Annotated in this window: 413 protein-coding genes, 7 tRNA genes, 3 rRNA genes, 1 other RNA gene and 2 riboswitches (1 of these 426 cut by a window edge); of the genes, 252 read left to right on the top strand and 172 right to left on the bottom strand. The window is 43.4% G+C overall.

The genetic code is table 11. The annotated features are described in order from the left end of the window. From ACY3ZI_RS18290 to ACY3ZI_RS18270, 5 genes are all read left to right on the top strand, one after another. A protein-coding gene (locus ACY3ZI_RS18290; RefSeq protein WP_211886955.1) for a siderophore ABC transporter substrate-binding protein crosses the window boundary here: on the top strand, window positions 1-312 show its final stretch. It extends 684 nt beyond the left edge of the window; 312 of the gene's 996 nt are visible here — the last part of the coding sequence; the start codon falls outside the window, past its left edge; it ends in the stop codon at window positions 310-312. Between the two features lie 3 nt (window positions 313-315). Further along, window positions 316-1278: an ABC transporter permease gene (locus ACY3ZI_RS18285; RefSeq protein WP_036949213.1), complete on the top strand. Its 963-nt coding sequence runs from the start codon at window positions 316-318 to the stop codon at window positions 1276-1278. Then, entirely contained in the window at window positions 1265-2248 is a 984-nt protein-coding gene (locus ACY3ZI_RS18280; RefSeq protein WP_154603184.1) for an iron chelate uptake ABC transporter family permease subunit, read from the top strand. Before ACY3ZI_RS18285 ends, ACY3ZI_RS18280 begins: the two co-directional genes overlap by 14 nt. Before the next feature lies 1 nt (window position 2249). Next, window positions 2250-3005, top strand: coding sequence for an iron ABC transporter ATP-binding protein (locus ACY3ZI_RS18275; RefSeq protein ID WP_036949215.1), 756 nt, complete (start codon window positions 2250-2252; stop codon window positions 3003-3005). Window positions 3006-3070: 65 nt separating this feature from the next. Beyond that, on the top strand, window positions 3071-3307 hold the full coding sequence (locus ACY3ZI_RS18270) for a ParD-like family protein (RefSeq protein WP_211886957.1): 237 nt from the start codon (window positions 3071-3073) through the stop codon (window positions 3305-3307). 67 nt (window positions 3308-3374) lie between these two features. On the opposite strand, the gene ACY3ZI_RS18265 is transcribed toward ACY3ZI_RS18270, so the two are convergent. From ACY3ZI_RS18265 to ACY3ZI_RS18220, 10 genes are all read right to left on the bottom strand, one after another. Further along, entirely contained in the window at window positions 3375-4841 is a 1467-nt protein-coding gene (locus tag ACY3ZI_RS18265; protein WP_211886959.1) for a hypothetical protein, read from the bottom strand. 206 nt (window positions 4842-5047) lie between these two features. After that, the gene (locus ACY3ZI_RS18260) at window positions 5048-5551 is read right to left on the bottom strand and encodes a RidA family protein (protein WP_036949217.1); all 504 of its coding nucleotides are present in this window, start codon (window positions 5549-5551) and stop codon (window positions 5048-5050) included. Between the two features lie 84 nt (window positions 5552-5635). After that, window positions 5636-7054, bottom strand: coding sequence for an NAD(P)/FAD-dependent oxidoreductase (locus ACY3ZI_RS18255; protein WP_036949218.1), 1419 nt, complete (start codon window positions 7052-7054; stop codon window positions 5636-5638). 983 nt (window positions 7055-8037) lie between these two features. Beyond that, complete coding sequence (locus ACY3ZI_RS18250) at window positions 8038-9510, bottom strand: FGGY-family carbohydrate kinase (RefSeq protein ID WP_211886961.1); 1473 nt, start codon at window positions 9508-9510, stop codon at window positions 8038-8040. 10 nt (window positions 9511-9520) lie between these two features. Further along, window positions 9521-10390: an L-ribulose-5-phosphate 3-epimerase gene (locus ACY3ZI_RS18245; protein WP_487375628.1), complete on the bottom strand. Its 870-nt coding sequence runs from the start codon at window positions 10388-10390 to the stop codon at window positions 9521-9523. Between the two features lie 16 nt (window positions 10391-10406). Next, entirely contained in the window at window positions 10407-11441 is a 1035-nt protein-coding gene (locus ACY3ZI_RS18240; RefSeq protein ID WP_036949222.1) for an ABC transporter permease, read from the bottom strand. A gap of 13 nt (window positions 11442-11454) precedes the next feature. Then, complete coding sequence (locus ACY3ZI_RS18235) at window positions 11455-12444, bottom strand: ABC transporter permease (RefSeq protein ID WP_211886965.1); 990 nt, start codon at window positions 12442-12444, stop codon at window positions 11455-11457. Further along, entirely contained in the window at window positions 12437-13942 is a 1506-nt protein-coding gene (locus ACY3ZI_RS18230) for a sugar ABC transporter ATP-binding protein (protein WP_154603179.1), read from the bottom strand. The genes ACY3ZI_RS18235 and ACY3ZI_RS18230 overlap by 8 nt, the downstream gene beginning before the upstream one ends. Before the next feature lie 142 nt (window positions 13943-14084). Then, on the bottom strand, window positions 14085-15077 hold the full coding sequence (locus tag ACY3ZI_RS18225) for a substrate-binding domain-containing protein (protein ID WP_036949290.1): 993 nt from the start codon (window positions 15075-15077) through the stop codon (window positions 14085-14087). A 239-nt stretch (window positions 15078-15316) separates the two neighbouring features. Further along, window positions 15317-16129 carry a DeoR/GlpR family DNA-binding transcription regulator gene (locus ACY3ZI_RS18220; protein ID WP_165906944.1) on the bottom strand — a complete coding sequence of 271 codons (813 nt, stop codon included), beginning with the start codon at window positions 16127-16129 and terminating at the stop codon, window positions 15317-15319. 537 nt (window positions 16130-16666) lie between these two features. Here ACY3ZI_RS18220 and araD point away from each other — a divergent pair. Both araD and ACY3ZI_RS18210 read left to right on the top strand, forming a co-directional pair. Next, a complete protein-coding gene (gene araD / locus ACY3ZI_RS18215; protein WP_211886967.1) occupies window positions 16667-17365 on the top strand; it encodes an L-ribulose-5-phosphate 4-epimerase in 699 nt (232 codons plus the stop codon). Between the two features lie 286 nt (window positions 17366-17651). Continuing rightward, on the top strand, window positions 17652-19004 hold the full coding sequence (locus tag ACY3ZI_RS18210) for a polysaccharide deacetylase family protein (RefSeq protein WP_211886969.1): 1353 nt from the start codon (window positions 17652-17654) through the stop codon (window positions 19002-19004). 41 nt (window positions 19005-19045) lie between these two features. Here the strand turns inward: ACY3ZI_RS18210 and ACY3ZI_RS18205 are convergent, their stop codons facing one another. Continuing rightward, the gene (locus ACY3ZI_RS18205) at window positions 19046-19915 is read right to left on the bottom strand and encodes a LysR substrate-binding domain-containing protein (protein WP_211886971.1); all 870 of its coding nucleotides are present in this window, start codon (window positions 19913-19915) and stop codon (window positions 19046-19048) included. Window positions 19916-20048: 133 nt separating this feature from the next. Here ACY3ZI_RS18205 and ACY3ZI_RS18200 point away from each other — a divergent pair, with 133 nt between their 5' ends. Continuing rightward, complete coding sequence (locus ACY3ZI_RS18200; RefSeq protein WP_487375627.1) at window positions 20049-21185, top strand: agmatine deiminase family protein; 1137 nt, start codon at window positions 20049-20051, stop codon at window positions 21183-21185. A gap of 78 nt (window positions 21186-21263) precedes the next feature. Here the strand turns inward: ACY3ZI_RS18200 and ACY3ZI_RS18195 are convergent, their stop codons facing one another. Further along, window positions 21264-22910 carry a fumarate hydratase gene (locus ACY3ZI_RS18195; RefSeq protein WP_211886975.1) on the bottom strand — a complete coding sequence of 549 codons (1647 nt, stop codon included), beginning with the start codon at window positions 22908-22910 and terminating at the stop codon, window positions 21264-21266. An 816-nt stretch (window positions 22911-23726) separates the two neighbouring features. On the opposite strand from ACY3ZI_RS18195, the gene potA reads away from it, so the two are divergent. From potA to potD, 4 genes are all read left to right on the top strand, one after another. Next, window positions 23727-24836, top strand: a complete 1110-nt coding sequence (gene potA, locus ACY3ZI_RS18190) for a spermidine/putrescine ABC transporter ATP-binding protein PotA (RefSeq protein ID WP_108479516.1) — start codon at window positions 23727-23729, stop codon at window positions 24834-24836. After that, window positions 24823-25686, top strand: a complete 864-nt coding sequence (potB, locus tag ACY3ZI_RS18185) for a spermidine/putrescine ABC transporter permease PotB (protein WP_211886977.1) — start codon at window positions 24823-24825, stop codon at window positions 25684-25686. The genes potA and potB overlap by 14 nt, the downstream gene beginning before the upstream one ends. Beyond that, window positions 25683-26486: a spermidine/putrescine ABC transporter permease PotC gene (gene potC / locus ACY3ZI_RS18180; RefSeq protein WP_036949236.1), complete on the top strand. Its 804-nt coding sequence runs from the start codon at window positions 25683-25685 to the stop codon at window positions 26484-26486. The genes potB and potC overlap by 4 nt, the downstream gene beginning before the upstream one ends. A 119-nt stretch (window positions 26487-26605) precedes the next feature. After that, window positions 26606-27655 (top strand): spermidine/putrescine ABC transporter substrate-binding protein PotD, encoded by a 1050-nt coding sequence (potD, locus tag ACY3ZI_RS18175; RefSeq protein ID WP_224059281.1) that lies wholly within the window; start codon window positions 26606-26608, stop codon window positions 27653-27655. 70 nt (window positions 27656-27725) lie between these two features. Here potD and ACY3ZI_RS18170 read toward each other — a convergent pair whose 3' ends face one another. Next, window positions 27726-28283, bottom strand: coding sequence for an NADPH-dependent FMN reductase (locus ACY3ZI_RS18170; protein WP_211886981.1), 558 nt, complete (start codon window positions 28281-28283; stop codon window positions 27726-27728). A gap of 316 nt (window positions 28284-28599) precedes the next feature. Between ACY3ZI_RS18170 and ACY3ZI_RS18165 the strand changes: the two genes are divergently transcribed. The 18 genes from ACY3ZI_RS18165 (at window position 28600) to ACY3ZI_RS18080 (ending at window position 43691) form a co-directional block, all read left to right on the top strand. Further along, window positions 28600-29172 (top strand): TetR/AcrR family transcriptional regulator, encoded by a 573-nt coding sequence (locus ACY3ZI_RS18165; protein ID WP_036949239.1) that lies wholly within the window; start codon window positions 28600-28602, stop codon window positions 29170-29172. Window positions 29173-29214: 42 nt separating this feature from the next. Further along, on the top strand, window positions 29215-30057 hold the full coding sequence (locus ACY3ZI_RS18160; RefSeq protein WP_036949241.1) for a transcriptional regulator: 843 nt from the start codon (window positions 29215-29217) through the stop codon (window positions 30055-30057). Then, on the top strand, window positions 30054-30554 hold the full coding sequence (locus ACY3ZI_RS18155; protein ID WP_108479514.1) for a FidL-like protein: 501 nt from the start codon (window positions 30054-30056) through the stop codon (window positions 30552-30554). The genes ACY3ZI_RS18160 and ACY3ZI_RS18155 overlap by 4 nt, the downstream gene beginning before the upstream one ends. A 620-nt stretch (window positions 30555-31174) precedes the next feature. Next, the gene (locus ACY3ZI_RS18150) at window positions 31175-31453 is read left to right on the top strand and encodes a BMC domain-containing protein (RefSeq protein ID WP_004249182.1); all 279 of its coding nucleotides are present in this window, start codon (window positions 31175-31177) and stop codon (window positions 31451-31453) included. 16 nt (window positions 31454-31469) lie between these two features. Then, complete coding sequence (locus ACY3ZI_RS18145; RefSeq protein WP_006658500.1) at window positions 31470-31754, top strand: BMC domain-containing protein; 285 nt, start codon at window positions 31470-31472, stop codon at window positions 31752-31754. 15 nt (window positions 31755-31769) lie between these two features. Beyond that, window positions 31770-32048, top strand: a complete 279-nt coding sequence (locus tag ACY3ZI_RS18140; RefSeq protein ID WP_006658501.1) for a BMC domain-containing protein — start codon at window positions 31770-31772, stop codon at window positions 32046-32048. Between the two features lie 69 nt (window positions 32049-32117). Next, entirely contained in the window at window positions 32118-33755 is a 1638-nt protein-coding gene (locus ACY3ZI_RS18135) for an acetaldehyde dehydrogenase (acetylating) (RefSeq protein WP_211886982.1), read from the top strand. A gap of 25 nt (window positions 33756-33780) precedes the next feature. Further along, complete coding sequence (locus ACY3ZI_RS18130) at window positions 33781-34044, top strand: EutN/CcmL family microcompartment protein (RefSeq protein WP_036949246.1); 264 nt, start codon at window positions 33781-33783, stop codon at window positions 34042-34044. A gap of 7 nt (window positions 34045-34051) precedes the next feature. Further along, window positions 34052-35182 carry a 1-propanol dehydrogenase PduQ gene (locus tag ACY3ZI_RS18125; RefSeq protein ID WP_036949247.1) on the top strand — a complete coding sequence of 377 codons (1131 nt, stop codon included), beginning with the start codon at window positions 34052-34054 and terminating at the stop codon, window positions 35180-35182. Window positions 35183-35241: 59 nt separating this feature from the next. Further along, window positions 35242-38673 (top strand): choline trimethylamine-lyase, encoded by a 3432-nt coding sequence (cutC, locus tag ACY3ZI_RS18120; RefSeq protein WP_487375626.1) that lies wholly within the window; start codon window positions 35242-35244, stop codon window positions 38671-38673. Window positions 38674-38756: 83 nt separating this feature from the next. Continuing rightward, window positions 38757-39707, top strand: coding sequence for a choline TMA-lyase-activating enzyme (gene cutD / locus ACY3ZI_RS18115; RefSeq protein WP_132496489.1), 951 nt, complete (start codon window positions 38757-38759; stop codon window positions 39705-39707). Between the two features lie 13 nt (window positions 39708-39720). Beyond that, a complete protein-coding gene (locus ACY3ZI_RS18110) occupies window positions 39721-40113 on the top strand; it encodes a BMC domain-containing protein (protein ID WP_211886986.1) in 393 nt (130 codons plus the stop codon). Further along, on the top strand, window positions 40110-40754 hold the full coding sequence (locus ACY3ZI_RS18105; protein ID WP_211886987.1) for a phosphate propanoyltransferase: 645 nt from the start codon (window positions 40110-40112) through the stop codon (window positions 40752-40754). The genes ACY3ZI_RS18110 and ACY3ZI_RS18105 overlap by 4 nt, the downstream gene beginning before the upstream one ends. A gap of 22 nt (window positions 40755-40776) precedes the next feature. Then, complete coding sequence (locus ACY3ZI_RS18100; RefSeq protein ID WP_487375625.1) at window positions 40777-41460, top strand: hypothetical protein; 684 nt, start codon at window positions 40777-40779, stop codon at window positions 41458-41460. Between the two features lie 52 nt (window positions 41461-41512). Beyond that, window positions 41513-41926 (top strand): DMT family transporter, encoded by a 414-nt coding sequence (locus tag ACY3ZI_RS18095; protein WP_036949253.1) that lies wholly within the window; start codon window positions 41513-41515, stop codon window positions 41924-41926. 18 nt (window positions 41927-41944) lie between these two features. Further along, window positions 41945-42271 carry a DMT family transporter gene (locus tag ACY3ZI_RS18090; RefSeq protein WP_036949254.1) on the top strand — a complete coding sequence of 109 codons (327 nt, stop codon included), beginning with the start codon at window positions 41945-41947 and terminating at the stop codon, window positions 42269-42271. A gap of 162 nt (window positions 42272-42433) precedes the next feature. Further along, window positions 42434-42769 (top strand): tRNA-binding protein, encoded by a 336-nt coding sequence (locus ACY3ZI_RS18085; protein ID WP_036949256.1) that lies wholly within the window; start codon window positions 42434-42436, stop codon window positions 42767-42769. Window positions 42770-42989: 220 nt separating this feature from the next. After that, window positions 42990-43691: a helix-turn-helix transcriptional regulator gene (locus ACY3ZI_RS18080; RefSeq protein WP_211886991.1), complete on the top strand. Its 702-nt coding sequence runs from the start codon at window positions 42990-42992 to the stop codon at window positions 43689-43691. Between the two features lie 7 nt (window positions 43692-43698). On the opposite strand, the gene ACY3ZI_RS18075 is transcribed toward ACY3ZI_RS18080, so the two are convergent. Beyond that, window positions 43699-44067 (bottom strand): DnaJ family domain-containing protein, encoded by a 369-nt coding sequence (locus ACY3ZI_RS18075; protein WP_036949565.1) that lies wholly within the window; start codon window positions 44065-44067, stop codon window positions 43699-43701. 457 nt (window positions 44068-44524) lie between these two features. Here ACY3ZI_RS18075 and ACY3ZI_RS18070 point away from each other — a divergent pair, with 457 nt between their 5' ends. From ACY3ZI_RS18070 to ACY3ZI_RS18040, 7 genes are all read left to right on the top strand, one after another. Then, the gene (locus ACY3ZI_RS18070) at window positions 44525-46096 is read left to right on the top strand and encodes an AbgT family transporter (protein WP_487375624.1); all 1572 of its coding nucleotides are present in this window, start codon (window positions 44525-44527) and stop codon (window positions 46094-46096) included. A 617-nt stretch (window positions 46097-46713) separates the two neighbouring features. Then, window positions 46714-48027 (top strand): sn-glycerol-3-phosphate ABC transporter substrate-binding protein UgpB, encoded by a 1314-nt coding sequence (ugpB, locus tag ACY3ZI_RS18065; protein WP_211886995.1) that lies wholly within the window; start codon window positions 46714-46716, stop codon window positions 48025-48027. Window positions 48028-48096: 69 nt separating this feature from the next. Beyond that, the gene (ugpA, locus tag ACY3ZI_RS18060) at window positions 48097-48984 is read left to right on the top strand and encodes a sn-glycerol-3-phosphate ABC transporter permease UgpA (RefSeq protein ID WP_036949569.1); all 888 of its coding nucleotides are present in this window, start codon (window positions 48097-48099) and stop codon (window positions 48982-48984) included. Continuing rightward, on the top strand, window positions 48981-49826 hold the full coding sequence (gene ugpE, locus ACY3ZI_RS18055; protein WP_211886996.1) for a sn-glycerol-3-phosphate ABC transporter permease UgpE: 846 nt from the start codon (window positions 48981-48983) through the stop codon (window positions 49824-49826). Before ugpA ends, ugpE begins: the two co-directional genes overlap by 4 nt. A 2-nt stretch (window positions 49827-49828) precedes the next feature. Further along, window positions 49829-50899, top strand: a complete 1071-nt coding sequence (locus tag ACY3ZI_RS18050; protein ID WP_487375623.1) for a sn-glycerol-3-phosphate import ATP-binding protein UgpC — start codon at window positions 49829-49831, stop codon at window positions 50897-50899. Then, entirely contained in the window at window positions 50896-51639 is a 744-nt protein-coding gene (ugpQ, locus tag ACY3ZI_RS18045; protein WP_487375622.1) for a glycerophosphodiester phosphodiesterase, read from the top strand. The genes ACY3ZI_RS18050 and ugpQ overlap by 4 nt, the downstream gene beginning before the upstream one ends. Before the next feature lie 207 nt (window positions 51640-51846). After that, window positions 51847-52806, top strand: coding sequence for an Rpn family recombination-promoting nuclease/putative transposase (locus ACY3ZI_RS18040; protein ID WP_487375621.1), 960 nt, complete (start codon window positions 51847-51849; stop codon window positions 52804-52806). A gap of 81 nt (window positions 52807-52887) precedes the next feature. Here the strand turns inward: ACY3ZI_RS18040 and pta are convergent, their stop codons facing one another. The 6 genes from pta to ACY3ZI_RS18010 form a co-directional block, all read right to left on the bottom strand. After that, window positions 52888-56121: an autotransporter Pta gene (gene pta / locus ACY3ZI_RS18035; RefSeq protein WP_487375620.1), complete on the bottom strand. Its 3234-nt coding sequence runs from the start codon at window positions 56119-56121 to the stop codon at window positions 52888-52890. A 475-nt stretch (window positions 56122-56596) separates the two neighbouring features. Next, complete coding sequence (locus ACY3ZI_RS18030; protein ID WP_154627830.1) at window positions 56597-57967, bottom strand: class-II fumarase/aspartase family protein; 1371 nt, start codon at window positions 57965-57967, stop codon at window positions 56597-56599. 11 nt (window positions 57968-57978) lie between these two features. Next, entirely contained in the window at window positions 57979-59535 is a 1557-nt protein-coding gene (locus tag ACY3ZI_RS18025) for a PTS transporter subunit EIIC (protein ID WP_006658525.1), read from the bottom strand. Window positions 59536-59817: 282 nt separating this feature from the next. Next, entirely contained in the window at window positions 59818-60558 is a 741-nt protein-coding gene (locus ACY3ZI_RS18020; protein WP_036949583.1) for a MurR/RpiR family transcriptional regulator, read from the bottom strand. 311 nt (window positions 60559-60869) lie between these two features. Next, window positions 60870-62315, bottom strand: coding sequence for a glycoside hydrolase family 32 protein (locus tag ACY3ZI_RS18015; RefSeq protein ID WP_487375619.1), 1446 nt, complete (start codon window positions 62313-62315; stop codon window positions 60870-60872). After that, window positions 62312-63574: an MFS transporter gene (locus ACY3ZI_RS18010; RefSeq protein WP_036949587.1), complete on the bottom strand. Its 1263-nt coding sequence runs from the start codon at window positions 63572-63574 to the stop codon at window positions 62312-62314. Before ACY3ZI_RS18010 ends, ACY3ZI_RS18015 begins: the two co-directional genes overlap by 4 nt. 250 nt (window positions 63575-63824) lie before the next feature. On the opposite strand from ACY3ZI_RS18010, the gene ACY3ZI_RS18005 reads away from it, so the two are divergent. Together ACY3ZI_RS18005 and ACY3ZI_RS18000 are read left to right on the top strand one after the other, a co-directional pair. Beyond that, window positions 63825-64820: a LacI family DNA-binding transcriptional regulator gene (locus tag ACY3ZI_RS18005; protein WP_487375618.1), complete on the top strand. Its 996-nt coding sequence runs from the start codon at window positions 63825-63827 to the stop codon at window positions 64818-64820. Between the two features lie 39 nt (window positions 64821-64859). After that, window positions 64860-65783: an aminoimidazole riboside kinase gene (locus tag ACY3ZI_RS18000; protein WP_487375617.1), complete on the top strand. Its 924-nt coding sequence runs from the start codon at window positions 64860-64862 to the stop codon at window positions 65781-65783. A gap of 125 nt (window positions 65784-65908) precedes the next feature. Here ACY3ZI_RS18000 and ACY3ZI_RS17995 read toward each other — a convergent pair. From ACY3ZI_RS17995 to ACY3ZI_RS17985, 3 genes are all read right to left on the bottom strand, one after another. Beyond that, window positions 65909-65984 (bottom strand) — tRNA-Phe (locus tag ACY3ZI_RS17995). Between the two features lie 126 nt (window positions 65985-66110). Further along, window positions 66111-66683 carry a division control transcriptional repressor DicD gene (gene dicD / locus ACY3ZI_RS17990; protein WP_432206743.1) on the bottom strand — a complete coding sequence of 191 codons (573 nt, stop codon included), beginning with the start codon at window positions 66681-66683 and terminating at the stop codon, window positions 66111-66113. A 191-nt stretch (window positions 66684-66874) separates the two neighbouring features. Next, the gene (locus ACY3ZI_RS17985) at window positions 66875-67168 is read right to left on the bottom strand and encodes a helix-turn-helix domain-containing protein (RefSeq protein ID WP_036949597.1); all 294 of its coding nucleotides are present in this window, start codon (window positions 67166-67168) and stop codon (window positions 66875-66877) included. Between the two features lie 534 nt (window positions 67169-67702). Between ACY3ZI_RS17985 and ACY3ZI_RS17980 the strand changes: the two genes are divergently transcribed. The 8 genes from ACY3ZI_RS17980 to ACY3ZI_RS17945 all read left to right on the top strand — a co-directional run bounded on the left by ACY3ZI_RS17980 (window position 67703) and on the right by ACY3ZI_RS17945 (window position 75887). Continuing rightward, window positions 67703-68842 (top strand): glycerate kinase family protein, encoded by a 1140-nt coding sequence (locus tag ACY3ZI_RS17980; protein ID WP_211887009.1) that lies wholly within the window; start codon window positions 67703-67705, stop codon window positions 68840-68842. 146 nt (window positions 68843-68988) lie between these two features. Further along, window positions 68989-69987 carry a 3-oxoacyl-[acyl-carrier-protein] synthase III C-terminal domain-containing protein gene (locus ACY3ZI_RS17975; protein WP_487375616.1) on the top strand — a complete coding sequence of 333 codons (999 nt, stop codon included), beginning with the start codon at window positions 68989-68991 and terminating at the stop codon, window positions 69985-69987. Further along, window positions 69984-70991 carry an NAD-dependent epimerase/dehydratase family protein gene (locus ACY3ZI_RS17970; RefSeq protein ID WP_211887011.1) on the top strand — a complete coding sequence of 336 codons (1008 nt, stop codon included), beginning with the start codon at window positions 69984-69986 and terminating at the stop codon, window positions 70989-70991. The genes ACY3ZI_RS17975 and ACY3ZI_RS17970 overlap by 4 nt, the downstream gene beginning before the upstream one ends. After that, the gene (locus ACY3ZI_RS17965) at window positions 70988-71788 is read left to right on the top strand and encodes an MBL fold metallo-hydrolase (RefSeq protein ID WP_487375615.1); all 801 of its coding nucleotides are present in this window, start codon (window positions 70988-70990) and stop codon (window positions 71786-71788) included. Before ACY3ZI_RS17970 ends, ACY3ZI_RS17965 begins: the two co-directional genes overlap by 4 nt. After that, on the top strand, window positions 71785-73062 hold the full coding sequence (locus ACY3ZI_RS17960; RefSeq protein WP_487375614.1) for a F390 synthetase-related protein: 1278 nt from the start codon (window positions 71785-71787) through the stop codon (window positions 73060-73062). The genes ACY3ZI_RS17965 and ACY3ZI_RS17960 overlap by 4 nt, the downstream gene beginning before the upstream one ends. Beyond that, window positions 73059-73673: a phosphatase PAP2 family protein gene (locus tag ACY3ZI_RS17955; RefSeq protein ID WP_211887015.1), complete on the top strand. Its 615-nt coding sequence runs from the start codon at window positions 73059-73061 to the stop codon at window positions 73671-73673. The genes ACY3ZI_RS17960 and ACY3ZI_RS17955 overlap by 4 nt, the downstream gene beginning before the upstream one ends. Beyond that, window positions 73670-74794 (top strand): sterol desaturase family protein, encoded by a 1125-nt coding sequence (locus ACY3ZI_RS17950; protein ID WP_211887016.1) that lies wholly within the window; start codon window positions 73670-73672, stop codon window positions 74792-74794. The genes ACY3ZI_RS17955 and ACY3ZI_RS17950 overlap by 4 nt, the downstream gene beginning before the upstream one ends. Beyond that, window positions 74781-75887: a fatty acid desaturase family protein gene (locus tag ACY3ZI_RS17945; protein WP_211887017.1), complete on the top strand. Its 1107-nt coding sequence runs from the start codon at window positions 74781-74783 to the stop codon at window positions 75885-75887. The genes ACY3ZI_RS17950 and ACY3ZI_RS17945 overlap by 14 nt, the downstream gene beginning before the upstream one ends. Before the next feature lie 38 nt (window positions 75888-75925). Here the strand turns inward: ACY3ZI_RS17945 and ACY3ZI_RS17940 are convergent, their stop codons facing one another. The 13 genes from ACY3ZI_RS17940 to aspA form a co-directional block, all read right to left on the bottom strand. Next, entirely contained in the window at window positions 75926-77047 is a 1122-nt protein-coding gene (locus ACY3ZI_RS17940; RefSeq protein ID WP_487375613.1) for an SPOR domain-containing protein, read from the bottom strand. Between the two features lie 68 nt (window positions 77048-77115). Beyond that, window positions 77116-78231, bottom strand: coding sequence for a hypothetical protein (locus ACY3ZI_RS17935; protein WP_211887018.1), 1116 nt, complete (start codon window positions 78229-78231; stop codon window positions 77116-77118). After that, window positions 78231-80990, bottom strand: coding sequence for a fimbria/pilus outer membrane usher protein (locus ACY3ZI_RS17930; RefSeq protein ID WP_487375612.1), 2760 nt, complete (start codon window positions 80988-80990; stop codon window positions 78231-78233). The genes ACY3ZI_RS17935 and ACY3ZI_RS17930 overlap by 1 nt, the downstream gene beginning before the upstream one ends. A gap of 81 nt (window positions 80991-81071) precedes the next feature. Next, complete coding sequence (locus tag ACY3ZI_RS17925; RefSeq protein ID WP_487375611.1) at window positions 81072-81878, bottom strand: fimbrial biogenesis chaperone; 807 nt, start codon at window positions 81876-81878, stop codon at window positions 81072-81074. Then, on the bottom strand, window positions 81865-82632 hold the full coding sequence (locus tag ACY3ZI_RS17920) for a fimbrial biogenesis chaperone (protein WP_487375610.1): 768 nt from the start codon (window positions 82630-82632) through the stop codon (window positions 81865-81867). Before ACY3ZI_RS17920 ends, ACY3ZI_RS17925 begins: the two co-directional genes overlap by 14 nt. Window positions 82633-82645: 13 nt before the next feature. Continuing rightward, window positions 82646-83224, bottom strand: coding sequence for a fimbrial-like protein (locus ACY3ZI_RS17915; protein ID WP_211887022.1), 579 nt, complete (start codon window positions 83222-83224; stop codon window positions 82646-82648). 21 nt (window positions 83225-83245) lie between these two features. Continuing rightward, a complete protein-coding gene (locus ACY3ZI_RS17910) occupies window positions 83246-83827 on the bottom strand; it encodes a fimbrial protein (protein ID WP_487375609.1) in 582 nt (193 codons plus the stop codon). Window positions 83828-83849: 22 nt separating this feature from the next. Continuing rightward, complete coding sequence (locus tag ACY3ZI_RS17905; protein ID WP_487375608.1) at window positions 83850-84401, bottom strand: fimbrial protein; 552 nt, start codon at window positions 84399-84401, stop codon at window positions 83850-83852. Next, a complete protein-coding gene (locus ACY3ZI_RS17900; protein ID WP_211887295.1) occupies window positions 84385-85110 on the bottom strand; it encodes a fimbrial biogenesis chaperone in 726 nt (241 codons plus the stop codon). The genes ACY3ZI_RS17905 and ACY3ZI_RS17900 overlap by 17 nt, the downstream gene beginning before the upstream one ends. An 84-nt stretch (window positions 85111-85194) precedes the next feature. After that, window positions 85195-85737, bottom strand: coding sequence for a fimbrial protein (locus ACY3ZI_RS17895; RefSeq protein ID WP_211887297.1), 543 nt, complete (start codon window positions 85735-85737; stop codon window positions 85195-85197). Window positions 85738-86367: 630 nt separating this feature from the next. Then, window positions 86368-86706: a helix-turn-helix domain-containing protein gene (locus ACY3ZI_RS17890; protein ID WP_243699003.1), complete on the bottom strand. Its 339-nt coding sequence runs from the start codon at window positions 86704-86706 to the stop codon at window positions 86368-86370. Window positions 86707-87417: 711 nt separating this feature from the next. Then, window positions 87418-88740 carry an anaerobic C4-dicarboxylate transporter gene (locus ACY3ZI_RS17885; RefSeq protein WP_036955939.1) on the bottom strand — a complete coding sequence of 441 codons (1323 nt, stop codon included), beginning with the start codon at window positions 88738-88740 and terminating at the stop codon, window positions 87418-87420. 140 nt (window positions 88741-88880) lie between these two features. Then, complete coding sequence (gene aspA / locus ACY3ZI_RS17880) at window positions 88881-90305, bottom strand: aspartate ammonia-lyase (protein WP_036955941.1); 1425 nt, start codon at window positions 90303-90305, stop codon at window positions 88881-88883. A 402-nt stretch (window positions 90306-90707) separates the two neighbouring features. Here aspA and ACY3ZI_RS17875 point away from each other — a divergent pair, with 402 nt between their 5' ends. The 4 genes from ACY3ZI_RS17875 to ACY3ZI_RS17860 all read left to right on the top strand — a co-directional run bounded on the left by ACY3ZI_RS17875 (window position 90708) and on the right by ACY3ZI_RS17860 (window position 94139). Beyond that, entirely contained in the window at window positions 90708-91250 is a 543-nt protein-coding gene (locus ACY3ZI_RS17875; RefSeq protein ID WP_036955943.1) for an FxsA family protein, read from the top strand. A gap of 159 nt (window positions 91251-91409) precedes the next feature. Next, the gene (locus tag ACY3ZI_RS17870; protein ID WP_108478399.1) at window positions 91410-91700 is read left to right on the top strand and encodes a co-chaperone GroES; all 291 of its coding nucleotides are present in this window, start codon (window positions 91410-91412) and stop codon (window positions 91698-91700) included. A gap of 53 nt (window positions 91701-91753) precedes the next feature. Continuing rightward, complete coding sequence (gene groL, locus ACY3ZI_RS17865) at window positions 91754-93397, top strand: chaperonin GroEL (RefSeq protein ID WP_036955948.1); 1644 nt, start codon at window positions 91754-91756, stop codon at window positions 93395-93397. Between the two features lie 397 nt (window positions 93398-93794). Next, on the top strand, window positions 93795-94139 hold the full coding sequence (locus tag ACY3ZI_RS17860; protein WP_036955950.1) for a DUF4156 domain-containing protein: 345 nt from the start codon (window positions 93795-93797) through the stop codon (window positions 94137-94139). A 78-nt stretch (window positions 94140-94217) separates the two neighbouring features. On the opposite strand, the gene epmB is transcribed toward ACY3ZI_RS17860, so the two are convergent. Next, window positions 94218-95246, bottom strand: a complete 1029-nt coding sequence (gene epmB, locus ACY3ZI_RS17855; RefSeq protein ID WP_487375607.1) for an EF-P beta-lysylation protein EpmB — start codon at window positions 95244-95246, stop codon at window positions 94218-94220. Between the two features lie 42 nt (window positions 95247-95288). Between epmB and efp the strand changes: the two genes are divergently transcribed. Then, the gene (efp, locus tag ACY3ZI_RS17850; protein WP_006658996.1) at window positions 95289-95855 is read left to right on the top strand and encodes an elongation factor P; all 567 of its coding nucleotides are present in this window, start codon (window positions 95289-95291) and stop codon (window positions 95853-95855) included. Between the two features lie 117 nt (window positions 95856-95972). Here the strand turns inward: efp and ACY3ZI_RS17845 are convergent, their stop codons facing one another. The 3 genes from ACY3ZI_RS17845 to ACY3ZI_RS17835 all read right to left on the bottom strand — a co-directional run bounded on the left by ACY3ZI_RS17845 (window position 95973) and on the right by ACY3ZI_RS17835 (window position 99762). After that, window positions 95973-96176 (bottom strand): YbdD/YjiX family protein, encoded by a 204-nt coding sequence (locus ACY3ZI_RS17845; protein ID WP_006658997.1) that lies wholly within the window; start codon window positions 96174-96176, stop codon window positions 95973-95975. A gap of 238 nt (window positions 96177-96414) precedes the next feature. Further along, window positions 96415-98508 carry a pyruvate/proton symporter CstA gene (gene cstA / locus ACY3ZI_RS17840; protein ID WP_036955955.1) on the bottom strand — a complete coding sequence of 698 codons (2094 nt, stop codon included), beginning with the start codon at window positions 98506-98508 and terminating at the stop codon, window positions 96415-96417. Window positions 98509-98856: 348 nt separating this feature from the next. Next, window positions 98857-99762 carry an EamA family transporter gene (locus ACY3ZI_RS17835; RefSeq protein ID WP_211887299.1) on the bottom strand — a complete coding sequence of 302 codons (906 nt, stop codon included), beginning with the start codon at window positions 99760-99762 and terminating at the stop codon, window positions 98857-98859. Between the two features lie 268 nt (window positions 99763-100030). Between ACY3ZI_RS17835 and sugE the strand changes: the two genes are divergently transcribed. Continuing rightward, window positions 100031-100345, top strand: coding sequence for a quaternary ammonium compound efflux SMR transporter SugE (sugE, locus tag ACY3ZI_RS17830; protein ID WP_487375606.1), 315 nt, complete (start codon window positions 100031-100033; stop codon window positions 100343-100345). A 55-nt stretch (window positions 100346-100400) separates the two neighbouring features. Here sugE and ACY3ZI_RS17825 read toward each other — a convergent pair whose 3' ends face one another. Then, on the bottom strand, window positions 100401-101618 hold the full coding sequence (locus tag ACY3ZI_RS17825; RefSeq protein ID WP_487375605.1) for an MFS transporter: 1218 nt from the start codon (window positions 101616-101618) through the stop codon (window positions 100401-100403). A gap of 147 nt (window positions 101619-101765) precedes the next feature. Between ACY3ZI_RS17825 and ACY3ZI_RS17820 the strand changes: the two genes are divergently transcribed. Beyond that, the gene (locus ACY3ZI_RS17820; protein ID WP_211887303.1) at window positions 101766-102215 is read left to right on the top strand and encodes a winged helix-turn-helix transcriptional regulator; all 450 of its coding nucleotides are present in this window, start codon (window positions 101766-101768) and stop codon (window positions 102213-102215) included. Window positions 102216-102248: 33 nt separating this feature from the next. Here ACY3ZI_RS17820 and ACY3ZI_RS17815 read toward each other — a convergent pair whose 3' ends face one another. Beyond that, on the bottom strand, window positions 102249-102833 hold the full coding sequence (locus tag ACY3ZI_RS17815; protein WP_487375604.1) for a TetR/AcrR family transcriptional regulator: 585 nt from the start codon (window positions 102831-102833) through the stop codon (window positions 102249-102251). 36 nt (window positions 102834-102869) lie between these two features. Next, window positions 102870-104081 (bottom strand): Tet(A)/Tet(B)/Tet(C) family tetracycline efflux MFS transporter, encoded by a 1212-nt coding sequence (tet, locus tag ACY3ZI_RS17810; protein WP_487375603.1) that lies wholly within the window; start codon window positions 104079-104081, stop codon window positions 102870-102872. An 83-nt stretch (window positions 104082-104164) separates the two neighbouring features. On the opposite strand from tet, the gene tetR reads away from it, so the two are divergent. Then, on the top strand, window positions 104165-104770 hold the full coding sequence (tetR, locus tag ACY3ZI_RS17805) for a tetracycline resistance transcriptional repressor TetR (RefSeq protein WP_211887308.1): 606 nt from the start codon (window positions 104165-104167) through the stop codon (window positions 104768-104770). Between the two features lie 71 nt (window positions 104771-104841). On the opposite strand, the gene frdD is transcribed toward tetR, so the two are convergent. Genes frdD through frdA form a run of 4 tightly spaced genes read right to left on the bottom strand, consistent with a single transcriptional unit; the run spans window position 104842 to window position 108144 of the window. Further along, the gene (gene frdD / locus ACY3ZI_RS17800) at window positions 104842-105195 is read right to left on the bottom strand and encodes a fumarate reductase subunit FrdD (protein ID WP_006659009.1); all 354 of its coding nucleotides are present in this window, start codon (window positions 105193-105195) and stop codon (window positions 104842-104844) included. Window positions 105196-105210: 15 nt separating this feature from the next. Beyond that, window positions 105211-105606, bottom strand: a complete 396-nt coding sequence (gene frdC, locus ACY3ZI_RS17795; RefSeq protein ID WP_006659010.1) for a fumarate reductase subunit FrdC — start codon at window positions 105604-105606, stop codon at window positions 105211-105213. A 14-nt stretch (window positions 105607-105620) separates the two neighbouring features. Further along, entirely contained in the window at window positions 105621-106355 is a 735-nt protein-coding gene (locus ACY3ZI_RS17790) for a succinate dehydrogenase/fumarate reductase iron-sulfur subunit (protein WP_036955969.1), read from the bottom strand. After that, a complete protein-coding gene (frdA, locus tag ACY3ZI_RS17785; protein WP_036955970.1) occupies window positions 106348-108144 on the bottom strand; it encodes a fumarate reductase (quinol) flavoprotein subunit in 1797 nt (598 codons plus the stop codon). The genes ACY3ZI_RS17790 and frdA overlap by 8 nt, the downstream gene beginning before the upstream one ends. 786 nt (window positions 108145-108930) lie before the next feature. Between frdA and epmA the strand changes: the two genes are divergently transcribed. The 6 genes from epmA to ACY3ZI_RS17755 all read left to right on the top strand — a co-directional run bounded on the left by epmA (window position 108931) and on the right by ACY3ZI_RS17755 (window position 117220). Further along, window positions 108931-109908 (top strand): elongation factor P--(R)-beta-lysine ligase, encoded by a 978-nt coding sequence (gene epmA / locus ACY3ZI_RS17780; RefSeq protein ID WP_036955971.1) that lies wholly within the window; start codon window positions 108931-108933, stop codon window positions 109906-109908. 280 nt (window positions 109909-110188) lie between these two features. Then, the gene (locus ACY3ZI_RS17775) at window positions 110189-112897 is read left to right on the top strand and encodes a DUF2345 domain-containing protein (RefSeq protein ID WP_487377562.1); all 2709 of its coding nucleotides are present in this window, start codon (window positions 110189-110191) and stop codon (window positions 112895-112897) included. A 1-nt stretch (window position 112898) separates the two neighbouring features. Beyond that, window positions 112899-114848 carry a phospholipase D-like domain-containing protein gene (locus ACY3ZI_RS17770; RefSeq protein WP_211887310.1) on the top strand — a complete coding sequence of 650 codons (1950 nt, stop codon included), beginning with the start codon at window positions 112899-112901 and terminating at the stop codon, window positions 114846-114848. A gap of 3 nt (window positions 114849-114851) precedes the next feature. Further along, window positions 114852-115823 carry an SEL1-like repeat protein gene (locus ACY3ZI_RS17765; protein WP_487375602.1) on the top strand — a complete coding sequence of 324 codons (972 nt, stop codon included), beginning with the start codon at window positions 114852-114854 and terminating at the stop codon, window positions 115821-115823. A 12-nt stretch (window positions 115824-115835) separates the two neighbouring features. After that, complete coding sequence (locus ACY3ZI_RS17760) at window positions 115836-116099, top strand: PAAR domain-containing protein (RefSeq protein ID WP_108478407.1); 264 nt, start codon at window positions 115836-115838, stop codon at window positions 116097-116099. Continuing rightward, window positions 116096-117220: a hypothetical protein gene (locus ACY3ZI_RS17755; RefSeq protein ID WP_487375601.1), complete on the top strand. Its 1125-nt coding sequence runs from the start codon at window positions 116096-116098 to the stop codon at window positions 117218-117220. The genes ACY3ZI_RS17760 and ACY3ZI_RS17755 overlap by 4 nt, the downstream gene beginning before the upstream one ends. Window positions 117221-117305: 85 nt before the next feature. Here the strand turns inward: ACY3ZI_RS17755 and glpQ are convergent, their stop codons facing one another. After that, window positions 117306-118379 (bottom strand): glycerophosphodiester phosphodiesterase, encoded by a 1074-nt coding sequence (gene glpQ, locus ACY3ZI_RS17750; RefSeq protein ID WP_006659015.1) that lies wholly within the window; start codon window positions 118377-118379, stop codon window positions 117306-117308. A gap of 199 nt (window positions 118380-118578) precedes the next feature. Beyond that, window positions 118579-119928, bottom strand: coding sequence for a glycerol-3-phosphate transporter (gene glpT, locus ACY3ZI_RS17745; protein WP_036955981.1), 1350 nt, complete (start codon window positions 119926-119928; stop codon window positions 118579-118581). A 434-nt stretch (window positions 119929-120362) separates the two neighbouring features. Between glpT and glpA the strand changes: the two genes are divergently transcribed. The 3 genes from glpA to glpC are packed head-to-tail and all read left to right on the top strand — an operon-like array spanning window position 120363 to window position 124496. Beyond that, on the top strand, window positions 120363-122018 hold the full coding sequence (gene glpA / locus ACY3ZI_RS17740; protein WP_006662871.1) for an anaerobic glycerol-3-phosphate dehydrogenase subunit A: 1656 nt from the start codon (window positions 120363-120365) through the stop codon (window positions 122016-122018). Continuing rightward, window positions 122008-123303 (top strand): glycerol-3-phosphate dehydrogenase subunit GlpB, encoded by a 1296-nt coding sequence (gene glpB, locus ACY3ZI_RS17735; protein WP_487375600.1) that lies wholly within the window; start codon window positions 122008-122010, stop codon window positions 123301-123303. The genes glpA and glpB overlap by 11 nt, the downstream gene beginning before the upstream one ends. Then, window positions 123300-124496: an anaerobic glycerol-3-phosphate dehydrogenase subunit GlpC gene (gene glpC, locus ACY3ZI_RS17730; protein WP_006659019.1), complete on the top strand. Its 1197-nt coding sequence runs from the start codon at window positions 123300-123302 to the stop codon at window positions 124494-124496. The genes glpB and glpC overlap by 4 nt, the downstream gene beginning before the upstream one ends. Before the next feature lie 93 nt (window positions 124497-124589). Here glpC and ACY3ZI_RS17725 read toward each other — a convergent pair whose 3' ends face one another. Next, complete coding sequence (locus ACY3ZI_RS17725; RefSeq protein WP_036955987.1) at window positions 124590-125258, bottom strand: 7-cyano-7-deazaguanine/7-aminomethyl-7-deazaguanine transporter; 669 nt, start codon at window positions 125256-125258, stop codon at window positions 124590-124592. 161 nt (window positions 125259-125419) lie between these two features. On the opposite strand from ACY3ZI_RS17725, the gene tusA reads away from it, so the two are divergent. Then, complete coding sequence (tusA, locus tag ACY3ZI_RS17720) at window positions 125420-125674, top strand: sulfurtransferase TusA (protein WP_036955989.1); 255 nt, start codon at window positions 125420-125422, stop codon at window positions 125672-125674. A 3-nt stretch (window positions 125675-125677) separates the two neighbouring features. Here the strand turns inward: tusA and ACY3ZI_RS17715 are convergent, their stop codons facing one another. From ACY3ZI_RS17715 to ACY3ZI_RS17705, 3 genes are all read right to left on the bottom strand, one after another. Then, window positions 125678-126643, bottom strand: a complete 966-nt coding sequence (locus ACY3ZI_RS17715) for an Rpn family recombination-promoting nuclease/putative transposase (protein ID WP_487375599.1) — start codon at window positions 126641-126643, stop codon at window positions 125678-125680. Window positions 126644-126841: 198 nt separating this feature from the next. Beyond that, window positions 126842-129184 carry a zinc/cadmium/mercury/lead-transporting ATPase gene (locus tag ACY3ZI_RS17710; protein ID WP_487375598.1) on the bottom strand — a complete coding sequence of 781 codons (2343 nt, stop codon included), beginning with the start codon at window positions 129182-129184 and terminating at the stop codon, window positions 126842-126844. Window positions 129185-129332: 148 nt separating this feature from the next. Beyond that, the gene (locus tag ACY3ZI_RS17705; protein ID WP_108478414.1) at window positions 129333-129962 is read right to left on the bottom strand and encodes a lysoplasmalogenase; all 630 of its coding nucleotides are present in this window, start codon (window positions 129960-129962) and stop codon (window positions 129333-129335) included. 158 nt (window positions 129963-130120) lie between these two features. On the opposite strand from ACY3ZI_RS17705, the gene ACY3ZI_RS17700 reads away from it, so the two are divergent. After that, on the top strand, window positions 130121-130474 hold the full coding sequence (locus tag ACY3ZI_RS17700; protein ID WP_211887321.1) for a DUF2500 family protein: 354 nt from the start codon (window positions 130121-130123) through the stop codon (window positions 130472-130474). Between the two features lie 4 nt (window positions 130475-130478). Here the strand turns inward: ACY3ZI_RS17700 and ACY3ZI_RS17695 are convergent, their stop codons facing one another. Continuing rightward, window positions 130479-130763, bottom strand: a complete 285-nt coding sequence (locus ACY3ZI_RS17695; protein ID WP_036956002.1) for a DUF1145 family protein — start codon at window positions 130761-130763, stop codon at window positions 130479-130481. Continuing rightward, window positions 130753-131370: a 16S rRNA (guanine(966)-N(2))-methyltransferase gene (rsmD, locus tag ACY3ZI_RS17690; protein ID WP_211887323.1), complete on the bottom strand. Its 618-nt coding sequence runs from the start codon at window positions 131368-131370 to the stop codon at window positions 130753-130755. Before rsmD ends, ACY3ZI_RS17695 begins: the two co-directional genes overlap by 11 nt. Window positions 131371-131587: 217 nt before the next feature. Between rsmD and ftsY the strand changes: the two genes are divergently transcribed. From ftsY to rpoH, 4 genes are all read left to right on the top strand, one after another. Continuing rightward, the gene (gene ftsY, locus ACY3ZI_RS17685) at window positions 131588-133531 is read left to right on the top strand and encodes a signal recognition particle-docking protein FtsY (protein ID WP_487375597.1); all 1944 of its coding nucleotides are present in this window, start codon (window positions 131588-131590) and stop codon (window positions 133529-133531) included. A 6-nt stretch (window positions 133532-133537) separates the two neighbouring features. Continuing rightward, window positions 133538-134203 (top strand): cell division ATP-binding protein FtsE, encoded by a 666-nt coding sequence (gene ftsE, locus ACY3ZI_RS17680; protein ID WP_036956008.1) that lies wholly within the window; start codon window positions 133538-133540, stop codon window positions 134201-134203. Further along, window positions 134196-135173, top strand: a complete 978-nt coding sequence (gene ftsX, locus ACY3ZI_RS17675) for a permease-like cell division protein FtsX (protein ID WP_132496629.1) — start codon at window positions 134196-134198, stop codon at window positions 135171-135173. Before ftsE ends, ftsX begins: the two co-directional genes overlap by 8 nt. A gap of 202 nt (window positions 135174-135375) precedes the next feature. Then, window positions 135376-136251 carry an RNA polymerase sigma factor RpoH gene (rpoH, locus tag ACY3ZI_RS17670; protein ID WP_108478418.1) on the top strand — a complete coding sequence of 292 codons (876 nt, stop codon included), beginning with the start codon at window positions 135376-135378 and terminating at the stop codon, window positions 136249-136251. Between the two features lie 100 nt (window positions 136252-136351). Here the strand turns inward: rpoH and gloA2 are convergent, their stop codons facing one another. Next, on the bottom strand, window positions 136352-136738 hold the full coding sequence (gene gloA2, locus ACY3ZI_RS17665; protein WP_211887326.1) for an SMU1112c/YaeR family gloxylase I-like metalloprotein: 387 nt from the start codon (window positions 136736-136738) through the stop codon (window positions 136352-136354). Continuing rightward, window positions 136735-137151, bottom strand: coding sequence for an aspartate 1-decarboxylase autocleavage activator PanM (gene panM, locus ACY3ZI_RS17660; protein ID WP_108478508.1), 417 nt, complete (start codon window positions 137149-137151; stop codon window positions 136735-136737). Before panM ends, gloA2 begins: the two co-directional genes overlap by 4 nt. A gap of 390 nt (window positions 137152-137541) precedes the next feature. On the opposite strand from panM, the gene ACY3ZI_RS17655 reads away from it, so the two are divergent. From ACY3ZI_RS17655 to ACY3ZI_RS17600, 12 genes are all read left to right on the top strand, one after another. Further along, entirely contained in the window at window positions 137542-138651 is a 1110-nt protein-coding gene (locus ACY3ZI_RS17655; RefSeq protein ID WP_132496626.1) for a branched-chain amino acid ABC transporter substrate-binding protein, read from the top strand. Between the two features lie 107 nt (window positions 138652-138758). Further along, window positions 138759-139685 (top strand): high-affinity branched-chain amino acid ABC transporter permease LivH, encoded by a 927-nt coding sequence (gene livH, locus ACY3ZI_RS17650; RefSeq protein WP_036956017.1) that lies wholly within the window; start codon window positions 138759-138761, stop codon window positions 139683-139685. Beyond that, on the top strand, window positions 139682-140950 hold the full coding sequence (locus ACY3ZI_RS17645; RefSeq protein ID WP_036956019.1) for a high-affinity branched-chain amino acid ABC transporter permease LivM: 1269 nt from the start codon (window positions 139682-139684) through the stop codon (window positions 140948-140950). The genes livH and ACY3ZI_RS17645 overlap by 4 nt, the downstream gene beginning before the upstream one ends. Continuing rightward, the gene (gene livG, locus ACY3ZI_RS17640; protein WP_036956021.1) at window positions 140947-141738 is read left to right on the top strand and encodes a high-affinity branched-chain amino acid ABC transporter ATP-binding protein LivG; all 792 of its coding nucleotides are present in this window, start codon (window positions 140947-140949) and stop codon (window positions 141736-141738) included. Before ACY3ZI_RS17645 ends, livG begins: the two co-directional genes overlap by 4 nt. After that, window positions 141738-142439 (top strand): high-affinity branched-chain amino acid ABC transporter ATP-binding protein LivF, encoded by a 702-nt coding sequence (gene livF / locus ACY3ZI_RS17635; RefSeq protein ID WP_211887328.1) that lies wholly within the window; start codon window positions 141738-141740, stop codon window positions 142437-142439. Before livG ends, livF begins: the two co-directional genes overlap by 1 nt. A 529-nt stretch (window positions 142440-142968) precedes the next feature. After that, complete coding sequence (hutU, locus tag ACY3ZI_RS17630; protein ID WP_487375596.1) at window positions 142969-144636, top strand: urocanate hydratase; 1668 nt, start codon at window positions 142969-142971, stop codon at window positions 144634-144636. Window positions 144637-144693: 57 nt separating this feature from the next. Then, window positions 144694-145890 carry a CaiB/BaiF CoA transferase family protein gene (locus ACY3ZI_RS17625; RefSeq protein WP_211887332.1) on the top strand — a complete coding sequence of 399 codons (1197 nt, stop codon included), beginning with the start codon at window positions 144694-144696 and terminating at the stop codon, window positions 145888-145890. Then, window positions 145887-147023: an acyl-CoA dehydrogenase family protein gene (locus ACY3ZI_RS17620; protein ID WP_211887334.1), complete on the top strand. Its 1137-nt coding sequence runs from the start codon at window positions 145887-145889 to the stop codon at window positions 147021-147023. Before ACY3ZI_RS17625 ends, ACY3ZI_RS17620 begins: the two co-directional genes overlap by 4 nt. A gap of 282 nt (window positions 147024-147305) precedes the next feature. Continuing rightward, complete coding sequence (locus tag ACY3ZI_RS17615; protein WP_487375595.1) at window positions 147306-148745, top strand: purine-cytosine permease family protein; 1440 nt, start codon at window positions 147306-147308, stop codon at window positions 148743-148745. 138 nt (window positions 148746-148883) lie between these two features. Next, window positions 148884-149639 (top strand): electron transfer flavoprotein subunit beta/FixA family protein, encoded by a 756-nt coding sequence (locus ACY3ZI_RS17610; RefSeq protein WP_211887335.1) that lies wholly within the window; start codon window positions 148884-148886, stop codon window positions 149637-149639. Window positions 149640-149653: 14 nt separating this feature from the next. Beyond that, window positions 149654-150604, top strand: coding sequence for an electron transfer flavoprotein subunit alpha/FixB family protein (locus tag ACY3ZI_RS17605; protein ID WP_487375594.1), 951 nt, complete (start codon window positions 149654-149656; stop codon window positions 150602-150604). Between the two features lie 11 nt (window positions 150605-150615). Next, entirely contained in the window at window positions 150616-152298 is a 1683-nt protein-coding gene (locus ACY3ZI_RS17600; RefSeq protein WP_487375593.1) for an electron transfer flavoprotein-ubiquinone oxidoreductase, read from the top strand. Between the two features lie 184 nt (window positions 152299-152482). On the opposite strand, the gene hutC is transcribed toward ACY3ZI_RS17600, so the two are convergent. Then, window positions 152483-153196, bottom strand: coding sequence for a histidine utilization transcriptional repressor HutC (gene hutC / locus ACY3ZI_RS17595; RefSeq protein WP_211887338.1), 714 nt, complete (start codon window positions 153194-153196; stop codon window positions 152483-152485). Window positions 153197-153628: 432 nt separating this feature from the next. Between hutC and ACY3ZI_RS17590 the strand changes: the two genes are divergently transcribed. Both ACY3ZI_RS17590 and ACY3ZI_RS17585 read left to right on the top strand, forming a co-directional pair. Next, window positions 153629-154732 (top strand): hypothetical protein, encoded by a 1104-nt coding sequence (locus ACY3ZI_RS17590; RefSeq protein WP_487375592.1) that lies wholly within the window; start codon window positions 153629-153631, stop codon window positions 154730-154732. After that, window positions 154732-155862 carry a hypothetical protein gene (locus ACY3ZI_RS17585; protein WP_487375591.1) on the top strand — a complete coding sequence of 377 codons (1131 nt, stop codon included), beginning with the start codon at window positions 154732-154734 and terminating at the stop codon, window positions 155860-155862. The genes ACY3ZI_RS17590 and ACY3ZI_RS17585 overlap by 1 nt, the downstream gene beginning before the upstream one ends. Before the next feature lie 81 nt (window positions 155863-155943). Here ACY3ZI_RS17585 and ACY3ZI_RS17580 read toward each other — a convergent pair whose 3' ends face one another. After that, the gene (locus tag ACY3ZI_RS17580; protein WP_487375590.1) at window positions 155944-157236 is read right to left on the bottom strand and encodes an MFS transporter; all 1293 of its coding nucleotides are present in this window, start codon (window positions 157234-157236) and stop codon (window positions 155944-155946) included. 257 nt (window positions 157237-157493) lie between these two features. Here ACY3ZI_RS17580 and ACY3ZI_RS17575 point away from each other — a divergent pair, with 257 nt between their 5' ends. From ACY3ZI_RS17575 to ACY3ZI_RS17565, 3 genes are all read left to right on the top strand, one after another. Continuing rightward, the gene (locus tag ACY3ZI_RS17575) at window positions 157494-157853 is read left to right on the top strand and encodes a YcgJ family protein (protein ID WP_487375589.1); all 360 of its coding nucleotides are present in this window, start codon (window positions 157494-157496) and stop codon (window positions 157851-157853) included. Between the two features lie 534 nt (window positions 157854-158387). Then, window positions 158388-159791: a tryptophanase gene (locus ACY3ZI_RS17570; protein ID WP_036956054.1), complete on the top strand. Its 1404-nt coding sequence runs from the start codon at window positions 158388-158390 to the stop codon at window positions 159789-159791. Between the two features lie 160 nt (window positions 159792-159951). Beyond that, complete coding sequence (locus tag ACY3ZI_RS17565; RefSeq protein WP_487375588.1) at window positions 159952-161118, top strand: aromatic amino acid transporter; 1167 nt, start codon at window positions 159952-159954, stop codon at window positions 161116-161118. A 72-nt stretch (window positions 161119-161190) separates the two neighbouring features. Here ACY3ZI_RS17565 and ACY3ZI_RS17560 read toward each other — a convergent pair whose 3' ends face one another. After that, window positions 161191-161628 carry a DUF411 domain-containing protein gene (locus ACY3ZI_RS17560; protein ID WP_211887344.1) on the bottom strand — a complete coding sequence of 146 codons (438 nt, stop codon included), beginning with the start codon at window positions 161626-161628 and terminating at the stop codon, window positions 161191-161193. A 447-nt stretch (window positions 161629-162075) separates the two neighbouring features. Here ACY3ZI_RS17560 and ACY3ZI_RS17555 point away from each other — a divergent pair, with 447 nt between their 5' ends. Further along, window positions 162076-163656: a methyl-accepting chemotaxis protein gene (locus ACY3ZI_RS17555; protein WP_211887345.1), complete on the top strand. Its 1581-nt coding sequence runs from the start codon at window positions 162076-162078 to the stop codon at window positions 163654-163656. Between the two features lie 69 nt (window positions 163657-163725). On the opposite strand, the gene ACY3ZI_RS17550 is transcribed toward ACY3ZI_RS17555, so the two are convergent. The 12 genes from ACY3ZI_RS17550 to acuI all read right to left on the bottom strand — a co-directional run bounded on the left by ACY3ZI_RS17550 (window position 163726) and on the right by acuI (window position 175478). Continuing rightward, window positions 163726-164934 carry an ATP-grasp domain-containing protein gene (locus ACY3ZI_RS17550; protein ID WP_487375587.1) on the bottom strand — a complete coding sequence of 403 codons (1209 nt, stop codon included), beginning with the start codon at window positions 164932-164934 and terminating at the stop codon, window positions 163726-163728. Then, window positions 164906-166072 carry an MFS transporter gene (locus tag ACY3ZI_RS17545; protein ID WP_249215472.1) on the bottom strand — a complete coding sequence of 389 codons (1167 nt, stop codon included), beginning with the start codon at window positions 166070-166072 and terminating at the stop codon, window positions 164906-164908. Before ACY3ZI_RS17545 ends, ACY3ZI_RS17550 begins: the two co-directional genes overlap by 29 nt. Beyond that, the gene (locus ACY3ZI_RS17540) at window positions 166062-167096 is read right to left on the bottom strand and encodes a threonine aldolase family protein (RefSeq protein WP_211887346.1); all 1035 of its coding nucleotides are present in this window, start codon (window positions 167094-167096) and stop codon (window positions 166062-166064) included. The genes ACY3ZI_RS17545 and ACY3ZI_RS17540 overlap by 11 nt, the downstream gene beginning before the upstream one ends. Window positions 167097-167385: 289 nt before the next feature. After that, complete coding sequence (gene fis, locus ACY3ZI_RS17535; RefSeq protein ID WP_004258438.1) at window positions 167386-167682, bottom strand: DNA-binding transcriptional regulator Fis; 297 nt, start codon at window positions 167680-167682, stop codon at window positions 167386-167388. A 14-nt stretch (window positions 167683-167696) separates the two neighbouring features. Continuing rightward, on the bottom strand, window positions 167697-168674 hold the full coding sequence (gene dusB / locus ACY3ZI_RS17530; RefSeq protein ID WP_036956067.1) for a tRNA dihydrouridine synthase DusB: 978 nt from the start codon (window positions 168672-168674) through the stop codon (window positions 167697-167699). Window positions 168675-169003: 329 nt separating this feature from the next. Then, entirely contained in the window at window positions 169004-169888 is an 885-nt protein-coding gene (gene prmA / locus ACY3ZI_RS17525) for a 50S ribosomal protein L11 methyltransferase (protein ID WP_487377559.1), read from the bottom strand. A gap of 193 nt (window positions 169889-170081) precedes the next feature. Beyond that, window positions 170082-171542 carry a sodium/pantothenate symporter gene (gene panF / locus ACY3ZI_RS17520; protein WP_211887348.1) on the bottom strand — a complete coding sequence of 487 codons (1461 nt, stop codon included), beginning with the start codon at window positions 171540-171542 and terminating at the stop codon, window positions 170082-170084. Beyond that, on the bottom strand, window positions 171532-171774 hold the full coding sequence (locus ACY3ZI_RS17515) for a DUF997 family protein (protein ID WP_108478429.1): 243 nt from the start codon (window positions 171772-171774) through the stop codon (window positions 171532-171534). The genes panF and ACY3ZI_RS17515 overlap by 11 nt, the downstream gene beginning before the upstream one ends. Before the next feature lie 176 nt (window positions 171775-171950). After that, complete coding sequence (gene accC / locus ACY3ZI_RS17510) at window positions 171951-173297, bottom strand: acetyl-CoA carboxylase biotin carboxylase subunit (protein ID WP_036956076.1); 1347 nt, start codon at window positions 173295-173297, stop codon at window positions 171951-171953. Between the two features lie 12 nt (window positions 173298-173309). Continuing rightward, window positions 173310-173780, bottom strand: a complete 471-nt coding sequence (gene accB, locus ACY3ZI_RS17505) for an acetyl-CoA carboxylase biotin carboxyl carrier protein (RefSeq protein ID WP_006659070.1) — start codon at window positions 173778-173780, stop codon at window positions 173310-173312. An 18-nt stretch (window positions 173781-173798) separates the two neighbouring features. After that, window positions 173799-174263: a type II 3-dehydroquinate dehydratase gene (gene aroQ, locus ACY3ZI_RS17500; RefSeq protein ID WP_036956081.1), complete on the bottom strand. Its 465-nt coding sequence runs from the start codon at window positions 174261-174263 to the stop codon at window positions 173799-173801. A 234-nt stretch (window positions 174264-174497) separates the two neighbouring features. Then, window positions 174498-175478, bottom strand: coding sequence for an acrylyl-CoA reductase (NADPH) (gene acuI, locus ACY3ZI_RS17495; protein ID WP_487375586.1), 981 nt, complete (start codon window positions 175476-175478; stop codon window positions 174498-174500). Window positions 175479-176093: 615 nt separating this feature from the next. Here acuI and ACY3ZI_RS17490 point away from each other — a divergent pair. The 11 genes from ACY3ZI_RS17490 (at window position 176094) to ACY3ZI_RS17440 (ending at window position 188517) form a co-directional block, all read left to right on the top strand. Then, a complete protein-coding gene (locus ACY3ZI_RS17490; RefSeq protein ID WP_006662897.1) occupies window positions 176094-177137 on the top strand; it encodes a rod shape-determining protein in 1044 nt (347 codons plus the stop codon). A gap of 87 nt (window positions 177138-177224) precedes the next feature. Further along, window positions 177225-178202, top strand: a complete 978-nt coding sequence (gene mreC, locus ACY3ZI_RS17485) for a rod shape-determining protein MreC (protein ID WP_154603468.1) — start codon at window positions 177225-177227, stop codon at window positions 178200-178202. Window positions 178203-178250: 48 nt separating this feature from the next. Next, window positions 178251-178739 carry a rod shape-determining protein MreD gene (mreD, locus tag ACY3ZI_RS17480; RefSeq protein ID WP_211887350.1) on the top strand — a complete coding sequence of 163 codons (489 nt, stop codon included), beginning with the start codon at window positions 178251-178253 and terminating at the stop codon, window positions 178737-178739. A 36-nt stretch (window positions 178740-178775) separates the two neighbouring features. Further along, window positions 178776-179363, top strand: coding sequence for a Maf family protein (locus ACY3ZI_RS17475; RefSeq protein WP_211887351.1), 588 nt, complete (start codon window positions 178776-178778; stop codon window positions 179361-179363). Then, window positions 179360-180829 (top strand): ribonuclease G, encoded by a 1470-nt coding sequence (gene rng / locus ACY3ZI_RS17470; protein ID WP_036956090.1) that lies wholly within the window; start codon window positions 179360-179362, stop codon window positions 180827-180829. The genes ACY3ZI_RS17475 and rng overlap by 4 nt, the downstream gene beginning before the upstream one ends. A gap of 23 nt (window positions 180830-180852) precedes the next feature. Further along, entirely contained in the window at window positions 180853-184650 is a 3798-nt protein-coding gene (yhdP, locus tag ACY3ZI_RS17465) for an AsmA2 domain-containing protein YhdP (RefSeq protein WP_487375585.1), read from the top strand. Beyond that, window positions 184650-185489, top strand: a complete 840-nt coding sequence (gene nit1, locus ACY3ZI_RS17460) for a deaminated glutathione amidase (protein WP_211887354.1) — start codon at window positions 184650-184652, stop codon at window positions 185487-185489. Before yhdP ends, nit1 begins: the two co-directional genes overlap by 1 nt. Before the next feature lie 20 nt (window positions 185490-185509). Further along, on the top strand, window positions 185510-186955 hold the full coding sequence (gene tldD / locus ACY3ZI_RS17455) for a metalloprotease TldD (protein ID WP_487375584.1): 1446 nt from the start codon (window positions 185510-185512) through the stop codon (window positions 186953-186955). A gap of 93 nt (window positions 186956-187048) precedes the next feature. Further along, on the top strand, window positions 187049-187570 hold the full coding sequence (locus ACY3ZI_RS17450; RefSeq protein WP_487375583.1) for a ribonuclease domain-containing protein: 522 nt from the start codon (window positions 187049-187051) through the stop codon (window positions 187568-187570). Window positions 187571-187583: 13 nt separating this feature from the next. Next, entirely contained in the window at window positions 187584-187892 is a 309-nt protein-coding gene (locus tag ACY3ZI_RS17445; RefSeq protein ID WP_187129666.1) for a barstar family protein, read from the top strand. Between the two features lie 61 nt (window positions 187893-187953). Further along, complete coding sequence (locus ACY3ZI_RS17440) at window positions 187954-188517, top strand: RBBP9/YdeN family alpha/beta hydrolase (RefSeq protein WP_487375582.1); 564 nt, start codon at window positions 187954-187956, stop codon at window positions 188515-188517. A gap of 57 nt (window positions 188518-188574) precedes the next feature. On the opposite strand, the gene yjgA is transcribed toward ACY3ZI_RS17440, so the two are convergent. After that, window positions 188575-189120 carry a ribosome biogenesis factor YjgA gene (yjgA, locus tag ACY3ZI_RS17435; RefSeq protein ID WP_487375581.1) on the bottom strand — a complete coding sequence of 182 codons (546 nt, stop codon included), beginning with the start codon at window positions 189118-189120 and terminating at the stop codon, window positions 188575-188577. Window positions 189121-189303: 183 nt separating this feature from the next. On the opposite strand from yjgA, the gene pmbA reads away from it, so the two are divergent. Further along, window positions 189304-190644 carry a metalloprotease PmbA gene (gene pmbA, locus ACY3ZI_RS17430; protein ID WP_036956103.1) on the top strand — a complete coding sequence of 447 codons (1341 nt, stop codon included), beginning with the start codon at window positions 189304-189306 and terminating at the stop codon, window positions 190642-190644. A 134-nt stretch (window positions 190645-190778) separates the two neighbouring features. On the opposite strand, the gene rnk is transcribed toward pmbA, so the two are convergent. From rnk to kdsD, 11 genes are all read right to left on the bottom strand, one after another. After that, window positions 190779-191189 carry a nucleoside diphosphate kinase regulator gene (gene rnk / locus ACY3ZI_RS17425; protein ID WP_006659086.1) on the bottom strand — a complete coding sequence of 137 codons (411 nt, stop codon included), beginning with the start codon at window positions 191187-191189 and terminating at the stop codon, window positions 190779-190781. 200 nt (window positions 191190-191389) lie between these two features. Next, window positions 191390-191662: a PTS phosphocarrier protein NPr gene (npr, locus tag ACY3ZI_RS17420; protein ID WP_036956105.1), complete on the bottom strand. Its 273-nt coding sequence runs from the start codon at window positions 191660-191662 to the stop codon at window positions 191390-191392. Continuing rightward, window positions 191659-192513 (bottom strand): RNase adapter RapZ, encoded by an 855-nt coding sequence (rapZ, locus tag ACY3ZI_RS17415; protein WP_036956106.1) that lies wholly within the window; start codon window positions 192511-192513, stop codon window positions 191659-191661. The genes npr and rapZ overlap by 4 nt, the downstream gene beginning before the upstream one ends. 180 nt (window positions 192514-192693) lie before the next feature. Continuing rightward, window positions 192694-193161, bottom strand: coding sequence for a PTS IIA-like nitrogen regulatory protein PtsN (ptsN, locus tag ACY3ZI_RS17410; RefSeq protein ID WP_132496594.1), 468 nt, complete (start codon window positions 193159-193161; stop codon window positions 192694-192696). Window positions 193162-193249: 88 nt separating this feature from the next. Beyond that, window positions 193250-193537 (bottom strand): ribosome hibernation promoting factor, encoded by a 288-nt coding sequence (gene hpf, locus ACY3ZI_RS17405; RefSeq protein ID WP_036956108.1) that lies wholly within the window; start codon window positions 193535-193537, stop codon window positions 193250-193252. Between the two features lie 23 nt (window positions 193538-193560). Continuing rightward, the gene (gene rpoN, locus ACY3ZI_RS17400) at window positions 193561-195006 is read right to left on the bottom strand and encodes an RNA polymerase factor sigma-54 (protein ID WP_036956109.1); all 1446 of its coding nucleotides are present in this window, start codon (window positions 195004-195006) and stop codon (window positions 193561-193563) included. 84 nt (window positions 195007-195090) lie between these two features. Continuing rightward, window positions 195091-195816, bottom strand: coding sequence for an LPS export ABC transporter ATP-binding protein (lptB, locus tag ACY3ZI_RS17395; protein ID WP_036956110.1), 726 nt, complete (start codon window positions 195814-195816; stop codon window positions 195091-195093). 5 nt (window positions 195817-195821) lie between these two features. After that, window positions 195822-196379 (bottom strand): lipopolysaccharide ABC transporter substrate-binding protein LptA, encoded by a 558-nt coding sequence (gene lptA / locus ACY3ZI_RS17390; RefSeq protein ID WP_036956111.1) that lies wholly within the window; start codon window positions 196377-196379, stop codon window positions 195822-195824. Beyond that, window positions 196363-196956: an LPS export ABC transporter periplasmic protein LptC gene (lptC, locus tag ACY3ZI_RS17385; RefSeq protein ID WP_154603452.1), complete on the bottom strand. Its 594-nt coding sequence runs from the start codon at window positions 196954-196956 to the stop codon at window positions 196363-196365. Before lptC ends, lptA begins: the two co-directional genes overlap by 17 nt. Before the next feature lie 16 nt (window positions 196957-196972). Beyond that, window positions 196973-197533, bottom strand: coding sequence for a 3-deoxy-manno-octulosonate-8-phosphatase KdsC (kdsC, locus tag ACY3ZI_RS17380; protein ID WP_036956113.1), 561 nt, complete (start codon window positions 197531-197533; stop codon window positions 196973-196975). A gap of 27 nt (window positions 197534-197560) precedes the next feature. Then, window positions 197561-198529 carry an arabinose-5-phosphate isomerase KdsD gene (gene kdsD, locus ACY3ZI_RS17375; protein WP_036956114.1) on the bottom strand — a complete coding sequence of 323 codons (969 nt, stop codon included), beginning with the start codon at window positions 198527-198529 and terminating at the stop codon, window positions 197561-197563. Between the two features lie 383 nt (window positions 198530-198912). Here kdsD and mlaF point away from each other — a divergent pair, with 383 nt between their 5' ends. The 7 genes from mlaF (at window position 198913) to murA (ending at window position 203720) form a co-directional block, all read left to right on the top strand. Next, a complete protein-coding gene (mlaF, locus tag ACY3ZI_RS17370) occupies window positions 198913-199716 on the top strand; it encodes a phospholipid ABC transporter ATP-binding protein MlaF (RefSeq protein WP_006659099.1) in 804 nt (267 codons plus the stop codon). A gap of 6 nt (window positions 199717-199722) precedes the next feature. Beyond that, window positions 199723-200505, top strand: a complete 783-nt coding sequence (gene mlaE / locus ACY3ZI_RS17365; RefSeq protein ID WP_036956115.1) for a lipid asymmetry maintenance ABC transporter permease subunit MlaE — start codon at window positions 199723-199725, stop codon at window positions 200503-200505. A 3-nt stretch (window positions 200506-200508) separates the two neighbouring features. Next, complete coding sequence (gene mlaD / locus ACY3ZI_RS17360; protein ID WP_487375580.1) at window positions 200509-201054, top strand: outer membrane lipid asymmetry maintenance protein MlaD; 546 nt, start codon at window positions 200509-200511, stop codon at window positions 201052-201054. A gap of 35 nt (window positions 201055-201089) precedes the next feature. Further along, the gene (mlaC, locus tag ACY3ZI_RS17355; RefSeq protein ID WP_036956117.1) at window positions 201090-201719 is read left to right on the top strand and encodes a phospholipid-binding protein MlaC; all 630 of its coding nucleotides are present in this window, start codon (window positions 201090-201092) and stop codon (window positions 201717-201719) included. A gap of 1 nt (window position 201720) precedes the next feature. After that, window positions 201721-202011 carry a lipid asymmetry maintenance protein MlaB gene (mlaB, locus tag ACY3ZI_RS17350; RefSeq protein ID WP_036956118.1) on the top strand — a complete coding sequence of 97 codons (291 nt, stop codon included), beginning with the start codon at window positions 201721-201723 and terminating at the stop codon, window positions 202009-202011. Window positions 202012-202148: 137 nt separating this feature from the next. Further along, a complete protein-coding gene (ibaG, locus tag ACY3ZI_RS17345) occupies window positions 202149-202403 on the top strand; it encodes a BolA family iron metabolism protein IbaG (protein ID WP_036956119.1) in 255 nt (84 codons plus the stop codon). A gap of 54 nt (window positions 202404-202457) precedes the next feature. Further along, entirely contained in the window at window positions 202458-203720 is a 1263-nt protein-coding gene (murA, locus tag ACY3ZI_RS17340) for a UDP-N-acetylglucosamine 1-carboxyvinyltransferase (protein WP_036956120.1), read from the top strand. 126 nt (window positions 203721-203846) lie between these two features. Here murA and degS read toward each other — a convergent pair whose 3' ends face one another. From degS to zapG, 3 genes are all read right to left on the bottom strand, one after another. Continuing rightward, the gene (degS, locus tag ACY3ZI_RS17335; protein WP_211887362.1) at window positions 203847-204911 is read right to left on the bottom strand and encodes an outer membrane-stress sensor serine endopeptidase DegS; all 1065 of its coding nucleotides are present in this window, start codon (window positions 204909-204911) and stop codon (window positions 203847-203849) included. Between the two features lie 131 nt (window positions 204912-205042). Beyond that, window positions 205043-206437, bottom strand: coding sequence for a Do family serine endopeptidase (locus ACY3ZI_RS17330; RefSeq protein ID WP_487377557.1), 1395 nt, complete (start codon window positions 206435-206437; stop codon window positions 205043-205045). A gap of 321 nt (window positions 206438-206758) precedes the next feature. Beyond that, the gene (gene zapG / locus ACY3ZI_RS17325; RefSeq protein WP_036956122.1) at window positions 206759-207157 is read right to left on the bottom strand and encodes a Z-ring associated protein ZapG; all 399 of its coding nucleotides are present in this window, start codon (window positions 207155-207157) and stop codon (window positions 206759-206761) included. A gap of 249 nt (window positions 207158-207406) precedes the next feature. Here zapG and zapE point away from each other — a divergent pair, with 249 nt between their 5' ends. From zapE to sspB, 5 genes are all read left to right on the top strand, one after another. Further along, a complete protein-coding gene (zapE, locus tag ACY3ZI_RS17320) occupies window positions 207407-208537 on the top strand; it encodes a cell division protein ZapE (RefSeq protein ID WP_211887363.1) in 1131 nt (376 codons plus the stop codon). Between the two features lie 315 nt (window positions 208538-208852). Continuing rightward, window positions 208853-209281 (top strand): 50S ribosomal protein L13, encoded by a 429-nt coding sequence (gene rplM / locus ACY3ZI_RS17315; protein WP_006659112.1) that lies wholly within the window; start codon window positions 208853-208855, stop codon window positions 209279-209281. Window positions 209282-209295: 14 nt separating this feature from the next. Continuing rightward, window positions 209296-209688: a 30S ribosomal protein S9 gene (gene rpsI, locus ACY3ZI_RS17310; protein WP_004258235.1), complete on the top strand. Its 393-nt coding sequence runs from the start codon at window positions 209296-209298 to the stop codon at window positions 209686-209688. 501 nt (window positions 209689-210189) lie between these two features. Further along, entirely contained in the window at window positions 210190-210831 is a 642-nt protein-coding gene (sspA, locus tag ACY3ZI_RS17305) for a stringent starvation protein SspA (protein ID WP_036956125.1), read from the top strand. A gap of 5 nt (window positions 210832-210836) precedes the next feature. Beyond that, window positions 210837-211331, top strand: coding sequence for a ClpXP protease specificity-enhancing factor (gene sspB / locus ACY3ZI_RS17300; RefSeq protein ID WP_442959108.1), 495 nt, complete (start codon window positions 210837-210839; stop codon window positions 211329-211331). Between the two features lie 65 nt (window positions 211332-211396). On the opposite strand, the gene ACY3ZI_RS17295 is transcribed toward sspB, so the two are convergent. After that, a complete protein-coding gene (locus ACY3ZI_RS17295) occupies window positions 211397-212773 on the bottom strand; it encodes an FAD-dependent oxidoreductase (RefSeq protein ID WP_487375579.1) in 1377 nt (458 codons plus the stop codon). A 225-nt stretch (window positions 212774-212998) separates the two neighbouring features. Here ACY3ZI_RS17295 and arcB point away from each other — a divergent pair, with 225 nt between their 5' ends. The 3 genes from arcB (at window position 212999) to mtgA (ending at window position 216956) form a co-directional block, all read left to right on the top strand. Beyond that, entirely contained in the window at window positions 212999-215344 is a 2346-nt protein-coding gene (gene arcB, locus ACY3ZI_RS17290; protein ID WP_211887365.1) for an aerobic respiration two-component sensor histidine kinase ArcB, read from the top strand. Between the two features lie 230 nt (window positions 215345-215574). After that, a complete protein-coding gene (gene elbB, locus ACY3ZI_RS17285) occupies window positions 215575-216225 on the top strand; it encodes an isoprenoid biosynthesis glyoxalase ElbB (RefSeq protein WP_036956130.1) in 651 nt (216 codons plus the stop codon). A gap of 8 nt (window positions 216226-216233) precedes the next feature. Beyond that, on the top strand, window positions 216234-216956 hold the full coding sequence (gene mtgA, locus ACY3ZI_RS17280; RefSeq protein WP_211887366.1) for a monofunctional biosynthetic peptidoglycan transglycosylase: 723 nt from the start codon (window positions 216234-216236) through the stop codon (window positions 216954-216956). Window positions 216957-217019: 63 nt separating this feature from the next. Here the strand turns inward: mtgA and dolP are convergent, their stop codons facing one another. The 4 genes from dolP to ACY3ZI_RS17260 are packed head-to-tail and all read right to left on the bottom strand — an operon-like array spanning window position 217020 to window position 220310. Next, a complete protein-coding gene (gene dolP / locus ACY3ZI_RS17275) occupies window positions 217020-217595 on the bottom strand; it encodes a division/outer membrane stress-associated lipid-binding lipoprotein (RefSeq protein ID WP_036956134.1) in 576 nt (191 codons plus the stop codon). Window positions 217596-217604: 9 nt separating this feature from the next. Further along, a complete protein-coding gene (gene diaA, locus ACY3ZI_RS17270) occupies window positions 217605-218195 on the bottom strand; it encodes a DnaA initiator-associating protein DiaA (protein ID WP_006659121.1) in 591 nt (196 codons plus the stop codon). Next, window positions 218196-218582, bottom strand: coding sequence for a YraN family protein (locus ACY3ZI_RS17265; protein WP_154603437.1), 387 nt, complete (start codon window positions 218580-218582; stop codon window positions 218196-218198). Window positions 218583-218630: 48 nt separating this feature from the next. Beyond that, entirely contained in the window at window positions 218631-220310 is a 1680-nt protein-coding gene (locus tag ACY3ZI_RS17260) for a penicillin-binding protein activator (RefSeq protein ID WP_211887369.1), read from the bottom strand. A gap of 61 nt (window positions 220311-220371) precedes the next feature. Between ACY3ZI_RS17260 and rsmI the strand changes: the two genes are divergently transcribed. The 3 genes from rsmI (at window position 220372) to ACY3ZI_RS17245 (ending at window position 223101) form a co-directional block, all read left to right on the top strand. Beyond that, entirely contained in the window at window positions 220372-221244 is an 873-nt protein-coding gene (gene rsmI, locus ACY3ZI_RS17255; protein WP_187129659.1) for a 16S rRNA (cytidine(1402)-2'-O)-methyltransferase, read from the top strand. 83 nt (window positions 221245-221327) lie between these two features. Further along, window positions 221328-221701, top strand: an RNA gene (gene rnpB, locus ACY3ZI_RS17250) — RNase P RNA component class A. Window positions 221702-222030: 329 nt separating this feature from the next. Next, on the top strand, window positions 222031-223101 hold the full coding sequence (locus ACY3ZI_RS17245) for a 4Fe-4S binding protein (protein WP_487375578.1): 1071 nt from the start codon (window positions 222031-222033) through the stop codon (window positions 223099-223101). Window positions 223102-223242: 141 nt separating this feature from the next. On the opposite strand, the gene dagF is transcribed toward ACY3ZI_RS17245, so the two are convergent. From dagF to ACY3ZI_RS17195, 10 genes are all read right to left on the bottom strand, one after another. Continuing rightward, window positions 223243-223983 carry a 2-dehydro-3-deoxy-phosphogluconate aldolase gene (dagF, locus tag ACY3ZI_RS17240; protein WP_132496583.1) on the bottom strand — a complete coding sequence of 247 codons (741 nt, stop codon included), beginning with the start codon at window positions 223981-223983 and terminating at the stop codon, window positions 223243-223245. Window position 223984: 1 nt separating this feature from the next. Continuing rightward, complete coding sequence (locus ACY3ZI_RS17235) at window positions 223985-225097, bottom strand: DgaE family pyridoxal phosphate-dependent ammonia lyase (RefSeq protein ID WP_487375577.1); 1113 nt, start codon at window positions 225095-225097, stop codon at window positions 223985-223987. Next, complete coding sequence (locus tag ACY3ZI_RS17230) at window positions 225081-226220, bottom strand: amidohydrolase/deacetylase family metallohydrolase (RefSeq protein ID WP_487375576.1); 1140 nt, start codon at window positions 226218-226220, stop codon at window positions 225081-225083. Before ACY3ZI_RS17230 ends, ACY3ZI_RS17235 begins: the two co-directional genes overlap by 17 nt. Before the next feature lie 193 nt (window positions 226221-226413). After that, a complete protein-coding gene (locus ACY3ZI_RS17225) occupies window positions 226414-227064 on the bottom strand; it encodes a DUF4310 family protein (protein ID WP_211887374.1) in 651 nt (216 codons plus the stop codon). A 2-nt stretch (window positions 227065-227066) separates the two neighbouring features. Continuing rightward, on the bottom strand, window positions 227067-227858 hold the full coding sequence (locus tag ACY3ZI_RS17220) for a DUF4311 domain-containing protein (RefSeq protein ID WP_036956155.1): 792 nt from the start codon (window positions 227856-227858) through the stop codon (window positions 227067-227069). A 26-nt stretch (window positions 227859-227884) separates the two neighbouring features. Then, the gene (locus ACY3ZI_RS17215; RefSeq protein WP_006659132.1) at window positions 227885-228181 is read right to left on the bottom strand and encodes a DUF4312 family protein; all 297 of its coding nucleotides are present in this window, start codon (window positions 228179-228181) and stop codon (window positions 227885-227887) included. After that, the gene (locus ACY3ZI_RS17210; protein ID WP_036956157.1) at window positions 228181-228546 is read right to left on the bottom strand and encodes an SFCGS family glycine-rich protein; all 366 of its coding nucleotides are present in this window, start codon (window positions 228544-228546) and stop codon (window positions 228181-228183) included. The genes ACY3ZI_RS17215 and ACY3ZI_RS17210 overlap by 1 nt, the downstream gene beginning before the upstream one ends. 58 nt (window positions 228547-228604) lie before the next feature. Further along, window positions 228605-228943, bottom strand: a complete 339-nt coding sequence (locus ACY3ZI_RS17205) for a transcriptional antiterminator (RefSeq protein ID WP_036956160.1) — start codon at window positions 228941-228943, stop codon at window positions 228605-228607. A 512-nt stretch (window positions 228944-229455) separates the two neighbouring features. Then, window positions 229456-231393, bottom strand: a complete 1938-nt coding sequence (locus ACY3ZI_RS17200; protein WP_211887376.1) for a BglG family transcription antiterminator — start codon at window positions 231391-231393, stop codon at window positions 229456-229458. A gap of 188 nt (window positions 231394-231581) precedes the next feature. Next, window positions 231582-232289 (bottom strand): pirin family protein, encoded by a 708-nt coding sequence (locus ACY3ZI_RS17195; protein WP_211887378.1) that lies wholly within the window; start codon window positions 232287-232289, stop codon window positions 231582-231584. A gap of 122 nt (window positions 232290-232411) precedes the next feature. On the opposite strand from ACY3ZI_RS17195, the gene ACY3ZI_RS17190 reads away from it, so the two are divergent. Further along, window positions 232412-233305: a LysR family transcriptional regulator gene (locus tag ACY3ZI_RS17190; RefSeq protein ID WP_036956167.1), complete on the top strand. Its 894-nt coding sequence runs from the start codon at window positions 232412-232414 to the stop codon at window positions 233303-233305. A gap of 368 nt (window positions 233306-233673) precedes the next feature. Here the strand turns inward: ACY3ZI_RS17190 and ACY3ZI_RS17185 are convergent, their stop codons facing one another. The 5 genes from ACY3ZI_RS17185 to ACY3ZI_RS17165 all read right to left on the bottom strand — a co-directional run bounded on the left by ACY3ZI_RS17185 (window position 233674) and on the right by ACY3ZI_RS17165 (window position 236184). Then, complete coding sequence (locus tag ACY3ZI_RS17185) at window positions 233674-234069, bottom strand: DoxX family protein (protein ID WP_132496578.1); 396 nt, start codon at window positions 234067-234069, stop codon at window positions 233674-233676. A 263-nt stretch (window positions 234070-234332) separates the two neighbouring features. Then, window positions 234333-234635, bottom strand: coding sequence for a YqjK-like family protein (locus tag ACY3ZI_RS17180; protein WP_249215471.1), 303 nt, complete (start codon window positions 234633-234635; stop codon window positions 234333-234335). Then, complete coding sequence (locus ACY3ZI_RS17175) at window positions 234622-235026, bottom strand: phage holin family protein (RefSeq protein ID WP_036956172.1); 405 nt, start codon at window positions 235024-235026, stop codon at window positions 234622-234624. Before ACY3ZI_RS17175 ends, ACY3ZI_RS17180 begins: the two co-directional genes overlap by 14 nt. A 9-nt stretch (window positions 235027-235035) precedes the next feature. Further along, a complete protein-coding gene (locus tag ACY3ZI_RS17170; protein ID WP_211887381.1) occupies window positions 235036-235341 on the bottom strand; it encodes an ElaB/YgaM/YqjD family protein in 306 nt (101 codons plus the stop codon). 183 nt (window positions 235342-235524) lie between these two features. Next, the gene (locus ACY3ZI_RS17165; RefSeq protein WP_154603423.1) at window positions 235525-236184 is read right to left on the bottom strand and encodes a DedA family protein; all 660 of its coding nucleotides are present in this window, start codon (window positions 236182-236184) and stop codon (window positions 235525-235527) included. A gap of 610 nt (window positions 236185-236794) precedes the next feature. Here ACY3ZI_RS17165 and ACY3ZI_RS17160 point away from each other — a divergent pair. Both ACY3ZI_RS17160 and sstT read left to right on the top strand, forming a co-directional pair. Further along, a complete protein-coding gene (locus tag ACY3ZI_RS17160; protein WP_211887383.1) occupies window positions 236795-237766 on the top strand; it encodes a TerC family protein in 972 nt (323 codons plus the stop codon). A gap of 350 nt (window positions 237767-238116) precedes the next feature. Next, window positions 238117-239373: a serine/threonine transporter SstT gene (gene sstT / locus ACY3ZI_RS17155; RefSeq protein WP_036956183.1), complete on the top strand. Its 1257-nt coding sequence runs from the start codon at window positions 238117-238119 to the stop codon at window positions 239371-239373. Between the two features lie 65 nt (window positions 239374-239438). On the opposite strand, the gene ACY3ZI_RS17150 is transcribed toward sstT, so the two are convergent. Beyond that, complete coding sequence (locus ACY3ZI_RS17150) at window positions 239439-241460, bottom strand: FAD-dependent oxidoreductase (RefSeq protein ID WP_487375575.1); 2022 nt, start codon at window positions 241458-241460, stop codon at window positions 239439-239441. A 257-nt stretch (window positions 241461-241717) separates the two neighbouring features. On the opposite strand from ACY3ZI_RS17150, the gene ACY3ZI_RS17145 reads away from it, so the two are divergent. Next, window positions 241718-242314, top strand: coding sequence for a GNAT family N-acetyltransferase (locus tag ACY3ZI_RS17145; RefSeq protein ID WP_211887389.1), 597 nt, complete (start codon window positions 241718-241720; stop codon window positions 242312-242314). 60 nt (window positions 242315-242374) lie between these two features. Here the strand turns inward: ACY3ZI_RS17145 and ACY3ZI_RS17140 are convergent, their stop codons facing one another. Further along, on the bottom strand, window positions 242375-243448 hold the full coding sequence (locus ACY3ZI_RS17140; protein WP_487375574.1) for an NAD(P)H-dependent amine dehydrogenase family protein: 1074 nt from the start codon (window positions 243446-243448) through the stop codon (window positions 242375-242377). Window positions 243449-243803: 355 nt separating this feature from the next. On the opposite strand from ACY3ZI_RS17140, the gene ACY3ZI_RS17135 reads away from it, so the two are divergent. Further along, window positions 243804-243880: transfer RNA gene (locus ACY3ZI_RS17135), tRNA-Ile, on the top strand. A gap of 77 nt (window positions 243881-243957) precedes the next feature. Here the strand turns inward: ACY3ZI_RS17135 and ACY3ZI_RS17130 are convergent. Beyond that, complete coding sequence (locus ACY3ZI_RS17130; protein ID WP_487375573.1) at window positions 243958-244506, bottom strand: RBBP9/YdeN family alpha/beta hydrolase; 549 nt, start codon at window positions 244504-244506, stop codon at window positions 243958-243960. A gap of 1167 nt (window positions 244507-245673) precedes the next feature. Between ACY3ZI_RS17130 and ACY3ZI_RS17125 the strand changes: the two genes are divergently transcribed. From ACY3ZI_RS17125 to ACY3ZI_RS17095, 7 genes are all read left to right on the top strand, one after another. Next, window positions 245674-246240 carry a fimbrial protein gene (locus ACY3ZI_RS17125; protein ID WP_036956196.1) on the top strand — a complete coding sequence of 189 codons (567 nt, stop codon included), beginning with the start codon at window positions 245674-245676 and terminating at the stop codon, window positions 246238-246240. 155 nt (window positions 246241-246395) lie between these two features. Then, window positions 246396-248867 (top strand): fimbria/pilus outer membrane usher protein, encoded by a 2472-nt coding sequence (locus ACY3ZI_RS17120; protein ID WP_487375572.1) that lies wholly within the window; start codon window positions 246396-246398, stop codon window positions 248865-248867. A gap of 22 nt (window positions 248868-248889) precedes the next feature. Beyond that, the gene (locus ACY3ZI_RS17115; RefSeq protein WP_108478449.1) at window positions 248890-249630 is read left to right on the top strand and encodes a fimbria/pilus periplasmic chaperone; all 741 of its coding nucleotides are present in this window, start codon (window positions 248890-248892) and stop codon (window positions 249628-249630) included. 34 nt (window positions 249631-249664) lie between these two features. Then, window positions 249665-250147: a fimbrial protein gene (locus tag ACY3ZI_RS17110; RefSeq protein ID WP_036956202.1), complete on the top strand. Its 483-nt coding sequence runs from the start codon at window positions 249665-249667 to the stop codon at window positions 250145-250147. 11 nt (window positions 250148-250158) lie between these two features. Beyond that, window positions 250159-250662, top strand: coding sequence for a fimbrial protein (locus tag ACY3ZI_RS17105; protein ID WP_211887396.1), 504 nt, complete (start codon window positions 250159-250161; stop codon window positions 250660-250662). Continuing rightward, window positions 250659-251171, top strand: coding sequence for a fimbrial protein (locus tag ACY3ZI_RS17100; protein WP_487375571.1), 513 nt, complete (start codon window positions 250659-250661; stop codon window positions 251169-251171). Before ACY3ZI_RS17105 ends, ACY3ZI_RS17100 begins: the two co-directional genes overlap by 4 nt. 19 nt (window positions 251172-251190) lie before the next feature. After that, entirely contained in the window at window positions 251191-252045 is an 855-nt protein-coding gene (locus ACY3ZI_RS17095) for an MrpH family fimbial adhesin (RefSeq protein ID WP_487375570.1), read from the top strand. Window positions 252046-252109: 64 nt separating this feature from the next. Here ACY3ZI_RS17095 and ACY3ZI_RS17090 read toward each other — a convergent pair whose 3' ends face one another. Continuing rightward, window positions 252110-255985 (bottom strand): Ig-like domain-containing protein, encoded by a 3876-nt coding sequence (locus tag ACY3ZI_RS17090; protein WP_487375569.1) that lies wholly within the window; start codon window positions 255983-255985, stop codon window positions 252110-252112. A 325-nt stretch (window positions 255986-256310) separates the two neighbouring features. Between ACY3ZI_RS17090 and hypF the strand changes: the two genes are divergently transcribed. The 17 genes from hypF to ACY3ZI_RS17005 all read left to right on the top strand — a co-directional run bounded on the left by hypF (window position 256311) and on the right by ACY3ZI_RS17005 (window position 274026). After that, on the top strand, window positions 256311-258593 hold the full coding sequence (gene hypF, locus ACY3ZI_RS17085) for a carbamoyltransferase HypF (RefSeq protein WP_487375568.1): 2283 nt from the start codon (window positions 256311-256313) through the stop codon (window positions 258591-258593). 619 nt (window positions 258594-259212) lie between these two features. Next, entirely contained in the window at window positions 259213-260331 is a 1119-nt protein-coding gene (gene hybO, locus ACY3ZI_RS17080; protein WP_036956217.1) for a hydrogenase 2 small subunit, read from the top strand. A 2-nt stretch (window positions 260332-260333) separates the two neighbouring features. After that, window positions 260334-261374, top strand: a complete 1041-nt coding sequence (gene hybA / locus ACY3ZI_RS17075) for a hydrogenase 2 operon protein HybA (RefSeq protein ID WP_211887402.1) — start codon at window positions 260334-260336, stop codon at window positions 261372-261374. Then, complete coding sequence (gene hybB / locus ACY3ZI_RS17070; RefSeq protein ID WP_036956223.1) at window positions 261361-262548, top strand: Ni/Fe-hydrogenase cytochrome b subunit; 1188 nt, start codon at window positions 261361-261363, stop codon at window positions 262546-262548. Before hybA ends, hybB begins: the two co-directional genes overlap by 14 nt. Next, complete coding sequence (gene hybC, locus ACY3ZI_RS17065; protein WP_211887404.1) at window positions 262545-264248, top strand: hydrogenase 2 large subunit; 1704 nt, start codon at window positions 262545-262547, stop codon at window positions 264246-264248. Before hybB ends, hybC begins: the two co-directional genes overlap by 4 nt. Continuing rightward, window positions 264248-264742, top strand: a complete 495-nt coding sequence (locus ACY3ZI_RS17060; RefSeq protein ID WP_154627706.1) for a HyaD/HybD family hydrogenase maturation endopeptidase — start codon at window positions 264248-264250, stop codon at window positions 264740-264742. The genes hybC and ACY3ZI_RS17060 overlap by 1 nt, the downstream gene beginning before the upstream one ends. A gap of 7 nt (window positions 264743-264749) precedes the next feature. Then, window positions 264750-265235: a hydrogenase-2 assembly chaperone gene (gene hybE / locus ACY3ZI_RS17055; RefSeq protein ID WP_211887540.1), complete on the top strand. Its 486-nt coding sequence runs from the start codon at window positions 264750-264752 to the stop codon at window positions 265233-265235. Then, window positions 265235-265576 carry a hydrogenase maturation nickel metallochaperone HypA gene (gene hypA, locus ACY3ZI_RS17050; RefSeq protein WP_211887405.1) on the top strand — a complete coding sequence of 114 codons (342 nt, stop codon included), beginning with the start codon at window positions 265235-265237 and terminating at the stop codon, window positions 265574-265576. Before hybE ends, hypA begins: the two co-directional genes overlap by 1 nt. Window positions 265577-265702: 126 nt before the next feature. After that, complete coding sequence (hypB, locus tag ACY3ZI_RS17045) at window positions 265703-266809, top strand: hydrogenase nickel incorporation protein HypB (RefSeq protein WP_211887407.1); 1107 nt, start codon at window positions 265703-265705, stop codon at window positions 266807-266809. Further along, on the top strand, window positions 266800-267096 hold the full coding sequence (gene hybG, locus ACY3ZI_RS17040) for a hydrogenase maturation factor HybG (RefSeq protein WP_036956233.1): 297 nt from the start codon (window positions 266800-266802) through the stop codon (window positions 267094-267096). Before hypB ends, hybG begins: the two co-directional genes overlap by 10 nt. Further along, window positions 267080-268192 (top strand): hydrogenase formation protein HypD, encoded by a 1113-nt coding sequence (gene hypD / locus ACY3ZI_RS17035; RefSeq protein WP_487375567.1) that lies wholly within the window; start codon window positions 267080-267082, stop codon window positions 268190-268192. The genes hybG and hypD overlap by 17 nt, the downstream gene beginning before the upstream one ends. 1 nt (window position 268193) lies before the next feature. Continuing rightward, entirely contained in the window at window positions 268194-269219 is a 1026-nt protein-coding gene (gene hypE, locus ACY3ZI_RS17030) for a hydrogenase expression/formation protein HypE (protein WP_211887409.1), read from the top strand. 69 nt (window positions 269220-269288) lie between these two features. After that, entirely contained in the window at window positions 269289-270869 is a 1581-nt protein-coding gene (locus tag ACY3ZI_RS17025; protein WP_487375566.1) for an ABC transporter substrate-binding protein, read from the top strand. Continuing rightward, window positions 270869-271837 carry an ABC transporter permease gene (locus ACY3ZI_RS17020; protein ID WP_211887413.1) on the top strand — a complete coding sequence of 323 codons (969 nt, stop codon included), beginning with the start codon at window positions 270869-270871 and terminating at the stop codon, window positions 271835-271837. The genes ACY3ZI_RS17025 and ACY3ZI_RS17020 overlap by 1 nt, the downstream gene beginning before the upstream one ends. Beyond that, window positions 271834-272646, top strand: a complete 813-nt coding sequence (locus tag ACY3ZI_RS17015) for an ABC transporter permease (RefSeq protein ID WP_211887415.1) — start codon at window positions 271834-271836, stop codon at window positions 272644-272646. Before ACY3ZI_RS17020 ends, ACY3ZI_RS17015 begins: the two co-directional genes overlap by 4 nt. Next, window positions 272640-273425 (top strand): ATP-binding cassette domain-containing protein, encoded by a 786-nt coding sequence (locus tag ACY3ZI_RS17010; protein WP_211887417.1) that lies wholly within the window; start codon window positions 272640-272642, stop codon window positions 273423-273425. Before ACY3ZI_RS17015 ends, ACY3ZI_RS17010 begins: the two co-directional genes overlap by 7 nt. 4 nt (window positions 273426-273429) lie before the next feature. After that, on the top strand, window positions 273430-274026 hold the full coding sequence (locus tag ACY3ZI_RS17005) for an ATP-binding cassette domain-containing protein (RefSeq protein WP_211887419.1): 597 nt from the start codon (window positions 273430-273432) through the stop codon (window positions 274024-274026). Here ACY3ZI_RS17005 and ACY3ZI_RS17000 read toward each other — a convergent pair whose 3' ends face one another. After that, window positions 274027-274920 carry a LysR family transcriptional regulator gene (locus ACY3ZI_RS17000; protein WP_211887421.1) on the bottom strand — a complete coding sequence of 298 codons (894 nt, stop codon included), beginning with the start codon at window positions 274918-274920 and terminating at the stop codon, window positions 274027-274029. Between the two features lie 98 nt (window positions 274921-275018). Here ACY3ZI_RS17000 and ACY3ZI_RS16995 point away from each other — a divergent pair, with 98 nt between their 5' ends. The 3 genes from ACY3ZI_RS16995 (at window position 275019) to ACY3ZI_RS16985 (ending at window position 278393) form a co-directional block, all read left to right on the top strand. Beyond that, entirely contained in the window at window positions 275019-276350 is a 1332-nt protein-coding gene (locus ACY3ZI_RS16995; protein ID WP_211887423.1) for an MFS transporter, read from the top strand. Beyond that, window positions 276351-276743, top strand: coding sequence for a hypothetical protein (locus ACY3ZI_RS16990; RefSeq protein WP_211887424.1), 393 nt, complete (start codon window positions 276351-276353; stop codon window positions 276741-276743). It abuts the gene before it with no gap. Between the two features lie 180 nt (window positions 276744-276923). Further along, entirely contained in the window at window positions 276924-278393 is a 1470-nt protein-coding gene (locus ACY3ZI_RS16985; protein ID WP_487375565.1) for an MFS transporter, read from the top strand. A 61-nt stretch (window positions 278394-278454) separates the two neighbouring features. Here the strand turns inward: ACY3ZI_RS16985 and rpoD are convergent, their stop codons facing one another. The 3 genes from rpoD to rpsU all read right to left on the bottom strand — a co-directional run bounded on the left by rpoD (window position 278455) and on the right by rpsU (window position 282567). After that, on the bottom strand, window positions 278455-280305 hold the full coding sequence (gene rpoD, locus ACY3ZI_RS16980) for an RNA polymerase sigma factor RpoD (protein WP_487375564.1): 1851 nt from the start codon (window positions 280303-280305) through the stop codon (window positions 278455-278457). A 182-nt stretch (window positions 280306-280487) separates the two neighbouring features. Next, on the bottom strand, window positions 280488-282233 hold the full coding sequence (gene dnaG, locus ACY3ZI_RS16975) for a DNA primase (RefSeq protein WP_487375563.1): 1746 nt from the start codon (window positions 282231-282233) through the stop codon (window positions 280488-280490). Window positions 282234-282351: 118 nt separating this feature from the next. Beyond that, the gene (gene rpsU, locus ACY3ZI_RS16970; protein WP_001144069.1) at window positions 282352-282567 is read right to left on the bottom strand and encodes a 30S ribosomal protein S21; all 216 of its coding nucleotides are present in this window, start codon (window positions 282565-282567) and stop codon (window positions 282352-282354) included. Between the two features lie 373 nt (window positions 282568-282940). On the opposite strand from rpsU, the gene tsaD reads away from it, so the two are divergent. Further along, on the top strand, window positions 282941-283972 hold the full coding sequence (gene tsaD, locus ACY3ZI_RS16965) for a tRNA (adenosine(37)-N6)-threonylcarbamoyltransferase complex transferase subunit TsaD (protein ID WP_211887428.1): 1032 nt from the start codon (window positions 282941-282943) through the stop codon (window positions 283970-283972). Window positions 283973-284064: 92 nt separating this feature from the next. Here the strand turns inward: tsaD and ACY3ZI_RS16960 are convergent, their stop codons facing one another. Continuing rightward, window positions 284065-285597 carry a methyl-accepting chemotaxis protein gene (locus ACY3ZI_RS16960; RefSeq protein WP_036956255.1) on the bottom strand — a complete coding sequence of 511 codons (1533 nt, stop codon included), beginning with the start codon at window positions 285595-285597 and terminating at the stop codon, window positions 284065-284067. A 309-nt stretch (window positions 285598-285906) separates the two neighbouring features. Next, entirely contained in the window at window positions 285907-286560 is a 654-nt protein-coding gene (gene plsY, locus ACY3ZI_RS16955; protein WP_036956256.1) for a glycerol-3-phosphate 1-O-acyltransferase PlsY, read from the bottom strand. A gap of 115 nt (window positions 286561-286675) precedes the next feature. Between plsY and folB the strand changes: the two genes are divergently transcribed. After that, a complete protein-coding gene (gene folB, locus ACY3ZI_RS16950; protein WP_154599822.1) occupies window positions 286676-287035 on the top strand; it encodes a bifunctional dihydroneopterin aldolase/7,8-dihydroneopterin epimerase in 360 nt (119 codons plus the stop codon). Between the two features lie 56 nt (window positions 287036-287091). On the opposite strand, the gene ACY3ZI_RS16945 is transcribed toward folB, so the two are convergent. Further along, entirely contained in the window at window positions 287092-288327 is a 1236-nt protein-coding gene (locus ACY3ZI_RS16945) for a multifunctional CCA addition/repair protein (RefSeq protein WP_211887430.1), read from the bottom strand. 10 nt (window positions 288328-288337) lie between these two features. Further along, window positions 288338-288949 carry a TIGR04211 family SH3 domain-containing protein gene (locus ACY3ZI_RS16940; RefSeq protein WP_036956260.1) on the bottom strand — a complete coding sequence of 204 codons (612 nt, stop codon included), beginning with the start codon at window positions 288947-288949 and terminating at the stop codon, window positions 288338-288340. Between the two features lie 280 nt (window positions 288950-289229). Between ACY3ZI_RS16940 and ACY3ZI_RS16935 the strand changes: the two genes are divergently transcribed. The 3 genes from ACY3ZI_RS16935 to hldE all read left to right on the top strand — a co-directional run bounded on the left by ACY3ZI_RS16935 (window position 289230) and on the right by hldE (window position 294570). Next, the gene (locus ACY3ZI_RS16935; RefSeq protein WP_487375562.1) at window positions 289230-290192 is read left to right on the top strand and encodes a CYTH domain-containing protein; all 963 of its coding nucleotides are present in this window, start codon (window positions 289230-289232) and stop codon (window positions 290190-290192) included. Between the two features lie 11 nt (window positions 290193-290203). Then, a complete protein-coding gene (glnE, locus tag ACY3ZI_RS16930) occupies window positions 290204-293047 on the top strand; it encodes a bifunctional [glutamate--ammonia ligase]-adenylyl-L-tyrosine phosphorylase/[glutamate--ammonia-ligase] adenylyltransferase (RefSeq protein ID WP_487375561.1) in 2844 nt (947 codons plus the stop codon). 95 nt (window positions 293048-293142) lie between these two features. Then, window positions 293143-294570, top strand: a complete 1428-nt coding sequence (gene hldE, locus ACY3ZI_RS16925; protein WP_036956264.1) for a bifunctional D-glycero-beta-D-manno-heptose-7-phosphate kinase/D-glycero-beta-D-manno-heptose 1-phosphate adenylyltransferase HldE — start codon at window positions 293143-293145, stop codon at window positions 294568-294570. An 88-nt stretch (window positions 294571-294658) separates the two neighbouring features. Here hldE and ubiK read toward each other — a convergent pair whose 3' ends face one another. After that, window positions 294659-294937, bottom strand: coding sequence for a ubiquinone biosynthesis accessory factor UbiK (gene ubiK, locus ACY3ZI_RS16920; RefSeq protein ID WP_006662951.1), 279 nt, complete (start codon window positions 294935-294937; stop codon window positions 294659-294661). Window positions 294938-295162: 225 nt separating this feature from the next. Next, window positions 295163-295330: riboswitch (FMN riboswitch) on the top strand. 154 nt (window positions 295331-295484) lie between these two features. Here ubiK and ribB point away from each other — a divergent pair. After that, complete coding sequence (ribB, locus tag ACY3ZI_RS16915; RefSeq protein WP_036956267.1) at window positions 295485-296138, top strand: 3,4-dihydroxy-2-butanone-4-phosphate synthase; 654 nt, start codon at window positions 295485-295487, stop codon at window positions 296136-296138. 170 nt (window positions 296139-296308) lie between these two features. Continuing rightward, a complete protein-coding gene (gene ygiD / locus ACY3ZI_RS16910) occupies window positions 296309-297112 on the top strand; it encodes a 4,5-DOPA-extradiol-dioxygenase (protein ID WP_487375560.1) in 804 nt (267 codons plus the stop codon). Window positions 297113-297204: 92 nt separating this feature from the next. Here the strand turns inward: ygiD and ACY3ZI_RS16905 are convergent, their stop codons facing one another. The 3 genes from ACY3ZI_RS16905 to tolC all read right to left on the bottom strand — a co-directional run bounded on the left by ACY3ZI_RS16905 (window position 297205) and on the right by tolC (window position 300870). After that, the gene (locus ACY3ZI_RS16905; RefSeq protein WP_036956269.1) at window positions 297205-298365 is read right to left on the bottom strand and encodes a glutathionylspermidine synthase family protein; all 1161 of its coding nucleotides are present in this window, start codon (window positions 298363-298365) and stop codon (window positions 297205-297207) included. Between the two features lie 6 nt (window positions 298366-298371). Continuing rightward, window positions 298372-299079, bottom strand: a complete 708-nt coding sequence (locus ACY3ZI_RS16900; protein ID WP_211887435.1) for a DUF1190 family protein — start codon at window positions 299077-299079, stop codon at window positions 298372-298374. 408 nt (window positions 299080-299487) lie between these two features. Further along, on the bottom strand, window positions 299488-300870 hold the full coding sequence (tolC, locus tag ACY3ZI_RS16895; RefSeq protein WP_211887437.1) for an outer membrane channel protein TolC: 1383 nt from the start codon (window positions 300868-300870) through the stop codon (window positions 299488-299490). Window positions 300871-301178: 308 nt separating this feature from the next. Between tolC and nudF the strand changes: the two genes are divergently transcribed. The 7 genes from nudF (at window position 301179) to ftsP (ending at window position 310265) form a co-directional block, all read left to right on the top strand. Next, the gene (gene nudF, locus ACY3ZI_RS16890; RefSeq protein WP_487375559.1) at window positions 301179-301817 is read left to right on the top strand and encodes an ADP-ribose diphosphatase; all 639 of its coding nucleotides are present in this window, start codon (window positions 301179-301181) and stop codon (window positions 301815-301817) included. Between the two features lie 133 nt (window positions 301818-301950). Next, window positions 301951-302790 (top strand): 3',5'-cyclic-AMP phosphodiesterase, encoded by an 840-nt coding sequence (cpdA, locus tag ACY3ZI_RS16885; protein WP_211887441.1) that lies wholly within the window; start codon window positions 301951-301953, stop codon window positions 302788-302790. Next, entirely contained in the window at window positions 302790-303380 is a 591-nt protein-coding gene (gene yqiA / locus ACY3ZI_RS16880; RefSeq protein ID WP_487375558.1) for an esterase YqiA, read from the top strand. The genes cpdA and yqiA overlap by 1 nt, the downstream gene beginning before the upstream one ends. A gap of 118 nt (window positions 303381-303498) precedes the next feature. Then, window positions 303499-305394: a DNA topoisomerase IV subunit B gene (gene parE / locus ACY3ZI_RS16875; protein WP_036956276.1), complete on the top strand. Its 1896-nt coding sequence runs from the start codon at window positions 303499-303501 to the stop codon at window positions 305392-305394. A 36-nt stretch (window positions 305395-305430) separates the two neighbouring features. Next, window positions 305431-307686 carry a DNA topoisomerase IV subunit A gene (gene parC, locus ACY3ZI_RS16870; protein ID WP_036956278.1) on the top strand — a complete coding sequence of 752 codons (2256 nt, stop codon included), beginning with the start codon at window positions 305431-305433 and terminating at the stop codon, window positions 307684-307686. Between the two features lie 56 nt (window positions 307687-307742). Then, entirely contained in the window at window positions 307743-308471 is a 729-nt protein-coding gene (locus ACY3ZI_RS16865) for a 1-acylglycerol-3-phosphate O-acyltransferase (protein ID WP_036956280.1), read from the top strand. 378 nt (window positions 308472-308849) lie between these two features. Continuing rightward, window positions 308850-310265 (top strand): cell division protein FtsP, encoded by a 1416-nt coding sequence (ftsP, locus tag ACY3ZI_RS16860; RefSeq protein ID WP_036956282.1) that lies wholly within the window; start codon window positions 308850-308852, stop codon window positions 310263-310265. Between the two features lie 50 nt (window positions 310266-310315). On the opposite strand, the gene ACY3ZI_RS16855 is transcribed toward ftsP, so the two are convergent. After that, window positions 310316-310930: a LysE family translocator gene (locus ACY3ZI_RS16855; RefSeq protein WP_187129638.1), complete on the bottom strand. Its 615-nt coding sequence runs from the start codon at window positions 310928-310930 to the stop codon at window positions 310316-310318. Between the two features lie 202 nt (window positions 310931-311132). On the opposite strand from ACY3ZI_RS16855, the gene folA reads away from it, so the two are divergent. Then, the gene (folA, locus tag ACY3ZI_RS16850; protein WP_036956287.1) at window positions 311133-311627 is read left to right on the top strand and encodes a type 3 dihydrofolate reductase; all 495 of its coding nucleotides are present in this window, start codon (window positions 311133-311135) and stop codon (window positions 311625-311627) included. Window positions 311628-311706: 79 nt separating this feature from the next. On the opposite strand, the gene apaH is transcribed toward folA, so the two are convergent. The 6 genes from apaH to lptD all read right to left on the bottom strand — a co-directional run bounded on the left by apaH (window position 311707) and on the right by lptD (window position 318472). Next, entirely contained in the window at window positions 311707-312534 is an 828-nt protein-coding gene (gene apaH, locus ACY3ZI_RS16845) for a bis(5'-nucleosyl)-tetraphosphatase (symmetrical) ApaH (protein WP_036956289.1), read from the bottom strand. Window positions 312535-312536: 2 nt separating this feature from the next. Further along, window positions 312537-312914, bottom strand: coding sequence for a Co2+/Mg2+ efflux protein ApaG (gene apaG / locus ACY3ZI_RS16840; protein ID WP_211887447.1), 378 nt, complete (start codon window positions 312912-312914; stop codon window positions 312537-312539). 18 nt (window positions 312915-312932) lie between these two features. After that, on the bottom strand, window positions 312933-313742 hold the full coding sequence (gene rsmA / locus ACY3ZI_RS16835) for a 16S rRNA (adenine(1518)-N(6)/adenine(1519)-N(6))-dimethyltransferase RsmA (protein ID WP_036956293.1): 810 nt from the start codon (window positions 313740-313742) through the stop codon (window positions 312933-312935). Further along, complete coding sequence (gene pdxA, locus ACY3ZI_RS16830) at window positions 313739-314731, bottom strand: 4-hydroxythreonine-4-phosphate dehydrogenase PdxA (RefSeq protein WP_211887449.1); 993 nt, start codon at window positions 314729-314731, stop codon at window positions 313739-313741. Before pdxA ends, rsmA begins: the two co-directional genes overlap by 4 nt. Continuing rightward, window positions 314712-316034 (bottom strand): peptidylprolyl isomerase SurA, encoded by a 1323-nt coding sequence (gene surA / locus ACY3ZI_RS16825; protein ID WP_036956295.1) that lies wholly within the window; start codon window positions 316032-316034, stop codon window positions 314712-314714. Before surA ends, pdxA begins: the two co-directional genes overlap by 20 nt. Window positions 316035-316102: 68 nt before the next feature. Continuing rightward, complete coding sequence (gene lptD, locus ACY3ZI_RS16820) at window positions 316103-318472, bottom strand: LPS assembly protein LptD (RefSeq protein ID WP_487377554.1); 2370 nt, start codon at window positions 318470-318472, stop codon at window positions 316103-316105. A 204-nt stretch (window positions 318473-318676) separates the two neighbouring features. Here lptD and djlA point away from each other — a divergent pair, with 204 nt between their 5' ends. Next, complete coding sequence (gene djlA / locus ACY3ZI_RS16815) at window positions 318677-319492, top strand: co-chaperone DjlA (RefSeq protein WP_036956297.1); 816 nt, start codon at window positions 318677-318679, stop codon at window positions 319490-319492. Window positions 319493-319563: 71 nt separating this feature from the next. Here djlA and rluA read toward each other — a convergent pair whose 3' ends face one another. The 6 genes from rluA to thiB form a co-directional block, all read right to left on the bottom strand. Further along, window positions 319564-320214, bottom strand: a complete 651-nt coding sequence (rluA, locus tag ACY3ZI_RS16810; RefSeq protein WP_132496533.1) for a bifunctional tRNA pseudouridine(32) synthase/23S rRNA pseudouridine(746) synthase RluA — start codon at window positions 320212-320214, stop codon at window positions 319564-319566. Between the two features lie 261 nt (window positions 320215-320475). Further along, entirely contained in the window at window positions 320476-323382 is a 2907-nt protein-coding gene (gene rapA, locus ACY3ZI_RS16805) for an RNA polymerase-associated protein RapA (protein WP_487375557.1), read from the bottom strand. 333 nt (window positions 323383-323715) lie between these two features. Continuing rightward, entirely contained in the window at window positions 323716-326067 is a 2352-nt protein-coding gene (locus tag ACY3ZI_RS16800) for a DNA polymerase II (protein ID WP_487375556.1), read from the bottom strand. A gap of 75 nt (window positions 326068-326142) precedes the next feature. Continuing rightward, window positions 326143-326841 carry a thiamine ABC transporter ATP-binding protein ThiQ gene (gene thiQ / locus ACY3ZI_RS16795; protein ID WP_211887455.1) on the bottom strand — a complete coding sequence of 233 codons (699 nt, stop codon included), beginning with the start codon at window positions 326839-326841 and terminating at the stop codon, window positions 326143-326145. Continuing rightward, complete coding sequence (gene thiP / locus ACY3ZI_RS16790; protein WP_487375555.1) at window positions 326834-328438, bottom strand: thiamine/thiamine pyrophosphate ABC transporter permease ThiP; 1605 nt, start codon at window positions 328436-328438, stop codon at window positions 326834-326836. Before thiP ends, thiQ begins: the two co-directional genes overlap by 8 nt. Beyond that, on the bottom strand, window positions 328414-329418 hold the full coding sequence (thiB, locus tag ACY3ZI_RS16785; protein WP_211887459.1) for a thiamine ABC transporter substrate binding subunit: 1005 nt from the start codon (window positions 329416-329418) through the stop codon (window positions 328414-328416). Before thiB ends, thiP begins: the two co-directional genes overlap by 25 nt. A gap of 63 nt (window positions 329419-329481) precedes the next feature. Further along, window positions 329482-329574, bottom strand: a riboswitch (TPP riboswitch). Between the two features lie 113 nt (window positions 329575-329687). Here thiB and rppH point away from each other — a divergent pair. The 13 genes from rppH to ACY3ZI_RS16720 all read left to right on the top strand — a co-directional run bounded on the left by rppH (window position 329688) and on the right by ACY3ZI_RS16720 (window position 349270). Next, window positions 329688-330221 carry an RNA pyrophosphohydrolase gene (gene rppH, locus ACY3ZI_RS16780; protein ID WP_006659219.1) on the top strand — a complete coding sequence of 178 codons (534 nt, stop codon included), beginning with the start codon at window positions 329688-329690 and terminating at the stop codon, window positions 330219-330221. 4 nt (window positions 330222-330225) lie between these two features. Beyond that, on the top strand, window positions 330226-332472 hold the full coding sequence (gene ptsP, locus ACY3ZI_RS16775) for a phosphoenolpyruvate--protein phosphotransferase (RefSeq protein WP_211887461.1): 2247 nt from the start codon (window positions 330226-330228) through the stop codon (window positions 332470-332472). A gap of 100 nt (window positions 332473-332572) precedes the next feature. Next, window positions 332573-333469: a prolipoprotein diacylglyceryl transferase gene (gene lgt, locus ACY3ZI_RS16770; protein WP_036956312.1), complete on the top strand. Its 897-nt coding sequence runs from the start codon at window positions 332573-332575 to the stop codon at window positions 333467-333469. A 190-nt stretch (window positions 333470-333659) separates the two neighbouring features. Further along, on the top strand, window positions 333660-334511 hold the full coding sequence (locus tag ACY3ZI_RS16765) for a thymidylate synthase (RefSeq protein WP_036956314.1): 852 nt from the start codon (window positions 333660-333662) through the stop codon (window positions 334509-334511). A 431-nt stretch (window positions 334512-334942) separates the two neighbouring features. Next, a complete protein-coding gene (locus ACY3ZI_RS16760; RefSeq protein ID WP_211887463.1) occupies window positions 334943-335464 on the top strand; it encodes a prepilin-type N-terminal cleavage/methylation domain-containing protein in 522 nt (173 codons plus the stop codon). Next, entirely contained in the window at window positions 335458-336072 is a 615-nt protein-coding gene (locus tag ACY3ZI_RS16755; protein ID WP_487375554.1) for a prepilin peptidase-dependent protein, read from the top strand. The genes ACY3ZI_RS16760 and ACY3ZI_RS16755 overlap by 7 nt, the downstream gene beginning before the upstream one ends. Beyond that, on the top strand, window positions 336069-336512 hold the full coding sequence (locus ACY3ZI_RS16750; RefSeq protein WP_487375553.1) for a DUF2509 family protein: 444 nt from the start codon (window positions 336069-336071) through the stop codon (window positions 336510-336512). The genes ACY3ZI_RS16755 and ACY3ZI_RS16750 overlap by 4 nt, the downstream gene beginning before the upstream one ends. After that, entirely contained in the window at window positions 336509-336907 is a 399-nt protein-coding gene (locus ACY3ZI_RS16745; protein ID WP_211887468.1) for a type IV pilus modification PilV family protein, read from the top strand. Before ACY3ZI_RS16750 ends, ACY3ZI_RS16745 begins: the two co-directional genes overlap by 4 nt. Next, a complete protein-coding gene (recC, locus tag ACY3ZI_RS16740; protein WP_487375552.1) occupies window positions 336885-340259 on the top strand; it encodes an exodeoxyribonuclease V subunit gamma in 3375 nt (1124 codons plus the stop codon). Before ACY3ZI_RS16745 ends, recC begins: the two co-directional genes overlap by 23 nt. Window positions 340260-340275: 16 nt before the next feature. Then, entirely contained in the window at window positions 340276-343170 is a 2895-nt protein-coding gene (gene ptrA, locus ACY3ZI_RS16735) for a pitrilysin (RefSeq protein ID WP_211887471.1), read from the top strand. Beyond that, a complete protein-coding gene (gene recB / locus ACY3ZI_RS16730; RefSeq protein ID WP_487375551.1) occupies window positions 343167-346778 on the top strand; it encodes an exodeoxyribonuclease V subunit beta in 3612 nt (1203 codons plus the stop codon). Before ptrA ends, recB begins: the two co-directional genes overlap by 4 nt. Next, window positions 346778-348670: an exodeoxyribonuclease V subunit alpha gene (recD, locus tag ACY3ZI_RS16725; protein ID WP_211887546.1), complete on the top strand. Its 1893-nt coding sequence runs from the start codon at window positions 346778-346780 to the stop codon at window positions 348668-348670. Before recB ends, recD begins: the two co-directional genes overlap by 1 nt. Window positions 348671-348694: 24 nt before the next feature. Continuing rightward, the gene (locus ACY3ZI_RS16720; RefSeq protein WP_036956323.1) at window positions 348695-349270 is read left to right on the top strand and encodes a hypothetical protein; all 576 of its coding nucleotides are present in this window, start codon (window positions 348695-348697) and stop codon (window positions 349268-349270) included. A gap of 115 nt (window positions 349271-349385) precedes the next feature. On the opposite strand, the gene argA is transcribed toward ACY3ZI_RS16720, so the two are convergent. After that, window positions 349386-350726, bottom strand: coding sequence for an amino-acid N-acetyltransferase (argA, locus tag ACY3ZI_RS16715; RefSeq protein ID WP_154637118.1), 1341 nt, complete (start codon window positions 350724-350726; stop codon window positions 349386-349388). A gap of 393 nt (window positions 350727-351119) precedes the next feature. Here argA and amiC point away from each other — a divergent pair, with 393 nt between their 5' ends. Beyond that, on the top strand, window positions 351120-352370 hold the full coding sequence (gene amiC, locus ACY3ZI_RS16710) for an N-acetylmuramoyl-L-alanine amidase AmiC (protein ID WP_036956325.1): 1251 nt from the start codon (window positions 351120-351122) through the stop codon (window positions 352368-352370). A 145-nt stretch (window positions 352371-352515) separates the two neighbouring features. On the opposite strand, the gene ACY3ZI_RS16705 is transcribed toward amiC, so the two are convergent. The 3 genes from ACY3ZI_RS16705 to ACY3ZI_RS16695 all read right to left on the bottom strand — a co-directional run bounded on the left by ACY3ZI_RS16705 (window position 352516) and on the right by ACY3ZI_RS16695 (window position 352860). Continuing rightward, window positions 352516-352592: transfer RNA gene (locus ACY3ZI_RS16705), tRNA-Met, on the bottom strand. A gap of 27 nt (window positions 352593-352619) precedes the next feature. Then, window positions 352620-352696, bottom strand: a tRNA-Met gene (locus tag ACY3ZI_RS16700). Between the two features lie 87 nt (window positions 352697-352783). After that, window positions 352784-352860: transfer RNA gene (locus ACY3ZI_RS16695), tRNA-Met, on the bottom strand. Window positions 352861-353087: 227 nt separating this feature from the next. On the opposite strand from ACY3ZI_RS16695, the gene mltA reads away from it, so the two are divergent. Then, the gene (gene mltA / locus ACY3ZI_RS16690) at window positions 353088-354179 is read left to right on the top strand and encodes a murein transglycosylase A (RefSeq protein ID WP_036956326.1); all 1092 of its coding nucleotides are present in this window, start codon (window positions 353088-353090) and stop codon (window positions 354177-354179) included. A 52-nt stretch (window positions 354180-354231) separates the two neighbouring features. Beyond that, window positions 354232-355044, top strand: a complete 813-nt coding sequence (gene tcdA, locus ACY3ZI_RS16685) for a tRNA cyclic N6-threonylcarbamoyladenosine(37) synthase TcdA (RefSeq protein ID WP_487375550.1) — start codon at window positions 354232-354234, stop codon at window positions 355042-355044. Between the two features lie 33 nt (window positions 355045-355077). Here the strand turns inward: tcdA and csdE are convergent, their stop codons facing one another. Then, window positions 355078-355539: a cysteine desulfurase sulfur acceptor subunit CsdE gene (gene csdE / locus ACY3ZI_RS16680; RefSeq protein WP_211887474.1), complete on the bottom strand. Its 462-nt coding sequence runs from the start codon at window positions 355537-355539 to the stop codon at window positions 355078-355080. An 11-nt stretch (window positions 355540-355550) separates the two neighbouring features. Beyond that, entirely contained in the window at window positions 355551-356756 is a 1206-nt protein-coding gene (csdA, locus tag ACY3ZI_RS16675; protein ID WP_487375549.1) for a cysteine desulfurase CsdA, read from the bottom strand. A 651-nt stretch (window positions 356757-357407) separates the two neighbouring features. On the opposite strand from csdA, the gene ACY3ZI_RS16670 reads away from it, so the two are divergent. Genes ACY3ZI_RS16670 through rlmM form a run of 3 tightly spaced genes read left to right on the top strand, consistent with a single transcriptional unit; the run spans window position 357408 to window position 359868 of the window. Next, on the top strand, window positions 357408-358349 hold the full coding sequence (locus tag ACY3ZI_RS16670) for a transcriptional regulator GcvA (protein ID WP_211887476.1): 942 nt from the start codon (window positions 357408-357410) through the stop codon (window positions 358347-358349). Window positions 358350-358376: 27 nt separating this feature from the next. Next, complete coding sequence (locus ACY3ZI_RS16665) at window positions 358377-358772, top strand: DUF423 domain-containing protein (protein WP_036956331.1); 396 nt, start codon at window positions 358377-358379, stop codon at window positions 358770-358772. Then, window positions 358765-359868, top strand: a complete 1104-nt coding sequence (rlmM, locus tag ACY3ZI_RS16660) for a 23S rRNA (cytidine(2498)-2'-O)-methyltransferase RlmM (protein ID WP_323085820.1) — start codon at window positions 358765-358767, stop codon at window positions 359866-359868. The genes ACY3ZI_RS16665 and rlmM overlap by 8 nt, the downstream gene beginning before the upstream one ends. A 62-nt stretch (window positions 359869-359930) precedes the next feature. Here the strand turns inward: rlmM and xni are convergent, their stop codons facing one another. The 3 genes from xni to queF form a co-directional block, all read right to left on the bottom strand. Then, complete coding sequence (gene xni, locus ACY3ZI_RS16655; RefSeq protein ID WP_487375548.1) at window positions 359931-360686, bottom strand: flap endonuclease Xni; 756 nt, start codon at window positions 360684-360686, stop codon at window positions 359931-359933. A gap of 44 nt (window positions 360687-360730) precedes the next feature. After that, complete coding sequence (gene ppnN, locus ACY3ZI_RS16650) at window positions 360731-362098, bottom strand: nucleotide 5'-monophosphate nucleosidase PpnN (RefSeq protein WP_323085822.1); 1368 nt, start codon at window positions 362096-362098, stop codon at window positions 360731-360733. Between the two features lie 103 nt (window positions 362099-362201). Next, the gene (gene queF, locus ACY3ZI_RS16645; protein ID WP_487375547.1) at window positions 362202-363047 is read right to left on the bottom strand and encodes an NADPH-dependent 7-cyano-7-deazaguanine reductase QueF; all 846 of its coding nucleotides are present in this window, start codon (window positions 363045-363047) and stop codon (window positions 362202-362204) included. Between the two features lie 158 nt (window positions 363048-363205). Between queF and syd the strand changes: the two genes are divergently transcribed. Continuing rightward, on the top strand, window positions 363206-363766 hold the full coding sequence (gene syd / locus ACY3ZI_RS16640) for a SecY-interacting protein (protein ID WP_211887483.1): 561 nt from the start codon (window positions 363206-363208) through the stop codon (window positions 363764-363766). Window positions 363767-364151: 385 nt separating this feature from the next. Here syd and ACY3ZI_RS16635 read toward each other — a convergent pair whose 3' ends face one another. Beyond that, the gene (locus ACY3ZI_RS16635) at window positions 364152-365048 is read right to left on the bottom strand and encodes a VirK/YbjX family protein (protein ID WP_211887485.1); all 897 of its coding nucleotides are present in this window, start codon (window positions 365046-365048) and stop codon (window positions 364152-364154) included. Between the two features lie 248 nt (window positions 365049-365296). Here ACY3ZI_RS16635 and ACY3ZI_RS16630 point away from each other — a divergent pair, with 248 nt between their 5' ends. The 3 genes from ACY3ZI_RS16630 to ACY3ZI_RS16620 are packed head-to-tail and all read left to right on the top strand — an operon-like array spanning window position 365297 to window position 366873. Further along, complete coding sequence (locus ACY3ZI_RS16630) at window positions 365297-365635, top strand: YqcC family protein (RefSeq protein ID WP_211887486.1); 339 nt, start codon at window positions 365297-365299, stop codon at window positions 365633-365635. Between the two features lie 3 nt (window positions 365636-365638). Beyond that, window positions 365639-366397 (top strand): tRNA pseudouridine(65) synthase TruC, encoded by a 759-nt coding sequence (truC, locus tag ACY3ZI_RS16625; RefSeq protein WP_211887488.1) that lies wholly within the window; start codon window positions 365639-365641, stop codon window positions 366395-366397. Window positions 366398-366420: 23 nt separating this feature from the next. Beyond that, window positions 366421-366873 carry a flavodoxin gene (locus tag ACY3ZI_RS16620; protein WP_211887490.1) on the top strand — a complete coding sequence of 151 codons (453 nt, stop codon included), beginning with the start codon at window positions 366421-366423 and terminating at the stop codon, window positions 366871-366873. Between the two features lie 62 nt (window positions 366874-366935). Here ACY3ZI_RS16620 and ACY3ZI_RS16615 read toward each other — a convergent pair whose 3' ends face one another. The 4 genes from ACY3ZI_RS16615 to map all read right to left on the bottom strand — a co-directional run bounded on the left by ACY3ZI_RS16615 (window position 366936) and on the right by map (window position 372277). Beyond that, complete coding sequence (locus ACY3ZI_RS16615; protein ID WP_036956344.1) at window positions 366936-367322, bottom strand: DUF3461 family protein; 387 nt, start codon at window positions 367320-367322, stop codon at window positions 366936-366938. A gap of 523 nt (window positions 367323-367845) precedes the next feature. Continuing rightward, the gene (dapD, locus tag ACY3ZI_RS16610) at window positions 367846-368673 is read right to left on the bottom strand and encodes a 2,3,4,5-tetrahydropyridine-2,6-dicarboxylate N-succinyltransferase (RefSeq protein WP_211887492.1); all 828 of its coding nucleotides are present in this window, start codon (window positions 368671-368673) and stop codon (window positions 367846-367848) included. Between the two features lie 60 nt (window positions 368674-368733). Beyond that, complete coding sequence (glnD, locus tag ACY3ZI_RS16605) at window positions 368734-371373, bottom strand: bifunctional uridylyltransferase/uridylyl-removing protein GlnD (RefSeq protein WP_487375546.1); 2640 nt, start codon at window positions 371371-371373, stop codon at window positions 368734-368736. A gap of 106 nt (window positions 371374-371479) precedes the next feature. After that, the gene (gene map / locus ACY3ZI_RS16600; protein ID WP_036956350.1) at window positions 371480-372277 is read right to left on the bottom strand and encodes a type I methionyl aminopeptidase; all 798 of its coding nucleotides are present in this window, start codon (window positions 372275-372277) and stop codon (window positions 371480-371482) included. 688 nt (window positions 372278-372965) lie between these two features. On the opposite strand from map, the gene rpsB reads away from it, so the two are divergent. The 21 genes from rpsB to tilS all read left to right on the top strand — a co-directional run bounded on the left by rpsB (window position 372966) and on the right by tilS (window position 398755). Beyond that, a complete protein-coding gene (gene rpsB, locus ACY3ZI_RS16595) occupies window positions 372966-373691 on the top strand; it encodes a 30S ribosomal protein S2 (RefSeq protein ID WP_036956352.1) in 726 nt (241 codons plus the stop codon). Window positions 373692-373825: 134 nt separating this feature from the next. Continuing rightward, entirely contained in the window at window positions 373826-374677 is an 852-nt protein-coding gene (tsf, locus tag ACY3ZI_RS16590; protein ID WP_036956353.1) for a translation elongation factor Ts, read from the top strand. Window positions 374678-374883: 206 nt separating this feature from the next. After that, window positions 374884-375612, top strand: coding sequence for a UMP kinase (gene pyrH, locus ACY3ZI_RS16585; protein WP_006814045.1), 729 nt, complete (start codon window positions 374884-374886; stop codon window positions 375610-375612). 108 nt (window positions 375613-375720) lie between these two features. Further along, entirely contained in the window at window positions 375721-376278 is a 558-nt protein-coding gene (gene frr / locus ACY3ZI_RS16580; RefSeq protein WP_036956356.1) for a ribosome recycling factor, read from the top strand. A 149-nt stretch (window positions 376279-376427) separates the two neighbouring features. Then, window positions 376428-377621, top strand: a complete 1194-nt coding sequence (ispC, locus tag ACY3ZI_RS16575) for a 1-deoxy-D-xylulose-5-phosphate reductoisomerase (RefSeq protein ID WP_487375545.1) — start codon at window positions 376428-376430, stop codon at window positions 377619-377621. A 181-nt stretch (window positions 377622-377802) separates the two neighbouring features. After that, window positions 377803-378555: a polyprenyl diphosphate synthase gene (uppS, locus tag ACY3ZI_RS16570; RefSeq protein ID WP_211887497.1), complete on the top strand. Its 753-nt coding sequence runs from the start codon at window positions 377803-377805 to the stop codon at window positions 378553-378555. Window positions 378556-378561: 6 nt separating this feature from the next. Beyond that, a complete protein-coding gene (gene cdsA, locus ACY3ZI_RS16565; protein ID WP_487375544.1) occupies window positions 378562-379428 on the top strand; it encodes a phosphatidate cytidylyltransferase in 867 nt (288 codons plus the stop codon). Window positions 379429-379436: 8 nt separating this feature from the next. Next, window positions 379437-380789 carry a sigma E protease regulator RseP gene (gene rseP, locus ACY3ZI_RS16560; RefSeq protein WP_211887501.1) on the top strand — a complete coding sequence of 451 codons (1353 nt, stop codon included), beginning with the start codon at window positions 379437-379439 and terminating at the stop codon, window positions 380787-380789. A gap of 41 nt (window positions 380790-380830) precedes the next feature. After that, on the top strand, window positions 380831-383245 hold the full coding sequence (bamA, locus tag ACY3ZI_RS16555) for an outer membrane protein assembly factor BamA (RefSeq protein WP_036956363.1): 2415 nt from the start codon (window positions 380831-380833) through the stop codon (window positions 383243-383245). Between the two features lie 87 nt (window positions 383246-383332). Next, a complete protein-coding gene (skp, locus tag ACY3ZI_RS16550; protein WP_036956365.1) occupies window positions 383333-383827 on the top strand; it encodes a molecular chaperone Skp in 495 nt (164 codons plus the stop codon). A 3-nt stretch (window positions 383828-383830) separates the two neighbouring features. Then, complete coding sequence (lpxD, locus tag ACY3ZI_RS16545; protein ID WP_108478502.1) at window positions 383831-384868, top strand: UDP-3-O-(3-hydroxymyristoyl)glucosamine N-acyltransferase; 1038 nt, start codon at window positions 383831-383833, stop codon at window positions 384866-384868. A 130-nt stretch (window positions 384869-384998) separates the two neighbouring features. Continuing rightward, on the top strand, window positions 384999-385451 hold the full coding sequence (fabZ, locus tag ACY3ZI_RS16540) for a 3-hydroxyacyl-ACP dehydratase FabZ (RefSeq protein WP_006658399.1): 453 nt from the start codon (window positions 384999-385001) through the stop codon (window positions 385449-385451). A gap of 1 nt (window position 385452) precedes the next feature. Further along, a complete protein-coding gene (gene lpxA / locus ACY3ZI_RS16535) occupies window positions 385453-386250 on the top strand; it encodes an acyl-ACP--UDP-N-acetylglucosamine O-acyltransferase (RefSeq protein WP_108478503.1) in 798 nt (265 codons plus the stop codon). A gap of 52 nt (window positions 386251-386302) precedes the next feature. Continuing rightward, entirely contained in the window at window positions 386303-387457 is a 1155-nt protein-coding gene (gene lpxB / locus ACY3ZI_RS16530; RefSeq protein WP_211887503.1) for a lipid-A-disaccharide synthase, read from the top strand. Further along, window positions 387457-388047 (top strand): ribonuclease HII, encoded by a 591-nt coding sequence (gene rnhB / locus ACY3ZI_RS16525; protein WP_154603340.1) that lies wholly within the window; start codon window positions 387457-387459, stop codon window positions 388045-388047. Before lpxB ends, rnhB begins: the two co-directional genes overlap by 1 nt. A 29-nt stretch (window positions 388048-388076) precedes the next feature. Further along, window positions 388077-391559 (top strand): DNA polymerase III subunit alpha, encoded by a 3483-nt coding sequence (dnaE, locus tag ACY3ZI_RS16520; RefSeq protein ID WP_487375543.1) that lies wholly within the window; start codon window positions 388077-388079, stop codon window positions 391557-391559. Between the two features lie 12 nt (window positions 391560-391571). Next, window positions 391572-392531, top strand: a complete 960-nt coding sequence (accA, locus tag ACY3ZI_RS16515) for an acetyl-CoA carboxylase carboxyl transferase subunit alpha (protein ID WP_036956378.1) — start codon at window positions 391572-391574, stop codon at window positions 392529-392531. Window positions 392532-393214: 683 nt separating this feature from the next. Then, entirely contained in the window at window positions 393215-395236 is a 2022-nt protein-coding gene (locus ACY3ZI_RS16510; protein WP_487375542.1) for an inverse autotransporter beta domain-containing protein, read from the top strand. Between the two features lie 42 nt (window positions 395237-395278). Further along, complete coding sequence (locus tag ACY3ZI_RS16505; protein WP_487375541.1) at window positions 395279-396025, top strand: ZirU family protein; 747 nt, start codon at window positions 395279-395281, stop codon at window positions 396023-396025. An 80-nt stretch (window positions 396026-396105) separates the two neighbouring features. After that, entirely contained in the window at window positions 396106-397188 is a 1083-nt protein-coding gene (locus ACY3ZI_RS16500) for a hypothetical protein (RefSeq protein ID WP_487375540.1), read from the top strand. A 199-nt stretch (window positions 397189-397387) separates the two neighbouring features. Next, entirely contained in the window at window positions 397388-398755 is a 1368-nt protein-coding gene (gene tilS, locus ACY3ZI_RS16495; protein ID WP_487375539.1) for a tRNA lysidine(34) synthetase TilS, read from the top strand. Between the two features lie 83 nt (window positions 398756-398838). Here tilS and rof read toward each other — a convergent pair whose 3' ends face one another. After that, window positions 398839-399102, bottom strand: a complete 264-nt coding sequence (rof, locus tag ACY3ZI_RS16490) for a Rho-binding antiterminator (RefSeq protein ID WP_006658392.1) — start codon at window positions 399100-399102, stop codon at window positions 398839-398841. A gap of 324 nt (window positions 399103-399426) precedes the next feature. Between rof and ACY3ZI_RS16485 the strand changes: the two genes are divergently transcribed. Further along, complete coding sequence (locus ACY3ZI_RS16485; RefSeq protein WP_487375538.1) at window positions 399427-400083, top strand: copper resistance protein NlpE N-terminal domain-containing protein; 657 nt, start codon at window positions 399427-399429, stop codon at window positions 400081-400083. A 106-nt stretch (window positions 400084-400189) separates the two neighbouring features. Here the strand turns inward: ACY3ZI_RS16485 and proS are convergent, their stop codons facing one another. The 6 genes from proS to metN all read right to left on the bottom strand — a co-directional run bounded on the left by proS (window position 400190) and on the right by metN (window position 405918). After that, entirely contained in the window at window positions 400190-401908 is a 1719-nt protein-coding gene (gene proS / locus ACY3ZI_RS16480; RefSeq protein WP_132496495.1) for a proline--tRNA ligase, read from the bottom strand. A gap of 120 nt (window positions 401909-402028) precedes the next feature. Continuing rightward, a complete protein-coding gene (tsaA, locus tag ACY3ZI_RS16475; protein WP_487375537.1) occupies window positions 402029-402748 on the bottom strand; it encodes a tRNA (N6-threonylcarbamoyladenosine(37)-N6)-methyltransferase TrmO in 720 nt (239 codons plus the stop codon). A 7-nt stretch (window positions 402749-402755) separates the two neighbouring features. Continuing rightward, entirely contained in the window at window positions 402756-403067 is a 312-nt protein-coding gene (gene rcsF / locus ACY3ZI_RS16470) for an Rcs stress response system protein RcsF (RefSeq protein ID WP_230082465.1), read from the bottom strand. A gap of 260 nt (window positions 403068-403327) precedes the next feature. Further along, a complete protein-coding gene (locus tag ACY3ZI_RS16465; RefSeq protein ID WP_036956390.1) occupies window positions 403328-404149 on the bottom strand; it encodes a MetQ/NlpA family lipoprotein in 822 nt (273 codons plus the stop codon). Window positions 404150-404240: 91 nt separating this feature from the next. Continuing rightward, complete coding sequence (gene metI / locus ACY3ZI_RS16460) at window positions 404241-404894, bottom strand: methionine ABC transporter permease MetI (protein WP_036968878.1); 654 nt, start codon at window positions 404892-404894, stop codon at window positions 404241-404243. Beyond that, complete coding sequence (metN, locus tag ACY3ZI_RS16455) at window positions 404887-405918, bottom strand: methionine ABC transporter ATP-binding protein MetN (RefSeq protein ID WP_487375536.1); 1032 nt, start codon at window positions 405916-405918, stop codon at window positions 404887-404889. The genes metI and metN overlap by 8 nt, the downstream gene beginning before the upstream one ends. 169 nt (window positions 405919-406087) lie before the next feature. Between metN and gmhB the strand changes: the two genes are divergently transcribed. The 11 genes from gmhB (at window position 406088) to megL (ending at window position 417494) form a co-directional block, all read left to right on the top strand. After that, window positions 406088-406654: a D-glycero-beta-D-manno-heptose 1,7-bisphosphate 7-phosphatase gene (gene gmhB / locus ACY3ZI_RS16450; RefSeq protein ID WP_132496491.1), complete on the top strand. Its 567-nt coding sequence runs from the start codon at window positions 406088-406090 to the stop codon at window positions 406652-406654. Between the two features lie 429 nt (window positions 406655-407083). Then, a 16S ribosomal RNA gene (locus ACY3ZI_RS16445) occupies window positions 407084-408623 on the top strand. A 65-nt stretch (window positions 408624-408688) separates the two neighbouring features. After that, window positions 408689-408765, top strand: a tRNA-Ile gene (locus ACY3ZI_RS16440). Window positions 408766-408898: 133 nt separating this feature from the next. Next, a tRNA-Ala gene (locus ACY3ZI_RS16435) sits at window positions 408899-408974 on the top strand. Between the two features lie 334 nt (window positions 408975-409308). Further along, window positions 409309-412214, top strand: a 23S ribosomal RNA gene (locus tag ACY3ZI_RS16430). A 136-nt stretch (window positions 412215-412350) separates the two neighbouring features. Beyond that, a 5S ribosomal RNA gene (gene rrf, locus ACY3ZI_RS16425) occupies window positions 412351-412466 on the top strand. The 16S, 23S and 5S rRNA genes sit together here with 2 tRNA genes alongside, the layout of an rRNA operon. Window positions 412467-413009: 543 nt before the next feature. Then, window positions 413010-413801: an endonuclease/exonuclease/phosphatase family protein gene (locus ACY3ZI_RS16420; RefSeq protein ID WP_487375535.1), complete on the top strand. Its 792-nt coding sequence runs from the start codon at window positions 413010-413012 to the stop codon at window positions 413799-413801. 116 nt (window positions 413802-413917) lie between these two features. Next, on the top strand, window positions 413918-414451 hold the full coding sequence (locus ACY3ZI_RS16415) for a DUF1287 domain-containing protein (RefSeq protein WP_487377552.1): 534 nt from the start codon (window positions 413918-413920) through the stop codon (window positions 414449-414451). 243 nt (window positions 414452-414694) lie between these two features. Continuing rightward, complete coding sequence (locus ACY3ZI_RS16410) at window positions 414695-415882, top strand: NAD(P)/FAD-dependent oxidoreductase (RefSeq protein ID WP_487375534.1); 1188 nt, start codon at window positions 414695-414697, stop codon at window positions 415880-415882. Window positions 415883-415895: 13 nt separating this feature from the next. Then, window positions 415896-416288 (top strand): helical membrane plugin domain-containing protein, encoded by a 393-nt coding sequence (locus tag ACY3ZI_RS16405; protein WP_154627625.1) that lies wholly within the window; start codon window positions 415896-415898, stop codon window positions 416286-416288. A 15-nt stretch (window positions 416289-416303) separates the two neighbouring features. Then, window positions 416304-417494, top strand: coding sequence for a methionine gamma-lyase (gene megL / locus ACY3ZI_RS16400; RefSeq protein ID WP_487375533.1), 1191 nt, complete (start codon window positions 416304-416306; stop codon window positions 417492-417494). A gap of 102 nt (window positions 417495-417596) precedes the next feature. Here megL and ACY3ZI_RS16395 read toward each other — a convergent pair whose 3' ends face one another. Then, a complete protein-coding gene (locus ACY3ZI_RS16395; protein WP_487375532.1) occupies window positions 417597-418964 on the bottom strand; it encodes an amino acid permease in 1368 nt (455 codons plus the stop codon). 177 nt (window positions 418965-419141) lie between these two features. Between ACY3ZI_RS16395 and queE the strand changes: the two genes are divergently transcribed. Next, the gene (queE, locus tag ACY3ZI_RS16390) at window positions 419142-419813 is read left to right on the top strand and encodes a 7-carboxy-7-deazaguanine synthase QueE (RefSeq protein ID WP_187129607.1); all 672 of its coding nucleotides are present in this window, start codon (window positions 419142-419144) and stop codon (window positions 419811-419813) included. A 53-nt stretch (window positions 419814-419866) separates the two neighbouring features. On the opposite strand, the gene queD is transcribed toward queE, so the two are convergent. After that, window positions 419867-420232, bottom strand: a complete 366-nt coding sequence (gene queD / locus ACY3ZI_RS16385; protein ID WP_036955790.1) for a 6-carboxytetrahydropterin synthase QueD — start codon at window positions 420230-420232, stop codon at window positions 419867-419869. Window positions 420233-420497: 265 nt separating this feature from the next. On the opposite strand from queD, the gene cysJ reads away from it, so the two are divergent. From cysJ to rpoS, 15 genes are all read left to right on the top strand, one after another. Next, on the top strand, window positions 420498-422303 hold the full coding sequence (gene cysJ / locus ACY3ZI_RS16380) for an NADPH-dependent assimilatory sulfite reductase flavoprotein subunit (protein WP_487375531.1): 1806 nt from the start codon (window positions 420498-420500) through the stop codon (window positions 422301-422303). Continuing rightward, window positions 422303-424048 (top strand): assimilatory sulfite reductase (NADPH) hemoprotein subunit, encoded by a 1746-nt coding sequence (gene cysI, locus ACY3ZI_RS16375; protein WP_487375530.1) that lies wholly within the window; start codon window positions 422303-422305, stop codon window positions 424046-424048. The genes cysJ and cysI overlap by 1 nt, the downstream gene beginning before the upstream one ends. Then, window positions 424045-424779: a phosphoadenylyl-sulfate reductase gene (locus ACY3ZI_RS16370; RefSeq protein WP_487375529.1), complete on the top strand. Its 735-nt coding sequence runs from the start codon at window positions 424045-424047 to the stop codon at window positions 424777-424779. Before cysI ends, ACY3ZI_RS16370 begins: the two co-directional genes overlap by 4 nt. A 303-nt stretch (window positions 424780-425082) precedes the next feature. Continuing rightward, window positions 425083-426495, top strand: coding sequence for a siroheme synthase CysG (cysG, locus tag ACY3ZI_RS16365; protein WP_036955777.1), 1413 nt, complete (start codon window positions 425083-425085; stop codon window positions 426493-426495). Between the two features lie 14 nt (window positions 426496-426509). Next, entirely contained in the window at window positions 426510-427418 is a 909-nt protein-coding gene (gene cysD / locus ACY3ZI_RS16360; RefSeq protein ID WP_036955774.1) for a sulfate adenylyltransferase subunit CysD, read from the top strand. 24 nt (window positions 427419-427442) lie between these two features. Further along, window positions 427443-428885 (top strand): sulfate adenylyltransferase subunit CysN, encoded by a 1443-nt coding sequence (cysN, locus tag ACY3ZI_RS16355; RefSeq protein ID WP_487375528.1) that lies wholly within the window; start codon window positions 427443-427445, stop codon window positions 428883-428885. Window positions 428886-428889: 4 nt separating this feature from the next. Further along, on the top strand, window positions 428890-429513 hold the full coding sequence (gene cysC / locus ACY3ZI_RS16350; RefSeq protein WP_487375527.1) for an adenylyl-sulfate kinase: 624 nt from the start codon (window positions 428890-428892) through the stop codon (window positions 429511-429513). A 159-nt stretch (window positions 429514-429672) separates the two neighbouring features. Further along, window positions 429673-429969 carry a cell division protein FtsB gene (ftsB, locus tag ACY3ZI_RS16345; protein WP_036955764.1) on the top strand — a complete coding sequence of 99 codons (297 nt, stop codon included), beginning with the start codon at window positions 429673-429675 and terminating at the stop codon, window positions 429967-429969. Between the two features lie 60 nt (window positions 429970-430029). After that, a complete protein-coding gene (ispD, locus tag ACY3ZI_RS16340; protein ID WP_036955761.1) occupies window positions 430030-430758 on the top strand; it encodes a 2-C-methyl-D-erythritol 4-phosphate cytidylyltransferase in 729 nt (242 codons plus the stop codon). 9 nt (window positions 430759-430767) lie between these two features. Continuing rightward, on the top strand, window positions 430768-431280 hold the full coding sequence (ispF, locus tag ACY3ZI_RS16335; protein ID WP_108478380.1) for a 2-C-methyl-D-erythritol 2,4-cyclodiphosphate synthase: 513 nt from the start codon (window positions 430768-430770) through the stop codon (window positions 431278-431280). Further along, window positions 431246-432295 carry a tRNA pseudouridine(13) synthase TruD gene (truD, locus tag ACY3ZI_RS16330; RefSeq protein WP_211887710.1) on the top strand — a complete coding sequence of 350 codons (1050 nt, stop codon included), beginning with the start codon at window positions 431246-431248 and terminating at the stop codon, window positions 432293-432295. Before ispF ends, truD begins: the two co-directional genes overlap by 35 nt. Continuing rightward, window positions 432273-433034 carry a 5'/3'-nucleotidase SurE gene (surE, locus tag ACY3ZI_RS16325; protein ID WP_211887711.1) on the top strand — a complete coding sequence of 254 codons (762 nt, stop codon included), beginning with the start codon at window positions 432273-432275 and terminating at the stop codon, window positions 433032-433034. The genes truD and surE overlap by 23 nt, the downstream gene beginning before the upstream one ends. After that, the gene (locus tag ACY3ZI_RS16320) at window positions 433031-433657 is read left to right on the top strand and encodes a protein-L-isoaspartate(D-aspartate) O-methyltransferase (RefSeq protein WP_036955749.1); all 627 of its coding nucleotides are present in this window, start codon (window positions 433031-433033) and stop codon (window positions 433655-433657) included. The genes surE and ACY3ZI_RS16320 overlap by 4 nt, the downstream gene beginning before the upstream one ends. 215 nt (window positions 433658-433872) lie before the next feature. Then, the gene (nlpD, locus tag ACY3ZI_RS16315) at window positions 433873-434937 is read left to right on the top strand and encodes a murein hydrolase activator NlpD (RefSeq protein ID WP_108478378.1); all 1065 of its coding nucleotides are present in this window, start codon (window positions 433873-433875) and stop codon (window positions 434935-434937) included. 51 nt (window positions 434938-434988) lie between these two features. Then, window positions 434989-435975 (top strand): RNA polymerase sigma factor RpoS, encoded by a 987-nt coding sequence (rpoS, locus tag ACY3ZI_RS16310; RefSeq protein ID WP_108478377.1) that lies wholly within the window; start codon window positions 434989-434991, stop codon window positions 435973-435975. A gap of 71 nt (window positions 435976-436046) precedes the next feature. Here the strand turns inward: rpoS and miaE are convergent, their stop codons facing one another. Together miaE and mutS are read right to left on the bottom strand one after the other, a co-directional pair. After that, window positions 436047-436811: a tRNA isopentenyl-2-thiomethyl-A-37 hydroxylase MiaE gene (gene miaE, locus ACY3ZI_RS16305; protein WP_211887712.1), complete on the bottom strand. Its 765-nt coding sequence runs from the start codon at window positions 436809-436811 to the stop codon at window positions 436047-436049. 1 nt (window position 436812) lies between these two features. Beyond that, complete coding sequence (gene mutS / locus ACY3ZI_RS16300; protein WP_487375526.1) at window positions 436813-439380, bottom strand: DNA mismatch repair protein MutS; 2568 nt, start codon at window positions 439378-439380, stop codon at window positions 436813-436815. Window positions 439381-439610: 230 nt separating this feature from the next. Between mutS and ACY3ZI_RS16295 the strand changes: the two genes are divergently transcribed. Beyond that, window positions 439611-440897 carry a tyrosine-type recombinase/integrase gene (locus ACY3ZI_RS16295; RefSeq protein ID WP_487375525.1) on the top strand — a complete coding sequence of 429 codons (1287 nt, stop codon included), beginning with the start codon at window positions 439611-439613 and terminating at the stop codon, window positions 440895-440897. Window positions 440898-441213: 316 nt separating this feature from the next. Here the strand turns inward: ACY3ZI_RS16295 and ACY3ZI_RS16290 are convergent, their stop codons facing one another. The 8 genes from ACY3ZI_RS16290 to ACY3ZI_RS16255 form a co-directional block, all read right to left on the bottom strand. Beyond that, window positions 441214-442143 (bottom strand): radical SAM protein, encoded by a 930-nt coding sequence (locus ACY3ZI_RS16290; protein WP_487375524.1) that lies wholly within the window; start codon window positions 442141-442143, stop codon window positions 441214-441216. A gap of 16 nt (window positions 442144-442159) precedes the next feature. Further along, window positions 442160-442723, bottom strand: coding sequence for a DUF483 domain-containing protein (locus ACY3ZI_RS16285; protein ID WP_487375523.1), 564 nt, complete (start codon window positions 442721-442723; stop codon window positions 442160-442162). After that, on the bottom strand, window positions 442723-444009 hold the full coding sequence (locus ACY3ZI_RS16280) for a GNAT family N-acetyltransferase (protein ID WP_487375522.1): 1287 nt from the start codon (window positions 444007-444009) through the stop codon (window positions 442723-442725). Before ACY3ZI_RS16280 ends, ACY3ZI_RS16285 begins: the two co-directional genes overlap by 1 nt. A gap of 107 nt (window positions 444010-444116) precedes the next feature. Continuing rightward, entirely contained in the window at window positions 444117-445232 is a 1116-nt protein-coding gene (locus tag ACY3ZI_RS16275) for a radical SAM protein (protein WP_487375521.1), read from the bottom strand. An 88-nt stretch (window positions 445233-445320) separates the two neighbouring features. Then, on the bottom strand, window positions 445321-445479 hold the full coding sequence (gene yhhA, locus ACY3ZI_RS16270; RefSeq protein ID WP_487375520.1) for a YhhA family cyclophane-containing RiPP: 159 nt from the start codon (window positions 445477-445479) through the stop codon (window positions 445321-445323). A 136-nt stretch (window positions 445480-445615) separates the two neighbouring features. After that, window positions 445616-446041: a hypothetical protein gene (locus ACY3ZI_RS16265; RefSeq protein ID WP_487375519.1), complete on the bottom strand. Its 426-nt coding sequence runs from the start codon at window positions 446039-446041 to the stop codon at window positions 445616-445618. A 62-nt stretch (window positions 446042-446103) separates the two neighbouring features. Further along, window positions 446104-446901, bottom strand: a complete 798-nt coding sequence (locus ACY3ZI_RS16260) for a DNA translocase FtsK (protein ID WP_487375518.1) — start codon at window positions 446899-446901, stop codon at window positions 446104-446106. Between the two features lie 61 nt (window positions 446902-446962). After that, window positions 446963-447379, bottom strand: coding sequence for a hypothetical protein (locus ACY3ZI_RS16255; RefSeq protein ID WP_004910574.1), 417 nt, complete (start codon window positions 447377-447379; stop codon window positions 446963-446965). 137 nt (window positions 447380-447516) lie between these two features. Between ACY3ZI_RS16255 and ACY3ZI_RS16250 the strand changes: the two genes are divergently transcribed. The 3 genes from ACY3ZI_RS16250 to ACY3ZI_RS16240 all read left to right on the top strand — a co-directional run bounded on the left by ACY3ZI_RS16250 (window position 447517) and on the right by ACY3ZI_RS16240 (window position 448568). Then, entirely contained in the window at window positions 447517-447801 is a 285-nt protein-coding gene (locus ACY3ZI_RS16250) for a helix-turn-helix domain-containing protein (RefSeq protein WP_487375517.1), read from the top strand. A gap of 98 nt (window positions 447802-447899) precedes the next feature. Beyond that, window positions 447900-448241: a hypothetical protein gene (locus tag ACY3ZI_RS16245; RefSeq protein WP_487375516.1), complete on the top strand. Its 342-nt coding sequence runs from the start codon at window positions 447900-447902 to the stop codon at window positions 448239-448241. A gap of 9 nt (window positions 448242-448250) precedes the next feature. Next, the gene (locus ACY3ZI_RS16240; protein ID WP_487375515.1) at window positions 448251-448568 is read left to right on the top strand and encodes a hypothetical protein; all 318 of its coding nucleotides are present in this window, start codon (window positions 448251-448253) and stop codon (window positions 448566-448568) included. 230 nt (window positions 448569-448798) lie between these two features. On the opposite strand, the gene ACY3ZI_RS16235 is transcribed toward ACY3ZI_RS16240, so the two are convergent. Continuing rightward, window positions 448799-451057, bottom strand: a complete 2259-nt coding sequence (locus ACY3ZI_RS16235) for an autotransporter outer membrane beta-barrel domain-containing protein (protein WP_369470793.1) — start codon at window positions 451055-451057, stop codon at window positions 448799-448801. Between the two features lie 633 nt (window positions 451058-451690). On the opposite strand from ACY3ZI_RS16235, the gene ACY3ZI_RS16230 reads away from it, so the two are divergent. Together ACY3ZI_RS16230 and ACY3ZI_RS16225 are read left to right on the top strand one after the other, a co-directional pair. Then, a complete protein-coding gene (locus ACY3ZI_RS16230) occupies window positions 451691-452125 on the top strand; it encodes a DUF2787 family protein (RefSeq protein WP_487375514.1) in 435 nt (144 codons plus the stop codon). Between the two features lie 70 nt (window positions 452126-452195). Then, window positions 452196-452717: a hypothetical protein gene (locus ACY3ZI_RS16225; RefSeq protein ID WP_487375513.1), complete on the top strand. Its 522-nt coding sequence runs from the start codon at window positions 452196-452198 to the stop codon at window positions 452715-452717. A 5-nt stretch (window positions 452718-452722) separates the two neighbouring features. On the opposite strand, the gene ACY3ZI_RS16220 is transcribed toward ACY3ZI_RS16225, so the two are convergent. Beyond that, the gene (locus ACY3ZI_RS16220; protein WP_196722439.1) at window positions 452723-453319 is read right to left on the bottom strand and encodes a hypothetical protein; all 597 of its coding nucleotides are present in this window, start codon (window positions 453317-453319) and stop codon (window positions 452723-452725) included. A 254-nt stretch (window positions 453320-453573) separates the two neighbouring features. Here ACY3ZI_RS16220 and ACY3ZI_RS16215 point away from each other — a divergent pair, with 254 nt between their 5' ends. The 8 genes from ACY3ZI_RS16215 (at window position 453574) to ACY3ZI_RS16180 (ending at window position 460437) form a co-directional block, all read left to right on the top strand. Continuing rightward, window positions 453574-453771 (top strand): helix-turn-helix transcriptional regulator, encoded by a 198-nt coding sequence (locus tag ACY3ZI_RS16215; protein ID WP_161707213.1) that lies wholly within the window; start codon window positions 453574-453576, stop codon window positions 453769-453771. A gap of 84 nt (window positions 453772-453855) precedes the next feature. After that, complete coding sequence (locus tag ACY3ZI_RS16210; RefSeq protein ID WP_487375512.1) at window positions 453856-454962, top strand: hypothetical protein; 1107 nt, start codon at window positions 453856-453858, stop codon at window positions 454960-454962. 375 nt (window positions 454963-455337) lie between these two features. After that, window positions 455338-456843: a hypothetical protein gene (locus ACY3ZI_RS16205; protein ID WP_487375511.1), complete on the top strand. Its 1506-nt coding sequence runs from the start codon at window positions 455338-455340 to the stop codon at window positions 456841-456843. A gap of 192 nt (window positions 456844-457035) precedes the next feature. Beyond that, window positions 457036-457647, top strand: coding sequence for a hypothetical protein (locus ACY3ZI_RS16200; RefSeq protein WP_232240017.1), 612 nt, complete (start codon window positions 457036-457038; stop codon window positions 457645-457647). Between the two features lie 6 nt (window positions 457648-457653). After that, on the top strand, window positions 457654-458781 hold the full coding sequence (locus tag ACY3ZI_RS16195; RefSeq protein WP_161737955.1) for a helix-turn-helix domain-containing protein: 1128 nt from the start codon (window positions 457654-457656) through the stop codon (window positions 458779-458781). A gap of 8 nt (window positions 458782-458789) precedes the next feature. After that, entirely contained in the window at window positions 458790-459752 is a 963-nt protein-coding gene (locus tag ACY3ZI_RS16190; protein ID WP_487375510.1) for a hypothetical protein, read from the top strand. Between the two features lie 165 nt (window positions 459753-459917). Further along, window positions 459918-460169: a hypothetical protein gene (locus ACY3ZI_RS16185; protein WP_369487621.1), complete on the top strand. Its 252-nt coding sequence runs from the start codon at window positions 459918-459920 to the stop codon at window positions 460167-460169. Window positions 460170-460272: 103 nt separating this feature from the next. Further along, a complete protein-coding gene (locus tag ACY3ZI_RS16180) occupies window positions 460273-460437 on the top strand; it encodes a hypothetical protein (RefSeq protein ID WP_487375509.1) in 165 nt (54 codons plus the stop codon). On the opposite strand, the gene ACY3ZI_RS16175 is transcribed toward ACY3ZI_RS16180, so the two are convergent. Beyond that, window positions 460434-461051 carry a Fic/DOC family protein gene (locus tag ACY3ZI_RS16175; protein ID WP_487375508.1) on the bottom strand — a complete coding sequence of 206 codons (618 nt, stop codon included), beginning with the start codon at window positions 461049-461051 and terminating at the stop codon, window positions 460434-460436. The two genes, ACY3ZI_RS16180 and ACY3ZI_RS16175, sit on opposite strands and share 4 nt — an antisense overlap. Window positions 461052-461373: the final 322 nt, after the last annotated feature.

Genomic DNA, 461373 nt, shown 5'->3' with positions numbered 1-461373 from the left:
GGTTTCGAACCTGCTTATGTCTTCACGGAAGATACAGGCCGTCACGGTAATATCGTGAACTCAGAGCTGTTATTAAAACTGAACCCAGACTGGTTATTTGTTATCGACCGTGATGGCGCGATTGGTGCGAAAGATGCACAACCTGCGGCAGACGTGTTAGACAATGCTTTAGTCAGAAAAACTTCTGCATGGGAAAAAGGCCAAGTGGCTTATTTAGATTCTTCAGCGGTTTATATCGCTGGTGGTATCCAAACTTATTCCCAATTAATGGATGATGTAAACAAAGCTTTAGAGAAGAAAAAAACGAATTAATCAATGAAAACGCTTTATCTCTCTTTTGGTATTCTCGCGTTATTGGTATTAGCGGTATTAAGCTTGTTTATTGGAGCGGGTGACGTGTCACCCGTTTCGCTTTTCACCGACCCCGAGATGCAAGATATCTTTTTCGTGAGCCGGATCCCTCGCACTGCCGCCCTGATCCTTGCAGGAAGCGCCATGAGTGTCGCGGGGCTGATCATGCAGTTACTCACCCAAAACCGTTTTATCGAACCTTCCCTTGCGGGTACCACGCAATCTGCCAGCCTTGGTTTACTGTTCGTGATGATCCTGTATCCAACGGCTTCTATCATGACCAAAATGGTGGTGGCGAGCGGATTTGCACTGCTAGGCACAGCGTTGTTTATGCTGATTTTACGCCGGATCATTTTGAAGTCCGCCTTGATAGTACCGTTAGTCGGTATCATGCTTGGGGCTGTGATCAGCGCGCTTACCATTTTTACCGCCTACTATTTCGACCTGCTTCAATCCCTAGGTGCTTGGATGAGCGGCGACTTCTCCAGTATTCTACAAGGTCGCTATGAGCTACTTTGGCTGGTGGGGGGCTTAACACTGGCAGCCTGTTTAATAGCTGATAGCTTTACAGTGGCAGGGATGGGGCGTGAGTTTTCCGTTAACGTCGGCTTGAATTACCAGAAAGTGATGACCATCGGGTTATCTATCATCGCCTTAATCAGCGGTGTGGTGGTGGTCGTTGTCGGTGCGTTGCCATTCTTAGGGTTGATTGTCCCGAACCTGATTAGCTTGATGATGGGGGACAATATTCGTAAAACTATCCCGTGGATCTGTTTAGCGGGCGGCGGCTTAGTGCTGCTGTGTGACATTATTGGTCGCTTAATTCGTTATCCGTTTGAAATTCCTGCGAGTGTCATTTTAGGTGTCGTAGGCGCGGTTATTTTCCTTTATCTCTTGTTAAAGCATCAGCGTTATGGAAAAAGTTAATTCATTAAGTTTGCCAGTGAAAAGAACGTTTACGCCAATCCAGCGCATCGGTTTGTTGGCTGCGCTGTCAGTGCTGTCGATCATTTTGTACATGACCATTAATTTGGGCAGTAATCTTGCGTACATTCTGCCCCATCGCGGCTATATCGTGCTGACGATGATCATTGTGGCGTTTGGCTCTGGGGTATCGACGGTTCTGTTTCAAACTATCGCCAATAACAAAATTCTGACGCCATCCATTATGGGGTTAGAGGCATTGTTCATCCTGCTGCAAACTATCTTTGTGTTTTATACCGATAGTTTTCCCGCATCATGGTTGTTGAATATTGGTAAGTTTTTGCTGGAATCCTCTCTGCTGGTGATTTTCTCCGTACTGCTGTACCGCTGGCTGTTTATTTCCGTCAAAATGAATATCAACTTAGTTTTGATGGTGGGAATTATCCTCGGAACACTGTTTCGCAGTGTGGCGACCTTGCTGCAACGCTTGATGGATCCGAATGAGTTTTCCATTTTGCAAAGCCGGATGTTCGCGACTTTCACTAAAGGGACGCCGGAGCTGATTCTGTTCACGTTGGTGATCACTGTGATTGTGGGCATTCTGCTTTGGCGTATGCGCTACTGCTTCGACGTGCTAGCACTGGGACAAGCTAATGCGGTGAACTTAGGGATTAACTACCGTCAGCAAGTCACCGTAATCTTATTACTGATTTCTGTCCTAGTGGCAATATCCACGGCGCTGGTGGGGCCGCTCACGTTCCTCGGCTTGATGGTGGCTAACTTGGCTTACTACATCGCAGGAAGCAGCCAGCATCGCTATTTATTGCCAGTTTCTTTCCTACTCGGTGTGATTGCATTAGTGGGCGGACAGTTGGTTCTTGAATATGGATTGAATAAAGCGGGTACCTTATCTGTGGTACTCGAGTTTGTCGGTGGAATATTCTTTATTTATATGGTGTTAAGAAGGTTTTAGTATGATTGAAATTCATCAGGTATCGAAAAGTTATCAAGATACTAAGGTCTTAGATAACGTTACAGCCAATATTAAAAATAGCGGTGTCACTTCAATCATCGGTCCAAATGGTGCAGGGAAATCAACGCTGTTGTCGATTATTGGTCGCCTACTATCGGCGGATCACGGTTATGTCAAAGTGAATAACTTGGATGTCTCGACTACACCAAGCGACCAGCTCGCAACCTGCTTATCGGTACTTCGCCAAGAAAACCAATTTGCTAGCCGTTTAACGGTGGAAGAGCTGGTTGGTTTCGGGCGCTATCCTTATACCAAAGGGCGCTTAACACTGGATGACAAGCAGAAAATCGACGAGTCTTTGGCATTTTTGAACTTAACTGAGTTTCGCCATCGTTATCTTGATGAACTTTCGGGCGGTCAGCGTCAGCGTGCGTATGTGGCGATGGTACTATGCCAAGATACCGAATATGTACTGCTGGATGAGCCACTGAATAACTTGGATATGAAGCACGCGGTAATCATGATGAAATTACTGCGCCGTGCGGCGGATGAACTAGGTAAAACCATCATTCTGGTTATCCACGATATTAACTTTGCTTCTGTGTATTCAGACTATATTGTGGCGCTGCGAAATGGGCGTTTGTCCTACCACGGCGAGCCTCAAGAGATCATGAAGTCCGAGATTTTAGAGGAAATTTTCGATACGCCGCTGGAAGTCAAAGAGCTGGATGGACAACGGATCGCGCTGTATTACTGATTTTTATTAGAATAAACCAACTTAAGATCGTGTGATGCTGCAATTTTTGTGAGTAGGTGAACATTATGGCCATTTCAGTCAAATTAAATGATGACTTTGTGTCTGATGCTAAAATTCACGCTGAAGCGGAAAGCAGAAGTGTTCCTAAGCAAATTGAACATTGGGCGAAAATAGGCAGGTTTGTTGAAGAAAACCCTGATCTACCTTATAGCTTTATCGAGGAAATGCTCTTAGCAAAAGCTGAAGTCGAGAATAACAAGGTATCTCGATATGTCAGAAAAAACGGACTAAAGCTGATTTGATTTGGATGAGTTAATGATAAGGTGGCGGCAAATAATGCCGCCATTTTTGTTTTAGTTCATAGGAATATTATTGCGGTGGGATAGTAATATCTTCGTCGCTGTCGAGCTCATCCAGTGGCTGAAGGATCTCAAGGCGTTTGATGCCATCAGCATTCACCACTAAACGCGCTAATTCATTGTAGGCTTTCTTATTCATGATGACGCGGCGGCATAGATAAATATGATAAACCTTTTCGCCGATAATCACGGGTTCATCATCATTAACCATCAACTCTTCATAGCTAATATCGAGATATTTCAAAAAGTCTGAAATATTAACCCGCGTAATATCCACAATAGATGACTGAGTCTGCATAAAGGCCGCAGAATGGCTGTGCAAGGTGACATCCTTGCGATAATACAGAATATCTTCCACGCGCTGCACATTGACCAAATTCACCCAGTGGGATTTTTGGCGCATTTCATGAATATCAGGGGATAGGGTACTTTCTTTCAGAAAGCGGAATGACTCCTTACAAACCCCTACGGGCTCTTTGACGCCTTCCCGATAAATACGCAATTGGCGGTCGGGGATCCAGCGTTGAAATAACCGATATAGCTGCTCTCGCCCAATCTCTTTTAAGCGATCTTTAAAGATATAGCCAATCACCATCGCTAAGAATAAATTGGCGCTGAGTGCCCCGTATTTACCTTGCCACATAAAGGCGATAAATGTAGCGAAAATCATCGAGATTGCGGCTGCAATACCATAAATGGAGTGCAACAGTAACGGAAGCCCTCGTTTGTGGCGGATCTCTAAGTAGAGATAGCGGTTAATGTATTTTTTCAGCAAATTACGGCGGTAGGTGACCATTTCCGCGTCGTTTTCATCATGCGGAAAGCTATCAGGCGCTAGCTTTTTCAAGTAGCGCATCTCTTGATACCACAGATGGCGAATTTCATCGCGCAGAGGAAGCTGTTTGTCTTTTAATAAATCCTGTAAGTAAAACAGGGTGTAATGGGACATAAACTCATCGCAATAGGCGAAAGCGTTGGATTGAATGACCTTTTCAATTGGCGTTGCATAGGTGCTGAGTTCTCGATAGCGTTTGAGACTGTGCTCAATGTCTGCCAACATCCCCGTTATATACTCTTCAGTTTGCCGTTGAGAGTTTTGAGCGACCATCTTTAGGGTTAACCGCACGCTGCGCTTAAAGGTGAGTGCAAAGCGTTTTAGATGGTTTTCATATTCATCTAATGTTGGCGGTAATTCAGGATCTAACCGTTCCAACCAGCTTTTCAATTCATCGACTAGCCCACCTTCTGCGGGAATAGAAGAGAGCTGCACTGTAGGGGCTCGTAGCCGAATATAGTTTTTTAAGCTGCGCTGAAGATTTGAAGGGGTGTAGAGATCGGGGTTAACTTGCATCGATGCCGGAAGAAAAAAGAAGGTTTCAACTTGGTAGCGGATCTCTTTTGATTTTCGAGGGAAAAAGACTTGCTGTTTGATTTCAAACTGCTTTTTACCGTGAATTTTCAGAGATTCTTTAATCATGGCCTTCCTACCGGTATTTCAGCGTATCCAAATATGGGGTGAATACGATGCAAGTATTTATCAAGGAAGAACAATAGTAATGTGGATGGCAATAAAAGAGAAGGGAGACAAAGAGAAGGAAAACAAAAACGGCCGCTAATGTTTACTTCCAAGCCAAAGCGGAAATAAATAGTCGGCCGTTTTAAGCGTTCGTTGTCAGTTAAAAATTATTTTTTAGCTGCTGGGCGAACTGCGGTTACTTCAATTTCCACTCTCCAAGCTGGGTTAGCCAGTTTAGCGACTTGGAAGGTAGAACGAGCTGGTAGATTGGTCACTTTTTCAGTTTCATAGAACTTGTTGTAGCCAGCCATGAAGCCAGCGAAGTCCATAGTTCCTTTAGTTTCATCACCACCAACTAAGAAAACTTGCATTTTAACAACGTCATTCATAGTCAGACCCATTTCACCCAGAGTCGCTTGAATTTGTTTCAGAACGTTGATTGTTTGTACTTCGGTGTTACCGTAAGACTCTAAAACGCCTTCTGGAGCATCTTTAGAGATTTTAGAAGGAACTTTCCCACTCAGGAAGATGAGGCTGTTGTTCGCGCTGATTTCTACTGATTCAGCGATTGGGAAACCTTTAACTGGAACACGTTTCACATCGTCTGCTGCGTTTGCAGTTGCTACACCTAAAACTAAAGGTAAGGAAAGCAGTAAAGTTTTGTAGCGCATAATAACTCCTTTATATATGAAAGTAGGAACCTATTAAGACCGTAAGGGACTCGATAGGTTCCATCTAATTGTGTTTCGTTTTAATTAGTTAAAACGAGACAGTTTATAAGGCGTTGGATCGATAAATGTCTTCTCGTCCATTAACAATTCAGCAGTTAATCGACCAGCCGCCGGGCTTTCAGTCATACCCCAACCAGTCGCGGTATTGATAACCAGGCCTGGGTATTGTTCAACTTTAGAAATGATTGGAATCTCATCATCAGTTGGAGAAACGGTGCCGCCCCAACGTTCAACAACTTTAGATTCTTTAAATACTGGGAATTCTTTTCTCAGACGCTCAAGAACGCCATCTAAGTGGTCGTTGTTTGGCGTGTTAGTTGCTGTACGGAACTCTTCGAATGGAGTCTTCTCGTCTAAGTTCCAAGAAGTTGCCATAGTGAATGAGTTGAACAGGTCTTTACCGATAGAGAATTCTAATGGTAATTCACCGCCGCCTAATACGTGCAGGAAGCGTGGTCCTAACAGGAAGCTGTCTTTCACGATAGAGCTGGTGAAGATACGTGGTGCAACCGCGTAAGTACCGTCTGCTTGTTCACGGAAGTGGATACCGTTTGGCAGGTGGACGTTACCTTTTGGTGCGCCCGGAACGCCAGTAATACGCTGTTGAGACAGGTAAACGTTCAGAGTAGGGACATCAACACCTAAGTTACCCATGAACAGACGTGACCAGATACCACCAGTCAGAACGACTTGAGAGGTTTTGATTGCGCCTTTTTCAGTCACAACGTCAGAAATTTTACCGCCTGCGGTTTCTAAGCCACGAACTGCGCAATTCAGGTAGATTGGAATACCAATTGATTTTGCGTAGTTAGCCATTGCTGGGGTAACAGTTTCTGGGTCAAGGCTACCAGAATCTTCTTCAAAACCACCAATTTTCCATGGAGATTGAGCACCAACCAGACGATTAGCCAGTTCTTGACCTTCGATCATACGGGTTCTCAGCGGGGTATCGAAACCTGGGTTTTCAGACGCAGATTTGATCCACGCTCTTGCAACTTCCAGATCTTCTTCGCTTGAAGGAACTTCAACACGACCTTGAACGCGGTAGCTAGTATCAGCACCGATTTTTTCGTTCATGCCGAGCCATTGAATTTTTCCGTAGTGGTGTAATGGGAAAATAGCTGGGGAGGTTTTATAGCTGATGATCTGGCTGTATGCGCGACCAGATTGCTCGCCGCCAACAACGCCTTTTTCACAGATAACAACGTTTAAGCCGCGCTCTTTCAGGTTAATCGCAGTCATGATGCCTTGCAGACCAGCACCGATAACAACCGCATCAGCAGATGCTGGTAATTTACCTTCGGTACCCGCGACTGCAGGTACGCGTGATGGCGTAGATTCAAAACGACCTTCTCTGCGGATCATAGGGACAACAGCTGCGCCCCCAGCAATAACACCAGCAGCACCAACCCCTAATAATAGTTTTCTTCTCGAGATTTTCATCTATAACCTCAATAACAATCTTGTTTTTTATATAGTAAATAATTTCAAATTGAGATAATGATCTTATCATATATTTTGAAATTGTTAAGCATCGAAAGTATTTGTTAATAAAATTGAGTGAAAGGTTTGAGTGGGTTATTTGATCTGGTCAGTGTTGTTGGGGGTTTGTCGCAATTTGGATTATTTTATCAATAGCAGAAATAGACAATTTTAATTGTTAATGTCAGCAAAAGTGTACAGGTGTAAATATATAAATTTAAGATAAGGTGAATATTTCAGTGTCTAAATTAAGGAAGTGCTAAATAATTAATATCAGTTGATTATGCTGAATTTAGATTAAGTTTGATTTTGTTTTTTATCGTAAAAAATAAAAGTTAAGTTAAATTTTCTAGCTGTTTTATAATCACCTGATGAATTTGCATGCAATTAATTTACGTTTAGTTACACCGTGTATTTACTGATAGTGTTATAGATGATTATTTTCTGCTCTATACATATTTTTCTTTATATCAATATGAAAAATATGATTTTTTATTTTTACTGTGATTTTCTTAACATAATAGGTTAATTATTTATTTGATGCTTTTTTTTGCTTCCAAACCTTAATCTAAATAAATCCCACATCATTCTTGAGAGTATTCGGTTGTTAATTACTCATGTTTAAATATGATTATTAACACTACTAAATGTAATGACTTTATTTATGCTAATTTTCTGCATTTTCATTTTTTATATTAAGAGCGAATTTATTTTTTTATCTTGCTGATAATTTGCTCGAATTAATTAATTGGGAAAAATTTAATTTATTTTAGCATTTAACATTTGATTGGTTTTTAAGCTAAAAAAAGAAGGTTAATAAAATGTTAAAATTAAAAGTTTAAAGTCTGGTTATCAGATAAATATATCTAAAATGAGAGGGATAATTGGTGAGGGGTATCGGTTATGCCTCCCTTCCGGTGAACGTTAAGGGAGGCAATTTATGGTTAGCAACTCAACGCATCTGCCACTGCTTTAAAGCGGGCAAACTTATCCCGTAGCTGCTGATGAGCTATAAGGTTAGGTTGATACGCGGTGATTTTCGGTGTGCTTGATGCAATCGCGGTATCAAACCCAGAATAATACTCAGAACCGACCGCGGCGCACAGCGCGGCAGCTTGGCAGCCTGACTGCTGAACATCCACCACTTCAAGAGGCAGATTACTGGCATCACAGAACATTTGCATCCACAACGCCGAGTTGGTTGGTCCACCGGTAAAGCGAATAGCCTGAGTGCAGTCATCAATGCCAACAATACGGTCTTGATGTAGCAAATGAGAAAAGACAATTCCCTGATAAATGGCGTAGGCAATATCCCCTTCAGTATGATGGGAGCTTAACCCGAGTAGCCCGCCATGCAGGTTACTGTGATAGTTAGAGCCATATAACCAAGGGAAAAATAGAATATCGTTTTGCCGTGTTGCCCCTTCAGCAACGCAAGCATTGAGCACTTTGTAATCTTGCAAACGTTGGTCGAAAAAGTGTCGAGTGAACCAAGCGAGGTTACTGGCTGAGGTTGGGCTACCTTCATGAACAAAATAGGTGCCGGGAATACAGTATTTGCCCCACACATAAGGGTAATCGGCAGGCATGATTTTGTCGAAAACCCGCGTGGAGATAGTCCAGGTTCCAGCGACGGCACTGAGTTTATCTTTTTGGCTGACACCCGATGACAGCGCGGCTCCCACCACATCGAAGAATCCGCCAAATACTGGCGTACCTTCTTTAAGACCGCACTCTTTTGCGGCATGAGTCGTGACGCAGCCCGCTGACTGTGCGGAGTTAATCACGGGGGCGAGTTTGTCATTAGCCTCTTCAATACCAAACAGTTCACAGAGTTTAGGGTCGTAACTGGAGGTTGTTGGGTTATAGAGTTGGCTGCCCGAAATATTGGTCTCTTCGCAAGTGAGCTGGTCAGTTAATCGATAACGAATATAGTCGTGAACCATTAAAACATAACGACCATCGCGATAGCTGTCTGGCTCATATTGTTTTAACCAATTGAGCAGGGCAACGGGGTGTGATGCCCAAAGTTGCTGCAAACTCAGCGGATAAGCTTGCTCTGCGGTACCATTTTGGTGCCATTGATCGACAATCGCTTGTGCGCGGGAATCCGAAGAAACAATGCCGTTTCTGACAGGTTTTCCGTGTTTATCCAGTAAATATAGCCCTTTGCCGTGAGAGGAAAAGCTGACCCCTGCGATTTGTGATGCTGATAATTGGCTCTTAGCGATGGCTTCGCGGATCACACCGCAGGTGACTTGCCACAGGGTTTCCATATTACGTTCACTAAACCCAGCTTGCGGACTTTCAGTGGGAAAAGGGTGCTCAGCAACCACCAGCTCTTGGCCTTCAGGGCTGTAGATCCCCGCTTTGATCACGGTGCCTCCAAGGTCGACACCCATGAAAAATGTGCTCATTGTTGGCTCCTTAGTTTTCCCAACCCGCTTGCTGCATTTTATCTTCAATCCAATGGCGCGCCTTGATGATTTCAATCAGCGGTTCATCGGCTTTTTCCGTCCACATTTCAATTAAGAAGGTGCCACGATAATTGAGCTGCTTAAGCTGTTTGAACAGTGCCACAAAATCCACGCACCCTTCGCCGAATGGCACATCACGGAATTGACCTTTGCAACTGTCTGTTACGGCGTAGGTATCTTTCAGATGCAGAGCAACAATATTTTCAATGCCTTTGGTTAACTCGGCAGCCACATCACTACCCCAAGCGGTTAAGTTACCGACATCAGGATAAACTTGGAACCACGGTGAGCGAATTTTATCGGCAAGCGCTTGCCATTTCGTGATCGAATTCATAAATGGCGTATCCATGATTTCGACGGCGCACATCACCTGAGAAGCCGCGGCAATTTCTGCCACCCATTTCATGCCTTCTTCAAAGCGGGCAATGGTGCCTTCATCTTGCTCTTCGTAATACACATCATAGCCAGCCAATTGAATGGTACGAATACCCAGATCTTGAGCCAATTTAATGGCTTTTGTCATTAATTCACGGGCTTTTTGACGGGTATCTGCATCATGGCTACCAAATGGAAAGCGACGGTGACCCGATAGACACATCGTTGGGATGCGTACCTGGGTTTTTTGGATGGCAGCTACTAACTCTAAGCGTTGTTCCAAACTCCAATCTAGACGGGCTAAACGCTCGTCCGTTTCATCAACCGACATCTCGACAAAATCAAATCCCGCCGCCTTTGCAATAGCTAATTTTTCGCTCCAGCTACTGTGCTTTGGAAGGGCTTTTTCATAGATACCAATCGGGTTTTTTCGTGAAATAGTCATCTTTATTCCCTGTAAGTTAATTTTGTACGGATGCTTTATTGAGGCGTTGATTGCGTGTCATTGCACGCTTAGCGCTCCATTTTTCTTTAAAGAATTTGAAGGCGAGAGCGAGGATCAACGTAATGCCCCAAACCGCGAGATTGAAGTGCAGGCTGACGCCCAACAGGCTAAGCCCAGTTGCGATGACTTGCAGAACTAGCAAGGCGCAGAAGACGCGGCTGACTTTACCGACGCCGCCAAATGGGTTTGTGCCTCCCAATACGATGGCTAAAATGGTCAGCAGTAAGTAAGAATCCCCATATCCCATGCGGGCTGAGTTAAAGCGCGCCATCATGATCAGCCCTGCCAACACACACAGCAGGCTTGAAATGGTGTAAATCGCGATCATCACTCGGTCGGTACGCACGCCGCTAAACCACGTCGCATTGATGTTGCTGCCGCTCATATAGATATTTTTACCAAGGCGGGTGCGACCTAAAAACAGAGCCAAAATAATCGCGGTCACAATGAAAATAATCATGGCGATCGGCATACCGAAAACGGTGTCAGAGCCAATGGCGCGAACCACTGGCGGCATCCCACTGAGTGCGGCACCTTTGGTAAGGTAAACACCAATACCGCTGATAATAGTCATGGAACCAAGTGTGACCAAAATAGGATGAGCGCCAATATGGGAAATCATTAGCCCTGTTAAGCAGCCAATAATAACGGCGATAACGGTGGCACCGATTAATGCAAAGACCAACCACATTAGCTGCGTGCCCGTTCCTGCATCAACAGGCAGGTAATTGATAAATACCCAAGCCATAAACAAGCCAGTCAAGTTAGCGGTGCTGATAATGGCGAGGTTTAACCCGCCACTCAACATCGGAACAAACATGGCGAAGGTCAGAAGACCCAGCTCTGGCAACTGAAAGGTAATACTTAAAAAGGTATTCTGGGTAAAAAAGTGCCCTGGCATGGCGATACTGAAAGCCGCAATAGCGACCAAAAAGATTGAAAGCAGTCCGATAACAGAGCCATCAATTTTAAAAAAATCTTGTTTTTTCATGGTGATATTCCTGTTAAACAAAGCCTACGTCCGTTTCTTTACGCTTTTTGTAGTGAGTAATACAAATAGCGATAAGAATGACCATACCGATGACGATATTGACGAAGTAGTTAGACACCCCGATCAAGTTCAGACCGTTTTTCAAGATACCGATGAGGAAAACCCCCATAAGCGTACCGATAACGCTACCGCGACCGCCGGATAAACTCGCGCCACCTAATACCGCGGCTGCGAGAACATCAAGCTCGCCACCCACTAAGGCGCTAGGCACCACTTCACTCATGCGATAGGTTTGCAGCATGCCGCCGATAGCGGCCATCGCACCGAGATAACCGTAAGCAAACAGATAAATCACCCAGACGCGAATACCAATACGTGAAGCTGATTCTTGGCTGCCGCCTACCGCATACAGTTGGCGACCAATGTGGGTTTTGTTCATTAAGATCCACGTTAAAAACGCGATCCCTAACATCACGATCAATGGCAAACCAATTTGATAATATTCACCATCCACTTCAAAAGGCAGGATGGTGACAGGATCAACCCACCAATCCGGTAAGTCGTAGATACTGTGTCCGTTGGTTAGCCACATCAGCATGCCGAACAGCAAAGATTGCATACTAATAGTGATAATGATCGACACCACATTGAGGGAGTAAATCAAAATTGCGTTGATCAACCCAAAGGTGATCCCGATGACAATCGCAAGGGCGATACTGAGGGTTGGGCTTTCGAGTAATCCTTGCAGTAAGAAAGTGGCAATCACATATTGGACAACCGAGGCAACGGCGGCGAAAGAGATATCAATACCACCAGTGACGAGTACCACAAATAATCCCAGTGCAAAAATACCGGTGACAGCATAGCTTTCGCTTAAGTCGAGCAAGTTTTGAATAGTGAGAAATTGTGGGCTCATGAAGGTGAAAAACACCACCATGATGAGGATCACCCAGATTAACCAGCCTTCAACAGACTGCGGACGAAGTTTTTGCCAATTAGCCATTGATGATTTCCTCCAATTGTTGCTCAGTCATGGAATCCGTCACAATTTCTTTGACGATAGATCCTTGCTTCATATGTAAAATGCGATCGCAGTTGTAGAAAGCTTCAGAGGCTTCATCGGTGATCAATAAAATGGCGATCCCAACACCAGAAAGTCGATGGATCAGCTTGTAAATGCTGTCTTTAGCACCGATATCGACCCCCACGGTAGGGGCATCAAGGATCAGCACTTTAGGGCGCGTCAGGATCCATTTGGCGAGCACCACTTTTTGCTGATTTCCCCCTGATAAGGTGGAGAGAGCATTGTTTGGGTCGGTCACTTTAATATCCAAATCCGCGATCCACTCTTGGACGATTTGCTGGCATTTTTGCTCATCAATCAGATGAAGAGGGGTTTTCAGGCGATCTAAAATCGAAATCACCATATTGTCGGCGATAGACTGCTGCAAAATTGCCCCCAGTGTCAGGCGGTCTTCAGACACGTAACCAATACCATGTTTGATAGCTTGGGCATTATTTTTGAAGATAATTGGCTTGTCTTCGACGATCATTTCGCCGCTGTCAGGGCGGGTTATCCCAAACAGAGAAAGGGCAAGCTCGGTACGACCAGAGCCTAATAATCCGCAAAGTCCCAGTACTTCACCGCGCTTTAATGACAGGGAAATATTCTGGTATTGCCCAGCACGGCTGAGATTTTTCAGTTCTAAGACTGTGTGAGTTTCTTCTGCGTTATTGGGTAATTTGCGCTCATGAACAATATCAAGCCCTGTCATCAGCTCGGTGATTTTACGCGTGGTCAGGTCTTCTGCTGGCCATGTGCCCATTTTCTGCCCATCACGAATAACGGTAATGCGGTCAGAAATCTCTTTCACTTCCTCTAACCGATGGCTGACAAAAACAACGGTGATACCTTTGTTTTTTAAGTAGTTCACGGTAGAAAGTAGCTGATTAACTTCGGTGCGAGTTAACGAGGCCGTTGGCTCATCCATGATCACTAAGCGTGCATCCGCAACCAGTGCGCGGCAAATGGCTACTTGCTGACGCTGGGCAATGGGGAGAAACTGCACTGGGGTATCAGGGTCAATGGTGAACTCAAGTTCTTTGAGAATTTGTAACGCTTTTTCCCTCACTTTCCCTTTTTGAAACCAACCAAAATAACCGTTTAAATTCAGTTCAAAGGCGATGTTTTCTGCCACGGTTAAGTTAGGAAATAAGGATAAGTCTTGGTAGATAACTTGAACGCCAAGCTCTCGCGCTTTGTCTGGGGTCAGGCGAGAGTATCGTTTGCCATCTATTTCAATTTCGCTACCTTCATCGGGAGCATAAACGCCGCTAATGGTTTTAATTAACGTACTTTTTCCGCAGCCATTGGTGCCCGCTAAACAATGAACTTCACCTTTGTTTAGCGTCAAGTCGATATTGCGTAATGCACGATGACCACCAAAGCTTTTGGAAAGATCCCGTAACGTAATCAGTGGGGAGTTTTTTTCGGCTGTCATAGTGGAGTCCTGGTGTTGACTGTGTCGTCAGATTCAGAGTGACAACAGACACCGCTATCAGACCTAAATAGGGTGCTGCTGTCACTTAAACTATGTGGAACTAAATAATACTGTTGTCGTATTTTTATTATGTAGTGCGAACTTACAGACCGACTTCAACCAGCTTTTTGGTGTTTTCAATATTCAGGTTAACTGGGTTGTCGCTGAGGATGGTATTGCCACTCACCTTGATCTCACCCATATCACCGATGCTGACGCCAGTTTTGATCTCTTCGCCATTCATCATTGCCGTCGCGACTTGAACGAAAACTTGACCAGCCACTTTCGGGTTAGAGATATAACCACCGTCAATTGCACCTTTTTCTAACAATTTGATACCTTGACCCGGTGTAAATGTACCGAATACACAGGTTTCAGCGTTTTTACGGCGTTTGTCGATGGCGCGACCCGCACCGATAGGCCCCTGAGAACCAAATGACATAATGCCTTTCAGATCTTTATGCTTAGACAGCAGGTCGTTTGCAGTACGCATAGAATCATCAACGGATTCCGCGACACCAAAGCGGTCATCGACCATTTGCATTTTTGGATAATGTGCTTTTTGGTAAGCGATTGCCGCATCAGCCCATTCGTTGACGAGTGGTACAGTCAGGCTGCCAACGAACATGGCGTATTTACCTTCTTCACCCATACATGCTGCCATATCTTTCATATGGTTAGCACCCATGCTTTGGGTATCCAGCAATTCGAAATCCCAATCCGCATTTTTTTGATCTGGGGATTCGTGAGTAATGACTTTGATGCCTGCTTCTTGGGCGCGTTTTAAAACCGGCTCAAGGACTTTTGCATCGTTAGGAACGACGCCGATAACATCGACTTTCTTCGCGATTAAATCTTCAATTGCACGAACTTGTTCCGCAGGGTCAGCGGTGGTTGGACCCACTTGGAATGCATTAACGCCGAGTTTTTTACCTTCTTCGGTGATCCCTTGCTCCATGACGTTAAACCAAGGAATTCCCCCCACTTTTACCACGACACCCATAGTAAATGGCTTTTGTGCTTTCTGTGATTCAGCCATCGCCATGTTGGAAAACAGTGCGGCGCCCATTAAGCAAGGTAAAACTAATTTTTTCATATTCATTGTTATATTCCTCAGAGATGATGTGCAGATACAGCCATGCTCATCAACATAGGGTTAATGTTTTGTTTAATCGGATAGATATAATTAATTTCTATTAATCGTTAATTTAATTAATAGGTTTCTTTGCTGCCTGGTGTAATTCGGTTATTTAAAATAAAAACAAATTGCTTAATTCACTCACTTAGTTACGCTGCGACTATCATCGATATAAATACTCTTTATCACACTGAATACTATTTATCACATTCAATAATATTTAACTTTGGAAATACTTGTTTGAAATTTTTATCATTAAGTTTATTGGTAATTAACACGTTAATATCATTTAAGGTACAAACTTGGCTAAAAGCATATTGGTCTAATTTATTATTATCCGCTAATAACACACAATTCTCAGAAACTTGAATCATAATATTTTTTAATTTGGCATTAACTTCACTGCCATCTCGAACGCCAGTTTCAATATTGAATCCTTGGCATGATAAAAATAACGTTTTAATTTGAAAGCTACGGATAATACTTTCAGAAATGGGACCATGAAAATCATCATGGCGTTCTGAATACTCTCCACCAATGCCAATGACGCGAACGCGGTCTCGGCATGCTAATGCTTGAATGATTTTGACGGAGTTGGTGACCACCGTAATATCGATATCGGGTATTTGCCTCGCCAGAAACCAGCATGTGCTGCTGTTATCCATCATGATGCAGTCACCCGGCTGAATAAACTTCAATGCTGCTTTGGCGATTTTCATTTTCGCATCTGGGTTCTCTTCCGTTCTCTTACGAAAGGATTCTGCACCATCGACCATCTGACTAAGTTTGACCGAAGAGGGCATTACATTCAGTACCGGGCTTTCATCTTGTTCAGTGGCAACCGCACCGCCAAAACTACGAATTAAACGTTTTTCACGTTCTAGTACCGTTAAATCCCGGCGAATAGTTTCTTGAGAGACGTGACAAAGTTGAGCTAAATCGCGCACTAACGCTGAGCCATGTTGAGAAACATGGGAGCAAATTAATCGGTGGCGTTCAGCTTGTAGCATCTCAAAACTCCTATTCAGCCCATGGCATTTATTATTTCTGTGACAAACATTCTTTCCGCGATAAACATTCTTTCCACGATAAATAGTGTGCCAGCGCTGAATTTTTTTTGTCGTGATTCGACTCATGTAATAACGGATAGAAACAAACAAAGCTATTTATAGAGTCATTGATCACGTTTATATGAAACAAGCATTTATATTTTCATTTTTATCGTTAATTAGATCACTAAATATGGCGGTATATAGTCAGAAACTAGACGAATCATTAATCAACTTTCACATGTTCGGGCATTTTTAGTAGGCGTATTTTTGTTTTAGTTAGACCGATTGTGACCGAGTGTGACTGATTTATGTTGTTTTGTTAATGATTTGTAAAGTGCTGGGCTTTTTTATTCAGCTAAATCTGTTTACCTTAATAATCAGAATAACGTCTATTCATCGACAGTAAATAGAGAATAAAAGAGAACCTTGTCGTTGATATGACTCGTTATTTTCATATCGTATTCACGCCATCTTTTTACACCTAGGGAGGTAATCATGCTGGAAACATTAAAACAGCAAGTATTTGAGGCGAATCTTGAATTACCCAAACATAAGCTAGTGACGTTTACGTGGGGTAACGTAAGTGGAGTAGACCGCGAAGCCGGTTTGATGGTGATTAAGCCTTCCGGGGTGGATTATGAAACCATGAAAGCGGATGACATGGTGGTTGTTTCATTAACCACTGGTGAAGTCATCGAAGGAAAATATAAGCCTTCTTCTGACACTGATACCCATTTAGCGCTATATCAAGCTTTTCCCGAGATTGGTGGTATCGTTCATACCCATTCGCGCCATGCAACTATTTGGGCACAAGCTGGCCTACCACTAAGTGCATTAGGCACTACACATGCCGATTATTTTTATGGTGAAATACCTTGCACCCGTAAAATGACAGAAAGTGAGATAGCGGGTGAATATGAGAGAGAAACTGGGCATGTGATTATTGAAACATTTAAACAGCTCGGAATTTCTGCAAAGGATATTCCCGCGGTATTAGTCCATAGCCACGGTCCTTTCGCTTGGGGTAAAGATGCTCATAATGCGGTACACAATGCAGTGGTATTGGAAGAGATTGCGTATATGAATTTATTTACGCGTCAATTGACACCTCAAATTGACGATATGCAGCAAGAATTACTGGATAAGCATTATTTACGTAAACATGGGAAAAATGCGTATTACGGACAAAAGTAGAGTTTATTTCTTTTTAAGTACGTTATTTTAAGACTATTCATTTTATTGTTAATAAGTTGATAAATTTATTTTTCATTTAATTGAAAGGTTTTAACTCGCTCAGTGTCTATTGAATGCCATATACAATTACCTATAGCAAATTATCTATAACAAATTACCTATAACAACGGCCACGGAAATATTATCGTGGCTTTGCCATGCAAAAATATTTTTATCAGGGTATAGGGTTAAATTGTAAGTCGGTTTAAACTGGCGCGGTGTATTGGTGATACTGAGTGGAAAGGACATGTCTAATCGAGTACTTTTTCTATTTTTGACCTTTTTCGTTAATCTTTTTTCTGTTTCACATGCTGCGGATATAAAAAATAATAATTTAATTATCAGTGGTTCAAAAGCGATCAATCTTGATAATTGGGAGCTTGTAGATGTACCTCCCAAATTGATTCAGACAAAAGCGCCAGAAAACATCTTTGCTATTGTAGGCGGTCAAATGCGTATTGTTGGAGAGATCAATCCAGACAACGGCTTTTACGCCTATAGTCCAAATGGTGACTATAATGCCCTACAGTTTGGTAATGATTTCGCTTATGTTAAAAGCACTCAGATATCCAAAAAGAAGCCTCGGAATATCCCTGAAGATGACCGTTTAAACGATCTTAAAAACCCAGTTTATGACTATTTGATTACAAGCCAAAAAACGCCAGTATTCAGTGCAACTGACGAAGATTCGCGGCAAATCGCCTCTTTATGGGAAAATCTTCGCTATCCCGTGTTGGCTCGAATGATCAAAACGGATGAAGATGGGGACAAAACCTCATGGTTAACCATTCGTCTCGGTGATCGCTTGGGTTATGTTCGCTTAGATGATGTGGCGATTGATAAAGGCATTCCTATTTTTACTTATCACCATATTCTCGAGGACAGTGAAAATAAAAACTTTCGCCATACTTCGACGACAACCTCGGTTGATGCTTTTCGTGAGCAAATGAATTACCTCAAAGAGATGGGGTATCAAACATTATCGCTCGAAGATGTGGAAGGTTATTTAAATAAGAATGCAAATTTACCTGGGCGTGCTGTGGTACTCACGTTTGATGACGGGCTTAAATCCGTTTATCGCTATGCATTGCCTATTTTAAGAGATAACCAGCAACAGGCGACGCTGTTTGTCATCTCTTCGCGCATAAAAACTCAGCCGCAAAAATGGGATCCGGATTCTCTGCAATTTATGAGTAAACAGGAAATTAAAGAGAGCCAAGATGTTTTCAACATTCAATCTCATACTCACTTTTTACATCGCTTAGATAACCGTAATAACCCGATTATTTTTAGCCGTAAAGAGCACACTATTATGCTGGATTTTAAACGTTCAATGAAAGCGTTGGCGAAATTCGAAAAAGACCAGCGTTATTTAGCTTACCCGTTCGGCGCCTATAACCAAACGGCGATTGATGCAGCAAAAGAAGCAGGCTTACATATTGCGGTGTCTACCATCCAAGGTAAGGTCAAGCTCGGTGATAACCCTTATGCACTAAAACGCCTGTACGCCTACAGCACTGACCCGATTAGCAAATTTGCTTTGATGGTAGGCAATAGCGAACAGGATGTGGTGAATAAGAACGTTGTCGTTGATAAATAAGTTAAAAGACCTTGGGTGCAGCACGAAAAAGGCCCAAGGTTTTATTCGCTTTGCGCTGAACATGTTGCCATTTCGGCTGTTAACCATTGGCGGAAATATTGTGTTAATGGGTTGAGTTCAGCGTCTTTATGAATTAGCCATGCCCATTTAGCGCCTGTTACGCGCTGCTCTGTAAGTGGAATTAATTGCCCTGAATTTAGAGCGTGTGCAGCGAGTAATTGACTGACTAATCCGATCCCCAATCCTTGACTGACGGCATCTAATAACAGACTAGGATCTGAAAAGTTCACTCCTTTTTGTGATTGTCCAACCGATTCACCACCGCCAATAACCCAGTTACTCCAATCCATTTCTCGCTCGCCGTGTAGCGTTAAGGGCGATTTAGCACCAAGCAGACTAGGGTGGCAAGCTGGGTAGAGACTATCCTGATATAACACTTCAAAAGTACATTCATTTTGTATGGCTAGGTCATCACGGATAGCAATATCAATCGTTTCCATTTCCATATTTGGTGCGTCATAGGTAGTGAATAACCAGATATCAATGTCAGGGTGTTGTTGTTGAAACTGTCCAAGTCGAGGTAATAGCCAGTGACGAGCAAATGCAGGCGTTGTGTTCACAATAAGTTGGTTAGATTTTCGATACTGATCGAGCCTGCGTACCCCAATCGCTAATTGTTTCAATGTATCCTGAACACTAGTGTAAAAATCCTGCCCGGCATCCGTGAGCGTGACACGGCGTCCTTGTCGAATAAATAGTGGCTGCTCAAGCTGGCTTTCTAAACTACGAATTTGCTGACTAATTGCAGATTGTGTGACATGCAATTGCGCTGCGGCTTGATGGAAACTTCCCAATCGGGCGGCCGCTTCAAACCCGCGTAATGCATTTAATGGTGGCCAATATTTTAGCATTCTTGATAAGCTCATCTAATCAGTTGTGCGCTAATTATATCGTTAGTTTTATGGCTATCAAGGGTATTAAGATAGGTGTATTGAAAATCACTGAATAGTATTGCTTATCATAATGAGTATTAAGGAACCCAGTATGCAGACTCGTCGTCAGTTTATCCGACAAACCTCAGTCATTAGTGCCATAGGCGTTGCAGCCTCTTTTGGCATATCACCAGTTGCAATAGGGAGTTCGCAGAGTGAAAAATGGGGAATGATGCCAGATGAAGGGGAATTACAGCAGTGTGCTTTCATTGCCTTCGGTGCCCAAAAAGCAATTTGGGGTGAATTCACTACAGATGTGCAAATAACATTAGGGAGTATCGCTAAAGCGATTGCTGAGTACCAGCCTGTGGTGGTTTTTTGTCGAGAAAATGAGCGTCAGTTAGCTGAGGAAATGTGTGGTAGCCAAAATACGCGTTTTATCACGACAGAGCTCGATGATATATGGATGCGTGATATCGGAGCCAATTTTGTGGTTAATCCAAAAGGGGGACTCAATGCCGTTGATTTTAATTTCAATGGTTGGGGCAATAAGCAGCAACATGATAACGATGCCCAATTGGCAAAGTTCCAAGCGCAGCATTTTGGTGTGATTACCCCACTTATCAGTCGCTTAACTGGAGAGGGTGGAGGGATTGAGGTTGATGGTCATGGTACAGGGATAATGACGGAAAGTAGTTGGATAAATGATAATCGAAACCCTAATTTAACCCGAGATCAGATAGAGGAAGAGCTAAAAAAAGCATTAGGATTACGTAAAATCATCTGGTTGCCAGGTATTAAAGGAAAAGACATTACGGATGCGCATGTCGATTTCTACGCTCGTTTTGTGAAGCCTGGGGTTATTTTGATAAATCTCGATAATGATTCGGACTCTTTTGACTATGAAGTCACGCGCAAGCACATGGAGATTTTAGAAAATGCGACGGATGCTGACGGACGAAAACTGAAAATTTATACGGTGTCGCCACCTAGCACTCTGCGACAAACTCGCTTTAGCCGACATAACCCTGATTTCGCTGCGGGTTACATTAATTACTTTGTCATCAATGGTGCCGTTATTGCGCCTGAATTTGGGGACAAGCAGGCAGATCATGATGCGAAGCAGCTCCTTGAAATGCTATACCCAGGCCGAGACATTATCATGCTTAATATTGATGTCATTGCAGCGGGAGGGGGTGGGATACACTGTGTCACTCATCAATTACCCGTGCATAATGACCGAAGATAAAAAGCGCGAAACAAAAAATTGCCTACTTTAATGTGAGTAAAGTAGGCAATGATGTGGAAGATTTATCGTGCTAGGTCATTATTTAACGCATTTCTTGCAGGTGTCATTCTGCACAATATCAAAGAAGTTATTGCCTTTATCATCCACTAGAATAAAGGCTGGCAATCCTTCCACTTCCATTTTCCAGACCGCTTCCATACCTAACTCTGGGTATTCAAGGCAATTTAAGCTTTTCACAAATTCTTGCGCCAAAATAGCCGCGGAGCCGCCAATGCTACCAAGGTAAAAACCGCCGTGTTTTTTACAGGCATCAGTCACGGCTTGGGTACGGTTACCTTTTGCCAGCATTAACATACTACCGCCATGAGATTGGAATAGGTCAACGTATGGATCCATACGGTTACCCGTTGTTGGACCTAAAGAACCCGACACCATATCTTCAGGTTTTTTCGCAGGACCTGCGTAATAGACCATATGATCTTTAAAGTATTGTGGTAAGTCTTCACCATTATCTAAGCGCTCTTTGAGCTTGGTATGGGCGATATCGCGAGCGATGATCAGTGGACCACTGAGGGATACACGGGTCGATACAGGGTGTTTACTCAACTCGGCCAAAATATCTTTCATTGGGCGGTTGAGGTCGATATGAACCACGGTTCCTTCTGCCTGATGGCGCATCGATTCAGGGATATATTGCGCTGGGTTATGCTCCATTTTCTCCAGCCACAGGCCGTCTTTGGTGATTTTTGCTTTGATATTGCGGTCAGCAGAGCAAGAAATGGCTAAACCTATCGGGCAAGAAGCACCATGGCGAGGTAAGCGAATAACACGCACATCGTGGGCAAAGTATTTACCGCCGAATTGCGCACCAAAGCCGAGATGGCGTGACGCTTCTAATAACTCATTTTCTAGCTCAACATCACGGAATGCACGGCCATACTCATTACCTGTCGTTGGCAGGTTATCATAGTATTTTGCTGAAGCCAGTTTGGCTGTTTTCAGCGTGGTTTCTGCGGAAGTACCGCCGATAACGAATGCGATATGATACGGTGGGCAAGCGGTTGTCCCTAAGTTTCTCATTTTCTCAACTAAGAAGTTTTTCAACTTAGCCGGGGTCAGCGTTGCTTTAGTTTCTTGATAAAGGGCAGATTTATTTGCAGAACCGCCGCCTTTGTTAACAAACAAGAAATGGTATTCATCACCCGTGGTGGCAAAAATATCAAATTGCGCGGGCAAGTTGGTGCCTGTATTGACTTCGTTGAACATATCCAGCGGGGCATTTTGCGAAAAACGCAGGTTTTCGTGTTGGAAAACGTTATAAATGCCTCGTGAGAGGTATTCTTCGTCATCACAGCCAGTCCAAACTTGTTGGCCTTTTTTCCCGACGACGGCAACGGTTCCCGTATCCTGACAGTTTGGCAGAATACCTTTCGCAGAAATCTCGGCGTTACGCAGTAATTGCAGTGCGACATACTTGTCGTTTTCACTGGCTTCTGGATCGTGCAAAATCGCGGCGACTTGTTTTTGGTGGGCAGGTCTTAAAAAGAATTGGGATTCATAAATTGCATGTTCAGCAAGAAGGGTTAAAGCCTCTGGCTCGATTTTTAGCATTTGCTTCCCAGCAAATTGCTCTACAGAAACATATTTATCAGAGACTTGGTAATATTCAGTTTTATCCTCAGACAACGGATAAGGTTCTTGGTAAAAAAACTCTTTATTAGCCATTTTGCTCACTCACATATTAATTTTAGCGGAAAATATAAGAAATAAATTATTTATAGGCTTTTTATTCTAAATGCCGCTTGTTTTGTCAGGCGGGATAATCGTTTATAGGGATAATAGTCTGAATGTAATTAGAATAATTACCCATTATATTCAAAGGGATGTAAAAGAAAATATGACTTTGGTTAAACTTTGCCAAGAAACTAATATTCAAATTCAAAGTATGAAGCTAATCACATAAATTAATTATGGGTATTGGGTTTAACTATTTGTTATTCATGTTATCGAGGGGCAGTTAATTTAGATTTTATGCATTCAATTTTTCCATAAATACTCTAATAGGTTAGCGGATTAATTGATCATTTATGGTTGGTTAGCATTCTGGAGATAATAAATAAAATACAGAGTGAAAATAAAAGGAAAATGGACTTTTATTATTACTTGGGTAAGTTATCTTAATCGATAGTTTGGTTTGGTTTTTTATTTAACATATTGAATTTAATGTTCTTTTAATGTTTGTTTTATTTTTGGTTCTATAATGAAAAATGATAGATAAGCACAAAGCTATGAAAAATATGGCTATGTCACTTATTTTTATCATAAATCACTTTTATTTGTTTTAAATTCATAGTGAAAGGCAAACAAAGTGTTGAAAATGGCTTTCAATTTTCATTAACAGTGTTTATTATGCAGCCCTTATTGTTTTATTAAAAATGGCGCTACTGGTTTTGGGCTTTGCTGGGGTTCTCCTGGGGGCTTAACAGTCTTTAACGGTGGCGGTTCTATCTGCATTATTCCTAGGGATAGAGTGTATTATAAATGACTGAGACAACTTCTCTCACACCACTCGTCGAATTAAAATCTTTAAATAAAGGTTTTGATGGCAAACAAATTATTTCTGAGCTTGACCTCACGATCCGAAATGGGGAGTTTCTCACCATTCTGGGGCCTTCTGGTTGCGGTAAAACGACGGTTTTACGTCTGATTGCTGGATTAGAAGATGTGGATGACGGTCAAATTATTCTTGATGGTCAGGACATTACAGATATTCCTGCGGAACAACGTTTCGTGAATACTGTTTTCCAAAGCTATGCATTATTCCCACACATGACCGTATTTGAAAATGTGGCATTTGGTTTGCGCATGCAAAAAACACCCAAAGCGGACATTCAAAAACGGGTGGAGCAAGCCTTGCATATGGTGCAATTGGCGGATTTTGCAGAGCGTATGCCGAACCAACTTTCGGGTGGTCAACAGCAACGCGTGGCAATTGCGCGTGCGGTTGTCAATCGTCCCAAGGTTCTGCTATTGGATGAGTCTTTATCTGCGCTGGATTATAAGCTGCGTAAACAGATGCAAAATGAGCTGAAAGCCTTACAGCGCAAGCTGGGGATTACGTTTATTTTTGTGACTCATGACCAAGAAGAAGCACTGGCCATGTCCGACCGTATCATTGTGATGCGTGAAGGAAAAATTGAGCAAGATGGTACGCCGCGTGAAATTTACGAAGAGCCGAAAAACCTGTTTGTTGCTCAATTTATCGGTGAAATCAATATTTTTGATGCAAAAGTATTGCATCGTATTGATGAACAAAGAATTCGTGCCAACGTTGAAGGGCATGAATGTGATATTTTCACCGATTTACCGGTCACAGAAGGTCAGCATTTAAACGTCTTATTGCGCCCTGAAGATTTACGCGTTGAAGAAGTCAATGACGCTGACAATCACCCTGGGCTGATCGGTTACGTGCGTGAACGTAACTATAAAGGTATGACGTTAGACTCAGTGGTTGAGATGGAAGATGGTAAAATTATTATGGTCAGCGAGTTCTTTAACGAAGATGACCCTGATGTCGACCACTCCCTTAACCAAAAAGTTGCCGTGACTTGGGTTGAAAGCTGGGAGGTAGTTCTGGATGATCATTCGTAAGCATAAAATCTTGCAGAATGTGATTATCACGGGCGTTGTCGCTTGGCTGTTACTCTTCGTCTTTCTGCCAAACTTAATGATCATTGGCACCAGTTTTTTCACGCGCAGTGATACGAATCTGGTGGATCTGGTGTTTACTTGGGACAACTACATCCGTCTGTCAGACCCGATGTATGCCCAAGTGATGCTGCATTCGTTGAATATGGCGTTAATCGCCACTTTCTTCTGCCTTGTGATCGGCTACCCCTTTGCGTTTATTTTGGCGAAGCTGCCTAAGCGCGTCCAACCGCTGATGCTATTTCTGCTAATTGTGCCATTTTGGACCAACTCATTGATCCGTATTTATGGCTTAAAAGTGTTTTTAAGTACCAAGGGGTATTTGAATGACTTTTTGCTGTGGATTGGCATTATCGATAAGCCGCTGAAATTGATGTATACCCCAGAAGCGGTGGTATTGGGCTTAATCTATATCTTATTGCCATTTATGGTGATGCCGCTCTATTCCAGTATTGAAAAGCTGGATAAATCCTACTTAGAAGCGGCGCGGGACTTGGGCGCCAATAAATGCCAAACTTTTGTGAAGATTATTATTCCATTGACCATGCCGGGAATTATTGCGGGCTGCTTATTAGTGTTGCTGCCAGCAATGGGGCTGTTCTACGTGGCGGATTTAATGGGCGGGGCGAAAAACCTGCTGATTGGTAACGTCATTAAGAGTCAGTTCTTGAATATTCGCGATTGGCCGTTTGGGGCGGCAACCAGTATTTTCCTCACGGTGATGATGGGGCTGCTGCTGTATGTGTACTACCGAGCTGCTAAGCTTTTGAATAAAAAGGCGTATGAAGAATGATAGGACGTATTTTGCGTGGTGGCTTTATGACCACCATCTACGCGTATCTTTATATTCCAATCATTATCTTGATTGTGAACTCATTCAATGAATCGCGTTTTGGTATTCAGTGGCAAGGTTTTTCGACCAAATGGTATGAGTTACTGAGCAATAATGACAGCCTGCTTGAAGCGGCAGGGCATTCATTAACCATGGCGGTGCTTTCGGCGACGTTTGCGACAATTATCGGCACATTAACCGCCGTTGCTCTCTTTCGTTATCGTTTTAGAGGCAAGCCATTTGTCGGTGGAATGCTGTTTGTGGTGATGATGTCTCCCGATATTGTGATGGCGATTTCATTGCTCGTCCTGTTTATGATTCTTGGCGTCTCATTAGGTTTCTGGTCGCTGTTATTTTCACATATCACCTTCTGCCTGCCTTTTGTGGTGGTGACGGTATACGCGAGATTGAAAGATTTTGATGTGAAAATGTTGGAAGCGGCGCGGGATCTCGGGGCGGGGGAATTTACCATTTTACGGAAAATCATTCTGCCATTAGCACTGCCTGCGATTGTCGCAGGGTGGCTGCTGAGCTTTACCTTATCAATGGATGATGTGGTGGTTTCTTCCTTTGTGACGGGACCAAGCTATGAAATCTTACCATTGAAAATCTACTCAATGGTAAAAGTAGGGGTCTCCCCAGAAGTGAATGCATTGGCAACGGTCTTGTTGCTGATGTCGCTGGTTTTGGTCTGTTTAAGCCAGTGGGTTATGCGCGATAAACACGGTAAAAACGCCGTCGCGAAGTCATCAAAACGTTAAGTTGTACTTGGTGGGTGTCATTTGGGCACCCAATCTTTCCATGCCATCAGGCGAGAGGGTAGGCTTTAACTGAGCCTATGAAGATAGATAAAAAGCACTTTGTTGAGGGAAAATCAGTGATGAAAAAATGGTCCTATCTGCTAGCCGCAGGTTTAATGGCTGCAAGCATTGGCACGGCAACTGCCGCTGACGATAACAAAAACGTACTGTATTTCTATAACTGGACAGAATATGTTCCCCCCGGTTTATTAGAGCAATTTACTAAAGAGACTGGGATCAAGGTGATTTACTCCACCTATGAATCCAATGAAAGCATGTACACTAAATTGAAAACCTATAAAGAAGGGGCTTACGATTTAGTGGTGCCATCGACTTATTTTATCGACAAAATGAGCAAAGAAGGCATGCTGCAAAAGATTGATAAGACAAAACTGCCTAACTTTAAAAACCTCGATCCAAACCTTATCCATAAAGAATTCGACCCAAATAACGATTATTCAGTGCCTTATATTTGGGGCGCAACAGGGATCGGAATTAATGGTGATGCGGTTGATCCTAAGTCCGTCACTTCATGGGCAGACTTTTGGAAGCCGGAATACAAAAACAGCTTACTGATGATGGATGATGCCCGTGAAGTGTTCCAAGTGGCGCTGACAAAACTCGGCTATTCCGGTAACACCACTGATCCAAAGCAGATTGAAGAAGCTTATAACGAATTGCAAAAACTGCGCCCAAATATTCTAGCCTTTAACTCAGACAACCCTGCAACCCCGTATATTGAAGGTGAAGTGGATGTCGGTATGCTGTGGAACGGCTCGGCATTTGTGGCAAGACAAGCAGGATTACCGATTGAAGTTGTATGGCCAAAAGAGGGCGGCATTTTCTGGATGGACAGCTTAGCTATCCCTGCTAATGCGAAGAATGCAGAAGGGGCGCACAAGCTTATCGATTTCTTATTACGTCCTGAAATTGCTGCGCAAGTGGCAGAGTCTATCGGTTATCCGACACCAAACTTAGAAGCGAAAAAATTACTGCCTACGGAAATCGCCAATGACCCATCTCTGTACCCATCGGAAGAGGTATTGAAAAAAGGGGAATGGCAAAGCGATGTGGGGAATACTAATATTCTGTATGAAGAGTATTTCCAAAAGCTGAAAGCAGGGCGTTAATATCGATTCTGTTTGGAAATGGTCAGAGGCATCACCTTGGTGATGCCTTTTTGATATATAAAATCAGTGATTAACGCGCACTATTATGGATAACAAATTTGGCAAAGTTATCTGCCCAAGGCTGCAAGAAATCCTTACTTTTTGGGGAAATAGTATCTTGCTCATCCACCATGCCGTCATACCATTTTAAATAACACTCAGGTTGATTCATCGTCGGCATATTAAGAAATGCAAGGCTATTGCGTAAATGTTGTTGGGCAATTGCGGTGCTAATATTACCAATCGAAACCCCTAATACTCCCGCAGGAATACCATCCCATGAGTTATCACCCCAAGGACGTGAACCTTGGTCAATCGCATTCTTTAATACACCTGGCATTGAGCGGTTATATTCCGGTGTTGCGAAGATAATACCGTCTGAGGCTTTGATTTGGCTCTTAAAATTAGCGACTACCGCGGGTACATTTTGATCGGCTTCTTGGTTATAGAGAGGTAAATCGGCAATGTTGATAAATTTAAAGGTGAAATTAGATGGGAATAATTTAGTGATGGCTTTAGCGACTTTTAGATTATAAGAGTCAGCACGTAAACTACCAACAACCACACCGATATTATACTGATTGGACATAATCAAAACCTCTTCTTATGTTGTGAAAATACAACGAATTCGTATATTTTCTTTGGAATAGGAATTTCTTTAATAATTTAGCATAATAAAATTCATTAAAAATAAATTAAGTTAAATTTAATTTTATCCAATTGTAAATTGCAGGAAATTCATTGCGTTATTTGTTTATATTTTCAAATTAACTTTGTGATTTAGGGTGGCTAAAAAAGAATACTGTGACCTCAATTACACTATTCGTATTTAATTCCTCTCAATATTATCTTCATTGATACGAGTCAAAATAGAACATACCGACTGGTCGGTATTATTCATCCCCATGAACACACTCGCGCATCCAAGAAAAAAAGATCCAATCAAACGACAAGAAGAGTTGCTAAAGGCAGCTAGGATAATCGCTGGTCGAGAAGGTATTTCGGCACTTTCGCTGAATGCTGTCGCCAGAGAAGCGGGCGTGAGCAAAGGGGGATTAATGCACCATTTCCCCAGCAAACAAGAACTTATTCATGCATTGTTTATTCAGCTATTAGACATTATGGACGTGCGTATTGCCGCCATTATGGCGAATGATTCCGATCCTTATGGGCGATTTTCTCGCGCCTATTTGCACTACGTTGGCGAGCTTAAAGACTCCGATGAAAGTTTTCAGCTCGCACTTTTATCATTGGCTATGCCCACAGAGCCCGTGTTGCGTAAATGCTGGCGTGATTGGATGTTAGGGCATCTAGCCCAAGGTGATGCATTTGATAATGGCTATTTGGGGGCTTTAGTGCGCTATGCCGCCGATGGACTGTGGTTATCTGCGTTAACGGAAGGTCCTACATTATCGAGCCAAGAGCGTAATGCCATCATTCAGCGATTAACACAAATTTCGTTTGAAGAAATGGGTTAGTTTTCCAAGGGAAAATACGTCTAAACATACAATGAGGCGATAATGAAATATAAAATCAATGCCTTCATTATTTATGATGCTGTTGATGGCACTTTATCTTTAAAAAAAGATGAGGTGGATACTCAGTTGTCTATTACGGCTAATGCACTCTTATTCTATTTGATTCAAAAAAAAGGCGTAGTTTCCCGTGATGAAGTACTTAAGGCGGTTTGGGATGATAATGGTCTGGTTTCATCAAATAGTAATTTAAATCAATATCTCAGCCTGCTAAGGAAAACATTTCGACAATACGGTATTGAAAATATTATTGTCACTGTTGCACGTGGGCGTTTAGAGTTTAATTCTGAGATTTTATTGGAATTACTCGATGAAGAGACGCTCAATACCACTCGCTTATTAAACAGTTTAAGTGAAATACAAAAAGCCGAAGTGGTTCTGGCACCTTCTTTAGAGACTAAACCTACCGAATCTCCTTCTGAAAAATTACCGCATTCATTACCAAAACAGAAACGTGAAGTTTGCTGGTATCTAGCCAGTGCGGCTTTTTTATGTTGCTCCATTTTATTGGCAACGATGAGCTATTTCTCATCTCAGCCCTCCGCACCAATGATTTTGCCAACGTTAGAACATACCAGCTGCGATGTGTTATCTAATGAAAAAATGATTAACGCTTTCGTTGCTGATAACTACGTGCAAAACTTTGATAAAGTTAGAAAAAATTTAAATTTGGCGTGTAATGATAAAGAGCGTTTTGTCTTCTTTTATGGGGATAAATTACAAAAAAATGGTTTAGGGCGTGTCTTTCTCGCCCATTGCGCTGCCAATGAATCCAACCCATTTAGTTATTGTGATAATTATTTTTATTATTCTTGGAAGCCACAATGAAAATATCGGGAAAGCTATTATGTCTCGTGAGTGCGCTGATCTTCGCGTGTGTTGTGATTTATACACAGTCAGTTGTATTGGCCAATAAAAATTCCGGTCAAATGGCGTGTTCAACCAAGGGGATTATGCGTTTTGAGAATATGAAAGATGAAAACGTTAACGGTAATATTCACTTTAATTTTGGGGCGAACGGCGAGGGCTCTATTGTTGTCGAGGGATATACGACCTCCAGCGCTGGATGGCTTTATTTACAACGATATGTCAAATTCAAATACACCAGCAAACGTATTTCGCCAACGGAACAGCACTATAATATTAGCCACTGGGAAGCCAGTGCTTCCTCGATTGATGAATCCCCTAATGTGATTTTTGATTATTTTATGCGGGAAATGTCAGATAGCCATGACGGCTTATTTATCAATGCCCAAAAACTCAATGATAAAGCGCTACTCTTGAGTTCCATTAATTCCCCTTTGTTTATCTGTACGCCTAAATAAGCGGGTGGACTTGATTGATAGTCCATACCGCGTGGGAGCTTACCCACTCATTCATTCCTATTGGTTTACTGGGCAACGTTAACTAACACGTTGATATGATTTTACTGTCTGGCAATCAGTGCTATCACGCGGTGTGCCTCGTAAAACACAGTATTCCCCTTTCTTCTTATATTCTGATCCTCCCATTTCTCATTAGCTTATGGCTCGGGCGTGAGGCAAACCACACTTATTATTGACCAAATTACCTTCTTGCATCAGCTCAATCACATCTTGTTAACCATTCCTCCAATAAACCGGTTATCCGCATTTATGGTTTTTTCTTCCACCAGATAGATACGTGAATTTTCCAGTTTATTAGCATAGAGATGTGAATTTGCTGCCTGTTGATTATAAATTATGGGTTTTTATTCTAATTATCTTCACTTCATGGATTTATATTTTGTTTTATTTTTTGGGGATTATAGTGATTTTGAAGCCAAAAGCTGCGTTCAATTAATCACCACGCAGACTCAATTGGCATAAATGTTTACTCACAGTTAAGAGGCATCAACGTTCTGGAACATGGCTCTTAGGTGCTGCGGGTAGAGAAAAACGTAACGGCTTCCTTGGAGGAAACAACAATGGGTGATGCATTAGGACTTATTGAAACAAAAGGTTTGGTGGCTTGTATTGAAGCAGCTGATGCAATGTGCAAAGCCGCTAACGTCGAGCTAATCGGCTATGAAAACGTGGGTTCTGGTCTCGTGACTGCCATGGTGAAAGGTGATGTTGGCGCAGTAAAAGCGGCAGTAGATTCCGGTGTTGAATCTGCACAGCGTGTTGGTGAAGTGGTGACATCGTTAGTCATCGCCCGTCCACATAACGATATCAACAAAATCGTGATTAAACATAAAGCATAGCGTTTGCGGGGGAAATATGGGTGATGCATTAGGTCTTATTGAAACACAAGGACTCGTTGCTTGTATCGAAGCAGCTGATGCGATGTGTAAAGCCGCTAACGTGGTGCTGATTGGCTATGAAAATGTGGGTTCTGGGTTAGTCACCGCCATGGTGAAAGGGGATGTTGGCGCAGTTAAAGCGGCAGTTGATTCTGGCGTTGAATCTGCATCTCGCATTGGCACCGTCGTGACTTCTCTGGTTATCGCTCGTCCACATAGCGACATCCAGAAAATTGTCTCTCAGTATAAAGTCGCAGAATAAATAGGAAATTTACTTATGAAAGAAGCTCTTGGCTTAATTGAAACCAAAGGTTTAGTGGCGTGTATCGAAGCTGCTGATGCAATGTGTAAAGCCGCTAACGTCGAGCTAATCGGCTATGAAAATGTCGGCTCTGGGCTCGTCACCGCCATGGTAAAAGGCGATGTGGGTGCCGTTAATGCTGCGGTTGAATCCGGTGTCGAAGCTGCGAAGCGTGTTGGCACCGTGGTGACTTCTCGTGTGATAGCAAGACCACACAATGATATCGGCAAAATTGCGCAGCAGCACAAAGCTTAATCATTAGAAGTATTAGATAAAACAACAAATTAGTAAGTTTAATCTTTTGACTCCGGTACGGGGGAAGACATGGTTGCATTAGATAAAGATCTGCAATCCAGACAACTGGCTAGAGAGCTGGTTAGAAATGCGAAACAAGCGCAAAAAATCTTTGCGACTTTTTCGCAGGAGAAAATCGACAGTATTGTTAAACACATTGCGACAGAATCTGCTCGTCATGCAGAAGAGTTAGCAAAAATGGCGAATGAAGAGACGGGTTTTGGGAAGTGGCAAGACAAGGTCCTGAAAAATACGTTCGCTTCAGTTCGTGTGTATGAACATATTAAAGATCTGAAAACAGTTGGCATCATTAATGATGACAAAATCAATAAAGTTATGGATGTGGGAGTTCCGTTAGGGGTGATCACGGCGCTGGTGCCTTCGACTAACCCAACTTCAACCATTATCTATAAAACATTGATTGCCTTGAAAGCCGGTAACGCAATCGTCTTCTCCCCCCATCCAAACGCGAAAGCATGTAGTTTTAGAACGCTTGATATCGTAAAAAAAGCGGCTCTTGAAGCGGGTGCGCCAGCAGGTATCGTCGATGGCGTGACGATGCTGACACTGGAAGCGACAAAAGAATTAATGCACAGCAAAGATGTTTCTCTCATTCTGGCAACGGGTGGAGAAGGTATGGTACGCGCCGCTTATGCATCTGGCACACCAACCATCAGTGGTGGTCCTGGTAACGGTCCTGCTTTCATTGAACGTAGCGCGGATATCAAAAAAGCAGTCAGTGACATTATTACCAGCAAAACGTTTGATAACGGTGTGATTTGCGCATCAGAACAATCCATCATTGTTGAACGCTGCATTTACAACGACGTTCACCGCGAATTATTAGCCCAAGGCGCTTACTTCATGAATGAAGATGAAGCGAAACGTATGGCTTCGATGCTACTGAGAGCGAATGGCACGATTAACCCTGAAGTCGTAGGAAAAGACGCGATTACGTTGAGCCAACGTGCAGGCTTTAGTGTTCCTGCTAACACTCGAGTATTAATTGCATTACAAGACACTGTCTCACCGAAAAACCCGTATTCACGGGAAAAACTGTGCCCAATCTTAGGCATGTATGTTGAAGAGGATTGGCGCTCTGCGTGCCACCGCGTTGTTGATTTGCTGACTAACGAAGGCTTAGGACACACGCTGGTGATCCACACGCAAAATGAAGATGTTATTCGCCAGTTTTCTCTCGAAAAACCAGTTAACCGTATTTTGATTAATACGCCAGCCGCACTGGGTGGAATTGGCGCAACCACCAATATTACGCCAGCGCTGACATTAGGATGTGGAGCGATTGGAGGTGGTTCTAGTTCTGACAACGTCGGTCCGATGAACTTGCTCAATATCCGTAAAGTCGGTTATGGCGTGCGTTCCATTGATGATTTGAGACAACCCGCACCAGTGAGTGCTCCGGCTTACTCAACATCGCCAATTGCACCGACTGGGCATGGAAATCAAACGTCTGTCAGTATTCTCGATGATGACCGTTTTCGTCAGGCTCAACCAGTAAAAGCTCAGAGTAATAGCACTGCGGATAACCGATTTGCTAATGCAGTGAGTCATGCTGATGTTGTTGAAGCGGTTGCCACTCATGGGGATATCACGGAAGAGAATGTCGAGCAGATTATTAAGGCCGTTCTCGGACGCCTAAATAAGTAATTCATTGAGATAAGGCGGGTAAATCATGATTTTGGCAAAGGTAATTGGACATGTTGTCGCAACGCAGAAATGCCAAGAGCTTAGTGGCAGTAATTTACTGATGATCACGGCGCTTGGGGATGATCTCAAACCGTTGAAGGACAAAACGTATGTTGCGGTGGACAGTGTAGGCGCAGGTATTAATGACCTTGTTCTAGCGGAAGAGTACTTCGCATTGAATAAAGACAAATACAAAGCGATGTCCGTGGTTGCCATTGTTGAAAAAGTGTATCGAGACGGTAGGGAGTAAATAACGCATGAACCAGTTTTTGATTAAACCAAGGGTGCAATTCGGTGCGAATGCTTTGGATTATTTATCTCAGGTTAACGCCCAGCACGCGTTTATCGTAACCGATAAAGCGATGGTGAAATTTGGGTTAGCCGACGAGGTGATTCATCGATTATCTCAACAGGGAATTTCATTTTCTCTGTATGACGATGTCGTGCCTGACCCGGAAATCTCGTCCATCGTAAAAGGCATGAAAATCATGGATAGCCAATATCCAGATTTAGTGATTGCACTGGGCGGTGGTTCGGTGATTGATGCGGCAAAAGCGGTTATTTACTCCCTATGGCATACCCGCCAAGACAGCCATAGAGCCAAACCTCATTTTGTGGCTATTCCGACAACCAGCGGAACAGGCTCTGAAGTCACGTCTTTTTCAGTGATCAAGTCTCACTCTGAGAAGTTGGTGTTGGTTGATGAATTTATGTTGCCCGATGTGGCGATTTTAGACCCTGTTTTAGTGAAGTCAGTCCCTGCCGCTATCACGGCAGATACGGGAATGGATGTGCTATGCCATGCCCTAGAAGCTTATGTTTCACGCAGTGCCTCTGACTTTTCAGATGCGCTTGCCGAGAAAGCTGTTCAGTTGGTGTTTGCTCACTTAATAGATTGCTATCGCGACGGCAGTAACTTAGTGGCTCGTGAAAAAATGCATAACGCATCGTGTATTGCAGGAATGGCATTTACCAACGCATCCCTTGGGATCACCCATAGCTTAGCGCACGCACTTGGCGGCGTGTTCCACATTCCACATGGTCGCGCGAATGCGCTATTGATGGCTCAAGTGGTGGCGTTTAACGCGGGCCTGGAAGGGTGCTGTGAAACCAACGCGGCGAAGCGTTATGCCGATTTAGCCAGAAAACTTAATTTACCCGCTTCAAATATACGTGAAGGCGTTGAGAGCTTAATTATGGCAATCAACGTATTGAAAGATGAAATGAATATGCCGAAAGGCATTCACGCTACAGGCGTCAATGAAACTGATTTTAATGCCCGTTTAGGGGAAATGGTTGGACAGGCGTTACGCGATAGTTGCACTCCGACTAATCCACGGGACGTAAATGAAAAGCAGCTAGAAGCACTGTACAGACAGTCTTTTTAATAGTTAACGCTTTTTATGTGATGAATAACGAACTAGAAAGAACATCAGGAGAGGCTAACATGGCCAAATATGCTTTGACCCCACGTGTAAAAACACTGGCTGAACGTTTAAGTGCTCGCAATTGCTCAATCATTACCGAACGTGCCAACATTCTTGAAACTGTCAGAAATCAATTAACAGGGGCACCTCAAGCGATTAAACCCGCTCAGCGTTTTTATGAGTTTATTCGCAATTTCCCTGCTTTTATTGCACAAGATGAATTGATTATTGGTAGCCAATCTTCAACACCCCGTGGTGCAATTTTCCATACGGAAGATGAAGTACACAGCCAGAGTATTTATGAGTTTTTAGCGGGTGATAGCGCAATCGCCGCACCGGATTATTTAGTCGTTCTGAATGTCGGGTTTGCTGAAATTAAAAATCAGCTAGAAAATCGCGTCAGAAATATTGGCAGCGCCGTTAGCCGTAATAGTATCGATGAAGCAAATAACTGCCGTGCGGCAATTTATGCCTGTGATGCTGCCATCCATTTTGCAAACGCTTTAGCAGTAAGAGCAGAGAATCTTGCGGCCACAGAAGCTAACCCATATCGTCGTGCCGAATTACAAGAAAGCGCGGAAGTATTACGCCAAGTACCTGCAAAACCAGCACAAACCTTTAAAGAAGCTTGCCAAGCGTTCTACCTATTACAACTGATTTTGCATTTAGAAAATGGCAGCTATGCCGTGAACCCAATGGGTTTCGACAAAGCCGTTTATCCATTCTATCAGCGCGACATTGAGCAAGGTCGATTAACTCAACAACAGGCTTACGAGATTGTTGAAAGCTTATGGCTAAAACTGGCTGAGTTGTCAGAAGTGCGTGCAACGCGTGCCATTGATGGTTATCCAATGTTTGATGCACTTAAAGGCGGTGTCTACCTTAATGATCCGCAAGTCTGCATCAACGAACTTTCCGCGATGATGCTTTCTGCTCATGAAAATATCAGTGCAATTAATGCCGGGTTAAAAGTCCGTTTATATTGCGGTCAAGCAAGCTCACAGCCTCAATATTCTGCGGCTTCAGCCAGTTATGTGGCACCATCGGCTCAGCAAGATAATGAATTCAAAGTGATGGAAGGGCTAACGCCTCGCTTACAGCGTTTACGTAACCGTTATCTAGAAGCGCGTCCAAGCGTGTCTATCTATCGCGCATTAGCCTTTACTGAAGTGGTGAAGAATAACCCAGGTTTACCGCCGATTTTATTACGTGCAAAAGCGTTTCGTCGGGCATGTGAAACTGCGCCTATCTTGATTCAGCCTGAAGAGCTGATTGTCGGTCACCCATGTGGTAAAGCGCGTGCAGGTGCATTTTCACCTGATATTGCATGGCGTTGGGTGGTGGATGAACTCGATACGATGAGTACCCGCCCACAAGATCCATTTGTGATCTCCGAAGAAGATAAAAAAGTGATTCGTGAAGAAATCGCGCCATTCTGGGAAGGTCGTTCTCTGGATGAAATTTGTGAAGCGCAATATCGTGAAGCCGGGGTTTGGGAATTCAGCGGCGAAACCTTTGTGAGTGACTTGTCTTATCACCAAATCAATGGCGGAGGCGATACTTGCCCTGGTTATGACGTATTGCTTTTCACTAAAGGCATGAATGGCATTAAAGCGGATGCTCAGGCAAAACTGGCTGAGTTAAGCATGAAAAATCCAGATGACATCGACCGCATCTATTTCTATAAAGCCTCAATTGAAACCTGTGAAGGTGTGGTGGCTTATGCTCATCGTATTGCTGAACATGCTCGTGAACTGGCTTCTCAAGAGACAGATCAGAAACGACGTGAAGAGTTACTGACAATTGCTCAAGTGAACGAAAATGTACCGGCGAACCCACCAAAAACATTGCAAGAAGCACTGCAAAGCATTTGGACTGTGGAATCCTTGTTTGAAATTGAAGAAAACCAAACAGGATTGTCATTAGGTCGTTTAGATCAATACTGTTTCCCAATGTATGAAAGCGATATTCAATCGGGCCGTTTAACCCAAGACCAAGCACTGGAAATGATGCAGGCGTTTATCATCAAATGTGCGGAATTAATGTGGATGTCCAGTGAGCTGGGCGCTAAATATTTCGCTGGATATCAGCCATTTATCAACTTAACTGTGGGTGGTCAAAAACGCTCGGGTGGTGATGCGTGTAACGATTTAACGTACTTAATTATGGATGCAGTTCGTTTCGTTAAAGTTTACCAGCCATCATTAGCATGCCGTATTCATAACCAATCTCCACAAAAATATATGGAAAAAATCGTGGATGTAGTGAAAGCCGGTATGGGCTTCCCTGCCTGTCACTTTGACGATTCCCATATCAAAATGATGCTGCGTAAAGGCTTTGATTTTGAAGATGCTCGCGACTATTGCTTAATGGGCTGCGTGGAACCACAAAAATCAGGTCGAATTTATCAGTGGACATCAACGGGTTACACCCAGTGGCCAATCGCCATTGAGTTTGTTCTGAACCGTGGTCGGATGGTGCTGTTTGATAGCCACCAAGGTTTAGATACCGGGGATCTGCGTAACCTGAAAACCTTCGAAGATTTCGATAATGCTGTGAAAGCGCAAATTGCCCATATTGTTCGCCTGTCGGCGATTGGTACGGTCATCAGTCAGCGTGTTCACCGTGATGTCGCGCCAAAACCATTGATGTCTTTGCTGGTGGAAGGTTGTATGGAGAAAGGGAAAGATGTTGCGGCGGGTGGTGCAATGATTAACCACGGTCCAGGGCTGATTTTCTCTGGTCTAGCAACTTACGTTGACTCAATGGCGGCTATTCGCAAAGTGGTTTATGAAGAGGGTCGCTATACCTTAGAGCAAGTGCGTGATGGCCTGCTTGCCAACTTTGAAGGTTATGAAGAGTTACGTCGTGATTGCCTGAATGCACCGAAGTTCGGTAATGATGACAACTATGTCGACCAATATGCATTGGATATTACTGAATGGACTGAACGCGAGTGCCGTAAGTACGACATGCTGTATTCCACATTGAGTCACGGCACATTATCCATTTCTAACAATACACCGATTGGCGAGCTAACCGCCGCGACTGCGAATGGTCGTTTAGCGTGGATGCCGCTGTCAGATGGAATTAGCCCAACTCAAGGGGCAGATAAACAAGGTCCAACGGCAATTATTAAGTCCATCAGTAAGATGAACGTGGAAACGATGAACATCGGTATGGTGCATAACTTTAAGTTCTTAAAAGGCTTATTGGATACACCAGAAGGTCGCAATGGGTTAATCACGTTGTTAAGAACGGCATCCATTTTGGGTAACGGTCAAATGCAGTTCAGCTACGTTGATAACGAAATGCTGAAAAAAGCACAGCAAGAACCTGAGAAATATCGTGACTTAATCGTTCGTGTTGCTGGCTACAGTGCTTACTTCGTTGAGTTATGTAAAGAGGTTCAGGACGAAATCATCAGCCGTACCGTGATTGAGAAATTCTAAACCAAATCTGGGGGGGGATAGGCTGCTATTCCCACCGTACATAATAAAAACAATAAGTTTGAAACTGTTTTGGAGATGCAATGATGAACACAGCGGCAGAAATCAGAGGGCGGATATTTAATATCCAGAAATACTCAATTTATGACGGTGATGGCATTCGAACCCTGATCTTTCTTAAAGGATGCAATATTCGTTGCCCTTGGTGCGCTAACCCTGAAGGGCTAAGTAGCCAGTTCCAAGTGATGTTTTCCCACGATAAATGCGTTGGGTGTGGGAAATGTGTGGATGTTTGCCCTGCGGGGATCCATTACATGACCACCAATGAACAAGGGGAAGCAGTCCACCGCGTGAATCGTAGTATTGACTGCATCGGTTGCCGCAAATGTGAGGAAGTGTGCATTTCTGATGCGCTAGACATTATGGGAAAAGATGTCACGGTCTCTGAAATGATGGAGATCATCATGCAGGACTACGATTTTTATATTTCCTCTGGTGGTGGTGTCACGATTGGTGGCGGTGAAATGAGTTTACAGACAGATTTTGCCGTTGAGCTTTTGCGTGAATGCAAAAAAATGATGATCAATACGGCGATTGAAACACAAGGTACAACGTCATTAGCGAATTATGAAAAGTTAGCCGAAGTTGTCGACCTATTCCTGTTTGATGTTAAACATATCGATACCGTTGAGCACAAAAACCTGTTTGGTATTGGTAATGAAAATGTGCGTCGTAACCTCGAAAGATTAATGGAACTAGGGGCAAATGTGGTGATGCGCATGCCTTTAGTTCGCGGATATAACGATTCTTTTGATGCAATAACAGGTGCAATTGAATACGCCATGGAATTGTCGAAACGCGGCAATTTAAGTCGAATTGATATTCTGCCTTATCACCAGCTTGGTCGCGGAAAATACGACAAGCTCGACATGATTTATCCCATCAAGAAAGACCCAACCTACAGCGTGGAAGAGTTAGATCAATTAGAGGCTTTCTTTAAAAAATTCGATTTCGATATTCGACTGGTTCGTCACTAAGTAGGAGAGAAAAATGAAAAGTTTAGGCGTCATTGAGACTTACGGGCTGACATCAGCAATACAAGCTGCGGATGCTGCATGCAAAGCGGCGAGTGTCGAGATTATTGGCTACCGTAAAATCGGTTCTGGTTTAGTTTCTGTCTGTTTTCAGGGGGAAATTAGTGCAGTAAGAACCTCCGTTGATCATGGTGCATCGGTTATCAGTCATCAAGACCTATTAAAAGGCACATTAGTCATTGCTCGCCCAGAAGAGCGAGTGATCACCCAGCTGTTATCCGCTAAGAATAAAGCGAGCGAAGAAGAGAACAGTGTTGAAAAACCGGTCGTTGAGGCGCCTGTGACGATGACTGTCGAGACTGCCGCTGTGGAGCCAAAAGCTGACGTGCGTAAAGGGAAAAAATCATGATAAACCAGCAGCTGATGGGAAAAATTCTGTCTCGCTTAGCTATGTCAAACCCAGCCTCAATGATTGATAGTCCCATTGCTATCCCTGTGGGTGTTTCAAACCGTCATGTCCATCTTTCGCAAGAAGATGTTACCGCGCTTTTTGGTGAAGGTTATCAACTGACGCCATTTAAAGATTTGAAGCAACCAGGTCAATTTGCGGCAAAAGAGTGTGTGATGGTGGTTGGACCTAAAGGGTCGATCAGTAAAGTGCGAGTGTTAGGACCAACACGACCAACGACTCAGTTGGAAGTCTCGAAAGCAGATTGTTTTGCATTAGGTATTAAAGCGCCAGTACGTGAATCTGGAGATTTAAACCAATCGGGGAGTGCGCTGTTAATCGGTCCTGCCGGGCACGTTAATCTGTGTGAACAAGTCATTTGTGCTCAGCGCCATATTCACATGAATTTAATGGATGCAAGGTCGCTAAATGTCGCCAATGGACAGCGAGTGTGTGTTCGCACTGAAGGGGAACGTAGCCTCGTATTTGATGAGGTGGTTGTTCGAGTGGATGCAAGGTTTTCTCTGGAATTTCATATTGATACAGATGAAGCAAATGCGGCAGGGTTACGCAACAGTGACAGCGTATTTGTTGTCAGCTAAGGACTAAACGAGCGGTGGCAATATGAACGAAAAAATGATTGAGCAGATAGTGTTACAGGTACTGCAACAGCTGAAACGGCGAGTATTGGTGTTATTGTTCCCAAGCCAAGACTATCAACAGGCGGTTTATCAGCGTTTGTTGCAGTTACCTTCAATGTCTTTTTCTTTCTATGCCACCAAGGAGATGCTAACGCAATCGACGATCAATCAATGGAAAGAAATTGGGCAATGTTTTGATATTCATACCTTTAATATGGAAAAGCTCGCAGAGTTTCATGGGGTTTTTCTCCCTTTTATAGGAACTAAGGTACTGAATGAGGTTGTGAATGGGTTGGCAATCAGCGAAGAGAGCGAAATTATCATCCAAACACTTTCTCGAAATATTCCTATTATGGCATTGAAATATCATTGCTGCCCTGACAGTGATTTGAACCAAATATTAGGTTTGAATAAAAATGAACATTATAACCGCCTTATTAAAGAGAATATAAATAAGGCTATCTCATTAGGTATTCAATTCGATACATTTAATAATATTGAAAATAAAATGCTCATTAAAAATGATGAGATATCGAGTGAAAATAAAATAAACCAGAATCGCTATATTACTTTGAGAGAAGTAATGAATGACCCAAAGGAATATTCCCTAAATAAAAATAAATTAACAGATTCGGCAATGGATTATTTAAAGTCTCTAAAAAAATAAATTTTATTTCAATTTAATATTTTAAACGTCTATCTATGTAGGAGTATTATCTATGTCCTCTAAAGCAAAATCATGGCTTTGGATGCTAGCGGTTATTATTTCTGAAACCTCTGCAACATCCACATTGAAAATGTTCGATAATAGTGAAGGAACAACTAAATCATTATTATTAGGTCTGATAGTGATTCTTTATGTTATCTGTTACTACTCTCTTTCTCGTGCAGTGAAATATATTCCGGTTGGGCTAGCGTATGCGACTTGGTCGGGTACCGGTATTTTGATGGTTTCAACTTTAGGTATGCTGTTTTATGGGCAGCACCCAGATATGGCGGCAATGATTGGGATGGGGGTTATTGCCTCTGGGATCGTGATTATGAACCTGTTTTCTAAAATGGGCTCGGATGAGGCGGAACCGGCTGAAAATTCGGATGCGTCACTGTCTTCAACCAACAAAGTTGCTCATTAATAAGAAGAGAGAAATATTATGTTTACTGGATTTTTATGGTTGGCATTATCAATTGGTTCAGAAATCACGGGTACATCGATGATCAAAAAAACCAATAGCTTTAGTAAATTAGGTCCATCAATTTTAGTGATTGTGGCTTATTGTCTGTGCTATTTCGCGTTAACACGTGCAATGGGGTATATCCCTGTTGGGGTTGCGTATTCTTTATGGTGTGGGTTTGGTATTGTCGGTGTGACGTTAGTTTCGATGATTTTATATAAACAAAAACCGGATGTACCCGCAGTTTTCGCGATGGGATTAATTATCTCCGGCGGCATCATTATGAATACTTTTTCAAATATGTAATCTCACGTTTTATCTCTCTTGTACCCATTGATTATTGCCTGCCATTATCAGGTGATAATCAATGACGGTTTCACAACATAAAATGAATGTTTGACGCTAAGAGCCTCTATCTATCCTATGCTAATTTAAGCCATTACCATCGTTTAATTTAGGAATAAAGATATGCAAATTATTGAGTGGGACGACTTTACGAAAGTGGAAATGCGTGTTGGTACGATTATTCGTGCAGAAGTGAACAGTAAAGCGAAAAAGCCCGCTTATGTGATGGAAGTGGATTTAGGGGAATTGGGAGTAAAGTGCTCAAGCGCACAAATTACCGTGCATTACACCCCTGAAAGTTTAATTGGCAAACAGGTTTTATGTGTGTGTAATTTTGAAGTTAAACGTATTGCTGGCATAAAATCTGAAGTGTTAATTACAGGTGCTCCCGATGAAACAGGTGCAATTGTATTAGCTGAATTTAATCTACCTGTGCCGAATGGTTCTCGCCTAGCTTAAGCCGTAAGGCGCAGACCATAGACAAACCCATCAGGTTTGGAAATGGCTCGTTTGGGTTGTAAAATTAACGAGGAAAATCAATTCATTGATTTTCGCCTGATAACACAAAGAGGGAAAACCACGTTTTTATCCCTCTTTGTCATCAACCTAAGCTGTCAGGCTGCATTTTTTTGATTAAAACCGTATACTCCTACTGTATGCCACCCAGTAGGAGCTTGCCTTGTTATTACCTGAATTGCACTATCGCCAATATTCTCAAGAGGTTATTTCTCATCAACATGATGGGCAATGGCAGGTGGTATTTGCGTTATCAGGGGCGATGGAAATCAATATGCATCGCCAACACTGGCTGCTAAATGCAGGTCAGGGTGTCGTGATCCCGCCGAGTGTTAGCCATGCTTTCAGTGGGCAAGATGGGAATCAAAATTATGTATTGGAAATGCCTGCAACGGCGCAATGGTCAGTAAATGAAAAAATGACGCATTTCACGCTGACGCCAGCGGCGGTGGGGTTATTAAATTGGCTACAACGTTTTCCTCAAGCGCCGGAACAAAACTTTGCCGTTGCTCGCCTATTATTAGCCCAGTTAAAACCAGAAAACCGTTGGGTTGATGAGCTGGTTCATTGGGTAGAGTTACGTCTGCATTTACCGATAAGCTGCGAAGATATTGCCTGTGCATTTTATATGTCAGTCAGTACCTTACAACGTAAGGTGAAGGCTGAAATGGGGATCACCGTCATGCAATTTTTATTGCAAAAACGGATGGAAGCCGCAGGAAGTCTATTATTGACTCACCAAACCATCGAGCATATTGCCACTTTGGTGGGGTATGATTCTCACTCTGCTTTTAGCCAAGCATTTCGTAAGTTTTACGGTAAAACCCCTCAGGAATATCGCCTACAATCCCTACCCAAACGCTAATTTTTCGCTATTTAGACTCTAAGTGTTCTGAAATTGTCACGGCGTATTCGCCATATAAAAAGTCGGTATTGATATTTGCTTGCTTGAGTTTTAGCTCGAGTAACGCCAATTGCTTGCTGATGGCAACATAATTGGGGTCATCAGCAGAGAGTTGCTGCAGCATATGGCATAAATTCAACGCTTCTTTTTTCTGTTGTAGTTCAGGCGGCAGATACCCAGAATTTTTAAGAATACGATAACTCGCCCTTAATTCTTCAGGAACTTGGCTGTCATCATCAAGCTGCAAAGGTTTCCCTTCACCATTGAGATTGGATAACTCCCCTTTATTTAAAGCGTCTTGAATATGACGCTCTGCCCAAAGATCAATGACAGACATTATGGCTCGCCCTGTAGTGAATAGGCTTCGATTATAGCGCTGATTAATCTAGATTAAAAACGTACATTAATCAGGCTAATTGGTATTTTACTTTGTTTTATCTAACTCAAATTTATTGTAACTGTAAAAATAGGTATTAATCGAATTAAATGGAATAAAACCGACGAAATTTGATATCTATTTGGTTGAAAATAATAAGAAATGGTTTGTTAATATTATTAAAATGTTAGCTTGACCACATTTTTGTATTTTTATGATATTTAATTTTTATGGTTTTAATTTTTAACATAAATAAAATTTAACAAAGTAAATATTCTATTTTTACTATCCGTACGTTTATTGTTGGTTAATGTATTCGATTTGTATCAAATTTGTTGGTTTGAATTTATATACTTGTAATTAGGTGAAGAGAAAAACATTGTGTAATGTTCATTTCTCTTGTTTATAAGGAGAATTCATGGAACAAAAAAGGCAAGAGGGTAGCCGTTTTTTACGAACGGTTGAGTGGCTGGGAAATGCTCTGCCACATCCTGTTATTCTATTCATTATCTTAATTGGGATTTTATTAGTCTCTTCCGCCGTTGGTCAGTATTTTGGCATTAGCGTACCAGATCCTCGCCCCGAGGGTGCGAAAGGTCGTGCTGAAGACGGAATCATTCATATTGTTAGCCTGTTAGATGCTGAAGGTATTCGTAAAATTCTGTCTAATGTGGTCACCAACTTTACTGGATTTGCGCCTCTTGGCACGGTATTAGTTGCCCTTTTAGGGGTAGGGATCGCAGAACGTGCCGGTTTATTATCAGCGGCAATGCGTCTGATTGTTATCAAAGCACCTCGTAAATTAACCACCGTTGCGATTGTTTTTGCTGGGATTATGTCTAATACAGCGGCAGAACTCGGGTATGTGGTATTGATACCACTGGCTGCGATCATTTTCCATTCATTAGGTCGCCATCCATTAGCTGGGCTTGCTGCTGCATTTGCAGGGGTATCCGGTGGATATTCAGCGAACTTACTATTAGGAACAGTGGATCCGTTACTGTCAGGGATCACTCAGCAAGCCGCTCGAATTATTGACCCTACCTATATCGTCGGGGCAGAAGCAAACTGGTACTTTATGTTTGCCAGTACTTTCTTGATCACTATCTTGGGTTATTTCATCACAGAGAAAATTGTTGAGCCGCAGTTAGGTCCTTATCAGGGCGGTGGTGTCGATGAAGATGAAGATAAACTCCGCGCCTCAGCCGAAGTGACGCCACTTGAGAAAAAAGCGCTGTTCTGGGCATCGGTGACTTTTTGGGGATTAGCGGCAATATTAGCCTTAATGGTGGTGCCGGAAAGTGGAATTTTACGTAACCAAGAAACTGGGTTAGTGAGTAATTCACCTTTCTTAAAAGCAATCGTGGTGTTTATCTTTATTTTCTTTGCAGTTCCAGGGATTGTTTACGGCTATATTGCAAAAACCATGCGTAGCGACAAAGATGTGGTTGATGCGATGGCAAGCGCAATGAGCACTTTGGGTCTCTATTTAGTCATCATTTTCTTTGCGGCACAGTTCGTTGCATTCTTTGGCTGGACCAACATTGGTCAAGTGATTGCGGTCAAAGGTGCTAATTTCTTAAATAGTATCGACCTACATGGTGGAATATTATTTGTTGGCTTTATTCTGATTTGTGCCTTTATTAACTTGATGATCGGCTCTGCTTCGGCTCAATGGGCTGTGACAGCACCGATATTTGTACCAATGTTAATGTTGGCAGGCTATTCCCCTGAAACTATCCAAGCGGCTTATCGTATTGGTGATTCAGTGACCAATATTATTACGCCAATGATGAGCTATTTTGGCTTAATTATGGCCATTGTCGTCAAGTATAAGAAAGATGCAGGGATTGGTACTCTGGTTTCAATGATGTTGCCATACTCGATTATTTTCTTTATTGGTTGGTCTCTGTTCTTTATTATTTGGGTATTTATTTTGGGACTACCGGTAGGACCTGGATCACCAATTTATTTTACTCCTGGAAGTTAATCTAATAATTAATTTATAAGGGCAAATGGATTTTTATTTGCCCTTTATTATTTTTGAATTTTAATCTTAAATTGGCTATAAAGTGATAATCATAAGATAGCTTATTTTATGGGCTATTGTTAGTTTGTTGGATTTATAGCATTAAATATTTGTTGTTCTATTAATATTATCCTAAAGTTAATTTAGATGGTCAGTTTGCTTTTATGGCTATGTCAATAATAGACTTGTTTTCAGTTTTCTTTTTATTTGTTATTTTTAATAAAAATAAGGTGAATAATATGTATAGAATGACAGTTTCCGCAAAATTATTTCTGGCATCTTTCTTTACTTTTTTATTTATGTTTCCTATTTTTTGTTATTTAATCATTTTTCAATAATCAAAATTTTTTTATTTAAATTGAGTGTTTTTTTCCGATATACCGTGAAAATAAAACACGCCGATTGTCATGTAAGCGTCATTTGCTAGAGATATGGCCGTCATTAATCTGTCATGTGTTGGCGATATTTCTGTCATTTCTCGGTGATAAATTCTCTCTCGAACATAAACTGCGTGAATTCGCACATTTTGGTGTAAATCTCTGCGGATAAACTTCAGTCATATAAAAGAGAGAATTGGCATGGCATCGATCAAACAGTCCGCTTTAGCAATGATGTTAGGCTTGGCTTTTAGCAGTCAAGGAATGGCAGTCACCACAATCCCATTCTGGCATTCAATGGAAGGTCAGCTTGGTGAAGAAGTGAATGACCTTGTCACTCGCTTTAATGAAACTCACCCAGATTACAACGTAGTTTCCACTTATAAAGGGAATTACGAGCAAAGCCTCGCTGCGGGGATTGCGGCATTTCGTTCTGGCAATGCACCTGCGATACTGCAGGTTTATGAAGTTGGTACTGCGACGATGATGTCATCCAAAGCCATCAAACCTGTCTACGAAGTTTTCCAAGAAGCTGGGATTGATTTTGATGAATCTCAGTTTGTGCCTACCGTTTCGGGTTATTACAGTGATGCGAAAACGGGGCATCTGCTATCCCAGCCTTTCAATAGCTCCACTCCGGTGCTTTATTACAATAAAGAAGCCTTCAAAAAAGCCGGTTTAAATCCAGATACCCCACCAAAAACATGGCAAGATCTTGCCCAATATACTGAAAAGCTACGTGAATCAGGAATGAAGTGCGGCTACGCCAGTGGTTGGCAGGGCTGGATACAAATTGAAAACTTCAGTGCATGGAACGGGTTGCCTGTCGCATCGAAGAATAATGGTTTTGACGGCACTGATGCAGTACTGGAGTTTAACACCCCAGATCACGTTAGGCATATCGAGCAGCTGCAAGATATGAATAAAAAAGGCACCTTCAGCTATTTAGGGCGTAAAGACGAGCCAACTGAGAAATTCTATAACGGGGATTGTGCCATTATTACTGGCTCCTCCGGTTCTCTGGCGAATATTCGCAAGCACGCTAAGTTTGATTTTGGTGTTGGCATGATGCCTTACGATGCACAAATTCCAACGGCACCACAAAATGCCATCATTGGTGGTGCAAGCTTGTGGGTGATGGGCGGTAAAGATCCTGAAACCTATAAAGGTGTTGCGGAATTTATGAAATTCTTAGCTGAGCCTGAAAATGCCGCAAAATGGCATCAAAATACAGGATATTTACCGATTACAACGGCAGCGTATGAGTTAACCCAAAAATCCGGCTTTTATGACAAAAATCCGGGGGCGGATATTGCGACTCGCCAAATGTTAAACAAAGCGCCGTTACCTTATACCAAAGGATTACGCTTAGGTAATATGCCACAAATTCGTACCATCGTGGACGAAGAGCTGGAATCCGTGTGGTCAGGCAAAAAGACGCCACAACAAGCCCTCGATACTTCTGTTGAGCGTGGTAACCAATTACTGCGCCGTTTCGAAAAATCCACTCAGTAATGAGTTCTTTCGCCCCTCTTGATGGAATTAAGAGGGGCGCTGCATCACATCTGATTTATTGGGTTGCTTATGTCATCATCTCGTCCCGTATTTCGCTCCCGCTGGTTGCCTTATGCGCTAGTATTACCACAGCTCATCATTACGGTGATTTTCTTTATTTTGCCAGCCGGACAAGCGCTTTGGTATTCATTACAAAGTATTGATCCTTTTGGATTATCCAGTGAGTTTGTGGGGTTAGAAAACTTCACTCAACTCTTTAGCGATAGCTACTATGTAGACTCTTTCTATACCACGATGATTTTTAGTGGCTGGGTAGCAGGAAGTGGGCTTGTCGTCTCGCTGTTTTTCGCGGCTTTGGTTGACTATGTGGTAAGAGGAAGCCGTTTTTACCAAACATTAATGCTACTACCCTACGCCGTTGCACCTGCTGTTGCGGCGGTTTTATGGATGTTTTTGTTTAGTCCCGGCAGAGGATTGATAACCTATGGTTTGGAATCCATTGGCTATGACTGGAACCATGCGCAAAATAGCGGTCAGGCGATGTTTTTAGTAGTTTTAGCCTCAGTTTGGAAGCAAATCAGTTATAACTTTTTGTTTTTCTTCGCTGCCTTGCAATCTATTCCACGCTCTTTGATGGAAGCGGCGGCTATCGACGGTGCGGGACCTATCCGCCGTTTCTTTAAAATATCCTTACCATTAATCACCCCTGTGAGTTTCTTTTTATTGGTGGTGAATTTGGTGTATGCCTTCTTTGATACTTTCCCTGTGATTGATGCGGCAACAGGTGGCGGGCCAGTACAAGCGACGACGACACTGATTTATAAGATTTACCGTGAAGGATTTTCAGGGCTCGACCTCTCTTCATCCGCAGCACAATCCGTGATTTTGATGGGCTTGGTGATCGTCCTAACGGTGATTCAATTCCGTTTTATCGAGCGTAAGGTTCGCTACCAATGATTGAGAAAAATCGTGGACTGAGCGTATTCAGTCATTCCATGCTGGTAATTGGGATTTTAGTGATTTTATTCCCGCTGTATGTGGCCTTTGTTGCCGCGACACTCGATGATAAAGCGGTCTTCGATACCCCCATTACCCTAATACCAGGCTCTCATTTATGGGAGAACATTCTGCATATTTGGAATAACGGCGTGGCAGCGAATAGCGCCCCATTTTGGTTGATGTTGGTGAACAGCACCATTATGGCGTTGGTGATAGCAATTGGAAAAATTACGATTTCGATATTATCGGCATTTGCCATCGTTTGGTTCCGTTTTCCGTGCCGTAGCCTATTTTTTTGGATGATTTTCATCACATTAATGTTGCCTGTCGAAGTGCGAATTTTCCCCACAGTAGAGGTGATTTCTAACTTAAACATGGTGGATAGTTACGCCGGGCTAACTTTGCCGTTGATGGCTTCCGCGACGGCGACTTTTTTATTTCGCCAATTTTTTATGACGTTGCCGGATGAATTGATAGAGGCAGCGCGTATTGATGGTGCTTCACCAATGCGGTTTTTCATCGACATTGTGTTGCCGTTGTCCAAAACAAACTTAGCCGCGTTGTTTGTGATCACGTTTATTTATGGTTGGAACCAATATTTGTGGCCAATCTTGATCGTTGCAGATCCCAGCTTAGGAACCGCAGTTGCGGGGATCAAAGGCATGATCGCATCGGGTGAAGGTACGACTCAATGGAATCAAGTGATGGCGGCAATGTTGCTCACGCTGATTCCACCCGTTCTTGTGGTATTAGCTATGCAGAGGGCGTTTGTGCGTGGCTTGGTCGATAGTGAGAAATAAGCATGGCAGAATTAAAACTTCAAGCCGTCACTAAAAGTTGGGACGGAAAAAATCAAGTGATCAAGCCGCTGACAGTGGATGTGGCAGATGGCGAATTTATCGTGATGGTAGGGCCTTCTGGGTGTGGTAAATCCACGCTATTACGTATGGTGGCAGGGTTAGAGCAAGTGACGAGCGGGGATATTTGGATTGACCGAAAGCGAGTCACGCATCTAGAACCCAAAGAGCGTGGCATTGCGATGGTATTCCAAAATTACGCGCTTTATCCTCATATGAGCGTTGAAGAGAATATGGCATGGGGGCTAAAAATTCGTGGGCTAGGAAAAGAGATCATTCGCCAAAAAGTGGCGGATGCCGCACGGATTTTAGAGCTTGATGGATTATTAAAGCGTCAACCGAGAGAGCTTTCCGGTGGTCAACGTCAGCGCGTGGCTATGGGGCGTGCCATTGTGCGTGACCCCGCCGTATTCTTATTTGATGAACCGCTTTCTAACCTCGATGCAAAGTTGCGGGTACAGATGCGCCTTGAACTGCAACAGCTGCATCGTCGTTTAAAAACCACCAGCTTGTATGTGACACACGATCAGGTGGAAGCGATGACCTTGGCGCAGCGAGTGATGGTGATGAATAAAGGCGTTGCGGAACAGATTGGCTCCCCAGTTGAAGTGTACGAGCGTCCTGCCAGCCGTTTTGTGGCGAGTTTTATTGGTTCCCCTGCCATGAACTTGCTGGAAGGGAAACTGAGTTCGGACGGTTCTCGCTTTGAACTCGATGGCGGAATGCAATTACCGTTGGGTAGAACGTATTTACAGTGGGTAGGGCATGCGCTAACGTTAGGCATCCGACCGGAACATTTACAGTTAGGCTCTGAATCGTCAGGGGGGATCCGGCTGGTCGTCGAGACCCTTGAAATGTTAGGCGCTGATAATTTAGTGCATGGTCAGTGGGCAGGGCAAAAAGTGATTGTGCGTCTTGGGCACGAGCATCGCCCTCAGATTGGCTCCACGTTATGGCTTCATCTTCCTGAAGCCCATCAGCATTTTTTTGATACTCAATATGGACACCGTTTATGAATCTTTGGCCTTATCCTAAAATTGTCGCCCATCGCGGTGGCGGTAAATTAGCCCCTGAAAATACGCTCGCAGCTATCGATGTTGGGGCGAAATATGGTCATACCATGATTGAGTTTGATGCTAAATTATCCCGCGATGGTCAAATCTTCCTTCTGCATGATGATACCCTTGAGCGCACGAGTAATGGGCATGGGGTAGCAGGGAATTTTGACTGGAGCCAGTTAGTCAATATTGATGCTGGAAGCTGGTATAGCCAAGAATTTGCTAACGAGCATTTGCCGCTATTATCGCAAGTGGCTGAGCGTTGCCAACAACATCGCATGATGGCGAATATTGAAATTAAGCCAACCACCGGCTTGGAGAGAGAAACAGGAACCGTGGTGGCATTAGCGGCTCGACAATTATGGGAAGGACAAACTGCACCGTTACTCTCTTCATTTTCCATTGAGTCCCTTGAAGCTGCTCAAGCCGCAGCACCTGAATTGCCACGCGGTTTATTATTGGAGGAGTGGCGAAAGGATTGGCGTGAACTGACAACTCGCTTAGGCTGTGTCTCTATCCATTTAGATCATCTCTTATTGGATAAAGCTCGGGTCGAGCTATTGAAGCAAGCGGGCTTATATATTCTGGTGTATACGGTGAATGACCCTGAACGCGCTAAATTATTATTAGCGTGGGGCGTTAATGCCATTTGTACTGATCGTATTGATTTAATCGGCCCAAATTTCCCCGCAGAATAAATTAAAAATTCGTTTATTTTGAATCACACCTCAATGTGCAATACGCCGATTGGGGTGTTTTTTTATGGCTGGAATAAGTAAATAATTTCATTAAAAGCAATGAGTTAGATTGTCAAGTAATTCTCGTTAATTAGGACTAACTTTTTCTCACGCCACCGAAAATATTGGTTAGTATCTCGTCATCTTATGAACCAAGACGAGACCGAGATGGTGACCCAATCAATTGTAGCTCCTCATGATTCAACCTTTAAAGGCTTTATGAGCAAAGTGGATAATGCGCGGGATTTTTTTGAAGTCCATCTTCCTAATCGCATTAAGCACCTCTGCAATTTTGATACCTTGAAGTTAGCCAGCGCTTCATTTGTGGATAAAACCTTGCGCTCTCGTTTCTCTGACATGCTCTATTCCGTTCAAACACTCAGGGGTAAGGGGTATTTTTACTTTTTGGTTGAGCACCAATCCTCCCCCGATAAGCTAATGGGCTGGCGGTTGATGCATTATGCATTCTGCGCGATGAATCAGCATTTGCAGCAAGGTCACCAAACCTTGCCGTTGGTGGTTCCCATCTTGTTTTATCATGGAAATCAATCCCCTTATCCTTACTCCCAATCATGGACGGATTGCTTTGAGTGGTCTGATTTAGCGCATGATTTGTATTGTAATCCACTGCCGTTAGTGGATGTAACTGTGGTAAGTGATGATGAACTTGTGAATCACCGAAAAGTTGCCGCGTTGGAGTTAGTTCTCAAACACTCATCCCTGAAAGATGACCTTATGGTGCTGTCAAAGCGCTTATCGCAGGTGATCCATGAGAACGAAAACCACCGTGACGACGTTATTTTAATCATCAACTATCTGTTTAGTGTGATGGATACGCCGACATACAAGAAGATAGTCAAAACATTAATAGAAAAAACCGAAGGATATCAGGAGACGGTTATGACCATTGCTGATCGCTTAAGAAATGAGGGGTTAAAAAAAGGATTAAAGAGAGGAGTAAAAAGAGGGTTAGTCAAAGGAAGAGAAGAAGCTCGACAAGAAGAGCAGGAGAAGGCCAAACAACGCACTTACACCCAAGTGTTGACCAGTTTAAGGCTAGGCTTAGATATTGATATCATTAGCCAAATTACAGGCTTATCCCACTCTGAAATCCAAGCAATGCGTTAATTAATATAAAGTGGTATTTATCGAAAAAATGAAGGTAGGAATCAACATAAAATTGATTCCTACCTTTTTTAATTAATTGAATTAAAAGTTAATTTTTAATGTGGCATTCACACCGCTTGAACTGACATCACTGTTATATTGACCTTGGTAAGACACTCCGAAAGTCGTGGATTTATTCAGCTGAGCATCAACCCCTAAGCCTACACCGAATAAGTTATCTAACTTGCCACCACGAATTTTGGCTTCGCCAGTGTCTGATAGGAACAACATCGCTTCTGGGCGAGTATCGCCAAATAAATGGCTGGCAGATACGTCACCTTTCAGTGTGAGATTCACATTACCCGCGCTGAATGGATAGCCACCACGTAAACCAACGGTACCAACTTGGATATCTTGGTTATCTGTTTTGGTGGTGAATTGCATATTGCCGACTTGCTCATGCAGATTATCGCTGGTGACATGCAGCCAGTTAAATCCAGCATAAGGCTCAACAGAATATCGGTCATTATTCAGTTGGGTATAAGCACCTTCCACGAAGAATTGCGTGATTTTTGCATCATAGCTGGTGGAGTTATAACCTGACTCTTGACCTACCCACAGTGTACGTTTCGCATCTCTGTCTTGGTTTGTATGAGTTACACCATAGTTAACCGCAGCCACATCCTTGATATTGGATACGCCGTAGGCACCGACATGCAGGTCATTGCTGTCAATTTTACCGTACTCATGGGCTTTGTATTTAGATGAACCCGCCCCAAAGAACAGTCCCGCTTTGGTGTGCTCAGCGACATCAATTTCTGCACCCACTAATGCTGCATAGAAATCGGTATCCATATTGCTGTAGCCATAGTCAAGGTTGCCCCATTGACCAACACCTGTCATCCAAATGCGTGCATTGCTATTTTCAAGGTTAGCATAGCGACCATGACCCACGCCGATAGCCTGATCTTTCACGGTACGAGTTAGACCTAATACGTTCACGACGCTGGCATTATTCGCATTCAGGTACATATCGCTACCGAGTGATTGATAAGTGTCTCGAAGGTCACGTTCGCTCATCGGTAGCGTTGCATCAAACAGCTGACCTTTAGCGTTACTTTCTAGTGCATTAGCAATCGAACGACCATTCTCATTATTGGCAAATGAAGCAAATGAGGTATCCGCTTTTTTGCTTAAAGAGCCCGTAATGGTGTTATCTTTTACGGAAACGTCTTTTTGGAATAACGCATAGTCATCTGCGGCAGCATTATTGGCATTTGCTGCGAGCATTTTGGTTTTAGCGCGGTTGTCGGCTAAATTATCTGCGTTAACCGTACCTTGGATTGAATTATCATTAAGATAAACATCTTTCAGTTGCCCAATGTTATCGGCAGCAACATCCAGTTTAGCGCCTTGATTTAAGGTCATATTACCGACATTCACATCATGACCTGCAGTGACTAAATAGGTTCCTTTATCGTTGATGTTGATATTGGCTTTATGGCTTTCATTGGAGACTAACTGACCTTTTTGAGTAAATTTGTCGTTATAACGATTAAGCACGCTAATTGTGCCGCCGTTAACATTCACGTCAGCAGTACCAAAGGATTCAGTAAAACCGTACAGAGAACCTTGTTCGACGGTTGTACCGCCACGGTAGGTGTTATCCCCCGTCATCACCAATGTGCCTTCACCCGCTTTGACTAGAGCGCCATCATACAAACCTGCATCGATTTTGGCTTGAATGGCCTCAGCGCGTTTTTGGTAATATTCCTGACGCCATTTTTTAGCATCTTCTTTATCGACAATATGAGAAGTTGGGTCTGGATTGCCATCATTGACTACAAAATCGGTACCAAGATTATAATCGCCACCAGCATCGATACCGTGGGCTTTATAATCGGCTAACCATGCCAAATCTTCGGTTTCACGCTGATCTAACGCCGCTTGGCTAATGTCATTTGTCCAGACATCAAGTGGGACAGCATCCAGTTGGTATTCGAATTTACCTAAGAATTGACCTGGGCCATACATACCTTTTTCGAGATCAGGAGTACCCCAACCATAGCGCTCATCAGGTACGCCATCCGCGGATGTCCAGCCTTTATAGAGGCTGCCATCTGGGTTATAACGGTTGGCAGTCGTGAACATCACATCACGAACTTGCAGGGCATTCATGGATTGATAACGAGACATTAAAACGCCCATGGCACCAGTGACGTGTGGTGCTGCCATTGATGTTCCGCTAAAGGTATCCCAACCCGGATTGCCGTCAGCATCTACGACGCTGGAGTAGATATAGCGGCTAGGGGCAACGACGGTCCACCATTTGGCATTTCCCGCCTCGTTAAACATACCCTCAATTTCATAGCCTGTTTTATCTGCCGTCTGTTTTAACCCTGCAACCGCAATCCAATGTTTCTCTGCTTGTGGATTGAAATAAGGGTAAAGAGGGCGGTAGTACGGGTTTTTAAAATCACGGTTACCTGTGGTGAAGACTTGAACAACATTGGTGCCTTTCACGGCATCATAGGCGGCATCTACAAAGGATGGGTTATCCCCGTAGATTTTTTTGAAATAGAAATATTCGTACTCAGTTTGTTGGGTGGTATCAACGGGTAAATGTACCGTGGTGTTACCGCCATCAGGACCGACTGTTTTTCCTGCATCAATAATTCTTGGGTTGGTACCCCAACTGTTATTGATCACTTGGGCGCCAGCATCCACCATGGCTTTCCAGCCAGTATAGAAATATTGGTAATCTTGATAAGGACCATAGTTATTGCTGTCGGTGGCACCTGTGTTACCCACATACACATCGGAACCCCAGGCAACGCCGTGCATACCTTCGCCATCACGGTTAGCACCGACGGTACCTGTCACGTGGGTACCGTGAGTGTCATTCACGCCTTTGATCCAATCTCCAGTCACATCGAAGGCTTGGCCTTTTTCATAGTGGCCGCCTAATTCTTGAGGATAACGCATCCCTGTGGAGCCGTATTCACCTTTGGCTTTGACCGCATGGAAGCGAGAGCCACTTAGCTCTTGGTGAGATAACAACGCGCCTGAATCCATTACGCCAATTTTAGCGCCTTGTCCATGATATCCCAGCGCATAAGCACTGGAGGCATTCATGGCGGCTAAACCCCAGTCATTTTTATATTCTTGGCTTTCCCAACTATTTTTATCACCGAGTTGCCCTGTTTCAGAGTAAGCCAGCGTATAGCCGGAAAATAATAGCGCAGAAGTAATAATAGAAAGCTGAAAAATATTTTTATTTATTGCAGCTTTATTTTTATAACGAGAAGATGACGAAAATTTATGTGCTTTGTTCATTCTGATACCTTTGTTATCAATCAAAAAACATCATTAAGAATCAAAAACAGAATCGCAAAGATAATCTGTGTTTTATAAAAATAAATACTTGAGCGCCATCTCAAAATCTTTTTATTTATCTAAAAAGTAGATTTATTGACTAGCTAATCACATGAAATGTAGATTAATAGAACGTGAAAAGAACAAATTGAATGATAGTTCTACGTGGGGAATTAAATTAATTTTTGCTTTTGAATACAAGAATTAAAATTTAGATAAATTTATTGAGAATAAATCAGTTGTGATAACAAATTCGTGTTATTTATTAACAGTCATTCTTGCTAATTATTTTTTAAGTATTAATGACTAATTAAAAGTAATGAATTATTTTTCTATTATTTAGCAATATTCATATTTTTATAACCAAAAAAAGCCGCCATTGTTTTAAAATGGCGGCTTCAAAGAACAGGTCTAAGTTAAATTATTAAGCGAATAATTACTGATAAAGCTGCTTAATTTCTTGGGCTGCGGCTAAACCACGTTTCGCTTCTTTTTCTGCGATTTCAACGGACAAACCAATATACGAACGTGGGTCTAGCATCGCTTTGATTTCATCATTACTAAATGCCGCCGTAATGGTTTCGTTTTTGGTGAGGTTAGTGTAGAAATCCTCTCCATCCGCTGCGGTTTTGATCGCTTCTTCATACAGTAATGAGTGTGCTTTATCTTTACCTAGCTTCTCAGCCATTTTCATCATTACGTATTCAGTATTATCTAACCCTTTATTTCTCAGAACGTTATGCAGCATTCTCTCTTCGTGAGGTACCAGGGTTCTCGAAAGCTCTTCGGTTCTTAATAAAATTTCAGTGGTCAGTTCCAGCGCTTCTTCGATAAGCCCATCGAATAACATATAAGAGCTGCTATCACCTTCATACGGTCTGACGGCAGAATACATCCCAACACTCGGTAACGAATACAGTTTTTGGGAGTTAGCAATAATCCCTTTCGCCAGTTTCGGGTTGATTTTGTGTGGCATGGTGCTGCTGCCCACCGTACCTTTGGTGAAGCCTTCTGACACTTCCGCTATCTCTTCCAGCGTCGTACTGTAAACTTCTTCCCCAATTTTATGGCAGATATTCGCCATCAGCGCTAAGTTCGCCATGTACTCGAGTTTATGGGTGCTTAGGTTACGCGATGGGACTTCCATTGCGTGCATGCCGGTCAGTTCAGCAACGCGTTTTTGTACTTCTAAACCAATCCCCGGCATGGAGTTAAACGCACCCACAGCGCCACCCATCATGATGGTAAATACGCGCTTTTCACACTCTTTCATACGCTGGTAGCAGTCGATGAAATCGCTGATCCACACGGACACTTTGTACCCGTAAGTAATTGGGATAGCGTGGCGTCCATGAGTTCTGCCCGGCATCACCATATGCTTCGTTTTTTCAGCTAGACCCGACAAGTTTTCGATGATCTCACTTAACAGCAGCATAAATTTATTATGTACCGTTTTCATCATGTACAGCTGCGAGCTTTGTTGAATATTTTGGGTGGTAATTCCGTAATGGATGTATTTACCACTCTCTTCAGAACACGCATTCACCAAGACTTTCAAGAAGGGAACGAAGCCATGCCCAATTTTTTGGTAAATGCGGCTCATCTCTTCAAAATCAATGTTCTCAATAACCGCTTTTTCTTTAATTTCATCGGCCGCTGATTGGGGAATGAATCCCGCTTCAGCTTGCGCTTGAGCTAACATGGATTCAAACATCAGCCAAGTATTGTATTTGGCTTCATCCGATAACAGGGCTTTTATACCGCGGTCATCGATGGTTTTACTCTTAGAATCATATAAGGCTCTCATCATATATCCTTTTATTTCTTCATGAACTCATCAACAGCGTTGCGAACAAATTCAACTTTCGGTCCATAAACGACGTGGACGTGGTTTGCCGATGGAAAGAAGAATGCGGTACATCCTGATTCCAACATTAAATCTTTATCAATTTTATTCACTTCTGCGACATCAATACGCATACGGGTAATACAGTTATCTACGTTACGAATGTTCTCTTTACCGCCTAAGGCTTCAACAAGGATCTCAGCGATTTCGCCATAACGTTTTTCTTTAATTAAGGTATTTTTCAGGTTGCTCGACTCTTCACGACCTGGGGTTTTGATATCAAATTTGATAATCGCCCAGTAGAAGATGAAGTAAGTCACTACCGCTAAACCGCCACCAATCAGCACTAAGAATATCCAGTTAGTGTGCTCGTACAGCAGACCGAAGATAGTGAAGTCAAACACGGTTCCACGGATATACCCGATAGCAACCCCAGCGAATGACAGTAACACTGCACCAATACCGACGATGATGGCATAGATTAAGTACAGCAGCGGTGCGATAAACACGAAGGTAAATTCGAGTGGTTCGGTCACGTTACCGAGCATCGCGGTTAATACCATGGTCACCAACATCGATTTAACTTCAGCACGGTTCTCTTTTTTCGATGTTTTATAAATAGCTAATGCAATGGCAGGGAACAGGAACAGCGTCACCAGCATTTGTTGCTGCGCCATAAAGCGCGTCAGGCTTGGCATCATTGCCCAGTATTCACTGCTTGGACCTTGCTTAAATAACACTTCCGTTAAGGCTGGAACGACACCGACAAAAGTTTGTCCATCAATAACATAGGTACCACCGGCTTCGGTAAATCTAAACAGAACGTTCCAAACATGGTGTAACCCGAATGGAATAAACAGACGTTCACCCCCTGCGGTAAAGAATGGACCGACAGGACTTAGGAAGACGGCAGAAAGCTTCATCAAGCCTTGTACTAAGACTTCCCAGATAAACGGTAATGTTCCACCGACCATGATCATTAAACCGACCATGATGATCGCAACCGATTTTTTACCTGAGAAGAAGGCGAAGGCAGTCGGTAGCTCGAGGTTGTAGAATTTATCGGTGGCCCATGCACCAATTAACCCTGTAATAATCCCCCCAGCGGCACTGATGTTTAAGGTTTGAATACCTAAAACTTTAATTTGTCCCACTTGACCCATAATCGCCGGATCCGCCAGTTTACCCGTGAGTACCAACCAAATGTTCATGGTGATAATCAACGAAAGGTAACCGACAACGGAGGCGAAGACCGCGATCCCCTTATCACGCTGGCTCATGCCGTAGGCAACCCCCATAGCGAACAGTAATGGGATGTTGTCGAAGATAACGCCCGCAATAGAACGGATGCTGACAAGTAATGCGTTAACGGTTTCATTGCCGAGGAAAGGGAATCGAGCAATCATGTAGGTTTGAACTAATGCACCACTGATCCCCAGTATCATACCAATTGGAGCCAGAACCCCGATTGGCAGGAGCAGTGTCCTACCAAAGCGCTGGATTGACTCACCGAATTTTCTTTTAGCCATATTTTTTCCTAATGACGAAGAATTATTGAAATTAACTGGAATACTAGCACTGGGTTTTTTAAATGAAATGATGTTACGGTTTTAAATATTATCTCAGGTCACAGGTTAAGACCTAGGTCATTAAAATTAAATAAAGCTTTTAAAATCATATTAATAATGATTTTGTCATCAATGTGTTGATGATTTTTTAAATAAATAATTATTTGAAGAATAACAAAATTAATTGAATGAAAAGCACTCAATTAACCTTAAGCTAAATAAATAAGGTGAGAGGGAGTTTATTTACAGCAGGTTTTCCAATTCATTAATTAATAAATCCACCAGAATGAAAAATCCGGTTCTGGATTTTGAATCATCCCGTTTAGTGTCATAGCTATCCGCGAAGCAGAAAAGGGTGTTATTGGCGTAGGCGGTGAGTTCGTTTGTGTGAAAGGCGGTCATACTGATGATGTTGGCCTCTTTCAATTGCACGATTTTAGCGGTTTCAATGATTTTTTTAGTTCCGCCGGATAGCGAGATAAAAATCACCGTATCATTTTGGTTGACTAGGCGAGTAAAAGAGTCGGAGAGATTGTAATCGTTGATAAAAAAGCAGTGTAATCCAAGAGAGAAGAGCAGGTGTTCAAGATAATAACCGACGGCTTTACTGGTGCCACGTGCCACTAAAAAGATATTACGCGAGCCGCGTAATGTTTTTGCACAGTCGCGAATTTGCTCTTCATTAATCAGGGTGAAGGTTTTATGAATATTATTTTCAAGCTGCTTTTTATACGACGCAGGGTTATTTTTTTCCGCTTTATTTTGTGAAAGGATATGGTTATTAATTTGAAACTTGAGTTCTTTAAACCCACTAAAGCCTAATTTCTGGGACAAATTAATAATGACAGTCTTAGAGACAAACGTTTTGGCGACTAATTCATTAATATTCAAGTAGGGAATATCGGCAATATTATCGGTAAGATATTTTAATACTTTTTTTTCACTGACGGTTAAGTTGTCATAATTCTTTAGAAAATCCAGCATATCTCACCTGATCAATAGAGTATCAAAAGCCCATTTTAGTCTGGGTTCGCGTGTTATTTATGATGATATCGACACTGTGTGAAGTGAGCAAAAGCTCAACAGCGTTGATTATACGTTAAAGCCGTATTTTATGCAGGTTTTCCGAGAGTTTTTTGATGTGAATGACTTATAAGGTCGATAATAATACTTATCTGTTTAAGCTAAGAATATAAAAATGAGACGGGTCTCAGTCAGAGTCTAAAGGATTAAAAACGCCTTGTGATAAAGCACATCACAAGGCGATTTTGTTTATCCCAATTCCGGCTCAATCATTATTTGAGCTGCCAAAGCGTTCCTTCAGAAATAACCGCGCTACCATGAGAAGCAAATAACATTAGCTTGCGTTCATTAGGTTGGGGATAAATGCGGCTAGACATTGCGGCGTCACCATCGTTGACAAAGACCTCAACGGAGGAGCGGTCAATAAAAATACGCAATGAAAGTTTATCGTTTGCGGGTAATGGAATGCTGCGATAACCGTCCAGCTCATATTCTGGGTAGTGCCGCCAGAGCACTAAGCGCTGAGATTGGCTATCAATATACAGCTCTAATCCATCGCCTACCTTATTACCTAGCGCTATGCCATATCGTTCAGCATTACTTTGGTTTCTATCCCAAACAAGCTCTAACTCGATGGCGCTGGAATGTTCGAATAGCACTTCTGTTTGACTAACCGAGTGAGGCTCAATGAGTTGGCTCTGCTGGCGCAGTGATTTGGCTTCAATCACTGGACGTTGGCATAAATGCCCATCTCGTACAAATAACTCGCGTGGTAGGGTTAAGCAGCCTGCCCAGCCTTCTTGTTTGGATGGCATAGCAGATTCCCACATATCCATCCAAGCCATAATGACACGTCGCCCATCCGCTGCCGTGAATGATTGTGGTGCGTAGAAATCGTGTCCATTATCCAGTTCAGTAAATTTTTGGCTTTGTATAAAGGCGCTTCCTTGCTGCCAGTGACCTTGGATCACGCCGGATTGGAAGCGATTACGATACTGATAACCTGTATTTTGTTGAATACCTTGCGGTGAAAACATCAAATAGTGGTGGTCGCCACACGGGAAGAAATCTGGGCATTCCCACATATAGCCACCATCGACATCCGCATGGGCGAGGATTCGATCAAGTTGCCATTCGCGTAGTGAATTTCCCTTATAAAGCAACGTTTGTCCACAATTTGCCGCGTCTCGAGCACCTAATACCATCCACCAAGTGCCATTTTCTTGCCAAATTTTAGGATCACGGAAATGCATGATGCCATCGGGAGGCGTTAGCACAATACCTTGTTTTTCAAAGTGAATACCGTCAGTACTGGTTGCTAAACATTGAACTTCACGGATAGCGCTATCGTCACCAGCATCTTTTAGCCACACATGCCCTGTATAAATGAGTGAAAGGGTTCCATTATCATTTACGGCACAACCTGAAAAACAGCCATCACGATCATAATCATCACCAGGTGCTAGGGCGATAAGCTGATGTTGCCAATGGATCATGTCGTGACTGGTGGCGTGACCCCAATGCATTGGCCCCCAATCAGCACTCATTGGGTGATGTTGATAAAATGCGTGATATAACCCATCAAAGTAGATCAAACCATTGGGATCATTCATCCAGCCGGCGGGCGGAGCAAGATGGAAGTCAGGGTAATAGGTGTTTCCACGTTGAGCTGTAAGCTGCTCAAGAGCAAATTGTGCTTGCTGAAGTTTTTGGTTCATAGTTCCACCGTTTTTTTCGATGTTGTCATACGATTGACGGTTGATGCGTCCTCTGATTGCAGAAGGACACTTGAAATTATCGTCATCAAAATGACGATAGCGGCGAGGATCATATAGGTATCTGCAAAGCCTAATGTGTCATAGCTGTACCCTGCGAGCGGGGATAAGAATGAGGCGCAGAGCGACGCTACAAACTGGAAACCCACTAAGTAGATGGTTGCAGATAAACGTTTATCAAATACGGATGTAATGTATTTAAATAATGAAATTAATAGGATAGGGAGTTCAACCGCATGTAGCAGCTTCATAAATGAAATCGTGATTGCATCGTCAGCAAGCCCCGAACCTAGAATACGCAGCGCCATGATCACGCCACTCAAAAGCAGACCACGTTTGGCACCAATACGATTGACGAGGAAAGGTGCTAAGAACATACCACCTGCCTCTAAAAAGACCTGAAGCGAGTTTAAGTAGCCAAACATCTCGTTGCCTTCGTTTTGGCTTGCAAACAACGAGGCAAAATAGACCGGAAATTGTTGGTCGTAGACGTTATAAACACTTACCCCGCAGACAAAGATCACCAAAGACCAAAATGAGCGCATGCGTAATAATCCCAGCGCATCAGTGATAGTCAGCGACTGAGTTTTTCCGAACTCAAGCTCATTCATTGTATGGGGGCGAACGTTGCGCAAACGCCATAACAGAATGATGAACAGAAGTGCGCTGGCAGAACCCATAGCAAAGTTTAAATTGGGGTCGATATTAAATAATAACCCTGCAAAAAAGGTGGCGCCTGCCCAGCCCAGTGAACCCCACATACGGGCACGACCATATTCAAAACTCGCGATGCGGCTGACGCGTTCAGTATAGGATTCAAGTGCGCCAATACCGGCAAAGAAAGTCGCGCCAACATAAATTCCCAGCGCCGCCGCTCCCGCAAAAATGTTCCATTTTAATAAGGGGGTACAGACAAAAATAAACCAAGGTCCGCTGATTAATAGCAATCCACCCAGAAACCATAATAGATTTTTGCGTAAGCCAAGCCTGTCTTGAATAAACCCATAAAGAGGTTGTGCACAAAATGCGGTTAGGCTGATAACAGAAAAAATAATGCCCGTATCGGTGCCCTTTAGGCCAATTTTTTGGCTGAGCCACAGAGATACCAAGGAAAACACGGATGACCATGTCCAAAAGAAAGTAAATAACAAACCACTTAATGTGAGATAGGCATGCATGTTAGCGCGTGTTTTTTTGCCCATAGATATTCTCCTACTGTCAGAATGTCTATATTGTTAATGTTAACATTCACTTTGTAAAAGACGGCATAGTGCATAAATATGATGTTAATCACCAATGTTAACATTAACATTGGCGGTATGTGAGGGATGTCACAGGTTTCTTATTCTCGCAATCATGTGGCGATTTATTGGTTGATATACTCCGACGAAAAGACGTTGGAACCAAAGACGTTGAAAACAAAGACGTTGAAAATAGAGTAAAGAGGGCAAAATGGTACTCTTAAAAGATGTCGCAAAGCTGGCGGGCGTTTCAATGATGACGGTCTCAAGGGCTATCAATAATCCTGAAAAGCTGAAAAAAGAGACATTAGAGCGCATTCAAAAAGCTATTAATGAAACGGGTTATACACCTGATCTTTCTGCTCGGATGATCCGCGGTACACGGTCAGGGCAAAAACCTCGAACGATTGGGGTATTGGCGCTAGATACGGCGACGTCTCCTTTTTCTGTCGATATCACGCTGTCTATTGAAGAAACGGCGCGTTCACACGGTTGGAATAGCTATGTGGTGAATATGCTAGAAGGTGATGATCCTGAAGCCATCGCAAGCTTACTTTTTTCTCATCGCCCGGATGGCATTATTTACACGGCAATGGGGCTTAGGCAGGTTGAAATTACCAAGCACATGATGAAGGTACCATTAGTACTCGCTAACTGTGAAAGCCTAAATGTACCAACGGCCAGCTATGTACCCGATGATGAAGATGGCCAATATAACGCGGTGAAAGCGCTATTAAATGCAGGTTACCGCCAACCGCTATGTTTATATCTCCCTGCCAACCACCCAGCGACTCTCCGTCGAGCTCTTGGGGTTAAGCGCGCTTGTGAAGAACATGGAATTAATGCGGATGCGTTATCTCATCATTTTTTAAGTACAGAAAATTATGCTGATATTCCTGAGATTGTACGCAAGCAGATCCACTATGGAAAAGCGGGTTTTGATTCAGTTATTTGTGGAAACGATCGGATCGCATTCATCGTTTATCAGATCTTGTTAGAGAATGGATTGAAAATCCCAAAAGATGTCGCCGTTGTGGGTTACGACAATATGGTTGGGATCGGTGAATTATTTATTCCACCGCTTTCGACGGTACAACTTCCACATTATGAGATTGGTAAGCGCAGTGCGCTACATATCATTAACGGGGAGACGCATCGAGAAACTGTCTATATTTCATCGCCTTGGTTACCAAGGGATTCAATTTAATCATACTGACTATTTTCAATATTGCTTGTGGAGTAATTTATGACCGATAAAGTGTGGGTTCTCGGTGATGCTGTTGTTGATTTGATCCCCGAAAGAGAAGGCTGCTTACTTCAGATGCCGGGTGGTGCGCCTGCGAATGTGGCGGCTGGGGTAGCTCGCCTTGATGGACAAAGTGGATTTATTGGTCGTGTCGGAGATGATCCTTTTGGCCGCTTTATGTGCCGCACGCTAGATCAAGAGAGAGTGGATACTGACTATATGAAGTTGGATCCGCAACATCGTACATCAACGGTGGTGGTTGAACTGGATGAAGAGGGAGAACGAACTTTTACGTTTATGGTTCGTCCCGCAGCGGATCTTTTTTTAGAAATAGAGGATTTACCGGTATTTCAGGAAAATGAATGGCTACATGCGTGCTCTATCGCGCTGAGTGCCGAGCCGAGCCGTAGTACCACATTTTATGCTATGGAAAAAATTCGTCGTGCAGGTGGGCGCGTTAGTTTTGATCCTAATATCCGAACGGATCTTTGGCAGGATGAAAATCTATTGCGTGAATGTTTACATAAAGCGTTAACTTTCGCTTCGGTGGTGAAGTTATCCGAAGAAGAATTATTTTTCTTAAGCGGCAAAACCGATATTCAGCAAGGTATTGCACAACTTTCCACACAGTATTCTTTTGATTTGCTACTTGTGACTCTAGGTAAAAATGGGGTGATGGTGTGTTGGCAGGGAGATATTCTGCATTATTCAGCTAGACCCGTGGTGGTGGTTGATACGACAGGTGCGGGAGATGCCTTTGTCGCAGGTCTATTAGCAGGGCTGGCGGTTTATGGTCTGCCGTGTGATGAAAATACGCTGGGCATGATTATTGGACAAGCACAAATTTGTGGCGCATTAGCCACCACGGCGAAGGGAGCAATGACCGCATTGCCATATCGTCAAGATTTACTCAAAAGCCTGTAGTCACGATTTCGCGCAATTTTCTAGGGGGGGTTGTGGTGAATGAAGAAAGTGGTTTTTGAGAAGTAAAGACTGAGGTGATTCGCTAGAAAGCAAAAACCCGCCACTAGGGCGGGTTCTTTAAATAGTGGTGCCCGGACTCGGAATCGAACCAAGGACACGGGGATTTTCAATCCCCTGCTCTACCGACTGAGCTATCCGGGCAACGGGGCGCATTAAACCGTATTAGGGTGTTCTCGTCAATGCATTTTTTATAAAAAAAACCATTTTCTGACTGAGTGTTTTCTTTTTCGACAAAAAACGCCTGTTTAACGCGCGAGTGTACGAATTTTAACTTAATGCACCTTTTTTACGGCACAGAGCGATAGTCAAAATATCCTCAGAAAGCTGTTGAGCAATTTCCACATCACGGATATCGCGATTAACCAACAAGCGATTTAAACAACCTTCTAAAACCAACTCCATCTGATTGGCGACGAGTTCTGCATCTTCAATATCTAGCTCATCGAGCAGCTGCTTAGTAAAGCTGAATGAGTTGGATTTTTGCAGGCGGCTTAATTGGTGGATAGGGTGTTCTGGGTCTGGGTAATAGTTGCAGGCAGAAATAAACAGACAGCCAGGGAAACGCCCTTCGCGGACTTTCTCTGCCAATTGTTGATAACGAGCCATGAGTTTTAGTTGTGGGCTGAGTCGCTCATCTAATAAGGTTTGGCGCTGCCACACTTCAATTTGCTGCCCGTGATAGCGTAGAGAATCATAAACGAGGGCTTCATCATCAGGCCAAAATTGGCGTAAGGTCGTAAAATCGGATTCAATTTCAGTGAGTAAACTTTCTGTCGAGGCAGATAACCCCTGTTGCTCTAACTGGTTTAACGCATGGCTCAAAATAGTGTCGCGCTGGATACTCATCGTTATCTCCGTCACAAGATTTGCTAATTTTTCCATCATAGCAATGTTCAAAGTTGATTTATAGGCGTTGATTTTGTCACAAGTATGAGGGTGATAGAGGGGAATTACGGGGAAGTCAAAGAGAGAAGAGGTAGAGAGGCATTACCCTCTCTATACCTAACGAGTTGTTTAGTAAAAATTAATTTCTAGTTAAACAACTTTTTCTCCATATCAATATCGATATGATAAAAATTAAAAATATTTTGCAGGAACTCATCAATATCGTGCTTTTTTAATTCTAAAGCATGCAAAATTCCCAAAAGATTTTGAATAGTAATCGCATTGACACCTCGCTCATAGCGAGAAATCTGTTGTTGGCTGATGCTTAAACGAGAAGCGAGCTCAGCGCCCGTGAGCCCAACGACTTTACGTCGTCGTTTAAGAAATGAACCAATGTAATTGGATACTTCATGGTTATCAAATTGTTGATTAGCTAGCATGATCCCTCCATGCGAGTTTTATTGAGATAATAGTATTCAAAGATAATTAAATATTATTATCTTTAATTGGCGAGAGTAATCTAAAATTGACTGGTTCAATTTAGGAGTATTTAATCGCTAAGTTAAATTAATTACCAATATTTATGACGGATTGATAGGCTATTTTCGATAGTTAATAGCTATGTCGATCACTCAGTTAGTGAGTAAGGTTATAAAGATTTATGGGTTTTATGTTTGAGTATTCTGGTTTGATTAGTCTAATAATCTGGATTTTTGGGTTTTAATTGGTTTTTTATGGCGATAATTACTGACTTATTTTTTATAAAAATAACGCAAAAAATAATAATGAAGTATGAATTGGGTAATGGGCTGTTACACTTATATATATATTATTCATAAATATGTTTCGAGAGAAAGATTTATATTTACTTCGTCATAAAGATACAGATTTGTTTATTGATTATCGGTATTATTTTAAATAGTTTATAGAAATAAGAATAAATATGACATCGGGCAAATAAGGAATGCAGATTAATGAAAATTATCATTGCACCTGATTCTTTTAAAGAGAGCATGAGCGCCGAGCTTGCCGCTCAATCAGTGATAAAAGGTTTTCAACGCGTGTTTCCTGACGCGCAATATATTTCACTGCCAGTGGCTGATGGTGGAGAGGGAACTGTGGATGCGCTGATCGCGGCGCAGCACGGTGAAAAAATATCGGTTACCGTGGCAGATCCTTTGGGTCTCCCTGTCATGGCTTACTATGGACTATTAGCTGAAAGTAAGACGGCGGTGATTGAAATGGCACAAGCCAGTGGCTTGATGCTAGTGCCTATTGCCAAGCGAAACCCAATGCTGACGAACAGCTATGGTACGGGAGAGCTGATAGCCAATGCGCTAGCTCAAGGGGTTGAGCGGATTATTCTAGGGATTGGCGGGAGCGCTACAGTGGATGGTGGCGTCGGTATGTTGCAGGCACTGGGCGTGCGATTTTATGATGAAAATCATCAATTACTGGGGATAGCGGGGAATATCCTTTCACGGATAGCGCATATCGATATTCAGCAACTTGACCCGCGGTTATCTCAGTGCCAAATCGACATAGCTTGCGATGTGAGTAACCCATTGGTAGGGGAACACGGCTCAGCGGCGGTTTTTGGTCCACAAAAAGGAGCAACGCCAGAAATGGTGGCTGAGTTGGATAATGGATTAAGCCAGTTTGCGGCGCTTCTTCAACAGTTAACGGGGACTGACTATCGTTATCTTGCCGGTGGCGGCGCGGCGGGGGGGATCGCCGTTGCAGCCGCTGCGCTACTTGGCGGTGAGCTTAAATCTGGTATTGAGATTGTGATGGACGCTTTAGCGTTTGAGCAACACTTACAAGATACCGACTTGGTGATCATCGGGGAAGGTAGTATGGATGGGCAGACCGCAGGAGGAAAAGCGCCCATCGGCATTGCGAGACTCGCGGCAAAACATCAGGTTCCGGTTATTGCATTAAGTGGTGTATTAGGGGATGGGGTAGAAGGATTACACCAAGAGGGGGTAACGGCGGTATTTAGTATTCTGCCAAGATTGTCTTCGCTGAGTGAGGCGCTCAAGCAGGGGGCTGAAAACTTAGAAAATACAGCATGCAATGTGGCTCGAGTATTAAATATGGGTCGGCACCTTTGAAATAAAAGCAAAACCTATTTATTTGCTGAAAAATAACCTGACTTATCCAATATTTATTTTATATGCACTTTTTCCGATACCATGATGGCGGGTTATTTGGTAAATGAAGGGGTAATAAAGCAATAAACTACAAGAATAGGTAAAAAATGCTTAACCCCAACACGTTTGTGCCACTGAAAATTATTGCTTCTGGCATCGCACTACCCACACATAAAATATTGTCGATGGATTTGGATAAGCAGCTGAATAAGCCGAACGGTTACGTTGAAAAACGCTCGGGGATCCGCTGGCGCTACCATGCATCAAATACCGATAGCCAAGCGGAATTAGCCGCCGCGGCAATTCACGATGCATTAACTCGCCACAATATTGACCCTGCTTCAGTGGATGCCTTGATTTGTGCATCAGCTATTCCTGTCCAAGCCCTACCTTGTAGCGCAGCTCATATTCTCGCAAGTTCAGCACTTCATTCGGGTATTGCCTGCTTTGATGTGAATGCGAGCTGTGTGAGTTACTTATCGGCGTTGCAAATCGCGGGTGGGCTACTCACTACCCATCAGTATCGCCGAATTGCGATTGTCTCTGCGGATATTGCTTCTCGGGGGATCGACTGGGAGCATGAAGAATCTTCGCTTATTTTTGGGGATGGTGCGGCTTGCACTCTCGTTGAGCGCGGTGATGGGAATAGCGGCATTTTGGCATTTCGTCTGGAAACCTATCCTGAAGGATTAGATCTCTGTGAAATTCGCGCGGGGGGCACTCGTCGTAATCCACGTTCAGGGATGGAGCCGAGCGATTTCTTATTCCACATGAAAGGCAAACCTCTATTCAAGATGGCATCCGCCATGGTTGAGGATTTTATGGAGAGAATACTGTCTCAAGCGGGAGTGAGCTTAGCGCAGATTGATACGGTGGTTCCCCATCAAGCGAGCCACTTATCCTTGGAACATATGCGTAAACGCCTGGGTGTTACCGCCGAGCAGTTAGTCGATATCTATGCCACACACGGCAACCAAGTCGCGGCATCAATTCCTTCCGCGCTGCATGAAGCCATTATTACCGACCGTTTTTATGGCAAATCCCACGTAATGCTGGTAGGAACCGCAGCCGGTTTAGCGTTATCCGCACTGGTTCTTATACCATGAAAATCTTAGTCACAGGTGCGACCAGCGGGCTTGGGCGCAATGCCACAGAAATCTTGCTACGTGATGGGCATCAGGTGGTGGCTTGCGGGCGTGATTTAGCCATTGGTCAGGAATTAACGGATGCGGGGGCGACATTTATTCCCGTAGAACTGGCAACATTAACACCGGAAACCGCGCGGGAATTGATGGCGGGGTGTCAGGCAATTTGGCACTGCGCTGCATTGTCCGCACCATGGGGTGCGCGTGACGCATTTGAAGCCATTAATTGGCAAGCCACAAAAACCTTAGCACAAACTGCGGCAGAGCAAGGCATCGAGCGGTTTGTGCATATCTCCACCCCTGCAATCTATTTCAATTTTACCCACCAGCACAATATTTTCGAATCAACGAATAACACGCAATTTGCCAATGATTATGCGCGAACGAAGTTCCTTGCCGAGCAAGAAATTGCCAAGATAGTGCCGAATTATCCCTTAACCACCTTTGTGATTTTGCGCCCTCGAGGATTATTTGGCGCGCATGATCGGGTTTTATTGCCACGTTTGATGGCGCAAGTCCGCGCCCGTCATGGCAAATTGGTGCTGCCAGCAGGGGGAGAAAACGCCTTCGATTTGACCTACGTTGAAAATGTGGTGGATGCGATGATGTTGGCAACCCAAAAGCCGTTAAAAAGTGGCTCGATATTTAATATTACTAACCAAGATCCTCAACCGTTAGCCACCACATTAAAAATGCTATTTGCCCAAACAGGCACTGAGTGCCAGATTAAATCAGCTCCTTATTCGCTATTATACGGAGTGGCGTTCTGCTTAGAAAAATTGGCAATTATGCAGCGAAAAGAACCGTTATTAACCCGTTATAGCCTCGGTGCCGCTTATTTTACGATGATTTTAAACAATCAACGCGCTCAACAAGAGCTCGGTTACATCCCACGCTATTCCATGGCGGAGGGCATCTCACGCACTGTAAAATGGCTTAACGAAAATCAAGAGGGCAAACCATGATGAACATTCGGGTATTTGAAGTGGGATATTGCACCCATCCCGGCTGTGTTGCCCTCAAAGGTGCGAGTATGAAAGCGTGTAAATTCCCCGCGCGGGCATGGCTGATTGAGGGGCATGACCAGCGCTGGCTATTTGACACGGGGTATGCCGACCACTTTTATGACCATACCCGTGAGGGGATCATTCGGCTGTATCGAGCGGTTACACCGGTTTATTTTGATACCAAAGATGCTCTCGTTTCTCAGCTCAAGGCAGATGGCATCACGCCCGCTGATATTACTGGGGTGATTATTTCCCATTTTCATGGCGACCATATTGCGGGGCTACGGGATTTTCCTTCTGTGCCGTTAATCTGTTCGGGGGAAGGGTGGCAAAAAACGCGGAATCTAACAGGGTTTTCCGCATTACGTAAAGCCTTTGTGCGCGGGTTAATCCCTGAAGATTTCGAAGAAAGAGCACGATTTTATGAAGGTTTTGAGCGTATTGAGCTCCCTGAAGACTTAGCCGAATTAGGATTTGGCTACGCAATAAACCTAGAAAAAACCTTAATTGCGGTGCCATTACCGGGTCATGCTGCGGGGCATACTGGGTTATGCGTGGCGACGAATGATGGCTGGATCTTGCTGGCGGGGGATGCAGCATGGTCACCAACGAATTACCGAGAATTGCGCGGACCAATGGCGGTGGCGAATTTAATTATGGATGACCGCCAAGCCTATTACGACACGCTCAATAAATTGCATCAGATTGATAAGCGACAGATCCCGATCCAACTGTGCCATGAGGGCGAGCTGTGAAATTGCTGAAAATTCTGTGGTATTACTGGCAGGCTCGCCGACTGCGTTTTACGGATAGCGCAGCGCTAGAACGATATCAACAGCGAAAATTATCGGCATTTATGCAGCGTTTTTTACGGCGCAGTCCCTATTTTTCGGCATATTGTGAGCAAGCACTTACTCAGTGGCCTGTGATGAACAAAGCCTTGATGATGCAGCATTTTGACCGCATGAACACCCAAGGACTGAAAGTGGATGAGCTGCTTGCCTGCGCAAAACAGAGCGAATCTTCCCGTGATTTTTCCCCGACAGTGGGGAAATTCAGTGTGGGGTTATCGTCTGGGACATCAGGAAAACGTGGGGTGTTTGTGGTCAGCCCAAATGAGCAAGCTCGCTGGTCGGGAACCATGCTCGCTAAGATGCTACCAGATGGATTATTTGCCGGAGAGCGCGTTGCATTGTTTTTACGTGCAAACAATAACTTATATGAAAGTGTGAATAATCGCTGGCTCTCATTTCAGTTTTACGATCTTCTGGGGGATTTTGATGAGCATCTTGCTGAGCTTAATCAATGGCAGCCTACCATTATTGTTGCTCCTGCACAGGTGCTGGTGGAAATTGCAAAGCGCCAGCAACGAAATGAGTGCTCACTAACCCCAAAAAGGGTGATATCAGTGGCAGAAGTGCTAAATGCTGATGATAAAGCTCGGCTAAAAACTGTTTTTGCAGATGTGGGCGAAGTGTACCAAGCGACGGAAGGTTTTCTTGGCTGCACCTGCCCTCATGGCACATTGCATTTGAATGAAGCTTTTTTGCATATTGAAAAGCAGTGGATTGATGAACGCCGTTTTTCACCGATTATCACCGACTTTACGCGGCAAACTCAGCCCATAGTGCGTTATCAACTGGATGATATCTTGGTCGTTAAAGAGACCCCATGCCCCTGCGGTGATGCGCAAATAGCCATTGAACGCATCGAAGGGCGCAGCGATGACCAATTGGTGTTAACCAATCAACAAGGTGAACCAATAACCCTGTTTGCGGACGCCTGTAACCGAGTGATGTGTAATACGTTACCGACAGAAACTGATTACCGACTTCATCAACAGGGGCAGTTATTCACCTTATCCGCGGATTGTGAAGAAGCGGTACTATTAGGATGTAAGCAAGCACTAACTGACTACTTTGAACTGCAAGGCGCAGTGACTGAGCATCTTCAATGGCAGCTCAATACCGCCTTGCCTGTGACAGAGATGGCAATTAAGCGTCGGCGGATCATGCGGGAGGTATCATGATAACGTCGATGTCAGTGTGGCAGCGCGTGGGGTATTTACTATTAGGTTGGGGATGCGTTGGGTTTATCTACTCATTGACGGGGCATATTTATTCCTCCGCGCACGTTATTTCCCCCACGATAATTGATGATGTCATCGGTTATTCGCCAAATGCGATATGGCTTTATCTCTCATTTTTCCTTTTTATTCCTTGCGGTTATCTGCTGAGTTACGCAGAAAAAGTGAAGCCGTTAATGTGGCAGATGATCCTCTGTGCGGTGTTGTCTGGCGCGGTGTATTTGATTTATCCAACCACAGCCGAATTTCCTCAAAATATAGGGAGTGGATTGACTCAGCAGGCACTTGCCGGGTTATTGCAGGTGGATACGTCACAAAATATGCTGCCTTCGCTCCATGTATCGTTGACGTTAATTGCATGGGGGGCGTTGTGTCGAAAAGGCCAATTTTTGAGAAACCTCTTGTGGCTATTCTGGGCGTTGATGATTATTTTTTCTGTCTTAATGCTCAAGCGGCACCTATTTATTGATGTGGTTGGCGGTGCGGTTTGTGCGTGGATAGCGATAACGGTTGTTCGCTTATGGGCGGCTAATCCGTCACGGAGAGTGCGATGAATGAACTGACATTTCCCATTATCTTTATGGTGTTGATTGTGATGGTGGAAGCGCTGATTATTGCTCGCCAAAAGCGCGTTTCATTCAGTTGGCAAGATGTGGTTTTTAACCTTAATTCCGGGCATATCATGCTGTGGCTGTTCCGTGGATTAGAACTATTTTGCTACGGTTTTGTGGTCACGCATTTTTCTTTTGGTCTTACCGATAGCTGGCCAACGTGGTTGGTGTGGTTGTTTACGTTAATTGCTTGGGATTTAGGATTTTATTGGCTACATCGTTTGCACCATCGTTACCGTCTTTTGTGGGCCGTGCATGTGGTGCACCATCAAGGGGAGCATTTTAATCTCTCATTAGGGGTACGTAATTCGTGGTATTCCTCACTCACTTCGATTCCGTTCTTTCTGTTATTGGCGTTGATGGGCGTGCCGCTCACTGTTTTTATGACGATATCTGTGCTTCATTATACGATTCAATTTTTTAACCATAGCGGGTTAATTCCCCGTTTTAAATGGCTGGAATCATGGATGGTGACGCCGCATCATCATCGGGTTCACCATATAAAAACGGGTGGGTACGCCAATCGTAATTTTGGCGGTAGCTTTATTATTTGGGACAAGCTGTTTGGGACGTTTTCTGAATCTCCTGAAACACCGCATCAATACGGTATCGGTGGTGAAGCTGCTACCGAAAACCCACTGATAGACAGTAATCGCCCATTCTTGCGTATTCTGGGTGTGAAAAAAACGAATAAACCGGCCCATTCGCCTCGTTATCACATTGGAAAAATGGGGCTTGTAGGCGGGACATTGCTGTTGTTCACGTTGGTGATTGGCTATGTGTATCGCTATGGTTACGGTTTTAATGGAACGACCCTTGAGCAAATTGGGTTATTTCTGCTGCTGGCGGCGGGGACTGTCGCGTTGTCTGGCTTATCGAGCGGTTATGGTTGGGGAAAATGGAGCTGGTTTGTGGTGGCTAGCATGATGCTGTTATTGATCATCATTGCAGGCTGGTTGACGCCATTCTGGCTAGTGGTGGGTACGCTATTATGGTTGCACAGTGCTGCTGTGCTAATGGGCGTAGGAACAACGCCTGTGGATAGACGTGATGTACAAGCCTAAGCCATTACCGCCCCTCGCTTTTTGCCAGCGGGATGACTTGGCTTTTCACCGTGCATTGCAGCAAGCGGCGAAGGGGTATCTGCAAGAAAAAGGCGATCACCGCTTTGCCGATGGCAGGGTTTATCTCAAGAGTTTGACGCTGATTTTGGTGTGCTTAGGCAGCTACGGGCTAATGCTCAGCTCCCAAGGTGGAATACTGTTTTTTGTGGGTTATCCGCTATTTATTTTCTTTGCCTTATTGTTGGCGATTAATATGGTGCACGATGCCTCCCATAACGCCGTTTTTCAGCGAGGAGCACTTAACCGGATTGTGAACTTTTGGGTGACAATTCCTTTAGGGTTAGATCCTGATTGTTGGCGTGTGCGGCACATTGTTTTTCACCATTCCCATACTAATGTTCGTGATTATGATCTGGATATTGAAGAGAATTTTTTACTGCGCCAAACTCCATACCAACGCTGGTATCCGTTTATGCGTTGGCAGCATTTGTATTGGCCGTTGATAGCGGCAATGACGTTTCCCGCGCTGATTTGGGGCTACGATTGGTTTGACCGTTTTCATTTCACCCGCGTCGCGCCAAAAATGCGCTATCAAGGTGCGAAAGGTATTGGGGTATTTTTTCTGAGTAAGAGCCTGCATCTTGCCTTGGCCATATTATTACCCTATTGGGTGTTATCCCCGTATGGCATCGGTATTGGCACATTGTTGGGTGTTTATCTGCTTAGCCAAATGTTCGCGTCATTTATTTTTGTGGTGCTGATTTTGGGCACTCACTGGGCGAAAGCCACTTTTTATACCGCGCCAGATTCAGGGCGTATGGAGCAAGGGTTTTATACCCATACATTCTCAACAACCTATGATTGGCAAACCACGCCGAAGTGCCTGACATATTGGCTCGGTGGGCTGAATTTACATCTTACCCACCATTTATTTCCCAATTGGCACCACCGGCATTACCCCGCGCTCGCCCGTATTATTCAGCAAACCGCCGCACAGTTTGGTATGGATTATCACTGTGTCGATGCCAAAACCTTGTGGCGTTATCAGCAGCGGTTTTTAAAGCGAATGGGAACAGGAGAAGGAGTTAGGTAAGCGATAGCCGCCTACCTAACTGTCTACCTAACAGTGGGTTAGTTTAGCTCAGATTGAACATGTTGCAGGCTGCGCACCCACGGTTTATCCCGTTGAAATGCAGAGGGTAAGCTTGGTATGGCGTGTTTTGCGGCTCGGAGCGTTGGGTATTCGCCATACACTAATACATACCATTGGCGGTTATTTCTCACTGTTTCATAGACCAAATAATTACGTAGTTTATGTCGACGAGCGCGTTCATAAAGTCCTTCAGGGCTGCTTGCGCTGCCTAATTGTAATGTGTAATGGCGAGGTGGCGCTGAACGAATATCGCTACCTAAATTAGCATGCACAGGGGCTTGTTTCGCCACCGGAATCGTTACCTCTATCGGTTTGCTAGGCATATCGATTGGTGCTAATTCTATCTGTTCAGTTTCACCTTTGTGTTCTGATGGGGGCAATACAAGGGTAATGATCACTTCAGTTGGTTCTTCAGAAACGGTTTCATTTACCACTGACGCTGTTTGCTGCTGAATATGGGCTTTATGTGCAGCGGCGAGCATTAAGCGTTCACGGTGCTCGGCAATAGGTTGCCATATTTTAGTCATTTCCTTTTGCAATAGGCGCAATGTGGCATAAATCCGGTGCGGTCGGTGGTTGTTTAAGGCCTCCAGTAGCGCTTGATTTCCCTTAGCGGAGAGTTCGATAACGTTAACGTGTGGCTCCGCTTGAGCAGGCTCGGCAATTGGTAAGCTGATTAAGTTGTACGAATATTGCTGGCAACGTTGTTCATCAACCGCTTCTGTGGTGACACTGATATCTTCCTGAATGTCATTCAATGCCTGTTGCGCTCTTTCACGCACTTCGTTATTCGCACTGATGGCTTTTTCCAGCCACCAAATTGCGCAGGCTGAGTTTTGAGGACCTCCTTCACCTGTGAAAAACAGAATTCCTAAATGGTACTGACCGAGGGAATACCCCTGCAATGCGGATTGCTGAATATAGTAACGCCCTTTGGCGAGGTCGATAGGGACGCCATCTCCATTGATGGATTGCACACCCAGGTCGTGAATTTGTTCCAAGGATGTTGGAGATACTGCTGACAGCGCAGGGCGGCACAACAGAAGCGAAATTCCCATGAGCAATAAGGTGAAAACGCAGTGGCGGTGAATGGCTATCATGGCATTCTCATCGTTGAATGATAAAGGCTTAGTGGTTTGTGGTGAAAACCACTAAGCGGTTAGGCAGATTATTCCCAGTCAAGAGTGACGGTGGCGGTGGCAGATGCGGCGCCAGATTTAAAACCTTCTCCAAGTGCGCAAAGGCTAAAACGGTAAGGGACTTGATGTGGACCAACAGTGAGCTCACCTAAATCAACGATATGTGCGAGGGGCTTACCGGTTGTTAGACCAAAATTTACACCGTTACTATCGCAAGGGGGATAAAGAGACTTAATGGAGGCTCGTATGGTCGCAGGTGCCACCTCTCCAGTGGCATCCATCGTCATTTTTAAGTCGTTTGTATAACCTTGAGTGTTTCCCTTAAGTGTTAATTTAGCGGGAGCATGAGCACCATTATCTCCAGTGCAGTTGATCGTAAAATTCCCATCAACTACACCTAAAACATCCTTACGAGCCCCTCCTGGTGTACCAGTGGTATTGCCTTCCCAATCCCAAATGTTGACTTTACCAAAATCAATTTTAGGTGGAGTATTGATGGTGCATTGAATTGGTGGTGCAAAGGTAAAAGATGGGTTTTTCACAAGATAAATTCTCATCAAACCAACTTCCAGCCAAATCTCACCATTATATGAATACGTCTTATTAGGTTTTACGGAATTACTTAGGTATAGAGATGCTCGTAGTTTAGTGGCTGTAAAATATTGGGTTTGACTACTTTGTTGCTGATACAGATATTTTTCTGCAAATACAGCTCTATATTTATATAAGCCCGAATTTGTTGTAGTTTCAAGGTTATATAGCCTGGAGGCGGCGGTCGGGTCACTTTTATTATTATACTTAACATTTATTTCATAAGATCCTGCCTTAGCATTAGAGTCTCCGGATAATGTGAATACCACACCAGGCTCAAGGACTACACCATAATAGCCATCAACGGAACCCCAAGAGCTTCCGTCAATATTGGATAAAACTTTTCCGTGAATATTACCTCCTATATAGTTTGTCCCACTCATACTCTCTGATTTAGACACTTCAGAACCTTCCCATACTAATCCCAAATTTTTAAACTCTGGGTTACTTGGGAATGTATTACTGTAACTAACCGCTGTAAATACATTGTATATAATTAAACCTGCTGCGGCTGACCACACTTTTCCCCAGCGTTTTTGATTGTTCAATTTCATTATTTTTCTCCTGCTGGTGACTGTAACCAACGTGTTTTATTGGGTGTTTGATGTAAAGATTCGATGTTTTCCATTGGAGCAGGTACCTGCAGAGCAGTTTGGGATGTATTCGATACCACAGGCTGAGCCTGCTGTTGCCCACTCACACAGCGATAAGAGACTTGGCGGATTGGCATATCGGCTGAAACGTCAACATGGCGCAAATCGAACTTCACCTGACATTGCTGTGCGGCTGTCTCTCCCCACTTCACCAACAATTCTCCTGTTTCTGGTAACCCCGTCAGGTACACCTGCCCTGCATCCCCCACAATGCTGCTAATGTTGTCAGCGTTGCTATCGGAAATTAAGGTGGCAATCGCCCCAAATGGCACATATTTGGCACCCTGTTTTAAGGTCATTAACACTTGATAGCCGATACGGGTACGGAAACTGGCTTTCACCACCGCGCCTTTGGTGGGGTAAACGTTGGTATTGGATTGCGGTAAATCGACATTTTCAGGCAGTGTGCTTGGGTCTAAGCCAATGCTGTTTTTGTTATAGTCGGAAAGATAAGGCGCCACCGCATAGCCACGCCAATCCGTGACAGCAGAACCACCATTAACACTGACCCCTTCGGCGCTCGGTGCACTGATCAGCGCGACAGAATCCCCCATAGAGCGGCTTAAAGTCAGCCCTTCGGAATGGAGTAATGCGCCGCCGCTGGCGTTCATATTGATTGACTGGGCATTATTGCTGTAGCTATAACCCGTGCTGATACTGCCTTTATCACCTTGGTAGCCCGCATTCAGGTTGGTGTTGGCAATTTGCCCCTTATTTCCCCAGCTTTGTGACGCGCCATAAGACAGCTTGCCATCCATAAAGCTGCCACTCAGACCACTATTATTTTGCGTGCGCCCATTTTGGTCATGGCTCATGGAGTAGGTGGCATAAATCGACTGCAAATCACGGTCTTGAGTAAATACACTAAACGGCACGCTTAAGTTGAAGGAGAGCTGGCGGTTTTCCGGCCAGTGATTACGACTGTCTTTCACGCGGTCGATATTGTAGTTCACACCGTAACTGACCCCTTTAAAGCTGTTGCTGTAGCCCATGGATAAACCCGTTAACGTTCGGCTGGTGCCCCAGTAATCATCACGGTTAGCGCGAAAATGCAGTGAGCCATACTGTTGCATCTGTTGGCTGAGTTGGGTTTGGAAGCTGCTACGACGGCGCTGTAAAGTCCACGGGCTAAGACCCTCTTCAAGGCGATAACCTTGGCTGTTAAATTCGCTGAAATTATAGAAATGCTCCGTGGAGTAACGTAATGCGGTTAAATCCACCGACGTGCCTGTTGCCATTAAGCTTTTTGAGTAACGGATACGGTAAGATTGCCCGGTTTTTCTCTCACTGGTGCTAGCTACGGGGTTGGAATAAGTAAATTTCGCCGATGAGTGAGTGACGTCCGTGGAGACGGCACCGAAGTCACCTAAAGAGACCCCCGTTCCCACACTCAGAGATTGATAATCTTTTGCCAGCAAGGCGCCGCCATACACCGTGACATCGTTATGCAGCCCATAGACAGCGGTACCGAGAATAAAGTCAGAGCGGCGTGAACTGGTGGTCAAGTTGCCATTGTAACGACCGGAGGCCACTTCGTATTTCCAGCCGCCGGGGCGTAGCATCACGGGTAAAGATGAGTAGGGCACCACAAACTGGCGCTCAGAACCATCGGCTTCGGTGACTGTGACGTCATAATCCCCGGATAAGCCCGCTTGCTGGATATCATTGATATAAAAGGGACCCGGCGCCACATAGGCTTCATACACGATATTGCCATTTTGGCGGATAGTGACGCGGGCGTTGCTGTTGGCGACGCCACTGATCGCCGGCGCATAGCCGCGTAATTGGCTTGGCAGCATCTGCTCGTTAGAAGTCAGCTGCACGCCCTTAAAAGGCACACCATCAAACACATCGCTGCCCGTGCTGCTTTCACCCACTAACAATGTCGAGCGTAATGCCCGAATATCCCGTGATAGGGTGGTATTGGAAAAGTAGGTTTGGGTGTTGGTCGTGGCCGATTGGTTCTCGCTCCCGCTGTATTCGAAACGGGAATGGGTGAGGTTACTGCGCAGACGCCACGGCCCTGCATTGGCGCCCAATCGTGCGGACGCAAATACGTTGGTATTTTGATTTTTTTTGCCGTGGTCATAGCGGCTCGTGGTGCGACCTGCACTGACGTTATAGTTCGCCATAAGCGCAGGAATGCCATCGTCCCATAATGACGGATCGGCATTACGATTGACTTGAGATTGCATCGCCACTTGCGGCACGCTGATATTTAATCGTAAGCGTGACAAATCTAATCGGGTTGTCGCTTGTGGGATCAGGGCGCCTAAATCTGAAATAAACTCGCCGTTAGGTAAGTCTTTCAGGACAGGGATTTGCGACACATTGACCCCAAAGGTGTCGAGCTGCTCCGGGGTTAATTCCGGTGCGATTTCACCGTGGGCATTTTTGATAAAATTAAGCGTAAATTGCCCCACATCTTGTTGGTTCACAAATACGGAAACGGTGTATTCCCCTTCAGCAACGCCACCGGCTTGTGAGAAGGCGGATAAATCCACGTCTGTGTTTTCACCTGCAACCCCTAAAAAACTGGGGTCAAAGTAATCTTCGGCCTGTGTTGGCGCGACCGCCAATAGCAATACACACGCCAGCGGGTGATAACGGAAAAAAGGGTTTTTTGGCTGGTGTTCAGCAATTTTATGGGCTTTTTTCATGGTCTTCCTTTATCTTGCGAATGCAAGAATCCCCCCGTTGCCAATGCGCATCGGGTGAATGGGTTTATCTGTCGGTTGTGGTTACATTGCTGAGAGTTGGCGTGTTCTCATTGTGTCGGTTCCGCCATCGTCTTCCATGAGCTGCCAATGAATGTCGTTTGCGACATGACTGGCCTCAAGGGGCCATTGCGCCTCCCCAAAAGGGGGGATCATTCGTGAGGAACTTAAATTCAGAGCGTTCTTCCCCACAGACAGTGATGCTAACGTGACATAAAAAGGCGTCGGATTTTTCAGGGTTAGCGTGTTTTTTGTACGCTGAAATTGCAGCTGCTCAGCGATATTGTCGAGATGATGTTCTGGTAATCCCGCGGGGCGATAAAACAGCTTCAGATTATTTTGTACGGCAAGGATCATTTGCGCGCCTTCAGCCGTCTCTTTTGACTGGGCGGGGATTGCAGTCAATGACAATTGCGCAATCGACTCTTTATCTTGCGCGAGTAAATGATGCTTTTGAAGGATGCGCAATGTGAGTGTTTCGCCCGGTTCGAAGCGTTGTAACGGCGGTAAAGCAATAAATGCCGTCAGGTTTTCATCGGCTGCTTCGGGATTCTCGTTCGCCGTTTTGCTTGATGAATTTCCTTCCCACGGTAATAGGCGCGCCTGCAATAAATACGGTATCGCCGTATTATTGGTGATAGTGTACGTCACCCCATTTTTGGCATCGTGGGGGTAGATAATACGGGTTGAATGCAGTGTCAGCCCATTAATTTGGTCTTGGATGTTATTTCCCCATGCAGTCTGGGTAAAAAGTGAAGCCAATAGGGCAATCCCGCCAATCAGGCGATATAACGCAGGTTTTTTAATCTTCAATAAATTAATGTTGTTCATCGCGAATATCTCCTGATTGAACCGTCCCCTGATACGCGGGGCTCATATCCCCATAATCCGTAATCACTCTCCACTCTGCGTGTGTGGCGCCGCCTTTGACGGGGTAAGTTTGGGTGGAGAAGGGCGCAATCATCGGCCCCAGTTCTCGTACATCAATGGGGTGCTGACCCACACTCAATTGCGCCAACGTGATGTAATACGGTGTTGGGTTACGGACTTCAAGCTGCTGACCTTGCTGGCGAAACGTCAGTTGGCTTGAGGCGGTTTCGACGCTCATGGGTAACCCTTTTGGGCGATAAAACAGTTTGATAACGTTGCGGATCCCCACCGAAACTTGCGCACTGGTCATTTCACCTTCGGAGGCACTCGCTTTTGTGGTGGAAGGGATCGCTAATAAGCTTAAATAAAACACGGATTCTCGGTCTGTCGGCAGCTCCGCAGTCCCATTACGCACAATGAGCAGCGTGCTTTGGCTCTCTTTTTCTAAGCGAGACATCGGTGGTGTGACAATAAACGGGGGCGCGGGTTTGTGGGCATTCCCCTCTGGCGTATTGAGGACGTCAGCTTTGATTAAGTAGACCTGCGGGCTGCTATTTTTAATGGCAAGTTTTGTATTTGGATTGGCAGCATCAAAGACGACGCGCGTTTGAGCTAAACGCAGCCCGCCTTCTGCAGCGAAGGATAGCGTCGAAAAACTGCTGCATATCAACAAAATAATCAGAGCGCGATAGCCAGAGAAACGATTTGAAAACATACTTATTACCCAATTAGTCATATAAGAAGCTAAACGTGACGGTTGCGGTGAGTTCACCATTTTGTAAATTGTCACTGGCGGTACAGGTGCCGCAGGCTAGCTCGGCAGTAAAATCAAGCGAGCTATTTAATCTCGCCACATCGCTGGTTCCACCTGATGGCCATGTTTTGATGGTAATCGCCTCATTGCCAGGTTTTGCGGTATTGTCATTAGCATTGAAAACATTATTCCCCTGGGTGGATAGCTTAATGCCATAGCCTTTTGTGGTGCTGGATGCATCGGCATACAGCGGTTCATTGTTATCCGCGGTGAACGTATTTCCTTTGACCGCAATTCTGGGGGTTAAAAAATAGCCCTGGCACCCTGAGAGGGTTAACCTGAATCCGCTACGTTGCGGACTTTTCAGAATTTCATCGTAGGGCAGTGGTGCGCCATTGTTATACGTGACGGTACTTGGCACTGTCACATCGCAGCTACCGCCATAAAAAAAAGCGGAAAAGGAGAGGGTGGTTGAGGCACTGCCTGCCTGTAATTCACTGGCTGGTAATAGCAACCCTACAATCACGCTAAAGAAAGAAAGTTTTCGTATCATTGTTATTAACAGCCTTCAAAATCAGTTATAGAAAAAATTAAATGTTAATGAGGCGGTTAACTCGCCACCTTGTAAGTCATTGGCAGTACAGGTTCCGCAGCTGACGGTTGCCTTCAGTGGGATGGTTCCATTCAAGGTACTGGCAAAGGTTTTATCCCAGTTTGTGGTGGTCAATGCCTTGATTTCTTTATCCGTTGCCAAGTTGTCACTTTGGTTAAAATTACTGTTACCGTCTGTGGATAATAAAATGCCATAGCCTGTACTGGTGCTGCCGGCACTCACAAACAGCGCTTCACCGGAGTCACTATTGGTGTCCCCTTCGATGGTTATCGAGGGTTCTAACCCGTAACCCTTACAGCCAAGAATGGTGAGATCAAAAGTTTCGCTAATATCGCTGGTGGTGGTGATATCTTCAGCAGGAATCAGATCCCCGTTACGAATAGCAACAGTCGGGGGCGCGGTAATTTGGCAGCCACCGCCGACAATGCTGGCACTGATTTTAGTGGTGGCCGAGGTTGCCGCCATTGCGGATTGCCCCAGACTTGCCGCATACAATGCGGTGGGGATGAGCAGGGAATAGAGTGACGTTTTAGTCAGTGTCATGATGAATTCCTATTTTTAGGTCTTACTGAAAAATAAGGTTAAACGTCAATGAGGCTGAGAATTCACCGGGGATAGCCTCCCCATCCACTGGCCCCACTAAACCCACGAGAAAAGTCTCTTCGGTTTGGTGATGGTTATCTTTGGTCAGTGGTGTTAAGGCAATCTGTTCACCGCGTTTAAAGGCTTTGCTTGTGTCATAAAAATCACTCAGGGAGAGCGGGGAGCCATCACTGAGGCGTAACATAAACCCTGTACTGTTTGGGGTTCCATCCAAGAAAATGGTGCTTTCGTTATAGGGGGTATTTCCCTGTAACGTAATTTTTGGGGTCAGATTTCCCGTTTTATCCACACAGATAAATTGCGCTTTCAAGGGCTTAATTTGATGCGTGGTCACCGCGCCTTGAAAATCGGATGTGCGCATTGGTGTAAATTGCAATGAGTTAGGAATGCGAATCTCACAACCAACATCATCGGTAATGACGGCTCTAACCTCGGTCTTTTCGGCCTGTGCTAGGTGCCATCCGCTAAGTGACATTGCGAAAAATACAATCAGTAATTTATTGAATTTGCGCATGAAACTCGTCCTTTCCGCCATAGTCATTAATGGCTTTCCATTCAACCGCGCCTTGTCGTTGAACGTGGGAATAAGTGATGCTGCTAAACGGCGCAATCATGTTATTTCCCTTTGCTGAGCTCAACTGAACGGGTTTATTAGCAATTTTTACGCTGTCTAATGTGATGTAGTACGGGGAAGGATTAGACACTTGAACCCCATTCGTCATACTTGAAAACTTCAGCGATTTCATTGCTTGTGGCTGAGTCATGCCTAAATGATTCGGGCGATAAAACAGCTTGATGATATTTCCCGTCGAAACTTGTACGGCGCCATCAATATTATTTTGTGGGGTATTCAGCCCTTTTTCGCTGGTTGGCATGGCTACGGTACGAAAATAAAAAACAGATTCTTTATCTTGTGGGAGCGCCACGTTCTTTTTCATTATGCGGACTTGATTCGTGGAACCAGACTCTAGTCGGAATAACGATGGCGTCACCATAAAGGGAGTCTCACCATTGTCGCCATAGGGAGTTTTCAAAATCTGTGCTTTGACCAAATAAGGCGTAAGTGATTGATTCGAGCTGGTTATCCCCACACTTTTTCCGGTGGCGTTATCACTTTCTGAAAAGATAATTCGAGTGGTGTCGATAGCGATCCCTGCGATCGATGAACCAGATAGCAATAGCAAGCCACCGCAGATCCCTTGCATAAATCGGTTATTTCGCATTTGTCTATCCTCATAGTCTTCGTGGCCGAATGTAGGTAAGACGGAGCCCGCCTTACCTCAATCGACTGAGTTAATTAAATCGAATTAGTCAACGATATAAGCCACTAAGATAGGTGCGCTGTAGGAACCTGCTTCAGGTGTATCTGTTGTCGTTGCCATACCCACTTTGAAGGTGTATTGCGCGGCAGTTTTGCCTGCGCCAATTTCAACCTTTGCACCGTTACCGTTAGTGATGCGGTTATTAGCTTCATCTTCAATCATAAAACCAACAGTTTGTGAATCTGTTGCAACAAAGATGTCTTGCTCGTTGTTACCGACAGAAGTGATCCCTTGAATGATTAAGTTACCTTCCTCACCCTCAGCACAACCCACTAAAGTCACTGGCATTTCAGCGGTTGTAGAGGACATTGTATTGACAGCGGCAAAGTCTGAACCTGCACCCACAGACGTTTTTAAAACACCCACGTTTAAGACTGATTTACCGCCATTGATGGTGACATCACAGGTCGTGTTGGTCAGGATCCCTTGCAGAGTCACTTCTGCAGAAGGTGCAGCCATTGCGTTTAGGCTTAAAGCTGACAGGCTCATAAATAAAGCAGTAGAAAGTGCCGTTGTTTTAAATGACATAATTAGTATTCCTATTTGTCCAAAGTTAAATAATTAAATTGATGGTATAAAGGTCGCATTCCATGACTTATTTCGTTATAGATATATATACGTATGATGCCGATATTATCTATTTACCTAGGCTAAATTTAGGTTGAATCAGTTATAAACATTCAATTTAAAGTTTCGCTAATTTCCTTTATTCCATTCCTTAGATATAAAGGGGATACTCTCTTGTTCTAAAAAAGAGAATATTACCTTTATTCTTAGTGCTCGATTTATTATTCGCTAACCTATAATAAATAAGCGTGAAAAGTAGGGCGCCATATGAATAGAATGGCGCTCCTTGGATTTATTGGAGTATTAATTTCTCTATATTTAAAAGATTAATTTCTTTACATGTATTTAATGGCTAAGTATAAATAACTATTTAGGTGGTTAGATTAAGTTCTCAGCTGTGCTGAAATAATTTAAATATTTAATATATTTATCATTAATACGATAAATAGGGATTTTAAAAATATTTTTATTTATAAAATCATGTTGTTATTGGTAAGGCTCCATTGGAGTAGGGGTATTGCTATAATAAAAATAAAAGTTATTCTTTATTGTTAAGATATAATGAATTAAACATGTAGGGAAAATATATACCTACTTTATAAATGAGCTACTTAACAGTGAGATATCTTTACTGCCAACACTGCTTAGCTTAAATTTCATTATGGAAACTCGAATAACTGCTCTATCCAAAAAGTCCTGAATAGGCATTTTTAGTACATTTAAAACCTGTACTAGCATATCTATTGTAATGTTGCAGATACCTCGTTCATAACGAGAAACTTGCTGTTGAGATATATTCAATAAATTTGCTAAATCTTTTCCACTGAGCGAGCGACGCTTTCGTAATAAATAAATTTCATAACCCACTGCTTTTGTATAAATAGTTATACCCTTCTTGGATGAAGGGTTGTTACCGTCTGTTTCTTTCATTGTCTGCATTCCTTCCAAACAGCATCACTTAATAAAAGTCGTATTTAGGTGAATACGAAGGATTGATGAAAACGTTGTGTGAGGAAATTATTTCACTCCGTTTTCTTCTAACTAATTTACGTGACGTTTTTTATAAAATCAAATAATGCAAATATAGTTAAATAGCCGAAAATTTTAAATTAAACACATAGGGTGAGTAATATAAAATAATAAAGCTAGCGTTAGGTGGTGCTAAGAGGAGTAGGCTCTTTGAGAGCATCTTTATTAAATAGTGATATAATCTTGTTTAATTCATTATCGGTATATAATAAAGAATATAATTCTGATTTTTACATTTATTAACAACTGGTCACTAAATTGTGACGCATCAATCCTTTCTTGCGCTCAAAATCATCTTTTTTTATGTATTAATTGTTATTTTTCATTGTGTTATGTGATTTATTTTTAGCATTTAATTCAATTTTAAATATGACAAACTGTTTCAGTTTGTTTAAATGAAAAGAATTGTTCTATTTTGAATGGGTTAATTTACTTAGTTGTAAATACTTAAATTTAAGCGTGATTAGGTTGCTTTTTTCTTTAATAAGATAAAGTCAGCTTAATTGTTATCTATTTTAGATATTCTAAATGGGTGGCAGATTTAGTGCAGATATAAAAAAACCGTGACTAGAAAGCCACGGTTTCTCTGTTCCTAAGTCATTGCATTGATGACTACAGGATCATACCGCCGAACAGGAAGCCGAAGGTAACGGCCAGTGCCACAGCGATGGTACCCGGAATAAAGAATGGGTGGTTAAAGACGAATTTACCGATGCGAGTTGTACCAGTGTCATCCATTTGTACTGCCGCAACCAGAGTTGGGTAAGTAGGCAGGATGAACAGACCAGATACGGCTGAGAATGAAGCGATAGCGGTTAATGGGCTAACGTTCAGTGCCAGAGCCATCGGCATCAGAGCTTTCGCTGTTGCTGCTTGAGAGTACAGAAGCGCAGAACAGAAGAAGAAGATAACCGCTAACATCCATGAGTGTTCGTGGATTAAGTCACCCGCAGTTTCTTTGATCCAATCAATGTTGTGCTGTACGAAAGTATCACCTAACCATGCAACACCTAAGATACAGATACATGCGCTCATACCTGCTTTGAAGGTACTAGAGTTCAGGATTGCATCAGTGTTTACACGGCACAGTACAGTGATTAACGTAGCCACAGTCAGCATGATAATCAGGATAGCGTTAGTGGTGTTCATCAGTGGGGTTGCCACAATGCCTAAACTTGGGCTGTTGATGATTGCGTAGCAAACTACACCAACAACGCCGAGTAAGAACAGCAGAACTGACGCTTTAGCACCTGGTTTGATCTCTTTAACTTGGCTACCGCGCAGTTCAACTAAACCTTCAGCTAAACGTTTTTGGTAGATTGGGTCATCAGACAGTTTAGAGTTAAATGTCCAAGAGATAATGAAAGACATCAGGATGATAGCTAAGAAAGTTGCTGGTAATAAAATACCTAACAGCGTGATATAGCTAACGGTGTTACCAGCGCCAACCATTGCTGGGTTTTCCATGACAGATGCCATGTAAACAACCGCCGCAGAAATTGGAGATGCTGTGATACCAATCTGAGCTGCAACAACAGCCGTAGACAGTGGGCGACATGGTTTCACGCCTTGTTCTTTAGCCACTTCTGCGATAACTGGCAGAGTTGCTAATGAGATATTACCTGTACCTGCGAACAGAGTCAGGAAATAGGTCACGATAGGGGCAAGGATAGTGATGTATTTTGGATTGCGACGCAGTAGTTTTTCTGTTTGAGCAACCAAGTAATCCAAACCACCCGCAATTTGCATTGCAGAGATGGCGGCAATAACTGCCATGATGATAGAGATTACGTCAAAAGGAATGGTTCCCGGTTTCACGCCAATTGCAGCGAGTACCAGAACACCAAGGCCACCGGCAAAACCGATACCTATCCCTCCAAGACGGGCCCCTAAAAAAATGGCCAGCAGAACAATGACAAATTCTACGGCTAACATAGTGTTTACTCCTCGACAAAAATGAAAATTATGAAACTGTTATGTTAATTATTTGTGTGTGCATTCATGAAAAAAGGCACGCTATCCGGTGGAAAGTCGTGCCCTTATTCTTAAGAATTATTTATGCTAAACATAAATAATTAGTCGTCAAATCTTTTTGCTTTATATGCTGGATGTTTTAGGTTCTCAACAGAGAAGATATCATCCAGTTGCGCTTCGGTCAGCAGTCCGCGTTCTAGGACAACTTCACGTACGCTCTTACCTGTTTCTGCACAGATTTTACCCACGATATCACCGTTGTGGTGACCGATGAATGGGTTCAGGTAAGTTACGATACCGATAGAGTTGAATACAAACGCTTCGCAGATTTCTTTGTTAACAGTGATGCCGTTAACGCATTTTTCTACTAAGTTGCGGCATGCATTGCTCATCAGAGAAATGGATTCGAACATCGCTTGACCGATTGCTGGTTCCATTACGTTTAATTGTAATTGACCTGCTTCAGCAGCCATCGTTACACAGATGTCGTTACCCATAACTTTGAAGCATGCTTGGTTAACAACTTCAGGAATTACTGGGTTAACTTTTGCTGGCATGATAGAAGAACCTGCTTGTAATTCTGGCAGATTAATTTCTTTCAATCCTGCGCGAGGACCAGAGGAAAGTAAACGTAAGTCGTTACAGATTTTAGACAGTTTAACTGCTAAACGTTTCAGGCTAGCGTGAACAGTGATGTAAGCACCACAGTCAGAAGTTGCTTCGATTAGGTCTTCTGATGGTACGCATGCTAAACCTGTTACTTCTGCTAATTTTTTAACAGCCAGTTCTTGGTAACCAGGGGCTGTGTTCAGGCCAGTACCGATAGCAGTTGCACCTAAGTTAACTTCGAGCAGTAAATCGATGCTACGTTTCAGATTTTTTTCTTCTTCTTTAAGAAGAGTTGCGAAAGCATGGAATTCCTGACCAACAGTCATTGGTACTGCGTCTTGTAATTGAGTACGACCCATTTTCAGGATGTCTTTGTACTCTTCTGCTTTACTTTCAAAACCTTTTTTCAGGTAAGTAACAGAATCGATTAATTTCAGAACAGAGTTATAAACCGCGATACGGAAACCGGTAGGGTATGCATCGTTGGTAGATTGGCTTTTGTTCAGATGGTCATTTGGGTTTAAGAATTCATATTCACCTTTTTTATGACCCATCAGTTCAAGACCGATGTTTGCCAGAACTTCGTTGGTATTCATGTTCAGTGATGTGCCCGCACCACCTTGGAATACGTCAACTGGGAACTGATCCATGCATTTGCCTTCATTCAAAACAACGTCACACGCTTTGATGATGGTATCTGCGATATTACGAGGAATAGTGTGCAGTTCTTTGTTAGCTAGTGCGGCTGCTTTTTTTACCATTACCATGCCGCGAATAAATTCTGGGACATCGTTAATGGTGCGGTCGCTGATATAAAAGTTTTCAATCGCACGCAGAGTATGAACACCATAATAGGCATCAGCTGGAACTTCTTTTTTACCTAACAGGTCTTCTTCGATACGAGTATTGTTTGACATGAGAACCTTCTTAATTAGATTACAGTTACTGTCCGTTTATGCGCTTTTAAAAATATATCCTAAAACTAAACTTCTAGGTGATTACCACCTATTACTCCTTTATCAGTATTATGTTCTACTGACTTATGGGGTGATCATATGCCCTTTATCACCCCATACCTTGAACCTAGATCATTTTATGGATTGATTAGTGCAATAGAATTTATATTGTGTGATTTAAATCACAGATAAGCCTTGTTAATGATCTTAGTCCATGAGTTGAAAATCACGATCAGAGACCCAATTATTATGGCTATACTGATGAAAAAAGCGAATATGAATAGTAGTCTCTTAGAGATAGTTCACAAAGGTTTTCATTTAGCCCCGAAAAATGCAGTAGCTTATTGATATTAAGGAGTACTTGTGCGCTGGTTACCACTAATTCTGATATGTATTTTGGTGTATATAGAGTCGGTCATTTTTGTCCGAGTTGCGGCTGAAATTGGTGTATTGATGACATTAATTTTAGTGGTGCTCACATCCTGTTTGGGGGTTTCACTTGTGAAGAACCAAGGGATGAAAAATGTCATGCAAATACAACAAAAATTAATGAGTGGTGAAAGTCCTGCCGCTGAAATGATTAAAAGTGTGGCGTTAGTGTTAGCAGGATTTTTACTTATTGTTCCTGGATTCTTTACGGACTTTATTGGACTACTTTTATTACTACCACCAGTACAAAAATTATTTGTGATGCGTTTAATCCCGCACATCAAGTTTTACCAACCTGGAAATGGTTTTCAGGGTGGTGGCTATCAAAATGGCAATACTTTTGAAGGCGAGTACCAACGCAAGCAAGATGACCCTTCTTATACTATTGATCGCGAAAGAACTATTGATGGTGAAAGCCATCGTGTTCCTGACGATAAATCTTCAGATTCCAACCAAGATAACCCGCCTAAACCTTAATTCCCTTTGAACTGTAGGGAGATAAATAATAAAAAAATTTATCTCCCACCCCTTGAAGTCTTAGTTATTCATCCCAATCTCCTGAAACATGGTACTGGTGAAGATCACCTTGGTATCGACCTTTTACCCGTATGGACTTTATTTGTAGGAGAACTATTAATGAAAATTCGTCCATTGCATGACCGTGTTATCGTTAAACGTAAAGAAATCGAATCTAAATCTGCTGGTGGTATCGTGTTAACTGGCAGTGCTGCGGGCAAATCAACTCGTGGTGAAGTTATCGCTGTGGGCCAAGGCCGCATCCTCGAAAATGGCGACGTTAAAGCGCTGGATGTGAAAGTTGGCGATATCGTAATTTTTAACGACGGTTATGGCGTAAAAGCTGAAAAAATCGACAACGAAGAAGTGTTAATCATGTCCGAAAGCGACATCTTAGCAATCGTTGAATAAGAATTTTCACTTAAAACTTTCATCAAACGAAAAGAATTTAAAGGAAAGAGATAATGGCAGCTAAAGACGTTAGATTTGGTAATGACGCTCGTACAAAAATGCTTCGTGGTGTCAATGTTCTTGCTGATGCAGTTAAAGTAACTTTAGGTCCTAAAGGCCGTAACGTTGTTTTAGACAAATCTTTTGGATCACCAGTTATCACTAAAGATGGTGTTTCTGTTGCTCGTGAAATCGAATTAGAAGATAAATTCGAAAATATGGGTGCACAAATGGTGAAAGAAGTTGCTTCTAAAGCTAACGATGCAGCGGGTGACGGTACAACAACCGCTACCGTTTTAGCTCAAGCAATTATCACCGAAGGTCTGAAAGCAGTTGCTGCGGGTATGAACCCAATGGATCTGAAACGTGGTATCGATAAAGCAGTCGTTGCTGCTGTTGAAGAACTGAAAACTCTGTCAGTTCCATGTTCAGATACTAAATCAATCGCACAGGTTGGTACTATTTCTGCAAACTCCGACGAAACTGTTGGTAAATTAATTGCAGAAGCAATGGAGAAAGTCGGTAAAGAAGGCGTTATCACCGTTGAAGAAGGTACTGGTCTGGAAGACGAATTAGACGTGGTTGAAGGTATGCAGTTTGACCGCGGTTATTTATCTCCTTACTTCATCAACAAACCAGAAACTGGCGTTGTTGAACTGGAAAACCCATTCATCCTGTTAGTCGACAAAAAAGTGTCTAACATTCGTGAATTACTGCCAGTATTAGAAGGCGTTGCTAAAGCGAACAAGCCACTGCTGATCATTGCTGAAGATGTTGAAGGTGAAGCACTGGCTACATTAGTCGTGAACACCATGCGTGGTATCGTGAAAGTGGCTGCGGTTAAAGCACCTGGTTTCGGTGACCGCCGTAAAGCAATGCTGCAAGATATCGCTATCCTGACTAACGGTACTGTTATCTCTGAAGAGATCGGTATGGAGCTGGAAAAAGCAACGTTAGAAGATTTAGGTCAAGCTAAACGTATCGTTATCAACAAAGACACCACTATCATCATCGATGGTATCGGTGACGAAACTGCAATCGCAGGTCGTGTGACTCAAATCCGTCAACAAATCGAAGAGTCTTCTTCTGATTACGACCGTGAAAAACTGCAAGAACGCGTAGCGAAATTAGCTGGCGGTGTTGCGGTAATTAAAGTGGGTGCAGCAACTGAAGTTGAAATGAAAGAAAAACGCGCTCGCGTTGACGATGCTCTGCACGCAACTCGCGCAGCGGTTGAAGAGGGTGTTGTTGCTGGTGGTGGTACTGCGTTAGTTCGCGTCGCGGCTAAACTGGAAGCACTGAAAGGCGATAACGAAGAACAAAACGTAGGTATCCGTGTTGCTCTGCGTGCGATGGAAGCGCCAATGCGTCAAATCGTCACTAACGCAGGTGAAGAAGCTTCAGTTGTTGTTAACAACGTTAAAGCAGCAACTGGCAACGACGGTTACAACGCAGCAACAGATACTTATGGCGACATGATCGAAATGGGTATTCTGGATCCAACTAAAGTTACTCGTTCTGCTCTGCAATTCGCAGCATCAATCGCGGGTCTGATGATCACGACAGAAGCGATGATCACCGATATGCCAGCATCTGACGCTCCTGATTTAGGCGCAGCGGGTATGGGTGGCATGGGCGGAATGGGCGGCATGATGTAAGCCAACAGGCAAATATTGTGCGCCAGTAGCCACTAACTAGTGGCTACCAGCCAAAATAAGACCGGCACCATGAATTATCGAGTGGTGCCGGTTTTTTTTATAGGTAATCAAATTAATGCTTTCGTGCTTTGTATTTGTGAGGTTTATTACTTATTTTTGCGTTAAGGTGACTCATCGGGTTATATTTAACCCAAGGTAAAAAATAGTTTAAATAAGTAAAGAACATCACAAGCGTATTGATTGTTTTGTGATAAACTCTGAGCGATTGACAGTCTTTATCAAGTCTACTTGGATATCGAGTACGCTAATTTACTGTCATAAAACAGAATTTTGAGTGATTGGAGCTATAAAGGTTCTACAACCAGCTGCAAAAACACAATAAAAAATGAGGGAAAACATGCGAATTAAAGTCTTGCTTGGTGCTGCTGCATTACTAACTTTAGCAGGTTGTACATCAACCAATGATCTGACTGCGGCAGGCTCACAAGTTCGTTTTGTTGAAAATCAACCTGGAAGCGAATGCCAACTTCTTGGTCAAGTCACTGGAACTCAAAGCAACTGGTTGAGCGGCGTGAATAACGAATCTAGCTCCATGCGCGGCGCAGCAAATGATTTACGTAACAAAGCTGCAGCAATGGGTGGTAACGTGATTTTTGGTGCTTCAAGCCCAAGCGAAACTGTCCTATCTAGCTTTGTTCCTGTTGATAGCAAAATGGTTGGCCAAGTTTATAAGTGCCAATAATCATGTATCAATAAGACCCGCTTAATCAGTTAAGCGGGTTTTTTTATGCCTATTAGTTTTGATGTTTATTAACTCAGACTAACTTTGGCGCAAGTTTAAATCGAGTAAGGTTTTGCTTGGCTCCCCGCCAATTTCTCTCGCTAACTTCGGTACTAAATACCCCGAGACCTGACTTAACAATTCACGAATTAATTGTCGAGCTTCAATATCACTCACTAAGAAGTGGGCAGCACCTTGGACTTTATCGAGCACATGCAAGTAATACGGTAAAATTCCTGCATCAAATAGGGCATTGCTCAGGTTTGCCAAAGCAGTGACATTGTCATTAACTTGGCGGAGCAATACGCTTTGGTTGAGCAGTGTGACGCCTGCACGTTTTAATTTCTGTATCGCTTTCGTAAATTCATCATCAATCTCGTTAGCATGGTTAACGTGAGTCACCATAATGACCTGCAAACGTGACTGAGATAAACGCTGGCAAAAGGTATCTGTAATTCTTTCTGGAATTACCACTGGCAAGCGAGAATGAATTCGCAAGCGAGTAATATGTGGAATTTCCTCAAGTTGGCTAATTAACCAGTCAAGCTCGTGGTCTTTTGCCATTAAAGGATCACCGCCAGAGAAGATGATTTCATTGAGTTCACTGTGGTTTTTTATATAATCCACAGCCATCAACCAGTTATTTTTATTTCCTTTGTTATCTTCATAAGGAAAATGCCGGCGAAAGCAGTATCGACAGTTCACTGCACAACCCCCTTTAACCAGCATTAATGCGCGGTTACGGTACTTGTGGAGTAAACTCGGGATCGCGTTATCCTGCTCTTCTAGTGGATCAGTAGAAAAACCTGGATGTATATCGAACTCTGCTTTTGCGGTTAATACCTGCAATAACAGAGGGTCTAGTGGATCACCTTTTTTCATTCGCGAAATAAAGGGACGCGGAACACGTAAAGGAAATAACTTACGTGCTTCATGACCTTCTCGCGATGGCTGATGGTCTTCTAAGTTTAGTAATTGCAGCAATTCATCCGGATTAGTGACTGCTTCGGCAAGTTGTTGTATCCAGACTTCTCTGGATGAGGTATTTTGAGTTATAATATCGACCATTTTTTGGCTATGCCATTTTTAGTTTATAAATAGAGGATCTCCATGGCTACTTATAGTACCAATGAATTCCGCTCAGGTCTTAAAATCATGTTAGATGGTGAGCCGTGTGCAATTCTTGAAAGTGAATTCGTTAAACCGGGTAAAGGTCAAGCGTTCGCACGCGTTCGTCTGCGTAAACTGATTTCTAACAAACTGTTGGAAAAAACTTTTAAATCTACTGATTCTGTTGAAGGCGCAGATGTCATGGATATGAACTTAACTTACCTGTACAACGACGGTGAGTTCTGGCACTTCATGAACAACGAAACTTTCGAACAACTGGCAGCAGATGCGAAAGCTATCGGTGACAACGAAAAATGGCTGATCGACCAAGCTGATTGTATCTTAACGCTGTGGAACGGTCGTCCAATCGCGGTAACTCCGCCGAACTTCGTTGAATTAGAAGTTGTCGAAACAGATCCAGGTCTGAAAGGTGACACAGCAGGTACTGGTGGTAAGCCAGCAACGTTAAGCACTGGTGCAGTGGTTAAAGTTCCTCTGTTTGTTCAGATCGGCGAAGTGATCAAAGTTGACACTCGTTCAGGCGAATACGTTTCACGCGTGAAATAATCGTCGACAGATCAAGCCAGCCATTATAGTGAGTGGCGAAGTGAGATCAAGAAGAGCCGAATGCAGTTTCGTACTGTATTCGGCTTTTTTATTTGCGGTGCTCAATAAGAGCAATGATTAACAACATTTAAACCCGCCTTTACCCTTACCACCGTAGCGAGCATCCTGCCGTTCTTTGAAAAACTCTTCATAAGTCATCGGCGTTTGGTCTGGATGGGTACGCTGCATGTGAGCGACGTAGTTGTCGTAGTCGGGGACGCCGACCATCATTTTGGCGGCTTGGCCTAAGTAACGAGCCGCTTTCCCTAAGTTTCCAAACATAAATCCTCGTCATATTTTGCGCTGTAGCTGTGTTGTCTTCGTTAGTTAAACCCAAGTCACATACTTATGTATGCTCCTCGGGTTTATCAAACTCGTCGCCTTGCTACAACACAAACTATTTAGAGGATTGCATCGTAGCTAGCGATTTTGGAGAAAGAGAGTGAGTTTTGAAAAATATTTAAAATAAATAAATGGTTAAAAAATAAATATTTAAGCTCAGCTCTCAATCTCCGGTGTATTAATGATGGCGGGTGTTTGCCACAATCTCTTCGTAGTTGGCTGGCATTGGTTCGTAAGGAACTTCGTTGGCGGTTGGTTCCTTAGATTTCAATGCTTTTAACGCGGTACGGATAGAGAACAGGGCGAGAACTACAACCACAATCATAAAGAAAATCGTTAAACCAGCATCTAAACGGTTATTGAAAACCAACTGAGTTAACTGAGATTCTGTATATTGCGGCGGCAAGTTGCCGCTATCTAACATCGCTTGGAACTTATTCGCGACTGCTAAGAAACCAACGCGGGCATCTTCACTGAAGGTTTTTTCCCAGCCAGCGGTCATTGTACAAACCAATAACCACGCTGTTGGTAATAGCGCGACCCATGCGTAGGCTTGGCGCTTCATTTTGAACAGAACGACCGCACATAACATCAGTGCCATACCGGCCAGCATCTGGTTAGCGATACCGAACAGCGGCCATAAGGTGTTAATACCACCGAGTGGGTCAACAACGCCCTGATGCAAGAAATAACCCCAAGCTAGCACACACAATGCCGTGGCTATCAGGTTAGCAGGCAGGGAATCAGTCCTTTTCAACGATGGTGAAACCACACCTAGTAAATCTTGTAGCATAAAGCGTGCCGCTCGGGTTCCGGCATCCACCGCCGTCAGAATAAACAGTGCTTCAAACAGAATAGCGAAGTGGTACCAGAATGCTACATTCATCAATCCGCCTAGTGCGCCATGAAGAATATACGCCATACCGACTGCCAGTGTTGGAGCGCCCCCTGCACGGGAAATAATGCTGGTTTCACCGACTTCGTTGGCAATTTGCGTTAATTGTTCAGGGGTAATTTGGAAGCCCCAACCGCTGACAACTTGCGCCGCGGAAGCCACAACATCCGTCGTTCCTGCTGGCGCTAACATCGCCATTGGGCTGTTCATCGCGAAATAAACACCTGGGTCAATCACACAAGCTGCGACTAACGCCATGATAGCCACGAATGACTCCATCAACATCCCGCCATAACCGATAAAACAAGCTTGGTTTTCATTGGCGAGCATTTTCGGCGTGGTACCGGAAGAGATTAAGGCGTGGAAGCCAGAAACGGCACCGCAAGCGATAGTAATAAATAAGAATGGGAATAAATCCCCAGCCCACACAGGACCAGTTCCATCAATATATTTAGTTAATGACGGCATTTGTAGATTGGGATTTAAAATCAAAATACCAATCGCCAGACCAATAATTGTCCCGATTTTCAAGAAAGTAGAGAGATAATCACGAGGGGCTAATAACAGCCAAACAGGTAAAACCGCAGCCACAAAGCCATAGCCGACCAGCATCCACGTTAACTGCACGCCAGTGTAGTCAAAGTAAGGCGCCCATGTTTCACTCTCTGCGACCCAGCCGCCTGAAATAATCGCAAAAACTAAGAAAATAAGACCAATAACTGAAACTTCACCAATGCGACCTGGGCGAATATAACGGGTATAAATCCCCATGAAAATAGCCAGTGGGATGGTGAAGGCAACGGTATAAGTTCCCCATGGGCTGTGTGTTAACGCTTTCACGACAATCATCGCGAGCACAGCAAGGATGATCACCATGATCATAAAGCAAGCAATCAACGCAATAACGCCCGCAGTATTACCCATTTCCTCTTTAACGAGTTCCCCCAAAGAGCGACCATCGCGGCGAGTGGAAACGAACAGTACCATAAAATCTTGTACAGCCCCTGCCAATACCACCCCTGCGAGCAACCACAGCATACCCGGTAAATACCCCATTTGTGCCGCAAGTACAGGACCGACTAATGGACCTGCGCCAGCAATGGCGGCGAAGTGGTGACCAAATAACACTTTTTTGTCGGTTGGTACATAATCCAGACCATCGTTATGACGAATGGCTGGCGTCATACGTGTGGAGTCCACTTGCAGGACTTTTTTAGCAATAAACAGTCCATAGTAACGATATGCGATCAAATAAATACAGACCGCGGCGACCACGATCCACAGGGCGTTGATTTGTTCACCTCGGTTTAATGCAATATAACCGAGTGAAAATGCGCCGAGCAGAGCGAGAACAATCCAAATCAATTGTTTACCCATAGCCTTTCCCCATCCATTTCGTTAACGAGCTTTATTAGTTATTTATGTAAGTAAAAACTCAAACAGATATAGCGAGAGTTGGGGGAAAGAAAAAGTAGCTAAATCGAGACACTTAATTGAAATTGTAGATAAATTCCAATATTGGAATTCGCATCACTAAAATTGAAGTTAATATTGGATTTTATCTTGTTTTGGTCTAGCGTTAATTCAATGATTGGTTTTATATTCTAATTAATATTTTAATTTTAGATTATAAATTCGCTTGGGTGTATGGGGTTTTTACTGAAAATAATCAAACAGACAAAAAAATACCGGAAGAAAATTTCCGGTATTTGAATGCGTTGGCGGTTACTTTCGAATCACCTGAATAATTTTTTTACCAAACAATGTCGTGATTAGCCCTAACATAATCAAAATTAATCCAGCAATTTGTATGCCGTTAATGTGCTCACCGAGGAATAAAGCACTGCTACTTAACCCAAAAACGGGCACCAATAAAGAGAATGGTGCGACGCGCCATGCCTCATAGCGTCCGAGCAGCACGCCCCACAACCCATAACCTACAAAAGTGGAAAGGTAGGCAAGATACAAAATCACACCGAGCACAGACCAATCAAACCCCGCTAAGCCTTGTACAATGGCATCTTCGCCTTCGAAAATCCAAGAGCTTAATAAGAAAGGTATAATTGGAATTAGGGCGCTCCAACTGACCAAGGAAAGGGCGCTGCATTTTTCTTCGCCTTGATGCTGCATAATGATGCGGTTGGTGATATTACCAAACGCCCAAGATAGCCCCGCGATCAAAATAAAGATCAAACCCAACAGAGGGATATCATCGATTCCGCCAGAGGTTGCGCCATTGGCTAAAATCCCAAGCCCCGCGATGGCGATAAACATACCGATAAAGTGGGTTGGCTGTAGGGATTCTTTAAGGATCACGGCACCGAGTAAGATAGTGAAGAAAGCTTGTGACTGTAAAATCACCGAGGCAATGCCTGCTGGCATGCCCACACGCAAGGCGCAAAATAGAAACGCAAACTGTCCAAAACTAATGGTTAGCCCATAAATCAGTAAGAGCTTCAGCGGAATTTTGGGACGCTTGAATAGGAAAATGGCAGGGAAGGCCACAAACACAAAACGTAAGGCACCGAGGAGTAGTGGGGGTAAGGCGGTTACGCCAAGTTTGATGATCACAAAATTGACGCCCCAAATAATCACGACACACAGGGCAAGTAATATATCTTTGATACGCATGGTGTTTTCTCGGTACAAAATTGGCGGAGGATCTCTACTTTACCTGTGCTTTGGGATTTGTGCGACGATATTGCATGTGAGGACTCAAATTCAGCATGAATAGGATAAATATGGGTGTTAATTTAGTGTTAATTATTATTTTAAGTGACTTGAGTCTCTGAAATTGAACGTTTATAATACGGTTTCATTTCGCGTGTTCAGGACGACCTGAAATCATCACGTTTAAGTAATGGGGACGACCCCGAGAAGTTGACGGAGTACATCCACCATGGCTTGGATCATCTTATTATTCGCAGGTTTATTAGAAGTTGTTTGGGCAGTGGGTTTAAAATATACCCATGGTTTTACACGCCTAACCCCAAGTGTTATCACTATCACCGCCATTATCGCCAGCATGGGCTTACTCGCTTATGCGATGCGTGATTTGCCTGCCGGAACCGCTTACGCGATTTGGACAGGAATTGGTGCAATTGGCACCGCAATTTTCGGGATTATTTTCCTTGGAGAATCTGCCAATATGTTCCGCTTATTGAGCCTTGGCTTGATTGTGATGGGGCTAATTGGGTTAAAACTTTCTAGTTAAGCCACTGAGAATAAGAACGGGTGAGCGATGGCTTACCCGTTTCATTTTAAATTACCTATCTAATATGGCGAGTCAGCCACCAGAAAATAAGCGCAAAGGCACTCACACCGACCCCTAATAGACAAACACCATTCCAGCCCGCATGGGCATAAATCCACGTTGAACTGACTGCACCAAAACCACTCCCGACCGCATAAAACATCATATACAGTCCCACTAGGCGGCTATGGGCTTCAGGCTCTGAGCAATAAATCATGCTTTGGTTTGTCACATGTAGCGATTGCCCGCCCACATCGAGCAAAATAATCCCAATGATCAACGCCCATAGTGAGCTATCCATAAACGCAATCGGTAACCAAGATAACGTTAATAATAGTAGAGCAATAAAACTGACTATTTGCCCATATCCATAATCCGCTAAACGCCCAGCTCTTGAAGCAATCAACGCACCTACTACACCGACAAGACCAAGCGCACCAATCTGAGTGTGAGAAAAATAATGGGGTGCATCACTTAAAGGAATGACCAAGGCACTCCAGAAAATATTAAATGCGGCAAACATCAGTAATGCTAAGAAGCCTCGTACCTGTAAGACTTTTTGGCGTTTAAATAACGTTGCCATTGAGCGCAACAATGTTGAGTAATTCATGGCATTCTTTGGCGGATCAATCTGCGGTAGATATCGCCAAAGGGGGTAGGCAATAGCGAGCATCAGCAGTGCAGAAGAGAGATAAACACCACGCCAGCTGGTTAGGTCACTTATTGCACCAGAAAAGACTCTTGCAAGTAAAAGCCCAATAAACACGCCACCTTGTGCGGTGCCAATCACGCGTCCTTGTTCATGGGTTCCCGCTGAACTCGCTGCATAGGAAATCAATCCTTGTGTCATGGCGGTTCCAAGCATACCCACTGCCAACATTCCTATAAGTAGCATGGTGGGTGTTTCTGCTATCGCAACAATGAGTAAAGACAGAACAAGCGCGCTGAGCTGCCATCCCATCAAGTGGCGACGTTTCATTTTATCACCCAGAGGCACTAGCAATAACAGGGCAAGAATGCTGCCCACTTGAGTGGCGGTGATAACGCCACCAATAGCGGCATCACTAATATGAAAGTCACGAGAAAGCGAATCTAGCAAGGGTTGCGCATAGTAAACATTGGCGACACTTAATCCACTGGCAACAGCGAAGAGATAAACTAACCCTTTCGGTAATGAATTTTGAAGGCTATTTTGCTCAATAGCCGAATGGGGTAATGAAAGGGAGTTTTTCATTTTGCACACTCATCTAGTTTTAATTTGAGATTGGTTTTAATTTGAAACCAGTTGAATGCTAGGTTAATTGGTTTTAAAATGCAACTGGATTTTTTGGGTATTCATTCTTTGATATTGGTTTTTTAGGTATTAAATAGAGGGGGAGTCATGTCGTCGAATACAGTAATGGAGGGATCCCCGTGCCCTGTGGCTCGAAGCGTGAATTTAATTGGGGATCGTTGGTCGTTACTAATTGTGCGCGATGCATTTGATGGCGTACGACGTTTTGGTGATTTTCAACGAAGTTTAGGGGTTGCACGTAACATTCTGTCAGACAGATTACGTAAATTAGTCGATGCAAATATTCTCGAACTGAAGGATGCATCAGACGGTACCGCCTACCAAGAATATGTGCTGACTGAGGCAGGTGAAAGCCTTTTTCCTATCGTGGTTGCGCTAAGGCAATGGGGGGAAGTGAATCTATTTCGTGAGGGAGAAGCGCACTCTATCTTGATAGATAAACAGACTCAAAGTCCCATTCCGGCAATGTTCCCGCTTTCTCATGATGGAAAAACGTTATCGCCAAATGAGACTGAAGTGATCAAAATTAAGTCGTGAATCCCCTCTGAGTCAGGGGCAAGCCACTGCAATTTATTGTGTCAAAAGACGTACAAAACGCCCGTACAGCAATTCACCCAAATTGCTTTGGTTGTATTCGTTGGTGGTGGCGAGGTTATCTACCGCCGCATGCATTGAATGATAGATCATCGTGGCGATAAGCTCTGGTGGTGCGGCATGCCAAGCTTGCTGTTGCTCACCGAGGGCTAAAATCTGCTTAATTTGCTCAACGGCACGTTGTTCATGGCTGTTAGTGTGTCCGTGATATTCATCGTGAAACAGCATGTCGTGCAGTGTCTGTTTTTCAACATAGTATCTAACGCTGTTTTCGCACCATGATTTTAATTGTGAAGATGCCGATTGATGTTGTGAAAGCGCATCTGCAATATGCCCTAAATACCAATCCATATAGCGGGTACGTAGGGCATCCATAATTTCGTTTTTTGATTGAAAATAATGATAAAACGTCCCTTTTGCCACATCTGCCATAGCCACAATTTCACTCACCGTCGTGGCGAGAAATCCTTTGGAAAGAAAGAGATTTTCCGCGGCATTCATCAGGTCGTTCAAACGTTCTTCTGCTGGCTTGGTTCTTGGCTTTTTCAAAGGCGTTAACATAAATAGGGCTCTTATCGCGTTATTTTCATTGAAGACTTAATAACATTTTACGTCCGAAATACCGGAATGTCCTTTCAATATGTGGTGAGGGCGATAAAACAGTAAAAAACAGCCAATCAGTGCGAGATAAAGCAGCGTGCCAATCATCCAGACCCAGCCATCCCAAATACCGAGTGTTTGACCGAAAATAATGCTGAACATCAGCGGACCAATAACCCCCGTTGCATTGGTTAGGCTGACTAACATTCCTTGCAGCTTACCTTGATTTTCTTGGCTAACTTGGGAAGACATTAACCCCTGTAATGCGGGAAGGGCGATGCTGCCGCCAGCCAGTAAAATTAATGTCGGGTAAATCATCCATCCTTGGGTGATAAATGCCAGCACCATAAATGCGCAGCCATCCGCAATAAAGCCCACAATGATGGTGACTTTTTCACTGAATAGTTTGGCGATGGTTCCTGCAATAACTGCCTGAAAAATGGCGTGCATTAAGCCCAACCCAGCAAGGGACATACCCACTTCAACGCTACTCCACTGAAAGCGGCTTTCGGTAAACAGAACCCATGTTGTTGCTGGAATTTGTCCAATCAGCTGTGCGGTGAAGAAGACCGAAAGTAGCAGCAAAATCGGCTTAGCAACCTGCATAAATGAGAGATTATATTGTGGTGCATTTGCGTGATTTTCTAGCTGTATTGTTTTCTGTGGCTCTTTAAACAGAACGAAAACCATGAGGAAAGTGAACGCGTTCAATATCGCCGCAATAATAAACGGTAAATGTGCGGAATAATCCCCCGCAAATCCGCCAATCACAGGGCCTGCAATCAAGCCAATACCAAACGCGCCGCCTAAGCGACCAAACCACGCCGTACGTTCTTCTGGTTTTGTGGAATCGGCGATAACCGAAGCGGCCACGGCTCCCGTTGCCCCAGTGATCCCTGAAATTAAGCGCCCTAAATAGAGCATCCAAAGTGTGCTAGAAAGCGCGAGTAAGGTGTAATCCATCGCGGCTCCGGCAAGGGAGAGTAGCAAAATCGGGCGGCGTCCCCATTTATCCGACCATTTTCCTAACAGTGGTGCAAAGAAGACCTGCATCACGGCATACAGAGCCAGCAGTACACCGTAGTGGTTAGCGAGCTGATCCAGCGTGACATATTCCCGTAACAGTGTGGGTAAGACAGGCATGATCAGCCCAATTCCCATCGCGTCAAGGGCGGTGATGATTAAAGCAATAACAGCGGTTTTGTTCATAATACATTTTCTCTATCAGTGATAGAGTTGGAATATATCCCTATCAGTGATAGAGTGTCAACAGAAATGATGAGGAGAACTTAATGGCTCGATTAGACAGAGACACCATTATTAGCGCCGCACTGGATTTGTTGAATGAAGTGGGCATGGAAGGGCTGACCACGCGTAAGCTCGCGCAAAAGTTGGGGGTTGAACAACCAACGTTATATTGGCATGTGAAAAATAAACGTGCGTTATTGGATGCGCTGGCGGTGGAAATGCTCGTTCGTCATCATGATCATGGATTACCGCGAGAAGGGGAAACATGGCAGCAGTTTCTACGCAATAATGCGCTGAGTTTTCGCCGAGCGCTATTAAGCCATCGAGATGGTGCTAAAGTACATCTAGGAACTCGCCCAACACAAAGCCAATACACCACGATTGAAACCCAATTACAGTTTATGTTGGACAATGGTTTTTCGCTAAAAGCAGGATTGTATGCTTTGAGTGCGGTAGGGCATTTTACGCTAGGGGCGGTGCTGGAACAGCAAGAGCATGTAGCCGCTCAGCGGGACGTCGAGCCTAGTACCGATGAAAATATGCCGCCATTATTGAAAGATGCATTAGACATTATGGATGGGGATGAGGGGGAATCGGCATTTTTATACGGTTTAACCGCGCTTATATCCGGGCTAGAAAGCCATAAGTAATGCAAAAAAATACCCCATCATGCAGTGCATTGATGGGGTACTTGGTATCAACTTACTTAGTTAATCAACAATTACAGTGTGAATACACCGATGATTGCGATAACGCTAATGATTGCTGAGCTGCCGTAGAACACCCATTTTGTTGCTGGAACATGCACTTTAAAATCGTGCAGGGTGTGGTGAATACGGTGCATACCACACCATACTGGCAGAATAATCATCAGTAATAAGAAAATGCGTCCAATAAAGCTTTGGCTAAATGCCATGATGCGCTCATAGCTCAGCATTTCTGGTGCGACACCTAATGGGATTAAAATACCCAGTAAGAGAATGATTGCAGGGCCAATAACGGCACTCCACATACCACCTGCACCAAATAATCCCCAGAAAATCGGCTCATCGGAACGTTTAGGCGTTAGATTCATCAGATTCTCCTTCGATTAAAATAGTAATGCGATTGCTAAAATAGCCGCAGTCACGACTATAGTGAGTGCCCAGAAGCCTTTCACGATTGGCTCATCTGGCAGTTTCTTATCTTTAACAATGATAGCGACAGCTTTTGGCGCCAGTTTGAACCACGTTGTGGTATGCAGCAGCGTCGCAGCCAGTGTCACAATGTTAATGATCAGAATGATTGGGTTACTTAAGAACCCAACAAAGCCCGCCCATGATTCAGGTCCATTTTTCAGAGCGAATACTCCGTACAGGACTAGAATACTGAACCAAACCTGAAGCACGGAAGTACTTTCACGCATGATGTAAAAGCGGTAGAAACCCAGCTTTTGCCACCAGTCGCCTTTCATTTCCCTGACATAGGGTTTACGTTTAGTTGTCATGACTTCAATTCTCCTTATCGTGGCTTCAGCATGGCGATAACAAAGTCTTGCGCACTCGCAACTTTACCTTGTTGGATAGCCGCCGCCGGGTCGACATGCTTAGGACAGACTTCAGAGCAGTAACCTACAAACGTACAGCTCCATACACCGTTGTCACCATTTAATAATGGCATACGCTCTTTCGCGCCGTGGTCACGGTTATCGAGGTTGTAGCGCTCTGCTAAGGTGATTGCCGCAGGGCCTAAGAACTCAGGGTTCAGACCAAACTGTGGACACGCTGCATAGCACAGACCGCAGTTAATACAGCCGGAGAACTGATGATATTTCTCCATTTGAGCTGGAGTTTGCTTGTTCGGACCGTCAGAAGGTTTGCGATCATTACCAATAATGTAAGGTTTGATAGCTTCTAAACGCTCGATAAAGCTTGTCATATCAACAACAAGGTCACGCTCGATAGGGAAGTTACCCAGTGGCTCGACTTTAATTCCTTGCGGATAATCACGCAGGAATGTTTTACAAGCCAGTTTAGGAACATTGTCCACCATCATGCCGCAAGAGCCGCAGATAGCCATACGGCAAGACCAACGGTAAGACAGGTCTGGCGCGAGGTTATCTTTGATGTAGCCCAAAGCATCTAACAAAGAGGTTTGCTCGTCATAAGGGACATCATAAGTCACTAAATGGGGTTCATTGTCCGTTTCTGGGTTGAAACGCATGATCTCCATTTTTAAGTGTTTCATATCATCCATTAGCTTGCTCCTTATTCGCCTTATCTTGAGCTGCCCCTTCAGCACCATACACACGTTTCGCTGGTTGTGATTTAGTGATTTTCACATCAGAGTACTCAAGGCGTGGTGCACCTTCTGGGTTATAGAACGCCAGAGTATGTTTCAGGAAGTTGACGTCATCACGCTCAGTGCAACCTTCGTCAAGACGTTGGTGCGCACCGCGAGACTCTTTACGGTTAATCGCAGAGTGAGCCATACATTCCGCCACGTCTAAGCCAAAGCCTAATTCGATGGTGTACAGTAAGTCAGTGTTGAAGACGCTGCTATGGTCAGTGATTTCAACATGCTTGAAGCGCTCTTTCAGCTCTGCCAGTTTATCAACAGTTTTCTGCATTAATTCAGGTGTACGGTAGATACCACAACCTTCTTCCATCGAAATACCCATTTCATCACGAATTTTCGACCAGCTTTCTTTACCTTTTTGGTTCAGAAGTTTTTGCAGGTCATTTTCGATGTCACGAGTACGTGCTTCGATAGCGCTTGCATTTGCAGGGGTAGCTTCAGCAGCATGACGCGCCGCTTCTTCACCCGCTAAGCGACCAAATACCACTAATTCTGCCAGTGAGTTAGAACCTAAACGGTTTGCGCCGTGTAAGCCAACAGATGAACATTCACCCACCGCGAACAGACCTTTAATGCGAGTTTCGGTGCGTTGATCAGTTTCAATACCACCCATGGTGTAGTGAGCTGTTGGACGAACAGGAATTGGTTCGTTTACAGGGTCAACACCCACATAAGCTTTTGCCAGCTCACAGATAAATGGTAGACGTTCATGCAGTTTTTCAGCACCTAAGTGACGTAGATCCAGATACACAACATCACCACGGTGAGTACTGATAGTGCGACCTGCACGCCATTCGTGCCAGAATGCTTGTGAAACTTTGTCACGAGGACCCAGTTCCATATATTTGTTTTCTGGTTTGCCCAGTGGCGTTTCAGGACCCATACCGTAGTCTTGCAGATAGCGATAGCCATCTTTGTTGACTAAGATACCGCCTTCACCACGACAACCTTCAGTCATCAGGATACCGGAACCTGGCAGACCAGTAGGGTGATACTGAACGAATTCCATATCACGTAATGGCACACCATGACGCAGCGCCATACCCATACCGTCACCGGTTACGATACCGCCGTTGGTGTTATAGCGGTAAACACGACCCGCACCACCAGTAGCCATAACGATAGCATTGGCACGAATTTGAACTTTCGTCCCTTCCATCATGTTCAGAGCAACCAGACCACGCGCCTGACCTTCGTCCACAATGATGTCGAGAACAAAGTGCTCGTCGAAACGTTGGATTTGAGGATATTTTAATGAAGTTTGGAACAGGGTATGCAGCATGTGGAAGCCAGTCTTATCGGCTGCGAACCAAGTACGTTCAATTTTCATCCCACCGAAACGGCGAACGTTAACTGAACCATCTGGTTTACGGCTCCAAGGGCATCCCCATTGTTCCAGCTGGGTCATTTCTGTTGGGCAGTGTTCGACGAAATAATCGACGACATCTTGCTCACACAGCCAGTCACCACCAGAAACGGTATCATTAAAATGATAGTCATAGGAATCATGGGCTTGAGTAACTGCGGCTGATCCCCCCTCTGCGGCCACGGTATGGCTACGCATTGGGTAAACTTTTGAGACCAGAGCAATCTTGATATTGGGATTTGCTTCAGCAGCAGCAATTGCTGCACGTAAGCCTGCGCCCCCGGCCCCGATAATCGCTAAATCGGCATTGAAGGTTTGCACTGCGCTTCTCCATTGTTCAAGTGTAAAGTGTTAAATTAATAAATTCTTTTAAATACTTTTAGTGCTTAGCTATTTCAGTTTCGGTTTGCCTTTAGGCAAATCTGCAAAGAATCTTTTTTTAATCGTAAATATATAATAGCTAATAACGACTTATTATGTTGGGAATTATAACGAATAGTGGCGGGGATAAATTTGATATAGAAAGGTGTTTTGGGTGATATTACCCCTAAAGTGTGATCTGCGTCTTCTTTTTGTAAATTGTTTTTGGGTGTCAAGAAATTGCAGAGAAACCGAAAATAATAAAAAGGAATTTCAAATAATTATCATTAAATTTAACGGAATTCCTAGCATTTAAAACCAACTAAAATCGTCAGGCTTTTCTTTCTAACAGTGGATAATCTGGTGTTGCTTGAGGAAATTCTAGAATCATATCGAAGATAAAATTGCGAAAGAGTTCACTGTTTAGTAAGTCGCTTAATTTTTAATGCTAAAAAACAGATTTAAATTGTATCAATAAGGTGAGTAGTGACGTTTGGTTTTAACATATGCATCACAAGCGATAAGAAAAAATCATGTTTTTGTTTTTTTTTAACCAAATGTTAAAAGTTAATAATAAAGCTTTTTTGCCTAATCGTATAAAGCAGGGGATAATCACGTCATCTTTTCTCGCCTTGAATCATATCCTCTATCGATACTCAGATAGCGCATAATATCCACAATATTCCATTGTGTGTTAAGGAGGAGGTGAGTACACTGCACGACTAAGTTTATTTTGGAGTTATTTTAATGAGTGAAGTAGCGAATTGGCTGCCTACAGCCCCCATCGCTAACCTGTTACAGCGCGCAAAAATTGTTGCGGAAATCAGACGTTTTTTCGCTGATCGCTGTGTACTTGAGGTAGACACACCCGCAATGAGTCAGGCCACAGTGACTGACATTCATCTTGTTCCATTTGAAACTCGCTTTGTGGGACCCGGCGCGGCTCAGGGCATCAATTTATATTTGATGACTAGCCCTGAATACCATATGAAGCGCTTACTGGCAGCGGGAAGCGGACCTATCTATCAAATGTGCCGAAGCTTTCGTAATGAAGAAGCGGGAAGACACCATAACCCTGAATTTACGATGCTGGAATGGTACCGCCCACACTTTGACATGTATCGCTTAATCAATGAAGTGGATGACCTTCTACAGCAAGTGCTGGAATGCGAAAGTGCTGAGCTACTCTCTTATCAGCAAGCATTTTTACGCCATCTAGATATTGACCCGCTCTCTGCGGAAAAAAGCGAGTTACGCGAAGTGGCAGCCCGCTTAGATTTAAGTAATGTGGCGGACAATGAAGAAGACCGCGACACCTTGTTGCAACTACTGTTTACCATGGGCGTGGAGCCACACATTGGTAAAGAGAAGCCAGCGGTGGTTTATCACTTCCCTGCAACGCAAGCGTCATTAGCGGTGATTAGCACAGAAGATCACCGTGTAGCTGAGCGTTTTGAAGTCTATTTTAAGGGCATGGAGCTGGCAAATGGCTTCCATGAACTGACCGATGTGGGTGAACAGCGCCAACGTTTCGAGCAAGATAACCGCAAGCGTGCTGCAATGGGTTTACCCGTTCAACCGATTGATGAAAACTTGCTTGCAGCGCTTGAGCACGGTTTACCGGCATGTTCCGGTGTGGCTGTTGGTGTTGATCGCTTAATCATGCTGGCACTGAATGCCGAACGAATCAGTGATGTGATTGCATTCCCTGTGACGATTGCTTAAAACTCAGTTTCTATCTATGACATTAAAAAGCACCTTGAACGTTGATCATTGATTGACGAAGGTGCTTTTTCTTTCCTGCCCGTTCTACCAAAAACGGATTAAATGCTTTCGGATAATTCTTCTATAAGTCCCATTCTTGAAAATTATGGTTGATTTCAAGTTCATTTGCTGGTCTTCTGTTTGACTTAAGTTAAATAAAATGAGTTTGGGTTGGTGACCTTTCTACCTTTGCTTCTATTACTGGTTGCCACGGAACAAGCAGAAAAGGAGCATGAATAGAATGGGCTTACAGGATCTCGCTTTAAAAATCGCTCCACTCCATAATCGCTATCAATTGGGCGTTCAAGGTTGTAGTGTTCCATTGGATGTTGAATCCTTCATTGGGCGAGAAGCCATTAGTGAAACCTATCGCTATCAGATAACATTCACCTCCTCAGCCCAAAACCTACCAGCCCAACAGTTTCTTCGTCGTACCGCCCATTTTACCTTTTCATCTCCCACTATTCCGCTGGCGGCATTAGGTTCACTGAATGAACCGCAAAAGCGAGTGCATGGTGTGGTCACGCACTTTAAGCGATTATCGGGTTCGGCGGATGAAGCTCAATACCAAATTGTGATTGAGCCGTTTGTCTCATTGCTGCGTCATCAGATGCGTTCCCATCGCTTTTTCCTCAATAAATCTGTACCGGAAGTGATTGAGTTTATCTTGCGTGAACACAAAATTCAGGACTGGGAGTTTGAGTTTCACCTGCAACGACAATATCCCAAGCGGGAGCAAATAAACCAAATCAATGAGAGTGACTGGCAATTTATTGAGCGTTTGCTCAGTGAAGTGGGCATTTTCTATTCCTTTAGTCTGCAAACAGATACCAAGACGGAAATTATTCACTTTGGCGATAGCCAACGCGCCTATGTGTATGATTTACAGCTGCCGCTCAATAGCCCTTCTGGCATGAATGACAATGGCGTTGAAAGCGTGTGGGGGTTATCGCTACGTCACCAAGTGGTGGAACGCAGTGTCGTGACTAAAGATTATAATCACCGGCAAGCGATGCAAACCTTGCTATCCATTGAAACGGACATGACTCGCGGAGATGGGGACGATATAAACTATGGCGACGTTTACCACTACAAAGCCCGCCATCTTGAGCGCGGTGAGAAATACCAACCTGAAACGGAAACCGCTCACTTCTGGTCACGACTTGACCATGAACGCTTTTTAGCACGTCAAACTCTGCTGCGAGGCAAAAGTAATTCACCACGTCTGACGCCATTGATGATTTTTAAAGTGATTGATAGCCAGTTGCCGTCCACGTTACCGACAGATTTTCAATCCGAAATCTTAGTCACTCGATTACGATTTTCAGGCAGTCGTAGCCATGCATTAGTGATTCAATTTGATGCGGCACCGTACACCGAAGCACTGTGCTGGCGACCTGTTCTAAAGCCTCGCCCTGTGATTGCAGGGACTTTGATGGCACGCATTACCAGTGCAAAATCCCATGATATTTACGCCCATCAAAATGAGCACGGTTTCTATTGGGTGAAATTCGATGCCGACCGTGATGAAAAACCGACGGGGTATGAAAGCATGCCCGTGCGGCTGGCAAAACCCTATGCAGGCGATACCTACGGAATACACTTCCCATTAATTCAAGGAACGGAAGTGGCGATTGCCTTCCATGAAGGCGACCCAGATAGACCGTATATCGCCCATGCCTTGCATGATTCCCATCGCCCCGACCACATCACTGACAAAAATAATACTCGCAACGTCATTCGTACTCCGGCAAATAATAAGCTTCGTATGGAAGATAAGCGCGGGGAAGAGCATATCAAGCTCAGCACCGAATACGGCGGTAAATCCCAACTGAATTTAGGGCATTTGGTTAACCAAGGGCGTGAAAAACGTGGGGATGGTTTTGAGCTGCGCACTGACAGTTGGGGCGCCATTCGAGCAGGAAAAGGGCTGTTTATTAGCACCGACTTACGCACGAAAGCCTCTTCTGAACAATTGGATATGCGCGAAGCCAAGCAACAGTTAGATGATGCACTGAACTTGGTGAGTTCTTTACGGGAAGCCGCTGACGTCGCAAAAGCGGAATTGGCTGATTTAAACGCCCAACAAACTTTACTGACCCAATCGATTCAAGAACTGCAACAAGCGGCAATGTTACTCAGTGCGCCTGCCGGTATTGCCTTAACTTCCCCGAAAACTGTACAGGTGAACAGCGGTGAAAATATCACTTTGACTGCCAATAAACAGGCAGATATTTCTGTGGGGAAAAAAATCACCTTAGCGGCGGGCAAAGCCATCAGCTTGTTTGCTCACACAATGGGTATTAAAGCCTTTGCGGCAAAAGGCAAGGTAGAGATCCAAGCCCAAAGCGATGAAATGCACTTAACCTCACTCAAGGACATGACGGTCACCAGTACCGGTGGTAAAACCGTGGTTGCAGCCAAAGATGAACTGCTATTGACCTGTGGCGGTGCCTATATTCGCTTAAAAGGCGGGCAGATAGAGTACGGCAGCCCCAGCAACCAAACGGTCAAAACCACTAACTGGGTGGTTGAAGATCCCGCCTCGATGGATGTCACTCATCCACAATTTCCACAGTCGATGCCGAAACAAGCCTTGCGTTTTCAACTAAGTTCGTCGCCGCAAAGCCCCATGAAGGCGCGTGCGTTTGAGCCGTATGAATTGTATGCCAATGGGGCGCTTATCCTAAAAGGCATGAGTGATGCGCAAGGAAATATCCAAATTGACCATGATATTCCCACGGACAGCTACCAACTGCGTCTATTGAATGGGGATCGTTACGATATCGATGTTCCTTCTGCGGAGTCGCAAGAAGCAGAAAACGTCGAACCCGTTAATGTTGGTTTTCGAACCAGTGCGCCTAGCCAAGAGCGAGAAAGCTCGCGAATAGGCCAAGCGTGGGGGGAAGGGCTTTCCCAGTTTATTACTGAATGGAATAAGAGAAAATAATATGTCAGGAAATCAATCTGGGGGATTCCCCGCTTCTGTGCAGTTACCCATACCAGCAACCGAGCAGAAAATACGTTTACCCGTCTCGACGTGTATGGTACTGCAAATGACACCCAGTTGGATCCCTGAGAGTACCAAATACCCGATGAGCTTATTTGTGTATGCCCCACTGGTGAATGGGAAACAAACCTTTGCCGCAGTTGCGGAGGCAATTCGGCATGCCAAGCACAGCGTTGAAATTATTACATGGGGTTTCCAGCCTTCCATGTATTTTGAACGTTCAAGGGGGATTAATGAAGGAACATTTCCGACGATTGCAGAGCTTCTTGAACAGAAAGCGAAAGAAGGGGTGAAAGTCCGTATTCTAGTATGGTTTGATGAACTAGCTAAACTCGGTGAAACCAGTTTGCCAGGTTGGCGATTATCAACCCATTACACGCCGAGGCAAAAAATTGAACTGCCGATGGAGAAGGCTCTCGCGGCAGGGGCTAAATTAGAGTATGAATCCGATAAACAATACCAATTTGATAAAGAGTGGTTACATCGCGCAAAAACCAATCAAATTAAAAACTTGTCGGTGCGTACCCGCTCAATGGCAATAAATAGCCCCTCATCTCGTTTGAGTCAGGTAGCAAAGTTAACCAAACACCAGTTTGGCACTGATGATATCGAGCTCAGTTTGCGCATGGCCGCTCTGGCGATGGTGCCCACTCATCACCAAAAAGCGGTGTTGATTGATTATGAAGAACCCACACTTGCGATTGGCTTTGTCATGGGACACAACATGCATTCGCAGTATTGGGATGACGATAAACACTCGATTACACAATATAAAGAGATGTCATGGCTTGGACGTGATGGACCCACTGCATGGCAAGATACCTCTAACTGTGTGTATGGCGAAGTGTTGTGTGATTTAAGCGATAATTTTGTCACGGCCTGGAAGGAAACTGAAGGCTTGTTTACACACGGTAGTGAAGGTGTCCAGCTGACAGAAAGACGTAAAGCAATTTCACGCAGCCAATACACGCCCACTTTAGAGCATGTTGAAGCCTTAAATGAGCGCTATACATTTTTAGCTCGACACCCATTAACACCGACGGCGGGAAAAATTTGTCGCACACATCCCGAATATGATGAATATGATATTTTAAAGTCCTACGACCACGGTGTTAAACATGCACGTAACTACCTTTATTTTGAAAACCAATATTTCCGGTTATCGTCAATTGCCAAGGATGTCCGCAATATGGTCGAAGAGCGAAATAAGCGCTTTGCCGAAGCCGCTGCAATCGACTCTAAACTGCAAGGTGCGAAACTGCCACCGTTCTATTTATTTGTGGTGACAAACTCAACCACAAAAGCAGAGGTGGGTGACTCGAATGAAGTCGGTGGATATCAAACTTATAAGATGCTGGAAACCTTAGGGCGCCGTGATTTGATGCGGGAGCATGCTGCGTATCGAGATACGGTAAATAATGTCATGGCATCGACCCGAAACGGTCAGGTGTTAGCCCCAATTGATGTAGTTAACCCTGATGATATTCAGGAAGAAACCATTGAGGGGTTTAAAAGCGTTATTTGTACTTTGGTTTCTCCAGATTCTGATCGCTGGCAGTCGGTGTATGTCCACAGCAAATTAACCTTAGTGGATGACACCTTTTTAATCCAAGGCTCTGCCAATATCAATTTACGTAGTATGGCATTTGACACTGAAATTGCGGTGATACTGCAAGATACGGACATCTTTCCTATTGTTAAACCGTTACGGGAAAAATTGTGGAAAATCCATAAAGGAACGGGAAGTGTTTCCGGTGATTTAACGACGGAGTTCAATGAATGGAAACGAATAATTAGTCTAAATAAGGAATTGAAAGGAGATAAAAAAATGCCTATAGCTCCTTTACTTCCGTTTGAGGATAAAACGATTGGGTTAGAAAATACGGATTAAATTATGCCACTAATTAAACTTAAACCTAATTTATTATTGTGTGTTTTAGTGCTACTTGTTAGCTGCAAGCCTGTAGAAGAAAAAGAGAAAGACATGACTCAAAAAACAGAATCCGACTTAACGTTCACTTGTGTGTATGAAAAAGACACATTACCTCCCGTTGATCCTGAAGCCGACATTTGGTTTAAACAGGCGCGAAAACTTGAAAAGGTCAATAAATCTCAACGGGATTACTCCAAGATAGGTGCACTCTACCGTAAAGCTGCAGAGCGTAATCACCCCAAAGCCATGCTTAACTTAAGTAACTTAATCAGTTATGGGAAAGTACCTCCGATAAACGGAAAAGGCTCAGCTCAAGAGGTATGGGATATTATCCAAAAAATGGCTACATTGGACATTAGCTATGGCTATTACCAAATGGGGCATTATCTTGATACAGGCTATGGTGTTGTAGCTGACCGCACGAAGGCGTTAGACTATTTTCGCCAAGCAGCAGATTTGGGTAACCCTGAAGCCCAATATGTCATTGGGAGAATTTTTGTTACTCAACGTTTATCGGATAGAGATAACCCAGCCTATCGACCTGAAATAGGCAAAAAAATGCTTATTTGCGCAGCCAATCAAGGAAATGGAGATGCAGCATGGCGCTTAGCTACATACTCAGCTAATGTAGAAAACAATTTAAGTAGTGCCTTAAAATATTATCAATTAGCAACGAAAAATGGGCATGAAATGTCTGCTTCGATGTTAGTTGATACTTTTAAAATTAATACAACCTCAAAAGATTATTACTATCTAGCGGTAAAACCGGATCCAGAACGCTCAGCCCGCTATGAAGCAATAGTCAAAGAAATAGATGCCTCTGACGAAACAGCCAAATTCCCCGATATCGATAAAATCGTTCCGCTCCCACCTGCTGAACTCCCTGAATGGGACGGCACGTTTGAATATTCAAAACAACCGGATAACCAATAAAAGGATCTTAATATGCGCGCACTTGTTCGTTTAGGTGACAAAACCACTCATGGCGGTGAAGTGATTACTGCATCTGGTTCTGTTATGTATGGTAAACCCATCGCTTTAGTGGGCGACAAAGTGGATTGTCCAAAAAAAGGGCATGGCGTTAATGCGATTTTACCCGGCTCAACGCGCATTTTAATATCCGGTCGTCAAGCGGCACTGAATGGTTTCCAAACTGAATGTGGATGTACGCTTATTGCGAGCTTATCATCGTCGGGTGAACAATCATGATGAACTGGAGAGTTCCATCATTAGAGCATCCTCCAGCCCCTAAAGTACCTCGTTGGATACTTTGGTTTTTGATTATGCTGATTGTGGGGGCTCTTGGATTTGGGCTGAGCCTCTATTTATCCACAAATGAAATGCTATCGCCAACTACCAGCAACACCATGCTGATGATTGTATTCGTTATTTGCCCCGCGCTGTTGGTGGGTTTTATTCGATTTTTTATCTACTCAATCGCTGCTTATCGCTATCAACTTTTTACCAATATGTTAGATGATGCTCGCAGAGAATGGCGTTATTGGGCAGGCAAGCACCTTGGGGTGCTAACGTATACTCGATTAACGCAAATCGATGAAGAGCAGCAAAACGGTATTTCTTTATCTTCATTACCACCCAATAAAGATAATATATTGACGCTAAGCTCATTGAAATCACTTCCTTCATGGGAAAAACAAGAAATAGTGGTGCGAAAATTACTTGCGCCTATTGCCGAGTATTATCATCAACAGGCTCTTACTCAGCCGATTACCTTATATTGGCAAGCTGAAGATAATGAGTCTAACTGGCAGGAACTGATTGAGCAGGAAGCTACCCGTTTGTCATTGACGCTGGAATCTGTTGAGGTATTGCCCGCCGAGTCGTTCAGTCAATGGTTATTAGCATTGTATGAAAATGCCTTTGAACCCAAGCTATACGCTATTTTGGCGTTTCAGTTAGATTCGACGGCGAGTGAAGAAGCCGCGAGCCTATTACTTGCACCTCAAGGATTTTACGAACGTTTAAGAGCGCCTATCAAAGCAAAGCTCCTGCGTCCGATATCTACAGATAAAGAATCTTTCGCAAATGCACTGAAAACACAGTGTGAATTTCAGTATTCAGGGGAGCAGTTGGATAGGGTTTGGCACAGTGGCGTGAAAGAAAATGATAAAGGAAAGTGCATCGAGAGCTATGCACGACAGAAAGTACCTAATTTATCAGAGCATCTTTATGATATTGATGCCCTTTTAGGGAAAGGCTGTGTAGCTCGCCATGTTGTGGCGCTGTCATTGGCGTGTGAATATCCACATTCCAGCCTTATTGCTCAGCAAAATGACGCTCAGCTTTTATTGCAGCAAATTCAGGTTTAAAGTCTAAGTAAGAGAGTCGTTATTCTGATTGAAAAGACTCTCTCGAGTCATTGACTTACAATTGACTCAAGAGAGTGAGGGAGAATTACTTCTGCTTTTGCTGTTCTAAAAACTTAACCCCTAAGTCAGGGAAGTCTGTAAAGGCGCCATCAACATCAGCTTGGTTATAAATAATGTCATATAACTGCTGACCATCTTTCGCGTACTTAGGCAGTTTGTCCACACGGATAGTAAATGGATGCACCGCCATATGGTTCGCGTGAGCTTCCTTCACCATACCGTTCACTTTGATATTGGTTGGCGTAGAATCTTCGCTAATGAGCATATGGTAATCAGGGCCAATACCATCTGCGTAGGTTGCAATTTCTTTCATCGCACCCGGCTTCATCATCCAATCATAGTTATAGTTCACCCAAGTACCGTCTGGCTTCTGCTCTTGTGTTTCTTCCCAATCGGTATAAGCGATTAATTGGATCAGTTTTAAATCCATTCCCATTTCAGGCATCAGTTTCGTTTTGATGCGCTTTAGGTCAATTGGGTCGAAAGATTGCAGATAAACGTTAGAATCTTTATTGGTATAGCCATACTCTTTCAGGACTTCTAAGGTTTTCTTGGTGATGTCCTTGCCTTCTTGTTGATGGAACCAAGGGGCTTTAATTTCAGGGTAGATACCGATATTTTTACCCGTTGATTTGTTCAAACCTTGAATAAATTCAATCTCTTCTTGGAAGGTGTGGACGCGGAAATCAGATTTACCCATAGGGAAACGGTTTGGATAGCTTTGGACTTTTTTGCCATCAACAATGTCGAAACCTTCCGTGAATTTCAGAGACTTAATTTCTGGTAGGGTAAAGTCAATGGCATAGTAGCGACCATCTTTACGTGCGCGATTTGGGAACTTATCCGCTACATCAGTGACGCGATCCAGATAGTGGTCATGAAGAACAACCAGCTCATTATCTTTGGTCATCACTAAATCTTGTTCGAGGAAATCCGCGCCTTGCGCATACGCCATCGCTTTCGCTGGAAGGGTATGTTCAGGTAAATAACCGCTTGCACCACGATGGGCAATCACCACTTTACCTGCCGTTTCGGCAGCCGCGGACACTGACATCACTAAGACCATACTTGCGACTAATGTTTTTAATTGAAAATTCATCAGTAAATCTCCTTGGTAATCATTCTTTGTAAGTAAAGAACTTGTAGGTAAACAGTTTTATAGGTAGATAAATTTATAGATAAATACTTTTGCAGATATAAAATGGTGCCGATAACAAATTTTGGGTAAAAAAATGGGTTATATCCTTTTCTTGATATAACCCATCAATCTAGCTAATCAACTCAACATAAGCGGTCGCTTATTGGTTTTTAGCAAGTTCACGTTTATGTTTACTTTCGCTCAGCATAACGATGAACAGTAAAACAACGGCCAGTGCAGAACCACCGATCATCACAGCAAAACCGCCGTTCCAACCGAAGTAGTCAACGGTATAACCGACGATAGCACTTGCGGCAACAGAACCACCAAGATAACCGAATAAACCGGTGAAGCCTGCGGCGGTACCCGCTGCTTTCTTAGGTGCAAGCTCAAGAGCGTGCAGACCAATCAGCATGACAGGGCCATAGATTAAGAAACCGATAATCAACATACATGCCATATCAACGCCTGGGTTACCCGCTGGGTTCATCCAGAAGACGATAGTTGCAATAGTCACTAAGGTCATGAAGAACACGCCTGTCGCACCACGGTTACCACGGAAGACTTTATCCGACATCCAACCGCACAGCAGCGTTCCTGGAATACCCGCATATTCATACAGGAAGTAAGCCCATGAAGATTTATCCATTGTGAAGTGTTTAACTTCGCGCAGGTAAGTTGGTGACCAGTCCAGAACACCGTAACGCAGTAAGTATACGAACACGTTAGCGATAGCAATCATCCACAGAAGTTTGTTAGGGAATACATACTTCATGAAGATAGCTTTAGCGGTTAATTCTTCTTCATCAGAGGCTTTATAGTCTGTTGGATAGTCGTTTTTGTACTCTTCAATTGGTGGCAGACCACAAGATTGCGGGGTATCACGCATTAATGCGAAGGCAATCATAGCCACTAAAATAGCGGCGAATGCTGGCATATATAGCGCAGCTTTCCAGTCGTTAAACCATGCCATACCTAACAGGAACAGTAATGGAGGCAGACCACCGCCGACGTTATGCGCACAGTTCCAAACGGAGACGATACCGCCACGTTCTTTTTGTGACCACCAGTGAACCATGGTACGTCCACAAGGAGGCCAACCCATACCTTGGAACCAACCACATAAGAATAACAACACGAACATAATCATGATGCTAGACGTTGCCCATGGTACGAAGCCCATGAATATCATGACAAGTGAAGCGAGGATCAAACCTGCAGGTAAGAAGTACCGAGGGTTAGCACGGTCGGAAAATGAGCCCATGATAAATTTGGAGAAACCATAGGCGATTGAAATCCCAGATAATGCGAAACCAAGGTCACCTTTAGAGAAACCTTGTTCAACAAGATAAGGCATTGCAAGGGCGAAGTTCTTTCTAACTAAGTAGTATGCTGCGTAACCGAAGAAAATCCCCAGGAAAATCTGCCAACGTAATTTACGATAGACGGGGTCTATTTTATCCGCTGGCAGCCTCTCGATATGAGCGGCGGGTTTAAACATGCGTAACATAAAGCCTCCGATGGCATGTCAGTAGTTATATGCTCTTCATTTCACATATGTTGTGAAGTTGTTGAGCGTTTATTATGGGAGAAGTAACAAAAACGAAAACAATCGAGTTTCTTTAAGCGCTTTTATTTTCTAATTGCGCTAAATCTTAATCGTTAAAAAACATTTTATCTGTAATCTAACGCACAATTATTGATTTTGTTTATCTGGCTGCATAGTTAATGCGATTTGTGAATGGAATGGAACTAAAATTGTGAATTATTTTGTGAGGGTTATCACGCTTCCGCGCTTTGATGTACCTAATTTGTACTTTTGACTTTCGTTTTTGTTCCTTATCAAACATTGAACGCTTTTTTGAGCTTATATTAACTATAGACTATAAAAATAGAAACTATACTTATCGAATAGTGAAGATTGATTAACGTGAGGAATGCGACATGAATGGCTCATCTGTGACTGAAACGGATGTCATCATTATCGGTGGTGGCGCAACAGGTGCAGGTGTCGCTCGTGACTGCGCTCGCCGTGGATTAAAAGCAGTTTTGCTAGAACGGCATGATATTGCGACAGGTGCAACAGGGCGTAACCATGGCTTGCTACACAGTGGTGCTCGTTATGCTGTGACAGATAGTGAATCGGCAAGAGAGTGTATAGAAGAAAACAAAATTCTTAAGCGTATTGCCCATCATTGTATTGAAAAAACCGATGGACTCTTTATTACCCTACCTGAAGATAGTCTCGAATATCAGCAGCAATTTATCACAGCTTGCCAATCCGCCGGCATTGATGCTCAAGCGATTGATCCCGCGGAAGCTATTCGCTTAGAACCTTCAGTTAATCCGCGTTTAATTGGTGCGGTTCGCGTGCCTGATGGTACTGTTGATCCATTCCGCTTAACCGCTGCCAATATGCTCGATGCGCGCGAACATGGCGCTAAAGTGCTGACTTACCATGAAGTAATTGGCTTGATCCGCCAAGGGGATAAAGTCCGCGGCGTGACGGTTTATGACCATCAAGCTAAGCGCCAATATGATATTCATGCGCAAATCGTGGTGAATGCTGGCGGAATTTGGGGACAGAAAATTGCCGAATACGCGGATCTGAAAATCAAAATGTTCCCTGCGAAAGGGGCATTACTTATTTTAGGTCACCGTCTTAACAATATGGTGATCAACCGTTGTCGTAAACCGGCAGATGCGGACATTCTGGTTCCGGGGGATACCATTTCTTTGATTGGTACTACGTCAACGCACATCGAATATGACCAAATCGATAATATGTATGTGACACCAGAAGAAGTGGATATTTTGATCCGCGAAGGTTCTATGTTGTCACCAGCATTAGCGACAACGCGCATTTTACGCGCGTATGCAGGTGTTCGCCCATTAGTGGCGAGTGATGATGACCCTTCTGGTCGTAACGTAAGCCGCGGTATCGTGTTACTCGACCACGCAAAACGCGATGGTTTAGATGGTTTCATTACCATTACGGGCGGTAAGTTAATGACTTATCGCTTAATGGCGGAATGGGCGACCAATAAAGTCTGTGAAAAATTGGGTGTTACGACCCCATGTACAACTGCTGAAGCACCACTGCCAGGTTCTCAACACAGTGCAGAAGAAGCGCTGCGTAATGTGGTTTCTATCCCGGCACCTATTCGCGGTTCGGCGGTTTATCGTCATGGTGATAGGGCGTCTGCGATCCTCAGCGCTAATCGTTTAGATAAAAGCTTAGTGTGTGAGTGTGAAGCGGTGACGGCGGGTGAGGTTCGTTATGCAGTGGAATCTTTAACCGTCAATAACTTGCTTGATTTGCGTCGTCGTACCCGTGTGGGTATGGGGACGTGCCAAGGTGAACTTTGTGCTTGCCGCGCGGCGGGATTACTCAATCGTTTTAACGTCACTACACCACATGAAACCGAGCAGCAGCTGGGGCATTTCTTAAATGAGCGTTGGAAAGGGGTGAGACCAATTGCTTGGGGGGATGCTTTGCGTGAAAGCGAGTTTACCAGTTGGGTGTATCACGGATTATGTGGCATGAATGAAAGTACATTGAGCCAGCCTGCTCAGAAGGAGGCAGAGAATGAAATATGATGCAGTAGTGATGGGCGGAGGCCTTGCCGGTCTTATCTGTGGAATTCGTCTGACTCAATCAGGACTTTCTTGTGCCATCGTGAGTGCAGGGCAGAACGCACTGCATTTCTCGTCGGGTTCATTGGATTTATTAACGCATCTTCCTGATGGTACTCAAGTCGAGCAACCGCTGTCCATGTTGGAAGCGCTAAAACAACAAGCACCGAGTCATCCGTACAGTTTGATTGGGGCAGAAAAAGTCGCTGAGCTGGCTCAATTGGCACAGACTACACTACAGCAAGCAGGGCTACATCTAAAAGGTTCTTGCGAAGAAAACCATTACCGTATTACGCCGTTAGGCCATAAGCGAATGACATGGCTTAGCCCTGAGTCGGTACCAACAACTGCACTTCATCAACCGATGGAATTAGGCAAAATTGCCGTTGTGGGTATTGAAGGTTTCCTCGATTTTCAACCGCAAATGGTGGCGGATGAGTTGGATCGCCAAGGATTAGAAGCTGAGGCGTGCTATGTTCACTTGCCCCTGCTTGATCGCTTAAGAGAAAACCCAAGCGAGTTCCGAGCGATTAACGTAGCACGCTGGTTAGATAGACCTGAAAATATGGCGCAAATCGTGGAAGAAATTGCACCGTTAGTCGCCAACGCGGATGCGGTGTTTATGCCTGCGTGTATTGGTCTTGACAGTGAAGAGCCAATGTTAGAGTTGCAGAAACGCTTAGGTAAGCCGCTATTTTTACTGCCAACATTACCGCCATCTTTATTAGGTATTCGCCTTCATGAAATGCTATTACGCCAGTTCCGCCGTCAAGGCGGGATCATGATGCCGGGTGATAAAGTCACTTCTGTCAATTTCGTGGGGTCACGTATTGAATCTGTGCAAACCCGTAATCACGGCAATATTTCATTGAAAGCTAAACATTTTGTGTTGGCGACGGGAAGTTTCTTTAATAACGGCTTGGTCGCGAAATTTGACCAAGTGTATGAACCCTTGATGAATTTGGATTTAGGCGAAATTGGCGACCGCGCCAAATGGACGAACAAAGAGTTCTTTGCTTCTCAACCGTATATGGCGTTCGGTGTACAAACCGACGAAAATTTACGCGGTAAAAAACACGGTGAAACCATCGAAAACCTGTATGTTGCGGGTGCAGTATTAAGCGGGTTCGATCCGCTCACTCAAGGTTGTGGTGCAGGGGTTTCGTTGGTGACTGGCTTATATGCCGCGAATAAAATCGTGAATGAATTTGCTAAAGATAAAGCCATGCAGGCGGAGGTGGCGCAATGAGTATTCAAGATGCAAGCTTTGAAAGCTGTATAAAATGCACCGTTTGTACCACCTATTGCCCAGTGGCAAAGGCAAACCCGCTGTATCCGGGGCCAAAACAAGCAGGTCCTGATGGTGAGCGTTTACGCTTAAAAGACCCGATGATGTACGATGATGCATTGAAATTCTGTACCAACTGTAAGCGTTGCGAAGTGGCCTGCCCGTCTGATGTGAAGATTGGCGACATTATCGCCCGCGCTCGTAATACCTATAGCCAGCAAAAACCGAAACTACGTGATGCGATTTTAAGCCATACAGACATCATGGGCTCTTTATCGACTCCATTTGCCCCTGTAGTCAACACCATTACGGGTTTAAAACCCGTTCGCCAAATTCTGGATAAGGCCCTGAAAATTGACCATCGCCGTGAGCTGCCGAAATACTCATTCGGGACTTTCCGTCGTTGGTACGGTAAACAAGCCGCAGAGCAGGCGAAGTTTGAAGAGCAAGTGGCATTCTTCCACGGCTGCTATGTGAACTATAACCATCCACAGCTGGGTAAAGATTTAATCAAAGTTTTCAACGGGATGAACATCGGTGTTCAGCTGTTAAAACGTGAAAAATGTTGCGGTGTGGCACTGATCGCAAACGGATTTATGAAGCAAGCGAAACGCCAAGCGAATGTGAATTTGGAGTCACTCCAAGAGACGATTTTGGAGAAACATATTCCCGTCGTGGCGACCTCATCGACCTGTACATTTACCATTCGTGATGAGTATACCCATGTATTGGATGTCGATACCTCTGAGATGCGCGATAACATTGAATTAGCGACCCGCTACATTTATCGTCTGCTGGAAGAAGGGCGCGAGCTGAAACTGAAACACACACCATTAAAAGTGGCTTATCACACACCATGCCATATGGAAAAAATGGGTTGGACGTCCTACACCCTTGAGCTGATCAAGCGTGTACCGGGTGTAGAGCTGATTGTTTTAGATTCACAATGTTGTGGTATTGCAGGAACTTACGGATTCAAAAAAGAGAACTACGAAGTTTCCCAAGGTATTGGGGCTGGGCTGTTCCGTCAAATTGAAGAGAGCGGCGCGGATATGGTGATCACTGACTGTGAAACCTGTAAATGGCAAATTGAAATGTCCACCAGTAAGAAATGTGAACACCCAATTTCACTGCTGGCTCGTGCACTCGAATAATCAATTGTTGTGTTGAGTAATGTGAAAAGTAGTTAGGTATTAATCAAGTTAACCCCTTGGGAGATAAGTGATGGCTTATCTCCCTTTTTTATCTCAGTGCTGCGGGGATAATTGTTTCTTGCTGGCGGTAGCGAAGAAAGTCTTCAAAATAAAGTTCAGTAATAAACCATAAGCTGGCAAGAAGAACAGCATACAAATTAATAACTTGAAGACGTAATCAACGAGAGCGATTTCCATCCAGTTTGCTGCCATAAACGGGTCGCTGCTTTGATAAAACGCGATAAAGAAGAACGCGATGGTATCAATCAAGTTACCAAAAAACATGGCGCAGGCGGGTGCTACAAACCAGCGTTTGTTTTGGCGCAGGCGGTTAAATACGCTGACATCCAAGATTTGGCCGAGGACATATGCCATAAAACTTGCTGCCGCGATACGCGCAACAAACAGGTTAAATGTCATGATAGCCGCGAAACCTTGCCATTCTCCTTGGAAAAACAGAGCAGAAATCACATACGAAATTAATAATGCCGGTAACATGACCGCAGTGATAATTCGACGAGCTAATGGCGCACCATAGATGCGAACCGTTAAGTCCGTAGCAAGGAAGATAAAGGGAAAGGTAAACGCACCCCAAGTGGTATGAAACCCAAAAATATTAATGGGTAACTGAACCAAGTAGTTGCTGGATGTAATAATTAAAATATGAAATAACGATAGCCAAATTAACGCAGTGGCTTTTTGCTGCGGAGTAAACGTAAACATATTGTACCTTTTTAGTGGCAATGGGGTGAGGGAACCCATGAATAACATCCCTAAATTGGGAAGAGCGCATCATACTCTCGTTGCGCAACAAAATCAAAACTGTTCATCCACTGCGCGTGGCTTTACAATAAGCGCATTGATGACCAAGAGAATGTGGTGTTATGTCTGACTTATTTTCTAATCCAACGAAAACCCTTGATACGCTAGGGCTACGCTGCCCTGAACCTGTGATGCTGGTACGTAAAACCGTGCGCAATATGGCGGACGGTGATACGCTGTTAATCATTGCAGATGACCCCGCTACCACCCGCGATATTCCCGGTTTTTGCCGTTTTATGGAACACGAACTGCTAGCGGTTGAAGCGGAGAATGCACCGTATCGTTATTTATTGCGCAAAAAAGCCAGCGGCCTGTAATACCTAGTCAGCGGCATTGATGAGAGATAGCCTTTTTGCTTCGCAGGAGGCTATTGTTGATGGGCGCTCCATAAGTGCTTGAATTTCACTGATTGATAATTCAGTGATTTTGCTGATAGTTTCTATGTTTAAGCCAAGTTGTAAGCCCATCAATGTCACCTTGAATTGAGCCTTTTTTTTTCCTTCCTTTATTCCTTCCTCTATTCCTTCATTTTTTAACCGCTGTGCAATATTCATAATAGTTCCTCGATGGTTTTCGGCTTGGTCGATTAGTGTTTTGACAATGTATGTGTAATAAGGTGAATCCATGATGATAAATAAGTAATTCAAGATAGTGATCACATCATCTTTGTCATTATAGTGACTGTTTAATATTTGAACGAAGTGCTCAGTGACTCTCTGGTGGTCATTTCGTAGTTTTTTGTGTTTCATTGCGAGTTCCATCACAGCAATTTTGCGGTGACTAACTATTTCGGTATCCTCAACCACGGTGATATCCACCAACGGAAAAGGGCTGCTATACAGGTCATGGGCTATTTCTGAGAGGGGCAAGCATTGCGTCCATGCCTCTTCATAAGGATAAGGGGATGCTTTCCCGTGATAAAACAAAATGGGGACAACGAGTGGTAAGGTTTTATGTCCTTGCTGTAGATGTTGATTCATCGCCATGAATGCGTAGTGCATTAAACGCCAGCCCATCAACTTGTCAGGTGTCGACTGATGTTCGACTAACAGATAGATATAACTATCCCTCGTTTTTGTTTGAACAGAATAGAGAACATCGGAAAACCGGGTTCTCAATTTGCTATCAATAAAAGCTGAATTAATGAGGGTAAGCGTATCGAAATCGCACAAGCGTTTAATTTGCTCAGGTAAATGAAGTTCAAAAAAATCTCGGGCATTGCCCTGTTTCGTCATAAAGCCTTTAAAGGCGGCATCATGGGGTGTTGAACTTGCACTATTAGCCATATCCACGCTCAGCAAATGTTGTCGATGACCGAGATATTACCCAATATTTTTGTGTGCGGGAGAAAAGTTAGTCTTAAATTCAGCTGGTGAATGATTCATGTAACTCTTTGCTGTAATTAATGATTTTAAATTTTTCATGCATAAAAAAACGCCGCAATGATCATCATTACGGCGTTGAGATATCAAACTAAAGAAAGGCTATTTTTTGATTTCGGGCAGCTTAACGCGCAGTAAGCGAACCGCGTTGGCGGTGACTAATGCCGTAGCGCCAGAATCCGCTAATACGGCAACCCATAATCCAGTGATACCTAACAAGCTCGTCACCAAGAAAACCGCTTTTAAGCCCAAGGCGATAGTGATGTTCTCGCGGATGATCTTCCGTGTGGCTCTGGATAATGCGACGATTTCAGGTAATCCAGTCAAACGGTTATGGGTTAAAGCGGCATCCGCAGTTTCTAAAGCAACGTCAGTTCCACCACCCATTGCAACACCAATACTTGACGCTTTCATGGCTGGGGCATCGTTGATACCGTCACCTACCATCATGGTGTTGTGATCGCGATTAAGCTCCATCACCGCGGTGACTTTATCTTCTGGCAACAATCCTGCACGGAATTCCATACCTAGCTGATTTGCGATGGCACTGGCTGCACGTGGGTTATCCCCTGTTAGCATCACGGCATTAACATTCAGTGATTTCAACATAGCCATTGCATCAGCAGCATCGCCACGTAAGGTATCTTGCAGGGCGGTTAAGCCGATAACTTGGCCATCTTCTAACGTGACGACAACCGTTTTACCTTGCGCCTCTAACGCTTCCGCTTTCGCTTGCCATTGGCTGCTTAATGGAGGCTCAACCCTTGATGGTGCGCTAACTAACACTTGCTTGCCGTTAAAAGAACCTTCGACCCCTTTACCTGCGAGTGCTTTACGCTCTAACGCTTCTTCAACAGTGATAGATAACTCTTCAGCTTTGTTGACAATAGCTTTAGCCAGTGGGTGATGAGAGCCGACTTCAACCGATGCCGTGATACGAATTAACTCGCTTTCACTCAGACCTTCAACAGCGACGATATCGGTGACGTGTGGTTTACCTTCCGTCAGTGTACCTGTTTTATCCAATGCAATCGTGGTGACTGTTCCCAATTGCTCTAATGCAGCGCCACCTTTAATTAAGGCTCCACGGCGAGTGGCCGTTGCGAGTGCTGAAGTGATTGCCGCAGGGGTTGAGATAACCAGTGCGCAAGGACAACCAATTAATAACAGAGTCAGACCACGGTAAATCCAAGTATCCCATGCTGCATCGAAGAACATTGGCGGGATCACTATAACCAAGGCAGAAATCAGCATGATAATTGGGGTATAGATGCGGCTGAAGCGGTCAATAAATCGCTCAATTGGCGCACGACGCTCTTCAGCTTCTTCAATCAGTTGCAAGATGCGGTCGATAGCATTTTGACCTTGCTCTGATACCACTTCCATTTGTACGGCTTTATCGACGGACAAACAGCCCGCAGCTACTTTTTCCCCAGCATTGCGTTCTACAGGGACTGATTCACCGGTTAATGCGCTTTCATCAAAGCTTGCGAATCCAGCAACCAGCACCGCATCGGTTGGTAATCGACCGCCAGGTGCAATTTCAATGATGTCCCCAGGGCGTAACTGTGCGACAGGAACGGACGTTTTTTGTCCATCCTTGATAAGCACGGCATCTTCAGGGACTAAAGCCATGAGTGCGCTAACACCTCGGCGAGCGCGTCCCGCAGAGTAGGATTCAAGCATTTCACCCAGCATAAACAGCAAGATAACCATGGCGGCTTCTTCTGTTGCTTGGATGAAAATCGCCCCTACAGCGGCAACGGTCATCAAGGTTTCAATTGCAAATGGTGTACCGGTGCGAATCAAACGTAATGATTTACGTGCGATAGGGTATAACCCAAATAACGTGGTTAGGATAAACGCAACGTTACCCAGCTGTGGATTAACAAATTCAAGTCCCCAGCTGATTGCCATCAGGATAGCTAAAATGATGACGGGCTTCGCTTCACTCAGTAAGCTTGGTGGCGGTGCTGACGCTGCACTCGCGCTACCCACATCATGTAGTTCGTAACCTGCGGCTTCGACCGTTGAACGAACGACGGCAGTGACGTCTTTGTCAGCATCGACGACGAGTTTTTCAGTGGCAAAGAGGACTTTGGCTTGAGTGACTTCGCGAATTTGGGAAATCGCGTTTTCGATTTTAGCCGCGCAGCTTGGGCAGTCCATCCCGCGTACAATCCAGCTAAAACGCTGTTTAGCGGTTTGTGTGGGCTCTACATCATCATTTGCAGCGGATGTTGAGCTACAGCAGCTACCATGTTGATGGGATTTTTCATCGTCATCATCATGAGCATGATTTTTGTCATCGCCATGATGATGTTCATGGGATGATGCGTCATGACTCACAGCTTTGCTATTCTCCACAGCTGCGGATGAGCAAGTGTTTCCTGAGCAGCAAGACGTGCTGTGTGCATGGGTATCTTTATGAGAGTGTGAGTGCATAAGCGCCCCCTTTTTCTAGATGCGTTTTTAACCATGTTCTCTAATTAAGGTTAAGTCTACACTTTGGAGTAGACTCTAGAGTCAAACGAAAAAGGGGAAGCCAATTGATAAAATTCTCAAATAGCACGTTTTATCAATTGGCGGGGAATTACAAGTAAATGGCACGAACAATAAAGAACTGACCGAGGAAGTAGAATGCAGCTACGACTGCTTTAGAGGCTTTGAATGGAAAACGGAAATGGGCAATTAGCCAGATGCAGTGAGATAAAAACAGCATAGAAGCGCCCACCATAATCGAGAAATTAAATTCTCGACCTAAGCCAAAGTATTGGTCTCCTGCCACCCACATCATAATCATGCTCATAATAATAGAGGCGAAAACTACAGGCTGTTGGCTTTCCAGTTTTCCCCAAATCAGCACCAAGGTGACGGCTGCGATAGCGATAGGGACGATAAGCCAAGGCAGATACAGACCAAAGTTGAATTGCATTCCAAAGCTAATGGTGTAGACCAAATAGCTTAAGAACATGAGCCCTAAAGAAGTAAGCAAGTGCTCACTAGAAAACATTCTCGAGAGATCGGCAACTAAGGAAAGAACTAAACCGCCTAAAATTAGGTAGGTTTGCGCATTTAAGTCGTCAGAACTCCATCCCCAGAATAGTAGAAGAAGTAAAGTGATAGGGCGGAATAACCAACGTTGCCACTCAGGACCACGATAGGCTGCATCAACGTACAGCCAGCCAGAAAATAAAACAGCGAGGAATGGCCAACTAATCATACACATATCCTTAAGAGTTTCTGGAAAAGATAAATCACCAAGAGTGATTAAATATAAATGAACTATACCGCGTCTCGCATAAATTGTATGGCGTTTATCTGCAATTTGAGCGATAGAGGGTATATACTTATGATAATTCTAAGCTAAATATATAAATTATGAATAAGCCAATTCTCTTAATTATTGTTCTTGCGATTATCGCCGTGTTAGCCACTAAGCGTTTTTTTGACCAAAAGAAACAGAATGAAATTAACGATAATTCATTACCTGTCAGTCAGTTAGTGCTCGTAAAAGAGAAAAAAGATTACCCTTATCCAAATATGCGTTCTCGGGAGCGCGATGTGGTATCCCCTGAAACTTTTCGCTATGAACTTTATTTTCAGACTCAAGCTTCAGGAGAAACGATTAAGGTGATCGTCAGCGAAGAGCAGTACCAAGGTGTTAAATTGGGTGCTAAAGGTAAGCTAACCCTACAAGGTACGCGATTTATTCGCTTCGAGCCCTCTGAATAAACGGTTATTTCTTTTTAGCGGCTTCAATAGCCGCTTTTGTTTTCTTATGCATCGCGAGCATTTCAAATACGCCAAAAAAGAAAATTTTTGTCTGCTGGAGCCCTGTTAGCTTTTGATCTTTAGGTAAGCTAGCTTTCAGGAAAATAGTCTGCAATGCATGCATGAAAATCATAAATACCATTGCGACATCCATAAAATATTTCAATGGCTTAGGGAATGGATGCACAATATTAAAGATCATAAAACCCCAAACACAAATCATAAGCAGACGTCCGATATTAATCAGCATCTTTTTCTCCCTGCATACTTGATGAATTAACAGATTGACGAATAAATAGACGATACGCAACTTGACCCGCGACCTTTTCACGGTGTAACTGCCAGTTTGCGGGAATGTCAGTAAGTGGTAACTCCGCTTCTGACTCTACATAAATCCAGCTTTCATCAGCTAGCCACTGATTTTTTTCCAGCAGAGTGATGGTTTCTCCAAGGAGCCCTTTACGAAAAGGTGGGTCGATAAATACCACATCACAAGGCGTTCCTGCTTGGCTGAGAACGCTGAGGCTGCTGTTATTAATAACGGTCGCATTATCAGCGTCTAAGCGGACTTTGTTCTCACTAAGAAGCTTGGCATTTTGTTTATCAAGTTCAATAAACGTGACGTGTTCGGCAAAGCGAGATAAGGCTTCAAAACCTAAAGCGCCGCTACCCGCGAAACAATCAAGACAGCGAGCATCACGGATCACTGGCATTAGCCAGTTAAAGAGCGTTTCTTTGATGCGATCTGTGGTGGGACGTAAGCCCTCACTATCGCGTACAGGCAGTTTTCGCCCACGCCACTTACCACCAATGACACGAATTTGCCCCAAGGAGGCTGTTTGTGGTTTTTTTGCCATAATATGTATAGTTGCTTAGTTCATTGAGGAATGTATAAATTATTGGGGACTATTGTAGCGCTTCGGTTTCACGGTTTTAACAGAAAAATAAGAATAAATTGTCAGGATTTTTCTTTCAGATATGTGTTGCTGCGCGATGAAATGATAGACTGCATGTAATTTTATTGCGATTTAATTTTTAAACGCCATGTTTTTACCGCGAGGAGTGTAGTGGCTGATGGCTAAAGATAAGAAAAAAGGCTTTTTCTCATGGTTGGGATTTGGTCGTAAGAATGAAGAAGAAACTCAGCAACCTGATGTCGAACTGAAAAATGATGTTGTTCATGATACAGAGCAACAGGATGCCGCTACAGCAGAAGCTGAGCGTCAACATCAAGCAGAACTTGATGCAATTAAAGCGGCAGAAGATGAAGCTGAGCGCCAATATCAAGCTGAACAAGATGCGATTACGGCTGCCGCGGAAGAAGCAGAACGCCAGCATAAAGCGCAATTAGAGGCGATGCGCATTGCGGCAGAAAATGCAGAGCAAGAGCGTCAAGTAGCAGAAGAAAAGCGTATAGCAGAAGAAAAAGCGGCTAGAGAAGCGTTAGAAGCCCAGGCTTTACGCCAAGCAGAAGAAGCAGCGGAACGCCAACGTCAAATCGAGCAGGCTGCGATTAAAGCTGCCGAAGAAGAAGTTGAACGCCAGCATCAAGCTGAGTTAGCCGTTATCAAGGCCGCAGAAGAAAAAGCGGAACGTGAATACCAAGCAGCGGAAGCCGCTCGTTTAGCGCAAGAGCAAGCTGATCGCGAGCGCAAAGATGCGGAAATCACCCGTCTGGCGGAAGAAGAAGCAGAGCGTCAACGCCAAGCTGAACTCGCTGCTATCAAAGAAGCGGAAGAAAAAGCCGAGCGTGAACGCCAAGAAGCGGAATCGGCTCGCTTAGCGGAAGAAGAAGCAGAGCGTCAACGCCAAGCTGAACTCGCTGCTATCAAAGAAGCGGAAGAGAAAGCCGAACGCGAACGCCAAGAGGCGGAAGCGGCTCGCTTAGCGGAAGAAGAAGCTGAGCGTCAACGCCAAGCTGAACTCGCCGCTATCAAAGAAGCGGAAGAAAAAGCGGAACGTGAACGTCAAGAGGCGGAAGCGGCTCGCTTAGCGGAAGAAGAAGCTGCTCGTATAGCAGAAGAAGAGGCCGAGGCGGCACGTTTAGCAGAGGAAGAAGCAGCTAAAGCTCAGCCAGTTGAGCAAGAGAAACCGAAAAAAGAAGGCTTTTTCAGCCGTCTAAAGAAAGGCTTATTAAAAACACGTCAAAATCTAGGTTCGGGTTTCCTTGGTCTATTCAAGGGCAAAAAAATCGATGACGATCTTTTTGAAGAGCTAGAAGAGCAGTTATTAATTGCGGATGTCGGTGTTGAAACTACCCGTAAAATCATTGATAACTTGACTCAGCACGCTTCCCGTAAAGAGCTAAAAGATGCCGAAGCGTTGTACGGTAAGCTGCGTGAAGAAATGTCTGATATTTTAGCCACGGTAGACAAACCATTAGAGATCGAAGGTAAAAAACCTTATGTTATTCTGATGGTTGGTGTTAACGGTGTGGGTAAAACAACAACAATTGGTAAATTAGCACGTCAGTATCAATCAGAAGGTAAGTCCGTAATGTTGGCTGCGGGTGATACATTCCGTGCAGCGGCAGTTGAACAACTGCAAGTGTGGGGCGATCGTAACAATATTTCAGTTGTTGCTCAGCATACTGGCGCTGACCCTGCTTCCGTGATTTTTGATGCGATTCAATCCGCTCAAGCAAAAGGTGTCGATGTGTTGATCGCCGATACCGCAGGGCGCTTACAAAATAAAGCGCACTTAATGGAAGAACTGAAGAAAATCGTCCGCGTGATGAAAAAGCTTGATGAGTCAGCCCCTCATGAAATTATGCTGACCCTCGATGCGAGCACGGGACAAAATGCGGTTAGTCAGGCTAAAATTTTCAATGACGCCGTAGGTTTAACTGGTATTACACTGACAAAACTCGATGGTACAGCAAAAGGTGGCGTAATCTTCTCAATCGCTGATCAGTTCGGTATTCCAATCCGTTATATCGGGATTGGTGAAGGTATTGAAGATTTACGCCCATTTAAAGCCGATGACTTTATCGAGGCTCTATTTGCCCGAGAGGAATAATTTTCGATGATCCGCTTTGAACATGTGAGTAAAGCTTATCGCGGTGGCCGCCAAGCACTCCAAGGGGTAGATTTCCATCTACGCCCTGGGGAAATGGCATTTTTAACGGGTCACTCAGGCGCAGGTAAAAGTACATTACTTAAACTGATTTGTGGTATTGAGCGCCCAAGTGCGGGTCATATTCTGTTTAATGGTCACGATATCAGCCGACTAAAAGACAGAGAGATCCCTTTTCTGCGCAGACAGATCGGCATGATTTTCCAAGATCACCATCTGTTATTTGACCGCACAGTTTATGACAACGTGGCGATGCCGCTGATTATTTCTGGTGCAAGTAGCGAAGATATTCGCCGACGTGTGAGCGCTGCATTGGATAAAGTCGGTTTGTTGGATAAAGCGAGAAATTTCCCAATCCAACTGTCTGGTGGTGAACAGCAGCGTGTGGGAATTGCGCGTGCAGTGGTGAATAAGCCAACGATGCTTCTCGCGGATGAACCGACAGGTAACCTTGATAACGAGTTATCTGAAGGCATTATGCGTTTATTTGAAGAGTTTAACCGCGTGGGTGTGACCGTATTAATGGCAACCCACGATATTGCGTTGATTGAACGCCGTAATTTGCGTGTATTGACCTTAAGCGAAGGTCGGATGCTTGGAGGTCAACATGGCTAAGAATGTCCGCAAAGCGAAGCCAGAACGTGCCATGCAATCAAAAAGCAAAGCACTCAAAGGCGGCTGGCGTGAGCAGTGGCGCTACTCTTGGCTAAATGCACTGGCTGACATGCTACGTCAACCGCTGGCAACCTTTTTAACTGTGATGGTCATTGCCATTTCATTAGCGTTGCCAAGCCTGTGTTATATCGTTTGGAAGAACGTTTCCCAAGCAGCTGAACAGTGGTACCCGACGCCTCAGTTGACGGTCTATCTGGATAAGTCTCTCGATGAGCAAGGTGGACAAAATGTGGTGACTCAGCTTGAAGCCCTTGATGGTGTTGCTCATGTGAATTACTTATCTCGCGACCAAGCGATATCTGAATTCCGTAGCTGGTCTGGCTTTAGCACCGCATTAGATATGCTAGAAGAGAATCCACTGCCAGCGGTGGCAATTATCACCCCGAAACTGGATTTTGAAGGTTCGAATGCTCTAGCAACACTGCGCGACCGTGTTAGCCAAGTTAACGGCATTGAAGAAGTTCGAATGGATGATAGCTGGTTCTCACGCCTAGCGGCATTAACACGGTTGGTAGGGCAAGTGGCATCGGTGATTGGCATCTTAATGATAGTTTCATTGTTCTTAGTGATTGGTAATAGTGTGCGGTTAAATATCTTTGCCCGTCGCGATACCATCAATGTGATGAAGCTGATTGGTGCCACAGATGGCTTTATCATGCGGCCGTTCTTAAATGGCGGGGTTGTGTTAGGCGCACTGGGTGCGGTGATCGCCCTCATTATGACATTCTTACTTGTGTGGCAGTTGTCCGATTTAGTGGCGCAAGTAGCAAGCGTATTTGGTACGCAATTCCACATTGAAGGGCTGTTGTGGGAAGAGGCTCTGTTGATTATTCTAATGTCTGCAATTGTGGGCTGGGTAGCAGCATGGCTGGCAACATTACAACATTTACGCCATTTCAGACCTGAATAATTTAATTGTTCCCATCGGTGCTAACTTATTGGTCCCGATGGGAAAAATAAATTTCTACGAACTTCTTTTCTAATTATGTGTCAGATATTGACCTGCGGTTAACTATTCTTGTATATAATTTATTTAACGCGGCTAAGCTGATAGACTACGGTTTGTCTGTATCGAATCTCTCCCATTTCAGTACAATTCATAGAGGATCTTAATGACCAAAGACATGCAATCATTAGCGCTTGTTCCACAAGGAAGTATTGAAGCTTACATGCGAGCTGCCAATGCTTACCCGATGCTGACCGCAGAGGAAGAAAAGGAACTGGCAGAAAGGCTGCATTACGATGGTGACCTCGAAGCTGCTAAGCAACTGATTTTATCCCATTTGCGCTTTGTTATTCACATCGCGCGTAGCTATGCAGGCTATGGTTTACCACAAGCTGACTTAATTCAGGAGGGCAATATCGGCCTGATGAAGGCTGTGCGTCGTTTTAATCCTGAGGTGGGTGTGCGTCTGGTGTCTTTCGCAGTGCATTGGATCAAAGCGGAAATTCATGAATACGTTTTACGTAACTGGCGTATCGTTAAAGTCGCAACAACAAAATCCCAGCGTAAGTTATTCTTTAACTTAAGAAAGAATAAAAAACGCCTTGGTTGGTTTAATCAAGAAGAGGTGGATATGGTTGCGCAAGAGCTAGGCGTGAGCACCAAAGATGTGCTGGAAATGGAATCCCGTATGGCGGCGCAAGACATGGCATTTGATATGTCTGACGACGATGATAGCGGTGATTTCGGTGGTCCTGTTGCGCCCGTGCTTTTTCTTCAAGATAAGTCTTCTGATTTTGCCAATACCATTGAAGATGATAACTGGGAAAGTCATGCAACTGACCGTTTAGCTGATGCGTTAGCCTCATTAGATGAGCGCAGCCAAGATATCATTCGCGCTCGTTGGTTGGATGATGACAACAAAACGACGCTGCAAGAGCTTGCCGATAAATACGGTGTTTCTGCTGAGCGTGTTCGTCAGCTTGAAAAGAATGCCATGAAAAAGCTGCGTCTTGCTATGGAAGATGAAGACGACGAGATGTAATCTTTCTCGTTCATCAACGTTATCTGCATTTATTTCTGCTTTATTAGCCCAGAATTTAAATGCAGATAACTGATTCATTAACTGTTTTTGATAATTTCCGTTAGTGAGAATAGAGCTCTAAAGGTAGCCCATCCGGATCCGCAAAGAAGGTAAAACGCTTCTGAGTGTACGGATCGATTCTTACCCCTTCACATACCACCTGATTTTGTGCCAAATAGGCAATCCATTCCTCAATATTATCCACTTCAAACGCTAAATGACGCAATCCAGTCGCTTCAGGGTAACTGAGTCTTTTGGGCGGATTGGCGAAACTAAATAGTTCAATCTGATAATGCTCTCCAAAAGCTAAATCTGCTTTCCATGAGTCATTCTCTGGACGGTAATATTCTGCGAGAAGCTGTAATCCAAGGATCTGACAGTAAAAATGCTTACTCTTAGCAAAATCTGAGCAAATAATAGCAACGTGATGAATTTTATTAAGTTTCATACTAATGGCTCAATATTTAGCTGCCAATGATGAGTTTCTTCGGCGGGTTGAAAACCACAAGCAACAAGAAATTTCTCCAAAGCGATTTTGTTTTGCGGTTCCACGCCCTGCAAGTCAAAGATCCAATGGCGGATTTCAGGTTGTTGACGGAAAATTTCCTGTAAAAGATATAACCCAACGCCGCGACGGCGAGTGATTTCACGGACATTAAAATCACAGATCGTACCTTGTTGTTGATAAATAACCACTTTAGCCGCTGCTAATAATCGCTCATTAAAACGCGCTCCATAAAAACGTACACCAGACTCAAGATTTTGTTCGAGTTGAGTTCGACTCTGGTCTAGCCAGATTTTCGATAAGTCGATGTATTGTTGCTCAGTAGGATTGACCAGAGGGATGATGGTAAGTCTCATGTTGTTTTGATCCATTTCATGGTGCATGTTGCACGCTATTCTAACAGCAGAGTGATCTGTAACCGATTTTTTAATTTCAAAGAGAAAAATTTGGTATTGATGAATTTTCCGAGTTTCCCTCGGATTAAGCCAAATTTAACCGGAATATAACACTAGCATTTACAAAAAATACACGTTTTATCATTAGCTTTTTATTCTGCAATTGATGTAAATAGCTGCCTCATTCATTTGCTATTTAGCATAATTCTCTTGTTTAATGGTCTGAAATATATGGCCTTATTGGCTATGTTTTGAAATATCAGGCATTGAACCTGTCACCTATAATAATTGATTATAAATCAATCACAAACACTCACAATCATACACAATATTGATGGCGGGGACGCACGAATGAAGAATATTAATAAAGCATTATTAGCGGGTTGTATCGCAATGGCATTAAGCCCAGCAGGATGGGCGAAAGAGATTAAAATTGCAGTCGTCGGCGCTATGTCAGGTCCCGTTGCTCAGTATGGAGATATGGAATTTACGGGAGCTCGCCAAGCTATTGCGGATATTAATGCGAAGGGTGGAATTAACGGCGATACATTGGTTGCCGTTGAATACGACGATGCTTGCGATCCAAAACAAGCGGTTGCGGTCGCCAACAAAGTAATTAACGATGGCATTAAACATGTTATTGGTCACCTCTGCTCCTCCTCCACTCAGCCCGCTTCAGATATTTATGAAGACGAAGGCGTTCTAATGATTACCCCTGCGGCGACCAATGCGGATTTAACCACACGTGGCTACCAGTTGATCATGCGTACAACAGGTTTGGATTCTGACCAAGGTCCAACCGCAGCGAAATACATTATCGAAAAAATCAAACCTAAGCGTATTGCAGTGGTACATGATAAACAGCAATACGGTGAAGGTTTGGCTCGCTCAGTACGTGAAAGCTTGAACAAAGCGGGCGTGAAAGAAGTGATGTTTGAAGGGGTCACTGCGGGTGATAAAGATTTCTCTGCACTGGTCGCTAAGCTGAAAAAAGAGAACGTCGATTTTGTCTATTTCGGCGGCTATTATCCAGAAATGGGGCAAATTTTACGCCAAGCGAAACAATCGGGTTTGAACATTCGCTTTATGGGACCTGAAGGTGTGGGTAACTCCTCCCTGTCGAATATTGCAGGCGACGCCTCTGAAGGCATGCTGGTGACATTACCGAAACGTTATGACCAACTTCCAGCTAACCAATCCATCGTCGATGCAATTAAAAAGAAAAAAGAAGATCCAACAGGACCATTTGTATGGACAACTTATGCCGCAATCCAAGGCTTAACCACGGCGATGCAGCGTACAGGCAGCACGGAACCCGATGTGCTGGCGAAAGATCTGAAAGCTAATCCAGTGGATACCGTCATGGGGCAATTAAGCTGGAAGCCAAATGGTGACCTGAAAGGTTTCGAATTCGGTGTGTTTGAATGGCACAAAGACGGAACCTCTACTGCACAAGAGTAACTCTCATCTGTATTGAGAAATGATATTCAGTGATGAGCTGGGAGCTTGGTAACGGGCTTCCAGCTTCTGCTCTCCATAGAGGGACAGTAGTTTGAAAGGATAATCTTATGTCAGACCAAATTCTGTATTTTATTCAGCAATTCCTCAATGGCCTAACGTTAGGAAGCACTTACGCGCTGATCGCTATCGGCTATACCATGGTGTACGGCATCATCGGGATGATCAACTTCGCCCACGGTGAAGTGTACATGATTGGTAGCTACGTTTCGTTCATTGTCATTGCGGGCTTAATGATGCTCGGTATCGATGTGGGGTGGATCCTCATTGCAGCGGCATTTGTGGCGGCAATTGTGGTATCAAGCTCCTATGGTTGGAGTATCGAGCGGGTTGCTTACCGTCCCGTTCGTCACTCTAAGCGCCTGATTGCGCTGATCTCAGCTATCGGGATGTCCATCTTCTTACAAAACTACGTCAGTTTATCTCAAGGATCCCGCGATCTAGCTTTGCCAAGCCTGATTACTGGGCAGTGGGTATTAGGTGAAAGTGATGGCTTCTCCGCCATTGTCACCAAAATGCAGCTGACTATCTGGATCGTGACCTTCCTTGCGATGCTGGCATTAACGCTGTTTATCCGCTATTCCCGTATGGGGCGCGCCTGCCGTGCCTGTGCGGAAGATTTAAAAATGGCAAGTCTGCTGGGTATCAACACTGACCGCGTGATCTCTTTGACCTTCGTGATCGGCGCAACGATGGCGGCGGTTGCAGGCGTATTACTAGGGCAATTCTACGGCGTAATTAACCCGTATATTGGCTTTATGGCGGGAATGAAAGCTTTCACCGCAGCCGTATTAGGTGGAATCGGCAGTATTCCAGGTGCAATGCTGGGCGGCTTGATCCTTGGTGTAGCGGAAGCCATGACCTCGGCGTATTTAAGTACGGAATATAAAGATGTCGTCTCATTTGGTTTATTGATTGGTGTTCTGTTGATCATGCCAACTGGCATTCTGGGTCGCCCGGAGGTCGAAAAAGTATGAGAAAAGAAAATTGGATCAGTGCCATTATTGCCTCTGTCACCTTCTTTATTTTAGCCGTATTTATGATGGGGCTAAAATTAGGACTCGATGGGACTAAGCTGATAGTGGAATCAGGGGGAGACGTTCGTTGGAATTGGATCTTTGTCGGCATCGCCATTATCTTTGTGTATCAATTAATTCGCCCTGCATTAAGCAAAGTGTGGCAAGGCGTACCCAAAAAATCGTGGGCGTTACCGGATTTTGACGGTGGCTCGCTTAGACAAAAAATTATTGGGATCGCTATCATTATTGGGGCGATCATCTGGCCATTTTTGGTGTCTCGCGGCAGCGTCGATATTGCCACATTAACCCTGATCTACGTGATGCTGGGGCTGGGCTTAAACGTCGTAGTTGGGTTGTCAGGATTATTGGTACTCGGCTATGCGGGCTTCTACGCTATCGGCGCTTACACCTTTGGCTTACTCAATCACTATTATGATTTTGGTTTCTGGGAAAGCTTACCGATTGCCGGCTTAACGGCAGCATTAGCTGGGTTCTTATTAGGTTTCCCTGTGCTGAGGTTACGGGGTGACTATTTGGCGATCGTCACCCTTGGGTTTGGGGAGATCGTACGTATTTTATTATTAAATAATACGGAGATCACCGGTGGCCCTAACGGGATCAGCCAACTGCCAAAACCAACTTTCTTTGGCTTAGAATTTAGCCGTACCGCTAAAGATGGTTGGGACACATTCCATAACTTCTTCGGCTTAGATTACAACCCTGGTGACCGGATCATTTTCCTCTATTTTGTGGCGCTGTTGCTGGTGGTGATCACCTTGATCGTGATCAGCCGCTTGTTACGGATGCCATTAGGACGTGCGTGGGAAGCGCTACGTGAAGATGAAATTGCGTGTCGATCATTAGGCTTAAGCCCGACGCGCATTAAATTAACCGCCTTTACGATCAGTGCAACATTTGCAGGGTTTGCCGGAGCATTATTTGCTGCACGACAAGGGTTTATCAGCCCTGAATCCTTCACTTTTGCTGAATCAGCCTTTGTACTGGCGATCGTGGTGCTGGGTGGGATGGGATCGCAAATGTCGGTGATTTTAGCCGCGATCATTTTGGTAGTATCAAGGGAGATGATGCGTGATCTGAATGAATACAGCATGTTGCTGCTGGGGGCATTGATGGTGCTGATGATGATCTGGCGCCCACAAGGCTTATTGCCGATGCAGCGCCGTCAAATGAAGCTGAAAAATGTGCAGGGAGGCGGATCATGACGACGCCTATTCAGCCTTCGGCTGTACCGTTATTGCAAGTCAGTGGCCTAACCATGCGCTTTGGTGGTTTGCTTGCGGTCAACAACGTGGAACTGACGTTAAACCAAGGGGAAATCGTTTCACTGATTGGTCCCAATGGTGCAGGGAAAACTACCATATTTAACTGTTTAACTGGGTTTTATAAGCCAACGAGCGGGGCGATCCTCTATCGAGATAAGCATCTTGAAGGGCTTCCGGGTCAAGCTATTGCTCGCCTTGGGGTGATCCGTACATTCCAGCATGTTCGCTTATTCAAAGAGATGACGGTGATTGAAAACTTATTAGTGGCTCAGCACCAACATCTGAAAAGCGGTATTTTCTCAGGCTTACTGAAAACGCCAGCATTTCGCCGAGCAGAAGCCGAAGCGGTGGATAATGCGGTGAAATGGCTAGAGCGGGTCAATCTTTCTGAGTTTGCTAACCGCCAAGCGGGGAATCTGGCGTATGGTCAACAGCGTCGCCTAGAAATTGCCCGTTGCATGGTGACGCGACCTGAAATTTTGATGTTGGATGAGCCAGCGGCAGGGTTAAACCCGAAGGAAACTAACGATCTGGATGAGCTAATTGCGGAGCTGAGAACCCATCATAATGTCTCTATCTTATTGATAGAGCATGATATGAAATTGGTGATGGGCATTTCTGATCGAATTTATGTGGTGAACCAAGGAACACCTCTGGCGAATGGAACACCAAACGAAATTCGCCAGCATCCTGATGTGATCAAAGCCTACTTGGGAGAAGCTTACTGATGCTGGAATTTAAACAAGTTTCCACCCATTATGGGAAAATACAGGCGCTGCATGATGTCAGCTTAAATATTCAAAAAGGTGAGATTGTCACGCTGATTGGTGCCAATGGTGCAGGAAAAACCACGTTACTCAGTACGTTATGTGGCGACCCTCGCGCCTCCTCAGGTCAGGTGCTTTATCGCGGAGCGGATATTACTCAGTTACCGACACCACAAATTATGCGCAAAGACATTGCGCTAGTGCCGGAAGGTCGACGGGTATTCTCTCGTATGACGGTTGAGGAAAACCTGGCAATGGGCGGTTTTTTTGCGGATCGCCATCAATATCACGAGCGTATTGAACGGGTTTATTCGTTATTTCCAAGGTTGCATGAACGTCGTAACCAGCGCTCAGGAACCATGTCCGGTGGTGAGCAGCAGATGCTTGCCATTGGGCGGGCGCTGATGAGTCAGCCTGAATTACTGTTATTGGATGAACCTTCATTGGGGCTGGCACCGATTATTATCATGCAAATATTTGACACCATTTTGCAGCTACGGGAAGAGGGGATGACCATCTTCTTGGTGGAGCAAAATGCCAACCAAGCATTGAAATTGGCTGATCGTGGATATGTGTTAGAAAATGGGCATATTGTTCTCGAAGATACCGGAAAAGCCTTATTGGCGAATGAAGCCGTACGCAGCGCCTATTTAGGCGGATAGCTTAAGATTATCAAACGTTAATATTGTTGAGTTGAGCACCCCATAAAATATATCAGATATTTATGGGGTGTTTTATTTGGTGGCGATGAATGCACAAGGTTAAGTATAAAACGCGTGTATCGCCTGTAACGGCTATCAGCTTAATGTGAGGCTTCTCTCATTTCTGTTATTTGCTTGTTTCTACATAAAAAATCAAATGTATATACAAGTTTTTGTGTAGAAACAGCATCCTACTTATTGTTGTCTAACTTTTCTCCACATCCCTTCTCCACTGTTGCGACAAAAATTCAAATTTCAATGTATATACTTTGTGAATTAAATGTATATATATTTAATTATAAACTAAGCAAACAGGGCAAAAAGATCATTTTTAATCGTTCTTTGTTTTTATTTAATGAATTGATTTAAATGTTAAATTCAAAGATTCCCACGGTGTGAGAATGATCTGTTAGCCACTAACTCAACAATGATAAATAACCGAAATTGTTAATTTTGCGTTAAACCAAGTGGATGGATAGGGGATAAAAGAATGTTAAACCGTACAGATTCAACGCGCGTGATCCGTGCCCCGCACGGTAGCCAAAAGAGCTGCAAAAGCTGGCTGACTGAAGCCGTTTACCGCATGATCCAAAATAACTTAGACCCAGATGTTGCTGAGCATCCGCAAAGCTTGGTGGTGTATGGTGGCATTGGACGCGCAGCCCGTGATTGGGAATGTTACGACAAGATTTTAGATGTCTTAAAAACCCTCGAAGACGATCAAACATTGCTGGTGCAATCCGGTAAACCAGTCGGAGTGTTCCCAACTCATGTAGACGCGCCACGCGTTTTAATTGCTAACTCAAACATTGTTCCTCACTGGGCAAATTGGGATCATTTCAACGAATTAGATCGCAAAGGCTTGATGATGTACGGGCAAATGACCGCTGGCTCATGGATCTACATCGGTTCACAAGGGATTGTGCAAGGTACCTATGAAACCTTCGTTTCTCTAGCAAAACAGCATTTTAACGGCAACCCAGTAGGGCGTTGGATCCTAACTGGCGGCTTAGGCGGTATGGGTGGAGCACAACCTTTAGCGGCCACCATGGCTGGCTTTAGCATGATTGCGGTTGAGTGTGATGAAAGCCGCATCGACTTCCGCTTAAGAACCCGTTATGTGGACAAAAAAGCCACTTCGCTCGATGAAGCGCTGGGTTATATCGAAGAAGCCAAAGCGAGCGGCAAACCCGTCTCCGTCGGCTTACTGGGTAATGCGGCGGATGTGTATAGCGAGTTAGTTAAGCGCAATATCACGCCAGATTCAGTTACCGATCAAACCAGCGCTCATGACCCTGTCCACGGCTATCTGCCACAAGGTTGGACGTTAGCTCAATGGCGTGACAAGCAACAAACTGCGCCAGCTGAAGTGACGAAAGCCGCGAAGAAAAGCATGGCAGTGCAGGTAGATGCCATGCTGCAAATGCAAAAACGTGGCTCGGCAGCGTTTGACTACGGCAACAATATTCGCCAGATGGCCAAAGATGAAGGTGTGAATAATGCCTTTGATTTCCCAGGATTTGTGCCTGCGTATATTCGTCCACTGTTCTGCGAAGGGATTGGTCCATTCCGTTGGGTGGCACTGTCGGGTGACCCAGAGGATATCTACAAAACAGACCAAAAAGTCAAAGAGCTGATCCCTGATGATAAACATCTCCATAACTGGCTGGATATGGCACGCGAGCGCATTGCATTCCAAGGTTTACCGGCGCGTATTTGCTGGGTGGGACTGAAAGACAGGGAAAGATTGGGGCGCGCGTTTAACGAGATGGTGAAAAATGGGGAGCTAAAAGGTCCTATCGTGATTGGTCGTGACCATCTTGATTCTGGCTCGGTTGCTAGCCCACATCGTGAAACCGAATCCATGAAAGATGGTTCTGATGCCGTCTCTGACTGGCCATTACTCAATGCGCTGCTGAACACCGCAGGCGGGGCAACGTGGGTGAGCTTGCATCACGGCGGCGGCGTTGGAATGGGCTTCTCGCAACATGCAGGCGTGGTGATTGTATGTGATGGCACCGATGCCGCAGACAAACGTCTTGCTCGTGTGCTGCACAATGACCCTGCAACTGGCGTCATGCGCCATGCGGATGCCGGTTATGACATCGCCATTAACTGTGCGAAGCAGCAAGGTCTTAACTTACCAATGGTCAAGTAATGTCGAATGCCGGCTCTATGGAGTCGGCACCTTTTAGCCTCACATAAGGAATTCACGATGAATGCGGCAATGACTCAAAAACCACACGGACCGCTGGCTGGGATCAAAGTGATTGATTTAAGCCGTGTGCTCGCAGGGCCTTACTGCACGGGTATGATGGCAGACTTGGGCGCAGAAGTGATCAAAATCGAAGTGCCTGATCATGGTGATGATAGCCGTCATCTTGGTCCTTTTATTGACGGTGAAAGTGTTTATTACGGGCTGATCAATCGCGGAAAACGCAGCATTGAGTTAGATCTTAAAGACGATGGCGATCGTCAGATTTTATTTCAATTGATCAAAGAGAGTGATGTGGTGGTGGAGAACTTCCGCCCCGGTGTCACCAAGCGTCTTGGGATCGATTTCGACAGCGTTAAACAGCTTAATCCCAATATTATCTACGCCAGCATTTCAGGATTTGGGCAAAACAGCCCCCTTGCGAGCTACCCAGCTTATGACATTGTGGCACAGGCTATGTCTGGGTTGATGAGCGTGACAGGTTCCCCTGAGTCGGGTCCTACGCGCAGCGGTGAATCCATCGGGGATGTCTGTGCGGGCGTATTTGCCTCATGGGCGATTAGCAGCGCACTGTTTGCTCGCGAACGTCATGGTGAAGGCGCGCAATATTTGGATGTTGCCATGGTGGATGTGCTGCTCAGTATGCAGCTTACTGGACTATCTAATTTATTTGCCAATGGTAAAGCACCAAGTTTAGTGGGTAATCGTCACCCTGTTTCAACGCCATTTGATACCTACCAAGCAAAAGATGGCTTGGTGGTGATTGCGATTGCCAGTGAAAAACTGTTCCAACGTTTCTGTGAATGTATGGGGAAACCGGAGCTATCCCAAGATGCGCGTTACTTGAGCGACCCAGTTCGTACGATCAACCAAGCGGCGCTACGCCAAGAAATTGAAAGTTGGACAGGAACAAAGCGTGTTGAGGAAGTGTGTGACTTACTGCTGAATGCTGGGGTTCCAGCTTCACCGATTCACAACTTACAACAAGCAACGCAAAGCGAGCATGCCGAAGTTCGTCAGGTACTAACCCACTTAAATGATGGTGGTACCCCTCTGATTTCCCAGCCTGTCTTCTTTAATGGCGTGAAACCGAAAGTCACCCAAAGAGCGCCTGTTCTTGGGGAAGGCAATGAATGCTATAAATCGGCAGCTACTACCATAACCACAACAATAAAAAGCGCGGAGACGATGCAATGAGTTTTGATATTAATGAAACCGAATACGCCATTGTAGAGGCCGTTGAAAAAGTGTGTCGCGATATCCTGCAAGCGAACGCTCAACGTTATGACGAAGAAGAAATTTTCTGTGCGGAAAGCTTAACCGCACTGGGTGAAATGGGCTGCTGGGGAATCAACTTACCAGAGCAATATGGTGGTTTTGGCATTGGCAGTATTGCCATGAGCATGATTGTTGAAGCAGTGGCGGCTGCCTGCGCCTCGACATCATCCTCATTGACCGCTCATTTCTTAGCGACTGATTCTATCCTGATTGGCGGAACAGAAGAGCAAAAAAATTATTGGTTACCTAAAGCCGCAAGCGGTGAATTACTCGGCGCATTTGGATTAACAGAGCCCGCCGCAGGTTCAAACCCCGCGGATATGCGCACGACAGCAACCCGTGAAAATGGCGGTTGGCGCATTCGCGGTAACAAACACTATATTACCAATGCCAAAGAAGCGGATTTTATTGTGCTGTACGCCAAAACAGATGTTGAAGCAGGCGCTCGTGGCATTAGCGCGTTTATGATCCCGAAAGGAACAGAAGGTGTGGCATTTTCTCACCCAGAAAAAACCATGGGGTTGCGTGGTAGCACTATCTATGAATTAGCACTCAACTGCTGGTTACCTGAATCGGCATTACTGGGAGAAGAGGGCAAAGGGTTCCATACGGCGATGGAAGTGCTGGATAAAGGTCGTGTGGAAGTGGCGGCAACGTCATTGGGGATCGCTCGTGCAGCCATGGAAAGCACATTAGGCTGGGTGAAAGAGCGTCAAATTGGCAAGAAGCCGCTGGCGGCTTATCAAGGAACGCAATGGAAACTTGCTGATATGCACACGCAGCTGGAAGCCGCGCGTATGCTGACATGGAACGCGGCTGAGCTGCGCGATTCTGGGCAGCGTTTTAGTTTGCAATCAGCCACTGCAAAATTGTTTGCGGCGGAATGCGCAGGTTTTGTGACTGATGCCGCGCTGCAATTGCATGGGGGGTATGGTTATATTCGCGATCTACCCCTAGAGCGCTATGTACGAGATGCCCGTATTTTGCGTATCTTTGAAGGGACATCAGAAATTCAAAAAATTATTATTTCGCGCGCCGTTCTCGACGCTTAATTTTGATGAGTTCGACCCGATAGGTAAGACAGGACTTATCGGGGTTTTTCCAGCTATGAGTATCTAAGCAATAACAGGAGCACTACCCTGACAACAGGATCATGGACTTAAAAACACAACAACAATCAGGTTTAAGAATGTATTTCAATTATTAATGACGGGTAGATAAAACAATAACATACCTGCATCACGTCAAATGTCTGTGCTCACAACATAGAGAATTCATTGCTGACGACTAATTGGCTCATTCTTTAAGCCAGCCTTGCTTAAAGAGGAATTACCATGACAGTTTCCAACGATATCATCGGGCAAAAGCAGTCTCGCCAAGATAATGTTCCGCTTATCGAAGCACGTTCCATTGACTATATTCCTGAATCTGAACGACACGGGACGTTGTCGAGCCAATTCACGCTGTGGTTTGGGGCTAACTTACAAATCACTGCAATCGTCACTGGTGCGCTAGCGGTTGTACTGGGGGGCGATGTATTTTGGTCGTTGATTGGCTTGTTTATCGGTCAATTATTGGGGGGCGCAGTGATGGCGCTCCATGCTGTACAAGGTCCGAAGCTGGGTCTGCCTCAAATGATCTCCAGCCGCGTGCAGTTTGGGGTTTATGGTGCAGTCATCCCAATTTTACTGGTTTGTATGATGTACGTCGGGTTCTCTGCCAGTGGAACAGTATTGGCGGGGCAGGCGGTGGGACAATTACTGAATGTCAGTGATTGGATGGGGATCGTGATTTTCGGGATTGTGATCATCGGTATCACTATCTGCGGTTACCGCATCATCCATATTCTCGGTAAAGTGGCGAGTGTCGTTGGCGTTATCGCCTTCTTCTATCTATTCTTCCGTCTGTTCTATATGAATGATGTTTCGGTGTTATTAGAGAATCGTCATTTCAGCTGGACGAATTTCCTATTAGCTATGTCGCTGTCGGCTTCTTGGCAGATTGCATTTGGTCCTTATGTGGCGGATTACTCCCGTTATTTACCGACCAAAACTCCAAACATCAAAGCATTTTTAGCCGTAGGTTCAGGGACAGTGATTGGGACTCAAGCCTCGATGATCCTAGGGGTGTTTGCGGCAGCGCTTGCTGGCAATCAATTTGCAGGTCATGAAGTTTCCTACATTGTTGGCTTAGGCAGCACGGGCTTAATTGCAGCACTGCTGTATATCAGCATTTTCTTTGGCAAAGTGACGATCACCGCGCTGAATGCTTACGGTAGTTTTATGTCGATGGCGGCGATTTGGTGTGGTTTCCGTGGTAAACACCAGATTTCCCGTGGGCAGCGTCTGTTCTTTATTATCCTCATGGTGAGCTTTTCGACGGCGTTAGGTCTTGCTGGGCAACACTCATTCTTAAAACTGTTCTCAGCTTTCTTGCTGTTCTTATTAGCGTTCTTTACACCATGGAGTGCGATTAACTTAGTGGATTACTACTGGGTGACGAAAGGTCGCTACGATGTCCCGCAATTATCCAATCCGAATGGCCGTTATGGTCGCTGGAACAAAGTAGGGATCATTACCTATGTGGTTGGCGTATTGATCCAAATGCCATTTATTGCCACCGGTTTCTACACCGGACCTCTGGTTGATAGCTTGGGCGGCGTGGATATTTCGTGGATCGTCGGTTTAGTTGCCACCAGTATCATCTACTATGTCGCGGTAAAAATTTGGCCAATGTCAGTGGCGCCAAGCCTGATATTGCCAGAAACCAAATAAGGTTTATTTCTTAGGTAACATATTAATTTTCCAACGATAAAAATAGTCAGTGATGGCGTCCTAGCAGTGAAAATATTCACTGCTATGGGCTCCCTCAACTCAAAAATAGCCGTAACAAAGTACGCGATAGGAGTAGTTATGAAAATTTTAGTCGCAGTAAAACGGGTGATTGACCATAACGTTAAAGTGCGGGTTAAAGCCGATGGCTCGGGAGTGGAGCTGACGAATGTCAAAATGGCGATGAACCCCTTTGATGAGATTGCGGTAGAAGAGGCGGTACGTTTAAAAGAAGCAGGCAAAGTCACTGAAGTGGTGGCGGTCTCCATCGGTGAAGCCACGGCGCAAGATACGCTGCGTAGTGCGATGGCAATTGGGGCTGACCGAGCCATTTTGATTCAAAAACCCACCGAGATGGCACTAGAGCCGCTGGATATTGCCCGCCTTTTACAGCAGGTGGTGAGTCAGGAGCAACCGGATTTAATTTTACTCGGCAAGCAAGCCATTGATGATGATTGCAACCAAACTGGGCAGATGCTTGCGGCACTATTGGGTTGTGCGCAAGCCACCTTTGCTTCGCACATTATAGTCGAGGGGGAGAAGCTGCAAGTCACTCGCGAAATCGATGGTGGCTTAGAAACCTTATCTATGGGATTGCCTGCGATTGTGACCACAGACTTGCGCTTAAATGAGCCTCGCTATGCCACATTACCTAACATCATGAAGGCAAAGAAAAAACCATTAGACATCATCGATATTTCTACACTGAATTTTAGCCCATTAGGGCAAGTAAAAATCGTCAACGTGACTGAGCCGAAAAAGCGTTCTGGGCAGTGCACCATGTTGAATGATGCCACCACGTTAGTGGCTGAACTGCAAGCTAAAGAAGTGATTTAACAGGGAGCCTGAACATGAGCCAATTATCCGTTTTAGTCGTTGTTGAGCACGATAACCAAACCATTAAATCTTCAACCTATAACAGCATAACGGCGGCACGCGAAATCATTGCACAGGGCGGAAGCCTGCATGTGCTGGTGGCGGGAAGCCAAGTGGCTGCGGTGGCACAATCCGTGGCATCTATTCTCGGGGTCGAAAAGGTCATCACCGTCGATGCCGAACCGCTCAAAAATGCGCTGGCGGAATCCATGACGAGCGCGGTGGTTGCCGTGGCGCAGGGCTATAGCCACATTATCTTCCCAGCGACCACATTTGGTAAAAATATTGCCCCTCGCGTTGCCGCTACGCTGGGTGTTTCTCAGATTTCCGATATTACCCAAGTGGTGGATGCACAAACATTTGTCCGCCCAATTTATGCCGGAAATGCGCTGGCAACGGTGCAAAACAATGGTAATCAAGTGGTGATCACCGTACGTAGCTCAGCATTTTCAGGGGCGACTGCAACCCAATCACCGGTGGTGATAGAACCCGTTTCTGTTACGCAGTTAACTCAACTTTCGGAGCTGACTAGCCAGTCATTAACTCAGATGAGCCGTGCGGAATTAAGTTCTGCCAAAGTGGTGATTTCGGGAGGGCGTGGTTTAAGTTCCGGTGATAATTTTGCCTTACTGGAAACCATCGCCGACAAATTAGGGGCTGCGGTGGGGGCATCTCGCGCGGCAGTGGATGCAGGGTATGTGCCAAATGATTACCAAGTAGGACAAACAGGCAAGATCGTCGCGCCAGATCTGTATATTGCGGTTGGGATCTCCGGTGCCATTCAGCATATTGCGGGGATGAAAGAGAGCAAAGTGATCGTCGCAATTAACAGCGATCCTGAAGCACCTATTTTCCAAGTGGCTGACTACGGCATTGTGGGGGATCTGTTTGAGATCTTACCTGAATTCGATAAAGCGCTGGCGTAGGAGAGAGCAAAATGACTATCGACAATAGTGCGAATGTTTCGGCGTCTTGTGCGCGAGAATCCATGGAGTTTGATGTCCTGATTGTCGGTGGTGGGCCCGCAGGATTATCGGCGGCAATTCGCATTAAACAACTCTCGTTACAAACAGACCGGGAGCTCAGCGTTTGCTTAATTGATAAAGGCGCCGAAGTCGGGGCGCATATTTTATCGGGTGCAGTGATCGATCCCCGTGGACTGAATGAGTTATTACCCGACTGGCAGCAAACCGTTTCGGCCTCACTTACTGCCGTCAGTGAAGATCGTTTTTTATGGCTCAAAGAAAATAAAACCAGCAAGTTGCCATTATCTTTGTTACCTACTTGCCTGAAAAACCACGGTAATGTGATTGGCAGCCTTGGGCAAGTCAGCGCAGCACTTGCAGTAGAAGCGGAGCAACTTGGTGTTGATATTTTCCCAGGGTTTGCGGCTACCGAAATCCTTTTTGATGATGCGGAGCAGGTTATTGGCGTCACCACGGGCGATATGGGGCTAGACAAACAGGGCAATCCGACGGCCATGTATCAAGCGGGTATGAACCTGTTAGCCAAAATGACTTTTTTTGCGGAAGGATGCCGAGGGCAGCTGGGGAAACAGTTAATTGCCCACTTCGATTTAGCGGCAAACCGCGGTAAACAGACTTATGGACTGGGCCTCAAAGAAATTTGGCAAATTCCCAAAGAGCAGCATCAAGCGGGGCTAGTGGTGCATTCAATCGGCTGGCCGCTGGATAACCAAACCTATGGGGGCGGGTTCGCTTACCACTATGGGGAAAACTTGGTCGCTGTAGGGCTGGTGGTGGGGCTAAATTATGAAAATCCCTATTTATCCCCATTTGATGAATTCCAGCGTTTGAAAACTCATCCTGCCTTCAGTGCTTTTTTGCAAGGGGGTGAGCGGGTGAGTTATGGGGCGCGTACTATGGTGGCTGGGGGGTTACCCGCATTACCAGAGTTAAGCTTCCCCGGCGGTGCCTTAATTGGAGATGATGCAGGCTTTTTAAATGCTGCGCGCATTAAAGGTAGTCATTGCGCGGTGAAAAGCGGCATGTTAGCGGCGGAGGCTTTATTTGAATCGTTCGCCGAGGATGTCGTCGATTACGCGGAATTTACCAGCCAATTTCAGCAAAAATTCGAACAAAGCTGGTTGTATAACGAGCTTTATCAGACCCGTAATTTCAAGCCCTATATGAAAAAAGGGTTAGTGATGGGGTCATTGATGTTCGGCGCAGAGCAATGGCTATTTAAGGGGCGTAGCCCTTGGACGCTGAAGCTCAAACTGGATGACCACCAAGGGCTTAGACCTGCCAGTGAATTTCAGCCGATCTACTACCCAAAACCTGATGGCAAGCTGTCATTTGATAAACCTTCCTCGGTGTTTTTATCCAATACAAACCATGCGGAAGAGCAGCCTTGTCACTTACGTTTAAAAGATAATGAAATTCCTATTCGCGTGAATTTATCCACTTATGCTTCACCGGAAACGCGATATTGCCCTGCGGGGGTATACGAAATAGTGAGTGAGCAGATGCAGGAGAAACTGCAAATAAATGCACAGAACTGCCTGCATTGCAAAGCGTGTGATATTAAAGATCCTCTGCAAAATATTACGTGGACAGCACCTCAAGGGGGAGAAGGACCTATTTATCAAGGCATGTAGTTTATTGTGACGATATCGTTTGTTGTGATGTTGATGTGTTGATACCTGACGTAATGTCTGTGATGTGGAGATTCTCGAACGGTATTTTAGTTGTTTATCAGTCGTTTTGGGGCCAGAGTGCCCCATTTTTTATGCTTGTTTTATCTGATAACAGCTTTATTTGATGACAGCTTAGCGCTGAAGATTAATTTTCAATGCGGGAATGTAATTTCAATTTATAGCGTGAGCCTGCGCTGATCATATTGACATAGCTGATCAACGTGCTGCCTGTCCATGTGCGACGGCTTAGTTGCAAACAAGGGGCATGTTCTTTGATGGATAAGGCTTGAGCGATAGGCTTATTGGCTAAAATTGCTTCAATGGTGTGCTCCATTTCACTGACTGGGAAATGGCGCTGTAAATAGCCGCTTGGGGTTTCACTATTGCCAAAATGCTGCTGAACAAATTCAGGGGCAATTCCATGATTTACATAGCGTTCTTCTAGCATCAGGGGAATGTCATTTTCAAAATGCAGCATTTTGCAGTAGCCAATATCGCTGCCTTCTGTGACACCAAGTTGTAGGGCAATTTCTGCGGTGGCAGGGATGATTTTTAGCTGTAACTGGTGACCAGCATATTTATTCCCACTAACTGAAATTTCATCAAAAATATCAAAGGCTTTAGTGACAGGAAGCTCATGCTTTTGAGTGGCGACAAACGTCCCTTTTCCTGCAATCCGATTTAAGATGCCTTTTTGACTGAGTTCAGAAATCGCTTTATTTACCGTCATACGGCTAACATTAAACTGGGCACATAACTCAAGTTCAGTGGGGATCTGAGTCTCAGGTTTGAAAATCCCTAAATCAATACTCCGCAGAATGTAAGATTGAATTTGCTTGTAGGCCGGTTTTGATGTCATCGCGTTTATTCAAATTTGTGGTTAACGGTAGGGATAAAATAACGGTTTCTTGGGAATGTAATGTATTCAAAATAACTCATCTGCGCCAGTCTAGCAGTAATTATTTCCTTTACTAGAGCCTGGTTGCATTTTAAGAGTAAAACAGGCATTTATCAGCTTTTAACTGATATAGCTTTGAATCTGTAATTATCTGAATTGTTCTATTATAGGGTAAGTTTAACTAGGGTAATATACCTTTATTTATTATCATAATGTTAAATTAACTATAACAAATAGGCATCATTGATGGGTGTTCAATATTTTCACGTTAAGCTAATTCAGTGCGATTATAAACAGGTTTCACCTGAGGGCATGGTGAGGCTAATAACTTCGGATAAGGTGTTTTTTTTCAATGCTGAAGATTTTGAAAACAGCCAAATATTTTTGGAACGATTGAATAAAGACGATACGTTGATTATTTCTGCTGAACAACTGAATGATGGGAGCTATTGGCTTAATTGGGTGTATCACCCAGAACATGGGCGTTTGGAACCCGATAGAAACCTTAAATTCGACAAAGGGTTAGTAAAGCAGTACCTGCTATCATTTGGACTTGCTGCACTCTTTATTCCCGCATTTTTTTGCGTGTTTAATGATGAAGAGAGTACATGGTTAATTGTTTTAGGGTCATTATTAGGCATGGTAGCTTTTGTGGGAGCCGTTCTGCTGTCGATGTGTATTTCACAAACCTTCACTATTTTTAGCCGAAAACGAAAAACCATCTTACGCGCATTAGATTTAGTTATAGCGGGCAAGTTTCAGGTAATTTATGGCGAAAATCTGATTCAGATTGAGGGAATTAAAAACCCGAAATTCAAACCGCTCAAAATAGATTCTCGAAAGCAAACGCCCATCCCTGAAACCTCATTACAGGTGACAAAAGGCAAAGTAAATATTAAGAGTATCAAGACGATTGAATATTATTATCGCGGGGGAACATACACCCGCAATGAAATAGAGCTTCAAGTGAATAAAAGCCATTTGAACCTCAAGTTAGATGGCTCAAAACCTTTCTTTAATAACCACAGCTTTTTTCTCGCTCAAGGGGATGAGGTCGAAGTCTATCACTCCAAAGTTGAAGATGGTTTTCCCGAGAGCATCGTATTTGGCCTGTATAACCACCAAGATAATTTAGCTTATACGCTGTCTGCTCGAGGTATGGCGCAAGAACGTGGTCTGTATCTGGCGTTGTGGGGGATCACGGGCATTATCTTGGCGCTATTCTTGGCGATTTTTGGCGCGACAGCAATTAGCGATGTTGTCGACAGGGGAAATCACTGGGATTATTGGGATTGGCTGTATTTACTCGATAATGACCTGATATTCATTGGTTTTGCCAGCTCGATAACCCTGGGTATCTGTTTCTTAATTGCCCTTGGTATGGCGGCGTATTATCGGTTTTCGAAACGGGGTAATGGCTATTACCAAACCCAAGCTGTCCTGAGCGCATTACGACGCCAACAAGGTAAAGATACTTATGTCATGGAGGTTCGTTAATGAATCCATTTCTAAGTTGGCGTTTTCTGGTGACGGGTGCCGTTTTCTTGGTGTGTTTAGGATCAACACTGATACTGGTATTTGGTGGAAATGATACGTCATGGCAGTGGAAAGAGAACAGCCAAGAGGGCAATACTTATATTGCGGATTATGATTATGCCAAAACGTACCCTGCGAAAGACGGCACGTTGATTATTGCGCAGAAAAATGGCCGCTCATCCTACTATTACAATCGGTCAGATTTGTTCTCGCCTGCACAGGAAGATAGTTATCAGGTGTTATTTGCCAATAAAGATGGCGTGCGTTTTATCACGCAGTTTAGCGACAGTTTTTATAACGCGGTGTGTGAAGAGTCTCAGTGCCTTTTAATGGTGCGCGATGGGTATCGAATTGTGAACTTAGCGGACAATTCGATTACGCCTCTAACGCCTTGGAAAGATGGGTATGGTGAATACATTTATGCGGCAATTACCGGGAAAATGTACCAAAGTGGTCAGGGGGAACCTTATGTCCTGATCGATAACCAAAAGATCTTCACCAGCGTGGATAAAGGGCTTACGTGGCAGTATTTGCTGGATCCACGTGAACTTGTGAAGCGTTTTTATCCTGAAGAAATCGCGGATAATTCAACATTTTCTTATGCGGTTCATGATGGCAATGTGATTGTGTGGTACAGCTACGGTAACGAAATGGGCTCTCTTGAAGTGATGGTGAACATCGCACAGAAAAACGTGGTGAGCCATCGATGGTTGCCTATTCGTATTAATGAGGCGGTTCAGAATCAGAAAGGGGATATTTATTTGGCAGCTCAAGAGCCTTCTCGCCGATTGTTTTCCCTTTATCAGTATCAAGGTGGCAATTTTAAGCTGATCAAAGAAGCGGGTTATAACCATTTGCAAGATATGGTTATCTGGGGGGATGGCTTGCTGGTGATGGAATCCGCGAGAAGCGGACAGAAATGTTTGATCCTCGATTTTGCCAGTAATCAATTGCACCGCCGATCAGAGTTAGAGTGGTATCAAAAATTATATATTCCTGAATTACGTGGGTTTATTGAATTATCAAGTAATTACAGTGATTCACCAGCGTTAACCGCAGGCGAGAAGGTGCATTATCGTCTCGCGTATTAATTTTAATGTATTGATTTCAAAATTGAATAGGGGCGATATGCCCCTATTCAATTTACCGCTATTTACTGGCTAACCCGCTATTTATGGGCGTTTACGAGGTAGTAAAATTACCGCGGTTGCCGCTATCACCGCCACCACCGAAAAGGCGATAAAGTTCCAGCTGGTCGCTATCCCCAAACTGGCGATATATGCCCCAAACATAGGCCCTGTCATCGCCCCAATTCGTGAAAAACTTAATGCCCAGCCAGTGGCTGAAGCGCGCGCTTTGGATGGGTAATAATTGGCGATGTATCCCGTCAAAATCAGCGCCGCAGAAATACTGCCGACCCCAGCAAACGCTACAAGTAAATAGTTAATATAGATATTTTGTTTAAAAACCATGCAGCCAATGCCTATCGCGCCGAGCAAGAAGAAAAAGGCAACCGAGCCGCGAACGCCGCGTTTATCTGCAATTTTTCCTAAGAATAAGCCCCCTAATGCGGATGCTAAGCTAAATACCACAAGGAAGGTTAGGCTGGAACCTAAGTTATAGCCTTCTTTGCGCATAATCGACGGTAGCCAGGTATTTAAGCCATACACCAGCAACATACCGCAGAATAAAGCTATCCAGAAACACGTGGTTGCGCGCAAATGTGTCCACGCAAAAACCACGGAGACTATCTCTTTCAAACGTTGAGGTTGCTGTTTTTGCTGAGCAGGCGGCGCTTGATATTCAACGTCTAGTTTCCGTGCCAAAGATTGAGCTTCCGCGTGGCGTCCTTTGTGGGTCAGATATTCAAGAGACTCAGGTAACAGACGAGCCATAGGCCAAACCAGTAACAGCGGCAATGCACCGAAGCCAATCACACTGCGCCATCCAAAGTGCTCCAGTAACCACATGGCAACCAGTGCGGCGCTGAGGATCCCCAATGAGTAACCGGAATACATAATGCCGTAGTTAAAAGAACGTTTTTCAGCAGGGGAATATTCGATGGTCAACGCGGCTGCGACGGGAATTACGCCGCCTAGCCCCACGCCACCAATAAAACGCATCAACCCAAACATCCAAGGTGTTGGGGCTAGGGCAGCGGCAAGCATCGTCAATGAAAAGAGCGTGACGCAGGCTAAAAGCATACGGCGGCGTCCGTAGAGTTCACTCAGCGTACCGATAATAAATGCCCCAAAAAACATGCCGACTAAAGCGTAGCTGCTAAGAGCGCCAAGTTCTAATGGGGTGAGGTTCCACTGTTTATATTCTGCGAGAGTGGGAAGAACAGCGCCCATCACGCCAACATCATAGCCTTCAAATAAAATGCTCATCCAGCAGATAAATAACACTTTCGAGGTGGTTTTTGTGGTGCCAAAAGATTTAATCGCGACTGTCTCTGTTGTCATACATCACTCTCTTATGGGGTGCTTAATTGGGTTGAATGCAGAGTTGCAGGTATTTTTATTATTTAAATTGCCGTTTATACACTCATCTTTTCTGCAATAAATAACAATTGAAAGTGTTAATGAAAAGTTAAAATCATGCACTAAGTGGATAGAGTTAGCAGTAAACATGAAATAGTGATGACGCCTGGGAATTTATCCACAAAATAAAACTCTAATGTGATATTGCAGTTGTGTTATTACTCAAAAAAAGGCGTTATATGAACTTAAAAGCAGTGTGTCTTGTTGGGTTTGCGATTGCGGCATTACCGATGTTGGCGTCAGCAAAATCAACTTCAGCGTTAAAATCTCCAGAAAAAAATGTGCTATGTGATAAATATGTGTGCGTCAGCGCCAAAGAGGGCGTTTCTGTTGCGCTAACGAAAAAATACCTAGGTGATAAACGAGCGAAAGCGATTGAGCAAGGTGGCGATTTTGATAAAACAGCCGTGACGTTTGCCAATGGAATTTTCTGCGATATTAACGAGCAAAAATGCCATGTGGACCGTTACTTTGAGGCGGATGGTAAGCGAAGCGCAGAGTCCAAAGAATACACTCAAAAACTGTTTGGAAAACAATAGTTATATTTAGATTGTTAAAATTCTTCCTAAAAGTAAAGTCTTTGTATAAGGCTTTACTTAATTAAAATAAATTCAACTTTAAATGACTTTTTAACGTTAAAAAATTAAGTTTAAGATTACTATCTATTATTTAATTATAAAATAACCTCAATTTATTAACGTTTATTTAATAGTGATTAAAATAAATAATATTGTGACCATAGTCATAGTGCGGAGTAGGATTTAAAGCTTTTTGTGATGCGGATACAAATAATAGACAATTGCTATTATATTTATCTAAGAATTGTTATATACCATACTCAAGGTTGTACTAATTCCTTGCTAATGGGAGCCATAGTATGTTTCTTCTAAGTGAGTTGTTAATGTCGAGGCGCTTCTTCTATTTGAAGAAATGGTTCAATATTGATATTTCTTTAGCCTTTTTCTTTCCGCAAAAATAACCTTTCTTTTTTCTCTCTCTCAAGATCTATTCGCTTATTTTTATAAGTTCGAATTTCTGTTTTTATTATTTAATGAAAAATTAAAGGTATTATCATGGCTAAAAGAATCGTAGAACCGTTCCGTATTAAAATGGTAGAAAATATCCGTATTCCATCAAGAGAAGAACGCGAAGCGGCATTAAAAGAGGCGGGTTATAACCCATTCTTGTTACCGAGTAGTGCTGTATATATTGACCTGTTAACGGACTCCGGTACTAACGCAATGAGCGACCACCAATGGGCAGCGATGATCACGGGTGATGAAGCGTACGCGGGTTCTCGTAACTATTATGATTTAAAAGATAAAGTTAAAGAGATGTTTGACTACGACTATGTTATTCCTGCTCACCAAGGTCGTGGTGCTGAGAACATGTTATTCCCTGTTTTACTGAAAGTGAAACAAGAACAAGGCGGCGCGAAAAAGCCGGTATTTATTTCTAACTTCCACTTTGATACTACTGCTGCTCACGTTGAATTAAATGGCTGTAAAGCGATTAACATTGTTACCGAAAAAGCCTATGACTCAGAAACTTATGATGATTGGAAAGGTAATTTCGATATTCAAAAATTAAAAGATAATATCGCAAAACATGGTGCTGAAAATGTGGTAGCAATTGTTTCTACCATTACCTGTAACAGTGCGGGTGGTCAGCCAGTTGCGATGGATAACTTGAAAGAAGTTTATGAAATCGCAAAACAGCATAATATCTTTGTGGTAATGGACTCCGCACGTTTCTGTGAAAACGCATATTTCATTAAAGAGCGTGATCCAAAATATAAAAATTCCACAATTAAAGAAATCATTCTGGATATGTACAAATATGCTGATGCGCTCACTATGTCAGCGAAAAAAGACCCACTGTTAAACATTGGTGGTCTGGTCTGTATTAAGAATGACGAGAAAATCTTTACGTTGGCAAGACAGCGCTGCGTACCAATGGAAGGCTTCGTGACTTACGGTGGTTTAGCGGGTCGTGATATGGCGGCAATGGTACAAGGCTTAGAAGAAGGGGCTGGGGAAGATTACCTGCATTATCGTATCGGCCAGGTGAAATATCTGGGTGACCGTTTACGTGAAGGCGGTATTCCAATTCAGTATCCTACTGGTGGACACGCTGTATTCGTGGACTGTAAAAAACTGGTTCCACAGATCCCAGGTGACCAATTCCCTGCGCAAGCTGTGATTAACGCGCTGTATTTAGAGTCAGGTGTTCGTGCTGTTGAAATTGGTTCATTCCTATTAGGTCGTGATCCTGAAACGGGCAAACAAAAACATGCTGATATGGAATTTATGCGGTTAACTATCGCACGACGTGTTTATACCAACGACCATATGGATTACATTGCAGATGCTCTGATTGGCTTGAAAGATAAATTCGCAACGCTGAAAGGTTTAGATTTCGAATATGAGCCACCAGTATTAAGACACTTCACTGCAAGATTAAAACCTATCAAATAATAGGTAGTTCTGTAATAGGCAGCTCTGCGGGTTCCCGTGCAATGCGGGAACCTTATCCCTTATTTTTAAGGTGACCAACATGAACAATTCGGCAGCCAAGAAAGAACCCTCCATAATGGTAGGGGGTTTTGTGCTAGGCGGAGCCATGATCGGGGCAGGTATGTTTAGCTTGCCAACAATTATGGCTGGGGCTTGGTTTATTAACTCGATTGTAATATTACTGATTGTTTGTTTCTTTATGTTTCACTCAGGGATCTATATTTTAGAATGTATATCCAAATATGGAGCCGGCACTAACTATTTTTATATCTCTAAAGAATTATTACCTAAATGGGCCTGCTATATTGCCAATGCAGCATTAATATTTGTTTTATATATATTGATATATGCTTATATTTCTGCAGCCGGATCCGTTATCAAAGAAGCGTCGGCAATATATGGATTTGATGTTAACTTAAGAGTGATATTTGTTGTCTTCACTTTACTGTTGGGCGCAAGTATTTGGTGGAGTGGTATTGCTGCAAGTCGATTAACATCATTATTTTTATTTATTAAAATTGTTTTATTTATTCTCGCTTTTTCAGGGTTATTTTTAATTGTAAAAACTGATTTATTATTAACATCTCCAGTGGGAGATAGTCAGTTATCTTTACTACCATTTGTCTTTATTATTATTCCTTATGCCATTACTTCGTTTGGTTATCACGGTAACGTCTGTAGTTTGTATAAGCTGTATCATGAAAATGAACGTAAAGTGGTTAAAAGTTGTGTGATTGGTTGTGTACTGGCTTTAATACTCTATTTCCTTTGGATATTAGGCACCATGGGAAATTTACCTCGAACAGAATTCCTCACCATAATTAATAAAGGCGGAAACCTCGATGCGTTTATTGAGTCACTGTATGCAGTATTAAGTAGCCCACATATTGCGACGTTCTTATTATGGTTCTCGATTAGTGCTGTATTTTGTTCATTCTTAGGAGTTGCGATTGGTTTATTCGACTACATTCTGGCGTCACTAAATTTTAATGATAACTCTTCAGGCAGAATGAAAGCAGCACTGTTATGTTTTATACCTCCTCTAGTTTTATGCATGTTATTCCCAAATGGCTTCTTAATTGCGATTGCTTATGCGGGGATGGCGGCGTGTATCTGGGCAATTATTTGCCCGGCAGTCATGGCATTAAAAGTGAGAGAGCGTTTCCCTAACTCGACCTTTAAAGTGTGGGGAGGCAAAGGGCTAATCTATGCAGTTATAGCCTTTGGTGTTGTTGGTATTATTTGTCAGTTGTTAGCGCAGTTTAATGTATTACCGATATACCGTTAATTTTTCAAATTAAGATGTAGTAATCACTGCCAAAGGTACAGCGAGGGTTTGCTGTACCTTTTTTATGGAAAACTAATAACGAGCCAATACGGATTGGCTACCATCCTTTTTAAAACTCATCACTGAATAGGCTTGTTTAAATCCGCTTGGTTGCTCCATACCTAAACTGCCCGCTGGCATGCCTCCGACAGCAATACCCGCAACGTCATCGGGTAGTGTATTGATTTTCGCTAAGCTATCGAGAGGAACGTGACCAACAACCAATTTGCCATTAATTTTGGCGGTATGGCAGCTGCGTAATGAGTTAGGTAAATTGGCTTCCTGATTGATTTTATCGATCTCTTGATAGGTGACATCGTGAATTTTCACGTCATAACCTGCGGCTTTTACTGCTTCGCCCCAAAGATGGCAGCAACCGCAACTTTCTTCTTTGTACAGCTCAACAACTTGGCTTGCTGCAACAGAGGAAAATGACGCTGCCAATAGTGCAGTGAATAACAATTTTTTCATATCAGTATTACTCCAAAAATAAGACATTGTTATTTAAATAAAAAATAAGGGTGCGAAATTTAAGCAGGTTTGTATTTCTCTTATGCGAGTTCTTATGGAACCCCTGAACCATAAAGCTTCCCGTAGGGGGAAGCTCAAGAGCTAAAACAGATTTTTGCTTATATTTACAGAACCTGATGATGGCGTTTTCTTACAGAAACAGAGCAATACTTTGGGAGGTCAATCACAAACTGGAAGATAGGGTAATTGTATGAAAATAGAACTTCAATGGATAAAAAACAGGCATTATGTCTCTAAAATCAATCAGTAAGCCAATTTTTAATCGGATTATTTTGCGCTTTTTTTGATGTCTAAAAGTCAGAAAGCAATTGAAAATAATTAAATTTTTCTCTTTTACCGCCGATAAATTAAACAAAGATCATTTTATTTTATCAAAAGAGAAATTCCATGCAGAAACTTCGAAATTATTCAATACGTGCTGTGATGCTCGTACTACTTGGCATTTTATGCCTAAACCTTGGGGGCATAAGCCTGTATAGCGGTTGGTCCTTATCGCGCATTTCTGACGGTATCCATGTTGACCGACAACTGGTGAAACAGATGACGGTACTCAGTCAGGGCAATGACCAATATTTTCGTTTTGTCACTCGCTTAACCCGCGTGATGGAAACCAAAAATGAGGGCAAAGAAGGAGATTACGCCTTGGTCAAAGACGCACTCGTGAACATGGAGCGTTATCTTGAGGAGATGAAATCAATTTCCCCAGGGCCGATGGATAAAGCCATTTCCGACCAAGTGATTAATAGCTGGCAAGCGCTGCTAGATGAAGGTGTGAAACCACAATTAGCCATTTCCATGGGGGAAGATAAGGCGGCTTATTTGGCGCATGCCCATAATGTCACGCCAGCATTGAGCCGCACATTCGGCGCGGCTATCACCCAGTTTAACCAAACTGCGGATGTGATGATTGAGCACACGCGGGAAGCGGTTGATGAGCATATGAATATGACGCGAGTAGTGATTATCATTGCGACCATTTTTGGTTTGCTGATTTTGATCTTCACTGACCGTTATCTAGCTAAGATGATGCAACGACCGCTGGAGCTGATCCGTCAATATTTCGATAAGATTGCGAAAGGGGATTTAAGCCAGCCAATCGAGCCATTTGGTCGTAACTGTGTGGGTAAACTTTTCCCGTTATTAGAAGAGATGCAGAACAGTTTACGTGATGCGGTGTTGACGATCCGCAATGGTAGCGAAAGTATTTATCGTGGTGCGACAGAAATATCTAACGGCAATAGTGACCTTTCCTCACGAACGGAAGAGCAAGCCGCAGCTTTGGAAGAAACCGCGGCGAGTATGGAACAAATCACAGCAGCAGTGCAGCTGAATGTGGAAAATACCCATCAAGCCAACCAATTAGCCGCTGAGGCCTTTGTAGTGGCTAATCAAGGGGATGCGATTGTTGAGTCCGTGGTGAGCACGATGGATGAAATCTCCCAGAGTGCCAAAAAAATATCTGACATCATCAGCATGATGAATGACATCAGCTTCCAGACCAATATTTTGGCACTGAATGCCTCCATTGAAGCGGCACGAGCAGGGGTTCATGGTCGTGGATTTATGGTGGTTGCCGCCGAAGTTCGTAAGCTTGCTAGCCATAGTGCCGATGCGGCAATGGAAATTGAAAAGTTGATTGCGGAATCAAGTTCGTGTGTGGAAAAAGGCACGCATTTGGTTCATGAAATGGGCTCGACAATGAGCAATATTCTGCAAGGGATCAACGATGTGACGGCGATTATGAAACAAATCACGACAGCTTCGGAGGAGCAGAGTAAAGGTATCGCACAGGTGGGGGTTGCCATCACTCAAATGGACAGTGTGACACAGCAAAATGCGTCTTTAGTTGAGCAAGTGGCAACAGCAGCAAGTTCATTAGAACATCAAACTGAAGAGCTGCAGGAATCAGTCAGTAAATTTCAGTTAACAAATAATGAGCGTAATTTTACCGAAGTGACGGTTGCCTAATATTGGCAACCATTGCATCGGTTTGAGAAGCCAAAACTCAGTATGAATTTGCGTTTGTACTGGGTTTTTTTATTTATAGAGGAGTTTTACATGATTAAGCCAACTCTCAGCTTTCTTCCCTGCTAAATACCGCTCAGAGGCGGTTGTTATTACGTAACCCAGTCGACTGTAGCTGTCTTTCAAGGTTGTTACATGTATTGGCGTGGGAACAAAATTAAACAGTAGAGGGGCACTTAATTGAGGATTGGCATGAAACCCGATAATTGTTCCTGGTTTCTCTGAGGTTAGAAAACGAATCGACGTATACTGTTTATTGGCGCAGAGTTTCGGGGTGTACACCATGTCTTTGACGTGCAAAGAAAGGTAGCACTCAACTAAATCAAACCCTGTTGATTGATAGCAAAGGGTATCAATCATCCCGCCGGCAACGCGGGGGTTAATTTCAATGAGTTTTATTTCACTGTGACTAAGCTTGAATTCAACGTGAGCAACGGTGTGGGATAAGCCGATTTGAGTGAGCCACGCTATGATCGTTTTCGTGATGTTTTCGATATCAAGAGTGTCATCGGGAAAGTCATGACCAATTTCGACAGCATATTGCCCAGATGTGGTGTATTTTTTGGTGACACCGAGTATTGTCCACTCGTTATCTTTAGAGTCCCAGTAAGCTTCTGCACTGTATTCATCCCCTTCAATGAACTCTTCAACAAGATAATGAGGGGAGAGCTGATATCCTCGACGGTTAACCCGAAATTCAGATAACGCCTGCACAGCAGTGAGTGCATCTTCCTCTGAATAACATATTGTTACTTGGTTGCTACCACTGTCATCGCAGGGTTTTATCACTACAGGGAACTGCATATTGTTCAGGTCAAACTTGTCATGGATATTGCCAACTTTGTAGCGACAATTGGCATTATGTTGGTGTAAATACTGCCGAGTCAGATGCTTGTAACGACAGGCTGTTAGGGCAATTAAACTTGGCGAAGGTAAATTGAAGGCGTGGGATGCTGCGGCAGCATTGATTAATCGATAGTCATCGAAAGCGACGATACCGTATAGGTTATAGTCCAGGGCATGGCTTAAAATCGCTGCCATGGAGCCTGTATTTAGTTCCACAACTTCATCAATATAGAGCATTGGGTTATCAGCCAGTTGAGCATAATAATGACGTTCTTTGGTGAATAAAACCGTGTGATAACCTCTCTCTTTTGCCAATTTGATGGCGCTGACGCCAGTACCGGAGATATTACATTCGAGAAATAGGATGGTTTTCATCAGTGCTCCTTAAATGGATAACGTATTCAGCGGTGAATAGAACTATGAGGATTAAAAGTAGGCTAGTAGGGATATAGGTGTGCATTTGAGTGTGGTTAGCAATAATGCCAACATAAGCGCCAAGGGATTCCGCTAATCCCCAACAGAATATACAAATAGATAATGAGAGCTTTTTACGGGTGAATGGGCATTTTTCAATCGCTAGACTGTTGTTATAGGGGCTCCAAATTAATTCGCTAAAGGTAAATAGGAATATCAGCAAATAAAGTGGGATTAATGCGCTGAAGTTTAAAAATAAAAGCAGGCTCGCAATCAGAAGAAGGCTGAATTTGTAGATAATAAATTGATGGGATTTTTTCTGTTTATCAATATATTGGGTCACTTTGATTTGCAAAAAAATGATCATAAAGGCATTCAAAGCGAATAGATAAGAAACCGTAATATAGTCTCTAGCATTTTGATAATTTAGCTCAAATAAGTAAGCCAAATTACGGAATACAAGCCCCAGCATAAAGAAAGGGATGGCGCTATAACAGAGAAAAATCCCCCATTCTAAAAAGCTGGCAGAGGCTTTCGTTTGTTGGCTTTGTATTGGTTGAGTATGTTTTGTATTCGTTAAGGTTAATGAGTACAGGGCAGCAATGAACATAATGGCGGCAGGAAGAAAGATCACTCCGGAATAAAAACTATGATAAAACCATTCGCCCACAGCACCACCGACTGCCGACGAAATATTCACAATGACATTTAAGATTGAAAAACTTTTCACTCTTTCTGAGTGATTATTATTTTCAGCAATAAATAAACTGGTACTGACATTCGCAATAGAAAACCCCGCACCAATCAATGCGGCAGATAACAGAATTGGGTAAAAATTTGAAATGAAATAGAGTGAAATAATAGATGTTGAGGAAATTAGATAGCTTAAAAATAGCGTTTTTTTATAATTAAGAAAATCAATAATAAAGTGGGTGAAGAGAGAAAAGGCACGGCTAATGAAAAGGAAGACAAAAATAATAATTGCGGTTTCACTCTCACTGATATTTTTATAGTGAATAAGATAGAGGGAGAAAAAAGGTAGAAAACTGTAAAAAGAGGTACCCGATAAAAATCGAGTGGTCATAATTTTATTCATCATATTGTATGCTTTCTATTTTTTTTAATAATAGCTCAAGTTGGTAGAGCATTGTCTCTGAAATATTGCTGCTAGTGACAAAACGCACAATATCAGCTGTCCAAGCGGTGGCTAACACCCCATGGCTTTTTAACTTTTGAACAACGTGCTCAGCATCTGGCACTTTTATCATAACGATATTAGTTTCGACTGGATAAGCGAGTTGAAAATAACGTGAAAGAATAGACGCGAGATGAACTGCATTTTGGTGATCGGTGTGTAACCGAGAGTCATAATGTTCCAGCTTATTTAAGGCAATAGCTGCCAGTAATCCTGATTGATGTAGCGCTCCACCATACCATTTTCGGTATCGTTTAGCGTTTTCTATATGATGCTGACTTCCTACTAACACTGAACCAAATGGCGCTCCAATGCCTTTTGATAGGCAGATATTGAGAAGATCGATATCTTTGGTATATTCTTGCGGAGGAATATTAAGGGAGATGCAGCTATTTAATACTCGGGCACCATCTAAAAACAGAGACATGTTTTTTTCAATACATAGCTGCTTGAGTTTCTTGATTTCTGCTAATGGGAATACGATTCCACCGTAGGTACTGATGCTACTTTCTATCGCAATGATTTTGGGAGTAGAGTATAAATTTGACCAACGAGCTTTATGATTAATTGCTTGAATAACATCTTGTTCAGTTAAAATACCACTTTGTGTTTTAACATTATTAATAATTAAGCCGTTTAATGCTGAGGTTTGGGATGATTCAAAAAAACAAATGTGGTAGCCGACTTCAGTAATGACTTCATCACCTATAGTGGATAAAACTTTCAAACCAATCTGATTGCTCATTGTGCCTGATGGCATAAATAGCGCATTTTCTTTATTAAATAATTCTGAGATATAGGATTCTAGTTTTTTGACATAAATATCTTCATTATAACAATCATCGCTAATATAATTAAAATTGATATTATTTAGATCCTTTTTATTTATCCTTGTTAGCGTATCACTTCTTAAATCGATAGTTACCATTTAAGTCCTTTTAGTTTTCATTGATGAGAACAAGAAGATTTTTGAATTTATAAATCTAGATAGAAAATGGCAAGATATAAAAATGAGGATTTTATTAATTGTGATAATGCTCATGAATAAAGGCTAGGATTAAAACAAAACGAATTTATTTATAAAATATATGATTTGCGTATTAGAAAGAAGGGTGATTATTAAAAGGAAGGGGGTAGTGTTCAGATCGAAAGGGACAAAAAAAGCCCTTTCTAAAATCAGAAAGGGCTTCTAAAAACACTGCATTAACCGACTAGGATTAGTTCATGCCGTATTTTTTCAGTTTCTTACGCAGAGTTCCGCGGTTGATACCCATCATCAGGGCTGCACGGGTCTGGTTTCCACGGGTATATTGCATAACCATGTCCAACAAAGGCTGTTCTACCTCAGCCAATACCAGCTCATATAAATCGTTAACATCTTGATTATTTAATTGAGCAAAATAGTTCTTCAGTGCTTGCTTAACTGAGTCACGTAACGGTTTTTGAGTTACTTGATCTTGTGAATTTACAGTTGCAACGGTTAGTACGTCAGAATTTACGCGTTGTTCGAACATAGTTCTGTCAGCTCTTATCTTTTATTTACGCAAAAATTTTCAAAAAATGCTTCCAACACCTCCAGCTGTTCGCTGGCATCCTCAATGGCGTTGAAGGAGCGCCGAAACTGGTCATCAGGTGCATGTTCTTGTAAGTACCAAGAAACATGTTTGCGCGCTATACGGGCTCCCTTGCCTTGACCATAAAAGTCGTGCAGTTCCCGTACATGCCCTAACATAATGCTTTTCACGTCAGCCATTGGCATCGGTGGCAATATTTCACCTGTGTCCAGATAATGTTGGATTTCCCGAAAGATCCAAGGTCTTCCCTGAGCTGCTCGTCCTACCATCAAGGCATCCGCCCCTGTGTAGTCTAAAACAGCCCTGGCTTTTAGCGGGTCAGTAATGTCGCCATTGGCAATAACCGGAATGGAAACAGTCTGCTTAACTGCCCGAATGTTGTCATATTCAGCTTCGCCGTTGAACAGACAGGCTCTGGTTCTGCCATGAATGGTCAGGGCTTGAATACCACAATCTTCGGCCAATTGGGCAATCTCTATGCAGTTACGCTCTTCAGGTGACCAGCCTGTGCGGATTTTCAGTGTGACTGGCACATCCACAGCGTTTACAACGGTCTCTAGGATTGATTTTACAATCTCCGGATAACGCAGTAAGGCTGAGCCTGCTAGCTTACGATTCACTTTCTTAGCTGGGCAGCCCATATTGATATCAATGATTTGAGCGCCGCTCTCAACGTTAATTTGAGCTGCAGCAGCCATTTCATCGGGATCATTGCCAGCTATTTGAACGGAACGTACCCCGAGTTCATCGCGGTGAACCATCCTGAGTCTCGATTTATCTGTCTTCCAAACTTGTGGGTTAGAAGAAAGCATCTCCGATACCGTCATTCCAGCACCCATCGCATAACACAGGGACCTAAACGGTTTATCTGTGATGCCTGCCATGGGGGCAGCAATAAGACAGTTTCTCAACTGATATTGTCCGATTCGCATAACTAAATGGGGGCCATACTGTGACTGCAAGGGCGCGTATATTACGCATTTTTTACGAGATATGAAAGGACAAACTTTGAGCAAACGGTTATTTATCACTAACTTTTTTATCTTGCTTTTTAGAAAATAATAAAATTAGTGTTATTTAACAAGTTGTTAGGTGTTTTTTAACAACAGACGCTAAAAATAACGATTACTTTGAATATCCAAGACTCACTTCTCGAGCAGAACAGATTATCATCAGCTATTGAGCAATATTTGAGCTGTAAGATAATCCATTCTGCAATTAATTTCAAAGAAATTATTCTTTGATTTTTACCGCAAACCCATTAAAAATGCTTGACACCAGTGATACGGCACCACTCATCTTTCTCTGCAACAGGATCAATATTGAAGTCGGCACGATAAGCATCAGCAACACTTTCAGCTTGGCTGGCTAATACGCCAGATAAGCCTAAATGGCCACCGGCGCGTGGCAGTACACTGATCATCGGTGCAAGCTCACGTAAAGGGCCTGCAAGGATGTTAGCGACCACAACATCGGCTTGAAGGTCTTGAGGTTGGTCTTTGGGTAAATAGAGCGACAGACGCTCTGAGACGCCATTACGCTCCGCATTATCGCGGCTCGCAAGAATCGCTTGTGGATCGATATCGATCCCGATCGCACGCGCTGCACCGAGCTTTAATGCCGCAATAGCTAAGATCCCTGATCCGCAACCAAAATCGATAACGGTTTTGCCTTCAAGATCCAATCCATCGAGCCATTCAAGGCATAATGACGTCGTCGGGTGGGTTCCCGTACCGAATGCTAAGCCAGGATCTAACATTACGTTAACAGCGGTTGGATCTGGCACATCGCGCCAGCTAGGGCAGATCCATAAACGTTGGCCGAAACGCATTGGGTGGAAGTTATCCATCCATTCGCGCTCCCAGTCTTTATCTTCAATTTGTTCGATTTTATGAACGAAGCCAGCGCCGAGTAACGGGCTGTTTTCTAACTGAGCGACCACCCATTTCATATCGGTTTCAGCATCATACAGACCGATAACATCGGTATCGCCCCACAGACGAGTTTCTCCAGGAAGAGGCTCGAAAACAGGGGTGTCGTGGCTGTCTTGGAAAGTGACGGACACGGAGCCCGTTTCCATGAGTTCATCGCCAAGGGCTTCTGCGTCTTTGGCGTTTGAGTTTAGTCTTATTTGTATCCAAGGCATTGTTTTTTCTCTTTTAAAATGCTCGTCATTCTTCACGCTATAGGGTTGCTCTTCATTCTTCACGCCATAGCGTTGTTGGCTGCGCTCGCTAACCCTAGTCACATACTTGTGTATGCTCCTAGGGATTAGCTCGTTTGCCGCCTAAATTATTTAGAGCATTGCATTTGTTCATTTACATTAGGTAAAGCCAAAATCAATGAGTGCTGGTTACCTGTTCATTTGGTGCCGATTGTACTGGGTTTTTGCCAAAAAGATTACCGATTAAAAAGGCAATTAGGCTCAGAATCAGTGATGGCACAATGGCGTGGAAGCCCATAATTTCAATCTTAAATGAGGCGAAAATGGCGTAGCAAACACCGCCCACGATCATGCCGCTCAGGGCGCCAGTGCCGTTGGCTTTTTCCCAATATAATCCAAGAACCAGTGGCCACAGGAATACCGCTTCTAATCCACCAAAAGCTAATAAATTCAGCCAGATAATCATTTGTGGTGGGTTCCACGCAGCAATCAATAATAGTGCCCCTAAGATTAAGGTTGAGAAGCTGGAAATGCGCGCCAGTTTTTTCTCATTTTTAATTTGTTCAGGTGCGGCATTAAGGTAGATATCTTTCACGATCGTCGCCGAAGATTGCAGTAACTGGGCGTTAATGGTGGACATAATTGCGGCCATTGGTGCTGCCAGGAAAATCCCCGCGGCAAATGGTGGAAGAACCTGAACCATCAAGGTCGGGATCACTTGGTCTGGGATGGTTAAATCTGGCAGTATGGCACGCCCCAAGGCGCCCGCAAAGTGCATACCAAACATCAAGATTGCCATCACAATCGTACCGATGATAATACCTTTATGAACCGCTTTGCTGTCTTTGTAGGAAATACAGCGTACTGCGGTATGTGGTAATCCGATAACTCCAAAACAGACTAATACCCAGAATGAGGCCATGAATGGTCCGCTGAGGATATCGTTGGCTCCTTCTGGAGAGACCAGTTTTGGGTCAATAGCATGCATTTTTTCCACGGCAGCAGGTAAACCCCCCGCATGGTAGATAATGGCAACCAGCAAAATAACCGTACCCAGTAACATAACCAGCCCTTGTAAGGCATCGTTAAGAACACTGGCTCGGAAACCACCAATCGCGGTATACAGCGCGATAGAGACGCCAAAAATAACGAGTCCATAAGTGTAAGGAATGCCGGCAGCGGTTTCGAGTAATCGAGCACCTCCGATAAACTGCACCGTCATCGCCCCAAAGAACGCGACTAATAAACTTACGCTAGCAAACCAAACCAGAAAACGACTTTGGTAGCGGGCGTAGAGCATATCGTTGAGGGTTACGGCGTTATAGCGACGCGCTAAGATGGCAAATTTTTTGCCAAGTACGCCCAAAGAGAGCCAGATTGCAGGTAGTTGGATCATGGCGAGGAGTACCCAGCCTAACCCGTATTTGTAGGCGGCACCGGGACCACCGATGAAGGAGCTAGCGCTGATATAGGTTGCGGTGATGGTCATGGCTAAGACAAAGCCGCCCATCGAGCGATTACCTAGAAAATACTCGTTAAGAAATTCGCCTTTCGTGCGTTTTTTATAAGCGTAGAGCGAAAGGAGAAAAACGAGGAGCAGATAGCCGATTAAGGGCAGGAGAACTTCAGTCTGCATCTTTCTCCTCCAGCGAGATATCTTTGAATACGAGTTTAACCATCATGATGCATAGCAAAATAAAGATGATAGGGAGAATCAGACATGACCATTCAAACCATAACGGTAATCCGGTAACACCAAGTGTGTTACTGGGTAGATAAGCACAAAGTACCCAACCTATCATGTAGGCAATAGTCAGATATAGCGCCCAACGAGCTTCCCTGTTTGATTGAAGAAAACGTTTGTCCATCCGCTTTTCCTCCTCATGTTGACAAAAATAATCGGGGATTGTACGACAATCTGAAGAGGGAGTGTGAAAAATAGCGTAATAAAACCGATAATCCTGCCATTTATAGGCAAAAAAATACCGGAAATTGATTTTCCGGTATTTGTTTTTAATGACGAAAATGTCGATTATTCAGGGAATTATTCTTGAATACCGAGTTTTTTCTCCAAATAGTGGATGTTGGTTCCACCTTTGGCAAAGTTTTCATCATTCATGATCATCTGTTGTAATTCGATGTTGGTTTTAATCCCATCGATGATCAGTTCGTTCAGCGCGTTTTTCATACGAGCAATCGCGATTTCACGAGTTTCACCGTAAGTGATTAATTTACCGATCATTGAGTCATAGAACGGAGGAACAGAGTAGCCTGCGTAAATATGAGATTCCCAACGAACACCGAAGCCACCCGGAGAGTGGAAACGAGTGATTTTACCTGGGCTAGGCAGGAATGTGTGCGGGTCTTCTGCGTTGATACGACACTCAATCGCATGACCGTGAACATTGATCTGATCCTGAGTCACAGATAATGGTAAACCGGATGCTACACGCAGCTGTTCTTTGATTAAGTCAACGCCGGTGATCATTTCGGTCACTGGGTGCTCAACCTGAATACGGGTGTTCATTTCGATGAAATAGAATTCGCCATTTTCAAATAAGAACTCAAAAGTACCTGCGCCACGATAGCCGATTTCGATACAGGCTTTTGCACAGCGTTCACCGATATTACGGCGAATTTCTGGGGTGATCCCCGGAGCTGGTGCTTCTTCAACCACTTTTTGGTGGCGGCGCTGCATTGAACAGTCACGTTCAGCTAAATAAACAGCATGACCTTGACCATCTGCCATCACTTGGATTTCAACGTGACGTGGGTTTTCAAGGAATTTTTCCATGTAAACCATGTCGTTGTTGAATGCGGCTTTTGCTTCTGCACGGGTCAGGTTAATGGAAGATTCTAAATCTTTCTCATTACGAACCACACGCATACCACGACCACCACCACCACCAGATGCTTTGATGATAACTGGGAAGCCGATGCGTTTAGCAATTGCTTTGTTCTTTTCAGTGTCGTTACCCAGTGGACCATCAGAACCTGGTACACATGGAACGCCTGCTTTTTTCATCGCGCTAATCGCAGAAACTTTGTCGCCCATTAGGCGGATGGTTTCAGCTTTTGGGCCGATAAAAATGAAACCTGATTGTTCTACTTGCTCTGCAAAGTCAGCGTTTTCAGACAGGAAACCGTATCCTGGGTGAATCGCTTGTGCGCCTGAAATTTCAGCCGCAGCAATGATTGCAGGGATATTCAAGTAGCTTTTTGCTGAGGCAGCCGGACCAATACAAATAGTTTCGTCTGCCAGCAATACGTGTTTTAAATCTCTATCTGCCGTGGAGTGAACCGCAACAGTTTTGATGCCGAGTTCTTTACATGCACGCAGAATACGCAGTGCAATTTCCCCACGGTTAGCGATAACAATTTTTTCCAGCATGGAAACGCCTCGTTATTCGATGACAACTAATGGCTCGTCAAATTCTATTGCATCACCGTTTTGCAACAAAATAGCTTTAACAACACCAGCTTTATCTGCTTCGATTTGGTTCATCATTTTCATCGCTTCAACGATGCAAAGAGGATCGCCAACTTTGACAGTTTGACCAACTTCAACGAATGGTTTTGCTTCTGGGCTTGGTGAGCGGTAGAAAGTACCAACCATTGGTGAGCGAACTTGGTGACCAGAAACTGCCGCAGGTGCTGCTGGAGCCGCTGCTTCTTGTGCTGGAGCAACCGCGTTAGCTAATGCAGGTTGTTGAGCAACTGGTGCTGAGTAGAACTGTTGAGGTGCAGCCATCATTTGAGATGCTGGTGATACACGACTGATACGTACTGACTCTTCACCTTCAGAAATTTCCAGTTCAGAAATGCCAGATTCTTCAACAAGTTCGATCAGCTTTTTAATTTTACGAATATCCATGGATATGATTCCGTACTCTTATATTTGAATTGAATTAATTAGTCGCACACGATTAACCGCGGCTTGTAATGCAAAACTGTAACCATCTGCGCCAAGACCACAAATAACCCCATTGGACATATCGGAGAAATATGAGTGATGACGAAAGGGTTCTCTAGCATAAATATTAGACAGATGGATCTCGATAAATGGGATACAAACTGCTAATAGCGCATCACGCAGAGCAACACTTGTATGCGTGAATGCGGCCGGGTTGATTAGGATATAATCAACATTACCTTGTGCTGCATGAATTCTATCGATAAGTTCATGCTCTGCATTTGACTGAAAATGGCTCAGTTTTACGCCTAGTTTTTCTGCTTCTTGCATCAGGTTCGATACAATTTCAGAAAGCGGTCGAGCCCCATATTTCTCAGGTTCTCTGGAACCCAGCATATTTAAGTTCGGGCCGTTAAGGAGCAAAATATGAGTATCTTCTGTCATTGTGTTGCTAACTCCGACGATATGTCAATAATCCGACAACATAACGCGATGTCGACGTTTTGTCATCTTTTATCATAAAAATAAATAGATTTTCCACTGACAAGGAAGAGCATTATAATTATTTCGTTGCATATAGCAGCAAAATACTGGTCTTATCAGAGAAATTACCCGAATTTATTTTATAAATTGTGCCGTAATCCACATTGTGGCGACACAATCACGCGTGTTGATGATTTAATTTTGAAGGTTTACTAGGGTACGCCCAGTGACTTCGTTTTTTAAGAGTTTTTTTGCGTGTTCGACACACTCTTCTAATGAAATCTCGCTGCTAACTTGCTCATAAAACGCATCAGGCAAAAGTTGCGCTAAGCGTTCCCACACTTTTTGGCGTTTTGCCGCTGGGTAGTAAACGGAATCGACCCCTTGCAGACGGATATTACGCAAAATAAATGGCATGACTGTTGTTGGTAGTGAGAACCCGCCAGCCAGCCCACAGGCCGCAACCGCACCATTATAATTCACTTGCGCCAAGATATTGGCCAGCACGTCACCACCAACCGTGTCGATAGCGCCAGCCCAACGCTGCTTATCCAGCGGTTTGGCTGGATGAGTAAATTCACTACGAGGTAGCACGCTTTTCGCACCAATTTTCAGTAAGTAGTCGTGATTTTCTGCGCGACCTGAAATAGCCACAACTTGATAGCCTAATAAAGAGAGCAATTGGGTGGCGACACTACCGACACCGCCACTAGCGCCGCTCACAACAATTTCGCCACTTTCTGGGGTGATCCCTGCATCTTCAAGGGCGTTTACGCACAACATGGCGGTAAATCCAGCGGTGCCGATGGTCATGGCATGCTTCAGTGATAATGCTTCAGGAAGAGGCGTTAAATAATCGGCGGGAACTTTCGCTTGTGTGGCGAGCCCACCCCAGTGTGTTTCTCCAACTCCCCATCCTGTTAATAGTACGTGTTGGCCAATATGAAAACGGGGATCCTCACTGTGATGAACGATGCCTGAGAAGTCAATTCCAGGTACCATTGGATATTGACGGACAACGCCGGCTTTTCCATTAATAGCTAGCGCATCTTTATAGTTAATTGTCGACCAGTGAATATCGACGATGACATCGCCAGCGGGTAATGACTCTGTAGGTACATTGAGGATTTCTGGGACGACTTTATCGCCTTGTTGCTGTAAAACGAGCGCTTTCATGATCCACCCCTAATTTTTTGATTAAATAAGTGTTTTTTTTAATTTACACACAGGTAAAATCGTTTTCATTGACGCCAGAATGGTATTCAAGCTATTACTTATGTAATTAATTTGTAAAAATGCATTTTTTTCTGGCATAACTAGGCTTTTATCATGCAAAATGTCCTACTCTGACTAATACATCAGCGTGTCGACATGGTTATGGCTTAATTTAAAGTTGATAATAGAATCAGCGAAATTTAAGTTCACTTATTTTGTTGTTAAAAAGCTAGATGTATAGCAATAATTAAAATATAAAAAATTTATTTGAACTTGTAGACATAATCGCTTGTCACACTGGGAAGAACGCAAAGATGGAGTATATAACAACCAGAGGGCTGTCCATTTTTCGTGCGCGAATGATGAAAAATTTCAAAGGCGTTTGAATTAAGGGTGATTTTCGGGGTTTTTATCTGCTTCGTTTTGTTATAGAAGCATGTACGATTTTAGTATGTGAAAATAGATGAATTAACCATATTTATGAAGTGATTGATTTACGCCTTGAGGCAGCTTCAAGTGGTTGGTAGAGTAGACGGGTTTTTATTCGTCCCCAGCTTGCAGGATAATCCTTTCGTTATGTTTAAAAAATTTCGTGGCATGTTTTCTAATGACCTGTCGATTGACTTGGGTACGGCCAATACCCTCATTTATGTCAAAGGACAAGGCGTCAAATTAAATGAACCCTCTGTAGTTGCAATTCGTCAGGATCGCGCGGGCTCGCCAAAAAGCGTTGCTGCGGTTGGTGGTGAAGCGAAACAGATGCTGGGGCGTACACCGGGTAACATTTCCGCAATTCGACCAATGAAAGATGGTGTGATTGCAGACTTTTTCTTAACTGAAAAAATGTTACAACACTTTATCAAGCAAGTTCATAGCAACAGCTTCCTGCGTCCAAGCCCTCGTGTTTTAGTCTGTGTGCCTGTTGGTGCAACTCAAGTTGAGCGTAAAGCTATCCGTGAATCTGCATTAAGCGCAGGCGCCCGCGAAGTTTTCTTAATTGAAGAGCCAATGGCAGCGGCAATCGGTGCTGGTTTACCTGTTTCTGAAGCGACAGGTTCCATGGTTGTCGATATCGGTGGTGGTACCACTGAAGTGGCTGTTATCTCCCTGAACGGGGTAGTTTACTCTTCTTCTGTCCGCATTGGTGGTGACCGTTTTGACGAGTCAATCATCAACTATGTGCGTCGTAATTATGGTTCCTTAATTGGTGAAGCAACGGCTGAGCGTATCAAGCACGGTATCGGTTCTGCTTTCCCAACTGATGAAGTTTATGAAATTGAGGTTCGCGGTCGTAACTTGGCTGAAGGTGTGCCACGCGGATTCAAAATGAACTCCAACGAAATTTTAGAAGCATTACAAGAGCCTCTGACCGGTATCGTGAGTGCGGTAATGTTAGCGTTAGAACAGTGCCCACCAGAATTAGCGTCTGATATCTCAGAACGCGGTATGGTATTAACGGGTGGTGGTGCTCTTCTGCGTAATTTAGATCGTTTATTAATGGAAGAGACTGGCATTCCGGTCATCGTTGCTGAAGATCCTTTAACCTGCGTTGCTCGTGGCGGCGGTAAAGCGTTAGAGATGATTGACATGCACGGCGGTGACCTGTTTAGCGAAGACTAAATCACGCCATAAGTGACTGGAGTTTTTTAGCTCCAGTCGCTTTGACTATTTTTTTATTCTCCGACCATTAGCGAAACTTAGCCATACATGAAGCCAATTTTTAGGCGAGGTCCTTCCCTACAGTTACGCATTTTTATTGCAGTGATAATTGCATTGGTGCTGGTGGTGATTGACCATCGATTTGAGCCTTTCAATAAAATCCGTAATTATTTAGACACGGCGGTTAGCCCATTCTATTTTTTAGCTAACGGACCACGTCAATTCCTTGATAATATCTCTGACACCCTTTCAACGCGGGATCAGCTCCAGTTTGAGAATAAAGCCCTACGCCAAGAGCTATTATTAAAAAAAGCGGATAACTTGCTGCTTGAGCAACTCAAACAAGAAAATGCCCGCTTACGCGAACTGTTAGGTTCCCCATTACGCCAAGATGAACACATGATGGTGACGCAAGTCATTTCAGGTGCAAATACGCCTTATCGCGACCAAGTCGTGATAGATAAAGGCAGTAATGACGGCGTTTATGAAGGCCAACCGGTTATCAGCGATAAAGGCGTGGTAGGTCAGGTTGTTGGTACCAGTAATTTTAATAGCCGCGTTTTATTAATTTGCGATACTGCCCATGCATTGCCTGTGCAAGTCTTACGTAATGATATCCGTGTTATTGCTGCGGGCTCAGGATGTGCGGATGACCTGCAATTAGAGCCACTTCCTGGAAATACAGATATTCGTGTTGGTGATGTGTTAGTGACTTCGGGCTTAGGTGGACGATTCCCTGAAGGGTATCCTGTTGCTGTTGTTTCAGCGGTGAAGCATGATACTCAACGTGCCTATACTATCATCTCTGCAAGACCAAGTGCTGAGTTACAACGTCTACGTTATTTACTCCTGCTGTGGGGCAATGAAAGTGATCCGAAAACCCCATTACAGCCATCCGATGTTTACCGGGCTGCAAATGAGCGTTTAATGAAAGTGTTGCCGCAGGTGTTACCAACACCAAGCGAGATTCAAGGACCACCATTACCACCGTCCATGCAACCTGCACAGCCTCAACCTCAGCCATAAGATAGAGTGAGGGAAACGGTATGATGAAAGGGTGGAGAAGAAATCATAATGGATGAGTATCGCGGTAATGGGCGCATCATTATCTGGCTATCTTTTGTTATTGCACTGATTTTGCAGGTAATGCCGTGGCCTGAGCAATTGGCATTTTACCGACCATCGTGGTTACTGCTGATTTTAATATACTGGGTAATGGCATTACCGCATCGCGTCAGTGTGGGTACCAGCTTTATCTTAGGAATTATTGTCGATTCTATTCAAGGATCAGCTCTGGGCGTACATGCGCTCTCCTTCAGCATCATTTGTTATCTCGTGGCATACAAGCATCAGCTTTTACGTAACATGGCACTGTGGCAGCAAGCTTTGATTATTGTTGCATTAACGGTGGTGCAAGACCTTGCTGTTTTCTGGGCAGAATTCCTTTCCTCACAAGTCTTATTCCACCCACAAGTATTCTGGAATAGTTTGGTGAATGGTATTCTGTGGCCATGGTTATTTTTACTGTTACGAAAAATTCGCCGCCAATTTTCAGTATGTTAAGATTGTGGCCGTTGATGATAACTGGAATGACAATTTATGAGCTTAATTTATCTTGCATCAGGTTCACCGAGACGACGTGAATTAGTCCAACTGCTAGGTTATTCCTTTGAAATCTTGCGTCCCGAAGTGGAAGAAAAGTGGCAAGAAGGGGAATCGCCTCAGGCGTATGTCCAGCGCTTAGCGCGAGATAAATCCCGAGCGGGTGTAGCAATTGCTCCTGCGGATCATCCAGTTTTGGGTGCAGATACTATTGTGGTTCTTGACGGTAAAATATTAGAAAAACCGCGAGATGCTGCCCATGCTCAGCAAATCCTCAGTGACCTTTCTGGTAAAACACATCAGGTAATGACTGCCATTGCTGTGTCGAACAAGCATGAGACTCTAACCTCATTGATTACGACAGATGTGACATTCCGCGAGTTATCTTTGCTGGAAATACAGGATTATATACAATCTGGCGAGCCAATGGATAAAGCCGGTGCTTACGGTATCCAAGGTTTCGGTGGACGTTTTATTCGACGCATAAATGGCAGCTATCATGCAGTGGTGGGCTTACCATTGGTCGAAACAGAAGAATTAATACAACGATTTTTAGCGTTAGGTGATGGGAAGGGGAATTCATGACTACGGAACTATTAGTAAACGTAACACCATCTGAAACGCGCGTAGCTTATATTGATGGTGGGATCTTACAAGAAATACATGTTGAAAGAGAGGCGAAAAGAGGGCTAGTAGGGAATATCTACAAAGGTCGTGTGAGCCGCGTTTTACCTGGTATGCAGGCGGCCTTTGTTGATATTGGTCTGGATAAAGCAGCCTTTTTACACGCCTCGGACATTATGCCTCACACCGAATGTATTGCGGGTGACGAGCAGAAAAACTTTCATGTCAGAGATATCGCTGAGCTGGTGAAGCAAGGGCAAGATTTAATTGTCCAAGTGGTTAAAGATCCACTCGGCACCAAAGGCGCAAGACTCACCACAGACATTACGTTGCCTTCGCGTTACTTGGTTTTCATGCCGGGAGCTTCCCATGTTGGCGTGTCTCAGCGTATTGATAGTGAAGAAGAAAGAGAGCGTTTAAAAGAGTGCGTCGCACAATATTGCGATGAAAACGGCGGGTTTATCATTCGTACCGCCGCAGAAGGTGTGGCTGAAGAGGATGTTAAACAGGATGCCGCATTTTTAAAACGCTTATGGGCGAAAGTGATTGAACGCAAAAAACGTAATGTTACGCGTACTAAAATTTATGGTGAGCTTTCATTGGCATACCGTATTATTCGAGACTTCGCTGGCGCATCCCTCGACCGTATTCGTGTGGATTCTCGTTTAACCTACACGCAGTTAGAAGAGTTTATTGCGGAATATGTGCCGGAAATGACGGCGAAGCTTGAGCTATACCAAGGCAATCAACCTATTTTTGACTTGTTCGATGTGGAAAATGAAATTCAACGCGCGATGGACAGAAAGGTTGAATTGAAATCGGGCGGGTATCTGATCATTGACCAAACTGAAGCGATGACCACCATCGATATCAATACGGGCGCATTTGTTGGTCACCGCAATTTAGAAGAAACTATCTTTAATACCAACGTTGAAGCGACTCAAGCCATTGCACGCCAATTACGATTAAGAAATCTCGGTGGTATTATTATCATCGATTTTATCGATATGTCTGATGTAGAACATCGCCGCCGTGTGTTAGCCTCACTTGAACAAGCTTTAAGTAAAGATAAGGTAAAAACCACCATTAATGGGTTCTCTCAGCTAGGATTAGTTGAGATGACACGTAAAAGAACCCGTGAAAGCTTGGAGCATGTGCTGTGCGATACCTGTCCAACTTGCCAAGGTCGTGGTACGGTAAAATCGGTTGAAACTGTATGTTATGAAATTTTGCGTGAAATCGTGAGAGTTCACCGCACAATCGATGCTGATAGATTTTTAGTGTATGCATCAAAAGCAGTGGTGGATGTGTTGACCGGGGATGAATCTCACGCATTAGCGGAAGTTGAAATCTTTGTAGGGAAACAAGTTAAAGTGCAGATTGAGCCGTTATATAGCCAAGAACGCTTTGATGTTGTCATGATGTAGCATTCTGCTTGAAGGAGAAACTGGTGAAACGACTGCCACGTATCGTACTCGTGACAACCGCTGCCGTATTGTTGCTGTGTGCGTTGGTACTCACCAGTTTGCGTTTTCTATTACCCAATATCGATCATTATCGCCAAGAAATTATCACCTACGTTGAAAATCACAGTGATATCTCACTGGATATTGGTCAGATTGAAGGAGCTTGGCGCTATTATGGTCCCGAGCTTATCATTTCCGATGTTGTTGCCAAAAATCCAATAACCGATATACAAGTTAACAAAATCACCATCGAATTAGATATTTGGAATTCGCTATTATCTTTGCGTTGGCGTTTTCGTGATTTGACGTTTTATCAACTGAATGTGGATTATAAAGTCCCGCTGAGTTTTGATGGAGCGGAAGATGAAACCACGAACTATGATGGCGTAGATGACCTGTTTTTACGGCAGTTTGACCATTTTATTTTAAAAGATAGCCAAGTGACATTTTTGACGCCATCAGACCAAAAGATGACGTTACTGTTGCCTGAACTTTCATGGCTTAACCAAGATGCCCGCCACCGCGCCCAAGGTTTCGTTAGCCTTGAAACACTAAATAAGCAAAATAGTTATCTGCAAGTGAAGCTGGATGTGTCGGATAAAAACGGCGTACTCAGTGACGGCATGTTCTATTTGCAGGCCGATAACATTGATATGCAGCCTTGGCTCAGCAAGTGGTTACGGGATAACACGGGTCTGCGAGACGCCAACTTCAGTTTATCATCGTGGATCACCCTCAAGAATAATCGTATAGATAATGGTCTGATCCAGCTACGTCAAGGTGAAGCGAACTGGGGGGAAGAGCCTCTGTCGCAAAATCTTCAAGTGAATGATTTATTGGTACGTATGAAGCGCCAAGGCAACGGTTGGCTGTTTAATATTCCTGAGCTAGATACCCTGAAAACTAATGAATACATCTGGCCGCAAGGGAGCGTCTCCGTTCTGTATTTGCCTTCATCGGCAAAATATCAAAATAAAGATCACTGGCGCATTCGCGCAAAAAATATTGAGCTAGAACGTCTAAGTGAAGTCTTGCCGACATTCTCGTTTGTTACGCCAGAATTAGTGCAAGATTGGCAGCATCGTCAACCGACGGGATTAGTCTCGGAATTTGCTCTCGACCTAACGCAAGACACTGAGGACCATACGCAAATCAGTATGGACTGGCAGGATGTTAGCTGGAAAAAATGGAAAGAGCTTCCTTCTGTAAACCATTTCTCCGGGGTACTTATTGGCGGTGCTCAACAAGGGATCCTCTCATTTTCGCTTAAAGATAGCATCGTAGACTATCGCGATGAATTTAAAGCACCTTTTGAGATTAGTAACGCCAGCGGCAAATTAAATTGGATCAATAACAGCAGCGAATTCAAATTGTGGAGTTCCGGTGTGAATTTGCAAGCTAAGGCCGTCAAAGCCAATGGCGACTTTAGCTATGCGAAAGCGAAGCAGCATGATATTGCCGATTTGGCTATTTTAGCGGGGATCAGCACCGATGATGCAGGGGAAGCTTGGCGCTATTTCCCTCAAAAGCTGATGGGACAGGAGCTAGCGGATTATCTGACCAAAGCGATCATTGCTGGACATGTAGACAATGCGACGTTGGTGTATAAAGGCGACCCCGCACATTATCCTTACTATAAAAATGACGGGCAGTTCCAAGTGTATGTGCCGCTGCGTGATGGCACATTCGAATACGATGACCAATGGCCTGCATTACTGGATTTAAACCTCGATTTAGACTTTAGCCGCGCAAGTTTAGCGATGCATACGGACTCGGTGAAATTAGGGGATGCAACGGCAGAAAATCTCGATGCAGTAATTCATGATTACTTCGATGAAATGTTATATATCGATGCGGGAGTGAGTGGAACGGGCAAACAGATCCAACAATATTTTACCCATACACCACTCAAACATTCCCTTGGCGATACGCTGGATGAGCTACAAATTGATGGCACCGTAACCGGTAAGCTTAATCTCGCCATTCCATTATCGGCTGGAAAAGATGTTGTCGCGAAAGGGCAGGTCAATCTTAATAAGAATAATGTGTTTGTACGGCCAATCGATAGCACATTGCACGGATTGACTGGCAGCTTCAAATTTACCAATGGGGATTTAGTCAGTGATAACATCACAGGGCAATGGTTAGAACAGCCAGTTTCTTTGGATTTCACGACATTAACGCGCCCGAAAGATTATTTGGTGGATATTAACCTTGGCGGAAATTGGGAGCTCAATAAAGTTCCCATGCTGCCAAGTGATATCAAAGGGAAAGTCTCTGGCGTGAGTGATTGGAAAAGCCAAATTCATATCACGTTACCAGAATCATCCAAGCAAGCGACAGGCTTACAGATTGAGGTAGCCGCAGGATTAAATAAGCTAAAAAGCCAGTTACCTGCGCTGAATACCGAACTACTGCAACAGCTTGGTAAGATAAATATTCAAGCGAAAGGCACGACGGAACAATTAACGGTAGGTGGTGATATTGGTCAGCGTCTTGGTTTTAATTCTCAGTGGTCGCTCACCAGCTCTCCATTGAAATTACAAAAAGCTCACATTGCCCCGTGGAGTAATCAGGTTCCTGCATTACCAAATAGCTCGACCATCTTAGTTGATTTACCAGCCGTAGAGGATGTCAATTGGGAGAAATTAGCGAGTGGCTTTTTATCTTCTTCTGCCAGCGAGCATGTGGGGCAAATTGGCTACCCGGATACCCTTGAGGTTAAAGCCCCATCCGTTTATTTGGCTGGACAGCGTTGGAAAGATTTGAGCTTCTCTTATGATTTATACCGTGATGAACAGCAAATCAATGTAGAAAGTGCAAACCTAAAAGGGCAGCTACAGATTTGGAAGCAGCAGCCATGGGCGTTAGATATTGAATACCTGTATTACAATCCTGAAGGTTCACTGACTTCAAGCGAAAAGACCTCTCCGTCGGAAGTGTTCGACTTTAGCCAGTGGCCTAAAGTGAATATCCATTGTACCGAGTGTTGGGTGAGTGGGCAAAAACTGGGCGAAATCACGGCGAAAGTCACGCCAGTGGGGCAGCACACTTTGAAATTAACTGGTGGTTCACTGAAAAACAGTGCCAGTGAGTTAAAGCTAGACGCTTTATGGCGCAGTAATGATGGTAATAAAACTGAGATTGCAGGCTCGCTTACTGGCGAGGCGTTCGATGAAACTGCTGCTTATTTTGGTGTCTTGGTACCAATTATCGACTCCCCGTATTCGATTGAATTTGACCTGAATTGGGCGCAGGTTCCTTGGGAGCCTGAGGTTGCCACGCTGAATGGGAAAATGTCAGCGAAATTAGGGAAAGGCGCGATTGCTCATATGGGGGGCGGGCGTGCTGGGCAGTTATTACGTTTAGTCAGTTTTGATGCATTATTGCGCAAGCTTCAGTTAGATTTCCGGGATACGTTCAGTAATGACTTTAACTTTGATTCGATTAAAGGCAATGCGGTCATCAATCAAGGTATTCTAACCTCGAAGGATCTTTATATTGATGGATTAGTCGCGGATATTGCCTTGAATGGGGATATTGACCTTGTTAAGCGCCAAATTAATGCGGAAGCGGTCATTACCCCTGAAATTTCTGCTACAGTAGGTGTAGCCACCGCATTCGTGATTAACCCGTTTGCGGGCGCGGCAGTATTTGCGGCATCGAAAGTCCTTGGTCCGTTGTGGAGTAAAATTTCGGTTATTCGCTATCGTGTAAGCGGTAGTTTGGATGAACCTAAAATTGATGAAGTACTACGTCAGCTTAAGGAGACTCAAGAGTAATGAAAACGGGTAATGTTGCACTTTTGCAGTTATGTAGTGGTAAGAATACAAAACACAACTTGGCACAGATAGAGCAGCAAATTAAACAGTTGCCTGATACCGTGCAGTTAGTTCTTACTCCTGAAAATGCATTGCTATTTGCTGATGCTGCAACCTATCGTAAACAGGCTGAAGCAGAAGGTAATGGCCCATTACAAGACGCTATCCGTGGGATGGCTATCCGTTACAATGTGTGGATCCTGATTGGGTCAATGCCATTGATTAGCCGTGAAGATCCTGAACGAATTACCAGCAGTAGCTTGCTGTTTGATGCGAAAGGGAATATCACTGCGCGTTACGATAAAATTCATATGTTCGATGTGAACATCGAAGATGAACAAGGCGAGTATAACGAATCGGTTATTTATCAACGTGGTGAGCACCTGACTGTGGTTGATACGCCAGTAGGTCGCTTAGGTTTAACCATTTGTTATGATTTACGTTTCCCTGGCTTATTCCAAGCATTACGTGAACAAGGTGCGGAGATTATTTCCGTCCCTGCGGCGTTTACTCGTTATACTGGACAAGCTCACTGGGAGCCACTGTTAAGAGCCCGTGCGATTGAAAACCAGTGCTATGTTTTAGCGCCAGCGCAAGTTGGGGTGCATGGTACGCGTCGTACATGGGGACATACTCTCGCCGTAGATGGCTGGGGTAAGGTGATGAAAAAGAATGTGGATGCTGTTTCCGCGTTGGTCGTGAATGTCCAGCCAGACAGCTTAAAAGTGATGCGTGAACAGATCCGAGTGGTGAAACATAACCGCTTTAGACCACAATTAACATCATTGATTAAAAAATAAACTAAATAAGAGTAACGAATATGAGTTTAGCTTCTGTCAGCGAACATTTGCTGGCTGCCAACGGTCTTGGTCAAGATAATCTGTATGATATTTTAGGGCTGCTATCTGAGCGCCGTGTTGATTATGGGGATCTCTTTTTTCAGTCTAGCTACCATGAATCATGGGTTTTAGAAGATCGAATCATTAAAGATGGCTCCTACAATATTGACCAAGGTGTTGGGGTTCGAGCGATTACGGGTGAAAAAACGGGTTTTGCCTATGCAGACCAAATTTCATTGCTGGCACTAACCCAAAGCGCCACTGCAGCCCGTAGTATCGTGACTGAACAAGGCTCTGGAAAGTCACAGATTTTAACCAATGTAGACTACAAAAAACTCTATTCTGAAGCGGATCCTTTGCGTAGCTTACCACGTGAGCAGAAAATTGAATTGCTGCATCGCGTTGACCAAGTAGCGCGCGCTGAAGATCCTCGCGTAATTGAAGTGAATGCCAGCTTAACAGGTGTGTACGAACAAGTGTTAGTCGCTGCCACCGATGGCACATTAGCAACGGATATTCGCCCACTGGTACGTTTATCGGTGAGTGTGCTGGTGGAACATGATGGCAAACGTGAACGCGGAGCAAGCGGCGGCGGCGGTCGTTATGGTTATGAATATTTCCTCGAAATCCATCAAGGGCAAGTAGTCGCGGAGCAGTATGCCCGTGAAGCGGTACGCATGGCGTTAGTGAATTTATCGGCAGTTGCCGCTCCTGCTGGCATGATGCCTGTAGTATTAGGTGCTGGTTGGCCGGGAGTTCTGCTCCACGAAGCGGTGGGGCATGGTTTAGAAGGTGACTTTAACCGTCGTGGCACCTCTGTTTTCTCAGGAAAAATGGGCGAGCAAGTCGCATCTTCCCTGTGTACTGTGGTGGATGATGGAACCATTGCGGGGCGTCGCGGTTCATTAGCGATTGATGATGAAGGGGTTCCGGGTCAGTACAATGTGTTGATTGAGAATGGAATTCTACGTAACTACATTCAAGATAAGCATAACGCGCGTTTAATGGGTGTGGCACCAACTGGGAATGCGCGCCGTGAATCTTACGCTCATTTACCAATGCCTCGCATGACAAATACCTATATGTTAGCGGGTGAATCAACACCGGAAGAGATTATTGCCAGTGTTGAAAAAGGGTTGTATGCACCAAATTTTGGTGGTGGTCAGGTGGATATCACATCGGGTAAATTTGTATTTTCAACCTCAGAAGCTTACTTAATTGAAAATGGTAAAATTATCTCGCCAGTAAAGGGCGCGACCTTAATTGGTTCTGGCGTAGAAGCTATGCAGCAGATCTCCATGGTAGGTAATGACCTTGCGCTGGATAAAGGCGTGGGCGTTTGTGGTAAAGAAGGGCAAAGCGTGCCAGTGGGTGTGGGGCAACCAACACTGAAACTCGATAAAATGACCGTGGGTGGCACCGCGTAATCACACGTTAAGATAGTCTTTTATTTATTCGCCCTAGTTACGAATGTGACTGGGGCGATTATTTATCCGCACAGCAAAAATGATTGAGGCACTATGAATAAACGTATTATTTCTTTAGTGTTAATGGCAATTTTGATTGCGATTAGCCTGTACTTTAAAGGTGGCGAGCAGGGCGCACCGGAACCATCTTCTGGTACATCATCAACCACACAAACTATTTCAAGTACACAAAGCACACCGCCTTCCCGCGAAGCGATAACTCCGGGTGAAACGCCAAAAACGATTGATCAGCTGACCGCTCAGAATAATGTGGTCAGTTTTATGGAAAAATACCAAAAGCTCCCTGCATTTTACATGACGAAAAAACAGGCAAGAGAAGCGGGTTGGGATGCTAAAAAAGGGAATTTATGTGAAGTTTTACCTGGTAGAGCCATCGGTGGCGACCGTTTTTCTAACCGTGAAAAAGGTTTACCTATTGCTGATGGGCGCCAGTGGTTTGAAGCTGATATAAATTATCGTTGCGGGCATCGTGGTGCAGACCGTCTACTCTATTCCTCTGATGGAATGATCTTCGTTAGTACAGACCATTATAAAACGTTCCAACAAGTTAAATGATTGGGGGATAGCGATGAGCAAGACCGTCGTTTTTGATTTTCGTGAAATAGATAGCCTTGAGGAATTTTATCGGCAATTTCAGCAACAGTTCTCGCTTCCTAAATGGTTTGGCCATAATCTCGATGGGTTATGGGATGTGATTACTGGGGAAATAGAGTTACCCGTTACGCTGATTTTTAGCCATTTAAAGGCGGCTCAGCGTACGCAATTTTCATCGGTGATTGAATTGATGAATGAAGCAGAAGAAGAGCTGGACGAAGCGTTTATTTTTCTCATAGATATTACGAATAATGAGAATGATGCTTCACAAACCCCATGCTAGATTTGCGCAATGATTCTGCGTTTAGCCATTTTTTGTGGCGATTAATATTGAGGACGATTAAGTGGACGGTAAAAAAGTTATCATTGTTCATGGTTATACAGCATCACCGAATGATAATTGGTTTAACTGGTTAAAAGATGAATTAGAAGCGGTAGGGGCGACGGTTGATGTACCTGCATTACCAGAATCAAATTCTCCTGATCCGCAAAAATGGCAGAAATGTTTACTTGATGCCAATATTCAGTTTGATGAAAATACTATTTTAGTTGGGCACAGTTTAGGGTGCATTACGGTATTACGCTTTCTGGAAAATAATGCACCAGAAGGGGCTAAAATTGGCGGCTATGTGCTAGTTTCTGGGTTTGATCGCTCGCTGGATTCGTTGTCTGAGTTGGCTGACCATACTCAGTTTTCATTGGATTATAATAAGTTGATTGGCATAACGGATAAGCGAGCTTCGATTATCTCTTCCAATGATTGGGTCGTGGATCCTGACGCTTCAATTGAGTTAGCAAAAGCATTAAAAACCTCTGTCACGATGGTGGAAAGTGCTGGGCATTTTCTTGATAGAGAAGGCTATACTCGACTTCCTGCATTACTCAATCTTCTACGATTTTGGTATTAAAAAATCCCCCTATGTTTTTACCACATAGGGGGATTTTTATTGAATAAAACCAGGAAATCAGTTGCTATCAGAAAGTTCTTTCAGATATTGGAAAATCTGGCGGAATGCTTTTGGTGGTTTATTTCCATCACGCTCTTTCTTCGCGTTGCGGACTAGTGCTCGCAGTTGCTGGCGATCGGTTTGTGGGAATAGCGCAACGACTTCTTCAATGACTTCATCGCCATCGGCTAATAAACGGTTACGCAGATCTTCCAGCTTGTGCAAAATAATAACTTGCTGGTTATGGCGGTTTTTCAGCTTATCAAGGGCTTCAGTGATCGGTTCAACCTCACGGGAACGTAGCAGTTTACCAATAAGCTGTAATTGACGACGACGACCTTCACGCTTAATTTTTTGCGCTAATTCGATAGCTTCAAGTAATTGAGTGTCTAATGGGATACGCTCAAGCTCGCTTTTACTTAAATCAACAAGTTCCGCCCCCAGTTTTTTGAGGATCTCGGCATCGCGTTTAATTTCGCTTTTGCTGACCCAAATAATCTCATCGTCCTCATCATCTTGGGGCGCTGGGATATCATCCAGCCAATCTTCAGGCTGTTTGGCCATAGGGATTTTCCTTTTTACTAAACGCCGCCGTGCAATTACGAGTAATTAGCATGATTTACGGCGTTGTGAGTGTTAACATTTATAGATTAACTCTATTGTAACTGGGAAAACCCCCTTATGACTACCTGACATTGATATGTCGAGGTAGAAAATCACTTTTCCCCTCTTTATTGGACAAAATGCATGAGTGTTACTGAACAAGTTGCCGAACAACGTAAACAATTAGAACAAGCCGTCGCCCACGCATTGGAATTCGCCAAAAGCCGTTGTGATGGCGCTGAAGTTGCAGTCAATAAAAGCACCGGCATTAGCGTGAGCACGCGCCAAGGTGATGTGGAGAATGTGGAATTTAACAGTGATGGGGCGCTCGGGATCACGGTTTACCATAAACAGCGCAAAGGCAGTGCATCTTCAACAGATTTAAGCGACGAAGCCATTGAGCGTACAGTTCAAGCCGCGATTGATATTGCGTCTTATACTTCTGAAGACCCGTGTGCAGGACCTGCTGACAAATCATTACTGGCATTTGATGCGCCGGATTTAAACCTATTTCAAGCTACAGAGCTTTCCCCTGAGGAAGCCATCAAGCTGGCATCAATTGCGGAAATGACCGCATTAAATGCAGATTCACGTATTGTGAATACGGAAGGCGGTAGCTTCAATGGACACTATGGTATCCGTGTCTTTGGTAACTCTCTAGGTCTATTAAAGAGCTACAGTTCTAGCCGTTATTCGATGTCGAGCTGCGTTATCGCTGAGCAAAATGGCGAAATGGAGCGCGATTATGCGTATACCATCGCACGCAGCATGCAGGCATTAAAATCCCCTGAGTGGGTAGGGCAAGAGTGTGCTCGTCGTACATTATCGCGTTTATCACCACGTAAATTACCGACTATGAAAGCACCTGTAATTTTTGCCTCAGAAGTGGCGACGGGGTTATTTGGTCATTTAGTTGGTGCTATCAGCGGCAGCAGCATTTATCGTAAATCATCATTCTTAATGGATAGCCTTGGCAAACAAATTTTACCAAGCTGGTTAACTATTAATGAGCAGCCACATTTAATGGGCGGCTTAGCCTCATCCCCATTTGACAGTGAAGGTGTGCGTACTACTGAGCGCAATATTGTGGAAAATGGCGTTCTGCAAACTTGGCTGATGACCAGTTATTCTGCGCGTAAGCTGGGTCTGCAAAGCACAGGTCATGCGGGTGGAATTCATAACTGGCGCATTGAAGGACAAGGCTTATCTTTTGATGCTTTGTTAAAGCAAATGGGAACAGGCTTAGTGGTCACTGAGCTGATGGGACAGGGTGTGAGTGGAATTACGGGGGATTATTCCCGCGGTGCATCCGGTTTTTGGGTAGAAAATGGCGAAATTCAGTATCCGGTGAGCGAGATTACCATTGCGGGTAATTTGAAGGATATGTGGATGAATATGGTGACTATCGCCGATGACATCGAAACGCGCAGTAATATTCAGTGCGGTTCTGTGTTGATCCCTGAAATGAGTATTGCAGGGCAGTAAGTTCTAGTTGAACAATAAGCGCTAAATAGCAAAAAGGCACTCAATGAGTGCCTGAATACCGCCTGAAGACTAACGACAGTTTCTTGATGGAAACTTTTTTCGGCTAGTCTTCTTTCTCTTGTTGATCATCGCAACTAGCGATGGAACTCGCCAGCCGCTTCAGGTTGATAAACAATCTCTAACACACGAACACGGGTTTCTACGCCGTTTGGCAGCGCCCAGCTAATTTCGTCGTTAACATGTAAACCTAATAACGCTGCACCGATTGGCGCCATCACGGACAGTTGTTCTGCACTATCTTTGAGAGAGGCAGGATAAACCAGTGTGCGTGTGCGCTCTTCGTTACTGATTAAATCTAAGAAACGAACAGTGCTGTTCATTGTAACCACATCCGCAGGGATCTCTTGTGGAGAGACGATATCTGCGCGATCTAATTCGTCGTTTAGTGCTTCAGCAACAGGCGTACCCGCATAAGCGGCTTGCTCCATCAGGGCATCTAAGCGTTCTGCATCTAAATCATTGATAATAATTGTTGGCTTTGTCATACCACACTCCAATAGGGACGTACAAAGCAAACACCCCCCACCCAGAAGGCAGGGGGTGTTTGCTAGAAAATAGATTATGTAAAATATTAGGCGCTATAGGCGTTAAAGGGAAGAGATCGGGATCACGAACTCGGTGCCTATGCGTGTAAAACCATGTATATCGCTCTGTTCGCTAAGATGTAATGACGCAATGAGTTGGGCTACTCTTCGTCAAATCCACTTTCAAACAGTTTAATGATTGCGGATAACGCCAAATCTTCATCGGGTCCGCTAACCTCGATATCAATTTTACTGCCTTGTTCCGAGTCTAACATCAACATCGCAATAACGCTATCCGCCTCGGCCTCAATTTGACTGTCATTTTTTAAAATGACTCTAGAGTTAAATTGTTTAACTAAATCATAGAGAAGCATTGCTGGTCTGGCATGCATACCAAGACGGTTTTTCAGCGTAATCGTTGCTTTGACGGTCATTGCTTGCGTTTTTCCAACGTTCTGTGGCGTGACTGGACGTTTTTCCCTCGGGAACGGAAATAATCAGCCAGCTGTTCTGCCACGTACACCGAACGGTGTTTTCCTCCCGTACAGCCGATGGCGACGGTGAGGTAGCTGCGGTTATTGGTTTCTAACATCGGCAACCATAACTCTAAGTAACTACGAGTCTGGTAAATAAAGTTATGAACTTCTGTGTGTCTGTCCAAGAAGGCCGCAACGGGACGATCTAAACCGGTCATTGGACGCAGTTTTGGATCCCAGTGTGGGTTTGGTAAAAAGCGCACGTCGAAAACGTAGTCAGCATCAATGGGAATACCGTGTTTGAAACCGAAGGACTCAAACACCATGGTCAGCTCACGCTCGCGTTTGCCCATTAAGCGAGTTCTGAGCATTTCCGCTAATTCGTGCACTGACATTTCTGAGGTATCAATGACCAAGTCAGCGCGGGAGCGTAGCGGTTCTAATAGCTCGTTTTCTTCGTCGATGGCACTTTCTAAGGATAAATTTTTACTTGAAAGTGGGTGTAATCGACGAGTATCACTGTAACGACGAATTAATGTGTTGCGATCTGCATCCAGAAATAGCAGTTGTGGCGAGAAGGTTGATGGCAGTTTATCAATCGCTTCTTCAAACACTTCTGGATTGTCGGGCATATTACGCACGTCAATGCTCACGGCCGCAGAAATATTGCGATCGGCAAGTGAATTAGCCAATTCCGGCAGTAAGACTACCGGCAGGTTATCCACACAATAGAAACCCATATCTTCCAGCGCGCGTAGGGCAACGGATTTTCCCGAACCGGAACGGCCGCTGACAATCATCAGCACCATGAGCTAACTCCCTTCTGTCTCTTAAGGATTTATATCTTAATGATCGATTTCTCACTGATCACACATTTCTAATTGATCAAACACGTCTGACTATTTTGCATTTTGCGGTGTTTTACGATGCCGAATGAAAGAAATCATAACAATATCATTAGGCTGGCATCAACACATATCAGTTATTACTTACTCAATGATGATCTGGTATAACTCTTCGTCACTTTGCGCACTACGCAGACGCTTACAGAACGCTTTATCCGCTAATTTTTTAGCGATAAGAGACAACGTATGTAAGTGAGTTTTACATTGATCCGATGGAACAAGTAATGCAAAAAGCAGATCAACAGGTTGGTTATCAATCGCATCAAACGCAATGGGCTCTTCTAAATGCAAAAATACGCCAGCGGCGCGTGCACTTTCGCCTTCATTGAGTTTGCCATGAGGGATTGCAATTCCACCACCAATACCCGTGGTGCCAACTTTTTCTCTGGTTAGTAACGCTTCAAATACCGTATTTTCCGGCAATCCCAACTCGGCGGCCGCTAACTCACTAATAATTTCTAATGCTCTCTTCTTACTGGTGCAAACTAAATTATTACGTGTGCAACTGGCGGATAAAACATCGCTTAATTGGATTTCTATATCACTATTCATTTTATTATTCACTTAGGACTACAAAACCAGATGATGTATGCCACCATCTGGTTCAGAACATTAATCAGTCAACGACTGGCTAAATGTATTAGTGTTGTCTCAGTTTTTCTTTATGTTTGGTTAATTGGCGTGACAGCTTATCAAGGAGTAAATCAAGTGCCGCGTACATATCGTCGTCTTCCGCTGATGCGTGAATTTCTGCGCCGTTGAGTTGCAGGGTGGCTTCAGCAATTTGCTGAACTTTTTCCACTTTCAGAACAACTTGGATACTGTTAATACGATCAAACAATTGCTCTAATTTCTTGAGTTTTTTCTCAACCGTTTCGCGCAATGCCGGTGTAACTTCAATATTGTGTCCAGTAATCTGAAATTCCATACAATCTTCCTTATATTATTGGGTTAAACCAACTGTTTACGTTGATTTGATGGCGGAATAGATAATGACTCACGATACTTAGCAACAGTTCGACGAGCAACTTGTATACCTTGCTCTGCCAGCATACTCGTCAATTTACTGTCACTCAATGGTTTTGCTGGGTTTTCCGCAGCAACCAGCTTCTTCACCAGCGCACGAATCGCAGTGGAGGAGGCTTCTCCTCCGGTGTCCGTGCTGACGTGACTGGAGAAAAAATACTTCAACTCAAAAATGCCTCGTGGACTATGCAGAAATTTTTGAGTTGTCACACGGGAGATAGTCGATTCATGCATGTCCACCTGATAGGCAATGTCTGCCAAAATCATTGGTTTCATATACTCTTCGCCTAACTCAAAAAATTCTTGTTGTTGCTCAACAATACAGGTCGCCACTTTAAGTAATGTTTCATGGCGGCTCTCTAAGCTTTTAATCAGCCATTTCGCATCCTGCAAGTGACTGCGAATATATTGCGTGTCACTTTCGCTGGCTGAATCATTTGCCATTGAAGCATAATGATTATTGATGCTTAACTTAGGGATGCTATCTGTATTTAACTCAACTTGCCAGTGCCCACCGACTTTTTTCACCAGCACATCGGGAATAACATATTCCGATTCACCCGTATTGATTGACTGCCCTGGCTTGGGATTCAGCGTAAGGATCAGGTCAATTGCTGTTTTCAGCGCATCTTCTTTTAAGCGGGTCAGTTTGCTCAGTTGCCGAAAATCACGATTTGCCAGTAAATCAATATGATTGCTAATAATCAGTCTAGCTTCTTGCAGACCAATTGTCTCTTTTGGGTATAAAGAGAGCTGGATCAACAAACACTCTTTGAGATCCTGAGCTGCCACGCCTAATGGGTCAAAATGCTGGATACGTTTTAAAACGGCAACGACTTCTTCTAAGGTGATATCGGGGTCATCAATCCCTTCGTGGATCTCACTGATTGAGCTTGTTAGATAGCCTGAATCATCAATTGAATCGATAATCGAAGTCGCAATCGCGCGATCGGTATCGGTAAACGGGGTGAGATCCGCTTGCCAGATTAGATAATCTTGCAGTGTTTGGGTAGTTTCCCCTTGGTAAACAGGAAGTTCATCGAAGCTGTAGTCGTTGCTAGTGCCCGACGGGGTACCTGCTGTATAGATTTCATCCCAATCAGCATCTAGTGGAAGCTCATCGGGCATATCCGCGTTTTCAAGGGCATCTTTGGTATCGATTTCGCTGCTGTCAGTGTCGTTGCCTAGGTTATCTAAGTTCTCTTGCTCAGAGGATGACTCTTCTTGTTCAAGCAGAGGGTTGGTTTCAAGTGCGAGTTGAATTTCTTGTTGAAGCTCAAGTGTGGATAACTGCAACAGGCGGATGGCCTGTTGCAATTGAGGTGTCATTGCAAGTTGTTGACTGATTCTGAGCTGCAAACTTTGCTTCATGAATGTGCTTTATTCTCCATTACCACTTACACAACCAATGTCATGACAACCAACAAGGCAATACTACAAACGACAGTCTACAAACTACAGTCTAAAGCCTTCACCCAAATAAACACGTTTCACTTGCTCGTTTTCAAGGATCATCTCTGGTGAGCCGTGAGCAATCAAGTGCCCTTGGCTGACAATGTAAGCACGCTCGCAAACATCGAGAGTTTCGCGGACGTTATGGTCGGTGATTAACACGCCAAGCCCATAGTCACGCAAGTGTTGGATGATTTTTTTGATATCCAAAACGGAAATCGGGTCAACCCCTGCAAACGGCTCATCTAACAGGATAAATTTTGGATTAGCAGCGAGGGCGCGTGCAATTTCTACTCGACGACGCTCACCACCGGACAGTGACTGACCTACGCTATCACGCAGGTGAGTAATACTGAACTCCTCCATCAGCTCTTCAGCGCGCTCTTTGCGCTGTTCTGAGGTTAAGTCAGGGCGAATTTCTAACACGGCCATCAGGTTATCATACACACTGAGGCGGCGGAAAATAGATGCTTCTTGAGGAAGATAGCCAATGCCACGACGAGCGCGCTCATGCAGAGGAAGTAAGCTAATATCCTCACCATCAATTAAAATTTTACCAGCATCCCGCTGAACAATGCCGACTACCATATAAAAAGTGGTCGTTTTACCCGCACCGTTAGGGCCTAAGAGACCGACGATTTCCCCTGATTTCACTTCCAGGCTGACGTCAGTGACTACGCTGCGTTTTTTATAGGATTTTGCCAGATTCTCTGCGGTTAGTGTTGCCATAACAATTATTTACTCTTACTTGTTGATGAACCCTGCGCTGCTGGGCCTTTCTCTTGTAACTGGGCTGGTAATAAGACAGTTGTTACGCGCTTGCCTTTATCGCTGAACGCTTCCATTTTTTGCGTTGGAACGACGTAAGTGATCTTATCGCCTTTGATATTACTATCGAGCTGCTCAAGGTAGGCATCACCCGTTAATGTCACCAGCTGTTGATCAACTTCATAACGTGCTTTGGATGCGTGACCTTTAATTGGTTTGCCATCGTCTTGTAACTGGAAGAAAGTCACTGGCGTACCAAATGCTTCAATGACGATTTTATCGGAATCGCTGCTTGGGCGAGTCACAACAACTTTGTTGGCACGAATATCAATGGAACCTTGCTTGATAACAACGTCATCAGTAAATGTGGTGATATTTTTTTCTAAATCAAGAGATTGCTTAACCGAATTAATGGTCATCGGTTGTTGGGTATCTGTTTTCAGTGCCATTGCCGGTAGGCTAAGAGCCAAAATTGCACTTGCAATAGCCCCTTGAATAAAACTTTTCTTAGTTACTTGATTCATTGTGTTGCTCTTTTGGTTGTAACTCATAGTGAGTTTTAACATCTTCAATTAATTCAGCGGTTCTTGTACGAAGGTTCCCCTTCATTTTTAAGCCCGTTGAATTTAGCCCGTGTCCGATAATGGTAACTTTATCGTCAGATGAAACATCTTGTGTGACTAGATTGACCACCGCATTATCTGTGGTAATGCGCTGGATTTGAGGCTCAGGAGTCAAACTGTCAACTTGAACATCGCTATACAGGTAGAGCACACGCTCTTTGGTTAATCTTGCCTTAATGGATTTCACCGTCCAAGTCGGCGTACCCGCATCGTTATAAGTGGTTAATACCGGATTGGTAAACCACGTGATTTTCCCATCGGTATAATTATCAACTTTGCTCGCGGCGAGTTTATAGGCTAAATCGCCCGCAGGATTATAGACGAAAGTTACCGAATCATCAGTTTGATAATTAGGTTTCCCGTCATTGATTTCGGTTGTTAATGGTTTGGAGTCATCGTAAACCGAAAAGTTCCAACCAATTAGCCCCAGTACAATGAGGGATAAAACAATGATTAACCACTTTTTTGCGTTGCTCATGAATGATATCTGTTCTTTAAATCGACAAGCCTTTAGCTTCTTCCAGTTTATTTTGGGATAACAGAATCAGGTCGCAGAGTTCACGTACTGCCCCTTTTCCGCCACCAATATGTGTTACATAGTCTGCTTTAGGTAATAACAAAGGGTGTGCATCAGCAACCGCAACGGATAACCCAACTTTTGCCATCACGGGCCAGTCAATGAGGTCATCACCAATGTAAGCTGTTTGCTCTTCTGTTAGTTGTAGTTTATCTAACAGTTCGCGATACGCCAAAAGCTTATCGCTTTGTCCTTGGTAAAGATATGTAATACCTAACGTTTGGGCTCTGTCTTCCAGCAATTTAGCTTTGCGTCCGGTGATAATAGCGACTTCGATACCTGAGGTTAATAGGCAGCGAATGCCATACCCATCGCGGACATTAAAGGCTTTTAATTCTTCGCCATTATTCCCCATATAAATTAAACCGTCGGACATCACGCCATCGACATCACAGATAAGCAGTTTAATTTTGGTCGCTTTTTCTATCACAGAATTTGCTACAGACCCATAGCAAGTATTCTGATAATTAGGGTTCATTCTATTTCCTTTATGTATACTTTCGACTTATACCACACCCGCTTGCAGTAGGTCGTGCATATGGAGAACACCCACTAATTGGTCGCCATCTGCCACTAATAACGACGTGACATGGCGAGATTGCATCAGGTTCAGCGCTTCAACAGCTAGCATACCTGGCGCGACTCGAATACCGCCCGGCGTCATTAAATCGGCAATTTTGGCATTATTAAGGTCGATGCCCATATCAAAAATACGGCGCAAATCCCCATCCGTGAATATCCCTTGAATATTCATATCGTCATCACAAATGACGGTCATACCCAGCTTTTTACGGGTAATTTCCACAAGGGCTTCGCGTAATGTGGCACTTTTCGGAATATGAGGGACATCGTCACCGGTACTCATTAAATCACGAACTAAGAGTAAAAGTTTGCGCCCAAGTGCGCCCCCTGGATGAGATAGCGCAAAATCGTCTGCGGTGAAGCCGCGGGCGGTTAATAATGCAATGGCTAACGCATCGCCCATCACTAATGTTGCCGTGGTACTTGTTGTTGGTGCCAAACCTAGTGGGCAGGCTTCTTGCGGCACTTTTATGCATAAATGGATATCTGCATATTTGCCCATGTTACTGTCTGGGTTATTGGTCATGCAGATCAGTGGGACTTTGATACGCTTTAACACTGGCAGAAGGGCTAAGATCTCTCCTGATTCACCAGAGTTCGAAATCGCTAATACAACGTCTTTATTGGAGATCATCCCTAAATCGCCATGGCTAGCTTCTCCAGGGTGCACGAAAAATGAAGGCGTTCCTGTGCTGGCAAGCGTCGCCGCAATTTTCCGTCCAATATGCCCTGATTTCCCCATCCCCATAACGACCACTTTTCCCTGACAAGCAAAGATTTGCTGGCAAGCAAGGTCAAAGTCATGATTAATATATTGTTCTAGGTTTTTCAGACCTTCGCGTTCGATATGGAGAACTTCTTTACCTACTTTCTGAAAATCGATATTTGACATGTCTAATTCCATGTGTGTTTTCGGGTGAATCAAAAGTGTCGGTTGGATCCAAAGTTTCGGTTAGATCAAAAAAGAGAAATCGGATTGTATAACGAATACTTAGTATCAGTAAGTATTTTGTCTCTAAGCTTTTATGAATGTCATGGTTATGAGTCTTTATTAGCGATTTGAGCTCAAAAGAGCCTTTTAGGGATTAACCGCACCGATGCCCAAAAAAAATTTTTTTAATTCTCTTACCCTTATGGTTGGATATATAAATTTCTAAGAGCTATCTTCTATTAATTAGGTAAAATATTAGTTAATACTATTTGGTTTATGTTTCTGTAAAACCCTGAATTTATTTAGGCAGAATCATAGTTTGACCTATAACGAGCTATTAAACGATGCAAGCACAGACAGAGAACTTAATCGAAGTCAAAAACATGTCATTTACGCGGGGCAATAGGAAAATATTCGAAAATATTAACCTAACTGTGCCTCGTGGTAAAATTACTGCGATTATGGGGCCTTCAGGGATTGGTAAAACCACATTGCTCAGACTGATTGGCGGACAACTGCGCCCAGAGGAAGGTGAAATCTGGTTTGATGGCGATAATATTCCTGCGCTGTCTCGTTCTAAGTTATACCAATCGCGTAAAAAAATGAGCATGTTATTCCAATCCGGTGCCTTGTTTACCGATATGGACGTTTTCAATAACGTGGCTTTCCCTTTGCGTGAGCACACTAATTTACCGGAATCATTGATTCATACGACGGTGATGATGAAATTAGAGGCGGTGGGGTTACGCGGAGCCGCTAAATTAATGCCATCAGAACTTTCAGGGGGAATGGCACGCCGTGCGGCGCTGGCAAGAGCTATCGCTCTGGATCCTGACCTGATTATGTTTGATGAGCCGTTTGTAGGGCAAGACCCAATTACGATGGGGGTTTTGGTCAAACTGATTGATGAACTCAACCAAGCGTTAGGCGTTACTTGCGTGGTGGTTTCCCATGATGTTCCTGAAGTGCTAAGTATTGCCGATAAAGCGTATATTGTGGCGCAGCAGCATGTTATTGCGAAAGGAACTGGGGAAGAATTACGTGAAAACCAAGATCCGCGCGTCAGACAGTTTATGGACGGTATCGCTGATGGCCCTGTGCCATTCCGCTTTCCTGCCAATGACTATTCGGCTGATTTATTAGGGTAAATGAACATGATAATTAAGGCGATTGCTGCCTTCGGACGTCGATGGATTGAAACATTTGCGGCTTTTGGTCGAGCAGGCTATTTATTATTTGGTGCACTATTTGGCAAACCTGAGTTTGGCAAGCAGTGGCCGCTGTTAGTTAAACAGCTTTATTCGGTAGGGGTTCAGTCTCTACTCATTGTGGCGGTGTCCGGTCTGTTTATCGGGATGGTGCTCGGCTTACAAGGTTATTTGGTACTGACGACGTTCAGTGCAGAAGCGAGCCTTGGCATGATGGTTGCGCTCTCACTATTGCGCGAACTGGGGCCTGTGGTCACTGCGCTGTTGTTTGCGGGACGAGCTGGTTCGGCATTAACCGCAGAAATTGGTTTGATGAAAGCCACTGAGCAGATTTCAAGTTTAGAAATGATGGCGGTGGATCCTCTGCGCCGTGTTGTTGCCCCAAGATTTTGGGCTGGATTCATTAGCATGCCGCTGTTATCGCTGATCTTTGTTGCCGTCGGTATTATCGGTGGTGCCATTGTTGGTGTGGATTGGAAAGGGATTGACCCGGGCTTCTTCTGGTCATCCATGCAATCTTCCGTCGAGTGGCGATTGGATTTAGTGAACTGTTTTATCAAGAGTTTAGTCTTTGCAATCACGGTAACGTGGATTGCACTATTTAATGGTTATGATGCGATTCCAACCTCGGAAGGAATTAGCCGTGCAACGACGAAAACTGTTGTGCATGCATCATTATCGGTTCTAGGGTTAGATTTCGTACTGACAGCACTGATGTTTGGGAACTAAGTCATGCAAAGTAAAAAAAGTGAAATATGGGTGGGTTGTTTTATGTTGCTGGCGATCGCCGCAATTGTGTTCCTCTGCTTAAAAGTGGCGGATTTACAATCGATTGGTAGTCAGTCAACTTACCGAATTTCCGCCTCTTTTGAAAACGTGGGTGGCTTAAAAGTCGGCTCTCCAATCAAAGTCGGTGGCGTTGTCGTGGGACGGGTTGCGAATATTTCTTTAGATAAAAAGAACTATATTCCCGACGTTCAAATCGATTTACTCAGCGAATATGACAATATTCCTGATTCCAGCTCGCTATCAATTCGTACTTCAGGCCTGCTTGGTGAACAGTATATCGCCATGAATATCGGTCCTTATGATGAAGATATGGGGATTGCGATGTTAAAAGATGGCAGTCGTTTAGAAGACACCAAACCGGCAATGGTACTGGAAGATTTAATTGGTCAATTCTTGTATAAGAGTGGTGATAGCCAAGGTTCTGCAGCTGCGCCAGCATCTGCGCCAGAGGCTCATGTTGCGGCACCGTCAGAGCCTGTTGCTCACTAAGTTGTAATTCCCTGTGAACTTAAAAGGAATGAATTATGTTTAAACGTTTAATAATGATAGCTATGTTAGTGGTTGCGCCATTTGCGATGGCGATTGACCAAACTAATCCTTATAAGCTTATGGAAGAAGCCGCAGCGAAAACTTTCGATCGCTTAAAAGCACAGCAGCCTCAAATCAAACAAAACCCAGATTACTTACGTACCATCGTGCGTGAAGAGTTACTGCCATATGTGCAAATTAAATATGCGGGCGCGTTGGTATTAGGGACTTATTATAAAGATGCTACCCCAGCGCAGCGCGATGCGTATTTTAAAGCATTTGAGTCTTATCTTGAGCAAGTTTACGGTCAAGCACTGGCAATGTATCACGGTCAAACGTACACCATCGCTCCTGAGCAGCCGATTGGCGACAAAAATATTGTCGCTATCCGTGTGACCATCAATGATACTAATGGTCGCCCTCCAGTACGTTTGGATTTCCAATGGCGTAAAAACAGTAAAACAGGTTACTGGCAGGCGTATGACATGATTGCAGAAGGCGTGAGTATGATTACCACCAAGCAAAATGAGTGGGGTGATATTCTGCGTAAGCAAGGTATTGATGGATTGACTGCTCAATTACAACGTAGTGCTCAGGTGCCGATTACGTTAGAAGAGAACAATTAAGATGAGTAGTCTGTTATCTTGGACGAAAAATAACAAAACATTGGCTTTTTCCGGTATTTTAAATCGCGATTCTCTGGTTGAATTTTGGGACAAGCGCCAAACACTATTGACCCAAGTTGAGCAAGTTGATGTTTCTGCTTTAACTCATGTGGATTCTACCGGACTGGCAATGCTAGTACGCTTAAAAGGTGAGTATCAGTCCCAACAAAGCCATTTAGGTATTGTTGGTGTGAGTGATAATTTGAATACCTTGATGGAATTGTACGGGGTAAAATCCCTGCTGATGGATTAAGTCAAGTTATGTAAAAAATAGCGCTTCTGAGTGTTTTTATACACCAGAAGCGTTTTCTTTAGTTTAAGTGTTAAGCTGAATCCTTTAGGATAGATGGCTATATTTATTATCATAATTAATTACAAAATTGAGTCATTATGGATACCAACGAAATTAAACAAGTCTTAATGGAAAAGCTGTCACTGGATGAAGTGATAGTGAATGGCGATGGCAGTCATTTTCAAGTTATCGCTGTTGGCAGCCTTTTTGACGGCATGAGCCGTGTTAAACAGCAGCAAGCAGTCTATGCGCCGTTAATGGAATATATTGCGGACAATCGAATTCATGCGCTTTCAATCAAAGCTTATACCCCAGCGCAGTGGGAGCGTGATCGTAAGCTGAGCGGCCTATAAGTTTGAAAATGTAAGCGAACAGTTTGTAAAAATCTGACACACGAGAATACCAGAATGGATAAATTTTTAGTTAAAGGGCCAACCCGCTTAGAGGGTGAAGTCTCTATTTCAGGCGCTAAAAACGCCGCACTGCCAATCCTGTTCGCTGCTTTACTGGCTGAAGAGCCAGTTGAATTACAGAATGTCCCTAAACTGAAAGACATCGACACCACAATTAAGTTACTCAGCCAACTTGGCGTCAAAATCGAGCGTAATGGTTCGATTTTTGTTGATGCTAGCAATGTGACTGAATATTGTGCGCCGTATGATCTAGTAAAAACCATGCGTGCCTCTATTTGGGCATTAGCGCCGCTGGTTGCACGCTTTGGCCATGGTGAAGTTTCTCTACCGGGTGGTTGTGCCATTGGCGCTCGTCCAGTGGATTTACATATTAGCGGGTTAGAGAAGTTAGGTGCCAATATTGTCCTTGAAGATGGTTATGTTAAGGCAACGGTGAATGGTCGCCTGAAAGGCGCTGACATCGTGATGGACAAAGTGAGCGTGGGTGCCACTATCAGCATCATGACAGCTGCTGCGCTTGCTGAAGGAACCACTTCCATCGAGAACGCCGCTCGTGAGCCTGAAATTGAAGATACTGCTAATTTCTTAAATGCATTAGGTGCGAAAATCACTGGTGCAGGAACTGACCGTATTGTCATTGAAGGTGTGGCTCGTTTAGGTGGTGGTGTGTATCGCGTTCTGCCAGATCGTATTGAAACAGGTACATTCTTAATTGCTGCAGCGGTTTCTCGCGGTAAAGTAGTTTGCCGTAATGCACGTCCAGACACTCTGGATGCGGTGCTGGCGAAATTACGTGAAGCTGGGGCTGATGTTCAAACGGGTGAAGATTGGATTAGCCTAGACATGCATGGTAAACGTCCAAAAGCGGTTACATTGCGTACAGCTCCACATCCTGGTTTCCCTACTGATATGCAAGCGCAATTTAGCCTATTAAACTTGGTGGCTGAAGGTACCGGTGTTATCACCGAAACCATTTTCGAAAACCGTTTTATGCATATTCCTGAGTTAATTCGTATGGGTGCACACGCGGATATCGAAAGTAATACCGTTGTGTGTCATGGCGTTGAAAAGCTCACGGGTGCGCAAGTGATGGCAACAGATTTACGTGCGTCAGCAAGTTTAGTGATTGCAGGTTGTATCGCGGGTGGAACAACGACAGTTGACCGTATCTATCATATCGATCGTGGATATGAAAATATTGAAGCGAAATTAAATGCGTTAGGCGCTAATATTCAACGCGTTAAATCTGAAGACTAATCCCAGATTGCGTTGATATCATTGCAAAAACAAGATTGCAGAAACAAAAAAGGTTGTTCTTTATCGGAACAACCTTTTTTTTGGGCTTATTTTGGGTGAAAGATTTGACTGGGCAGAATTGAGGGGTTAGTTTGCTTGCCCTTCAGGAAGTTCTTCAATCACGATATCGATGTTTTGCACATTACCATCACGTAAAATCTGAACGGGAATTTTTGTTCCGGGGCGAATTTCGGCGACATAATCCATGGTTTCTGCGGCAGAAACGGCAGGTTTTCCATCTAAGGATAAAATAACATCCCCTTGCTCAATGCCTGATTTTGCAGCAGGTCCATTGGCTGAAACTTGGAAAACCCTTAACCCTTGAATTTGGTTGATATTATTTGTATTTGTGCGAATTTGCGGTAATTCACGAGCCGTAATGCCGATGTAGCCTCGCACGACACGACCATCACGGATCAGTTTTTCCATGATTTTGGTTGCTAGGGCGGTTGGAATAGCAAAACTCAATCCTTCGGAACTGACTCCTTGCCCTGCGCTGAATGAAAGGGTATTTATGCCAACCAATTCCCCTTCCGTGTTGATAAGGGCGCCACCGGAGTTACCCGAGTTAATCGAGGCATCGGTTTGCAGGAAATTTTGGCGGCGGGTGGAGCTTAAACCGACTCGTCCTGTCGCGCTTATGATCCCTTGGGTGACTGTTTGCCCGAGGTTATAAGGGTTTCCAATCGCCAGAACCACATCCCCAACATGGGTGATGCGCTTGGTATTAATGGGGATAACTGGGAGATTTTCAGCGTCTATCTTTAAGACTGCGAGGTCGGTGAGGGGGTCTGAGCCGACTAAGAACGCATCGAAAATGGCACCGTCTTGTAGAGCGACAAGGATTTGGTCAGGGTTATCTACCACATGTTTGTTGGTCACTATGTAACCATTAGCGCTTAATATCACCCCTGATCCAAGAGATTGTAATTCCCGGCCAGATTGGGAAAAACTCCCCTTAGAACTGCTATAGACATACACCACCGCAGGCGCGGCACGGCGTACGGCTTTGTTATAGCTTACAGGCTCGCTATTGGTTTTCCCATACAGTAAATCAGCCAGTCCCTGTGGGCGTAATGAGGGGACAGCCACAATAATGATTGAGGCAGTGACCAATCCAAGCAGGACAGACACAAGCAGCTTTTTGACCATGTTAAAGGTTACCAAGTTCGCTATGGTGGAAATGACAGACAGAGAAATGCTTTGAGCATAACATAAAAAAACGGGTATAGCAGAGTGATACTGTACCCGTTTTATTGATTTATGTGCGGTAACTTAATGAATTAGTTTTTCATTAATAAGTAGAGCGTTTCACCACCACGCAGCACTTTCATCGCTAATACTGGCGGTTTGCTATCGATGATTATGCGGAATTGGTCGATACTTTCTACGCGAGTGTCATTCACGCCAAAGATAAGGTCGCCTTTCGCTAAACCAACTGCTGCGGCCGGAGACTTAGGTGCTACGCTGTCAACTTGTACCCCTTTGGTATTGCTGACAACCGCATTGGAAATGGTGGCGCCTAATAAGGATTCACTCAGTTTTTCCGCGTTGGTCGCTGAACCTTCATCGCTTTCTAGTACCACTTTCACTTCCATTGGTTTGCCTGAACGGATCAGACCAAGGGTGATTTCTTTGCCTAACTGGCTGGTACCAATTTTTGCTCTTAATTCAGCGAAGCTATTGATACGTTTACCATCAACGGAGACTAAAACGTCACCCGATTTAATGCCTGCTTTTGCCGCTGATGATTTTGGAATCACTTCACTGACGAAAGCGCCACGCTGAGCATCGATATTGAAGGCTTTAGCGATATCAGAGTTCATCTCTGTACCTTTAATACCTAAAATTCCGCGTTTAACTTCACCGTGTTTAATCAGCTGCTCACTCAGGCTTTTCGCCATGTTGCTCGGGATAGCAAAGCCGATGCCAATATTTCCGCCACCCGGTGCTAAAATTGCAGTGTTAATCCCAATCAGCTCACCGTTTAAGTTAACCAGTGCACCACCAGAGTTACCACGGTTGATTGAGGCATCGGTCTGGATAAAGTTTTCTAAGCCTTCCAGATTTAATCCACTACGACCTAACGCAGAGATAATCCCGGATGTGGCAGTTTGTCCTAAACCGAATGGGTTACCAACAGCGACGGCAAAATCACCAACACGCAGTTTATCGGAGTCCGCAATAGAAACCGCGGTGAGGTTTTTGATATCTTTTGCATTGCTGATTTTTAACAGTGCAATGTCAGTTTGTGGATCTTTACCAATCAGTTTAACGTCAATTTCACGACCGTCATTGAGCTGAATTTGGATTTTGTCGGCACCATCAATAACGTGATTATTGGTTAAAACATAACCTTGTGTCGCATCGATGATGACACCAGAACCTAAACCTTCAAATGGGCGCACGCTTTGTTGTTGTGAAGGTGCATTTGGACCAAAAAAGAATTTCAGTTCTTCAGGAATCTGTTGATTTTGTACACGGGTGCCTGAAACATGGATATTCACGACGGCAGGCAGCACTTTTTCCAGCATAGGCGCTAAACTCGGCATGTTTTGGCTTTGTGCGGTTGCCGGTAATGTGGCCGGTAAAGCGGCGCTGCTGATTGCTGGGATCGTGGACAGGGTTAAACCTAAACTCATTGCGACTGCTGTCAGAAAGAAATTTTTTCTTTTCATCATTCCGTAGATTCTCTCAATAGAAAATATCAGCTCATATGAATGGTACCTATAAACGGTACACTAAGGTCATATGGGCGGAGGTATTTTGGGGTCTCAAATAATATTTTACTGATGACTATGACCACGGATTATGCGGAAAAGTTCCCTATGCGGATAGTACTTATCCACAATTTTACATCCATTTACATGATGTTTAGGTGAAACGCTAACTTCTATACAGTAGCTAAACTAACTATAAGATTTTATTCGGAATTGGAATGATACAGTGAGGGAAATAACACCACCAGTAACGGGCGCTACTGGTGGCATAATCAAAAATTACTTCTCTTTTTCATCGAGAGGGCGGAACAGCCCTGAAGCACCTTCAGAGTAATCTCTCGGTGGCATTTTAACCGGTGCTTGGTCATTATCGGCTTCAGATTCAGTTAAACGATAATGGAATGGGTTATCTTGCATATCCGGCATTAACTCGGAAGAGCTTTGCGCCATATGTTGATACAGTTGGCGATAGTCGCGTGCCATTTTATCCAATAACTCTGCGCTGCGAGCAAAATGGCTAACGAGTTCTTTACGATACTCTTCCAACTCAGTGCTTTTTTTGTCTAATTCAGCTTGTGCTGTTTTTTGTTGACGAAGTTTTGGATTGCCATAACGCACAACCAATGCGCCGATGATAAAGCCAACAACTAATCCTATTAGTGCATACTCCCAAGTCATGCTAACTCCTTCGTTTACTTCAATCAAAATTCACAGAAAATGGTCGCCAAAATTTAGCTCGATTACCCTAACTATACCTGCTAATAGCAAATCTGTTAATGCTAAAGAGTGGAATAATAAAGCGAAATTCCTTACTCTATGCCGAATAGTTAATCGAAAGTTAAATGCTAACAGAATCTGGTTATAATAAAGGCAGTGTATATCATATAACGGTAAAAAAAACCGAAAATTTTAAGGATCACTGAGTTGATGTCACCGATGACCCCTACCATGCGTTACCAACAAGCTCTTGAGCAAGGCAATTACCAGCCGGATGACGTACAAAAACAAGCCGTAGAGCGATTAGACAAGATTTATCAGCAACTTTGCAGCGCTACGCCTTGCTTCCCAAATGAAAAACCAAACGGTCTAAAACAGCGCTTTGGGCGCTTGTTAGGGAAATCATCCACAAAAACCTGTGAGCCAGTTCAGGGGTTATATATGTGGGGGGGCGTAGGTCGCGGTAAAACATGGTTGATGGACATGTTCTACGACAGTTTACCGGGAGAACGCAAATTGCGTTTACACTTTCATCGCTTTATGAAGAAAGTGCAGGAAGACTTAATGGCGCTACAAGGACAGGAAAATCCGCTCGACATTATTGCTGATGAATTTAAAAAACAGACGGATGTTTTGTGTTTCGATGAGTTTTTTGTCTCGGACATTACCGATGCGATGATTTTAGGAACCTTATTAGAAGGGCTCTTTGCGCGAGGCATCACGTTAGTCGCGACATCCAATATCATCCCTGACAACCTTTATCGCAACGGTTTGCAACGCGCTCGCTTTTTGCCAGCCATCGAACAGATAAAAAAATATTGTGACGTAATGAATGTGGATGCGGGGATTGACTATCGCTTGCGTACGCTGACTCAAGCGCATCTATTTTTATCGCCAATAAACGAACAAAATCGCCATCATTTAGATGAGGTGTTTGTAAAACTGGCAGGTAAAGAAGGCCAGCAAAATCCGGTATTAGAAGTTAATCATAGGAAAATGCAGGCAATTCGCTCCGCGGAAGGAGTATTGGCAATCAGCTTTAAGGTTTTATGTGAAGAGCCTCGCAGCCAAAACGACTATATCTACCTCTCAAATTGTTATCATACGGTATTGCTTTATGACGTTCCCGTGATGGGGATGAAAGATGAAAATCCTGCCAGACGTTTTCTCGCGCTTATTGATGAATTCTATGAACGTAAGGTAAAATTGATGATCAATGCACAGGTGCCGATGGATTCACTTTATCAAGGGCAACTTTTGGCGTTTGAATATCAGCGCTGCCTTTCTCGCTTGCAAGAAATGCAAAGTGAAGAATATTTGAAAATCCCGCATTTATCATAGAAGCCAAAGAGGAAATGGGTCTCAAGGACGCCATTTTCTCTCGGGATTTATGCGTGCTTTTTGAATAGGTGGCACTAATTATTTATTTGAACGTAAAAAAAATGCATTTGGGGTCGATTTTTGTTGCTGACTTCTCTATAATCTTGCGACCCCACGTTACGGCGTTGTTTTTTATTTCCCAAAAAATAACGCATTAATGCCAGCTAGGCTGCTCGAAGGGGTGGGTTTGCTGGACAATGAGTCGCGTGAACCTCGCTATATTTTACGAACATGAGTGTTCACACAACGTGTAACTTCAATATTGGGTAAGTTTTAATGAAAACTTTTACAGCTAAACCAGAGACCGTAAAACGCGACTGGTATGTTGTTGATGCAGATGGCAAAACTTTAGGCCGTCTTGCAACTGAAATTGCTAGCCGTCTGCGCGGTAAGCATAAAGCGGAATATACTCCGCACGTGGATACTGGTGATTACATCATCGTTCTGAATGCAGAAAAAATTGCTGTTACCGGCAAAAAACGCGAAGACAAAATCTACTATCGCCACACTGGCCATATTGGTGGAATCAAGCAAGCAACTTTCGAAGAGATGATTGCTCGTAGTCCTGAGCGTGTGCTTGAAATCGCGGTTAAAGGCATGTTGCCAAAAGGACCTCTGGGTCGTGCAATGTACCGTAAACTGAAAGTTTACGCAGGTAATGAGCACAACCATGCGGCACAACAACCGCAAGTTCTTGACATTTAATCGGGATTATAGCAATGGCTGAAAATCAATACTACGGCACTGGTCGCCGCAAAAGCTCATCTGCTCGTGTCTTTATTAAGCCGGGTAGCGGTAACATCACAATCAATCAACGTACACTGGAACAATACTTTGGTCGCGAAACTGCGCGCATGGTAGTTCGTCAGCCGTTAGAACTGGTTGAAATGTTAGAAAAACTGGACCTGTACATCACTGTTAAAGGTGGTGGTATCTCTGGTCAGGCAGGCGCAATCCGTCACGGTATTACACGTGCACTGATGGCTTATGACGAGACTCTTCGTTCTGATCTGCGTAAAGCTGGTTTCGTTACCCGTGATGCGCGTTCTGTTGAACGTAAGAAAGTGGGTCTGCGTAAAGCACGTCGTCGTCCACAGTTCTCCAAACGTTAATTTATTGCCTTCTGGGCATAAAATTGATGAAAAAGCCCGTCTTTATGGCGGGTTTTTTATTGCCTAAAATAAATCAAATATTGAGCCAGTCTTATTTAATTAAAATAAAGACAGACAGAAGACATTATTTTATTATTCCACTCTATTTTTGTGTCATATCTCAAATGCAGTAAAAATATAACCCATCAAGAATGGAGTTGACTTTAAGGTTTTAATGTTTGTTTATTCAAAATTTAAGGCTAATAACACTGATTTTTGTGAATTTATTCCTCTCTAATAAAATTAACCGATGATTTTCTCTAGGTTAGCCCCCTAAGCTGTACAAAATCTGTTAGACTATGTCCCAGTTTTTTATTTGATTATTTCTCGCTTTCATGAAGCGAGAGGGTTGTGCTGACTTTCAAAATGGATCTTGAAGGTTAAGTACATGGGATTTTAAAAATGAAAATAATGAATTAATCCTTATTTAAGGATCATTATTTTTATCATTTGGAGGTTTTAATGGCTGTTGCTCCTAATAAACGTTCGGTAATGACACTGTTTTCAGGCCCAACTGATATTTTTAGCCATCAAGTACGTATTGTGCTTGCTGAAAAAGGTGTTAGCGTTGAGATTGAACATGTCGAACCTGGTCATATGCCTCAAGACCTTATTGATCTTAACCCATATCAAAGCGTTCCAACGCTAGTGGATCGTGACCTGACTTTGTATGATCCAGATATCATTATGGAATACCTCGATGAGCGTTTTCCTCATCCACCGTTAATGCCTGTTTACCCAGTGGCTCGTGGTACTAGCCGTCAGCTGATGCATCGTATTCGCAGAGACTGGTACTCATTGATGGCTAAAATCGAGAAGGGCACAGCACAAGAAGCAGATGCAGCTCGTCGCCAATTAGCGGAAGAACTGATTGCAGTTTCACCTGTACTGGCGGAAATGCCATTCTTTATGAGTGATGAATTCAGCTTAGTTGATTGCTATTTAGCACCGCTATTATGGCGCTTACCTGTTTTAGGTATCGAATTAAAGCCTGCAATCAGCAAACATTTACAGATGTACATGCAGCGTGTATTTGAGCGCGATGCATTTTTAGCATCATTAACTGAATTAGAGCGTGAAATGCGCCTGTCAGCACGAGGCTAAGTCGGATGATGGAAATGGCACCAATGACACCACGTCGCCCTTATCTGCTGCGCGCCCACTATGAGTGGTTGCTGGATAACGATATGACTCCGCATTTGGTGGTTGATGTCACTCTTCCCATGGTGAATGTTCCAATGGAATTTGCGCGTGATGGGCAAATTGTTTTAAATGTTGCCCCGCGTGCAGTGGGCAACTTTGAAATTACCAATGAAGAAGTGCGGTTTAATGCGCGATTCGGCGGTGTACCTCGTCAGGTATATGTTCCAATGGCGGCTATCATGGCGGTATATGCACGTGAAAATGGCGCTGGTATGATGTTTGAACCTGAAGCGGCTTATGATGAGCACTTTGATGGGGAAGGCAACACGACTGATGAAGCACTGTCTGACAACATCGTATTGGTTCATGATGAAGCCTCTCAAACTGAAGAACCTTCATCCCCAGACGATGAACCACCAAGACCACCGAAAGGTCGTCCAGCGTTACGGGTTGTGAAATAAGCACAAATCGTGGCAGCTAAGACTGATATAGTAAATGCTAAAAAGAGGAAGAAATTCCTCTTTTTTTATACCTGAAGAAAACTCATTATCCCTTCTGCGGCTCCACGCCCTTCGGCAATCGCTGTTACCACCAAATCAGAACCGTGCACCACATCTCCCCCTGCAAAAATTTTAGAGTGCGAAGTCTGGTAAGCATAAGGATGATGGCTAGGTGCCACTATTCTACCGTTCGTATCGCGCTGTATGGCTTGTGCGCTAATCCACGGCATATCATCAGATTCAAAACCAAATGCAATAATGACCACATCAGCAGGGTGTGTAATATCTTCCGATTTTGTGGAATTCGATAATGTGCTGGCGAAATGGACACCAATAACTTGCCCCTCAGCATCGGTGTTAATCCCAATGGGTTGTAAGTGAAAATGGAACTGTACGCCTTCTTCTTGAGCGTGCAAGACTTCTCGCGGTGTTGCAGGTATTTCCGAAGCGCCTCGGCGGTAGATACAACTGACTTTGCTTGCGTCTTGGCGGATAGCGCTGCGGACACAATCCATCGCGGTATCTCCTGCTCCCAACACGGTTACATTCTTATTTGCCAGTGACACGTAAGGATATCGGGGATCGTCAGAATAGCCTAATAAGTGACGTGCATTGCCCACTAGATAAGGAAGTGCTTGATAAACGCCTATGGCGTCTTCGTTGGGGAGATTGCCTGAAACGGGATGATGGGTGCCGGTTCCAATAAAAATCGCATCAAACTCATTGAGTAACGTTTCTAACGGGATATGTAGCCCAATCTCGGTATTAAGTTTAAAGATAATCCCCATTTCTTCAAAAATACGTCGTCGGTGCTGCATTATCTGCTTTTCTAACTTAAATGCGGGTATACCAAAAGTGAGTAACCCACCGATTTCAGGATGTTTATCAAACACCGTTGCTTGAACGCCGTGACGAGCCAGTACATCGGCACAGGAAAGACCTGCGGGACCCGCGCCGATAATCGCGACCCGCTTACCTGTATCCCTAACATGGGAAAGGTCAGGGCGCCAACCTTGCTCAAACGCAGTATCGGTAATATAGCGCTCCAAATGCCCAATCGTGACGGAACCAAAAGTTTCATTCAGGACACAGGCGGCTTCACACAATTGTTCCTGTGGGCAAATTCGACCGCAAATTTCAGGCAAGCTGTTGGTGTGATGACAAAGCTCTGCAGCCTCAAGAATTCGACCTTCTCCAGCCAGCTTTAACCAATTTGGGATAGGGTTATGGAGTGGGCATTTCCACTCACAATAGGGGCTGCCGCAAGACAAGCAACGCTGGGCTTGATGCTGAGCTTCAATGTTGCTGATTGGCTGGTAAATTTCCACAAACTCAATTTTGCGGATCGTCAGCGCTTTTTTACGAGGTTCAAGACGGGGCGAACCCATATTTGAAGAGGACATAGGCACCTTTCCAGCCAAATTCTTTTACGGGAATGATATAAATTAAAGTTTACTTTGATAGCATTGATATAAATAGTGATTATCGTAATAAAGTTACTAATACACGGGTGAATATCCCATTGTGACCGACGATTTAATGAGCAGGATCGATATTTCGTATGAAACCCCATCCGAAACAGCCCTGTTTGATATATGATTCAGTGAGAATTTAACTAAGGGGTGGTTATGAAAGTACTTCGCGGTCTTGCACAATACTATGTTGACCTGATGATGAAGCTAGGCTTAGTGCGTTTCTCTTTGCTTCTCGCGTCAGCATTAGTTGTGCTCGCCATGATAATGCAAATGGCGGTAGCGATTTTTCTTCGGGGACAAGTCGATAGCCTCGATATGGTCGGCTCCATTTTCTTTGGCTTAATTATTACGCCATTAGCAGTTTATTTTCTTTCGGTGGTGGTAGAGCAATTAGAAGAGTCTCGCCAGCGTTTAACGCGCATGGTTGATAAGCTCGAAGTGATGCGAAAGCGTGATGCGGAACTGAATACTCAGCTTCAAGGCAATATTGAGCAACTTAACTTAGAAATTTTAGAGCGTGAAAAAGCCGAAAGCGCCCATCTTGAGTTGTTAGAGCAACTCAAACAAGAAATGAAATACCGCGAACAGACTCAAATTGAGTTCGAACAGCAATCTGTTTTACTGCGTTCGTTCCTCGATGCTTCCCCTGATCTTGTCTATTATCGCAATGAAAACAATGAATTTTCTGGCTGTAACCGTGCGATGGAGCTGCTCACCGGTAAGAGTGAAAAACAGCTAGTCGGTTTAACGCCACTGGACATTTATGATGAAGAAATTGCCGCCAAAGTGATGGAAACGGATGAGAAAGTTTTCAGACACAATGTGGCATTAACCTATGAACAGTGGCTAGTTTACCCTGATGGGCGAAAAGCCTGTTTTGAGCTGCGAAAAGTGCCATTTTATGACCGCGTAGGGAAGCGCCACGGGCTAATGGGGTTTGGGCGTGATATTACCGAGCGTAAGCGCTATCAGGAGGCGTTAGAGAATGCCAGTAGAGAGAAGACTACCTTTATCTCTACTATCAGCCACGAGCTTCGTACGCCGCTTAATGGCATTGTGGGGCTTAGCCGTATTTTACTAGATACCAAGCTGACCAAAGAACAATCGAGCTATTTAAAAACCATTCACGTCAGTGCCGTCACTTTAGGCAACATTTTTAATGATGTGATTGAAATGGACAAAATCGAGCGCCGCAAAGTCCAATTGGATAACCAACCTGTGACATTGCCCGAATTTGTGAACGATTTAGAAAACCTGAGCGGGTTACTTGTTCAGCCGAAAGGCCTGAAATTTGTCATGGATGTCGCTCACGGTTTACCGAAAACCATTTTGACGGACGGTACGCGTTTACGCCAAATCCTGTGGAACTTAATCGGTAATGCGGTGAAATTCACGCAGAAAGGCGAAGTGAAACTGAGTATCTGGCGTGAAGCGGATGACAAGCTATTTTTCCAAGTCAAAGATAGCGGCATCGGTATTCCGAAAGACGAATTAGATAAAATCTTTGCGATGTATTATCAAGTCCGTGATTCCGCAGGTGGACGTCCTGCAACAGGAACGGGGATTGGGCTTTCTGTATCCCGTAGGTTAGCACAAAGTATGGGCGGTGATATTCGTGTTGAAAGCGATATTGGACAAGGTTCAACATTTACATTGTCGATTATTGCCCCTGAAGTAGAGGCTGAAATCGAAGAGCAGCAACAGCACGACGATGATTATCCATTACCGGCGCTCCATATCTTACTAGTGGAAGATATTGAACTAAATGTGGTTGTGGCGTGTTCTGTGCTAGAAAACCTTGGCAACACGGTTGATGTCGCAATGACAGGTAAAGACGCGCTAGAGATGTTCGCACCTGGAGAATATGACTTAGTTCTACTGGATATCCAACTTCCTGACATGACAGGGTTAGATATCTCTAAACAGCTTAAACAACAGTATGATAAGGATGATTTACCACCATTAATCGCCCTGACCGCGAATGTCCTCAAAGATAAGAAAGAGTACTTTGATGCGGGAATGGACGGTGTTCTGAGCAAACCATTATCGGTTCCTGCGCTCACTCAAGTGATTGAGCAATTTTGGGGCGAGAATGCATCTTCAAATGACAAGCATGAGGAGCAAGTGGATATGGCAGAAGTTGATGAATCAATTTTAGATTGTGAAATGTTAGAGCAATACATTGAATTAGTTGGGCCAAAACTGATTTATGACGGTTTAGAGGTATTTGAAAAAATGCTACCGGGCTATTTAGCGATCCTCGATTCCAACATGGTGGCTAAAGATCAGAAGGGAATTGTTGAGGAAGCTCACAAAATTAAAGGCGCTGCGGGTTCAGTAGGACTGAAAAATTTACAGAAACTCGCTCAGCAGATTCAATCCCCTGAATTACCAGCATGGTGGGACAATGTGCAAGAGTGGGTTGATGAGTTAAAACAGGATTGGAAATCAGATATAGAAACATTAAGAAACTGGGTGGATGGCCGCACAAAAAAATAACCCCAACCTAAGTTGGGGTGCGCGAATACTGCGCCAACACCAGGGAAATCATTGATTCGCTTATAATTTTTATCTTAGGCGAATCATTAAAATGCATTTGTCACGACTCAGACGTTATCAAGATACCAAAATTTATCGAACCTGTTACAAGATTCATTAAAATCTGTGATGAAGATTGATGTTTGTCTGCTTTCGCTCTGGGGAGTAATTTACTACAAAAGGACGAAGATATGAAATCAATTGCGGTAATTTTAAGTGGCTGTGGTGTTTTTGATGGAAGCGAGATCCATGAATCAGTATTAACTATGCTTGCTTTAAGTAAAAATAATGCAGAAGTTCACTTTTATGCGCCAGATGATTATCAAGCTACTGTAATTAATCATGTTAATGGCGGATTAAAAACAGAAAAACGTAACCAAATGGAAGAGTCTGCACGTATTTCTCGTGGGAAAATAGCGCCTTTGTCATCAGCAGATGCCTCTAAGCTAGATGCCCTTATAATTCCTGGTGGTTTTGGTGTGGCAAAAAATTTATGTGATTTTGCGGTGAAGGGAAGCGAATGTGAAATTAATAAACAACTATTAAGTTTAGTACAGGCAATGCACCAACAGAAAAAGCCGCTAGGGCTGATGTGTATTGCTCCTGTCATGCTACCGAAGATGTTAAATACATCAGTGAAATTGACGATTGGTAATGATACTGAAACGATTGCCCAAATTGAAAAGATGGGTGGACAGCATGTTGTTTGTACGGTTGATAACATTGTGGTTGATGAATATAACAAAGTTGTTACAACACCTGCTTATATGCTGGCTCAATCCATTGCTGAGGCAAATATAGGTATCAATAAGCTGGTTGAGAAAGTATTAGAAATGGCGTAATTAACTCAATGCAAAAGTTTGTTTCTCGCTTGTGGTATTGGTTAAAGAAGATCACACTTTCATTACTTGCCCTCTGGCTAGTATCTGTTGTGATCTTCAAATTTATCCCTGTCCCCTTTTCTGCGGTGATGGTCGAAAGGCAGCTTTCTGCATGGTTAAACTTTAATTTTTCTTATGTTTCTCATTCGACTTGGGTGAGTGAAAAACAGATTTCTCCCTATCTTTATCTCGCTGTCATTGCTTCTGAAGATCAAAATTTTCCTCATCATTGGGGATTTGATCTTGATGCAATTGAGAGAGCATATAAACATAATTCGAGTAATAAACAGACAGTTAGGGGGGCTTCAACAATCTCTCAACAAACAGTGAAAAACTTATGGTTATGGGATGGACGAAGCTGGATAAGAAAAGGCCTTGAAACAGCAATGACACCAGTTATGGAGTTAATGTGGTCAAAAACCCGGATCATTACTGTTTATCTTAATATTGCGGAGTTTGGGGAAGGGGTTTTTGGTGTTGAAGAGGCGGCAAATAAATACTTCAATAAGCCTGCTAGCAAGCTTTCTCGGCAGGAAGCTGCACTTTTAGCAGCTGTTTTACCTAATCCTCACCGGTTCCATGTAAAAAATCCATCTTCATATGTTTTGAAAAGACAAGCATGGATACTTAATCAGATGAGCTTATTAGGAGATAGGAATTATCTGAAAAATAACGATATAGGTGAGGAATAAGAAAAAAGCCATGAATTTGACTTCATGGCTTGGCTCTTTGTAACAATAGGTTACTAATTATAATCAATTGAGATAAGTAAATGCCGTCGTTACACGACGAACGCCATCCGTTTCACTCGCAATTTTTGCTGCTGCAGCACCTTCTTGCTGAGTGAGTACACCTAATAAGAAGACTTCACCATTCTCAGTGATGACTTTAACGCTGCCTGATTTCACTTCGTCACTGGCTAAAATCTTAGATTTTACTTTGGTGGTTAACCAAGTGTCTTTTGACGCGGTACCTAAATCAACGGGCTGACCTTGTCGAACCTCGTTATACACTTTTTCTGTACCATCAACGTTACTGGCGATTTGTTTGGCTTTATCTGCCCATGACATGTCGGGAGATTGTCCAGTTAACAAGACATTACCTTTATACGCCGTTGCAATAATACGGGCTTTGCTGGTGATATCTTTATCTTTGTTAAGTTGACCACTGACTCGGGCTTCTAATGTGCCATCATCAACTTGCTGACCAACAGAACGAGGGTCTGTAGCGCTTTTGGTAGCTACTGCGGCAGTACCCACAACGGCAGCACCAATACAACCTTGTAAAAGAACCGCGCTAAACACTATGGCAAAAATCGGAAGTAATCGCATTTTGTCTCCTTAGTCGTTCTGGTGAGGAAAGAGCGTGTTATCGATAAGGTCACACAAACAATTCACTGTGAGTAAGTGTACCTCTTGAATTCTGACACTATGCTGGGATGGAATACGAATTTCAACATCTTGTGGTCCTAAAAGACCTGCTAACTCGCCGCCATCATAGCCAGTGAGTGCGACAATGGTCATATCGCGCGTTACCGCGGCTTCTACGGCTTTAATAATATCGGCACTGTTACCGTGGGTTGAGATAGCCATTAATACATCGCCATGCTGACCTAATGCTCGAACTTGTTTTGCATAGATTTCAGTTGGTTGCTTGCTTCCTGATATCGCGGTGAGCACAGTATTATCCGTATTTAGCGCGAGAGCAGGTAAGCTTGGGCGCTCAGTTTCAAAACGGTGGATCATGCTCGCAGCAAAACGCTGTGCTGTTGCTGCGGATGCGCCATTGCCACAACACAAAATTTTATTACCATTAAGCAGTGACTGCACCATCATCATTGCAGCTCGAGAAATTGCATCGGGCAGGGCTTCCGCTGCGGCAATTTGAGTTTGGATGCTTTCAGTAAAGCAAACTTTTATTCTATCTAGCACTTACTTATATTCCTGTTCACTAAGATTAAATGCGTTTTGAATCCACTGAAATTGCTTGCCGGTGATTGCACAGATATCAAAGCGGCAGGGTGTTGTTTCAAAACTTTCTTGTCGTTGAGCAAGCCAATATTGTGCGGTGGACAATATTTTTCTGCGTTTGTGCCAGTTTACTGATAAAAGTGCGTCTCCGTAATCACTATTCTTGCGAAAACGAACCTCTACGAATACCCAGCCTGATTTATCTCGCATGATCAAATCGATTTCTCCCGCACGGTTTCGAACATTGCGTGCGACAAAAGCGAGCCCTTGCTGCTTTAAATAGGAGAGCGCTTGGTTTTCGTAATATCGACCAGTCAACCATTTTAATGATTTTTTAACGGTTTTCATGACATCCTTGTCTGAAAAATAGGCAGCAATAAAGCGACCTCGTTTAATTTATTGCGCAGACTTTACTTGTCCTTGCTTGAATTGCAACCACGGCAATTCACGGTAAATAACACAGTTATCATGCACACTTAGCGTACCGGATGCCCCGTTAACACGGAATTGGTCACTGTGTTGCTGTAAGTTATCGTAGTTATTTGCCAGCGACCATGCATCAATACCCATCGCATACAGGCGGAACAGCGAATAATCGTTATTCACTTTACCTTGAGCTTGTTTGCGTAAGTTGTTGTTTGCACCAGCAAGTAATGGAACTTCGCTGAATTTCACGCCTTCCATTTCGAAACGATAATCCGCATTTGAGTTCCCTTGGTTACTGCGCGAACTGGCATATAAAGCAGGGCGCTGACGGGAACTGATCGCCATATCGATCATCGGTTTGACGAGGGTTAATTCATCGCGTGTTGCCACGATATAAACCGCATCAACACCGCCACTGGTTGGTGCCATTCCTTGGGTATCGACACTGATAGGGGTACCTGTCATGCGGATCCCTTGACCACGGTTGATTGACTCTTTTAAGGATGCAGTAGAACCAAATGTTTGCATCAATGCTGTGCCACCGCCTTTTGCTTGCCACTCCTCGGCAAATGCTTTGGCGATGCGATCACCAAATGGGGATGCAGGTACTAACACTAACGGCATCTGTTTACCATCTAATCTCATTTGGTTAGCGGCATTTTTCGCTTCATCTTCAGGGGATAAAGAGAAATAACATAAATTTGCACGTGGCTGTAATTGGTTAGCGTCTAATTCATTCAGTGCCAATACATTGATGGGCGCATTCATTTGAGCAATGGCTTGCACCTCTGATTTCAGTAGAGGTCCAACAATTAAGTTATACCCTTCAGAAGTGGCTTGGGCGACTAACTGAGGGATCGCTTTGCCTTGGGTATCAAAGACTTTAACGCTTTGGGTATTGGTTGGCGCTGCATCAATGCGCACGCTAGATGAAGCCACTTCGGAATTGGCATTTTCATTAACCGTCGCAGCCACTTCTTGGTAAATCTGGTCTAGTACATCATTACCGGAGCTTTGTGGCGCAGTTGGTGCTGCGGCAGCTTGAGATGCAGGGCCTGAAGGTAAACCTTTTTGTGCATCAAGGAAGCCTTGCATGATGGCTTGACCAAAGACTTGCCCCTGCCCGCTCATCGGTAAAAATAGCGCAATACGTGGGTTAGCACCGACTTTGGTGATGGTTCCTTGAACTAATGCGCTTGGCAGATTTTTGGCGCCTGGATTATGTGGGTAACGAGTTTTCCAGTCTTCGATGCCAGTACGGAGTGCCTCTGGGTCATCTTTATTATTTTGGTAGATATCCAGAAGGTCGACCCAGCCCAGTAGAATATTTTCGTCAGCTTCGATTCCTTGAATCTGTTCTGGCTTCATCTGTGTTAACATCAGCCACAGAGAATCAATATTCGCCTGATGTTGTACAGGATCGGTTAGCAGAGGTTCTTGGCTGATAAAAGCACGCAGGACATCCATTGACGGTTTGCCTTGAGCGGCATCGATAACGGACTGGTAATGGCTGGCATCAGAAACGCTAGGCTGCTGGGTTGTTGTCGAGGTTGTCGAGGATTCGATTTGGCACCCTGTTAATGCCAATGTGGACAACATCGCAGTGCAGATTAATCTTTTTTTCAAATGCAAAAAAATTGAAGGACGCATACTGTATCCAATGGTGTATTTTTCAATTGCTTAATTTTAAACCGGCTATTCGGATGAAACAATGAATCAACCTAATCAAGCAGTGGTTATGGCATCTACGCTGTACATCGTGCCAACCCCAATTGGTAACATGGGAGATATCACGCAACGCGCGTTAGATGTGCTTAAACATGTTGACCTAATTGCTGCGGAAGACACAAGGCACTCAGGCATTCTCTTACAGAATTTTGCCATCAATGCGCGCATGTTTGCGCTACATGATCATAACGAGCAGCAAAAAGCAGATCAATTAATTAGCAAGCTTCAACAAGGGGATAGTATCGCATTAGTCTCGGATGCAGGTACACCTTTAATTAATGATCCTGGCTATCACTTAGTCAATCGCTGCCGTGAGGCTGGCATTCGCGTTGTCCCACTACCGGGCGCTTGTGCGGCCATCACCGCCTTGTCAGCGGCGGGTTTACCTTCAGACCGTTTCTGTTATGAAGGGTTCTTACCCGCGAAAACCAAGGGACGCAAAGATGTTTTGCAATCCTTAGAGCAAGAGACTCGAACACTGATTTTTTATGAATCCACTCATCGCTTGTTAGACAGTTTAGCAGACATGGTGGAAGTGTGGGGACCTGAGCGTCGTGTGGTTTTAGCCCGTGAATTGACCAAAACCTGGGAGTCGATTGAAGGGCGCCCAGTTGGTGAATTACTCGAATGGGTAAAAGAAGACGAAAATCGTCATCGTGGTGAAATGGTACTTATTGTGGAAGGGTATAAGCCACAAACGGATGAATCGGCGATTACGCCAGATGTTATTCGTACGTTGGGTTTGCTGCAAAAAGAGTTACCACCGAAAAAAGCCGCTGCGATCACCGCAGAAATTTATGGTCTGAAGAAAAATCAGTTATACAAATTGATGCTAGACCAACAAGACAGCGAGTGATTTTTGTCCAAGTGCCGGTTTTGACGTAATTTGCCTGTCATTGAGTCTGTACAAGCTAGTGTAAAGTGCCTATAATTCGCCGCGGAGTTGGTCAGACAACCGCTGCTTTATCGTAGTCCCTTCGGGAGACGGGTAGAGGGGAGGAAAGTCCGGGCTCCATAGGGCAGGGTGCCAGATAACGTCTGGGAGGCGCGAGCCTACGACAAGTGCAACAGAGAGCAAACCGCCGATGGCCTGTTTACAGGATCAGGTAAGGGTGAAAGGGTGCGGTAAGAGCGCACCGCGCGACTGGCAACAGTTCGTGGCATGGTAAACTCCACCCGGAGCAAGACCAAATAGGGGTTCATATGGTGCGGCCCGCATTGAACTCGGGTAGGTTGCTGGAGCCAGTGCGCAAGTGCTGGCCTAGATGAATGGTTGTCCACGACAGAACCCGGCTTACCGACCAACTCCAATTTTTTCGTCATACTTCAAGTTGTGACTGCGTTGGCTTCACTCGTCAACCCTAGTCACATACTTGTGTATGCTCCTAGGGATTTCCTCATTTTGCCGCCTTGGCACACCTCGAATTATTTAGAAAAAATCTCGGCTTGAATTATATAAAGAAAACGACAAACCAAATTATTTAGAAAAAAGCTGAGTTTATTATCTTTCATTTGCACATTTTCCTATCAACACGCTATATCCACCGTCAACATTGCAAGGCAGTGATGCAAATCAATACGAGTGCTGGGGACTTAAATACAATAATGGTATTTAAAATGCATGTTAAAGAGATAGGCGGACATGGCAAAGAAACCCTCAGTACGATACCCACGTCGTCCTGGCACAATTGGCGGAAAACTCCCTTGGAATGATTGGCGCAACGCCTCGACATGGCGGAAAGTCGTGCAAATCACGCTTTTGGCGATCAATATTTATATCGGCATTACCTTCTATTACTGGGTGCGCTATTACGAAACAGGTGGTGCGACGTTCCATCTTCCTCGTCCGGGAGGTATCGAAGGTTGGCTGCCTATTGCGGGGTTAATGAACTTAAAATACACCATCGAAACTGGAGGGTTACCTCCCATCCATGCGGCAGCAATGTTTCTCTTAGTTTCCTTCATTATCATCAGTTTATTACTGAAAAAATCCTTTTGCTCATGGTTATGCCCGATAGGCACAATATCGGAATATATCGGGAAAATAGGGCAGAAACTGTTTCGTTTTCAAATCAAAGTACCTAAATGGCTCGATATCCCCTTAAGAGGATTAAAATACCTACTCTTAGCCTTCTTCCTCTATATCTCGCTCTCCATGCCGGCGCAAATGATCCAATACTTTATGATGTCGCCTTATGGGATCATCATCGATGTGAAAATGCTGGATTTCTTTCGTTATATTAGTAGCGCCTCACTCATCACGGTTTCTGTTCTTGTCGTCGCTAGCCTGTTTATTCGTAATGCATGGTGTCGTTATCTTTGCCCTTATGGTGCATTACTAGGGATATTTTCGCTATTCTCGCCGGTTAAAATTCGCCGAAATGTAGAAAGCTGCATTGATTGCGGAAAATGTGCCAAAAATTGCCCATCACGCATTCCTGTTGACCAATTAATCAACGTCAGAACGGTTGAATGCACGGGATGCATGACGTGCGTTGAATCTTGCCCAGTGGCGTCAACATTGGCTTTCTCATTACAAGCGCCGACTAAAAAACGCCAAATCCCTTTATCAGGAATGGTGATGGCCATTTTGACCCTAGGTATTTTATTCGTCACTATTGCGGTTGCGGCTTACCTAGGCGTTTGGGATAGCCCGGTTCCTGATAACTATTGGTTTCATATCATACCGAATGCCAGAGGAATCGGTCATTGATTCAAAATGAAGAATCAAGAATAAAAAATGCCCCGCGGCACAAAAAGTGAGTGGGGCATTGGGTGCTTTGTCATGGTTATGGTAGTAAGTACTTTAACGTCTCGCTAATATTTATTTTCTTATGTGTAGCTTATTGCTACATCAATTTACCGCTTTTTTAACCATGTTTAGCAATTGGCGGACATCCTCTGGGCGGGTATCTCCAGTGGTTTTATCAATGATAGAACTGTAAATATGTGGGATGATTTTCTTCACTCCAGCGTCGAGGGCGATTTGCAAAATCTCGGCGAAATTCTCTAAATCAATACCGCCCGTTGGCTCTAAAGAAAAATCAAACTTAGCGCAAGCTTCTGCAATAGCTTTATATTCCTCAATGTACTTCAAGCCCTGCATATTAAAGAACTTCACAGAATCTGCGCCCATATCTTTGAGCATCATAATGGCAGTTTCAATCGGCACGATACCATCAGGGGCTTGAGCGCTTAATGGGCCTGTTGAAATTTTCACCATGCCCACTGTACCCGTGGGGGAAATTAGCGCATTCACAAACGTTTCATTCTGACCCAATAGTGCGCGGCTAATCGGTGCGCCCGTAAACACTTGATTCACATGCTGAGGTTGAACTTCTTTTGAAATAAGAGACACCATGGTGGACTGCTTAGGGTCGCCGGCACCTAAACCGACAGACAGCGCATTATCCACTTCTTTGGCATACACCTTCATATCCGCAATGGCACTTTCAAGGTCAGGATAATTCTTGGATAACACCCCAACCACCACAAAACTCTCCGCCGCGGCATAAATATCTTTTGCGTTTTGATGGCTCCCTGCTAGAACGTTCAGGCACACACGATCATGGTAAAAATTTGGTGACAACTTCATGTTAAATTCCTTCTACTAACGTACGAATTTGCTGCGAAATGACGTCAAGTTGCTCGATGCTGACGCTGCGAATATCGGCTTCAACCTTTCCTTCATTGGCTTTGTACTCGCGAAAATAAATCGCGGTATTGCCTTGTTTCAGCTCATCCATGATTTGGTAGGTGGTTTTGCCAATCGCTTTTTCATCAAAACTGATCTCGGCTCTGGCGATATCACGCCCAGCGGCATCCCAAACAATACGGGCTGAAATACCGGCTATCGCATTTAAATCTTTAAGGAATTTATCCATACGGCTAACCATTTCCGCCCCAGTTTCTTTGGTAGCGGTGAGGTACTGCTCGATAGCCAGTGTTAAGCCTAAAATGCCTTCTTTACCAACTTTCATCGCACGGCCAATACCTTGAGATTGGCGTTTTACCCATTCAACATACTGTTTTTTACCGACAACTAAGCCACTGGTTGGTCCTTCAATTGCTTTGGCGCCACTGTAAATCACAATGTCGCCACCCGCTTGGTAATAGGCAGTTAAATCTTCTTCCGCGGCCGCATCCACGATCAAGGGAAGCTGATGGGCATGAGCGACTTTGGCGGCTTCCGCCACGGTTAACATGCTCTTTTGTACGGTATGGTGGGATTTGATATATAAAATGGCAGCGGTTTGCGGGGTGATTTTTGCCGCTAATTGCGCAGCGCTACATTCATTCGCAAAACCTGCTTCAACCACTTTACCGCCACCTAAGGTGACCATGGTGTCCACGGGGGCGCCAAAGTTCACGTTATGTCCTTTTGGCAAAATAATTTCGCGAGGATCGGATTTGCTGGAGGAGTGCAAATTAAGCAGCAAATCCTCATCATCTTGCACAATCACCGCCGCCACCGCTTGAGCAATACCCGCAGAGGCGCAGGAAACCACAACCGCGGCTTCAACATTGAGCAGTTGAGCGATGTACTCCCCAGTTTTGTTCACTAAGTCTTTAATTTCAAAATAATGGTTCAGCCCATATGCTACGCGCTCGACGACTTCAGGTGTTGGGGTTGAAACGCCTAAAAGGGTCATACGACCGGAGGCATTAATAACGTGTTTTAACTGATATTTTTCATAGATTGATTGCATGTTCAGATTCGCCTTGTGCAGGAATAATGTGCTTTCCACCAACGATGGCAGCAACAGGAACAAAACGATGGGTACCGATGCGATGCTCGCCATCGGCATCCGTCAGCTCAGTCGGTTCTTCTTTGAGGTCAAATAACGTGATGTCTGCATCAAAGCCTGGTCTTAAATAACCTTTAGCAGGAAGCGACAGTAAATCCGCGGCTTTCTCAGTGACACAGCGTAAAATTTGTTCGGCGCTAAAGCCCATACACAGGAATTTCGTCATCACGAATGCAAGGCTATAGACGGGACCATTCACGCGGTTACGGTGATAGATATCTGAGCTGATAATGTCTGGATAGGTGCCAATTCGCATGGCTTGCTCTGCGACTTTGAAGCTAAAGCTTTCACCGCCGTGACCCACATCGAGGATCACGCCACGGGCGAGGGCGCGGGCAATAGATGGTTTTAGGTATCCATCATCCCCTAAAATTTTATTCGGTTTGCCATTAAAGCAGTGGGTAATGATGTCTCCACGGGTGAGTAAGTCTGCGACTTCATCAATATTGGGCGGGTTATTCCCAATGTGCACCATTAATGGAAGATGATGTTTTTTCTGCATTTCTTTGGCTTTAACCAAAGGCGCAATACCATTCTCGCCCACCACACTTTTGCTCATGCGCGCTTTCATACCCACCACAAAGCCGGGATGGCGCTCAAGTGCGGCTTGGAAACTCGCATCGTCGATATTGTCCATGTTGGACAGCTCATTCTGAGCAATAATGCCAATGCGCGAAATATTCAACAGAGAGAAGACATTAGTTTTGGATTGAGTGGTTAACCGATAAAATCTGTCAATATCATCAGCACCCACACTGCCTGCATCTATCAGAGAAGTGACACCGCCAGCGGCACCGGCGAGATCCGGTTCATCGAAGTAAATCGGCGACTCGGCAAAACAGTGGGCGTGAGAATCAATCCACCCAGCGCTAACATACAGTTTTCCTTCAAGATCAATGATTTTTTCAGCTTGCTGATTATGGGAAAGCTCAGGACCCGCAGCTTCGATTTTTCCGTCTTTGATTAGGATATCGATAATTGAGCCATCGATACGTTTGGCGTGTTTGATGATTAGTGAATACATAATATCCCTCTGTCATACTCGTCATACTTCAAACCGCAGCGTTGTTGGCTGCTCTTCCGCTACCCTAGTCACATACTTATGTATGCTCCTAGGGATATCGTCGCTTGCCGCCTAGCTGCAGCTTGAATTATTTAGAGTATGCTCAAGTGTTTGTTCTAAATGATACAAACCGTAGTATTTGTTCTAAATGATGCTAGGCAGTGAGTGGGAAGAAATACCCAAATAACATTGCACCTAAAATAGCGCCACCGGCGACTGGTTTTTGCCATACATAGAAAATCAGTGAGCCAATCAGTGCTCCGATACCAATCGGAATAGACGCGGCCATTGCGGCAAGGATAATCAATGGACCTAAGAAACGGCCGGAGGTGTTACCTGCGCCCATCATTACGTCTGCACCAAACGTTGAGTTAGCTTGCGCAATGGTAAACTTACGGGCGAACACGATAATTAAGCCGATAAGCACACCAAGGAATAAACCAGTGATCAGGGAAATCCAGAAGTTGGTGACTAAAATATCCCAGCCAGCGGCTAAAAATAGGGCGGGAACCCCTAAGCCAATACCGGTTTGCAGTGCACCACCGATATCCAAAATCCCCACGAGAGACCCTTCGATAATCCGTGCAAACAGGAAGCTTGCACCAAACGCCGCGACAGCCCCGTAAACCCCCGTATCTAGCCCAGCGCGTAACATGGCGACGAAAGCCACTTCGTTAAATGCGCCGAACCCGTACACGACGTACATATGGGTACCTGCGAAGATCCCCGCTGATAGCAGCCCAACAAAGATAGGGAAAGACCATTCCGCGTACCAAAAGTCTTGTTTATTGATTTCAGTTGTCATGATTATTTCCCGCTCAGCAGTCCGTGGACATATTCAAGCCACAGTGGTTTGTCTAAGTTGAAAGAGGTGATCATCTTCAGGTCAAACTCGCGGAAGAAGCCACTGAGAACGAACAGCAGAATAACGGTGATCATCATGGTACGAGTGATGCGGTTCCAGCCATTGTCATCCACGCCTTTACCAATCAAGATCCCTAACACTAAACCTGGGATAGCGTTACCCATGATTAATTGTGCGCAACCACCAAATAAGGTTGCCCAGAAACCGGAACGACGACCAGCATCCATCGCGGCTAGCCAGAAAATGACGGGCATCACGGTGTTAACCAGTAAGTTAGCTGCCGGAACCAGCACGTTAATAGCGGTGGTTTGCAGCGCGGCTGGGACTGCGGACGCCGTGGTATTTAAGAAGGCGACCACCAATGCTCCGATAATGGCACAGGCAATCGCCATTTTTTTCGGGTTATGCAGGGTATCTGCCACACTGCGGTTTTTAGTTAATAGAGCAGCAGCACCCCAGTTAGGGATGATGCGGTGGTCAACGTCTTGGGTGAAGGCACCCGCAGCGACTGATGATGCCCATGCGTTGAAGAAGAATCCTAAGCCGAATGAGAAGTGTGATGCGGGGTCTCCCTCACAGGCGTTTAACTCACCAAGGGTACGGAATGCTCCCATACCTTGAACGGTTGGCGCGTGGAACATACGTGCCGCCCCTGCGCCTAAACCAAAGCCGCAGAGGCCGCCGATAATGAGGGACATGCCCAATATTTCTAAGAAAGATGCAGTTTCACTCATGGAATTTACTCCAGACCTGATTGCTTTTATTGTTCTGTAAATGGAATTTCGTTGACAGAAAGTAAGGTAACATCCAGCGAAACGTCGAGAACAACTCGGAAATGTTCACGTTTGCGTGGCAAAAAGAGAAAGAGAAACTTTTCTGTCCGCGAATGAGAGTGAGCACTAACAACCTCAACATCCTTGGGTTCTATCCGCAGAATGATGTCGGTGCTGTTCTTAAGTACGGTTTTTTGAATCGAATTTAAGGCGTCAGCAATCGCTTTTTGCTTTGTGTCGCCTTGCCCTGTCACCCGTACGGTCGTTTCGATAGATTTTTTCATTAAGCGTTGCCGTATTTTTTATTAAAAGCTTTAACTAAGCGCTCGCCTAACTCTTCCTTGTCCATAAAACCGAAACCTAAAACATTGCAACCTTCAGCAATGGCGGTTTCTCCCTCTTCAATCGAACGCATCCCATAACGCGCTTTGTAGCCATATTTGGTTTGAGCTGTAATGGCGCCTGCACCACCGCTACCACAGAATGAAATGCCAAGATCAGCTTGTTCTTGGTTCATCACATCCCCCAGTTTCATGTCAGCAGCGACACCAGGAACAACGATGGCTTTTCCGCCGGCAGCTTCAACGCCCGCAGCCACTTTTTGCCCTTTACCTAAACGATCGCCGATAACAATAACTATCTGTTTCATAAAATATTCTCCAAGACCGAATGCTAAAAATTGAGTGCTAAAAATAAGATGCTAAAAATTAATCATTAGAACGGGCAACTTCAAAGTGAACTGAGAGCAAATAAGTTTCTTCTGGCGCAAGCCCCGGCAAGGTATCGACGACGCGCTGCGCTAATGCAATGGAATGGCTCGAAATTTCATCGAACAGACTGATATCCACTTCCGGTAAGGCTTCACCGGTTTTGGCTCGAGCAACCATGGCACGTAGATGAGACTCCAGCATTTGTTGCTGTACATCCGTGGTGTAGCAACCCTCCAGTTTGAGCCAGTCAGTAATCACTGCTAGCAGTTCTTGTGTGACCTGATGGATATCAAGGTCGTCTTCTAACATTTTGAAAACCACAACTGATTCATTCATAACTGTTTAAAATCCAAGGTAATATTTCAAATCAAATCACTTTTTTCTTCATGACTAATACCTTAATCGCTTCTTGAATAATTTTGCAGACAGGGAATTTCCAGTTCAAAGTGGAAATATTTTGGAAGTGTAACTGGAAGATCGGCGGTTAATTTTCGATCTAAGAGGAAGCTAACTGGAAAAACTAACACATTACGAGGGGTATTTGGGCGGGTCAAATAACGAGTGAGTAATTAAAATCATTTAAATTCAAATTATTAAGGTCGATTTCTTATGAGTGGAAATGGCTCTCAGGTTAATAAATAAAAGTGGAAATGAATTTGTGGAAATCTACATAGAGTGGAAATCATCACTTCCACTTACGTTGGTTTACGCATGAAATGGGCAATTTAGATTAAAAATCATTTGGTGGAGTTGTGGTTAGGATCACGTAAATAGTGGCCACCTCCCTTTTTCCACTGAGAAGTGGAAATGATGGGAAGTGGGGGGATGGTAGTGGGAATTATTGATAACTATAAAATTCGCGCGAGACTATCTTTGGCGATAGCTTGGAACTCATTGAAATTTTTGACATTCACAAGGCGGCGGGTGGTTTTCTCTTTGACGAAGGTGACAAACAAATCATAAATCGCCATCGCTTCTTCATAGTCAGTTTTGCTGATTGCCAATAAGAAAATCACATAGGCGTTCTCTTTGGTCTCTTTGTTCCACTCGATGCCTTGCGGAGCAAGGATAGTTGTCACGATAGTTTTATTGGCGAGTAACCCCAAGGAGTGAGGAAGGGCGATCCCTTCGCCCAGCAAAGTCGAGACAATCGATTCCCGCTCTTGCAGTGACGGGTAAAAATCTGTGGTGACATAGCCTTCTAATTGCAGTTTCTGGCAGACGGTTTTGAACAGCGTCTCTTGGCTAATTTTTTCATTGATAACCATAAAGAAACGCTCATCGAAGAAGCGCTCAATAATATAGGGACGGGTCTGATCCACCATCGCTAAGCGACCCACTTGTTCGAGCTGGTAGGGGGTTGGGAAGGGCGCAATTTTAATAACTGGTTTATTTTTCTCAGAGATCCGTACGGTGGTGATCACAAAGTCTTCTGCGACTTCATTCAGCGATTCATACTCTTGCAGTGTTAACCCGCGGCTAAATTTGAGCTGTGGAAATTCACGCATAATTTTGGACTCCACCACACGAAAGGTGGAATTTCCTGCATCCGTGACTACTAGTACTTCCGTTTGGCGTGCGGAGCCTGCCCCATAATTTCGTTCAAGGCTAACCCCAATGTGCACCGCTAAGTAACCTAGTTCATCTTCATTAATGGGATGTGGAAGCAGCTGCTTACTGGCACTGGTTAAGGCGCTTAACGTGACATCATAAGCAAACGGATAATACTGTTTGATGTCTGAAAGCAGCGGGTTTGGGGTGGAAATATGGTATTGAAGGCGAGTCATTAAGGCTGAAAGATGGGTATTCAGATCTTTCTTTAGCTTTTCGTCATTCCGCAAATCATAGTTATACAACTCGTTGATATAATTTAAGATATATTCAGATAACTCATTGTGATGGTTATGCTTTTGTGTTGATGCATGCTGGTTACTGATACGCTGCGCGATGATTTGGTCGTGCAAAAAGCTCAATTCAGCTGGGGATAAATCATTACCCAGGAAGTAAATTAACCCTTTAGAAATTTCATCACAGGCTTGAGTAATGACTTCTTCTAACTCTTCGTTATTGACGCTGGCAGTGAGTTCATGACCGCGGGTAATACGCAAAATGGTGACGGCGCAGTTAAATACAAGATAAAGATGACCTTCATTGCTGATACGAATATCAAAGCGATTCAAGCTGTTATGAACCACTTTATCGATGTAGGTTAAATCGAGATTATCCAGACTTTCTGGGGTGAATGTGGCGAGGTCGGGGGTGATTTGCTCGCTAAACTGTCGCCAGAGTGCTTCGGTCATACAAGCGCGAATAGCCCACTCACTGCCATTTAAGCGGATCCCTTGATGGGGAATGCTCTCCAATTGCACTTGATAGCGGTGAAGATGCTCGCGAACAGCGCCCATATCTTGCTGAATGGTACTGCGGCTGACAAACCACTCTTCGGCAATATCATCGAGCTTGACGGGCAGGGATAACATCAAGAGTTTGAGCAACAGCGCATCAATACGCTCTTTGCTGGTGCGCGGGATCTGGTTATTTTTGTCATTAAGCTTAGTAAATGCAGAAAAAATCTCATCATTCTCGATTTTTAATCGATATCCACGCCCACGCTCATACACAATATGAGCGCTATGATCTTTAATTAATTCATTGATTTCATTGATATCTGAGCGAATGGTGCGGGTGGAAACGGAAAACTGTTTCGCTAATTCATCTTGAGGGACAACCTCATTGAGGATCCGAGAGAAAATTTGATTGTGTCGCTGCAAAATGAATAAAGCCACAAGAACCCCTTTAAAATCAAAAAATAAAGTTCGGAGTTAAAAACTGATGGTTTTTTAACTGTCTTATGGCTGGACTCTATCACAGTGATATCAGGATAGCGGAAATATAAATGATGAAATTTGCGAATTTATTCGCAAATTTTGCGCAATTTATGGAGTAAATTCACATTTCCGCCTCCTGAATAGGATTACAACGATTCCCCTAAATCAATTAATAAACCTCTAAATGCTCGGTCGCTGGTGAGCGTTAGGGAATTTTCATCTTGGATAAATAAGCCGTCGTTACAACTCATTGATAAAGATTGCGATTCTTTCCCGCTAACCAGTAAACCACCATGAATAGATTGTAGATAGGCATTTTTACCTCGTAATGCGAGGGTTTTCGATTCATTAGGCTCAAGATAAATCTGGCTTATCCAAATTTTTTGGCGAAGTTGTAGGCTATTATCGTCCCCATCGGGTGAGGCGATAAGCTTGTTATCTTTCTCCGCTAATGCCAACTTTTGGGGTGGCATAGATTCCTGTTGTGGGCACGCATTTAGCCACAGCTGAAGCCGTGTTAATGATGTTGTCTCACTGATATTGTGTTCACTGTAACTCAGGTCAGGGCGAGGCGAAAAGCTGACGCATTCCCCTGCTTTTGCACTGACGGTATTACCTAAATTATCGCGGTATTCAGCTTGACCTTGCAGGATGATGTTCACAATATCAACATGAGGATAAACTCTTGGTTGAAAAGCATTATTTGGCGCAAGCACTTCTTGATTGAGCACTTTTAGGGTTTTAAAACCCATTAGGTCTGGATCAAAATAGTGACCAAACGAAAAAGTATAGCGTGCTTGTAACCAACCGTAGTCTGCTTTCCCACAATGGTTAACTGATCTTAATTTCATCATAATGGTTAACCCTCACTCAAAATATATAGCTAGTAATATATTGTTATAATAAATATCTGGACGTTGAATTGTTAGCCAGTTAATCTGTTTCCATCATTCAAATTTCCTGAAAGAGATACATCATGAGCAAAGAGAGAGCATTAACACTTGAGTCGTTAAGGGTGATGGATGCAATCGATAGGCGTGGCAGCTTTGCGGCAGCGGCGGAAGAGCTAGGTCGCGTTCCTTCGGCATTGAGCTATACCATGCAGAAGTTAGAAGAAGAACTTGATGTTATTTTGTTTGACCGTTCAGGACATCGAACCAAGTTTACCAATGTAGGGCGCATGCTGTTAGAGCGTGGGCGCGTGTTGCTTGAAGCCGCAGATAAACTCACATCGGATGCGGAGGCGCTAGCTAAAGGTTGGGAAACTCATCTGACTATTGTGTGTGAAGCGCTGGTTCCGGCTGAATCTTTATTCCCGCTGGTGGACAAACTGGCTGAGAAATCCGACACCCAACTCTCTTTAATTACTGAGGTGCTAGCAGGGGCATGGGAGCGACTTGAATCAGGACGTGCGGATATTGTTATCGCACCAGATATGCATTTCCGTTCATCCTCTGAAATTAACTCCAAAGTGCTGTATACCTTGAACCATATTTATGTGGCAAGCCCGAACCATCCTATTCACCAAGAACCAGAACCGCTTTCTGAAACCACGCGAGTGAAATACCGAGGTATTGCGGTAGCAGATACCGCCCGCGAACGTCCAGTGATCACCGTGCAACTGCTGGATAAACAACAAAGATTGACGGTATCGAGCATCGAAGATAAGCGCAAGGCGCTGATTGCAGGGCTCGGGGTGGCAACAATGCCATACCCGCTGGTGGAGCAAGATATTAAAGAAGGACGCCTGCAAGTGGTGGGAGCGGAGTTTAGCCATGAGTCGAATATGATTATGGCGTGGCGACGGGACAGCATGGGGGAGGCGAAGTCGTGGTGCTTACGAGAAATCCCTAAGCTGTTTAGATCTTGATCTCGTCATACTTCAAGTTGTAGCTGTGTTGGCTTCATAAAGTCACCCTAGTCACATACTTGTGTATGCTCCTAGGGATAACTTCACTTGCCGCCTTGCTACAACTCGAATTATTTAGAGATCACTCGTGAGGCGACTCGGAAAAGCAAAAAAGAAAATAAAAAGAAAGTAAGAATAAAAAAAGCCAAGACGGAAGCAGATATAAAGCAAAAAAAGAAAATAAAAGTAAAAAAGCAAAGATAAGAGCAAAAAAAAAGCACCTCGGATGGGAGGTGCAAAGGCATTTAACTTATAGATAAGGATGTTGATATGAGGGTATTGCTGACTCCCTGCCTATAGGTAGCTATAGGCGAGGAGGTTGGAGCTCATTACCATTTTTTATTTAATAAATGGTCGATACTGAATTTGCCTGGACCCGTCACTGCTAACAGGATGTAGCCGCCTGCAATGGTCATGTTTTTCATAAACATCAAGCTGTTTGGCTCAACGCTGAAATTCGTGTGGAACAGCATCGCAGTTAAGAATGTGAACACAGCAGTGAAAATTGCGGTTGTACGTGTTAACAGACCGAATAACACCGCCAGGCCACCACCTAACTCAAGTAAAATTGTCAGTGGCAGTAAAAAGCCTGGGACGCCCATTGCTTGCATATATTGCTGAGTGCCTTCATATGCCCCGCCTAATTTGCCGTAACCTGCAACGATGAACAGAATTGGCATCATAATACGTGCTAATAAAATAGCTCCACTTTCTAAATTTTTCATTGAGTCTCTCCAGATAATACGGTCATTAAATATAAATAAAGTGCGATATATATCGCGTTATAAGCTAAGTTTCAGCACGAAAAGGCTAGAAATCTTGGATGTGCGTATCTTATTACTTAGCTCATTCAATAAAAAGCTAAGCTTATTAACAAAGATAGACAAAAAAATTGAATGTGTATAATTGAGTGCGAAAAAAAGTGCCAAAGGGCACTTTTAGCTATCATATTGACAAATAATGATTATTTTTATCTTAAGGGGATGGGTTATTTCTGACTTGAACTGTCTAAACTGCTTCTTAGGGTACGAATAAGCCCCCAAGTCGCGATGGCTTTCTTGCTCAGTGAAATAAATCGATTGGGGTGCTTTAAGGTAAAAATGGAAATAAGACCCGTCGCAGCGATAACAATTGGGCGAAAGGTCATTAGGGTTTGCCAAGCGCGGTCATAAGGCGCTGTGGCTTGTAGCCACTCTTTCTTACTGGCCGATAACTGGATGCGTTGTAGCTCAATATCAGAGACTAAGCGTGACTTTCTTTCTGCAAGTAACTGACGTTTACTTTTGCTCATCATCGGTCCCTGCCAGTGCTTTAGCGTCATTGCGAAGTTGTTCACGGGTTGCGCTGAGCAGCGTGGACTGTTTCGCTTTTTTTAACGTCCAAATAGCAAAGATAATGGCGAGTAAAATCAGTGTTCCGGTTGTGATAGCGAAAGCCTGATAACGATAGACGGGATCCACAGACCAAAAAATTAGCCCAATAAGGCACATCAGACCAAATGCAGAAAATAGAAGAGTCAGCCCTGCGAGTAATAATAACTGAACAAGGTTGAGTTTCTCTTCTTCTAATTCTACTGCAATAAGTTGAATGCGGGTTTCAACCATATTAACGGCGATACCCGCAATTCTTTGCAGAGAATCTAGAACCCGCTTAGCGGGTCCTTGACGTGGCGACTGTTCCATAAGCTGTGATTAGCGCTTGGTGAGCAGCATGCCTAAGACCACACCGACCGCTGCACCGATACCCACGCTTTTCCAAGGATTTTCACGCACATAGCAATCTGCTTGGCCTGCAATTTCTTTGGTTTGCTCGGTGATTTTATCACTGGCTTGACTGAGTTTAGCTTTTGAAGAGGAGAGGGCTTCACGGGCTTTCGCCTTTAAGTTTTCGATCTCTTCTTTTGATTTGTCTTGAGTACTATTCAGAATGGATTCGAGAGAGTCTGCGAGTGATTTAAGTTCAGCACGTAGATCTTCAGAAGAATGATTGGATGACATAGTAGAACCTCCTATCAATAGAAAAATAACGCAATGCCTTAATAAAGTATGACCTTAATAACATTACAATAGCTTTTTTTAGCTTAAGTGCAATCACTAATTGGTATAGATTTCGAATTGAGATAGAGGAAAGCGGGAATTGCTAAAAATTCCCGCTGTTCGATTTGATTCAGTGACGGCTATTTATTTGCGGGCGAATTTTTTCTTGATGACAACACCAATGCTGCCGATCAGACCCAAAATTAATAACCCAACTGGAATAAGCATCAAGACATTCATAATTTGATGTTCATATTGTTGGAAAATAGGGCTTTTACCGAATCCGTAGCCGATAGCGGTCAAAATTAGCACCCAAAGGAGCCCACTTAACCAGTTAAACAGTTGGAAACGCCCATTTTGCAAGCCTGCAAGCCCTGCAATAGTCGGTAGCAATGTTCTGACAAAGGCAAGGAATCGACCAATCAGTAATGCGGCTAAGCCGTGACGATGGAATAGCCCATAGGCACGCTGGTGATAGTGTTCGGGGAGGTGTGATAACCAGCCTTTGACAATTTTTGTATTACCTAGCCAGCGACCTTGGATATAACCCACCCAGCAACCAATACTGGCGCCAGCAGTTAAAATCACTAAAGTTAATGGGTAGCTAAGAGCACCTTTTGCGATGAGTACGCCAACAAGGATCAGTAAACTATCACCGGGTAAGAATGCAGCTGGGAGCACGCCGTTCTCCAATAATAGGATCATAAACAGCATGAAATAAATCGACCATATCAACGATGGGTTAGATAAGGTTTCGTAATCTTGGTGCCAAAGGGCGAAAAAAAGTTCTCTAACTAATTCCATTAATGTTTCCTAAACGGCAATCACAGCAACAAACATGTTGTTGGGCAGAAATGGATTAAGTAAATGCCGGAAGAAAACGGCTGTTTCTTCGGGCTGTTAGTGTAAAACCCGATCACTTTAACAAAACAGAAAATAACTAAACAGTAAATTTTAAGCTTATTTTGAGAATTCATTTAAATTGCGGCTGATTTTTACATTTTAGGTTCTTAACTACTGGCTTTCTAAAATGGTAAAAAACGTGAATGGCGCTGGATAAGAGGATTTAATCTGACTATTTATCAGTATATTTGTGTTTAGATAACGAAAAATAGCATGAACATATTGGTAGCTAATCATTGCTTTTTAAGACTAATTACCTTATTGTGTGCGCATAGCAAAGGGGAGTAACTTCTTCTGTCGGATTATCGTCATTACGGTGCACACAATTGCATCCGGTAACCGAGCACCACAATTTCCTTATCTTAGGTTATCTGTGTTGTAAGTGAGACCTTGCCAGAAGGCGAGGTTTGCTCATCGTTTACAACCGTATAGTGATAACTTAGGGTGAAAACAGTTTAAGCGGCTGATGTCTTCTGGATATCAGCCGTTTTTTGTTTTTTAAGGAATCAAAATGAACTCTGTTGGAAATCCTGTTTTATGGGGCAGCTTTGCTGTCATGATCCTTGTAATGTTACTCATCGATATGTTTTGGCAAGGAAAACATAAAGGTCAGGCGATGTCGATGAAGCAAGCGGCGGGCTGGAGTATCTTGTGGGTGACTCTATCTCTGATTTTTGCGGGCGGCCTGTGGTGGTACTTCAATGATACCGTTGGACCTGAAGTGGCGAACACGCAAACTATGGCGTTCTTAACCGGTTACCTGTTAGAAAAAGCCCTTGCCGTGGATAACGTGTTTGTTTGGTTAATGCTATTTGGTTACTTTGCTATTCCGGCAAATTTACAGCGTCGCGTACTTGTTTACGGGGTGCTTGGAGCTATAGTCCTGCGTACGATTATGATTTTCGCAGGTAGCTGGTTAGTTACACAATTTAGCTGGATCCTCTATGTTTTCGGTGCGTTTTTACTGTTTACGGGGATCAAAATGGCGTTCGCTAAAGAGGACGATTCACCGATAAATGAAAAGCCATTGGTCAAATGGGTTCGTTCACACTTACGGATGACGGATGAGTTACACGGTGAAAAATTCTTTATTAAAAAGAATGGATTGCTGTTTGCTACCCCATTAATTTTGGTTCTGATCTTAGTGGAAATCAGTGATGTTATCTTTGCGGTAGACAGTATTCCCGCTATCTTTGCTGTGACCACCGACCCGTTTATTGTATTAACGTCTAACCTGTTTGCGATTTTAGGCTTACGTGCAATGTACTTCTTATTAGCGGGTGTTGCTGAGAAATTCTCAATGCTTAAGTACGGTTTAGCTATTATTTTAAGCTTTATCGGCGTGAAGATGTTGCTGATGGATATTTTCCATATTCCTACCGCGGTTTCGTTAGGTACCGTTGCTGCAATTTTAGTCCTAACACTGGTGGTTAACACCATTGTGAATAAACGCAACGAAGCGAAGAAATTGATTAAATCATAATGTTGTTGAGATGGAAAAATTCATGTCGATGACGCGTGATTATCTGGTCGTGATTTAACCAATAGTTAAATCTTACTAGAACAAATCGATACTATTTTAAAAAACACCTTGGATTCATCTGAGGTGTTTTTTTATTTTAACTATCTGAAAATACTCACTCATTTTCGATGCCCTCTGTTTCCTATAAGAAACAAAATTCTATTGCGATCACAGATATGTAAAATTAATGTTAACTGCAATCAATCATTGTGTATATTTTGAATAATAGCCTTTTCAGGAGATTAATATTCCTTATACTGGCTCGGCAAACACATTTAATTCCTAAAAAAGATAAATTATAAAGGTCTATTATGGATACAAATAAAGCAGGGTTATGGCGAGTAATTAGTCAAGGTAGTTTGGTCAAACAAATCCTAGCAGGCTTGATTGCAGGTATCTTATTGGCATGGTTATGGCCATCGGCAGCAAAAAACGTTGGCTTACTGGGTGACCTGTTCGTCAGTGCGTTAAAAGCGGTTGCTCCAATTCTTGTTTGGGTGTTGGTTATGGCGTCCATAGCTAACCATCGCCAAGGGCAAAAAACCAGCATTCGTCCAATTTTAGTGCTGTATATTTTAGGGACATTTTTCGCGGCTGTTGTTGCGGTGATTGGCTCATTTATGTTCCCATCAAGCTTGATTTTAGCCGTAGGTGATACGCAACTGACGCCTCCGGGTAACATTGCTGAAGTGCTCAAAGGTTTGTTGATTAATATTTTCGCTAACCCAGTCGATGCTCTGATTAAAGGGAACTATATTGGTATTTTAGCGTGGGCGATTGGCTTAGGTATTGCATTGCGTCATGCTAATGAATCCACCAAAACGATGATCCACGACTTTTCTTTAAGCGTGACTCAGCTGGTTCGTGTGGTTATTCGCTTAGCGCCATTAGGTATTTTCGGGTTAGTTTCTTCAACAATTGCGACAACCGGTTTTGAAACTTTAAAAGGTTACTTCCACGTATTGGCGGTATTGCTGGGCTGTATGATTATCGTGGCATTAGTGGTTAACCCGCTGATTGTTTACTGGAAAATCAAACGTAACCCATACCCATTAGTCTTCGCTTGCTTACGTGAAAGTGGTGTAACCGCCTTCTTTACCCGTAGCTCAGCTGCTAACATTCCTGTGAACATGGGGATGTGTCGCCGTATGAACCTGCATGAAGATACGTATTCCGTTTCTATCCCGCTAGGTGCAACCATTAACATGGGTGGCGCAGCGGTCACTATCACCGTGTTAACATTGGCTGCGGTTCATACTCTGGGCATTCCTGTTGATATCCCGACGGCGCTGTTATTAAGCGTGGTTGCAGCGGTTTGTGCGTGTGGTGCATCCGGGGTTGCTGGTGGTTCGTTATTATTGATCCCACTGGCGTGTAATATGTTCGGTATTTCGAATGAAGTGGCAATGCAAGTGGTTGCAGTGGGCGTGATGATTGGCGTGCTGCAAGATTCCGCTGAAACTGCACTGAACTCTTCAACGGACGTGCTTTTCACTGCGGCGGTATGTTTATCGGAAGACGATAAACTGGCGCAAGCGGATTCTGAGTTATCTCAAACTCAAGACTAAGCTTTCACGTTGTTCAAAAAAGAAAACCCGCTGAAATAGCGGGTTTTTTTATGAGTCAAGAAAACTTACAACTGATAAGCCACTTTCATACCTTGTTCAATGGCTCGGCGGGCATCTAACTCGGACGCCACATCCGCTCCTCCAATCACATGAGGGTGAATTCCAATATCTTCTAATTGCTCTTTTAATGGGCGATAAGGTTCTTGCCCAGCACAAAGGATGACATTATCAACGGCAAGGCAGATATATTCATCTTGATAGCGAATATGCAGCCCATCATCATCCACATTCATATATTCCACGCCATTAAACATCTGAACGCCACGTTTCATTAATGACAGGCGGTGCACCCATCCTGTGGTTTTTCCAAGTCCTGCGCCGACTTTGCTGTTTTTTCGCTGCAATAAATAGAGGTGGCGAGGCGTTGGTTCTAACTGTTTTTTCATCGGGAAAAGCCCGCCGCGAGTGGTGATGGCGGTATCAATATTCCATTCATGGTTAAATTTATTATCATCTAAACTGCTGCTGATCCCTTGTTGGGTAAGGAGCTCCGCAACATCGAACCCAATCCCTCCGGCGCCAATAATAGCTACGCTTTTACCGACATTATCGGGCTGTTTTAAAGCCTCAATATAGGACATGACTTTGCGATGATCGGCGCCAGCTAGGTTGATAGTGCGGGGGATAACGCCTGTGGCGATAATGACCTCATCAAATTGAGTTAAATCATTCGCTTGTGCAATCTGCTCGAGTCGAACATCCACATTGAGTAGTTGTAGCTGTCGGGAAAAATAACGCAAAGTTTCATAAAACTCTTCTTTGCCGGGGATCCGTTTAGCGAGATTAAATTGCCCACCAATTTGGTTGCTGCGTTCAAATAGCGTGACTTGATGCCCTCGTTTGGCGGCATAGATTGCACAAGAAAGCCCCGCTGGACCCGCCCCGACAATTGCCACTCTTTTGGGTTTATCTGCTAATTCATTAGGATAGTCCATCTCGCGTACCGCTTGTGGATTCACTAAGCAGCCAGCCAGTTTGCCATTAAAAATTTGGTCAAGGCAGGCTTGATTGCAGCCAATGCAGGTGTTTATTTCATCAAATCGACCGTCTTGGGCTTTTGACACAAACGCTTCATCGGCAAGGAAAGGGCGCGCCATGGACACCATATCAGCTTGACCGCTAGCAATGATTTGTTCCGCCACAAACGGGTCATTGATGCGGTTGGTGGTAATCAGTGGAATATTCACCTTGCCCATTAATTTTTCGGTTACCCAGCTGAAGGCTTTGCGGGGGACCAGCGTCGCAATGGTCGGCACACGGGCTTCATGCCAGCCTATTCCTGTATTGATCATGGTGGCACCCGCACTTTCAATCTCTTTAGCCAATAGCTCAATTTCATCCCACGTTGAGCCCCCTTCAACAAGGTCAAGCATGGATAACCGATAGATAATAATGAAATTTTCCCCAACCGTTTGGCGAATGCGCTTAACAATTTCTAGCGGAAAACGGATACGGTTTTGGTAGCTGCCACCCCATTCATCAGTTCGATGATTGGTACGCGATGTAATAAATTGGTTGATTAAATAACCTTCCGAGCCCATCACTTCGACGCCATCGTAGCCCGCTTGCTGGGCAAGTTTAGCGGTGTTCACGAAGTCGTCGATGGTTTTCTGAACTTCATCGGTGGTTAATTCACGGGGGGGAAATGGGGTGATCTCGGATTTAATCGGGCTAGGCGCCACTAACGCCGGATGTAGAGCGTAACGACCTGCATGCAAGATTTGTAATGCAATTTTTCCATCCGCTTGATGCACTGCATCGGTGATTTGTTGATGAAATGGCAATTGGTCTTGATGATTCAATACAGCACCATGAGGTGCTAAAGCTCCTTCAGGGTTCGGGGCTATTCCACCAGTAATAATCAGGCTGACCCCATTTTCTGCACGAAGTCGGTAAAAGTGGGCAAGGCGCTGGCTTCCTTGAGGATGTTCTTCTAAGCCAGTGTGCATAGAGCCCATCAAGATACGGTTTTTAAGAACGGTATGCCCCAAATCAAGCGGGGTAAAAAGGTGTGGAAAATTGCTCATATTGGCTCCCATTTGGGACTATTAATAACAGGTCAGATGAGTTAACTGTAGCCTAATGGACAATTGAATTAAGAATAATGTTAAAAAATTGTGATTTTTATCATATGTTTTACGAGGAATAATTAAACTTACAGGACTATTTCTTTTGTTTTATTTTTCTGTCATAAAAAATGGTTACAACAAAGAAGAATGGTTATTTGCATCATAATTTGATGGTTTTTCACTCCACACAACCGAGTTATTCAGGAAATACGCCGATGAAAGAGATTTGCCAAGCGGTTACCTTAGAAGGCAACCATGTTCGATTAGAGCCACTGACTCATCACCATGATGCTGTTTATGCTGAGATTATTGAAAGGGATAAGCTGCATCACTTGTGGTATACCTCGGTACCTGAACCGGAAAATGTCGCGAAAGATGTCGATATGCGCCTTGCGCGTTTTGCCCAGAAAGAGATGGTGCCATTCGCGATTATTGATAAACGTACAGGCAAAGCCGTTGGCATGACCTCGTATATGCGGATCGATCAAGGGGTTCGCCGTGTTGAAATTGGGGCAACATGGTATGGAGCCGAAGCTCAGCGCACACCAATCAATACGGAAGCTAAGTACTTGTTATTAAAAAATGCATTTGAAGAATTAGAGTGTGTTGCCGTGGAGCTAAGAACACATTTTTTAAATCATCAAAGCCGTAAAGCGATTGAGCGTTTAGGGGCAAAACTCGATGGGATTTTACGTAACCATATGCTAACTCGTACGGGTGAGCTACGAGATACCTGCGTTTATAGCATCTTAAGTAATGAGTGGCCGGCAGTGCGTCGCCACTTAGAATGGCAGATGACAAAGCCTCGCTAAGTCAAAAAAATAGCCCACGGGATGTGGGCTATGTGATTAATATTCAATCAAGTCAGTTGATTATAAATATTCGTGCATCGGTTTGGTCATATACACGTTATTTGGCATTTTTTCTGTGGTGGTGTAGCCCGCAGGGCTGTTGATCAGCGCTGGGATACGGTTAACCAGGTTTGCGCAGGTGAGTTCCACGGTTGCTGGGTTATTCACTTCAATCGCCGTATCTGGCTCGCCAATGAGCTGCCAACTGTTTTTGTCGCACTCATCCGCCGTTAAAATTTTACCGATACATTCCGTTTCTAAGGTGACGCCTTCCGCTGTTTCAGTGATCACCACGGCAGACAACCCTAAAACATCGCCTTTTTTCACCGTCATTTTTAAGGTGTCTGAATAGATATCTTCTTTGGCAATTTGTGGTACGCAGCGCTGAGTTTGGCTGGTAATGGTCAGACCTAAACGGCTGCACAGCCAACCATTTTGTGTCCACATGTACGGTGGTGCATATTCACCGCTCTCAATTTTCTCGGCGATAACCGCGTATGGCAGGTCGTTATAGTTACCAATTTGCTGATTGAACTCATCGACGGTTAAGCCTGCACCGTGACCTTTTGCCAGCGCGATACCATAATCTTCCACGTTGTAGCAGCTAGAGCCTTTGATTTTGACCAGTTTGTGCATAGAACCTGCCAAGGTATCGATAAGCACGCCCCAGAACATATCTGGATAGCCGCTGCCCGCTAAAGTGCAGTTATTCGCTTTCGCTAACGCATCGAGTTTTTCAGTAATTTCAGGGGAAGAGTTCCACGGATAGAGAGCTTCTTCACCCGTTGAAATAGCATTAACACCATGACGAGCGAAGAGGGAGAATGCATCTTCTAAGTCTGCCATAGTGCTGAGGGTCGCAATAATTCCCACGTCAGGTTTTAAGGTTTCTAGGGCTTTATCGGCTTCATTCAGTGGCTGGATTTTTACGCCAGTTGGCGCCGTGCCTGCGATTTCGCCAATGTCTTTGCCAATCACGGCAGGGTTGATATCAAAAGCCGCCACAACTTCAGCACCGTGTTCTTGTAGGTAACGGATGAGAAATTTGCCCATCTTTCCACAACCATATTGAACTGCACGTACTTTTTTCATCATTATCGTCCTATAGCTGTTTGTCTAATATCATCATGTTCTATATGAAGTATAAAATTATTGTTTTATATCAATCAATTGAACAAAGAATGCTTAATAAATTAGAATGGAAAAACTCAATCTTTACGCCCGATTATTTACTATAGGGTAGTCGTTAACGCAGGTTTGTTCATAAATGGCGTTCTAATAAAGAATGGAATCCTAGAATAAAATCCGATAATTAAGATAGGAATGATGGTTTTCGATGATGCCATGCCATTGAATTATATGGCATGGCTATGGCTTGGATACAAATTCACCATACAGTATTGAAATACTAGACCTTCACCAAAACAGCACGTATAATCGGCACCACTTTGGCCCCTTAGCTCAGTTGGTTAGAGCAGGCGACTCATAATCGCTTGGTCACTGGTTCAAGTCCAGTAGGGGCCACCAAATTTTAGCTGTTAAATCAGCGCAAAAAGCCACTTCTTTCGAAGTGGCTTTTTTGTATTCGGAGCTCTGGTAATACACTAGCTGCCAACAAATCCTCTCCCCGTAAACTCTTCAATCAACCGCTCGCCTTCATGCCATTCGCCATATCCTGCATCAGTATTTAAATGCTCACCGCCTTTAACCAACATAAGCTGGCTGCCCCATATTTCTGCAAGCTGATGGGCTTTCTCTGTGCCAAGATGCGGATCATTATCGGTATAAATAAGCAAAGAAGGGCTTGGAAGCTTTTTATTGGGTAGAGGTCGCTGTTGTTGAATATCGAGTAAGGCTGAAGGGGAATCAACATCCGCAGGGGTGGCTAGGATCATCGCCTTTACTTGATGGTTGGGAAATTGGCTTGCCCATTGCGCGACGCAAACAGCTCCGCAACTGTGTCCAATCAGTACTAATTCACCCTCTGTATTTTGAACTACCTCGTTTAGGCGCTCTATCCATTTATGGTTAGGGGCATTCCAGTCATCCTGAATGACGCGCACAACATTATGGTATTTTCTTTCTATATAGGATTGCCAATGTTGAGAACCGGAATTGGTATAGCCGGGAACAATAATAAAAGTGGTGGTCATCTTGCTTCTCAGGTTGTCTGGGAAAATTTAATCTTAATCTGTGCGAACTAAAGTTAGCTAGCAATTTATCGGCTAGCGTTAAATCAAAATGTTATTTAAGTAAGTCATTCGGAATAATACGAAATAGCTTCTGATGGTTTTGTTTTTAACGCATTTAATGTGTTGATTATGAGTTTTGAATGAATAATTAAAAATAAAATCAATGTATTGCAGTTAATCCTATTTTCATTACATATTATGGTTGTCACCTTGTATTGGCTATTAAAGTCAAATTATCTAAGGTAGGATGAGTTCCAATTTAACTTATGGAAAGGTTACTCATATGAAGGATAAAACTTCACTAGATAATGAATTTTCAGGCTTCAATGCATTTCATCTGATTTGATAAAGGTTCAATGAATGTATTTGAGCCTTTGTGTTTCTTTTTACCTAAAGAGCATTTGCCATTCTAATTTCCTACCTAGCTATTCTTATATACCAGTCAATACATCCCTGAAATAATCACTATGGTCATCATATTTGAGTGTGAAATAGTACCTTAATGAAACACTGATTAGACCAGAATATATTTTATTCACATTGAATAATTCTCATTAGGTATAATAAATGAGACTGAGTTCTTATTTATTAGAAAAAATAGCGGATGGAGATAAATTAGAATTAACTATTTTCTTTTTGATACATATAAATTTGGATTAAAACCGAAAAAAACTATTACGCTAAATTGTGGTAATTGGATAATTGAAGATAATAATACACGTCAAAGATGTAACCAATTGCAAAAAAGTAATGTCCGATGTATGTGAAAGAAATGTTGTTAAGTATGAATCGTTGACATATTATCTGTAACTGATTGATTTTTATAGTATCAAAATAATCGTAATATGATTAAATGTATCAAAAAATAACTGCCTATTGAACTTCTTGTTTTCGATAGGTGATGGCGACTTTACAGCTTTTAAGTGTAATTATAGTATTTGTGTGAACCAAAGCTCAAAAGGCAAAAAGATTTAATTAACGTAGTCATAAATATATCGTGGTTTTACCTAAGTATATTTAACTATGTATCGTATCTGAAATTTAAGCTTCTATTGTAATTAATAATTAATTACAGGACTTCTTATTATCTTTTTTATTTAAATTACGACTTAATTGAGGATTTACCAAATGAAATTAAATAAAACTCTTATGGCTATCGCAGCAACGACATTAATTGGTTTTGGTGCAAACGCAGCACCAGTTAACCACGGTAATGGTAAAGTCACTTTCACTGGTAGCATCATCACTGCACCTTGTTCTATTGACCCATCTTCTATTGACCAAACTGTAGATTTAGGTCAAATCGCTGATGTGGTGTTAAAAAATGGTGGTACTTCAGACGGTCAATCTTCACCAGTTATGTTCGATATTAAATTAATTGACTGTACTGTAGAAACAGGTGATTCCGTGAATATTACATTTTCAGGCGCGGCCGCTACAAATGATCCTAAATCACTATTAGCTATTACAGGTACTGCTGCAGGTGCAGGTATCCAGATCGTAGATAGCAACAATGACCCAATCGTATTAAATGAAGTCACTAAATCTGAGCACAAACTGCAAGGAACAACTAATACCCTGCAATTTGCTGCATATGTGAAAGGTTTAGGTAGCCAAGGTAAACCAGAAGCTCCGGTTGATATTGTTGCAGGTGAATTCCAAGCGGTAACTGATTTCGTATTGTCGTATAACTAATTTAATGCATTAGTTATTAACGGTAAGCTGAAGTAATGAGACCAATCATTACTTCAGCTTAGAAAATTTATTAAAATTTAAGGACATCGTAATGAAAAAAGTTAATAATAAAATTATGTGTTCTGTGTTTTTAAATGTTAATAAAAAATAAAGTCATGAAAAAACTCATCACGGTATCTTTATTGCTGCTGAATCCATTAATTGCTCTCTCTGAAGAGGCTGTGGACTTCAATATTAATATATTGAACGCAGAAGATAGAGAAAATATTAATTTGGCAGTTTTTTCACAAGATCTTTATATTGTTCCTGGCATTTACCCCTTTAAACTAAGTATAAATAACGCGTATATACCTGAGCAGAAAATAACCGTTGTGAGTTATGAAGAAAAATCACAAGCGTGTTTAACGGATGAAATTGTCGAGAAATTTGACTTAAATTCGGAAGCTGAAAGTGTATTACAGTGGAATACTATTGATGGCTTAGAGTGTTTAGATATTGCTAGCTTAGAAGGAATGTCAGTAACACCTAATTTATCGACCGGAACATTAATTATTAATATTCCTAAAAGCTACCAGGAATATTCAGCCAACGACTGGGAATCAGCATCTCGTTGGGAAGATGGCATTAAAGGTATTATTTTTGACTATAATCTGACCTCACAATATAACCGTAGTTTAGGTGATAACAAATCGAACAATACTTTTTTCTTTTCAGGATTAGGGGCGGTCGGCGCTAATTTTGATAGCTGGCGTTTACGGGGTTTTTGGCAAGGTTCATATAACCATGCACAAAATAGTCGAGTTGATGATACTCACGATATTAAATGGACGAATATTTATGCTTATCGAGCTATTCGCAGCTTAAAATCGAAATTAACTCTAGGTGAAGATTTTCTGCAAACAGATTTGTTTGATAGCTTCAAGTTTATTGGGATTTCATTACGTTCTGACGACAATATGTTACCGCCGAGCTTACGTTCATATGCACCAGAGGTGACGGGTTTTGCAGAAACGAACGCGGTAGTCAAAATTAGCCAAGATGGACGCGTTATTTATGAAAGCTTAGTTCCTGCGGGCCCATTTAGAATCCAAAATTTAAATAGCGGTATTTCAGGGACGTTACAAGTCAGAGTTGAAGAAAGTGATGGGCGTGTTTCAGAATTTGAAGTAGAAGCTGGAAACATTCCTTTTTTATCTCGTCCAGGTTCTGTGCGTTATAAAGTGAGCGCAGGTAGACCAACGGATATGGATCGCCATGTTATGGGGGATGCATTCGCACAAAGCGAGGTTTCATGGGGCGTTAGCAATGGTTGGTCAGTTTTTGGTGGCGCACTAAATAGTAGTCGATTTAACTCTTTTGCTGCTGGTGTTGGACGTGATTTGTTTCAATTTGGTGCAATCTCATTTTCATTTAATCATTCAATAGCAGCATTGACAGATGGACCGACCTTAAAAGGCAAAGCATTTAAAGTCGATTATTATAAAAGCTTCGAAGGAAGCAATAGTCAAATTCAATTGTCCGCATACCGTTTTATGGATCGTGAATTTATGACGATGAGTGACTTCCTTACTTATAATGACCAAAAAGATATTATGTATGCAGGACACAATAAAGGCTCTTATTCTGCATCACTAAGTAAAAACTTTACTGATTGGCGTTCATCCATAAATTTAAACTACACGCACCAAACCTATTGGAATCGCCCAAATAGTTATCGCTATAACATGACCTTTTCGAAATATTTTGATACCAGCAAGTTTCATAATATCGGTCTGTCTATCAACATGTTTAATAGCAAAATGCAGGGTTATCAAGATAACGGAGTTTATGTCAGCCTTTCAGTTCCATTAGCATCAGGAACTTATGTCAATTATTCAACGTATAATGGTAAGAACGATAATACGAATAAAGTGACAGTGAATGAGCGTCTTGAAAATAAAGATAACCTTTCACTTTCTATCGGTAATAATCGACATAGCGGAATATTTAGTAGCTATTATAGCCATAAAGGCAATATGAATGACTTTAATACCAGCTATAACTATATAAGTAATAACTCAATGTCATTATCTGCGAATGTCCAAGGCGGCATGACATTGACGGGGTACGGAATAGGAATGCATCCAGTCACATCAACAGGTGGAACACGAGTTTTTGTTGATACAAATGGCGTTAAAGATGTCCCTGTAAAATATAACGGCACACATTTACGCTCTAGTGGTTCTGGAAAAGTCGTTGTACCAGATATTAATAGCTACTATAAGACAGACGTCGTTGTTGATATTAATAAATTACCTAAGAATGTTGAGGTTGCGGATTCCGTAACACGAACCACACTCACTGAAGGGGCAATAGGTTATCGTAGTTTTGATGTTATTTCTGGGATCAAAATGATGGTGACGTTGAGATTACAAGATGGAAGTTACCCACCATTTGCTGCGGATATTAAAAATAATGCTGGCAAGACAACAGGTATTGTGGGTGACCAAGGTGAAGCTTACATCGGTGGAATAAGACCGGGTGAGGCAATGAAAGTATTATGGCAAGGTTCTGAATGTACGATTACATTCCCACAAAATATCGAAGAGCATAATATTTACGACAAACTGCTCTTACCATGTAATTAATAATAATCTTAAAAGAAGGCTAATGTTTATGATGAAAAAATTATCCGTATTATTACTTAGCTGCTTCGTGACTGCGAATGCTTATTCTGCAATTTCAATGGACAGAACGCGTATTATTTATAATGGCGATAGCAATTCAGTCTCATTAACGGTAAGTAATAAAAATAACCAACTGCCTTATTTGGCGCAAGGCTGGTTTCAAGATGAAAAAGGCGAAAAGCTAACCTCTTATTTTACGATTTTACCACCAATCCAAAGAATTAATGCGGGGCAAACAAGCCAATTGCGTATTGAAGCTTTACCAGACATAGTGAAATTACCTCAAGATAGAGAAAGCCTGTTTTTCTTTAATTTAAGAGAAATTCCACCTACAAGTAAAAAATCTAACGTACTGCAAATTGCATTACAAACACGTGTGAAGTTGTTCTATCGTCCAGCTTCTTTAGCGGTTGATTCCACGCAAATGAAAAATGCGCCGTGGCAGAATAAATTAGTGCTAGTCAAAAAAGGCGGTGCTATTTATGCCAAAAACCCAACGGCTTACTATGTGGTATTAAACAACATTAGAAAAAGTGCCAACGCAGAGAAAGCAAAAAGTTTTGTTGCTGTAGACGTTGCGCCATTTGCTGAGCAAAAACTGTCAATTACCGCAGATCAATTAGGTTCATCGCCAGTGATTAATTACATCAATGACTACGGCGGTCAGGTTGATGTTCCGTTTGTCTGTTCTGCAACAGAGTGTCACGCTCAAGCGGCTAACTAATCCCATAAGCAAATGAGAGAAATGGATAAATCGAATGTTTAAATTTAAGAACCTGTTTTGTCTTAGTTTACTGTTTTTTTTATCTGTGACTGCATTTGCGGATGGGAAGTTTGTGACAGTCAGAGTGAATGTTTTATCTGGCGGATGTGTATTGAATGATAACGAAGATATCTATGTGGATTTTGGCGATGACATCGTTATTGGGCAAATTGAGTCAGGTAAATACACAGAGGAAATTCCTTATAGTTTAAGTTGTGATTCGCGATTTGATGAGCTGTATATTGCTTTTGAAGGCGTTAAAGGGGAAACCTCAAACAGCCTGAAAGTCGCGGATACACCGGGTTTGAATATCAAACTGTATATTGATAACAAGCCTATGGATATCGGTTCTCAATATGAGATTGATAATATCCAATCTTTACCTTCTTTAACTGCAGAACTGGCACTGGCTAATGGGATAAGACCTGTTGGAGGTGAGTTTTCTACTGCTGCAACACTAACTGTAGGATATCATTAAGGTATTATCTTATGAAAAAGCTCTTGTTATCATTCGTTTTATTTCTGGCATACACAAGTGTGGCACAGGCTGTCAAAGTGAGCTTTAGAGGGAATTTGATAGAGGGAACGCCATGTGTCATCAATAATAATCGCCCGATTGAGGTGGATTTTGGTGATGACTTGGTGGTTTCGTTAGTGCCGACCAAAGATGGTACAAAATATATAGAAGATATCGATTTTGAATGGGAATGCGACAATATTTCATCTGGAATGGATGTGGTTTTCAGTTTTGAAGGCAAACGTTCTTACTTTGATAATGATTTATTAGCAATTAATGAACAAAGAGATATTGCACTGCAAATTTATTATGATTCAGACACATTGAGAGTGAACGATACGTTTGTATACACCTATGAATCTGACTATAAAAAACCTGATCTGAAGGCGGCATTAGTAAAAAGTAGCTCAAGTTCTGCTCGTGTCGAGCCGGGCGAGTTTACTGCTAGCGCGACACTAACGGTTGCTTATCCATGAAGATAATCTTCTTTACTCTATTACTTTATTTCTCTGGGAATGCGTTCGCGGATGAAGTGAATTTTTCTGGAGTATTGAGACACGCCATTCCTTGTATCGTCAATGGCGGCGAGGAGCTTGTGGTGCCATTTCATGAGGTCAATGATAAAGACCTTTATCGTCAAAGAGATATCTCTGAAGTCTTTGAAATTATACTCTCTGAGTGCGAGTTTTTACCTGATTTTTCATTTTCGATGTCATTTACGGGAATCAGTAACCCGAAAATTAAAGGTTCGCTGCGAATTGATGGTGACCCCGGTGATCTGGGCTATGCCATCGTGTTGAGTAGCGATAATGGCAATGTGGATATTAATAGCCAATACCCTATTGTTGGAATGAACGGCAGTAAATTCCCTAGCGTGATCCCGCTTAAAGCTTCCATTTTTGGGGAAGAAGACGCAATCAAAAATAAAAGTATTAAACTCGGGGATTTTAGCGCTACCACCACTTTTAATATCTATTACGAATAACTCGGTTGTTAAGGATATTATGAAAAAACTTATTCTTATCTGTTTGTTAGCGATATCGTCTTTTCAATTTGCGCGAGCTGAATTTGCAGCGCAAGGTGAGCTTGTTACTGACCATGGCGCATGGATGGACACACGATATATTTTACGCGGGGACTTACAACATGATAATCGCCCGATGGCTGTGCAAACGACAGGCAGTTGTCCTTGTGATATAGAGTTAGGATCTTGGGGAACCTATGCAGATGGTGGGTATGGTGCGGGTAACTCACACATTGTTAACTTTGATACTCACTCAGTGAGATTAAGAGAGCGAAGTTCATGGGACGAAAGGCCCGTTACGTTCAGTGAAGTGGCTAGAGCATTAGAAAAAGATAATGTTTTAAATAGGCAAATTCCGGGACGTTGGCAGTTTTATCCGAGAAGACCTGGAGTTGGATACTGCTTCAATTTAGGTATTTTGTATCGACAAAAAATGCAGCGTGAGCAAACTGCAGATAACCCAATAATTCTCTGTTCACCGTTAGACCCTGCTATTACTAACTGTGATATTGAAGGACCAGATTATATCGACCATGGCACATTATCCAATAGCTCGATGAATGGTCATACCGTAAGGGAAAACTTTACGATCAGCTGCACAAATCCAACGGATGTTAAAATTTCTGCTGTCGCAGGATTAGATAATGATAACTTCATTTTTATGGCGGATGGGCTAGAGTCTGAAATTAAAGTCAATGGCGCACCATCAACCGTACTTTCGGTAGATTCGTTTGTGAAACAAACTTTTGATGTTTCCAGCACATTAAGAAAAACCAAAGATCTCGCTCCGAATGAGTATTCAGGTATTTTCCTGTTATCGGTTGAGCTCCCTTAGTATTCAAGCATAAAAGACAATGGCAGGGTTTTGGTCAATACATCGAGACTGAAACCCTGCCATTTTATCTATCAATGGTAATAAAACGAATTGCACCCAAGAAAACACGATTGATTGATGAAGTTTGACTATTCCATCCTGTAAACCCGATAAATTGTTCTCCCGATGGGATTTGGTAGACATAAGTTTGTGGATTAGTGCAGGTATTATGTGCTTCTCCAATCACCTGGTTACTTGTGGGCTTGTAGAAGGTTAATTGACCGATGACCAGTACGCCTTGGAAGCGGCACACAATAACATCAATTTTTGTCACCGAATCTGTGTTAGTTATGGTCGTGGCCGTTCCTCCCGTTCCCCCGGAATTTCCGATAGAGTCCACGACCCAATCTCCTTGACCTGTTAGCGTATACCCAGGAGGCTCTATCAAGTATTCAGAGGCTGAATTGGGTTTGCTGGTGGAATCACCATATATTGGTGACATGTTCAATTCACTGACGGTCAATTTTGCGGGTATGACGGTGACAGGGACACCTTTATAACCTGTACCCGTACTGCTAACACTAATATCGACGATCCCTTTCTGTAGACCTTGAATTTCCCCCGGAGATATTGGTCTCGCCACATTGGTATTACTGGATATCCAATTGACTTGGTTAGCATTTAATTGAATTTCACTTTCTACACCATCGCTGGATTTAACGAATAATTGATAATCATATAGGGCGGTCACACCTATTTTATGATCTAAATTGCTGAGCCTGAATATATAGGTATACACGCTAATTGTTGGTGACTGGGCTGTATAGGTTGAATACAGCACTGTTGCGGTGATCTGGTAATCACCAACAGTGGAAGAGGTGACAACCGCCGTATATTGACCAGGAAGGTTTTCTGTCACATTGCTTATCTTAAGTTCGTTATTATTGGCGGTAAATTTCACATCATTTTTAACCCCTGTAATCGGTTGATTATTCTTATCGAGCATAGTGAGCGTGATTGTGGCTTTTCCATCCTCTGTTGCACCCGATGAATTGACGATACGCGTTTTATCTAACGTGAGAGTTGATTTGCTCGGGTCAATAGCACTGGTAAATGTGACGGTGACATCTTGGGTACTATTATTAATCGACAGGGTAATTACGCTGGGTCCCGGCAGACTACTGGTCAAGGAAATAATGGCTTCACCATTAATATCGGTATCTGGAATTGGACCAATGCCAATATGGGGATCCGCAGTCACAGTGACTTTTTGACCTTTTACAGGGTTATTATTGGCATCGATGATTTTGACTTTTATTTGATTAATTTCGATTTTATCGGCTTTAGCATCATTTTTGACGACAGTAATCGCGCTTTTATCTAATTGGGCTGTACTGGTATCTGCAATAAAATCAACTGAAACAGATTGTGAGCTGCCGTTTAGCTCTGCCGTTATTTTGTATTGCTTAGCTTCAGTGCTTGTGATGGAGAATTCAGTTTCCCCCGCAGTATTAGTTGGCGAAATAGAGCCTACAATGACGCCAGTATCGGTACTCACTGTAATGATTTGGCCTGCAAGTGGATTACCATTTTTATCCGTCACGATAACCTTGACGCGATCGGTATCAACACCATTGGCTTTAGCATTATTTTTGGTGATTACCATGTCATTTTTATCAATTTTCGCAGAGTTGTTATCCCCAACAAAGGTCACGTTTAGGGATTGGGTACTGCCATTAATTTCAGCGGTTACTCGATATTGAGCCGCTTTGAGGCTCGTGAGCGTAAATTCTGTTTCTCCCTGACTATTGGTTGGCGAGATTGCGCTGACAGTAGCGCCATTTTCTGCTGTCACTGTAATTACTTGATTTGGAAGCGGGTTGTTATGGGCATCCGTAACGATAACTTTAATTCTATTCGTATCAATACCATTAGCCGTCGCGTTATCCTTCACCAAAATCATATTGGCACTATCAATTTGCGCCGTGCTTTTATCGGGCATAAACATTACATTGACGGTATGGCGACTGCCATTAAATGTTATTGTGATTTCACTATTACCCGCATTAAAACTGGTTAAAGAGAAAATCGTATCGCCATTTGCATCGGTAGGGGTAATGTTACCCACTGTGGCACCATTATTTGCGGATACACTAATTAATTGATTTTCTAGTGAATTTCCAAATTTATCCGTGATGTGTACAGAAACTCGGTTAGTGGCTTTGTTATTGGCGACGGCATTATCTTCAATAACCACAATATCAGATGGCGTGATCTGGGCGGTGGAATTATCAGCGATAAATTGGAGAGGCTTGCTGGATTGATAGCCATCTTCTAATTTAGCAATCAATAATCCTTGTTGGGCTTTTTGTCCCCGAATATTGATAATAATTTGCCCGTTACTGTCCGTTGGCAATGTGAATGGAGAAACACTGGAAATATTATTGCCAGATAAAGTAAATGCGGATAATGGCGAGAAACCTGATAACGTAAATTCGACATTGGTATTTGTGAGCGTTTTTCCGGTAGCATCGGTGACTGTCACGGTGGCTTCATAGTTATCTGAATCATTGGCTGTCACAGAGCCTTGAGGAACGACGGTAAAAATAGAAATCATTCCTGACATCGGTTTTACATTTAAACGGGTTGTCGCCGTATTCGATTTATTCCCATTATTATCGATTGCAATAGCCGTTACCATGTAGGTTTTAGGGTTGTTTTGAATGGGAGGTAAAATAATTTCAATACTGTTTACGGAGGTTTTAATAAAGCTTCCTCCATCAGCAATCAGTTCAGGGGCTGACCATTGAATGTCTTTGACGCCATATTTAGACTTTATAATTGTTGCGGTTAGATTGAGCTGTTGCTTTGATTGCACCTCTAATTCATTAGGTAATGAAATGGTGAGCAATTCTTGTTTCTTATATTGCATGACGATGTCGTAGTTTCGGTCGACAAAGTCGTAACGTAATCCTGTAAGAGAACGCATATTTTTGACTGAGTCAGCAGATAATTGGCGATTGAGTGGAAGATCAAACCGATAATTAATCTGGAGCATCGCAGATGTATCACTGGAGCTGCCTACGGACTGATTTAATCTCATCGTTACAAGAGGTATTGGTGTATAAGAAGCGCCAACACTATAAAGGCTTGGGTTATTTTTTAAGTCTCTTAAATATGAACCATTGTTAATATTTACATTCTTTCCATAATAATGCTCGTATTTTAAATTTGCCCCAAATTGAGGATAGTCTGGAAGAAACCCTTCGAATCGAACATCAAAACCATTAGCTGGACGCTCATCAAAATCACGCCAATTATCTAATTTAGAACCATGCCAATCACTCAAGCGAAAATAACCATTGCTTGATAGTTTAATAAAATCAGCGGATGCTTCAGCGCCTAAACCTAAGCGTCTATTTGAAGATGTTGAATCATAAAACGAGTTAACTCCCCACATCCAATCATTATTAAGCTGACGATAACCGAATCCCATATTCGTTGTTGTACGATCTTCATTAATTTGTAATCCCAATTGGGTGAAGACAATATGGCTATCTTTATCATATAAGGGATAGAGTATAGCGGCATTACCGCTTTTATCCGTGTTAAATTGAATGCGGGCATAAGCAACCTGATTAAACCAATTATTAATATCACGGTTAATCTTCTGAATTAATGTATTTTCTAACATATTTCTAGCAGTATTGGTGCTATTTTCACTACTCAGGATTGTACCTAACTTGCTTCCTTTTTCAGCAATAAGTTTCTGATTGTTATCTTGTTTATTTATTGGCTCTGTTGGCAGTTCAGGAAGGTCATTAATAGATTGCTCTGATGTGTTTTCTAATATAAGCCAGTGTTCTTGTTTATTTTCATTAGCATTACCAATAGGAAAAAAACTCCAAAAAATAAAAAAATATATTTGAAGTAAAATTAATGATGTGAATTTTTTATTCATTTTATTCATTTTCATTGTCTATGCTTACATTAATGACAATCAAATATTGATATTATTTATCTGTCTGGGTTGATTTCGTTTTTTTTAAAATTTATTTTTGATTTTTAATTATAGGGTACATTTATTTTTATGGGTGGAATAATGATTAATTTATTTTCGTCTTTTAATTGATTATTTGAAAATGAATGAAATGTTATTTTTAAAATAAAGTTTCGAACTCATATGCCATAAGAAAACTTAAAAACGCTTTATTTTTTGATCTGAACTCAGGTTATTTATACGTAGAAGCGCGAGAATAGCATCTCAGTCACCAGAGGGCATTAGAGTGAAAAACGGCATACAGTTACGTATCAAAGGAAAGGTTCAAGGGGTTGGATTCCGACCTTATGTCTGGCAACTTGCCCATCAATGTGCCTTGAATGGTGACGTCTGTAATGATGGCGAAGGTGTACTGGTACGCCTGCTAGAGACTGCGGATATCCCTTTATTTACTCAGCTTTTATATCAACACTGCCCGCCGCTTGCACATATTGAATCTATTCAATCCCAACCTTTTCAATGGGATGAGTTGCCAGAAAAATTCACGATTCGTCATAGTGGTACAGGACGAATGGATACTCAGGTTATCCCCGATGCTGCAACCTGCAAAGCCTGCCGTGACGAGCTATTTGACCCTGCGAATCGTCGCTATCATTACCCGTTTGCAAACTGCACCCATTGCGGTCCTCGTTTTACTATTATTCGTCAAATGCCCTATGACCGACCGAATACCTCAATGGCGGCATTTCCGTTATGCCCTGAATGTCAGCAAGAATATGAAAATCCGGCAGATAGACGTTTTCATGCTCAGCCAAATGCTTGTGCGACCTGTGGTCCTGAAATCCAGCTGTGTGATAAGAATGGCAAGGTTCTAGCGGTTCACCATCAAGCCTTAGAACAAACGGCGACGGACTTATTGAATGGCAAAATTGCAGCGATTAAAGGGCTTGGCGGTTTTCACCTTGCGTGTGATGCCACTAATTTCCATGCAGTTGAACAATTGCGTCAACGTAAACACCGTCCCAGCAAACCTCTGGCGGTAATGATCCCATCCCTCAACTGGCTAAAAGACCAAGGGGTTGATGTCACTGAAGGTTTACGTGCGTTACTTGAAAGTGCGGCGGCACCGATTGTCCTTATTCACGGATGGGAAAATAGCGTATTAAGCGAAAATATCGCACCACATTTGCGGGAAGTGGGGGTAATGCTACCTTCCAACCCACTGCAACATTTGCTGATGGCGCAGGTGAATAGGCCATTAGTGATGACCTCAGGAAATGCATCGGGTAAACCTCCGGTACTCACGGAGCAAGCGGCTTTCACGGATTTAGCAAATATTGCAGACATTTGGCTGATACATAATCGCGATATTGTGCAACGGGCGGATGACTCTTTAGTACGTTACCATGCCGGAAAAGCGGAAATGTTACGCCGAGCCCGAGGTTATGTACCGGATGCTATTGACCTTCCTGCGGGCTTTGAAAACTCACCGTCTATTTTGGCGCTAGGTGCGGATTTAAAAAATACCTTTTGTTTGCTTAGAGATAAAAGTGCGGTGATGAGCCAGCATTTAGGTGATTTGGACGACATCGATATTTATCAACAATATCAGCAATCTATTGCACTATTTGAGTCGATTTATCGATTTAAACCTGAATACCTAGTGGGGGATATGCACCCCAATTATGTTAGTCATCGTTACGGTAATACCTTAAGTGACCAGCTGAATATCCCGATGATGCACGTTCAGCATCATCATGCTCATATTGCGGCGGTGATGGCGGAATATGGCATTCCGTTAGGTAATGAAAAAGTAATTGGTTTGGCGCTGGATGGTCTCGGTTTCGGTGATGATAACCGGCTGTGGGGTGGTGAGTGCTTACTTGTCGATTATACCTCTAGCCAACACCTTGGTGGATTACCGCCAGTTGCCATGCCTGGGGGGGATCTAGCATCTCGCCAACCATGGCGTAACTTATTGGCCCATCTAGAAAAATTTGTGCCTGATTGGCAAACAAAGCCCATTGCTTCGGCGCTCGCTCCTTTTGCTTATCCACTATTACAAAAAGCGATTGCTAGAAAGCTTAACTGCCCAACCGCTTCATCGGCAGGACGATTATTTGATGCTATCGCAGCGGCATTAGGGATTTGTCCTCAGCAAACTAGTTGGGAAGGTGAGGGGGCTTGTCAGTTAGAAGTGCTAGCATTGCAAAGCTCAGTTCAGCAGCATCCTGTCACAATGCCGGTGGTGGATAATCAATTGGATTTAACCACCTTTTGGCATGAATGGTTGGCTTATGATGCGCCGAGAGCGGAACGAGCCCATGCTTTTCATCAAGCCTTGGCGCAAGGATTTGCGGATTTAGCGCTGCAACAAGCGAAACGGTATAGCATTCAACAAGTGGTGCTGTCTGGTGGCGTTCTGCATAACCAATTATTACGTCATTTTCTAATAGAGAATCTACAGCCTCTTGAGGTATTACATGCTCGTCAATTACCGATGGGAGATGGTGGACTTGCATTGGGGCAAGTTGCGATCGCTGCCGCAATATTGAAAAAAAATAACTGAGAATAATAGTCAGGCTTTATTTGTTTTTATTAGACATATATTAATAAATAAATTTAGCTTTATTTATTTTTGATATTCATTCGTATTTAATTTAATTGATATTAATTCTTATTTGTTTTTACCATAATGGTCATTATTGAAATAAGATGTTACTCGAGATTCGGTTAATTATACTTGTCTATAAGACCTAATGGATGGGTTTTTATTTTAACATTATGATATAACAACGTTTTGTTATCTTTTTTTAACATTTCATCTCCTATTTTTTTAAACAAATTGAAATCAGTATGAAAAGTTAAATAATCTTTTAACTCGTCGCTGAATCGATTTTTCTATCATAAATTTAAAAAAGACCAAATTTCTTATTGGCTCTTGATGAAGATCAAGTGATTAAAAAGCGGTAGGACTAGGATCTCATTTATATTTACACATCAGGTAATTCTAATAAGGTCTCTGCTTATTAGGTGTAATTGGTGAAGCGATTTTGAATACAAATAATACCTAAATTCCTATGCATATTTCTAATATGTGGCGGATTTTATTTATTTTTTGAATGCAAAATCGTAAAGAAAAATAGCCTAATAAATAGGCTCTAAGCCACTCATAATAGGAAATAGAAATGGCAGGAGATAACTCTATTCTTTCTCCCCATGGCATTAATCGCCGTGACTTTATGAAGTTGTGTACAGCGCTTGCTGCGACAATGGGGTTAAGTGGAAAAGCCGCCGCTCAAATGGCTGATGCGGTGAGTGATCCAGAACGTCCACCCGTCATTTGGATTGGTGCTCAAGAGTGTACAGGATGCACAGAATCGTTGCTGTGTGCGACTCACCCAACCCTCGAAAATTTAATTCTCGATACCATTTCTCTCGAATATCACGAAGTTCTCTCTGCGGCTTTTGGTGAGCAGGTTGAAGAGAACAAGCACAATGCTATTGAAAAATATAAAGGTAAGTATGTTTTAGTGGTCGATGGTTCGATTCCACTGAAAGATGATGGCATCTACTGCATGGTGGCCGGAAAACCTATCGTTGAGCATATCCGTATGGCTGCTGAAGGTGCGGCTGCGATTATTGCTATCGGATCTTGCGCTTCTTGGGGTGGGGTTGCTGCGGCTGGGGATAACCCAACAGGCGCGGTTGGCTTAAATGAAGTTATCAAAGATAAAACCGTTATCAACATTCCGGGTTGCCCGCCAAACCCACATAACTTCTTAGCAACAGTTGCCCACCTGATCACTTATAACCGTCCACCAGCGTTGGATAGCAAAAATCGTCCAATGTTCGCGTACGGTCGATTAATTCATGAACACTGTGAACGCCGTCCACACTTTGATGCGGGGCGCTTCGCAAAAGAGTTCGGCGATGCTGGTCACCGTGAAGGTTGGTGTTTATACCATTTAGGCTGTAAAGGGCCAGAAACTTACGGCAACTGTTCAACCTTGCAATTTTGTGACGTTGGCGGCGTGTGGCCAGTGGCAATCGGGCATCCATGCTACGGCTGTAACGAAGAAAATGTGGGCTTCCACAAAGGTATCCACCAATTAGCGAATGTGGAAAACCAAACACCACGTTCCGAAAAACCGGATTTGAATAATAAAGAAGGTGGACAAGTTTCTGCAACTGCCGTGGGGTTAATCGGTGGTGTAGTCGGTCTGGTGGCGGGTGTCAGTGTGATGGCTGTGCGTGAGTTAGGGCGTCAAAAACGTCAAAATGATACCAACTCACGGGGAGAATAACCGTGGATAGACGAAATTTCCTTAAGCTCTCAGCTGGGGGAGCGCTGCTTGCAAGCACCACTTCACCGAGCTTGGCGGGAGCGGAAAATAGGCCGCCAATTCCGAATGCGCTGGGTATGCTGTATGACTCGACACTCTGTGTTGGGTGCCAAGCGTGCGTCACCAAGTGTCAAGATATTAACCATCCTGAGCGCAACCCTGTTGGTCCTCAAACATGGTCAAACAATGACAAACTGACGCCATACACCAACAACGTGATCCAAGTGTGGAGCGATGGCTCAGGCTTGCATAAAGATCAGGAAAAAGATGGCTACGCCTACATTAAAAAACAGTGTATGCACTGCGTTGATCCTAACTGCGTCTCTGTTTGTCCTGTTTCTGCGCTAACCAAAGACCCAAAAACAGGCATCGTGCATTACGACCCAGATATCTGTACGGGTTGTCGTTATTGCATGGTGGGTTGCCCATTCAACATTCCTAAATATGCTTATGACGACAAATTTGGTGCAATTCATAAATGTGAGCTGTGTAACCAAAAAGGCGTAGAGCGCTTAGATAAAGGCGGTTTACCGGGTTGTGTTGAAGTGTGTCCAACAGGCGCGGTGATTTTTGGTACTCGTGAAGAGCTTCTCGCCGAAGCGAAAAAACGTTTATCGCTGAAAGTGGGCGAAGAGTACGGCTTCCCTCGCCAAACTGTTCATCACAATGATCCGAACGTGATGCCAGCACCGAAATACCAGCAGCATATTTACGGTGAGTTGGAAGGTGGTGGTACTCAGGTCATGGTGCTTTCTGGTGTGCCATATCAAAATCTGGGACTGCCAGAGCTAGATGAACTGGCAACCGGTGCACGTTCTGAAAATGTTCAGCACACCTTGTATAAAGGCATGGTTCTGCCTCTTGCGGCGTTAGCGGGACTGAGTTTCTTAGTGTATCGCAATACCAAGAATCATGATTCTCATGACGACAAATCTCATGACCATAAAACGCATGACGACCAAAATCATAAGGACAAGGGGGACGACTCTAATGGCAACGCATGATAAAGAACAGCCGCTAGGTGGGCGTTTAGTCAGTTGGCCAGTGATTGTCTTCGGACCGTTTGTCATCCTGTGCCTGATTTTGATTGTAAAACGTTTAGTGTTTGGTCTGGGTTCAGTCTCTGACCTGAACGGCGGATACCCATGGGGGATCTGGATTGCCTTCGACTTACTGATTGGTACAGGTTTTGCCTGTGGTGGATGGGCGTTGGCGTGGGCAGTATATGTTTTTAACCGCGGTGAATATCACCCGTTAGTACGTCCTGCTCTGTTGGCGAGTCTATTTGGTTACTCTCTCGGTGGTTTGTCTATCACTATCGACGTGGGTCGCTACTGGAACCTGCCTTATTTCTATATTCCGGGGTACTTTAATACCAACTCTGTGCTGTTTGAAACCGCGGTGTGTATGACTATCTACATCGGTGTGATGGCGCTGGAGTTTGCCCCTGCAATTTGTGAACGCTTTAATTGGAAAGTGTCATTAAAACGCCTGAATAAAGTGATGTTTTTCATCATCGCATTGGGTGCGTTACTGCCAATGATGCACCAATCGTCTATGGGTTCACTGATGATTGCCGCAGGGCATAAGGTTCACCCGATTTGGCAAAGCTATGAAATGTTGCCGTTATTATCGCTACTGACCGCCTTTATTATGGGTTTTTCCATTGTGATTTTTGAAGGTTCCTTATTGCAGTCAGCGTTAAAAGGGCAAGGGGCTGATGAACGACCTCTGTTTGTTAAGTTAACCAATATCCTTCAAGTGTTCTTAGTGCTGTTCTTGGTTTGCCGTTTCGGTGAACTGATTTATCGCGGCAAGATGCACTATGTGATGGCGATGGATTTCTACGCCATGATGTTCTGGATTGAGACTGCATTAATGGTGATCCCGCTGATTATCTTCCGTATGCCATCCCTGCGTACTGACTCAAGATGGTTATATATCAGTGGATTAAGCATGTTACTGGGTTCTGCGCTATGGCGTATGAGCTACTCACTGATCGCCTTCAATCCTGGCGGTGGATATGACTATTTCCCAACCGCAGAAGAGATATTAATTTCCATCGGTTTTGTGGCCATCGAGGTGTGCGCATACATCTTGTTAGTTCGCCTATTACCGATTATTCCAGCAATAAAAAAATCTAATTCAAGTCCTTCTCAGGCCCGAGGTAAAGCATGAGCCAACGTATAACTATCGACCCGGTAACTCGTATCGAAGGTCACTTACGCATTGATTGCGAAATCGAAGATGGAAAAGTCACTAAAGCGTGGGCATCCGGCACCATGTGGCGTGGTATGGAAGAGATCGTAAAAGGGAAAGATGCCCGCGATGCATGGATGATCATGCAGCGTATTTGTGGGGTATGTACCACGGTTCACGGGATCATTTCTGTGCGTACTATTGAAAGCGCACTAAATCTTGAAGTGCCTGTTAACGCGCAATATATCCGTAATATGATTTTGGCGGCGCATACTATCCAAGACCATATTGTGCATTTTTATCAGTTATCTGCGCTGGACTGGGTAGACATTACTTCTGCATTAAAAGCTGACCCAACCAAAGCGGCGAATATGCTTAAAGGGGTCTCTACATGGTCGTTAAACAGCCCTGAAGAGTTCACCCGTGTTCAAAACAAAATCAAAGATTTAGTCGCCAGCGGCCAGCTAGGTATTTTTGCTAATGGCTATTGGGGTCACCCTGCGATGAAACTGTCGCCAGAAGTGAACTTAATTGCGGTGGCTCACTACCTGCAAGCGCTGGAATGCCAGCGTGATGCTAACCGTATCGTAGCACTGCTAGGCGGTAAAACACCGCATATTCAAAACTTAGCGGTGGGCGGTGTTGCTAACCCAATCAACCTTGATGGTATTGGTGTACTTAACCTTGAGCGCTTAATGTACGTGAAATCCTTTATTGACCGTTTAGGGGATTTTATTGAACAAGTGTACAAAATCGACGCGGCAGTGATCGCATCGGGTTATCCAGAATGGTTAGAAATGGGTAAAGGCGCCAAACACTATATGTGTGTGCCTGAAATGCCGATGGATAACAAAAATGGCAGCTTCTTGCTACCGGGTGGTTATCTGGAAAATGGGGATTTCAGTACTTATCGCCCAATCACTAGCCACACTGACGAATACCTGATTAACGGTATTAAAGAGAGCAGCAAGCACGCATGGTACAAAGATAACGAACCTCAAGCCCCTTGGGAAGGTACCACAATTCCAGACTACACAGGCTGGGATGATGACGGTAAATACTCTTGGGTTAAAGCGCCAACCTTCTACGACAAAACTGTGGAAGTGGGTCCATTAGCTGACTTGCTGTGCAAACTGGCAGCGAAACATGAGCCAACTGAAAAACACTTTAATGACGTCGTTGGTTTATACCAAACCTTAACAGGCAACACGATCACTAAAGACCAGCTCGAATCAACATTAGGTCGCATTATTGGTCGTACTGTTCGTTGCTGCGTGTTAAACGAAACCTTGTCTATTCAATGGCAAGCGCTGGTGGATAACATCGGTAAAGGCGATCACACCACCTTTATCAAACCAAACTTCCCACAAGATACGGTTATCAAAGGGGTTGGTTTTGGTGAAGTGCCTCGTGGTCTGTTATCCCACTGGGTGGTGGTAAAAGACGGTAAAATTGAAAACTATCAAGCGGTTGTTCCATCTACATGGAACTCGGGTCCACGTAATTTCAATGATGAACCAGGTCCTTATGAGCAAGCGCTAGTCGGAACTACGGTGGCTGATCCATCTAAACCATTGGAAGTCGTTAGAACGATCCACTCCTTCGACCCATGCATGTCTTGTGCGGTGCATATCGTCGATACAGAAGGCTCCGAAGTGACTAAGGTGAAGGTGCTGTAATGCGTATATTAGTCTTAGGTGTTGGCAATATTTTGCTGAGTGATGAAGGTATCGGTGTGCGCATTGTTGAAGCACTCGAAGAACGTTATCACTTACCAGAATGTGTTGAGGTATTGGATGGTGGAACGGCAGGCATGGAGCTGATTGGCGCTATGGCGGATCGTGATCATCTGATTATTGCGGATGTGGTGCTGTCGAGTCAGCAGCCCGGTAGCATTTTGGTACTGCGCGATGCCGAAGTACCCGCGCTGTTTACCCGTAAAATCTCACCCCATCAGTTAGGGCTTTCCGATGTGTTATCGGCGCTGCATCTAACCGATGAGTTTCCAAAGCGTCTGACACTGGTGGGAATTGTGCCTGAGTCGTTAGAACCGAATATCGGTTTAACGGCGACGGGGCAAGCTGCATTAGAGCCTGCACTGCAAAAAGTGATCGAAGTGCTACGCAGTGAAGGGTTAGAGATTATCGCAAAAGAAGAGTGTCTCCATGCCTAATGAATCCATGCCAAAAGAAATCCAAGGTTACTCTCAAAACCCGCAGCCTCTGGTTCAGGCTGCTTTTGAACGAGTCGCTCAGCAATCGATGCATGATTTGTCCTTCTTGCATCCGACAATGGGCATCTATGCCAGTGCATTTTCGTTATTTGAAAATCAATGGGTAGGGGCGGTTATCACCCCTTGGATGTTGAGTGCGATCATCCTGCCGGGTCCTGACCAATATTGGGAGTATCGTGTTGTTGGGGAGAAACTTGGTTTGATTCTCCCTTACGGCGAAATGACATACACCGTTGGGGAACTGGAAGGGCTAACTCAATATTTGGCGTGTTCATTAATGTCGCCATTAGACAGAAAGCTAACTGCAACGCAGGGTGAACATCTGGCTGATGACTGCGCGCGGATGTTGCTCTCTTTACCTGTGACGGATCCTAATGTCCCTAAATCGCCGGAACGTCGCGCTGTGTTCGCTCGTTATCTGGGAGACCAATAATGCATGAAGTCTCTTTATGCCAAAGTGCTGTTGAGATCATTGAACAGCAAGTAAGACAGCATCAGGTGAAAAAGGTGACCGGCGTTTGGTTGGAAATTGGTGCACTCTCTTGCATTGAAGAGAGTGCCCTTCGTTTTTGTTTTGATATCGCGTGCCGCGGAACCGTGGCACACGGTAGTCAATTGCATATCCTGTATCGTCCTGCTCAAGCATGGTGTTGGGATTGTAGTAAAAGTGTTGATGTCCACACTCACGACGCCGCTTGCCCTAAATGTCACGGTTTTAACCTCAAAGTTGAGAACGGTGACAGCCTGCGAATCAAAGAATTAGAAATCGAATAGATTTTTGATCTAAGAACCTTTTGTGTGATTTAGAGCGAAAATTGTGAATTGACCTTGCGGTGAATCAACCTATTTTTCTGATGTTGCACTAAGCTAACTTCATCACTCACTTATGGAGTAATCATTATGTGTAGTACTTGTGGCTGTGCTTCGGGAGAGCGCAGAATTGAAGGTGATGAGCACCAACATCACCATGATCATGACCACCACCATGGACATGATCACCATCACCCTCATGACCATGATCATCACCATGATCACCATTCTCATGGACATGACCATGATCATCATGACCACGACCATCATCACCATGACCACTCTCATGCAGCAGAACATAGTGGTAAAACGGTGATTATTCATCACCATTATTATCATCAAGGTGATGTGAACCACTACTATCAATCTGAGCCCGAAACCTGTGGCGTGAAGATTGAAAAACATAAGCATAAACATAAGCACGAGCATCCGCATTCTCATGATCATAGCCATGAAGCGGAATCCACTTTTGCCCCCGCAGGTGAACACCATGACCTCGATTATGGTCAAGGTGAAGCGGGAACCCATGCGCCGGGTATTAGCCAAAAACGTATGTTACAAATTGAGATGGATGTTCTGGATAAAAACAACCATCTAGCCGAGCACAATCGCGAAGATTTTGTGGCAAAAAATATTTTGGCATTGAATCTCGTTTCAAGCCCCGGCTCCGGTAAAACCACCTTACTGACTGAAACCCTATTGCGTCTGCGTGACAAATTGAACTGCGCGGTGATTGAAGGGGATCAGCAGACTACCAATGATGCTCAGCGTATTCGTGAAACAGGCGTGCCAGCGATTCAAGTGAACACAGGCAAAGGCTGCCACTTAGATGCACAAATGGTGCATGATGCGGTTGACCGTTTAGGTTTGGATGAGAACAGCCTGCTATTTATTGAAAACGTTGGGAACTTAGTCTGCCCAGCAAGTTTTGATCTAGGGGAACGCCATAAAGTTGCGGTGCTATCTGTCACTGAAGGTGAAGACAAACCCTTGAAATACCCGCATATGTTTGCGGCGTCAGACATTATGATCCTCAATAAAATCGACTTACTGCCTTACTTACATTTTGATGTAGAAGCCTGTATTGCCAATGCAAAACGGGTGAATCCGAACATCCAAGTGATCAAAGTCTCTGCCACTAGCGGTGAAGGGATGGATGCTTGGCTAGCATGGCTGGAGACTCAGCTATGTGCTTAGGAATACCGGGTAAAATCGTCGCGGTGGGCGAAGATGTCCACCAATTGGCGCAAGTTGACGTCTGTGGCGTGAAACGTGACGTGAACATTGGGCTGATTTGTGAAGGTGACACGGCAGATCTGCTAGGTCAATGGGTCTTGGTACACGTTGGCTTTGCAATGAGTGTGATTAACGAAGAAGAGGCTCAGGCCACCCTTGATGCGCTAACGGCAATGAGCCAGTTAGACCATGAAGTGGGAGACTTTACAGGGCTAAATTCGGGAGCAACAGATGCAGTACGTCGATGAGTTTCGCGACCCTGCCTTGGCAAAAGCCTTATTGGCGCATATCCGCAAGCGTATTGCGGATATCCCAAGAGCCAAGCAGCGCCCATTACAGTTAATGGAAGTGTGTGGTGGTCACACCCACGCCATCTTCAAATTTGGTATTGACCAGCTTCTTCCTCCTGAAATTGAATTTGTGCACGGACCGGGTTGCCCAGTCTGTGTACTGCCGATGGGACGAATTGATGGCTGCATTGAAATTGCTGAACGTCCTGAAGTGATTTTCTGCACCTATGGCGATGCGATGCGTGTGCCGGGTAAAAATGGCTCTTTGCTGGATGCGAAACGCCGTGGTGCGGATGTGCGGATCGTTTATTCACCCTTAGATGCGCTAAATCTTGCCCAGCAAAATCCTGAACGTGAAGTGGTATTTTTCGGTTTGGGATTTGAAACCACCATGCCGAGTACCGCGCTGACACTACAACAAGCGCGTCTGCGCCAAGTGAAAAACTTTTCGGTATTTTGCCAACATATCACCATTATCCCAACCCTTCGTAGCCTGCTTGAACAGCCTGATGTGCGAATTGATGGCTTCCTTGCGCCGGGGCACGTCAGTATGGTGATTGGCGCCCATCCTTATCAATTCATTACCCAAGAATTCCATAAACCGCTGGTAGTTACAGGGTTTGAACCTCTCGATATTTTGCAATCTCTTGCCATGTTGGTGGATCAAATTGCGGATGGTCGCTGTGAGGTGGAAAACCAATATAAGCGTATCGTGGCGGATGAAGGCAACTTGCTGGCACTGAAAGCCTTGGATGAGGTGTTTGAACTGAAAGCCACCAGTGAGTGGCGCGGATTAGGCGAAATTGCGGGTTCAGGTGTGCAGTTAACCCTTGATTACCAAACCTTTGATGCGGAGCTGCGTTTTAATATCCAGCCTCATCAAGTGTCGGATGACCCTCAAGCACGTTGTGGTGATGTGCTCACGGGGCGCTGTAAACCAAATGAATGCCCGCTGTTTGGGCAACGTTGTACACCACAAACGGCATTTGGCGCGTTGATGGTCTCTTCTGAAGGAGCCTGCGCCGCGTATTACCAATATCGTCGGGAGGCGTAAAATGAGCTCGGATTCTAAAAACGTGGTTACTATGGCTCATGGTAGTGGTGGCTTAGCCATGCAGCAGCTGATTGAACAGCTGTTTTTACAGGCTTTTGCTAACCAAGCTCTCGATGAACGTGAGGATCAAGCGCGCCTTTCTCTCGCTGAAATGACCGCATTAGGTGACCGTTTAGCATTCAGTACCGACAGCTATGTGATTGACCCTATTTTTTTCCCCGGCGGCAATATTGGGAAACTGGCAGTTTGCGGTACGGTGAATGACGTGGCGGTTAGCGGTGCTGTTCCCAAATACCTCTCTTGCGGTTTTATTCTTGAAGAAGGTCTGCCACTGTCAGATTTGCAAACCATTGTGGAATCCATGGCGGCAACCGCTAAAGCGGCGGGAGTGCAGATAGTGACGGGAGATACCAAGGTTGTACAGCGTGGCGCGGCGGATAAAGTGTTTATCAATACTGCGGGTATTGGCGTGATCCCAACCGAAATTCATTGGGGCGCTCAGCAAATTCAAGCGGGAGATAAAGTGATTGTCAGTGGGACACTGGGCGATCATGGTGCGACCATTTTAAACTTGCGTGAACAGCTCGGTTTAGAAGGGCAACTCAGCAGCGATTGCGCGGTTTTAACTCCGATCATTGAGCCTTTACGTGATATTGATGGTGTACGCGCTCTGCGTGATGCCACTCGTGGTGGTGTAAATGCTATTTTGCATGAATTTGCGCAAGCCAGTGGTTGCGGTATTTCCATCAATGAAGGGGATTTACCCGTTTCTTCCGCCGTTCGTGGCGTGTGTGAGTTATTAGGTTTAGAACCCCTTAATTTTGCCAACGAAGGCAAATTAGTGATTGTGGTGAAACCCGATGTGGAACAGCAAGTTTTAGCCGTATTGCGTCAACATCCATTAGGCGTTAATGCCAAAACCATTGGTTATGTGACAGAAAATAAACAGGTGAAGCTGGTGGGTATTTTTGGTGCTTCCCGACTGTTAGATTTGCCGCATAGCGAGCCATTACCTCGAATTTGTTAGTTATTTGTACCCTAAAAACGGTACCTGAAAACGGTACCGAAATGAAAAAATCACCGACTAGAGGGATATATGATTAAAAAATTAGCGGTTGCCATGTGTTTAATGGGATTAACCCTGCAAGCACAAGCGGCTGAGCCCGCATCATCTACACACACTTTACGACTTGCCATTGGCGCAGAACCCACTGAAGGTTTTGACCCAATGTTGGGTTGGAGCCACGGTAGTTACTTGCTCCTGCATAGCCCACTCTTAAAGCAAAAAGCGGATCTTTCTTGGCACAGCTATATGCTCGAAAGCTACACGCACAATGCAGATGGTAAAGAGTGGACGCTGACCTTGAAAAAGGATCTGAAATTCTCAGACGGTTCACCGTTAACCGCTAAAGATGTGGTATTCAGCTACAACAATGCGGCAGCGAGCGGCGGTAAAGTGGATATGGGTAACTTCGCGAAAGCAGAAGAAATCGACCCGCTGACCGTGAAAATTACCTTATCCTCCCCGCAAAGTACCTTTATCAACGTGTTGGGATCGTTAGGGATCGTCTCTGCGGATAAGTATGATGCAAAAACATACGCTCATAACCCGATTGGGGCAGGTCCATACCGTTTAGTCGCATTCCAACCGGGTCAGCAACTGATTGTTGAGCAAAACCCATACTATGCCGGTCCTAAAAATGACTACGGCAAAATGGTGTTTGTATTCCTTGATGAAGACGCCGCATTTGCGGCTGCACAGAGCGCTCAACTTGAAGTTGTACGCATCCCGCCAGCGGTCGCAAGTAATGCAAATAATGTCCCTAACATGAAGCTCATTGAGCGTTACAGCGTGGAAAACCGCGGGATCTCATTCCCAATTCCACCGGCTGGCGAAAAAGATGCTCAGGGCAACCCAATCGGTAACGATATCACTTCCGATGTCGCCATTCGTAAAGCCATAAACTACGCATTAGATCGCAAGCTGTTGGCGGAATCTGTCCTTGAAGGTTTTGCTGTTCCTGCTTATACCGGCGTTGCTGGGTTACCTTGGAATAACCCTAAATCGTCATTCAAAGATGGGGATTTAGACAAAGCCAAAGCCATTTTGGAAGAGGCTGGCTGGAAGCTGAATAAAGACGGTTTAAGAGAGAAAAATGGCAAAGTGGCGAAACTCACTCTGTGGTATGCCAGTGGGGACACAACTCGCCGCGATCTAGCCCAAGCGATCCGCTCAAGCTTAAAACCACTCGGCATCGAGATGGACTTAAAATCGGGTAGTTGGGAAACCGTTGAACTGCATATGCATGCTAACCCAACGCTATTTGGTTGGGGCAGCCTCGACCCAATGGAGTTAGTCCATAACTACAGCAGCAAAGCCGCGGGTGTCGGCTTCTACAATGCGGGTTACTATAAAAACCCAGCGGTGGATGAAATTATCGAAGAAGCGCTACGCCAACCTGACCAAGATGCCGCTATTCCGTTATGGCAACAAGTGGACTGGAATGGCAAAGTGGGCGTTGGTATCCAAGGGGATGCAGCATGGGCTTGGTTGATGAATGTCCAGCATATTTACTTATCGAATCAATGTGTTGATTTAGGTAAAAGTGCCCCTGAAATTCACGGATCTTGGTCTGTGTTGAATAACGTCGATGAATGGAAGTGGACTTGTAAGTAATGCGAACGACCTTTGGGCTTTTATTGCGATTTATCTGTCTGTTAACGGTAACAGCGGTAGGGATTTTTATCCTACTAAGCTACTCGCCGATTGATCCGATCAAAGCCTATATTGGTAATGACTTGATGCATGTGCCCCCAGAGCAATACCCGCTAATTGCGGCGCGATGGGGGCTTGACCAACCGCTTTGGATGCAGTTTTGGCGCTGGTTTTCACAAATGCTTCAAGGGGATTTGGGGTATTCGATGCTGTACAATACCCCAGTTTTACAAGTGATTTCTGACCGGATTGTTCCTTCACTGGCTTTGCTCGGCAGTGCGTGGGTGTTTTCCGGCGTGGTTGGGTTTGGACTTGGGTTAGTGGCGGGTCGCTATTTAAACCGCTGGCCTGATAAAATCATTTCGGCATTTTGTTATTTACTTGCCTCAATTCCCGTCTTTTGGATAGGTTTATTGTTGCTTTCCCTGTTTGCGGTTTCTTTAAAATGGGCACCCATTTGCTGCGCATGGCCGATAGGCCTCGATGAACAGACCGCCACATTCTCACAAAAAATTCAGCATTTGATTTTGCCCGTGATTGCCCTTGGCATGTTGGGCGTGGGCACCATTGCCTTACACACCCGTGCGAAAGTGGCCGAAGTGATGAATAGCGAATTTATTCATTATGCACAAGCGCAAGGGGATAAAGGCTGGTCAATGATGGGCTTCCATGTGCTTAAACACGCTATCACCCCTGCGATTTGCTTGCAGTTTGCCTCTGTCGGCGAGCTTTTTAGTGGCGCATTGTTGGCGGAGAAAGTGTTTGCGTACCCAGGGTTAGGACAAGCCACCATTGATGCTGGATTACGCGGAGATGTGCCATTGTTAATGGGGATTGTGATGCTGTGCGCCGTGCTGATTTTCTTCAGTAATACGATGGCGGATTTGCTATTGAAACGGGTGAATAAGGGAGTGATAAGAGAATCATGACCTATAATCCTAATCGCGCACTGATTAAATTAATCCTTTCATTAAGTTGCCTGATTTTATTAGGTGGCTACGCTTTTTGGTTGCTTTCGTCTGATATTGAAATGAGCTTGCTAGATAGGCGACAGGCGCCGTCATTACTGCACTTATTTGGGACAGATAATTTAGGGCGCGATTTATTTGAGCGTACATTTCAAGGGATTGCTACTAGTTTACAAATTGGTTTAACCGCGTCGATAACCAGCGGCATTATCGCCTTGGTGATGGCGGGGTTATCTTCGCTCAATAAAAGCATGGATTATGTAGTACGCGGTATTATTGATGCGCTCCTTGCTCTACCACATTTACTGCTATTGGTGCTGATCTGCTTTACGCTGGGTGGTGGAAAGATGGGGGTGATTTGGGCGGTGGCATTAACCCACTGGCCTAAACTGACATTAATCTTGCGCTCAGAACTGTTGCGAGTTCAGCAAACCGATTACATCATGCTATCCCATCGTATAGGTAACAGCGCCTTTGAGCGTTTACGTTACCATTATTTACCGATGTTGCTTCCTCAATGGATGGTCGGGACATTATTAATGTTTCCGCATTCCGTGTTACACAGCGCCGCGTTAAGTTTCCTCGGATTTGGGCTCGCACCCCATGAGCCATCACTGGGTATCCTGCTTTCTGAAGCGTTACGTTATTTGAGTACTGGTGCATGGTGGATGGTCGTTTTCCCCGGAGCGGCATTGATGGGGTTAGTTCTACTATTTGACCAATTTGCGAAATCGGCTCAACAATTGTGGTTAAGGGAAGCAACATGCTGAAATTTGAAAATCTGGCCATTGATGTGGCGCAATATCGTTGGTTGGGCAAAAAGCAATGGTCTCCACTACTGCAAGATATTTCGCTAGATATTCAACCTGGTGAAATGGTGGCGCTAATTGGCGGTAGCGGTGAAGGTAAAAGCTTATTACTACAAAGCGCATTAGGATTATTGCCAGAGAATATGCGCTGCAAAGGGAATATCGAACTGAATGGTCAAGCCCTGACGGAGAAAACCAAATCTCAGTATCGCGGGAATTCGTTGTGTTATGTGCCCCAAGGGGTGAGTGCGTTAAATCCATTAATTCAGATTGGTCCTCAGCTCGAACGCGCCGCTGTACTCAGTGGGCAGCATATAAAAATGCACGATGTGGCACGACACCTACAAGAATACAGTTTGCAATCGAGCCTAGTGAATCACTACCCAAGCCAGCTCTCAGGAGGAATGGCAAAAAGGGTATTGGCGAGCAGTGCCACGCTTTCTCGCGCGGAATATATTCTCGCCGATGAGATCTCTTCATGGCTGGATGATGGGCATGCGGTGCAATTACTCGATAATATTAAATCTCTATGTCGTGATGGTCGCGGCGTTCTATGGGTGACTCATGACCTTTCTATGGCGGTGCGTTTCGCCGATCGTGTAGCACTACTGCGTAATGGTGCGCTTGAAGAAGTACTGAGTAGCCAAAAACTCAAACAAGGTGGTGGCGGACAATGGATCCAATCTTTATGGAATGCCCTGCCTGAACATCAATTTATGATGTTGGATGAGTGGAGGTAGCCAGATGCTAGAGATTCAAAATCTGCGTATTGAGCAAGCGGGTAGGACATTGTGGGATAACCTGAATTTGTCATTAGCAGACAATGAACGGTTGGGTATTTCCGCTCCCAGTGGATTTGGGAAAACGACGCTAGGACGTGTGCTGGGTCAGTGGCAACAACCAACACATGGACAAATTTTATTGAATGGTGCGCCAGTTCCCCATCGCGGTTATTGCCCAATCCAGCTAGTCCCCCAGCACCCAGAAAAAAGCTTTAATCCCTATCGTACCGTGGGTTCCAGTGTTCGCGATGCATGGGAACCGGATACCCAATGGTTAGATTACCTTTCTATCAAACCGCAATGGTTAGAACGACGCCCCAGCGAGTTATCGGGCGGAGAACTTGCGCGGGTAGCTTTACTCCGCGCCCTCGATCCTCGAACCAAAGTGCTGATCGCTGATGAGATTACAGCCCAATTAGATGCCCATCTTCAAAAGGAAGTGTGGCAGCATTTGATCCGTATTTCACAGCAACGCCCCCTCGCGATGATTGTTTTTAGCCACAATAAAGCGCTGCTAGAGAAAGTGTGTACCAAGGTGTGGACGGTGGCTGTAACTTAGTCACAGCTGTATTTTATCAACCAAAAATTCAATAAATGCCCGTGTTTTGGCGGGTAGAGTCTGGGTATTGGGATAAAGCAATTGAATGTTTTGTTTTGGTAGCTCGAATTCAGGCAACAACCGCACTAATCGCTGTGCTTTTAAATCTTCTTCAACCAGCCATGCGGGGCAAATAGCCGCACCTAATGAGGCTAATGCCAACTGGCGGATGGTTTCTGCTGAATTGGATTCATATCGGCTGTTTAATAAGGGCAACCCAAACTTTTCGCCGTGACAATTCTGCAGAATATATTGGCTATCTTGCAAATTCAGTAACGAATGTGTGACCCATGGAATATGCGCTAAGTCCTCGATATTCTTAATGGAGCATTGATTGGCAAACTGGGGTGTGGCGACCAAATAAATTGCATATTCTCTGAGCTTACGGGATTTTAATGAGGAGTTTTTTAAATTTCCTAATCGAATCGCAATATCGAGCTTTTCAGCTAATAGGTCATCAAAAGAAGAGTTAAAACTGTATTGTAGGCGTAGTTGAGGGTATTGCCGGCAAAATGCTGGGAGTAAAGGCAAAATATAGCGTTGCCCAAATTCATTGGTTGAAGAGAAACGTAATGTGCCAGTTATGTTGGTTGCTAAATTTTGGCTTCTCTCAAAGGCTTCCTCTATCTGTAATTGAATCCGTTTAAAATCATCATAAAAATATTTCCCCACCTCAGTGAGTGCAATATTGCGGGTATTTCGCACCAATAAGCTGACATTTAATCTCTTTTCAAGCTGTTTAACATCAATACTGACCATCGAACGGCTTAGCTCTAAGATCTCTGCGGCTTTGGTAAATGAACCCGAGTCTACAACTTGAAGAAAGCTGGTAATTTGCTTGAGATTTTTTTGCATAATCCATTCGATTGTTTGATTGTGTTAAACAATGATTTTACTTCCTTTGCATCGACAGGAGAAGGGCTGCACTCTACTCTTGGCGACTGGAGGTAGCTATGTCATACCGTTATCAAATCGCTACAGTATTTCTTCTCGGCTTTTTCATTGATTGTATTAATATTTTTATGTCTACCATTGCATTGCCAGATATCGCTTCGGCATTTTCGGCGAGCCAGTCGATGGTCTCTTGGGTGGCGAATGCCTATATTTTAGGGCTCGTGCTGATTATGCCTGTTAGCCTGTGGTTAGCGGGTCGTTTGGGGGAGCGTAAGCTACTTGCTTACTCAATGCTGCTATTTTCCCTTTCCGTTGGGCTATGTGGATTTAGTGATTCTATTTACAGTTTGATTTTCTGGCGTTTTATTCAGGGAATTGCTGGGGGGTTATTAATTCCAGTTGGGCAGGCTTTAGTGTTTGCACTATTTCCTAATCAAGAGCGTCAAAAGATATCCACGATGATCATGGCGGTTGCTTTAATTGCCCCGGCATTTTCTCCGGCGATTGGTGGCATGATCATTGATTCTCTTTCTTGGCGATGGGTATTCTTTGCAAATCTTCCGTTCTCATTGCTGGCAGCATTGTTGGCTTGGTGCTGGGTAAAATCCAGTGAAAAACAGATACGAGAAAAGCCTGATATTATTGGCTTGCTGTTAGTCAGTTTCAGTTTACTGAGCTTATTGATGTCATTTTCCCTTTATAATGATTACCAAAGTTTAGCCCTCGCATTATTGAGTTTTGCGCTTTCTGCCGCTTTGCTGATTGTATATTTACAGTACGCAAAGAAATGCCGAGCACCGATTTTAAACCTGCAATTACTCAAGAATTATAATTTACGTAATGGTTTTATTGTTTATTACGCGGTGCCGGGAATTTTTACGGGCGTTAATTTACTGAATATTTTTAATCTACAAAATAATATCGGATTTAATGCACAACAAACGGGCATGTTTATGTTGGTATATGCGGCGGGTGCTTTGATTTCCATGGTAACTGGCGGCTATTTTTATCATCGTCTAGGTAAGCGAAGCCTATTTATTGCGGGTATCGTTGTGCATAGCATTGGGATCTTGACTCTGTTTTGGGTCGATAACCAAAGCCAATTAATGTTGCTCATTATGGCTTATTTATTAATGGGAACAGGCGGTGGGATCAGTGCGAATACTGCGCAAATTAGTGCATTAATAGACTTTAAAGATAAGGATTTATTGCAAGGTAGTGTGTTGTGGAATATTAACCGTCAGGTGGCTTTTAGTGTGGGAACGGTGGTATTAATTTCCCTCTTTAACCTTGTTTCATTTTCTTCAGAGTTAGTTCGTTATCAATATACGTTTTTCATTGCAGCTATTCTGGGGCTGCTATCGTTAATTTCAGTTATTAAGGGAAAATAGATGGACGCTAAAATGTCGCTGGCAGTACAAAGTGTAATTGATTTACATGTGGTCATTGAGGATGTATTTACAGGGCGCAATCAGGGTGAGAGTTTACCGCTTTTACTGAATAGCTTTGATCCGGATTTTAAAATGGTCACGATCCAAGGACAGGGGATCGCCCACAAAGATGTCATTGCGTTGTTTAGTCAACTTGCTGGCAAAAAGCCTCATTTGACCATCACAATTCAGAATATAGTGCCAATACAGCAGTTAGGAAGTGATTGCTGGATACAGTACCAAGAATTGCAGACCAATGAAGGCGTTTCGTCGTTACGAATTTCAACTGCATGTATTCATGTTGAAAATGAAAAGTGCACTTGGAAATACCTGCATGAAACACCAGTAAAATAACCTAAGTTTTGAAAGAATAGTTACTTAGTGGAATATGAAACGGTCAATAGACCGTTTTTTATGGTTAGCTAACAAAGAATTCTTCATTTTAATTACAAATGATTTTTATTCTCAATATTGATTGACCGTCGGTCAGTTGCGATCTAACATGCGGAAAAGATCGAAAATGGGAATAAGAGAATGAAACGAATTTTTTTGATTATCGCGGTGTGCTTGGGAACGTTTATGGCGACGCTTGATATCAGCATTGTGAATGTCGCTCTCCCTGCAATAGGGCAAGAACTTTCCACTAATCTGTCAATGTTACAATGGGTTATAGATGCCTATGCATTGTGCTTATCGGCATTGATTCTCTCCGTTGGGCCTTTAAGCGATCGTTATGGACGTAAGAGAGTGTGGTTAGTGGGGATCGCAATATTCACATTGGGATCGTTGATTTGTGCTTTGGCATCAAATATCCAATGGCTGCTATTTGGACGAGCCGTCCAAGGCATTGCTGCCGCAGCCCTGATCCCTGGGGCGTTATCTATTATTACGCAGGCATTTAGTAATGACATTGAGCGAATTAAAGTCATTGGTATTTGGTCGGCAGTTAGCGCGTTATCACTGATCATTGGCCCTATCTTAGGTGGTTTTCTAGTGGATACCTTTGATTGGACAACCATCTTTATCATTAATATTCCGATCGGTTTACTGACCTTGGTATTAGGCTGGTTAGGGATCACGGAAAGTGCTGATCCTGATAAAGCGGCGTTGGATCCGGTTGGTCAGTTGCTGAATATTGTTGCCCTTGGTGGGCTCACGTATGGGTTAATTGAAGCGGGGGAGCTGGGTTGGGATAACTCATGGACTCTGGGAAGTTTAGCGCTTGGCGCTGTGGCATTATTGGGGTTTGTTGCCGTGGAGCTGAAGGCGGCTCGCCCTTTATTACCATTGTATCTATTCAAGAAAAATCCTGGTTTTTTTCAATATAATATAGCGTCATTTGCCCTTGGGTTTGCTACCTACAGTAATGTATTTTTTATCGCGCTGTTCTTACAGAAAGGGCAAGGTTGGGGGGCGTTTGAAGCGGGCTTGCGAATGGCGCCAGAATTTATCGCCATGGCGCTGTTTTCATTTAGTTTTGGTCGGCTTTCCGGGCGATACAGTGTCCGTAACATTATGATTATTGGCTTCTTGCTGATTGCCCTGTCATCCATGTTATTGACGCGAGTGAATGCGGATACCGACTATTTTCTTATTGCTGTGACGTTACTTATTTTGGGGGCGGGCATGGGAATGGCGACGCCGGCAATAGGTGCATTGGTGATGTCGAGTGTTGAAAAAGCCTATTCAGGGATAGCATCTGCAGTGATGAATGCATTGAGACAAACGGGCATGACTCTGGGTATTGCCCTGTTGGGAACGCTAATGACTCACCGAGCAGTCGATTTACTGTTGAGTAATCAACAGATTAATACTCAGCTTTCTACTGAACAGATTATCGAACTCGTTAACCAACATGGACATATTTCATCGACGATGATTGAGCAAGCAACGCGCTCAGCCTTTGTTTCGGGGTTTAACTTGGCGATGTTCGGTGGAGCATTGGCCATTTTGCTTTCATTAGCGTTAATGCTTAAACGCCAGCAAAAAATTAAGTGTGAGTGATAGGTAAAAAAACACCTGCCGAAGCAGGTGTTTGGTTTTGTAGACTTGAAGACGTTGTAGCTTATTCGTCTAAGAAGCTGCGCAGAACTTCTGAGCGGCTAGGGTGACGTAATTTACGCAGCGCTTTCGCTTCAATCTGACGGATACGCTCACGGGTAACATCAAACTGTTTGCCCACTTCCTCTAAGGTGTGGTCAGTGTTCATGTCGATACCGAAACGCATACGCAGGACTTTCGCTTCACGCGCGGTTAAGCCAGCCAGAACCTCATGAGTTGCCGAACGTAAGCTTTCTGACGTTGCAGAATCTAACGGTAACTCTAATGTGGTATCTTCAATGAAATCGCCTAAATGTGAATCTTCATCATCACCGATTGGCGTTTCCATAGAGATTGGCTCTTTCGCAATCTTCAGTACTTTACGAATTTTATCTTCCGGCATTAGCATGCGTTCTGCCAGTTCTTCTGGCGATGGTTCACGACCCATCTCTTGCAGCATTTGACGAGAGATACGGTTCAGTTTGTTGATGGTCTCAATCATGTGAACCGGAATACGGATTGTACGTGCTTGGTCAGCGATAGAACGGGTAATAGCCTGACGGATCCACCATGTTGCATAAGTTGAGAACTTATAACCACGGCGGTATTCAAACTTATCAACCGCTTTCATCAGACCGATGTTACCTTCTTGAATCAAATCAAGGAATTGCAGACCACGGTTGGTGTATTTCTTCGCGATAGAAATAACCAGACGTAAGTTTGCTTCAACCATCTCTTTCTTCGCACGACGAGCCTTAGCTTCACCGATAGACATGCGACGGTTGATGTCTTTAACCTGTTCAATTGTCAGGCCAGTTTCTTCTTCGATTTGACGCAGTCTTTGCAGACAACGCAGAACTTCTTCTTCCACTTCCAGCAGTTTTTCAGACCACGGCTTGTTCATCGCTTTTGCTGCGGTTAACCAAGTCTCGCTGGTTTCGTTGCCACTGAATAAGGTAATGAAGTTCTTCTTAGGCATTTTGCACTGTTCAACACACAGTTTCATGATGGTACGTTCTTGCATACGAACGCGGTCCATCATTTCACGCATGTTGTTGACCAGATAGTCAAACTGCTTAGGTACTAAACGGAACTCTTTGAAAACTTCGGACAATTGCTCAATAGCTGCCGCAGTTTTCGCATCGCTACGACCATATTGTTTAATATGGGTGCGAGTTTTTTCATATTGTTCGCGAAGATCAGAGAATTTCTGACGCGCTAACTCAGGATCGATGCTGTTATCGTCATCGCTATCGCTGTCATCGCCGTCTTCATCTTCGTCGTCTTCGTCGTCTTTATCTAACTCTTCTTGTGGAAGTTCAGAACCTACGTGGGTTGCTGTAGGGGCTAAATCTTCTTCCGCATTTGGGTCAACGAACCCAGTGATGAGGTCAGATAAGCGGCTTTCGCCAGCTTCGACGCGGTCATACTGTTCAAGTAAGTAGGTGATAGCCTCAGGGTATTCAGCAACAGAGCACTGAACCTGATTGATACCATCTTCGATACGTTTTGCGATGTCGATCTCACCTTCACGGGTAAGAAGTTCGACAGTTCCCATTTCACGCATATACATGCGCACTGGGTCAGTGGTACGGCCGATTTCACTTTCAACACTGGACAATACTTGAGCTGCAGCTTCAGCCGCATCTTCATCCGTGTCGGAAGTATTTTCAGCCAAAATTAAATCATCGGCATCAGGTGCTTCTTCCATGACTTGGATGCCCATGTCATTAATCATCTGGATGATATCTTCAATCTGATCTGAATCGACGATATCTTCCGGCAGATGGTCGTTTACCTCAGCATAGGTTAAATAACCTTGCTCTTTACCCTTGGTGACGAGTAGCTTAAGCTGTGACTGCGGGTTTTGCTCCATAAGACGGTATCCACACTTCTGAGTATTTAAATTGGTGTCGGTCGGCGAAACTAACGGCCAACAAGAACATTTAAAGGGACATTTGACTACGCGCTACGCCCTTTATATTTCGTAGCATTTACAGGCATTTGCCTTGTTATTTGCGGCACTTAAGCCGTTTTATATACTATTTTTTGGATGCTTTAAGTTTTCACTCGTGAAAGAGTGATTAGACGGACTTCTTCGCGCTCTTCAGGTGTCAGCCTTTGTGTTCGTTCTTTCGCTATCAGATAGTCGAAACGCTCATCGAGGGCGCTATTAAATAGATGATTTAGAGCATCTATAAAGGTATTTTCCGCTATTTCCTCTATTTCTATATCGTTCCATGTTGCGAGTTTTTCAAGTTGTTTCGCGAAATTATTATCACGATAACGTTCTAGCAACTGCCCAGTGGTCATTCCGGGGGTGGAACGGCAAACTTCAACCAATTCCTGAAATAGAGAAAGCCCCGGCATTTGGATATGGGCAATTCCCTCTAGCGAGGGAACAAGCTCCGAAAAGTTCGGATTTTGCACCAACAACGCGATAAGTATGCGCATTGTTGTTGGTTTCAGTTTGGGTGCCTGATAGTTAACTGGCTCAGTACTCTCTCTATCAATCATAGCAAGAACTTGGGAAATATCCGGTATACCAATGAAATTTCCTAGCTCTTGTGCCATATAAAGACGTAGAGTTTCACCCGGAATCTGTTTTATCAATGGGATAGCAAGTTTACTAATTTTTGCTCGACCCTCTTGGGTTTTTAAATCCACTTGGGGAACTAAAGAGTCAAACAAAAAGGTGGAAAGACTTTGCGCATTTTCCATGCGTTGCTCAAAGGCGTCTTTTCCTTCTTTGCGTACCAATGAATCTGGGTCTTCGCCATCAGGCAAAAACATAAAACGGAGTTGGCGACCATCGGTCAGATAAGGAAGGGCGTTTTCAAGTGCGCGCCAAGCGGCTTCTCTTCCTGCTCTATCTCCGTCATAACAGCAAATTACCGTGTCTGTTGAGCGATAGAGCAATTGAATATGCTCAGAGGTTGTAGAGGTGCCAAGTGATGCAACCGCATAGCGGATGTCATACTGTGCGAGTGCTACAACGTCCATATAGCCTTCAACAACAAGTAATTTTGCAAGCTCACTACTATTTTGCGTGGCTTCATAAAGGCCAAAAAGTTGGCGACCTTTATGGAATATATCGGTTTCTGGGGAGTTTAAATATTTTGGCAATGCATCGCCTAACACCCGTCCACCAAATGCAATTACGCGACCGCGACGATCCCGAATCGGGAACATGACCCGCTCTCTAAAGCGATCATAAACGCGACCATTATCATTAGTGACCAGCATGCCCGCTTCATCAAGTTGCTGACGGCTTTCTGGGTTCACGGCAAATTTCTTGAGAAGGTTGTCCCAGCCTCCGGGCGCAAAACCAATCGAAAAATGCGAGATAATATCTGCACTTAAACCACGTTGGCTTAAATAATCTTTGGCTTTATTGGCCGATGGATGATTTAAGGCAGCGCAGTAAAACTGATTTATTTTTTCCATCAATTGGTACAAATTTTGACGCTGATGGAGTTCAATTTGGCTGGTTCCGGTTCCTTTTTCGTAAGGAACATCCAGACCATGTAATGCGGATAACTCTTCTATCGCTTCGACAAAATCTAATTTGTCGTAATTCATCAGAAAATCGATGGCGTTACCATGGGCACCACAACCAAAACAATAGTAAAACTGTCTCTCACCATTGACAGTAAATGATGGTGTTTTTTCGTTATGAAAAGGACAGCAAGCGTGATGGTTCTTACCCTGTTTTTTTAACGGGACTTTTGCATCGACTAAATCAATGATATCGGTACGAGCGAGTAAGTCATTGATAAATGAACGCGGAATTCGTCCAGCCATAAGCCTCTTTTTCGCCTGTTGATGAACGATAATAAGCCGCGCTTCCGTTAGGAAAGCACGGCCTTTAACTGCTAACTACTTACTTGTCTGTATTGGCTGCGATTAAAATCGCAATCAATTAGTACAGACGAGTACGGCGTGCGTTTTCGCGAGCCAGTTTTTTAGCGTGACGCTTTACAGCTGATGCTTTAGCGCGTTTACGTTCAGTCGTTGGTTTTTCATAGAATTCACGACGACGAACTTCTGCTAAAACTCCTGCTTTTTCACAAGAACGTTTGAAACGACGCAGTGCTACGTCGAATGGCTCGTTTTCACGTACTTTAATTACCGGCATGTGCCTCTCACCTCAATAGAAATCGGTTTGTTGCTGGTTTTTGTTCACCAGCCGTCATTTAAAATGGTGCGGAATTTTACTTCAATGAGTACGGGTTTGTAAAGTGCCGTATAAAATTGAATCACGCAAGATCACCTGTTTCACCTCAACTTTATTCAATAAAGTGAGAAAAACCAGATAATAATGAGAATTTGCCACACGAAATTTTTATTACAGGGTTCTGATTATAGACTATACAACTTGGAAAGTCAGCCTTTTGCTGGGATTAATTGTGGGGTTTTATGACATTTTATTGCGCAATGACGCAAATTTAGGCGCGATGACGCAAATTTAGTGGTAGACTTGCCCCCATGCAACAAACAAGGGTAGTGCAATGCGTGTTTTAGGTATCGAAACATCTTGCGATGAAACCGGAATCGCAATCTATGATGATAAACTGGGTTTACTTGCGAACCAGTTATACAGCCAAATTAAAGTTCATGCTGATTACGGCGGTGTTGTACCCGAATTAGCCTCTCGTGATCATATCCGCAAAACAGTACCGCTAATTCAAGCGGCGCTTAAAGAAGCCAATTTATCCCGTGAAGACATCGATGCCGTTGCGTACACCGCAGGCCCCGGCTTAGTGGGTGCATTGATGGTGGGGGCGACAGTGGGTCGTGCACTGGCATTTGCGTGGGATGTACCTGCGGTTGCTGTGCATCATATGGAAGGGCATTTGCTCGCCCCAATGCTGGAAGAAAAAAGCCCTGAATTCCCATTTGTGGCACTGTTAGTGTCTGGTGGTCATACCCAGCTAATTAGCGTGACGGGCATTGGTGAATACGAACTTCTTGGCGAATCCATCGATGATGCGGCAGGCGAAGCATTTGATAAAACGGCGAAGTTACTTGGTTTAGATTATCCGGGTGGCCCCGTGTTGTCTCGTATGGCGCAGCAAGGTGTAGCAGGGCGTTTTGTTTTCCCTCGCCCGATGACTGACCGTCCGGGGTTAGATTTTAGTTTTTCTGGCTTGAAAACTTTTGCGGCAAATACGATTCGTGATAACCCAGATGATCCTCAAACTCGCGCTGATATCGCCCGTGCTTTCGAAGATGCAGTTGTGGATACACTCGCCATTAAATGTAAGCGCGCGCTTGAGCAAACGGGCTTTAAACGTTTAGTGATGGCCGGTGGCGTGAGTGCTAACCGTACTTTACGCGCCAAAATGGAAGAAGTTTTGAAGCAGCGTGGCGGCGAAGCATTTTATGCGCGCCCTGAGTTTTGCACAGACAATGGCGCAATGATTGCTCTCGCGGGCTTAATTCGCTTAAAAGGCGGAGCAAATGCAGATTTAGGTGTGACGGTTCGTCCTCGCTGGCCGCTTGCAGAGTTGCCACCGTTAGATGAAGGTGCTGTTAAATAAATTATTATGTTCAAAACATAATGAAAACAGGGGGCTAGCGTATTACGTTAGCCCCCTGTTTTATGGTAAAACGTGCTTAGTGCAAGACGTTTTTAGTGCAAGATAGTCACTGCATCCTCTAAGCGAATGGAACGATCTTTAACGTGATTCGCGGTCTCGGTGCTCTGCTCAACGAGTAAGCTACTTTGTTGAGTGATGGACTCCAATTCACTGACGGCTTGTGTGATATCCGAAATCCCAGAAGCTTGCTCCGTTGTAGCATGGCTAATATGGGTAATCAGTTGCGTTACGTTTTGCACTTGATCCACGATTTCTTTCATCGTGTTCCCCGCCGCGTAGACTTGGTCTTTACCGGAACTCACTTTCTTCTCACAGTTATTGATAAGCTCGCGAATATCGTTCACTGCACTGGCGCTGCGGCTTGCTAAGCTACGAACTTCATTGGCGACGACGGCAAAACCTTTGCCTTGTTCACCCGCTCTAGCGGCTTCTACGGCGGCATTTAGCGCCAAAATATTGGTTTGGAATGCAATATCTTTAATCACATCGGTGATCGAATTGATTTTACTGGTGCTGTGTACGATTTCGTCCATAGTGATGACCACCGCATCCATCATTGCACCGCCATTCACCGCTGTTTCACTGGTTTCATTCGATAGCACATCGGCTTTATGGGTATTGTCCGCATTCATCTTAACGGAGACTGCCATTTGGTTCATGGTGGCGGCGGTTTGCTGCATATAGCCTACGGTACGCTGTGTATGGCTATCGAGTTCACCACAATCGCTCACTAACGATTGGCTGCCTTTACGAACGTTATCCACTTGCTCAGAGACATCGTTAATTAGCCAACGACACACTAAGCCCAGCTGACCAATGGAGCGCAGGATCTGCCCAATTTCATCAACGCGGCTCATGTGGTCAATGCTATTACGGTTACCTCGCGCTACGCTTAATGCCTGAGACATAATATTTTCGAGCGGCTTCGCAAAACTGCGCTCTAGCATTACATTGCCGAGTAGCAGGGTTATTAAAGTGAATAAGCTGGTTAGTAGTAGTGCATTACCGGAGAGACCCGATAAACCTGCCATCGCCATCCACAAAACAAATAAGCTGCTGGAAATTAAACGGCAACGCCAGCGAACAGACAGTGTTGAAAGTGAGAATCGACGGCGTTTGGGTAGTACGATCCCCTTATAAATTCGGCGATTACTGCGATTTTCGACTAGGGCTTTATACAGCGGCTCAACTGCGGCGATTTCTTCTCGGGTGGCGCGTAGGCGAATGGACATATAACCGGTGATGACACCTTTTCGCTGCATAGGGATGATATTGGCACGAACCCAGTAATGGTCACCATTTTTACGACGGTTCTTGACGATCCCAGTCCACGGCTCTCCCATTTTTAAGGTACGCCACATATCCGCAAAGGCGGCTTTTGGCATATCAGGATGACGAATAATACTGTGAGGCTGTCCCATTAATTCATCGAGATCATACCCACTGACCTGCACAAAGAAATCATTAGCGTGAATAATATTCCCTTGAAGGTCGCTTGTGGTCATCAAGGTGATATCTTCATCTAAGATATGTTCATTTTGAGTTACATATGGAGTTCTGCTCATTTTATATTCACTTTTATAGTTAAGTTTTCCTTTATATAGTCGACAGCTTTTAATTATTCATTAGTAATAAATTTGCAATATTTTAACTATTTTTTAAAAGTGTGCGCTGCGTTGCGAATAAGTGTAAGTACGTACCAAAATGAGTGAGGTGAGTGTGAGTCAATGCAGTAAAAAATAGGGAAAGTTTTTGATGGTACAGAAGGATGCGATTGAAGAGAAAGGGAAGATAATGGAAACAAAAAAGGCTGAATTCAGCCCTTATTGTTTATCAAAGTAATGACTTATTAGAAGAGTGATTCGTGAAGGAAGCTAATCGTCGTTATCCTCACGTTGCTCTTGAGCTATCTCTTTGGTGGTTTTTTGCTTTTTATTTTTCAATTTCTGCCAAATTCGACTTTCTTGTCCGCGCCATAGACGCTGAATATTGCCATGATGGCGAACAAGCACTAAGCACGACAGCATAGCAACCGGGAAGGTGAATTCAGGCTTAAACCACCACACATAAAATGGTGCCATTAGTGCGCTGACAATCGCTCCAAGGGATGAGTAGCCACTGAGCAATACGGTGAGCAGCCAAGTGCCTGCTACCAGTCCCGAAAGATCCCAGCCGATTGCTGCGATGGATCCAAATGCGGTAGCAACGCCTTTTCCACCTTTAAAGTGGAAGAAAACTGGATAAATATGCCCAAGGCAGGCTGCAATCGCGACCAAGCCAAGATAGAATGGTTGCACATTTAAATAATAAGCAAGCCATACAGGGATCATCCCTTTCAGTACGTCACAGATCAGTACTGAGGCAGCGGCGACTTTGCCGCCGACGCGTAAGACGTTAGTTGCACCGGGGTTACCAGAGCCGTGTTGACGAGGGTCGGGTAATCTTGCCAGACGGCAGATCAAAATAGCACTCGATATTGATCCGCAAAGATAGGCGAAGATTATCATGCCAAGCGCGATAGCACTCATAACTAACTCCAAAAACGGTTTAGGCTATTTATATGTAATTCACTTCAGTCTTGGATAATACGCACATTTTTCCTGAAGTGGTATCAATTCAGCACATAAACGAGAAAATGACGTGATGGATATCGTATTTATTGAACAATTATCAGTCATCACCACTATTGGTGTATATGACTGGGAACAAGATATTGAACAAAAACTTTTGCTCGATATCGAAATGGGATGGGACAATAAACAGGCCGCGATGAGCGATAATGTTGAATTATGTTTGAATTATGCCGATGTCAGCGAACGCGTTGTTAGCTATTTAGAACAGAACAAGTTTGGATTAGTAGAACGGGTTGCGGAAGAGGTTGCTCAACTTCTACTGAATGAATTTTTAACGCCTTGGGTACGTATCCGAGTGTCTAAGCCAGGGGCTGTAGCTCGTGCTGCTAATATGGGCGTGTTGATTGAACGTGGTACGAAAACCAGCTAATGGGGATTGCCTCGTGAATGTTGGCGGTCTATGTGCCGCCAATATTTTCAGCTATTTTAAATCATCACTTTTTGTATTTTTAGCCACGCTTCAACAGCTTGAACACGCTGCTTAGTCAGCTCTTCTCGGATTTGTGCGCCTTGGAAGCCCTGCTCGATAATCGATTTTACGGCAACCGCTTTGGCTATCTCATAGGATTGGCGTAAAAATATTCCTTGAGGATAGGCTTGGTTTTCTAACCCGCCGCGACCTCTGGCATCAGCTTCACTCACTAAACTAAGCTGAAAAATACGCTCAGGTTTACGCCAGCTATCTAATCCATCAAAGATCCCAACAATATCGGCAGCGCTGAGCTTGTTAATCACATGAATCATATCGTGATATTTTGCAGCAAGGCAGGCGAGATCTTTGGTGCTGGTTGGGATCCTGTATCGCTCGCATAAATCGATGATCAGGGGGATCCCTGCTTCCCCATGCTGTGGATGACTCGGCCAGACCGCTTTTGGCGTAAGACCTTTACCTAAGTCATGACATAACGCAGCAAAACGCACATCAATATCTTTCGATAATGTTGCCACCACGCGCATTACCATCAAAATATGGATCCCAGTGTCCACTTCTGGATGCCATTTCTCCGGGGCTGGTACGCCGAATAGGTTATCAATTTCAGGGAATAGGACGGCAAGTGCGTCACATTCACGTAAAACTTCAAAGTAAACTTGCGGTGAATTGGACATCAATGCTTTGTGCGTTTCTGTCCAGACACGCTCAGGGGTGAGATGGGATAGCTCTCCCGATTCCGACATGGATTGCATCAACGCCATAGTTTCTGGGGCAATTCGAAAGCCTTGTTCATAATAGCGAGCGGCAAAACGTGCCACACGCAATACGCGCAACGGATCTTCCAAAAAAGCATCAGAGACATGGCGCAGAACGCGATTTTTGAGATCTCGCACGCCATGATGAGGGTCGACCAGCTCCCCCGTATCACTTTGTGCGATGGCGTTGATGGTCAAATCTCGGCGCAGTAAGTCATCCTCGATGGTGACGTCTGGCGCGCTATAACAGCTAAATCCTGTATAGCCAGAACCGATTTTTCGTTCAGTTCTGGCAAGGGCATACTCTTCGTGAGTCTTTGGATGTAAAAAGACAGGGAAATCTTTGCCTACCTGTTGAAAGCCTTGGGCTAGCATCGCCTCTGGCGTGGTACCCACCACCACATAATCTCTATCCGAGATGGGTAATCCAAGTAATTTGTCACGTACCGCTCCACCGACGAGATAGACTTTCATTTCGGCTCTCTTACATCCAACCATCATTACGTTTTTTACGGCGTGGAATAATGTGAGGCAGAAGTAACCCTAAAATTAATCCAGCACCCGCCACGCCACCACCATACATAAACCACTGTAAAATTAACTCACGGCGACGATCATCTAGATTCACTTCAGCAATGTCTAACTTTTTACCCGCTTTGATAAGCTCGTTTTTCAGTTTTTCATTTTCTGCTTTGAGTTGACGCACTTCGCTATCATTATCAGCCACTTTTTGCTGCATGTCTGCGGTACGAGTATTCCAAGTATTATCAATGTTATCTAACTGTTGACGAAGCTTTTGATTTTCAGCTTCTAACTGTGGAATTCGGCTTTTCATACTTGGGATGTCGCTGAGCTGATCCGTTGGTAACCAAACGGTGCGACCTTTGCCATCTTTAATTTGAGCAAATTTATTATCCACTGAAATCAGTTCAACGGATTCACCTGCGTTTAGCGAGCCAACAATGCGGTAGTTGGTACCCGGACCACTACGGACATAAGTCGATAAATCTTCAGAAACGTAGCGTGTTTCAGCGTTTGCTGTGATTGAAAGGCCTAACCCCATGATTGAAACAAGTAAAAGTGGAATTTTTCGCATAGTGTTTTTATCTTTTCACGGTGAATGAGTGTCTTATTAATTAAATACTAATAAGTAAAGCCTATTGGTGCAAACGTTAAAGCATAGAGTTGTGTAAATGTTGAATGAGAATGAGAACCTTCCTAAGTCACTGGATAATACAATTTTTAAGCATTTTATTGAAACAACCCTCTAAGGGAATTTATGTTTGTAGAATTTTTGGTTTCCGTGCGGTTTCTTTTCTCTGCTCTCAGGGATTGGGGTAATATGGATGGAGTAAAATTATTAAATAAGGAAATGTATGAACCACATAGAAGTTGAACTCAAGTTAGCGGCTCAGAGTTCTGCTATTGATGCTGTTCGCCAGTGTATTTCGACGCTTTCGCCGCAACATTCGGCCCCTCGCAAGCTGACTAATATCTATTTTGATACGGCACAAAGACAGCTACGCCAATGGGATATGGGATTGCGCATTCGGGGCTGTGATGGTCGTTATGAGATGACGATGAAAACGGCTGGGCAAGTGATTAGCGGATTACACCAGCGTCCAGAGTTCAACGTGGAAATTGATTCCCCTGAAATCAATCTCGCGGCATTTCCAGCAGAGATTTGGCCAGAAGGAACGGATATCGCGCAACTTGAGGATGAGTTGGAAGTTCTGTTTAGCACCAATTTCACCCGCGAAACATGGTTGGTGAAATTCGAAGATAGTGAAATTGAAATTGTCTTCGACCAAGGGGAAGTCTCTGCAGGTGCGAAAGATTTACCGATTCAAGAATTTGAACTGGAGCTAAAACAAGGCTTTGTGGCGGACGTACTGAATTTAGCGAAGAAATTCGCAGATATCGATGGCCTGAATCTATCCTCCCTGAGTAAAGCGGCGCGAGGCTATTCATTACTGGTGAATAAGCCAGTACCTTTAGTCCGTCCTGAGTCTGTGTTTGATTATGAAGAACAACCGATTGAAAAATCACTGTTGCATATGCAGCAACTTTGCCAGCAGCATGAACAGTATTGGCTAGCAGATGGTGAACACGCGCGTCATGGGCTCAGTGAATTCTTACGCTTTGTTCAGGCTTTCTTAGTGCATTACCAAAACTCTGCACCGCATTTTGTTCATGATCTCCCTCTGAAACAATTACGTTTGGATGTGACTGATGAAACGGTCAGCGCAGAAGGTTTTTGTTACAGTAGCCAATGGCTAAAATGCAAACTAGCCTTTATTCAGTGGTTAACCGCCTTAACGTATACTGATGTCGAATAGGTACTGAATCTATGCCGCTTTCTTCCGAGCTTTTGCAGAACCAACACCAACGTATTATTCAGCAGCTTACGGAGCAATCTTCTGAGTTGCTTCCGTTAAATGAATCTGAACTGAATTTCCTGTCATTCAGTGATTTTGCGTTGAAACAGGTTCTCACCCATTCCCGATTTTTACAGCATATTCGAACACTGCCGCCGGTAGGCGATGAATGGACTCGCTATGGGGAATGGCTGGAGGAAGCGCTAGCATCGGTGACGGATGAAGACCATTTGATGCAAGTTTTACGCACTTTTCGTCATCATATGTTAGTGCGTATTGCTTGGATGCAAACCTTAGAATTATGTACTCAGCGCGATACTATTGTGCAACTGAGCGAACTGGCTGAGGTATTGATTGTTGCGGCGCGAGACTGGCTATACAAAGCCTATTGCCTCTTGTGGGGAACACCGTGTGATCGTGCTGGAAACCCACAACCACTATTAGTACTTGGGATGGGGAAACTGGGCGGCAGGGAATTAAATTTCTCGTCTGACATCGACCTGATTTTTGCTTATCCCGAAAATGGGGTTACTCAAGGTGGACGTAAAGAGCTGGATAACGCGCAGTTTTTTACGCGCTTAGGGCAGAAGCTTATCCGCGTTCTTGACCAAGTCACCATTCACGGTTTCGTGTATCGCGTTGATATGCGTTTACGTCCATTTGGCGATAGCGGTCCATTGGTCTTCAGTTTTTCTGCTTTGGAAGATTACTACCAAGAACAAGGACGTGACTGGGAACGCTATGCTATGGTCAAAGCCCGTATCATGGGGCCTGACAGCGTCCACTATGCGGATACGTTGCGTAAATTATTGCGCCCGTTTGTCTACCGTCGCTATATTGATTTCAGCGTCATCCAATCCCTACGTAATATGAAAAACATGATTGAGCGGGAAGTCCGCCGCCGTGGATTGGTCAACAACATCAAATTAGGCGCGGGAGGCATTCGTGAAATTGAGTTTATCTCCCAAGTTTTTCAGTTGATCCGAGGTGGGCGAGAACCTGCATTACAGTCACAATCTTTATTTACGGCATTGCAAGGCATTGAAGAACTTGCATTATTACCTGCGCAGCAAGTCACTCAACTGCAAGACAGCTATATCTTCCTGCGTCGGTTAGAGAATTTACTGCAAAGTATCGATGACCAACAAACCCAAACATTACCCGATGATGCTTTAAATCAGATGCGTTTAGCGTGGGGGATGGGGTTTGCGAATTGGGCTGATTTTTATCAGCAACTGAGTGCGAAAATGGCAACGGTACACCAAATCTTTGCAGAACAAATTGGTAGCGATGACGAGGAAGACCAAGTGGAAGAGTGCCATGAAGCGTATATTACGCTCTGGCAAAGCGAGCTTTCCAAAGAGGAGCTGGCAAGTTATTTACCGTCAAAAGATGAACTCGTCGCAGAAAAAATGATCCACGGAATTAACCTATTCCGCCATGATCTTAATAAGCGCACTATCGGTCCTCGTGGACGTGATGTTCTTGATGAATTAATGCCCAAATTGTTGGCTAAAGTGGGTGAGCGCGAAGATGCAGGGAGAGTGATTGAGCGCATCACGCCATTACTGCTGAGCATTGTTAGCCGAACAACTTATTTAGAGCTTATGCTCGAATTTGACGAAGTGCTGACCCACGTTATTCGTTTGTGTGCGGCTTCACCAATGATTGCCGAGCAGTTAGCCCGCCATCCACTTTTGTTGGATGAATTACTCGACCCGCAATCCTTGTATCAGCCATTACCGCTCACCGCTTACCGTGATGAATTACGCCAATATTTAATGCGTGTACCTGAAGATGACGAAGAGCAGCTATTAGAAGCACTCCGCCAATTTAAACAGGCACAATTATTACGCATTGCCGCGGAGGATATCTCTGGGGTACTCCCTGTGATGAAAGTGAGTGACCACTTAACGTATTTGGCTGAAGCGATTATTGATGCGGTGGTACGCCAAGCATGGCAAATGATGGTCAAGCGTTATGGTGAGCCAGATCACTTAGCGCAGTTTGATGAAAAACAGTACGGATTTGCGGTACTGGGTTATGGAAAATTAGGCGGCTGGGAGTTGGGTTATAGCTCAGATTTGGATTTGGTTTTTCTGTTTGACTGCCCGATGAATGCGGTGACAACAGGGGATCGTTCCATCGAGGCTCGCCAATTTTATCTGCGTGTTGCGCAGCGTATTATTCATCTTTTTAGCACCCGCACGGCTTCAGGGGTATTGTACGAAGTGGATGCGCGCCTAAGACCTTCTGGTGAATCGGGCATGTTGGTCAGCACAATTCAATCTTTCGATGACTACCAAAAAAATGATGCGTGGACATGGGAACACCAAGCGCTGATCCGTGCTCGCATGGTATTTGGTGATAGTTCTCTACAACAAAAATTCACGCAAATTCGTCATGAAACCTTATGTCTGCCGAGAGAGCCAGATGTGCTGCGTGAGCAGGTGCGGGATATGCGTCTGAAAATGCATCGGCATTTGGGAAGCCATCAGGAAAATGAGTTTGATTTAAAAGCGGATCCGGGCGGGATCACTGACATTGAATTTATTGCTCAATACTTAGTGCTGCGTTTTGCTATTGATAACCCAGCGCTGACTCGCTGGTCTGATAATGTGCGTATTTTTGAGTTAATGGCACAGTATGATTTTATGCCGGAAGAAGAGGCGTATGGCTTAACGCAGGCGTATGTCACGATGCGTAACGAGCTACACCATTTAGCGCTACAATCTTTACCGAGTCGGGTAGATAGCCAGCAATTTGCGAGTCAACGAGCTTTGGTGCTTGCCAGCTGGAAAAAATGGCTTGAGTAATTGATTAGCTAGCAAATTATTTAGGCGATATCGCGCAATATGCTAGTATTAGCGGCAATTAATTTCAGATTTTCTTTTCATAACTGGAGTGCGGGATGAAAGTAACCCTTCCTGATTATAAGCAAGCAGGTGTATTGGTTGTTGGTGATGTCATGTTAGATCGCTACTGGCATGGACCTACGAATCGCATTTCACCTGAAGCGCCGGTTCCGGTTGTTAAAGTGACCATGGTGGAAGAGCGCCCGGGCGGCGCTGCAAACGTGGCAATGAACATTGCGTCACTGGGCGCAAATTCTCGCTTAGTGGGTTTAACAGGGATTGATGATGCGGCAAAAGCGCTGACCGAGAACCTGAATGGCGTGAATGTCCGCTGTGATTTTGTAGCAATTCCAACGCATCCAACCATTACTAAGTTACGTGTTTTATCCCGTAACCAGCAGCTGATCCGCCTCGACTTTGAAGAAGGGTTCGAAAATGTGGATGCACAGCCAATGTTAGAGCGCATCGAACAAGCTCTGCCACATATTGGCGCATTGGTGCTGTCTGACTATGCGAAAGGTGCATTAACCGAAGTTGAGAAGATGATTGCGCTGGCGAATAAAGCAGGCGTGCCTGTTCTTATCGACCCGAAAGGCAACAACTTCGAACGTTATCGCGGAGCGACCCTGTTAACGCCAAATATGTCTGAATTTGAAGCGATAGTGGGTCGCTGCAAGGATAATAAAGATGTTGAAGAAAAAGGGATGCAGCTTCTTGAGTCTTTAGAGTTATCAGCACTGTTGATTACTCGCTCAGAGCAAGGGATGAGTTTGATCCGCCGTAATGAGGCACCTCTACATTTACCGACTGAAGCACAGGAAGTCTTTGATGTGACAGGGGCTGGCGATACGGTCATTGGCGTATTGGCGGCATCAATTGCATCAGGTCGTCCATTGCATGAAGCTTGTGCATTAGCGAATGCAGCGGCGGGTGTTGTGGTTGGTAAATTAGGGACTTCAACGGTTTCCCCTATTGAATTAGAAAATGCGATCCGTGGTCGCGCAGAGAATGGTTTCGGCGTAATGACCGAAAGCCAGCTTAAACAAGCCGTAGCCGATGCGCGTGCTCGCGGTGAGCGCGTAGTGATGACCAATGGATGTTTCGATATTCTGCATGCAGGACATGTTTCCTATTTGGCAAATGCACGTAAATTGGGTGATCGCCTGATTGTTGCGGTAAACAGTGATGCATCGACCCGTCGCTTGAAAGGGGAAACTCGCCCAGTTAATCCATTAGACCAGCGTATGATTGTGTTGGGCGCATTAGGTGCTGTGGATTGGGTTGTGCCATTCGAGGAAGATACACCTCAGCGTTTGATCTCCGAAATTCTGCCTGACATTTTAGTAAAAGGTGGTGATTATCAGCCAGATGAGATTGCCGGTAGCAAGGAAGTGTGGGCTGCTGGTGGGCAAGTGATGGTACTGAATTTCGAAGATGGTATTTCAACCACCAATATCATTAAAAATATTATGAAAACCAAATAATTAAATATTAATTGGTTTTAGCAAAAGCCTAGCTTTTTGTCTGCATTTAAATGCGTACAGAAGTTAGGCTTTTTTGTTTGTGACTGAATCAATCTTCTTGTTTTTCTTCAATCACTTTTTCATCTGAAAAACGGGCTTCAAGTGCGCTAACGCGCTGCTCCATTTTCATCAGTTTTTCGCGAGTGCGCAGCAAAACTTGCGTTTGAATATCAAACTCTTCTCGGCTGACTAAATCTAATTTGCCAAGCTGAGATTGCAGCAGTGAACGAAGCTTTTTATCAAAGTCTTCACCTAAGTCACGCACGCCTTTTGGAAGAGCACCTTGAATTTGGCGGGCAACTTGTTCAATTTTTTTCGGATCGAGCATTCGCGGGTCCTTCAGTTTCAATATAACATCAGCTTTAAGATAGCGTCAGTTTCACAATAAATAATGTGGGGTAGTGTAATACCTGCGGCGTTATGAATAAACCACCTTCTTCTATTATTATGGAAACACACTGCTTCATCTTGTTTTTATTGGCGAAAAGTGTGAGTAAGTTTCCAGTTTATCGTTTGTTCGTTGCACCATTGAATTATTGGAGTTATATTGATTGCGTAATCTCAGGGCGGGGTGAAAGTCCCCACCGGCGGTAACATGCATCGCGCATGAAGCCCGCGAGCGCTTTGTTATCTTTGGCATTATTGTCATGGATAGGAAAGGTCAGCAGATCCAGTGTGAATCTGGAGCCGACGGTTATAGTCCGGATGGGAGAGAATCACTGTATCTGCATGTTTGTACCTATTGGGTGCAACATTGTTCTACATATTGAATGGCGAAACGGCTGTGAAGTCGTTATGTTTATTCATTTCTCGTACTCCTAAGACTGCCCTGGTTCTGGTAACTCAAATATTGTTAATTTAAGAAGGTTTTTACCATGAATCAGACGCTACTTTCCGAATTCGGTAATCCAACCGAGCGTGTTGAAAATGCAATTGAAGCCCTGCGCCAAGGCAAAGGTATCTTAGTTCTCGATGATGAAGATCGTGAGAATGAAGGTGACTTAGTGTTTGCAGCAGAAACCATGACCACAGAGCAAATGGCAATGACCATTCGCTACAGCAGCGGCATTGTGTGCCTGTGTATTACGGAAGAACGCCGTAAGCAGCTTGATATTCCGATGATGGTGGAAAAAAACACCAGCCAAAACCAAACTGGTTTTACGGTCACTATTGAAGCGGCAAAAGGCGTAACAACAGGCGTTTCTGCGGCTGACCGTATCACAACGATTAAAACCGCAATTGCGGATAACGCGGTACCTGCGGACATTAACCGTCCAGGTCACGTATTCCCTCTGCGCGCTCGTGAGGGTGGGGTATTAACTCGCCGTGGTCATACGGAAGCGACAATCGACTTAGCTGTACTGGCAGGTTTCAAACCCGCAGGAGTACTGTGTGAGTTAACCAACGATGATGGCAGCATGGCGCGTGCGCCAGATGTGGTGAAGTTTGCTCGTGAGCACAACATGACTGTTGTGACTATCGAAGACTTAGTGAACTACCGCCTTCAGTTGGAAAAAAAAGCCAGCTAATTTGCTAGGTTTTTAAAACGTTTTGCTTATAGAGTCATCGGCCACAAAGTTGCACACCTTTGTGGCCTCTTCAAATTTTTTGATGATCATTCTCATAATTCCCCCACTGTGTTTTTTCTAAAAAAGGGTATGCTGATACTCATTATCCTTTTTGTGGAATTGAGGTCATCATGTCGACAAATAACCAACACTTAACCCATCGAATGCCTGCGGTATTTATCGGTCATGGTAGTCCGATGAACGCGATTAACCATAATTCGTACACTAAAGCATGGGAAAAACTAGGCAAGATCTTGCCTAGACCGCGTGCGATTTTGGTGATCTCAGCACACTGGTATACCCGTGGAACGGCGATCACAGCGATGGTTAAACCGAAAACTATCCATGATTTTGGTGGTTTCCCTGAAGCTTTATACCAAATTGAGTATCCAGCACCGGGCTCTCCAGAACTGGCTAAACAGGTGGCTGAATTACTGTCTCCAGAGCCAATTTATCAAGATAAAGAGGAGTGGGGGCTTGACCACGGTACATGGGAAATTTTAGTCCGTATGTATCCTCAAGCGGATATCCCTGTTGTTCAGCTCAGTATTGATGGGTCGAAACCGGCTGCTTGGCATTATGAGTTAGGTAAAAAGCTGGCGATATTACGAAATGAAGGGGTATTGATTATGGGCAGCGGTAACGTAGTTCATAATTTAAGAGCGATGGATTGGCAAAATGCTAATGCAGCACCTTATCCTTGGGCAACCTCTTTTGAGCAGTTTGTGTATGACAATTTACGCAGTCACGAGCAGCCGCATCCGCTCACAAAAGGGTTAGATCGTGAAGATGGTAAATTATCGAATCCATCGCCGGAACACTTTTTACCTATCTTACCTATTTTAGGGACTTGGGATGGTGAAGAAGGGATAAGTACGCCGGTGGAGGGGATTGTTTCCGCATCACTGAGCATGTTGTCAGTGCAAATTGGTTAATACTGAGAACAAAAAAATAAGAAAGCGGCACGAAATAGTTCGTTGCCGCTTTCTTTTTATCAGACACCCTGTTTTATCAAACTAACGAAATATTAGTCGATAATAATATGTGGGTAGAAACGAGATAAATCCTGAGTAATCAGTTCTTTATCTTCGCGAATGCAGATGCCCGCAGGTTGATCGTTAACTAACCAGCTGCCCACTAATGTGTAACTGCCTTCAAATTTTGGCAGTGAGTGGAATTGCTGGATAATCATCCCTTCTTCACCATAAGGGCCATCCGCAGAAGCGATTTCTTTGCCATTTTCGATGACGCGAATATTCGCACCTTCACGAGAAAATAGCGGTTTAATCACATAGCTTTCAAGCTCTGGTTTGTTACCATCCGCAAAGTAGGCTGGTAGCAAGTTTGGATGATCAGGGAACATTTCCCATAACATTGGCAGTAACGCTTTGTTGGAAATAATGCTTTTCCATGCTGGCTCTAACCAACGTACACCCGCATCTTGCAGCTTGGTTGAGAAGATTTCTCTGAGCATAAATTCCCAAGGATACAGTTTGAACAGGTTACTAATGACCTGATCTTGTGTATCGGTGAACTCGCCTTTTTCACCCAGCCCGATTTCATCTATATACAGGAATTCGGTCGCTACACCAGCTTCATTCGCACAGTCTTGCAGATATTGGACTGTGCCACGATCTTCTTCGGTATCTTGGCAGCAAGCCATATGTAGCAAACGGAAACCGTATTGATCTTTCAGCTCACCAAAACGCTCAATCAGCTGCTCTTGGATGCTGTTAAATTGGTCTGCATTTTCTGGTAGTTTTCCAGCTTCGATTTGGTCTTCTAACCAAATCCATTGGAAGAACGCTGACTCATACAGTGACGTTGGTGTATCCGCATTATTTTCCAGTAACTTAGGTGGATTTACGCCATCGTAAGCTAAGTCTAGGCGGGAATATAATGAAGGCTGCTCACTTTTCCACGAACTACGGACAAATTCCCAACAGTGTTTAGGAATTTGGAAGCGAGCGAGTAATTCATCGCTTTCAACAACGCGCTCAACCACTTTTAAACACATTTGGTGAATTTCAGCGGTGGCTTCTTCAATTTCTTCAACTTGTGCTAGCGTGAATTGGTAATAGGCATCTTCAGACCAGTACGGCTCGCCGTACATGGTGTGAAAGTGAAAACCAAACTCATCTGCTTTTTCACGCCAGTTAGGACGCTCTACAATAGGAACACGTTTCATTACTTATCAACCACCCATTGAACGGGAAGAGGATGAGCTGGATTTCGCGGACGAAGATGAACGTTGCGCTGTCGCTTGTTTGTTGACTGTGTCACCGAAGCCGCCACGAGTAATAGTGGAGGTGGTGGCTGGTTTTGGTGCCATCGCAGTTTTTGGTACGCTCATTGAACGACCACCAGCAACGGCTGGACCATAACTTTTACCCGTCGCATCAACAAATTTACCATTGGCTGGGCTGGCTGGGTTTTTAGAGCTAAACAGCGGTTGAGATGGTGCGCTACCGCCCATCATACGGCCCATCATGTAGCCCATCATTAATGGCATCCACATGCTGCCACTGCTTTGTTGTTGAGCTACTGGCTCGCCAGCTGCTGGTGTGCTTGTACCTGCGATACCTGCCTGAGCTGGTGCCTGAGTACACATTGCTTCACCAAATTCCGCTACGCAATCTTCTTGAGTTGCGTATTTTGGCGCCGTTTTAGCGGCTTCATTCAATGCGTTGTTATACGCAAGGGTGCATTGATCTGCTTGAGATGGATTGGCTTGGCTACAGTCTTGCGCGTTAGTGTACAGAGACACAGTTTCATCGCTCTCTTCACACGCAGACAGCATAAATACAGCACTGACCGCTACAGCGACAGGAGCTAAACGGTATGAGCGCCAAGACTTACGGAAGGCGTTCTGATTAATATTTTTGGTACGCTTCATGGTCATGGTAATTACCTTGAATAAATAATAAGTAAGAGGTTCGAGATGTTGCCCTTAGAATAGGGGATATAGGATAAAAATTAAAGTACAAATGCTGCACAAATAATGGGAAATGATGGATTTAGCGAAATTGATTCCATTTTTGCATGTTGTTGGTGAAATCTAATGCCGAGTAATTCCTATTTTTCTTTGATATCAATAAATTAATTATGACGATTTTTTGACTGTGGTTGCAATTAACCTCAGTCAGAATTGACTGAATTTTAAGAATTAGATGAATAAATAATACGGTAAGTTATTCATTATTTAGGGAACAGACAAATTCGCGTTATTTTAAAATAAGCGCTTGGATGATAGGGCTAAAAAAATAGCCCGCCATTTGGACGAGCTATTTTCATCGACTAAATTAAATGATTATTTAATTTTTGGTGCAGTCGAGTTGCGAATAATGCTGTCAGGTGAAGTTTGGATCTCTTTACCTAAGCTAGCATTTAAACGAGCAATATCATCTTCGTTTAACGTACCACGCGCAAATTCGATGTTCAGTTGGTTGATCATATAATCGTAACGGGCGTTAGACAGGTTTTGCTTAGCTTGATACAGCGCAGTTGTTGCTGTTAACACGTCAACGATAGTACGAGTTCCCACTTGGTAGCCAGCTTCCATTGCATCTAATGAGCTTTGTGCTGAAACAACCACTTGTTTATAAGCGTTGATGCTACTGATTGATGATGTCACGTTGTTATACGATGAACGGACCAATTGGATGACGTTACGATAAACGCTTTCCAGCTGTTCACTCGCACTTTGGAAACCATATTGTGCTTGTTCAACTTGTGAACTTACTGCTCCGCCAGAATATAGTGGCAGGCTTAATGTTAAACCAATACTGTTTTGGCCATTGTAGCTGTTATTTGCGCCACCGGTACGATCGTAACCGCTACCGTGGTTATAAGTATTTGCTACGCTAGTTGATGCATCTAAGCCTACAGTTGGCATATGACCAGTTTCTGCTAAACGGATGTTTTCACGAGAAACGTCTTGCGCTAAGCGGGCGCTCAGTAAACTCAGATTACGTTGCTCTGCTTCTTTTAAGATAGATTCAACATCGTCTGGATTAGCGGTTTTGAAGCGGTCGATATTTAAAGAGGCTAACTGGCTATAGTAAACACCGCTGACTTGGCGCAGTTTTTCAACCGCGTTAACTAAATCATTGCGACCCGCCACTTCTTGTGCAATCACGCTATCGTAATTTGCACGGGCGTTTTGCACGTCAGTGATTGCGACTAAGCCGACGTTAAAACGTTGCGTTGTTTGGTCTAACTGGCGGTAAACCGCTTCTTTGTTAGCTTGGATATAAGATAACGCATCAATGGCTTTCAATACATTAAAATAAGCCGTTGCGGTATCTAAAATAAGCTGTTGCTGGCTTGTCTGATAGGTAACATCAGAAATTCCTGCGGTTTTTTCTTGAAGATCCAACTGACGCCATTTTGACATGTCAAACACAGTCTGGGTCAATTTCAATGATGCATTAAGACCCGTGCTTTCGGTGTTGCTTGCATCACGATAACCGCTGCCATAAGTCGCTCCAGCGCCTAAACCTAATTGCGGTAACAGCGGGCTACGTGCTTCGTTGATTTTCTCAAAAGCTTGATTACGTTCAGCAAATGACTTTCTGAGTTCCGGGTTACTGTCTTTAGACTTTTGGTAAACCTGAAGTAAATCTTCTGCGTAACTATTAGCACTGAGACCCACAAAACTCATCGCAATAAAAAGGGGAAGCAGTTTCTTCATTTGGATTCCTTGATTAAACAGCAAATTATATGGAGCCTGTTGTCTAAAACTTATCATGTTATGGACGATGATAAGCTGTTGGAACTCTGAAAAGAGAGACCGTTCTCAAAACAGACCCTATTGTTGCTCATAAATTTGAATAATGGCGCACATTGTAACAGAGGTGTGGCACGGAAAACGGTAGCCTTTTGTGCCATTTAGTCTCAATTAGTTTAAACATTACCTCATCTAAGGTTAAAAAACCTTAAAAACTGATTTAATCCTTCCATCTTTGTTAGTATAAAAATGAAGGGATTAGGAGACTATCAATGAATAATAAAATCGAAACCCCGATTAAATACAGTAAAAATGATATTGAAATTATATCTAAGCGTAAATTATTTAACGGTTTTTTTCAAATGATTGAATATCGATTTAAACATCGATTATTTGAAGGTGGCTGGAGCAAAGAAATTGTTCGCGAAGTGTTTGAAAGAGGGCATGCGGGGGCAATACTGCCTTATGATCCACAAACCGATAATGTCGTATTAATCGAGCAAATTCGATTCCCTGCTTTTGAATCAAGCGAAACGCCATGGTTGTTAGAGATAGTGGCGGGAATGATTGAAGACAACGAATCCCCTGAAGAGGTGGTTCGTCGCGAATCAACGGAAGAAGCGGGTCTCACTATTGAACGCATAGAAAAATCGATTAGCTATTTATCAAGCCCTGGTGGCACCAGCGAACGGATTCATGTTTTTGTTGGAGAGGTCGATAGCTCGTTGGCAAAAGGCATTCATGGCTTAGCCTCAGAAAATGAAGATATCCGAGTGCATGTCGTGAGCCGAGAGCAAGCTTATCAATGGGTTGAAGAGGGCAAAATTGATAATGCGGCAACCGTGATAGCCATTCAATGGCTACAACTGAATCACCAAAAGCTGCAAGAAAAATGGGTGAAACTGATTTAAATAACCATTAATCTAGTGAAGTGTGTGCTGATTAGCAGATATTGAATGGATAGTTAGGTTAAAATCAGTGACCTATGTACTTGATGGTTTAGGTGATAATACTTAGCGCTATTTTTAAGGATAAAGGAATACTTTGGACAGCCAGCTTAAAGTGACTGCTAATAACCCTAAAGTTATTAGAATCTTACAAGTTACTGATACGCATCTTTTTGCTGATACGGAAAACACCCTTTTAGGGATCAATACTTACCGAAGCTATCAGGCGGTACTTGATGCGATTGCAGAACAAAACTTACCTGTCGATTTAATCGTCGCCACAGGGGATCTCGTTCAAGACCAATCACCTAAAGCCTATCAACATTTTGCGGCTGGGATTGAGCGCATTCCTGCACCTTGCGTTTGGCTACCGGGAAATCACGATTACCCGCCAGCGATGGTAGGCACCTTAAAAATTGCCGGCATTTCGAGTGCCAAACAGATATTTATTGGTGATGACTGGCAAATTTTAATGCTAGATAGCCAATTACAAGATGTTGCTCACGGTGAGCTTTCTGAGCAGCAACTGGAATGGATGAAACAGTGTTTAGACGAGCAGCCGACACGCACGACACTGATTATGCTGCATCATCATCCATTACCTTCTGGCTGCACTTGGTTAGATCAGCACAGTTTACGAAACTCACATATTTTGGCGGACTATCTTAAAAACTACCCCAATGTGAAAGCGATGCTGTGCGGGCATATTCACCAAGAGATGGATGAGAACTGGCATGGTATCCGTTTATTAGCAACGCCATCAACCTGTGTACAGTTCAAGCCTCATTGCACCAATTTTGCTTTAGATACGGTTGCTCCGGGCTGGCGCTATCTGGAACTAACGGTGAATGAGCAAGGTGAAAAAGTGATTGAAACCCAAGTTTATCGTTTAAATACTCAGGAATTTAGCCCTGACTTTGATTCAGATGGTTACTAATGGCAACGTTACTGTATATTCATGGATTCAATAGCTCTCCACTGTCTGAGAAAGCAAATAATCTTAAACAGTGGTTGGCGGTGCATTATCCTCAGATCAACATGATTGTTCCGCAATTGCCTAATTTTCCGCAGCAAGCGACAAAATTACTGGATGATATTCTTGTCGAACATCAGCATGAAACAATCGGTTTAGTGGGTTCTTCATTGGGTGGTTATTTTTCCATTTATTTTTCTGAGCGTTACCAAATTCCCGCAGTATTAGTGAACCCAGCGGTACGTCCGTTTGATTTGCTCAGCGATTATCTTGGGGAAAATACTAATCCATATACCCATGAAACGTATGTGTTAGAACCCAAATATATGCATGAATTGAAGGCTTTGCATCTCGAAAAGATACGTTCACCAAACTTACTTTGGTTATTGCAGCAAATGGGGGATGAGGTACTTGATTATCGTCAAGCCGTTGCCTATCTTTCAGAGTGTAAGCAAACGGTGGAACCGGATGGGGATCATGCATTTGTTGGATTTGAACGTTATTTCCCGCAGATCATTCGCTTTTTGTCTCTGGTTGATAACGCAGAGAAATAGTGCGAAAACGCCAATACACTGTTATTATCAACAGTAATTCACTGATTGAATATACCCAATCTTCTTGAATTATTTAGGGTATAGTTCAATTAATCATCTATTACCGCAGAATGACAACATGACTCAATCTAGTTATAACGCAGAGGACATTGAAGTTCTCAGTGGTTTGGAGCCTGTTCGCCGTCGTCCTGGCATGTATACCGACACCAGCCGACCGAACCATTTGGCTCAAGAAGTAATTGATAACAGTGTCGATGAAGCCTTAGCTGGACATGCCGGACACATCCAAGTGATTTTATACCCCGATCAATCCCTCGAAGTGATTGATGATGGGCGTGGTATGCCTGTTGATATCCACCCAGAAATGAAAGTCTCCGCGGTTGAACTGATTTTAGGACAACTGCATGCTGGGGGAAAATTCTCCAATAAAAACTATCAATTTTCGGGTGGTTTGCACGGTGTTGGTATCTCCGTGGTCAATGCGTTATCAAAGCGTATTGAAGTCACCGTGCGCCGTGATGGCCAGGTTTATCAAATTGCGTTTGAAAATGGCGAAAAAGTCGAAGATTTACAAGTCATTGGTACTTGTGGCAAACGCAACACCGGAACCAGTGTCCATTTCTGGCCTGATGAAAGCTATTTTGATAGCCCGCGTTTCTCCGTTTCGCGCTTAACTCATAACTTAAAAGCAAAAGCTGTTTTATGCCCTGGCGTACAAATTACGTTTAAGGATCTGCTCAATGAAACTGAGCAAAGCTGGTGCTATAGCGATGGGTTAACCGACTACTTAATGGAATCGGTGGATGGTTTTGAAGCACTGCCTGCCAAGCCGTTTACCGGTGAATTCTCTGCTGAAGTTGAAGCCGCTCAATGGGCGCTATTATGGTTGCCTGAAGGTGGCGAGCTACTGACGGAAAGCTATGTTAACTTGATCCCAACAGCGCAGGGCGGTACTCACGTTAATGGGTTACGCCAAGGCTTACTTGATGCGATGCGCGAATTCTGTGAATTCCGTAATATTTTGCCGCGTGGAGTGAAGTTATCTGCGGATGATATTTGGGATCGCTGCGCCTATGTTTTATCTGTGAAAATGCAAGATCCGCAATTTGCAGGACAGACGAAAGAGCGCCTTTCTTCCCGTCAATGTGCAGCGTTTGTTTCTGGTGTGGTGAAAGATGCCTTTAGCTTATGGCTAAACCAGAATGTTCAAGTTGCTGAGCAATTGGCTGAAATGGCGATTTCTAGCGCCCAGCGTCGCCTGCGTGCGGCGAAAAAAGTGGTGCGTAAGAAACTCACGAGTGGCCCAGCATTGCCGGGTAAATTAGCGGATTGTAGCTCTCAAGATCTCTCCATGACAGAACTGTTCTTAGTGGAAGGGGACTCGGCAGGTGGATCGGCGAAGCAAGCGCGTGATCGTGAATATCAAGCCATCATGCCGCTGCGCGGTAAGATCCTCAATACGTGGGAAGTTTCTTCAGATGAGGTTTTAGCCTCCCAAGAAGTTCACGATATTTCTGTCGCGATTGGTATGGATCCTGATAGCGAAGATATTTCTCAGCTACGATATGGAAAAGTCTGTATCCTCGCGGATGCGGACTCCGATGGACTGCACATTGCCACATTGTTGTGCGCCTTGTTTGTGCGCCATTTCCCTAAATTGGTCAAAGAGGGGCATGTCTATATGGCAATGCCGCCACTGTATCGTATCGATTTAGGCAAAGAGACTTACTACGCATTAGACGAAAGTGAAAAAAATGCGGTATTGGAAAGATTAAGCCGTAAAAAAGGCAAACCAAACGTCCAGCGCTTTAAAGGACTGGGTGAAATGAACCCGCCACAATTGCGTGAAACGACGTTAGATCCAAATACTCGCCGCCTCGTTCAGTTAACTATCGATGATGATAATTACACAGAAACTATGTCGAAGATGGACATGCTTCTGGCTAAAAAACGCTCGGAAGATCGTCGTAACTGGCTGCAAGAAAAAGGCGATACGGCAGAAATTGAGGTCTGATCATAATCGGATGAATAAGAGTAAGGAACGTATTGAATGAGTGAAATTACTCATGACGGTGTGGAGCGTTTACCGCTTCATGCCTTTACTGAAAACGCCTATCTGAACTACTCGATGTACGTCATCATGGATAGAGCGTTGCCATTTATCGGCGATGGACTTAAACCTGTTCAGCGCCGAATTGTGTATGCCATGTCCGAATTGGGGCTGAGCAACACGGCAAAATATAAGAAATCAGCCAGAACCGTCGGTGACGTATTAGGTAAATATCATCCGCACGGTGATAGCGCCTGTTATGAAGCGATGGTGTTGATGGCGCAGCCATTCTCCTACCGTTATCCTTTGGTTGACGGTCAAGGAAACTGGGGGGCTCCAGATGATCCGAAATCCTTCGCTGCGATGCGTTATACCGAGTCTCGCTTATCAAAATATGCAGAAGTTCTGCTCAGCGAATTAGGTCACGGTACCGTTGATTGGGTACCTAACTTTGACGGTACATTAAATGAGCCGAAAATGTTGCCTGCCCGTCTGCCAAATATTTTATTAAATGGTACCACGGGGATTGCCGTGGGTATGGCGACCGATATTCCACCACACAATGCGCGCGAAGTGGCAAGTGCGCTGGTGGCACTACTGGAAAAACCAAAGTTAAATCTTGATGAGATTATGCAGTTTATTCCGGGTCCTGATTACCCAACGGAAGCTGAAATTATCTCTTCACCGGAAGATATCCGTAAAGTTTACCAAAACGGTCGTGGCTCAGTGCGTATGCGTGCGGTATGGGAGAAAGAAGATGGTAATGCGGTAATTACAGCGCTGCCTCATCAAGTTTCCGGCGCTAAAATCCTTGAGCAGATTGCAAACCAGATGCGCGCGAAAAAGCTGCCAATGGTCGAAGATCTACGTGATGAATCAGATCATGAAAACCCAACGCGTTTAGTGATCGTTCCGCGCAGCAACCGCGTGGATCTTGATCAAGTGATGACCCACTTGTTTGCAACGACAGATCTTGAAAGAAGCTACCGTGTTAACTTAAACATGATTGGCTTAGATAACCGTCCGGCAGTGAAAGGATTGGTTGAGATCCTCACTGAGTGGATCACGTATCGTCGTCAAACAGTACGTAATCGCTTAAACCACCGTTTAGAAAAAGTATTAAGACGCCTGCATATTTTGGATGGTTTACTCATCGCTTATTTGAATATCGATGAAGTCATTGAAATCATTCGTAATGAAGATGAGCCAAAAGCCGTCTTAATGTCGCGCTTTAATATTAGCGATACCCAAGCCGAAGCGATTTTAGAATTAAAACTGCGTCACTTAGCGAAACTCGAAGAGATGAAAATTCGCGGTGAACAGGATGAATTAGCCAAAGAGCGCGATGAGTTACAGGCTATTTTAGGCTCAGAAGCTCGTTTGAATACTTTGATTAAGAAAGAGATTCAGGCAGATGCTAAAGCCTATGGTGATGATCGTCGTTCGCCGCTGCAAGAGCGCGAAGAAGCCAAAGCACTTAGCGAGCATGAAATTCTGCCTTCGGAGCCGATTACTGTCGTCTTGTCTGACATGGGCTGGGTGCGTAGTGCGAAAGGGCATGATATCGAGCCAAGTAATCTGAGCTACAAAGCGGGGGATAGCTTTAAAGGCGCCGCCCGTGGTAAGTCTAATCAAGCGGCGGTATTCCTTGATACCACTGGACGTAGCTATTCTGTCGATCCGCTGGAATTACCTTCTGCACGTAGCCAAGGTGAGCCGTTAACAGGGAAGTTAACACTTCCACCGGGCGCGACGATTGAGCATGTGCTGATGGCGCCGGAAGAGCAGAAATACTTAATGGCGTCTGATGCGGGTTATGGTTTTATTTGCACCTTTAATGATTTGGTGACGAAGAATAAAACCGGTAAGGCGTTGATGTCGTTGCCTGAAAATGCAAAAGTAATGGCGCCGATTGAGCTAAATAACGAAAAAGAAGATTTGTTATTAGCCATCACGAAAGCCGGTCGCATGTTATTATTCCCTGTGTCTGACCTCCCACAATTATCCAAAGGGAAGGGGAATAAAATCATTAATATCACAGGGGCGCAAGCCGCAAGTGGTGAAGACCTACTGGTTTGGTTAATGGTGATCCCACCTCGAGCCTCGATCACACTCTATTTTGGTAAGCGTAAACTGAAATTTAAATCAGAAGACTTACAGAAATACCGTGCGGAGCGTGGACGTAAAGGAACATCGTTACCGCGTGGTTTACATAACATTGAACGTATTGATGTTGATTCTGTGGATACAGAGTAAAAATAACAATAATTCAAGGGCTTGGTTAAAGCCCTTTTCATAAGTTAAGGAATATTATGCTAGCGCTAATTAGAGCTATCATTGTGATCATATTTACGATTTGTGTGTGTGTAGGTGGCAGTATCTACTGCCTATTTAGCCCACGAAATCCAAGACATGTGATGACGTTTGGTCGTATGTTTGGGCGTTTGTCCCATGTGTTCGGTATTAAAATGATTGACCGTGTTCCGGCTAAGGCAAAGGATTACGGTCCAAGTATTTATATCGGTAACCATCAAAATAACTATGACATGGTCACTATGTCGAATGGTGTTCAACCAAGAACCGTTACTGTGGGTAAAAAAAGCCTTGTTTTGATCCCATTCTTTGGCTTCTTGTATTGGATCACGGGAAATATTTTGATTGACCGTGGTAACCGTTCGAAAGCCCATAACACTATTTCCCAAGTTGCCGAGCAGATTAAATCTCGTAAGATTTCAGTCTGGATGTTCCCTGAAGGAACTCGTAGCCGTGGTCGTGGTTTACTGCCATTTAAAACGGGCGCATTCCATGCTGCGATTGCTGCTGGTGTGCCAATTGTGCCTGTTTGTGTGTCTACTACACAAAACAAAATTAGCTTGAACCGTTGGAATAATGGTCATGTGATTATTGAAATGTTGGATCCGATAGATACCTCGAAATACTCTAAAGATCAGGTTCGTGAGCTGTCGGAATATTGTCATGACTTGATGGAAGCTAAAATTAAAGAGTTAGATAAAGAAGTTGAAGAGCTGAACAAACGCTAATCTCAATACTTTTATTAAGTTCTATGATTTTACTAAGTTAATTGGTATCGATAGTGGGAAGTTTATTCAGAACTTCCCACTATGTTATTCTGGCGATGTTATTTTCACTGCGAGACTTTTACTACACTATTTCTGCCGTTATTTAATCCCATCTGTAATTATTACCATTCAAATTTATTATATTTTAATTATTGATACATATATTTTTAGAATTCTATGCCCTTTCGCGATATGATGACTCGCAAATTTGTCGCAAGATAAATTATTGAATTCCAAATAGTGGTATCACCAGCATATACCTAAAAATACTCGTATAAATCACTAATTTATAATGATTTATTAAAATAACTTGCTGGTTTTTTATTTAGCGGAGAATCTATGTTATTCAGTCGTTGCCGATCATTGCTGATTAGCGGGTTGGCTGTGTGCTTATTGCAGGTATCAACTTATGCGAGTGCAGAAGGAACGACCGCACTCCCTGTTCCACCCTTGCTAGAATCCCGTTCGGGACAGCCACTCTTTTTAACATTACAAAAAATCCATTGGTCTTTCGATGGTAAATATTCTGCGGAAGTTTTAGGGATTAATGGTTCTTATCCAGGCCCCACTATTCGCGTAAAAAATGGCGATGATCTCAAACTTATCTATAGCAATAGGTTACCTGATGCCGTTTCAATGACCATTAGCGGGCTACAGATCCCAGGCACACAAATTGGCGGTGCAGCGAGACAAATTTCGCCAAATGCAGATTGGTCACCGGTGATCCCTATTCGCCAAAATGCGGCAACGCTTTGGTATCACGCGAATACTCAAGGTAAAATGGGACAGCAAATCTACAATGGTTTACTGGGAATGTGGATTATTGATGATGATTCCACAAAAGAGTTACGTTTACCAAAACATTACGGCGTAGATGATTTCCCGATTATTATTCAAGACAAACGTTTGGATAACTTTGGCGTTCCTGAATATCACACTGATGAGAATGGATTCCTCGGGGATACATTAGTGGTTAACGGTGTGCAAGATCCCTACATTGAAGTTTCTCGTGGTTGGGTACGTTTAAGATTATTAAACGCGTCTAATTCCAGACGCTATGTGATGAAAATCAGCGATGGCCGTCCTTTCGTGATGATAGCGTCAGACCAAGGATTGCTCACGGTGCCTGCCAGCGTACAAGAACTTTCACTTGCACCGGGAGAACGTCGTGAAGTGCTGATTGATATGGCGAAAACGGCTGAACTGACGATTACAGCAGGGGAATCTGCCTCGTTGATGGATCGCGTAAAAGGGCTATTTGAACCGTCGAATAATTTAATTTCCACCAATGTGCTAACCATCAAAGCGACGGGATTAATGTCATTGGTGACGGATGATGTTCCAAAACAATTAGTCTTGGATACCACACAAATTACCTCCTCGATTACTAACCGCGATATCCAGCTAAATGATCCTGTAGGCATCAATGGCGTGAAATTGGACACGGGGCGTGTGGATATTACTTCTCGCCAAGGCAGTTGGGAGCGTTGGAATGTCAGCAGTCAACAGCCTCAATCTTTCCACATTGAAGGTGTTCGCTTTAAAGTGATCAACTGTAATGGGCAGCCAGCTCAGCCAGATAACTTTGGATGGAAAGATACGGTTTGGATTGATGGGCGCTGTGAACTACTTGTGCAGATGCTGCAGCCGTCTTACAACCATTTCCCATTCCTGTTTTATAGCCAAAACCTTGAAAAAGCAGATTTAGGCTCAGTGGGACAACTGGTTATTACACCTGAAGATGGTAGTAACTAATTGAAACACCAGTAAAAGCCCGCAATTAGCGGGCTTTTTTACGTTAAAAATTAGCTTAATGCTACGCGTATGCCGAATGCGACTAGCACCACGCCAAGGACTTTATCCACATATTTTTGTACTTTTGCTAGCCCTTTTCTAACGGGGGCACTTTGAATTAAGCACACCAAAATTGGCCAGTAAATCACGGCTAGACCCCAAATAATAAAGGCGAACCAGAGCTTTTCTGAGAATGTCGAATCCACACTAAGCACTTGAGTAAAAATCGCTAAGAAGAATAACGTTGCCTTAGGATTTAAGACATTACACAAGAAACCTTGCATGAACGCTTTTTTGAATGTGACATGCTCATGTTGATTGCTCATTAAATCAACACTCTGAGCCTTTTGCGGCATCAGGCTTTTAATCCCAATCCAGATTAAATACGCCGCACCAGCATATTTAAGAATGTTAAATAACCATGGTGTTGTGGTGATCAACACAGCAAGCCCAGCCACGCAATAAGACATATGAAGTGCAATAGCAACGATAATACCAAGGGCGGTCATCATGGCTGCGGAACGTTGGTAACGCGCTGCATTCTTGATAATTAAAAAGAAATCTGGACCTGGTGAGATCATGCCAAGAGCGGCAATCGTCGCGACCATGATACTGGTCTGATACATAATGTAATCTCTTTATTTTAGGTTGAACTAAACTGAGTAATAAGGGACTAAAAGCGTTGTAAACATCGTTTAGTGCATTGACTTGAGTCGTTCGAGTATAAGGGATTGAGTGGTATTTAAGGAAGATTAAATTTAGTCGACGAAGTATGTCTGTTTCCGTATAGTGTGCACAATTTTTATATTTCGTTTCTAAGGTGGTTAGATGAATATTAGCTTAATCGCAGCAATGGCGTTCGATCAGGTTATCGGCATGGAAAATGCGATGCCTTGGAATTTACCAGGTGATTTGGCGTGGTTTAAGCGTCAAACATTGAATAAACCTGTGATTATGGGACGCGTGACTTATGAAGCGTTAGGTCGTCCTTTACCGCAGCGTGTCAACATTGTTTTGAGCAGTCAAGCAGGCACAGAAACTGGCGTTATCTGGGTTAAATCAGTTGAAGAAGCATTAGAAGCCGCGAAGGCAGTTGAAGGTGCTGATGAGATTATGGTGATTGGTGGTGGTAAGGTTTATCAACAATTCCTTCCAATGGCGAATAAACTCTATTTGACTCACGTGGATGCTGAAGTGATTGGGGATACACATTTCCCTGCTTACGAGCCTGATGAATGGGACTCTATTTTCACTGAATATCATGAGGCAGACGAAGCGAATAGCCACGGTTTCTGCATTGAAGTTCTGACTCGTCGCGTTTAACCGTCGCTACTCTAGTCAACAAAAATGGCACTGTTAGGTGCCATTTTGCTATCTATCATTTGGTATCTAGAGTAAACATTCACTCTTTGCGACGTTTCTGGTGAGATTTCTGTCTATGGAATGTTTTAGTTTCCCAGTGCAGCAGCGTTAAATCCCCTCCCCAGCAACAGCCCGTATCCATCGCATACACATGTTCTGGTGTAAACTTACCTTCCAATGATGCCCAGTGACCAAAGAAAATGGCGTAATCTTCAGGGAATTGACTTGGTAGAGAAAACCACGGCTTCAGTGGTGCAGGGGCTTTAGCTGGACTCTCTTTGCAGATCATATCCAGTTGCCCATTTGGAAAACAATAACGCAGGCGGGTGAGGGCATTGGTGCTGTAGCGTAAACGCGCTAGCCCCATCAAACTTTCAGACCAATTGTTTGGCATGTCGCCATACATAGAGTCGATAAACAGCGGATATGCATCGCTAGAAAGCACGGCTTCCACTTCGCGGGCGCACATTTTTGCGGTTTCGAGATCCCACTGTGGCGTAATACCAGCGTGGGTCATGACCATTTTTTGCTCTTCATCGACTTGTAAAAGTGGCTGACGGCGTAACCAATTGATTAGCTCATCGATATCGGGCGCATTGAGTAGCTCATCAAGATGGTCTTTAGGCTTATTGCGACTGATTTTGCAGTAGATGCCAATCAAATGTAGGTCATGGTTGCCTAACACTAAGCGTGCTGATGAGCCTAAACTTTTCACATAGCGTAAGACTTGCAATGACTCGGGTCCACGAGCAACAAGGTCACCCGTTAGCCATAATGTATCTTGCTGTGGATCGAAATTCACGCTATCGAGAAGTTCCCGCAGCTCACGATAACAACCGTGTATATCACCTACAATATATGTGGACATAATTAATTAATCAGTGTTGGGATAGCGAGACGAAATGCAGGAATATCAACATGAAAGTGATTTCCTTGCTCGCTCAGCATAACGTAATAGCCTTCCATCGTACCCATTGGTGTTTCTAAGATAGCACCGCTGGTATAGCGATATTCTTTGCCCGGTAGGATAACGGGTTGTTCTCCCACCACGCCTTCACCTTGCACTTCAGTTTTACGGCCATCACTATTGGTAATGAGCCAGTAACGGCTCATTAGCTGTATAGGAATTCGCCCTAAATTGCGGATACAAATAGTATACGCAAAGACAAAACGGGCAATGTCAGGCTGGGATTGGCTTTCTATGTAGACACTTTGAACTTGGATGCTCACATTGGGATCATTCAGCATAGTGCCTCCTCAGATTCTCTATTCCGATAAATTACACAGATAGTTTGCCATCTTACAATAGTGCTCAACGGAGATATTCTCAGCGCGCGTTCCCGGGTCGATACCCAGCTCGGTTAACTGCTCAACGCTGAATAAATCCCCAAGACTATTGCGGATAGTTTTACGACGTTGGTTAAATGCTTGAGTTGTAATACGGCTCAATACTTTAATATCCTTCACTGGGTATGGGTTTTCCTTGTGAGGGATCAATCTTACTACCGCAGAGTCCACTTTTGGTGGTGGCGCAAAGGCAGTAGGCGGAACTTCAAGCACAGGAACAACATTGCAGTAATATTGCGCCATAACGCTTAAACGACCGAAAGCTTTACTTCCTGGACCTGCTACTAATCGATTAACCACTTCTTTTTGCAACATGAAATTCATGTCGGAAATTTGGTTGGTGAATGTAAACAGGTGGAACATCAACGGTGTTGAGATGTTATAAGGCAAATTACCAAATACGCGTATTGGCTGTCCAGCTTGTTTCGCCAGTTCACCAAAATCGACAGTCATCGCATCTTGCTGGATGATGGTTAGCTTATCTTTCAGCTGTGGATGGACATGCAGACGAGCAGCAAGGTCGCGGTCAAGTTCGACAACCGTCATTTTATCCATGCGGCTACCAACAGGTTCAGTTAATGCACCAAGACCCGGACCAATTTCTACAATGGCCTGTCCTGGTTGTGGGTGCATTGCATCTACAATACTGTCGATAATAAATTGGTCAGTTAAAAAGTTCTGCCCGAAACGTTTGCGGGCAAGGTGCCCCTGATGGACTCGATTATTCATGAATTCTTTTGTGTCATTTGGATAGCTAATTTCAATGCGGTGATAAAACTGCCCGCATCGGCTTGACCCGTACCTGCTAATTCAAGCGCTGTGCCGTGATCGACTGAAGTACGGATAAATGGCAGACCAAGGGTAATATTTACCGCTCTGCCGAAACCTTGGTATTTTAACACAGGTAGTCCCTGATCGTGATACATCGCTAATACTGCGTCTGCATCGGTTAAATACTTCGGTTGGAAAAGCGTGTCTGCGGGTAAAGGACCGATTAAGGTAATGCCTTGCTTACGCAAGGTTTCTAGAGCTGGAATGATGGTTTCAATCTCTTCCATTCCCATATGTCCGCCTTCTCCGGCATGAGGGTTAAGCCCACAAACATAAATGTGCGGGTTTTCAATGCCAAACTTGGTTTGCAGGTCATGATGCAAAATGGTGATCACTTCATGCAAGCTTTGTTGGGTAATTGCCTCGGAGACATCTTTTAGCGGCAGGTGCGTGGTCGCTAAAGCGACACGTAATTCTTGTGTTGCGAGCATCATCACAACGCGGTCGCAGTGGCTTCTATCTGCGAAAAATTCGGTATGTCCACTAAATGGAATACCAGCGTCATTAATAATGCCTTTGTGAACAGGCCCCGTTACAACGGCAGAAAATTCACCATTCAAACAGCCATCACAAGCGCGGGCTAAAGTTTCAGTAACATATTCACCATTACGCACATCGAGTTTTCCAGCTTCTGCTGGTGCATTCAGTGAAACGGGAACAATCGACAATTGTCCAGCAACAGAAGTTTGTGGCTGTTTTGCATCATATTCGCGTAATGTTAGTGGTAAATTGAGAGTTTTAGCGCGTTGAAGAAGCAGGTCTGGGTCTGCGCAAGCCACAAGCTCGACAGGCCATGCCTGCTGAGCAAGTTGGATCAGAAGATCTGGGCCTACCCCGGCAGGTTCACCGGGGGTGATGACGATTGGCTTATTTTGCTTGTTCATCATTAGATTGGCTTTGGCGACCATCAACGATATTCACATAAGCCGCAGCACGTTGTTCTTGCATCCAAGTCTGCGCTTCTTCGTTAAACTTACGATTGAACAGTAAACGGTACGCTTGATCTTTCTTCGCGGCATCAGTTTTATCGACACTGCGAGTATCTTCTAACTGAATTAAGTGCCAGCCAAAACTTGAAGGTACAGGTTGGCTGATTTCACCTTTTTTCAGTTTCATCAGTGCATCACGGAATGCAGGGTCGTAAACATCAGGCATATTCCAACCTAATTCCCCACCTTTTAATGCACTACCTGGGTCTTCGGAGTTCTCTTTAGCCGCTTCTTCAAATGAAATTCTGCCGTTACGGATCTCTTGAGCCAGTTGAGTCAGTTTTTGTCTTGCTGTTGCATCATCCATAATTGGTGATGATTTTAGTAAGATATGACGCGCTTTCACTTCGGTGACGGAGATTGGCTGGTGAGTATCACCAGTGACGTCATTCACACGTAAAATATGGAAGCCTACACCAGAACGAATTGGACCAACGATATCGCCTTTCTTCGAGTTTTTCAGTTGGTCAGAAAAGACCACTGGCAGCTCTTGCAGACGTGACCAACCCATGTTTCCACCTTTCAGTGCTTGAGGGTCAGCAGAGTAAGCAATTGCTAATTTACCGAAATCTGAGCCTTTTTTCAGGTCAGTTAAGATTTTATCAACTAACGATTCTGCTTTTGATAACTGTTCTGGCGTTGGGTTCTCTGGCAGTGGGATCAGAATGTGGCTTAAATTCACACCTTTCTGAGCATTCATTTGAGAATCCATTTGCTCAGCTAATGCATCAACTTCCTGAGGCAAAATGGTGATACGGCGGCGAACTTCGTTGTTACGCACTTCCGCTAACAGCATTTCCTTACGGATTTCGCTGCGGTATTTGCCCATATTGATACCATCCGCAGTCAGGCGTTTTTCCATCTGCGGTAAGGTTAAATTATTTTGGCGAGCAATATCCGCGATAGTCGCATTCACAGCTTCTTCAGGGATATTAATCTGCATTTGGTTAGCCATCTGCAACATGATGTTATCCATAACCAAACGGTCGATGATTTGCTGGCGCAGGGTTTGATCATCAGGAACTTGTTGATTTGCATTACGTGCATTCAACTTCACTGTATTGATCATATTCTGGACGTCGCTTTCAAGTACAACTCCGTTGTTGACAACCGCAGCCACTTTATCCATTTGCTGTGGCGCAGCTAAACTTGCAGAGCTTGCGAACATCAGTCCCAGAATAAGCGTTCTCCAATTCTTCATAATGGTCCTATAAAATTGACTTTTATTCCGCATATGCGGGCTAATCGTGATCGTTATGTTGTTTGTTATCAGAAAGCACGTTGATAAGGAATAATACCTTGTTTCAACATCTCCTGACTACCTAAACTATGATTGTTATTTAGGCCTCTAAGTTCCACGTTGATAGACCATTTATTGTCATATTCACTGTTGAACTTCTCTTTTTGCCAACCTACAATCTTACGTTCATACCCTAAATTCACCGCCCAACAGCAGGCATTGTACTGTAATCCGACTAGCTGGCTCGCCGATTGTTGCTGCTTAGTATCGTAATAATAAGAGCCAACAAAGCCCCAGTTATCACTTAATGGCCAACTTACCACGGTGCCTACTTGTGAAATACCTTGTTGGTATTCTGGTAATGTGTAGGTATAACCACCCGCAGTATCTTCACGGCGGAACGTCGCTTGAATATAGTCACGGTCAACAAAACGGTAATTCAGTTGAATCAGTCTATCGGCATCAAAGCGATATTCAGTAACTGCGTTCCCCATGGTGACGCTACCAAGGCGGCGGTCATATTGTAATCCGCCACGAATCCCCCAGTTTTCATCAATGTGCCACATGGCATCGGTTGCCCACATTAATGAACCTGTATCACTCTTATCATCGATTTTCAGGTTTGAATTACCCGCACGTGGGCGCTCTAAATAGTAAATTTGCCCGACGGAGAAATTGAAGCGTTCAGCTAAATTTTCATCATAAATACGGGTGGTTAAACCGGTTGTGAACTGGTTAGCCGAAGCGATACGATCTAAACCACTGTAAATACGATCGCGGAACAGACCTGTATAGTCAGACTGTAATAGTGCGGAGTCGTAGTTATTGATATTGTCCTGATCTTTATACGGAATATAGAGATACTGAACTCGTGGTTCTAATGTTTGAACAAAATCACTGCCTTGGAATAAGTCGCGCTCAAATACCACTTTCGCATCACTCTTAAACATTGGCAGCACGCGGGTGACATTTTTATCTAAGCCACTATTTTGTTTTACATCAGGAATATCTTGGTCGTAATGCGTCGCCATCAGCTTGATGCTGTTGTTCATTTGCGCCCAACCGTTAGACAGCGGCATGCTGACTTCTGGCTCGATATGCAAACGGGTCGCGTCTGGGTTATTTTCACCTACGCTGGTAAAACGAGCGGCTTGGGCGTAGGTATGGAAATCCAACATACCGACGTCATTTTGGTAATAGTTAAAATCGATTTGTGGTTCAGCTTTATAAGCACGCTTATTTGGGTTATCCACAAAGATTTGGAACTGTTTGTGGGACACTTTCATGTTCCAATTTGTATCAGAATAACCGACGTTAAATTTCTGCGTGGCATAACCATCAGTGGTGCTACCGTACTGAGAGCTAAAATCAGTAAAGTATTGAGGGTCACTTACCTTGGTGTAGTCGGCACCAAAGTTCCAGTGCTGAGCAAAGGTACCTGAATGACGCCAGTAGAATAACCAACGGTCATCACTGTCACGGGCATCACGTTTTTCATTCTCTTTATCTTTAATATAAGCGCGGTCGTGATTAATAAAATCGAACGCGACAGTCCCTGTACCTGGAGTGATTAAATAACGGAATTCGTTATTTAATTTAACGCCTCGGTGGGTCATAAACTGCGGGGTGATCGTCGCATCGTAATTTGGCGCGATGTTCCAATAATACGGTAGTGTGAACTCTAACCCGTCATTGTTGGAATAGCTTCCCATTGGAATTAAGAAACCGGAACGGCGCTTGCTACCAATCGGTAACTGCATATACGGGCTATAGAACACTGGCACATCGGCAATACGGAAACGAGCATGCCAAATTTCTGCGACTTCTTCTTCACGGTCAATAATCACTTCAGAGCCAGCAACGCTCCATGTATTACTGCCCGGTAAGCAACTGGTGAAAGTCCCGTTTTCCATGATGGAATAGCGGTTTTCACCACGCATTTTCATTTTTTTCGCGTCACCGCGACCTTGACGACCAACCATCATGTAGTTACCGTCATCAACGTCAGTGTTTTTATTATCTAAGTTTGACCACGCTGAAGGGCCTTTCAGGATAATTTGAGGGTCATCGTAATGGACATTCCCCGTCGCCGTCACTTCACGAACCGGTTCTTCACCCTCTTTTTGGGTTTGTGTCAGTTTAACGTTATCTGCTGTGAGAGTCTGGTTGCCCTGCTGAATATCAACGTTACCAGTATATTCGACAAAATTAGGGTATTCCCCTGTGACGTCGTCAGCTTGAATCTCAATCGGTAAGCTATTTTGATCACCAGAGATAATAGGTTTGTCATAAACAGGCACCCCAAGCATACATTGTGCTGCAAGATCAGCATGTGCTTGCTGGCTATAAATAGCCGCCCATACCATGGTGGCGATTATTGTGGGATAACTTTTCTTCATCATTAAATAGGGAGTCCGTCAAATGGGCACAGTCGGCAAACGCTCAAAGACTATCTTAGCCAACCCGTTTTCGCCAGTATAATATCAAAACTGGAATAAACGTAGTTAGCAACTTGTTAGGCTCTTTATCGTTATGCACAAAAGCAGAATGGATAGTATGATAATGCAAAATTGCATTCTGAGCATTGAAGAATTGAGGGATATATGCACTATTGGGGTAAAATTATTGGGGTGATACTCGCTATTGTCTCCGGTTTAGGGTTTTGGGGAGCATTAGCCGGCTTACTGATTGGGCACGGTTTTGATAAGGCTTCGGCTCAACGTAAGTTTGCTGGCGCCTTCAATAAGCGCGATAGGCAAATTATTTTCTTCGCAAGTACCTTTCAAATATTAGGGCATTTAACCAAGTCAAAAGGGCGTGTCACGGAGACTGATATCCAGTTAGCATCGAACCTGATGGACAGAATGCAACTGCACGGAGAAACTCGCAAAGCCGCTCAACAAGCCTTTAGAGAGGGGAAATCCCCAGACTTTCCACTGCGTGATGTTCTTAAACAATTACGTATGGCTTGCTATGGTCGTTTTGACCTTGTTCAGATGTTTCTGGAAATTCAATTGCAAGCTGCTTTCGCGGATGGAACCCTACATCCTAACGAACGAAAAGTGCTATTTATTATTGCGGAAGAGCTGGGTATCTCCCAAATTCAGTTTGAGCAATTCTTAGATATGATCCAAAGCGGTCGCCAATTTGGTCATGGTTATTCTCAGCAGCAGTCTGGAGGCTATTACCAACAAAATAATGGCCCTACGCTGGAAGATGCCTGTAAGGTACTTGGGGTTTCCGTCGATGATGACCCAACGAAAATTAAGCGAGCGTACCGTAAGCTGATGAGTGAGCATCATCCCGATAAGCTCGTTGCTAAAGGGTTACCGCCAGAGATGATGGAAATTGCTAAGCAAAAAGCACAGTCAATTCAGGCGGCTTATGATCTTGTTAAAAAAGAGAAGGGTTTCAAATAACTTCAGTTTTTAAATAACTTAAGTTTTTAAATAATTAAAGCGCTTAAACCAGCCTAAGCGCTTCAATGAGATTAGAAATCTGGTGGGCAAGTAAAATGCATTGGTGTGCCATATTCAGGGTGAGTGATATACAGCTCCTGCGCATGTAATTGCAAACGTGGTGCCAATGCCAATGCTTCTTCATGGGCATAAAATCTGTCACCAAGAATAGGGTGTCCCAGCGCGAGCATATGAACACGTAGCTGATGAGAGCGTCCCGTAATTGGCGAAAGTTTGACTCGCGTTGCCTGCTCTTCATATTCTAAAACTTGGTATTCGGTTTGAGCCGATTTTCCGGTTTCAAAACAGACTTTCTGCTTAGGGCGATTCGGCCAGTCACAAATTAGCGGTAAATCCACCAAACCCTCAGGTTTTTCCAAATGACCCCACACGCGAGCCACATAGTGTTTTTTCGGCTCCCGTTCCCTAAACTGACGCTTGAGTTCACGCTCAGCCGCTTTATGCAGAGCGACGACCATAACGCCACTGGTTGCCATATCTAAACGGTGAACGGACTCTGCCGCAGGATAATCCCGCTGAATACGGCTCATGATGCTGTCATGGTGCTCAGGGGCTTTCCCTGGTACAGAAAGCAAGCCGCTAGGTTTATTGACTACAATAATATGCTCGTCTTGGTAGAGTATATGTAGCCATGGTTCCGTAGGGGGATTATAGGGTAACATTTTTTATCCTTTATTCTTCACGCTGTAGCGGTGTTGGCTGCTCTTAGCTACCCTAGTCACATACTGATGTATGCTCCTAGGGATATCTTCGTTTGCCGCTTACTGATTCCCCGTTATACTTCGCGCTACAGGGGTGTTGGCTGCTCTCAGCTACCCTAGTCACATACTTGCGTATGCTCCTAGGGATTTCTTCGTTTGCCGCCTACCTGTAACTCGAATTATTTAGGGGAATGTCTAGAGTAGTCAAAGAAAAAACATTCTCTACTGATGCGTGACAACCACTAAGCGGATAGCGTCGAGGCGCCATGAAGCTTGGTCGATGTTGGTCATCAATTGGCGACGCTCTTCCTCGATAATATCGAGTTCTTCATCACGGATATTTGGGTTAACCGCTTTTAGCGCTTCCAAACGAGACAGCTCCAGAGTCAGGGCTTTATCAGCGGCTTCTTTGGCATTCTCAATAATGGATTTTGCTTCTTTCTCGACCATCGGTTCAGAGAGGCGCAATACAGAATGCACCTCGTTTTGTACCGCATTGACTAACTTGCTCGCCATATGACGGTTGATGGCATTTAATTGGCGGTTAAAACTCTCAAACTCCACTTGTGAAGATAGATTATTACCTTTTAAATCAATCAATAATCGAACTGGAGTCGCCGGCAAGAAACGGCTGATTTGCAGCTGTTTCGGTGCCTGAGCTTCTACCACATAAATCAGTTCGGTCAGCAAGGTGCCTACTGGCAACGCTTTGTTTTTCAACACAGAAACTGCGCAGCTGCCCGTATCGCTGGATAACACTAAATCCAAACCGTTGCGAATAATCGGATGTTCCCAGCTAATAAACTGCGTATCTTCGCGGGAAAGCGCTTGTTCGCGGTCAAAGGTGATCGTGCAGCCATCTTGCGGTAATCCTGGGAAATCAGGCACTAACATATGGTCGGATGGTGTGAGGATAATTAAGTTATCGCTCTTATCTTCTTGGTTGATCCCAACGATATCAAACAGGTTCAGTGCAAAGTTAACCAGCTCAGTCTCGTTATCGCCTTCACCAATCTCTTCGGCTAATTTATTACCGGCTTCACCGCCATTTGAGTGCATTTCCAGCAAACGGTCACGACCTTGCTCTAACTGTGCTTTGAGTGCATCGTGCTCTTCACGGCAGGTTTTAATAAATTCATCAAACCCGTCAGTGATGGTTGGCTCTGCCATAAATTGCAGCAGTTGTTGGTAATATTTATCGTAAATAGTACGACCAGTAGGGCAAGTATGCTCGAAAGCATCTAAGCCTTCATGGTACCAACGGATCAACACAGCTTGCGCGGTGTTTTCCAAGTAAGGCACGTTGATCACGATATCGCGGCTTTGACCAATACGATCCAAACGACCAATACGCTGCTCAAGCAGGTCAGGGTTGAATGGCAAGTCAAACATCACTAATTGGTTAGCAAATTGGAAGTTACGACCTTCTGAACCAATTTCAGAACACAGCAATACCTGTGCGCCTTCTTCTTGTGAAGCAAAGTATGCCGCAGCGCGGTCACGCTCTAACAGGGATAAACCTTCGTGGAATACCGCCGCACGGATCCCTTCACGTTCACGCAGAACTTGCTCAAGTTGCAGTGCTGTAGCGGCTTTGGCACAGATAACCAGTACTTTTTCATGGCGATTCGCGGTTAAGAAGCCCATCAGCCATTCAACTCGTGGGTCGAAGTTCCACCAAGTGGCGTTTTCGCCTTCAAATTCTTGGTAAATTTGTTCTGGATACAGCATCTCTTTCGCGCGAGTTTCCACATCCTTTTTGGTACCCATAATGCCAGCGACTTTGATTGCCGTTTGGTATTGAGTTGGCAATGGCATTTTTAAAGAATGCAATTCACGGCGTGGGAAGCCTTTGACACCATTACGGGTGTTTCTAAATAATAGGCGGCTAGTACCATGTCTGTCCATCAGCATATGGATCAGTTCTTGGCGAGCGGCTTGGCTGTCATCGCCTTCAAGATTAGCAGCTTTTAATAACGGCTCAATATCTTGTTCTTTAATAAGCTCGCTGAGTAGGTTTTGCTGATCATTCGTCAGTTTATCGCCAGAAAGTAGCAGTGAAACCGCATCGGCGACAGGGCGATAATTTTCTTGCTCGGCTAAGAACTCTTGGTAGTCATGGAAGCGGCTAGGATCGAGGAGGCGCAAACGCGCAAAGTGGCTCTCTTGACCTAGTTGCTCAGGTGTTGCCGTTAGCAGTAAAACAGAAGGAACGTGCTCTGCTAAGGTTTCAATCACTTGATATTCACGGCTTGGGGCAGTTTCGCTCCATTGCAGATGGTGAGCTTCATCGACGACCATCATATCCCAGCCCGCTTCGACGAGTTGGTCAAAACGCTGTTTATTACGACGAACAAAATCCAGAGAACACAGGACTAATTGTTCAGTTTCAAATGGGTTATCGCTGTCGTGTTGGGCTTCGCTGTAGCGGCTATCATCAAACAGAGAAAAACGCAGGTTAAAACGACGTAGCATTTCCACCAGCCATTGATGCTGTAAGCTATCTGGGACAATGACCAATACTCGCTCAGCACGACCTGCCATCAATTGTTGATGGATTATCATACCCGCTTCGATGGTTTTCCCTAAGCCCACTTCATCCGCCAGTAAAACTCGTGGATTGTGGCGCTTACCGACTTCGTTAGCAATATGCAACTGATGCGGGATCAAACTCGCGCGGATCCCTCGCAGGCCCGTAGATTGGTGTTTAACTTGTTCGCTTTGAAATTTACGTGCGCGAAAACGCAGAGCAAAACGATCCATACGATCGATTTGACCGGCGAACAGTCTATCTTGTGGCTTATTAAACGTTAGCTTGCTATCAAGGAACACTTCTCTCAGGCTGACATCCGCTTCTTGGGTGTCTAAACGTGTTCCTGTGTAGGTCAATAACCCTTTATCTTCTTGAATACTTTCAACTTGTAGCTGCCAACCTTCGTGACTGGTGATGGTATCACCTTCGTTGAACATCACTCGGGTAATTGGGGCATCACTACGTGAGTACAGTCGGTTTTCCCCAGTGGCAGGAAAAAGCAACGTCACCATACGGGCATCAATAGCCACGACGGCGCCTAACCCAAGTTCGCTTTCTGTGTCGCTGATCCAGCGTTGACCAAGAGTAAATGGCATAGGTTTAATTTAATTCCATAATTTTGATTGTTTATTTTTAGATGTTTAAGACAACTAACCGGTGTCTTTGCCCAGTGTTGATATAACGGTTATATACCAAGGGTGATGCGAAATTTTTTAATCGTTTTGCCGTTTGGCAATTATAGCTCTTTTCTTTTTCGAGTCGCGCTGCTCGAATTATGATGAGTATAGCCGATTTTCTCGCCAAGCTGTGCGTATAACAGGTCGAGATATCAAAGGGGCGTTATATTAATTCAACATTCGCTTATCGTCACCTGTTAAAAATGCGGCAATTGTAATAAGAATTGTACAATTCTCGCTGTTCGTTAGGCTTTAAAACAAAAGATTAATTTGCCCTGTCAAAATGGCGTCAAAATCATCTTGCAGAAATGGAAGAATTCCATCGGCGATAGGTTTGATTTGCTTAAGAATATAGTGCTCATAGTCAGGTTTCGCGGTCACGGTCTCTAATGGCTCAGGACCCGCTTGAGTGATGATATAACTGATCCACCCCCCATTTTGATATTGCAATGGGCGCTGTAATTGCAAATTGTATTCATCAGCTTGACGTGCGGCTCGTACATGAGGTGGTACATTACGTTGATAATCTGACAATTTACGCCGTAAGCGCTTGCGGTAAATCAAGCGATCGTCATATTCTCCTGAACGGATGGCATGAATATAGTCGCGAATAAATTCCCGATAAGGCTGGCGATAAAAAATGCGCGTATACAGCTCTTTTTGGAAGTTTTGAGCGAGAGGTGTCCAGTCTGAACGAATGGTTTCTAAGCCTTTAAAAACCATCGTATCTTGGCTTAAACCCGCATAACGTTTTTTACTACCTTGGTCTGTGCCTCTAATTGTTGGCATCAAAAAGCGCCGATAATGGGTTTCATACTCAAGCTCGAGCACACCATCAAGTTGCCACTCTTCTTTAAGATGCTGTTTCCACCAATTATTTACATGGTCACGCAGTTGATAGCCCACTTTTTGAGCTTGTTCATCAGTATGGGGATCTCGTAGCCAAACAAAGGTGGAATCGGTGTCCCCATAAATTACCTGATATCCTTGGGATTCAATCAATTGTTTGGTAATTCGCATGATTTCATGACCGCGCATGGTGATTGACGCGGTTAATCGTGGATCAAAAAAGCGGCATCCATCGGCACCCAAAACCCCAGCAAAAGCATTCATAATAATTTTGAGGGCTTGAGAAAGCGGGGCATTTTTTTGCTGTTTGGCTTTATCACGACCTTGCCAAATATGGCTGACAATATCTGGCAAGCAATGGGTTGTACGGGAAAACCAAGCACCGCGAAACCCTTCAACAGAGTGTTCAGGGGCTGGGTGTGCAAGCCCTTCAATCATGCCTGCTGGGTCAATTAAAAAGGTGCGAATAATTGAGGGATACAAGCTTTTATAATCCAGCACCAAAACAGAGTCATATAAACCGGGTTGTGAATCCATCACGAACCCGCCGGGATTAAGCTGAAATTTTTGTTCTGAAAGTGTGGGGGCAACAAACCCTAAGCGGTGTAGCCGAGGAATATATAAATGGGAAAAGGCGGCCACCGAGCCTCCCATGCGATCGGCTGCTAACCCCGTGACCGTCGAGCGCTCTTGCAAGAACGCCATTAAATCGGTTTTCTCAAAGATGCGATGCACCAAAATACAGTCTTGAATATTGTAATGGGCGAGGGCGGGTTTATCGTGAGCAAAGCGGCGGTTAATTTCATCCATGCGATCATAAGGAGTATCAATCGCTTTCCCTTCGCCAAGCAGCTGCTGGGCAACGGACTCCAAGCTGAATGAGCTAAAACTCCATGTCGCCGATTTTAACGCATCAATACCATCAATAATTAAGCGACCTTCAGCAGAGGCAAAAAAGACACCTTGCTTAAAACCGTGTTCTCGCCATTCGAGTTTTTTCCCTTGCCGACCGAGCAACAGAGGGATGCCATAGCGCTCTGCATGCTTTTGTAAAACTTGCAAATCAAACTGGATCAGATTCCAGCCAATGATGGCATCGGGATCGTACTGTTGCAGCCATTCGTTCAATTTTTCAAGTAATTGAGGGCGGCTGGTGGAATACACGAGTCGATGTTGATCATTCAGGGCCGGGCCTTGTTCGGGGCCCAACATAAACACCACATTGTCACCGCAGCCAGATAACCCAATGGAATAAAGCTCTCCATGTTGGCTAGTTTCAATATCGAGGGAAACGGCGTGCAGTGTCGGGCGATAGCCTTCACAGGGTTTGAGTTGATATTTTCCCTGATGATTGCGAGAAAACCACACGGGAGCGGTAATAAAGCGCTCCATTAAATAACGCTCACAAGGGCGAATATCGGTTTCCAGCAGCTCAACGCCTAATGCTTGGCAGTTTTTATCTAGGTTTTGTAATTGACGATATTGCTGGCAATAGATGGCGTAGACTTTTTCCCGTTTAAAATCAATCAGTTCCACGGGGCGATAGCTGATATCAGCTTGCCCTTCAATTAAATGGCGTACTAAGGAAAACTTGGATTCAGGTAAAAAACCCACGGCTTGTTGATAGGGAACAATGACTTTTTGCGGTTTGTTATCCGTGAGTAACCAATAGCTTACCTCGATACCGTAGCGGGTATCTCGCCAATGGCGGCTAAGAATAAAGCCTTTTTCAGCGGGGGTGTTTGACTGAGGCATAAAGGAAACTCGCGTAAATAATCTGCAAATTAATATACGCGAGTAGTGGGAATTTATACAGTATTATTTGTTGGGCTAATTAGAAATGCCCAATAATGCAGAAGCGTCGGTTTTGCCTTGTAATAGTGTTTCGGTATCACCGTCATACACAATTGCGCCATCAGCGATCACTAAGCTGCGAGGGGCGATTTGTAGCGAGTCTTCAATACTATGGGATACCATTAATAATGTGATGGATTTATTCACGCAAACGTCATTGAGTAGTTGCAGCATTTCACTGCGCAGCGCAGGGTCAAGGGCGGAAAATGGCTCATCCAGCAATAAAATCGGTTGATTGCGAATTAAACAGCGTGCGAGTGCGGCTCGTTGACGCTGCCCACCGGATAACTGCGCTGGTGTTCGATCTAAACAGTCGGTTAAACTGACCTGCCGCGCCATTTGCTCGACTTCAGCCATTTGCGATGCACTCAAACGTAAGCTCGGTTGTAAACCTAGCCCAATATTTTGCCTCACGGTTAGGTGAGCAAACAGGTTATTTTCTTGAAATAACATGGAAACAGGGCGTTTAGCTGGGGGCGTAAATGTATGATTTTCACCATTTAAGGTGATAGTGCCACTGCGAGGAAATTGAAACCCACTAATTAGGCTGAGCAGCGTGCTTTTGCCTGCGCCACTAGGACCCATTACGGCAACTCGTTCCCCCGAAGCTACCGCAATATCAAAATGCATATTTAGGTTATCGTATTGATAATCTAGATTTTGTAATTCAATCATGAGTTTTCCCCGATAGGCGTTCGAGTAGGCTAAACAGGCAGAAACAGAGTAACAACAATAACATCGCGGTAACCGCGCCATCATTGGTTCGATATGCGCCAATCTGTTGATAAAGATAGTAAGGCAAGGTGCGGAACTCTTCATTACCAAACAAGGCGACCACGCCAAAATCCCCAATCGAAATCACGCAAGCGAATGCCAATGCTTGTGCGATAGGTTTGCGTAATGCTCGTAATTCAATGATTTTAAATCGATTAAAACCAGTGATTTCGAGTGATTGGCATAACGGATTATAGCGTTGGGCCAGATCTCGCATTGGGTTATCCAGTACCTTTAGCGCGTAAGGGATAGCGAGTAAGGCGTTAGTCATGATCACCAACGGATAAGGTGTTTCGGGTATTCCAATGGTTTCATTGAAAAAGATAAAAAAGCCTGTCGCCAGCACAATGCCCGGCATCGCCAGAATAATCAGCCCGCTGAGTTCTATGGCTTGCCCCAGTTTCATCGCATTTCGTAAACGCAGTTCACGGCTACTCCATAGCAGCATTAGCGTGAGGATCACGCACAAAATTCCAGCACAGAGTGCAATAAACAGTGAGGTCAATGTGGCTTGCCATAACGCAGATTGCTGTAAAACATCCAGTAATTGACCGTTGAGCCCATCAACAATGACCGCTAATAACGGCGGAATTAATAGCAAAATAGCTGCAGCAATCACCAGCCAGTCACGTAAACGGCGAAACAGGTTATCGGCAGGATCAAACCATGATGTTTGGTGGCTAAATCCAACGGAAATGGCATGGTTAATACGTTGGCAAATAAGCATTAATCCTACGCAACATCCCAACTGAATTAACGCAAGCAGTGTGGCACGCCCTAAATCAAAGTCGTAGCTCAGTGCTTGGTAAATCGCGAGTTCGATAGTGGTCGCCGCAGGGCCACCGCCCAGAGCCAGTACTGTCGCAAAGCTGGCAAAACAGAGCATAAAAATCAGCGCGCCTGTTGGCAACATCTGACGGCGTAAATAAGGCCACTCTAAAAGGGTAAATTGTTGCCACTCATTGAACCCTAATTGAGCGGCGCTTTGACGCTGCTCAATGGCAATATTTTCAAGGGATTGCAGCAACATCCGGGTGGCGAGTGGCATATTGAAAAAGATATGCGCCAATAAAATGCCACGCAGACCATAAGGGGAAAACTGATAATCAACATCAAGCCATAGGCACAGTTTTGCTAGCCATCCGGTTTGTCCATATACCGACAAAATACCGAAAACGGCGACTAAAACGGGTAAAACAAGCGTCATTGCACACAAGCGGAGCAAGAGCATTCTTCCCCAAAATCGCCGGCGATACAGAGCTCTTGCAAGAAAAATAGCGGGAATAATGGAAAAAATAGCGGAAAGCAATGCCTGCCAAAACGTAAAACCGATGACATGCCATAAATAATCGTCGTCGATTATCTCGCGGAGGGAAACTTCAGGTGCGAAAAACCACAGCGCCCCAAAAGCGAGCAGGGCAACGACGATTAAAAGACCGGAGGCTATTGCCCCCGGTAATAAGGTTAAATTGATTAACGACTGACGGCGGTTTGCCATAAACGTGTCCACGTTTGACGTTCTTTAGCCACTTCTTCCGCGCTAAATTGCAGGGATTTAGCAGGCAGTGGTAGCACGTTATACACTTCAGGCAACGGCATATCGATAACCGGATACATCCAGTTAGTGGTTGGTAATGTGCCTTGGAATTCAGGGGTTAACATAAATTGTAAGAACTGTTTTGCCAGCTCAGGTTGAGGGCTGTGTTTCAATCTTGCCGCCACTTCGACTTGCATATAATGCCCTTCATCGAACAGTGCTGCCGCGTAGTTGTCTTTCTTATCATTTAAAATTTGGTAACCCGGCGAGGAGGTGTAGCTCAGGACAAAATCTCCTTCACCTTTTAAGAACAAGCCATAAGACTCACTCCAACCTTTGGTCACGGTCAGTGTTTTGGCTGCCATTTTCTTCCATGCATCAGCCGATTTATCACCGTAGATTTTCTCAATCCACAACATTAACCCTAAACCTGGGGTGCTGGTGCGCGGATCTTGGTAAATGATTTTCCAATTATTTTTGCTATCAAGCAGTTCATCCATGCTTTTTGGCGGTTGCTTGATTTTATTGGTGTCATAGATAAAGGCGAAATAACCATAATCATAAGGAATGAATGTTTTGCTTGTCCATTCGATAGGTAATTTAAGCGCATCCGTTTTGATATCTGCTGGGGCAAATAAGCCGGTTTTTTCTGCGGAATCGAGCAAGTTGTTATCTAACCCTAAGATAATGTCGGCTTTGCTTTTTTCCCCTTCCATACGTAGGCGATTCAGTAGTGCAACACCATCCCCTAGAGAAACCAGTTTTAACTCGCATTCACATTGAGCTTCGAAATTCTTTTTGATTTGAGGACCTGGTCCCCATTCTGCAGCAAAGGAATCATAGGTATATACCGTCAGCGTTGGTTTTTCGGCAGAGGCGAATGCAGCAAAACTTAAGGTGGTTAAGGCAATGAGTGAGGTAAAGAGTTTATTTTTAGTCATTGTAATTCCTGCGTAAATCATAAAAAAAAACACAGGATTTGAGGAGGGACCGATACAATAATTTGTAGGCGGTAGCTCAAATCCCTACGCCGGTATTAGCCGGATCAGGTTCTACGGGTTATTTCTCAGCCCAAATTGGCACCCCGTTGAGACGCAGACTATTGTAATTACTTCAGACATATCTGCAAACTGTATTGATATAGGTTTACCAGTTTGGGTATGTGTGAAACAATTAGGCATCTTTCAAATTTGGTTATTGAGGTAGTCTAGTGATCGATGATGATGGCTACCGCCCGAATGTAGGAATTGTAATTTGTAATCGGCAAGGTCAAGTCTTATGGGCTCGCCGTTATGGTCAGCATTCTTGGCAATTTCCTCAAGGTGGGATTAACCCGGGGGAATCGCCAGAACAAGCGATGTATCGTGAGTTATACGAGGAAGTCGGACTACAGCGTAAAGATGTAAGGTTACTTGCATCTACCCGTAATTGGTTACGCTACAAATTACCTAAGCGTTTGGTGCGTTGGGATACAAAACCTGTTTGTATTGGACAGAAACAACGTTGGTTTTTACTTCAACTCCAATGTAATGACGCCGATATAAACGTGCAGCGCAGTAAATCGCCAGAATTTGACGGCTGGCGGTGGGTCAGTTATTGGTATCCTGTTAGGCAAGTGGTCTCTTTTAAGCGCGAAGTTTATCGCCGCGTGATGAAGGAATTCGCTCCCGTAGTTATGCCTCTGCAGGAACAGAAATTACCACAACGACCTGTTTTTAATAATCGTAGGCGCGGAGTTAAGTAAGCCTATGTTGACGCGTTTACGTGACATTGTCGAAAAGGTCGCGATGGCGACCAGTCTGACTCAAGCTCTTGAAGTTTTGGTCAATGAGACGTGCAAAGCGATGCGCACCGATGTGTGCTCGATTTACTTAGCCGATCATCCTCGCCAATGTTATTACCTAATGGCAACCCGCGGGCTGAAAAAGCCTAGCGGGATTGCTATTCGTTTAGGATTCGACGAAGGGGTTGTTGGCGCAGTCGGTCGGCAATCGGAAATGTTGAACCTCGCCGATATTCGCGAACACCCGCAATTCAAATACCTTCCCCAACTCAAAGAAGAACAGCTCAAAGCCTTTCTTGGCGTGCCTGTCGTTTATCGACGCCAATTACTGGGCGTGCTAGTGGTTCAGCAGCGAGAAAAACGGTTATTCAGCGAAACTGAAGAGTCCTTTATGGTCACGCTATCGATGCAGTTAGCGGTGATTTTATCCCAAGCGCAAACAAAAGGTATTTTCGGGCAATATCGACAAAATCGCCTCAAAGCTATCCCTGTTTCTCAAGGAATTTCGATGGCTTATGGTTGGCAAGATACCTCTCAACCTTCTTTAGACAATGTGTATCAAGCGACCACATTGAATATTGATGAAGAGCGTCAACGCTTGGTGATAGCGCTGGAAAGTGCGGCGGCAGAATTTCGTCGTATTAGTAAGCGGTTTATGGCGAGCTCATCGAAAGAAAGCGCAGCTATTTTCGACCTATATAACCACTTGCTTAATGACCCCCAACTGAAAAAACGGTTATTTACGGCGATTAATCAAGGGGCGGTGGCTGAATGGGCAGTGAAAACCGTCATCGAAGATTACGCTTTGCAGTTCTCACGTTTACGTGACCTCTATTTAAGAGAGCGTGGCTCTGACCTTCGCACCTTAGGGCAGCGCTTATTATTTCATCTCGATGATTCACTGACACCCACTAGCCAATGGCCAGACCGTTTTATTTTGGTGGCTGATGAGCTAAGTGCGAGCGTTCTTGCTGAATTACCGCTTGAGCAATTAGCGGGTGTGATTGTGCGCGATGGTGCAACGCACTCCCACTCTGCAATCTTGATCCGAGCGATGGGGATCCCCGCGATTATGGGGGCGGATATTGAGCCTTCCTTATTACATAATCGCCATCTGATTTTGGATGGCTATCGTGGCGAAGTGTTTATTGAGCCTGAAAATTTTATTGCTCAGGAATACCAGCAAATTATTGAAGAAGAAAATGTACTTAGCCGATTAGCGGAAGGTACGCTTTCTCAAGATGCAGTGCTCAAAAATGGCGAGCATGTGGATATTTGCCTCAACGCCGGATTGAGCCCTCGCTATGAACAGCAAATTCATGATGGGGTGGATGGTGTTGGATTATATCGAACCGAACTGCCATTTATGCTGCACAATGGCTTTCCATCAGAGGATGAACAGAAGCAGTTATATCGGGATGTACTGCAACTTTTTGCAACGAAACCGGTGGTATTAAGAACCTTAGATATCGGTGCGGACAAACAACTGCCTTACATGCCGATCAGCGAGGAAAATCCTTGCTTGGGGTGGCGTGGGATCCGAATCATGCTGGATCAGCCTGAAATCTTTTTGATCCAGTTGCGTTCTATGCTGAGAGCTAACCAAGATACGGGCAATTTACGTATTTTATTGCCTATGATCACTAGTATTAATGAAGTGGATGAGGCGATCGGGCTGATTAATCGCGCCAGAAATGAAGTGAGCCAACAACTCGGAAAATCGATTGATTTACCTCCAATTGGCGTGATGTTGGAAGTGCCTTCACTCTTGTTTTTGCTGCCAGAGTTAAAGCAGCGAGTTGATTTTATTTCGATAGGTACCAACGACTTTACACAATATTTACTCGCCGTCGACCGTAATAACACTCATGTGGCGGCGCTCTATGATAACCTGCACCCTGCGGTGGTGCGTTTTCTATCCATGGTACATATGGAATGTCAGCGTATAGGCCTGCCGATTAGTGTGTGCGGCGAAATGGCGGGGCAGCCATTAAGTGCTATGGTGCTGATTGCATTAGGTTATCGTAGTTTGAGTATGAGTGGGCGCAGTGTTCCTCGCATGAAATATTTAATTCGTCAGCTTGATCCTCAATTGATGGCTGAGTTAGTGCCTGATTTGCTCGGCGCAGAAACCAGCGAAAATGTTCGCCATAAGATTAGCGAGTTTATGGAAAGAAATGGACTTGGTGGTTTTGTGCGTGGCGGGATCTAGTTTGATCTTCTATGTTATTAATATGTAATTATATGCTGGCAATAACCTCGTGTTATTATGCGACATAATTTTTGACTCAATTATTTTAAAGTGGGGAACGATGAGTAACAGTTACTTAGCATTTCCGGAAATTGATCCCGTAATGTTCTCGATTGGCCCAGTCTCTTTGCACTGGTATGGTTTTATGTACCTTGTCGGATTCGTTTTTGCGCTATGGTTAGCGGGACGTCGCGCTTCTAAGCCAAACAGTGGCTGGACAAAAAATGAAGTCGAGAACTTGTTGTACATTGGTTTTGTCGGTGTATTTGTAGGTGGACGACTTGGCTATGTTTTCTTCTATAATTTGCCTGTTTTCTTAGATGACCCTCTGTATCTGTTCAAAGTGTGGGATGGCGGCATGTCCTTCCACGGTGGCTTGATTGGGGTTATCTGTGCCATGATGTGGTTTGCCTATCGCACGAAACGCCGTTTCTTACAAGTTTCTGATTTTGTTGCACCGTTGATTCCTTTTGGTCTTGGAATGGGGCGTATCGGTAACTTTATTAATGGCGAGCTATGGGGACGGGTTACCCTAGATACACCATGGGCATTTTTATTCCCTCATTCAAGAAGTGAAGATATCCAACTTGCGGCACAAGACCCCTCTCTGTTGCCTATTCTTGAGCAATACGGTGTATTGCCAAGACACCCATCCCAGCTGTATGAAATGGTTTTAGAAGGTATCGTTTTATTCTTGATATTGAATTTATTTGTACGTAAACCTCGCCCAATGGGGAGCGTATCGGGCCTGTTCCTTATCGGTTATGGTGCATTCCGTATCATCGTTGAATTCTTCAGACAACCAGATGCACAGTTAGGTTTATTCGGTGGCATCAGTATGGGGCAAATTCTCTCGATTCCGATGATTATTATCGGTGTATTGATGATTGTTTGGGCTTACAAATACGGTAAAAATATCCCTGCCCATAAGCCCGCTAAAAACGTTGAGAGTAAGTAGCGTAGATAGCCAGTAGCGTCGATAGCAAGTGGTGCAGATAGCGAGTCGCGTAGACAGTAAATAACGTAGACTGTAATAACATAGACAGCAAATCGCGCTAATAAGCAGTAAATTAAGTCATTTTCGGTTTGTGTTATTGAGGGATATTCGATAACACAAACCGTCTGTATTTCGGAGTAAGAGAGCCACTATGAAGCCGTATCTTGAGTTATGCCAACGTATTATCGATGAAGGTCAATGGGTTGAAAACAAGCGTACTGGTGTTCGCTGTTTAACCGTGATTAATGCCGACCTCGAATATGATGTGGGCAACAATCAATTCCCTTTAATTACGACGCGTAAAAGCTTTTATAAAGCCGCTATTGCCGAGTTATTAGGGTACTTGCGTGGCTATGATAATGCAGCGCAGTTCCGTGAAATTGGTTGTAATACTTGGAATGCCAATGCTAATGAAAACCAAGCATGGTTAGATAACCCGCATCGTAAAGGTGAAGATGATATGGGGCGCGTTTATGGCGTCCAAGGTCGCTCATGGCAGCGCCCTGATGGCTCTCATCTTGACCAATTAAAGAAAGTGGTTAATAACCTGAAAAACGGTATTGATGACCGCGCGGAAATTGTGACTTTCTATAACCCCGGTGAGTTCGAAATGGGCTGCTTACGTCCTTGCATGCACACTCACACGTTTTCACTTCTTGGCGATACGCTGCATTTGACGTCATACCAACGTAGCTGTGACGTGCCTCTTGGGCTTAATTTCAATCAGGTTCAATGTTTTGTACTGCTGGCGCTAATGGCGCGTATTACGGGCCACAAAGCCGGTAAGGCTTATCATAAAATTGTGAACGCACATATTTATGAAAATCAACTGCCTTTAATGCGTGATGTTCAATTAAAACGTGAACCATACCCATCTCCAAGCTTGACGATTAACCCTGAAATTAAAACCTTGGAAGATCTTGAAACGTGGGTAACAACTGATGATTTCATCTTAGAAGGTTATCAGTGCCACGAAGCAATAAAATATCCATTTACGGTTTAAGCTAGGCTGATTGATGCATCAGGTTGACTGGTGCATCAGTTTGGTTAACGTAAAGGTATAGGCGTGAGCACCGCCTATGCCTTTATTATTTTTGTCATTCTTACTATTTTACTGTCCTCTAATCTTTGACGCCGCTTCATATCGTTATCTCCCTATTATTTTTTCCATTACCTTTGTCGCTCTATTCACTGTTGTTATTTCCCATTTCTCGCTTCATTCCCGCAGACTATTTTTAGCTGTTTATCTTCGTTTTCGAGACAACTTTTTTATCTCTCTATTTCATTTTGCGAAGCTGTTTCCAAAAGCATTTAAGGTAAATGCAAAAGTTACATTTTGCTGGGAAGCGCTACGAAGAATGGTAAATGAGGGCTGTTGGGCTGAGAGGTTTTCACCCAAGCTCCCTGTAGAGAATGATTGTGAGGAATCAAGAAATGCCAGAACAGACAAATTTGATACATGGAAAAATAAAGTGGCTAAAGCGCAACATTGATGAGCCGGGATTCACTTTAATTGAAATACTGGTTGTTCTGTTTCTGTGTTCAATAGTGGCTTTACCGGCGTTTTATCAATGGCAACAGCAAGTGAAGCGGCTACAGCTTATTGATGCTGCGAGGCAAACTGCCGAATTTATCTACAGTAACCTAATGGAAGGCATTTATTTAAATCAGCACCGTATTGTGACGGTAAATTTCACATCAAAAGAGTGGCGTTTAGTTGTTATCGATGCAGAGACTGCACAAGAAATCAGCCAATTTAAAGGCGATAAATTTGAGAGCATTGAGCTTAAATATGCATCTAGAGAATTAATTCATTTTTACGGTAGGCAAGGAACAAGTAGCCCTTTTCGAATTGAGCTCAGTAATGAAAGTGACCAAATATCCGTGATTATTTCATCTTCAGGTCGGGTACGCAGTTGCAGCCAGCAAACGTTGGCAGGTGTTCCTAAATGTTGAATGACATTAAAAAGCATAAAACAGAAAAGGGTTTTTCTTTGCTAGAAACACTGATTGCGATGCTAATTGGCTGTTTGGTCTGCATTGCAGCGATGAATACGATCCCTGTGTTATTTAAGCAACTATTTCAGGCTTTTTTTCAATATCAACTGGATAGGGAGGTCCGGCAGGTGTTGATTAATATGGAAAAAGATTTTCGTCGAATAGGTCATTGCAGCCAGTCACCTTCCAAGCCTCATTGTGAAGGAAAGGCAATAACCATAAGCACTAAGTTCTTAAGTCGTCAGGCCAATTCTTGCATTATTTTTGCCTATGATCAGGATTTATCTGGGCAATGGGTTATAGGACAAGGCCGTTCATTACATTCCGATTTTTTTGGATTTAGACTCAACAACAATAAGCTCGAGTCTAACCGTAATGTGACAAACTGCGATGGTTCCCGCTGGCAGTCGTTGTTTGATCCTAATATGGTAAAAGTGAATCAGCTGACTTTTGAGTGGCAGCCAAGCACGAAAATTTTAGGAATATCTATGACGGTGGAAAGCATGTTATTGCCTAATAAAACGTTTGATTATCATTCCTCTGTACTGCTAAGGAATGTGCCATGAGGGCAAAAAATGCGCAGCAAGGCAACATTGCCTTAATCATGGTAATGGTTTTAATGAGTGTTGGGCTCATACTCTTAAAGGCATTACATTACTACCAAGCTCGAGCTAGCCATGAATTAATCCGCGAAGAAAAATATTACCAATCATTTAATTTAGCAGAATCAGCATTGTCATGGGGGCTCGCTCAACATTGGAAATTGAAAGCTGAAAAGGTGAGTCCTTGGGTGTGTCAGAGAGAAACAAATCATGGGTGGGTTAGCTGTCTTAAGCATTATAAAAATAATCAATTCATTTTATCGGGTAAGGGGGAATTTTCGAAGAATCAATCGCTAACGATATATCGATGGGTTGTACCAATATGGAATGAAGGGCGTATACAAGCCCGTGAAAATGGCTGGATAGATTACTGCCCTGTGGCAATTAAAGGATTTTGCCAATGAAGAATTCACAGCAAGGATTTGCACTGGTAGAGTCGATGATTGCGGTGGTTGTTTTTGCTATCTTGCTGATAGCTCTGCTAAACTACAGCCAATATATCGCTTTGAATTTTAATCAAATATATCAAGGTTCACAGGCAATTCGATCTCTACATGGAACATTAGAAGGAAAACACTCTTTTAATGATAAGGTTCCATGGAAAATGGAGTCACAGTTTCAAGAAGAACAGTATCAAGAAGGCAATCCTCAAAGAGAGCAGATGAAAATCGTGCATTCTGTAAGCCTTGGGGGCTGTGGTGAATCTAAGGTGTCCTTGTTCGTGGGCAAGAAACTGTATTCGATAAGTCGCTGGCAGTGCGCAAAAGGAGAGAGTCATGTTTCAGGTTTATCATTCTAATCAATTAGATCTGCTCAAAGAGCTAATTGCACACTTAATGGAGAATGACCCTCTCACTCATCCTTTTGAGCAAGAAATTGTATTAGTACAAAGCCCAGGTATGTCCCAATGGCTACAGATAGAGCTTGCTAAGCGTTTTGGAATAGCCGCCAATATTAACTATCCATTACCCGCTACGTTTATCTGGGATATGTTCCGTCGAGTGCTTCCCGATATCCCCAAAGAGAGCGCCTATACTAAACAAGCGATGACCTGGAAGTTAATGACAATTTTGCCAAATGTTATTAATGAAACTGAATTTCAGCCTCTACGTCACTATCTACAAGACGATTCAGACAAGCGTAAATTACATCAACTATCAGGGCGTATTGCCGATTTATTTGACCAATATTTGGTCTATAGACCTGAATGGATTGCGCTGTGGCAACGTAATGAATTGATTGACGGGCTCAGTGAAAATCAATTGTGGCAAAAAAGATTATGGTTATGTTTGGTGGAATATACAGAGCAGCTTGGTCAATCGCCTTGGCATCGAGCAAACTTGTATCAGAGTTTTATTGATAAGCTAAAAGCATCACCAGAGTTAGCTAAAAATTTACCGTCACGCTTATTTATTTGCGGTATTTCATCCTTACCACCTGTGTATTTGCAAGCACTCAACGCGATTGCTGAACACTCAGATATCCACTTAATGTTTACCAACCCGTGCCGTTATTACTGGGGAGATATTCAAAGCAGTGCCTTTTTAGCGCGATTACAACAACGGAAATTGCGCCACTATTTGGATAAGCACGAAATTTCCCGCTTTAAAATTGATGAGCATGCAGCCAATTTATTCAACGCGGAAGGTGAGCAGAATTTAGCAAACCCACTGTTAGCATCGTGGGGCAAGCTTGGGCGCGATAATTTATATTTTATTTCCCAAATAGAGGCCGCCAATGAAGTGTCAGCCTTTGTTGATAATGGGCGAAATAACCTTCTCGAAAATTTGCAGCAAGATATTCTCGACCTTGAAAATCACGCTCAGCTAGGCGTGACTTTAGATGAGTATGAAAGTAGCTCGCAGAAGCGCTCACTTCCTCAGTGTGATCAATCCGTGACATTTCATTCATGCCATAGTGCTCAGCGTGAAGTTGAAGTTTTACAGGATCGTTTATTGGCCCTATTTGAAGAAGATCCTACATTAACGCCCCGCGATGTGATTGTCATGGTTGCTGACATCGACAGTTATGCGCCATATATTCAGGCTGTGTTCGGTAACACCAGCTCATCACTCTATATTCCATTCTCCATTTCGGACAGAAAAGCGCTACAAGCACACCCAATCCTACAAGCATTTATTATGTTATTGGATTTACCTCAAAGCCGATTTTCAACGGAGCAAGTACTGACGTTATTAGAGGTTTCAGCGTTTGCTGCTCGTTTCGATATTGATGAGAGTGAACTGAGTTTATTAAGGCGTTGGGTCAATGAATCCGGAATTCGCTGGGGGCTTGATGATGATAACGTCAGAGCACTATCGCTACCGGTTATTGGGCAAAATACATGGCAATTTGGTTTAAGCCGAATGTTGCTTGGCTATGCGATGGATAGCCGTAATGGCCCATGGAATGGTGTGCTGCCATACGATGAATGTAGTGGTCTCGCAGCTCAGCTGGCCGGGAAATTAGCATTACTCGTCGATACACTTAGAGAATGGCGAACACGCTTAGAGCAAGAACGCACGCTCGATGAATGGAAAGATATCTGCCAGCAGTTAATCGATAGCTGCTTTAAAGTCGATAGTGAAACTGAAGTTGTCTTAGCATTACTCACGACACAGTGGCATAAAATTATTGAAAATGCGTTGACCGCCAACTACCAAGAAACTATCCCATTACGCTTAATTCGCGACGAGTTATCGGTTTGTTTTGATGATGAAAAAATTAGCCAGCGTTTCCTCGCTGGTGCAGTGAATTTTTGTACGTTAATGCCAATGCGTTCTGTACCATTTAAAGTGGTTTGTTTACTGGGTATGAACGATGGTGCATACCCACGTAATATACCACCACTCGGTTTCGATTTAATGGCAGAAAAAGTCCAGCGAGGCGATAGAAAGCGTCGTGATGATGACAGATACCTATTCTTAGAAGCATTAAATTCAGCGACAAAACGGCTTTATATTAGCTATATCGGACGTTCTATTCGAGATAACCAAGAGTGCAATCCATCGGTATTAGTCACTGAATTATTGGAGTATATCTGTCAGAGTTTCTGCTTAGATGGCGACCAATCGTTGAATATCGATGAAAGTGCACAGCGGCTAAAACAGCATTTGATTATTGAACATAATCGAGTGCCATTTGCGAAAGAGAATTTTGCCTCTGGCTCTCTTTATCAAAGCTTCGCGCAAGAATGGTTGCCCGCTGCAAAAAGTGCAGAGCAAGCGGCTAAGTCGTTTACGTCAATATTAAAACAACGTGAACCTATTACAGAGTTATCGTTAGAACAAATTTTACGTTTTTACCGTCACCCTATCCGTGGGTTTTTCCAGCAGCGTTTGAAGGTTCATTTCTCGATTGAAGAGACTGAACTTCCAGAAGAAGAGCCTTTCGTATTAGGTGGATTGCAACGCTATAAAATTAATGACCAAGTGTTAGATTTGTTAGTCAAAGATGAAGATCCAAATCCTCTTTATCATGCACTAAGAGCCTCTGGGCAATTACCTGCAAAACAATTTGGTCAGCTATTTTGGGAGAAACAATTAAATGATATTGCTCCATTAGCTGAAAAAGTGAAAGAGTACGGCGATCGACGTGTCGATTATCCGATTGAGTGTGAAATACATGAGATAAAAATTACAGGCTTATTGCGAAATGTTCACGAGTCAGGAATATTGCGTTATCGACCTGCTTATCTTACTGCTAATGATGGCGTGCAATTATGGATAGAACATTTGTTTTTTAATGCTTTTATTCGTGCAGGTGAAAGCATCGCATTAGGGCGAGAAAACAGTGTTTGGCATTTTTCTGCCATATCCTCAGAGCGTGCAAAAGTACACTTGAATACGCTTATTGAAGGGTATTGTGAAGGAATGAATACGCCGCTAATACTGTTAAATCAGAGTGGTTGGAATTGGATTTCGGCGTGTTTTGATAAAAAAACAAAGGAATATGACTTTACGTCAGAAGATGTGCAGCAAAAGGCGTTATCGGCGCTACTGCAAAGCCTACAAGGAAGCCAAATGAAAGTGGGTGAAATGGAAGATGATTATGTATTGAGAGCTTGCAGAAGCATAAATAGTTCGTTGATTGAATCGCTGCTGAGTAATACTCGGCGCTTCTTACTGCCGATGGCAGAGTACTTAAAATAAGGGAGAGCATCTAAGAATGTTACGATTATCGAAACATATCGCTCATTTATTCTTGTTATCACTACTATTTATAGGTAGTGCTATTGCTGCGCAGCCGCTTTGGCAAGTTATGCCAGAAACTATTAATAAAAGCGTCAGTGATCCGCGAGAATATAAAGCAATCAAACTCAACAACGATATGACGGTTTTACTGGTTTCAGACCCTAAAGCGACTAAATCGTTAGCGGCAGTTTCATTACCCGTCGGGAGTATTGAAAACCCGAACAGTCAGTTAGGGCTCGCTCACTACTTAGAACACATGGTGTTAATGGGCTCTAAAAAATACCCTGAGCCAAGTAGCTTCTCTGAGTTTTTACAAAAACACGGCGGAAGCCATAATGCTAGCACTGCACCACATCGTACCGCCTACTATTTTGAAGTTGAAAATGGAGCTCTTGAGGCTGCTACGGATAGACTAGCGGATGCACTCGCTGAGCCGTTACTTGACCCCGTGAATGCAGATAAAGAACGTAATGCTGTCAATGCTGAACTCACCATGGCTCGTGCGCGTGATGGTATGCGTATTTGGCAAATTCGTTCCGAAACGCTAAATCCTGCCCATCCAAACTCTCGCTTTGCAGGTGGAAATCTGGAAACGTTGAAGGACAAGCCCAATAGCAAGCTCCAAGATGAGTTAGTGAGTTTCTACAAACGTTATTACTCAGCAAACTTGATGAATGGCGTGTTGTATGGCGACCAATCTATTGAACAATTAGCGAAAATTGCCAATGAAACCTTTGGCCGTATTCCTAATTTTAATGCTTCAGTACCAGAGGTTACGATCCCCGCAGTGACGGATAAAGAAAAGGGGATTGTGATCCACTATGTTCCCTCTCAGCCACAAAAAGCATTGCAAATCGAATTTAGTATCAAAAACAATATGGCCGATTTTCGTAGCAAGAGTGATGAATACATCGGCTACTTAATTGGAAATCGTAGTCCGGGAACGTTATCTGATTGGCTTATTTCCCAAGGATTAGCAGAAGGTATCAGCGCATCTGCCTCGCCAAATGCAGATCGTAATTATGGTTCATTCTCTATCTATGTCACATTAACGGATAAAGGGTTAGCGGAACGAGATCAAGTTATCGCGGCTATTTTTGCTTATATTGATTTGATTAAAAACCAAGGGGTTAACCAAGATTATTTTGATGAAATAGCGAAAGTGCTTAATTTATCATTTCGTTATGGCTCCATTGTCAGAGACATGAACTATATCGAATGGCTTTCTGACCAAATGATCACTATGCCTGTTAATCACGTTCTAGATTCTGATTATGTTGCAGACAAATATAATCCTACGGCGATAAAACAGAGACTTTCTGAACTGACAGCACAAAATGCACGTATTTGGTTTATTAGCCCGAATGAACCGAGTAATAAAAAAGCTTACTTTGTCGATGCGCCTTACCAAGTCGATAAAATCAGTGAAAAACAGTTCACTGAATGGGCTGATTTAGAGTCAAAAATGACCTTTAAATTGCCAAAATTAAACCCTTATATTCCCGATAACTTATCCCTGATTAAAACGGATAAAGCGTATAAACATCCTGAAATGGTTTATCAGGAAGGGAATATACGTGTGCTGTATATGCCAAGTCAGTATTTTGCTGATGAGCCGAAGGCAAGTATTACGTTAGACCTGCGTTATAACGATCAAGACAAAACAGCAAAATCTCAAGTGGTAGGTTCTTTACTGCAATATATTTCATCGTTAAAAATGGATGAATTACAGTATCAAGCTTCTGTAGCTGGGATGTCAGTCTCTGTCTCTCAAGGGATTGGATTACAGTTAAATGCGAGCGGCTATACTCAGCATTTATCGGAGCTGTTTTTATCCATGACCAAGGTGTATTTAAGTTTTGAGCCAACAGAAAGAGAGTTGATTCAGGCAAAATCTTGGTACAAAGAACAAATCGAAGTGGCAAACAATGCGAAAGCATACGAGCTAGCCATGCAGCCATTGCAGCGCCTTAACAGTGTTCCGTATTTTGAACAGGAGCAACGGTTAGCCGCTTTAGACACGATCACTTTGAAAGATATTACGGACTACCGTAGTTCCGTCGTTGAAGGTGCCGCCTTACAAGCATTAGTTGTGGGTAACATTACTCAGCAGCAAAGTATTCAAACTATCCAAGATGTCAGTAAGCTGTTAAAGAGCAAAGGTAAAAATTGGTGGAGTGGTGACATCGTTGTGGTGAATAAAACCTATCTAGCCGATTTCCATAAGCAAGGTAATAGCAGCGATAACGCATTGGCCGAGTTATTTATTCCTGATGGTTATGACCGTATCGATGGTGCGGTTCTGTCTGGTATTTTATCTAAAATTGTTCAGCCGTGGTTTTACGACCAATTACGAACCAATGAGCAACTAGGTTATGCCGTATTTGCTTTCAAGGTGGGGCTTGGTGATCAGTGGGGTATTGGCTTCTTGCTGCAAAGTAATGCCAAAACACCAGATTATCTCAATACTCGCTATCAAGATTTCTATAAAGTCACTTTGGATAAGCTGAAAAAATTACCTTCTGCTGAATTTGAACAATATAAACAATCGATTATTACGGAAATGAAACAGCCGCCACAAACATTCTATGAAGAGGTTGGGCGCTATGGTTCCGATTTTTCTCGTAATATTTTCAGTTTTGACTCTCGAGATAAAGTCTTATCGAGATTAGAGACAGCCACTCAAGCTGAAGTGATTGCATATTATGAAAATGCGGTTTTAAAACACCAAGGTTTGGCGATGGCATCTCAAGTGATTGGTCAGGGTGCTGATGAGAAATCAGGGTATGCAAAACTGAAAAACTGGGTATTGTACCCACAAGCTTCAGATCTTCAGAAAATGTTGCCTATCAAGGAAAATGCTGAGTGAATAAGGTGCAGATGAGTTCCCAATTGTTAGATGCCTATAAACTCCCGTTACGTGGACAGCGGTTAATTGAGGCATCGGCTGGTACAGGTAAAACCTATACGATAGGGATCCTCTATCTGCGCCTATTATTAGGTTTAGGGAATGAAAATGCATTCCCTCGACCTTTAAGTGTTGAAGAGATTCTGGTTGTGACCTTTACTGAGGCGGCGACCAATGAATTACGCGGGCGTATTCGTGAGCGCATCCATAAGATGCGTTTGGCGTGTTTACGTAATGGATTGGGATTCGAATCGGAACCAGAATATCTCACACTATTAACGGAGTTACCAAGTGAAGAGCAACGCGCTTTTGCGGCGAATTGGCTATTAGCCGCTGAGCGCCAAATGGATGAAGCCGCTATTTACACCATTCATGGTTTTTGCCAACGAATGTTAGCGCACAATGCGTTTGAATCAGGCATTTTGTTTGAACAAACCATGATCCAAGATGAGTTTCCTATCCAGAAACAAGCTTGTGCGGACTTTTGGCGTCGTCATTTTTATCCTCTGGATTATTCGATGACCAAAGTGGTTCATGCTGAGTGGAATGGACCTGAAGCACTCTTGAACGAAATTAAGCCGTTCTTGCAAGGGGATATTCCCTTTATTATCAATCAGCCGGAATTACCTGAAACTCTTGAAGAACGTCATCAACGTTTGATTGGTTTAATTCAGAATTTAAAAGATTTATGGACAAAAAATTCTGCTGATTTTGAAAAGCTAATTTCTGATTCTGATGTAGACAAACGCAGCTACAGCACACGTTATTTACCTACATGGTTAGAAAAAATAACCGAATGGGCAGAGCAAAGCACTGATGATTATCAACTGCCAAAAGATATCTTAGAGCGTTTTTCGCAATCTCGATTAGATGAAAAATCTAAAAGCGGCTCAGGGCCTTCTCATGCAGTCTTTAGATTAGTTGATGAGTTACTTGCCCAAGCGCTGACGATTAAAGATTTGATTATTCCTCAAGCGATTAGTGAAGTACGCCAGACTATTGTTCATGAGAAGCAAACACGCGGTGAGTTAGGTTTTGATGATCTACTGACTCGCTTAGATAAAGCGTTGCATCAAGATGGTGGGGCATTACTTGCCGAAGCAATTGCTAGGCGTTTCCCAGTTGCGATGATTGATGAGTTTCAAGATACTGACCCACAGCAATATCGTATTTTTCAGTGTATTTATCGGGAAACTGATGATACTGCATTGCTGTTTATCGGAGACCCGAAACAAGCCATTTATGCATTCCGTGGTGCGGATATCTTCACGTATATTGCGGCGAAAAAGCAAGTTAGTGCTCACTATACGTTGGAAACAAACTATCGCTCATCCCAGAGTATGGTTGAAGCTGTAAACCAGGTTTTCCATCACGCTGAAAATCCATTTATTTTTGAACAAATTCCATTTCAAAGCGTTAATTTTGCGGCTCATAATAGCCACAAAAAACTGATCCATGATGGGAAAGAAGTGAAAGCGCTTACTTTCTGGCAGCAGCACGCTGAAGCGGTCTCTGTTTCGGAATATGAACAAGCCATGGCACAGCAATGTGCGGCGCAAATAGGGCAATATCTTGCTGGTGGTCTGCAAGGTTCAACCTACTTTGAAAATAAGCAGCAGCAAACGCCTGTAGAGGCCTCAGATATCACCGTATTAGTTCGGAGCCGCCGTGAGGCGATATTGGTCCGTGATGCGCTAAATCAACTTAATATCCCATCGGTGTTTCAATCAAATCGAGAAAGCGTGTTTGCGACCCAAGAAGCCAAAGAAATTCTCTGGCTATTATTGGCCGTATTAACACCAGAAAAAGAACGGGTATTGCGCAGTGCCTTAGCGACGGGATTATTGGGCTTAACGGCAGAAGATATTGATAGCCTAAATTACGATGAAAAAGCCTGGGAAAATGTCGTTGATGAGTTTGCTCACTATGCTGTAATTTGGCGTAAACGCGGTGTTCTACCCATGTTACGTGGGATTATGTCTCAAAGGCATATTGCTGAAACCTTGCTATTGGGTTCTGAAGGTGAACGTCGTTTGATGGATCTCATGCATATTGGGGAATTACTGCAAGAGATGTCTCTCCAGCTTGAAGGTGAGCACACACTAACCCGTTGGTTAGCGCAGCAGATTGCCCACCCTGACCATCAATCAGATGCACAACAAATGCGTCTTGAAAGTGATAGGCATTTAGTACAAATCAGCACCATTCATAAATCCAAGGGGTTGGAATATAAAATTGTTTGGTTACCGTTTGCCAGTAACTTCCTAGCTCAATCAAAAGGTCTGTTTCACGACCGTGATGATTACATAGCGAAACTCGATCTTGATGATACCGAAGTGTATGTCGAATTAGCGGATGAAGAGCGTTTAGCTGAGGATTTACGCTTATTGTATGTGGCACTCACTCGCGCTATTTATCACTGTAGTGTCGGAGTCGCTCCGCTTATCAAAGGTAACCGTAAAAAATCAGGTAATACGGATTTGCACCTATCCGCGCTGGGATATTTGCTGCAAAAAGGGCAAGAAGGTGACAGTGTATTACTCAGCAGCATGCTCGATGCACTCAGTAATGATGTGATTGATGTGCAACCGATAAACTCCCCTGAAATGGTAAGGCTGAATTTAACTAAAGAGACCAGCGATGAGTTATCAGCGAGGGTGGTTTCTCGACACTTTGATGATAGCTGGCGTGTAACAAGCTATTCGGGTTTGAGTTATAGCGCATCCCATGGAGAAGAAGATCAAACCTTATCGGCCGAGCAATTTGCTAACTCATTAGCCCCTAAGATGGATATTGAAGTCAGTCATGATGTCGAGACACAAGAAATACAAGAAAATCAGCTGACCCCTCACCAATTCCCTAAAGGCGCTACACCCGGTACATTTTTACATAGCTTAATGGAAGAAATTGATTTTTCAGGTGGCATTTCTTCCGAATGGCTAGAAGAAAAACTGCAAGTAGCAGGCTTTGATACTCAATGGGTTCCTATGTTACAAGGCTGGTTGGATGCCATTTTGAATGTACCGTTAGCCGATGATGGGCTCTGTTTGTCGGCTATTCCAGCTCAAGATAGACTGGATGAAATGCAGTTCTATTTACCGATTGATAGCTTGCTCAATGCAAAAGATGTTGATCGCGTTACTCACAAGTATGATCCTCTATCAAAATATTGTCCTCCGCTTAATTTTGAGCAGGTACAAGGTATTTTAAAAGGCTTTATAGACTTAACCTTCTGTTGGAAAGGGCGGTTTTATTTATTGGATTATAAGTCCAACTATTTAGGCGAAGATGCCTCTTATTACACTCAAGAGGCGATAGCTGAAGCAATGATTGACCATCGATATGATCTGCAATATCAGCTCTATTCGCTGGCATTACACCGTTTTTTACAACAGAGGATGCCAAATTACGATTATGAAACTCATTTTGGTGGCGTTTATTATCTCTTTTTACGGGGTACGGAACGTATAGATTCTCAAAATGGTGTCTTTTTCTATCGACCAACAATTGAATTTATCAGTGAGTTTGATGCGCTATTTCATGATGCTCAATCTAAGGAGCCACAATGATGAAAGCGTTTTTTAATCAAGCTATTGAAGCGCGTATATTCACACCTCTTGATGTGCAATTCGCTTATAACGTTGCAAATGAAGATAACCCGATTTTATTGTTAGTGGCTGCGCTGCTTAGCGCAGAAACCATGTCTGGGCATGTCTGTTTAGCACTGGATGATATTCGTCCTGACGTGTTATTTATGGGAAGACACCCTGAATTTACAGCGCAATTGTGGCACATGATTGGGGAGCCAAATCAAGCCTCTATCAGAGCGGCGTTATTATCGAGCGAATCTGTGTGTGAAGTCGGAGGAGAGTCTGTTGCCCCATTGCTGCTATCAGGTGATTTTCTTTATTTCCAGCGTATGTGGCAATACGAGCAGTGCGTAGCTCACTTCTTTTCAGAGACTGAATTATCTGATGTTGATAATGCTAAAATTCAGCTGATTTTAACGACGTTATTCCCTGAGTCAACGCAGATAGATTGGCAGAAAATTGCCGCCGCTGTTGCGTTAACGAGTCGAGTTTCAGTCATTTCCGGGGGACCAGGAACAGGTAAAACAACAACGGTAGCGAAAATTTTAGCAGCGCTGATTAAGTTAGGTCATCAGCAGCAACATCGCTTACGTATTGAATTAGCTGCCCCAACAGGTAAAGCCGCTGCGCGTTTAACGGAGTCATTAGGGTATGCGATGAAACAGCTACCATTAAATGACGATGAGCGTGAATTACTTCCCACTCAAGCCAAAACGTTACATCGACTATTGGGTGCTCAACCTGAAAGCCAGCAGTTTCGTTATCATCGTGATAATCCGCTTGCGCTCGATATCTTGATTGTCGATGAAGCTTCAATGGTAGATTTGCCCATGATGGGTAAGCTCATTGAAGCACTGCCTGACTCTGCCAAACTGATATTTTTAGGCGATAAAGATCAGCTCGCTTCTGTTGAAGCGGGGGCTGTTTTAGGGGATATCTGCCGTTTTGCGAATAAAGGCTATAGCCCTGAACGAGCCGCTCAGTTGGAGCGATTGGCTGGATGCTCATTAAGTGAATTCACCTCAAATAAAGGGCCTGCTATCCGTGATAGCTTATGTCTATTAAGACACAGCTACCGTTTCTCTGCCGATTCAGGAATTGGTCAGCTAGCTTTTGCCGTCAATACCGGAAATGTGAAGCGGGTGGATGATATTCTTGCGCAGAATTTCACGGATATTCATAACTATATCCCTAGTGCCATGCCAGATAACGAAAAAGACGCCGAAGCCGAAATGAGCGAAAGTTACGCCAATATGTTATTAGATGCGGTCGGGTTTTATCAGCACTATTTATTAGCCGTTAAAGCGAGGGAAAAACCTGCCGATGTCCTACATAAATTTAATCAATACCGTCTACTTACCGCATTGAGGGAAGGGGCTTACGGGGTTTCAGGTCTAAATGACAAACTTGAAAAATTACTTCATCGCCAAGGGTTAATTACAAAACCATATAATTTGAAGCATAAGCACTATGTTGGAAGACCGATTATGATCAGCCGCAATGATAGTGCACTAGGTCTCTTTAATGGCGATATTGGTATTATCTTGTTAGATGAAGAGCGGCAGATGAGAGCCTACTTCCAGTTTCCTGATGGCACCATTCGCGGGATCCAACCAAATCGACTGCCAGCACATGAAACGGCTTACGTGATGACTGTTCATAAATCTCAAGGTTCGGAGTTTGCTCATACCGCCTTGGTTTTACCTTATGTATATTCGCCGGTGATTACCCGAGAGCTCGTCTATACCGCGATGACACGAGCTAAGAACGAACTTTCATTGTATGGCAGTAAAAAGGTGTTACGTCGTGCGATAGAAACCCCCACTAAACGCCGTAGTGGCTTAGCGCTACAGTTTGAGCAGTTAAATTAATTCCCAGACATTTAAGGTACCAATATGGAAAATCAGCAACAAATGACCGCCGTGACAGTAACATTGAATGCCAAAATTGATCCTGCTCGCCGTGCAGATTTGGAAGATGCATTTGATCAAGCTATGGAAAAATTAGGCAAAGAAGGGCAAATCCAAGTCAGTGGTGGTGGTACCCAATTAGGTGAAAATGGCGAAGTTGCTGAGTGCGATATTGAATTGGCACTAAGTGATGCAAGTGATGAGAATATCAGCCTGATTATTCAAATGTTTTCGGCGATGTTAGCCCCTAAAGGCTCTCGCTTAACTATTCATGGTGAAGACGTTCAAATCGACTTTGGAGCGGATGAAGGGCTGGCGATTTATTTCAATGGCACAGATTTAGCGGATGAAGTCTATGAAAATAATGATATTAACGATCTTTTTGATCAGCTTGATGAAGCGGTCGAAGATATCGGCGGGATCCACGGTGTTTGGGATGGTCCAACAGAAACTGCATTCTATTTTTACGGTACCTCTTTTGCTGAAATGGAAGCGATTTTACGTCCATTGTTAGAGCAAAATCCATTGTGCGAAAAATGCCGAGTGGTGCAAATCGCTTAACTTAATATTAGGTCGCATTAAAGAAAAACCCAGAGTATTACTTGAATATCTGGGTTTATAAACGCGAGTTAGAGAGTATGGCGAACTACTTTGTTTGCCAACTTTCTGAAGTACTTCAAGCGGCTTGGCTTTTAATATCCAGCATTAAGATTTTTGATTTACGCTGATAGTTATAAAGAGCCTGCTTTTTGACTGGAAGCATCTCAATTTCTGCCGGAATAAAACCACGTTCTTGGAACCAATGAATACTCCTTGTGGTTAAGACAAACAGCTTGTCCAGCTCTAGTTGCTTAGCTTGTGTCATAACCCGCTGTAGCAGTTCTTCACCCCGAGAGGAGCTACGATAATCAGGGTGTACTGCCACGCAAGCCATCTCCCCGAGTTTTTCTTCGGGATATGGGTAAAGTGCTGCGCAGGCGATAACCAAATTATCGCGTTCAATGATTGTGAACTTATCGATTTCCATTTCGAGTTGTTCCCGTGAGCGTCTAACCAGAATACCTTGCTGCTCAAGGGGTCTGATTAGCTCTAAAATCCCACCAATATCATTGATATTTGCACGGCGAGTTTTTTCTGAGCTTTCCATGACTATCTGCGTACCGATACCATCACGGGAGAAGAGTTCCTGGATCAGCGAGCCATTTTCTTGATAGCTAAGTAGGTGGCTACGGCGTACACCTCGGCGACAAGCGGAAGCTGCACCTCGCAAGAAGCGAACTGTTCCAGAGTAATAATCTCCTTCAGACTCCAATTCTTGGATCCGTGTTTCCGCCTCATTTGGGAATAGCTCAGACAGAATATTACCGTCCTTATCAGCCACCCCTTGAGATGAGCAGAAACCAATCAGTTTTTCGGCTTTGATTTTAACAGCAAGCTGAGTTGCAATCTCTTCCGAGGTGAGGTTAAAGCTTTCACCTGTTACGGAAACCGCCACGGGACCAATTAACACGATAGATCCATTATCGAGTTGAGCATTGATGGCATCTTCGTTGATGCGACGAATACGACCGCTATGGCAATAATCAATTCCATCATCAACACCTAAAGGCTGTGCGATCACAAAATTACCGCTAACGACGTTAATGTGCGCCCCTTGTAATGGTGTATTACCTAAACTCATCGATAAACGAGCCGTAATATCAAGCTGCAATGCTCCAGAAGCTTGCTTAACATATTCAAGGGTATTCGCATCAGTGACACGGGTATGTTTATGATAAATGGCGTCATAATTATGCTCAGCAAGGATTTCTTCGATTTGAGGTCGAGCGCCATAAACAACGACAATACGAATGCCAAGGCTATGAAGTAGCCCTATATCATTGACAATGCTAGGAAAATTTTCATGCGCAATTGCTTCACCGCCAAGCATGATGATAAATGTCTTGCCACGGTGGGCATTTATATAAGGTACCGAATGGCGAAATTCATCAACCAACTCGGTGCTGCGCTCTTTCATAATCACCTTCTTAACTGAATTTTTATTCGCAATAACTGTATTTTTATTCTTTTTGGTGGGAAATATCAAGTAAAAGTTAGGACAATAAAAGTAACAAATTTATTTTTAAGGTTTACATATCTCTAAATATAAATGGATATAATCACAACAACGCAATCTGCATATCAGATTATTGCCAATAAATGTTATTCGGCAATTGAGCATCATTAACTATTTAAATTACGCAAGTATGGCGTTTATATTGCATTGAATAGATGCGTGCTGGGATATAAATAGAATAGATTGGTAATGACAAAGGATGAAGAACTAGATAGAGTGCGAATTAGTCGCTAATATATTATCTCTTGTCTTAGATATTATTAAACTTTTCAGGATATAGATTCGGAATTATTGATGAGTCATCAAGATCACAGCCCATCAAAACGTCGCCTATTGCAAGGTGCGGCGGCAGTTATGCTATTAAGTGTCAGCCCATTCGGTTTTGCTGCCAGTAGTAGCGTTGTTGCTGTTCGTATTTGGCCAGCCTCGAGTTATACCCGTATTACTCTAGAATCCAGCATTCCTTTAAAGTATCGCCAGTTTGTTTTAAACAATCCTGAGCGTATTGTTGTTGATTTAGAGGGCGTTCAATTAAATAACGTTCTTAAGAATATGGGAAGCCAAATTCAGTCTCGAGACCCTTACTTAAAATTAGTGAGAGTCGGGCAGTTTGATCCTAAAACGGTACGTTTGGTTTTTGAAGTTAAAAACAAAGTGTCTCCTCGATTCTTTACCCTACCGCCAGTCGCTGAATTTAAACACCGTTTAGTTATGGATTTCTATCCGGGTAAAGGCGTTGAAACCAACGATGACCCATTATTGGCGCTCCTTGAAGATTACAACAAAGGTGATTTAGAAGAGAGCATGCCAGTACAGGCGAAAAAACCAGGGAAAGCGGGTACCGATAGGCCGATTGTTATTATGATTGACCCAGGGCATGGTGGGGAAGACCCCGGTGCGATTGGTAAGTATAAGACCCGTGAAAAAGATGTGGTTTTACAAATCGCCCGTCGCTTGAAAACGCTGATTGATAAAGATCCGAAAATGCGGGCATATATGACGCGTAATGAGGATGTCTTTATTCCATTAAAAGTCCGCGTGGCGAAAGCGAGAAAAATGCAGGCTGATTTGTTTGTTTCTATTCATGCGGATGCCTTTACCAACCGTTCAGCGAATGGTTCATCGGTCTTTGCACTCTCCACGAAAGGGGCAACCAGTAACACGGCGCGTTACCTTGCTCAAACTCAGAACGAAGCTGACTTAATTGGTGGGGTGAGTAAAAGCGGCGATGCGTATCTCGACCATACCATGTTAGATTTGGTGCAAACGGCAACGATCAATGACAGCTTAAAGTTTGGGGATGAAGTTTTAAAACGTATGGGGCGCGTTAACCGGCTACACAAAAACAAAGTGGACCAAGCTGGCTTCGCGGTATTAAAAGCCCCCGAAATTCCATCTATTTTAGTGGAAACAGCCTTTATCAGTAACTTAGAAGAAGAGCGTAAACTCAAAACAGCTAAGTTCCAACAGCAAATGGCTGAGTCGATTTTTGAAGGGATCAAAGCTTATTTCCGTAATGGGGGCGAGTTAGCTATCCGTAATTAATCGTGATATTTTTGGTGTCGAAGAAGGTGGCAAACAGTAATGTGAGTCGCCTTTTTTATTGGCTGAAAACAAGAAATTAAGTGATTAAAAATCTGTTTGGGTTTTGATATAACTAAGAAAGACAAAGAAAAGAATAAATAAGAATTGGTTGCGGGGGCTGGATTTGAACCAACGACCTTCGGGTTATGAGCCCGACGAGCTACCAAGCTGCTCCACCCCGCGACTGAAGAGGTTAAATATATCAGGAATTGGTTGCGGGAGCTGGATTTGAACCAACGACCTTCGGGTTATGAGCCCGACGAGCTACCATGCTGCTCCATCCCGCGCCTGAATATTTCACTACTTTGGGATACTACTTTGTTTTTACTGCTGAATTTACTTTGACTGAATCAAGTTTGACTAAATCAAGAAATTGGTTGCGGGGGCTGGATTTGAACCAACGACCTTCGGGTTATGAGCCCGACGAGCTACCATGCTGCTCCACCCCGCGTCCGATAGGCGGCACTATACTCGGGATGAGATCTGATGCAAGTTTTTTCGTGTTTTTTTTTCATTTTTCATTAATTAGTGTTTAAAAAACGCACAAAATGTATTTTTTTTGTTCTTTGAAGGCTTCTAACCCAAAAATAACCTCACTAAATATTTATAGCCGTTTCATTCTCAATTTGGGTTTGCTATTGTGCGCTTCATATTGGATATGGGTTAGGTGGTATAAAGATGAATTCATGGCAGAAAGGGTTAATCGCGGGCGTCTTCTTTTCTTTATTGGCTGGGTGTCAATCTCATCCAACAGATAAAGGGCAACAATATAAAGATGGTAAACTGCACAGTGACTTGCAACAAGTTAATCAAGTTAACGTGCAAGGACGACCAATAAATGCGCCGGATTTTAATCGTCAAGTGACGGAAATTCAAAATGCATCACCACGCTTATTCAATAACAATAATGAAACTTACCATGCAATAGAAAACTGGTTAATGGCAGGGGGCGATCCTGCTCAGTTATCGCGTTTTAATTTGTCGGCTTTCCAAATGGAAGGGATGGACAATTACGGAAACGTTCAATTTACGGGGTACTATACTCCAGTAATTGAAGCTCGCCGCTCGCCGCAAGGTAATTACCGCCATCCATTGTATGGTATGCCATCAAAAAGTAAGGGGCGCTTACCTAGCCGTGCGCAAATATATAATGGCGCGCTCAGTAACAATCTGATCTTGGCTTACAGCGATTCTCCTGTCGACAACTTTATGATGGAAGTACAAGGCAGTGGTTATGTGGATTTCGGCGATGGTAGCCCACTGAATTTCTTCGCTTATGCAGGAAAAAATGGCCATGCATATAAAAGTATTGGCAAGGTGCTGGTTGATAGAGGCGAAGTGCCTTTAGAAAAAATGTCCCTACAGGCTATTCACGACTGGACAAACACCCACAGTGAACAAGAAGTGCGTGAATTACTTGAAAGTAATCCATCGTTTGTTTTCTTTAAACCGCAATCTTTTGTTCCTGTAAGAGGCGCGAGTGCGGTGCCATTAGTAGCAAAAGCCTCGGTAGCATCGGATAAAACCTTGATCCCACCGGGAACCGCATTATTAGCCGAAGTTCCTGTATTAGATGGAAATGGGAAATTTACGGGTAGATACGAAATGCGTATGATGGTTGCCCTCGATGTGGGCGGAGCAATTAAAGGGCACCATTTCGATATTTATCATGGAACAGGGCACGATGCCGGTAAAATGGCCGGTTTTTACAACCACTATGGGCGTGTATGGGTTCTGAAAAAGAGCCAACCTGTTTTTAGTGCAATGTAGCCCCCATTTATTGTTTATTCGATTTTCGTTTTAACTAAGGTTGTTTGTGATTATGCAAGCTCAGCTTTCTGATGCGTGGATGCAGCGATTCGCTGGAATCGGGCGTTTATATGGGCAACAAGCCCTTCATCTTTTTGCTCGTTCACATGTGTGTGTTATTGGTGTGGGCGGCGTTGGCGTATGGGCTGCTGAAGCATTAGCGCGTTCAGGTATTGGCGCTATCACCCTGATAGATATGGATGATATCTGCGTGACCAATACGAATCGCCAGCTTCATGCATTGAAATCAACGGTGGGGCTACCTAAAGTTGATGTGATGAAAGAGCGCATTTTGGCAATCAATCCTGAGTGTACCGTGAATGTCATTGATGATTTCATTACAGTAGATAATGTGGCGGAATACCTCTCTTTGGGATTTGATTACGTTATTGATGCCATTGACAGTGTAAGACCAAAAGCGGCGCTGTTGGCGTATTGCCGACGTTTTAAAATTTCTATCGTGACGACGGGGGGCGCAGGTGGTCAAATTGATCCGACCCAAATTCAAGTCGCGGATTTAGCAAAGACAGTTCAAGATCCTTTGGCAGCGAAATTACGTGAACGTCTGAAGTCAGACTTTAATGTCGTGAAAAATGGCAAAGGTAAATTGGGAATTGATTGTGTGTTTTCGACGGAGCAGTTGGTCTATCCACAAAGTGATGGAACAGTATGCGCAGCAAAAAGCACGGCAGATGGTTCAAAACGTATGGATTGTGCATCAGGATTTGGTGCGGTCACGATGGTCACAGCCAGTTTTGGCTTTATTGCAGTGTCCCATGCGTTGAAAAAGATGGTTGCAAAGGCACAAAGAGAAGCTAAACAGTAGAATTGAGGCTACGATGTAGCCTCAACGGGATAATCACTCTGCTGGGGTCATTTCACCCGCAATGTTTTTGATTGCTGTAATTAATGCGTGGATCCCATTTTGGCGGGATTCACTGAGTTGCCCTGTTATACCTGTTTGACTAAAAATATCTTCAAAATCAGTCTCTAAAATTTGCTGTGCATTTTTCTGTTCAACGCAGGCGAGCAAAATAGCAAATAACCCTTTTACTACACGACCTTCGCTATCCCCATAAAAATGGAATGTATCATCATCATTGAGAATAGCGCCAATCCATACACGGTTTTCACACCCTTGAACTTCCTGAGTCTGCTGCTTTTCTTCTTCTGTGAGAGAGGGCAGTTTTTTCGCGAGCTGGATAAGTAAGCGATATTTATCTTCCCACGCTTTTTGTTTGGAAAACTGTTCAACGATTTCGTGAATGACAATTTCTGTGCCAAATGGATGAGAAGCCAGTTCATGTCGAGACAAAGTCATTAGATTACCTTTTAATCATTTAAAATCGAAAGTGCAAATTTCACTGAATCAATAAATTTATCAATATCTTGCTTGTTGTTATATGGCATGGCTGAGATGCGTAAACAGCCGCTAATATTGAGTGAATCCATCAATGGTTGAGCACAATGTTGTCCATAGCGTAATGCAATTTTCTGTTCGGTCAAGAAAAGCCCTAAATCACTATGGTGAATATTGTGGAAATTGAAAGATAAAAGTGGCGAATTTTGATTTCGATAGAAAATCGCGCCTTCGAGCTGAGAAAGCTGCTCATAGGCATAGTCTATCAGCGCACAAGTATAGGCTTCTGCTTGCGCTAAGTTTTGCGTTGAAAGCCACTCGAGCACGGCTGAAAAGGCGATCACACCCGCGATATTCGGGGTTCCAGCTTCAAATCGCTGAGGGATTGGGGCGAGGGTGAAGCCTGAAAAATCAACGTGATTTAACATTTTACCGCCGCCATGCCATGGACTCATATTGGCTAAATGTTCAGGTTTTCCATAGCAGATACCTAAACCTGTTGGTCCATATAATTTGTGTGCTGAAAAAGCGTAGAAATCTACATTGGTTTCCATGACGTTAAGAGGTTGGTGTACAACGCCCTGAGCGCCATCAACAACGACTTTTGCACCAAATTGATGGGCAAGTATGGTTATCGCGCTAATGTCTGGTTGGTAGCCCGTTACGTTAGACATTTGTGTTACTGCAACAATTTTGCTTTTGGTGTTCAAGAGTGATTGCAGCGTATTGAGATCTAAGGTTAAGTCAGGAGTCACCGCCCATTTAACAATCTTTGCGCCTGTCTGTTGTGCCAATATCAGCCAAGGCAGCAAATTTGAGTGATGCTCAGTCTCACTGACGATAATTTCATCACCTGCTTGGAGTTTTTCACGGAAATAGCTCTGCGCAATCAAGTTAATAGATTCAGTGGTGCCACGTGTCCAGATAATGGATTTTTCGTCTGGCGCTTGGATATATTTTGCCGTTAGTACGCGACCTTGTTCGTACAAGCGAGTAATTTTTAATGCTTCAGGGGATTGCCCACGATAGACAGAACTGCCTGAAAAGCGATAGTAATCATCAGAGGTGTTGATCATATCCAAGGGTTTTAGGGCGGTAGCGGCACTATCAAGGAAAACAATGTCAGAGCCGATGGCTGGAAATTGCTGACGAAATTGAGGGGCGTTAAAGTTATCCATTATGCTGATTCTTTGATGTTAGCTATCCAATAGGTGAATGTGGCTGTGGTTATGAATATGCGTTGATTATGATAATAACGGAAAACGGCGAATAAGTAGATGGAGATAAAAAATGTTATTCAGTTATCGATTATTAGAAATAATTTGTTACACTTAACAGGAAGATTTTTGCGCAAATTTTTGAATAATTGCGCGCCTGAAAAAAGTTAGCGCACTAAGTCGATGAAGGTTTGCTTTTTAACCTAATGGTTAAATTTAATTTAAGATGCGTTTTTTGGGCTTTTTTACTCGAAATCCGATGGGGTAATGTTTTTTTATCTTTCATAATGGATTTTATGGCGCCCAAAATAAAAAAAGCACCGCGCTTAGGCGGTGCACTATAAAAATCACTATGGACAGACAGGGTAAATGTACAGGAAGTGAAAAAAACAGTAGCAATCGCTACAAAGCCTGGATTAACCAGACAACTTGCAAACACAACATCACAACCACAAAGCCAAAAGTTTCAAAGTAACTAAACTCTGCAACTTTTCGTTCCGGCTTAGGAAGTGCGCATACTATAGGTATTTACTGGCGTATCCTCAAGGGACAATTTATAATGCTTCGGATGAGAAAAACTAATGCGTATAACGAAGCTGAGTCGAAGAGATTATGTCTAAAAGATTACCGCCTTTAAATGCTCTGAGAGTGTTTGATGCCGCCGCCCGTCATTTAAGTTTTACTAAAGCGGCAGATGAATTATTTGTGACACAGGCAGCTGTTAGTCATCAAATAAAAAGCTTAGAAGATTTCCTCGGATTAAAGCTATTTCGCCGTCGAAATCGTTCATTGCTGCTGACGGAAGAGGGGCAAAGTTATTACCTTGATATTAAAGAAATTTTCTCGTCTTTAAATGAAGCGACGAGAAAGCTTCAAGCCAGAAGCGCAAAAGGCGCACTAACTGTAAGCTTATCGCCAAGTTTCGCGATACAATGGCTGGTTCCTCGGCTTTCTGGATTTAACCAAGCTTTTCCTGGCATTGATGTGCGTATTCAAGCAGTTGATCGGGAAGAAGATAAGCTAGCGGATGATGTGGATGTTGCCATTTTTTATGGCAGAGGAAACTGGGCGGGCTTAAGAACGGACAGACTTTACGCCGAATATTTAATGCCAGTGTGTTCACCTTCGTTAATGACCGGAGGGAATCAACTGAAGAACCCGGAAGATTTAGCGAAGCATACGTTGCTTCATGACTCTTCTCGCCGTGATTGGCAAGCTTATGTGAAGCAGCTTGATTTGCAGAATATTGTGAATGTGCAGCAAGGACCTATTTTTAGCCATAGCGCTATGGTGATCCAAGCAGCAGTTCATGGGCAAGGGGTAGCATTAACCAACAATGTGATGGCAAAGAATGAGATTGATGCTGGCAGATTGGTGTGTCCGTTTAGCGAAGTATTAGTCAGTAAAAATGCATTCTATCTGGTCTGCCAAGAGAGTCAGGCCGATTTAGGGAAAATAGCGGCATTTCGTCAATGGATCCTTGCACAAGCAGCCAGTGAGCAAGAAAAGCTTGGCTTTATTACCAATGACCAAGATTTGACGCATATACAATAATCAAACAGTTAAAACGAAGGTGCTATTGTGAATAGTCGTTTGATGTTAATTTTTGCAGGGATTAGTGGATTTTTTATTGTTGCATTTGGCGCCATTGGCTCTCATGCACTTTCTCCAATTATGAGCGCTCATCAAATGGCTTGGATTGAAACAGGGCTACGTTATCAAATGTTTCATACCGTTGCATTAATGGTGCTGGGTGCGGTATTACTGCGTAAAGTCATTTTGTGGTTCTATTGGGCGGGCGTGTTTTTCTCCGTAGGCATACTTCTTTTTAGCGGTAGCCTTTATTGTATGGCCTTATTGCAGGTAAAATACTTCTCTTATTTTACGCCAATAGGTGGCGTTTGCTTCCTCGTTGGCTGGCTTTTAGTTGTTATTGGCGCTATGCGTCTAAGGAAATCGGCGTCACGCAATGAGTAATAAAATTGCATTATATTGCCGCCCGGGCTTTGAAAAAGAGTGCGCAGCAGAAATTACAGATAAAGCAGGGCAACGCGAAATTTACGGTTTTGCCCGCGTTAAAGAAAATAGCGGTTATGTTATTTTCGAATGTTATCAATCTGAGGATGCAGACATCCTTGCGCGCACACTTCCATTTCGTGAATTGATTTTTGCTCGCCAAATGTTTGTGGTGGGTGATTTATTAAAAGATTTACCGCCAGAAGATAGAGTTACACCGATTGTGAACGCGCTTAGCCAGCAGGTTGAGAGAGCGGGGGATCTGCGTGTTGAGGTTGCGGATACCAATGAATCAAAAGAATTAATGAAATTCTGCCGTAAATTTACGGTACCTCTGCGTAATGCGTTACGCCAAGAGAAAGTTTTATTGGCGCAAGAGAACTTTAAACGTCCAGTAGTCCATGTGTTCTTTATTGCGCCGGGGTGCTGCTATACCGGTTATTCTTATTCGAATAATAGTTCGAATTTCTATATGGGTATTCCGCGCTTGAAGTTCCCATCGGATGCACCAAGCCGTTCGACATTAAAACTGGAAGAGGCTTTCCATGTGTTTATTCCTTATGAAGAGTGGGATGAGCGTTTAGCGAGTGGCATGAAGGCGGTGGATTTAGGTGCCTGTCCGGGAGGATGGACTTACCAGCTCGTCAAACGCAGCATGATGGTGGAAGCGGTAGATAATGGTCCAATGGCGGAAAGCCTGATGAATACAGGGCAAGTTCGACATCACCGCGAAGATGGTTTTAAATTTAAGCCAACCTCTCAAAATATTACGTGGTTAGTGTGTGATATGGTGGAAAAACCAGCCAAGGTTGCCGCATTAATGACTCAGTGGTTGCAAGAAGGCTGGTGCCGCGAGACCATTTTTAACTTGAAGCTGCCAATGAAAAAACGCTATGAAGAAGTGGCGCATATTTTGGAAAAAATGAAAGTTCAGCTGAAAGAGAATGGTATCAACGTTCTGATCCACGCGAAACAGCTTTACCATGACCGCGAAGAAGTCACTGTGCATGTACAGCGTGTTTGGTCTGCAAACCCAATGGCGCGTGAATATTATTAAGTCAAAGCTGGATTGGCTTGAATAGTAAAAAGGTCACTTCACAGTGACCTTTTTTGTGTCTGCTATTTAGCTTGATAGCGCAACTGATTCAGATTACCTTTCAAGGCAATGTCTGTTTTTAATGTGGCAATATCGCGACAGATAAGCGCCATTTCTTGTTGGTTAGAGAGTTTTTTCTGCCATTTCTCTTCAAGAGCATCAAAGTTGGCGTACAAATTTTCAATAGTTTGGAATCGCTGAAGGAGCTCTGTGGCACTTTTGGCGCCAATACCTGCCACCCCAGGAACTTTACTGCTGCTGATCCCCGCTAACCCCCAGTAATCAGGAAGTTGTTCAGGTTTTACGCCAAATTCATTCTCGATGAAAGGCACGTCCAACCAACGCTTTTGAAAATAGTCACGGATACGCAGGTTTGGAGAGAGTAGCTGGCAGTAACCTTTATCGGTAGAGACGATGGTGACGGTATGCCCAGAATCGGCAATACGTTTAGCAAGAGTGGCGGCTAAATCATCGGCTTCATCACCTTCAGATTGCCAGCAATGAATGCCATTTTCTTCAAACTGAGCAACGAGCTGAGGTAACTCAGCTTGTAAATTTTCAGGCATAGGCTGACGCCCTGCTTTATAGTCAGGCAGTTTTTCATGACGCCAACTATGGTGGCGACCTTCTTCATCAAATACTGCCACAATATGGGTGGCGTTAGTGTGGTTAATCAATTGAGAAATAGCGGATAAACAGGTTTCTCCACATGGGCTCCCCTGAACCGCGTGGATACGTCGAATTAAGTTTAAAGCATCAATAATTAATAAATGGATCATAAGCCGTTTGGTAGTTAAACGCGCCTTCCTTGGCGCGTAGGTGATTATTTCACAATTTCATAGCAAGGTTCGTAAGCGGTGCCACCCGGCAACTTCATACGATGCTGTTTCACGAAACCTTGGAGTAAAATGTCCATGCGTTTCATGATGTCGCTATCACCATGAATTTTGAAAGGACCATGTTTTTCAATCGCTTTCATGCCGACTTCTTTTACGTTACCCGCGACAATTCCAGAGAAAGCACGGCGTAAATCGGAAGCCAGTTTTTCTGGGGATTGACCCGGATGCAGATTCAGTGATGCCATATTTTCGTGAGTCGGCTCAAACGGATGCTGTAGGTCAGGGGCGATTTTAATCGACCAGTTGAAGCTGTATGCATCACCCGTATTACGACGGCTCTCTTTCACTGCAGACATGCCTTTTTTCATCACGCGTGCCACTTCTTGTGGGTTGTCGATAATGATTTGGTAATGTTTGCTCGCTTCATCTCCTAGAGTATGGCGAATAAAATCATCCAAAACAGAGAAGTATTCAGCGCTTTCTTTTGGTCCAGTCAGGACTAATGGCAGCACTTGCTCGGTATTTTCAGGATCCATCATAATACCCAGCAGATACAGCAGCTCTTCTGCGGTTCCCACGCCACCAGGGAAAATAATGATCCCGTGGGCTAAACGGACAAATGCCTCAAGACGTTTTTCAATGTCTGGCATGATGATCAGTTCATTAACTAATGGGTTAGGTGGCTCAGCCGCGATGATGGACGGCTCAGTTAACCCGATAAAACGGCTGTCTTTATAACGCTGTTGAGCGTGACCTACCGCTGCACCTTTCATTGGCGCTTCCATAGCTCCCGGTCCACAACCTGTGCAGATGTTCAGTTCACGCAAGCCTAGTTCATTACCGACTTTACGACCATACAGGTATTCATTTTCATTAATGGAGTGCCCACCCCAGCACACGATCATATTCGGATCTTCACCAATATGTAGCGCACGGGCGTTACGTAAGATGGAAAAGATCATATTAGTGAGGTGAGTGCTATTTTCTAAATCGAGATGGAACTGCTGTTTGGCATTAGTTATTTGAGCGTGAACAAACAGAATATCGCGCAGTACGGCAAACAAGTTCGCTTGTAATGAACGAATGATTTTACCGTCAACGAACGCTTTTTCTGGCGGGTTAATAAGCTCTAATTTGATACCACGTTCACGACGTAAAATGTTGATATCAAAACCTGCACTTTTTTCTAAAAGCTCTTTACTGCTGTCAGTTAAGCTTCCTGAATGTAATACCGCTAAGGAGCAGTTTCGATATAGCTGATACAAATGGCTGCTCGCCGTACGTTTCAGCATATCGACTTCAAGCTGAGACAATAGATCCATAGATCCTAATGGACTGATATGAGTAATCAAGTAACACTCCTTTGCCCAATTGGGCTCTTGACGCGTGAATTACATTGAAAATGATTTAAATAGCATTCTCTTAAATTACACTGATTTTCAATTTAGTAGGTACTTATTGCCGTGCCAAACGACCCGTGTCAGGCTCGAATTGTTCATTACTGCGCCATGGGTTGATATCAAGCCCACCTCGGCGAGTATAGCGTGCATATACCGATAATTTCTCTGGTTTGCACAGTATTGTTATGTCGTTGAAAATGCGCTCCACACACTGTTCGTGGAATTCATTATGATGACGAAATGAGACGAGGTAACGTAATAACGCTTCACGGTCAATTTTCGGACCACGATAATGAATTTGTACTGAGCCCCAATCAGGTTGATTGGTAATCAAGCAATTTGATTTCAATAGATGGCTGACGAGGGTTTCTTCGACAACCTCTGGTTGAGTGCAATCGACCAAATAGTCGCGATTAAATTCATAGTTATCGATGTCAATCTCTTGCTCATCAATACAGACACCTTGGAATTGGTGAATGGCTTGCTGAGTAAAGTCATCAAGTTTATAAAGTGTAACCTTAACCTCGCCATTAGCACAGCAGCTTAGGTCATTTTGCAAAACGCTTCGCACATTTTCCCACGTTTCGAAGCGAGTCTGATTGAAACTATTGAGATAAAGCTTGAAGCTTTTTGATTCCACCAAGTTTTCACTTGTGGCATCTACACTGACGGAGCCTATCGCGACTTGAGGAACACCACGGGCATTTAGCCAAGAGAGTTCATACAGTGTCCAAATATCGGCGCCGTGGAATGGCAGTGTATCAGCATGAATATCCAAAGGATCGCGATTAAGGCTACGCGGCACCGCTTGCAATAAAGCGGCATCATATTGGTCATGATAAGCCGTCTTTTTCCCGAGAGTTAAATTATCGAGAGCGGGGTTATTTTGATAGTGAGACATAGTGATCCTTATCTTTTCGGCGTGTCAGTGCTGAACATTGGCAAACTGAGTGCATTTTATTCGTTTGTTAACTTCTGTCATAATACCACTTATCCATAATATTGAGCCTGCCAATTTGAATTGGTTTTAATAATGTTATTTCTCACAATTGAAAAACGATGAATACAATAATCTCTGATTTAATTAAAAATTTTACCAGCCAGTATGTGGCTAAATGGCAAGAAGCAACAGGGCTTCCACCGGTGTCTGCTGAGCTGTATGGGGTGCCTTCTCCTTGCATCGTTCGTACTGGTGATGATGTGGTTTATTGGGAGCCTCAGCCGTTTCCATTAGAAGAGAAAAGTTTAAATAATGTCGCTAATGCGCTAGAACTCCAATTACAGGGCGATATTCACGCTTTTTATACCACTCAGTTAGCAGGAGATATGAGCGCGACGTTTGGTGACTTATCATTGAATTTGGTGCAAGTGTGGAGCGAAGAGGATTTTATTCGCTTACAGGAAAACTTGATTGGGCATTTGGTGACTCAAAAGCGCTTAAAGTTACCACCAACACTGTTTATTGCCACGTTAGACTCTGAATTAGAGATGATTTCTATGTGTAATTTAACAGGGGAAATTATTGTTGAAACGTTTGGAAGCAAGCAACGACAAGTTATTGCAGAAAATCTTGCGAGCTTTATTCAACAACTGAAGCCTGTTATATCATCTCAGGGGTAAGAGATTTATGGCGTGGTGCTGTAGGTTATTGCCTACAATTTGGTTAAGCCATATCTTAATAATTTTTCATATTATCGAAATGAGAATTATTTAACTTTTAATTTCATAGCGTTACTATCCATTTTAAGTTTTTTATTATTTTTTGAATAACCTGAATGTAGAACACTAGGTTGTTTGCTTAATGGATTTAATACATTCTTATCGGGCTGGACAGGGTAGTTGTTTAGCTTTTTTACATATAAAAAACAAGGAAATGGATAACCTGGCAGAGCGGTTGGTCTGCTAAATTTTTATCTAACAGGATGTTAGGCGGCAGGAAGTCGCATTGCAGGATGCAAGTCAATTGATAGATAAGTAGCCAGTTAGTTTTAGCTGGCTACTTTTTTTATTTCTGAGCTGAGTTTGAGTATTGGGTGAGGGACTCAATAATACTTTGCGACATGGCTTCTCTCAGTGCTTCGCGCTTACGGAATTCGGAACGTCTCTGGCTTTTCACTGATTCGATATCACGCATTGGCTCTTGAAGTGGTAATTGATACCAACCTTCGGCATTTAAAACTCCGCCACACTCTTCCCAAAACGTATCGTAGCTGGATTTTAAATGCTGGCTTTTGATATGGCTGTTATTTGAAATCCCGAGAATAGATTTGATTTGGAAATAAGCAGCTACCGCATAAATAGCAGACATTAAAAGGTTTTTAGGCCTCATTGCATGCATCTGTTTCGTAATGGATTTCACTTGCTCTACGCTCTGCTCTGTCGATGGCCCTTGTAGGGAACAGACATAAAGCTGACCTTGTTCACCAAATGAAAAGCTCATCAAATAGATTTCATCACCCGTTTCATTGAGTAAATGGATGGAGAGATCCCCTTCACGTGGATATTGAGAATAGATCATTTTTAATTGGGCAAAATCACCGGATTTTAGCTCAATATTTGCGACCGTTAAGCCGTCTCGTTTATCCGAAAACATGGCGGTGATCGCTTCAGGTGTAAAGGTTTTTTCAATTAAATCTAACGTGTAGCTTGCAGTGGATAATTTCTGTTTACCACTCCACGTTTTATGCAGATATTTGTTAATTGGTCGCTCAATAAATTGAGGTACGCCATCGATGGTCGCTGATAGCAGGGCGCTTTGGTATGTATCGCACATCGATTTATATTGCTGATATTGTTGTGAAGGCAACTTAGCAATGCGGATCTTTCTTTTTAGCTGTACATATTTGTTAGTGAAAGATTTCCATGTCTTGTTTTGTTGACGCCACTGCTTTAATAGTCCCATAGATAAACCATCTTTATGTTAATAATGAAAAAAGCAAACTGTGTAGAAAAACATTTGATAATAAATGCTAAACATATAACGAATGATAAACAAATATTTATTATTTTAAGAAATATTAAAAATGGAAAATTGAAAGTCAATTTTTAGGCACATGATTGTTTTTTGTTTGTCTCATCCCCATGTTTGCGACAGAACCGTATTCAAAAATACGGTATATTTTGAATTATTATATTTGAATAGGCTTTAGTATGAATATTGAGCAACGCATCCTTGAGAAACTCGGTCATCTTGAAATAGAGATGAGAGCCAAATCCTTATGGGAAGAGGTCCCGCCAAGTCCAGACGCGTTTGAAAGTGTGGAACCTTTTGCCATCGATACGATGGAAGCCGCCCAATGGCTTCAGTGGATTTTAATCCCTCGACTGACAGCAATGATTGATCAAGGTGCCATGCTACCGAGCAATTTTGCTATCGCACCGTATTTTGAAGAAATCTACAAAGACGATGAAGAAGGGCGATTTATTGAGTTTCTTGACCATCTTCGTGAATTAGATAGTTATTTTCAATTTACAGTGATGGGCGGATAACGGATGTTGGAGATTATCTATCAAGACGAGTATGTGGTTGCTGTTAATAAACCAGCAGGCATGTTGGTACATCGCAGTTGGCTAGACAGCAAAGAGACGGTGTTTGTGATGCAAACACTGCGTGACCAAATTGGGCAGCATGTTTTCCCAATCCACCGTCTTGATAGACCGACATCGGGTGTGTTGTTGTTTGCATTATCCAGTGAAGTCGCAAGGTCACTCGCCGAGCAGTTTGAGCAGCATACTATGGAAAAAGTGTACCATGCGATTGTGCGGGGCTACGTTACGGAAGGGGATAGATTAGATTACCCGTTACTTGAGGAACTCGACAAAATTGCGGATAAACACGCGACTAAAGAGCCTCGGTTACAAGAGTGTGTCACCCACTACAAACCCTTGGCGACAGTCGAGTGTCCAGTGGCAATTGGGCGCTATGATACTGCGCGTTTTAGCCTTGTTGAGCTTAAGCCTGAAACGGGACGCAAACACCAATTAAGACGTCATATGTCCCATTTACGTCATCCCATTATTGGGGATAGTAAACATGGAGACTTACGACAAAACCGCGGTGTAAGTGAGCATTTTTCAGTCTCTCGCTTGATGCTGCACGCTAGCCAGCTAATATTTATTCACCCTATAACAGAAGAAAAAATATCGTTAGTCGCGCCATGGGATGCACAATGGCTATCATTAGTTGAGCAATTTGGGTGGGGTGATACTGTCTCAAAGCTCGATATTAATGTGATTGATTATCCTGTTTGATAGGCTTTTATAAGGAGGACGTAGTGTCCAAAATCGGAATTTTTGTCGGGACAGTGTATGGCAACGCATTAGCGGTTGCAGAAGTGGCGCAAGAGATCTTCGAACAGCAAGGCCATGAAGTGGCAGTGTTTGAGGAGCCAACGCTAGCGGATTGGCAAGTCTATAATGCGGGGGAAGGCGTTGCTCTGGTGATCACTTCCACTACCGGACAAGGTGACATTCCCGATACCATTGCGCCTCTTTTTTATGAAATTAAAGATATTGTCGGCTATCAGCCTGAATTGAAGTATGGCGTGATCGCCTTAGGTGATAGCAGCTATGAGAACTTCTGCGGAGCGGGTAAACAGTTTGATGAGTTATTAGCTGAGCAATCTGGTAGCCGTATTGGCGATGTGCTGTTTATTGATGCGACTGAAGTGGATGAGCCTGAAGAATTTGCCAAAGTGTGGTTACAATCTTGGGCAGATTTGCTGTAAATAGTGAGCCTTATACATCTGCACTGTAAACATGTCGGCTTACAGTGCAGTGAGGAAGTAGACTATTTACGAGTGAGTTTCTCGAGGTCCGCTTCAATTTCTGCGATTTTATTGGACACAACGTGTTCTAAATGACGCAGGTCATCCAAAATTTTGTGTTTTAAATCAACATCAGTTTGGTCGTTTTGACAAATTTGGTCTAGTTCTTCAATCACATAACGTAAGTTAGTATTGATTTCGTTAATTTCTTTGAAGTTGTTGCTGCCATCAGTTGCTGCAACAGTCTTACGCTGGCGTGGGTACTTAAATTTCACGCTTTTAGCGAAAAACTCGCCTTTATCTTTGCGAAAGTAAATTTTTAAAATATCGTTATTAGCTTCTTGGCGCAGGGAATAGCGGTCGATATCTTGCGGATTGCTGATACCTAAACTTTTCAAATTATCGTACATGTTAGCTCGCTTAATCGTAAGGGACTGTGTCGATGACTTTTAGGGTTATAAATAAGGGCTATAAACAAGGCAGTCTCTTTTTATAACCATCTACTGAGCCCTAATTGCTTATAAAATGATGAGTTACAAAACAACCATCTAATAATAGCAGCTAATTGACCAAGGGCTGTAAATTCTCGGCCATATTATGCGCGATCAATCCCGTTTGACCAACCTCTGTTTGTAATAGAATCTACTTTATTATTTGTGTTATCTATCTATAACCCAGAGGCTTCTGCTGACTTAACGAGAGGTTTGTGCTTGAGGTGCAGGATTTTCCATTATTAATCAATGGATCAGTAAATCAATGGATCAGTGGAACAATGGCTAAGTACACTCGGCTACCCGATTCGCAGATGGACATGCGCTTCGGGGTAGCTTCGCGTTTTACACTTTGCAACCCTTAAAGTGTAAGGGGAGGTGAGAGTTTAGAGTTTGATGAGTAATTGATTCGGTAACTTACGAGTCAATCACTGCTCTATACTTACTCATCAATACTTCTTAGTAACTCATTGATACCGACTTTTCCGCGGGTTTTTTCATCGACTTTTTTCACGATCACGGCGCAGTACAGGCTGTAGCTACCATCTTTGGACGGTAAGTTACCGGAAACAACAACGGAGCCCGCAGGTACGCGACCATAGAAGATTTCACCCGTTTCACGGTCATAAATCTTGGTGCTTTGACCCAGATAAACGCCCATAGAAATCACGGAACCTTCTTCAACAATCACGCCTTCAACCACTTCAGAACGTGCGCCGATAAAGCAGTTATCTTCGATAATTGTTGGGTTTGCTTGTAATGGCTCCAGAACGCCACCGATGCCAACGCCACCAGAAAGGTGAACGTTTTTACCAATTTGCGCACAAGAACCAACTGTTGCCCATGTATCGACCATAGTTCCTTCATCAACATACGCGCCGATGTTGACGTAAGATGGCATTAACACGCTGTTTTTAGCGATGTAAGCCCCTTGGCGTACGGCTGCTGGTGGCACAACACGGAAGCCTTCACGTTCAAAGCGTGCTTTGTCGTAATCCGCAAATTTCATTGGAACTTTATCAAAATAGCGGCTTTCTGCGCCTTCGATAACTTGGTTATCATGAATACGGAAAGATAATAAAACCGCTTTCTTCAGCCACTGGTGAGTGACCCAAACACCTGCAATTTTTTCTGCAACACGCAGTTTACCGCTATCTAATAAAGCGATGGTTTCCATCACGGCTTGCTTGACTGCTGGCGTGACAGTATTCGGGGTAATGGATGCGCGCTCTTCGAATGCTTGCTCAATAATTGCTTGTAATTGTTGCATTAATGCTGTTTCTCCTACAATGGTTCTCAGTCAGGTAACATGCCATCAATGAGACTGGCACTATATTTTATCCTTCGATTTAAGGGCTTCTGTCAACCTTTCTGATAACTCTTGTTGCATATTTTTATCCAACGCTTTGTGTTCTTTATCAGCCAAAACAAAAAAGTCTTCGACTTTTTCGCCGATGGTCGTGATGCGGGCACCGTATAAAGAAATCTCCATTTGAGCGAAAATATGCCCCACTTTGGCGAGTAATCCTGGTTGATCAAGCGCGAATAACTCCATATAGGTACGGCGGTCATTATTGGAGTGTAGAAAATTCACTTTGGTTGGTACGCTGAAATGACGTAGCTTCGCAGGGAGGGTTCGCGGTTTTGGTAATGGAATTTCAGGTTGTTGAACCGCCAGTAACAGCGCCTTACGAATGTGTTCATATCTATCTTTCGAAAGTGGCGAGCCATTAGGTTCGAGTACCACGAAAGTATCCATCGCCATATTATCTTTATTAGTAAAAATTTGAGCGCTATGAATGCTGAGGTTGCGTCTATCCAGCTCACTGGCAACGGCTGCAAATAAATGCGCTTTGTCGTGGCACCAGATAAAAATTTCTGTTCCGCCATGTTTCGGTTGAGTACTGATTAACACCAAAGGCTGGGTTAAATCATGTTTGAGCAGGTGATTGGCGTGCCAAGCCAGTTGAGTCGGCGTGTGGCGCAAGAAATAATCCGCATGGCAGCGTGACCACAGAGTGTTGAGCAGCTCTTCATCGATGTGCGATTGTCGAAGTAGCGATAGCGCTTGGTAACGATGATGACGAATGCGTTCACGAAGATCGGGCGTGCTTTGCATGCCTTGGTTGAGTTGATGTTCGGTAGAAAGATAAAGCTCACGGATCAAACTTTGCTTCCAGCTATTCCATAACGTGCTGTTGGTGGCACAAATATCAGCAACCGTTAAGCACATCAGGTAATTCAAGCGCGCTGTCGATTTAACTTCCCCGGCAAACTGTTTGATCACATCCGGGTCTTGAATATCTCGGCGCTGGGCGGTCACGGACATCAATAAGTGATTTTTCACCAGCCATGCGACAAGCTCGGCATCTTTGGTTGTAAAATCATGTTGAAGAGCGAATTCATAGACAAATTCAGCACCGAGATCGGAGTGATCCCCTGAGCGCCCTTTGGCAATATCATGAAACATTGCCGCTAATCGCAGCAGTTCGGGTTGTAAAATTTTAGGGTAAACACTCACGCATAGTGGGTGTTCGCGGCGATTCTCTTCCTGCGTAAAACTGTCGATCTTTTGTAAGACACGAATAGTATGCTCATCCACTGTATAGGCGTGGAACAGGTCAAATTGCATCTGCCCAACGATATTGCTCCAAAGTGGCGTATAGGCGCTGAGAACACTGTGTAAGTGCATCGGGACGAAAGCCCCTTTGATAGCCCTTGGATGGCGCAAAATTTTGACAAACATGCGGCGGGCTTCAGGAATTTCGCATAAGGGGAGTTTCAGATCGCGCCGAGCAAAGCGCAGTTGGCGTAATGTGGTGGAGTAGATCCCCTCAATATTGGGGTTGCGAGCCATTTGATAAAACATTTTTAAAATAGCTTCGGGCTGTTTGATAAACAGCATTTCGTCAATCACATCGATTAAGTTGCCACGCAGTTGGAAATATTCATCAATAGGGCGCGGTTTTTCATTTGGATTTAATGCCAAGATAGCTTCATCAAACAGTTGTAGCAGCATTTGATTTAATTCCCTGACGCGGCGAGTGACGCGATAGAAATCTTTCATCATGCGCTCGACAGGTTGGTTACGTTCACCGGTGTAACCTAATGATTGTGCAACACTAAATTGACGGTCAAACAGTAGGCGATTGTCATAGCGTTTAACCACTAAATGCAAGGCAAAACGGATTTTCCATAGAAATGATAAACACTCTTTGAGTTCTTGGCGTTCTTCTTCGGTGAGGAAACCAAAGCCCACCATTTCATCGACGGTTGTTGCACCAAAATGACGGCGACCTACCCACAGTAAGGTATGAATATCCCGTAATCCGCCGGGGCTGCTTTTAATATCTGGCTCTAAATTGTAGCTGGTACTGTGATAACGCTGATGGCGTTCCTGCTGTTCGGCTATTTTTGCGGCAAAAAATGTGGCGGAAGGCCAAAAATCATCACTAAAAATGGTTTTCTGTAAGTTTAAGAATAGGGCGATATCACCACAAATTAAGCGCGATTCAATCAGATTAGTCGCCGTGGTTAAGTCTTGTTTTCCAGCGTCAATGCACTCTTCCAATGAGCGAACACTATGCCCGATATCAAAACGCAAATCCCACAGCAAGGTAATGAACTGACCGACTTTAGCTGCAATCTCTTCAGGAATCGGTTGCTGGCTGAGGATTAAAATGTCGATGTCTGATAGCGGGTGTAGCTCATGACGACCATAGCCACCGACGGCAATCAACGACATCCCTGAACATTGGTCAAAATGGTAACTCTGCCAAAGCTTGGTGAGCAGGGCATCAAGATAGTCACTGCGGGCGCGGAGTAAATCCACGACATTTTGCCCTTGGTGAAATGCAGATTCTAACCAAGAATCAAATTGATCAACGTGTTGCCGAAGCGCTGAGAGCTCAAGATCGGAAGGTTGGAATTGCGTGGGGGATAAATAGCTGTTTGAAGGTGCCGTCATCATCATCTGTCCGTGTTGAGAGCCATACAGAAATTATGATCAGCTTACGTTTTTTTAGGGGGGATGAACAGAAAAACTAAGCTCCCCCAAGGAGGAGCTTGAAATACGATTACTCGTTGATCAGAACCGCAGAAATAAATGGCTCTTCTTCTTTACGCAGAGTTAAAATTTCACAGCCGTTGTCAGTCACCGCTAAGGTGTGCTCGTACTGTGCAGACCAACCACGGTCTTTAGTTTTGACTGTCCAGCCATCTTTCATGGTGCGAATACGGAAATCACCGGTATTCACCATTGGCTCGATAGTGAAGGTCATGCCTTTTTGCAGCACAACGCCGCTGTCATCTGCATCATAATGCAGTACTTGTGGCTCCTCGTGGAAGCCTTCACCGATGCCGTGACCGCAATATTCGCGAACTACAGACAGGTCTTGCTTCTCAACAAATTCTTGAATGGCTTTACCAATGGTGCGTAAACGGATACCTGGTTTTACCATACGGATTGCCAGATACAGACTCTCTTGAGTCACTTGGCACAGGCGCTCACCTTGGATAGTTGGTTTACCGACGATGAACATTTTAGAGGTATCGCCGTGGAAACCATTTTTGATGACAGTGACGTCGATGTTAACCACATCACCATCTTTCAGAATTTTATCGTCACTTGGAATACCGTGGCAGATAACATCATTCACAGAAATACAAACAGACTTAGGGAAACCGTGGTAGTCAAGGCAGGCTGGGATCGCTTGTTGTTGCTCAACAATGTGTTTATGGCAAAGGCGATCCAATTCACCTGTACTGACTCCCGGCACAACATGCGGTGCGATCATTTCTAACACTTCAGCTGCTAGGCGACCAGCAACACGCATTTTCTGAATATCTTCTTCAGTTTTGATAATAATAGCCATGAGTTCAGTCCATATATGTCAGCAAGGAATTTGCGACATGTTAAAAAAAGGGTTTGGAAATGGGCAATTGTTGCGACATTTTTACCGTTGATGCTGAGTATGGTAACAGTCACCGCATTTTCTGCCAACTAGTAGGCGATATGTTTAGATGCTCACAATTCGATTATACAAGCCGATTAAAAACAAATAATGGAGCACAGGGTAAGCCAAGCCTTAGGCGTGGTTTGTTCAAATTGAGCTTTCTAGAGCACAAATTGTCAAAAATGCCAGTCGATTTTTGATGGTGAATTTTTTGTCTTGACCATTTTTCGCTATCGCTTTGTTGTTGCCCCATATTTGCACGGAGGCTCTTTTGTGACGGGCAAAATTCATTGATATTTGAATAATACACTTAGTTTTTATCAGCGAAAAAAACAACAATTATTGGATTACAACTGCATTTTATGGTATAAAGCGCGCCGGCAATCCATATTTTTCTCTTTATCTCATTTTTTAATCTAATTTGGATTAGTGAGTGAATCTTAAAGGCATCGATTGGATGTGCATAAACTAAAACTCAATTGTGTAATAACACACACGAATCGGCACGTGCGCCGGGGTGCTCTTATGCGTTTAGACGCAGCTATAGAGTCGGTAGCATGGGATTCGTGGAGGCATAACCCCAATTACTTATATACAGAGGTATAAAATGGCAACTGTTTCCATGCGCGATATGTTACAAGCGGGCGTTCACTTTGGTCACCAGACTCGTTACTGGAACCCTAAAATGAAACCTTTCATTTTCGGCGCTCGTAACAAAGTTCATATCATCAACTTGGAAAAGACTGTTCCAATGTTCAACGAAGCTCTGGCTGAGTTGACTAAAATTGCTTCTCGTAAAGGCAAGATTCTGTTTGTTGGTACTAAACGTGCTGCAAGCGAAGCCGTTCAAGAAGCTGCTGGAAGCTGTGATCAATATTTCGTAAACCACCGTTGGTTAGGTGGGATGCTGACTAACTGGAAAACTGTTCGTCAGTCAATCAAACGTCTGAAAGATCTGGAAGTTCAGTCACAAGACGGTACTTTCGACAAACTGACCAAGAAAGAAGCGCTGATGCGTACTCGTGAACTTGGTAAGTTAGAAAACAGCTTAGGCGGTATCAAAGATATGGGCGGTTTACCAGACGCTCTGTTCGTTATCGATGCAGACCACGAACACATTGCTATCAAAGAAGCTAACAACCTGGGTATCCCAGTATTCGCTATCGTTGATACTAACTCTGATCCAGACGGTATCGACTTCGTTATCCCTGGTAACGACGATGCAATCCGTGCAATCAAACTGTATCTGGGCGCTGTTGCAAACACCGTTCGTGAAGGTCGTTCACAAGATCTGGCTGTTCAAGCAGAAGAAAGCTTAGTAGAAGCTGAATAATAAGGCAAAAGCCCTTATTAACCAGGTATTGCTATATATTGGTTAGAAGGGGCCTACTTAGGCCCCTTTTGTCTCTGTGAATCAGAATTATCCTTGTGGGAAAGTCCCGTGAGGCATATCGAGGAATAAATCACATGTCTGGAATTACCGCTGCATTGGTAAAAGAACTGCGCGAACGTACTGGCGCAGGTATGATGGAATGTAAAAAAGCATTAGTTGAAGCTAACGGCGACATCGAATTAGCAATCGACAACATGCGTAAATCAGGTCAAGCGAAAGCTGCTAAAAAAGCAGGCCGTGTTGCTGCTGAAGGCGTTATCCTGACTGAAGTTTTCAACGACGGTAAAACTGGTGCGCTGATCGAACTGAACTGCGAAACTGACTTCGTTGCTAAAGATGCTGGTTTCTTAGCATTCGGTAAAGAAGTTTTAGCTTCAGTTGTTGCTGATAAAAACGCTGACATCGACGCTCTGAAAGCAAAATTCGAAGAAGCACGTACAGCTTTAGTTGCGAAAATTGGTGAAAACATCAATATCCGTCGCGTTGCTATTCTGGAAGGCGCACAAGTAGGTAGCTACCTGCACGGCGCTCGTATCGGTGTTCTGGTTGCTGGCGAAGGCGCAGATGAAGAACTGCTGAAACACATCGCTATGCACATTGCTGCAAGCAAGCCAGAATATGTAACTCCAGAAAACGTTCCAGCTGACGTTGTTGCTCACGAGCACCAAATTCAGTTAGACATCGCTATGCAATCTGGTAAACCACGCGAAATCGCTGAAAAAATGGTTATCGGTCGCATGAACAAATTCACTGGCGAAATCTCTCTGACTGGCCAGCCTTTCGTAATGGATCCAAGCAAATCTGTTGGTGACTTACTGAAAGAAAAAGGTGCTAACGTAACTAACTTCATCCGCTTTGAAGTTGGTGAAGGTATCGAGAAAGTTGAAACTGACTTCGCAGCAGAAGTTGCTGCAATGAGCAAGTAATCAACGAAAAGGGCCGCCGATTGGCGGCCTTTCTTTAATACACTGCATATTTCAAGCTGCATGCATTCGCCTCTTTTAGTGTAGCGATTCAACTTCCTGCAACTTGAACTATTTTTGTGTAGCATTCTGTATCAAATACATTTTTCGGCATATAGAGCGAGGCTCTATATGTATGACTCCAATAATGACCTGTTAGGACACAACTCATGGCAACCAATGCAAAACCCGTTTATCAGCGTATTCTGCTTAAACTAAGTGGCGAGGCTCTACAAGGTGCAGAAGGTTTTGGTATCGATGCTAGCGTTTTAGATCGTATGGCTCAGGAAATCAAAGAACTTATAGAACTGGGTATACAGGTCGGTGTGGTTATTGGTGGTGGTAACTTGTTCCGTGGTGCCGGTCTGGCACAAGCAGGCATGAACCGCGTTGTTGGTGACCATATGGGTATGCTGGCAACCGTGATGAATGGTCTGGCAATGCGTGATGCGCTGCACCGTGCATACGTAAACGCAAGACTGATGTCTGCGATTCCACTCAATGGCGTGTGTGACAACTATAGCTGGGCTGAAGCTATCAGCTTACTGCGTCACGGCCGTGTGGTTATCTTCTCTGCGGGAACAGGAAATCCATTCTTCACAACGGACTCAGCAGCTTGCTTACGCGGTATTGAAATTGAAGCTGATGTTGTACTGAAAGCCACAAAAGTTGATGGCGTTTACTCGTCAGATCCTGCCAAAGATCCTGATGCCGTTCTGTATGAAAACCTGAATTATCAAGAAGTTCTTGAGCGTGAATTGAAAGTTATGGATTTAGCTGCATTTACGCTAGCACGCGATCACAACCTGCCAATTCGTGTTTTCAACATGAATAAGCCAGGCGCATTACGCCGTGTTGTGATGGGTGAAAATGAAGGAACTCTGATTTCTCACAATTAATACTCAGAGACATGACCTGAGTTTGAATGTATTATCTAACATAAATTCAGACAATTTAAGCGAGGCTGCTTTGCGGCCTTTAATAACAAGTTCTTAAGGGTTGATAACGTGATTAACGAAATCCAAAAAGATGCTCAAGACCGTATGGAAAAGAGCCTTGAAGCACTAAAAAGTCAAATCAGCAAAGTTCGTACTGGCCGCGCTTCTCCAAGCCTGTTAGACGGCATCTCTGTTGAATATTACGGTTCAGCAACGCCTCTGCGTCAATTAGCTAACGTGACTGTTGAAGATTCACGTACATTAGCAATTTCTGTTTTTGACCGTAGCATGTCACCTGCAATTGAAAAAGCGATCATGGCGTCTGACTTAGGTCTGAACCCATCTTCAGCAGGTACTGTTATCCGCGTTCCACTTCCTCCATTAACGGAAGAGCGTCGTAAAGACTTAATCAAAGTGGTTCGTGGTGATGCTGAGCAAGGTCGTATCGCAATTCGTAACGTCCGCCGTGACGCGAACGATAAAGTTAAAGCTTTACTGAAAGACAAAGAAATCAGTGAAGATGACGAGCGCCGTTCACAGGATGACATCCAAAAGCTGACTGATAACTTCATCAAAAAAGTGGATGAAGCATTAGCTCAGAAAGAAGCGGAGCTGATGGAGTTTTAATCCATCTTGATAATAAAGCCATCTGAACACATTTTTTAAAAGTGTGCTTTAGTATGGCTTTATTATTTATCATTTCTATTAAACAATCCTTTCTCATCACTAAGCTGATATAATCTCAGTATTGAATTAATACAGAGTATCTGATCACTATGAAACGTCTTACTATCCTGGGTTCTACAGGTTCAATCGGTACAAGTACACTTTCTGTTGTTCGTCAAAATCCTGATAAATTCCAAATTCTTGCATTAGTCGCAGGTAAAAACGTGACTGAGATGGCAAGTCAGTGCCTTGAATTTAATCCTAAATATGTCTCAATGGCTGACGAAAGCGCAGCGAAAGCGTTACGTACTATTTTGACGGAAAATAACTGCAAAACAGAAGTTTTATCAGGTACAGAGTCTGCGATTGAACTTGCTGGATTAGATGAAGCGGATCAAGTGATGTCTGCTATTACTGGTGTGGCGGGGCTACTCCCAACGTTGTCAGCCATCCGCAAAGGGAAAAGAATATTATTAGCGAATAAAGAGTCTCTGATTACCAGTGGCCGTTTATTCTTTAATGCGATTCGAGAGCATCAAGCGACAGTTTTCCCGATTGATAGTGAGCATAATGCGATTTTCCAAAGCTTACCAGAAGAGATTCAATTGAATTTAGGCTTTGCCGACCTGACGGCTTCAGGGATTTCCAGCATTGTATTAACTGGGTCTGGTGGACCATTTAGAGACACGCCTTTATCTTATTTTGACCAGGTGACACCTGATGAGGCATGTAATCATCCTAATTGGTCAATGGGGCGAAAAATCTCGGTAGACTCCGCGACTATGATGAATAAAGGTCTAGAATATATCGAGGCCTGCTATTTCTTTAATGCGAACGAAAAGCAGATGGAAGTGATTATTCACCCTCAATCTGTGATCCACTCTATGGTTCGTTACCGTGATGGGAGTGTTATCGCCCAGTTAGGAACACCGGACATGCGTACACCAATTTCGTACAGCATGGCCTATCCTCAGCGTATTATGTCGGGTGCTAAGCCATTGGATTTCACTACGTTATCTTCGCTGACTTTTGTGGAGCCTGATTACCAACGTTATCCTTGCCTGAAACTGGCTATCGATGCATGTCACCAAGGGCAAGCGGCGACGACTGTATTAAATGGTGCGAATGAAATCACTGTCGGTGCATTCTTAGAAGAGAAAATTCGCTTTACGGATATTGCAAAAATCAATCACAAGATTATGGATAAATTAGATTTTTCGGAACCCACGTCTATTGATGAGGTCTTAGAAATCGATGCTTGTGCTCGTCGTGAAGCAGCTCAGCTAATTGCTCAAGAATTTTAATCTTGATATGTGATTTATTTAGTTGCTGATAACTATAATATATCTTTAATATGTGGCGTGTTGAGAATAGAAAGCTTATCAACAATAAGCATATTAAGGATGTGTCTTATCAGCAATTATAATCATAAGAGTTATGATTGAGCCGGATTTCCCAAGTAGTACAGACAAGGATTAACATTTAATGAACTCTAGTGGTGAAAATCTCTCTGATTCTATGATGCCTAAGCATGTTGCCATCATTATGGATGGTAATGGGCGATGGGCAAAACAGAGAGGAAAATTCAGAATTACTGGTCATCGAGCAGGTGTTGAATCTGTACGTAGTTCTGTGCGTTTTGCAGTAAAGAATAATATTCGTTCCCTGACACTTTACGCATTCAGCAGTGAAAATTGGAAAAGACCAGAAAAAGAAGTCAGTTCGTTGATGGATCTGTTTGTTTTTGCATTAGATAATGAAGTCAAAAACCTGCATAAAAATAACGTAAAACTGAAAATTATTGGTGATGTTAACCGCTTTAGTGAAACCTTAAGAAAAAGAATTGATAAAGCGGAAGCATTAACCGCAGGTAACACAGGTTTACAACTGAATATTGCCGCTAACTACGGTGGACGCTGGGATATTGTTAATAGCGTTAAACAAGTTTATGAAAAAGTGAGTCGTGGTGAGTTATCTATTGATGACGTAACTGAAAGTACGATTAGCGACCATGTTTGTATGCATGACCAAGAGTGTGTCGATTTGGTGATCCGTACAGGTGGAGAACATCGCATTAGTAATTTCTTGTTATGGCAGGTTGCTTATGCGGAATTTTATTTCACCAACGTTTTATGGCCAGATTTTGATGAAATGGTGTTTCAGGATGCAGTCGATGCTTTTAGCAAGCGAGAACGGCGCTATGGTGGAGCAGAATCAGATGACGAACTCGTCAAATAAAAGGGGATGGATGTGCTGAAGTATCGTTTACTCACTGCGGTGATTTTAATTCCAATTGTTATTGCTGCACTTTTTTTACTGTCCCCAGCAAATTTCGGTTTTGTGGTGATAGCAGTCTGTGCGTTGGGCGCATGGGAATGGGCGCAATTTGCGGGATGGCATTCACAAACTAAACGTATCGGTTTAGCAGTTGTATTTGCGGCGGTATTACTCGCAATTCAATTTTCTTTACCAGACATGATCGCACTTTCAAGTTCTCCGTTTATTTTATATAGCCTCTGGGCGGGCTTAATCTGGTGGATTGCCGCCATTTTATTGGTTGTGACATACCCAGCCTCTGCTTCATGGGGTAAATCGGTCATCATTCGCTTGCTGTTTGGCGTATTAACTATTGTGCCTTTCTATAGTGGCATGATGGTATTAAGAACCATTGGTTACCAAGCTGATACCTCTGTTGGGGCATGGTGGCTACTCTACGTTATGTTACTGGTATGGGGTGCTGATTCCGGTGCTTATGCATTTGGACGTACTATTGGTCGCAATAAAATGGCACCAAAAGTTTCCCCGGGTAAAACATGGGAAGGGTTAATCGGTGGTTTAATTACCGCTGGAATTATCTCATGGTTATTTAGCTTATATGCGCCAATCCCAGCAATGCCAGATTATTTACTAGTGACTTCAATTATTGTTGTTGTAGTATCTGTGTTCGGTGACTTAACAGAGAGTATGTTTAAGCGCCAATCCGGTATTAAAGACAGTAGTCATTTAATTCCAGGTCACGGTGGAATACTCGATAGAATTGATAGCCTAACTGCGGCAATCCCTGTATTTGCAGGGCTGAATTTGTTAGTTTTTAACGGTTTTGGTCTTTAGGAAGATTAATGGGATTTATTTGGAGCTTAGCGGCGTTTATTATTGCGATTGGTGTGCTGATTACGGTGCACGAATTTGGCCATTATTGGGTCGCGCGCCGTTGCGGTGTTTATGTTGAAAAGTTCTCTATAGGGTTTGGTAAAACGCTATGGCGTAAAGTCGATAAACATGGGACAGAGTTTGTTTTAGCGCTGATCCCGCTTGGTGGCTACGTCAAAATGCTCGATGAGCGTGTTGGTGAAGTAAGCCCAGAACGCCGTCATTTAGCTTTCAATAATAAGACTGTTGGACAACGTGCCGCCATTATTAGCGCGGGGCCTCTTGCGAACTTTTTGCTTGCTATTGTTGTCTACTGGATTGTCTTTATGATTGGGATTCCATCTGTTCGCCCAGTCATTGATAGCATTAAGCCAAATTCCATTGCTGCTGAGGCAAATTTTGAGCCTCAGATGGAACTAAAATCGATAGACGGTATCGAAACACCTGATTGGAATTCAGTTCGTTTAGCGCTAGTGAGTAAAATTGGTGATAGGGAATTTACTGCACAAGTTTTACCTCAAGGATATAATGAACCGGTTTCTAAAACAGTGGATTTAAGCGCATGGCAGTTTGACCCTGAAAAGCAGGATCCTATTTTATCAATAGGGATTATGCCAGTGTCTGCGAAGGTTGACCCAGTCATCCATAAAGTGACGGAAGGCTTAGCGGGCGAGCGTGCCGGTTTAAAACCGGGAGATAGAATTATCAGTGTCAACGGAGAGCTTCTGGATACGTGGAATCCAGTGACGAGAATAATCCGAAATAATCCGGGGACACCATTAAAATTAGCCGTACAACGTAATTCGACATTGATTGATTTAACCTTGGTTCCTGATGTTCAGGAAGGCAAAAAAGGTGAGCGTTTTGGCGTTGCAGGTGTCGAACTAACTGTATTACCGCTAGCTGATGAATATAAAATAGTGCAGCAATACAACCCTATATCTGCACTGTTTCAAGCTAGCGACAAGACTTGGCAGTTAATGAAACTGACAGTCAATATGATGGGTAAACTGGTTGTTGGGGATGTCAAACTCAATAACTTGAGCGGGCCGGTATCTATCGCAAAAGGTGCGGGGGTTTCGGCGGAGTCAGGCTTGGTATATTATCTGATGTTTATTGCGCTGATTAGCGTGAACTTAGGCATCATCAATCTATTTCCATTGCCTGTGTTAGATGGGGGGCACTTACTCTTCTTATTAATTGAAAAAATTAAAGGGAGTCCAGTGTCTGAGCGAGTACAAGACTTTAGTTTTCGAATTGGTGCAATGGCATTGATTCTGTTAATGGGACTTGCACTTTTTAATGATTTCTCTCGCTTCTAATTTTGTAAGCTTGGGACCAGTAAGGAATACGCATAACAACGATGGCGATGAAAAAGTTGCTCATAGCGTCGCTGCTTTTAGGTAGCGCCACTGCATACGGTTCAGACGGATTCGTAGTTAAAGACATTCGTTTCGAAGGTCTACAACGCGTCGCCGTTGGTGCAGCATTATTGAACATGCCTGTCAGGGTCGGGGATTCAATCGATAACGAAGATATCAGTCGTTCGATTCGTTCGCTATTCTCTACAGGTAACTTCGAAGATGTTAGGGTCCTGCGTGATGGAAATACGCTGATCGTTCAAGTTAAAGAACGACCAACCATCGCGAGTATCACTTTTACAGGTAACAAATCTGTAAAAGATGACATGCTAAAGCAGAACTTGGAAGCATCCAATGTCCGTGTGGGTGAAGCATTAGACCGCACTAAAATTGCGAATATTGAAAAAGGTTTAGAGGACTTTTACTACAGTGTTGGTAAATACAATGCGACAGTAAAAGCGGTGGTCACGCCATTACCACGTAACCGCGTGGATTTAAAATTTGTGTTCTCTGAAGGCGTGTCTGCAAAAATCCAGCAGATCAACATTGTGGGTAATAAAAATTACTCAACAGCGGAATTGGTGAACAAGCTCCAATTACGTGATGATGTGCCATGGTGGAACCTAGCGGCTGACCAAAAATATCAAAAACAAAAATTGGCGGGTGACTTAGAAACCCTGCGCAGTTTCTACCTTGATCGTGGTTATGCACGTTTCAATATCGACTCAACGCAAGTGAGTCTGACACCAGATAAGAAAGATATCTACATTACGATTAATGTCACTGAAGGAGATCAATATAAGATTTCTGGCGTGGATGTTAATGGTAATACGGCAGAGCATTTAGCGGATATCCAAGAGCTGATCACCATCACACCAGGTGAGTTATACAATGGTGCGCAAGTGACTCAGATGGAAAACCAAATTAAAGACCTGTTTGGTCGTTATGGTTACGCCTATCCGCGCGTAATGACTCAGCCTGAAATTAATGATGCTGACAAGACAGTTAAACTGCATGTTAACGTTGATGCAGGTAACCGTTTCTATGTTCGTCAAATTCGTTTCCAAGGTAACGATACCAGTAAAGATTCCGTTTTACGCCGTGAAATGCGTCAAATGGAAGGTGCTTGGTTAGGTAACGATTTAGTTGAATTAGGTAAAGAGCGTCTGAACCGTACTGGTTTCTTCGAAACCGTTGATGTTGAAACTCAGCGTATTCCGGGTAGCCCAGACCAAGTTGATGTTATCTATAAGGTTAAAGAACGTAACACCGGTTCAATGAACTTTGGTGTTGGTTTCGGTACTGAAAGTGGCGTTAGCTTCCAAGTTGGTGTAACTCAGGATAACTGGTTGGGTACAGGTAATGCGGTTGGTATTAACGCCAGCCGAAATGACTACTCAACAAACGTCGAGTTTTCAATGACAGACCCTTACTTCACTGTTAACGGTGTGAGTCTGGGTGGACGTATCTTCTATAACGACTTTAGTGCGAAAGATGCGGACTTATCTGGCTATAACAACAAAACGTATGGTTTAGATAGCACATTAAGCTTCCCATTCAATGAAAATAACTCCTTCCGTATTGGTGCGGGTTATGTTCATAACGACCTGTCTGACATGCGTGCGCAAGCTGCAATGTGGGACTATCTACAATCTATGGGTGAAAACCCACCGGTGACTAAAGATGGTCGTAACAAAGAAAGCTTCAGAGCTGATGACTTTACGCTAAACTTAGGTTGGACATATAACTCCTTAAACCGTGGTTTCTTCCCAACATCGGGTAACAAAACCAGTGTTTCAGGCAAAATTACTGTCCCAGGTTCTGATAACGAATACTACAAACTGCGTTTTGATACTGCCCAATATCTCCCATTGAATGATGATGAAACATGGGTTGTGTTAGGTCGCGCGCAGGCGGGTTATGGTGATGGTATTGGTAGCAAACAAATGCCATTCTATGAGAACTTCTATGCAGGGGGTTCTAGCACTATCCGTGGTTTCCGTTCGAATAACATCGGTCCGAAAGCTGTATATCTGAAGAATGTAGATGGCAAAGATGGTCCTGAGCCAGGTAGCCCATCTAGCGATGCGGTTGGTGGTAACGCGATGTATGCAGGTTCATTTGAGCTGATTACACCAACGCCATTTATCGACGAAAAATATGCGAATACGATCCGTACATCTCTGTTTGTAGATGCGGGAACCGTATGGGATACCAACTGGAACAGTATTAACCCAGCATGGCGTGCAGGTATGCCTGACTACGGTACAGCAACTAACGTCCGTGTTTCTACGGGTATTGCTTTACAGTGGATTTCGCCACTTGGACCTCTGGTCTTCTCCTATGCGCAACCTATCAAGGATTACGAAGGCGACAAATCAGAACAGTTCCAATTTAATATTGGTAGAACTTGGTAATAATTCAGTCTCTATCGAAATCAGCCCTCATAAAATAATGAGGGCTACCAAAATTTCCAGCCATAAGAATGGGTTAAGGAGTTTAGTGTGAAAAAATTGTTGTGTGCAGCGGGTGTGAGTATTGCTTTAGCAATGTCTGCGGGTGCGTATGCTGAAAAAATCGCTATCGTTAATGTTGGCGAAGTTTTCCAGAACATGCCTGCTCGTGAAGCCGTTGCTAAACAGCTTGAGAGTGAATTCAAAAGCCGTGCTACTGAACTGCAGAATCTGGAAAAAGATCTGCAATCACGCGTAGAAAAACTGCGTCGTGACGGTGCGACTATGAGCACTAGCGATCGTGAAAAGCAGGAAAAAGAATTAATCACTAAACGTGACCAGTTCGCTGAAAAAGCTCAGAAATTTGAAGAAGACAATCGTCGTCGTCAAGCTGAAGAGCGTAATAAAATCCTGAGCCGTATCCAAGATTCTATTAAATCTGTTGCAGCGAAAGAAGGCTATGATGTTGTTATCGATGCAAACGCAGTTGCGTATGCAAAAGATGGTATCGATATCACCAGTCAGGTTCAAAAACAGGTTAAATAATAGATGTCTTCAATTCGATTAGCTGACCTTGCTCAGCAGTTGAATGCACAGTTACACGGTGATGGCGATATCGTCATCACCGGTATTGCACCGATGTATTCAGCGAATAATCAGCAGATTACTTTTTTATCTGATAGCCGTTACAGCGATAAGTTGGCAGATTGCCAAGCTGCTGCTGTGGTATTAACTGAAAAAGATCTGAGTGCTTGTAAGGTTGCTGCACTGGTTGTAGATAATCCTTACCTTGCTTATGCGCACATGGCGCAAATTATGGATACCACTCCAGCCCCTGCTGAGAATATCCATGCGTCAGCGGTCATTGCTGATGATGCCCAGCTTGGTCAGAATGTAGCAATTGGCGCGAATGCCGTTATCGAAAGTGGCGTTGTGCTAGGTGATAACGTTGTGATTGGTGCAGGTTGTTTTATTGGTAAAAATACCCGCATTGGTGCAGGCACCCGTTTATGGGCGAATGTCAGTGTTTACCATCATGTTGAGATTGGGGAAAGTTGCTTAATCCAGTCAGGCACAGTGATCGGTTCTGATGGCTTTGGTTATGCCAATGATCGTGGTAATTGGATCAAGATCCCACAATTAGGTACCGTGATCATCGGATCTCGTGTTGAGATCGGTGCGTGTACAACAATTGACCGTGGCGCATTAGATAACACAGTCATTGGCAATGGCGTTATCATCGATAACCAATGCCAAATTGCGCACAATGTAACAATAGGCGATAATACCGCAGTTGCGGGTGGCGTCATTATGGCTGGTAGTTTAAAAATCGGTCGCTATTGTATGATTGGCGGAGCCAGTGTTATCAATGGTCATATGGAAATCTGTGACAAGGTTACCGTAACAGGTATGGGAATGGTCATGCGACCAATTACTGAGCCAGGAGTTTACTCTTCCGGTATTCCTTTACAGCCGAATAAAGCATGGCGTAAAACCGCAGCTTTAGTCTTAAGCATCAATGAGATGAATAAGCGTCTAAAAACACTTGAACGTGAATTAGATAGCCAAAATCAAAAAAATCAGTAATTATTTGGTAATTCAAGCTAAAATAGTTTCTTGAGTTACGTTTTTTCCGGCCTGCCTGTTAACTCGCTATTGAGTTAAAGCGGGCCGATTCATTAATTAAATAGCATTAATAGACAGGAAGAGTATTTCGATGAGTGATAATCATACTCTGAATATAGAAGAAATCTTAGAACTACTTCCGCACCGTTACCCATTCCTTTTGGTTGACCGTGTATTGGATTTTGAAGAAGGTAAATCTTTGCGCGCGGTAAAGAACGTCTCTTTTAACGAGCCATTCTTTCAGGGACATTTCCCTAGCAAACCAATTTTCCCAGGTGTTTTAATTTTAGAAGCAATGGCTCAGGCTACGGGTATCCTTGCATTTAAAAGCGTAGGCAAACTTGAACCCGGCGAGCTGTATTATTTTGCAGCGATTGATAACGCACGCTTTAAACGTCCAGTTCTGCCAGGAGATCAAATGATCCTGGAAGTTGAATTTATCAAAGAACGTCGCGGTGTTGCACGTTTTAAAGGTGTAGCAAAAGTTGATGGAGAAGTGGCCTGCGAAGCAGAAATGATGTGCGCCCGTCGTCGTGAGGTCTGATATGATTGACAAAACTGCCTATGTTCATCCCTCATCTATTGTAGAAGATGGAGCTGTTATTGGTGCCAATGTACGCATTGGTCCTTTTTGCTATATCGGCGCTAATGTTGAAATTGGTGAAGGTACTGAGCTGAAATCTCACGTTGTTGTAAACGGACACACGAAAATTGGTCGTGACAACGTTATTTTTCAATTTGCTTCGATTGGTGAAATTAACCAAGACCTGAAATACCAAGGTGAGCCAACTCGCGTTGAGATTGGCGACCGTAACCGCATCCGTGAAAGTGTGACTATCCACCGTGGAACCACACAAGGCGGTGACCTAACTAAAATTGGTAATGATAACTTACTGATGGTTAACGTCCATATTGCGCATGACTGCATCATTGGTAACCGCTGTATTATCGCGAATAACGGAACGTTAGGTGGTCACGTCACTCTTGGTGATTTCGCTATTATTGGTGGCATGACTGCGGTGCATCAATTCTGTCAGATTGGTGCGCACGTAATGGTCGGTGGATGCTCTGGTGTTGCACAAGACGTACCTCCATACGTTATTGCACAGGGCAACCATGCAACTCCATTTGGTTTAAACCTTGAAGGTTTAAAACGCCGTGGTTTTGAAAAAGAATCTCTGCACGCTATTCGTAACGCCTACAAAACGTTATACCGCTCAGGGAAGTCTTTGGAAGAAGCACGTGAAGAAATTGCTGAAATGGCAAAAACTGACGAACACGTCAAAGTATTTAGTGATTTCTTAGAAGACTCAGCACAATCTAAGCGCGGAATTATTCGTTAATTTTTGCTGCTGCAGATGAATACAAGAAAAGGCCTTTAATAAGGAGCGAATTTTGGTGAATAGCAACCGCCCACTTACTATTGGCCTTGTTGCCGGAGAAACCTCTGGTGATATCTTAGGCGCAGGACTTATCCGCGCCTTAAAACAACAAGTCCCCAATGCCCGTTTTGTCGGTGTTGCAGGTCCTCTCATGCAAGCAGAAGGTTGTGAAGCTTGGTATGAAATGGAAGAGCTCGCCGTCATGGGGATTGTTGAAGTCCTTGGTCGTTTACCTCGTTTATTATCCATCCGTAAAGATTTAACTCAGCGTTTTACTGAGTTACAACCTGATGTGTTTGTTGGCATTGATGCGCCTGATTTCAATATCACCCTTGAAGGTCGCTTAAAATCAAAAGGCATTAAAACCATTCATTATGTCAGCCCATCTGTTTGGGCATGGCGCCAAAAGCGCGTATTCAAAATTGGTCGCTCCACAAATTTAGTCTTAGCATTTCTCCCATTTGAGAAAGCATTTTATGACCGTTTTGATGTCCCTTGCCGTTTTATTGGGCACACCATGGCGGATTCAATCCCCTTAAACCCTGATAAACAGGCTGCGCGTGAACGTTTAAATATCCCCGTAACTGCAAAATGTTTAGCATTGTTACCAGGAAGTCGCCATTCTGAAGTCGAAATGCTTAGCGCTGATTTCTTAAAAACCGCTACACTATTAAGTAGCCACTTTGCCGATCTACATATTGTCGTGCCTCTGGTAAATCAGAAACGCCGCCAGCAATTCGATGAAATAAAACAACAGGTTGCTCCAGAGTTGAATGTCCATATTTTGGATGGACAGGCTCGCGATGCAATGACTGCGGCAGATGCGACATTACTCGCTTCAGGCACCGCTGCCTTAGAATGTATGCTAACCAAATGCCCAATGGTAGTGGGTTATCGCATGAAGCCTTTCACATTCTGGCTTGCCAAGCGCTTAGTCAAAACGCCTTATGTTTCTTTGCCAAATTTATTGGCAGGGAAAGAAATCGTGAAAGAATTACTCCAAGAAGAGTGTCAGCCACAGCAGCTTGCAGACCAGTTACTTCCATTGTTGGAAGGCGGAAAACAAGTGGACGCGCTGAAGGAAACTTTCTTACAATTGCATCAACTGATTCGTTGTGATGCAGACCAACAAGCCGCTGATGCTGTATTAGATTTGGTTAGAAAATAATGGAATTTATATACCCGAAAGCCAACTTAATTGCTGGCGTTGATGAAGTGGGGCGCGGGCCGCTTGTCGGTGCTGTCGTGACCGCTGCTGTGATTTTAGACCCCAACAATCCGATTGAAGGACTTGCCGACTCGAAAAAACTCAGCGAAAAAAAGCGTGAAAAGCTGTTCGATGAGATCAAAGAAAAAGCACTGTGTTGGTGTATTGGTCGTGCAGAACCTGAGGAAATTGACCAACTCAACATATTGCATGCGACTATGTTGGCAATGCAAAGAGCGGTAGAAGGCCTTTCAATTCAACCAGAATTCGTCTTAGTGGATGGCAACCGCTGCCCTAAATTGACCATGCCATCACAGGCGGTTGTTAAAGGTGATAGTTTAGTCCAAGAAATCAGCGCTGCATCCATTCTGGCGAAAGTGGTTCGAGACAGAGAAATGGTCGAGCTTGATAAAGCGTTCCCTGAATATGGTTTTGCGAAACACAAAGGCTATCCTACAGCGTATCATTTAGAAAAATTAGCTGAGTTTGGCGCTACCGAGTTTCACCGTAAAAGCTTCGCGCCTGTAAGACGTGCGTTAGACATTAAATAGTCGGCATAAGAAAAATAGGTATAAAGTTAATGGCTTCTCCTCGTTTTATTCATCTACGTGTTCACAGTGACTACTCCATGATTGATGGGCTGGCAAAAACCGGCCCATTAGTGAAAAAAGTCGCCGCCATGGGCATGCCTGCATTTGCCATCACGGATTTTACTAACCTTTGTGGGTTAGTGAAGTTTTATGGTGCGGCTCATGGTGCAGGTATTAAGCCAATCATTGGGGCTGATTTTTATATGGAAAGTGAGCAACTTGGTGATGAGGTTGCTCACTTAACGGTTCTGGCTCGCAACAATGAAGGCTATCAAAACCTCACCTTACTTATCTCCGAAGCTTACCAAAAAGGCTATGGCGCAATTGGTCCAACTATCCATCGCGATTGGCTCATCAAACATAAAGAGGGTTTGATCCTACTATCAGGAGGTCGAAAAGGGGATGTGGGGCAGTTTCTACTCCGCGGTAACCAAGCATTAGTGGATGAGAGCTTAGCGTTCTACCAAACCCACTTTCCTGATGCTTACTATCTTGAGCTTATTCGTACTGGGCGACCAGATGAAGAGAGCTACCTACATGCTGCTGTCGAATTAGCAACTCAGCGTGGTCTGCCTGTAGTGGCAACCAACGATGTCTGTTTCATTGAAAGCAGTGACTTTGATGCCCATGAAATTCGTGTCGCTATTCATGATGGATTCACGTTAGCCGATCCGAAGCGTCCAAAAAATTATAGTCCTCAGCAATACTTACGTACTGAAGAAGAGATGAGCGAGCTGTTTGCCGACATCCCTGAAGCATTAGAAAATAGTGTAGAGATTGCTAAGCGCTGTAACGTCACTATTCGTCTTGGTGAATATTTCCTACCGAAATTCCCGACTGGGGATATGGAAACGGAAGACTTTCTGGTCATGCGTTCAAAAGAAGGTCTGGAAGAGCGCCTTAAATTCTTATTCCCAGATGAAAAAGTCCGAGCAGAAAGACGCCCTGAATATGATGAACGTTTAGAAATCGAACTCAATGTTATCAACCAGATGGGATTCCCTGGCTACTTCTTGATCGTAATGGAATTTATCCAATGGTCGAAAGATAATGGTGTTCCTGTTGGTCCAGGGCGAGGCTCAGGTGCGGGCTCTTTAGTGGCTTATGCACTAAAAATCACTGACTTAGATCCACTTGAACTTGACCTGCTGTTTGAGCGTTTCTTGAACCCAGAGCGGGTTTCAATGCCAGACTTTGACGTTGACTTCTGCATGGAAAAACGTGACCAAGTTATTGACCACGTTGCTCAAATGTATGGGCGAGACGCGGTATCCCAGATTATTACCTTTGGTACGATGGCAGCAAAAGCTGTTATTCGTGACGTTGGACGTGTACTGGGGCATCCATATGGTTTCGTTGATAGAATTTCTAAACTGGTTCCCCCTGATCCAGGAATGACCCTTGAAAAAGCCTTTGAAGCAGAACCGCAACTGCCTGAAATTTATGAAGCAGATGAAGAGGTTAAAGCGCTAATCGATATGGCGCGTAAGCTTGAAGGGGTAACGCGTAACGCTGGTAAGCACGCCGGTGGGGTAGTTATTGCACCAACTAAAATTACGGATTTTGCACCGCTTTATTGCGATGCTGAAGGTAATAACCCCGTAACACAATTCGATAAAAACGATGTCGAATATGCAGGCTTGGTAAAATTCGACTTCCTAGGTCTGCGTACGCTGACCATTATTAACTGGGCATTGGAGATGATCAATGCCCGTCGAGCCAAGAAAAATTTAGAACCGATTGATATTGCAGCTATTCCTTTACAGGATAAGAAAAGCTTCGATATGTTGCAGCGCTCGGAAACCACGGCGGTATTCCAATTAGAATCCCGAGGAATGAAGGATCTAATTAAACGCCTGCAACCGGACTGTTTTGAAGATATGATCGCTCTGGTGGCGTTATTCCGCCCAGGTCCGCTGCAATCGGGGATGGTAGATAACTTTATCGACCGTAAACATGGTCGTGAAGAGATCTCATATCCTGATGTAAATTGGCAGCACGAATCATTAAAACCTGTTCTAGAGCCAACTTATGGTATTATCCTATACCAAGAACAGGTTATGCAGATTGCTCAGGTTTTAGCGGGCTATACTCTCGGTGGCGCGGATATGTTGCGTCGAGCGATGGGTAAAAAGAAACCTGAAGAGATGGCAAAACAGCGCTCTGTTTTTGAGGAAGGTTCCATCAAAAATGGGGTAGATGGCGAGTTGTCGATGAAAATCTTTGACTTGGTGGAAAAATTCGCCGGTTATGGGTTTAACAAGTCACACTCCGCTGCCTATGCGCTGGTTTCGTACCAAACATTATGGCTAAAAGCTCACTATCCGGCTGAATTTATGGCTGCAGTAATGACTGCGGATATGGATAACACGGAAAAAGTAGTCGGGCTGGTTGATGAATGTTGGCGTATGGGCTTGAAAGTATTGCCACCAGATATCAATAGTGGGTTATATCACTTCCATGTGAATGATGAAGGTGAGATAGTTTACGGCATCGGCGCTATTAAAGGCGTTGGTGAAGGTCCAATCGAAGCGATTATTGAAGCTCGCCAACAAGGTGGGATCTTTAAAGAAATTTTCGATCTTTGTGCTCGTGTGGATATTAAAAAGATCAACCGCCGCGTGATGGAAAAGCTGATCATGGCAGGGGCATTCGACCATTTAGGCCCTCACCGAGCGGCTTTAATGTCATCCCTTGAAGATGCATTAAAAGCGGCAGATCAGCATGCGAAAGCAGAAGCTATCGGGCAAGGGGATATGTTTGGAGTGCTTGCCGAAGCCCCAGAGCAGGTTGAAAGTTCTTACGCGAGTGTGCCGAAGTGGCCTGAGCAAGTCGTGCTAGAAGGTGAGCGCGAAACTTTGGGTCTCTATTTGACAGGTCACCCAATAACGCGATACTTAAGTGAGATAGAGCGTTATACAAATGGTTTGAGATTGAAAGATGTGAACCCAACCCCTCGTGGTCAAGTGACAACTGTGGTAGGTTTAGTGCTCTCTGCCAAAGTGATCACCACCAAACGTGGAAACCGAATTGGGATTTGCACGCTCGATGATCGTTCCGGTCGTCTGGATATTATGCTATTTTCAGATGCGCTGGATAAATACCAACATATGTTGGAAAAAGACAATATTTTAATTGCCACCGGTCAGGTCAGCTTTGATGATTTCAATGGTGGTAATAAAATGACAGTGCGCGAATTGATGGATATCGGAGAAGCAAGGGAAAAGTATGCGCGCGGCCTTGCAATTTCACTGTCCGATAAACAGATTAACGATCAATTACTGAATCGGCTTCGTAATGCGCTTGAACCTCACCGTTCAGGCACGATACCGGTTCACTTGTATTATCAGAAGGATGATGCCAGAGCTAAGCTTAAGTTTGGCGTTGTTTGGCGTGTAACACCCGTGGATCCCCTTCTGAACGACCTTCGAACTCTGCTGGGTAGTGAGCAGGTAGAATTAGAATTTGACTAAAATAGGAATATTATGAGTCTGGACTTTCTTGATTTTGAACAGCCGATTGCTGAATTAGAGGCGAAAATCGATTCCCTAACTGCAGTTAGCCGTCAAGATAACAACTTAGAAGTCAACCTAGATGAAGAGGTTGCTCGTTTACGTGAAAAAAGTGTTGAACTGACACGTAAGATTTTCTCTGATCTGGGGGCTTGGCAAATTGCTAAACTCGCTCGTCACCCACGTCGTCCATACTCTTTGGACTACATTTCCCGTATTTTTACAGATTACCAAGAGTTAGCGGGTGATCGCGCGTATGCCGATGACAAAGCGATTATTGGTGGTTTAGCTCGTTTAGATGGGCGTCCAGTGATGGTTATTGGTCATCAAAAAGGCCGTGAAACGAAAGAGAAAATTCGCCGTAACTTTGGTATGCCAGCACCAGAAGGCTACCGTAAGGCACTGCGTCTGATGGAAATGGCTGAGCGTTTTAACCTGCCAATTATTACGTTTATTGATACTCCGGGTGCATATCCAGGTGTTGGTGCAGAAGAGCGCGGTCAATCCGAAGCGATTGCACGTAACTTACGTGAAATGTCTCGTTTATCCGTTCCAGTGATCTGTACCGTGATCGGTGAAGGCGGTTCAGGTGGTGCATTAGCGATTGGTGTGGGTGATAAAGTGAATATGCTGCAATACAGCACCTATTCCGTTATCTCACCGGAAGGTTGCGCATCTATTCTGTGGAAAAGTGCTGATAAAGCACCATTAGCGGCTGACGCGATGGGTATTACGGCGCCTCGCTTAAAAGAGCTGAAGCTAATTGATAGCGTGATCCCTGAACCTCTGGGCGGCGCTCATCGTAATTACGATGAAATTGCAGAATCTCTGAAAGCACAAATCACGCAAGACTTGAATGAGTTAGAAACTCTGGATGAAGAAGCACTGAAAAATCGCCGTTATCAACGTCTGATGGGATACGGTTACTGCTAATTAGCTAACCTATTCAGTGTAATCCAGCCTATTTTGAAACGGGAGTCGGTTTAGCCAGCTCCCGTTTTTTATGGCTCATGCTTTAGTTTTCATATTTATTAATCAATGATCATAAGCTTAATTATCCAAATTATCATATTCAAAAATTAGTATTAAAAAATAGAATGTTTTTAATGTCTCGCTTATTTAATTTTTAGAATTACAGTTTGAATATATTTCTCTCATTTTTATTTTTAACGCTATTCATTTAATTTTATGAATTTAATGTGTTAATAATATAAATATCCGTCGTGAGAAATCTTCCATTCCAAAATATTCCACAAAGAAAACGTTATATGAATACGCCAGTAAGAGGTTTTGGATGTAAGTCGCGAGGGTGTGCTACCAGCGCATGTCGCCAGTAACTCGCAGTTTGATGGAACAACCAGTGTAATCTATTCTAGTACGTAGTAAATTGTCGTCCCTTAATTAACTATACTCTCTATTACTTCATATTTAATCCAATTAAGTCCATTCTTATTATTAATCTAGACATGTAAGTTCTATTCCGAAATAAAATGGCAATAATGATTATGGTGTTTCTTTCGTTATTTAAATGGCCAGTATTTATTCGCCTGCTATTAACAATGGAAATATACCCATTATGAAAAAACACCTTAAAGGAAAGCATAAAGGATAGAACAATGTTTTTTGGTATTAACCGCTACAGCATCAAATCATTTCGGATGCGTTTATTACTTTCCATTTTACTACCCGCATCCATCATGCCAGTCGGCTCAGTATTTGCTACCGGATTGGCGGATAAGGAGGAACGAAAAAAACTAAATCAAACGCGTACATCGCATAGTGCTTTTAAAAACCTATCTGAAGAAGATGAAAGTGATATTTCGAGTACAAACTCTGTAAAGACAACAGACAAAAATACGGCTGTAAATAGGTTGACTGACGAACAGGATAGCCAGATACAGAATTGGTTGTCTCGTACGGCCCCTAACTTTTTCGTGGCTATGAATACAGAAAGTGCCGAATCGTACCTTTCCAGACAAGCCAAGAATATGGCAGTTAGCGAGGCTTCATCCGCAGTGGAAAGTTGGCTGAATCAGTTTGGTACAGCCCAGATTGGCGTACAGCCGGGAGATAAGTTATCACAGATCTCCGTATCCGCTGACATGCTATTGCCTCTATATCAGAGTCCTGACTGGCTGGTATTTACCCAATTCGGTGGTCGAAACCTTGATGATCGTACCACCCTGAACTTAGGTGCTGGGGTCCGTCGATTCAGTGACCAATGGATGTATGGTGTAAACACTTTCTATGACATTGATGTTACTGGTAATAATCGCCGAGCGGGTATTGGGGGAGAGTTATGGTCTGATTACCTGCATTTATCTGCCAATGGTTATCTGCGACTCAATAGCTGGCATCAGTCACGGGATTTTGCTGACTACGATGAACGACCAGCCAACGGGTTTGATATAGCCGCCAGTGGCTGGTTACCGTCTTATCCGCAGCTCGGCGGCAAGCTGAAATATGAACAATATTTCGGAGATGAAGTGGCGCTGAAAGGCAAAGATAGCCGCAGTAAGGCACCAAAAGCGATGACGATGGGAGTGAATTATACACCTTTCCCATTAGTGACTTTCGGTGCTGATTGGCGCAAAGGAAAAGGAATGAATGAGCTTCAGCTTCAGGCACAGCTTAACTATTCATTCGGCGTGCCTTGGAAGGATCAAGTCTCACCTGCTGCGGTGGCGAACCTGCGTACACTCCCGAGCAACCGAATGGCACTGGTTGAGCGTAATAACCACATCGTACTTGAGTATCAAAAACAAGAGCTTATCAGCCTCATTTTGCCTCAAGTAATTCGTGGTCGTGGCGCAAGCCTACAGTTAGTGAACGCGATTTTGAAAGCAAAATACGGTGCTGATCGCGTGGAATGGGGAATGCTGACAGAATTTTCAGCCAAAGGTGGGAAAACGCAGTCTGTTGGCAAAAGTTTGACTGCTTGGCAGATGCGCTTACCTGCTTGGCAAGCGGGTTCTACCAATACTTATACCTTGAGCGCGAGAGCATGGGATGGAAAGGGGAATGCGTCAAAACTGGTCTATGTAAAGGTCATTGTAGATGCAGGACTTTCTGCCCGTCACTCCAGCCTGACGGTAGGTGCAGGCGCACTGAATGTTTCTGAATCTGACACGTTGACTTTGACCGTGCGAGATGACCAAAACGCACCGATGACGGGATTAGCTTCAGCTATTCAGCTGCCATTTACCTTTATGACACACAAAGGCGGGCCATCCCTGCCATCTTCAAAAAGTGGCGTTAAGTTGGCTGCATTGAAAGAAGCGGCACCTGGAGTTTATACCACCACAATAACCGCCGGAAATCTTCCCGGTACCCTCACTTTTAATCCACAGGTCGAGGGGATCAGTATGACTCCGATGGTGGTAGAAGTGATGGCCGCACCCGTGGGAATACAAATATTTCGTAACGGCACTGCCATGAAAGGGAGTCCAGTGGTTGGCGATGTCCTGACCGCCACACCTGATTGCCAAGTTAACTGCATTCTACCGACTGCTTGGCAGTGGGAAATGGAGACAACTCAAGGGTCAGGACAGTATCAAGCAATAAACGGCGCTACCGCCATGACATACACCGTTACAGCAGATATGCAAAAGCGCAAGTTGCGCGTAACAGCACAATAAATACACCCATAGGGTATTTTTAAAATAAAAGGTAACAATTTGATGAGTAACAATAAGCAAACAATCCCAATGATCCGCCAAGGTCAATTATCTATTCTGATTACTGGCGCAGTTCTGAGCATGGCTGTCAGTACGTCAGCCCTCGCAGCCTCAATTACCTCCTCTGAGACGCAATCAGTTATCGGTCATGCACCAGTACTGTCAGCCGGTTCTGTTAAAGCGACTGACGTTAATGGTGACGGTGTGTTAGGAGAGGGAGATAAATTGACGGCATCAGGTTTTAACTTCAGCGATGCGGATGGCGATAAGCAAACAACTACTGTCTATGAATGGTTTGAAGGTAATAATGTCATTAGAGGCACGACGGGTGATTCGCTGACACTGACAGCTGCATTGCTGGGGAAAACTATCACGGTTAAAGCGGTTACAAATACTGACTCTGCGATTACTGAGCCATCAGTGAGTATACCCGTGGCAGCGGCAACTTACATCGATATCAATAACACCCCAGTATCAGGCGGTCAAGGGATCCCAACTGTGGGTGGCAACATTGTGAAATCGGTCACCATTTCGGGTCTATCAGGGGCTCGACCACTAGTCGGTGATAAGCTGAAGGCTGATGTCACCTGTCACGGCACCTGTGATAACAATCTGAATTATCAGTGGCAAATTGAGAAATCCGTAAATTCGGGCACATACGAAGATATCGTGGCGGCAACAGCGTCGGAGTATACGGTTAAAGGCTCTGAGCAAAAACGAAAAATTAAGGTTGTTGTTTCTAACAAATAATCAGTATGAGCCGCAGCGGAATGATTTCGTTGCGGTGTTTTTTATAGCACACAGCGGCAACAGAAGAGGATATTCATGAAATGGCTGTTAGGACAAAAATTAACTTTATTCTTCGGCTGATAACGTTGACAGCAGGGTTGGTCATCGGAGAAGGTGTGTCTGCTTCTGTGATCGAAGTTGATGCCAAAACACCACCGGTCATCGGGCATGAACCCGTAGTCAGTGAGGTTAAATTTGATAAAACTGAACCTACTGTCACGGATAAGGTAACAGCCATCCCAACCATTATCGATATGGATAATGACTCGACTGATGCCACAAAATATCAGTGGAAATTGGATGGTGTTGATATTTCAGGCGCCACGCAAAATAGCTATACACTGGTACCAGGCGATGGTAATGGAAAGGCGCTGACGGTGGTGGTAACACCGCAGACTGACCCAAAAATTACTGAACCAGCAATAGGCGCCACGTTTACGTCATCAGCCATCACCACTAAAGGGCTTGCACCAGAGGCACTTGATGTGAAAATTAATGGCATGCCGTTACCGGGAGAGTCACTGACTGGGCATTATAGTTACTACGATGGAGACAGTCCGAGGGATCTTGAGGATACCTCAGCTAGCAGTGGGACTCGCTTAGAGTGGATTTGTTCTCGTGGCGGTAATTCACAGACTCTGGCAACAACCCAGAGTTATACCCTGCAAGATGCCGATGTAGGGTGTGAACTTTCTTTTAACGTCACTCCTCGTTCGCTAAGCGGAACGCCAAATACAGGCGTGCAAGCTCAGTCGAAGGTGGTCAAGGTGACTAAAACAGTACCAAAACCAGTGATACGGATATTTAACGGCAATCAAATAGGAGATCGTTCCGGACCTGGATTTAATGTAGAGATTGAACATGATTCCGTTTATAGCCCTATTGATACGATAGTCGCCCAGAAACACATTAGAAGATGGCCACTGGTATCAAGTGGCATGCTCCAATATACAACGGGTGATAGCACTGGTAGTGGTTCAATTACCACTTATGATGGCAGTATGATGAAGTTTGGAGATAATGTAGACGGCCTTAAAGGGGAGGTAATTTATGTTTTTTTCACCATTCATTTAGAAAATGGATCAAGAATATTAGTTTCAACACCTGACCTAGTACTACAGTGAAATGGCATTGTAGTGGTACCGTTAATTTTTCTTCCCCGCTTAGGCGGGGTTTTTCTTGCTAACTCGATATCTTTTCCCTTGCACCCCATTTACATCTGAATATCCTTAAATATAGATGCAGATTTTTCTTGTGATTATGTTCGGTATATTATGTTTTAGCGCTAGAAAAATCGTAAAAATAATGGGGAAGGGCAGGTTAATGGCCGAAGAATCAGCAATTATTGTTGAGCACGTTTACAGTAAAATAAAAAACTTTCAAAAAATTCTGGTTGGATTCAGTGGCGGCATTGATTCTACCGTACTGTTGCATGCCCTTTATCAAATCAAAAATAGCATAAATCCTTTACTCCAAATCCGCGCCATTCATATTCATCATGGTTTAAATATTCAAGCGGACAAATGGGAAGTTCACTGCGCTTCGTTATGTCAGCAATGGGATATTCCGTTTATTTGCCAGCATGTAACTGTAGATAGCGCTCAGATTGGTGTTGAAGCGGCTGCAAGAACTGAACGTTATCAGGCATATCGTGATGAGCTATTCGACGATGAGATTTTGGTGACGGCTCAGCATCTTGATGACCAAGCTGAAACATTCATGCTGGCGCTTAAGCGAGGCAGCGGCCCCGCAGGGCTTTCAGCGATGCCGGAATCACTCCCTTTTCAAGCAAAAAGTGGAAAAACAGTTCTATTACGTCCTTTGCTTTCTATTTCTCGACATGAATTAGAAAACTATCGAACAGAGTATCAACTTCCTTGGGTTGAAGATGATAGCAATCAAGATGACCGCTATGATCGAAACTTCCTGCGTTTGCATATTATGCCAAGATTATCTGAACGCTGGCCGCATTTTGCCAATGCCGTCTCTCGCAGTGCATCATTATGTGCAGAACAAGAGGCATTATTGGATGAATTACTGCAAGATTCACTTGATGACATCATCGATTATCGTGGTGGACTGTATATTGATGGCTTAATTCATTGTTCTGTTGCCAAGCGTAATGCATTGATTCGTCGCTGGATTGGTCTTCACCAACTCGCTATGCCGCCATTTAATCAATTGGAACGGATTTGGCAGGAAGTGGCACTTGCCCGGCAGGATGCAGAACCTATCTGTCGCTTGGGTGATGTGGAAATTCGCCGTTATCAAGGGGCTCTGTGGGTGGTTAAGCGCATTAATAACCTGATGGGAAAACAATATCAGTGGGATTATCCAGAGGATTATCTCTTACCTGAGTCACTGGGAACACTGGTTGTGATGGATGGAGAAGGGCAGATCCGCCCACCACAAGAAACGGAAAAAGTGACAATTCGCTTTGGATTGCAAGGCTCACTAAATATTGTCGGTCGCCATCGTTCACGTAGCAGCAAGAAAATTTGGCAAGAGCTGGGCGTTGCACCGTGGATGCGAGAAAGAACCCCGCTCATTTACTATAACGAAACACTAATTTGTGCCGTGGGCTGTTTTATTACACCTGACGGATTTGTAGGGAAAGATAATATTGGCATGGCTATTGATTGGCAAAATTCTGAATTTGGGACAAATAACAGCGAATTTTCTAGCGAGTGATTCAATTATTCGCCTCAAAATTAGAAACCCCTTATGACTGTGACCATCATAAGGGGCATAGAAGAAACTCAGAAAAACGAGTATTAGTGAGAGTGGTCGACAACGATAGTGCCGATTTCAGGATGACTGAAGGATGAGATAATATCCAGTCGTAGCTCCTTGGTTCCTTCCTGCGTAATCAGGACGAGGTACTCAATTTTTTTTCGTAGGAGCAAATCACTGGCTTGCCCTTCAATATTCTCGCCGTCATTAAGCTTAATTTGCAGCTTTAATTGACGCTGGCATGCGATTTCTAGATATTCGTAATCATCACAATTGATTGGTTGATATTCATTATCTGTAGACATATTCCCTCACCACTGTGTTAGTGGCGGTTATTGCCGCCTTGAACATGTTTGTATTATCTAAAAACACTAGCATTTATCGACTAAGCATTTACCGATGAAATAAAAAGCTAAATCAAAAGTGCTTCGCTCGATAATAGCATAGTAATTTAATAACTATAATCAGTGACGTGGGAAAAGGAAAATTCTTATTCACTAAACTGATATCTTTAGCTGGTTATTTATCCGATTGTAAACTTTTGCATACCTTATTTTTTTATTCGTTGAGATGTTATGATGTATTAATAAGCGAAACAGTGATAATTGAATGATCTGAAGGGAATTATAATGAAGAAAGTACTTTTATTAGCTCTTATTTCAGCGGGTGCTGTGGCATTATCCGGCTGTCAAAGCAGTGTCAATGAAGCAAATTTTGCGCCTGTAGACCATGTTTATAGTGGTGTACTTCCTTGTGCGGATTGTTCGGGTATTGAAGCAACATTATTAGTGAATCCAGATGGTAGCTATGTTGAGCAACTGCTTTATTTAGAAACCCGTGAAGGGAACCAAATGTTCCATGAAACAGGGAACTGGTCTAGCGCGGAAAATGTATTAACATTAACTAACTCAAAAGCAGAGCGCACATACTTTGCACAATCTCCTGATAACCAGTCAATCACATTGTTAGATTTAGAAGGCAAAGCGATTGAGAGCTCAATGAACCATACCTTAAAACAGGTTACTCCAAGTAAAAAACGTGGCGAATACCGTTATATGGCTGATGCCGCTGTATTTACTGAATGTGGTTCTGGGCGTAAATATGCAACGTCAGGCATTGAGCTAGAGAAAGCCTATAGTGATACCGATGTGGATGGCGGTACGCCAGTGTATTTAGAAGTGGATGGTTTCTATTCTATTCGCCCATCTATGGAAGACGGTCAATTTGATTCTGCATTTATTCCTACAGGGAATATTCAGTTTGATAAAACCCGCTCCTGCAAATAACCTGAATTCGTTTTGGTTATATTGTAAAAAGGCTTAGTGACAATAAAAAAGCTCAGAGACAGTAAAACTGAACTCTGAGCTTTTTGTATTTAGGTTAACGTAACGGTTATTTAGCTAATTTTTCTTTCAGGAAGCTAACTACGTTATCTAAACCAACCAGCTGTTTATCATCACTGCGGCGTGATTTATATTCAACTTGGTTAGTATCTAAATTACGATCACCAATGACGATAGTGTACGGAACACCAATCAGTTCCATATCGGCAAACATCACGCCCGGACGCTCTTTACGGTCATCGAAAATAACATCGATACCTTGTGCTTTCAGGTCTGCATACAGTTTTTCAGCAACTTCTTTAACGCGATAAGACTTATGCATGTTCATTGGCAGGATAGCAACGTGGAACGGAGCGATAGCGTCAGGCCATACAATACCGCGCTCATCGTGGCTTTGCTCAATCGCTGCTGCAACAATACGCGTTACACCAATACCATAGCAACCCATTGTCACGATTTGGTTATGACCTTCTTCGTTCTGCACAGAGGCTTTCATTGCTTCGGAATATTTTGTGCCTAACTGGAAGATATGACCTACTTCGATACCGCGTTTGATTAACAGGGTACCTTTACCATCTGGACTTGGGTCACCCGCTACCACATTACGCAGGTCGTAAACTTCCGGCAGTGGAAGATCACGTTCCCAGTTGATGCCAAAGTAGTGTTTACCATCAATATTTGCACCTGCACCAAAGTCGCTCATCACCGCAACACTGCGGTCAATGACGATTGGCATTGGCATCTTCACAGGACCTAAAGAGCCTGGACCTGCGTTAACGGCTTTGCGGATCTCTTCTTCTGATGCAAATTGCAGTGGGCTTGCCACTAATGGGTGTTTTTCTGCTTTGATTTCATTAAGTTCATGGTCGCCACGAATTAACAGGGCAACTAAGGTATGACCAGAGTCTTTCTCGGCATGAACAATCAGAGTCTTAACTGTTTTCTCGATTGGCAGATTGAACTGTTCAACTAATTCAGCAATTGTTTTTGCATTTGGTGTATCAACTAAATGCATCTCTTGGCTTGGTGCTGCACGTTGAACATTTGGCGCAACCGCTTCAGCAAATTCGATATTGGCTGCAAAATCAGATTCAGTGGAGAAGACAACATCATCTTCGCCGCTTTGTGCTAAGACTTGGAATTCGTGAGAAGCGTTACCACCGATAGAACCGGTGTCTGCCTGTACCGCACGGAAATCAAAGCCAATGCGGGTAAATATTTTGCTATAAGCTTGGTACATTGCATCGTAAGTTTCTTGCAATGACTCTTGGCTTGTGTGGAACGAGTATGCATCTTTCATGATAAATTCACGAGAACGCATTACACCGAAGCGAGGACGAACTTCATCACGGAATTTGGTTTGAATTTGGAATAAATTCAATGGTAATTGTTTGTATGAAGTGATCTCGTTACGCACTAAATCAGTGATAACTTCTTCGTGGGTTGGGCCTAAAACAAAAGGGCGTTCACCACGATCTACAAAGCGCAGTAACTCAGGGCCATATTGTTCCCAACGTCCACTTTCTTGCCATAAGTCAGCAGGTTGAACGACGGGTAAAGATACCTCGATAGCGCCTGCATTTTCCATTTCTTCACGAACGATGTTTTCAACTTTACGCAGAACACGCACGCCAGTGGGTAACCAGTCATACAGACCAGAAGCAAGTTTACGGATCATCCCTGCACGCAGCATCAGCTTGTGGCTGATAACTTCTGCATCCGCAGGGGTCTCTTTTAGAGTTGAGAGCAGATATTTGCTAGTACGCATTGTATAGGTTCCATTAGAACAACAAATTATGGTAGGACTTATGCCTACCCAATAATTTAAAGCTGCTAAGCAGCGGAATAAACAGCTAGTCTACCAGTGACGATGCTTTGTCAAAAGAGGTTAACGCGATTTTTCATTACGTTCGATGGCAAACACTTCAGTGATATTATTAGTCACTCGCCAGCGCACATTGAAATCTAATAAATGAACCGCATAATCACGGGCTTCATTGGATTGTTTCTTATAGGCAGGACGTGGGTCTTGCTTTAATACTTGCTCAATAAAAGACGCTAATCCAGGATAGTGAGGTTGGTATTTATCACATTCAAGCTGAGCTTGTGCGCTAAATATAACCTGCATATCTTCTGATGGTGCTTCTTGAGCATAACCTGCTTTGGCTGTTGTGATAGCTTCAGCAAAAGGCAGATACGGTTTGATATCTACCACTGGTGTGCCATCAACTAAATCTAGGCTACCGAGTTCAAGAATGACTTGGTTGTGTTCGATAGTCACATCTTTTAATTCAACTAACGACATCCCAATCGGATTTGGTCGAAATGTTGAACGAGTGGCAAATACACCCATTTTATCGTTGCCGCCTAAGCGAGGAGGGCGTACTAGCGATTTCCAGCCACCCTCCATCGTTTGGTGAAAAACAAACAATACCCAAATATGACTAAATTGAGTTAATCCTCTAACGGCATTGGGGTCATTGTATGGCGGATGTAAATGCAAACGCCCAAAGCCGTTTTGAACCAGCCCAGGCTGGCGAGGAATAGCAAACTTTTCTTTATAAGGGGATTCGATATGCCCGATAACATTAAATTGAAAAGATTGCATAAGTTGATTATTCAACAATTTTAAGTGCACTACCTTCACATACCGTTGCTTGGTAACAACCCGGCGCTGATTTGGTTTGGCACTGATGTAATAACACGGCATCCGCAGCGATATAAGCGGCTTGCGTCAACATACTGTTTTTAGCTGAATCAAGGTTAATAGGCGGACTCTTTGCATTTTTTCTGCATGACTCACCAGATACAATACCTAAGTCGCGAAATGGCATTCCTAATAATTCTTCAGGGCTGTTCATTAATTTAATGTTTTCTGCACTGACATCTTCTTCAGTTTCTACAGGTAAAGGTTTCGATAATTTCATGCTCGAAAACCCTTTATTCATGCTTGGACTGGTGTATTGATTAATTCCGCACCCAGCTAAAACAAATGTAGCGAGGGCGAGCAAAAACAATCTCATAAATATTACCTTTTTATTATCTGCGCTAGCGCATTAATTATGTAATCGGTTTAAAGCTAATTTATTTGAAACAAATCGGTTTAATGCTTGTTGGTATGATACAAAAAAACTAGGTGACATAAAGTCACCTAGCATTTTATACACATTTTTTTTAAGAGAAAAGCTTACCAGCCTTTAACTGCTCCACCATCGAAAACTTCGTTGGCCTTTTCTGCCACTTCATTAGATTGATATGCTTGAATAAACTTCTTCACATTCTCGCTATCTTTATTATCTTCACGAGCCACAATAATGTTCACATATGGAGAATCTTTATCTTCAACAAACAGACCATCTTTTGCTGGAGTCAGTTTTGGTGTTGCACTGCTAGCCCAAGTTGTGTTGATGATAGCCAATGCAATTTTTTGATCATCCAGAGCACGTGGTAACTGTGGCGCTTCTAATTCAACAAATTTTAAGCCTTTTGGATTTTCAACAACATCCAACACGGTAGGCATTAAACCTGTGCCATCTTTTAACTTAATTAAACCTTGTTTTTGCAGTAACAGTAATGAACGACCTAAGTTAGTTGGGTCATTTGGTAGCGCTACTTGTGAACCGTCAGCCAATTCATCAATAGATTTAATTTGTTTAGAATATCCTGCAATTGGATAAATAAAGGTATTTCCAACAGGGACTAATTTGTAGTTACGGTCTTTAATTTGCTGATCCAAATAAGGTTTATGTTGGAATGCGTTAGCATCAATATCACCTTTGCTTAATGCTTCGTTTGGTAGTACGAAGTCATTGAAAGAAACTAATTCAACATTCAGACCATATTTTTCTTTAGCAACTTTTTGTGCAACTTCAGCAACTTCAAACTCTTTGCCCATGATCACACCGACTTTGATGCTATTTGGATCTTTTTGTTTTTCACCACAGCCAGCGAGAGCTAATGTTCCTAACAGCGCGCCAACTACTGCAATTGATTTTAACTTAATAGACATAATTTACCCCTTTAGACACTATTTATAGCACCTTAACTACTGTGTAGCGTTTTTTGGCGCTGCTATTGTTTCTGACTATCTAGATTACGGACTATTTATGTGACACTTTTTTCATTAGATATTCACCCGTGAACTGGATGATGAATACTAAGACAATCAATAGAACCAGAACGGTATTCATAACTAATGGATTATAAGTATAGTACCCATATTGCATTGCAATTTGTCCTAATCCACCGGAACCTACTGCACCGCCCATTGCGGAATAACCGACTAACATAATTAATGTAATGGTTGCTGCGTTAATTAACCCTGGTAAAGATTCTGGCAGTAATACTTTGCGAATAATCTGTAACGGTGTTGCACCCATAGCGCGTGATGCTTCAATTAAACCATTCGGCACTTCTAATAATGCGTTTTCAACCATGCGAGCAATAAATGGTATTGCACCAACAGTCAATGGAACAATCGCACCTTCGATACCAATCGCAGAACCCACGATGAATTTGGTAAAAGGGCTGATCCAGACTAATAAAATAATAAACGGTATCGAACGGAATACGTTCACGACAGCAGAAATAACGCTATACAGAACAGTGTTTTCCATCACTTGCCCACGACGAGTGACATAAAGTAGGACGCCTGTCGGGATACCTAAAATAAAACCTAAAATTGCAGAAACGAAAGTCATGATAATGGTATCAATCGTTCCTGAAATAAGCAGTGAAATCATTCCCTCAGACATAACCTAAAACCTCAACTTTCACATGGTGCTCTTTCAAAAATGTAATAGTGGACTCAATGCCATTTTCTAAGCCGTGTAATTCAGCCAGCATCACACCGAATTTAACGCCACCGGCATAATCAATCTGAGAGCTTAAAATATTAATATCAATATCAAATTTACGTACGGCCATTGAGATTAATGGCGCATCCACCGATTGCCCTGTGAATTCCAGTTTCAATAACGGGGAGAGATCTTTACCTGATTCTGGCTGCAAACGTTCTTTATAGTCATCTGGAATATCGATAACTAATGTCGACTTAATAAATGCTTGAGCAACTGGCGTTTTAGGGTGAGAGAAAACTTCACTCACTTTATCTTGTTCAATAAGCTGACCGCCACTGATCACTGCCACTTGATCACAAATGCGTTTCACGACATCCATTTCATGGGTGATCAATAAGATGGTTAAACCTAAGCGACGGTTGATATCTTTCAATAATTCTAAAATAGAGCGCGTCGTTGCTGGGTCTAGTGCACTTGTTGCTTCATCACACAGTAATACTTTTGGTGAATTTGCTAAGGCGCGGGCAATAGCCACACGCTGTTTTTGACCACCAGAAAGGTTTGCTGGATAAGCATCTTTCTTTTCAGATAAACCGACTAACTCTAATAATTCATCAACGCGCTGTTTAATGGTTTCTTTCGGTGTGTTGTCTAATTCTAATGGCAACGCCACGTTATCAAACACAGTGCGTGAAGATAATAAGTTGAAATGCTGAAAGATCATGCCAATTCCACGGCGTGCTTTTGTAACTTCTTTCTCTGGCAGAGACGTTAAATCTTGTCCATCAACAATGACTTGCCCTGATGTTGGACGCTCCAGCATATTCACGCAACGAATTAAGGTACTTTTACCTGCGCCGGATGCACCAATGACACCATATATTTGACCAGCAGGAACATGCAGGCTGATATCAGTCAGTGCCTGTATATTGCGGTTTCCTTGCTGGAACACTTTATTAATATTTGAGAGCTTTATCATTCTATCTTCTATTCTCTGACGAATTATATTCAAGATACTGTATCTAACATGTATTGGATGTTAAGGCGTCTAGACGTCTAAGTCAACAAAGTTTGATGGATTTATTCTATTCTCATTTCATTTCTTTTCATGAGATACTAAAAACCATTTCAGTTTGAGGAGTAAAGCAGTGAGCAAAGGCATTCCAGCAATCTTTCTAGATAGAGATGGCACAATTAATATCGACCATGGTTATGTACATCAAATTGATGACTTCGAATTTATCGAGGGCGCTATTGAAGCCATGATTGAACTCAAAAAGATGGGATATGCATTAGTTGTCGTGACTAATCAATCTGGTATCGGTCGTGGTATTTATACCGAAGACCAGTTTATGACACTGACTGAGTGGATGGATTGGTCTTTAGCCGACCGCGGTGTTGATTTAGATGGTATCTACTTCTGTCCTCATCACCCAGATGCAACAGTAGAAGAATATAAGCAAGAATGTAATTGCCGCAAACCAAAACCGGGAATGCTTTTAGATGCCCAGCAATTTTTAAACATTGATATGGCTTCTTCTATTATGGTTGGAGACAAACTTGCAGATATGCAAGCGGGTAAAGCGGCTCTTGTGGGTACAAATGTGTTAGTAAAAAGCGGCGAACCAGTTACGGATGACGCTATTGCGAGTGCAGATCTGGTGATTAATAGCCTTGCAGACCTGCCAAAAGCCTTAAAAAGCATCACAAAGTAACCATTTTGAGTGATAAATCAGCACTTGGAAATTATTTTAAAAAAAACACTTGCGAGATTTTGGGAGCTCCCTATAATGCGCATCCGTTGTCACGACAAACCGGCTCGAAGAAAACCTCGAAGCCCCGTGATAACAGAGGTGAAGAAAGAAAATAGTTGAAAATAATCGCTTGACTTTCTAAATAAAAAACGTAGTATACGACACCTCGCGACAACGACCTAAAGTCGATAATCAAAAGATTAAGTCGCACCGCTCTTTAACAATTTATCAGACAATCTGTGTGGGCACTCACAGGACACTATCAAAAAAATATTTGATTTTAAGTCTTGAAGAGTGACTAACACGTTAATTCATATATATGAACTAATAGGTGATTTGGTTTCTTCGGAAATCAAACGACAGTAAACATTCTTTGAGCATCAAGCTTTTTAATTGAAGAGTTTGATCATGGCTCAGATTGAACGCTGGCGGCAGGCCTAACACATGCAAGTCGAGCGGTAACAGGAGGAGCTTGCTTCTCGCTGACGAGCGGCGGACGGGTGAGTAATGTATGGGGATCTGCCCGATAGAGGGGGATAACTACTGGAAACGGTAGCTAATACCGCATAATCTCTTAGGAGCAAAGCAGGGGAACTTCGGTCCTTGCGCTATCGGATGAACCCATATGGGATTAGCTAGTTGGTGAGGTAATGGCTCACCAAGGCGACGATCCCTAGCTGGTCTGAGAGGATGATCAGCCACACTGGGACTGAGACACGGCCCAGACTCCTACGGGAGGCAGCAGTGGGGAATATTGCACAATGGGCGCAAGCCTGATGCAGCCATGCCGCGTGTATGAAGAAGGCCTTAGGGTTGTAAAGTACTTTCAGTTGGGAGGAAGGCGCTGATGCTAATATCATCAGCGATTGACGTTACCAACAGAAGAAGCACCGGCTAACTCCGTGCCAGCAGCCGCGGTAATACGGAGGGTGCAAGCGTTAATCGGAATTACTGGGCGTAAAGCGCACGCAGGCGGTTGATTAAGTTAGATGTGAAATCCCCGGGCTTAACCTGGGAATGGCATCTAAGACTGGTCAGCTAGAGTCTTGTAGAGGGGGGTAGAATTCCATGTGTAGCGGTGAAATGCGTAGAGATGTGGAGGAATACCGGTGGCGAAGGCGGCCCCCTGGACAAAGACTGACGCTCAGGTGCGAAAGCGTGGGGAGCAAACAGGATTAGATACCCTGGTAGTCCACGCTGTAAACGATGTCGATTTGGAGGTTGTTCCCTTGAGGAGTGGCTTCCGGAGCTAACGCGTTAAATCGACCGCCTGGGGAGTACGGCCGCAAGGTTAAAACTCAAATGAATTGACGGGGGCCCGCACAAGCGGTGGAGCATGTGGTTTAATTCGATGCAACGCGAAGAACCTTACCTACTCTTGACATCCAGAGAACTTAGCAGAGATGCTTTGGTGCCTTCGGGAACTCTGAGACAGGTGCTGCATGGCTGTCGTCAGCTCGTGTTGTGAAATGTTGGGTTAAGTCCCGCAACGAGCGCAACCCTTATCCTTTGTTGCCAGCGATTCGGTCGGGAACTCAAAGGAGACTGCCGGTGATAAACCGGAGGAAGGTGGGGATGACGTCAAGTCATCATGGCCCTTACGAGTAGGGCTACACACGTGCTACAATGGCGTATACAAAGAGAAGCGACCTCGCGAGAGCAAGCGGAACTCATAAAGTACGTCGTAGTCCGGATTGGAGTCTGCAACTCGACTCCATGAAGTCGGAATCGCTAGTAATCGTAGATCAGAATGCTACGGTGAATACGTTCCCGGGCCTTGTACACACCGCCCGTCACACCATGGGAGTGGGTTGCAAAAGAAGTAGGTAGCTTAACCTTCGGGAGGGCGCTTACCACTTTGTGATTCATGACTGGGGTGAAGTCGTAACAAGGTAACCGTAGGGGAACCTGCGGTTGGATCACCTCCTTACCATTGAAGTGTACTTGTGAAGTGCTCACACAGATTGTCTGATGAAATAGAGTAACGGTATCGATAGGCTTGTAGCTCAGGTGGTTAGAGCGCACCCCTGATAAGGGTGAGGTCGGTGGTTCAAGTCCACTCAGGCCTACCAAAATCGAATTGATGCTTCGTTATAACTCAGCTCGTTTACCAGACGTAAACGTCGCCAAGTTATGCCTTGCCTAAATTCGATTTAACTCAAAATTCTTTCTTAGTGAGAGAATCGATACTGGAATTACCTTTATGGGGCTATAGCTCAGCTGGGAGAGCGCCTGCCTTGCACGCAGGAGGTCAGCGGTTCGATCCCGCTTAGCTCCACCATAAACTTTCTGATTATTCAGAATAGATTAGAAATAGTCTATTGCGAATAATTATGCTCTTTAACAATCTGGAACAAGCTGAAAATTGAAAACAACGCACATTGTTTATCGCTTAAACAATGTGAGAGTCTCTCAAAAATCTCAACTTGAACGTGTTTTTCAAACACACAAGCGAGTGGCATGAGCGATCAGTGTGAAATTCAAGGTGGACAGCGTGCAGCAAGCGCAGCGTACATAAGTACGTGAGCATTGCGAACCCTGCCCAACGAAGAAGTTCACCACGCACAGCCATGACGTTGCGTGTCGTCTGATAAAAAGACACCTTCGGGTTGTGAGGTTAAGCGACTAAGCGTACACGGTGGATGCCTAGGCAATCAGAGGCGATGAAGGACGTGCTAATCTGCGATAAGCGTCGGTAAGGTGATATGAACCGTTATAACCGACGATTTCCGAATGGGGAAACCCAGTGCAATTCGTTGCACTATCGTTTGATGAATACATAGTCAAACGAAGCGAACCGAGGGAACTGAAACATCTCAGTACCTCGAGGAAAAGAAATCAACCGAGATTCCCCTAGTAGCGGCGAGCGAACGGGGAGCAGCCCAGAGTCTTAATCAGCATTAGCATCAGGAGAACGGTCTGGAAAGGCCGGCAGTAAAGGGTGATAGCCCCGTATCCGAAGGTGTTAGTGTTGTGAACTCGACGAGTAGGGCGGGACACGTGTTATCCTGTCTGAATATGGGGGGACCATCCTCCAAGGCTAAATACTCCTGATTGACCGATAGTGAACCAGTACCGTGAGGGAAAGGCGAAAAGAACCCCGGCGAGGGGAGTGAAATAGAACCTGAAACCGTGTACGTACAAGCAGTGGGAGCACCCTTGTGGTGTGACTGCGTACCTTTTGTATAATGGGTCAGCGACTTATATTCTGTAGCAAGGTTAACCGTATAGGGGAGCCGTAGGGAAACCGAGTCTTAACTGGGCGAATGAGTTGCAGGGTATAGACCCGAAACCCGGTGATCTAGCCATGGGCAGGTTGAAGGTTGGGTAACACTAACTGGAGGACCGAACCGACTAATGTTGAAAAATTAGCGGATGACTTGTGGCTGGGGGTGAAAGGCCAATCAAACCGGGAGATAGCTGGTTCTCCCCGAAAGCTATTTAGGTAGCGCCTCGTGAACTCATCTTCGGGGGTAGAGCACTGTTTCGACTAGGGGGTCATCCCGACTTACCAACTCGATGCAAACTACGAATACCGAAGAATGTTATCACGGGAGACACACGGCGGGTGCTAACGTTCGTCGTGAAGAGGGAAACAACCCAGACCGCCAGCTAAGGTCCCAAAGTCATAGTTAAGTGGGAAACGAAGTGGGAAGGCTCAGACAGCCAGGATGTTGGCTTAGAAGCAGCCATCATTTAAAGAAAGCGTAATAGCTCACTGGTCGAGTCGGCCTGCGCGGAAGATGTAACGGGGCTAAACTATGCACCGAAGCTGCGGCAGCGATATGTAAATATTGTTGGGTAGGGGAGCGTTCTGTAAGCCTGTGAAGGTGTGCTGTGAGGCATGCTGGAGGTATCAGAAGTGCGAATGCTGACATAAGTAACGATAATGCGGGTGAAAAACCCGCACGCCGGAAGACCAAGGGTTCCTGTCCAACGTTAATCGGGGCAGGGTGAGTCGACCCCTAAGGCGAGGCAGAAATGCGTAGTCGATGGGAAACGGGTTAATATTCCCGTACTGGTGATAATTGCGATGGGGGGACGGAGAAGGTTAGGCTGGCCGGGCGACGGTTGTCCCGGTTTAAGGATGTAGGCAGGTGAATTAGGCAAATCCGGTTCACTATATGCTGAGGTCTGATGACGAGTCACTACGGTGGCGAAGTAGCTCATACCCCGCTTCCAGGAAAAGCCTCTAAGCTCTAGATTATCATTAATCGTACCCCAAACCGACACAGGTGGTCAGGTAGAGAATACTCAGGCGCTTGAGAGAACTCGGGTGAAGGAACTAGGCAAAATGGTGCCGTAACTTCGGGAGAAGGCACGCTGGCATTAGGTGAAGTGGTTTACCCATGGAGCTGAAGCCAGTCGCAGATACCAGCTGGCTGCAACTGTTTATTAAAAACACAGCACTGTGCAAACACGAAAGTGGACGTATACGGTGTGACGCCTGCCCGGTGCTGGAAGGTTAATTGATGGGGTTATCCGTAAGGAGAAGCTCTTGATCGAAGCCCCAGTAAACGGCGGCCGTAACTATAACGGTCCTAAGGTAGCGAAATTCCTTGTCGGGTAAGTTCCGACCTGCACGAATGGCGTAATGATGGCCAGGCTGTCTCCACCCGAGACTCAGTGAAATTGAACTCGCTGTGAAGATGCAGTGTACCCGCGGCAAGACGGAAAGACCCCGTGAACCTTTACTATAGCTTGACACTGAACATTGAGCCTTGATGTGTAGGATAGGTGGGAGGCTTTGAAGCGTGGACGCCAGTCTGCGTGGAGCCAACCTTGAAATACCACCCTTTAATGTTTGATGTTCTAACGTAGCCCCGTAATCCGGGGTGCGGACAGTGTCTGGTGGGTAGTTTGACTGGGGCGGTCTCCTCCCAAAGAGTAACGGAGGAGCACGAAGGTTGGCTAAGCATGGTCGGACATCATGCGGTTAGTGCAAAGGCATAAGCCAGCTTGACTGCGAGAGTGACGGCTCGAGCAGGTACGAAAGTAGGTCTTAGTGATCCGGTGGTTCTGTATGGAAGGGCCATCGCTCAACGGATAAAAGGTACTCCGGGGATAACAGGCTGATACCGCCCAAGAGTTCATATCGACGGCGGTGTTTGGCACCTCGATGTCGGCTCATCACATCCTGGGGCTGAAGTAGGTCCCAAGGGTACGGCTGTTCGCCGTTTAAAGTGGTACGCGAGCTGGGTTTAGAACGTCGTGAGACAGTTCGGTCCCTATCTGCCGTGGGCGTTGGAAGATTGAAAGGGGCTGCTCCTAGTACGAGAGGACCGGAGTGGACGCACCACTGGTGTTCGGGTTGTCATGCCAATGGCATTGCCCGGTAGCTAAGTGCGGAAGAGATAACCGCTGAAAGCATCTAAGCGGGAAACTTGCCTTGAGATGAGTCTTCCCTGACCCTTTAAGGGTCCTAAAGGAACGTTTAAGACTAAGACGTTGATAGGTTGGGTGTGTAAGCGTAGCGATACGTTGAGCTAACCAATACTAATGAACCGTGAGGCTTAACCTGACAACACCGAAGGTGTTTTCGAGAAGAGAGATTGAGTTGATTCAATGAGAGTGGAAACCGGAAGGTAGACACACAGCTTGTTCAAGATTGATATTCTGGTTTAAGAGAAGACTTAAACGGGAATAAACAGAATTTGTCTGGCGGCAATAGCGCGGTGGTCCCACCTGACCCCATGCCGAACTCAGCAGTGAAACGCCGTAGCGCCGATGGTAGTGTGGGGTCTCCCCATGTGAGAGTAGGGAACTGCCAGACATTAAATTAGCCGAGAAGCCACCCATTGGGTGGCTTTTTTGCGTTTGGGGAAATGGAAATCGCCGAAAGGTATATCATAAACTACCTTACCATGAGTAAATCGGGGATGCTAACTCGCTAACTGCCCAAAAATATCGAATATTCTCAGGCCTCCCGCGCCATAAACGGAGCTTTCATTATCAATAATCATTGTCAGTAATGAAGTTATCTTACATATTGAGTGAAAATTGACCGTCATATGGATTTTACCTGCTTTGTGCCCTAATCAAACAGCAAATAATGTCTCTATTACGCGCACCTTTTTCCTTTTTTAAGCCATTATCTAGCATATTTATCACGGTGAATGATAGAGAATTTGATGGAGATAGTCAGACTGGCTTAGAAAGGTCACAAAAAGGAATAATAAGTTCCGTAAGATTACCGGTAAGATATTTGATATACTGTACGTGAGTCAGTCAAACCAATGCTAAACTAGCATAGTCGGCAGCAATACTGTTGTTACCAATAATACTGTTGTTATCAATTTCGTAGGGAATCCGGTACGTGGCTAAAAGAACCTATTCTGTTCGGTACATTGCGGGCGAGCCTGCAAAACGTATTCAGCCTATGCCAATCCATATGCTAGGTGATTCTCTTCCTATTGGTCTTCCTCTGTTTCCTGCGGGTGAAACACTTGATGTGGTTAGCTGGAATATTTATAAGCAGCAGCGACCCAATTGGAAATCTACGTTAGCAGAGCTCGTCAAAGAAAAGAAATTACTCTTGCTTCAAGAAGCTCAAATGTCCCCAGAGTTAGTTAATTTTGCGGCATCTCATCAACTCATTGCTGATCAAGTCCCTGCCTTACCTTTTTCTCCTCATCCATCAGGGGTAATGACTCTCGCGACAGCTCACCCTATTTATTGTTGTCCATTACGAGAAAAAGAGCCGCTATTACGTTTAGCGAAATCGGCTTTGATCACGGTTTATCCATTGCCTAATGGCAAGCATTTAATGGTCGCTAACGTACATGCCATTAACTTTAGTTTTGGTGTTGATGTGTATAGAAAGCAATTGAGTAAGTTAGGTTCTCACATTAGTAAACATGTCGGTCCCGTTATTCTCGCGGGGGACTTTAATGCATGGAGCCGTCAGCGAGTAAATGCATTGAAACGCTTTATTCGTTCAGTTGGCTTGAAGGAAGTTCTCTACGATTTAGATTTACGAACAAAAGCGTTTGGTCGTCCATTAGACTTTATGTTTTACCGCGGCTTAAAACTGAAGGAAAGCCACGTATTACAGACAGATGCGTCAGATCATAATCCTATCATTACCCAATTTAAATTAACTAATTAATACCTTTTTAAGATTATCCCACCTTATTTATCCCTGTAATTATTGTAGATTTTATTCTCTATTTTATGGGGATTCATACCTTGAAACGATTACTATCTATCGCTTTACTATTTTGCATGCCCTATGCATTAGGAAAAAGTAACCTTGAGTTGGCAAAACAAGCCGAACAATTACCTCGCCTTGTTGTTTATGATTCATCTTATCGCCAGATAGATTACCCCAATGGGGATGTTCCCAGCCATTATGGTGTCTGTTCTGATGTTGTGATACGCAGTTATCGTAAGCTGGGTATTGATCTTCAAAAACAGCTTCATGAAGATATAAAGAAAAACTTTAGCCAGTATCCAAGCCAAAAAATGTGGGGGCTTCGTAAGCCTGATACCAATATTGATCATCGGCGAGTTCCTAACTTAGAAACCTTTTTTGCTCGAAAAGGTACTGTTAAACCTATTACGTTAAAAGGGGAGGATTATTTGCCCGGCGATATTGTTTCATGGCGTTTAGATAACGGTCGTCCACATATAGGAATTGTGACATCCATCAAAGCATCGAATAGCCATTATTACTTAGTGATGCACAATATTGGATATGGACAAGTCGCTGAGGCCGTCTTGTTTAAATGGAAGATAGTTGGGCATTATTCATATTAATATTTTTATTTCAATGAGTTGTAATGGAATTTTATTTTATCATTTATGAATGAGTCACTTTTCTTTTACCGGAGAAAGTACTTTAATATCTCAAAGTGATTAATTTTTTTTGTTAATTTTCGAATTATATGCAATTTATTGTATTGGTTGTTATTGGTATTAAACTATATTTACTAAGTGTAAAGCACGGCGATGAACAGGTTTTATTTATCGAGCTGTTTTATTTCTTAAGGATTTTAAATCATGAAAAATATAGTTATTGTGGGTGGTGGTACTGGCGGTACCATGTTAGCTAATATTTTGGCTAGAAAACTTAATAAAGACATTTTTTCTCAAAAAATAAAAATAACGTTAATAACAGATAATCCGATACATTATTATAAACCTGCATTTATGTATGTGGCTTTTAATATGTTCTTTAAAGAAGAACTAAGCCGACCTGAGCGTGAATTATTAAGACCAGAAATTGAATTAGTCATTGATAAAGTTGACTCATTTGATTTTAAAAATAAAGAATTATACTCAAGAAATAATAAAAAATATCACTATGACTATTTAGTCGTTGCCACAGGGTGTATCCCTAGACCTGAGCGTATTGAAGGATTAAAGGAAATGGGTAACCATTTTTATGCCTATGATGCCTCGCGTAAATTAGCCGATCAATTATCTAAGATTGAAAAAGGTCGTATTTTTATTACCGTTTCATTTCCTGAAACACCAAACGTTCCCCATCAGTGTGGTATAGCGCCGATGGAAACAACACTCATGATTGATGAGTTTTTACGTAAACGTCGAGTTAGAGATAATATTGAAATTGTTTATACCTATCCAACGGTTGCACAATTACTGCGTAATTGTTTATTCATGCAACAGCCGGTTTGCGAAGTCATTCCTGAAGTGTTTGTATCTCGAAATATTAAAGCTCAAAGAGGGTTTACTTTAAATAAAGTCGACCCAGATAAGAAATTAGCTTATTCCAAAGAAGGTGATGAGCAGCCTTTCGATTTATTAATTAGCACTCCACCTATTACCGCAGTAGAGGCGGTCGTAAATACCGGATTAAGTGAACACAATAATGGTGAAGGTTGGTTACCGACTGACCATGAAACTATGCAAGTCTATGGTGTTGAAGGTGTTTATGTTATTGGTGATACAGTTGATTTACCAATTAGTAAAGCCGGGGGGAGCTGCCATAACCAAGCTGCAATTATTGCTGATAATATTTGTGGTGAGTTAATTTATGGTTACCCAGCGGCTATTTATGATGGTCGAGTACAAGCTGTTGCTCAAATGGGATTAACAGCGGGTATGCCTTTGCAATACGATTACAAGCACGATGTTATTCCGACTCCGCCAACAAAGCTCGGTGGATTACTAAGAAATGGCTTCAATAGAGGTATTTATTGGGCAGCAATCCGTGGCTTAGTTTAATAAGGAATCAAAAATGTCGAATAATGAAAGTCAAAGTAAACTGGTTGAACTATTAAGTTCAGAATCCGGTAATCATCTTGCTGAAAAATTAGCGCCGTTATTACATTTAAATCGCTTAGATAATATTGTGGATCTGCTTTCACTAGTGTCTGACCTTGTCGATATATTAGATAACAGTACAGTAGAACGATTATCAAATTCTTTTGAAGATACTTTAGTGCCTGTATGGGAATTAGGTACTGCCTACAATATGGCAAAAATGGAAGGAATACATGATAGTAAAAATCCTAACTTTCGCTCAGTGTATGGATTATTAAAAGATCCAAATACATTGCGTGGAATTACGACGCTTTTGCGAACAATGCAAATTGTCGGTTCTCGATTATCTCAATCCCAAGGAGGGTAATTTTTCGGAGGTGGTATGAGTTTAGATATAAAACGTTCTTTCGAAACACGGGCAATTCATAGTCACTATAATGCACAAGATCATTTAGGTTCATTGGCATCGCCAATTTATCAAACATCGACTTATGTATTTAAAAGTGTCGAAGAGGGGGCTGCTTGTTTTAGTGGTGAAAAAGATGGCTATATTTATACCCGAATTAATAACCCAACATTAAATCTATTAGAAAATAGAATTGCCTCTCTCGAAGAGGGAGAGGCAGCAATTGTGTTCTCGTCAGGAATGGGCGCAATCACAGCAACATTTTGGACATTACTAAATCCGGGTGATGAACTGTTAGTCGACTTAACCGTATATGGCTGTACTTATGCCTTTTTTCATCATGGATTAGCTCGATTTGGTGTGAAAGTTAAGCACATTGATATGAGTGACCCTGAGAGTGTCGCGCAGGCCATTACGGAAAATACGCGCATGATATTCTTTGAGTCGCCTGCTAACCCGAATATGCGTTTGGTGGACATTGCGGCGGTGAGCGAAATTGCTCATCGACATAATATCTTAGTGGCAGTCGATAACACCTATTGCACGCCGTATATTCAAACACCACTGACATTGGGGGCGGATATTGTGCTGCACTCGTTGACCAAGTACATGAATGGTCATGGGGATGCTATGGGGGGAGCGGTAGCCACAACGGCAGAGTGCGCAAAACTGATTCGATTAGTGGGGTTGAAAGATATGACGGGAGCATGTTTATCTCCTCATGACGCTAACCTGATTATTCGAGGGATGAAAACCTTGTCTGTTCGTATGGAGAGGATAGTCCAGAGCACACAGAAAATTGCTGAATATTTAGAAGTGAACCCAAAAGTCGCTACCATTATGTACCCGGGTTTGCCGAGTTTTGAGCAGTACCATTTAGCTCAAAAGCAGATGAAATTAGCCGGAGGCATGATTGCATTTGAGCTAAAAGGGGGGCTGGAAGCAGGCAAGCGGTTCTTAAACCATTTAACGCTGTTCTCTAGGGCGGTGAGTTTGGGAGATTGCGAGTCATTGGCGCAGCATCCTGCCAGTATGACCCATTCGACCTATACACCGGAAGAAAGGCTGCAATATGGCATTAGTGATGGGCTGATTCGACTATCTATTGGTTTAGAAAATGTCGATGAGTTAATTGCAGATATTGAACAGGCGCTTGCGTCAGCGTGATGTAGTAGAACTAACGGTTCCATAAAATCAAAAATCATTAAAAAAACAGCCCTAGATCTGTTCGATGTAGGGCTGTTTTATTGATCTCTTAATGAAAAGGGATCAACGTTTTTGGTAATAACGCATCGCAAAGAAAGTGATACTGAGTAAAGCCACCCACACAAAGCCTACGATCAGCGCCACTTGCGTATCTTTAAAGAAGCCTAATAAAGCGATAACAAACACCATAAATGCGATAGTGATTGCAGGTCCCACAGGCCAGAAAGGTACTGGGAATTTCAGCTTTTTGACTTCTTCTTGGCTCATTTTACGGCGCATTGCTACTTGAGACAGTAAGATCATTAACCAGACCCATACCGTTGCGAAGGTCGCAATTGACGCGATAATCACGAAGATTTTTTCAGGTAACAGGTAGTTTAGGTAAACCCCTAATAACATCACCACGGACATCACCAGCACTGTTACCCATGGCACACCGCTTTTGGTCAGTTTAGTAAAGACTTTCGGTGCTTGCCCATCTTGAGCCATACCATACATCATGCGACCTGCGCCAAAAATATCACTGTTGATAGCGGAAATTGCAGCTGTGATCACCACGATATTCAGGATATTGGCTGCGGATTGAATACCTAAACTATCGAAGATTTGGACAAACGGACTACCGTTTTGACCGATTTGATTCCATGGGTAGATACACATCAGGATAAACAGTGTTAATCCATAGAATAATAGGATACGGATAGGCACCGCATTGATAGCTTTCGGAATGGTTTTTTCAGGATTTTGCGCTTCACTTGCCGTGATACCAATCACCTCAATCCCACCAAAAGCAAACATCACTATTGCGAGAGAGGCAATCACCCCTTCAATGCCATTTGGCATAAAGCCGCCATGCTCCCATAAGTTTTGGATACCCACTTCATGGTTAGTTTCTTGACCAAAACCGTAGATCATCAAGAAGGCACCGCCTACAATCATGGCAATAATGGCGCTGACTTTAATAATTGATAGCCAGAATTCCATTTCACCGAAAATCTTAACGTGGCAAAGATTGAGGGCGCTAATAAATAGCACGATACTCAATACCCATACCCATTGGTCGACATGCGGGAACCAGAAGCCCATATACATCCCGAAGGCGGTAATATCGGCTAAACAGACCACCAGCATTTCAAATACGTAGTTCCAGCCGGTTAAAAAACCCGCTAGAGGACCCATATAATGGCTTGCGTAGTGAGAGAATGAACCTGGGACTGGATGATGAACCGCCATTTCGCCGAGAGCGCGCATCACCATAAATACGGCGGCACCACCTAGCATGTAGGCTAGTAACACTGCGGGACCTGCTGCCTGAATCGCAGACGCAGAACCGTAGAATAGCCCAGTACCAATCGCTGACCCTAAGGCCATAAAGCGAATGTGCCGGACACTCAGCCCCTTTCTGAGTTGATTTTGTTCACTACTTTGCATGTCTTTTCCTGTCATTGACTTTATTTCGAAATATTGTACCGAATATTGTTTCGGTTTCGTTGTTTGAGTTGACGTACTTTCCTGAACGCAGGGTGACTACATTATCACAAAGTGCATTGCCCGCGAGATAGATATCTGCAATATAATATGCGCCAAATGGAATCTTCTAGGAGCAATATGAAATACCCAATTAATGAAATCTTCCAAACTTTACAGGGGGAAGGTGTTTTTACTGGCGTCCCTGCTGTTTTTATTCGTTTGCAAGGCTGTCCAGTTGGCTGTAGTTGGTGCGATACCAAACAGACCTGGGACAAAGAGCCCGCGAAGGAATCCACATTGGGTGATATTGCATTAAAAACACAAGACAGTGATTTATGGGCAATGTCCGATGCCGAAAGCTTAATCCAACTGATGCAACAAAACGGCTATACCGCAAAACACATTGTGATAACGGGTGGAGAGCCGTGCATTTATGATTTAACGAACTTAACGCAATCCCTTGAAGCGAATGGGTTTCAATGCCAGATTGAAACCAGCGGCACTTACCCAATCATCTGCACTGAAAATACCTGGGTCACTGTCTCGCCGAAAGTGGGTATGAAAGGTGGATTGCAAGTACTCGAACAGGCGATTAATCGTGCCAATGAAATCAAGCATCCTGTAGCGCGTGAAAAGGATATTGAAGCCCTTGATCAGCTATTATCTTTGCGAACTCAGGGTGAGCCACCGATTGTGGCGCTTCAGCCTATTAGCCAAAAAGTGTCAGCGACGAAGTTATGTATCGATACCTGCATTCAACGCAACTGGCGGCTATCCATTCAAACCCATAAATATCTGAATATTCAGTAATCATTATGTCTTTGAGCTGTAGGTGATAACTTACAGCTCAGCACCTATTTGGTTCAGGCTTCTCCGCGATACACGCAGCCTGCATTGCAGGTTTCTTTAACCGTAATGGCGCTTAATAGTGGCAACAGTGGCTTGGTTTGCTGCCAAATCCAGCGAGCAAGTACTTCACTGGTTGGGTTTTCTAACCCTTCAATCTCATTTAAATAGTGATGGTCTAGACGCTCATAGATAGGTTTAAAGGCGCTTTTCACATCAGCAAAATCCATGATCCATCCCGTATGCGCATCAATTTCACCCGTGATTTCTAAGCGCACCATGAAAGAGTGCCCATGCAGGCGACCACATTTATGCCCCTCGGGTACATGAGGAAGGCGGTGGGCTGCTTCAAAGTGAAAATCTTTGTAGATGGTTGTGCTCATAAATTTCTCCTTACTAATGTTTAGTAGCGTATTCTACTGTTATTTTTACTCAAAATGTCGTTATTTATCGATTTCTGGCTAATCTTTTTATTCGATATTCATCATCGAATATTTTCTTTAGGATTTTTAGCTATTAGTTATGGCTATAGTTTCTTATCTTCCTAGTTATGGCTGTTATAACCTTTATCTTCATTTGGGATAGAGAATGGCATATATAACGTTTTATTGACTATTCAATGATGGATCACGTTGGAGTGACAAAATAATGCAAAACAAGCAACCTCCATTATCAGCATTACCGATTTCGACGGAGCAATTAGGGCGCTTACAAACCGCAGTGGGGGATTATTCATCCCATCAACTGGCTTGGCTATCTGGCTATTTGTGGGGAATGGTGAATCAAAACAGTGCGCAAAGTGAATCTGTTCCTGCAAGCAATGCGCCTCAAGAAACCGTGACCATTATTTCAGCCTCCCAAACGGGTAATGCCCGTCGTTTAGCTGAGCAGCTTCGAGAAAAGCTACTGAGTGAGAAAATCAGTGCCAATTTAGTCAATGCTGGTGATTACAAGTTTAAGCAGATCAACCAAGAGAAAGTGGTGATCGTTGTGGCATCCACCCAAGGTGAAGGGGAGCCAGCTGAAGAGGCCGTTGCATTACATAAATATTTGAATTCGAAGAAAGCCCCCGATCTTTCATCCGCCCATTATGCGGTTTTTGCGCTTGGCGATTCTTCTTATGAGCATTTTTGCCAAGCAGGAAAAGATTTCGATAGCCAGTTTGAGAAACTCGGGGCGAGTGCGTTGCTTCCTCGGGTCGATGCGGATGTTGAATATCAGGCATTGGCAGACGAGTGGGTAAGCTCTTTGACGCAGATTTTAAAAGCACGAGTACCTGCTCAGTCAGATAGCCAGCTCATCAATACTCAATCTGGCAGTGTGAATCAGCTCGATTCTTCCCCATACACCAAAACGGCGCCATTAACCGCCTCGCTGTTGAGTAACCAAAAGATCACGGGGCGCGGATCGGACAAAGATGTGCGCCATATTGAGATTGATTTGGGGAATTCTGGTTTACGCTATCAGCCGGGAGATGCACTAGGCGTGTGGTTTGATAATGACCCTGCGTTAGTGGATGATCTGATTAGCCTGTTATGGCTACAAGGGGATGAAAACGTATTTATTGGTCAACAGCGCCATTCGCTGCGTGATGCGTTAACTTACCAACTGGAACTGACCCAAAATACCCATTTGATCGTCGAAAAATACGCTCAGTTATCCAAAGACGATAGCTTATTAGGCTTGATCAGCGATAAGCCAGCCATTATGCAGTATGCGCAAACCACGCCGATCGTCGATATGGTACGCCAAGCGGCGGCTCAACCAAGTGCACAAGAGTTTGTGGATTTACTGCGTCCATTAACGCCACGCTTGTATTCCATTTCATCTTCACAGGCAGAAGCGACTGATGAAGTTCATGCCACCGTTGGTGTTGTGCGCTATGAGATTGATGGACGTCCAAGAACAGGTGGTGCTTCTGGCTTCTTAGCGGATCGTCTCAATGAAGGTGATGAACTGCGGGTGTTTATTGAACATAACGATAATTTCCGGCTACCCGCAGACTCAAATACTCCCGTGATAATGATTGGTCCGGGAACGGGGATTGCCCCATTCCGCGCTTTCTTACAACAACGTGATAACGACGGTAGCGAAGGTAAAAACTGGCTGTTTTTCGGTAATCCGCATTTTGTTGACGATTTCTTATATCAAGTCGAATGGCAGCGTTATGTCAAAGACGGTTTGCTGACCCATATTTCATTAGCGTGGTCGCGGGATCAGGCTGAAAAAGTGTATGTGCAAGACAAATTGCGCGAACAAGGTAGCGAAGTGTGGGACTGGATCCAGCAAGGCGCACATATTTATGTGTGTGGGGATGCAAATCGCATGGCGAAAGATGTGGAACAAGCATTATTGGATGTCATCAGCGAGCACGGGCACATGGATGAAGAGCAAGCGGATGACTTTTTAAGTGAGCTGCGTGTGATGCGCCGTTATCAGAGGGACGTTTATTAATGAGCAATGAACATCAAAAAGCTGCACCTCAGCCGGCCTTAGTGGTTGAAGGAAAGCTCGCTGACAGCGAGCGGATGAAGCAGCAAAGTAACTATTTACGAGGCACTATCAAAGACGATCTCAAAAACGGCTTAACAGGCGGTTTTGACGGAGATAACTTCTTGCTGATCCGTTTTCACGGAATGTATCAACAAGATGACAGAGATATTCGCGCAGAGCGAGCAGAGCAGAAGCTAGAACCGCGTCATGCCATGATGCTGCGTTGTCGCTTACCGGGAGGCATCATTACCCCGAAACAGTGGCTCGATATTGATAGATTTGCCTCTGAGCACACGCTGTACGGCAGCATTCGTATTACCAACCGCCAAACATTCCAGTTTCACGGTATTCTCAAAGGGGATGTGAAGCCGGCGCACCAAATGCTCAGCCATGTTGGGCTGGATGCGTTAGCTACCGCCAATGACGTAAACCGTAACGTACTGTGTACGTCTAACCCTGTGCAGTCTGAACTGCATCAGCAAGCCTATGAATGGGCGAAAAAAATCTCTGAGCATTTGCTACCTCGCACCAGTGCGTATGCTGAGATTTGGTTGGATAAAGAAAAGATTGTGACCACCGATGAAGAGCCGATTTTAGGGCAAACCTATCTTCCTCGGAAATTTAAAACTACCGTGGTGATCCCGCCATTGAATGATGTGGATCTCCATGCCAATGATATGAACTTTGTGGCGATTGCTGAAAATGGGCAATTGGTTGGTTTTAACGTGCTGGTGGGCGGCGGTTTGGCGATGACCCACGGCGATACCAACACGTTCCCACGTCTTGCCAGTGAATTTGGTTTTATTCCCTTAGATAAAACCTTGGCAATTGCTGAAGCGATTGTCACTACGCAGCGTGATTGGGGAAACCGGACTGATCGTAAAAATGCCAAAACCAAATACACCCTTGAGCGAGTTGGGATTGAGGTGTTTAAAGCGGAAGTGGAAAAACGAGCTGGCGTGCAGTTTGACGCTATTCGTCCTTACCAATTTACGGAGCGTGGCGACCAAATTGGTTGGTTAAAAGGCATTGATAACCGCTGGCATTTAACCTTATTTGTGGAGAATGGGCGCTTAATCGACTTAGGGGATAAACCGTTAAAAACCGGCGTCGCCGAGATCGCTAAAATCCATAAAGGGGACTTTCGCCTGACAGCCAATCAGAACTTAATTGTGGCGGGGATTGAGGAAGAAGACAAAGCGGCAATAGAGAAAATTGCTATTGAGCACGGTTTGATGAGCAATGAAGTGACGCGTCAGCGTGAAAACTCGATGGCGTGTGTCTCTTTCCCAACCTGTCCGCTAGCGATGGCAGAAGCGGAGCGCTTTTTGCCGGAGTTCGTCACGCAAGTTGAAAACATCATGGCGGCGCATCATGTGGCGGATGATCATATTGTTTTACGGGTTACGGGCTGCCCAAATGGTTGTGGTCGCGCGATGCTGGCGGAAGTGGGATTGGTGGGTAAAGCCCTCGACCGTTATAACTTGCATCTAGGTGGAAACCGTATTGGTACGCGTATTCCTCGGATGTATAAGGAAAATATCAGTAGCGCAGAAATTTTAGCCATCATGGATGAGCTGATTGGTCGCTGGGCAAAAGAGCGTCAATCGAATGAAGGTTTTGGTGACTACCTGATCCGCGCTAACGTCGTGAAGCCGGTACTCAACTCAGCTATCGATTTTTACGAGGTCAAGGAGGCGGTATGAGCCGACTTCAATTAGCACAAGTTCAGTCGTTAGATAAACAGGATCAAGTCGCTTATTTAGCAGAGTTCAACGCGAAACTTGAAGAGATGACCGCACTAGCTCGCGTTGAATGGGCGGTTGAACATCTTCCTGCTGAATTCGTGTTGTCATCAAGCTTTGGCATCCAAGGTGCTTTGGCGCTGCACTTAGTCACGCAAGTGGTCCCCAATATTCCTGTGATTTTAACGGATACGGGTTATCTATTTCCTGAAACCTACCAGTTTATTGAGCAGTTAACGGAACGGTTAAACTTAAACTTGAAAGTGTATCGAGCGGAAACCAGCCCAGCTTGGCAAGAAGCCATTCATGGGCAATTGTGGACTCAAGGGATTGAAGGAATTGAGCGTTATAACCAATTAAACAAAGTGGAGCCTATGACGCGGGCGCTGCATGAATTGGAGGCGCAAAGCTGGTTTTCAGGATTAAGACGAGAACAATCGGCGAGCCGAGCGGCGTTACCCGTGCTGAGTATTGGGCGCGGGATTTTTAAAATTCTGCCAGTGATTGATTGGAATAATAAAGAGGTTTATCAGTATCTGACCAAACATAATTTACCCTACCATCCATTATGGGAAAAAGGGTATTTATCAGTGGGAGATACTCATACCAGTCGTCCATGGGAACCCGGTATGAGTGAAGAGCAAACTCGTTTCTTTGGTTTAAAGCGTGAATGCGGGCTACATGAAAATTAATGCTTTTTCAGAAAATTAAAGACTTGGTTTAAATAATTAATTACTTGTATTACTAATAAGTAAAAAACTAATTTATTTGTTTAATAACAAAGGGATGCCTTTATCTAAAATAAGGGTGTCCCTTTATTTTTTATTTATGTCAAATCGCGGAAGATAGGCTTAATTTACTGGGTTTTCCCCACTTTATTTAGCTTATGCCTTTCTGTTCCTATTCATGCTTTTTTGTCATTTCAAAGTGACCAATTCACGCCATATAGTCAATTTCATTGCTCTTATAATTAAAATGTTGGATGGAAGCGATTTATGGATTACCTACCCTTATTTGTGAGTGTGCGAGAAAGACAAGTTGTCTTGATTGGCGGCGGTGTGGTCGCCGCACGTAAAGCCGAATTATTATTGAAAGCCCATGCCTCGCTGGTGGTGATTTCCCCTGAACTTTGCGAAAGCTTGCAGTTGGCTTATCAACAAAAACAATTGCACTGGGTACAGCAACCTTATCAAGCTTATCACCTTGATGATGCTTACTTGGTGATTGCTGCCACGGATGACCAAGCGCTCAATGAGAAAGTTTTTCATGATGCACAGCAGAGACATATTTTTGTCAATGTGGTGGATGACCAGCCCCTCTGTTCCTTTATTGTTCCCTCGATTATCGACCGTTCTCCCATTATGGTGGCGATTTCATCGGGTGGCACCGCGCCTGTGTTAGCAAAATTATTACGGGAAAAACTGGAAACCTTGCTGCCAACATCGTTGGGTAAAATGGCGGAGATTGCAGGGCGCTGGCGTGAGCGCGTAAAGCAGAATTTGACCAAGCTCAGTGAGCGTAAACGTTTTTGGGAATTGAGTTTTAGCGGGCGCTTTGCCTCTTTGGTGGAAAGCGGGCAACTGGATGATGCAGAAAAGCAGCTGGAGCAACAGCTAGCGAAGCCGGATAACCAAGGGGAGTTAACCTTAGTGGGGGCTGGACCGGGTGATGCGGGGCTACTAACACTTAAAGGCTTGAGAGTTCTGCAAAATGCGGATGTGGTGCTGTATGACCATCTGGTGAGCACGGAAATCCTTGATCTTGTTCGCCGTGATGCAGACAAAGTCTGTGTGGGTAAGCGAGCAGGAAATCATAGCGTTTCCCAAGAGGAAACTAATCAATTGATCGTCAACTATGCCCAGCAAGGCAAAAAGGTAGTGCGTTTAAAAGGTGGGGATCCGTTTATTTTTGGTCGTGGTGGTGAAGAGTTGCAAGTTGCTGCCGAAGCCAACATTCCTTTTCAAGTTGTACCCGGTATCACCGCCGCTATTGGTGCGGCGGCTTATGCGGGGATCCCACTGACCCACAGAGAACACGCGCAGAGTATCACGTTTATTACCGGACATTGCCGACAAGAAGGAGCAGAGTTGGACTGGCAAGCATTAGCACGCGGCCACCAAACACTGGCTATCTACATGGGTACTGTGACAGCCGCCAATATTCGCCAGCAGCTTATTCAATATGGCCGTCATCGAGATACCCCCGTTGCGGTGATTGGCTGTGGGACTCGGCAAAATCAAAAAGTGATTGTGGGGGCTTTGCATGAATTGGAGTCATTGGCTCAGCAAGCGCCAGCCCCTGCATTAATCGTCATTGGTGAAGTGGCGGCATTACATCAACAGCTGGCGTGGTTTGGTCAGCAACCCGAAACCATTCAATGGCGCTCAGCCGTGCTGGAATTGGCTTAATCGAGGAGTAAATCGTGAACGAAAAAAAATTAACCCACTTACAGCAATTAGAAGCGGAAAGTATTCATATTATTCGTGAAGTGGCGGCGGAATTTGCTAACCCTGTGATGCTCTATTCCATTGGTAAAGACTCATCCGTGATGCTGCATTTGGCTCGAAAAGCATTTTACCCTGGGACTATCCCTTTCCCTTTGCTGCATGTGGATACCGGATGGAAATTTCGTGAAATGTACCAGTTCCGTGATGAGACGGCGAAAAAATACGGTTTTGAATTATTGATTCACCGAAATCCTGAGGGGGAGCGTCTTGGTATCAACCCGTTTGTTCATGGTAGCGCGAAACATACCGACATCATGAAAACTGAGGGCTTAAAGCAGGCGTTAGATAAATATGGTTTTGATGCTGCGTTCGGTGGGGCTAGGCGTGATGAAGAAAAATCACGCGCAAAAGAACGAATTTATTCATTCCGTGACCGCTCGCATCGCTGGGATCCAAAGAACCAACGACCGGAACTTTGGCACAATTACAACGGACAAATTAATAAAGGGGAAAGTATCCGCGTTTTCCCGTTATCTAATTGGACTGAACTGGATATTTGGCAATATATCTACTTGGAAAACATCGATATTGTCCCACTCTATTTTGCGGATGAACGTCCTGTGATTGAGCGCGATGGCACCTTAATCATGGTGGATGATGGGCGCATAGAGCTAAAAGCGGGAGAGGTCATCGCCAAGAAAAAAGTCCGTTTTCGGACATTAGGCTGCTGGCCATTGACGGGAGCCGTGCCGTCGAATGCCAGCACACTACCTGAAATTATCGAAGAGATGTTGCTATCCACCACCAGTGAACGCCAAGGGCGTTTGATTGATAGTGACCAATCCGCCTCTATGGAGCTGAAAAAGCGCCAAGGCTATTTTTAATTAATCGGTGAGGAGAGCAACATCATGGCTGAATTAGCGTATAACGACGCAATGGCGCATCAAATTCAACAGCAAGGTGGCGTAGAAGCTTACTTGCTGGCTCAGCAACATAAGGGATTATTGCGATTTCTTACCTGTGGCAATGTGGATGATGGGAAAAGTACCTTGATTGGACGCTTGCTGCATGACACTCAACAAATCTACCAAGATCAATTGTCAGTTTTACAAAGCGACAGTAAGCGGATAGGGACTCAAGGCGAGAAATTGGATCTGGCATTGCTGGTGGATGGATTAGCGGCTGAACGCGAGCAGGGGATCACCATCGATGTGGCATATCGCTATTTTTCGACGGAAAAACGCAAGTTTATCATCGCGGATACCCCGGGACATGAACAATATACCCGCAATATGGCGACAGGTGCATCAACGTGCTCACTCTCTATTCTGTTGATCGATGCTCGAAAAGGCATTCAAGAGCAAACGCGACGCCACAGTTTTATTAGTACGCTCTTGGGGATCCGTCATTTGATCGTCGCGGTGAATAAGATGGATCTGGTGGATTATAGTCAGTCCGTGTTTGATAAAATTCAGCAAGATTACCAGCAATTTGCGCAGCAACTTCCGGTAGATTTAAACGTCTGGTTTGTGCCAATCTCTGCACTGGATGGGGACAACATCGTATCGCCAAGCGAGAATTTGCAATGGTATCAAGGGGAAACGTTATTGTCGTTACTGGAAACGGTGCAAGTCACTCAGACGGCCGCTGACCAGCCATTGCGTTTTCCTGTGCAATATGTGAATCGTCCAAACTTAGATTTTCGTGGCTACAGTGGCACCGTGTCATCGGGGGTTGTACAGGTAGGGCAACGAGTAAAAGTGCTGCCTTCAGGAAGCGTTTCAACCATCAAAGAGATTGTGACATTTTCCGGTAACCCGACTTCAGCCATTGCGGGTGAGGCGATTACGATAGTACTAAACGATGAGATTGATATCAGTCGCGGCGATTTAATTGTCGCTGAAAATGAGGAGCTGCTTGCGAGTCAGCATGCATTAGTGGATGTGGTGTGGATGTCAGAACAGCCGCTGGTGCAAGGTCAACAAGTGGATATTAAAGTGGCAGGCAAGCGAAGCCGAGGCAAAGTTGAAAACATTCAGTATCAAGTGGATGTGAATAACTTAACTCAGAAAGTGGCCACTGAACTGCCATTGAACGGCATAGGTTTGGTGGAGTTTTCATTCGATGAACCGTTACTACTGGAAAATTACCAAAATAATGGGGATACCGGTGGGATGATTTTGATTGATAGGCTAACAAACGTGACGGTGGGGGCAGGGCTAGTTCGAGAAGCGCAGCCAGAAGAAACGGTACACCGTGGTGAATTTAGCCAATTCGAAATTGAGCTTAACCAACTGATCCGCCGCCACTTCCCTCATTGGGGTGCCCGCGATGTGTTAGGTGGGAAGTAACGTTATGGATACATTGGAAAATGGTCGGTCGGAGAATATTGTTTGGCATTCCCATAATGTGACTCGGCAATGGCGAGAGCAGCACAATGGTCACAAAGGCGCAGTGCTGTGGTTGACGGGCTTATCGGGATCAGGAAAGTCCACGCTGGCGGGGGCGATAGAGACACAATTGGCGAATTTGGGGATCAAAACCTATCTTCTAGATGGAGATAATGTTCGCCATGGATTATGTCGTGACCTTGGGTTTAGTGATGGGGATCGGCAGGAAAATATTCGACGAATTGGCGAAGTTGCAAAGTTAATGGTGGATGCGGGGCTGATTGTGGCTACGGCGTTTATTTCTCCCTATCAAGAAGATAGACAGCGAGTTCGCGAATTGTTTGAACCTGATCAGTTCTATGAGTTGTATGTGGATACGCCCATTGAAGTTTGTGAAAAGCGAGATCCCAAAGGGTTATATCAGCAAGCACGAGCAGGGAAAATATCTCATTTCACGGGGATTGATTCGCCTTATCAACCACCACAAAATCCAGAACTGCACCTTGATGGCCTGCGTCCTATTCATGACTCTTTAGCGCAGGTGATTCAACTGCTGCAACAGCGAAATATCATTTCTATAGCAAATTGATTTTACATAAATATCATCCTTTTCTACATTTATAGGGAATTGGGTGATATTTAATCTCTTCTAGCGCGAACAATTCTGACTTTTTTAGACAATATTTGCATCGCAGTAGCGTCATGCGCTTAGTTATGGGATGATTAGCAAATCATTTCAGGGGGCAAGATGGGTAAATTAACGCTACTATTAATTGCGATATTAGCTTGGTTACAATATTCCTTATGGTTAGGCAAAAATGGCATCCATGACTATGTCAAAGTCAAGGATGATGTTGCTGCGCAGGAAATTGTGAATACGCGTTTAAAACAGCGTAATGAGCAGCTATTTGCAGAAATCAATGACTTGAATGATGGTCAGGATGCAATTGAAGAACGCGCACGTAGCGAGTTAGGTATGCTAAAACCTGGGGAATCATTCTATCGAATGGTCAAAGAGCGTAATAATCCACCGTCATCTCAATAATCATCGTGTAGGGTCGACCACACCCAAGAGCCTGATAATTTCTGATGTAAGATTCGAATCATGATAAATCCAAGAACATCCAGCGCAGCACCGATTGTTGCGTTGATCCCCGCTGCCGGAGTGGGCAGTCGTATGAATGCAGATTGCCCAAAGCAATATTTGTCGATCGCAGGGAAAACCATTATTGAACACACCATTGATGCCTTATTGCGCAGTGGAGACGTACAAAAAATCGTGGTTGCATTAAGCGCTGAAGATGATTATTTCCATCACCTCGATATTGCCAAAGACCCTCGCGTTGTTACGGTTATCGGGGGGAAAGAGCGTGCAAATTCAGTATTATCAGGATTAAACTATCTGGTTTCGCAACCTGAGTATGATGATGCTTGGGTATTGGTGCATGATGCGGCGCGTCCGTGTCTGCATTTAGATGATTTAAATACTATTGTTCAGTTAGCCACTCAGAATGATTGTTGTGGAGGCATACTGGCGGCTCCGGTTCGGGATACGATGAAACGAGGCGTGGAGGGAACGCAAAGTATTTCCCATACTGTTGAGCGAGAAGCGCTCTGGCATGCCTTAACACCGCAGTTTTTCCCATTAGTATTACTACGTGACTGTTTAGATAAAGCATTGAAAGAAAATGCAGTAATCACGGATGAGGCTTCCGCACTTGAGCATTGCGGTTATCAACCGATATTAGTATCGGGGCGAGCTGATAACCTTAAGGTGACGCGACCAGAGGATTTGGCGCTGGCGGAATTTTATCTTTCAAGAATGAAATCATAAGGAAAAAAAATGAGAATCGGACACGGTTTTGATGTGCATAAGTTTGGTGGTGAAGGCCCTATCGTTATTGGCGGCGTTCGCATTCCTTACGAACAAGGTCTTATCGCACATTCGGATGGTGATGTGGTCTTACACGCGCTGACAGACGCCATTTTAGGTGCTGCGGCACTTGGGGATATCGGAAAATTATTCCCAGATACAGACCCTGCTTATAAAGGTGCAGATAGCCGAGTATTACTCAGAGAAGCCTTTTGCCAAGTACGTAAAAAAGGTTATTTGATTGGCAATATCGACGTCACTATCATGGCACAAGCGCCCAAAATGTTGCCGCATATCCCACAAATGCGCGTGAATATTGCCGAAGATCTCGAATGCCACATGGATGACGTCAATGTGAAAGCAACCACCACAGAACAATTGGGTTTTGTGGGGCGAAAAGAAGGGATTGCTTGCGCCGCTGTGGTTTTACTTATCAAAGATAATAGTAATGAAAGTTATGAATGTTCAGTACCTGCATGGTAAACCCCTCTCTTCAGGGACATTAAAAAGTATTCCTGAAGATTTCGTGGTGAAAGAAGATTTAGGTTTTGAGCTTGATGGCGAAGGCGAGCACGTTATGGTTCGCGTTGAAAAAACAGGCTGTAATACTTTATATGTCGCAGAACAGCTGGCAAAGTTTGCTAAGGTCTCCGCCAGAGCAGTTAGCTACGCGGGATTGAAAGATAGGCATGCGGTGACGGAGCAGTGGTTCTGTCTGCAAATGCCGGGTAAAGACACGCCCGATTTTTCTGCTTGGCAGCTTGAAGGGTGCCGTGTATTAGCGGTCACTCGTCAGAAACGCAAATTACGTATTGGTTCCCTAAAAGGAAATCAATTCGAAGTCACATTGCGGGATATTACGGACACCGATGATGTAGAACAACGCCTACAAAAAGTGGCTGATTTAGGTGTTCCGAACTATTTTGGCGAACAACGTTTTGGTCGGGATGGGCAAAACTTGGTTCAAGCTCGCCGCTGGGCAAATCAAGAAATTACAGTACGTGAACGAAATAAACGCAGTTTTTATCTCTCTGCCGCGCGAAGTGCTATGTTTAATGATATCGCCAGTGCGCGAATTGCAAATCAGACACAGCAACACGCAATGTTGGGGGATGCACTGCAATTAACCGGGCGTGGTAGCTGGTTTGTGGCGACGGCAGAAGAGTTAGACTCTCTGCAAGCGCGTTTACAATCTGCTGAGCTAAGTGTGACAGCGCCGCTTCCCGGGGATGGCGATTTAGGCACCCAAGATGATGCCCTCGCTTTCGAGACTCACTGTTTACAAGATTATCAGCCATTTATGGCACTAATGAAAAGTGAGCGCGTTTCTCCAGCGAGACGAGCTGTACTGGTTAAGCCGCAAAATCTGCAATGGCAGTGGCTAGACTCGTCAACCGTGAAGCTGAGCTTCTTCTTGAATTCAGGCAGCTTTGCCACGAGTGTTGTACGCGAAATTATTAATCAGGATTGTGTGGATGCTGAATATATTATTGAGTAACGATGATGGGGTAATGGCGCCAGGAATACAAACGCTGGCGGCGGCATTACGCCAACATTATCATGTGCAAGTGATTGCGCCCGATCGCAATCGCAGTGGGGCGTCAAACGCACTAACGTTGGATAGACCATTAAAAATCCAAACATTAAGTAATGGTGACCTTGCTGTTCAAGAAGGTACACCGACGGATTGTGTGTATATCGGGGTGAATAAAGTTGTGCGTCCCCGTCCTGATATTGTGGTCTCTGGAATCAACTGTGGTCCAAATCTTGGGGACGATGTGATTTATTCTGGTACCGTTGCAGCGGCGACAGAAGGGCGTCACTTAGGTTTGCCTTCTATTGCGGTTTCATTGGATGGCGATGTGCATTATGAAACGGCGGCCAAGGTAACGTGCGATATCCTCACTATGCTGCAAAAAAATCCATTACGTGCGGGAAATATCTTGAATATCAATGTGCCAGATATTCCTTATGATGAGTTAAAAGGGATTAAAGTTACCCGCTGTGGCAGCCGTCATGCGGCATCTGAAGTTTATAATTTGGAAGATCCTCGCGGTAATATGCTGTATTGGTTAGGACCGGTTGGGGAAATTCGTGATGCAGGTCCGGGCACGGATTTTGAAGCTGTACAAAATGGCTATGTTTCAATAACGCCATTGCAAGTGGATTTAACGTCTTATAAAACTCAGTCAGTATTAGAAGAGTGGCTAGATAAGTCAGGAGTGAAGGCAAAATGAAAATTGGGCTCATGAAAGAACTGCTGGCACAGTTGCGCCAACAGGGAATTCACGATGAGCGCCTATTAGACGCGCTCGCGCTAGTTCCTCGCGAACGGTTTGTTGACGAAGCGCTCTCTCATCAAGCCTACGATAATATCCCATTACCAATTGGTCATGGGCAGACCATTTCACAGCCGTATATTGTTGCAAAAATGACCGCCTTATTGGCGGTTAAACCGACGGACCATGTGCTGGAAATTGGCACGGGATCTGGGTATCAGACGGCGGTTTTGGCTCATCTTTGTGAGCATGTGTATTCAGTCGAAAGAGTCAAAAGCTTGCAGTGGACGGCAAAACGTCGCTTCAAGTTGTTAGATTTACACAATATTTCTACTCGCCACGGTGATGGCTGGGAAGGCTGGCAATCAAAAGGTCCTTTTGATGGGATCATTGTCACTGCCGCACCTAGCGAAATTCCGTCATTGTTACTTAAGCAGTTAAAAGATGGAGGGCGCCTAGTGCTCCCTGTCGGTGACAAAGATCAGGCTCTGAAATTAATTACCCGTCGCGGTAATGACTATCACACTAATGTGATTGAAAAAGTACGTTTTGTCCCTCTTGTTGCCGGTGATTTGAGCTAATAGCCCTTTAAGTTATTTGGAATTAATGGGTTATTTCACTCAAACTGTTAAGTGATAATCTCAATTTGTTATACTTTTGATACATTTAACTTGTCCATTATTTTATATTTCTGCTTTAATAAGCGAAATATTTTAAGATACTAATATTTAATAAGCATTAATTGCATTCTAACCCTTTAGTATCAGGTCAGATTTTTCTTCACGGGAGAAGAAATATGAAAATTGTTAGCCCAATAAACAGAATTCGATGGGCGGTTATCTTTTCATTTAGCGGTGCTTTATTAGCAGGATGCTCAACGCCTTATCATCCCGCAGCACCGATTTCGAGTGTGAATGATGGAGGTTCATCTAGCCAACAATCTGCACCAAGAACGGTGCCTAATCCTCCGTCCAATACTGGAATGAGTACGGCGATGCCTTCAGACAGACCTAATTTGTCGTCTAATAGTTCGATGGGAAATAATACCTCTAGACCTGTTTCAACCAGCAGCGATGGACGTATTGTTTATAATCGAGACTACGGCCGCATTTCTAAAGGCAGTTATAACGGCAACACCTACACCGTTCAGCGCGGCGATACTCTGTTTTATATCGCCTATATAACGGGTAATGATTTCCGTGAGTTAGCATCGAAAAACAATATTTCTGAACCATACAGCTTGGATGTAGGTCAGGTGATAAATATTGGTAATACAAATGTGAGCTCGATCACACAAACGGCGTCAAATAGTCAACAGCGCCCGGTTGATATTCAACCAACTAATGGGTATCCTGAAAATAGTAGCGGGCAGAATTCAGGTAAGATGTTGCCGAATAACAAGAAACCAGCCTCAACGGTTTCAACGACAACAGCGAGCCCAACCACTACGACTGCAACAGCAACAACAGGAAGTAGCACCAACAATTCGTCAATTAAATGGCGTTGGCCTGCTGATGGGAAGATGATTGAAGGCTTCTCTGATGCGCAAGGTGGAAACAAAGGTGTTGATATTGCTGGTTCTCGCGGTCAATCTGTTATTGCAGCTGCTCCTGGTAAAGTCGTCTATGCTGGCAATGCACTGCGCGGATATGGAAATCTCATAATAATAAAACATAACGATGACTACTTAAGTGCCTACGCACATAACGATACGTTACTTGTGCGTGACCAACAGGATGTTGCTGAAGGTCAGAAGATAGCCACTATGGGTAGCACCGGAACAAGTTCTGTTCGTTTGCATTTTGAAATTCGTTATAAGGGAAAATCAGTAAACCCGTTGCGTTATTTACCGCAGCGATAAACTGGGCGGAGTGACACATTCCGTCCTCATTATCTTGGGTCGGAGTCACTGATGAGCCAAAGTTCGCTGAAAGTTAACGAGTTGTATAATGACCTCGATGAAAATGCGATGGATGAAGCATTTGATGAGAGTCAATTCAAAGAAGAGGATCTAGTTTCAGAACTGGATGAAGACACGGAGTTACTCCAAAGCGCGAGTCAACGTGTTTTGGATGCAACCCAAATTTATCTCAGTGAAATTGGATTCTCTCCACTCCTCACCGCAGAGGAAGAAGTTTTCTATGCCCGCAGAGCCCTTCGGGGGGATGTGGCATCGCGTCAGCGCATGATAGAAAGCAACCTTCGCTTAGTGGTAAAAATATCTCGCCGTTATAACAACCGAGGTCTTGCCTTACTCGATCTGATCGAAGAAGGAAATCTTGGGTTGATTCGTGCAGTTGAAAAGTTTGATCCTGAAAAAGGCTTCCGTTTTTCAACATATGCGACTTGGTGGATCCGTCAAACGATTGAACGTGCCATCATGAATCAAACCCGAACAATCCGTCTACCGATTCATATCGTCAAAGAACTCAATATTTACCTTCGTACAGCCCGTGAACTTGCTCAAAAGCTCGATCACGAGCCAAGTCCTGAAGAGATAGCTGAACAATTAGATAAACCTGTTGAAGATGTCAGCCGAATGCTACGTTTAAATGAGCGCATTACATCGGTTGATACGCCTATCGCAGGGGATTCTGAGAAGTCATTGCTGGAAGTATTATCGGATGATAATGATTCAGGGCCTGAAAACACTATCCAAGATAACAACTTAAAAGAGAATATCGTTAAGTGGTTATATGAACTCAATCCTAAGCAACGTGAAGTCTTAGCGCGTCGTTTTGGTTTGTTGGGATATGAAGCGGAAACTCTGGAAGAGGTTGGGCGCGAAATTGGGCTCACTCGTGAAAGAGTTCGTCAAATTCAGGTTGAAGGTTTAAGACGTCTAAAAGATATTTTACAAGGCGAAGATTTAACGCTGGAAGCGTTATTCAATATGTAATCTGCCGTGTTAAAACACATGAAGCCTCTGTTGTCATTGATAACAGAGGCTTTTCTTTTTAGTCGGTGGAGTTAATCAATCGGTACGCCGCTATGGAATTTAAAATCATCATCTGGCGTTGAAATCAACTGCGCTTCAACTCCTCCATAAAAACGTACACGCTCAGTAATATCTGTTTTACTAATCAACTGGGCAAGTTGTAGGTAATCCTGATAATGGCGCGCTTCTGAACGTAGTAATGAGGTATAAAAATTGGCAAGTTGCTCATCCAAGTGTGGCGCTAATTTGGCAAACCGCTCGCAAGAGCGCGCTTCAATGTAAGCTCCAATAATAAGCTTATCCACCAAGGTTTTCGGATCATGAGGATCTAAATGGTTGAATAACCCTTTTGCGTAACGCCCTGCGGTGATGCCATCATACGCAATGTCTCGCTGATACATAATTTCTAGCACTTGGTAAAAATGGTGCAATTCCTCTTTGATTAACAACACCATTTTATCAATCAAATCTTGGCTATACGGAGACTGTTTTTTTGCTAGGATCTGTTTTGAAATTTGGTTCTTATTCTTCAATGTGTGAACATCACCAATGCGATCATATGCAAAGGCTTCATAGGGTTTGAACCACTCTAATAAAATCGCCGCACTTTCTTTATCCACTGCATATTTGCGAATTAAAAACATGGCACTTTGCGCCGCTTTTAATTCACACAGCAGATGATCCTTCAAAATCGTCGGTAAATTTTCAGGCTGACTGGCTTTGTGGATCCACGCATCGGGAGTTTCACACTGCAAAAATTGCTTAATTGGCGCCAATAATTCAGCGTACTCATCCATGCTACTTATCCATTTCCTTTAAACGATATAGCCAATCAAGGGCTTGGCGTGGCGTTAGCTTGTCAGGGTCGATTTCCTCTAAAGCGGCTAATACTGGAGATGGTTCCTCTTCCACACTCCCTAAGAAGCTCAGCTGAGCGCTATCTACATGACTCGCATTGGCATTATTGGAGATAACTTCCAGTTCTTTGAGTTTTTGCTTCGCGCGTTTGATCACCTCTTTTGGGACGCCAGCCAGTGAAGCAACGGCTAAACCGTAACTCTTGCTTGCCGCGCCGTCTTGCACATTATGCATAAAGGCGATGGTATCACCGTGTTCAATCGCATCGAGGTGAATATTGACCGCACCTTCCAGCTTTTCCGGTAAGGTGGTTAATTCAAAATAGTGAGTTGCAAATAAGGTCATTGCTTTGATGCGATTAACTAAGTTTTCAGCACATGCCCACGCTAAAGAAAGCCCATCATAGGTAGATGTACCGCGACCAATTTCATCCATCAATACTAAGCTGTGTTCAGTGGCATTGTGCAGAATATTCGCCGTTTCGGTCATCTCTACCATAAAGGTTGAACGCCCAGATGCGAGGTCATCAGAGGCTCCGACGCGTGTGAAAATACGGTCAATTGGCCCAATGACGGCTTTACTGGCTGGCACAAAACTGCCGATATAGGCCAGTAAGGTGATCAGTGCAGTCTGGCGCATATAGGTACTTTTACCGCCCATATTGGGACCAGTAATGATCAGCAAGCGGCGTTGGGGAGAAAGGGATAGCGGGTTAGAAATAAAAGGCTCACTAAGCACTTGCTCGACAACCGGATGACGACCTTCAGTAATTTGAATGCCAGGTTTATCTGTTAATTGAGGACAGGTATATCCAAGGGTGTCTGCACGCTCCGCGAGGGTGGATAGAACATCCAATTCAGCCAGCGCTTCGGCACTGGTTTGTAACGCGGCTAAATGTGGCAGCAGCATATCAAACAGTTCATCATACAAGGCTTTTTCGATAGCTAGCGCTTTGCCTTTTGATGTCAGGACTTTATCTTCATACTCTTTCAATTCAGGGATAATGTAGCGCTCCGCGTTTTTCAGCGTTTGGCGACGAACATAATGAATTGGCGTGAGGTGGCTTTGTCCACGACTTACTTGAATGTAGTAACCGTGTACCGCGTTATAGCCCACTTTTAGGGTATCGATACCCAGTTTTTCACGCTCACGAATTTCTAAACGGTCGAGGTAATCTGTTGCACCGTCTGCCAGCGCTCGCCATTCATCGAGTTCGCCGTTGTAACCTGGGGCAATGACACCGCCATCACGAACTAAAACCGGAGGGGCATCAACAATTGCTTTTTCGAGCAAGCTTTGAAGCTCATCGAATTGACCAATACGTTGCGTTAACGCACCGAGGTAGCCGCAATCGGATTGCGCCAGAATTTGGTGAATATCATGATATTGCTGGAATGCATGGCGCATACGCGTTAAGTCACGAGGACGCGCTGAGCGTAATGCGAGGCGAGCGAGCACGCGTTCTAAATCACCAATTTGGCGAAGGAACGGCTGTAACTCAAAGCCGTATTGTTGCAGTGCGCCAATGGCTTGCTGGCGGTTATTCAACACAGTGAGGTTACGCAATGGGGTATGAAGCCAGCGTTTTAGCATACGGCTCCCCATTGGGGTGACACACTTGTCCAAAATCGCGGCAAGGGTATTTTCGGTTCCCCCCGCAAGGTTTTGAGTTAGTTCTAAATTTCGGCGAGTTGCGGCATCTAAAATCACATTATCTTGTTGTTTTTCCATGATAATGCTACGAATGTGCGGCAGTGCAGTTCGCTGAGTATCTTTCACATATTGCAGCAAACAACCCGCAGCCCGTAAGGCTTTATGCGCATTTTCGACGCCAAATCCGATTAAGTCTTTGGTACCAAATTGCAGGTTTAATTGCTGTTTTGCAGTGTCTAATTCATATTCCCATAATGGGCGACGGCGTAAGCCTTTATTAAGTTCAATCAATGACATGCTAGCGAAATCTTCAGGATAAAGTAATTCAGCTGGACGGGTACGCTGAAGCTCGGCTTTTAATGACTCTTCATCATCAATTTCACTGATGATAAAACGACCCGATGTGATATCTAAGGTCGCAAAGCCATACCCTTGGGACTCTTGCCATACCGCTGCCAGTAAGTTGTCTTGGCGTTCATTAAGTAAGGCTTCATCGGTGATGGTACCCGGTGTCACAATGCGCACTACTTGGCGCTCAACAGGACCTTTGCTGGTGGCAGGATCACCAATTTGCTCACAAATGGCGACAGATTCTCCCATCTGTACCAATCGCGCTAAATAGTTTTCGGCTGCATGGTGAGGAACGCCCGCCATCGGGATAGGTTGACCGGCAGATTGACCACGCTTAGTGAGAGAGATATCCAGTAACTGAGAGGCTTTTTTAGCATCATCAAAGAACAGTTCGTAAAAATCCCCCATACGATAAAACAGCAAAATATCGGGATGTTGTGCTTTGAGTTTTAAGTACTGCTGCATCATTGGTGTGTGGGATTCGAAATTTTGGCTGTCAGTCATAAGGTTGTCTATATTAACTTATTGAATTAACTTGATTCTATGTTTTTTCATTGTCTCATAAGATCTCATTATATCTTATAAAATACCACAGAATCCCATATATAAGTGTAGGTTAAAGTGTAGGTTGTTAGTGGTGATATGGTATAATGGGCATAACAAAACTGATAACCTACACTTTTCACTAAAAATCTTTAATTATCTTATAGTCAGCGCTAAACAAGGTGATACCTATGAGCCAAAAAACACCAGCGAAGCCCTTATCAGCAAAAGCCATTGAGGCGATGAAGCCTAACTGTCATGTTAGGACTGATACAGGCGAAAACACAGGTTTACGAGTATCTTGTGGTGCGACGGGTATTAAGACATTTATTTATCGATATAGTAGCCCAGTTACACATAAACTTGTACAGATAAAAATTGGTAATTTTCCTCAAATATCGTTGAGTGAAGCGAGAGTTAAGCTACAAGAATTAAAACAATTACGTCAATTAGGACGATGTCCCGCGACAGAGCTAAAAGAAGAAAAACAGCATAAAAAGCAGAAACAACTACAGCCTCAAGAAACAAAGCTAACGGTAAAGGCGCTTATCGAGCTCTACCTTGTTGAACGTATCGAAGATCGCAAGGGAAAAGACGGTAAAATCATTGCAGGAGCAAGAAAGAAGAAAGGGCAAATAGAAGTCCGTCGTATGCTTGAAGCGGATGTTATTCGCGTTTTAGGTGAACGAATGGCACATGAAGTGACCCGAAAAGATGTCATTGAACTTGTACGTGAAATTGATGGGCGAGGTGCTAAGGTTCAAGCGGGTAATGTATTACGTGAATTGTCAGCAGCCTATGAGTTTGCAATTGGTCTCGAGTATTTTGATGATAATTTCGCTAATCCAGCATTATTGGCGAAATCGAGTTTGCAGCAAGCTAAGTTTAAACTAACAAGTAATAAAGGCACTCGTTATCTAGATGATAATGAACTCAAGAAATTTTTAGCATGGTTGCCTAGTTCAGCTTACACCAATGTTGTGAAAAATGTTTTCCGTCTGACGCTTTGGACGGGCTGCCGAACTGGTGAAGTGTGCGCAATGGCTTGGGATGATGTGGATCTTGAAAAAGGAACTATTCATTTGAAAGAAACCAAGACAGGAATTGAACGATACGTGCAATTACCTGAGCAAGCAGTCATCTACTTGAAATCAATGCGCATGAACTCCGATAAATATCTTTTCCCATCTCAAGTAACCAAGTTGCCGATTCAACAAAAATATCTAACAGAATGTGCGTGGCGTTTACGCAAAGAAGGCAAGATGCTAGATATCCCTGATTGGTCGCCTCATGATTTGCGTCGAACAGTACGTACTGGGTTGGCTAAATTGGGCTGCCCTAATGAAGTGGGCGAGGCGATACTTGGGCATTCACGTAGTGGTATCGAAGGTACGTATGATTTATATCGTTATGAGAGTGAATGTAAGGTATGGTTGCAGAAATGGGCAGACCATATGGGGTGTTTCTTAATACGTTAAAATATGTTTTATCAATTACATTGCTTATAAAGGCGATATTGATTTGCATTAAAAATTAGCGGAATGGGCGGATTTTTGCTACTGTCATAATCTTCATTCAGCTTATTCCGGCAAAGCACTTTATTAAGTATAAAAAATAAACGTGGTTTGTAAGGCTAAATAAAAGTTAAGATTCTGAGTGGCATGCGAATAAAATTAGAAAAGCCCGCTGATTTTAAGCGAGCTTTAGAGTATAAATATGGTATAGGTAATGTAGTATCTATAAATTACATGTGTAAAAAGTTAAGCTCAAAATATTGGAGTTTACATTCATTTTTTATCCATGAACAATTGGTTTTGGAAGTGAGCCCTCATTAGGATATAGTTCTACATACTCATTCCAAATACCTTCACACTTATCATTTACTAAACAAGATTTACATTTTTCATACTTAGAATGAGCTTCTTTTGACAACTCTAAATAATCAAGTAGGTTGCCATCTTGATCATAACCAACGGCACCAATAAAACGGGTGTCATTTATATTTGAAATGTATTTTCGGTACTCGCTATCAAAAACACACAGTGGCAGTGCTTCTGGAAGTGGTTTAATACCTTTACTTATAAAGTAATACATAGCAGCATTGATATAAGGTTTAACATCAGTGTATGTTGGTGTTATTGCCTTATCAAAGGCATCTCCCATAGGGTGTGGGAAAGTCAAGTTAAACTCTGTAACACCGAGTTCTTCATGAGCAAATTTGTATGTGTCAACCAAGTATTTATAATTGAGTTTACTGATTACTGTCTGAACAGCAATTTGAACTGCATTGACTTTATTAACTAACTGCTTAAATGTAGAAACCGTTTCATCAAAGCTCCCTTGGACACCTGTGATTTTATCATGAATATCTGAATTATGGCCATGTAAAGCGATTAAATAATAATCTACAACTCCGATTGTCGATTCCAGTTTATCTGTATCTGAAAGTTTGCGTCCATTAGTTTGAAGATGGACTTCTCGGATATTACCTAGCTTTTTGTGAAGCTCAATATATTGCATGATCTCAATAAAGTCTCTCCGCATTGAAATTTCCCCACCTGTTAAAGTAAGGTCAATAGTTTTGTACAAATTAATGAACTCATTGAGTTTATTTTTAATTTTCTTCAAAGAAAGATTTTTATCTCTCACATCATTTGCAGCACAGCAATGAACGCATTTGTTGTTACAGGTTGAGCCGACCTTCAAATCAATTAATTTATACATAATTTCTTTGTTTACCTTAATGTGATAGCCATTTCTTGAAATTTGAAAATCTATAGTGTGATTGATTGTTTTTTATAACCGATAAAGTTTTTCGCGCTATAAACAAAGACTTTTTACAAGTAGGTGAGCAAGGAATATGTGATATGAGTGAACAACCTTGATAATATAGTTTAGGGTTGATCAGTTGAAAGTCATTCTCAAAACTCCAGTTATAGACTATGTTTTCTTCATATAAATCAATATTGTTTTCTCCTATTTTACTTATGTTTTTTATACAACAACGTGGATAACCTAATAATTCACCTAATTCTTCAGTATGATCTTGGTTACTTTGATCGATTTGAATTAAGTGTTCTATATTATTTAGCCTGCTGATAAAAACAAATCCATCATTATCTATTTTTGAAAAATATTTAAACTCTATTGCCCATAGATAGAGTTTAAATGCTCTCACGTCATCTAATACACCTATCCTAATAGCAGGTTTTATATCCGAAATAAATAATAAAAGGTCTACATAAGCTGATTTAGGAAGGTCAGAAGGTGATGATGCAAATGCCTCTAAATTAAAATTTTCCATTATTTTCTTAACCATATCATGTGACGCTGTGATTTTTTCTCTTTTACTTCAAGTTCAAAGAAACCTGCTTTAAGTGCTGAATGCATTGAAGCTATATTATTTTTTCTCATAACAGCTTCAATAATGTTATGATGGGAATACTTACAAGCTAAGTAAAATATGTATTTGCCTATTCCTAATCCTTGATGAGCTTTATTTAATTGAACATCTATACTTGCCCTATTATCATTATGATAAATAGTTACTTTTCCTGCTTTAACACCATTGTAATAGACATTCCATCGTTGCTTTTTAAATGTATTACAACTTGTTATTTCTAGATCTAAATTTGTAGGGACATTAAACGTATTTTCATAATGGGATTTTTCTGAGTATAACTTTTTATAAAGTTCTCTTAAATCAATACCACATTTAATCAATGATTTTAATAAATATTGTGTAACAGGTTTCCAAAACTCTACGGGATAAAATGATGGAGATATACCAATGGATGTATGTCTGATTTTTTTAGCTAGGTTATGGATGGTTATTAAATTAATTAGATTATCTATATCTGAAATTTGAGAGAAAATTTCATTGTCATAGTATGCACCTTCATTTTCCCAATCGGAATCACCATTATATCTATTATTTAATGAATCCATATCTATATGTAGCAATATATTTTTTTTCTCTTTAGAAAATTCAATTACATCATAAAGAGAGTTTGATTCGATATAATTTGATTTTTTCTTATTAACTGAATTAGTAATTAGGCTACATAGTTTAAGTTCTTTATTATCAAATAAATTGTCAATTAAAAAATCTGGCTTTAAATAGTAGAATTTATTTTCACTAACAGAAGGGTTGTAATGCGCAATATTAATGTGTGGATTGTCGTGTAGAAGTGGTGTAACCATGCTACCAATACCTATAGCTCCACTTTGTATAGATGCAAGAATACTTTTAGGTTCGGAAAATTTAACTTGTTTATTTGTCAATAAATCTTTCCATATACCAGCTCGAATCTCGGATAATCGCGTATCCATTAAATCTCTGTGACTATCTAAATGTAGTAATACAGTATCATTTTTATCTATTTTTGATTTTGAATATAGGCAACTCCAACCATATGGAATAAATGACTCTGCTAAACAAAATAAATAATTATCACCTTTCAGATAGAAATCTATGCTATTAGATTCAGGTAAATTCAGCCAGTCTAGCCCTATTTTAATATTATCACAATGATTAAATGACTTTTTAGATAAATATATTAACCAGTAGTCCCCATCGGATTTAATCATATTGATATCATGATCTAAAAAATATGAATATAATTTTTCGTAGATATCTTGCTCATTACTAGGCAAGTTTTTTTTATGTATTCTTATCATTTTATTATACAATTAGACTAATTTTTTACCAATGCTTCTATTAGTTTATTTCTTGCATGTTGGATTAATAATTTCATTTCATTGCAATAAATTGAAGGATTATTAAATCTATTATTTGAGCTATATCTATGAGGTAAGCATCCACCTTTGCAGTACTTAATTTCATCACAAGCTTGGCATTGATTAGGCAGATTTTTTTCTTCTAAAAGAAAATTATACTCAATAAATGAACTAGAGTTCATAACATCTTCAATTGAAGAGGTAGATAAATGCAAGTTAGTCATAGATGCTCCTTCATAAGTTGTTTTAAGTATATCTGAAGTGTGATAGCTACCATCAGTTTCGATAGTTAAGTATGACAACTCTCCTCCACCAAATACATCTGAGGATATATTTAACCCTGATAGTGATTCTAATATATTTTCAAAAATTCTTACTGTGATGTTTTGATACTCAGTAAACCATATATCAAATGCTTTAATTAACCAGTTAGTATAAATATCCATATCTAAATATTTATCTTTTGGAGTGCAGTCATGATTACCATCAGGCAATAAAAAATCAGTTACTTGAATTTGACTCTCTTGGAGAAATTTAAATAGCTCTCGTGGTGGAACTCTAGGGTTAATTACAGAAATAGTCCCCGAAAAAAGATCAGGATATTTCTTTATTTCTTTAATTCCTTTGATAACCCGTTCCCAAGAACCAACGCCTTTTTTATCAATCCGATAAATATCATGATATTTTTGAGGCCCGTCAATACTAACAGAAACACCAACATTAAATTCTTTAAATAATCTCGAATATTGCTTAGTTAGCAGTGTGCCGTTAGTCTGAACAGAGAAATCAAGTTTAACAATACTTGACAATTTCGAGCTTATTAATTTAAGAATATCAGAAAATCGTTTGTGCCCCATTAATAGGGGTTCTCCACCATGAAATACTATTAATATTTCATCAAGGTTATATTTACTTTGATACTCTTCTAAACGTTTAATTAAAAGATTTATAGTATCAAAGGACATTAGGTTTGGTAGGTAATGAGATGTTTTATCAACATGATTGAAGACATAACAATATTCGCAATTTAAATTGCAATTAGATGATATGCGAACAAAGAAAGTATTAACCATTCTAGTAGTACCAAAATAAAAAGAACATAACTTAAAAAGAGCATCATTTAGATGCTCATTAATAAAGCATGAAATTACATAAGATTAATTACGAACGATTATGGCGATTGTGCATACGGCTGTAACCAGCCATTAAGTTGCCAGATTGGTTTTTAAGTTTTTGAGCTAAACGAGAAATGATCTCGTTTGTATTTTTTTTAGCAACTTGAGTGATGTATTCTGCTTTGATTTCACTTAAAATCAACATTTTTAACTCCTAAATAACAAGTTATCTTTAGTGTTATTGGATTATCTCATAATTAAATCAAATTTAAATGATTCCCATCAAATAAGGTGGTACTTCTAGTTAATACTGTTTTGTATTTCTGAAACTTATTGTTAATTTATCGATTATATAGTGTAGTATTGTATACTCCATCCATTGCATCTTCAGCTCCTATACCACATTGAGCCGCGCAGCCAAAATTTGTTTTGATTGCGATTTTGCCTGCTTTATCTTTAGAAAATTCCATTTTGCAATATTGTTCACCAAAATCATTATCTGTACTGACTAAAGCTGTAGCATTCCATGTATCTGAAGATGAGTCTCTTTCTGTGATATAGGCAGTGCCTTCAGCATCACAGACATACATATCAATATTGGCATTAATCTGGAAATCGAACTTTGCCGCATCGTTTTGACTTGGTGTGATTTCTAGTATTCCATGTTTGCTTTTGTATACTGCGAGATTTTGGAAAGGTGAGTTTGCTGCCTGTACAGTTGATAGAAAAATGGTTGCAGTAGCAATTACGAGTGATAAATATTTCATATTATTCCTCAAATTTTAATGTTGTTATACAAGGTGTATTTATGCCTTGAAGATTATGATTATTAAACCTGACTTTTCCAATAAATCAAATATCGCAAATAATCCCCGCCATCCTCTTGTAGCCCATGCATCAACGGTTTCATGCTTCTATGGGGTAAATCAGGCCACTCACCAATCCCTCTTGGCTGATGAATATTTTCCTCACTTAGGCTTTCCCATCCTGCTTCATTTGGCACCCATAAACCTTGCCATTCTTCCTGTGCTATGTGGGGCAGCTTCCAGCAGGGTTGATAACTAATGCGCCCATGTTGCCGTAACACATCCAATGGGGTTTCAGGGCGTAAGGTGGCTAGAAAACGGTAAGAACTGGCATTGTTACGGAGCGTATCTTGATAAATGTCATCACTATGAGTATCAATCAGGTATTCAAACGGTGAGACAGATTTCAAGATATTGGTTGTACCACCTTCGATCTCGATTTCTTCAACCCAGACCACAATACGCTGCCAGACGATAGCTTGAATCAAGCAACGATATTCTAGGGATTGTGTATCCATTGGTAATTCAATGAATAATGGGGTTTGTGCTGTCTCAATAGGTGCTGCAAAGGCGGATGCATCAAAAGAGCGGTAGTGAGTTGGGTATCCGAGCACTTCACGATAATCATACTGATTCAAGGGGGTAATCACACCCAAATACTCCAATTGATGAATAATGCGCTCAGCGCGGTGAAATCCTATCCGAAAATGGTGCTGTAAACGTCTCGGTGACGCTCTGTTAATGAGAGTGACATAATCAATAGCTTTAGCCGTTAATGGGTCATAGCTGCTGTCTAACGTGTTGTGGTGAGATAACTGCATAGTGCCTCTGAGTCAGTGACGAAAATACAGTTATTAAAATAACAAAAGATATCAAAAGATACTAATCTAATTCTTCCTGTTTCATTGTGAGTGCATTTTTTAATAACACTTTTCTTTTCTCAACTGACAGTGATTTATAGATTTCAAGTAAAAGGTTAAGATCTGCACTTTCAGAAGATAGCGTGTTTTGCTTGATGAGCTCTTTTTCATCTGTGTTTAGGATCACCTTAAATGCATCAATATGATAGAGGTCGCCACGCTTATTAGGGTTCTTCTTGCGAAAGTGGGGATGAAGAGCTGTGATTGACTCTAGACGGACTCTAACGCCTTTCGCGGTGGTAGGGATATCCATCTCTTTATATTCAGGGTAACGTGTTGGATCGTCAGCTTTTTCTTTTCCTATAGCAGCTAGCTCTCCACTGGTAAACCAGAGCTTGGGCGCATTATCCATTTCAGTTAGTTGTTTTTTATCAGTCATGATTTTTATAAATTCCATACATATCAAAAGGATAAAATAACCGCACTAGAAAGATGTTAAAATCATAAAGATATCTATTGATAATTCCCTTTAATTGGTTTTTAATAGGCGAGGAATTAAACAGTGGAGTTATTACTATGTCTAACCCTGTAGCATCTCAAAAAAAGCCCCGAAAAGGAAGCACTGCGGATTGGCACCGTGCGGATATTGTGGCGGCTTTGCATAAAAAAGGGGTCACACTAGCGCAATTGTCTCGTGAGCATGGTCTTTCTGCTCGGACGTTGAATAATGCGCTAGAGAGGGCTTATCCAAGAGCTGAACAGATCATTGCGGATGTGATTGGCACGGCTCCTGAAACAATATGGCCGAGTCGTTACATCAATAAGCCATCCTCTAATAATCATAGAAGGTCATTGAAATAGCCTAAATATTTACCCTTGCTTATCGGTAAGGCATTGCACCCATTCTAACGTCAACACCATGGAAAAAACCCTTAATTCATTTAATTGAAGGAACAGTCATGCCTATCAAAAATAAATTGCAAAAAATCCGAGAAGAAAACGAAGCGAAAGGATTAAATGATCCAGCTTTATTTAAACAGCGTTTGCTCAACGGGGGCTTTGGATTAGCTAAAACCTTTTGGCTATTTTGGTTTTTACCGATTTTATTCTTAAATATCGTTGAGTTTTTTATCACTAAAAAGGTGACATTGAATAAAGTGGAAGCATTGATTCTTATTTGGGATGTTTGCTGTTTTTACTTTATCGTGAAAATACCGAATCGTCGTGCTTGGTATTACGTGGCGTTGGTTGTGATTGCACTCGATATATTAGCAGGAATAACCGTAAATTTTCTGCTGTAAGGTGACAATGTGAAAATGAAACTTAGCCAGTGGATGAAATTAATCATATTAACGGCGATGGTTGGTTTAACAGGATGTAATGAGAGTACCGTTAATTGTAATAGTAATGATGCAAAAGCATTAGCATTACAAGTGGTCAATCAACATGTCGGTTGGGCGATGTATGAGCAGCTTGAGAATGTGCGAACGCAACGTCAAAATACGCAACGAGGCGTTTATCTCTGTGCTGCCGAAGCAACGGGGAAAGCAGGCTCTGTCACGGTAATTTATTCCGTGCAGCTCGCGGATGATAAAAAAAGTTTTGTTGTTACGTTACTCAACGGTTAATTGCTATGCCAGCCTATTATTAGGTTGGCATTTTACCATTTGATGTTTCTATTCTTTCATTCACTTTCCACATCAATATTCTCCGCCATAAAAAAATCATCAACGTTGTTTAATCACGCCAAAGGGAGCAATTGAGATAAAAAGTCATCTAAAGACTGATTTTTAATATCGCATGGTGGAAGTGGTTTAAATAAGCCCTCAAACTGATAGTCGAGGGCTAAGTGAAAAGGTTAGAAACTGTATCTTATCCCCACAGTGCCACTGTACGGTGTTTCAAGCTTGTTGCCTTTGGCATAATTAAATTCACCATACATGTCCAGATCTTTAACAATGTTTGTATTCATACCAATACCATATTTCCCCGTTAAGCCAGACATATCATTGGTAAAGCGTTCGGTATTATTGATAGTGACATCATTATTTTTGATAAACTCTTGGCTTGCCGCCAGACGAATATAAGGTTTTGCATTACCGCCATTAGGTAGTGTAAATTCTTTACCCAATGTTGTACCTATCTCAGCTTTTAAAGAGCGGGTTGCATTCGCATTAACATGAAGATCATTATCAAACGTGTAGTGTGTTTTTTGTCCTTGGAATCCAGCGAGTTGAACATAAGGTTCAATTTGGTACGTATTGATATTAATATGTTTCCCTCCTTCAAGAGAGAATCCAATTCCATTGGTCGCATCATTGGCTTTCGATGTACCTTGATTGAAGCGTGCATTATTCTCACTAAAGAATCGATTTCCTTTGAGTACGCCATCGACGTAGTAGCCGCTATTGTGTAACCATGTCGCATAGAGGCCTAAACTGTAACTTTTGACTTGTCCGTCGCTGCTTGCTGCATCAAGAGATGAGTAGGAATAACCGAACTGACTGCCGAGGAACAGTTTTCCATTAGTTACATCAAGCTGTCGATCGCCGCCGAGGACAAACCCGTTCATGTCCTGTTTGTAGCTTGTCTGGTTATTATTAACGCGGTTACGGGCAGTTATGTATTTCAGCCACACACCATTTTGTTCAGAATCTGCGTGGAGTTCGCCTAGGCGGTTGCGTAAGACGGATAATTCGCTCGCCCAAATTGTTGGTGTGACGTTTGCGAGCATCATGGCATTGCTCGAAGATGCCGATAAATTGCCGCTGCGTTGGAGCCGCCAGTCATCGCCATCTTGGTAAAGCGAATAGTTGTAAGCGCCAATATCAGTATCACCAGAGAACGTATGAGCATCACTGCCTTTTGCTTCAATGAAACTTGAATCTAACGCCGATGTGTTTATTTCTTTACCTTGACTGTTAATATTGACATTAAAATGCCCGTCAATAGCGTCAGTCACTTGTAATGTGTCATGCTCTCCCGATGTGGCATCTATACGCAGAGTAATGTTGTTATTGTCACCTTCACCTTTCAGTTCTTTCACGGTAAGATGCCCCGCATTGAACTCTGGTGTGTTACGGCGATAAGAGGCTTGTGAAACAGACGCCCCCTCAAATTGAATATTGGCATCATACAACTCAATGATTTCCGCAGATACATCCCCTGAGACGGTCAATGTTCCTTGCTGATTAAAGACGTTGCTACCAGTGAGTGTGGCATTTTGAACTTTAGTTTCTCCTCCAACGGTCGTTATATTTTCAAGAATAGCGCCATTTTCAGCCCATAGGGTGCCGCCTTCATTGACGGCCACATCGGTTGCTTTTGTATCCTTATCAAGCGCCAGTATGCCATCTTTATTAATTGTTACACCATTAGCTGTAGTTATGCCTGCATTCGTCCTAAACTCGTTGTTATCGAGGTCATTATCCACTGAAAGTTCTAGACGCCCTCCGGCATTGATGGTTGTATCCGTGACGATAGCTCCTTCTGACGCACTCAGAACGCCACCATTGTTAATATGGGTGTTCTTAGCTGAACTACCATTACCGATAACAGAAATATAGGCTTCATCGGTTTTTAACCCATCAACGACATCATTAGAGCCTACTGTTGAATTAGTGATTGTGCCCCCGTTGTTAACTTCTAATACACCGTGATAATTGACTTTTGATTGGTCGGCTGTACCACCGTCGACCTTTTGGATCCCACCTGCATTGATGATGGTGCCCGTCGCCGTGCCATAAACCCATTCTGTCGCTGAATCATACCGACTTCCATCATCAAATGACGACCCTGAACCGGTTGGATTTTTCTGTCCTGTTAAAACGGTATTATTTGATTCACCGTTTACTCGTAAATTGCCATTTTCCTTAACGGTCATATTTGACACTGTTTCCCCAGCCTCAACCGTGCAGTTATCGGTCACTGTTGTGCCATTGACACAACGGCTATCATCGGCAAAGGCAGGTATTGAAGCCAGTGATGATAATGCTGAAAGTGCGATGATACCCGCTGTTTTCTTACCTTTTGCATGGGTTAGTTCAGAGACGGCAATCAACGCGTTTTGGACAGCGCTCCAGACAAGACGATAGTTTGTATTTAATTGTTTTTTCATAATGACATCTTTATTAATTGATGAAAAAAATGGATAAGCGCCCGTTAAAATAGGCGGTTACATCGATTATTAGGTTCACTTGATAACCTTTTGTAGAACAAAATAACAAAAATTTTAATTAAAAAGGGCTACAACGTGTGAACCTATCAAACACAAGTTTACAAAATATGATCTGTTTTATCTATCAATATGATCAAAACGATTGTTAGAATCAATTACGCCTATCAATAATGATTTATCGATCGTTAAAAACGATCGGTCATGGATTATTGAGATTCTTATGTGAGTTGAAAATTTGAGGAGGATTGTCATAAACGTCCGGATATAACGCGAGGATAAAGGGGGATAGGAGATTCTTTGGGTAGTGGGTAGTTTCAAATAAATCTGATGTACGGATATTTTACGTTTTGGGCTAGCGCGAACGTTGATAGTGTCTTCATTTCAATAAAAATCACTGTACGTATATCAAAATAGCAATGATGGCTAAATGTATGTAACTACCTGATTATTAATAATAAATAGCTTTACTTTGCTAGTGGTTATGGTAAAATATTAGCATGGCACTATACCCAAAATATGATTGGGTTTTGCTTAACAGTTTATTTTTACTTTTTTATTTAAAGGCAACTTTATATGACTATTCATCAGTCAGGGCTACGCTTGCCTATCGCACAAGCTTTTAGCCAATTGTTATTACATGAACTGAATAATTCAGTGATTAACTCAGTGATTGATTTAACCACTGTTAGGGCGGTTACCTTAAATTTTCGAGACCCATTGTATAGTGCTGAAACAGGCGGTTTCCATCCTGTCGAAATACGCTTGTTACGGCTGCATGAGCAATGGCAGTTTGATTATGTGACAGATTTTTCATACATGGGGAGCTATTATCCTGAGCTTGAAAAGGAACTCGATATTTGTTGGTCGCAGGGTTATGTTTATCATTTTATGATGGGGGATATTGATGAAGAAGAGGGCGGAGCACTGTTTGAACTGTGGCAACGCAATTTTATTCAATACCACAAAATGAAATGTTATGAAGTCAGTATTCAGTGGGAAACCCACTAATTAAGTAAAAAATAATACCAGCGCTGGTGATTCCATTAAGTACAGTACAATCAATAGAAGGTTTGAGTTGATGTTGATACCGTCCAAGCAAGGGGATTTAGATTGCCTCTGTGGGATTTACAGTCTGGTGAATATGAGTACATGGTTCTATGGAGACCGCATTAAGCCCCGCCCGTTATTTAATTATCTTTTGCGTGAATACAGCGAATACTGGTCACTGTACAAGTGTTTAACCCAAGGTATTGATATTCCTGAAATGAATTACTTGATTAAGCGCCTAGCCTCAAAATACCCATCACAAGCCCCTCTACACGTTACCACGCCATTTCGTTACAAAGATGGATTGACTACACAAAAAATACTTTCTGCTTGTCAGGCGTTCTTAGACGCTCATACAACGTCACGTCGGCTTATTCTTCTGGGTGACCAGTGGCATTGGTCGCTGGTGGAGCGTATGGACAGTGACTATCTCTATTTCTTTGATAGCCACCAGCAAGAGAAAGTGAGCCGCACCAGCTATGGATTAAGAGGTAACAAAGTACGGCGGTTGTATAGTGAATCTGTTTATTTTGTTGAAATATCACCTTTATAAATAGGTTATTTTTTCAATGTATTTAACTTTTTAAGTTTATTAATGACTGATTGAGTATCTAGCAAATATAAAATATCTAATGGTGTCCATGTTGTAATATTTCTTTCATCAAAATTATTATTGAATATATAGGGAGGAATGAAACACTTTGTTTTAGTCATGGATTTGGCAATTGATTTTAGTTCTCCTTCGATTATTTTCTTTTCTTTACTATCAGGAAGTGTTTCAAATTCGTTTTTAAGAATGAAAATGTTTTTGTTTAAAACACATTCTTTCCAAATGGTTTTAAACGTATTTATTAATAATTTTGCATTGTCATTTTTAGACTCAATAACTGCGGTAATATAATAATAATCGATAACATTCATAATTGTTTGGCTGAAAATTCGTCCTGTGGCTTTTTCTCTTTCCATCATGTCATCATGACCAAAATGAACACAGATTTCTCTCAATCTTGTTTTATTTTTATCATGCATGTTAATGGTGAATGGTGCGCCTAATTTTTTCAGTCTATTCTCTCTGCTTGTTTTTGCCCTTTTGCAATTATCTTCCTTTTTATTTTCTTGTTCTATCTTCTTTCTCTGACCTATTTTTCCAGACATTAGATGCTCCATTTTGTGACAGTCATGTAGTTCTCATGAGTTTAGTAAAAACACCCAATAATTGTGACGGTCATACATTACGGTGATTTTTATGTGTGACCGTCACTAATATTTTAAAGAATTTTAGCAGGTTTAGTCCAGAAAATCACTGTGACCGTCACTTAATCCGCCTTTTGGCCTTTTGTGACTATCACAATCGATCATTTTTTATGGTTGTAAAGAGTAACTCCATAAACTGACAGGAGTTATGTCTCATGCAACACGAACACTTTTTAACGATTAAGCAAGTTTTAGAAATCACTCAGGTTTCACGCGCGACCTTATACCGTTGGATAAAGGCAGGCGATTTTCCTGCGCAATATTCATTGACTGCATCTGGTCGCTCGGTTCGTTGGAAAGCGAGCGAAATAGTTCAATGGTGTGAAAAATGCGTAAAAAAGGAGGGGCAATAATTATGTGGATCTATAAGCCTGTTATAACCCCTTTATATGATTATATAGAGAATACTAATATTCAAGTAAGTGATGGGGGTAGCTATGTCTACCCTTAAACCTAATATTGATAATTTGAAGAAATCAATTGCTATTCCTCATGAATTAGGTCATTACGAAATGATGCATAGAATAGATAAACTTAGTATTGTAGGTGATCTTGAAATTGATGATACCGATGAATTGTTCGATAGATTAAATAAGATGCAAGGCAGTCGTTTTTATTCAATTGAAAGAAAGAAAGCGACAGATGAGAATATGAGTAAACTTTATCGCTATCAAATTAAGGTAGGAAATAAATATAATCCGAAGCAAGTATTTATGATTTATTATAAGCCGACGGAAATGGATTTTAAGAAAACAGATAAATATGAAGGAAGAGGTGCTGTTAGATTTGAATTTAGTCCTCAACACTTTTCTTTCGATGATATTAATAAATTAGTTCTTTATTTAGGGGAAAAGAAGCGCCTAGGTAAATATCTATATAAGTTATTGAAAAGCGCATGGGTGACTCGCATTGATTATGCTTTAGACATATATGATATGCGTCTCTCAGACTATCATATTGGTTTTAAGGGGGCATGTTGTGGCGAACGTTACTCAAGTGAAGGAGAGTTTCAAGGGCAACGGCTTGGTAGCAATAAATCAGAGTATCACGTCTCTTGTTATGAGAAGCTGGATGTTGGTGATGACTTAGACACTTTACATGATAAAGATCTACAACTGATAATCACTAATTGGCGCGAAATACAGGAGTATCGCCGTTTCATGCGGCTAGAAATTCGTTATAAACCGAGATGTAAAGCGCTATTATTACGAGATATTCGCAATCTTCACAATTTGCTGGAACGTATTGCGTTCTATCAAAAGCCACTGTGTACCAAAGAAGGGGATTTAGATTGGGAGTTGTTACTGTCGGGCATGATATTACCTGAGCTACGCGATTATGTGAATAAAACCAACCCAAAGGAGGCTAAAAAGATCTTAAAACGTCTAGATAATAGATTGAAAAACAATCAAGTTGATCTTTTCGATAAAGATGAAATTTGGTGCGACTTTCATTTATTGGTTGAGAAGCTCGGCATTCTCGGAGTTCCAGCTCTTTGGCAGAAGAGTTTGCGTGAAGAATGGGCTCGCAAACACGGTTATTAGTAGCCTGTATCACGGGTAATGGTGTTGGGTCGCTGCGGCGGTATAGTGTGGCGACTCAACATATAACAATATTATGTATATATATATCAATGCTGGTTACCAGCATAACATCAAGTTTAGCAAGCATCATAAGCATAATGGCTATGAATAATAACGTTATCTATATATGGCAATAGTTTGGGGATATTGGGATTAGCTATTTTCGTCTAGACCGCGAGTTGTTGGTCTTAACTGATCGCTTTGAGTAGCTGGCACGGGTATTTGACGCTTTCTCGGTTTTTCTAATTACCCACTAAAAAATGGGGTTAGGGGTTAACCCCACTAAAAAAGGTATTTGCGTAATTCAATTTACTATTAACAACATGGTAAATTGAAATGAAAGCAGCATATATCACCAAAGATAACATTCTTGTCACAGAAGCTACAGTTAAAGTCTATAAAGCGATTGTTCTGAGCGTTCCCTTTGATAATACCGTCGATCAACGTCATAAACCTCAATATTACGGTGAAATTGGCTTGTTCTTACAGCATATTATCTGTAGTGCGACGGTTAGCAAAAATACGAAGAAAAAAGCGAGGTTTAAAGGAGATAAAGACTGGACGTATTCAGTACCATTTCCTGCTGAATTGGGAAAAGAGAAATTTCCTATGATTTTTAAGCAAAGTCGCGATTTAGGCTTAGAACGCGGTTTAGAGTGTTTGGAACAAGCTAAAATCATTAAAATTATCCAACATAGCTATGGAACCCATAAGTGCCGAGAATTTGCTTTATCTAAAAGTGTCCTTAAAGCTTTATTTCCCGGTAAACGAAAGGATTATCTTAAACGTACAGATCGCTATACCTATTTGACGAATATTTTTGATAAGCGTAAGAAACCCGAAACACTGTATGAATTGATGTTAAAAAGCTCTTATAATGTAAAGCCTCCTAAGCATAAAACATCGAAACGAGCCATCGAAAATGCCAATTTTAGACAGCGCGTTATCGGTGTGTATCAACAACTCGAAGCATTACCGATCAACCTTGATAGACTACAAGAATATTGTAATGACCATCCTACTGCAAAGAATAAGAGCTTTTATTTTAATTTTATCTCTCATTTGATGGAGGTAGGTGTCAAGATAATTAGCAAAACGCCATTGATTATTGAATATCGACAAGCGTATAAAACCGCCAAAGTGGGTAGCCGTTCTTTTGAGGTAGGTACAGGTTTTCAATATTTACCGAGCAAGATGAAATGGGCATGTTTAGCTAACGGGTACAATTATGATATTAAAGGCTGCCAGTTAGCTATCTTAGAGCAAGAATTCAAGAAATATGGAATTAGCACTGATTCACTATCTGTATTAGAAACTGACTTTATCAAAGATACGCTAGGTGTAGATGATAATCTCGTTAAAACTATCCGCTACGGTACTATATTTAATGCTGGCTCTGTTAGTTTGTCAGCGAAGGGAAGTATGGTGAAAAAGCTACGAAAGCTCTATTCCGACGATTATGTATCAGAAATACTGGAACATTGGAAATTAGAAACAGCAGAGCTATGGGAAAGCATAAATCAACTCATTGACGAGTATCTAAAAATAGGAAAGAAAAATAAGTATGGGCTTTCTGTCGTGAATGCGGCTGGGCAGCCATTCAATACCACAAAGCGAAAAACAAAAAACGAGGTGTGGAAGGCGTGGCGTCGTGATGTGATGCGACGTAAGCTACTCGCGCATATGATACAAGGGCTAGAAAGCCGTGCAGTCTATGATTATGTGAGCTCGCACAGCGGTGTTTGTGCGCTAGAACATGATGGATTTGTGAGTTTGCATGAGCTGTCTGATGGTGATTGGAAACACGAGTATTTGAAGATAGTGTTGAAGCATGATGATTAGTCAATTGAAGTTATAAAAAATAATTCAAAACTTGCGAGTAATAAGTAACCTTATGAGAATGGTTAACATTTATTCATTTTGGTTACTTTTTTTTATTAGCTTGACAAAAACAAAAAAACGCAGGATTATTGCTGCGTATTTCACCTTATCCCTTTTGGGCTACACAACCTATCTATGAGGTAAATTATTACAATGGAACAACCTTGGGAGCTTAATCCTGCTTTAACAGCAGAACGTCTAAAGCAGTTAGCATCATTAATCCGAGATGTTAGAGATGATGTTGTCGATCTGCACAATGATGACCTCGGTGATACTTCTCGCTCGACAGGTCTCAGAGCTTATGAATGTTGTCGAGTAAGAATTATTAGGGCAGCGGCACAACAACAAGAGTGGCCGTGGCTTGGAATAATTAAAGTTGATGGTAAATTTACCTTTTCTATTGGATCGGTGCCAGTACGTTTGTATAGAGGTAGGCCTAGTTGTCCTGAGGAGCGTAGACTTATTCCTTGTGTCGAAGCGTTAAGTCAGATGAGCCTATTACCGACAGAAATAGGTGACGCTGCATCAATAATTTGGCTGTTTGCAGTTGAAGTTGATGAATTTCGTTATGTTGAACGAGTAAGCATTACAGGCTTCTTAGATGGATCACAGGTTTCTAGTTGGGAGATTCCTTTAGATGAAAGAGTACCTGCACTTGGTTCTATTGATGCCAAATTACCTGAATCTATTAAGACACCTAAAGCGCCTATTTCGGTTAAAAGGAAAGACAAAAAAGCTGAAAATGATGATTCAAATAATGGTTAGTAAATCATGTCTATAGAATTTTATGGTGAGCGGCTTCGGCTTGCTCGATTATTAAAAGGATATACTTTACAGGAGCTCGGTGATGCTGTTTGTGTCACACGTCAGAGTATTCATCAGTATGAAAGTGGTATTAGAGCCCCTGCTAAAGATGTACGGAATGCATTAGCTGAATTTCTTCAAGTGTCTACTGAGTTTTTTAGTGTTCCACTTTCTGGTGATGTTAAACCAGAGCAATGCCATTTCAGAAAAAGACAAACTACACCTGCAGGTGTTAAAGAGAGAGTGCAAGCATATAGTACTATTTTAGAACAGTTAGTTGCAGAACTTCACGAACACTTAGAATTACCAGTAAATGGCTTTAATTTGATCGACAATAGTAAAATAGTGTCGTTGTCTGCACCAATGATTGAAAAAATAGCGGAAGGAGCTCGTATTCGTTGGGGATTAACGGCAGATGCTCCTATAGATAATATGGTCAATGTTGTTGAAAATCAGGGAGCTATCATTACTTGTTTTGATGGAATATCTGATAAGGTTGATGCCTTATCAGTCAATAGAAGATTCCCTATTATAGTCCGTAATACAGCTAAGGAGAGCGCATGCCGAATGCGTTTTGACATAGCACATGAATGTGGGCATTTAATCATGCATGATGGCATAGAAACTGGCTGTAAGCAGACTGAACGAGAAGCAGATGCTTTTGCTAGTGCTTTTTTATTCCCTAGAGAATCTTTCGCTAGAGAGTTTCCTGCGTGCTTAGGATTAGATGGCGCAATTAACTGGAAGAAAGTTTACGCCTTGAAAGTTCGTTGGAAAGTAAGCGCTAGAGCGATTATTTATAGGGCTCATTTTCTAGGTTTTATTAATGCTCAACAGTATAGAAGTGCAAATGTGTGGTTTAGTCAAACTAGACAAACTAAAAAAGAAAAGTTAGATGAGCAAATTCCCTTAGAGGAACCTAATGTATTGAAAGAAAGTTTAGATATTCTGAGAGAGGAGTTGGGAATATCATTCGAAATGTTAGCAGGTAAATTGAATGTTAAACCTGAATTATTAGCTGAAATTTCAGGGATTAATTATATTCAATCTGAAAAAAGTGAATCAGATTTGATAGTTGTACCTTTTAAATTTTAAGGCTAGTTATGAGCAAAGTATATTTGGATTATAATATTTATCTTGATTTAATTGAGCGTGGTGCAGAAAATTTTGTGCCAAGATTGAAAGAAGAAGGATATGATTTTTTTTATTCACCCGCACATATTGAAGAAATAGCTAGAGGGTTACAATGTGGAGTGGTAAGTAAAGAAAAAACAGATAGAAATTTACAGCAAGTTGGGCATGTTTCTGATAATAAAGAATTGTTTCCATATATGAATGACAATCTTAATATTATTGAAAAACCCTATGGTGATGAGGGTATTGTTATCATAAAGGAGTCTCCTTTTGATTGTTTTAATAGGGTTTATTCAGCCATAGAATCAAATGTATTTGCAGAACATGCACAAGGTAAGGTTTTAGCTGAAGGTCATGAAAAATTTTCTAGTTATTCAGATAAGGAAAGAGTTGAGGCATTAACTAAAATTAATAATTTAAACCCGATAGATGATATCCTTGAAAAGGAAATAAATATAGATGTATTTATTGATAAATTTATTTCTTTATGGGTTCAAAACGATGCGTCAATGGAATTATATAAACGAGGTATGGAGTTACATCCTCAAACCCAAGAAAAACTGGAGTTAATTAATAAAACTGCAATGTATTTAATTAAAACTGGATTTAGAGAATATAAAAAATTAGCTATTTATTTTTTAGAGCCACATAATGAATGCTATGATAAAATAAAGCATGATTTTTCTTTGGTCGAAAGCATGGTAGATTTAGTATTAAGAGAATTAAATAGATTTGGTTATAAACTAGAAAGAATGAAAAAAGTAGAATCTAGTTTACATGACCATACCCATGTAATTTATGCAACTGTATGCGATTATTTTGTTTGTAGAGATAAGCGTCTTATAGATAAAGCTAAAGCGGCATACAAGTTCCTGGGTGTCAATACTCAAGTTATAGACGGCAATGAGAGTGAATGGTGGAAGGAATTATAGTTTTAATAGGATAATTTGGCATGGAATAATTGTTTAGGTAGTAATCTGATTTTTGAAAGCTAAAGTGAGAATGTCGCTAATAGTGATTAATTTGACTATTTAAGTATACCTATTTTGACTTGTTTTTTTATTTTCACAAATGTATGTTTTTAAGGACTCATGAATATGAAAGAAAAAATAAGATATCATTTATTGGATGTGGCTCTTAAAGAATTAAGTAGTAGTGGTATATACTGGAATGGGTCTATATCTCGGATACATCGAGGATATTTATTAGAATTATTAAATGAGCATGGTTTTACAGTAAGGTTGTCAGAAGTTCCTCCTCATTGGGAACATGTTTTTTATACGTCAAAGTATTCATATAATGAAGTGTTAAGGATAGCCAAGGACAGAGCTAAAAACAGTAGTTTTTAAACTGATATCTAGCTTTAAGGTTATAGTTTCGCCATAAGATCTATGTTGCCATATAAAACAAAGGTGATAAAATTGACTGTCGCCCGTTTGATGTGAGACTACCATGAAAAAGAATGAATTAGTTCAAGCAACAAAACCAACTCGCACCCAGCTCATTCGTTCGGTAGCAACCTCTACGGCGATTGAAACAAGGCAGGAGTCCCGTCGCCTTGAAGAAGAAATGAAAGCAAAACGTGAGAAGTTTGGGCATTTGAAACTTGCGATTTAGTTCGCTTTTAAGGCTTCATTAACCCAATATTTCATGGATTCATAGTAAAGGTTTAACCCTGCGTGGATTGCTGCGATATACTGCTCAGGGTGTTGAGTCCAACTTTCATAGTCTAACGGCTGGAAACCAGCTTGTACCGCCATCACATCAGCGAGTAAACGCGATAAGCGCCCATTTCCTTCCCTGAACGGATGTATCAGAATCAACTCCACATGTACCGTGGCAATAGCCTCTATGACTTGTTCTCGGTTCATATTGGTGCAAGGTGTGTACTTCGCTAGAAACTCTTTCTCGAATTGAGCAAGTAATTTTGCAACGCGACCCGCAGGGGCAAACATAAAGCCACCTTTGCTAATATTCACTGTACGTAATTGACCTGCCCACTCGTAAACATTTCCTAACCATTGGCGGTGCCAGCGCTGAATAAGTGATACCGTGATTTGTTCAGTTGGGAATTGCTCTTCAAAAATAACCTGATACAACTTTTCTAACAGAACAAGCTCAGCATCATTGATATCATCAACGTTTGAAAGCCCTAGCTTATTAGCTAGCACTTCTTCATCAGAACCATCAGCAAATTTTCCTTCGCTGTTAAACACATCGTATTTATTCATATAAGCGTGTTCTTGTGGTATGGGTATGAATTTTGTACGTTATAATGCTAAAAACATCAAATAAATAATAACCACCTATAAATCAACGGATTAATTAAGTGTAGGTTAAATTATAGGTTTTGCTGAAAAATTAATAAATATCGTTATATTTCAACGCTAACACACCCATGCATCATCGGCGTATGGGATTCGAAACTTTGGTTTTCTGTCATGTTTTTAACTTGTTGAATATTTGATGTATTTATGGGCTTTTGACTTTCGGCGTAAACGCTATTTTATCTTGTTGTTAGGGTGAATTCGCGGAAAGTTGAAAGGGCGTTTG

The organism is Providencia sp. LY12, from assembly GCF_057621555.1.
The sequence above is the reverse complement of the archived record's forward strand: the minus strand, read 5'-3'. Positions and strand labels throughout refer to the sequence as shown.

What these genes read in the sequence shown, in the direction of transcription:
- djlA (WP_036956297.1), top strand. Translation starts at nt 318,677, where the DNA reads ATGCACTATTGGGGTAAAATTATTGGGGTGATACTCGCTATTGTCTCC.
- rapZ (WP_036956106.1), bottom strand. Translation starts at nt 192,513, where the DNA reads ATGGTGCTGATGATTGTCAGCGGCCGTTCCGGTTCGGGAAAATCCGTT.
- ACY3ZI_RS17695 (WP_036956002.1), bottom strand. Translation starts at nt 130,763, where the DNA reads ATGCTGATTAATATCGGACGTCTGCTTATGATTTGTGTTTGGGGTTTT.
- ACY3ZI_RS17130 (WP_487375573.1), bottom strand. Translation starts at nt 244,506, where the DNA reads ATGACCACCACTTTTATTATTGTTCCCGGCTATACCAATTCCGGTTCT.
- zapG (WP_036956122.1), bottom strand. Translation starts at nt 207,157, where the DNA reads ATGACTTGGGAGTATGCACTAATAGGATTAGTTGTTGGCTTTATCATC.
- mlaF (WP_006659099.1), top strand. Translation starts at nt 198,913, where the DNA reads ATGCAAGCACAGACAGAGAACTTAATCGAAGTCAAAAACATGTCATTT.
- apaH (WP_036956289.1), bottom strand. Translation starts at nt 312,534, where the DNA reads ATGTCCACATATATTGTAGGTGATATACACGGTTGTTATCGTGAGCTG.
- nudF (WP_487375559.1), top strand. Translation starts at nt 301,179, where the DNA reads ATGAATAATAAAATCGAAACCCCGATTAAATACAGTAAAAATGATATT.
- gloA2 (WP_211887326.1), bottom strand. Translation starts at nt 136,738, where the DNA reads ATGAAACTTAATAAAATTCATCACGTTGCTATTATTTGCTCAGATTTT.
- ACY3ZI_RS17225 (WP_211887374.1), bottom strand. Translation starts at nt 227,064, where the DNA reads ATGACAACTGAAATCAATAAACAAGACTTTTGGTACGCGGAATGGTCT.
- ACY3ZI_RS18095 (WP_036949253.1), top strand. Translation starts at nt 41,513, where the DNA reads ATGTCCTCTAAAGCAAAATCATGGCTTTGGATGCTAGCGGTTATTATT.
- ACY3ZI_RS18075 (WP_036949565.1), bottom strand. Translation starts at nt 44,067, where the DNA reads ATGTCTGTCATTGATCTTTGGGCAGAGCGTCATATTCAAGACGCTTTA.
- hypB (WP_211887407.1), top strand. Translation starts at nt 265,703, where the DNA reads ATGTGTAGTACTTGTGGCTGTGCTTCGGGAGAGCGCAGAATTGAAGGT.
- ACY3ZI_RS17120 (WP_487375572.1), top strand. Translation starts at nt 246,396, where the DNA reads ATGAAAAAACTCATCACGGTATCTTTATTGCTGCTGAATCCATTAATT.
- ACY3ZI_RS16800 (WP_487375556.1), bottom strand. Translation starts at nt 326,067, where the DNA reads ATGCCTCAGTCAAACACCCCCGCTGAAAAAGGCTTTATTCTTAGCCGC.
- ACY3ZI_RS17710 (WP_487375598.1), bottom strand. Translation starts at nt 129,184, where the DNA reads ATGCACTCACACTCTCATAAAGATACCCATGCACACAGCACGTCTTGC.
- ACY3ZI_RS16670 (WP_211887476.1), top strand. Translation starts at nt 357,408, where the DNA reads ATGTCTAAAAGATTACCGCCTTTAAATGCTCTGAGAGTGTTTGATGCC.
- thiQ (WP_211887455.1), bottom strand. Translation starts at nt 326,841, where the DNA reads ATGATTGAATTACAAAATCTAGATTATCAATACGATAACCTAAATATG.
- argA (WP_154637118.1), bottom strand. Translation starts at nt 350,726, where the DNA reads ATGAAAGAGCGCAGCACCGAGTTGGTTGATGAATTTCGCCATTCGGTA.
- rpsI (WP_004258235.1), top strand. Translation starts at nt 209,296, where the DNA reads ATGGCTGAAAATCAATACTACGGCACTGGTCGCCGCAAAAGCTCATCT.
- ACY3ZI_RS16405 (WP_154627625.1), top strand. Translation starts at nt 415,896, where the DNA reads ATGTCGAATAATGAAAGTCAAAGTAAACTGGTTGAACTATTAAGTTCA.
- truD (WP_211887710.1), top strand. Translation starts at nt 431,246, where the DNA reads ATGAAAGTTATGAATGTTCAGTACCTGCATGGTAAACCCCTCTCTTCA.
- ACY3ZI_RS17230 (WP_487375576.1), bottom strand. Translation starts at nt 226,220, where the DNA reads ATGTATTCACTAATCATCAAACACGCCAAACGTATCGATGGCTCAATT.
- ACY3ZI_RS16230 (WP_487375514.1), top strand. Translation starts at nt 451,691, where the DNA reads ATGACTATTCATCAGTCAGGGCTACGCTTGCCTATCGCACAAGCTTTT.
- livF (WP_211887328.1), top strand. Translation starts at nt 141,738, where the DNA reads ATGCTGGAATTTAAACAAGTTTCCACCCATTATGGGAAAATACAGGCG.
- ACY3ZI_RS17965 (WP_487375615.1), top strand. Translation starts at nt 70,988, where the DNA reads ATGATGAACATTCGGGTATTTGAAGTGGGATATTGCACCCATCCCGGC.
- ugpE (WP_211886996.1), top strand. Translation starts at nt 48,981, where the DNA reads ATGATTGAGAAAAATCGTGGACTGAGCGTATTCAGTCATTCCATGCTG.
- ACY3ZI_RS17545 (WP_249215472.1), bottom strand. Translation starts at nt 166,072, where the DNA reads ATGATGAATAAAATTATGACCACTCGATTTTTATCGGGTACCTCTTTT.
- ACY3ZI_RS17845 (WP_006658997.1), bottom strand. Translation starts at nt 96,176, where the DNA reads ATGTTTGGAAACTTAGGGAAAGCGGCTCGTTACTTAGGCCAAGCCGCC.
- ACY3ZI_RS18030 (WP_154627830.1), bottom strand. Translation starts at nt 57,967, where the DNA reads ATGAGAGCCTTATATGATTCTAAGAGTAAAACCATCGATGACCGCGGT.
- ACY3ZI_RS18225 (WP_036949290.1), bottom strand. Translation starts at nt 15,077, where the DNA reads ATGAAAAAATTAGTTTTACCTTGCTTAATGGGCGCCGCACTGTTTTCC.
- hybO (WP_036956217.1), top strand. Translation starts at nt 259,213, where the DNA reads ATGGCAGGAGATAACTCTATTCTTTCTCCCCATGGCATTAATCGCCGT.
- ACY3ZI_RS17025 (WP_487375566.1), top strand. Translation starts at nt 269,289, where the DNA reads ATGATTAAAAAATTAGCGGTTGCCATGTGTTTAATGGGATTAACCCTG.
- ACY3ZI_RS17100 (WP_487375571.1), top strand. Translation starts at nt 250,659, where the DNA reads ATGAAGATAATCTTCTTTACTCTATTACTTTATTTCTCTGGGAATGCG.
- ACY3ZI_RS17905 (WP_487375608.1), bottom strand. Translation starts at nt 84,401, where the DNA reads ATGCGCAAATTCAATAAATTACTGATTGTATTTTTCGCAATGTCACTT.
- ftsX (WP_132496629.1), top strand. Translation starts at nt 134,196, where the DNA reads ATGGCTAAGAATGTCCGCAAAGCGAAGCCAGAACGTGCCATGCAATCA.
- cutD (WP_132496489.1), top strand. Translation starts at nt 38,757, where the DNA reads ATGAACACAGCGGCAGAAATCAGAGGGCGGATATTTAATATCCAGAAA.
- rcsF (WP_230082465.1), bottom strand. Translation starts at nt 403,067, where the DNA reads ATGAAATTATCGAAACCTTTACCTGTAGAAACTGAAGAAGATGTCAGT.
- aspA (WP_036955941.1), bottom strand. Translation starts at nt 90,305, where the DNA reads ATGTCAAACAATACTCGTATCGAAGAAGACCTGTTAGGTAAAAAAGAA.
- ACY3ZI_RS16180 (WP_487375509.1), top strand. Translation starts at nt 460,273, where the DNA reads ATGAAAAAGAATGAATTAGTTCAAGCAACAAAACCAACTCGCACCCAG.
- frdC (WP_006659010.1), bottom strand. Translation starts at nt 105,606, where the DNA reads ATGACAACTAAACGTAAACCCTATGTCAGGGAAATGAAAGGCGACTGG.
- ACY3ZI_RS17575 (WP_487375589.1), top strand. Translation starts at nt 157,494, where the DNA reads ATGAACTTAAAAGCAGTGTGTCTTGTTGGGTTTGCGATTGCGGCATTA.
- araD (WP_211886967.1), top strand. Translation starts at nt 16,667, where the DNA reads ATGCTGGAAACATTAAAACAGCAAGTATTTGAGGCGAATCTTGAATTA.
- lptB (WP_036956110.1), bottom strand. Translation starts at nt 195,816, where the DNA reads ATGGCAACACTAACCGCAGAGAATCTGGCAAAATCCTATAAAAAACGC.
- ACY3ZI_RS17180 (WP_249215471.1), bottom strand. Translation starts at nt 234,635, where the DNA reads ATGAGCAAAAGTAAACGTCAGTTACTTGCAGAAAGAAAGTCACGCTTA.
- yqiA (WP_487375558.1), top strand. Translation starts at nt 302,790, where the DNA reads ATGGCAACGTTACTGTATATTCATGGATTCAATAGCTCTCCACTGTCT.
- ACY3ZI_RS18150 (WP_004249182.1), top strand. Translation starts at nt 31,175, where the DNA reads ATGGGTGATGCATTAGGACTTATTGAAACAAAAGGTTTGGTGGCTTGT.
- lpxD (WP_108478502.1), top strand. Translation starts at nt 383,831, where the DNA reads ATGTCTTCAATTCGATTAGCTGACCTTGCTCAGCAGTTGAATGCACAG.
- ugpB (WP_211886995.1), top strand. Translation starts at nt 46,714, where the DNA reads ATGGCATCGATCAAACAGTCCGCTTTAGCAATGATGTTAGGCTTGGCT.
- rnhB (WP_154603340.1), top strand. Translation starts at nt 387,457, where the DNA reads ATGGAATTTATATACCCGAAAGCCAACTTAATTGCTGGCGTTGATGAA.
- lptA (WP_036956111.1), bottom strand. Translation starts at nt 196,379, where the DNA reads ATGAATCAAGTAACTAAGAAAAGTTTTATTCAAGGGGCTATTGCAAGT.
- ACY3ZI_RS17790 (WP_036955969.1), bottom strand. Translation starts at nt 106,355, where the DNA reads ATGGATGATATGAAACACTTAAAAATGGAGATCATGCGTTTCAACCCA.
- pyrH (WP_006814045.1), top strand. Translation starts at nt 374,884, where the DNA reads ATGGCAACCAATGCAAAACCCGTTTATCAGCGTATTCTGCTTAAACTA.
- ftsE (WP_036956008.1), top strand. Translation starts at nt 133,538, where the DNA reads ATGATCCGCTTTGAACATGTGAGTAAAGCTTATCGCGGTGGCCGCCAA.
- ACY3ZI_RS16855 (WP_187129638.1), bottom strand. Translation starts at nt 310,930, where the DNA reads ATGTATCAGACCAGTATCATGGTCGCGACGATTGCCGCTCTTGGCATG.
- ACY3ZI_RS16990 (WP_211887424.1), top strand. Translation starts at nt 276,351, where the DNA reads ATGGACGCTAAAATGTCGCTGGCAGTACAAAGTGTAATTGATTTACAT.
- metN (WP_487375536.1), bottom strand. Translation starts at nt 405,918, where the DNA reads ATGATAAAGCTCTCAAATATTAATAAAGTGTTCCAGCAAGGAAACCGC.
- ACY3ZI_RS18205 (WP_211886971.1), bottom strand. Translation starts at nt 19,915, where the DNA reads ATGCTAAAATATTGGCCACCATTAAATGCATTACGCGGGTTTGAAGCG.
- rng (WP_036956090.1), top strand. Translation starts at nt 179,360, where the DNA reads ATGACTACGGAACTATTAGTAAACGTAACACCATCTGAAACGCGCGTA.
- mreC (WP_154603468.1), top strand. Translation starts at nt 177,225, where the DNA reads ATGAAGCCAATTTTTAGGCGAGGTCCTTCCCTACAGTTACGCATTTTT.
- ACY3ZI_RS17170 (WP_211887381.1), bottom strand. Translation starts at nt 235,341, where the DNA reads ATGTCATCCAATCATTCTTCTGAAGATCTACGTGCTGAACTTAAATCA.
- ACY3ZI_RS17245 (WP_487375578.1), top strand. Translation starts at nt 222,031, where the DNA reads ATGGCAAAGAAACCCTCAGTACGATACCCACGTCGTCCTGGCACAATT.
- metI (WP_036968878.1), bottom strand. Translation starts at nt 404,894, where the DNA reads ATGTCTGAGGGAATGATTTCACTGCTTATTTCAGGAACGATTGATACC.
- pmbA (WP_036956103.1), top strand. Translation starts at nt 189,304, where the DNA reads ATGAGTGTTACTGAACAAGTTGCCGAACAACGTAAACAATTAGAACAA.
- ACY3ZI_RS18040 (WP_487375621.1), top strand. Translation starts at nt 51,847, where the DNA reads ATGGTGACCCAATCAATTGTAGCTCCTCATGATTCAACCTTTAAAGGC.
- dagF (WP_132496583.1), bottom strand. Translation starts at nt 223,983, where the DNA reads ATGAAGTTGTCACCAAATTTTTACCATGATCGTGTGTGCCTGAACGTT.
- tsaA (WP_487375537.1), bottom strand. Translation starts at nt 402,748, where the DNA reads ATGCAATCTTTTCAATTTAATGTTATCGGGCATATCGAATCCCCTTAT.
- ACY3ZI_RS18230 (WP_154603179.1), bottom strand. Translation starts at nt 13,942, where the DNA reads ATGACAGCCGAAAAAAACTCCCCACTGATTACGTTACGGGATCTTTCC.
- ACY3ZI_RS16215 (WP_161707213.1), top strand. Translation starts at nt 453,574, where the DNA reads ATGCAACACGAACACTTTTTAACGATTAAGCAAGTTTTAGAAATCACT.
- ACY3ZI_RS17655 (WP_132496626.1), top strand. Translation starts at nt 137,542, where the DNA reads ATGAAGAATATTAATAAAGCATTATTAGCGGGTTGTATCGCAATGGCA.
- ACY3ZI_RS18160 (WP_036949241.1), top strand. Translation starts at nt 29,215, where the DNA reads ATGAAATATAAAATCAATGCCTTCATTATTTATGATGCTGTTGATGGC.
- ACY3ZI_RS16750 (WP_487375553.1), top strand. Translation starts at nt 336,069, where the DNA reads ATGAGGGCAAAAAATGCGCAGCAAGGCAACATTGCCTTAATCATGGTA.
- ACY3ZI_RS18280 (WP_154603184.1), top strand. Translation starts at nt 1,265, where the DNA reads ATGGAAAAAGTTAATTCATTAAGTTTGCCAGTGAAAAGAACGTTTACG.
- ACY3ZI_RS16720 (WP_036956323.1), top strand. Translation starts at nt 348,695, where the DNA reads ATGGAAAATCAGCAACAAATGACCGCCGTGACAGTAACATTGAATGCC.
- ACY3ZI_RS17215 (WP_006659132.1), bottom strand. Translation starts at nt 228,181, where the DNA reads ATGAAAAAATCTATCGAAACGACCGTACGGGTGACAGGGCAAGGCGAC.
- rpsB (WP_036956352.1), top strand. Translation starts at nt 372,966, where the DNA reads ATGGCAACTGTTTCCATGCGCGATATGTTACAAGCGGGCGTTCACTTT.
- tldD (WP_487375584.1), top strand. Translation starts at nt 185,510, where the DNA reads ATGAGTTTAGCTTCTGTCAGCGAACATTTGCTGGCTGCCAACGGTCTT.
- rluA (WP_132496533.1), bottom strand. Translation starts at nt 320,214, where the DNA reads ATGTTACCCTATAATCCCCCTACGGAACCATGGCTACATATACTCTAC.
- tsf (WP_036956353.1), top strand. Translation starts at nt 373,826, where the DNA reads ATGTCTGGAATTACCGCTGCATTGGTAAAAGAACTGCGCGAACGTACT.
- ptsP (WP_211887461.1), top strand. Translation starts at nt 330,226, where the DNA reads ATGTTGACGCGTTTACGTGACATTGTCGAAAAGGTCGCGATGGCGACC.
- ACY3ZI_RS17110 (WP_036956202.1), top strand. Translation starts at nt 249,665, where the DNA reads ATGTTTAAATTTAAGAACCTGTTTTGTCTTAGTTTACTGTTTTTTTTA.
- ACY3ZI_RS17870 (WP_108478399.1), top strand. Translation starts at nt 91,410, where the DNA reads ATGAAAATTCGTCCATTGCATGACCGTGTTATCGTTAAACGTAAAGAA.
- ACY3ZI_RS17835 (WP_211887299.1), bottom strand. Translation starts at nt 99,762, where the DNA reads ATGCGTATCAAAGATATATTACTTGCCCTGTGTGTCGTGATTATTTGG.
- ACY3ZI_RS17090 (WP_487375569.1), bottom strand. Translation starts at nt 255,985, where the DNA reads ATGAATAAAAAATTCACATCATTAATTTTACTTCAAATATATTTTTTT.
- sspA (WP_036956125.1), top strand. Translation starts at nt 210,190, where the DNA reads ATGGCTGTTGCTCCTAATAAACGTTCGGTAATGACACTGTTTTCAGGC.
- ACY3ZI_RS18235 (WP_211886965.1), bottom strand. Translation starts at nt 12,444, where the DNA reads ATGGCTAATTGGCAAAAACTTCGTCCGCAGTCTGTTGAAGGCTGGTTA.
- ACY3ZI_RS17705 (WP_108478414.1), bottom strand. Translation starts at nt 129,962, where the DNA reads ATGATTAGTTGGCCATTCCTCGCTGTTTTATTTTCTGGCTGGCTGTAC.
- yjgA (WP_487375581.1), bottom strand. Translation starts at nt 189,120, where the DNA reads ATGGCCAAACAGCCTGAAGATTGGCTGGATGATATCCCAGCGCCCCAA.
- mlaB (WP_036956118.1), top strand. Translation starts at nt 201,721, where the DNA reads ATGAGTAGTCTGTTATCTTGGACGAAAAATAACAAAACATTGGCTTTT.
- ACY3ZI_RS17020 (WP_211887413.1), top strand. Translation starts at nt 270,869, where the DNA reads ATGCGAACGACCTTTGGGCTTTTATTGCGATTTATCTGTCTGTTAACG.
- fis (WP_004258438.1), bottom strand. Translation starts at nt 167,682, where the DNA reads ATGTTCGAACAACGCGTAAATTCTGACGTACTAACCGTTGCAACTGTA.
- glpA (WP_006662871.1), top strand. Translation starts at nt 120,363, where the DNA reads ATGAATGGCTCATCTGTGACTGAAACGGATGTCATCATTATCGGTGGT.
- syd (WP_211887483.1), top strand. Translation starts at nt 363,206, where the DNA reads ATGAATACAATAATCTCTGATTTAATTAAAAATTTTACCAGCCAGTAT.
- ubiK (WP_006662951.1), bottom strand. Translation starts at nt 294,937, where the DNA reads ATGCTCGATCCGAAAAAAATTGAACAAGTTGCCCGCCAAATTCAAGGT.
- truC (WP_211887488.1), top strand. Translation starts at nt 365,639, where the DNA reads ATGTTGGAGATTATCTATCAAGACGAGTATGTGGTTGCTGTTAATAAA.
- murA (WP_036956120.1), top strand. Translation starts at nt 202,458, where the DNA reads ATGGATAAATTTTTAGTTAAAGGGCCAACCCGCTTAGAGGGTGAAGTC.
- ACY3ZI_RS16395 (WP_487375532.1), bottom strand. Translation starts at nt 418,964, where the DNA reads ATGCAAAGTAGTGAACAAAATCAACTCAGAAAGGGGCTGAGTGTCCGG.
- ACY3ZI_RS17770 (WP_211887310.1), top strand. Translation starts at nt 112,899, where the DNA reads ATGTCAGGAAATCAATCTGGGGGATTCCCCGCTTCTGTGCAGTTACCC.
- cstA (WP_036955955.1), bottom strand. Translation starts at nt 98,508, where the DNA reads ATGGGTAAACAATTGATTTGGATTGTTCTCGCTCTGCTCGGCGCATTT.
- ACY3ZI_RS17885 (WP_036955939.1), bottom strand. Translation starts at nt 88,740, where the DNA reads ATGTTAGCCGTAGAATTTGTCATTGTTCTGCTGGCCATTTTTTTAGGG.
- ACY3ZI_RS17955 (WP_211887015.1), top strand. Translation starts at nt 73,059, where the DNA reads ATGATAACGTCGATGTCAGTGTGGCAGCGCGTGGGGTATTTACTATTA.
- ACY3ZI_RS16265 (WP_487375519.1), bottom strand. Translation starts at nt 446,041, where the DNA reads ATGAAATATTTATCACTCGTAATTGCTACTGCAACCATTTTTCTATCA.
- mlaD (WP_487375580.1), top strand. Translation starts at nt 200,509, where the DNA reads ATGCAAAGTAAAAAAAGTGAAATATGGGTGGGTTGTTTTATGTTGCTG.
- ACY3ZI_RS17825 (WP_487375605.1), bottom strand. Translation starts at nt 101,618, where the DNA reads ATGAAAAACTCCCTTTCATTACCCCATTCGGCTATTGAGCAAAATAGC.
- frdD (WP_006659009.1), bottom strand. Translation starts at nt 105,195, where the DNA reads ATGAATCTAACGCCTAAACGTTCCGATGAGCCGATTTTCTGGGGATTA.
- ACY3ZI_RS17220 (WP_036956155.1), bottom strand. Translation starts at nt 227,858, where the DNA reads ATGAGTGAAACTGCATCTTTCTTAGAAATATTGGGCATGTCCCTCATT.
- rpoS (WP_108478377.1), top strand. Translation starts at nt 434,989, where the DNA reads ATGAGCCAAAGTTCGCTGAAAGTTAACGAGTTGTATAATGACCTCGAT.
- cysG (WP_036955777.1), top strand. Translation starts at nt 425,083, where the DNA reads ATGGATTACCTACCCTTATTTGTGAGTGTGCGAGAAAGACAAGTTGTC.
- ACY3ZI_RS17940 (WP_487375613.1), bottom strand. Translation starts at nt 77,047, where the DNA reads ATGATAGCCATTCACCGCCACTGCGTTTTCACCTTATTGCTCATGGGA.
- rnk (WP_006659086.1), bottom strand. Translation starts at nt 191,189, where the DNA reads ATGACAAAGCCAACAATTATTATCAATGATTTAGATGCAGAACGCTTA.
- ACY3ZI_RS17645 (WP_036956019.1), top strand. Translation starts at nt 139,682, where the DNA reads ATGAGAAAAGAAAATTGGATCAGTGCCATTATTGCCTCTGTCACCTTC.
- dusB (WP_036956067.1), bottom strand. Translation starts at nt 168,674, where the DNA reads ATGCGAATCGGACAATATCAGTTGAGAAACTGTCTTATTGCTGCCCCC.
- ACY3ZI_RS18000 (WP_487375617.1), top strand. Translation starts at nt 64,860, where the DNA reads ATGACCGATAAAGTGTGGGTTCTCGGTGATGCTGTTGTTGATTTGATC.
- thiB (WP_211887459.1), bottom strand. Translation starts at nt 329,418, where the DNA reads ATGACTAAAAATAAACTCTTTACCTCACTCATTGCCTTAACCACCTTA.
- csdA (WP_487375549.1), bottom strand. Translation starts at nt 356,756, where the DNA reads ATGGATAACTTTAACGCCCCTCAATTTCGTCAGCAATTTCCAGCCATC.
- mlaC (WP_036956117.1), top strand. Translation starts at nt 201,090, where the DNA reads ATGTTTAAACGTTTAATAATGATAGCTATGTTAGTGGTTGCGCCATTT.
- nit1 (WP_211887354.1), top strand. Translation starts at nt 184,650, where the DNA reads ATGAAAACGGGTAATGTTGCACTTTTGCAGTTATGTAGTGGTAAGAAT.
- ACY3ZI_RS17725 (WP_036955987.1), bottom strand. Translation starts at nt 125,258, where the DNA reads ATGTTTACGTTTACTCCGCAGCAAAAAGCCACTGCGTTAATTTGGCTA.
- ACY3ZI_RS18220 (WP_165906944.1), bottom strand. Translation starts at nt 16,129, where the DNA reads ATGCTACAAGCTGAACGCCACCGATTAATTTGCTCCCATGTTTCTCAA.
- livH (WP_036956017.1), top strand. Translation starts at nt 138,759, where the DNA reads ATGTCAGACCAAATTCTGTATTTTATTCAGCAATTCCTCAATGGCCTA.
- ACY3ZI_RS18085 (WP_036949256.1), top strand. Translation starts at nt 42,434, where the DNA reads ATGCAAATTATTGAGTGGGACGACTTTACGAAAGTGGAAATGCGTGTT.
- ACY3ZI_RS16945 (WP_211887430.1), bottom strand. Translation starts at nt 288,327, where the DNA reads ATGAAAGTCTATCTCGTCGGTGGAGCGGTACGTGACAAATTACTTGGA.
- amiC (WP_036956325.1), top strand. Translation starts at nt 351,120, where the DNA reads ATGAGTCATCAAGATCACAGCCCATCAAAACGTCGCCTATTGCAAGGT.
- glnD (WP_487375546.1), bottom strand. Translation starts at nt 371,373, where the DNA reads ATGATGACGGCACCTTCAAACAGCTATTTATCCCCCACGCAATTCCAA.
- ACY3ZI_RS17755 (WP_487375601.1), top strand. Translation starts at nt 116,096, where the DNA reads ATGATGAACTGGAGAGTTCCATCATTAGAGCATCCTCCAGCCCCTAAA.
- ACY3ZI_RS16185 (WP_369487621.1), top strand. Translation starts at nt 459,918, where the DNA reads ATGAAAGAAAAAATAAGATATCATTTATTGGATGTGGCTCTTAAAGAA.
- ACY3ZI_RS16200 (WP_232240017.1), top strand. Translation starts at nt 457,036, where the DNA reads ATGGAACAACCTTGGGAGCTTAATCCTGCTTTAACAGCAGAACGTCTA.
- recD (WP_211887546.1), top strand. Translation starts at nt 346,778, where the DNA reads ATGAAAGCGTTTTTTAATCAAGCTATTGAAGCGCGTATATTCACACCT.
- ACY3ZI_RS16260 (WP_487375518.1), bottom strand. Translation starts at nt 446,901, where the DNA reads ATGCAGTTATCTCACCACAACACGTTAGACAGCAGCTATGACCCATTA.
- ACY3ZI_RS18090 (WP_036949254.1), top strand. Translation starts at nt 41,945, where the DNA reads ATGTTTACTGGATTTTTATGGTTGGCATTATCAATTGGTTCAGAAATC.
- accA (WP_036956378.1), top strand. Translation starts at nt 391,572, where the DNA reads ATGAGTCTGGACTTTCTTGATTTTGAACAGCCGATTGCTGAATTAGAG.
- ftsY (WP_487375597.1), top strand. Translation starts at nt 131,588, where the DNA reads ATGGCTAAAGATAAGAAAAAAGGCTTTTTCTCATGGTTGGGATTTGGT.
- mutS (WP_487375526.1), bottom strand. Translation starts at nt 439,380, where the DNA reads ATGACTGACAGCCAAAATTTCGAATCCCACACACCAATGATGCAGCAG.
- ACY3ZI_RS17000 (WP_211887421.1), bottom strand. Translation starts at nt 274,920, where the DNA reads ATGCAAAAAAATCTCAAGCAAATTACCAGCTTTCTTCAAGTTGTAGAC.
- ygiD (WP_487375560.1), top strand. Translation starts at nt 296,309, where the DNA reads ATGTCGACAAATAACCAACACTTAACCCATCGAATGCCTGCGGTATTT.
- ACY3ZI_RS17920 (WP_487375610.1), bottom strand. Translation starts at nt 82,632, where the DNA reads ATGTTTTCAAATCGTTTCTCTGGCTATCGCGCTCTGATTATTTTGTTG.
- ACY3ZI_RS17620 (WP_211887334.1), top strand. Translation starts at nt 145,887, where the DNA reads ATGAGTTTTGATATTAATGAAACCGAATACGCCATTGTAGAGGCCGTT.
- ACY3ZI_RS16210 (WP_487375512.1), top strand. Translation starts at nt 453,856, where the DNA reads ATGTCTACCCTTAAACCTAATATTGATAATTTGAAGAAATCAATTGCT.
- tet (WP_487375603.1), bottom strand. Translation starts at nt 104,081, where the DNA reads ATGAACAAAACCGCTGTTATTGCTTTAATCATCACCGCCCTTGACGCG.
- glpQ (WP_006659015.1), bottom strand. Translation starts at nt 118,379, where the DNA reads ATGAATTTTCAATTAAAAACATTAGTCGCAAGTATGGTCTTAGTGATG.
- ACY3ZI_RS18240 (WP_036949222.1), bottom strand. Translation starts at nt 11,441, where the DNA reads ATGAAAAAACAAGATTTTTTTAAAATTGATGGCTCTGTTATCGGACTG.
- dolP (WP_036956134.1), bottom strand. Translation starts at nt 217,595, where the DNA reads ATGCGATTACTTCCGATTTTTGCCATAGTGTTTAGCGCGGTTCTTTTA.
- nlpD (WP_108478378.1), top strand. Translation starts at nt 433,873, where the DNA reads ATGAAAATTGTTAGCCCAATAAACAGAATTCGATGGGCGGTTATCTTT.
- lptD (WP_487377554.1), bottom strand. Translation starts at nt 318,472, where the DNA reads ATGAAGAAAAGTTATCCCACAATAATCGCCACCATGGTATGGGCGGCT.
- ACY3ZI_RS17105 (WP_211887396.1), top strand. Translation starts at nt 250,159, where the DNA reads ATGAAAAAGCTCTTGTTATCATTCGTTTTATTTCTGGCATACACAAGT.
- ACY3ZI_RS18250 (WP_211886961.1), bottom strand. Translation starts at nt 9,510, where the DNA reads ATGAGCACATTTTTCATGGGTGTCGACCTTGGAGGCACCGTGATCAAA.
- accB (WP_006659070.1), bottom strand. Translation starts at nt 173,780, where the DNA reads ATGGATATTCGTAAAATTAAAAAGCTGATCGAACTTGTTGAAGAATCT.
- ribB (WP_036956267.1), top strand. Translation starts at nt 295,485, where the DNA reads ATGAATCAGACGCTACTTTCCGAATTCGGTAATCCAACCGAGCGTGTT.
- surA (WP_036956295.1), bottom strand. Translation starts at nt 316,034, where the DNA reads ATGAAGAATTGGAGAACGCTTATTCTGGGACTGATGTTCGCAAGCTCT.
- rsmI (WP_187129659.1), top strand. Translation starts at nt 220,372, where the DNA reads ATGAATCAACCTAATCAAGCAGTGGTTATGGCATCTACGCTGTACATC.
- cutC (WP_487375626.1), top strand. Translation starts at nt 35,242, where the DNA reads ATGGCCAAATATGCTTTGACCCCACGTGTAAAAACACTGGCTGAACGT.
- ACY3ZI_RS17715 (WP_487375599.1), bottom strand. Translation starts at nt 126,643, where the DNA reads ATGGCTAATAGTGCAAGTTCAACACCCCATGATGCCGCCTTTAAAGGC.
- ACY3ZI_RS17765 (WP_487375602.1), top strand. Translation starts at nt 114,852, where the DNA reads ATGCCACTAATTAAACTTAAACCTAATTTATTATTGTGTGTTTTAGTG.
- ACY3ZI_RS17165 (WP_154603423.1), bottom strand. Translation starts at nt 236,184, where the DNA reads ATGGAATTAGTTAGAGAACTTTTTTTCGCCCTTTGGCACCAAGATTAC.
- tsaD (WP_211887428.1), top strand. Translation starts at nt 282,941, where the DNA reads ATGCGTGTTTTAGGTATCGAAACATCTTGCGATGAAACCGGAATCGCA.
- degS (WP_211887362.1), bottom strand. Translation starts at nt 204,911, where the DNA reads ATGGTCAAAAAGCTGCTTGTGTCTGTCCTGCTTGGATTGGTCACTGCC.
- groL (WP_036955948.1), top strand. Translation starts at nt 91,754, where the DNA reads ATGGCAGCTAAAGACGTTAGATTTGGTAATGACGCTCGTACAAAAATG.
- rof (WP_006658392.1), bottom strand. Translation starts at nt 399,102, where the DNA reads ATGTCTACAGATAATGAATATCAACCAATCAATTGTGATGATTACGAA.
- ACY3ZI_RS16755 (WP_487375554.1), top strand. Translation starts at nt 335,458, where the DNA reads ATGTTGAATGACATTAAAAAGCATAAAACAGAAAAGGGTTTTTCTTTG.
- ACY3ZI_RS17985 (WP_036949597.1), bottom strand. Translation starts at nt 67,168, where the DNA reads ATGCTAGCTAATCAACAATTTGATAACCATGAAGTATCCAATTACATT.
- megL (WP_487375533.1), top strand. Translation starts at nt 416,304, where the DNA reads ATGAGTTTAGATATAAAACGTTCTTTCGAAACACGGGCAATTCATAGT.
- mltA (WP_036956326.1), top strand. Translation starts at nt 353,088, where the DNA reads ATGAATTCATGGCAGAAAGGGTTAATCGCGGGCGTCTTCTTTTCTTTA.
- ACY3ZI_RS17605 (WP_487375594.1), top strand. Translation starts at nt 149,654, where the DNA reads ATGAGCCAATTATCCGTTTTAGTCGTTGTTGAGCACGATAACCAAACC.
- epmB (WP_487375607.1), bottom strand. Translation starts at nt 95,246, where the DNA reads ATGGTCGATATTATAACTCAAAATACCTCATCCAGAGAAGTCTGGATA.
- parC (WP_036956278.1), top strand. Translation starts at nt 305,431, where the DNA reads ATGAGTGAAATTACTCATGACGGTGTGGAGCGTTTACCGCTTCATGCC.
- glpB (WP_487375600.1), top strand. Translation starts at nt 122,008, where the DNA reads ATGAAATATGATGCAGTAGTGATGGGCGGAGGCCTTGCCGGTCTTATC.
- ACY3ZI_RS18125 (WP_036949247.1), top strand. Translation starts at nt 34,052, where the DNA reads ATGAACCAGTTTTTGATTAAACCAAGGGTGCAATTCGGTGCGAATGCT.
- ACY3ZI_RS17915 (WP_211887022.1), bottom strand. Translation starts at nt 83,224, where the DNA reads ATGATACGAAAACTTTCTTTCTTTAGCGTGATTGTAGGGTTGCTATTA.
- ACY3ZI_RS17175 (WP_036956172.1), bottom strand. Translation starts at nt 235,026, where the DNA reads ATGGAACAGTCGCCACGTCAAGGACCCGCTAAGCGGGTTCTAGATTCT.
- tilS (WP_487375539.1), top strand. Translation starts at nt 397,388, where the DNA reads ATGGCCGAAGAATCAGCAATTATTGTTGAGCACGTTTACAGTAAAATA.
- ptrA (WP_211887471.1), top strand. Translation starts at nt 340,276, where the DNA reads ATGTTACGATTATCGAAACATATCGCTCATTTATTCTTGTTATCACTA.
- ACY3ZI_RS16320 (WP_036955749.1), top strand. Translation starts at nt 433,031, where the DNA reads ATGAAAATTGGGCTCATGAAAGAACTGCTGGCACAGTTGCGCCAACAG.
- ACY3ZI_RS16245 (WP_487375516.1), top strand. Translation starts at nt 447,900, where the DNA reads ATGCCTATCAAAAATAAATTGCAAAAAATCCGAGAAGAAAACGAAGCG.
- ACY3ZI_RS16225 (WP_487375513.1), top strand. Translation starts at nt 452,196, where the DNA reads ATGTTGATACCGTCCAAGCAAGGGGATTTAGATTGCCTCTGTGGGATT.
- ACY3ZI_RS16900 (WP_211887435.1), bottom strand. Translation starts at nt 299,079, where the DNA reads ATGACCATGAAGCGTACCAAAAATATTAATCAGAACGCCTTCCGTAAG.
- ACY3ZI_RS16220 (WP_196722439.1), bottom strand. Translation starts at nt 453,319, where the DNA reads ATGTCTGGAAAAATAGGTCAGAGAAAGAAGATAGAACAAGAAAATAAA.
- ACY3ZI_RS18005 (WP_487375618.1), top strand. Translation starts at nt 63,825, where the DNA reads ATGGTACTCTTAAAAGATGTCGCAAAGCTGGCGGGCGTTTCAATGATG.
- uppS (WP_211887497.1), top strand. Translation starts at nt 377,803, where the DNA reads ATGAACTCTAGTGGTGAAAATCTCTCTGATTCTATGATGCCTAAGCAT.
- mtgA (WP_211887366.1), top strand. Translation starts at nt 216,234, where the DNA reads ATGCAAAAGTTTGTTTCTCGCTTGTGGTATTGGTTAAAGAAGATCACA.
- rplM (WP_006659112.1), top strand. Translation starts at nt 208,853, where the DNA reads ATGAAAACTTTTACAGCTAAACCAGAGACCGTAAAACGCGACTGGTAT.
- ptsN (WP_132496594.1), bottom strand. Translation starts at nt 193,161, where the DNA reads ATGAATAGTGATATAGAAATCCAATTAAGCGATGTTTTATCCGCCAGT.
- panM (WP_108478508.1), bottom strand. Translation starts at nt 137,151, where the DNA reads ATGAGACTTACCATCATCCCTCTGGTCAATCCTACTGAGCAACAATAC.
- ACY3ZI_RS16465 (WP_036956390.1), bottom strand. Translation starts at nt 404,149, where the DNA reads ATGTCTATTAAGTTAAAATCAATTGCAGTAGTTGGCGCGCTGTTAGGA.
- ACY3ZI_RS16290 (WP_487375524.1), bottom strand. Translation starts at nt 442,143, where the DNA reads ATGTATAAATTAATTGATTTGAAGGTCGGCTCAACCTGTAACAACAAA.
- aroQ (WP_036956081.1), bottom strand. Translation starts at nt 174,263, where the DNA reads ATGACAGAAGATACTCATATTTTGCTCCTTAACGGCCCGAACTTAAAT.
- ACY3ZI_RS18025 (WP_006658525.1), bottom strand. Translation starts at nt 59,535, where the DNA reads ATGGCTAAAAGAAAATTCGGTGAGTCAATCCAGCGCTTTGGTAGGACA.
- ACY3ZI_RS16410 (WP_487375534.1), top strand. Translation starts at nt 414,695, where the DNA reads ATGAAAAATATAGTTATTGTGGGTGGTGGTACTGGCGGTACCATGTTA.
- mlaE (WP_036956115.1), top strand. Translation starts at nt 199,723, where the DNA reads ATGATAATTAAGGCGATTGCTGCCTTCGGACGTCGATGGATTGAAACA.
- tusA (WP_036955989.1), top strand. Translation starts at nt 125,420, where the DNA reads ATGTCTGACTTATTTTCTAATCCAACGAAAACCCTTGATACGCTAGGG.
- rpoN (WP_036956109.1), bottom strand. Translation starts at nt 195,006, where the DNA reads ATGAAGCAAAGTTTGCAGCTCAGAATCAGTCAACAACTTGCAATGACA.
- ACY3ZI_RS17140 (WP_487375574.1), bottom strand. Translation starts at nt 243,448, where the DNA reads ATGATGAAAAAAGTACGTGCAGTTCAATATGGTTGTGGAAAGATGGGC.
- ACY3ZI_RS16745 (WP_211887468.1), top strand. Translation starts at nt 336,509, where the DNA reads ATGAAGAATTCACAGCAAGGATTTGCACTGGTAGAGTCGATGATTGCG.
- ACY3ZI_RS17195 (WP_211887378.1), bottom strand. Translation starts at nt 232,289, where the DNA reads ATGATGAAATTAAGATCAGTTAACCATTGTGGGAAAGCAGACTACGGT.
- ACY3ZI_RS17145 (WP_211887389.1), top strand. Translation starts at nt 241,718, where the DNA reads ATGAAAGAGATTTGCCAAGCGGTTACCTTAGAAGGCAACCATGTTCGA.
- ACY3ZI_RS16905 (WP_036956269.1), bottom strand. Translation starts at nt 298,365, where the DNA reads ATGAAACGTGTTCCTATTGTAGAGCGTCCTAACTGGCGTGAAAAAGCA.
- ACY3ZI_RS17570 (WP_036956054.1), top strand. Translation starts at nt 158,388, where the DNA reads ATGGCTAAAAGAATCGTAGAACCGTTCCGTATTAAAATGGTAGAAAAT.
- tolC (WP_211887437.1), bottom strand. Translation starts at nt 300,870, where the DNA reads ATGAAGAAACTGCTTCCCCTTTTTATTGCGATGAGTTTTGTGGGTCTC.
- sugE (WP_487375606.1), top strand. Translation starts at nt 100,031, where the DNA reads ATGGCTTGGATCATCTTATTATTCGCAGGTTTATTAGAAGTTGTTTGG.
- ACY3ZI_RS17260 (WP_211887369.1), bottom strand. Translation starts at nt 220,310, where the DNA reads ATGCGTCCTTCAATTTTTTTGCATTTGAAAAAAAGATTAATCTGCACT.
- ACY3ZI_RS17210 (WP_036956157.1), bottom strand. Translation starts at nt 228,546, where the DNA reads ATGAAACAGATAGTTATTGTTATCGGCGATCGTTTAGGTAAAGGGCAA.
- cysC (WP_487375527.1), top strand. Translation starts at nt 428,890, where the DNA reads ATGGATACATTGGAAAATGGTCGGTCGGAGAATATTGTTTGGCATTCC.
- ACY3ZI_RS17860 (WP_036955950.1), top strand. Translation starts at nt 93,795, where the DNA reads ATGCGAATTAAAGTCTTGCTTGGTGCTGCTGCATTACTAACTTTAGCA.
- ACY3ZI_RS17095 (WP_487375570.1), top strand. Translation starts at nt 251,191, where the DNA reads ATGAAAAAACTTATTCTTATCTGTTTGTTAGCGATATCGTCTTTTCAA.
- ACY3ZI_RS17935 (WP_211887018.1), bottom strand. Translation starts at nt 78,231, where the DNA reads ATGAAATTGAACAATCAAAAACGCTGGGGAAAAGTGTGGTCAGCCGCA.
- prmA (WP_487377559.1), bottom strand. Translation starts at nt 169,888, where the DNA reads ATGCCTTGGATACAAATAAGACTAAACTCAAACGCCAAAGACGCAGAA.
- ACY3ZI_RS17760 (WP_108478407.1), top strand. Translation starts at nt 115,836, where the DNA reads ATGCGCGCACTTGTTCGTTTAGGTGACAAAACCACTCATGGCGGTGAA.
- ACY3ZI_RS17775 (WP_487377562.1), top strand. Translation starts at nt 110,189, where the DNA reads ATGGGCTTACAGGATCTCGCTTTAAAAATCGCTCCACTCCATAATCGC.
- ACY3ZI_RS17550 (WP_487375587.1), bottom strand. Translation starts at nt 164,934, where the DNA reads ATGAAAACCATCCTATTTCTCGAATGTAATATCTCCGGTACTGGCGTC.
- thiP (WP_487375555.1), bottom strand. Translation starts at nt 328,438, where the DNA reads ATGGCAAACCGCCGTCAGTCGTTAATCAATTTAACCTTATTACCGGGG.
- kdsD (WP_036956114.1), bottom strand. Translation starts at nt 198,529, where the DNA reads ATGTCAAATATCGATTTTCAGAAAGTAGGTAAAGAAGTTCTCCATATC.
- ispF (WP_108478380.1), top strand. Translation starts at nt 430,768, where the DNA reads ATGAGAATCGGACACGGTTTTGATGTGCATAAGTTTGGTGGTGAAGGC.
- ACY3ZI_RS18275 (WP_036949215.1), top strand. Translation starts at nt 2,250, where the DNA reads ATGATTGAAATTCATCAGGTATCGAAAAGTTATCAAGATACTAAGGTC.
- rpoD (WP_487375564.1), bottom strand. Translation starts at nt 280,305, where the DNA reads ATGGAGCAAAACCCGCAGTCACAGCTTAAGCTACTCGTCACCAAGGGT.
- ACY3ZI_RS16175 (WP_487375508.1), bottom strand. Translation starts at nt 461,051, where the DNA reads ATGAATAAATACGATGTGTTTAACAGCGAAGGAAAATTTGCTGATGGT.
- ACY3ZI_RS17445 (WP_187129666.1), top strand. Translation starts at nt 187,584, where the DNA reads ATGAGCAAGACCGTCGTTTTTGATTTTCGTGAAATAGATAGCCTTGAG.
- ACY3ZI_RS17560 (WP_211887344.1), bottom strand. Translation starts at nt 161,628, where the DNA reads ATGAAAAAATTGTTATTCACTGCACTATTGGCAGCGTCATTTTCCTCT.
- epmA (WP_036955971.1), top strand. Translation starts at nt 108,931, where the DNA reads ATGAGTGAAGTAGCGAATTGGCTGCCTACAGCCCCCATCGCTAACCTG.
- cdsA (WP_487375544.1), top strand. Translation starts at nt 378,562, where the DNA reads ATGGATGTGCTGAAGTATCGTTTACTCACTGCGGTGATTTTAATTCCA.
- tetR (WP_211887308.1), top strand. Translation starts at nt 104,165, where the DNA reads ATGGCTCGATTAGACAGAGACACCATTATTAGCGCCGCACTGGATTTG.
- hpf (WP_036956108.1), bottom strand. Translation starts at nt 193,537, where the DNA reads ATGGAATTTCAGATTACTGGACACAATATTGAAGTTACACCGGCATTG.
- ACY3ZI_RS16190 (WP_487375510.1), top strand. Translation starts at nt 458,790, where the DNA reads ATGAGCAAAGTATATTTGGATTATAATATTTATCTTGATTTAATTGAG.
- ACY3ZI_RS16370 (WP_487375529.1), top strand. Translation starts at nt 424,045, where the DNA reads ATGAGCCGACTTCAATTAGCACAAGTTCAGTCGTTAGATAAACAGGAT.
- rsmD (WP_211887323.1), bottom strand. Translation starts at nt 131,370, where the DNA reads ATGGCAAAAAAACCACAAACAGCCTCCTTGGGGCAAATTCGTGTCATT.
- ACY3ZI_RS17925 (WP_487375611.1), bottom strand. Translation starts at nt 81,878, where the DNA reads ATGAACAACATTAATTTATTGAAGATTAAAAAACCTGCGTTATATCGC.
- ACY3ZI_RS18200 (WP_487375627.1), top strand. Translation starts at nt 20,049, where the DNA reads ATGCAGACTCGTCGTCAGTTTATCCGACAAACCTCAGTCATTAGTGCC.
- ACY3ZI_RS17890 (WP_243699003.1), bottom strand. Translation starts at nt 86,706, where the DNA reads ATGAAAGAAACAGACGGTAACAACCCTTCATCCAAGAAGGGTATAACT.
- ACY3ZI_RS16765 (WP_036956314.1), top strand. Translation starts at nt 333,660, where the DNA reads ATGAAGCCGTATCTTGAGTTATGCCAACGTATTATCGATGAAGGTCAA.
- ACY3ZI_RS17160 (WP_211887383.1), top strand. Translation starts at nt 236,795, where the DNA reads ATGAACTCTGTTGGAAATCCTGTTTTATGGGGCAGCTTTGCTGTCATG.
- ACY3ZI_RS16505 (WP_487375541.1), top strand. Translation starts at nt 395,279, where the DNA reads ATGAGTAACAATAAGCAAACAATCCCAATGATCCGCCAAGGTCAATTA.
- ACY3ZI_RS17060 (WP_154627706.1), top strand. Translation starts at nt 264,248, where the DNA reads ATGCGTATATTAGTCTTAGGTGTTGGCAATATTTTGCTGAGTGATGAA.
- ACY3ZI_RS18165 (WP_036949239.1), top strand. Translation starts at nt 28,600, where the DNA reads ATGAACACACTCGCGCATCCAAGAAAAAAAGATCCAATCAAACGACAA.
- ACY3ZI_RS17895 (WP_211887297.1), bottom strand. Translation starts at nt 85,737, where the DNA reads ATGTCATTTAAAACAACGGCACTTTCTACTGCTTTATTTATGAGCCTG.
- ACY3ZI_RS18195 (WP_211886975.1), bottom strand. Translation starts at nt 22,910, where the DNA reads ATGGCTAATAAAGAGTTTTTTTACCAAGAACCTTATCCGTTGTCTGAG.
- dnaE (WP_487375543.1), top strand. Translation starts at nt 388,077, where the DNA reads ATGGCTTCTCCTCGTTTTATTCATCTACGTGTTCACAGTGACTACTCC.
- ACY3ZI_RS17005 (WP_211887419.1), top strand. Translation starts at nt 273,430, where the DNA reads ATGCTAGAGATTCAAAATCTGCGTATTGAGCAAGCGGGTAGGACATTG.
- ACY3ZI_RS17930 (WP_487375612.1), bottom strand. Translation starts at nt 80,990, where the DNA reads ATGAAAAAAGCCCATAAAATTGCTGAACACCAGCCAAAAAACCCTTTT.
- ACY3ZI_RS17150 (WP_487375575.1), bottom strand. Translation starts at nt 241,460, where the DNA reads ATGAGCAATTTTCCACACCTTTTTACCCCGCTTGATTTGGGGCATACC.
- queF (WP_487375547.1), bottom strand. Translation starts at nt 363,047, where the DNA reads ATGTCTCACTATCAAAATAACCCCGCTCTCGATAATTTAACTCTCGGG.
- ACY3ZI_RS17625 (WP_211887332.1), top strand. Translation starts at nt 144,694, where the DNA reads ATGAATGCGGCAATGACTCAAAAACCACACGGACCGCTGGCTGGGATC.
- ACY3ZI_RS17015 (WP_211887415.1), top strand. Translation starts at nt 271,834, where the DNA reads ATGACCTATAATCCTAATCGCGCACTGATTAAATTAATCCTTTCATTA.
- ACY3ZI_RS16280 (WP_487375522.1), bottom strand. Translation starts at nt 444,009, where the DNA reads ATGATTAAATCCGATGGGGACTACTGGTTAATATATTTATCTAAAAAG.
- folA (WP_036956287.1), top strand. Translation starts at nt 311,133, where the DNA reads ATGAATATTAGCTTAATCGCAGCAATGGCGTTCGATCAGGTTATCGGC.
- hybG (WP_036956233.1), top strand. Translation starts at nt 266,800, where the DNA reads ATGTGCTTAGGAATACCGGGTAAAATCGTCGCGGTGGGCGAAGATGTC.
- potA (WP_108479516.1), top strand. Translation starts at nt 23,727, where the DNA reads ATGACTGAGACAACTTCTCTCACACCACTCGTCGAATTAAAATCTTTA.
- ACY3ZI_RS16485 (WP_487375538.1), top strand. Translation starts at nt 399,427, where the DNA reads ATGAAGAAAGTACTTTTATTAGCTCTTATTTCAGCGGGTGCTGTGGCA.
- ftsP (WP_036956282.1), top strand. Translation starts at nt 308,850, where the DNA reads ATGTTATTCAGTCGTTGCCGATCATTGCTGATTAGCGGGTTGGCTGTG.
- potC (WP_036949236.1), top strand. Translation starts at nt 25,683, where the DNA reads ATGATAGGACGTATTTTGCGTGGTGGCTTTATGACCACCATCTACGCG.
- hldE (WP_036956264.1), top strand. Translation starts at nt 293,143, where the DNA reads ATGAAAGTAACCCTTCCTGATTATAAGCAAGCAGGTGTATTGGTTGTT.
- sspB (WP_442959108.1), top strand. Translation starts at nt 210,837, where the DNA reads ATGATGGAAATGGCACCAATGACACCACGTCGCCCTTATCTGCTGCGC.
- rapA (WP_487375557.1), bottom strand. Translation starts at nt 323,382, where the DNA reads ATGCCATTTACTCTTGGTCAACGCTGGATCAGCGACACAGAAAGCGAA.
- ACY3ZI_RS18020 (WP_036949583.1), bottom strand. Translation starts at nt 60,558, where the DNA reads ATGCTGGATTTTCTAAAGAATTATGACAACTTAACCGTCAGTGAAAAA.
- ACY3ZI_RS17540 (WP_211887346.1), bottom strand. Translation starts at nt 167,096, where the DNA reads ATGGTAACTATCGATTTAAGAAGTGATACGCTAACAAGGATAAATAAA.
- pta (WP_487375620.1), bottom strand. Translation starts at nt 56,121, where the DNA reads ATGAACAAAGCACATAAATTTTCGTCATCTTCTCGTTATAAAAATAAA.
- npr (WP_036956105.1), bottom strand. Translation starts at nt 191,662, where the DNA reads ATGACCGTCAAAGCAACGATTACGCTGAAAAACCGTCTTGGTATGCAT.
- hypA (WP_211887405.1), top strand. Translation starts at nt 265,235, where the DNA reads ATGCATGAAGTCTCTTTATGCCAAAGTGCTGTTGAGATCATTGAACAG.
- ACY3ZI_RS16760 (WP_211887463.1), top strand. Translation starts at nt 334,943, where the DNA reads ATGCCAGAACAGACAAATTTGATACATGGAAAAATAAAGTGGCTAAAG.
- ACY3ZI_RS18245 (WP_487375628.1), bottom strand. Translation starts at nt 10,390, where the DNA reads ATGACTATTTCACGAAAAAACCCGATTGGTATCTATGAAAAAGCCCTT.
- ACY3ZI_RS16295 (WP_487375525.1), top strand. Translation starts at nt 439,611, where the DNA reads ATGAGCCAAAAAACACCAGCGAAGCCCTTATCAGCAAAAGCCATTGAG.
- ACY3ZI_RS18070 (WP_487375624.1), top strand. Translation starts at nt 44,525, where the DNA reads ATGGAACAAAAAAGGCAAGAGGGTAGCCGTTTTTTACGAACGGTTGAG.
- ACY3ZI_RS16415 (WP_487377552.1), top strand. Translation starts at nt 413,918, where the DNA reads ATGCCCTATGCATTAGGAAAAAGTAACCTTGAGTTGGCAAAACAAGCC.
- bamA (WP_036956363.1), top strand. Translation starts at nt 380,831, where the DNA reads ATGGCGATGAAAAAGTTGCTCATAGCGTCGCTGCTTTTAGGTAGCGCC.
- ACY3ZI_RS17265 (WP_154603437.1), bottom strand. Translation starts at nt 218,582, where the DNA reads ATGAAAACCGTTAAAAAATCATTAAAATGGTTGACTGGTCGATATTAC.
- map (WP_036956350.1), bottom strand. Translation starts at nt 372,277, where the DNA reads ATGGCTATTATTATCAAAACTGAAGAAGATATTCAGAAAATGCGTGTT.
- glpC (WP_006659019.1), top strand. Translation starts at nt 123,300, where the DNA reads ATGAGTATTCAAGATGCAAGCTTTGAAAGCTGTATAAAATGCACCGTT.
- ACY3ZI_RS18100 (WP_487375625.1), top strand. Translation starts at nt 40,777, where the DNA reads ATGAACGAAAAAATGATTGAGCAGATAGTGTTACAGGTACTGCAACAG.
- ACY3ZI_RS18130 (WP_036949246.1), top strand. Translation starts at nt 33,781, where the DNA reads ATGATTTTGGCAAAGGTAATTGGACATGTTGTCGCAACGCAGAAATGC.
- ACY3ZI_RS17190 (WP_036956167.1), top strand. Translation starts at nt 232,412, where the DNA reads ATGAGCAAAGAGAGAGCATTAACACTTGAGTCGTTAAGGGTGATGGAT.
- ACY3ZI_RS18265 (WP_211886959.1), bottom strand. Translation starts at nt 4,841, where the DNA reads ATGATTAAAGAATCTCTGAAAATTCACGGTAAAAAGCAGTTTGAAATC.
- acuI (WP_487375586.1), bottom strand. Translation starts at nt 175,478, where the DNA reads ATGAAAGCGCTCGTTTTACAGCAACAAGGCGATAAAGTCGTCCCAGAA.
- plsY (WP_036956256.1), bottom strand. Translation starts at nt 286,560, where the DNA reads ATGAGTGCTATCGCGCTTGGCATGATAATCTTCGCCTATCTTTGCGGA.
- ACY3ZI_RS17010 (WP_211887417.1), top strand. Translation starts at nt 272,640, where the DNA reads ATGCTGAAATTTGAAAATCTGGCCATTGATGTGGCGCAATATCGTTGG.
- ACY3ZI_RS18260 (WP_036949217.1), bottom strand. Translation starts at nt 5,551, where the DNA reads ATGCGCTACAAAACTTTACTGCTTTCCTTACCTTTAGTTTTAGGTGTA.
- ACY3ZI_RS16615 (WP_036956344.1), bottom strand. Translation starts at nt 367,322, where the DNA reads ATGTACGATAATTTGAAAAGTTTAGGTATCAGCAATCCGCAAGATATC.
- ACY3ZI_RS16940 (WP_036956260.1), bottom strand. Translation starts at nt 288,949, where the DNA reads ATGCGAAAAATTCCACTTTTACTTGTTTCAATCATGGGGTTAGGCCTT.
- ACY3ZI_RS16960 (WP_036956255.1), bottom strand. Translation starts at nt 285,597, where the DNA reads ATGAGCAGAACTCCATATGTAACTCAAAATGAACATATCTTAGATGAA.
- lptC (WP_154603452.1), bottom strand. Translation starts at nt 196,956, where the DNA reads ATGAGCAACGCAAAAAAGTGGTTAATCATTGTTTTATCCCTCATTGTA.
- panF (WP_211887348.1), bottom strand. Translation starts at nt 171,542, where the DNA reads ATGCAGACTGAAGTTCTCCTGCCCTTAATCGGCTATCTGCTCCTCGTT.
- hybB (WP_036956223.1), top strand. Translation starts at nt 261,361, where the DNA reads ATGGCAACGCATGATAAAGAACAGCCGCTAGGTGGGCGTTTAGTCAGT.
- ACY3ZI_RS16285 (WP_487375523.1), bottom strand. Translation starts at nt 442,723, where the DNA reads ATGGAAAATTTTAATTTAGAGGCATTTGCATCATCACCTTCTGACCTT.
- cysN (WP_487375528.1), top strand. Translation starts at nt 427,443, where the DNA reads ATGGCTGAATTAGCGTATAACGACGCAATGGCGCATCAAATTCAACAG.
- ACY3ZI_RS16500 (WP_487375540.1), top strand. Translation starts at nt 396,106, where the DNA reads ATGGCTGTTAGGACAAAAATTAACTTTATTCTTCGGCTGATAACGTTG.
- zapE (WP_211887363.1), top strand. Translation starts at nt 207,407, where the DNA reads ATGTCACCGATGACCCCTACCATGCGTTACCAACAAGCTCTTGAGCAA.
- efp (WP_006658996.1), top strand. Translation starts at nt 95,289, where the DNA reads ATGGCTACTTATAGTACCAATGAATTCCGCTCAGGTCTTAAAATCATG.
- ACY3ZI_RS16630 (WP_211887486.1), top strand. Translation starts at nt 365,297, where the DNA reads ATGAATATTGAGCAACGCATCCTTGAGAAACTCGGTCATCTTGAAATA.
- ACY3ZI_RS17585 (WP_487375591.1), top strand. Translation starts at nt 154,732, where the DNA reads ATGAATCCATTTCTAAGTTGGCGTTTTCTGGTGACGGGTGCCGTTTTC.
- hybC (WP_211887404.1), top strand. Translation starts at nt 262,545, where the DNA reads ATGAGCCAACGTATAACTATCGACCCGGTAACTCGTATCGAAGGTCAC.
- ACY3ZI_RS16995 (WP_211887423.1), top strand. Translation starts at nt 275,019, where the DNA reads ATGTCATACCGTTATCAAATCGCTACAGTATTTCTTCTCGGCTTTTTC.
- ACY3ZI_RS17815 (WP_487375604.1), bottom strand. Translation starts at nt 102,833, where the DNA reads ATGTTAACGCCTTTGAAAAAGCCAAGAACCAAGCCAGCAGAAGAACGT.
- ACY3ZI_RS17515 (WP_108478429.1), bottom strand. Translation starts at nt 171,774, where the DNA reads ATGGACAAACGTTTTCTTCAATCAAACAGGGAAGCTCGTTGGGCGCTA.
- rlmM (WP_323085820.1), top strand. Translation starts at nt 358,765, where the DNA reads ATGAGTAATAAAATTGCATTATATTGCCGCCCGGGCTTTGAAAAAGAG.
- miaE (WP_211887712.1), bottom strand. Translation starts at nt 436,811, where the DNA reads ATGGATGAGTACGCTGAATTATTGGCGCCAATTAAGCAATTTTTGCAG.
- ACY3ZI_RS17185 (WP_132496578.1), bottom strand. Translation starts at nt 234,069, where the DNA reads ATGAAAAATTTAGAAAGTGGAGCTATTTTATTAGCACGTATTATGATG.
- ACY3ZI_RS18270 (WP_211886957.1), top strand. Translation starts at nt 3,071, where the DNA reads ATGGCCATTTCAGTCAAATTAAATGATGACTTTGTGTCTGATGCTAAA.
- surE (WP_211887711.1), top strand. Translation starts at nt 432,273, where the DNA reads ATGCTGAATATATTATTGAGTAACGATGATGGGGTAATGGCGCCAGGA.
- glpT (WP_036955981.1), bottom strand. Translation starts at nt 119,928, where the DNA reads ATGTTACGCATGTTTAAACCCGCCGCTCATATCGAGAGGCTGCCAGCG.
- ACY3ZI_RS16250 (WP_487375517.1), top strand. Translation starts at nt 447,517, where the DNA reads ATGTCTAACCCTGTAGCATCTCAAAAAAAGCCCCGAAAAGGAAGCACT.
- ACY3ZI_RS17820 (WP_211887303.1), top strand. Translation starts at nt 101,766, where the DNA reads ATGTCGTCGAATACAGTAATGGAGGGATCCCCGTGCCCTGTGGCTCGA.
- hutU (WP_487375596.1), top strand. Translation starts at nt 142,969, where the DNA reads ATGTTAAACCGTACAGATTCAACGCGCGTGATCCGTGCCCCGCACGGT.
- ACY3ZI_RS17490 (WP_006662897.1), top strand. Translation starts at nt 176,094, where the DNA reads ATGTTTAAAAAATTTCGTGGCATGTTTTCTAATGACCTGTCGATTGAC.
- parE (WP_036956276.1), top strand. Translation starts at nt 303,499, where the DNA reads ATGACTCAATCTAGTTATAACGCAGAGGACATTGAAGTTCTCAGTGGT.
- ACY3ZI_RS18105 (WP_211886987.1), top strand. Translation starts at nt 40,110, where the DNA reads ATGATAAACCAGCAGCTGATGGGAAAAATTCTGTCTCGCTTAGCTATG.
- accC (WP_036956076.1), bottom strand. Translation starts at nt 173,297, where the DNA reads ATGCTGGAAAAAATTGTTATCGCTAACCGTGGGGAAATTGCACTGCGT.
- ACY3ZI_RS17600 (WP_487375593.1), top strand. Translation starts at nt 150,616, where the DNA reads ATGACTATCGACAATAGTGCGAATGTTTCGGCGTCTTGTGCGCGAGAA.
- ACY3ZI_RS16865 (WP_036956280.1), top strand. Translation starts at nt 307,743, where the DNA reads ATGCTAGCGCTAATTAGAGCTATCATTGTGATCATATTTACGATTTGT.
- hybE (WP_211887540.1), top strand. Translation starts at nt 264,750, where the DNA reads ATGCCAAAAGAAATCCAAGGTTACTCTCAAAACCCGCAGCCTCTGGTT.
- glnE (WP_487375561.1), top strand. Translation starts at nt 290,204, where the DNA reads ATGCCGCTTTCTTCCGAGCTTTTGCAGAACCAACACCAACGTATTATT.
- ACY3ZI_RS17330 (WP_487377557.1), bottom strand. Translation starts at nt 206,437, where the DNA reads ATGAAAAGAAAAAATTTCTTTCTGACAGCAGTCGCAATGAGTTTAGGT.
- ugpA (WP_036949569.1), top strand. Translation starts at nt 48,097, where the DNA reads ATGTCATCATCTCGTCCCGTATTTCGCTCCCGCTGGTTGCCTTATGCG.
- dnaG (WP_487375563.1), bottom strand. Translation starts at nt 282,233, where the DNA reads ATGGCTGGACGAATTCCGCGTTCATTTATCAATGACTTACTCGCTCGT.
- ACY3ZI_RS18285 (WP_036949213.1), top strand. Translation starts at nt 316, where the DNA reads ATGAAAACGCTTTATCTCTCTTTTGGTATTCTCGCGTTATTGGTATTA.
- ACY3ZI_RS16985 (WP_487375565.1), top strand. Translation starts at nt 276,924, where the DNA reads ATGAAACGAATTTTTTTGATTATCGCGGTGTGCTTGGGAACGTTTATG.
- ACY3ZI_RS17945 (WP_211887017.1), top strand. Translation starts at nt 74,781, where the DNA reads ATGTACAAGCCTAAGCCATTACCGCCCCTCGCTTTTTGCCAGCGGGAT.
- folB (WP_154599822.1), top strand. Translation starts at nt 286,676, where the DNA reads ATGGATATCGTATTTATTGAACAATTATCAGTCATCACCACTATTGGT.
- lpxA (WP_108478503.1), top strand. Translation starts at nt 385,453, where the DNA reads ATGATTGACAAAACTGCCTATGTTCATCCCTCATCTATTGTAGAAGAT.
- cysI (WP_487375530.1), top strand. Translation starts at nt 422,303, where the DNA reads ATGAGCAATGAACATCAAAAAGCTGCACCTCAGCCGGCCTTAGTGGTT.
- rpsU (WP_001144069.1), bottom strand. Translation starts at nt 282,567, where the DNA reads ATGCCGGTAATTAAAGTACGTGAAAACGAGCCATTCGACGTAGCACTG.
- cysJ (WP_487375531.1), top strand. Translation starts at nt 420,498, where the DNA reads ATGCAAAACAAGCAACCTCCATTATCAGCATTACCGATTTCGACGGAG.
- ACY3ZI_RS17610 (WP_211887335.1), top strand. Translation starts at nt 148,884, where the DNA reads ATGAAAATTTTAGTCGCAGTAAAACGGGTGATTGACCATAACGTTAAA.
- ACY3ZI_RS16195 (WP_161737955.1), top strand. Translation starts at nt 457,654, where the DNA reads ATGTCTATAGAATTTTATGGTGAGCGGCTTCGGCTTGCTCGATTATTA.
- sstT (WP_036956183.1), top strand. Translation starts at nt 238,117, where the DNA reads ATGGATACAAATAAAGCAGGGTTATGGCGAGTAATTAGTCAAGGTAGT.
- potD (WP_224059281.1), top strand. Translation starts at nt 26,606, where the DNA reads ATGAAAAAATGGTCCTATCTGCTAGCCGCAGGTTTAATGGCTGCAAGC.
- ACY3ZI_RS17580 (WP_487375590.1), bottom strand. Translation starts at nt 157,236, where the DNA reads ATGACAACAGAGACAGTCGCGATTAAATCTTTTGGCACCACAAAAACC.
- ACY3ZI_RS17555 (WP_211887345.1), top strand. Translation starts at nt 162,076, where the DNA reads ATGCAGAAACTTCGAAATTATTCAATACGTGCTGTGATGCTCGTACTA.
- pdxA (WP_211887449.1), bottom strand. Translation starts at nt 314,731, where the DNA reads ATGATGAACAAGCAAAATAAGCCAATCGTCATCACCCCCGGTGAACCT.
- ACY3ZI_RS17970 (WP_211887011.1), top strand. Translation starts at nt 69,984, where the DNA reads ATGAAAATCTTAGTCACAGGTGCGACCAGCGGGCTTGGGCGCAATGCC.
- rseP (WP_211887501.1), top strand. Translation starts at nt 379,437, where the DNA reads ATGGGATTTATTTGGAGCTTAGCGGCGTTTATTATTGCGATTGGTGTG.
- rsmA (WP_036956293.1), bottom strand. Translation starts at nt 313,742, where the DNA reads ATGAATAATCGAGTCCATCAGGGGCACCTTGCCCGCAAACGTTTCGGG.
- ACY3ZI_RS16275 (WP_487375521.1), bottom strand. Translation starts at nt 445,232, where the DNA reads ATGGTTAATACTTTCTTTGTTCGCATATCATCTAATTGCAATTTAAAT.
- lgt (WP_036956312.1), top strand. Translation starts at nt 332,573, where the DNA reads ATGAGTAACAGTTACTTAGCATTTCCGGAAATTGATCCCGTAATGTTC.
- ispD (WP_036955761.1), top strand. Translation starts at nt 430,030, where the DNA reads ATGATAAATCCAAGAACATCCAGCGCAGCACCGATTGTTGCGTTGATC.
- ACY3ZI_RS18135 (WP_211886982.1), top strand. Translation starts at nt 32,118, where the DNA reads ATGGTTGCATTAGATAAAGATCTGCAATCCAGACAACTGGCTAGAGAG.
- ACY3ZI_RS18255 (WP_036949218.1), bottom strand. Translation starts at nt 7,054, where the DNA reads ATGAAAATCTCGAGAAGAAAACTATTATTAGGGGTTGGTGCTGCTGGT.
- livG (WP_036956021.1), top strand. Translation starts at nt 140,947, where the DNA reads ATGACGACGCCTATTCAGCCTTCGGCTGTACCGTTATTGCAAGTCAGT.
- ACY3ZI_RS17900 (WP_211887295.1), bottom strand. Translation starts at nt 85,110, where the DNA reads ATGCGAAATAACCGATTTATGCAAGGGATCTGCGGTGGCTTGCTATTG.
- ibaG (WP_036956119.1), top strand. Translation starts at nt 202,149, where the DNA reads ATGGATACCAACGAAATTAAACAAGTCTTAATGGAAAAGCTGTCACTG.
- ACY3ZI_RS17125 (WP_036956196.1), top strand. Translation starts at nt 245,674, where the DNA reads ATGAAATTAAATAAAACTCTTATGGCTATCGCAGCAACGACATTAATT.
- hypE (WP_211887409.1), top strand. Translation starts at nt 268,194, where the DNA reads ATGAGCTCGGATTCTAAAAACGTGGTTACTATGGCTCATGGTAGTGGT.
- ACY3ZI_RS17975 (WP_487375616.1), top strand. Translation starts at nt 68,989, where the DNA reads ATGCTTAACCCCAACACGTTTGTGCCACTGAAAATTATTGCTTCTGGC.
- fabZ (WP_006658399.1), top strand. Translation starts at nt 384,999, where the DNA reads ATGAGTGATAATCATACTCTGAATATAGAAGAAATCTTAGAACTACTT.
- ACY3ZI_RS18140 (WP_006658501.1), top strand. Translation starts at nt 31,770, where the DNA reads ATGAAAGAAGCTCTTGGCTTAATTGAAACCAAAGGTTTAGTGGCGTGT.
- ACY3ZI_RS18155 (WP_108479514.1), top strand. Translation starts at nt 30,054, where the DNA reads ATGAAAATATCGGGAAAGCTATTATGTCTCGTGAGTGCGCTGATCTTC.
- ftsB (WP_036955764.1), top strand. Translation starts at nt 429,673, where the DNA reads ATGGGTAAATTAACGCTACTATTAATTGCGATATTAGCTTGGTTACAA.
- ACY3ZI_RS17115 (WP_108478449.1), top strand. Translation starts at nt 248,890, where the DNA reads ATGTTTATGATGAAAAAATTATCCGTATTATTACTTAGCTGCTTCGTG.
- queD (WP_036955790.1), bottom strand. Translation starts at nt 420,232, where the DNA reads ATGAGCACAACCATCTACAAAGATTTTCACTTTGAAGCAGCCCACCGC.
- hypD (WP_487375567.1), top strand. Translation starts at nt 267,080, where the DNA reads ATGCAGTACGTCGATGAGTTTCGCGACCCTGCCTTGGCAAAAGCCTTA.
- hutC (WP_211887338.1), bottom strand. Translation starts at nt 153,196, where the DNA reads ATGACATCAAAACCGGCCTACAAGCAAATTCAATCTTACATTCTGCGG.
- ACY3ZI_RS16510 (WP_487375542.1), top strand. Translation starts at nt 393,215, where the DNA reads ATGTTTTTTGGTATTAACCGCTACAGCATCAAATCATTTCGGATGCGT.
- tcdA (WP_487375550.1), top strand. Translation starts at nt 354,232, where the DNA reads ATGCAAGCTCAGCTTTCTGATGCGTGGATGCAGCGATTCGCTGGAATC.
- ACY3ZI_RS17950 (WP_211887016.1), top strand. Translation starts at nt 73,670, where the DNA reads ATGAATGAACTGACATTTCCCATTATCTTTATGGTGTTGATTGTGATG.
- ACY3ZI_RS16635 (WP_211887485.1), bottom strand. Translation starts at nt 365,048, where the DNA reads ATGGGACTATTAAAGCAGTGGCGTCAACAAAACAAGACATGGAAATCT.
- xni (WP_487375548.1), bottom strand. Translation starts at nt 360,686, where the DNA reads ATGATCCATTTATTAATTATTGATGCTTTAAACTTAATTCGACGTATC.
- ACY3ZI_RS18015 (WP_487375619.1), bottom strand. Translation starts at nt 62,315, where the DNA reads ATGAACCAAAAACTTCAGCAAGCACAATTTGCTCTTGAGCAGCTTACA.
- ACY3ZI_RS18145 (WP_006658500.1), top strand. Translation starts at nt 31,470, where the DNA reads ATGGGTGATGCATTAGGTCTTATTGAAACACAAGGACTCGTTGCTTGT.
- potB (WP_211886977.1), top strand. Translation starts at nt 24,823, where the DNA reads ATGATCATTCGTAAGCATAAAATCTTGCAGAATGTGATTATCACGGGC.
- ACY3ZI_RS17980 (WP_211887009.1), top strand. Translation starts at nt 67,703, where the DNA reads ATGAAAATTATCATTGCACCTGATTCTTTTAAAGAGAGCATGAGCGCC.
- ACY3ZI_RS17475 (WP_211887351.1), top strand. Translation starts at nt 178,776, where the DNA reads ATGAGCTTAATTTATCTTGCATCAGGTTCACCGAGACGACGTGAATTA.
- ACY3ZI_RS18110 (WP_211886986.1), top strand. Translation starts at nt 39,721, where the DNA reads ATGAAAAGTTTAGGCGTCATTGAGACTTACGGGCTGACATCAGCAATA.
- recC (WP_487375552.1), top strand. Translation starts at nt 336,885, where the DNA reads ATGTTTCAGGTTTATCATTCTAATCAATTAGATCTGCTCAAAGAGCTA.
- ACY3ZI_RS17700 (WP_211887321.1), top strand. Translation starts at nt 130,121, where the DNA reads ATGAATAAGCCAATTCTCTTAATTATTGTTCTTGCGATTATCGCCGTG.
- ACY3ZI_RS16235 (WP_369470793.1), bottom strand. Translation starts at nt 451,057, where the DNA reads ATGAAAAAACAATTAAATACAAACTATCGTCTTGTCTGGAGCGCTGTC.
- ACY3ZI_RS17235 (WP_487375577.1), bottom strand. Translation starts at nt 225,097, where the DNA reads ATGCAATCAATCTATGAAAAATATCAGTTAAAACACGTTATTAATGCC.
- ugpQ (WP_487375622.1), top strand. Translation starts at nt 50,896, where the DNA reads ATGAATCTTTGGCCTTATCCTAAAATTGTCGCCCATCGCGGTGGCGGT.
- proS (WP_132496495.1), bottom strand. Translation starts at nt 401,908, where the DNA reads ATGCGTACTAGCAAATATCTGCTCTCAACTCTAAAAGAGACCCCTGCG.
- ACY3ZI_RS18010 (WP_036949587.1), bottom strand. Translation starts at nt 63,574, where the DNA reads ATGGGCAAAAAAACACGCGCTAACATGCATGCCTATCTCACATTAAGT.
- yhhA (WP_487375520.1), bottom strand. Translation starts at nt 445,479, where the DNA reads ATGTTGATTTTAAGTGAAATCAAAGCAGAATACATCACTCAAGTTGCT.
- ACY3ZI_RS18050 (WP_487375623.1), top strand. Translation starts at nt 49,829, where the DNA reads ATGGCAGAATTAAAACTTCAAGCCGTCACTAAAAGTTGGGACGGAAAA.
- ACY3ZI_RS17615 (WP_487375595.1), top strand. Translation starts at nt 147,306, where the DNA reads ATGACAGTTTCCAACGATATCATCGGGCAAAAGCAGTCTCGCCAAGAT.
- ACY3ZI_RS17565 (WP_487375588.1), top strand. Translation starts at nt 159,952, where the DNA reads ATGTTTAGCTTGCCAACAATTATGGCTGGGGCTTGGTTTATTAACTCG.
- apaG (WP_211887447.1), bottom strand. Translation starts at nt 312,914, where the DNA reads ATGCTGAATGATCCCAATGTGAGCATCCAAGTTCAAAGTGTCTACATA.
- arcB (WP_211887365.1), top strand. Translation starts at nt 212,999, where the DNA reads ATGAAAGTACTTCGCGGTCTTGCACAATACTATGTTGACCTGATGATG.
- ACY3ZI_RS17205 (WP_036956160.1), bottom strand. Translation starts at nt 228,943, where the DNA reads ATGAATGAATCAGTTGTGGTTTTCAAAATGTTAGAAGACGACCTTGAT.
- dapD (WP_211887492.1), bottom strand. Translation starts at nt 368,673, where the DNA reads ATGCAACAATTACAAGCAATTATTGAGCAAGCATTCGAAGAGCGCGCA.
- kdsC (WP_036956113.1), bottom strand. Translation starts at nt 197,533, where the DNA reads ATGAACCCTAATTATCAGAATACTTGCTATGGGTCTGTAGCAAATTCT.
- ACY3ZI_RS18210 (WP_211886969.1), top strand. Translation starts at nt 17,652, where the DNA reads ATGTCTAATCGAGTACTTTTTCTATTTTTGACCTTTTTCGTTAATCTT.
- elbB (WP_036956130.1), top strand. Translation starts at nt 215,575, where the DNA reads ATGAAATCAATTGCGGTAATTTTAAGTGGCTGTGGTGTTTTTGATGGA.
- ACY3ZI_RS16935 (WP_487375562.1), top strand. Translation starts at nt 289,230, where the DNA reads ATGAACCACATAGAAGTTGAACTCAAGTTAGCGGCTCAGAGTTCTGCT.
- rpoH (WP_108478418.1), top strand. Translation starts at nt 135,376, where the DNA reads ATGACCAAAGACATGCAATCATTAGCGCTTGTTCCACAAGGAAGTATT.
- ACY3ZI_RS18170 (WP_211886981.1), bottom strand. Translation starts at nt 28,283, where the DNA reads ATGTCCAATCAGTATAATATCGGTGTGGTTGTTGGTAGTTTACGTGCT.
- ACY3ZI_RS17450 (WP_487375583.1), top strand. Translation starts at nt 187,049, where the DNA reads ATGAATAAACGTATTATTTCTTTAGTGTTAATGGCAATTTTGATTGCG.
- ACY3ZI_RS16205 (WP_487375511.1), top strand. Translation starts at nt 455,338, where the DNA reads ATGAAAGCAGCATATATCACCAAAGATAACATTCTTGTCACAGAAGCT.
- ACY3ZI_RS16255 (WP_004910574.1), bottom strand. Translation starts at nt 447,379, where the DNA reads ATGACTGATAAAAAACAACTAACTGAAATGGATAATGCGCCCAAGCTC.
- queE (WP_187129607.1), top strand. Translation starts at nt 419,142, where the DNA reads ATGAAATACCCAATTAATGAAATCTTCCAAACTTTACAGGGGGAAGGT.
- ACY3ZI_RS17910 (WP_487375609.1), bottom strand. Translation starts at nt 83,827, where the DNA reads ATGACACTGACTAAAACGTCACTCTATTCCCTGCTCATCCCCACCGCA.
- ispC (WP_487375545.1), top strand. Translation starts at nt 376,428, where the DNA reads ATGAAACGTCTTACTATCCTGGGTTCTACAGGTTCAATCGGTACAAGT.
- ACY3ZI_RS17295 (WP_487375579.1), bottom strand. Translation starts at nt 212,773, where the DNA reads ATGTCCTCTTCAAATATGGGTTCGCCCCGTCTTGAACCTCGTAAAAAA.
- csdE (WP_211887474.1), bottom strand. Translation starts at nt 355,539, where the DNA reads ATGACTTTGTCTCGACATGAACTGGCTTCTCATCCATTTGGCACAGAA.
- mreD (WP_211887350.1), top strand. Translation starts at nt 178,251, where the DNA reads ATGGATGAGTATCGCGGTAATGGGCGCATCATTATCTGGCTATCTTTT.